General features: G+C 65.4%; 358 protein-coding genes, 1 tRNA gene, 2 pseudogenes and 1 riboswitch. Of the genes and pseudogenes, 160 read left to right on the forward strand and 201 right to left on the reverse strand.

The window, feature by feature from the left end; translation table 11 throughout:
* Positions 1–449: 449 nt before the first annotated feature.
* From VCS63_RS15970 to VCS63_RS16000, 7 genes and pseudogenes are all read right to left on the reverse strand, one after another.
* Positions 450–1676, reverse strand: a complete 1227-nt coding sequence (locus VCS63_RS15970) for a PepSY-associated TM helix domain-containing protein (RefSeq protein WP_323880342.1) — start codon at positions 1674–1676, stop codon at positions 450–452.
* Positions 1676–4201 (reverse strand): TonB-dependent siderophore receptor, encoded by a 2526-nt coding sequence (locus VCS63_RS15975; RefSeq protein WP_323880344.1) that lies wholly within the window; start codon positions 4199–4201, stop codon positions 1676–1678. The genes VCS63_RS15970 and VCS63_RS15975 overlap by 1 nt, the downstream gene beginning before the upstream one ends.
* Positions 4202–4307: 106 nt before the next feature.
* Positions 4308–5321, reverse strand: coding sequence for a FecR domain-containing protein (locus VCS63_RS15980; protein WP_323880347.1), 1014 nt, complete (start codon positions 5319–5321; stop codon positions 4308–4310).
* Between the two features lie 4 nt (positions 5322–5325).
* Positions 5326–5838 carry a sigma-70 family RNA polymerase sigma factor gene (locus VCS63_RS15985; protein WP_042793959.1) on the reverse strand — a complete coding sequence of 171 codons (513 nt, stop codon included), beginning with the start codon at positions 5836–5838 and terminating at the stop codon, positions 5326–5328.
* A 151-nt stretch (positions 5839–5989) separates the two neighbouring features.
* On the reverse strand, positions 5990–6856 hold the full coding sequence (locus VCS63_RS15990) for a prephenate dehydratase (protein ID WP_323880348.1): 867 nt from the start codon (positions 6854–6856) through the stop codon (positions 5990–5992).
* Positions 6857–6938: 82 nt separating this feature from the next.
* Positions 6939–7136 (reverse strand): annotated as a pseudogene (locus VCS63_RS15995) (DUF2000 family protein); the annotation flags it as partial.
* A 33-nt stretch (positions 7137–7169) separates the two neighbouring features.
* Positions 7170–7553, reverse strand: coding sequence for a tautomerase family protein (locus tag VCS63_RS16000; protein ID WP_063960843.1), 384 nt, complete (start codon positions 7551–7553; stop codon positions 7170–7172).
* A 301-nt stretch (positions 7554–7854) separates the two neighbouring features.
* On the opposite strand from VCS63_RS16000, the gene VCS63_RS16005 reads away from it, so the two are divergent.
* The gene (locus VCS63_RS16005; protein ID WP_063642511.1) at positions 7855–8184 is read left to right on the forward strand and encodes a YciI family protein; all 330 of its coding nucleotides are present in this window, start codon (positions 7855–7857) and stop codon (positions 8182–8184) included.
* Between the two features lie 81 nt (positions 8185–8265).
* On the opposite strand, the gene VCS63_RS16010 is transcribed toward VCS63_RS16005, so the two are convergent.
* The 3 genes from VCS63_RS16010 to VCS63_RS16020 form a co-directional block, all read right to left on the reverse strand.
* A complete protein-coding gene (locus tag VCS63_RS16010) occupies positions 8266–9066 on the reverse strand; it encodes a hypothetical protein (protein ID WP_063642510.1) in 801 nt (266 codons plus the stop codon).
* Between the two features lie 96 nt (positions 9067–9162).
* On the reverse strand, positions 9163–10131 hold the full coding sequence (locus VCS63_RS16015) for a Bug family tripartite tricarboxylate transporter substrate binding protein (RefSeq protein WP_063642509.1): 969 nt from the start codon (positions 10129–10131) through the stop codon (positions 9163–9165).
* A gap of 113 nt (positions 10132–10244) precedes the next feature.
* Positions 10245–11171 carry a LysR family transcriptional regulator gene (locus tag VCS63_RS16020; RefSeq protein ID WP_042793965.1) on the reverse strand — a complete coding sequence of 309 codons (927 nt, stop codon included), beginning with the start codon at positions 11169–11171 and terminating at the stop codon, positions 10245–10247.
* 92 nt (positions 11172–11263) lie between these two features.
* Here VCS63_RS16020 and VCS63_RS16025 point away from each other — a divergent pair, with 92 nt between their 5' ends.
* Positions 11264–13531 carry a DUF3604 domain-containing protein gene (locus VCS63_RS16025; protein ID WP_323880353.1) on the forward strand — a complete coding sequence of 756 codons (2268 nt, stop codon included), beginning with the start codon at positions 11264–11266 and terminating at the stop codon, positions 13529–13531.
* 12 nt (positions 13532–13543) lie between these two features.
* On the opposite strand, the gene VCS63_RS16030 is transcribed toward VCS63_RS16025, so the two are convergent.
* Positions 13544–14515, reverse strand: coding sequence for a LysR family transcriptional regulator (locus VCS63_RS16030; protein WP_042793967.1), 972 nt, complete (start codon positions 14513–14515; stop codon positions 13544–13546).
* Between the two features lie 310 nt (positions 14516–14825).
* On the opposite strand from VCS63_RS16030, the gene VCS63_RS16035 reads away from it, so the two are divergent.
* Genes VCS63_RS16035 through VCS63_RS16050 form a run of 4 tightly spaced genes read left to right on the forward strand, consistent with a single transcriptional unit; the run spans position 14826 to position 19587 of the window.
* Positions 14826–16154: an MFS transporter gene (locus VCS63_RS16035; protein WP_416373254.1), complete on the forward strand. Its 1329-nt coding sequence runs from the start codon at positions 14826–14828 to the stop codon at positions 16152–16154.
* Positions 16151–16930 carry an SDR family NAD(P)-dependent oxidoreductase gene (locus VCS63_RS16040; protein WP_042793969.1) on the forward strand — a complete coding sequence of 260 codons (780 nt, stop codon included), beginning with the start codon at positions 16151–16153 and terminating at the stop codon, positions 16928–16930. The genes VCS63_RS16035 and VCS63_RS16040 overlap by 4 nt, the downstream gene beginning before the upstream one ends.
* 24 nt (positions 16931–16954) lie before the next feature.
* Positions 16955–18697 carry a dihydroxy-acid dehydratase gene (gene ilvD, locus VCS63_RS16045; RefSeq protein WP_323880356.1) on the forward strand — a complete coding sequence of 581 codons (1743 nt, stop codon included), beginning with the start codon at positions 16955–16957 and terminating at the stop codon, positions 18695–18697.
* A complete protein-coding gene (locus tag VCS63_RS16050) occupies positions 18694–19587 on the forward strand; it encodes an NAD(P)-dependent oxidoreductase (RefSeq protein ID WP_063642504.1) in 894 nt (297 codons plus the stop codon). The genes ilvD and VCS63_RS16050 overlap by 4 nt, the downstream gene beginning before the upstream one ends.
* Positions 19588–19668: 81 nt before the next feature.
* Here VCS63_RS16050 and VCS63_RS16055 read toward each other — a convergent pair whose 3' ends face one another.
* On the reverse strand, positions 19669–20286 hold the full coding sequence (locus VCS63_RS16055; protein ID WP_323880359.1) for a cysteine hydrolase family protein: 618 nt from the start codon (positions 20284–20286) through the stop codon (positions 19669–19671).
* A gap of 151 nt (positions 20287–20437) precedes the next feature.
* On the opposite strand from VCS63_RS16055, the gene VCS63_RS16060 reads away from it, so the two are divergent.
* The 3 genes from VCS63_RS16060 (at position 20438) to VCS63_RS16070 (ending at position 23443) form a co-directional block, all read left to right on the forward strand.
* Positions 20438–21388: a GlxA family transcriptional regulator gene (locus VCS63_RS16060; protein ID WP_076814146.1), complete on the forward strand. Its 951-nt coding sequence runs from the start codon at positions 20438–20440 to the stop codon at positions 21386–21388.
* Positions 21389–21519: 131 nt separating this feature from the next.
* Complete coding sequence (locus VCS63_RS16065; RefSeq protein ID WP_042793974.1) at positions 21520–22443, forward strand: bifunctional helix-turn-helix transcriptional regulator/GNAT family N-acetyltransferase; 924 nt, start codon at positions 21520–21522, stop codon at positions 22441–22443.
* A gap of 61 nt (positions 22444–22504) precedes the next feature.
* Positions 22505–23443 (forward strand): DMT family transporter, encoded by a 939-nt coding sequence (locus tag VCS63_RS16070; RefSeq protein ID WP_323880363.1) that lies wholly within the window; start codon positions 22505–22507, stop codon positions 23441–23443.
* Here VCS63_RS16070 and VCS63_RS16075 read toward each other — a convergent pair.
* The 3 genes from VCS63_RS16075 to VCS63_RS16085 form a co-directional block, all read right to left on the reverse strand.
* Positions 23427–23999: an HD domain-containing protein gene (locus VCS63_RS16075; protein ID WP_238914141.1), complete on the reverse strand. Its 573-nt coding sequence runs from the start codon at positions 23997–23999 to the stop codon at positions 23427–23429. The genes VCS63_RS16070 and VCS63_RS16075 overlap by 17 nt on opposite strands.
* 77 nt (positions 24000–24076) lie before the next feature.
* Positions 24077–24460, reverse strand: a complete 384-nt coding sequence (locus VCS63_RS16080; protein WP_063642500.1) for a hypothetical protein — start codon at positions 24458–24460, stop codon at positions 24077–24079.
* Positions 24461–24704: 244 nt separating this feature from the next.
* Positions 24705–25850 (reverse strand): alpha-hydroxy acid oxidase, encoded by a 1146-nt coding sequence (locus VCS63_RS16085; RefSeq protein ID WP_323880366.1) that lies wholly within the window; start codon positions 25848–25850, stop codon positions 24705–24707.
* A gap of 164 nt (positions 25851–26014) precedes the next feature.
* Here VCS63_RS16085 and VCS63_RS16090 point away from each other — a divergent pair, with 164 nt between their 5' ends.
* Positions 26015–26353, forward strand: coding sequence for a hypothetical protein (locus VCS63_RS16090; RefSeq protein WP_042793977.1), 339 nt, complete (start codon positions 26015–26017; stop codon positions 26351–26353).
* A 66-nt stretch (positions 26354–26419) separates the two neighbouring features.
* Complete coding sequence (locus tag VCS63_RS16095) at positions 26420–26851, forward strand: VOC family protein (RefSeq protein WP_063642497.1); 432 nt, start codon at positions 26420–26422, stop codon at positions 26849–26851.
* 28 nt (positions 26852–26879) lie between these two features.
* On the opposite strand, the gene VCS63_RS16100 is transcribed toward VCS63_RS16095, so the two are convergent.
* Both VCS63_RS16100 and VCS63_RS16105 read right to left on the reverse strand, forming a co-directional pair.
* Positions 26880–27296: a VOC family protein gene (locus VCS63_RS16100; protein ID WP_175199696.1), complete on the reverse strand. Its 417-nt coding sequence runs from the start codon at positions 27294–27296 to the stop codon at positions 26880–26882.
* A complete protein-coding gene (locus tag VCS63_RS16105) occupies positions 27293–29293 on the reverse strand; it encodes an aminotransferase class I/II-fold pyridoxal phosphate-dependent enzyme (RefSeq protein WP_323880369.1) in 2001 nt (666 codons plus the stop codon). Before VCS63_RS16105 ends, VCS63_RS16100 begins: the two co-directional genes overlap by 4 nt.
* A gap of 88 nt (positions 29294–29381) precedes the next feature.
* On the opposite strand from VCS63_RS16105, the gene VCS63_RS16110 reads away from it, so the two are divergent.
* Positions 29382–31079: an NAD(P)H dependent flavin oxidoreductase family protein gene (locus VCS63_RS16110; protein WP_323880371.1), complete on the forward strand. Its 1698-nt coding sequence runs from the start codon at positions 29382–29384 to the stop codon at positions 31077–31079.
* Between the two features lie 27 nt (positions 31080–31106).
* Here the strand turns inward: VCS63_RS16110 and VCS63_RS16115 are convergent, their stop codons facing one another.
* Positions 31107–33020 (reverse strand): B12-binding domain-containing radical SAM protein, encoded by a 1914-nt coding sequence (locus tag VCS63_RS16115; protein ID WP_174564780.1) that lies wholly within the window; start codon positions 33018–33020, stop codon positions 31107–31109.
* A gap of 223 nt (positions 33021–33243) precedes the next feature.
* Between VCS63_RS16115 and VCS63_RS16120 the strand changes: the two genes are divergently transcribed.
* On the forward strand, positions 33244–33648 hold the full coding sequence (locus tag VCS63_RS16120; protein ID WP_323880372.1) for a hypothetical protein: 405 nt from the start codon (positions 33244–33246) through the stop codon (positions 33646–33648).
* Between the two features lie 16 nt (positions 33649–33664).
* On the opposite strand, the gene VCS63_RS16125 is transcribed toward VCS63_RS16120, so the two are convergent.
* Positions 33665–34840, reverse strand: a complete 1176-nt coding sequence (locus tag VCS63_RS16125; RefSeq protein WP_323880373.1) for a GGDEF domain-containing protein — start codon at positions 34838–34840, stop codon at positions 33665–33667.
* A gap of 241 nt (positions 34841–35081) precedes the next feature.
* Here VCS63_RS16125 and VCS63_RS16130 point away from each other — a divergent pair, with 241 nt between their 5' ends.
* Positions 35082–36017: a DNA/RNA non-specific endonuclease gene (locus VCS63_RS16130; RefSeq protein WP_323880375.1), complete on the forward strand. Its 936-nt coding sequence runs from the start codon at positions 35082–35084 to the stop codon at positions 36015–36017.
* Between the two features lie 73 nt (positions 36018–36090).
* On the opposite strand, the gene VCS63_RS16135 is transcribed toward VCS63_RS16130, so the two are convergent.
* Together VCS63_RS16135 and VCS63_RS16140 are read right to left on the reverse strand one after the other, a co-directional pair.
* Complete coding sequence (locus VCS63_RS16135) at positions 36091–36570, reverse strand: VOC family protein (RefSeq protein WP_042793981.1); 480 nt, start codon at positions 36568–36570, stop codon at positions 36091–36093.
* A gap of 94 nt (positions 36571–36664) precedes the next feature.
* On the reverse strand, positions 36665–38689 hold the full coding sequence (locus VCS63_RS16140; RefSeq protein ID WP_204361140.1) for an alkyl/aryl-sulfatase: 2025 nt from the start codon (positions 38687–38689) through the stop codon (positions 36665–36667).
* 337 nt (positions 38690–39026) lie between these two features.
* Here VCS63_RS16140 and VCS63_RS16145 point away from each other — a divergent pair, with 337 nt between their 5' ends.
* From VCS63_RS16145 to VCS63_RS16185, 9 genes are all read left to right on the forward strand, one after another.
* Positions 39027–40628, forward strand: a complete 1602-nt coding sequence (locus VCS63_RS16145) for a sensor domain-containing diguanylate cyclase (protein ID WP_323880377.1) — start codon at positions 39027–39029, stop codon at positions 40626–40628.
* 15 nt (positions 40629–40643) lie between these two features.
* The gene (locus tag VCS63_RS16150; RefSeq protein ID WP_042793984.1) at positions 40644–41426 is read left to right on the forward strand and encodes a hypothetical protein; all 783 of its coding nucleotides are present in this window, start codon (positions 40644–40646) and stop codon (positions 41424–41426) included.
* Between the two features lie 57 nt (positions 41427–41483).
* Positions 41484–42455: a hypothetical protein gene (locus tag VCS63_RS16155; RefSeq protein ID WP_063642492.1), complete on the forward strand. Its 972-nt coding sequence runs from the start codon at positions 41484–41486 to the stop codon at positions 42453–42455.
* Positions 42456–42600: 145 nt separating this feature from the next.
* The gene (locus VCS63_RS16160; protein WP_323880380.1) at positions 42601–43377 is read left to right on the forward strand and encodes a DUF899 domain-containing protein; all 777 of its coding nucleotides are present in this window, start codon (positions 42601–42603) and stop codon (positions 43375–43377) included.
* Between the two features lie 159 nt (positions 43378–43536).
* The gene (locus VCS63_RS16165; RefSeq protein WP_323880382.1) at positions 43537–44103 is read left to right on the forward strand and encodes a hypothetical protein; all 567 of its coding nucleotides are present in this window, start codon (positions 43537–43539) and stop codon (positions 44101–44103) included.
* Between the two features lie 102 nt (positions 44104–44205).
* On the forward strand, positions 44206–44691 hold the full coding sequence (locus VCS63_RS16170; RefSeq protein WP_323880384.1) for a nucleoside deaminase: 486 nt from the start codon (positions 44206–44208) through the stop codon (positions 44689–44691).
* A gap of 111 nt (positions 44692–44802) precedes the next feature.
* Positions 44803–46104 carry a UDP-N-acetylglucosamine 1-carboxyvinyltransferase gene (locus tag VCS63_RS16175; protein ID WP_042793988.1) on the forward strand — a complete coding sequence of 434 codons (1302 nt, stop codon included), beginning with the start codon at positions 44803–44805 and terminating at the stop codon, positions 46102–46104.
* Between the two features lie 207 nt (positions 46105–46311).
* Complete coding sequence (locus tag VCS63_RS16180) at positions 46312–47703, forward strand: FAD-binding oxidoreductase (RefSeq protein ID WP_323880386.1); 1392 nt, start codon at positions 46312–46314, stop codon at positions 47701–47703.
* 124 nt (positions 47704–47827) lie between these two features.
* Positions 47828–48745 carry a polysaccharide deacetylase family protein gene (locus tag VCS63_RS16185; RefSeq protein WP_323880387.1) on the forward strand — a complete coding sequence of 306 codons (918 nt, stop codon included), beginning with the start codon at positions 47828–47830 and terminating at the stop codon, positions 48743–48745.
* A 20-nt stretch (positions 48746–48765) separates the two neighbouring features.
* Here VCS63_RS16185 and VCS63_RS16190 read toward each other — a convergent pair whose 3' ends face one another.
* A complete protein-coding gene (locus tag VCS63_RS16190; protein ID WP_063960823.1) occupies positions 48766–49173 on the reverse strand; it encodes a DUF1801 domain-containing protein in 408 nt (135 codons plus the stop codon).
* Positions 49174–49309: 136 nt separating this feature from the next.
* On the opposite strand from VCS63_RS16190, the gene VCS63_RS16195 reads away from it, so the two are divergent.
* Together VCS63_RS16195 and VCS63_RS16200 are read left to right on the forward strand one after the other, a co-directional pair.
* Positions 49310–50707 (forward strand): HdeD family acid-resistance protein, encoded by a 1398-nt coding sequence (locus VCS63_RS16195; protein ID WP_042793991.1) that lies wholly within the window; start codon positions 49310–49312, stop codon positions 50705–50707.
* Positions 50708–50774: 67 nt separating this feature from the next.
* Entirely contained in the window at positions 50775–51818 is a 1044-nt protein-coding gene (locus VCS63_RS16200) for a DUF4105 domain-containing protein (protein WP_323880389.1), read from the forward strand.
* A 61-nt stretch (positions 51819–51879) separates the two neighbouring features.
* Here the strand turns inward: VCS63_RS16200 and VCS63_RS16205 are convergent, their stop codons facing one another.
* Positions 51880–52785 carry a LysR family transcriptional regulator gene (locus VCS63_RS16205; protein WP_149064345.1) on the reverse strand — a complete coding sequence of 302 codons (906 nt, stop codon included), beginning with the start codon at positions 52783–52785 and terminating at the stop codon, positions 51880–51882.
* Between the two features lie 112 nt (positions 52786–52897).
* Between VCS63_RS16205 and VCS63_RS16210 the strand changes: the two genes are divergently transcribed.
* The 3 genes from VCS63_RS16210 to VCS63_RS16220 are packed head-to-tail and all read left to right on the forward strand — an operon-like array spanning position 52898 to position 56018.
* Complete coding sequence (locus VCS63_RS16210; protein ID WP_149064344.1) at positions 52898–54580, forward strand: alkaline phosphatase family protein; 1683 nt, start codon at positions 52898–52900, stop codon at positions 54578–54580.
* Positions 54581–54590: 10 nt separating this feature from the next.
* Positions 54591–55043, forward strand: a complete 453-nt coding sequence (locus VCS63_RS16215) for a cupin domain-containing protein (RefSeq protein ID WP_253636980.1) — start codon at positions 54591–54593, stop codon at positions 55041–55043.
* A 3-nt stretch (positions 55044–55046) separates the two neighbouring features.
* Positions 55047–56018 carry a Bug family tripartite tricarboxylate transporter substrate binding protein gene (locus tag VCS63_RS16220; RefSeq protein ID WP_063960818.1) on the forward strand — a complete coding sequence of 324 codons (972 nt, stop codon included), beginning with the start codon at positions 55047–55049 and terminating at the stop codon, positions 56016–56018.
* A gap of 44 nt (positions 56019–56062) precedes the next feature.
* Here VCS63_RS16220 and VCS63_RS16225 read toward each other — a convergent pair whose 3' ends face one another.
* The 5 genes from VCS63_RS16225 to VCS63_RS16245 form a co-directional block, all read right to left on the reverse strand.
* Entirely contained in the window at positions 56063–57361 is a 1299-nt protein-coding gene (locus tag VCS63_RS16225) for an acyl-CoA thioester hydrolase/BAAT C-terminal domain-containing protein (RefSeq protein WP_042793998.1), read from the reverse strand.
* Between the two features lie 9 nt (positions 57362–57370).
* Positions 57371–58357, reverse strand: coding sequence for a Bug family tripartite tricarboxylate transporter substrate binding protein (locus VCS63_RS16230; protein WP_042793999.1), 987 nt, complete (start codon positions 58355–58357; stop codon positions 57371–57373).
* A gap of 246 nt (positions 58358–58603) precedes the next feature.
* A complete protein-coding gene (locus VCS63_RS16235) occupies positions 58604–59161 on the reverse strand; it encodes a DUF1415 domain-containing protein (RefSeq protein ID WP_042794000.1) in 558 nt (185 codons plus the stop codon).
* Positions 59158–60627, reverse strand: a complete 1470-nt coding sequence (locus VCS63_RS16240; RefSeq protein ID WP_063642476.1) for a M20 family metallopeptidase — start codon at positions 60625–60627, stop codon at positions 59158–59160. Before VCS63_RS16240 ends, VCS63_RS16235 begins: the two co-directional genes overlap by 4 nt.
* Before the next feature lie 246 nt (positions 60628–60873).
* Entirely contained in the window at positions 60874–62499 is a 1626-nt protein-coding gene (locus tag VCS63_RS16245) for a methyl-accepting chemotaxis protein (RefSeq protein WP_063642475.1), read from the reverse strand.
* A 170-nt stretch (positions 62500–62669) separates the two neighbouring features.
* Here VCS63_RS16245 and VCS63_RS16250 point away from each other — a divergent pair, with 170 nt between their 5' ends.
* The 3 genes from VCS63_RS16250 (at position 62670) to VCS63_RS16260 (ending at position 66642) form a co-directional block, all read left to right on the forward strand.
* Positions 62670–63173, forward strand: coding sequence for a sigma-70 family RNA polymerase sigma factor (locus VCS63_RS16250; protein ID WP_063642474.1), 504 nt, complete (start codon positions 62670–62672; stop codon positions 63171–63173).
* The gene (locus tag VCS63_RS16255) at positions 63170–64132 is read left to right on the forward strand and encodes a FecR family protein (protein WP_323880392.1); all 963 of its coding nucleotides are present in this window, start codon (positions 63170–63172) and stop codon (positions 64130–64132) included. Before VCS63_RS16250 ends, VCS63_RS16255 begins: the two co-directional genes overlap by 4 nt.
* Before the next feature lie 113 nt (positions 64133–64245).
* On the forward strand, positions 64246–66642 hold the full coding sequence (locus VCS63_RS16260; protein ID WP_323880393.1) for a TonB-dependent siderophore receptor: 2397 nt from the start codon (positions 64246–64248) through the stop codon (positions 66640–66642).
* Positions 66643–66723: 81 nt separating this feature from the next.
* Here VCS63_RS16260 and purL read toward each other — a convergent pair whose 3' ends face one another.
* Positions 66724–70773, reverse strand: a complete 4050-nt coding sequence (gene purL, locus VCS63_RS16265; protein ID WP_323880395.1) for a phosphoribosylformylglycinamidine synthase — start codon at positions 70771–70773, stop codon at positions 66724–66726.
* A 356-nt stretch (positions 70774–71129) separates the two neighbouring features.
* On the opposite strand from purL, the gene VCS63_RS16270 reads away from it, so the two are divergent.
* The 3 genes from VCS63_RS16270 (at position 71130) to VCS63_RS16280 (ending at position 74087) form a co-directional block, all read left to right on the forward strand.
* Positions 71130–71678, forward strand: a complete 549-nt coding sequence (locus tag VCS63_RS16270; protein ID WP_063642472.1) for a TRAP transporter small permease — start codon at positions 71130–71132, stop codon at positions 71676–71678.
* Complete coding sequence (locus tag VCS63_RS16275; RefSeq protein ID WP_042794008.1) at positions 71675–72973, forward strand: TRAP transporter large permease; 1299 nt, start codon at positions 71675–71677, stop codon at positions 72971–72973. The genes VCS63_RS16270 and VCS63_RS16275 overlap by 4 nt, the downstream gene beginning before the upstream one ends.
* A gap of 85 nt (positions 72974–73058) precedes the next feature.
* Positions 73059–74087 (forward strand): DctP family TRAP transporter solute-binding subunit, encoded by a 1029-nt coding sequence (locus tag VCS63_RS16280; protein WP_042794009.1) that lies wholly within the window; start codon positions 73059–73061, stop codon positions 74085–74087.
* A 140-nt stretch (positions 74088–74227) separates the two neighbouring features.
* Here VCS63_RS16280 and greB read toward each other — a convergent pair whose 3' ends face one another.
* The 3 genes from greB to VCS63_RS16295 all read right to left on the reverse strand — a co-directional run bounded on the left by greB (position 74228) and on the right by VCS63_RS16295 (position 76697).
* Entirely contained in the window at positions 74228–74779 is a 552-nt protein-coding gene (gene greB / locus VCS63_RS16285) for a transcription elongation factor GreB (RefSeq protein ID WP_042794010.1), read from the reverse strand.
* A 70-nt stretch (positions 74780–74849) separates the two neighbouring features.
* On the reverse strand, positions 74850–75695 hold the full coding sequence (locus VCS63_RS16290) for a 3',5'-nucleoside bisphosphate phosphatase (RefSeq protein WP_042794011.1): 846 nt from the start codon (positions 75693–75695) through the stop codon (positions 74850–74852).
* A gap of 66 nt (positions 75696–75761) precedes the next feature.
* Entirely contained in the window at positions 75762–76697 is a 936-nt protein-coding gene (locus tag VCS63_RS16295; RefSeq protein WP_238914124.1) for an alpha/beta fold hydrolase, read from the reverse strand.
* Between the two features lie 286 nt (positions 76698–76983).
* Here VCS63_RS16295 and cfa point away from each other — a divergent pair, with 286 nt between their 5' ends.
* Positions 76984–78165 carry a cyclopropane fatty acyl phospholipid synthase gene (gene cfa / locus VCS63_RS16300; RefSeq protein WP_108912876.1) on the forward strand — a complete coding sequence of 394 codons (1182 nt, stop codon included), beginning with the start codon at positions 76984–76986 and terminating at the stop codon, positions 78163–78165.
* Positions 78166–78231: 66 nt separating this feature from the next.
* Here cfa and VCS63_RS16305 read toward each other — a convergent pair whose 3' ends face one another.
* Entirely contained in the window at positions 78232–79848 is a 1617-nt protein-coding gene (locus tag VCS63_RS16305) for a GMC family oxidoreductase (RefSeq protein ID WP_063642469.1), read from the reverse strand.
* Positions 79849–80070: 222 nt separating this feature from the next.
* On the opposite strand from VCS63_RS16305, the gene VCS63_RS16310 reads away from it, so the two are divergent.
* The 3 genes from VCS63_RS16310 (at position 80071) to nirD (ending at position 84178) form a co-directional block, all read left to right on the forward strand.
* The gene (locus tag VCS63_RS16310; RefSeq protein ID WP_323880402.1) at positions 80071–80958 is read left to right on the forward strand and encodes a LysR family transcriptional regulator; all 888 of its coding nucleotides are present in this window, start codon (positions 80071–80073) and stop codon (positions 80956–80958) included.
* Between the two features lie 320 nt (positions 80959–81278).
* Entirely contained in the window at positions 81279–83828 is a 2550-nt protein-coding gene (nirB, locus tag VCS63_RS16315; RefSeq protein WP_076814190.1) for a nitrite reductase large subunit NirB, read from the forward strand.
* Positions 83828–84178 carry a nitrite reductase small subunit NirD gene (gene nirD / locus VCS63_RS16320; RefSeq protein WP_042794016.1) on the forward strand — a complete coding sequence of 117 codons (351 nt, stop codon included), beginning with the start codon at positions 83828–83830 and terminating at the stop codon, positions 84176–84178. The genes nirB and nirD overlap by 1 nt, the downstream gene beginning before the upstream one ends.
* A 15-nt stretch (positions 84179–84193) precedes the next feature.
* Here the strand turns inward: nirD and VCS63_RS16325 are convergent, their stop codons facing one another.
* Positions 84194–86245, reverse strand: a complete 2052-nt coding sequence (locus tag VCS63_RS16325; protein ID WP_238914122.1) for a tetratricopeptide repeat protein — start codon at positions 86243–86245, stop codon at positions 84194–84196.
* A 137-nt stretch (positions 86246–86382) separates the two neighbouring features.
* Here VCS63_RS16325 and VCS63_RS16330 point away from each other — a divergent pair, with 137 nt between their 5' ends.
* Positions 86383–87231 carry a class I SAM-dependent methyltransferase gene (locus VCS63_RS16330; RefSeq protein WP_042794018.1) on the forward strand — a complete coding sequence of 283 codons (849 nt, stop codon included), beginning with the start codon at positions 86383–86385 and terminating at the stop codon, positions 87229–87231.
* A gap of 219 nt (positions 87232–87450) precedes the next feature.
* On the opposite strand, the gene VCS63_RS16335 is transcribed toward VCS63_RS16330, so the two are convergent.
* The 7 genes from VCS63_RS16335 to VCS63_RS16365 form a co-directional block, all read right to left on the reverse strand.
* Complete coding sequence (locus VCS63_RS16335; protein ID WP_323880407.1) at positions 87451–88311, reverse strand: D-amino acid aminotransferase; 861 nt, start codon at positions 88309–88311, stop codon at positions 87451–87453.
* Between the two features lie 24 nt (positions 88312–88335).
* Positions 88336–89064: an amino acid ABC transporter ATP-binding protein gene (locus VCS63_RS16340; protein ID WP_323880409.1), complete on the reverse strand. Its 729-nt coding sequence runs from the start codon at positions 89062–89064 to the stop codon at positions 88336–88338.
* Positions 89065–89097: 33 nt separating this feature from the next.
* The gene (locus VCS63_RS16345; protein ID WP_323880411.1) at positions 89098–89781 is read right to left on the reverse strand and encodes an ABC transporter permease subunit; all 684 of its coding nucleotides are present in this window, start codon (positions 89779–89781) and stop codon (positions 89098–89100) included.
* Positions 89778–90533, reverse strand: coding sequence for an amino acid ABC transporter permease (locus VCS63_RS16350; RefSeq protein ID WP_238914120.1), 756 nt, complete (start codon positions 90531–90533; stop codon positions 89778–89780). Before VCS63_RS16350 ends, VCS63_RS16345 begins: the two co-directional genes overlap by 4 nt.
* An 83-nt stretch (positions 90534–90616) precedes the next feature.
* Positions 90617–91525 (reverse strand): transporter substrate-binding domain-containing protein, encoded by a 909-nt coding sequence (locus VCS63_RS16355; protein ID WP_416379197.1) that lies wholly within the window; start codon positions 91523–91525, stop codon positions 90617–90619.
* A 100-nt stretch (positions 91526–91625) separates the two neighbouring features.
* Positions 91626–92525, reverse strand: a complete 900-nt coding sequence (locus tag VCS63_RS16360) for a LysR family transcriptional regulator (RefSeq protein WP_063642462.1) — start codon at positions 92523–92525, stop codon at positions 91626–91628.
* A gap of 116 nt (positions 92526–92641) precedes the next feature.
* The gene (locus VCS63_RS16365) at positions 92642–93703 is read right to left on the reverse strand and encodes a LacI family DNA-binding transcriptional regulator (protein ID WP_042794025.1); all 1062 of its coding nucleotides are present in this window, start codon (positions 93701–93703) and stop codon (positions 92642–92644) included.
* A 112-nt stretch (positions 93704–93815) separates the two neighbouring features.
* Here VCS63_RS16365 and VCS63_RS16370 point away from each other — a divergent pair, with 112 nt between their 5' ends.
* The 6 genes from VCS63_RS16370 to VCS63_RS16395 all read left to right on the forward strand — a co-directional run bounded on the left by VCS63_RS16370 (position 93816) and on the right by VCS63_RS16395 (position 100957).
* The gene (locus VCS63_RS16370; protein WP_042794026.1) at positions 93816–94835 is read left to right on the forward strand and encodes a TRAP transporter substrate-binding protein; all 1020 of its coding nucleotides are present in this window, start codon (positions 93816–93818) and stop codon (positions 94833–94835) included.
* A 9-nt stretch (positions 94836–94844) separates the two neighbouring features.
* Positions 94845–96725, forward strand: a complete 1881-nt coding sequence (locus VCS63_RS16375; protein ID WP_323880415.1) for a TRAP transporter large permease subunit — start codon at positions 94845–94847, stop codon at positions 96723–96725.
* A gap of 70 nt (positions 96726–96795) precedes the next feature.
* Positions 96796–97335, forward strand: coding sequence for a VOC family protein (locus VCS63_RS16380; protein ID WP_063642461.1), 540 nt, complete (start codon positions 96796–96798; stop codon positions 97333–97335).
* 34 nt (positions 97336–97369) lie between these two features.
* Entirely contained in the window at positions 97370–98647 is a 1278-nt protein-coding gene (locus VCS63_RS16385; RefSeq protein WP_149064330.1) for a ribulose-bisphosphate carboxylase large subunit family protein, read from the forward strand.
* A complete protein-coding gene (locus VCS63_RS16390) occupies positions 98644–99993 on the forward strand; it encodes a four-carbon acid sugar kinase family protein (RefSeq protein WP_112965789.1) in 1350 nt (449 codons plus the stop codon). The genes VCS63_RS16385 and VCS63_RS16390 overlap by 4 nt, the downstream gene beginning before the upstream one ends.
* A gap of 76 nt (positions 99994–100069) precedes the next feature.
* Complete coding sequence (locus VCS63_RS16395) at positions 100070–100957, forward strand: TonB family protein (RefSeq protein WP_323880417.1); 888 nt, start codon at positions 100070–100072, stop codon at positions 100955–100957.
* A gap of 17 nt (positions 100958–100974) precedes the next feature.
* Here VCS63_RS16395 and VCS63_RS16400 read toward each other — a convergent pair whose 3' ends face one another.
* Complete coding sequence (locus VCS63_RS16400; protein ID WP_323880419.1) at positions 100975–103296, reverse strand: DNA internalization-related competence protein ComEC/Rec2; 2322 nt, start codon at positions 103294–103296, stop codon at positions 100975–100977.
* Between the two features lie 409 nt (positions 103297–103705).
* On the opposite strand from VCS63_RS16400, the gene VCS63_RS16405 reads away from it, so the two are divergent.
* The 6 genes from VCS63_RS16405 to VCS63_RS16430 all read left to right on the forward strand — a co-directional run bounded on the left by VCS63_RS16405 (position 103706) and on the right by VCS63_RS16430 (position 110403).
* Entirely contained in the window at positions 103706–104920 is a 1215-nt protein-coding gene (locus VCS63_RS16405; protein WP_323880421.1) for a benzoate/H(+) symporter BenE family transporter, read from the forward strand.
* A gap of 158 nt (positions 104921–105078) precedes the next feature.
* Positions 105079–106602, forward strand: a complete 1524-nt coding sequence (locus VCS63_RS16410) for an amidohydrolase family protein (protein WP_042794034.1) — start codon at positions 105079–105081, stop codon at positions 106600–106602.
* Between the two features lie 127 nt (positions 106603–106729).
* A complete protein-coding gene (locus tag VCS63_RS16415) occupies positions 106730–107839 on the forward strand; it encodes an ABC transporter substrate-binding protein (protein WP_323880423.1) in 1110 nt (369 codons plus the stop codon).
* Positions 107840–107848: 9 nt separating this feature from the next.
* Positions 107849–108712 (forward strand): ABC transporter permease, encoded by an 864-nt coding sequence (locus VCS63_RS16420; protein WP_323880425.1) that lies wholly within the window; start codon positions 107849–107851, stop codon positions 108710–108712.
* Positions 108709–109518 (forward strand): ABC transporter permease, encoded by an 810-nt coding sequence (locus VCS63_RS16425; RefSeq protein ID WP_063642455.1) that lies wholly within the window; start codon positions 108709–108711, stop codon positions 109516–109518. Before VCS63_RS16420 ends, VCS63_RS16425 begins: the two co-directional genes overlap by 4 nt.
* A gap of 15 nt (positions 109519–109533) precedes the next feature.
* Positions 109534–110403 (forward strand): ABC transporter ATP-binding protein, encoded by an 870-nt coding sequence (locus VCS63_RS16430; protein ID WP_063642454.1) that lies wholly within the window; start codon positions 109534–109536, stop codon positions 110401–110403.
* Between the two features lie 73 nt (positions 110404–110476).
* On the opposite strand, the gene VCS63_RS16435 is transcribed toward VCS63_RS16430, so the two are convergent.
* From VCS63_RS16435 to VCS63_RS16475, 9 genes are all read right to left on the reverse strand, one after another.
* Positions 110477–111430 (reverse strand): Bug family tripartite tricarboxylate transporter substrate binding protein, encoded by a 954-nt coding sequence (locus VCS63_RS16435; protein ID WP_063642453.1) that lies wholly within the window; start codon positions 111428–111430, stop codon positions 110477–110479.
* Positions 111431–111522: 92 nt separating this feature from the next.
* Positions 111523–111948 carry a nuclear transport factor 2 family protein gene (locus VCS63_RS16440; protein ID WP_063959938.1) on the reverse strand — a complete coding sequence of 142 codons (426 nt, stop codon included), beginning with the start codon at positions 111946–111948 and terminating at the stop codon, positions 111523–111525.
* Positions 111949–111956: 8 nt separating this feature from the next.
* Positions 111957–113219, reverse strand: a complete 1263-nt coding sequence (locus VCS63_RS16445) for an NAD(P)/FAD-dependent oxidoreductase (protein ID WP_175202272.1) — start codon at positions 113217–113219, stop codon at positions 111957–111959.
* 17 nt (positions 113220–113236) lie between these two features.
* The gene (locus VCS63_RS16450; protein WP_042794038.1) at positions 113237–113557 is read right to left on the reverse strand and encodes a non-heme iron oxygenase ferredoxin subunit; all 321 of its coding nucleotides are present in this window, start codon (positions 113555–113557) and stop codon (positions 113237–113239) included.
* Between the two features lie 2 nt (positions 113558–113559).
* Positions 113560–114828 (reverse strand): aromatic ring-hydroxylating dioxygenase subunit alpha, encoded by a 1269-nt coding sequence (locus tag VCS63_RS16455; protein ID WP_063642450.1) that lies wholly within the window; start codon positions 114826–114828, stop codon positions 113560–113562.
* Positions 114829–114850: 22 nt separating this feature from the next.
* A complete protein-coding gene (locus VCS63_RS16460; protein ID WP_042794040.1) occupies positions 114851–115342 on the reverse strand; it encodes an aromatic-ring-hydroxylating dioxygenase subunit beta in 492 nt (163 codons plus the stop codon).
* Positions 115343–115377: 35 nt separating this feature from the next.
* Entirely contained in the window at positions 115378–116478 is a 1101-nt protein-coding gene (locus VCS63_RS16465; protein ID WP_323880427.1) for a cupin domain-containing protein, read from the reverse strand.
* Positions 116479–116535: 57 nt separating this feature from the next.
* A complete protein-coding gene (locus VCS63_RS16470; protein ID WP_278485064.1) occupies positions 116536–117534 on the reverse strand; it encodes an ornithine cyclodeaminase family protein in 999 nt (332 codons plus the stop codon).
* On the reverse strand, positions 117527–118396 hold the full coding sequence (locus tag VCS63_RS16475; protein WP_063642448.1) for a fumarylacetoacetate hydrolase family protein: 870 nt from the start codon (positions 118394–118396) through the stop codon (positions 117527–117529). Before VCS63_RS16475 ends, VCS63_RS16470 begins: the two co-directional genes overlap by 8 nt.
* Before the next feature lie 215 nt (positions 118397–118611).
* Between VCS63_RS16475 and VCS63_RS16480 the strand changes: the two genes are divergently transcribed.
* Together VCS63_RS16480 and thiM are read left to right on the forward strand one after the other, a co-directional pair.
* Entirely contained in the window at positions 118612–119343 is a 732-nt protein-coding gene (locus VCS63_RS16480; RefSeq protein WP_042794043.1) for a GntR family transcriptional regulator, read from the forward strand.
* A gap of 28 nt (positions 119344–119371) precedes the next feature.
* A riboswitch (TPP riboswitch) is annotated at positions 119372–119501 on the forward strand.
* A gap of 79 nt (positions 119502–119580) precedes the next feature.
* Positions 119581–120399 carry a hydroxyethylthiazole kinase gene (thiM, locus tag VCS63_RS16485; protein ID WP_323880430.1) on the forward strand — a complete coding sequence of 273 codons (819 nt, stop codon included), beginning with the start codon at positions 119581–119583 and terminating at the stop codon, positions 120397–120399.
* Positions 120400–120418: 19 nt separating this feature from the next.
* Here the strand turns inward: thiM and VCS63_RS16490 are convergent, their stop codons facing one another.
* Genes VCS63_RS16490 through VCS63_RS16510 form a run of 5 tightly spaced genes read right to left on the reverse strand, consistent with a single transcriptional unit; the run spans position 120419 to position 126195 of the window.
* Positions 120419–121183, reverse strand: a complete 765-nt coding sequence (locus VCS63_RS16490) for an ABC transporter ATP-binding protein (RefSeq protein WP_042794045.1) — start codon at positions 121181–121183, stop codon at positions 120419–120421.
* Positions 121180–122166, reverse strand: a complete 987-nt coding sequence (locus VCS63_RS16495) for an iron chelate uptake ABC transporter family permease subunit (protein WP_174564765.1) — start codon at positions 122164–122166, stop codon at positions 121180–121182. The genes VCS63_RS16490 and VCS63_RS16495 overlap by 4 nt, the downstream gene beginning before the upstream one ends.
* Positions 122159–123151, reverse strand: a complete 993-nt coding sequence (locus tag VCS63_RS16500) for an ABC transporter permease (RefSeq protein WP_088607745.1) — start codon at positions 123149–123151, stop codon at positions 122159–122161. Before VCS63_RS16500 ends, VCS63_RS16495 begins: the two co-directional genes overlap by 8 nt.
* A gap of 32 nt (positions 123152–123183) precedes the next feature.
* Positions 123184–124134 carry a siderophore ABC transporter substrate-binding protein gene (locus VCS63_RS16505; protein WP_063959933.1) on the reverse strand — a complete coding sequence of 317 codons (951 nt, stop codon included), beginning with the start codon at positions 124132–124134 and terminating at the stop codon, positions 123184–123186.
* 42 nt (positions 124135–124176) lie between these two features.
* A complete protein-coding gene (locus VCS63_RS16510) occupies positions 124177–126195 on the reverse strand; it encodes a ligand-gated channel protein (protein WP_175199734.1) in 2019 nt (672 codons plus the stop codon).
* A 212-nt stretch (positions 126196–126407) separates the two neighbouring features.
* On the opposite strand from VCS63_RS16510, the gene VCS63_RS16515 reads away from it, so the two are divergent.
* Together VCS63_RS16515 and VCS63_RS16520 are read left to right on the forward strand one after the other, a co-directional pair.
* Positions 126408–127121 carry a response regulator transcription factor gene (locus VCS63_RS16515; RefSeq protein WP_063642443.1) on the forward strand — a complete coding sequence of 238 codons (714 nt, stop codon included), beginning with the start codon at positions 126408–126410 and terminating at the stop codon, positions 127119–127121.
* Positions 127121–128512, forward strand: coding sequence for a sensor histidine kinase (locus VCS63_RS16520; protein ID WP_175202240.1), 1392 nt, complete (start codon positions 127121–127123; stop codon positions 128510–128512). Before VCS63_RS16515 ends, VCS63_RS16520 begins: the two co-directional genes overlap by 1 nt.
* 6 nt (positions 128513–128518) lie before the next feature.
* On the opposite strand, the gene VCS63_RS16525 is transcribed toward VCS63_RS16520, so the two are convergent.
* Genes VCS63_RS16525 through VCS63_RS16535 form a run of 3 tightly spaced genes read right to left on the reverse strand, consistent with a single transcriptional unit; the run spans position 128519 to position 131291 of the window.
* Complete coding sequence (locus VCS63_RS16525; RefSeq protein ID WP_175199736.1) at positions 128519–129337, reverse strand: TatD family hydrolase; 819 nt, start codon at positions 129335–129337, stop codon at positions 128519–128521.
* Positions 129338–129376: 39 nt separating this feature from the next.
* Complete coding sequence (locus VCS63_RS16530) at positions 129377–130066, reverse strand: ABC transporter ATP-binding protein (protein WP_042794054.1); 690 nt, start codon at positions 130064–130066, stop codon at positions 129377–129379.
* Positions 130059–131291, reverse strand: a complete 1233-nt coding sequence (locus VCS63_RS16535) for a lipoprotein-releasing ABC transporter permease subunit (RefSeq protein ID WP_232033878.1) — start codon at positions 131289–131291, stop codon at positions 130059–130061. Before VCS63_RS16535 ends, VCS63_RS16530 begins: the two co-directional genes overlap by 8 nt.
* 178 nt (positions 131292–131469) lie before the next feature.
* Between VCS63_RS16535 and VCS63_RS16540 the strand changes: the two genes are divergently transcribed.
* Together VCS63_RS16540 and recJ are read left to right on the forward strand one after the other, a co-directional pair.
* Positions 131470–132414 carry a hypothetical protein gene (locus tag VCS63_RS16540; protein WP_076814247.1) on the forward strand — a complete coding sequence of 315 codons (945 nt, stop codon included), beginning with the start codon at positions 131470–131472 and terminating at the stop codon, positions 132412–132414.
* Entirely contained in the window at positions 132396–134096 is a 1701-nt protein-coding gene (recJ, locus tag VCS63_RS16545) for a single-stranded-DNA-specific exonuclease RecJ (protein ID WP_042794057.1), read from the forward strand. Before VCS63_RS16540 ends, recJ begins: the two co-directional genes overlap by 19 nt.
* A 246-nt stretch (positions 134097–134342) precedes the next feature.
* Here recJ and VCS63_RS16550 read toward each other — a convergent pair whose 3' ends face one another.
* Positions 134343–135653 carry an MFS transporter gene (locus tag VCS63_RS16550; RefSeq protein WP_238914113.1) on the reverse strand — a complete coding sequence of 437 codons (1311 nt, stop codon included), beginning with the start codon at positions 135651–135653 and terminating at the stop codon, positions 134343–134345.
* Between the two features lie 260 nt (positions 135654–135913).
* Here VCS63_RS16550 and prfB point away from each other — a divergent pair.
* From prfB to VCS63_RS16570, 4 genes are all read left to right on the forward strand, one after another.
* Positions 135914–137018, forward strand: a protein-coding gene (gene prfB, locus VCS63_RS16555; protein ID WP_104653595.1) for a peptide chain release factor 2 whose coding sequence is annotated in 2 segments (ribosomal slippage) — positions 135914–135994 and positions 135996–137018 — 1104 coding nt in all. Because the reading frame shifts where the segments join, the coding sequence is not laid out codon by codon here.
* Between the two features lie 40 nt (positions 137019–137058).
* Positions 137059–137814, forward strand: coding sequence for an SDR family oxidoreductase (locus VCS63_RS16560; protein ID WP_063642438.1), 756 nt, complete (start codon positions 137059–137061; stop codon positions 137812–137814).
* A 10-nt stretch (positions 137815–137824) separates the two neighbouring features.
* Positions 137825–139348 (forward strand): lysine--tRNA ligase, encoded by a 1524-nt coding sequence (lysS, locus tag VCS63_RS16565; protein WP_063642437.1) that lies wholly within the window; start codon positions 137825–137827, stop codon positions 139346–139348.
* A gap of 15 nt (positions 139349–139363) precedes the next feature.
* Entirely contained in the window at positions 139364–139684 is a 321-nt protein-coding gene (locus VCS63_RS16570; protein ID WP_042794060.1) for a preprotein translocase subunit TatB, read from the forward strand.
* Positions 139685–139700: 16 nt separating this feature from the next.
* Here VCS63_RS16570 and VCS63_RS16575 read toward each other — a convergent pair whose 3' ends face one another.
* The 8 genes from VCS63_RS16575 to VCS63_RS16610 are packed head-to-tail and all read right to left on the reverse strand — an operon-like array spanning position 139701 to position 148177.
* The gene (locus tag VCS63_RS16575; RefSeq protein ID WP_063642435.1) at positions 139701–140336 is read right to left on the reverse strand and encodes a TetR/AcrR family transcriptional regulator; all 636 of its coding nucleotides are present in this window, start codon (positions 140334–140336) and stop codon (positions 139701–139703) included.
* 6 nt (positions 140337–140342) lie between these two features.
* Complete coding sequence (locus VCS63_RS16580) at positions 140343–141497, reverse strand: thiolase family protein (protein ID WP_164794731.1); 1155 nt, start codon at positions 141495–141497, stop codon at positions 140343–140345.
* On the reverse strand, positions 141494–143353 hold the full coding sequence (locus VCS63_RS16585; RefSeq protein WP_280133958.1) for an AMP-dependent synthetase/ligase: 1860 nt from the start codon (positions 143351–143353) through the stop codon (positions 141494–141496). The genes VCS63_RS16580 and VCS63_RS16585 overlap by 4 nt, the downstream gene beginning before the upstream one ends.
* On the reverse strand, positions 143350–144144 hold the full coding sequence (locus VCS63_RS16590) for an ABC transporter ATP-binding protein (protein ID WP_042797142.1): 795 nt from the start codon (positions 144142–144144) through the stop codon (positions 143350–143352). Before VCS63_RS16590 ends, VCS63_RS16585 begins: the two co-directional genes overlap by 4 nt.
* Positions 144145–144196: 52 nt before the next feature.
* Positions 144197–145378: an ABC transporter substrate-binding protein gene (locus VCS63_RS16595; protein WP_054456133.1), complete on the reverse strand. Its 1182-nt coding sequence runs from the start codon at positions 145376–145378 to the stop codon at positions 144197–144199.
* A 55-nt stretch (positions 145379–145433) separates the two neighbouring features.
* Positions 145434–146471: a branched-chain amino acid ABC transporter permease gene (locus tag VCS63_RS16600; RefSeq protein ID WP_063642432.1), complete on the reverse strand. Its 1038-nt coding sequence runs from the start codon at positions 146469–146471 to the stop codon at positions 145434–145436.
* Between the two features lie 3 nt (positions 146472–146474).
* Complete coding sequence (locus VCS63_RS16605) at positions 146475–147353, reverse strand: branched-chain amino acid ABC transporter permease (protein WP_042794062.1); 879 nt, start codon at positions 147351–147353, stop codon at positions 146475–146477.
* Entirely contained in the window at positions 147353–148177 is an 825-nt protein-coding gene (locus tag VCS63_RS16610) for an ABC transporter ATP-binding protein (RefSeq protein ID WP_042794063.1), read from the reverse strand. The genes VCS63_RS16605 and VCS63_RS16610 overlap by 1 nt, the downstream gene beginning before the upstream one ends.
* 230 nt (positions 148178–148407) lie before the next feature.
* Between VCS63_RS16610 and VCS63_RS16615 the strand changes: the two genes are divergently transcribed.
* Entirely contained in the window at positions 148408–149211 is an 804-nt protein-coding gene (locus tag VCS63_RS16615) for an enoyl-CoA hydratase/isomerase family protein (RefSeq protein ID WP_323880438.1), read from the forward strand.
* Between the two features lie 21 nt (positions 149212–149232).
* Here the strand turns inward: VCS63_RS16615 and VCS63_RS16620 are convergent, their stop codons facing one another.
* Genes VCS63_RS16620 through VCS63_RS16630 form a run of 3 tightly spaced genes read right to left on the reverse strand, consistent with a single transcriptional unit; the run spans position 149233 to position 152206 of the window.
* Entirely contained in the window at positions 149233–150003 is a 771-nt protein-coding gene (locus tag VCS63_RS16620) for an enoyl-CoA hydratase/isomerase family protein (protein ID WP_042794065.1), read from the reverse strand.
* A gap of 14 nt (positions 150004–150017) precedes the next feature.
* The gene (locus tag VCS63_RS16625) at positions 150018–151229 is read right to left on the reverse strand and encodes a CaiB/BaiF CoA transferase family protein (protein WP_232033841.1); all 1212 of its coding nucleotides are present in this window, start codon (positions 151227–151229) and stop codon (positions 150018–150020) included.
* A 2-nt stretch (positions 151230–151231) separates the two neighbouring features.
* Entirely contained in the window at positions 151232–152206 is a 975-nt protein-coding gene (locus tag VCS63_RS16630; protein ID WP_112965809.1) for a Bug family tripartite tricarboxylate transporter substrate binding protein, read from the reverse strand.
* Between the two features lie 128 nt (positions 152207–152334).
* Between VCS63_RS16630 and VCS63_RS16635 the strand changes: the two genes are divergently transcribed.
* A complete protein-coding gene (locus VCS63_RS16635; protein WP_313378261.1) occupies positions 152335–153294 on the forward strand; it encodes a LysR family transcriptional regulator in 960 nt (319 codons plus the stop codon).
* Here the strand turns inward: VCS63_RS16635 and VCS63_RS16640 are convergent.
* From VCS63_RS16640 to uvrB, 11 genes are all read right to left on the reverse strand, one after another.
* The gene (locus tag VCS63_RS16640; RefSeq protein WP_042794068.1) at positions 153287–154171 is read right to left on the reverse strand and encodes a methylglyoxal synthase; all 885 of its coding nucleotides are present in this window, start codon (positions 154169–154171) and stop codon (positions 153287–153289) included. The genes VCS63_RS16635 and VCS63_RS16640 overlap by 8 nt on opposite strands.
* Before the next feature lie 134 nt (positions 154172–154305).
* Entirely contained in the window at positions 154306–154500 is a 195-nt protein-coding gene (gene iscX / locus VCS63_RS16645; protein WP_042794069.1) for a Fe-S cluster assembly protein IscX, read from the reverse strand.
* Positions 154500–154841: an ISC system 2Fe-2S type ferredoxin gene (gene fdx / locus VCS63_RS16650; RefSeq protein ID WP_042794070.1), complete on the reverse strand. Its 342-nt coding sequence runs from the start codon at positions 154839–154841 to the stop codon at positions 154500–154502. The genes iscX and fdx overlap by 1 nt, the downstream gene beginning before the upstream one ends.
* Before the next feature lie 9 nt (positions 154842–154850).
* The gene (hscA, locus tag VCS63_RS16655; protein ID WP_042794071.1) at positions 154851–156713 is read right to left on the reverse strand and encodes a Fe-S protein assembly chaperone HscA; all 1863 of its coding nucleotides are present in this window, start codon (positions 156711–156713) and stop codon (positions 154851–154853) included.
* Between the two features lie 72 nt (positions 156714–156785).
* Positions 156786–157298, reverse strand: coding sequence for a Fe-S protein assembly co-chaperone HscB (hscB, locus tag VCS63_RS16660; protein WP_042794072.1), 513 nt, complete (start codon positions 157296–157298; stop codon positions 156786–156788).
* A 3-nt stretch (positions 157299–157301) separates the two neighbouring features.
* Entirely contained in the window at positions 157302–157625 is a 324-nt protein-coding gene (gene iscA, locus VCS63_RS16665; RefSeq protein ID WP_042794073.1) for an iron-sulfur cluster assembly protein IscA, read from the reverse strand.
* A 2-nt stretch (positions 157626–157627) separates the two neighbouring features.
* Entirely contained in the window at positions 157628–158032 is a 405-nt protein-coding gene (gene iscU, locus VCS63_RS16670; protein ID WP_042794074.1) for a Fe-S cluster assembly scaffold IscU, read from the reverse strand.
* A 33-nt stretch (positions 158033–158065) separates the two neighbouring features.
* A complete protein-coding gene (locus VCS63_RS16675) occupies positions 158066–159277 on the reverse strand; it encodes an IscS subfamily cysteine desulfurase (RefSeq protein ID WP_042794075.1) in 1212 nt (403 codons plus the stop codon).
* Positions 159278–159298: 21 nt separating this feature from the next.
* Complete coding sequence (gene iscR, locus VCS63_RS16680) at positions 159299–159841, reverse strand: Fe-S cluster assembly transcriptional regulator IscR (RefSeq protein ID WP_063642426.1); 543 nt, start codon at positions 159839–159841, stop codon at positions 159299–159301.
* 190 nt (positions 159842–160031) lie between these two features.
* Complete coding sequence (locus tag VCS63_RS16685) at positions 160032–160523, reverse strand: low molecular weight protein-tyrosine-phosphatase (RefSeq protein WP_042794076.1); 492 nt, start codon at positions 160521–160523, stop codon at positions 160032–160034.
* A 263-nt stretch (positions 160524–160786) separates the two neighbouring features.
* Positions 160787–162907 carry an excinuclease ABC subunit UvrB gene (gene uvrB, locus VCS63_RS16690; RefSeq protein ID WP_223306493.1) on the reverse strand — a complete coding sequence of 707 codons (2121 nt, stop codon included), beginning with the start codon at positions 162905–162907 and terminating at the stop codon, positions 160787–160789.
* Positions 162908–162982: 75 nt separating this feature from the next.
* Between uvrB and VCS63_RS16695 the strand changes: the two genes are divergently transcribed.
* Entirely contained in the window at positions 162983–164182 is a 1200-nt protein-coding gene (locus VCS63_RS16695) for an amino acid aminotransferase (RefSeq protein ID WP_042794078.1), read from the forward strand.
* A 99-nt stretch (positions 164183–164281) separates the two neighbouring features.
* Here VCS63_RS16695 and VCS63_RS16700 read toward each other — a convergent pair whose 3' ends face one another.
* Entirely contained in the window at positions 164282–165028 is a 747-nt protein-coding gene (locus VCS63_RS16700; protein WP_063642424.1) for an IclR family transcriptional regulator, read from the reverse strand.
* A gap of 138 nt (positions 165029–165166) precedes the next feature.
* On the opposite strand from VCS63_RS16700, the gene VCS63_RS16705 reads away from it, so the two are divergent.
* The 4 genes from VCS63_RS16705 to lexA all read left to right on the forward strand — a co-directional run bounded on the left by VCS63_RS16705 (position 165167) and on the right by lexA (position 169774).
* On the forward strand, positions 165167–166414 hold the full coding sequence (locus tag VCS63_RS16705; protein WP_063642423.1) for a thiolase family protein: 1248 nt from the start codon (positions 165167–165169) through the stop codon (positions 166412–166414).
* Position 166415: 1 nt separating this feature from the next.
* Positions 166416–167945, forward strand: a complete 1530-nt coding sequence (locus VCS63_RS16710) for a class I adenylate-forming enzyme family protein (protein ID WP_323880444.1) — start codon at positions 166416–166418, stop codon at positions 167943–167945.
* Positions 167942–168904 (forward strand): Bug family tripartite tricarboxylate transporter substrate binding protein, encoded by a 963-nt coding sequence (locus tag VCS63_RS16715; RefSeq protein ID WP_112965811.1) that lies wholly within the window; start codon positions 167942–167944, stop codon positions 168902–168904. The genes VCS63_RS16710 and VCS63_RS16715 overlap by 4 nt, the downstream gene beginning before the upstream one ends.
* A gap of 219 nt (positions 168905–169123) precedes the next feature.
* The gene (lexA, locus tag VCS63_RS16720) at positions 169124–169774 is read left to right on the forward strand and encodes a transcriptional repressor LexA (RefSeq protein ID WP_042794083.1); all 651 of its coding nucleotides are present in this window, start codon (positions 169124–169126) and stop codon (positions 169772–169774) included.
* 131 nt (positions 169775–169905) lie between these two features.
* Here the strand turns inward: lexA and lon are convergent, their stop codons facing one another.
* From lon to VCS63_RS16745, 5 genes are all read right to left on the reverse strand, one after another.
* Complete coding sequence (gene lon, locus VCS63_RS16725; RefSeq protein WP_042794084.1) at positions 169906–172356, reverse strand: endopeptidase La; 2451 nt, start codon at positions 172354–172356, stop codon at positions 169906–169908.
* Between the two features lie 258 nt (positions 172357–172614).
* Positions 172615–173913 carry an ATP-dependent Clp protease ATP-binding subunit ClpX gene (clpX, locus tag VCS63_RS16730; RefSeq protein WP_042794085.1) on the reverse strand — a complete coding sequence of 433 codons (1299 nt, stop codon included), beginning with the start codon at positions 173911–173913 and terminating at the stop codon, positions 172615–172617.
* A gap of 101 nt (positions 173914–174014) precedes the next feature.
* Positions 174015–174668, reverse strand: a complete 654-nt coding sequence (gene clpP / locus VCS63_RS16735) for an ATP-dependent Clp endopeptidase proteolytic subunit ClpP (RefSeq protein WP_042794086.1) — start codon at positions 174666–174668, stop codon at positions 174015–174017.
* Between the two features lie 4 nt (positions 174669–174672).
* Positions 174673–175983 carry a trigger factor gene (tig, locus tag VCS63_RS16740; RefSeq protein ID WP_042794088.1) on the reverse strand — a complete coding sequence of 437 codons (1311 nt, stop codon included), beginning with the start codon at positions 175981–175983 and terminating at the stop codon, positions 174673–174675.
* Positions 175984–176152: 169 nt separating this feature from the next.
* Positions 176153–176908 (reverse strand): M48 family metalloprotease, encoded by a 756-nt coding sequence (locus tag VCS63_RS16745; RefSeq protein ID WP_042794089.1) that lies wholly within the window; start codon positions 176906–176908, stop codon positions 176153–176155.
* Positions 176909–177170: 262 nt separating this feature from the next.
* On the opposite strand from VCS63_RS16745, the gene VCS63_RS16750 reads away from it, so the two are divergent.
* On the forward strand, positions 177171–177719 hold the full coding sequence (locus tag VCS63_RS16750; RefSeq protein ID WP_042797147.1) for a TIGR00645 family protein: 549 nt from the start codon (positions 177171–177173) through the stop codon (positions 177717–177719).
* Positions 177720–177838: 119 nt separating this feature from the next.
* Here VCS63_RS16750 and VCS63_RS16755 read toward each other — a convergent pair whose 3' ends face one another.
* The 5 genes from VCS63_RS16755 to VCS63_RS16775 all read right to left on the reverse strand — a co-directional run bounded on the left by VCS63_RS16755 (position 177839) and on the right by VCS63_RS16775 (position 180561).
* Positions 177839–178045, reverse strand: a complete 207-nt coding sequence (locus VCS63_RS16755; protein ID WP_042794090.1) for a cold-shock protein — start codon at positions 178043–178045, stop codon at positions 177839–177841.
* Between the two features lie 329 nt (positions 178046–178374).
* On the reverse strand, positions 178375–178938 hold the full coding sequence (locus VCS63_RS16760; protein WP_323880448.1) for a DUF924 family protein: 564 nt from the start codon (positions 178936–178938) through the stop codon (positions 178375–178377).
* 231 nt (positions 178939–179169) lie between these two features.
* Positions 179170–179373 (reverse strand): cold-shock protein, encoded by a 204-nt coding sequence (locus tag VCS63_RS16765; protein WP_006220190.1) that lies wholly within the window; start codon positions 179371–179373, stop codon positions 179170–179172.
* Between the two features lie 375 nt (positions 179374–179748).
* Positions 179749–180069, reverse strand: coding sequence for a hypothetical protein (locus VCS63_RS16770; protein WP_042794092.1), 321 nt, complete (start codon positions 180067–180069; stop codon positions 179749–179751).
* Between the two features lie 93 nt (positions 180070–180162).
* Positions 180163–180561 (reverse strand): hypothetical protein, encoded by a 399-nt coding sequence (locus VCS63_RS16775; RefSeq protein ID WP_323880452.1) that lies wholly within the window; start codon positions 180559–180561, stop codon positions 180163–180165.
* Positions 180562–180686: 125 nt separating this feature from the next.
* Between VCS63_RS16775 and VCS63_RS16780 the strand changes: the two genes are divergently transcribed.
* Positions 180687–180986 carry a DUF2513 domain-containing protein gene (locus VCS63_RS16780; RefSeq protein ID WP_042797148.1) on the forward strand — a complete coding sequence of 100 codons (300 nt, stop codon included), beginning with the start codon at positions 180687–180689 and terminating at the stop codon, positions 180984–180986.
* Positions 180987–181006: 20 nt separating this feature from the next.
* Here VCS63_RS16780 and VCS63_RS16785 read toward each other — a convergent pair whose 3' ends face one another.
* From VCS63_RS16785 to VCS63_RS16795, 3 genes are all read right to left on the reverse strand, one after another.
* On the reverse strand, positions 181007–181279 hold the full coding sequence (locus VCS63_RS16785) for a hypothetical protein (RefSeq protein ID WP_323880454.1): 273 nt from the start codon (positions 181277–181279) through the stop codon (positions 181007–181009).
* A 99-nt stretch (positions 181280–181378) separates the two neighbouring features.
* On the reverse strand, positions 181379–181765 hold the full coding sequence (locus VCS63_RS16790; RefSeq protein ID WP_063642418.1) for a RidA family protein: 387 nt from the start codon (positions 181763–181765) through the stop codon (positions 181379–181381).
* Between the two features lie 24 nt (positions 181766–181789).
* Positions 181790–182947: a DSD1 family PLP-dependent enzyme gene (locus tag VCS63_RS16795; RefSeq protein ID WP_323880456.1), complete on the reverse strand. Its 1158-nt coding sequence runs from the start codon at positions 182945–182947 to the stop codon at positions 181790–181792.
* A 98-nt stretch (positions 182948–183045) separates the two neighbouring features.
* Between VCS63_RS16795 and VCS63_RS16800 the strand changes: the two genes are divergently transcribed.
* A complete protein-coding gene (locus VCS63_RS16800) occupies positions 183046–183951 on the forward strand; it encodes a LysR family transcriptional regulator (protein WP_042794097.1) in 906 nt (301 codons plus the stop codon).
* A gap of 6 nt (positions 183952–183957) precedes the next feature.
* On the opposite strand, the gene VCS63_RS16805 is transcribed toward VCS63_RS16800, so the two are convergent.
* Both VCS63_RS16805 and VCS63_RS16810 read right to left on the reverse strand, forming a co-directional pair.
* Positions 183958–184356, reverse strand: coding sequence for a RidA family protein (locus VCS63_RS16805; RefSeq protein ID WP_042794098.1), 399 nt, complete (start codon positions 184354–184356; stop codon positions 183958–183960).
* A 74-nt stretch (positions 184357–184430) separates the two neighbouring features.
* Complete coding sequence (locus tag VCS63_RS16810) at positions 184431–185621, reverse strand: MFS transporter (protein ID WP_323880458.1); 1191 nt, start codon at positions 185619–185621, stop codon at positions 184431–184433.
* A 93-nt stretch (positions 185622–185714) separates the two neighbouring features.
* Here VCS63_RS16810 and VCS63_RS16815 point away from each other — a divergent pair, with 93 nt between their 5' ends.
* From VCS63_RS16815 to VCS63_RS16825, 3 genes are all read left to right on the forward strand, one after another.
* Positions 185715–186299 carry a TetR/AcrR family transcriptional regulator gene (locus tag VCS63_RS16815; protein ID WP_042794099.1) on the forward strand — a complete coding sequence of 195 codons (585 nt, stop codon included), beginning with the start codon at positions 185715–185717 and terminating at the stop codon, positions 186297–186299.
* 118 nt (positions 186300–186417) lie between these two features.
* A complete protein-coding gene (locus VCS63_RS16820) occupies positions 186418–187860 on the forward strand; it encodes an MFS transporter (RefSeq protein WP_082884727.1) in 1443 nt (480 codons plus the stop codon).
* A gap of 94 nt (positions 187861–187954) precedes the next feature.
* The gene (locus VCS63_RS16825; protein WP_063642413.1) at positions 187955–188263 is read left to right on the forward strand and encodes a hypothetical protein; all 309 of its coding nucleotides are present in this window, start codon (positions 187955–187957) and stop codon (positions 188261–188263) included.
* 19 nt (positions 188264–188282) lie between these two features.
* Here the strand turns inward: VCS63_RS16825 and VCS63_RS16830 are convergent, their stop codons facing one another.
* The gene (locus VCS63_RS16830; protein ID WP_112965816.1) at positions 188283–189929 is read right to left on the reverse strand and encodes an intermembrane transport protein PqiB; all 1647 of its coding nucleotides are present in this window, start codon (positions 189927–189929) and stop codon (positions 188283–188285) included.
* Positions 189930–190099: 170 nt separating this feature from the next.
* Here VCS63_RS16830 and VCS63_RS16835 point away from each other — a divergent pair, with 170 nt between their 5' ends.
* On the forward strand, positions 190100–190585 hold the full coding sequence (locus VCS63_RS16835; protein ID WP_042794102.1) for a GNAT family N-acetyltransferase: 486 nt from the start codon (positions 190100–190102) through the stop codon (positions 190583–190585).
* 24 nt (positions 190586–190609) lie between these two features.
* Here VCS63_RS16835 and VCS63_RS16840 read toward each other — a convergent pair whose 3' ends face one another.
* The 9 genes from VCS63_RS16840 to VCS63_RS16880 form a co-directional block, all read right to left on the reverse strand.
* On the reverse strand, positions 190610–190918 hold the full coding sequence (locus VCS63_RS16840) for a hypothetical protein (protein WP_042794103.1): 309 nt from the start codon (positions 190916–190918) through the stop codon (positions 190610–190612).
* A 66-nt stretch (positions 190919–190984) separates the two neighbouring features.
* Complete coding sequence (kdsA, locus tag VCS63_RS16845) at positions 190985–191842, reverse strand: 3-deoxy-8-phosphooctulonate synthase (RefSeq protein WP_042794104.1); 858 nt, start codon at positions 191840–191842, stop codon at positions 190985–190987.
* Positions 191843–191934: 92 nt separating this feature from the next.
* Positions 191935–192498: a cytochrome b gene (locus VCS63_RS16850; protein WP_063642410.1), complete on the reverse strand. Its 564-nt coding sequence runs from the start codon at positions 192496–192498 to the stop codon at positions 191935–191937.
* A gap of 77 nt (positions 192499–192575) precedes the next feature.
* The gene (locus tag VCS63_RS16855; protein WP_042794105.1) at positions 192576–193265 is read right to left on the reverse strand and encodes an MgtC/SapB family protein; all 690 of its coding nucleotides are present in this window, start codon (positions 193263–193265) and stop codon (positions 192576–192578) included.
* A gap of 215 nt (positions 193266–193480) precedes the next feature.
* On the reverse strand, positions 193481–194194 hold the full coding sequence (aqpZ, locus tag VCS63_RS16860; protein WP_042794107.1) for an aquaporin Z: 714 nt from the start codon (positions 194192–194194) through the stop codon (positions 193481–193483).
* Between the two features lie 232 nt (positions 194195–194426).
* Positions 194427–194819 (reverse strand): VOC family protein, encoded by a 393-nt coding sequence (locus VCS63_RS16865; protein WP_042794109.1) that lies wholly within the window; start codon positions 194817–194819, stop codon positions 194427–194429.
* Between the two features lie 111 nt (positions 194820–194930).
* The gene (locus tag VCS63_RS16870; protein WP_042794110.1) at positions 194931–195260 is read right to left on the reverse strand and encodes a hypothetical protein; all 330 of its coding nucleotides are present in this window, start codon (positions 195258–195260) and stop codon (positions 194931–194933) included.
* 42 nt (positions 195261–195302) lie between these two features.
* The gene (locus VCS63_RS16875; RefSeq protein ID WP_223306494.1) at positions 195303–195530 is read right to left on the reverse strand and encodes a hypothetical protein; all 228 of its coding nucleotides are present in this window, start codon (positions 195528–195530) and stop codon (positions 195303–195305) included.
* Positions 195531–195945: 415 nt separating this feature from the next.
* Positions 195946–196032: transfer RNA gene (locus tag VCS63_RS16880), tRNA-Leu, on the reverse strand.
* A 47-nt stretch (positions 196033–196079) separates the two neighbouring features.
* On the opposite strand from VCS63_RS16880, the gene dapC reads away from it, so the two are divergent.
* The 9 genes from dapC (at position 196080) to VCS63_RS16925 (ending at position 207554) form a co-directional block, all read left to right on the forward strand.
* Positions 196080–197276 carry a succinyldiaminopimelate transaminase gene (gene dapC, locus VCS63_RS16885; RefSeq protein WP_042794144.1) on the forward strand — a complete coding sequence of 399 codons (1197 nt, stop codon included), beginning with the start codon at positions 196080–196082 and terminating at the stop codon, positions 197274–197276.
* A 24-nt stretch (positions 197277–197300) separates the two neighbouring features.
* Positions 197301–198122, forward strand: a complete 822-nt coding sequence (gene dapD / locus VCS63_RS16890; protein ID WP_042794146.1) for a 2,3,4,5-tetrahydropyridine-2,6-dicarboxylate N-succinyltransferase — start codon at positions 197301–197303, stop codon at positions 198120–198122.
* Complete coding sequence (dapE, locus tag VCS63_RS16895; RefSeq protein ID WP_042794147.1) at positions 198122–199264, forward strand: succinyl-diaminopimelate desuccinylase; 1143 nt, start codon at positions 198122–198124, stop codon at positions 199262–199264. Before dapD ends, dapE begins: the two co-directional genes overlap by 1 nt.
* A gap of 13 nt (positions 199265–199277) precedes the next feature.
* Positions 199278–200174 (forward strand): 50S ribosomal protein L3 N(5)-glutamine methyltransferase, encoded by an 897-nt coding sequence (gene prmB, locus VCS63_RS16900; RefSeq protein WP_063642408.1) that lies wholly within the window; start codon positions 199278–199280, stop codon positions 200172–200174.
* The gene (locus VCS63_RS16905; protein WP_323880464.1) at positions 200171–202105 is read left to right on the forward strand and encodes an ABC-F family ATP-binding cassette domain-containing protein; all 1935 of its coding nucleotides are present in this window, start codon (positions 200171–200173) and stop codon (positions 202103–202105) included. The genes prmB and VCS63_RS16905 overlap by 4 nt, the downstream gene beginning before the upstream one ends.
* 120 nt (positions 202106–202225) lie before the next feature.
* Positions 202226–202714, forward strand: a complete 489-nt coding sequence (locus tag VCS63_RS16910) for an RNA polymerase sigma factor (protein WP_042794149.1) — start codon at positions 202226–202228, stop codon at positions 202712–202714.
* Between the two features lie 2 nt (positions 202715–202716).
* Positions 202717–203640 (forward strand): FecR family protein, encoded by a 924-nt coding sequence (locus tag VCS63_RS16915; RefSeq protein WP_323880466.1) that lies wholly within the window; start codon positions 202717–202719, stop codon positions 203638–203640.
* 126 nt (positions 203641–203766) lie between these two features.
* On the forward strand, positions 203767–206400 hold the full coding sequence (locus tag VCS63_RS16920; protein ID WP_323880468.1) for a TonB-dependent receptor: 2634 nt from the start codon (positions 203767–203769) through the stop codon (positions 206398–206400).
* A complete protein-coding gene (locus VCS63_RS16925) occupies positions 206373–207554 on the forward strand; it encodes a cytochrome-c peroxidase (protein WP_323880470.1) in 1182 nt (393 codons plus the stop codon). The genes VCS63_RS16920 and VCS63_RS16925 overlap by 28 nt, the downstream gene beginning before the upstream one ends.
* Positions 207555–207606: 52 nt before the next feature.
* Here the strand turns inward: VCS63_RS16925 and VCS63_RS16930 are convergent, their stop codons facing one another.
* Genes VCS63_RS16930 through VCS63_RS16940 form a run of 3 tightly spaced genes read right to left on the reverse strand, consistent with a single transcriptional unit; the run spans position 207607 to position 211417 of the window.
* On the reverse strand, positions 207607–207912 hold the full coding sequence (locus tag VCS63_RS16930; RefSeq protein WP_042794152.1) for a chorismate mutase: 306 nt from the start codon (positions 207910–207912) through the stop codon (positions 207607–207609).
* Between the two features lie 5 nt (positions 207913–207917).
* Complete coding sequence (locus VCS63_RS16935) at positions 207918–210212, reverse strand: UvrD-helicase domain-containing protein (RefSeq protein WP_063642404.1); 2295 nt, start codon at positions 210210–210212, stop codon at positions 207918–207920.
* Positions 210209–211417 (reverse strand): fatty acid desaturase, encoded by a 1209-nt coding sequence (locus tag VCS63_RS16940; protein ID WP_042794154.1) that lies wholly within the window; start codon positions 211415–211417, stop codon positions 210209–210211. Before VCS63_RS16940 ends, VCS63_RS16935 begins: the two co-directional genes overlap by 4 nt.
* A 355-nt stretch (positions 211418–211772) precedes the next feature.
* Between VCS63_RS16940 and VCS63_RS16945 the strand changes: the two genes are divergently transcribed.
* Entirely contained in the window at positions 211773–212168 is a 396-nt protein-coding gene (locus tag VCS63_RS16945; RefSeq protein ID WP_042794155.1) for a hypothetical protein, read from the forward strand.
* Positions 212169–212182: 14 nt separating this feature from the next.
* Here VCS63_RS16945 and VCS63_RS29760 read toward each other — a convergent pair whose 3' ends face one another.
* The gene (locus VCS63_RS29760; protein WP_416379201.1) at positions 212183–213529 is read right to left on the reverse strand and encodes an RsmB/NOP family class I SAM-dependent RNA methyltransferase; all 1347 of its coding nucleotides are present in this window, start codon (positions 213527–213529) and stop codon (positions 212183–212185) included.
* A gap of 844 nt (positions 213530–214373) precedes the next feature.
* Entirely contained in the window at positions 214374–215030 is a 657-nt protein-coding gene (purN, locus tag VCS63_RS16955) for a phosphoribosylglycinamide formyltransferase (protein WP_088607760.1), read from the reverse strand.
* 134 nt (positions 215031–215164) lie between these two features.
* Between purN and VCS63_RS16960 the strand changes: the two genes are divergently transcribed.
* The 4 genes from VCS63_RS16960 to coaBC all read left to right on the forward strand — a co-directional run bounded on the left by VCS63_RS16960 (position 215165) and on the right by coaBC (position 220885).
* Positions 215165–216130 carry a bifunctional riboflavin kinase/FAD synthetase gene (locus VCS63_RS16960; protein ID WP_063642401.1) on the forward strand — a complete coding sequence of 322 codons (966 nt, stop codon included), beginning with the start codon at positions 215165–215167 and terminating at the stop codon, positions 216128–216130.
* The gene (gene ileS, locus VCS63_RS16965; protein WP_323880474.1) at positions 216120–218981 is read left to right on the forward strand and encodes an isoleucine--tRNA ligase; all 2862 of its coding nucleotides are present in this window, start codon (positions 216120–216122) and stop codon (positions 218979–218981) included. The genes VCS63_RS16960 and ileS overlap by 11 nt, the downstream gene beginning before the upstream one ends.
* Positions 218982–218983: 2 nt before the next feature.
* Positions 218984–219523, forward strand: coding sequence for a signal peptidase II (gene lspA, locus VCS63_RS16970; RefSeq protein WP_112965821.1), 540 nt, complete (start codon positions 218984–218986; stop codon positions 219521–219523).
* Between the two features lie 165 nt (positions 219524–219688).
* Positions 219689–220885 (forward strand): bifunctional phosphopantothenoylcysteine decarboxylase/phosphopantothenate--cysteine ligase CoaBC, encoded by a 1197-nt coding sequence (coaBC, locus tag VCS63_RS16975; protein ID WP_063642399.1) that lies wholly within the window; start codon positions 219689–219691, stop codon positions 220883–220885.
* Positions 220886–220969: 84 nt separating this feature from the next.
* Here coaBC and VCS63_RS16980 read toward each other — a convergent pair whose 3' ends face one another.
* The 7 genes from VCS63_RS16980 to VCS63_RS17010 all read right to left on the reverse strand — a co-directional run bounded on the left by VCS63_RS16980 (position 220970) and on the right by VCS63_RS17010 (position 227332).
* Positions 220970–221863: a cation diffusion facilitator family transporter gene (locus VCS63_RS16980; protein WP_063642398.1), complete on the reverse strand. Its 894-nt coding sequence runs from the start codon at positions 221861–221863 to the stop codon at positions 220970–220972.
* Positions 221864–221980: 117 nt separating this feature from the next.
* Positions 221981–222970 carry a Bug family tripartite tricarboxylate transporter substrate binding protein gene (locus tag VCS63_RS16985; RefSeq protein WP_063642520.1) on the reverse strand — a complete coding sequence of 330 codons (990 nt, stop codon included), beginning with the start codon at positions 222968–222970 and terminating at the stop codon, positions 221981–221983.
* Between the two features lie 119 nt (positions 222971–223089).
* Entirely contained in the window at positions 223090–223776 is a 687-nt protein-coding gene (locus VCS63_RS16990) for an AroM family protein (protein ID WP_063642397.1), read from the reverse strand.
* Entirely contained in the window at positions 223773–224702 is a 930-nt protein-coding gene (locus tag VCS63_RS16995; RefSeq protein WP_042794162.1) for a DUF1177 domain-containing protein, read from the reverse strand. Before VCS63_RS16995 ends, VCS63_RS16990 begins: the two co-directional genes overlap by 4 nt.
* The gene (gene pepE / locus VCS63_RS17000; RefSeq protein WP_042794163.1) at positions 224699–225403 is read right to left on the reverse strand and encodes a dipeptidase PepE; all 705 of its coding nucleotides are present in this window, start codon (positions 225401–225403) and stop codon (positions 224699–224701) included. Before pepE ends, VCS63_RS16995 begins: the two co-directional genes overlap by 4 nt.
* 65 nt (positions 225404–225468) lie before the next feature.
* Entirely contained in the window at positions 225469–226236 is a 768-nt protein-coding gene (locus VCS63_RS17005) for an IclR family transcriptional regulator (RefSeq protein ID WP_042794164.1), read from the reverse strand.
* A gap of 145 nt (positions 226237–226381) precedes the next feature.
* On the reverse strand, positions 226382–227332 hold the full coding sequence (locus VCS63_RS17010; RefSeq protein WP_063642395.1) for a LysR family transcriptional regulator: 951 nt from the start codon (positions 227330–227332) through the stop codon (positions 226382–226384).
* Positions 227333–227469: 137 nt separating this feature from the next.
* On the opposite strand from VCS63_RS17010, the gene VCS63_RS17015 reads away from it, so the two are divergent.
* Both VCS63_RS17015 and VCS63_RS17020 read left to right on the forward strand, forming a co-directional pair.
* Positions 227470–228459 (forward strand): tripartite tricarboxylate transporter substrate binding protein, encoded by a 990-nt coding sequence (locus tag VCS63_RS17015; RefSeq protein ID WP_323880477.1) that lies wholly within the window; start codon positions 227470–227472, stop codon positions 228457–228459.
* 16 nt (positions 228460–228475) lie between these two features.
* Positions 228476–229903 carry an amidase gene (locus VCS63_RS17020; RefSeq protein ID WP_323880478.1) on the forward strand — a complete coding sequence of 476 codons (1428 nt, stop codon included), beginning with the start codon at positions 228476–228478 and terminating at the stop codon, positions 229901–229903.
* 11 nt (positions 229904–229914) lie between these two features.
* Here the strand turns inward: VCS63_RS17020 and VCS63_RS17025 are convergent, their stop codons facing one another.
* Positions 229915–230955, reverse strand: a complete 1041-nt coding sequence (locus VCS63_RS17025) for a metal-dependent hydrolase (protein ID WP_063961999.1) — start codon at positions 230953–230955, stop codon at positions 229915–229917.
* Positions 230956–231133: 178 nt separating this feature from the next.
* Here VCS63_RS17025 and VCS63_RS17030 point away from each other — a divergent pair, with 178 nt between their 5' ends.
* The 6 genes from VCS63_RS17030 to VCS63_RS17055 all read left to right on the forward strand — a co-directional run bounded on the left by VCS63_RS17030 (position 231134) and on the right by VCS63_RS17055 (position 235427).
* Positions 231134–231772, forward strand: coding sequence for a DedA family protein (locus tag VCS63_RS17030; protein ID WP_042794166.1), 639 nt, complete (start codon positions 231134–231136; stop codon positions 231770–231772).
* Positions 231773–231786: 14 nt separating this feature from the next.
* The gene (locus VCS63_RS17035) at positions 231787–232311 is read left to right on the forward strand and encodes a hypothetical protein (protein WP_063961998.1); all 525 of its coding nucleotides are present in this window, start codon (positions 231787–231789) and stop codon (positions 232309–232311) included.
* Between the two features lie 102 nt (positions 232312–232413).
* Complete coding sequence (locus tag VCS63_RS17040; RefSeq protein WP_076814368.1) at positions 232414–233064, forward strand: dUTPase; 651 nt, start codon at positions 232414–232416, stop codon at positions 233062–233064.
* Between the two features lie 169 nt (positions 233065–233233).
* Positions 233234–233917 carry a 2OG-Fe(II) oxygenase gene (locus VCS63_RS17045; protein ID WP_323880540.1) on the forward strand — a complete coding sequence of 228 codons (684 nt, stop codon included), beginning with the start codon at positions 233234–233236 and terminating at the stop codon, positions 233915–233917.
* A gap of 44 nt (positions 233918–233961) precedes the next feature.
* Positions 233962–234681: a 2OG-Fe(II) oxygenase gene (locus VCS63_RS17050; protein ID WP_323880480.1), complete on the forward strand. Its 720-nt coding sequence runs from the start codon at positions 233962–233964 to the stop codon at positions 234679–234681.
* Positions 234681–235427: a 2OG-Fe(II) oxygenase gene (locus VCS63_RS17055; RefSeq protein WP_416379198.1), complete on the forward strand. Its 747-nt coding sequence runs from the start codon at positions 234681–234683 to the stop codon at positions 235425–235427. The genes VCS63_RS17050 and VCS63_RS17055 overlap by 1 nt, the downstream gene beginning before the upstream one ends.
* On the opposite strand, the gene VCS63_RS17060 is transcribed toward VCS63_RS17055, so the two are convergent.
* Positions 235412–236341 carry a LysR family transcriptional regulator gene (locus tag VCS63_RS17060; protein WP_175202214.1) on the reverse strand — a complete coding sequence of 310 codons (930 nt, stop codon included), beginning with the start codon at positions 236339–236341 and terminating at the stop codon, positions 235412–235414. The genes VCS63_RS17055 and VCS63_RS17060 overlap by 16 nt on opposite strands.
* A gap of 146 nt (positions 236342–236487) precedes the next feature.
* On the opposite strand from VCS63_RS17060, the gene VCS63_RS17065 reads away from it, so the two are divergent.
* Both VCS63_RS17065 and VCS63_RS17070 read left to right on the forward strand, forming a co-directional pair.
* Complete coding sequence (locus VCS63_RS17065; RefSeq protein WP_088607752.1) at positions 236488–237477, forward strand: tripartite tricarboxylate transporter substrate binding protein; 990 nt, start codon at positions 236488–236490, stop codon at positions 237475–237477.
* On the forward strand, positions 237474–238568 hold the full coding sequence (locus tag VCS63_RS17070; RefSeq protein ID WP_323880483.1) for a maleylacetate reductase: 1095 nt from the start codon (positions 237474–237476) through the stop codon (positions 238566–238568). Before VCS63_RS17065 ends, VCS63_RS17070 begins: the two co-directional genes overlap by 4 nt.
* Before the next feature lie 13 nt (positions 238569–238581).
* Here the strand turns inward: VCS63_RS17070 and VCS63_RS17075 are convergent, their stop codons facing one another.
* From VCS63_RS17075 to VCS63_RS17100, 6 genes are all read right to left on the reverse strand, one after another.
* Positions 238582–239694, reverse strand: a complete 1113-nt coding sequence (locus tag VCS63_RS17075) for an NADH:flavin oxidoreductase/NADH oxidase (RefSeq protein WP_149064296.1) — start codon at positions 239692–239694, stop codon at positions 238582–238584.
* A 107-nt stretch (positions 239695–239801) separates the two neighbouring features.
* Positions 239802–240572, reverse strand: coding sequence for an ectoine/hydroxyectoine ABC transporter ATP-binding protein EhuA (gene ehuA / locus VCS63_RS17080; protein WP_042794174.1), 771 nt, complete (start codon positions 240570–240572; stop codon positions 239802–239804).
* Positions 240569–241240, reverse strand: coding sequence for an ectoine/hydroxyectoine ABC transporter permease subunit EhuD (gene ehuD, locus VCS63_RS17085; protein WP_042794176.1), 672 nt, complete (start codon positions 241238–241240; stop codon positions 240569–240571). Before ehuD ends, ehuA begins: the two co-directional genes overlap by 4 nt.
* A complete protein-coding gene (ehuC, locus tag VCS63_RS17090) occupies positions 241237–241890 on the reverse strand; it encodes an ectoine/hydroxyectoine ABC transporter permease subunit EhuC (protein ID WP_042794177.1) in 654 nt (217 codons plus the stop codon). The genes ehuD and ehuC overlap by 4 nt, the downstream gene beginning before the upstream one ends.
* Before the next feature lie 10 nt (positions 241891–241900).
* Entirely contained in the window at positions 241901–242809 is a 909-nt protein-coding gene (gene ehuB, locus VCS63_RS17095) for an ectoine/hydroxyectoine ABC transporter substrate-binding protein EhuB (protein ID WP_082884726.1), read from the reverse strand.
* A 177-nt stretch (positions 242810–242986) separates the two neighbouring features.
* Positions 242987–244141 (reverse strand): ABC transporter substrate-binding protein, encoded by a 1155-nt coding sequence (locus VCS63_RS17100; protein ID WP_042794178.1) that lies wholly within the window; start codon positions 244139–244141, stop codon positions 242987–242989.
* 269 nt (positions 244142–244410) lie between these two features.
* Between VCS63_RS17100 and VCS63_RS17105 the strand changes: the two genes are divergently transcribed.
* From VCS63_RS17105 to VCS63_RS17115, 3 genes are all read left to right on the forward strand, one after another.
* The gene (locus VCS63_RS17105) at positions 244411–244836 is read left to right on the forward strand and encodes an OsmC family protein (RefSeq protein WP_063961992.1); all 426 of its coding nucleotides are present in this window, start codon (positions 244411–244413) and stop codon (positions 244834–244836) included.
* A gap of 128 nt (positions 244837–244964) precedes the next feature.
* Positions 244965–246254, forward strand: a complete 1290-nt coding sequence (locus VCS63_RS17110; RefSeq protein WP_149064295.1) for an Nramp family divalent metal transporter — start codon at positions 244965–244967, stop codon at positions 246252–246254.
* Between the two features lie 34 nt (positions 246255–246288).
* Entirely contained in the window at positions 246289–246462 is a 174-nt protein-coding gene (locus VCS63_RS17115) for a hypothetical protein (RefSeq protein ID WP_187639883.1), read from the forward strand.
* Between the two features lie 66 nt (positions 246463–246528).
* On the opposite strand, the gene VCS63_RS17120 is transcribed toward VCS63_RS17115, so the two are convergent.
* On the reverse strand, positions 246529–246750 hold the full coding sequence (locus tag VCS63_RS17120; protein WP_042794181.1) for a hypothetical protein: 222 nt from the start codon (positions 246748–246750) through the stop codon (positions 246529–246531).
* A 175-nt stretch (positions 246751–246925) separates the two neighbouring features.
* Complete coding sequence (locus tag VCS63_RS17125; RefSeq protein ID WP_149064294.1) at positions 246926–247567, reverse strand: TetR/AcrR family transcriptional regulator; 642 nt, start codon at positions 247565–247567, stop codon at positions 246926–246928.
* Positions 247568–247671: 104 nt separating this feature from the next.
* On the opposite strand from VCS63_RS17125, the gene VCS63_RS17130 reads away from it, so the two are divergent.
* Positions 247672–248955, forward strand: coding sequence for an MFS transporter (locus VCS63_RS17130; protein WP_042794183.1), 1284 nt, complete (start codon positions 247672–247674; stop codon positions 248953–248955).
* A gap of 28 nt (positions 248956–248983) precedes the next feature.
* Here the strand turns inward: VCS63_RS17130 and VCS63_RS17135 are convergent, their stop codons facing one another.
* Complete coding sequence (locus VCS63_RS17135; RefSeq protein WP_223306499.1) at positions 248984–249685, reverse strand: GntR family transcriptional regulator; 702 nt, start codon at positions 249683–249685, stop codon at positions 248984–248986.
* Positions 249686–249813: 128 nt separating this feature from the next.
* On the opposite strand from VCS63_RS17135, the gene VCS63_RS17140 reads away from it, so the two are divergent.
* From VCS63_RS17140 to VCS63_RS17150, 3 genes are read left to right on the forward strand one after another with little or no spacing between them, the layout of a single operon-like run.
* Complete coding sequence (locus VCS63_RS17140) at positions 249814–250809, forward strand: Bug family tripartite tricarboxylate transporter substrate binding protein (protein ID WP_149064292.1); 996 nt, start codon at positions 249814–249816, stop codon at positions 250807–250809.
* A gap of 49 nt (positions 250810–250858) precedes the next feature.
* Positions 250859–251659, forward strand: a complete 801-nt coding sequence (locus tag VCS63_RS17145) for an enoyl-CoA hydratase/isomerase family protein (RefSeq protein WP_323880486.1) — start codon at positions 250859–250861, stop codon at positions 251657–251659.
* A 19-nt stretch (positions 251660–251678) separates the two neighbouring features.
* On the forward strand, positions 251679–252917 hold the full coding sequence (locus VCS63_RS17150) for a CaiB/BaiF CoA transferase family protein (RefSeq protein WP_042797169.1): 1239 nt from the start codon (positions 251679–251681) through the stop codon (positions 252915–252917).
* A gap of 894 nt (positions 252918–253811) precedes the next feature.
* On the opposite strand, the gene VCS63_RS17155 is transcribed toward VCS63_RS17150, so the two are convergent.
* The 13 genes from VCS63_RS17155 to clpS form a co-directional block, all read right to left on the reverse strand.
* Complete coding sequence (locus VCS63_RS17155; RefSeq protein ID WP_042794188.1) at positions 253812–254543, reverse strand: ABC transporter ATP-binding protein; 732 nt, start codon at positions 254541–254543, stop codon at positions 253812–253814.
* On the reverse strand, positions 254540–255340 hold the full coding sequence (locus VCS63_RS17160) for an ABC transporter ATP-binding protein (protein WP_175199764.1): 801 nt from the start codon (positions 255338–255340) through the stop codon (positions 254540–254542). Before VCS63_RS17160 ends, VCS63_RS17155 begins: the two co-directional genes overlap by 4 nt.
* On the reverse strand, positions 255337–256425 hold the full coding sequence (locus tag VCS63_RS17165; RefSeq protein WP_063642377.1) for an ABC transporter permease subunit: 1089 nt from the start codon (positions 256423–256425) through the stop codon (positions 255337–255339). The genes VCS63_RS17160 and VCS63_RS17165 overlap by 4 nt, the downstream gene beginning before the upstream one ends.
* Positions 256422–257351 carry a branched-chain amino acid ABC transporter permease gene (locus tag VCS63_RS17170; protein WP_042797170.1) on the reverse strand — a complete coding sequence of 310 codons (930 nt, stop codon included), beginning with the start codon at positions 257349–257351 and terminating at the stop codon, positions 256422–256424. Before VCS63_RS17170 ends, VCS63_RS17165 begins: the two co-directional genes overlap by 4 nt.
* A gap of 149 nt (positions 257352–257500) precedes the next feature.
* A complete protein-coding gene (locus VCS63_RS17175) occupies positions 257501–258646 on the reverse strand; it encodes a branched-chain amino acid ABC transporter substrate-binding protein (RefSeq protein WP_063642376.1) in 1146 nt (381 codons plus the stop codon).
* A gap of 237 nt (positions 258647–258883) precedes the next feature.
* Positions 258884–262705: a trifunctional transcriptional regulator/proline dehydrogenase/L-glutamate gamma-semialdehyde dehydrogenase gene (gene putA, locus VCS63_RS17180; RefSeq protein WP_323880488.1), complete on the reverse strand. Its 3822-nt coding sequence runs from the start codon at positions 262703–262705 to the stop codon at positions 258884–258886.
* Positions 262706–262855: 150 nt separating this feature from the next.
* Entirely contained in the window at positions 262856–263572 is a 717-nt protein-coding gene (locus VCS63_RS17185; protein WP_082900617.1) for a PqiC family protein, read from the reverse strand.
* A gap of 5 nt (positions 263573–263577) precedes the next feature.
* Positions 263578–265242: an intermembrane transport protein PqiB gene (locus VCS63_RS17190; RefSeq protein WP_042794192.1), complete on the reverse strand. Its 1665-nt coding sequence runs from the start codon at positions 265240–265242 to the stop codon at positions 263578–263580.
* A gap of 39 nt (positions 265243–265281) precedes the next feature.
* A complete protein-coding gene (locus VCS63_RS17195) occupies positions 265282–266598 on the reverse strand; it encodes a paraquat-inducible protein A (protein WP_063642373.1) in 1317 nt (438 codons plus the stop codon).
* A gap of 8 nt (positions 266599–266606) precedes the next feature.
* Positions 266607–268919, reverse strand: coding sequence for an ATP-dependent Clp protease ATP-binding subunit ClpA (clpA, locus tag VCS63_RS17200; RefSeq protein WP_063642516.1), 2313 nt, complete (start codon positions 268917–268919; stop codon positions 266607–266609).
* 55 nt (positions 268920–268974) lie between these two features.
* Positions 268975–271197, reverse strand: coding sequence for a penicillin-binding protein 1C (gene pbpC, locus VCS63_RS17205; protein ID WP_112965835.1), 2223 nt, complete (start codon positions 271195–271197; stop codon positions 268975–268977).
* A complete protein-coding gene (locus tag VCS63_RS17210; protein ID WP_416379199.1) occupies positions 271194–276398 on the reverse strand; it encodes an alpha-2-macroglobulin family protein in 5205 nt (1734 codons plus the stop codon). Before VCS63_RS17210 ends, pbpC begins: the two co-directional genes overlap by 4 nt.
* 160 nt (positions 276399–276558) lie before the next feature.
* Positions 276559–276873, reverse strand: a complete 315-nt coding sequence (gene clpS, locus VCS63_RS17215) for an ATP-dependent Clp protease adapter ClpS (protein ID WP_006383989.1) — start codon at positions 276871–276873, stop codon at positions 276559–276561.
* A 225-nt stretch (positions 276874–277098) separates the two neighbouring features.
* Between clpS and VCS63_RS17220 the strand changes: the two genes are divergently transcribed.
* Together VCS63_RS17220 and VCS63_RS17225 are read left to right on the forward strand one after the other, a co-directional pair.
* Entirely contained in the window at positions 277099–277344 is a 246-nt protein-coding gene (locus VCS63_RS17220) for a cold-shock protein (RefSeq protein WP_006220277.1), read from the forward strand.
* A gap of 93 nt (positions 277345–277437) precedes the next feature.
* Positions 277438–277941, forward strand: coding sequence for a DUF192 domain-containing protein (locus VCS63_RS17225; protein WP_042794194.1), 504 nt, complete (start codon positions 277438–277440; stop codon positions 277939–277941).
* A gap of 111 nt (positions 277942–278052) precedes the next feature.
* Here the strand turns inward: VCS63_RS17225 and pcaF are convergent, their stop codons facing one another.
* The 5 genes from pcaF to xseA form a co-directional block, all read right to left on the reverse strand.
* The gene (gene pcaF, locus VCS63_RS17230) at positions 278053–279258 is read right to left on the reverse strand and encodes a 3-oxoadipyl-CoA thiolase (RefSeq protein WP_063642370.1); all 1206 of its coding nucleotides are present in this window, start codon (positions 279256–279258) and stop codon (positions 278053–278055) included.
* Between the two features lie 163 nt (positions 279259–279421).
* Positions 279422–280816, reverse strand: a complete 1395-nt coding sequence (locus VCS63_RS17235; RefSeq protein WP_323880493.1) for a chloride channel protein — start codon at positions 280814–280816, stop codon at positions 279422–279424.
* A 72-nt stretch (positions 280817–280888) separates the two neighbouring features.
* The gene (locus VCS63_RS17240; RefSeq protein WP_323880495.1) at positions 280889–282580 is read right to left on the reverse strand and encodes a methyl-accepting chemotaxis protein; all 1692 of its coding nucleotides are present in this window, start codon (positions 282578–282580) and stop codon (positions 280889–280891) included.
* 277 nt (positions 282581–282857) lie between these two features.
* The gene (gene sodB / locus VCS63_RS17245) at positions 282858–283436 is read right to left on the reverse strand and encodes a superoxide dismutase [Fe] (protein WP_042794197.1); all 579 of its coding nucleotides are present in this window, start codon (positions 283434–283436) and stop codon (positions 282858–282860) included.
* Between the two features lie 162 nt (positions 283437–283598).
* Positions 283599–284966, reverse strand: a complete 1368-nt coding sequence (gene xseA, locus VCS63_RS17250; RefSeq protein ID WP_112965839.1) for an exodeoxyribonuclease VII large subunit — start codon at positions 284964–284966, stop codon at positions 283599–283601.
* Between the two features lie 338 nt (positions 284967–285304).
* Between xseA and VCS63_RS17255 the strand changes: the two genes are divergently transcribed.
* The 10 genes from VCS63_RS17255 (at position 285305) to rpsT (ending at position 293557) form a co-directional block, all read left to right on the forward strand.
* On the forward strand, positions 285305–285928 hold the full coding sequence (locus VCS63_RS17255) for a MotA/TolQ/ExbB proton channel family protein (protein ID WP_063642366.1): 624 nt from the start codon (positions 285305–285307) through the stop codon (positions 285926–285928).
* On the forward strand, positions 285925–286338 hold the full coding sequence (locus tag VCS63_RS17260; protein WP_042794200.1) for an ExbD/TolR family protein: 414 nt from the start codon (positions 285925–285927) through the stop codon (positions 286336–286338). The genes VCS63_RS17255 and VCS63_RS17260 overlap by 4 nt, the downstream gene beginning before the upstream one ends.
* Entirely contained in the window at positions 286335–287378 is a 1044-nt protein-coding gene (gene lpxK, locus VCS63_RS17265) for a tetraacyldisaccharide 4'-kinase (RefSeq protein ID WP_063961017.1), read from the forward strand. The genes VCS63_RS17260 and lpxK overlap by 4 nt, the downstream gene beginning before the upstream one ends.
* A gap of 63 nt (positions 287379–287441) precedes the next feature.
* Positions 287442–287624: a Trm112 family protein gene (locus tag VCS63_RS17270; protein ID WP_042794201.1), complete on the forward strand. Its 183-nt coding sequence runs from the start codon at positions 287442–287444 to the stop codon at positions 287622–287624.
* Between the two features lie 11 nt (positions 287625–287635).
* Entirely contained in the window at positions 287636–288400 is a 765-nt protein-coding gene (gene kdsB / locus VCS63_RS17275; RefSeq protein WP_063642364.1) for a 3-deoxy-manno-octulosonate cytidylyltransferase, read from the forward strand.
* Positions 288401–288491: 91 nt separating this feature from the next.
* Positions 288492–289148, forward strand: a complete 657-nt coding sequence (gene adk, locus VCS63_RS17280; protein ID WP_042794202.1) for an adenylate kinase — start codon at positions 288492–288494, stop codon at positions 289146–289148.
* 166 nt (positions 289149–289314) lie between these two features.
* Positions 289315–290073: a 3-hydroxyacyl-CoA dehydrogenase gene (locus VCS63_RS17285; RefSeq protein WP_063642363.1), complete on the forward strand. Its 759-nt coding sequence runs from the start codon at positions 289315–289317 to the stop codon at positions 290071–290073.
* 236 nt (positions 290074–290309) lie between these two features.
* Positions 290310–291869 (forward strand): murein biosynthesis integral membrane protein MurJ, encoded by a 1560-nt coding sequence (gene murJ, locus VCS63_RS17290; protein ID WP_164794130.1) that lies wholly within the window; start codon positions 290310–290312, stop codon positions 291867–291869.
* A gap of 191 nt (positions 291870–292060) precedes the next feature.
* Positions 292061–293029, forward strand: coding sequence for a FecR domain-containing protein (locus VCS63_RS17295; RefSeq protein ID WP_063640354.1), 969 nt, complete (start codon positions 292061–292063; stop codon positions 293027–293029).
* A gap of 264 nt (positions 293030–293293) precedes the next feature.
* Entirely contained in the window at positions 293294–293557 is a 264-nt protein-coding gene (rpsT, locus tag VCS63_RS17300; RefSeq protein WP_006396042.1) for a 30S ribosomal protein S20, read from the forward strand.
* Between the two features lie 112 nt (positions 293558–293669).
* On the opposite strand, the gene VCS63_RS17305 is transcribed toward rpsT, so the two are convergent.
* Complete coding sequence (locus VCS63_RS17305; RefSeq protein ID WP_063640408.1) at positions 293670–294584, reverse strand: LysR family transcriptional regulator; 915 nt, start codon at positions 294582–294584, stop codon at positions 293670–293672.
* A gap of 113 nt (positions 294585–294697) precedes the next feature.
* On the opposite strand from VCS63_RS17305, the gene lysA reads away from it, so the two are divergent.
* Entirely contained in the window at positions 294698–295945 is a 1248-nt protein-coding gene (lysA, locus tag VCS63_RS17310; protein WP_076817782.1) for a diaminopimelate decarboxylase, read from the forward strand.
* Between the two features lie 39 nt (positions 295946–295984).
* On the opposite strand, the gene garL is transcribed toward lysA, so the two are convergent.
* From garL to VCS63_RS17340, 6 genes are all read right to left on the reverse strand, one after another.
* The gene (gene garL, locus VCS63_RS17315; RefSeq protein WP_041655817.1) at positions 295985–296752 is read right to left on the reverse strand and encodes a 2-dehydro-3-deoxyglucarate aldolase; all 768 of its coding nucleotides are present in this window, start codon (positions 296750–296752) and stop codon (positions 295985–295987) included.
* Between the two features lie 73 nt (positions 296753–296825).
* On the reverse strand, positions 296826–297818 hold the full coding sequence (locus tag VCS63_RS17320) for a Bug family tripartite tricarboxylate transporter substrate binding protein (protein ID WP_063640356.1): 993 nt from the start codon (positions 297816–297818) through the stop codon (positions 296826–296828).
* 48 nt (positions 297819–297866) lie between these two features.
* Entirely contained in the window at positions 297867–299612 is a 1746-nt protein-coding gene (gene araD / locus VCS63_RS17325; protein ID WP_063640357.1) for an L-arabinonate dehydratase, read from the reverse strand.
* A gap of 47 nt (positions 299613–299659) precedes the next feature.
* On the reverse strand, positions 299660–300772 hold the full coding sequence (locus tag VCS63_RS17330) for an Ldh family oxidoreductase (protein WP_076814403.1): 1113 nt from the start codon (positions 300770–300772) through the stop codon (positions 299660–299662).
* Between the two features lie 48 nt (positions 300773–300820).
* A complete protein-coding gene (locus VCS63_RS17335; protein WP_088607867.1) occupies positions 300821–301594 on the reverse strand; it encodes a FadR/GntR family transcriptional regulator in 774 nt (257 codons plus the stop codon).
* Positions 301595–301695: 101 nt separating this feature from the next.
* Positions 301696–302625, reverse strand: a complete 930-nt coding sequence (locus tag VCS63_RS17340) for a dihydrodipicolinate synthase family protein (RefSeq protein ID WP_063640359.1) — start codon at positions 302623–302625, stop codon at positions 301696–301698.
* 223 nt (positions 302626–302848) lie between these two features.
* Here VCS63_RS17340 and VCS63_RS17345 point away from each other — a divergent pair, with 223 nt between their 5' ends.
* From VCS63_RS17345 to VCS63_RS17355, 3 genes are all read left to right on the forward strand, one after another.
* Positions 302849–303862: a tripartite tricarboxylate transporter substrate binding protein gene (locus VCS63_RS17345; protein WP_042797180.1), complete on the forward strand. Its 1014-nt coding sequence runs from the start codon at positions 302849–302851 to the stop codon at positions 303860–303862.
* Positions 303863–303928: 66 nt separating this feature from the next.
* A complete protein-coding gene (locus VCS63_RS17350; protein ID WP_063640360.1) occupies positions 303929–304915 on the forward strand; it encodes a Bug family tripartite tricarboxylate transporter substrate binding protein in 987 nt (328 codons plus the stop codon).
* 102 nt (positions 304916–305017) lie between these two features.
* On the forward strand, positions 305018–305974 hold the full coding sequence (locus tag VCS63_RS17355) for a 2-hydroxyacid dehydrogenase (protein WP_063640361.1): 957 nt from the start codon (positions 305018–305020) through the stop codon (positions 305972–305974).
* Between the two features lie 134 nt (positions 305975–306108).
* On the opposite strand, the gene VCS63_RS17360 is transcribed toward VCS63_RS17355, so the two are convergent.
* The 3 genes from VCS63_RS17360 to radA all read right to left on the reverse strand — a co-directional run bounded on the left by VCS63_RS17360 (position 306109) and on the right by radA (position 308761).
* Positions 306109–306348: a hypothetical protein gene (locus VCS63_RS17360; protein WP_042794207.1), complete on the reverse strand. Its 240-nt coding sequence runs from the start codon at positions 306346–306348 to the stop codon at positions 306109–306111.
* Between the two features lie 178 nt (positions 306349–306526).
* Entirely contained in the window at positions 306527–307306 is a 780-nt protein-coding gene (locus VCS63_RS17365) for a sulfite exporter TauE/SafE family protein (RefSeq protein WP_076814408.1), read from the reverse strand.
* Positions 307307–307399: 93 nt separating this feature from the next.
* Positions 307400–308761: a DNA repair protein RadA gene (gene radA, locus VCS63_RS17370; RefSeq protein WP_042797182.1), complete on the reverse strand. Its 1362-nt coding sequence runs from the start codon at positions 308759–308761 to the stop codon at positions 307400–307402.
* Between the two features lie 424 nt (positions 308762–309185).
* On the opposite strand from radA, the gene VCS63_RS17375 reads away from it, so the two are divergent.
* Positions 309186–309800 (forward strand): hypothetical protein, encoded by a 615-nt coding sequence (locus VCS63_RS17375; RefSeq protein WP_042794209.1) that lies wholly within the window; start codon positions 309186–309188, stop codon positions 309798–309800.
* Between the two features lie 98 nt (positions 309801–309898).
* Complete coding sequence (hpaR, locus tag VCS63_RS17380; protein WP_063640362.1) at positions 309899–310363, forward strand: homoprotocatechuate degradation operon regulator HpaR; 465 nt, start codon at positions 309899–309901, stop codon at positions 310361–310363.
* Here the strand turns inward: hpaR and hpaD are convergent, their stop codons facing one another.
* Together hpaD and hpaE are read right to left on the reverse strand one after the other, a co-directional pair.
* Entirely contained in the window at positions 310364–311215 is an 852-nt protein-coding gene (hpaD, locus tag VCS63_RS17385) for a 3,4-dihydroxyphenylacetate 2,3-dioxygenase (protein WP_042794211.1), read from the reverse strand.
* Between the two features lie 38 nt (positions 311216–311253).
* Positions 311254–312720 carry a 5-carboxymethyl-2-hydroxymuconate semialdehyde dehydrogenase gene (hpaE, locus tag VCS63_RS17390; RefSeq protein ID WP_063961033.1) on the reverse strand — a complete coding sequence of 489 codons (1467 nt, stop codon included), beginning with the start codon at positions 312718–312720 and terminating at the stop codon, positions 311254–311256.
* A 191-nt stretch (positions 312721–312911) separates the two neighbouring features.
* Here hpaE and VCS63_RS17395 point away from each other — a divergent pair, with 191 nt between their 5' ends.
* The 4 genes from VCS63_RS17395 to hpaI are packed head-to-tail and all read left to right on the forward strand — an operon-like array spanning position 312912 to position 316373.
* Positions 312912–313961 (forward strand): fumarylacetoacetate hydrolase family protein, encoded by a 1050-nt coding sequence (locus tag VCS63_RS17395; protein WP_323880498.1) that lies wholly within the window; start codon positions 312912–312914, stop codon positions 313959–313961.
* Positions 313962–313976: 15 nt separating this feature from the next.
* Entirely contained in the window at positions 313977–314726 is a 750-nt protein-coding gene (locus VCS63_RS17400; RefSeq protein ID WP_063640365.1) for a fumarylacetoacetate hydrolase family protein, read from the forward strand.
* A gap of 29 nt (positions 314727–314755) precedes the next feature.
* Positions 314756–315559 (forward strand): 2-oxo-hept-4-ene-1,7-dioate hydratase, encoded by an 804-nt coding sequence (gene hpaH, locus VCS63_RS17405; protein WP_042794215.1) that lies wholly within the window; start codon positions 314756–314758, stop codon positions 315557–315559.
* Between the two features lie 13 nt (positions 315560–315572).
* Positions 315573–316373, forward strand: coding sequence for a 4-hydroxy-2-oxoheptanedioate aldolase (hpaI, locus tag VCS63_RS17410; protein WP_323880500.1), 801 nt, complete (start codon positions 315573–315575; stop codon positions 316371–316373).
* 30 nt (positions 316374–316403) lie between these two features.
* On the opposite strand, the gene VCS63_RS17415 is transcribed toward hpaI, so the two are convergent.
* The 3 genes from VCS63_RS17415 to VCS63_RS17425 all read right to left on the reverse strand — a co-directional run bounded on the left by VCS63_RS17415 (position 316404) and on the right by VCS63_RS17425 (position 319105).
* Positions 316404–317153: an alpha/beta fold hydrolase gene (locus tag VCS63_RS17415; RefSeq protein WP_063640366.1), complete on the reverse strand. Its 750-nt coding sequence runs from the start codon at positions 317151–317153 to the stop codon at positions 316404–316406.
* A gap of 9 nt (positions 317154–317162) precedes the next feature.
* The gene (locus tag VCS63_RS17420; RefSeq protein WP_112965848.1) at positions 317163–318140 is read right to left on the reverse strand and encodes a Bug family tripartite tricarboxylate transporter substrate binding protein; all 978 of its coding nucleotides are present in this window, start codon (positions 318138–318140) and stop codon (positions 317163–317165) included.
* Positions 318141–318211: 71 nt separating this feature from the next.
* Positions 318212–319105 (reverse strand): MBL fold metallo-hydrolase, encoded by an 894-nt coding sequence (locus tag VCS63_RS17425; protein ID WP_042794219.1) that lies wholly within the window; start codon positions 319103–319105, stop codon positions 318212–318214.
* Positions 319106–319217: 112 nt separating this feature from the next.
* Between VCS63_RS17425 and VCS63_RS17430 the strand changes: the two genes are divergently transcribed.
* A complete protein-coding gene (locus VCS63_RS17430; RefSeq protein WP_063961958.1) occupies positions 319218–320171 on the forward strand; it encodes a LysR substrate-binding domain-containing protein in 954 nt (317 codons plus the stop codon).
* Positions 320172–320257: 86 nt separating this feature from the next.
* Here the strand turns inward: VCS63_RS17430 and VCS63_RS17435 are convergent, their stop codons facing one another.
* Both VCS63_RS17435 and alr read right to left on the reverse strand, forming a co-directional pair.
* The gene (locus VCS63_RS17435) at positions 320258–320977 is read right to left on the reverse strand and encodes an SDR family oxidoreductase (protein ID WP_042794220.1); all 720 of its coding nucleotides are present in this window, start codon (positions 320975–320977) and stop codon (positions 320258–320260) included.
* 154 nt (positions 320978–321131) lie between these two features.
* Positions 321132–322259 (reverse strand): alanine racemase, encoded by a 1128-nt coding sequence (alr, locus tag VCS63_RS17440; protein WP_042794221.1) that lies wholly within the window; start codon positions 322257–322259, stop codon positions 321132–321134.
* 130 nt (positions 322260–322389) lie between these two features.
* Here alr and hpnC point away from each other — a divergent pair, with 130 nt between their 5' ends.
* Genes hpnC through hpnE form a run of 3 tightly spaced genes read left to right on the forward strand, consistent with a single transcriptional unit; the run spans position 322390 to position 325404 of the window.
* Positions 322390–323220 carry a squalene synthase HpnC gene (gene hpnC, locus VCS63_RS17445; protein ID WP_323880501.1) on the forward strand — a complete coding sequence of 277 codons (831 nt, stop codon included), beginning with the start codon at positions 322390–322392 and terminating at the stop codon, positions 323218–323220.
* A 1-nt stretch (position 323221) separates the two neighbouring features.
* On the forward strand, positions 323222–324085 hold the full coding sequence (gene hpnD, locus VCS63_RS17450; RefSeq protein ID WP_323880502.1) for a presqualene diphosphate synthase HpnD: 864 nt from the start codon (positions 323222–323224) through the stop codon (positions 324083–324085).
* Entirely contained in the window at positions 324082–325404 is a 1323-nt protein-coding gene (hpnE, locus tag VCS63_RS17455; RefSeq protein ID WP_042794225.1) for a hydroxysqualene dehydroxylase HpnE, read from the forward strand. The genes hpnD and hpnE overlap by 4 nt, the downstream gene beginning before the upstream one ends.
* 22 nt (positions 325405–325426) lie before the next feature.
* Here the strand turns inward: hpnE and VCS63_RS17460 are convergent, their stop codons facing one another.
* Both VCS63_RS17460 and VCS63_RS17465 read right to left on the reverse strand, forming a co-directional pair.
* Complete coding sequence (locus VCS63_RS17460; RefSeq protein ID WP_063961961.1) at positions 325427–325819, reverse strand: CrcB family protein; 393 nt, start codon at positions 325817–325819, stop codon at positions 325427–325429.
* Positions 325820–325825: 6 nt separating this feature from the next.
* Positions 325826–326380, reverse strand: coding sequence for an HdeD family acid-resistance protein (locus tag VCS63_RS17465; protein WP_042794227.1), 555 nt, complete (start codon positions 326378–326380; stop codon positions 325826–325828).
* Positions 326381–326567: 187 nt separating this feature from the next.
* Between VCS63_RS17465 and VCS63_RS17470 the strand changes: the two genes are divergently transcribed.
* Genes VCS63_RS17470 through VCS63_RS17490 form a run of 5 tightly spaced genes read left to right on the forward strand, consistent with a single transcriptional unit; the run spans position 326568 to position 330973 of the window.
* The gene (locus VCS63_RS17470; protein WP_042794228.1) at positions 326568–327194 is read left to right on the forward strand and encodes a PepSY-associated TM helix domain-containing protein; all 627 of its coding nucleotides are present in this window, start codon (positions 326568–326570) and stop codon (positions 327192–327194) included.
* A gap of 28 nt (positions 327195–327222) precedes the next feature.
* Positions 327223–327738: a DUF2271 domain-containing protein gene (locus tag VCS63_RS17475; RefSeq protein WP_149064277.1), complete on the forward strand. Its 516-nt coding sequence runs from the start codon at positions 327223–327225 to the stop codon at positions 327736–327738.
* 19 nt (positions 327739–327757) lie between these two features.
* A complete protein-coding gene (locus VCS63_RS17480) occupies positions 327758–328558 on the forward strand; it encodes a DUF4198 domain-containing protein (protein WP_042794230.1) in 801 nt (266 codons plus the stop codon).
* 14 nt (positions 328559–328572) lie between these two features.
* Complete coding sequence (locus VCS63_RS17485; protein WP_416379200.1) at positions 328573–329598, forward strand: FAD:protein FMN transferase; 1026 nt, start codon at positions 328573–328575, stop codon at positions 329596–329598.
* 4 nt (positions 329599–329602) lie between these two features.
* The gene (locus VCS63_RS17490; RefSeq protein ID WP_164794117.1) at positions 329603–330973 is read left to right on the forward strand and encodes a sulfite reductase subunit alpha; all 1371 of its coding nucleotides are present in this window, start codon (positions 329603–329605) and stop codon (positions 330971–330973) included.
* 38 nt (positions 330974–331011) lie between these two features.
* Here VCS63_RS17490 and VCS63_RS17495 read toward each other — a convergent pair whose 3' ends face one another.
* Together VCS63_RS17495 and VCS63_RS17500 are read right to left on the reverse strand one after the other, a co-directional pair.
* Entirely contained in the window at positions 331012–331971 is a 960-nt protein-coding gene (locus VCS63_RS17495; protein ID WP_187639881.1) for a tripartite tricarboxylate transporter substrate binding protein BugE, read from the reverse strand.
* A 42-nt stretch (positions 331972–332013) separates the two neighbouring features.
* Entirely contained in the window at positions 332014–333483 is a 1470-nt protein-coding gene (locus VCS63_RS17500) for an N-acyl-D-amino-acid deacylase family protein (RefSeq protein ID WP_063640375.1), read from the reverse strand.
* A 122-nt stretch (positions 333484–333605) separates the two neighbouring features.
* On the opposite strand from VCS63_RS17500, the gene VCS63_RS17505 reads away from it, so the two are divergent.
* Complete coding sequence (locus VCS63_RS17505; RefSeq protein ID WP_063640376.1) at positions 333606–334571, forward strand: LysR family transcriptional regulator; 966 nt, start codon at positions 333606–333608, stop codon at positions 334569–334571.
* Between the two features lie 16 nt (positions 334572–334587).
* Here VCS63_RS17505 and VCS63_RS17510 read toward each other — a convergent pair whose 3' ends face one another.
* The 3 genes from VCS63_RS17510 to VCS63_RS17520 all read right to left on the reverse strand — a co-directional run bounded on the left by VCS63_RS17510 (position 334588) and on the right by VCS63_RS17520 (position 337177).
* Positions 334588–335031: an SRPBCC family protein gene (locus VCS63_RS17510; protein WP_042794232.1), complete on the reverse strand. Its 444-nt coding sequence runs from the start codon at positions 335029–335031 to the stop codon at positions 334588–334590.
* 92 nt (positions 335032–335123) lie between these two features.
* Entirely contained in the window at positions 335124–335954 is an 831-nt protein-coding gene (locus tag VCS63_RS17515; protein ID WP_063961965.1) for a phosphoenolpyruvate hydrolase family protein, read from the reverse strand.
* Positions 335955–335965: 11 nt separating this feature from the next.
* Positions 335966–337177 (reverse strand): Tm-1-like ATP-binding domain-containing protein, encoded by a 1212-nt coding sequence (locus VCS63_RS17520; protein WP_042794234.1) that lies wholly within the window; start codon positions 337175–337177, stop codon positions 335966–335968.
* A 147-nt stretch (positions 337178–337324) separates the two neighbouring features.
* Here VCS63_RS17520 and VCS63_RS17525 point away from each other — a divergent pair, with 147 nt between their 5' ends.
* Positions 337325–337996, forward strand: a complete 672-nt coding sequence (locus VCS63_RS17525; protein ID WP_042797185.1) for a TetR/AcrR family transcriptional regulator — start codon at positions 337325–337327, stop codon at positions 337994–337996.
* Positions 337997–338005: 9 nt separating this feature from the next.
* Here the strand turns inward: VCS63_RS17525 and VCS63_RS17530 are convergent, their stop codons facing one another.
* The 6 genes from VCS63_RS17530 to VCS63_RS17555 all read right to left on the reverse strand — a co-directional run bounded on the left by VCS63_RS17530 (position 338006) and on the right by VCS63_RS17555 (position 343386).
* Complete coding sequence (locus VCS63_RS17530; protein ID WP_063640379.1) at positions 338006–338656, reverse strand: GntR family transcriptional regulator; 651 nt, start codon at positions 338654–338656, stop codon at positions 338006–338008.
* A gap of 73 nt (positions 338657–338729) precedes the next feature.
* Positions 338730–339746 (reverse strand): hydroxyacid dehydrogenase, encoded by a 1017-nt coding sequence (locus tag VCS63_RS17535; RefSeq protein WP_063640380.1) that lies wholly within the window; start codon positions 339744–339746, stop codon positions 338730–338732.
* 23 nt (positions 339747–339769) lie between these two features.
* Entirely contained in the window at positions 339770–340447 is a 678-nt protein-coding gene (locus VCS63_RS17540; RefSeq protein ID WP_063961967.1) for an RraA family protein, read from the reverse strand.
* A gap of 36 nt (positions 340448–340483) precedes the next feature.
* Entirely contained in the window at positions 340484–341449 is a 966-nt protein-coding gene (locus VCS63_RS17545) for a Bug family tripartite tricarboxylate transporter substrate binding protein (protein ID WP_042794236.1), read from the reverse strand.
* Between the two features lie 48 nt (positions 341450–341497).
* Positions 341498–342373 (reverse strand): NAD(P)-dependent oxidoreductase, encoded by an 876-nt coding sequence (locus tag VCS63_RS17550; RefSeq protein ID WP_063640382.1) that lies wholly within the window; start codon positions 342371–342373, stop codon positions 341498–341500.
* Between the two features lie 194 nt (positions 342374–342567).
* Positions 342568–343386, reverse strand: coding sequence for an IclR family transcriptional regulator domain-containing protein (locus tag VCS63_RS17555; protein ID WP_323880505.1), 819 nt, complete (start codon positions 343384–343386; stop codon positions 342568–342570).
* 139 nt (positions 343387–343525) lie between these two features.
* On the opposite strand from VCS63_RS17555, the gene VCS63_RS17560 reads away from it, so the two are divergent.
* The 7 genes from VCS63_RS17560 (at position 343526) to VCS63_RS17590 (ending at position 350480) form a co-directional block, all read left to right on the forward strand.
* On the forward strand, positions 343526–345100 hold the full coding sequence (locus tag VCS63_RS17560) for an alkaline phosphatase family protein (protein ID WP_323880507.1): 1575 nt from the start codon (positions 343526–343528) through the stop codon (positions 345098–345100).
* Between the two features lie 50 nt (positions 345101–345150).
* Entirely contained in the window at positions 345151–346119 is a 969-nt protein-coding gene (locus VCS63_RS17565) for a Bug family tripartite tricarboxylate transporter substrate binding protein (RefSeq protein ID WP_042794239.1), read from the forward strand.
* 72 nt (positions 346120–346191) lie between these two features.
* Complete coding sequence (locus VCS63_RS17570) at positions 346192–346686, forward strand: hydroxyquinol 1,2-dioxygenase (RefSeq protein WP_323880509.1); 495 nt, start codon at positions 346192–346194, stop codon at positions 346684–346686.
* A gap of 41 nt (positions 346687–346727) precedes the next feature.
* A complete protein-coding gene (locus VCS63_RS17575; RefSeq protein WP_063640386.1) occupies positions 346728–347747 on the forward strand; it encodes a hypothetical protein in 1020 nt (339 codons plus the stop codon).
* 34 nt (positions 347748–347781) lie between these two features.
* Entirely contained in the window at positions 347782–349242 is a 1461-nt protein-coding gene (locus tag VCS63_RS17580; RefSeq protein WP_323880510.1) for an aldehyde dehydrogenase family protein, read from the forward strand.
* 10 nt (positions 349243–349252) lie between these two features.
* Positions 349253–350125 (forward strand): intradiol ring-cleavage dioxygenase, encoded by an 873-nt coding sequence (locus VCS63_RS17585; RefSeq protein ID WP_063640388.1) that lies wholly within the window; start codon positions 349253–349255, stop codon positions 350123–350125.
* A complete protein-coding gene (locus tag VCS63_RS17590) occupies positions 350100–350480 on the forward strand; it encodes a Rieske (2Fe-2S) protein (RefSeq protein ID WP_164794104.1) in 381 nt (126 codons plus the stop codon). The genes VCS63_RS17585 and VCS63_RS17590 overlap by 26 nt, the downstream gene beginning before the upstream one ends.
* A 224-nt stretch (positions 350481–350704) precedes the next feature.
* On the opposite strand, the gene clpB is transcribed toward VCS63_RS17590, so the two are convergent.
* Positions 350705–353311 carry an ATP-dependent chaperone ClpB gene (clpB, locus tag VCS63_RS17595; RefSeq protein ID WP_042794243.1) on the reverse strand — a complete coding sequence of 869 codons (2607 nt, stop codon included), beginning with the start codon at positions 353309–353311 and terminating at the stop codon, positions 350705–350707.
* A 136-nt stretch (positions 353312–353447) separates the two neighbouring features.
* Here clpB and VCS63_RS17600 point away from each other — a divergent pair, with 136 nt between their 5' ends.
* The 9 genes from VCS63_RS17600 to VCS63_RS17640 all read left to right on the forward strand — a co-directional run bounded on the left by VCS63_RS17600 (position 353448) and on the right by VCS63_RS17640 (position 359436).
* The gene (locus VCS63_RS17600; protein WP_323880512.1) at positions 353448–353672 is read left to right on the forward strand and encodes a gamma-glutamylcyclotransferase family protein; all 225 of its coding nucleotides are present in this window, start codon (positions 353448–353450) and stop codon (positions 353670–353672) included.
* Positions 353672–353881: a hypothetical protein gene (locus VCS63_RS17605; protein ID WP_323880514.1), complete on the forward strand. Its 210-nt coding sequence runs from the start codon at positions 353672–353674 to the stop codon at positions 353879–353881. Before VCS63_RS17600 ends, VCS63_RS17605 begins: the two co-directional genes overlap by 1 nt.
* 98 nt (positions 353882–353979) lie before the next feature.
* The gene (locus tag VCS63_RS17610) at positions 353980–354708 is read left to right on the forward strand and encodes a helix-turn-helix domain-containing protein (protein ID WP_042794244.1); all 729 of its coding nucleotides are present in this window, start codon (positions 353980–353982) and stop codon (positions 354706–354708) included.
* Positions 354709–354722: 14 nt separating this feature from the next.
* The gene (locus tag VCS63_RS17615) at positions 354723–355907 is read left to right on the forward strand and encodes an alpha/beta fold hydrolase (protein WP_063640392.1); all 1185 of its coding nucleotides are present in this window, start codon (positions 354723–354725) and stop codon (positions 355905–355907) included.
* Between the two features lie 174 nt (positions 355908–356081).
* Entirely contained in the window at positions 356082–357386 is a 1305-nt protein-coding gene (locus VCS63_RS17620; RefSeq protein ID WP_323880516.1) for an MFS transporter, read from the forward strand.
* Positions 357387–357441: 55 nt separating this feature from the next.
* Positions 357442–357894: an ArsR/SmtB family transcription factor gene (locus VCS63_RS17625; protein WP_149064265.1), complete on the forward strand. Its 453-nt coding sequence runs from the start codon at positions 357442–357444 to the stop codon at positions 357892–357894.
* Positions 357780–358244, forward strand: a complete 465-nt coding sequence (locus tag VCS63_RS17630) for an SRPBCC family protein (RefSeq protein WP_238914063.1) — start codon at positions 357780–357782, stop codon at positions 358242–358244. Before VCS63_RS17625 ends, VCS63_RS17630 begins: the two co-directional genes overlap by 115 nt.
* Before the next feature lie 54 nt (positions 358245–358298).
* A complete protein-coding gene (locus tag VCS63_RS17635) occupies positions 358299–359000 on the forward strand; it encodes a DUF899 domain-containing protein (protein WP_063640396.1) in 702 nt (233 codons plus the stop codon).
* Between the two features lie 25 nt (positions 359001–359025).
* Positions 359026–359436 (forward strand): hypothetical protein, encoded by a 411-nt coding sequence (locus tag VCS63_RS17640; RefSeq protein ID WP_323880522.1) that lies wholly within the window; start codon positions 359026–359028, stop codon positions 359434–359436.
* Here VCS63_RS17640 and VCS63_RS17645 read toward each other — a convergent pair.
* The 15 genes from VCS63_RS17645 to VCS63_RS17715 form a co-directional block, all read right to left on the reverse strand.
* Complete coding sequence (locus VCS63_RS17645) at positions 359417–359749, reverse strand: 2Fe-2S iron-sulfur cluster-binding protein (RefSeq protein WP_323880525.1); 333 nt, start codon at positions 359747–359749, stop codon at positions 359417–359419. The genes VCS63_RS17640 and VCS63_RS17645 overlap by 20 nt on opposite strands.
* Before the next feature lie 28 nt (positions 359750–359777).
* The gene (locus tag VCS63_RS17650; RefSeq protein ID WP_063640397.1) at positions 359778–360365 is read right to left on the reverse strand and encodes an NUDIX domain-containing protein; all 588 of its coding nucleotides are present in this window, start codon (positions 360363–360365) and stop codon (positions 359778–359780) included.
* 83 nt (positions 360366–360448) lie between these two features.
* Positions 360449–361702: an Hsp70 family protein gene (locus tag VCS63_RS17655; RefSeq protein ID WP_042794248.1), complete on the reverse strand. Its 1254-nt coding sequence runs from the start codon at positions 361700–361702 to the stop codon at positions 360449–360451.
* A 65-nt stretch (positions 361703–361767) separates the two neighbouring features.
* Positions 361768–362937 (reverse strand): RhtX/FptX family siderophore transporter, encoded by a 1170-nt coding sequence (locus VCS63_RS17660; protein ID WP_416379202.1) that lies wholly within the window; start codon positions 362935–362937, stop codon positions 361768–361770.
* 46 nt (positions 362938–362983) lie between these two features.
* Positions 362984–363409 (reverse strand): cupin domain-containing protein, encoded by a 426-nt coding sequence (locus tag VCS63_RS17665; protein ID WP_042794249.1) that lies wholly within the window; start codon positions 363407–363409, stop codon positions 362984–362986.
* Between the two features lie 56 nt (positions 363410–363465).
* Positions 363466–365511, reverse strand: a complete 2046-nt coding sequence (locus VCS63_RS17670) for a TonB-dependent siderophore receptor (protein WP_323880545.1) — start codon at positions 365509–365511, stop codon at positions 363466–363468.
* Between the two features lie 193 nt (positions 365512–365704).
* Positions 365705–366583, reverse strand: a complete 879-nt coding sequence (locus tag VCS63_RS17675; RefSeq protein ID WP_242663591.1) for a helix-turn-helix transcriptional regulator — start codon at positions 366581–366583, stop codon at positions 365705–365707.
* A 100-nt stretch (positions 366584–366683) separates the two neighbouring features.
* The gene (locus VCS63_RS17680) at positions 366684–367013 is read right to left on the reverse strand and encodes a hypothetical protein (RefSeq protein WP_042794250.1); all 330 of its coding nucleotides are present in this window, start codon (positions 367011–367013) and stop codon (positions 366684–366686) included.
* Between the two features lie 153 nt (positions 367014–367166).
* Positions 367167–367391 carry a DUF3820 family protein gene (locus VCS63_RS17685; RefSeq protein WP_042794251.1) on the reverse strand — a complete coding sequence of 75 codons (225 nt, stop codon included), beginning with the start codon at positions 367389–367391 and terminating at the stop codon, positions 367167–367169.
* A 5-nt stretch (positions 367392–367396) separates the two neighbouring features.
* Positions 367397–367948 carry a cysteine hydrolase family protein gene (locus VCS63_RS17690; RefSeq protein ID WP_149064262.1) on the reverse strand — a complete coding sequence of 184 codons (552 nt, stop codon included), beginning with the start codon at positions 367946–367948 and terminating at the stop codon, positions 367397–367399.
* Positions 367945–368529: a GNAT family N-acetyltransferase gene (locus VCS63_RS17695; RefSeq protein ID WP_112965869.1), complete on the reverse strand. Its 585-nt coding sequence runs from the start codon at positions 368527–368529 to the stop codon at positions 367945–367947. The genes VCS63_RS17690 and VCS63_RS17695 overlap by 4 nt, the downstream gene beginning before the upstream one ends.
* Entirely contained in the window at positions 368510–369439 is a 930-nt protein-coding gene (locus VCS63_RS17700) for a sigma-70 family RNA polymerase sigma factor (protein WP_042794253.1), read from the reverse strand. The genes VCS63_RS17695 and VCS63_RS17700 overlap by 20 nt, the downstream gene beginning before the upstream one ends.
* 12 nt (positions 369440–369451) lie before the next feature.
* The gene (locus tag VCS63_RS17705) at positions 369452–369898 is read right to left on the reverse strand and encodes a carboxymuconolactone decarboxylase family protein (RefSeq protein ID WP_063961729.1); all 447 of its coding nucleotides are present in this window, start codon (positions 369896–369898) and stop codon (positions 369452–369454) included.
* Between the two features lie 122 nt (positions 369899–370020).
* Positions 370021–370668 carry a glutathione S-transferase family protein gene (locus VCS63_RS17710; RefSeq protein ID WP_175200281.1) on the reverse strand — a complete coding sequence of 216 codons (648 nt, stop codon included), beginning with the start codon at positions 370666–370668 and terminating at the stop codon, positions 370021–370023.
* Positions 370669–370678: 10 nt separating this feature from the next.
* Positions 370679–371152: an OsmC family protein gene (locus tag VCS63_RS17715; protein ID WP_042794254.1), complete on the reverse strand. Its 474-nt coding sequence runs from the start codon at positions 371150–371152 to the stop codon at positions 370679–370681.
* Positions 371153–371316: 164 nt separating this feature from the next.
* Between VCS63_RS17715 and VCS63_RS17720 the strand changes: the two genes are divergently transcribed.
* Positions 371317–371742 (forward strand): copper resistance protein NlpE, encoded by a 426-nt coding sequence (locus tag VCS63_RS17720; RefSeq protein WP_042794255.1) that lies wholly within the window; start codon positions 371317–371319, stop codon positions 371740–371742.
* 78 nt (positions 371743–371820) lie between these two features.
* Positions 371821–372558, forward strand: coding sequence for an ABC transporter substrate-binding protein (locus VCS63_RS17725; RefSeq protein WP_063961735.1), 738 nt, complete (start codon positions 371821–371823; stop codon positions 372556–372558).
* 67 nt (positions 372559–372625) lie between these two features.
* Here the strand turns inward: VCS63_RS17725 and VCS63_RS17730 are convergent, their stop codons facing one another.
* Positions 372626–372958 carry a zinc ribbon domain-containing protein gene (locus tag VCS63_RS17730; protein WP_042794256.1) on the reverse strand — a complete coding sequence of 111 codons (333 nt, stop codon included), beginning with the start codon at positions 372956–372958 and terminating at the stop codon, positions 372626–372628.
* An 11-nt stretch (positions 372959–372969) separates the two neighbouring features.
* The gene (gene fmdA, locus VCS63_RS17735) at positions 372970–374199 is read right to left on the reverse strand and encodes a formamidase (RefSeq protein WP_323880531.1); all 1230 of its coding nucleotides are present in this window, start codon (positions 374197–374199) and stop codon (positions 372970–372972) included.
* 276 nt (positions 374200–374475) lie between these two features.
* Between fmdA and VCS63_RS17740 the strand changes: the two genes are divergently transcribed.
* Positions 374476–376386: an acyltransferase family protein gene (locus tag VCS63_RS17740; protein ID WP_323880532.1), complete on the forward strand. Its 1911-nt coding sequence runs from the start codon at positions 374476–374478 to the stop codon at positions 376384–376386.
* 121 nt (positions 376387–376507) lie between these two features.
* Positions 376508–376879 carry a hypothetical protein gene (locus VCS63_RS17745; RefSeq protein ID WP_042794258.1) on the forward strand — a complete coding sequence of 124 codons (372 nt, stop codon included), beginning with the start codon at positions 376508–376510 and terminating at the stop codon, positions 376877–376879.
* 38 nt (positions 376880–376917) lie between these two features.
* On the opposite strand, the gene VCS63_RS17750 is transcribed toward VCS63_RS17745, so the two are convergent.
* Complete coding sequence (locus VCS63_RS17750) at positions 376918–378402, reverse strand: aminotransferase class V-fold PLP-dependent enzyme (RefSeq protein WP_323880535.1); 1485 nt, start codon at positions 378400–378402, stop codon at positions 376918–376920.
* A gap of 108 nt (positions 378403–378510) precedes the next feature.
* Between VCS63_RS17750 and VCS63_RS17755 the strand changes: the two genes are divergently transcribed.
* Complete coding sequence (locus VCS63_RS17755) at positions 378511–378984, forward strand: Lrp/AsnC family transcriptional regulator (protein WP_042794259.1); 474 nt, start codon at positions 378511–378513, stop codon at positions 378982–378984.
* A 108-nt stretch (positions 378985–379092) separates the two neighbouring features.
* Here VCS63_RS17755 and VCS63_RS17760 read toward each other — a convergent pair whose 3' ends face one another.
* The 3 genes and pseudogenes from VCS63_RS17760 to VCS63_RS17770 form a co-directional block, all read right to left on the reverse strand.
* On the reverse strand, positions 379093–379767 hold the full coding sequence (locus VCS63_RS17760) for a class I SAM-dependent methyltransferase (RefSeq protein ID WP_323880537.1): 675 nt from the start codon (positions 379765–379767) through the stop codon (positions 379093–379095).
* 352 nt (positions 379768–380119) lie between these two features.
* Positions 380120–380455, reverse strand: a complete 336-nt coding sequence (gene imm45 / locus VCS63_RS17765; RefSeq protein WP_175200275.1) for an Imm45 family immunity protein — start codon at positions 380453–380455, stop codon at positions 380120–380122.
* A gap of 4 nt (positions 380456–380459) precedes the next feature.
* Positions 380460–381879 (reverse strand): annotated as a pseudogene (locus tag VCS63_RS17770) (hypothetical protein); the annotation flags it as partial.

Consider the following 381879-nt stretch of genomic DNA (forward strand, 5'->3'; position numbering starts at 1 on the left):
ACCGAAATCGGCAGCGTCTGCGCCAGCACAGGCGACCAGACTTGCGTGAAGACGACGGACCAGATGATCAGGGAGCGAAGCTTGGACATCATGCGTAGGGGGGAAATGCAGGCGCGCAGCGGCGGCATCAGGGTTCGAACAACGGACCTCCTGTTGTATGTGAACCCCCGAAAAGGGGAAATAGGAGGAGTCCGATAAAGGCTTGCGCCCTACCGCATTGCGGGTCGCACCCTGGGGATCGGAAAGATAGGTCGACCATCTCGCTGCTTACGCTTGGGGCAGTCGTTTATACCGAGCGGGCTATCGCCTTGACCGGAATCTCAGTTCTTGGGCTCTTGCAATCATCATTGGGCTCCACCGAACTCCCTGGAAGACGGCAATGAATTCGTGGGGGAACCTCAGGCCCTTTTCCCGCAGATCACGTGCGGGATGCGAATGAGCTCGCGGCGTTATTGCCAACGCGCGTTGAAAGTTCCCCGCAGCTGGTTCGCCCTCCGCGCCCGGCGCTTGCGCACCCAAATCACCAGACCGGTCACGCTCAGTGCCGCGACGGCTAGTCCCATCAGCGACATCAATACTCGCCCCGGCGTGCCCAGCAGCCGGCCGGAGTGCAAGGGCAATTGCGCCTGCATGAAGACGTCGCCCCAAGTGCCCTCCCCCGGCACCTTTACGCCGAGAATCGCACCCGTACCCCCATCCAGGTAGAGGACCTCGTTGCCCAAACCATTGTCGTCCCGGTCATTGTCCGGCGTGAAGAATGTCACGCCATAGATACCGAAGCGCTGGGCATAGAAGATGGACCCAGGGGGAGCGGCCCAGCCACGCTGGCGGCCCTCGGCCTCGGCGATCGCGAGGATCTGTTCTCGGCTCAACAGCGGTTCGGCCAGTTCCCGCTCGCGACTGCCCTGACGCAACTGGAATGGCGAGGGCGTCAGGGGCGAGAATACCGACACCAGCGGCCGCATTATTTGCGTTCCCAGATTCAGCGACACCGAGGTCACAGCCAGCATCAGCAACAGACCCCATACCCACACGCCGCCGGAGCGGTGGACATCGAAATTGAGCTTGGCGCCGCCCTGGCGCAGCCGGAAGCTCAACGACTTGCGCCAGGTTTTCGCGCTGGGAAACGAGATACACAGCGCCAGGAAGCAATCGACGATCCAGACCGCCGACACCACGCCCATCAGCCAAACGCCAAAGTCGATACCCCAGCCTTTGGGGATATGCATGGTGTAGTGCAACTTGTAGAGAAAAGGCAGCAGGTTTTCGCGCGACAGCGATATCTGGCCCCATTGCCGCCGTCCCTGGGCGTGGCCAGTGGCCGGATCCAGGGCCAGTTGGTTGAAGCCGAGGGCGTACGGCGCGCCTGTGACGGGATCGATGCGCGCGGCGACACCCAGCATCGCCGTATGGCCTGGCTCCAGCGCCAGCGGCAGGAAGCTGACCCGCAGGCGCGGATCATCCGCCTCGGCCCGACGCGCCAGCTCCAAAGGCGGCAGCGGGCTGTCCGTCGCACCGGAGGCGGCCTGGAACAGCCCGGGATTGACCCATTCGTCGATTTCGTGATCCCAGGCGATCACCGCGCCCGTCAACCCTGCGACGAACAGGAATCCAGCGATGAACAGGCCGCACCAGCGGTGCAGCGCGACCAGCGCGCCACGCATGCCGCCGCCCATCAGAACTGGTAGCGCGCCGACAACATTGCGTTGCGCGGCTCGCCATACACGTTGCTCGGGAAGCTTACGCTGCCGGACAGCGCGTTGTAGTACTTCTTGTCAAAGACATTATTGATGTTGAGCTGCACGTCCAGCTTCGGTGTCGCCTGCCAGCCCACCACCAGATCGGTCACGGTGTAGGCGCCCTGGGTAATGCGGAACGGCACACCGCTAGTGGTGCCCTGGTTGTAGATGCGGTCCTGACGGTAGATCGAGCCTCCAATGCGCCAGCGGTGCAGATCGCCGGGCAGTCGGTACATGGTCGTCAGCTTGAACAGGTGTCGTGGCGTGTCGGTGTCGAAAAGCTCGCCCACATTGCTGGGGTTCGCATCCTTGCGATAGCGCGCGATGGCTACCGTGTACCCCAAACCTACCTGCCAGTTGGGCGTAATAGCGCCCTGCAACTCAAACTCCACACCCTGGCTGCGCACCTCGCCGGCAGCCGAATAGCAGGCCACGGTCGGGTAGCCGGCGCATTGGGTCTGGTCGGTGCTGCGGAAGGCACGGTTTTTCTGGTCCATGCGGAACACCGCCGCCGAAGCATTCAGCGCACCGCCGAAGTACTCGCCCTTGATACCGATTTCGTAGTTATTGCCCACCACCGGATCCAGCAGATTGTTGCTGGCGTCCAGGTAGTTCTGGGGCTTGAAGATATCGGTGTAACTGGCGTAGAGGGAGTGCTGATCGTTCAGATCGAAGACCAGGCCGGCATACTTGGTCAGTTGGTTGTTGACGCTGTAGCGGTTATGCGCGCTGACGGATGGCGTGTTGGAGGCGAAGTTCGGATAGGTGTTGACGGTGTCGTCGTACCCGAACCAGTCCAGCCGCCCGCCCAGTATCAGCTTCAGCCGGTCGGCCAAATTCAGGCGCGTGGTGGCGTACACGCTTTGCTGGGAGATTTTGGCGTCCATCCAGTCCCGCAGCGGAATATTGGGTTTGGCAACGGCGCTCGGATCGAAGTTGTAGAGGTCAAGGTTGCTGTTGAGTACCAGGCCTTGACGGCTGTCCCCGTCGAAATCGACGTTGCGGTAGCTGGCGCCCAGTACCAGCTCGTGCGTGCGGCCCAACAGATCGAAGGGCCCGTTGGCATACAGATCCACGCTGCTTTGCTTTTCTTTGTGGGCGTTGCGCGCACCCAGCTGGCTGTACTTGCCGGTGGCGATGCTGTAGCTGAGGTAATGGCCCAGCATGTCGACATCGGCCTGGGCATAGTAGGCCGAGAGGTGCATGCGCCAGCCATTGTCGAATCGGTGGTCCAGCCCCAGGAAGGCCGAGTTCGTGGTTTTGTTCCAATGCTCCCAGTCATTGGCGTAGGAGGTGGATCGGGGCAAGCCCAGATCGCTGCCATCGCGGCCTACCGGAAGACCGGTGAATCCATTGCCGTGCAAGCGGTTTTCCTGGTGCAGCGCGCTGAGCGTAAGCGTGGTGGAGGCATTCAGATCCTTCTCCAGGATCCCGTAGAAGGTCTGGCCGTCGCTGCTTTCGCCGCGTTTGTAGCTTCCGTAGTCCTGAGCGGCGACGACCGCGCGGCCGCGCAGACTGCCGTCCTCCGATAGCGGACCGGAGGCATCCAATTCAGCCCTATAGCGGTCCCAGCTTCCCGCGCTCACGCCGAGGGACACCTGGGGCGCCTCGGTCGGCCGTTTGCGCACCAGGTTAATGGCGGCCGACGGGTTGCCCGCGCCCTGCACCAGTCCGGTGGCGCCGCGCACGATCTCCACCCGGTCGTAAATGGCCATGTCGGTGGCCAGGAGGTCCTGCGACAGGTTGGAGCTGTCCAGGCCCACCGGCAGGCCGTCGTACATGATGTTGTCCACGTACATGCCGCGCGCATAGAAGGAAGCGCGCTCCGGCCCGAAGCGCCGGTAGGTCAGGCCGGGAGCGGCCTGCACCACGTCATTGACCGTCTTCAGGCCCTGATCCTGCATGCGCTGGCTGGTGATGACGGTGACCGACTGCGGCGTCTCGCGCATGGACAGGTTTAGCCGGGTGGCCGTGCTCATGCTGCCGGTGGTGTACGACTCCGTCCCCTCGGTCGTGCCATCGGCCGCCGTTGCGCCGACCACCGTGACCAGGGGCAGCGTGGTGGCGGACGCTTGCGGCGCGACGGTATTGTCGACACGCAACACGAAGGCGCCATTGTCCAGTTGCACGGCCTGAAGGCCGCTGCCGGCAAGCAATAGCGCCAGTGCGCCGCTGGCTGAATATCGTCCGCTCACGCCGGCCGTCTGTTTACCGTCGGTTTGCTCGGCAGTGAAGGTCAACAGGATGTTGGCCGTGCTGGCCAGCTGACGCAACGCCGGAGCCAGCGGCCCGGGGGCAATCCTGAAGTCGGGCGCGGCGGAGCCGGCAACGGCCGCGGCGCCCTGGGCACGCGCGGGAGCCGTGGCGCCAGCCGCCACGGCGAGGGTCAGCGCCAGGACAGCAAACGCAATAGGAGATGGACGGGGCCGCCCCGAATCTTGGGCGCGGTGCAGGTTCGGCATGTTCTTCCTCTTGATTGGACCTCCAGAAATTCCGGTCCCTCGTAAGGTAGGTGCCGCGAAAATGCCGATCGGGCAGTCGATGCGAGAAATATTTTTTTCCGTGGCTTCAGCCGGCCGGCCCGACCGTCGCCCAGAAGCGGGTGCGCCACTGCACGCGTACCGGCAGCACGCTGGGCAGCGTGGTCAGGATGTGATCCGTGTCGGCCAGGGGGAAGACACCCGAAAGGCGCAGGTCCGCGACCTGCGGATCCACGCGCAGTACGCCCGGCCGGTAGCGCCCCAGTTCGGCCAGGAAGTCGCCCAGCCTCTGCTCGTCGGCCACCAGCTGGCCTCGTGTCCAGGCATCCGTGTGCTCATCGACCGAGCGAGGCGCGTCGACCGCGTTGCGGCTGAACAGGGTCTGCTCGCCGGCATGCAGCAGTCGCGCACTGGCACGCCCGGCCCAGGGAGAAATTTCGACAGCGCTCTCCAGAACCGCCACGCCGGTCCTACCGGCGCGCTGCCTCACGGTGAACCGGGTGCCCAGCGATCGGATGCTGCCTTCTGCCGTCGTCACCAGCAGCGGCCGTGGATCGGCCGGCCTCGGCTCATGGCGAGTGGCGATCATGATCTCGCCCGCCACCAGCAGGATGCAGCGCTGGCTTGCATCGAAACGCAGATTCACCGCACTGTCCGTGTTGAGCGTCAACCGGGTGCCGTCCGACAGGGTGAAGTTGCGTTGCTCGCCAGTGCTGCTGCGATAGTCGGCCATAGTGGCCTGCCAGGTGCCGGTGCGAGAAACCAAGAGCCCTGCCCCGGCGGCCAGACCGCCCCACAGCAGCATTCGGGTAGCCCGCCGGCGGGCGGCGGAGGCCGGCTGAGCGCTCGTGGCGGCGGACGACAGCGCGGCATAGGCCGAAGCGCCTTCCAGGGATTTCATCCGGCCCGTGACGGCCTCGACATGCTGCCACGCAGCCTCGTGGTCGACATGCGCCTGGCGCCATTGGCGCCATAGGCGTTGCTGCTCGTCGCCAGCCTCTCCGGACATCAGCAGGGTGAGCCAGTCCGCGGCAGCATCCGCGGTGGCCCGGCTGATGACCCGCCCGCAAGGCAGGGTCAGCGTATCTCCATGGGAGGGCATGACGTCAGACAGCCAGCGCGAACATGCATTCGCGGTTGGCCCGGGTCAGATATTGCTTCACCGAACTGGTCGAGGTCCCCAGGCGCTCGGCGATCTCGCTGTAGCTCAATTCAACCAGGTGCGCCAACAGAAAGGCCTCTCGCACCTTGAAAGGCAGGCCATCGAGCACGCGGTCGATCTGCTGCAGGCTCTCGACAGCCATCAGCCGCGCCTCCGGCGATGGGGCTACTTCCTCTGGCAAGCACGCAAGAGCTTCGAGGTAAGCGGTTTCGAGCAATTGCCGCCGGTGCCGGTGAGCGAGGAGCCGGCCGGCAATCGTCGCCAGGAAGGGGCGCGGCTTCCGGATATCGACGGCAGCGGTCTTGCGGTCCAGCAAACTTAGAAAAGTGTCTTGCGTCAGGTCGGCTGCCGCGAACGTGTCGCCCAGCCGCCTGCGCAGCCAGCCTTGTAGCCATGAGCTGTGCTCGACATACAGCCCGGCCAAATCATCGGTAACAGGGGGATCCTGGGCTGGCATGAGGACAGGACAGTGGAAGGTTGAATGCAATGAGAATTGATCTCATTATACATATTCGAATTCTCGCCTGATCCTGCCCGGACAAATGGTTGTGCCCACCGCAAGAGGATGACGCATGCGATGCGGGCTCCGTCTCTGAAGCGGCAATCGTTTATTTCCTGGGATAAGACCCCAGCACCCGGAACTCCCCATTCTTCGCCAAGAACTCCGCCAGCTTCCCTTCTTTGGCATGCCCGGCAACCTCGATCAGGTAGCGATGCGTGTCCAGGGTTTTCTTGCTGGGGCGTTCGTAGAGGGTCAGGACTTGCACACCGGAAGCAGTCAGCGCCGCAAGCGTGGCGCCAAACTTATCGTCGGAGGTATTCAGCAGCAGCGAGGTTTTATCGTTCCCGCTGGGCGCGGGCATGTCGCGGCCCGGGACCCACCAGCGGGTGACGTTATGGGGACCTTCTTCGATGCCGTCCACCAGCGACACCAGGGAGTACACGCTGGCGCCGACTTTGGGGCCGAAGGAGGCTTTGTCCAGGCTCGGGCTGTTGGCGACGGTTTGGGCCGCGGCGCCGCCGCTGGCGGCATCGGTGCGGCGGACATTGGGCATTTCGCGGTCCACCCAGGGTTTGACTTCTTCGAAGGCCACGGGGTGCGCGTAGACTTCCTTGATGTCTTCGCGCTTGGCGCCCGGCCTGGCCAGCAGGCTGTAGCCGAGCATTTTGGGATGTTCGGCGACGATGGTGACGTTGGGCAGGTCGAGGACAGCATCCAGGTACGGCGTCACGCCGACCACGGAAGTGGTGACCGGAACGCAGGCACGTTCGACTTTGCCATCGGTGTAGCTCTTGAAGAGTTCGTCGCGGGTCAGCGGTACCAGGTCTTTGTCGCCAAAGAGGTCGAGGCAGGCCTGGTGGGTCCAGGAGCCGGCGGGACCCAGGTAGGCGATGGAGCCCGCGGCGGCAGCGGGGCTGGCGGAAAGGTTGAGGGTCAGCAAGCCTAAGACAATGAGCGATGTGAGGGCTTTCATGTTCCGTTCCGGAAGGTCGCGGGAGGTCCGAGAGACATGATACCGAGAACGCCCGGAACCAAGGCTCCCCTCCCGAACCCTCTCAGGGATGCCGTTTGAGCCCTTTTACGGTCTTGTCGACCGCCTTTTTCGGCCCGCGCACCGCGATGCCCGCCCAGTTCATGTTGTCGACGTCCTCAGCCCGGAATACGTTCCGGTTTGCTTCGTCATGGCCGGTGGCGAACATTGCATGGATGAAGGGAACGATGGGGATTCCGCGATCCAAGGCGGCGCGGGACGCGATCCATGCGCAAAACAACGGGCTCGATGCGGGTCAATCGGCGTACTGGGCGTCTCCGTTGCCGAACGACCAGTTTTCCTTCTTGACCTCGACAAGGCTGATGAAGACGTCCTCTTTCCTGGTCGCGAGCTCCGTGTGGAGCCCCTCGACTATGGCTTTATAGAGCCGCTTTTTCTGGTCCAGCGTGCGGCCCTCGTTAAGCGTTATCTGGATGTAAACCAGGCCGTCGGTGCGCGCGATGCCGAAGTAGGCGGGATCGTAGATGAAGTGACCCGCATCATGTTCGTTCAGGATCTGGAAGTTGTCTTTGTCGGGAACGTTCATGGTTGCTTTCAACGAGCGGTAGACGACCTCGCCGATTTTCTTTGCGAACAGCGGGTCATCATTCTTCCGGATATCGATGCGAACGAAAGGCATGTCGGCGCTCCTTGCGCGTCAGGGGAAAATGACCGCCTTGCCTGCGCACAGGCCATGACCGGCGGTTTGCGTGCAATTTAGATTGAACGAGCCAAAGGCAAACATACATTGTTGCGTGAATGTCCATCATCAAGCGGTACATCCGACACAATCAACAAGAAATTTAACTTAACAAAGAAATGACGCCATGAAATATGGCGTCAGACTAAAATTTCGGGCATGCAGATACGCGCAGGCTTGCCCATTTTTGAACATGGAATTGCAACCCCGTCGTAATCTCACCCACGCTAAGGAGACGTCCATGCCAAAATTCGTGACCATCGGATATGGCGATCAAGCGGGCTACGATCGTGCGCCCGCGACCATCCGAAATGCAGCGCATGCACACGACGCAAAATTGCGGAAAAACGGCGTGTTGATGGGCGTCGCAGGCAAGCCGGTACAAGTACGCAACCCCGAAGCCACTCGGGTCGAAACAACGCCTGGCCCATTCATGAAATCCCCCTTGCCAGTGGCTGGTTTCGCCATCATCGAAGCCGTCGACATGGCCGAAGCTATAGCAATGGTGTCGCAAACGCCCTGCGCCGTCGCGCACGGGGTCGTTGAAGTGTGGCCGCTGGAACAGCCGTAGCGACACCTCTCATCCTCACCGCATGTTTATGCTTTGCGAGAACAAGGGAATAACAGCCAGCACCTATCCCCTACGCCGCATTCACAAATGCCGATGACTGCAAACCATTGCCTGCCCGGTCAGCTCCGCGATCAGTCTGGCCAGCCCCCGGGCACTGCCGTCATCCAGCCATTCTGTCCGGATCATGCGAAACCCCATCGCCAGGCTGTATTGCCAATCCAGCTCCAGTATCCGGTAGTCCTGGCCATTTTCCGCGCAATGCCATTGCGCGGCCGGATCCTCGTAGGCCGCGCCGATGAAATCGACATGCGAGTCGAACGGCGGCATCGACTCCAACAATTCATCTGACCCTGGCAAGCTAGGCTCGGACAGATTTTCCCCTACCGCCACATGCGGCTCAGGGCCGTCATAGGCCAGCAGCATCAACGGAAAATTCTTGGGGTCCGCGTCATAGGAAGCCCGCGTGTCGGCAGTCAGATAGGCTCGTGCCGCCGGCCCCAGGCAGTACTGCGGGCTGTTCCAGTCGCTGCTCTCGTTATCCGCATACCGGTCCCCCGGCGTAATGCCGTGCTCAGCCAGCAGCGCCAGGGCTTCTTCCATGGTGTCGTTATGGCGTATTGGCACATCCGCTGGCAAATGCCCCGCCCGCACATACATGGCGATCACGTCTCCCGTGGTGCGCAGGCCTTCCTGATACTGGTACGAACCTTCGTTGAGGCTGGCCAGGTCGAAGCTCAGGTTCAACAGGGCGCGATACGGAATGGCATCACCGCGCGGTTCCATTACGTATCCGCCTTCCAGCAGTTTGGCTTCCAGCGCCCGCCAATCAGGCGGCGGCAAATGCATGTCGCGGGGGCACAGAAACTGGTGGTGTTCGGACATAGGCGGGACTCACTCTGCTGAGGTGGTTGGGGCCGGCGAATTGTAAGCTGGGGCCCTTGGTCTTTGGCAGGCAGAGGAATCAGGCCGCGCGTACGCTCAATCCACCTTCGCCCCCGACCGCTGCACCAGCGGCACCCATTTAGCGATATCCGCCTTGATGAAAGCCGCCAACCCGCTGGGCGGTCCATCGTGGAAGATCTCGTACCCCAATGCCTGCAACCGCTGGCGCTGCTCGGCGCCGTCCATCACTTTGCGCGCCGCGGTGTTGAGTTTCGCCACGACGTCCGACGGCGTGCCGGCGGGGGCCATCAACCCCAGGTCGACGGTGATCACGTAGCCCGGCACGCCCTCTTCCATCATGGTGGGCACGTCGGGCAGCAAGGGGGATCGGGCTTCGCCGGTGACCGCCAGCGCGCGCAGCTTGCCTTCCTTGACGAGGCCGGACACGCTGGGCGTGTTGTAAAACGCGAAGGCGACCTCATGCGCCATGACGGCAGCCACCCCTTGCGGCGCGCCACGGTAAGGAATGTGCGAGGCCTGGGTCCCGGTAATCGACAGCAATAGTTCCGCGGACAGATGATGGGTGGTGCCGTTGCCGCCGGACGAGTACATCAGTTTGCCCGGCTGGGCTTTCAAGGCCGCGACGAGTTCGCGCACCGAGCGGTATGGGCTGTCGGAAGGCACAACCAAGACATTGGAGCCGCCCGCCAGATAGGCGACCGGCACGAAGTCCTTGGTCGGATCGTAGGACAGCTTCGAGAACAGCCCCAGGTTGATGGCCCAGGTATTGTTGGAACCCAGCACCAACGTATAGCCGTCGGGCGGCGCCTTGGCCACATAGCTCATGGCGATCTGCCCGCCGCCGCCGGGCTTGTTCTCGACGACCACCGTCTGCCCCAGTTGCTGGCTCAAGCCAGGCTGGATGGAACGCGCCAGGATATCCGCCGTACTGCCCGCCGCCAGCGGCACCACCAGGGTGATGGGACGATCCGGAAACGGCGCCGCGCCGGCCGGCGCCGCGATAAACGGCGCACAGGCCAAGAGAACCCCCAGTAGTGCTTTCATGATGCCTCCGCGGTGGCGCGAGCGATGGAAACCATGCGGGCTTGCATGATGCCAAGCAGCGTATCCGAGGAGGCAGCCCCGAAAAATATGCGGGCAGCTATAGCGTCATGCCATCATGGCATGGCGGCGTCGCGGCGCAGGCGCTGGGAAACCGAGCGGACCACGGCGACGAAGGCCTGGGCCGCGGGAGACAAAGGGTAGTTGGCCAGCCGCGCGATGGAGATGGGCCATTCCAGCGCCGGATTGCGCAATGCAATGCCCTTGATGCCGGCGGGCATCTGCCCCCGCGCGATCTGCGGCAGCATGGCCACGCCCATGCCGGCCTGTATCAGGCCGATGGCCGTGGACAGCAGGACGACGCGCTGTTCCACGCGCGGATAGATATTGGCGGCGATCAAGCGGCGGCTGATATTGAGCCACGCAGGCGCTTCCGGGTTCAGCTGTATACAGGGCAACTCGGCCAGCACCTTGGCGTCGACCTCGTCCAGCCTGGCCAAGGGATGATCCGTGCGCGCGAAGAGCGCCACGCCGCTGTCCGACAGCTGTTCCACCATGATGCGGGAGTCGTCGTCCGGCATGACGGCGCCCAGGCCGACGTCAGCCTCGTGCGAAAACAGCCGGGTGCGGATCTGCTGAACCATGCAGTCGACCACGATCAGGTCGAGCTGGGGATGGCGCTGGCGAAACTCCATCAGGATGTGCGGCAGCAAAGTGGCGGCGCTGACGTGGCCCACGGCGACCATGACCTTGCCCTGCTTCAGGTCGGAGTGCTCGCGGCATTCCTGGATCGAGCTGTCGATGGCCAGGATGGCGCGCCGGGCCGCGTCGACCATGGCTTGACCATCCCGCGTCAAGGAGACCTCGCGGCCACGCACGACCAGGGGCTGGCCGACTTCGGCTTCCAGGCGCCGGATCAAGTGGCTGACCGAGGGTTGCGACAGGCCCAGGCGTTCACCCGCGGCGGTGAAGCTGGCCGTTTCACCGATAGCGACTAGCGCCCGCAGTTGGCGCAGGGACACGGATTCGATCGGCTCAGCCATGTAGCGACGTCATGATGGAATAGTTTGCATACTATAGCTATATGGGTGCGCGCTCCCTAAGATGGGATTTCCCTAACCCGCACGGAACCGCAATGCCGCACTCTTCCTACGCCGCCGACCGCATGGGATCGGCCATCGTCGAACCTTCGGGCCGCTTCGAAGCGGGCAGCTTCGCGTCGTTCACCCTCACCTACACCGCGGGTTACTTTGGCATCGACGACACCGGGTCGATCAAGATCGTGCACCGCTTTGCCAGCGACATGGGCAAGCCACAGTTCGACCAGCCGGACGGCTGGAACTACACCACGGTCGAGGCCTCCAACGGCGCGGTTCTGCAGGTGGAATACGACGGCAAGCGCAACATTCGCCCCTGGGACAAGACGCTGTTCATCCGCGTGGTGCGCGGCTATCTGGAAGAAGGCGATCGCATCGTGGTGCGCTTCGGCGATACGCGGCAGGGCTCGCCCGGCATGCGGGTGCAGACGTTCAGCGAGCCGACTTTCGAATTCAAGGTACTGGTGGACGCCTTCGCCACCTACAACTACACCGAGCTTGAACACTCGCCCACCATTGCGGTAGTGGCAGGGCCTGCGGTCACCTACAAGGCCATTCTGCCCAGCCAGGCCGTCGCGGGCGAGCCCTTCAGCCTGGGTTTCAAGGGCGAAGACAAATGGGGCAACCCCAGCGACCAGGTAGCGGGCGAGTTCACCCTGCGCAGCAGCCTGCCGCTGCGCGGCCTGCCCGAAACCTTCACGATGCGCGAGGGCGAGTTTGCTGCGCGGCTCGAAGGATTGGTGGCCGCAGCGCCCGGCGAGCTGCGTATCGAGGTGCTGCGCGATGGCTTGCCCGTGGCGCAAAGCACGCCCTGCCGCATCGTCGCGGCTGGCGGCGGCACACGCGGGCACTATTGGGCCGATCTGCACGGGCAGTCCGAGGAAACCATAGGCACCAATTCCGCCGAGGATTTGATCCTGTTCGCGCGGGACCGCGCCTTTCTTGACGTGATGAGCCACCAAGGCAATGACTTCCAGATCACCACGCCGTTCTGGGAACAGTTGAACAAGCTTACGGCGCGGTACAACCGGGATGGTTCGTTCATTATCTTCCCCGGCTATGAATGGTCGGGCAACACCGGCCTGGGCGGCGACCGCAACGTGCTGTACCTGAAGGAAGGCCGCCCCATCCATCGTTCTTCGCACGCCCTGATCGACGACCTGTCGGACTTGCCGCTGGATGCCAACGACGCCGATGCGCTGTTCGACGCGCTGAAGGACGAGGACGTGGTGGTGTTCGCGCACATCGGCGGCCGCTACGCCGACATTACCCGCTCGCACGACGCGCGGCTGGAACGCTCCATTGAGATCCACTCCGACTGGGGCACCTTCGAATGGCTGCTGGAGGACGCTTTCCGGCTGGGCTACCGCGTCGGCATCCTGGCCAATAGCGACGGACACAAGGGCCGGCATGGCGCCAGCCATCCTGGCGCATCCTTGTTCGGCGCATACGGCGGGCTGAGCTGTCTGATTGCCGAAAAACTCACTCGCGAATCCATTGCCGAGTGCCTGCGCCAGCGCCGCCACTACGCCACCACCGGATGCCGCGCTTATCTTGACGTGCAAGCGCATTTCGACCGGCCGGCGCAGCGCTATTCCGACGATCCCAAGCTAGGCGCCCCTGTCACGCGCATGCCCGTCACGCAGGCCGATATGGGCGCCATCCTGTCGTACGACGGCGATTCGCTGGAATTGTCCTTCGAGGTACTGACCCATGGCGCCATCGAACGCGTGGAAGTCCGCAACCGCATGGACGTAGTGCAAACGCTGTACCCCTACGACGAGGCCGCGCTCGGCAGCCGCATCCGCATCGTCTGGGAAGGCTCCGAGTACCGTGGGCGCGGCCGCCAGACGGTTTGGGACGGCAGCGCGACCTTAGAAGGCAACGCCTTCGTCGACCCGCTGACGATCAATTTCTGGAACCTGGACAAGACCCTGGCGCAGCCTCGTCCCGACACGCTGAGCTGGCGCTCGTTGACTACCGGCGGTTTCAGCGGCATAGACGTGCGGCTACGCGATCCGCGCGCCGGAGTGCTGAAAATCGACACGCCGGTCGTGCGCACCGAACTCGCCGTCGACCGGATCGGGCTGGAGCCGGCTGTCGTCGAAAATGGCGGCATCCGCCGCCGGCTTCAGGTCTATCGCCTGCCGGACGAGAACCCGGTCCGGCGGATGCAGGCCCGCGTGCGCGTGCCGCTGCACACAGACTCCGACAATGCCGTGTATCTGCGCATCACAACCGAGGATGGCTTCTTCATCTATTCCAGCCCGATCTATGTGGAACGGACCGGGTCTGGGCCGAAGTAAGGCGGCCGGCCGCTAGGCGCCGGCGGCATCGATCAATTCCGCCGAGGACTCCCGCAGGCATTCGGCGAACAGCTGCGTGGTGGATGTCGTGGTGTCTTCGCGCCAGTACAGGATGGCCTCGCCCAAGGGGCCCAATGGCGGCAGCGGCAGCATCCGCATCGTTCCGCGCTGCACGTAGCGCCTTGCGAGCGACAGGGGCAGAATCGAAACGTACCCCCCGTCGCGCAGCAAGGACAGGTTGAGCGCCAATGAGCTCGACTCGATGGTCGGACGCAACAGGGTCACGCCATGTTCAGCCAGGATTTCGACCATGGTCGCAAAGGCAGGCGAACCCTGCATGGGCGTGATCCAGCGCACATCCTGCAAGTCTTCCCAGGCCACCGGCGTGTCTGGGCCGCCCAAAGCATGCCGCGTACCCACCACGAACACGAACGGCTCGTGATGCAGCGACTCGTGGCGCATCACTGGAAGATTCCCCGTCACACGGTTGCGGCCCAAGGCCAGGTCGAGGTTGCCTTCGTCCATCATCTTCAGCAAACGATCTAGCGTGGCTTCCACGAATGAGAACGACGCATTCGGCGCTCGCCGCGTGAACAGTTCGACGGCATGCGCGATCAGAGGTTGCGGAATCGTCACCACGGCGCCGAATCGCACGTGGCCCGCCGTGCCGGAGGCCAGCGCGGTGACATCGCGCCGCGCCAGTTCGATCTGCCGCAGGATCTCGCGCCCGCGTTCAACCAGCACACGTCCTATGCGCGTCAGTTCGACGGCGTTGCCCACGCGGCGCACGACCGGCGTCCCCAGCGCCTCCTCGATCTCCGCGATCTGCTTGGAAATGGCAGGCTGAGTGACATGGAACGCCGCAGCCACCCGCGTGACCTGGCGCAGCTCGCCCAGCGTCACCAGGATGCGCAAGTGCCCAAGCTTCAGGCCGCTGCGGAAAAAGCGTTCTATCGAATTGTCGGACGGCGAGCTAGCTGACATATCAGGCATGGAAAGACGAAGGATTCGAGCGCCATCGCGCAATGGCTGAATGGCGTCATGGCATAAGAGCACAAACGCGCCAATCATAACCAAACGGTAATGCCAGATGCGCAAAGTGTGATTTGCCGTCCGGCAGTAGCAACCCGTACCCTTCGAACGGACAGCACTGTAGTGCAGGCTTTTCGTGATGCATCGATGGACAACCGGGAGCAACGACGTTTCCCAAGCAGATGCCGCACGCATAACCGAACTCGCAGACTGCTGAATAACTCGATGTGCCCCATGGCACACACCCACGGAGACAACACTCATGAGTACGTCCCTTTCCGGCGGCGCGCAGGCGTATGCCGGCTCTCAGGCCGCGCAGCATCCCGCGCAGCTTGACGCGCTGTACCGCAAGCTGGCCTGGCGCATCATGCCGTTCCTGTTCCTGTCGTTCATCGTCGCGTACATCGATCGCGTCAATGTGAGTTTCGCGAAGCTGCAGATGCTCTCCGACCTGTCTCTGTCGGAAACGGTCTATGGCCTGGGGGCCGGCATCTTCTTCCTGGGGTACTTCATCTTCGAGGTGCCGAGCAATCTGATCCTGCACCGCGTGGGCGCGCGCATCTGGATCGCGCGCATCATGGTCACCTGGTCGATCATTTCGTGCTTGACCATGTTCGCGCAAGGACCGCTGTCGTTCTATTTGCTGCGGTTCCTGCTGGGGGTGGCCGAAGCCGGCTTTTTCCCGGGCATCGTGCTCTACCTGTCCACCTGGTTCCCGTCGAGCCGTCGCTCGCAGATCATCGCCCTGTTCATGGTGGCGATCCCGGTGTCTGGCGCCATCGGCGGCCCGCTGTCCGGCTGGATCATGGAGCGGTTCGGTGGCTTGCATGACCTCTCCGGCTGGCAGTGGCTGTTCCTGGTTGAAGGGCTGGGGTCGCTGGTGGTCGGGATTGCCGCCTTCTTCATGCTGCAAGACAGGATCGAGACGGTGAAGTGGTTGAACGCGGATGAGAAACGCCTGCTGGCGCAGGATCTGGCGGCCGACGACAGCACCCGGGCCCGCCATAGCGTGCGGCAGGTGTTCGGCGACCGCAAAGTCTGGCTGCTTGGCCTGCTCTACTTCTGCATCGCCATGGGCAACTACGGCCTCGTATTCTGGCTGCCGACGATGATACGCGCCGCGGGTGTCGCCAACCTGGGTAGTATCGGCTTGCTGTCGGCGGTGCCGTCGCTGGTCAGCGCGGTGGCGATGATCCTCATCGCGCGCCATGCGGACCGTACCAACGAACGCCGCATCCACGTCGCCGTGTGCTGTGTGCTGGGCGCCGCGGGCATGCTGGTATCGGTGCTGCTCGCCGAACACCTCTGGTGGTCGATGGCCGCGCTCATCGTTGCCGCCATCGGCATCAATTCGATCGCGCCGGTTTTCTGGGGAATCCCCACGGCGATGATGAGCGGCGCGGGCGCGGCTGCGGCCATCGCGCTGATCAACTCGGTCGGCAACCTGGCCGGCTTCGTGAGCCCGTATGTGATCGGCTTTCTCAAGGATACGACCGGGCGGCTGCTGCCTGGCATGATCCTGCTCGCCTGCGCGCTGGTCGGCGGGGCCCTCATCGCCATGTCGCTGCGCACGAAGCGGGGTCAGGCATGAGCGTGCCCGTCTGTCTGGTAACCGGCGCGGCCAGCGGCATCGGGGCCGCCACGGCCCTGCGCTTCGCGCGTGAAGGGTGGGCCGTGGCCATCAACAATTTCGACCACGGCACCCGCGCGGCGGCCGAGGCGGTGGCCGCACAGTGCGGCGACGCCGGCGCCCCGACCCTCATCGTGGATGCCGACGTGGGCGACGATGCTGCCTGCCGCGCCATGGTCGACGCCGTCGCGGCGAAGTGGGGACGGCTGGACGCCGTCGTGAACAGCGCGGGCACGACGCGCGTGATTGCGCACGACGACCTCGATGCAATCGACGCCGCCGAATTCGAACGCGTCTATCGCGTGAATCTCATCGGCATGTTCCAGATGACGCGCGCCGCGGCGCCCCTGATGCGCGAGCGTCCGGCAGGCGCGGCGTCGGGCTGCGTCATCAATATTTCTTCGCTAGCGTCCCTCAATGGCACGGGATCATCGATTGCCTACGCGGCCTCCAAGGGCGCGGTCAATTCGCTGACGCTGTCGCTCGCGCGCAATCTGGCCCCGCGTGTCCGCGTGAATGCCATCGCCCCGGGCATGGTCGACGACGGCTTGTTGCGGCGCGTGCTCGGCGACGAGGCCTACGCCCGCGTGGTCGACGGCATGCGCGAGAACGCGCCGCTCAAGCGGGTGTGCCAGCCGTCCGAGATCGCGGAACTGGCGTGGTTCATCGCCGCGCGGGCGCCAGCAATGACGGGTCAGGTGCTGGCCATTGAGAACGGCTTGCTGCTCAACACTTGAGCCCATCGACATAAGGAATACTCCATGAAAGATCTGCACAAACACCGCTCCCGCACGGTCACCGAAGGCGTGACGCGCGCCCCGCACCGCGCCTTCCTGCGCGCCACGGGCCTGGATGACGAGGCCATCGACAAGCCGTTCGTCGCCATCGTCGACACCTTCGGCGAGAACACGCCCTGTTCCATGTCGCTGAACCAGGTATCGGACAACGTCCGCCTGGGAATCGCGGCCGGCGGCGGGGTGCCGATACGCGGCTCGGCGATCTCGGTCTCCGACGGCACGTCGATGAATCACTCGGGCATGCGGTTCTCGCTGGTGTCGCGCGAGACCATTGCCGACAGCGTCGAATTGTTCGTGCGCGCCCACTGCTACGATGCGCTCGTCGGCGTGGCCGGTTGCGACAAGACCCTGCCCGGCATCCTGATGGGCATGGTGCGCGTGAACGTCCCCGGCGTGTTCCTGTTCGGCGGCGCCATGTTGCCGGGCGTGGCCCCGGACGGCTCGCAGGCCACGATTCTGACGGCCATCGAAGCCGTCGGCGCGGCGCAGCGGGGCGACATGTCGGCCGAAACGCTGCGCGGCATTGAAAAGCGCTGCACGCCGACCGCCGGCTCCTGCCCGGGACAGTTCACGGCCAACACCATGGCGATGGTCGCCGAAGTGCTGGGGCTTGCCCCGCTGGGATCGGCGATGGTGCCGGCCGTCTACAGCGAACGGATCGCGATTGCCCGCCGCGCCGGTGAAAACGTCATGCGCGCGCTGCGCAATGGCGGCCCGCTGCCGCGCGACCTGGTGACGCGCAAGAGCCTGGAGAACGCCTGCGCGGCCGTCGCCGCCACCGGCGGGTCGACCAATGCCATGCTGCACATCCCGGCCATCGCCCACGAGGCAGGCATTACGTTCACGCTCGATGACGTCTCGGAAGTCCTGGCGCGCACGCCGCTTATCGGCGACATGCAGCCGGGCGGACGCTATCTTGCCGTGGATCTGCACCACGTCGGCGGCGTGCCAGCGGTGCTCAATGCCCTGCTCGCGGGCGGGCATATACACGGCGACACGCTCGCGCAAAGCGGCGAAACGCTGGAAGCGGCGCTGCGCGCCTTCCCCGGCCCGGACGGCCGCGTGGTCAAGCCGCATGACGAACCGCTCTCGCCCAATGCGGGGCTGGTGGTCCTGCGCGGCAATCTGGCCCCCGACGGCGCGGCACTGAAGACCGCCGGCCTCAAACAGCTGGTGTTTTCGGGCACGGCGCGGGTATTCGAGACTGAAGAAGACTGCATGGCGGTGGTTGCCGCCGGCGCCTATCGGGAAGGCGACGTCCTGGTAATCCGAAACGAAGGCCCCAAGGGCGGCCCGGGCATGCGTGAAATGCTGAGCGTCACCGCGGCAATCTACGGACAAGGCATGGGTGAAAAAGTCGCGCTGCTCACCGATGGCCGGTTCTCGGGCGCCACGCGCGGCATGTGCATCGGCTATGTCGGCCCTGAAGCCGCGGCGGGCGGGCCGATACGCTTGCTACGCGACGGCGACCGCATACACATCGATGCGCTCAAGGGGTGTCTCGACGTCGAACTCTCCGACGAAGAACTCGCGCAGCGCGCGGCGGCAAGCCAGCCGTTTGCGCGCGGCAGGCTGGGCGGCGTGCTCGAGAAATACGAGGCGCTCGTGCGTCCGGCCAAGCTGGGCGCCGTTACCCATTCCGGAGCCGTGGATTGGCCTTACGAAACCCCTCTCGGGGAAACGCCCGCACAAGGAAACCAACAATGACGAAGACGCCGCGTATCGGCTTTTGCGGGATCGGCCGCATGGGCGAACCCATGACCCGGCGGCTACTGGCCGCCGGACACGAGGTCGCAGTCTGGAACCGTTCCAGCGCAAAGCTTGGTCCCCTTGCCGCTGCCGGGGCGCAGGCCCGGACCACGCCGCAGGCGCTGGGCGAGGACGTGGAAATCGTCCTGCTTTGCCTGGGCGACGGCCAAGCCGTAGAGGAGGTCGTGTTCGGCGAACACGGACTTGCTCGTTCCGCCACGCCGCCCCCTTGTCTCGTCGACCATTCGACCTTGTCGCCCGCGCTCACGCGCGATCTGGCCCGCCGCTGGACGGCAGCAACCGGCGGGGTATGGATCGATGCTCCCGTCTCGGGCGGCACGGACGGCGCGGCCACCGGCAAGCTGGCCATCATGGCGGGTGGACCGGCGGATGCGATCGAATCCGTGACGCCCGTGCTGCGCGCGTTCGCCTCGCGCGTCACGCGCATGGGCGATGTGGGCGCGGGCCAGACCACCAAACTGGCCAACCAGGCCATCGTCGCGACGACGCTCGCCGGCTTGGCCGAAGCCTTCGTGCTGGCCAGGCGCAGTGGAATCCACACCGCCGCCCTGCCCTCGGCCTTGCAAGGTGGCTGGGCCGATTCCGTGCTGCTGCAAACGCTGTGGCCGCGCATGGTGACGCCGCCCGAGCATGCCACCGGCACGGTGCGCGTCATGCTCAAGGATCTCGACGCGATCGCCGAGCTCGCAGAAGCGAGCGCGACGGTCCAACGCGTGCTGCCAGAAGTGCGCCGCCTGCTGCAGGACGCCGTGCAACGCGGCATGGCAGACTGGGATCTGTCCCAGGTGTTCCGGATTGGCGAGGCGGAGAGCGGGCCCGACACGTAATCGACTGCGGCGTCCAGGCCTGTCCATGAACTCGTGCCGGCTCTCCCGGCTATCCGGAACGCATGCCGGCCCTGCCCGCCCTCAAGCCAGCGGCAACTCCAGCACCTGCTTCGTCGTCATGATGTCGCCGAAGGTGTCATCGATGCTCGCCAGGGCGGCCCGGTGCAGTATCGCGTGCGGCAGCGCGGAGGAATCGCTCGCGCCGGTATCCAGGTCGCGAGTGGCGCAGGCGTCGGCGGCCACGATGACCTGATAGCCCAGCGGCACCGCGTCCCGGGCGGCACCCGCGACGCAAGCGTGGGTCATCAGGCCGGTGACGAGCAGTGTGCGGATGCCGGCGGCTTTCAAGCGCTGGTCGATGTCGGTGCTGGGGAACACGCTGACCGTGGACTTGCGCAGCACAGTATGGCCGGGCGCGGGGCGCAGGTCGGGATGGAAATCGAGGCCGGCGCTGCCCTCGGCGAAGACCGGGCTGCCGGCGGGCGCGGCGTGCTGGATGTGGAAGACCGGAATCCCATTCTGGTCGGCAAAAGCGACGAGCCTGGCGGCGTTGCGCAGGGCCGCGGGCCCGTCGGGAATGGGCAGCCTGCCGCTGAAGTATTCGTTCTGGAAGTCGATCACCAGCAAAGCGGTGCTCGCTGGGTCGATGGACTGTGGAGCGGTGGCGCCGGCGATGGCGCGGATGGTCGGATGGTTCATCGTAGGTCCTTGATCTGTAGGCATTTCGTATGCTGTTCACGCATGAGGGCGAACGGCATCAAGCATCCTCCATCCACCCGAAGCCGGAAAGTGGCCCAAAGACCAATAAATGATAGGATCGGGCCAAATACAGACTCCAGCCACCCTCGCCATGCACACCATCGCGGTCGTCGCCTTCGCAGGCATCAGCTCCTTCCACCTGTCCGTGCCCTGCATGGTGTTCGGCGACGACCTGGCCCGTCTGGGCGTGCCGCGCTACCGGTTGCTGGTCTGCGGTGAACAGGCTGGGCCAGTCGCCACAATGTCGGGCTTCGATATCCATGTGCCGCATGACTACTCCGCCCTGGCGGAGGCCGACACGGTCATCGTGCCAGCCTGGCGCGATCCGGACGAACGTCCCCCTGAAAGCATGTTGCAGGCCTTGCGCGCCGCCCATGGGCGCGGCGCGCGGATCATTGGTTTGTGCCTGGGCGCTTTTGTGCTGGCCGAGGCGGGACTGCTGGACGGCCGGTCGGCGTCCACGCATTGGGTCTGGAGCGACGACTTCGCCCGCAAGTACCCGCGGATCCGGCTGGACCGCAAGGCCCTGTATGTGGACGATGGCGACATCCTGACGTCCGCCGGTACCGCCGCCGCCATCGATTGCTGCCTGCACCTGCTGCGTTGCGACCATGGCGCGGAGCTGGCGAACCGGGTGGCCCGCCGCATGGTGATGGCTCCGCATCGCGATGGCGGGCAGGCGCAGTACATCGAACGGCCGCTCACGCGGGAGGACGGCGGCGATCCGATAAGCGTCGCCATGGAATGGGCCATCGAACACTTGCAGGAACCATTGGGGCTGGATCGCCTGGCCGACCAAGCCGGGCTGAGCCGCCGCAATTTCACGCGGCGCTTCAAGCTGAAAACGGGCACGACCGCGACGCAATGGGTGTTGAACCACCGGCTGGCCGCGGCGCAGCGCCTGCTGGAGACCGGCGTGCTGTCGGTGGACCGAGTGGCCGAGGCGACAGGGTTTGGCTCGACGGTGTCGCTACGCCAGCACTTTACGGCTGCCTTTTCCGTGTCTCCCGCCGCCTACCGGAAGCAGTTCCGGCAACGCTGATTGCGACGGCGGCGGGCGCCCGTGAAATAGCGCCGAGCTATCGGGTTGTCCACCCCGCATCAGAAAAGAAGTCTTCCAATACTTGCCTAAAGCAAATAATAATATGCTTCAGGCAAGCAATTGGATGTTCCATGACCGGGCAATCGCTCTATGACCGCGCCGAAGCGGTCCGGCATTTCAACCGTTTCTACACACGCCAGATCGGCGTGCTGCACGAACATCTGCTCGCGAGCAAATTCTCGTTGACGGAAGTCCGTATTCTTTATGAGCTGGCCCACCGGCAGGCGCTCAGCATCTCGGACCTGTGCCGGGAACTGAACCTGGACGCCGGGTATGTCAGCCGGGTGATTTCAGGATTCGAAAAAAACGGCCTGATCGCCAAGACGCGTTCAGCGGCGGACGCGCGCGTGGGCCTGCTGGAGCTGACCGACGCAGGCCGCGAGGCATTTGCGCCGCTCAATGAGGCCTCGCGCAACGAGATCATCGCCATCCTCAAGCAACTCTCGGAGCCGGCGCAAGCGCAGCTGGTCCATGCCATGAACGAGATCCAGAACCTCCTTAGCGACAACACTCCCCTGCCCTATGTGCTGCGCGATCCGCGCCCGGGCGATATGGGCTTGGTGGTGGCAAATCAGGCCAGGGTCTATGCGCAGGAGTTCGGCTGGAATTCGGAATACGAGGCGTTGGTGGCCGAGATCGTGGCGAAGTTCATCCGGGAATTCGACCGCGCAAGCGAGCGTTGCTGGATCGCGGAGAAGGACGGGAAGATGGTGGGCTCGGTCTTCGTGGTGCGCCAGGACGAAACGACGGCGAAGCTGCGCTTGTTGTACGTGGACGGTTCCGCGCGCGGCCTGGGCATCGGCCGCCGGCTGGTTGACGAATGCCTGCGTTTTGCGCGGCAGGCGGGCTACAAGCGCATGATCCTGTGGACAAATAGCGTGCTGACGGATGCGCGGCGGATCTACGAGAAGGCGGGTTTTGCGCTGATCGAGGAAGAACCGCACCATAGCTTCGGCAAGGACCTGGTGGGACAGGTCTGGGCGCGGGATCTGTAAGGCACGCGATGCCCTTCTTGCACTCGAATGAAATGCATAGTTGCGGACAGGCGCGGCTGCGGTGAGTGAACGCGCCCAGGCCATCTGCGCCGCCACCGTCACGGGCGCGCTTGTGGGGGCCGCGATGGTCTCCACACGCGCAGTATCGAGCGACGTGTCGGCGGAGACGCTGGCATTCCTGCGCTATGCCATCGGGGCGGCCGTGCTTGCCGCGCCCATGCTGCGGCGCTGGTCGGTACGGTTTACGGCCAAGGATTTCTGTGCGGTGGCGGGCCTGGGCATCCTGCAGTTCGCGATGCTGATATTGCTGTTGAACTACGCGCTGGCGCGACTGCCGGCCGCCACCTGCGCGCTGGTGTTTTCCACGCTGCCGCTGGTGACCCTGTGCCTGGCGATTGCCACGGGACGGGAACGGTTCAGTTGGCCGCGGCTGATCGGCGCGGGCGTGGCGGTTTCGGGTATTGCGCTATTGCTGCAACCCTCCGCCGCCGTGGCGGGCGGCGCCGCGGACAGCTGGGCTTGGGCCGCGTTGTTGGGCGCGACGATTATCGGCGCAGCTTGCAGTCTTTTGTATCGTCCGTATCTGCGCCGCTATCCATCCATGTATGTCAGCGTGGTGGCGATGCTTGTGTCGGTCCTGTTCCTGGCGGGCGTCTGCCTCGTACGAAACGCGCCATTGCTGCCCAGCCTGTCGGGCTTTCAATGGGCGAATGTGATGTTCATCGGACTTTCCAGCGCGGTGGGCTATTTCTGCCTGCTGTGGGCGCTGAGCCGCCTGGAGGCGAGCCGGGTCATGTCGTTTCAGGCGCTGGCGCCGATCACGGCAGTCTTGATCGAGCTGTTAATTGGCTCGTATCCGCTGAGCTGGCGCCTGACGGGGGCTTTTATTCTGGTGTTGGCCGGCGTCTGGTTCGGCACGCACGAACGGCGTCCGACCGCACCCGAGAGCGCCGCTAGCCCCGCCACTGGACCGCCAAATCCATTCAGGTCTGCGGATTGATCCGGGCGCGCGTCTTCTCGTCCAGGATAGTGCGCATCAAGGCAAACAAGGGATCCGCATCGGTGTGTTTTTGGCCGTAGGTCAGGTTGAAGCCGTAATCAAAATCCGGCGGATTCAAGCCCTGCGTGTGCTGGAGGATGGTTTCGAGTTTGTCCAGGGCCTTGACGGCTTTGGCCTCCGGCGTTGCGGCGTCCTCGTATTCCTGCCAAAGCGCCAGGATGCCCGCCCGCTGTTTCTCATCCAGCGAGCGGGTCAGGTGCAGCAGGTCGGACTTTTCCTGCTCGCTCTTGTCCGGATGACGGTGTTTTTCGATGGCAGGAACGTCGCCGTGAATCGCCTCGCCCAGGTCATGGATCACACATAGCTTCAAGACCTTAAGCATGTCCAGGCCGGCCAGTTCGTCTTCAAAAGCCATCGCCATCAGGCACAGGCGCCAGCTGTGCTCGGCCGTGCTTTCGGGACGGCCGGTAGACGTGAACCCGCTACGCAGCACGCTTTTGAGTTTTTCGGCTTCCTGAAGAAAAGCCAACCGGCCTTTGATGTCTTCGATATTCATGCTTGGTCTCAGCCTGGCGGCCTGCGGCGCGGCAACAGGCGGCGCCGGCATCACGGGTGGGGCGGTACGGGGATATCTTATTTCTCAGGTGCGAAAATCACTTGAACCGGCGCATTCGGTTTGAACGTGCTGGCCCTGGGGCCATTCTTTGGGTCGAACGCAGGATGCCACGCCCTGAGTTCCGTATCGGACGTCCATTCCAGTTGCAGCTGCTCGTCGGGCGAATATGAGTCGAACTGGGTCAGCGCTGCTATGAAGGCATTGCATTTTTCGGACACGCCGGATTCAAGAACGGAAACCTGCGTCTTCTCCGCCCAGGTCAAGGACCCACGTTGAGGGCATTTGCGGACTTCGACGTGATACTTCCCGCCGGGCGAAGGCAGATCGGCGATGATCTTGTCGGGACCGCAAGCCGTCAGGAGCATCGAGGACAGCAATATGAGCGGGATGCTTTTTTTCATTGAATGGCCTTCTGACCGTCAAAGAGGTCGATCCACGAAAACCACCGCATGATAACTTGCCACGCGGCACACGCCATTGAAGCCTACGAGTTCCCGCAGGGATAAGCGATGAAAACGTCTATGCGATATTCAGAATCTTGACCACCCGCCCCGGAGCCTCGCATGCCGATAACCCTGACCGAACTGGAGCAATAGCGGTTGCCTCATTCGCGGGTCATATGTCCGAGCTCAGCCTGGGAATCGATCAGCGAAAGCGCAAATGCCGCCGCTGCAGCTCCCCGACAGAACGGCATCCCATCAGCTTCATGGCGCGCTCGATCTCTACCCGCATCAGCTCCAACGCCCGCTCCACGCCCGGGCGGCCCGCCGCCGCCAGCGGGAACAGGTAATAGCGGCCGAGTCCCACCGCCTTGGCGCCCAGGGCCAGGGCCTTGAGCACATGGGTGCCGCGCTGCACGCCGCCGTCCATCATCACATCGATGCGATCGCCCACCGCGTCGACGATTTCCGCCAACTGGTCGAAGGCGCTGCGCGAGCCGTCCAGTTGGCGGCCGCCGTGATTGGACAGGACGATGCCGGTGCAGCCGATATCGACCGCGCGCCTGGCGTCCTCCACCGACATCACGCCTTTCAGGCAGAACTGGCCGCCCCACTGCCGCACCATGTCGGCGACATCGTCCCAGGTCATCGCCGGGTCCAGCATGTCGGTAAAGTAGCGGCTGATGGACATTGCGCCTTTGCCCATGTCGACGTGGCTGTCCAGTTGCGGCAGGCGGAAACGTTCGTGGGTGAGGTAGTTGAGCGCCCACGCCGGCTTGGCCGCAAACTGTGCGATGCCGGCCAGGTTCAGCCTGAACGGGATGGCAAAGCCCGTGCGTTTGTCGCGTTCGCGGTTGCCGCCGGTAATGCTATCCACGGTCAGCATCATGACCTGGACGCCGGCCGCTTTGGCGCGCGCCATCATCTCGCGGTTCAGGCCCCGGTCCTTGTGGAAGTAGAACTGGTAGACCTGGGGGCCGCCGCTGATCTGGCGGGCCTCTTCCAGGCTGACGGTGCCCAGCGACGACACACCGAACATGGTGCCGAACTTGCCCGCGGCCGCCGCAACGGCGCGCTCACCGTCGTGATGGAACAAACGCTGCAAGGCGGTCGGCGAGCAATAGACCGGCAGCGCCAGCTTCTGCCCCATGACGGTGACGGACATGTCCACCTCTGCCACGCCGCGCAATACGTCGGGCAGGAGGTCGCAGGATTCGAAGGCCTCCGTATTGCGGCGGTAGGTGGTTTCATCGTCGGCCGCGCCGTCGATGTAGTTGAAGATGGGGCCGGGCAACCGCTGGCGAGCCATGCGGCGAAAGTCGTGGAAGTTCTGGCACTGGTTCAGACGCATGGGTAGACCTTTATCGACACTACACGCACAGACAGCCGGAGCCCCCGAATGGAGCGGGAGGCATTGTAGACCCACCGCCATACTTCCTTGGCCATCGACGTGATGGCCAAGGGGAAGATCGTGTTAAATGCGGTCTATTGCAACAGGATCGGAATACCCCCGGAATGCCTCACCCTCTGCTCAAACCCGTCGCCTTGGCGGCGGCCGCCTTCCTGTCGCTGGGAGCCGCAACGGCGTCGGCGCAAGCGAACCTCGAGCGGGCCACCTCCTTGGCCCAGATTCACGCAATCATGGAATATTGCGGGGTGCTCACCCCCGAGCTGCTGGACATCCTGAAGAAACGGCAGCAATCAGCCACACGCGAGTCAGGCGTGTCGTCCCTGGTATTCGATGCGGAGTATCTGCGCGCCTATACGAAGGCACGCACGGCCATGGCGGATTTTGGGGAAGAAGAGAAGGAACTGACCTGTCAACCCATGCGGGCCATGGCGGGACAGGATTGAGCGGGGCGCCAGGCCGATGGCCTGGCCTTCCGAACTTGGCCCCTTGTTGATTACCAGGAGCGATGCATGGCGCAGAAAGAACGACACAAAGGCCGGTTGATCGATCACATCGGGCTGGTCGTGCGCGACCTGCCGGCCAGCAAGGCCTTCTACACCGCGGTGTTCAACGCCTTGAAGATCCCCATCGGCGGATCCGACGACAAGAATTTCTGGGCGGATGAGCTGTTTATCTCTGCGCCCGGCAGCGCCGAGGTACAAGGCGCGCTGACCGGCCGCGTGCACCTGGCGTTCCAGGCGGAAGACCAGGCGATGGTGAACGCCTTCTACGAAGCAGCAATGGCGCACGGCGGCCGGGACAACGGCCCGCCGGGCGAGCGCGCCGCCTACCATGCTGGGTACTACGCCGCCTTTGTGCTCGACCCGGATGGCAACAACATTGAAGCCGTCACGCGCGCGGGGGCCGAGCGCAGCGCGGCTTCGGTGCGGATCGCCTACTGACCGCGCCGCCCTCGCCCAGGGCCGGACCTCATGCGCCGCTACGCGGCGCCTGGATCATCTTCCAGCCATTGCCCGCGGGGTCGCGAAAACCGGCGTCCACGCTGCCGTAACGCTCGATGGGTTCCTGCGTGAATTCAACGCCCCGGGCCCGCAGCCGGGCATAGCTTTCGCGGCAGTCCGCCACGTGCAGGACCAGGGGCGGCATGGCCCCCTTGGCGACCATGGCGCGCAGGGTCTGCGCAGTGATCTCGTCATGGACGGGAGGCCCGGGCGCAAACAAACCCAGCTGGAACGAGGGCTGATCCGGATGCTGCACCGTCAGCCACCGATACGGCCCGTTGCGCACGTCCGTATGGACACGAAATCCGAGCTTGTCCACGTAGAATGCCAGCGCCTCGTCCTGATCCTCCACGTACACGCCCGCCACACTGATGCCTTGGTTCATAAGACCTCCTTGGTTGATGGGGGCAATTTACCGTCGGCCTCGCGGCGGCGCTTCTCCAAAACGGCGATTTTGAGATCGGGGCGCTGCGCGGCCTTCACGACGCAGGCGGGCACGCGGTCCAGCGCCTGCATGTCGGCGCGGGCCCGCGCGCGCATGGCGCTAGGGCTGAGTCCGGTAATGTCGCGAAAGACGCGACTGTAGGTGCCCAGGCTTTCCCAGCCCGTGGCATAGGCGATTTCGGTGACGCTCCGCTCCGTGTCCCGCAGCAGGGCCACGCTTTGCTCGATGCGCCGCGTCAGCAGATAGCGGTGAGGCGGAAGACCGAAGGCCCGTTTGAAGGAGTGGGCGAAATGGGCCTTGGAGATGCCGCTGACCTCGGCCAATCGCTCCACCGGCCAGGCTTCCTGCGACGCCGCGTCCATGCGGTCCTTGACACGCAACAAGCGGCGCAGCAAGGCCGGATCCTGCGGCGGGTCGGCTCCCGGCGCCGCTTGCCGCAACAGTGGTCCCAGCTTCTGCAAGGCCGCTTCGTCTACCGCGCTAAAGCCCACCACGACGCCCGGGGGCAAGTCCACCTTGCGGCAAAACTCCGCGACCGGCTGCATGCCGACGCCCGCGCCGCGAGCCACCGCCACGGCCTGGGCCAAGTCCCAGCCGGGCGGCAACCACCACAGCAGATGAAAACCCGCGTGCTCGCCGCCGACGCGCAACTCTTCGGCGCCTACCGCCTGCCGCAACGCGCGCAGCGCAGCATCGCGCCGCCGCGCGTACACGCCGCGCGCCTTGCGCACATGGCGGGCGAAGCTGCCATCGCGCAGAAAAGCCGCCAGCGTCATCTGTTCGATGATGCTGGGCGAACGCCCTGTCCGACGGCGCGCCCGCACGAACGCCGGCGCCAGTTCCTTGGGCACCACCGCGTAACCGATGCGCAAGGCGTTGAACAAGGTTTTGTTGAAGCTGCCGCAGTGTATGACGCGATCGGCGCTGTCCAGGCTTTTCAAGGCAGCCAACGGCGCGCCGTCATAGCTGAACTCGCTGTCGTAGTCGTCTTCGACGATCCAGCAACCGGCCTGCGCGGCCCAGTCCAGCAATTCCAGGCGGCGCGACACCGACATGGTGCCGCCAGTGGGTGACTGATGTGCAGGAGTGACATGGACGAGTTTCACATCGCGCTGGCGCCTGGCCTGCGCCACGGGAAAGCCTTCGGCGTCGATGGCCAGCGGAACGATGTGCCGGGTGTAGTGCCCGAAGATCGGCTCGGCGTTGAGGTAGCCCGGGTCCTCGATCAGTACCCTGTCCTGAGGCTGAAGCAAGAGATGGCCGCAGAGATCCAGGCCGTCCCGGATGCCGCTCAAGACGATGACCTGGTCCGGGTCGCAACTGATGCCACGCGCCGCGCCCAGGTAGCGGGTAATCTGCTCGCGCAAAGGGCGCCAGCCTTGAGGTTCATCATTGGCAAGCTGGGCAGGCGTGATGCTTCGGGCGCTGGCGAGCAAGCCTTTGCGCCAGCGCTCCATGGGAAAGAGCGCTGCGTCGGCACTGCGGGAGAAAAAGAGGGAGTTCGGCGGCGTGGGCGTGAAGATCGCGGCAAGATGCGGCATAGGCGGCGACGGGAGGGTTGTCGGCGCGGGCCGTGGCGCGCGAGCCTCGGCTGCCCCGGCGTCCTCGCCCGGCAGCCCGGCGCGAAAGAAATTGTCCGGGATCACCGCGGCCACATAGGTGCCCGAGCCGACCGTACCCGCGGTATAGCCTTCACTGCGCAGTTGGTCGTAGGCCGCCTCGACCGTGGAGCGCGCAATGTGCCAGCTTTCCGCCAGGCTCCGCGTGGACGGCAGGCGCGCGCCAGACGGCAGCGCCCCCTTCAGGATGCGTTCGCGGATCTCGCGATAGACCCAGGCCTGCTTGGATTCCCCGCGTCGCGACGCATCCATGGGCAGGTCCAGGCTGGCTTCCTGGCGCCTGGAGCTGGCGTTTTTCGCAGAAAGTGGCTTGCTCATATTGACAGAAATGGCTCTATTTCACATAGCCATTCTATCGGTAGATTGACTGCCTGTGCCCCACCGGGGCTTCCTCCTGGAACTCGATATGGATACCACCCGGCCCGCGCCCCGCCACACCATTACCCTGGATACCGGTCCCTTTGTGACCGATGGCACCACCTCGATCCTCGAGGCGGCGCTGGCCCAGGGCATACCGGTGCCGTTTTCCTGTCAGCGCGGAGCCTGCGGCTCCTGCCGCGCCGAGGTCGTCGAGGGCTGCTTCGAGCGCATCGCACCGCCGACGGACGGCAGTTATCAGACGGCCGCCGACGAATTGCTGATGTGCCAGTGCCGCGCGGCCAGCGACCTGACGCTGCGGTTTCCCCATTGGCGCGCTCCGGCGCAAGCCCGGCCTCCGCGCCGAGCCAACGTCGTGTCGCGCCTGCCACTGGCGCCTGACGTTACCCAGCTCATCGTCGAACTGCAGGACGGGGAAGACTACGATTATCTGCCCGGCCAGCATGCCCAGCTGATTCTGGAAGGCGGCGCCCGCCGCAACTTCTCGATTGCGAACGCACCCGCGGCCGCAGGCCCCGCACGGCTGGAATTCCACATCCGCCACATGCCGGGCGGCGCCTTCACTAGCGGCATCTTGCCCGCGCTCAAGTCCGGCGACCCGTTGACTTTGGACGCCGCGCAGGGCGATTGCACTTGGCGCGTGGATGAACTGCAGGGCATAGATCACCTGGTGCTGCTGGCCACTGGCACCGGCTACGCGGGCGTGGCGCCCATAATCATGGCCGCGCTGCATAGCCGCGCGCTGGAAACGGTAACGCTTTACTGGGGCGGCCGGACGCCGGACGACCACTACGCCAGCCAGATGCTGGACGCCTTGCAGGGCAAGGGCGACGGCTTCCAGTGGCATGCCGTGCTATCTGCCGGCGAGTCCGCCAGGAAACGCGTGCAGGATGCGGCCGCCGAAGCCGGGCATGACTGGTCCCGCAGCCTGGTCTACGCCTGCGGCAACCCGGCGATGGTAAGCGCGGCTCGCGAACGGCTGCTTGCGGCCGGCCTGCCCGCATATCGGTATCGGGCCGAAGCCTTCCACCCCGCGGCCAGCGGTCCGGCAGGCGCTGCGCCGCAGCGCCCGGCCCATCCCTGGGAACGCATCAGCCCGCGCTATACGCTGGCCGGCATCCTGGACGCGCGGCAGCGCTCCATGAGGGCGGTAGAGGAAATCGCCGGGCTGATACGTCCGGGCATGACAACGCGCGAGGCCATCGCAGTCGCGGACGAGCACCTGCGCCGGATGGGCGCATCCCACAATTGGCATCCGACCTACGTGCGCTTCGGCCCGGACACCCAGTCCCCTCCGATCCAGCGCACCGACTATGACCGCAAGCTGCAAGAGCAAGACCTCTTCGTTCTGGACATAGGCCCGGTTTGGGACGGCTACGAGGGCGATTATGGCGACACCTTCGTACTCGGCGCCGACGAAGACCGCCGCCGTTGCGCCGAGGCCGCCCGCAGCGTTTTCAAGCGGACCCGCCAGGCATGGCTGGAAGGCTTGACCGGCACGGCCCTGTACGACCGCGCCACCGAGTATGCCCGCGAGCATGGATGCGAACTGGTGCGGGAAATTCCCGGCCACCGGGTCTCGGATTTTCCCCATGCGCTATATGGCAGGCATTTGCTCGCCCAGGCCGACTTCGTGCCCGCCGACGGCATCTGGGTACTGGAGATCCAGGTGCGCGACGCGCGGCGGCCCCTGGGCGCGTTCTACGAGGACGTGCTGCTGCGCTGACGGGACCGCGGTCGCCGGGCGGCCGCCCTACCCTCGCTGGCTCAACGCCCGGCTGATCCGGTTCTTTGCCACGGTGGTCTTCGGCACCTTGAACGGGAACCACGTGCGCACGTCCTCGTCCAGCCCGATGCCGTGCATGAAGTTGTAGATGGCCTTTTTCAGCGCGCGGCCGAGCGCGTCATGGTCCACCCCGGTGGGGTCATCGAAGCCGACGTCGTTCTTGGCGAAGGTAATCGGGGGCAAGGGACGCAGGGTCACACCGTATTCTTCCGGGTTCTGTCCCACGGGCGAATGCACCGTACAGGCGAAGCGGTGAAAGAAGCCGCTCTGGATGCAGTCATTAGCGAACAACTGGCGCACGTACTCCAGCGCGTCCACGGTGTCCTGCACCGTCTGCGTGGGGAAGCCATACATCAGGTAGGCGTGCACCAGGATGCCGGCGTCCGTGAAGGCTCGCGTGACGCGAGCCACCTGGTCCACCGACACGCCCTTCTTCATCAGATTCAGCAGACGATCCGATGCGACCTCCAGGCCGCCGGATACGGCAATGCAACCGCTGTCTGCCAGCAGTTCACAGAGCTCGGGGCTGAAGGTCTTTTCAAACCGGATATTGCCCCACCAGGAGATGCCGGTATTGCGTGCGATCAGCTCGGTCGCCAAGGCCTTGAGCGATTTGGGCGGCGCGGCCTCGTCGACGAAGTGGAATCCGGTCTGGCCGGTTTCGCGCACGATGGCCTCGATGCGGTCGGCCAGCACGGCAGCGGACGCGCCCTCGTAGCGGCCAATGTAGTCCAGGCTGACGTCGCAGAAGCTGCATTTCTTCCAATAGCAGCCATGCGCCACGGTCAGCTTGTTCCAGCGCCCGTCGCTCCAGAGCCGGTTCATGGGATTCAGCATGTCCAGCAGCGACAGATAGCGGTCCAGCGGCAGGCCATCCCAGGTCGGCGTGCCCACTTCCGCGAAGGCGATGTCGGGCTCCACCATATTCACGTAGCGCACCGCGCCCGTGTCCGCATCGCGCAGGAACGTGCGCACCAGGCGTTGGCGCGAGCGCTTGCCCTGCACGTGTTCGAGCAGCGACAGCAAGGGACGTTCGCCCGCGTCCAGCGTGACATAGTCGAAGTAGTCGAAGACGCGCGGGTCTTTCAGTTCGCGCAGTTCGGTGTTGACAAAGCCCCCGCCCAGCACGGTGACGATTCCGGGATCGTGCGCCTTGATGGTCTGGGCGATGCGGAAGGCCGCGTAAACCGCGCCGGGGAACGGCACGGACAGCAGGACCACCGTGGGCGCATGGCGCGCCAGCGCTTCCGAGGTCAGGTTGCGCAGCACGTCGTCCACCAGCGTCGGCGGCGCCGCCAGCGCCCGCGCCAGCGGGTCGAACGTGGGTTGGCTGCCAGCCAGCGACTCGGCATAGCGCACGAACTCGAACCGCGAATCGACGGCGTCCCGCAGCACGTCGGCCAAATCGTTCAGATACAGGGTCGCCAGGTGCTTGGCCCGGTCGTGCAGGCCCAGGGCTCCGAACGCCCAGCCCAGCGGATCGCCGCCCTCCTCGTCCAGATAGACGTCCAGCGAGCTGAAACGCGGTCCTTCGGGCAGGAAATTACGCCCGACGATGCGGTGCGCCAGCGTGGAGTCCCGGCCTTGCAGAAAGGCGATCACGGGGTCTATGGTCGCCAGGTAGCGCGCCTCCTGTTCCGCAAAGGCCTGCACGGCGGGCGTGCGCTTGTTGGCCGGCAATGCGGCCACGCGCTGCGCCACGGCGCGCAAGCCGTCGGCCGACAACAGGCGCAGCACCAGGGCCAGCGCCAGGTCTTCCTGAAATGAAGTGACCTCGCGCGACCGCAGAAAACCGGTCAGGTAGGCGGTGGACGGATAGGGGGTATTGAGCTGCGTCATCGGCGGGATGACGGACAGCACGCGTAAAGGCAAAGAGGACATGAAGCACGGCAAGACTGCCGTCGAAACGGGGATCGGGGCCATTATAGGCAGCGCAGCGGTCTGCGGCCGGTGATAGCCGGGCAACTGTTGGCTCGTCGTGGCGGCTCCGCCTTCGACGCCGGTGCACGCAAAATATCTCTTCGGCAAGCAAATCATTATCTGGCACCGTTATTAGCAGTATCCTCGAATTCCGCCGCAGTCCATCCAGCCTGGCGTCATTTCCATGCGCAATCGCCCAGACCCATTCGCCCCGCCCCCGAAGCAACGGGCCGTCCGACTCAATTCGCTGCTCTGGATCCTTGAGCCGCTGGAGCGCGATAGCACCTACCTGCGCCGCAAAATGTTCGGCTGCGATGCGGCATACCTGGACGGCCTGCTGTATATGGTGGCGGCCGACCGGGAGGATCCATGGAGCGGGCTGCTGATCTGCACATCCCGAGAACGCCAGGCGGCGCTGATGGGGGAGTTCCCGGCCCTGCAGCCGCATCCGGTGCTGGGAAAATGGCTATACCTGCCCCAGACCGACGAGGACTTCGAGACGATAGCCACGCGGATGGCGCAGCTTGCACTGGCGCGCGATCCGCGCATGGGCGTGGCACCCAGCCCGCGCTCGCGGCGGCGGACCTGAGCCGCGCGGCTTGCAGTCAGGCGCTCACCGCGCTCGCGGCAGCGCGAGCCAGCTCCACCCGGTTCCCGCCTAGCGCCTTGGCCTGGTACAAGGCCCGGTCGGCGACGGCCAGCGCATCGGCCAGGGGCGGAACCCTGTCTTCGAATTGCGCCAGCCCGACGCTGACCGTGGCCGGTATGCCCAGGCTGTCGTCCCGGCCCGCTACCGTCACGGCAAAGTGTTGAGCCACGGCGGCGCCCAGCACGGTGGCGCGCCGCGCGTCGGGGCCTGACAACAGCGCAGCGAACTCTTCACCCCCCAGGCGGGCGAGCAACGCGCCCGCGCCCAACACGCTGCGCGCGGAATCCGCAAAGAACTTCAGCACCTGGTCGCCGGCATGGTGGCCATGCCTGTCGTTGATGGCCTTGAACTGGTCCAGGTCGAAGGCCAGCACGGCAATGGGACCACGCCCGGCCCCGCTGTCGATAATGCGGGCGCCCTGTTCGAAAAACCAGCGGCGGTTGCCCAGGCGGGTCAGGTAATCCGTCTGCGACTCCCGCAGCAACTCTCCGTGCGTTTCCTCGCGAATCAGCTTGAGCAGCGTCATCGGCAGCACGATCGAATACAGCACGCCTTCATACATGGTCAGCGTGCTGGCGGCCAGATGTATCCCGGGGCCGTGCTCGGCCACCCACCACGGCAGGATGAAGGCGCGGGCGGCGTAGACCAGCGCATGCAGGCTGGCCGCCGCAGTGGCGATGCGTAGCGGTGTCAGCAACTTCAGCGGCTGGCAGCGCATCAGTTCCCAGGCGGTCATTCCGCTGACCAGCGCAATGGGAAACGCGCTGACGTACTTCCAGACCAGGTCCTCGCGCTGATCGCCGGCCACCAGCCAGATCAAGGCCATCACGATCAACAACCCGATGGAAGCAGCGCGGTAACGCCTGCCGCTCAACGATGCCGCGCCGTTCATGATCAGGAGATAGCCGCTGAGCACGATGAGGTTGGCAACGGCCGATCCCAGCGGACTGGGCAGCTTGCCGCGGAACAGTGCAACCAGGCATCCCAGCGCAAGCGTGGCAAAACCCGCCGCGAGGATACGCACGGATCCGCTGCGATTTGGGTGAGTCCGATGCTCCCAGAACGTCAGGCCAGCACTGGCGAGCAGCGTTCCGATGATGATGAAGTAAAGGGTGAGGAGATCGACGTACATCTTGGACGCGGGGAGATGGCCTCGCGGCATCGCGGCGGCCAGCAAGAATTCTACGTGGGAATTGCGCCGCAGAAACATAGCGTAACCCCTGTCACAACTCAGTTGCGCGTCACGCAACAGCGGCCCGCGTCGCCGTCTCGCAAAACGAAAAAATCCCACCCAGTGACAAATTTGCCACTCATCTACAATCCGTGGCGGCGCCGGTTGCCAACCGCAATCGGGCAGTAGCTCACAGGTAGTAATGACGCGCGCGAAGACCTCCGCTTCCAAGAAAAGAAGTTCCCCCAGCAGATCCAAGGCCCGCGCCGGTTCCCGAGCCAGCGGCCGTTTCCCCCGATTCCTGAAGGCGTTGCTGTTCTCGTCCCTGGCGAGTTTCGGCGCCGCCACCTATATGCTGAATCCGCAGTGGCGGATTCCGGCCCCCGTACAGGAAGTCATATCGCGCCTTGGGTGGCCCCAAGAACGCGGGCATGCGCCACCCGCGGCCATACCGACCGCAGCGCGGACAGGGGCGCCAGTTCAAACAATGTTTGCGGAATGCCGGCAGTTCTTTCCGCACTCGCGCCCGCCCGAAGTGCCGGGCGGTCAGAAGCTGCGCGAGGTCTGCTTTTCCGCCTTCGCCATCCTGCACGACGGCCAGACCAAGACGCCAGTGTTCGTCGCCGAGCGCCTGAACCGCCAGATGCTGACGCAGGCCCAGGGAATGCGCCGCACCGACAAGTTCTACGCCGAAGCGCGGCTGCCGCGCGCCGAGCGCGCCGAATTGGACGACTATCGCGGCTCGGGCTATTCCCGCGGACACATGGCGCCGGCAGGCGACATGTCCACGCCGGAAGCCATGGCGCAGAGCTTTTCGCTGGCCAATATGGTGCCCCAGGACCAGACGCATAACGGCGGCGCCTGGAGCAGTATCGAACAGGACACGCGCAAGTACGTGATGCGCGCGGCGGGCGACGTCTATGTCTTCACCGGGCCCATCTACGCCGACAAGCCCAAGACCATAGGCTCAGGCGTTGCCGTGCCCACCTATATCTACAAGGTGGTCTACGACGCCACCACGGGCCGCTCGTGGGTGCATTGGCAGGCAAACGCCGCCAGCACCAAGGCCGGACCGCCCATCAGCTACGAGGAATTCGTGAAGCGCACGGGGATCCGGGTATTGCCGGCCGGAGGCTGAGGACCCACCGGCTCGGGTAACTCCACCTCGCGGCGGTCCGCCCTCGGACAGCCACAGGAAACGCTTTAAGGCGCTACCCGCGGCGTGCCGCCTCGATGGTGGCGATATCGATCTTGGCCATGGTCATCATGGCGTCGAATGCGCGCTTGGCGGCGGCGGGGTCGGGATCCGAAATAGCCTCGATCAACACCCGCGGCGTGATCTGCCAGGACAGGCCCCATTTGTCCTTGCACCAGCCGCATTCGCTCGCCTGGCCGCCATTGCCGATGATGGCATCCCACAGGCGGTCGGTTTCGGCCTGGTCCTCGGTGGAAATCTGGAACGAGAAGGCTTCGGTATGCTTGAACGCCGGGCCGCCATTCAGGCCGACGCAGGGTATGCCCGCCACCGTGAATTCGACAGTCAGCACATCGCCTTGCTTGCCCGAGGGGTAGTCCCCCGGCGCGCGCAGGACCTTGCGCACGGCGCTGTCCGGAAAGGTCTTTGCATAGAACTGCGCGGCTTCCAGGGCGTCCTGGTCATACCAGATACAGACAGTATTTTTGCTAACCATGTTCAGTCTCCCGCCGACGGTCCCATGTGCGGCTGGCGCGCGGGACCGTCGGCTCTTGCGGCCAAAAGCCAGGATCAGCCTTTGGCGTTAACGCCTACGGCGTAACAATGTTGAACCAGAACGGGAAGTCGTCCAGCGCGCCGAATACTTCGGCAAGCTTGGTCTGGTCGCCCGTGACCTTGACGTCTCCCTTGTCCATGGCGTCCTTCAGCGTGGTCTGCTTCAGCATGATGTTGTTAAGCGTTTCCCGCGTCAGGGACACGCTGGCGCTCGGTTCCTTGGCCTGCTTGCCCTCGGAGTGGTTAAGCACGCTATTGGCCATCTCCAGCATGTACTTCTGCTTCGTGTCGGTGAAATCGACATTCAACACGACGTGCTTGCCCTCGGTCTTTTCGCGGTTCAGGCGCACCGCGAAATAGTCGAACAGCATGTCCAGCGTCATGGCGCGCACCGTGTCGGGGCTGGCCGTGTCCGGCACCGGCAGTTTCTGCACGCCTTCACGCAGCTCCTTGGCGCCGGTCAGGTAGAAGTTGCGCCACGGGCCGCTTTCCGCCTGGTAGCCCAACTGTTCCAGCGCGTCGGCCTGCAGGTCTCGGGCCGCCTGGTTTTTCGGATCCGCGAACACCGCGTAATTGACCACCTCGGCCACCCAGCGGTAATCCCCCTTGGCGTAATACTCCCGCGCCTTCTTCACCACCTCGTCCACGCCGCCCATCATGTCGACGTAGCGCTTCGCGCCCTCCTCGATGGGCAAGGTGTGCAGCGTGGCGGGGTTGCCGTTGAACCACCCCAGGTACAGCACATACGTGGCGCGGACGTTGTGATTGACGGAACCGTAATACCCTCGGTTGGAGAACTTGGTAGCGATCGACTTGGGCAACTTGACCTGTTCGGCGATCTCTTCCTTGTTGTAGCCCATGTTGGCCAGTCGCAGGGTCTCGTCGTTGATGTAGCGGTACATGTCGCGCTGCAGGCTCAGCTGCTCGCGCACTTCCTTGTTGTTCCAGACCGGCCAGTGATGCATGGCGTACATCACTTCGACGTCGTCGCCCCACAGGTTCAGGGCCTCGTTCAGATACTTTGACCAGGCCAGCGGGTCGCGGATCTTGGCGCCGCGCAACGAATAGGTATTGTGCAAGGTGTGCGTGGAGTCCTCGGCCGTATTGAGGGCCTTTTTCTCGCGGATGTAGTACAGCATCTCGGCTGGCGCCTCGCTGCCGGGCGCATACAGGAATTCATAGGTCAGGCCGTCGATCGTGCGCTTTTCGCCCGTCTTTTCGATGATGTCGGTGGGCGGTATCAGGGTGACCGTTCCGGCAGAGGTCGTGGTGCCCAGCCCCGCGCCCACCTGGCCTGTCGCGCTGGGCGGCAACAGGTTGCCGTACATGTAGCTGGCGCGGCGGCTCATGGCAGTGCCCGCCATCACGTTCTCGGCCACGGCGTGCTCCAGGAATCCGAGCGGCGCGTAAATTTTCACCTTGCCGGCCTTCACGTCGGCTTCATCGACCACGCCGCGCACGCCGCCGTAGTGGTCCACGTGGCTGTGGGTGTAGATGACGGCCACAACCGGCTTCTTGGGGCGGTGCTGATAATAGAGATCCAACGCGGCCTTGGCCGTTTCGGTGGAAATCAGCGGGTCCATGATCGTCAGGCCTTCCTTGCCTTCGACGATGGTCATGTTCGACAGGTCCAGATTGCGCACCTGGTATATCCCGTCGGCCACCTGGAAGAGGCCCGAGATATTGATCAGCTGCGCCTGCCGCCACAGGCTGGGATTCACGGTGTCGGGAGCCTCGGAACCTTCCTTGATAAAGCCGTACTTGTCCGAATCCCATACCGGATTGCCCTGGGCGCCCTTGATCATGCCGCCCGGCAGCGGCGCGATGAAGCCCTTGTGCGCCAATTCGAAGGCGGTCTTGTCCGAAAACGGCAATTCTTTCAGCAGGGCCGCATTGGCTGCCTTGGTCGACGCTTCCGCCGGCTTGGGCGCTTCGGCCGACCACGCCGGAGCCGCAAGCGCAATGGCCAGCGCGGTCAACGCCAGGGGTGCCGACACGCGGCGCCTGAGCGCCAGGCCCGGTTGTGAACGGAAGACAGTCACGCAACGTATCAGCTTCATAATCACTTTCTCCAGACTGGGAACGGGACGAATCGCGCCAAATGGCGGTCCGGTGAACAACGAAGTCAGGCGAATGCAGAGAGCAGGATCACACGTATGAAAACCGGCAGTGCGTGACAACCGAAGCGGCGTAGTAATAAGAAATTACCGGCGTGAACGGCATCACGCAGCGCTATGTTGGATTTACCGCACAAAGCCTACACATTTTTCTCCGTAAATCAATGGTGAGTTGCAATTACACGTGCTTGGTATTGCGGCGCAGTGCCGGCCCATTTATTGTTGTCACTCTCAACGCGGTCGATACATCACCACGCATGTGATATTGCATGGAGTTTCGATGAGCCCTCGGTCTGGCCTCGCAGGCAGGCGCAAGCATAAGATTGGACTGCATGCGGTCCTGGTCGCCTTGGCCGTGCTGAGCGTCGCCGTCGGCTTTTCCAACGCCATGTACTCCAGCTACCAGGTACAAAAGGCGCAGATAATCAAAAACTCGCTGGCCGCCAATCAGGCGCGAGCGGAAAAGATCGCCGAGGTTGTCGACGTTTATGTTGCTGCGCTGCATCGCCAGGCCGGCAATAGCGCGCGCCAACTTCCCGCCTTCCTGCACAACCCGGCGGCGCTGCAGGCCGAATTGCAGCGCCTGGCCGGCCAGATCGACTCGGTATACGCCGTGCTGCTTGCAGACACCGCTGGCGGTATCACGGCTGCGGCGCCTGGCGGCCAGGCCGCAGGCACTCGCATCGCGCGCCTTGCCGACCTGGGCTTGACCTCGCCCGGTCCAGGCCATTGGGTCGCCACGCTTGCCGGGTCGAACGCCACCGTGCTCACCACGGTAGAGCCGGTGAACGACACCGCCGGCAAACCCTTGGCCTATCTGGCCCTGGTCATCAAACTGGGTGAAGACAGCGGCATGGACCGCGTCATCGGCAACCGCGACGATATCGCCGGCATGTCGGTGTTCCTTATCGGCAAAGCCGGCCAGGTGCTGTACCGCAAGCATGCGGGTCCGGAAGCGCTAGACCTGGCGAGCATTGAACCCACCCGGCGCGGTGGCTCCGCCCTGCTCTCGAATGCGGAAGGCAAGGAGATACTGACCGGCTATGCGCCCCTTCCCAAAGGCAATTGGGCGGTGGTGGCGCAGCGCTCTCTGGATCAGGTGCTGTCGCCGCTGCGGGAATTGCTCGGGGAGGCGTTGCGCTCCGCCATCCCGGCCATCATCCTGACGCTGCTGTTGGTATGCGGGCTGGCCTATGCCATCGCGTCACCCTTGTCGCGACTGACCCGCGCCATGCGAGCGGGGCAACCCGCCAATGCGGATCTTGGGCGGATCAACGCCTGGTACGTCGAGGCCGATACCTTGCGCGAGGCCGTCCAGTCGACCTTGGACCAGCATCAGGACGAAGTGGGACGGCTGAATACCCAGGCGCAAACGGATCCCATGACCGGCCTCCTGAACCGCCGGGCCATGACCGACGTGCTGGGCGCCTACGCCGCTGACGGCGCGCCCGTCGCGATCATCGCCATGGACCTGGATCACTTCAAGCGCATCAACGACACCTTCGGCCATCTGACCGGCGACAAAGTGCTGATGGCGCTTGCGGAGGTTATCCGTGGCGGCTTGCGCGACCAGGACCGCGCCTTCAGGGTAGGCGGCGAAGAATTCATCGCCTTGTTGCCCACCGCCTCCGCCACGCAGGCTTGCGAGGTGGCCGAACGCCTGCGCGCCGCCGTGGCCCAGCGCATCATGCCGGACAGCGTAGGCCGCGTCACGGTGTCGATCGGCGTCGCCCTGTGGCCGCAGGACGGCGCATCGGCCTCCGACGTGATCCGGCGGGCGGACGAGGCGCTGTATGAGTCCAAGCAGGCGGGACGCGACCGCGTCACGCTGTGGCGCGACATGGCCTCGACTGCGACGCCCCCCCCGACCAACCGTAAGTGAACGCATGGTGACCTGATGAACTATTCCCTTCTGCTGGCGGGTTTGGCGGTCTTGTTCTTTGCGCTGTTGCTGCTTGCGATAAGAATCGGCAAACGGCTGGGCCACGGGTCGGACGACAAGAGCGGCGCCGGCGCGGCCGCCATCGAGGCGTCGGTATTTGCGCTGCTGGGATTGCTGGTGGCCTTCACGTTTTCGGGCGCGGCCCAGCGCATGGCCGAACGGCGCAACCTGCTGGTTCAGGAGGTCAACTCCATCGGCACGGCCTGGCTGCGCATCGACTTGCTCAATGCCGCGGACCAGCCCAGGCTGCGCGACCAATTCAGGCGCTATGTAGACGGACGCATCGAGTACTACAGCCATGTTTCCGATCTGGGCCGGCGCGACGCCATCGCGGCCAAGGTGGGCGCGCTGCAGAACGAAATCTGGGCCACGTCGATGAAAGCGGTCCGCAATACCGAGCCTCCCTTCGCTGCGTCATACGTAAACGCGGTCAATGACATGTTCGACGTGTCGACGGCCCAGACCGTGGCGCAGAAGGTCCATCCGCCCCTCGCGACCTACGTCTTCCTGGTCTTTCTCGCCTTGGTGTGCGCCTGCTTGATAGGCTCGAAACTTGCGCTGTCCCAACGCGACAGCCTCCTGCACCAGCTGGTGTACGCGGTGGTGATGACGGCAGCGATATACATCATCGTGGATTTCGAGTTTCCCCGAATAGGCACCATCCGGATCGACCAGAGCGACGCGCTTCTGGCCGCCCAGCGCCAAGCCATGATTGACCCGCCTGTCACGGCCAAGTAGATTCCCTTACGTCGTAAGGCTGGCTGCAGTTGGACACGCGTTCTTTCCGGAGATGACATGCCCTTGCCCGTGCGTATGGCAAAACGACGTTCCCACTGGCTGCTTGCGCTGCTGGCCTGCGGCGCATCCTCCATGGCCGTGGCGCAACAGGGGCTGCGGCTGAGCCAGGACGACCTGCAAAAGCGCGCCAACGGGGTGCTTGCCATCATGTCGTTCTCCATCGTGCCGGACATCACCACAAGTTCCCTGAACATCGGTGGTGGCAGCGGATCGGTGTCCGGGTCCACCGAGTTCGCCATGACGCAGCTGGGAGGCGGCGACACGATCTCCAAGTCGGTTCCCATATACCTCGAGGGCGTGCTGGCGGCGAGCCGCTACGATCCGACTTTTATCGCCACCCAAGGCGCGGAGACTCGCAGCATCCCCACCAAGTGGAACAGCTTTTCGGCCACCGGAGGCATCGGCTGGGACTTCAAGCTGACCGACGAATTGAAGCTGCGCCCCATCTTCAATTTCGCGCTGGGCAATGTCACCAGCGACTTGCGCGCCGCCAGCTGGTATGTGGGGCGCCAGACCGGCAAGGACATCAGCTTCCTGGACCGCGGATCGCTCAATGCGTATGGCTTGGGCGGCTCGCTGATGCTGGACTATGAGCATTACCGCCCCGGCTATGAAGTCGACGTTGAACTGCGCTATTCCGACATGCGCCTGCAGAGTTTCGACAGCTCGGCGGCCGTAGAAGGCCATGCCACGGCGCAGTCGGCCAATCTGTGGGCGCGCTACCGGGCCCCCACGGGATTCATGATGCTGCAGCGGCCGCTGCGCTATGTGCTGGAGCTGACGCACTCGGAGTTCCTGGGCGATCAGCGCGGCATTCTCGGATTCGACCGGCTGACTTCCGTGGGCGCAGGCCTGGAGCTGGATTCCAGCGCCTACGACGTCATCATTACCCGCACCCGGCTGGTAGGCCGCTATGTGTTCGGGACCAATGTGTCGGGCTTCTCCGTCGGCCTGGCAGTGAGCTTCTGAAGCAGCCCCCCGGCGGAATTGCGCCGCATTTGTTACTCCCCCTCGCGGGTCTGGCGATGCCAGACTGGTTCCTGGCCGCCGAGCAGCCACTGCGCGCAGTCCCTTGCGCCAGGGCGCCGGCCCGCGATAAGGAGGTACCGAAATCATGACTGCATCCAGCAATCGCACCCGCATGCACACTCCCCCGGTCGTCTCGCCGCAGGAATGGGAAGCGGCCAGGCAGCAGCTGCTTGTGAAGGAAAAGGCCCACACCCGCGCCCGCGATGCCTTGGCCGCGGCACGCCGGCGCATGCCCTGGACGACGGTGACCCAGGCATATGCGTTCGAAGGCCCGTTCGGCACGCTTGCCCTGCCCGACTTGTTCGATGGCCGCCGCCAACTGATCGTTTACCGCGCCTTCTTCGAACCAGGCGTGTACGGCTGGCCGGAACACGCCTGCCGCGGCTGCTCCATGGTGGCCGACCAGGTCGCCCACCTGGCCCACTTGAATGCCCGCGACACCACCCTGGCCTTCGTATCGCGCGCCTCGCAGGCTGACATTGCGCGCCTGAAAGCCCGGATGGGGTGGACCATGCCCTGGTACACCTTGACCGACGGTTTCGACGCCGACTTCGGCGTGGACGAATGGCATGGCACCAACGTGTTCTATCGTGACGGGGACCAGATCTTCCGCACTTACTTCCTGAACAATCGCGGTGACGAGCAGATGGGCGGCACGTGGAACTATCTGGATATCACGCCGCTGGGCCGGCAGGAAGTCTGGGAGGATTCACCGGAAGGTTATCCGCAGACGCCGACCTACAAATGGTGGAACTGGCACGACAGCTACCTGCCGGATGCCCCGCCCGACAAGAAGTGGGTCGAAATATCCGACGCCGGGGAGGCCGCATTCCGGGCGCAAAGCGCAAGCCTGAAACGCTGAGCGGACGGCGGCGGGCCCAGAGCCGTATTTATTGGTAAATAAAATAACCGATAGATACACACGCTCAAACAACAGCAATTATCGGGGCCGATGAGCGTGCTAATTTATGCGCCCGCCGGACCCTCGGGCCGCGCCCTCCTACTCTACTTGACGAGAACCATGCATACGAACCTCGAAAGCGACGCGCTCATCGCCCAGGGAAAAAAGCGGCTCACCGGCCTGCTGCTGGCGGCCGGGCTGGCCTTTGCCACGGCAATGCCGGCCCTGGCCGCGCCGCCGATGAAGGCGCATCAAAGCGCCCCCACGCCCGCACCCGCGGCAGCGCCAGCTGCAGCCGCAGCTTCGGGTTCCGTGCAGAAGACCGACATCCAGAATCAGGCCGCCTACGAACGCCTGATGAACAACAGCGGCATCACCCTGCAATGGCTCTGGTCGGCGCAACGCGGCCATCTGACCGCGACGGATGAAAACGACGTGGTCCGCATCGAAGGCACGCAAGCCAACCACGAGGGCACGCTGAAGATCAAGGGCGACATTGTTTCGATCGCAAGCGACCGCTTCCTCTTCCGCGGCACGATCCTGATCCTGGACGCCCCTGACAAGGGCCGGCGCTGCGAGCGCAACGGCGAGTTCGAATTCCGCGCCACCGGCAAGCGCAAGTACTGGCGCCTGCAGCAGATGGAAGCCTGCGGCGGCCTGACCGACTACGTGGACGTGTACTACTAAGCCTGCCGCCAAGGAGGCTATGCTTGCGCCATGCACGCCGGCGGCCTTCTCATGCCGCAGTCCGCCGGTCCCCGTTGCGCGGCATACAGAGAGAGGCTCCGCATGATTACCGAACTGGACAAGAAGCACTTGGCGCGATGCGTCGAGCTGGCGAAACAGGCGCTGCAAGCCGGTGACGAGCCTTTCGGCTCCGTCCTCGTCTCGCCGGAGGGCGTAGTCCTGTTCGAAGACCACAACCATGTCTCCAGCGGCGACCGCACGCGGCATCCGGAATTCGAGATCGCCCGCTGGGCCGCCAATAATGTGCCGCCGGCCCAGCGGGCCGCCTGTACCGTCTATACCTCGGGCGAACACTGCTCCATGTGCGCGTCGGCGCACGGATGGGTCGGCCTGGGCAGGATCGTCTACGCCAGCTCGTCCGCCCAGTACCGGCAATGGCTGCAGGAATGGGGAGTTGCCCCCACGTCCAAGGTCCGGCCGCTCGCCATCGCCGAGGTCGTGGACGGCGTTCCCGTCGTCGGGCCCGTGCCGGAATTTGCCGAGCAGGTCAGACAGCTGCACCAGGAAAGGCTGCGGCGCCGGACCTAGCGCGGCAGCGCTGCCTCCCCAACGGCTACCGCCCGCCTCATTCGTCAGTAGCAATCCGCTGCAGGCAGCGCCGGCGGCTCCCTTCCCCCCATTTTTTGCCCTTCTCGCTCCATGTCCAACCTCATCGTCCACGGCGGCACCCCATTGCGCGGCCGCGTCATCCCCTCGGCCAACAAGAACGCGGTCCTGCCTGTGCTGTGCGCCACCCTGCTGACGGATCAGCCGCTGCGGCTGCGCGGCGTGCCCGACATCACCGATGTGCGCAAGATCCTCGACATCTTCCGCACCCTCGGCAGCGACGTGCGGCTCGACGAGTCCACCCGCACGCTGGACCTGCACCACCGCGACACCGCCTTCGATGCCGCCACCCACCGGCTGCCCGAGGAAATGCGGTCGTCCATCATGCTGGTGCCGCCTCTGCTGGCACGCTTTGGCGTGGCCCGGCTGGAAGACAACGTCAAGGGCTGCACGCTGGGCGTGCGCGAGATCGATCCACACGTGGACATCTTCCGTTCCTTCGGCGGCGAGGTAGAGCGCGCCAGCGGATCCCTGCTGGTCCGCGCCAGCGGCCCGCTCAAGCCGACCCACCATTGGCTGGACTACGCGTCGGTCACCACGACCGAGAACTTTGTGCTGTGTGCGGCGGCCGCCGAAGGGGAATCGACCCTGACGAACGCGGCCTCCGAGCCGCACGTCCAGGAGTTCTGCCGCTTTATGGCGATGATGGGCGCGCGGATCGACGGCATCGGGACCTCGCGCCTGACCGTAAGCGGTGGCGCCCGCCTGGGCGGCGGCGAATTCACGTTCGAAGAAGACTTCCACGAGATCACCACTTTTCTCGCGCTGGGCGCGATCACCGGCGGCGACGTGGTGGTGCGCAACAGCACGCCCGGGAACTTCCCGCTGATCGACCGTACCTTTGCCAAGTTCGGCGTGCAGATCGTGCACGAGGATGGCTGGTCGCGCGCGCTGCGCTCTGGCCCGCTGAAGGTGCAAACGCCTTTTACCAGCAATGTGCTCACCAAGGTCGAGGCGGCGCCCTGGCCGTACTTCCCGGTGGACCTGCTGCCCATTTTCATTGCCTTGGGCGTGTGTGCGCAGGGCAACGCCATGTTCTGGAACAAGGTCTACGATGGCGCGCTGGGATGGACCGGTGAATTGTCCAAGTTCGGGGCGCACGTATTCTCCTCGGATCCGCACCGGCTGATCACCTTCGGCGGCCGGCCGCTGACGCCCGCCGTGGTCGAAAGCCCCTACATCATTCGTGTCGCCATCGCGCTGTTCATGATCGCCAGCAGCATCGACGGCCGTTCGGAAATCCGCAACGCCACGCCGATCCGCCGTGCCCACCCGCGCTTCGTCGAGAACCTGCGCAGCCTCGGCGTGCAGGTGGAATGGACCAGCGAGGAGTAAGCTATCCCGATACGCACGCCACGGCGCGCAAAACGGGAGCGGGCCGCCAGGCTCCCGGCGCGGCGCGCCGTCCTCTCCGGGCCATGGCCTCACACACAGGAGGCATCCACCATGCCGCGCCCAATTCCCTAGGCGGCCCGGGCCTCACTTGCAGGCCCCAGTTTCAGAGATTGTTCACGAAGCACAGCACCTTCAAGGAGGTGTGTGATGAGCAAACTTCCCGCAAACGCCCTGGATGACCTGAAAGCCTCTGCCCGAGGACAGGTCCTGGGCCCCGAGGACGCCGGCTATGACGACGCCCGGAAAATCTGGAATGCGATGATCGACCGCCGCCCGGCGGTCATCTTCCGATGCGCCGGCGCCGCCGACGTGCGGCGCGCCGTGGATTTCGCCCGCGACAATGATCTGGTCCTGTCCGTGCGCGGCGGCGGCCACAACATTGCCGGCACGGCGGTCTGCGAGGGCGGCATGATGCTGGACCTGTCGCCGATGAAGTCGGTGCGCGTCGATCCCCTCCGGGCGCGCGCCTACGTGGAACCTGGCGCCACGCTCGCGGATTTCGACCACGAGGCCCAGGCTTGCGGCCTGGCGACGCCGCTGGGCGTCAATTCCACCACGGGCGTGGCCGGGCTGACCCTGGGCGGCGGATTCGGCTGGCTGACCCGCAGGTTCGGAATGTCCATCGACAACCTCCTCTCGGCCGACGTCGTCACGGCGGATGGCCAACTGCTGCATGCCAGCGAACAGGACAACCCGGAGCTGTTTTGGGCCATAAGGGGCGGCGGCGGCAACTTCGGCGTGGTCACCATGTTCGAGTTCCAGTTGCATCCCGTCGGCCCGCAGGTCTATGGCGGCCTGGTGGTGCTGCCGCTGGAACAGGGCAAGGAAGCGTTGCGGAAGTACCGCGACGCGCTGGCAGCCATGCCGCTGGAGCTGACCGTCTGGGCGGTGCTGAGGCTCGCGCCCCCGCTGCCCTTCCTGCCGGAAGCGGTGCATGGCAAGCCGATGGTTGCCTTCGCCATGTGCTATTCGGGAGATCCAGCCCGGGGCCCCGCCGCCGTTGAAGCCGTGCGCGGCTGGGGCACGCCGTATGGCGAACACCTGGGCCCCATGCCGTACAGCGCCTGGCAAAAGGCCTTTGATCCTTTGCTCACGCCGGGCGCGCGCAATTACTGGAAGTCGCACAATCTGGGCGGCCTGCAGGATGGACTGATCGACGCCATCGTCGAGGCAGTGGAAAACCTGCCGTCGCAGCAATGCGAAATCTTCCTGGGCTACATCGGCGGGGTAGCCTCGCGGGTACCGGTGTCCGCCACGGCCTATCCACACCGCTCGGCGCAATTCGCCATGAATGTGCACGGGCGCTGGGACTTTCCGGAGGAAGACGAACGCTGCATGGCGTGGGCCCGGACGCTGTTCCGGACCACCGAGCCCTATGCGCAGGAAGGGGTGTACGTGAACTTCCTGACGCAGGACGAACCCGAACGGCTGGGCGCCGCCTACGGGCCAAACTTCGACCGCCTGGTCCAGGCCAAGACCCGCTACGACCCGAAGAATCTGTTCCGGCACAACCAGAACATCCGACCCGCAGCGGCGTGATCCGGCCGGCACGCCAGTTCGGCATCGCTGCTATCCTGATGCCCCGGCCCGCGCCGGGGCACGGGCCGCGCCATGGCCGAATGCCTGGCGTGCGCGACAACTTCCCCTGGATCGGCGTTCCTGCATGGCTTCCTGCTTTTCCCCCCGTCTTGTCCTTCTCGCCTGCTTCTCGCTCTGGGCATCCTGGTGCTCCGCCCAGACAGTGGCCCTGACGTTCGATGACGGACTCAATCCCGGCAAGCAGCCGGAAGCGGTTCAATGGAATGCCCAGCTACTGGACGCCTTGCGCAACCAAGGGATCCAGTCCGCGTTGTTTCCCTCGCTGATCCGCATAGGCGGCGCGGAGGGTTTGGCGCTGGTGGCCGAATGGTCGCGGGCGGGACACTCGGTCGGGAACCACACCGCCAACCACCGCAGTCTGGCCGATTCCCAGGTGTCGCTGGCAGCGTTCATTGCCGATGTGGAAACAGCGGATGCCGCCCTCCGGAACATGCCTACCTTCGTACCGATGTTGAGATTCCCCTATCTGAAGGAAGGCGATACGCCAGCCAAACGTGATGGGATGCGCGTCTGGATGACGAAGAACGGCTACCGGAGCGCACCGGTATCCATCGACGCAAGCGACTGGTATTACAGCCGCGTCTATGCCGATCACATGAAGGCAGGCCAAACTGCCAAGGCCCAGGGAGTGAAGCAGCGCTACATCCGCCATTTGCTGGACCGCGCGGCGTATTACGACGGGCTGGCACGCCAGGTCCTGGGACGCAGCCCGAAGCATGTCATGCTGTTGCACACCAACCAGCTCAACGCCGACGCCCTGCCGGACGTGATTGCCGCGCTGACCGCCCAAGGGTGGACAATCGCGGCGGCGAACGCCGCGTTTGAAGATCCCCTGTACGCTCAGGCGCCCGATAACCTGCCCGCTGGCGAAAGCATCGTCTGGGCGCTAGCCAAAGCCGGCAACCTCCCGGGCCTGCGCTATCCGGCAGAGGACTCCACGTATGAGGAACCGTTATTGCGGGACGCCGGACTATTGCCCTGATTGCGCCATCGTGCAAGCTGCTATTTGGCGCCTGCCGCATTCAAGCGCACCGCGGCACGGATCAGCGCCTTGAAAGCCGCTTCGTCCAGGGACTCTCCGTGGCGGATATCGATGGCGCGCCGCGTATTGCCGTCCAGGCTGGCGTTGAAGAGCCCCGTGGGATCCTCCAGGGCCGCGCCCTTGGCGAATGTCAGCTTGACGGCGCTTTTGTAGGCCTCGCCGGTGCAGATAATGCCGTCGTGCGACCACACCGGCACCCGCCACTTCCACTCCTCGACCACGTCGGGATCGGCTTGCCTGATCATGGCCCTGACGAGCGCGAGCGTCTGGCCCCGCCAGTCGCCTAGCTCGCGGATCCTGGCGTCGATCAGGCTGGCAGGGGTCTCTCCAACGGTTTCCTGTCCTGCGCTGCTTGTCTTCGTATTCATGCCATATTCCGGAAAAGACCGCGGGCGGATACTTCGGAAGAATACATGCATCGGTGCCGGAAAATTTGTTAACGTGGTCAGCAAACCAAAATATCGAGCGAACTAACTGGATTACGGGAGAGGAGATTCAAGCGCAATGGCTAATCTGGTTTTGTTATTGCTGGGCGTGGATTATCTGCGCAAGCGCGCCCGCGCCTTGTATGTCATCGGCGGCCTGCTTCTGCTGATAGGCGTTACGCTATTTATCGACGCGCTGGATAATGCCGTCTATTTTCCGCTGAACTTCTTCGCGGCGCTGCTGGTGCTCGAAGGCCTGGCCACACTGGTGATCGCCAAGTCGGGCGTGGGCGGCCAACGGGTGCTGCGGTATGCCAAAGGCGCCATCGTGCTGACTGCGGGCGTGCTGGTCCTGGTTGGGCACCACCATGGGCATTTCGTGCTGTCCATGCTGTTCGGCCTGATGTTCCTGATGGACGGGCTGATCCAATGCACCGCCGCGTATGTGGTGCGTTATGAGCGCTGGCGCTATGTTTTCGCTTCGGGCGTCGCGGAAATCCTGCTGGCCATTTTCTTTTTCCAGCCGTACCCCACCCATTACGTCGGTACGGTGCCGTATTGCCTTGGGCTGTTCCTGGCGTTTTCGGGTCTGCACCTGCTGTCGCTGGCGCGCCGGGTCCGCAACCTGGACTCCAATCCGGCCCTGGACGTCAACCCCAGCCCGGACTTCATGCCCACGCGCGCCGACAGCCCCGCACAGAGGGTATTCGACGGCCCTCCCCTGGAATCGGAGCGCGCGCTGACCGTTCACGTCTGGACGCCATCCGGTTCGGCCAAGACCCAGACACGCAACTACCCCGTGGTGAACCGCTATATCGCCGCCGTGGACATCAATGGCGTGGTTTCCACCGGCCATGCCGCGCTGGAATCGCCGGAAGGCATTTACATCAGCCTGTACCCGGCCCAGGAGATCGACCACTCTCCGGAACAGTTCGGCACCCTGCTGCGCGCCACGGCCGAGAACAACGTGCCGGGCGTTTTCCAGCCCGACTACGCCACCGAGTCCAAAGCCTGGACGCCGTCGACGACCCGGGTCCGCATCCGCAACTATGACGCGGCCAAGCTACAGGCATTCTGGGACGAATACCGCAAGACCACCACCTACAACCTCACCCACCGGAACTGCTCCAGTTCCGTGTCCAGCGCGCTGGAAGCCGCGCTGGACGGCGTGGTTGGCCGCTTGCATGGCGCAGGCGCCGGATGGCGTGTGCTGCTGCGCCTCCTGCTGACGCCCGAACTGTGGGTGGCGGCACAGATCCGCAAGCGCGCCCTGACCATGGCATGGACCCCTGGCCTGACGCTGGACTATGCGCGCGCGCTCAGTATGTTGGCAGACCCGCGGCCGTTCGGCTGGTGGAAGGTATCGCAGGACGCGCTGCGCCAGATCGCCCGCATGCGCGCCGGCTGGCGCAAGCAGGACCGCCACGCGCACGCCCGCAATGCGGAGCAGGCCGAGTCGTCGCAAGGGGCGCAATGATGCGCGCCCGCGGGCGCGGACCCGCAACGCGCGCAAGGATGCACGCGCGAACGCAAACGCAAACGCCATGATGCTGCATCTCGTGCTCGGCGTGGCCATCGTGGCCGGCGCCGCCTGGGGCGCGGCGGCCCTCTGGTTCCAGTCTCCGTACCGGGGCCGCGCACGCGCCGCCTTGCCCGCGGCATGGCTGGCGCTTGCTGCGGCGGCATTGAGCGGACAGGTCCTGGGACATTCTTTTCCCGCCTGGCTGTTTGGCGCCCTGCTGCTGGCGCTGATAGCCTGGTGGACGCTAGGGGTGCGTGCTTCCAACGACCGCCAATGGATGCCTGAAGTCGCCCGCCAGACCCAGGGCTCGATAGAGGGCGATATCGTCACCTTGCGCAACGTGCGCAACTTTGACTGGCGCTCGCGCACCGACTACGACATCCGCTGGGAAACTCGCACCTACGACCTGACGCGGCTGGCTTCGGTGGATCTGGCGTTGTCCTATTGGGGCCGGCCCGCCGTCGCCCACGCCATGGTGTCGTTCGGCTTCGACGATGGGCAATACGTGGTGTTCTCGGTGGAGATCCGCCGCAAGCTGCACGACGTGTTCTCGGAAATCGGCGGCTTCTTCCGCCAGTACGAACTGGCGGTCCTGGCTTCCACCGAGGAAGACAGCCTGCGCGTGCGCACCAACGTGCGTGGCGAGGAAGGCTACTTGTACCGCGTGCACATGCCGGAAGGCGCTGCCCGCAAGCTGTTCCTTTCCTATGTAGAAACCGCGACCCGGCTGGTGGCCAAGCCCCGCTTCTACAACACACTGACGGGTAACTGCACCACCATCGTGTACCGGCTGGCGGACGAGATCGTGCCCGGCCTGCCCCTGGATTACCGGCTGCTGCTGTCGGGCTACCTGCCCGAGTACCTGTATCGGCTTGACGCGCTGGAAGGCGCCGACAGTCCCGAGGCATACCGGCAAGCGGGCCATTACACGCAGCGCGCCCGCGCCACCTCGGACGCAGCAGAGTTCTCGCGCGACATCCGGCGTGGCGTGCCAGGCATTTCGCAGACGCCGGATCAGGACGCTTCGGCCCTTCCCACAGCGGGTGCGCGCAGCAGTTCGATGTAGGCGGCCAGGGTCTGCGGCGGATCGAAGATTTTCCGTCAACGCGATGAACCAAGGCCTAGGTTCAGGCGTGCGCAGCCATCTGCGCGGCCTCGCCCAGCAGCGCATCCAGCAGACGGCGCGCCGGCACGGTCAGCGGCGCATCCGCGCGGTGCGTCACATAGATGACGGTCTTGGGCAAAGGGTCGATGAGATCCAGGCGGACCAGTCCCAGCGCGGGGCCGTAACGGTCCAGAAACCCTTGCGGCATGATGCCGACCAGATCCAGCTGCGGCATCAGCGCCAGCAGCGTGGAGAACGACTCGCACTCCAGTTGCAGATGCAAGGCACGCGCCTGCCCTTCGTCGGCGTATAGCGCCCTGGGATCGCCCGGTCCTTGCGCCGGTCCCGTCAGTACCCAGGCGGCCTCGGCCAGCTCGCTCAGGCGGCGGACACGGGCAAGCGGATGCGCGGCGCGCGCAACCACGACCGACTGGCTTTCGAACAGGGGTTGCACGGCCAGGTCGCCGCCACCGCCGGCTTCAGGCAAGGGCCCAAGCGCCATGTCGAGTTCGCCGGACCGGATGCGCTCCAGCGCCTGCGGATAAAGTGTGTCGCGCACGCGCAGCCGCACTTGCGGCCAGCGCGCACCGTAGCGCGCCACCGCGCCCGGCGCCAGCAGGATCGCGGCGGCCGGCGACACGCCCAGCGTCACCTGCGCCTCCGCGCCACGCAGATGCCAGGCAAGGTCCTCATGGGCCTTTTCGATCTCGCGCATGACCACGGCGGCGCGCGCCGCGAGGATTTCGCCGGCCTGCGCCAGCCGCACGCCCTTCGGCGTGCGCAGCACCAGCTCCGTGCCGACCTCTTCTTCCAGCTGGCGCAACGCCTTGGTCAGCGCTGGTTGCGACACGTTCAGGACCTGCGCGGCAGCGCGCATGCTGCCTGTCCGCGCCAGGGTGAGCAACAGGTTCAGATGCTGGAGTCGCAAGCCGCCTCTCCGGCCGATTACCAGGGGTAATCGACATCAAAACAATTCAAGGGATGGGCGCGCAGGCCGTCGATAGAATTCCTGCATGCCCCATCGGAGACAGGAGCCTAGCATGACCCGAGGCGTGAAGAACATTCTCTTCATCATGTGCGACCAACTGCGCTACGACCATCTTTCCTGCTTTGGCCACCCCACGCTGAAGACGCCGAACCTGGATGCGCTGGCGGCGCGCGGCATGGTCTTCGACCGCGCCTACGTGCAGTCGCCCGTATGCGGTCCGTCGCGCATGAGCTACTACACGGGCCGCTACGTGCATGCGCATGGCGCCAGCTGGAACTTCGTGCCGCTGAAGGCGGGAGAAATGACCATAGGCGATCATCTGCGGCCGCTAGGCGTGCGTTCCGTGCTGGTGGGCAAGACGCATATGCGGGCAGACCTGGCCGGCATGTCGCGGCTGGGCATCGACCCGGCGTCGGTCATCGGCCGCCGCATTGCCGAGTGCGGCTTCGACGCCTACGAACGCGACGATGGCATCCATCCATACTCCGGCCACGATCCCGACCCGCGCTACAACGACTATCTGCGCGCGCAGGGGTACGGCGGCGACAATCCCTGGGAAAGCTGGGCCAACTCCGCCGTGGACACGGACGGCACGGTGCGTTCGGGCTGGTTCCTCAAGTATTCCAACCTGCCCGCGCGCGTGCCGGACGAACACTCGGAGACGCCGTACATCACGCGCCGGGCGATGGACTTCATCAGCGAAGCCGGCGAACAGCCGTGGTGCCTGCACCTGTCCTACATCAAGCCCCACTGGCCCTATCTGGCGCCGGCGCCCTACGCCGGCCTGTACGGGCCGGAAGATGCGTTGCCGGTGGTGCGCAATGACGCCGAACGGGCCGATCCGCACCCCGTCTACGCCGCGATGATGAAGCACCGCGTATCGGCAACCTTCTCCGAGCCCGGTGTGCGCGAGGCCGTCATGCCGGGCTATATGGGACTGATCAAGCAGATCGACGACCAGCTCGGCGTGCTGTTCCGCTTCCTGGAAGCGCGCGGCCTGTTCGACAACACCATGATCGTTTTCACGTCCGATCACGGCGATTATCTGGGTGATCACTGGATGGGAGAAAAGGACCTGTTCCATGAACCCGTCATCCGCGCGCCACTGATCGTCTACGACCCGGATCCCCGCGCCGACGCGGCACGCGGCACCCGTTGCGCGGCCATGGTCGAAGCGATAGACCTGGCGCCGACCTTCCTGGACGCCTGCGGCGGAGTGCCGGTGCCCCACGTCATGGACGGACGTTCGCTGCGCCCCCTGTTATTCGGTCAGACGCCGCCGGATTGGCGCGACCACGTCATCTGCGAATACGACTATGCCTTCCAGGATTCGCGCATCACGCTGGGCACGCCGGCACGGCAGGCCTGGCTGCGCATGGTGCGCGACGAGCGCTGGAAGTACGTGATGGCCGAGGGCTACCGGCCGATGCTCTACGACCTGCTGGAAGACCCCAATGAATTCGTCGACCTGGGCGCCTCGCCCGCGCACGAAGCGGTGCGCCGGCGCATGGAGGATCTGCTGTTCCGCTGGGCGCGCCAGCCCCGCCAACGCGCCACCGTGGCCGACGGCACCATCGAGTCCATCGAGGTCCAGCCTCGCATTTCCGAAGGCGGCATCCTGATCGGCTATTGGGACGAAGCCGACCTGGCCCGCGCCAGGCAAACCTTCAAGCCACGTTTCGCCTCATCCAACCCGCTCGTGAAGCCGACGCTGGATCGGCTGTCGCAATCCTGAGGAGTGCAGCATGATTCTCGAAACCCCAGACATCACCCGCGCGCACGCCGGCCTGGACGGCGTCTCCTGGAACATCCTGGGCCAGGTATACGTGCCCAAGCAAGTCAGCCTGGACAGCATTTCCTGGCACGCCACTTTTCCCGAAGAGTCCTTCGTGCCACCGCACGTGCACCCCAACCAGGACGAGTACATCTTCGTGCTGCAGGGCCGCATCGACCTGCTGCTGGACGGCAAGAAAACCTCTGCCGGCCCGGGCGATCTGGTGCGCATGCCCCGCGGCGTTCCGCATGCCTTCTTCAACAATTCCGGCGTTCCCGCCACCGCGCTATTCTGGGCGGCGCCCGCAGGCAAGCTGCTTGAGCTTTACCGCCGCATCCACAACATGTCGAGTCCGGCGGAAGTGGTGGCCGTGGCGCCGGAATACGACGTGATCTTCATGCCGCCTGTTTCGTCCGCGGCCTGAACCATGCGCCGCCGCACGCTATTCAAGGGCCTGTCCGCCGCCCTCGCCTGTACCCTGCCGTGGTCCGCCAGGGCCGCGTACCCGGACAAACCGCTGCGCATCATCGTGCCGCTGCCCGCGGCCAGCCCTCCCGACGTGCTGGCGCGCGTCATCGCGGAAAGGCTGCAGCGCCTGTGGGGGCAGCCGGTGGTCGTCGAGAACCGGCCGGGCGCGACCGGCATGATCGGCCTGGACGCAGTCGCCCGCAGCGCCCCGGACGGCTACACCGTGGGCATCATGTTCCTGACCCACACCGTGCTGCCCGCGCTGTTCGGCAAGGTGTCTTATCGCACCGACGGCGATTTCGCGCCGATCGCCAACCTGGTGTGGCTGTACAACGCCTTGCTCGTCGCGCCAGGCAGCGACTATGCCGACGTCCGCAGCCTGGTCGAGCAGGCCAGGCGCCAGCCCGGCAAGCTCAGCTACGGTTCAGGCGGCAACGGCTCACCCGCCCATCTGCTGGGCGCGGCCTTTTGCCAGGCGGCGGGGATAGACATGCTGCACGTGCCCTTCAAGGGCCCCGCCGAAGCGGCGCAGGCGCTCATGGGCGGCTATGTGCAGACCATGTTCGCCACCGCGTCCGTCGCCGTGCCGCTGGCGCAGTCCGGCAAGCTGCGCGCCCTGGCGGTCACGCGCGACGGCCGCATGGACGCCCTGCCCGGTGTGCCCACCTTGGCCGAGGCCGGGGTGCCCGCGTTCGACCTGAAGGAGTGGGAAGGCATCGTCGCGCCCGCGGGCACGCCGCCAGAGCTGGTCGCCAAGTGGAACGGCGCCATGACGGCCATCCTGGCCGACGCCGGCGTGCGCGAACGGCTGGCCGGCCTGGGCATGGAGGCCGCCCAGGCCAACAGCCCGGCCGAATTCGCGGGGCTGATACGGGGCGAGCTGCAGCGCTGGTCGGCATTCGTGTCGGAACAGAAACTGCGCAACGGATGAAGCGGGCGTGCCGGGCAACGGACGCCCGCCCGCTCGCCCAAGGCCTATCTGGCCACGCCTCCCACCCTGCCCAGGAAATCCAGCACCGCCAGATAGGATCCTTCATTGCCTGCCGCGTTCGCGCTGGGCGTTCCGCCCGCGTCCAGCAGCAGGCCGGACATCGCGTGCGGCTTGCTGATCAGCGTGGCGGGCAGGCAGGGATAGTGCACATGGTGGCCAGCACCCATGCAAACGTGGTGGAACGTAGGCAGGCCATGGGCCTGCCGACGGCGCATGACGATTTCCGAGTACGCGGTGCTGGGCCAGAAGCCATCATCGGATGCGCTGACCAGCATGACGGGACCGGGATAGTTCTCGACCGGGATGCGGGCCCGCTCAAACGCCGCGCTGTCGCGCGTGGCGCTGAGAAAGGCGTGCGTCTGACGATACGGCGGCTGGGACGCATAGGCCGCGTCCCAGTTGGCGCTGGCGTTGTCCTGCCACAGGTGCGGCAGGGGTGCGCCGGCCTTGGTCCAGACCTGCGCGTCGCGGCCGGTGCCGGGCGCCCCCGCGCTGACCACCCCGTGCATGACGGGCGACGGCACGTAGGCGACCACCGCGCTGACCAGATCCGGATAATGCGAAGCCACCAGCAGCGAGGTCTCGCCGCCGCGGCTGATGCCGGACAGCGCTACGAAGCCGTCGCGCGGCGCGAGCTCGGCGCGCGCCCAGCGCAGCGCATGCTCGAAGTACTCCAGCGGCATGTCGTTCAGATACTTGGGGCGACCCTCGTAGTTGAAGATGGCCAGCGCCAGGCACTGGTAGCCGCGGGACGCGAAAAGCGCGGCGCGGGGCGCGTTGACGCCGCCTGACGAGCCATTCATGTAGATCACCAGCGGATGCGGGCCGGGACCGGCTGGCGTGTAGAGTTCGCCCGACACGGTCATGCCGCCGACCTGCTCGCGCACGGCGCGGTGGGTCACGCCCTCCGCCTGGAACTCCTGCACCAGGGTTGCCGCGGCAGTCAGGCGGCCATCGCTGGCTTCGATGCGGATGGCAAGCGGCTCGGTGCGGTCCGGCGGAAACACCACGCTGGCGACGTCCTCGCACGCCATGGACCAGGCGATGCCCATGGCCGAGGGCTCCGCGTAGCTGCCGGACACGGGGCAATCGCGGGCCAGGTCCAGGGCGCCGTCGTGGCCAGCCACGAACACGGCTTGCGATCGCCACGGCGCGCCGCACATGGTCATGCTGGCCGTCACGGTGATGAAAGCGTAGGCCGGAAATCCGCTCACGCGGATCTCGCGCGCCACGTCGATCAGGGCGCGTTCCGGCGTGACGGTAATGCTGGGTTGTTCTGCCACGATGGCTCCTTAGCTCTTCAGGTCGGTCTTGGGCACGCCGTTGGCCTTGATGACCTGGGCCCACATGGCGGATTCATCCGCAATGACCTTGTCCAGATCGGCCGAGGACGTGAACTCCACGGTCACGCCCTGGTCCGCGAACTGCTGAACCAGGCTGGGATCACGCGTGCCTTCGCGCACTGCGTTCTCCAGCGCGGCGACCACGGGCGCGGGCATCGCGGCCGGACCGGAGATCATCATGCGGGTGTAGAGCTCGAAGCCATCCAGCCCGGCTTCCTTCATGGTGGGCACGTCCGGCAGGCTGGACAGGCGCTTGTCCGATGTGACCGCCAGCACCTGCAGCTTGCCCGACTTGATGTTGGGCATTGCCGAAGTCGGAAAGTCGAAGGTGCTCTGCACCGTGCCTGCCATCAGGTCCAGCAACGCAGGGCCGCTGCCCTTGTAGGGCACATCCTGGAACTGCGTGCCGGTCTTGGACTGGAAATGCAACAGCGCCAGGTGATTGATCACCCCTCGCCCCGCATGCGCGCAGGTGATGTCCCCGGGCTTCTTCTTGGCCAGCGCGATGAACTCCTGCACGTTTTTCACGCCCAGGTCGGGGTGCACGATCAACAGCATGGGCGACTTGCCCATGGAGCCCAGCTGCTTGAAGTCGGACGGCTGGTAAGGCAGGTTGTTGTAGAGCAAGGGGTTCAGGATCATGCCGTTGGTGCCGGCGAAGCCCAGTGTGTACCCATCGGGCTCCGCGCGCGCCACCGCCACCGTGGCAATGATGGCCTGGCCGCCGGGGCGGTTTTCCACGATCACGCTCTGCTTGAGCGTCTTGCCCATGCGCTCGGCCAAGGCGCGCGCCGCAATGTCGGTCAAGCCGCCGGGGGCAAAGCCCACCAGCAGGCGCACGGGACGCGTCGGGAAGGTGTTCTGGGCCCAGGCGGGACGCGAGATCAGGGGTAGCGCGGCAAGCGCGCCCAGGGCATGGCGGCGGGTGAATCGCATACAACTCTCCAGGCAAGGACAACGCCCCCGCGCCCGGGAAAGGCCACGGGGCAAAGCAATCGAAGGGAAAGGACGCGCGCCGCTCACCTTACGGCGAGCTGTCACGGCGTCAGTATGTTGTATGCAATACCGCGGACCGGCTATCTAGGGATATCCCGAGGCCTTGCATGGAAGGCAGCTCGGGGATTTCGCCCTGCGGTATTTATGTCGCGGTATTTGGTATGCGATCCGATGAAGCGCAGGGGCTCAGGCCTTGGTCATCAGTTTCTTCCACCCTTCCAGCCCCAGGCGCCTCATCGTGTCGATGTTCTTTTCATAGATTTCGGCTGCGTCCGGGAAGGACTCCACCGCGCGATCAATACTGTCCTCGCGCAACAGGTGCAGGATGGGATACGGCGAACGGTTCGTGTAGTTGTCGATATCGTCCGGCTGCGTGTCCGCGAACTGGAAGTGCGGATGGAACGTGGCGACCTGCAGCTCGCCCACCAGGCGCATGCGCTTGAGCAGGCGGTCCGACAGGTCTTCGAAGTCGTTGAACTCCAGGAAGTCGTCCAGCGCGTCCGGGATGATCAGCAACGTGGTGTCGATCTGCTCCGGATCGGCCTCGGCCAGCAGCGCCAGCTCGTCCTGCAGGTCGGTAAGCACGCCTTCGGCGTCGGTGGCGTCACTGACGGCAAAGCGGATCTGGTCCTTGACCTGCACCGCCTTGGCGAAGGGACAGAGGTTCAGGCCGATCACGGCCTGGTTCAGCCATTGCTTGGTCTCGGCGACCACGTTGGCGTAGGCATCGGAAGTGGAAATCATGCCGGCATTGCCGCCATGGTCTGGGCCACTGCCGCGGTCAGCTTCTTGCCGTAGGGCACGTGCAGGAATTCATTGGGGCCGTGGGCGTTGGACTTGGGGCCCAACACGCCGCAGACCATGAACTGGGCCTTGGGGAAGCCCTTCTGCAGAATGCTCATGAGCGGGATGGTGCCGCCCTGGCCGATGTAGCCGCAGGACGCGCCGTAGTACTGCTGCGAGGCGGCATCCAGCGCCTGGGTCAGCCAGGGCGCGGAGGCCGGGGCGTTCCAGCCGGTGGCGGCGCCTTCGTTGGCCTTGAAGATCACCTTGGCGTTGTAGGGCGCGTCGGCCTCCAGCAATGCCTTGATTTCCTGCGAGGCGGCCACGGCATCCACCAGCGGGGGCAGGCGCAGCGACAACTTGAAAGCGGTGCGCGGACGCAGCACGTTGCCGGCGCTGGACAGCGGCGGCAGGCCTTCCGCGCCGGTCACGGACAGGGTCGGACGCCAGGTGCGGTTCAGCAAAGCCTGTTCGGGTTCGGTCGTCATGGGCAGCACGAAGCCGCCGTCGGCGCCGCAGCTCCAGGGGAAACGGCGCCAGACCTCATCGCCCAGGATGCGCGCGGTCGCGTGCACTTGCTCAATGCGTTCCGCGGGGATTTCGCAATGCAGGCTTTGCGGCAGCAGGCGGCCCGTGCCGCTGTCTTCGAGGCGGTCCAGCAGATGGCGCAGGATGCGGAACGACGACGGCACCACGCCGCTGGAGTCGCCCGAGTGCACGCCCTCGTCCAACACTTGTACTTCCAGCGTGCCTGACACCATGCCGCGCAGCGAGGTCGTCATCCAGAGCTGGTCGTAGTTGCCGGCGCCCGAATCCAGGCACACCACCAGGGCCACGTTGCCCAAGCGGTCGCGCAGCGCGTCCACATAGGGCAGCAGGTCGTAGCTGCCGGATTCCTCACAGGTTTCGACGATGCCCACACAGCGCGGCCGCGGAATGCCCTGCTTGTCCAGCGCCATGATGGCGGTCAGCGAGGCGTACACGGCGTAGCCGTCGTCCGCGCCGCCACGACCGTACAGCTTGCCGTCTTCCAGCTTGGGGGTCCAGGGGCCCAGGCCGGCGCGCCAGCCGGAGAATTCGGGTTGCTTGTCCAGGTGGCCGTACAGCAGCACGGTGTCGCCGTTGTCGCTGCGGGTGGCGGGCGCGTCAAAGAAAATGACGGGCGTGCGGCCCGGCAGGCGCACCACTTCCAGCTTCAGGCCCGAGACCTTTTGCGCTTCGACCCATTGCGCGGCGTCGCGCACCACGCGCTCGATGAAGGCATTCTTCTCCCAGTCCGCGTCGAAAGCCGGGCTCTTGGCCGGGATGGCGATGTAGTCGGTCAGCGCCGGGATGATCTCGTTGTCCCATTTTTCGTCCACGAACGCCTGCAAGGCCTTGGGGTCCAGGGTGGGAGGAAGAGCGTCTTCGGGGATGCGTGCGTTCATGGCGCGGGATCCTGTGTGCGGAGGGGGATAGGCAAACCGCTATTTTATGCCTGTGTGGCGCGGCCGGCATCTTTTGTCCCTGATTGTTATCGGCAATGGAAAAGGGTGCCGCCCCGGCCCGGGCATCTGGCCCAAAAACAATGCCCCCGACCGCAGACGCGTTGGGGGCATTGTTCCCGCTTGCGGCCGGCCGTGTCCGGGCCAGCCGCTATAGGGCCGCGATCAAGGTCGCGATCAGGCTCGCGATCAGGCGCCCAGCAAGGCCGGTTCGCCGTTGCGGCCCACGGCGGGCGCCTCGGCGTCGATCACGCGGCCGGTCTGCAGCTTGAACACGGCCACCGCTTCGCGCAAGCGCTGCGCCTGGGTTTCCAGCGACGCTGCGGACGCCGCGGCCTCTTCGACCAGCGCGGCGTTCTGCTGCGTCACACTGTCCATCTGCGACACGGCCTGGTTGACCTGCTGGATGCCCTGCGACTGTTCTTCAGACGCGCTGGAAATTTCGTTGATGATGTCCGTCACCCGGCGCACCGAAACCACGATTTCCTGCATGGTGGCGCCGGCGGCTTCCACCTGGTCCGAACCGACCGACACCTTCTGCACGGAGTCGTCGATCAGGCCCTTGATCTCCTTGGCGGCGGCAGCGCTGCGCTGCGCCAGGGCACGCACTTCGCTGGCGACGACCGCGAAGCCCTTGCCCTGCTCGCCTGCCCGCGCCGCTTCCACCGCCGCGTTCAGCGCCAGGATGTTGGTCTGGAAGGCAATGCCGTCGATCACGCCCACGATGTCGGCGATGCGGTTGGAGCTGTCGGCAATGCCGCGCATCGTGCCGACCACATCGCCCACGGCCTGGCCGCCACGCGTGGCCACTTCGGAGGCTGCCACGGCGAGTTCCGAGGCGCTACGCGAGCTTTCCGCGTTGTTGCGCACCGTGGAAGACAATTCGTCCATGCTGGCAGCGGTTTCTTCCAGCGAGGCGGCTTGCTGTTCGGTACGCGAAGACAGGTCGATGTTGCCAGCGGCAATCTCGCGCGCGCCCGTGTGGATTTCTTCCACGCCCAGGCGCACCGCCGACACGGTGCGGGCCAGGCTCTCCTGCATGCGCTTGACGGCGGCATACAGCACGCCGATTTCGTTGTTGCCGCGTTGTTCGATGCGGTTGGTCAGGTCGCCGCCGGCAATGCGGTCGAACAGGCGGCCCGCTTCATGCAGCGGACGGAACACGGAGCGGCCGAACACCGCGTACAGCCCCACCACCAGCACGGCCACGACTATCAGCAGGCCGATCAGCAGCGCGATGGCGCCATTGATGCGGGCGGAAGCCTCGCGGGCCACGCGCTGGCCGACCTCGTCGGCGTAGTCCACGTATTTCTGGATGGCGGCGGTAAACGTCAGGCCCAGCGGGGTCACTTTTTCGAGGTTGAGACGGTTGGACTCCTGTGCGTTGCCCGCGCGAATCGCCGCGATCATCGGCACGATGGCGTCACGCTGATAGACGTCGTAGGCAGCGAGCGCAGCGTCCAGCAGCGGCTTGCCCTGCGCCGAGGTTTCCGGCGTCTGGCGCACCAGCTGGATCAGTTCGCCGGCCTTTTTGGTATAGCCGTCCAGGCGCTGCATGCTGGCCAGGTTGTCGAGGCTCTTGCCTTCCATCAGCGCGGTCTGGGCCGCCAGCAGCACCAGGCGGGCGCGCAGCAATTCGGTGCCGGCGCCGTTCACGGCGTTGGCGCGCACCAGATTGGTGTCCAACAGTACTTCGATGGAATTGCGGTTGGAAGTCAGCTGCTGGTGGACGGCAATGCCAGTCAGCAGGAAAAGCGCGAAGAAAACGGCTAATGCGGTCGTCAAGACCGCGCGAATGCTGAGATTCTTGAACATAGGGGTCACTCCGGGTTGCGTATTGCGGCTACGTGTGCTTTACGACACGACGCAATGAAAAGTTAAATATCTCAGTTGATTGCATGGCTGCTTTTCCGTCCGAGCCCGCTTGTCCAATACAATTAACAACGATTATCATTTGCAATCTTTGGACCTGACGAGAACCCATCGTGACGGCGGCAACCCAGCCCACGGCGCACACCTTGAACACGCTCTACCGCGACCATCACGGATGGCTGGCGGGATGGCTGCGACGGCGGCTGGGCTGCGCGCATGACGCCGCGGACCTGTCGCACGACACCTATGAACGGTTGCTGAACTCCGGTCGCCTGCCCGAAACCGGACAAGCCCGCGCTTTTCTTGCCCAGATCGCCAAGGGCCTGGTGGTGGACCTGTTCCGCCGCCGCGCGTTGGAAACCGCCTATCTGGACGCCCTGGCCCGCCTGCCCGAGGCGCACATGCCTTCCGCCGAGGAACGCGCGCTGGCGCTGGAAACACTGACGGCCGTGGATGCCGCACTGGACGCCTTGCCCGCCCGCGCGCGCCAGGTCTTCATCCTGTCCCGCTTCGAAGGTCGGACCTATTCCGAGATCGCGCAAAGCCTGGGCGTGTCTGTAGCGCTGGTACGCAAGCACATGTTGCGTGCCGCCCAAGCCTGTCTGGCCGTGCTGTGAGCGCCAGGCACGGGGACATCCCCGAACCGATACTCGCGCAGGGCTTGGAATGGCTGGTCATTCTGTGGTCCGGTGAAGCCAGCGCCGATGAACGGGCCGCCTGGCAGCGCTGGCGCGCGGCCCACCCCGATCACGAACGCGCCTGGCAGCAGGTACAGCGCATCGATGCCCGGTTGACGGACGTATCGCCCGAAGCCTCGGCCCAGGCCCTGGCCCGTTCCGGCCGGCAGGCGGCCCGTCGCAAGGCGCTGCGCCTGATGGGCTGGGCGGCGCTGGGCGTCGGCACGGCGGGCCTGGCGGCGCATCGACTGCCCTGGCCCGCCTACATTGCGGACTACCGCAGCGCGGTAGGCGAACGGCGCGAGATCGCGCTGGAGGACGGCACCCGCCTCACGCTGAACGGGGATAGCGCGGTAGACCTGGCCTACTCTGCCGATGCGCGCCGTCTGGTCTTGCGGCGCGGCGATGCCTACATCGAGACGGGTCATGGACCCGCCGCCGCGGGCCGCCCCTTCTTTGTCACGACCGCCTACGGCGAGGTGCAGGCGCTGGGCACCCGGTTCAGCGTGGAGCAGCAACGCGACCGGATACGCGTCGGAGTGTATGAGGGCGCGGTCGAGATCCAGCCCTCCCAGGGCCGCGCCCTGCGCTTGGATGCGGGCCAGTCCGCCGCATTCACGCCGTTGGCCGCCGAACGCATGCCGGATTCGCTGCAACAGTCGCCGGGCTGGCTGCGCGGCCAGTTGGTGGCGGAACGCCTGCGGCTGGCCGACTTCCTGGATCAGGTCGGACGTCACCGGCGCGGCGTCATCCGTTGCGATCCGCGCGTGGCGGACCTGATCGTCTCGGGCGTGTACTCGCTGGACGATACCGACCGGATTCTGAGTTCCCTTGCAAGAGCCCTCCCCCTGCGCGTGTCCCGCTACACCGGATACTGGGTGGTGATAGAGCCCAGATAGCCCGCTCCCCCCAAGCCCAGAAAAAAATGTCGCGAAAACCGTAGCACTTTTTCTTTCTCGTTCGGGATACCTGCATACCCGCAGCATTCACGTCCGCAACGAGGAACCCCTACATGCACGCCCGCTCCACCCCTATGGCCGCCCGCAGCACGCTGGCCCTGGCCCTGACCGCCCTGGCGCTTGCCGCGCCCCCCGCCGCCTTGGCTGCGGGACCTGGCGCCCCCGCGCCCCAGGAGCGGGCGGCCAAGCGCTATGACATCCCGGCCGGCCCGCTGGACCAAGTGTTAAACGCCTACGCCCAGCAGGCGGGCGTGACCATCACCATCGACGGCGCACTGACCGCCGGCCTGCGCAGCCCCGGCCTGCGCGGGACCTATGGCCTGAACTCCGGCTATGCCGCCATCCTCGCGGGCAGCGGCCTCGCGGCTCGCCTGGAGGACGGCGGCTACGTATTGCGTCCGCTGCCGCCAGGCACGGGAGGGGTTTCCACGCTGGAGCCGGTCACCGTCCGCGCCTCGGGCGTGGCGCCGGACAGCTACGTTGCGGAGGAAACCCGTGCCGGCACCAAGACGGATACGCCCATCCTGGAAGTGCCTCAATCGATCTCCGTCGTGACCCGCGCCCAGATGGAAGCTCAGAACGCGCAGAGCGTGACCGAAGTGCTGCGCTATGTGCCCGGCGTAACGGTGGAAACCTACGGCGTCGATCCCAAGGGGTTCGACTGGGTAATGCTGCGCGGCTTCAACGCCCAGGCCACCAGCGACTACAAGGACGGCTTGCGGCAAGCCACTTCCGGCTACACGCTCTTTCGCAGCGAGCCCTACGCCCTCGACCGCATCGAAGTCCTGCGCGGCCCCTCCTCCGTGCTGTATGGCCAAGGCGACGCGGGCGGCGTCATCAACCGCGTCAGCAAGCTGCCATCGGCCACGCCCCACTATGAAGCCGAGCTGGAGTACGGCAGCTACCAGCGCAAGCAGGCCGCGGTCGACCTGACCGGTCCCGCGACCGAAGACGGCACCCTGCTGTATCGCGTCATCGGCGTGGCGCGCGACGCCAACACGCAATTCACCTACCCGAACGGTGACCGCATTTCCGATGACCGCCTATTCCTCGCGCCCTCGCTGACCTGGGCGCCTTCCGCCGCAACCCACTTCACGCTGCTGACGGAGTACCTGCGCGACCGTTCTGGCGGCACCATCGGCACGGTCACCGTCAACGGCAAGCCCACCAATCTGCGCAACGGCGATCCCAACTTCAACCGCTACGACCAGGACCAGAAGAGCATCGGCTACCTGTTCGAACATCGCTTCAACGATACATTGCAGGTAAGGCAGAACCTGCGCTACGGGCGCGTCGATTCAATCCTGGACAACCTGTTCCTGGCCGGCCTGACTCCCACTGGAATTGCCCGTACCGCGCGCCGCTACGACGAAAGCATGACCGCGCTGGCGCTGGACAACCAGGCGCAGCTCGACCTGCGCACGGGTCCGCTCTCCCATACGGTGCTGCTGGGCCTGGACTTCAACCGTAGCAGCGCGGACGTGTCGCGCACCATGGGGCCGGCGCCGAGCCTGAACCCCTTCGATCCGGTCTATGGCGTGGACGTGCCGACCCCGACCGTCCCACTGGCCAATTACCTGGAACGCACGCACCAGACCGGCCTCTATCTGCAGGATCAGATCCGCTTCGATGAGCGCTGGGTGCTGACCCTGGGCGGCCGCTACGACTGGTACAGCCAGAAGACGGAAAACCGGATACTGAACAGCGACACCGACCAGAGCGGCAGCCGCTTCAGCGGCCGCGCTGGCGTGAACTACGTCATGCCCAACGGCGTCGCGCCCTACGTCAGCTTCGCCCAGTCCTTCCTGCCCAACACCGGAACCTCGGCGCCCGCCAATGGCAGTTCAACGTTTGCGCCTTCGCGCGGCCGCCAGTGGGAAGGCGGCATCAAGTTCCAGCCTCCCGGGTCGAATGCGCTCTACACGCTGGCGGTCTTCGACATCAAAAAAAGCAACGTGCTAACCAATGATCTGCAAAACCCCGGATTCCAGGTCGCTTCGGGCGAGGTGCAATCACGCGGCGTGGAACTGGAAGGCAAGTTCAGCCTGGGCGACGGCTGGGACTTCACCGGGTCTTACACCTACGTGCGCGCCCGGATCACCCGCGCCAACAACGGCACTGAAGGCAACCGTCCTGCGCTGGTGCCGGAGCACAGCGCCTCGGGCTGGCTGAACTACACGGTACGCAACAGCATGCTGGCCGGGCTGAGCCTGGGCGCGGGCGTGCGCTACGTGGGCTCGACCTACGGCGACAACGCCAATACGCTGAAGATCGACGGCCGCACGCTGGTCGATGCGGGCGTGTCCTACGTGGTGGACAAGCACCTGACCCTGTCGGTCAACGCCACCAATCTGTTCGACAAGGAATACCTGGCAACTTGCTCCGACCTGAGCGATTGCTACCCGGGCAGCCGGCGCAGTGTCATCGGCCGCGTGAAATACCAGTTCTGAATACGTCGCGCATGAAAAATGCCCCACCGGCAACCGGTGGGGCATATGTGCGCCCATGCAAAGCGTGGCGCCTGATCCCGCTTACTTCAGCCAGACGCGCGCGTTGCGGAAGATCCGCATCCACGGGCTGAACGCGCCGCCCGTATCCGCATTGCCCCACTTCTCGGGCGCCCACGACATCATGACATTGCGCGTCACGCGTTCCGGGTGCGGCATCATGACCGTGAAGCGGCCGTCGGCAGTGGTGACGGCCGTCAGGCCGCCGGGGCTGCCATTCGGGTTGAAGGGGTAGGCTTCGGTAGCCTGACCGCGGTTGTCGATATAACGCGCCGCAGCCAGGAGGCGGCTGGCGTCGCCTTGCTGCGAGAAGTCCGCATAGCCTTCGCCGTGCGCCACGGCGACCGGAATGCGCGCGCCTTCCATGCCGGCAAAGAAGATCGACGGCGACTTGGCTACTTCAATCATGGCCAGGCGGGCTTCGTATTTTTCCGACTGGTTGCGCGTGAAGCGCGGCCAGAATTCGGCGCCGGGGATCATCGGCGCCAGCGCGGCCATCATCTGGCAGCCATTGCACACGCCCAGCGCGAAAGTATCGGGGCGCGCGAAGTAGGCGGCAAACTGGTCCGACAGCTTGCTGTTGAAGCGGATGGTGCGCGCCCAGCCTTCGCCGGCGCCCAGCACGTCGCCGTAGCTGAAGCCACCCACGGCGACCAGGCCCTGCACCTGCGCAAGGTCCACGCGACCGGACAGCAGGTCGGTCATGTGCACGTCGATAGCCTCGAAGCCCGCGGTGTCGAAAGCCCAGCCCATTTCCACCTGGCTGTTGCAGCCCTGCTCGCGCAGGATCGCCACGCGCGGACGCTTGCCGGTGTTGATGAAAGGCGCGGCCACGTCCTCCTGGGGATCGAAGTCCACGTTGGGGCTCATGCCCGGATCCGTGGTGTCGTTCCAGACGTCCAGCTCGGCTTGCGCGCAGGCAGGATTGTCGCGGCGAGACATGATGCGATAGGACACTTCGCTCCAGGCGCGGCCCAGTTCGGCGCGCGGCTGGCCCCAGACCTTCTTGCCGTCGCGGTAGAACTCGACTTCGTCCGCGCCATTCAAACCGCCGATGACGTGCGAGTGCGCCGACAGGCCCGCCCCGCGCAGGACCTGCATGACCGCGTCGCGCTGCGACGCAGGCACCTGGATGACGGCGCCGGCCTCTTCGGAGAACAAGGCCTTGAGGGTCAATTCCTCGCGTTGCACCGCGACCTGTTCGGGACGGATCTTGTAGTCGCCCCAATCCGCCGATTGCGGATCGAAGGTCAGCATGTCCAGGTTGACCGAGATGCCGGTGCGGCCGGCGAAAGCCATTTCGGCCAGGGTCGCGAACAAGCCGCCGTCGGAACGGTCATGGTAGGCCAGGATGGTGCCGGCCTCGGCCAGGGTGCGGATGGTGACGAAGAAGGCGCGCAGGTCTTGCGGCGCGTCGATGTCCGGCACGGTTTCGCCGACCTGGTTATAGGCTTGCGCCAGGATCGAGCCGCCCATGCGATGGCGGCCGCGGCCCAGGTCGATCAGGATCAGGACGCTGTCGCCGGCGTCGGAGCGCAACTGCGGAGTCAGGCTGGCGCGCACGTCCGCCACTGGCGCGAAGGCGGTGACGATCAGGGACACCGGCGCGACCACCTGGCGCTGTTCGCCTTCCTGTTCCCAGGAGGTCTTCATGGACAGGGAATCCTTGCCCACAGGAATCGACAGGCCGGTGGCCTGGCACAGTTCGCTGACCGCCGACACGGTGTCGTACAGCGCGGCGTCTTGTCCGGCCACGCCGCAGGCGGCCATCCAGTTGGCCGACAGTTTGATGTCTTCCAGGCGCGCCACGTCGGCGGCGGCCAGGTTGGTCAGGGCTTCGGCCACGGCCATGCGGCCGGATGCCGGCGCGTCCAGCATGGCGATCGGCGTGCGTTCGCCCATGGACATCGCTTCGCCGCGGAAGCCTTCGTAGTCGGCCAGGGTCACGGCGCAATCCGCCACCGGTACCTGCCACGGGCCAACCATCTGGTCGCGGCTGGACAGCCCGCCGACGGTGCGGTCGCCGATGGTGATGAGGAAGGACTTGTTGGCCACCGTGGGGTGACGCAGCACGCGGTAAGCGGCTTCGGTCAGGTCGATGCCGGCCAGGTCCAGCGGCGCGGACACGCCGGGCAGGCGCGTGACGTCACGGGTCATGCGCGGCGGCTTGCCCAGGATGACGTCGATCGGCACGTCCACGGGCCGCACTTCGGCCTCGCCTTGCGGACGGATCGTGTCCAGGCCAGGCAAGCCCTCGCCGTCCACCACGCGCAATTGGCGTTCTTCGGTGGCCACGCCGACCACCGCATAGGGGCAGCGTTCGCGGCGGGCAATGGCGTCGAAGCGTTCGAGGTCCTTGGGCAGGATCGACAGGACATAGCGTTCCTGGGACTCGTTGCTCCAGATTTCGGCGGGCGACAGGCCCGATTCTTCCAGCGGCACGCGCTTCAGGTCGAAGATGGCGCCGCGGCCGGCGTCGTTCACCAGTTCGGGGAAGGCGTTGGACAGGCCGCCCGCGCCCACGTCGTGGATCGCGATGATGGGATTGTTCTCGGCCTGCTGCCAGCAGCGGTCGATGACCTCCTGGGCGCGACGCTCGATTTCGGGGTTGCCGCGCTGGACGGAATCGAAGTCGAGTTCGGCCGAATTGCTGCCCATGCTGATGCTGGAGGCGGCGCCACCGCCCATGCCGATGCGGAAGCCCGGGCCGCCCAGCTGGATCAGCAGCGCGCCCGGCGGAATCACGTCTTTGTGGGTCAGGCCGGCATCGATGCTGCCCAGGCCGCCCGCGATCATGATGGGCTTGTGATAGCCCCAGCGCGTGCCGCCGGCGGTCTGCTCGAACGAACGGAAATAGCCCAACAGGTTGGGGCGACCGAATTCATTGTTGAAGGCCGCGCCGCCGATGGGTCCGTCGATCATGATGGACAGCGGCGAGGCGATGCGCTCGGGCAGGCCGTGGTGGTCGGCTTCCCAGGGCTGCAGGGCGTCGTCAAAGCGCAGGTGCGACACGGTGAAGCCGGTCAGGCCGGCCTTGGGCTTGGAGCCGCGGCCGGTCGCGCCTTCGTCGCGGATTTCGCCGCCCGCGCCCGTCGAGGCGCCAGGGAACGGCGCGATCGCGGTCGGGTGATTGTGGGTTTCCACCTTCATGAGCGTATGCACGGTCGTGTCGCGGCGGATGTACTTGGCGCCTTCGACGCCCTCGCCCGTCACGCCCGGCACGCCAGCCTGGAAGCGCTGCGCGGCGCCGCCTTCCATGATGGCGGCGTTGTCCGAATAGGCAACCACGGTGCCCGCGGGCTGCGCCTTGTGGGTGGCGCGGATCATGCCGAACAGCGTATTGGGCTGTTCCTGTCCGTCGATCACCCACTGGGCGTTGAAGATCTTGTGGCGGCAATGTTCGCTGTTGGCCTGGGCGAACATCATCAGTTCCACGTCGGTGGGATCGCGGCCCAGGTCGGTGAACGACTTGGCCAGGTATTCGATTTCGTCTTCGGACAGCGCCAGGCCCAGCGTGATGTTGGCCTCGACCAGGGCTGCCGCGCCGCGCGCCTGCACGTCGACCGTGCGCATGGGCTTGCCGGCCAGCGGCTGGAACAGCGCCTGGCCATCGAAGCCGGCATCCACCACGGTTTCGGTCATGCGGTCGTGCAGGCAGTCTGCCGCGCGCGCCAGCATGGCGTCGTCGAAAGTCTTGGCGCCCAGCAGGCCGCGCTCGGGAGTGATCACGTAGCGCACGCCGCGCTCGATACGGTGCACGGACGACAGGCCACAGTTGTGGGCGATGTCGGTGGCCTTGCTGGCCCACGGCGAAATCGTGCCCAGCCGCGGGATCACCAGCAGGGAAATGCTCTTGGCCGGCGCTTCGCCGGTGGCGGGAGTGCCGTAGTCAAGCAGTTGGACCAGCTGCTGCTGTTGTTCGGCCGTCAGGGCCGCGTCGGTGCTGACGAAGTGCTCGTAGCGGGCGGATATGTCGGCCACCGGCAGGCCGGCTTCCTTCAATTGCGCCAGGAGGCGATCGCGACGGAAGGAGGACAGGACGGAGGAACCAGGCAGATGCTGAACTAGGGACACGATGCGGGCGCCGTATAAAGAGAGGAGAGCAAAAAGTGATTTTACCTGTTTAGGGGGTTTTCCCGGAGACGTTGTTCGATCAATGCCGGACATGGCCATTTCGGCCATTGTTACAAAAGAATTCCGACCGCCTCGCACCGCAATGGTGCATAGCAACATCCGCAGCAACTCCGCGGCGCTGCGAATTTTTCCCCGCTGCGTTTACCGGCCGGGCCAGGAATTTATGCTGCGTCGCAGCATGTTGCAGCCATCCCGCACCACGGGAAAACACGAACTACCGGCCTCACGCCGCAACGGTAGGATGCAGCGACCCCATAAATGAATAGCGCCTACCCGCGCGCTGGCCGTTGCCTCACATGTCCCGCCCCGAAGCCCCCGCCGAGCCTGTCGAACCGATCATTCCCGCCGAAGCAGATCCCGCAGTCAAAGTGCCGCTGGCCATCGAGGACTGGCTGGCCGTGATCCTGCTGGCGACCCTGGCAATCATTACCTTCCTGAACGTGCTGGTGCGCTACTTCACCGACCAGTCCTTCGCCTGGACAGAAGAGATCTCGGTGTTCCTGCTGATCGTGCTGACCATGGCCGGGGGCAGCGTGGCCTTCGTGCGCAACCACCATATCCGCATCGAGATCCTGGCGGACTCCGGCTCGCCGCGCCGCCAGCGCATCATGGCGCTGATCTCCAATGGCTGCGTGCTGGCCTTCTTCCTGCTGCTGACGGTGTTGTCGGTGAAGCTGGTGGCCGACGAGTACATCTACGAAGAGACGTCCCCCGCCATCGGCGTGCCGACCTGGTGGTATTCGATCTGGTTGCCCGTCATGGCCGCGGCGATTTCGTTGCGCACCATCGGCACGCTGCGCCGCATCGCCAGGAGCGCGGGCGCCGCCGGGCAGGATCAGCAATGATCGCCGCCATCCTCTTCATTGTCTTCATCGTCCTGATGCTGATCGGCGTGCCGGTCGGCGTGGCCCTGGGCCTGGGCGGGACCGTGGCCATCGTGTTGTCCAACCTGGACACGCCCTGGTATGGCCTGCTGACCGTACCCCAGAACTTCTATGCCGGCCTGGCCAAGTATCCGTTGCTGGCCATCCCCATGTTCGTGCTGGTCGGCTCGATATTCGACCGCTCGGGCGTGGCCAAGCGGCTGGTGGACTTCGCCATCGCCATCGTCGGACGCGGCCCGGGCATGCTGCCCCTGGTGTCGATCGCGGTGGCCATGTTCCTGGGCGGCATCTCGGGTTCTGGCCCGGCCTGCGCAGCCGCGGTGGGCGCGGTGATGATTGCCGCCATGTCGCGCGCCGGCTACCCCGGTTCTTTCTCGGCCGCCGTGGTGGCGGCGGGCGCGGCCACGGACATCCTGATCCCGCCGTCGGTGGCCTTCATCATCTATTCGGTGCTGGTGCCTGGCGCCTCGGTGCCCGCGCTCTTTGCCGCCGGCATGGTCCCCGGCATCCTGGCCGGCATTGCCCTCATCGTTCCGGCGGTCTGGCTGGCGCGCAAGCACAAGATGGGCGCGCTTGAAGCCCACCTGCCCCGCCCGCCGTTCTGGGCCAGCCTGCGCGAAGCGTCCTGGGGCCTGGCCGCGCCGGTGCTGATACTGGGCGGCATGCGCATGGGCTGGTTCACGCCCACCGAAGCCGCCGTGGTCGCCGTGTTCTACGGCCTGTTCGTGGGCATGTGCATCCACCGCACCATCAAGCTGCGCGACCTGTACACCATCCTGCGCGAAGCCGCGGAGCTGTCCGCCGTCATCATGCTGGTCGTGACGCTGGCCGGCATCTTCGCCTGGGCCCTGTCCACGCTGAGCGTGATCGATCCCATCACCCATGCCATCGTCAATTCCGGGCTGGGCGAATGGGGCGTGCTGGCGCTCCTGATCCTGCTGCTGATGACCGTGGGCATGTTCCTGGACGGGATTTCGATCTTCCTGATCTTCGTGCCGCTGCTCATGCCGATCGCCAACGCCTATGGCTGGGACCCCGTGTGGTTCGGCGTGATCCTGACCTTGAAGGTGGCGCTGGGGCAGTTCACCCCGCCGCTGGCCGTGAACCTGATGGTGTCCTGCCGCATCGCCCGCGTGCCGATGGAGTCCACCGTGCGCTGGGTCGTGTGGCTCCTGGGCGCGATGTTCCTGGTGCTGGTCGCGGTGCTGGTGTTTCCGCAACTGGCGCTGTGGCTGCCGCACAAACTGGGTTATTGAAGTGGCCGCACGGGGCGACCCCAAGGCCGGCGGTACCGGTACTCACTACAACAACAGACAGACCCGCAAAGAGAGGAGACGCAACATGAAATTCCGCAACCTGATCGGAGCCGCCCTGTGCGCGGCCGCCGTCGTGGGCATGACGCCCGCGCATGCGCAGACCTACAAGCCCGAGTACAAGCTCTCCATCGTCGTCGGCACGACCTTCCCCTGGGGCCAGGGCGCCGAAATCTGGTCGAACCTGGTGCGCGAGCGCACCCAGGGCCGCATCAACATCAAGGTCTATCCCGGCACCTCGCTGGTCCAGGGCGACCAGACCCGCGAATTCACCGCGATCCGCCAGGGCGTGATCGACATGGCCGTCGGCTCCACCATCAACTGGTCGCCGCAGGTCAAGCAGTTGAACCTGTTCTCCCTGCCCTTCCTGATGCCCGACTATGCCGCCATCGATTCGCTGGTGCAGGGCGACGTCGGCCGCGAAATGTTCAAGCTCATCGAGAAGGCCGGCGTGGTGCCGCTGGCTTGGGGCGAGAACGGCTACCGTCAGCTCAGCAACTCCAAGCATGAAATCAAGAAGCCCGAGGACATGAAGGGCCTGAAGCTGCGCGTGGTGGGCTCGCCGCTGTACATCGATACGTTCACCGCCCTGGGCGCCAACCCGACGCAGATGAGCTGGGCCGACGCCCAGCCGGCATTGGCCAGCGGCGCCGTGGACGGCCAGGAAAATCCCCTGTCGATCTACACCGGTTCCAAGCTCTATACCGTGGGCCAGAAATACCTGACCCTGTGGAACTACGTGGCTGATCCGCTGATCTTCGTGGTCAACCGCGAGGTCTGGAATTCGTGGTCCGAAAAGGACCGCGATATCGTGCGCCAGGCGGCGCTGGACGCCGGCAAGCAGCAGATCGTGATCGCGCGCAAGGGCGTGACTCCCGAAGACCCGTCGCTGTTGAAGGAAATCGCGGGCCACGGCGTGACCGTCACTTCGCTCTCCCAAGCGGACCACGAAGCCTTCGTCAAGGTCACCAAGCCCGTCTACGACAAGTGGAAGAAGCAGATCGGCGAGGACCTGGTGAACCTGGCCGAGAAGTCGATCGCCAACCGCAAAAAGTAAATCCGCGGGCAGCCTGGCTTGCCCGCAAGAACAAGCAGCAAGCCCCAGGGGAACGGCGGCGCAAGCCGCCAACCGAGGCAGGGACGTCAGATCCCGCCCACCAACGGGCGCCGGCCAAAAGCCGGCGCCCGTATTTTTTTTCAAGATGGATAGCTGACTTCCAGGATGTCCAGCTCTTCGATTCCGCCGGGCGTGCGCAGCACCACGGTATCGCCTTCGCGGGCCTTGATCAGCGCGCGCGCCACGGGCGATATCCAGCTGATCTTGCCCGCCAGCGGCTCGGCCTCGTCCACCCCGACGATGGTGACGTGGTGTTCCTGGCCGGCCTTGTCCGAATACAGTACGGTGGCCCCGAAGAAAATCTGGTCGCGGTTGGGCTGCGCGGCCGGATCCACCACTTCGGCGATGTCCAGCCGCTTGGTCAGGAAGCGCATGCGGCGGTCGATTTCGCGCAGGCGCTTCTTGCCGTAGAGATAATCGCCATTCTCGGAGCGGTCGCCGTTGGACGCGGCCCACGAGACCACCTGCACGACGGAAGGCCGCTCCACGTTCATCAGGTGCGTGAGTTCGCCGCGCAGGCGCTCGTAGCCGCCAGGCGTCATGTAGTTCTTGGAACCCGCCGGCAGAGCCTGGGCTTGCGGCAGATCGTCGTCGTCCTCGTTGTCCGACTCTTTGACAAATGCTTTGTTCATGGCAGTTGCGCCGGTCAGGCGCGGTCACAGTCGATAGCGTGTAGGGCGAGCGGCCAAGCCGCCGCCCGCGTCAGAACCAGTCGTGCCAGACCGGTTTCAGGTCGGGCGGAAGCGCCGGCAAGCGGCCCAGGTCCACCCGGCTTTCGTTCGGGCTATGGAAGTCCGAACCGCGCGACGCCAGAAATCCGTAGCGGCGCGCCACATCGGCATAATAGCGGGCCTCTTCGGAGGTATGGCTGCCGGTGTTGACCTCAATGCCGACGCCCCCAAGCTGCAGGAATTCGTCGAACAGAGCGGCGAATTGCAGCGGCGTGTACTTGTAGCGGCCGGGGTGTGCGATGACGGCGATGCCGCCCGCGCCACGTATCCAGCCCACCGCTTCAGCCAGCGTGGCCCATTGCATGGGCACGTGGCCGGGCCGGTCGTCGCCCAGATGCTTGGTGAACACGGTCTGCACGTCCGGGCAGAAACCGGCTTCGACCAGATAGCGGGCAAAGTGCGTGCGGCTGATGAGTTCGGGGTTGCCTGCGAACGGCAGCGCGCCTTCGTAGGCGCCGGGCATGCCCATTGCCGCGAGGCGTTCGCCGATCCGCTTGGCGCGTTCGGCACGGCCGGAACGGGTCTTGCGCAGGCCTTCGATCAGGGCTGTGTTTTCGGGATCGAAGCGCAGGCCCACGATATGCACCGTCACGCCCGCCCAGGTGACGGAAATCTCGACGCCGGTGGCGAAGTCCATTCCCAGGTCGCGCGCGGCTCGGGCCGCCTCCGCCAGGCCGCCCACTTCATCGTGGTCGGTCAGCGCCCAGACGTCCACGCCGTTGGCATGCGCGCGTTGCGCCACGTCGCGCGGCGCCAGCGCGCCGTCCGAGACGGTGGAATGGCAATGCAGATCGATGTTCAGGGTGCGCGCGTTCATCCGGCTATTGTAGAGAAGGCCCGGCACCCTGGATAGCGCCAAGCCGTCCCCGGTTTGTCCGCGCGCTCAGGACAGCAGGAATGCCGCCACCGGATTCACCTGCTCGTCCGACATCAAGGTGGGCGCGTGGCCCACGCCTTGGACCTCGTGCGCCTGCGCGCGGGGATTGCGCTTGAGCATTTCTTCAACGGTGGCGCGCGTCAGCAGATCGGATTGCGCGCCACGCACGATCAGCACCGGACACTCCAGCGAGTCATACGAACGCCACAGGATCTGCTCCCCCGCGGCCAATTCCTCGGGCGTCTGGGCGGCCAGGGCCTGCGACAGCGCCAGGTCGTAATGCTTGACCCATTTGCCGTCCTGCTCGGGATACAGGTAGCGCGCCAATTCCGCCCACTGGGCGTCGGTATGGGGCCCGAAGGTGGCGGAGTTGGCGCGCATGGTGGCCACCGCCTCTTCAAACGTAGCGAATTCGCCGGGCTCGCCCACGTATTGGCCAATGCGGGCCAGCGCGCCGGTTTCCAGACGCGGGCCCACATCGTTGAGAACCAGCTTTTCCAGGCGGAATCCCTGTTCGGGCGGCAGCATGCCCGCGTGAGGGCGCATGGCCAACATGGCGCGGGCGAACACGGCCGCGCCCGACAACGCGAGGCCGATCAATCCGCCCATGGACGTGCCTACCCAGGCCAGCCGCGCCGGCTTGAGCCGCGCCAATAGGGTGACCATGTCTGAGACGTACTGCGGTACCGTATAGAACGCCGGGTTAGCCAGCCAATCGGAACGGCCGCGCCCGACCACGTCCGGGCAGACCACGCGATAGCGCCCCGCCAGCCGCCGCGCAAGCGTATCGAAGTCGCGTCCGCTGCGCGTCAGGCCGTGCACGCAGACCAGCACCTGGTCATTGGCCGGGTCGCCCCATTCCCAATAGGCCATGCGGTGCAGGCCGGCCGGGCTGGCGCAGGTGACGAAATCCAAACGGGGTTCCAGGCTGGCGTCCACCATCGATACACTCCACAAGTCGGTGCGCGCCGCAGCGTATGGCGCGCCAGGCCGGTATCTTATAGGACGCCGGGCGACGCCGCCGCAACAGCCACCCCGCCAGGTTCTGGACTATCGGCGCGCTCGTCGCTACGATCCTTGCATCCGGATCGCCGTGCCTGCCGCGGCATTGCCATTGCCTATCGAGGCGATCCAATCATTAAATTGGAGTTGCGGACCTGTTAGGATCAGAGTCGGAAGTTTTCAAGCATTGCCAGATCAGTCATCCCAAAATTGATATGGAGTCCGTATGCAGCAAAGCAGTCCTTCCTCGCCGCTGGCCACCAGCCACCCCGCCGTCACCCCCCCTCCCCCCGAACCTCCCAAAGTGCTCCAGGACATCCTGGCGCGGGCCGATGTCCGCATCAACGGCACCCGCCCTTGGGACATCCAGGTTCATGACAAGCATATGTACGACCGCGTCTTCTCCAGCTGGTCGCTGGGCCTGGGCGAGTCGTACATGGACGGCGAGTGGGACTGCGACCAGCTCGACGAACTGTTTACCCGCCTGCTGCGCGCGGACATGGGATCGGCGGCGCTGGGCCTGGCCCGCGTCAAGCTGATCGCAGAGCACCTGCGCCACAAGCTGTTCAATCTCCAGTCCAAGAGCCGCGCATTCGAGGTCGGCGAGCAGCACTACGACGCGGGCAATGACGTGTTCGAGGCCATGCTGGACAGCCGCATGATCTATTCCTGCGCCTACTGGGAAAACGCCCAGACGCTGGAGGAAGCACAGCTGGCCAAGCTGGATATGATCTGCCGCAAACTGCAGTTGCGCGAAGGCGAAACCCTGCTGGACATCGGCTGCGGCTGGGGCGGACTGGCCCGCTTCGCCGCCGAGCGCTATGGCGTGAAGGTGACCGGCGTAACCGTGTCCAAGGAACAGCTGGCGCTGGCCCAGGAAAAGGTGAAGGGCCTGCCGGTGCAGCTCCTGCTGCAGGATTACCGCGACCTCCAGGGCAGCTTCGACAAGGTAGTGTCGGTGGGCATGTTCGAACATGTCGGCCCCAAGAACTACGACACCTACTTCACGAACGTACAACGCCTGATGGCGCCGGACGGCGTGTTCCTGCTACACACCATCGGCATCGCCGCGACCAGCCAGAGCACCGATCCGTGGATCGACCGCTATGTCTTCCCAAATGGCAAGCTGCCGTCCGCCCGCGAGATCGCGACGGCGGTGGAAGGCCGCTACATCATCGAAGACTGGCACAACTTCGGCGCCGACTACGACCGCACGCTGATGGCCTGGTGGGACAACTTCGAACGGGCCTGGCCCGCGCTGGAACCGCGCTATGGCACGCGCTTCTACCGCATGTGGAAGTACTACCTGATGTGCTGCGCGGGCTTCTTCCGGTCGCGCGAGGGCCAGCTCTGGCAAGTGATCCTGACGCACCCTCAGCGCAAGGAGATGTACCGCTCGCTGCGTTGAACGCGGCAACGCAACGGCAGGAAAGGCGCCCTGGGGCGCCTTTCTTTCGGGATGGCGTGGGCAGGATCAACGGCCCGCGGACGCGCCCCCGGCGTCTTCGCGGATCATGTCCGCAGCCCGCTCCGCAATCATGATGGTGGGCGAATTGGTGTTGCCGGAAGTGATCAGCGGCATCACCGATGCATCGGCAATGCGCAGGCCTTCCAGGCCATGGACCCGCAGCCTTGCGTCCACCACCGCCCCGCCGTCCGCGTCGCGCCCCATGGCGCAGGTGCCCACCGGATGAAAGATCGTGGTGCCGATCTTGCCGGCCGCTTCCCGCAGTTCCGCGTCCGTCTGGAACGCCGGTCCCGGCAGCCATTCCTGAGGCTGGTAGCGCTGCAAGGCGGGCGCCGCCGCGATCCGCCGCACCAGGCGGATCGAGTCCGCCGCCACGCGCAGGTCTTCCTCGGTACTCAGATACTTGGGCGTAATGACTGGCGCGCCTTGCGGCCCCTGCGCGTGCACGCTGCCGCGCGAGGTCGGGCGTAGATTGCACACGCTGGCGGTGAAGGCATCGAAGCCGTGCAGCGGTTCGCCAAAAGCGCCCAGCGACAAGGGTTGCACGTGGAATTCGACGTTGGCGCGCGGCTGGCCCGGATCGGACTTGGCGAACGCGCCCAACTGCGAAGGCGCCATGCTCATGGGGCCGCTGCGCTTGCACAGGTACTCCAGGCCTATGCCCGCCTTGCCCAGCCAGGTGGAGGCGATGCGGTTCAGCGTCTTCACGCCCTGCACCTGGATGATGACGCGCAGCTGCAAATGATCCTGCAGGTTCTCGCCCACGCCCGGCAAGGCGTGGCGCAACGCAATCCCGCCTTCGCGCAGGCGCGCCGGCTCGCCCACGCCGGAGAGCTCGAGCAGATGTGGCGTGTTGACCGCGCCCGCCGCCAGCACTACCTCGCGACGCGCGCGCACCGTCACACTCTGTCCGCCGTGGCGCAACTGCACGCCGACGCAGCGCTTGCCTTCGAACACCAGCTGCTCGGCCTGCGCGCCGGTCATGACGCGCAGGTTCGGGCGCTTGCGGACCGGCCGCAGGAACGCCTTGGCGGTGTTCCAGCGCCAGCCTCCGCGCTGGTTCACCTCGAAATAGCCGCAACCGAAGTTGTCGCCCCGATTGAAGTCCTGCACCCGAGGGATCCCCTCCTGCTCGGCAGCACCGGCAAAAGCCTCCAGGATGTCCCAGCGCAGGCGCTGCGATTCCACCCTCCATTCGCCGCCGGCGCCATGGTATTCGTCGGCGCCGCGGTGATAGTCCTCGCTGCGCTTGAACACGGGCAGCACCTGGTCCCAGCCCCATGCAGGATCGCCGGACAGCTCGGCCCAGTCGTCGTAGTCCTGGCGCTGGCCCCGCATGTAGATCATGCCGTTGATCGAAGAACTCCCCCCCAACACACGGCCGCGCGGATAGATCAAGGAACGGCCGCCCAGGCCGGGTTCCGCCGCGGTACGGTACATCCAATCTGTCCGGGGGTTGCCAATGCAATGCAGATAGCCCACCGGGATATGGATCCAGTGGTAGTTGTCGCTGCCGCCGGCCTCCAGCAGCAGCACCCGCACGCCGGGATCGCGGCTCAGGCGGTTGGCCAATACGCAACCTGCCGAGCCCGCGCCCACGATGATGTAGTCGTATGTCTCCATAAGCTCTTCTTATCTTCTTGCCGGGACGAGAGCCCCGGACGGGGTGAGCCGACCCGGCTCTGGCGACCTTGCGCACGCCGGGCATCTACCGTGACTCTCGCGCAGCCGGGAACAACTGTCCAATGAATTGTTGAAAAACGGTTTATAAGCATCTTAAATAATGCTCGGCCTTATTCCACTCTGGTTGGCACGGCGAGGGCCAACGTCTCCGGGAACCGCTCCATGGATCTGAAGCACATCCGCACCTTTGCCGCCGTGGCCCGCGAGGGCAATTTGACGCGCGCGGCCGAGCATCTGCACCTGACCCAGCCGGCGCTCAGCCTGCAACTGAAGAATTTCCAGGAATCGCTGGACCTCACCTTGTTTGCCCGCACGGCGCAAGGGCTGGCGCCCAACGCCGACGGCCGCGCGCTGCTACCCGCGGCGCAACGCATACTGGAGGCCTTGGACGACTTTCAGCGCGCGATCGGCGCCCTGCGCGACACCGTCCAGGGCGACCTGCGCATAGGCACCATCCTCGATCCGGAGTTCCTGCGTCTTGGCGCCACGCTGCAATACCTGGTCGAGCACTATCCCAGGATCCGCCCCACCCTGCGCCACGGCATGTCGGGATCGGTGGCCAGGCAGGTGCGCGCGGGCGAGCTGGACGTGGGTTTTTCCCTGGGCCCGTCAGGACCCGGTGCCGCCCATCCGGGTCTGGAGGCGCTGCCGCTCGCGTCGTTTACCTACTGCGTCGTCGCCCCGAAGGGCTGGGGGCCGCAGGTAGCTGGCCGCGACTGGGGGGCGATTGCCGCGCTGCCCTGGATCTGGACGCCGCCGGACTCGGTCCATCATCGCTTGCTGTCGGACCAGTTCGAAGCGCTGGCCGTCGCGCCCAACGCCGTGGCGGAAGTGGACCAGGAAGCGTCGATGCTGGACCTGGTGCGTTCGGGTGTCGGTCTGTCGCTGGCGCGCGACTCCATTGCGCTACGCGAGTCCCAGGCGAACGGGCTGGTGCTGGTCAAGGACCTGTCGATCCAGGCCCAGCTCTCCTTCGTCACACAGACCTCGCGCCGCGACGATCCGCTGGTTGCGGCGGCATTTGCCGCGGTAGAAGCCGCGTTCGCCTGAGGGCGGGCGCTGCACTGCGCCAAACGGGTGCAAATCCGCACTGGGATATGCACCCGTTTGGCGCGCGGGCATCCCGGTCGCCCGCCAGGAGTTGCATCGGATCCCTCCTGCGTCCTCCCGCTATCCCTATGGAACCCTCAGCTCCCCGCGCGCGCGGATAAGCATCGGCTTTCCTGGCACGGACTTTGCTTGATGATTCGTGCGCGGGCCGCAAGGCCGGCGAGACAATTCGAGCAGTGACGGCAATGGCGCCCCGACCGCAAGGTCCAGGGCGCCATTGCGTTTTTGAAACCCGTGTATCCAAGCCCCAGGGACATCCCATGAATGTAGCGGCCACATCCGATTCTCTGCAGACCCTCGTTGTCATCGGCAACGGCATGGTGGGCCACCATTGCGTCGAGCAACTCATCGCCCGAGGCGCGCTGGATCGCTATCGCATCCACGTATTCGGCGAGGAAAGCCGCCGCGCCTATGACCGCGTGCACCTCTCCGAGTACCTGGACGGGCGTGACGCCGAATCGATGGCGCTGGGCGATGCGTCGTTGTATGAACAGCAGGGAATCACCTTGCATCTGGGCACGCCCGTGCTGGAAATAGACCGCCGGCACCGCGAGGTCGTGACCGCGCGGGGGCGTACCGCCTACGACAAGCTGGTGTTGGCGACGGGCTCATATCCATTCGTGCCGCCTATCTCGGGCGCGGAAGGCGCGTCGCGGCTGGTGTACCGCAGCATCGACGATCTGGACCTGATCCGCGAGGCGGCAAACGGCGCGCGGCGCGGTGTGGTGGTGGGAGGCGGCCTGCTGGGACTGGAAGCCGCCCATGCGCTGAAGTCGCTACGGCTGGAGGCGCACGTTGTCGAGTTCGCTCCGCGCCTGATGCCGGTGCAGCTGGATGAACAAGGCGGCGCCGCGCTCAAGGCGCGCATCGAAGCGCTGGGCGTGGGCGTGCATCTGTCGCGCGCCACTCAGGATATCAAGCCCGGGACGCAGTACCGCTACCGCATGCGCTTTGCCGAAGGCGCGCCGCTGGAGACCGACCTGATCGTGTTCTCCGCGGGCATCCGGCCACAGGTCGCGTTGGCGCGCCAAGCGGGATTGACGCTGGCCGAGCGCGGCGGCGTGGCCATCGATGACCAGTGCCGCAGCAGCGACGAACACATCTACGCCATCGGCGAATGCGCGGCCTGGAACGGCAGCGTGTTCGGCCTGGTGGCGCCCGGCTACCAGATGGCGCGCACGGTGGCCGCGGCGCTCTGTGGGGAAGCCGGCCAGGCGTTCACGGGCGCGGACATGTCCACCAAGCTCAAGCTGCTGGGGGTGGACGTAGGTTCGATCGGCGATGCCCACGGCGCCACGCCCGGCGCGCTCAGCTATCGCTACATCGACGAAGCCGGCGCCAGCTACCGTCGCCTGGTGGTCTCGGCCGACGGCAAGCGGGTGCTGGGTGCTGTCCTGGTGGGCGACAACCGCTACTACGACACGCTGCTGCAATACGTGCAGAACGGCATTGCGCCGCCGGCTGACCCGGCCAGCCTGATCCTGCCGCAAGGCCAGGCGGCTCCGCTGCTTGGCGTGGACGCGCTACCGGCAGGCGCCACCATCTGCTCCTGCCACAACGTAAGCAAGGCCGCGGTCTGCGCGGCGATCGACGGCGGCTGTACGGACCTGGGCGCGGTCAAGCGCTGCACCAAGGCCGCATCCGGCTGCGGCGGCTGCGCCGGCCTGCTCAAGCAAGTGGTCGAACATGAACTAGCCAGCCGCGGCGTCGCCGTGGACAAGAGCCTGTGCGAACACTTTCCGCACACGCGGCAGGAGCTGTACGCCATCGTGCGCGTCAGCGGCATCGAATCCTTCGAGGAACTCCTGGCCAGCCATGGGCGCGGGCAACAGGGTTGCGACATCTGCAAGCCGGCTGTCGGGTCCATCCTGGCCTCGTGCTGGAACCGGCCGATCCAGGCCCCCCACCTGGTGGCACTGCAGGACACCAACGACACCTTCATGGCGAACATGCAGAAGAACGGCACGTATTCGGTGGTGCCGCGCATCCCTGCGGGCGAGATCACGCCCGACGGCCTGATCGCGATCGGCGCGGTTGCCAAGAAGTACAAGCTGTACACCAAGATCACCGGAGGCCAGCGCATCGACCTGTTCGGCGCCCAGCTGCATGAACTGCCGGACATCTGGGCGGAACTGATTGCCGCGGGCTTCGAGACCGGCCACGCCTATGGCAAGTCCACCCGCACAGTGAAGTCCTGCGTGGGCAGCACGTGGTGCCGCTACGGCGTGCAGGACAGCGTGAAGATGGCGCTGGATATCGAGCACCGCTATAAGGGCCTGCGTTCGCCGCACAAGCTGAAGTTCGCCGTGTCCGGTTGCACCCGCGAATGCGCCGAGGCGCAGAGCAAAGACATCGGCGTCATCGCCACCGAAAACGGCTGGAATCTCTACGTGTGCGGCAACGGAGGCATGCGCCCGCGCCATGCTGAACTCTTCGCGACCGACCTGGACGACGCCGCGTTGATACGCACCATCGACCGCCTGCTGATGTTCTACATCCGCACGGCCGACAAGCTGCAGCGCACCTCGGTATGGCGCGAATCGCTGGAGGGCGGCCTGGACTACCTGAAGCAGGTGGTGCTGGAGGATAGCCTGGGCCTGTGCGCCGAACTTGAAGCGCAGATGCAGTTGGTGGTGGACCGGTACGAATGCGAATGGGCCAATGCCCTCAGCGACCCGGAAAAACTCAAGCGCTTCCGCACCTTTGTGAACGACCGCAGCGCCGATCCCGACATTCAGTTCGTGCAGGAGCGCGGCCAGCCCCGGCCTGCTCCCGCGCGCATCATCCCCATTGCCGAGGAGATCGTCTGATGGACGCCCTGATCCCGGAACCCCACGCCTGGCGGCCAGTGTGCCGCCGCCAGGACCTGGTGCCCAACTCCGGCGTGGTAGCGCTGATGGACGGCGCGCAGATCGCCCTGTTCTACGTACCGCAGCCAGGCGGCGACCGCATCTACGCCATAGAAAACCGTGACCCCAAGTCCGGCGCCAACGTCATCGGCCGCGGCATCGTCGGCCACATCGGCGGTGAACTGGTCGTGGCATCGCCCCTGTATAAGCAGCATTTCCGGCTGGCCGACGGCCGCTGCGTGCAGTATCCGGAACAGCGGCTGCGAACCTGGCAGGCACGCGTCAATGGCGACACCGTCGAAATCGCGTAAGGCGCGAGCAGAAGCTCAACCCAGGCCGATGCGCCGGGCGCCGAGGCGGAACAATGCCTCGGCATCGCCCGCCAAACGGAAGGCCGCGAGGAAATCGTCCACGCGATACGAGGGATGCGTCTTGCGGATCCCGGCGAGCAGGCCCGCAGACTCCTCGCCCCTGCCGGCTATCGCCAGACAGCAGGCCGCGATCGCCAGGATGTGCACATGGGCATTGGGACGCGCGGCGGCCTTCACCGCCCAACCGGCGGCTTCCTCGAACCGGCCCAGCCGGACCAGCGCGATCGCGCGCACGGCCAGCATGCCGAACAAGAGCGGGTCGTAGGGGCTGAGGTCACGCGAATGGTCGGACGAGCCGATCGCCGCTTCCGCATCGCCGGACTGGCAGTTGACGAAGCCCAGCGTGTAGTGAGCCAGGGCAAAGTTCGGACTCAGCTCCACGGCGCTGCGCAACTCCGCCAGCGACTGCTCTTGGCTGCCGCGCAGCCATAACGCCCGCCCCATGGCCCAGTGCGCCGCCGGATCGCGGTCATCGGCAATCAGACCCTGGCCGGCAGCGTCGAACGCCAGGTCGATGGCCGGCGCCTGCTCGCCCCAGCGCTGGAACGCGTCTTGCCAATAGGTGAACGAGAGGCCCGCGTAGGCGCGCGAGAACGTCGGATCGAGTCGCAAGGCCATCTGGAAAAAGTGCCGCGCCTGCTCGTTGTCGGGCCGGTTGAAACGGTACATGTGCCAAAGGCCGCGATGATGCGCCTGCCAGGCATCCAGGGAATTCGGCGGCCTCAAGATGGCGCGGTTGCGCTCGGCTGCTTCGATCTCGATGTCGACGGCCGCGACGATCCGGTTGCCGATCTCGTCCAGGGCGGCAAAAGCATCATCCAGTTCGCGGTCGAAAACGTCCGCCCACACAATGCGAGCGGTCCTGGATTCAATGAGCTCAACGGCCACGGCAAGACGTTTGCCCATCCGTTGCAGCGCGCCGCTGACGACATAGTCCACGTTGAGCGTGCGGCCCGCTTCATCCGGCCCCACATTGCGCTGGTCAAGCGCAAAGACTGTGCCTTGCGCGATGACGAACAGGCTGCGCAGCTTGGCCAACCGGGTAATGATGTCATAGGCCAGGCCGTCGGCCAGCCCGCCCCGCACGCCGGCTTGCGCCGACCTGTCCAGGAATGGCATCACCGCAATCGAGGCACGGCCCTTATGGTCCCGCGCAGCCCCAGCGGGTTCTCCCGCCTCCACCGTGCGCAAGGCATCCGGTCGAGGCATCTGACTGGCCCGCCGTCCCCTCAGCTCGCGCCACGCGTCGCGGATGGGCCGCCAGTCCAGCCCATCCGCGTCGAAGGCGCGCACGGCGGCGGCCAGATGCTCCTCGCCTTCGCGCCATCGGCCGCGCTGCGCCAGCAGGTCCAGTAGCAGCTCGTGCGCGCGCCGGTCGAACGGAGCCAATTGCAGCCACTTGTCCAGGCAGGCAAAAATCTCGCCGCCCTCTGCGGGCAGCACCCCCGCCAGGTGCTCCAGGACGGCCGCGTGGCAGGCACGCAAGCGCCGGCGTTGCGCCGTCAGCCAGTTGTTGAAATAGGGGTTGCGGTCGATCTCCAACCCTTCCAGGAAATCGCCCGCGAACAGCCCGGCCAGCGCTCGGAGACGCTCGGCGCCCAGGTCGCCTATATCCTCCTGCATCGCGCAACCGATTTCGATGGCATCGACTTGGCAATCAGCCAGGTCCAGCCTGACGCTGTCCCGCGCCGTTTCCACCCGGCGGCGGCCGGGGTCGTCCAGCAACGCCCTGGCCTTGCTGAGGCACCAGCGGAGTTCGCCGCGCGGATCGTTCGGAATGTCCCACAGCAGTTCGCAGAGATGCGCGCGCATGACGGGACGCGGAGCCAGCGCCAGGTAGGCAATCAGCGCGCGCAGCTTGCGCGATGGCGGCAACGCCACGGCGGCGCCCGCGCGGCTGATCGCCATGGGTCCGAGCAGGCGTACCCGCACCACTCCCTGGGGGACGGGGCCGCCCTGCGGATCGCGGTCCCCCGATACCTCGGCGGATTCCACGCCGGCTACCACGCTCGCCTCCACGACCGGCCCTTAACTTGGCCCTTGGGAAGCACGGCGTGCGCAAGCCTGCGCGGCGCCCCCTGCGACTCCCCGGCAGGCCGGCATCGCGCGCTGCCGCAAACACAACGCGTTAATGGAGACAGACCATGTCCATTTCCTCCCTCGCCACCAGTCCAGTGCGCGATTCCGCGCAGCCCGACCTGGCCGCCTTGAAGACTCGCCAGCAGGGTACCTGGGCTTCCGGGGACTATGCCGTTGTCGGCACCACACTGCAGATCGTAGGAGAACAGCTGTGCGAATCGCTGGATGTCCGCGCCGGCCAAAAGGTGCTCGACGTAGCCGCAGGCAACGGCAATGCCTCGCTGGCCGCCGCCCGCCGCTGGTGCGATGTCGTATCCACCGACTACGTGCCGGCGCTGCTGGGACGCGCGCGCGAACGCGCCGCCGCTGAACGGCTGAAGATCGAGTTCCAGGAAGCCGACGCCGAGGCCTTGCCATTTCCGGATGGCGGATTCGATGCGGTCGTCTCCACCTTCGGCGTCATGTTCACGCCCGATCAGGACAAGGCGGCAGCCGAACTGGCCCGCGTGTGCCGGTCCGGCGGCAAGATCGGCCTGGCCAACTGGACGCCGGACGGCTTCATCGGCCAGGTGTTCAAGACCATCGGCAAGCATTTGCCGCCGCCCGCCGGCGTCAAGTCGCCTGCCCTGTGGGGCACGCGGGCGCGCATCGAGGAGATGTTCGGCCCCCACGCATCCTCGATCCAGGCGGAACCCCGCAATTTCGTGTTCCGCTATCGGTCGCCGGAGCACTGGCTGCAGGTATTCAAGACTTACTATGGCCCGCTGCTCAAGGCGTTTGGCGCGCTGGAGCCCGCCGCCCAGGCCGCGCTGACCAACGACCTCATGGTGCAAATAGACCGTTTCAACCGCTCTGGCGACACCGCGATGGTCGTACCCAGTGAATACCTGGAGATCGTGGTTACGCGCCGGTGACCGGGCTTTGATGCCAGCCTGCGGGCAGTCCGGGCCATCCACGCGGACAGCGGACGGGAAATGATCCATGGCGCAACGCCTTCACGGTCACCCGCAGGACGGCCCGGGTGACCGATGTTGAGCAACCGTACGATGGAACAGGCAATGGCGTGCCGGCCACTGCCGGACGGGGTGCGAGCCCTTATCGGGAATCATACGCCCGCGGCGGCTCGCGCGCCGCTACAGCGCGCTCGCCAGCGCGTACTCCAGGTATAGCTGACGCAGTTCGTGGCATACGGGTCCTGGCCGACCCGTCCCGACCGGCTGACCATCCAGCTCGACCACCGGCAGCACGAAGTGCAATGCAGAGGTCAGCACCAGTTCGGACGCGCGCCGGCACTCGTCCAGCGTGAACTTGCGCTCTTCCACCGCCACCCCGCGCCTGGCCGCCAGGGCCAACACCGCGGCGCGCGTGCAGCCGGGCAGGATCTCGCGCGACAAAGGCCGCACCACGATCCGTCCCCGTTCGTCGACCAGCAGCGCGCTCGACGACGCCCCTTCGGTCACCACGCCATCGGCATCGACCATCAAGGCTTCGAATGCGCCTGACGTTTGCGCCGCCTGTTTGGCCAGCACCTGGGCGATCAGCGAAACGCTCTTGATGTCCCGCCGCTGCCAGCGCATGTCCGGCACGCTCGCCACCCGCACGCCCGATTCGGCCAGCGGATTCACCCGCAGGGACTTTTCGCTGACGTACATCATCACGGTGGGCTCGACGTCCGCGGGGAAGGCGAAGTCGCGCTTGATGTCCGCGCCGCGCGTGACCTGCACGTAGACCGACCCTTCGCGCAGGCCATTGCGCCGCACCAGCTCGCGGCAACGTCCCAGCAGCGCGTCGCGCGGCAAGGGATTGCGGATGCCGACTTCGGACAGGCTGCGCGCCAGGCGGGCGGCGTGCCGCTCGAACTCCAGCAGCAGGCCGTCGATCACCGCGATCACCTCATAGACGCCGTCGCCGAACAGGAAGCCCCGGTCCAGCGCCGGGATAACGGCCTGCTCGGCCGGGACGAGATTGCCGTTGATATAGAAAATGGAGGACATGGATGCTTATATGGGTGAGGGAAATCAGTGGCTGATGATGCGGGACAGGAAGGCGCGCGATCGCGCCGACGCGGCGTTGCCAAAGAACGCCTCGGCGCTGGCGTCGTCGACGATCTCTCCCGACTCCATGAATACGACACGGTCGGCAACGCGGCGCGCGAACCCCATTTCATGCGTGACGACCATCATGGTCATGCCATCGCGCGCCAATCCCGTCATTACTTCCAGCACCTCGCCGATCATCTCCGGGTCGAGCGCGGATGTCGGCTCGTCGAACAACATGACTACGGGGTCCATGGCCTGCGCGCGCGCGATCGCGACGCGTTGCTGCTGACCGCCCGAGAGCTGGCCCGGATGCTTGTCGCGATGCGCGGCCACGCCCACGCGCTCAAGCAGCGCAGCCGCCTTGTCGTGAGCCTGCGCGCGGCTGCGGCCCAATACGCTGACCTGTCCCAGGCAGACATTCTCCAGCACCGTCAGGTGGGGAAACAGCTCGAAGTGCTGGAACACCATGCCGACGCGGGCGCGCAGCTTGGGCAGATCCGTGCCCGGGGCGCCGACGTCGGTGCCGTCGACCACGATGCGGCCCGCGTCGAACGGTTCAAGCCGGTTCACGCATTTGATCAGCGTCGATTTTCCCGATCCCGACGGTCCGCAGACCACCACGACCTCGCCGCGCTGCACACGCAGCGAGCATTGTTTGAGCACCGGCAAGTCGCCATAGCGCTTGCCGACCTGTTGAATCTCGATCATGAATGTAGGCTCCTCAGTGAAACACTCGCCCGTTCAGGCGCCGATTCGGGCACGCAGCGCCCGCACGCCGCGCGAGGCGGTGAACGAGATCACGAAAAACACCAGCGCGACCAGCATGTACATTTCGACCAGGCGGTTGTCGCGTTGCGCGATCTTGGTCGCCGCCCCGAGGAAGTCCGTGAGCGACAGGACATAGACCAGCGCCGTTTCCTGGAAGATGACGATCACCTGCGTCAGCAGCACCGGCAGCATGTTGCGAAACGCCTGCGGCAGGATCACCTTGCGCAGCACCTGTCCGTGCCTGAGGCCCAGAGCGCTGCCCGCCGCATACTGGCCGTGCCCCATGCTGCCCACGCCTGCCCGGATGATCTCGGAGAAATACGCGGCCTCGAACAGGATGAAGGTAATGAAGGCCGACCCCATGGCGCCTAGCACGATGGGCCGCTCAGCCCCCGTAACCGCCTGCAATGCGTAGGGCAGGATGAAATAGATCAGGAAGATCACCAGCACCAGCGGCAGCGAGCGGAACAGGTTCACATACACCGTGGCTGGCCAGGCCAGCAGACGGCCGCCGTAGAGCCGCGCAATCGCCAGCAAGGTGCCCAGCAGCAGGCCTCCCACGGTCGACGTGAAGGTCAGCAGCAGGGTAAAGCGCAGGCCCGACAGGATCAGGTACGGCAACGCGTCGACGATGGCTTGCAGGTCGAAATCCGTCATGCCCTGCCCCCTTTCGCCGCGCGCCCGCCGACTGCGCGGCCCGGAATGCGCAGCTTGTATTCGAGCGCCCGCATCACCACGATCACAATCAGGTTGAGCGCCAGATAGGCCATGGTCGCGGTCAGGAAGGCCTCGAACACCTGGAACGAAAATTCCTGCATCGCGTGGGCCTGGGCGGTCAGCTCCGCCAGCCCGATCGTCAGCGCCACCGAGGTGTTCTTGATGGTATTGAGGCAGTCGGACGTCATGGTCGGCAGGACCGTGCGCAGCGCATTGGGCAAAAGCACATGCCAGTACAGCTGCGGCAGCGTGAGGCCCAGCGCCAGGCCGGCGTTGCGCTGCCCCTTCGGCAAGGCCTCGATGCCGGCGCGCAATTGCTCACCGATGCGCGCCGACATGTACATGCCGATAGCCAGCGCCGCCGTGTAGAAAGATGCGTCCGGCAGCTGCTTGATCCAGTCTCCGGCCCTGGTCGGCAACAGCTCCGGCAGGACGAAGTACCACAGGAACATCTGCACGATCAGGGGGATGTTCCGGAACACTTCCACATAGACGGCTGTCGCCACCTGCACCTTACGATAAGGCAGCGTGCGCGCGACGCCGACGACCAGGCCCATGGCCAGCGCGATCAGCCACGCCAGCGCCGCGGTCTTCACCGTCACGCCCAGCCCGTCCAGCAGGGTCTGCAGATAGGTGTGCCCGCCGTCGGGCGATGGAGCGAACAGCACGCCCCAGTTCCATTGATATGCCATGCTTTTTCTCGATGATCAGGCCGCGCGCGGTCCCGGCCCCTGGCTGGGGCCGCGCATCGGCGCATTGCAGCGGGGTCGCGCGCCTAGCGGTAGGCGGCGGGATCGCCCGAATCGGTCGGCTTTGCCACCACGCGCTTGAGCGCTTCGCTCATTGCCACGTTCAGGTTGATTCCCTTAGGCGGCAGCGGGCTGCGGTACCAGCGGTCATACAGCGCGTCGAATTCGCCGCTGGCATAGAGGGCCTTGATGGTGTCGTCCACCAGCGCCTTGAACTGCGGATCGTCGCGGCGCAGCATGATGGCGTAGGGTTCGATCGACAGGGGTTCCTCCGAGACCTGATAGCGGTCGGGCTGTTTCGCATTGGCGATCAGGCCATAGAGCAGGATGTCGTCCATCACGAATGCGGAGGCGCGGCCGGTCTCGACCATCAGGAATCCTTCCGCGTGCTCCTTCACGGGCACGATTCTCATGCCCAGCCCGCGCGTCTCGTTCAGCTCGTTGATCTGGCGGATGTTCGCGGTTCCGGAAGTCGAGGCCACGACTTTGCCCTTCAGATCGTCGATGCTGCGCAGCTGGGCGGATTTCTGGCTGAGGAAGCGGTTGCCGGTCACGAAAGTGGTAACCGAGAACGCCACCTGCTGCTGGCGATCCAGCGTGTTGGAGGTGGAGGCGCATTCCAGGTCGATGGTGCCGTTGCCCATCAGCGGAATGCGCGTGGCGGAGGTGACCGGCAGGTACTTCACCTGGATATCGCTGCGGTTCAGGCGCGCCTGCACGGCCTTGACGATGCGCTCGCAGATGTCGATCGAATAGCCCACGGGCTTCTGGTTGCCGTCATAGTAGGAGAACGGAATCGAGGTCTCCCGATGGCCGATTGTGATCGTGCCGGTATCCGCGACCTTCTTCAGCGTCCCGTCGAGCTGCTGGGCCGCGGCGGTGCCCGTCATTGCGATCGCGAACGCCGCGATTGATGCCTTGATGGATATTGTCATGCTTTTCTCCTTGGGATTCATGTACTTATGGGGTGCTGCACAGAATTCACCGCCGAGCGCGCCCGTGCCCGCCCAACGCGGGAGTTGCGGCCGCCGTCCGTCAGCGTTGGGTATACAGGTTGAACACGCGCTCTACCGGCTCCTGGGCCGGCCCCTGGCGGCGCGCATACATGCAGATCTGCATCGGAATCGCGCAGCGGCGGTCCTTGATGGCAACGATCTGTCCGGCATCCACCGAAGCCTTGGCGCTGGAGTCCGGCAGCCACGCCATGCCGACGCCCGCACTGACCAGCGTGCGGGCGCCGTCCACGAAATCGGTCTCGCAGACGCGCTCGAGCACGGGCCGCTGCAACAGGTCGCCGCAAGCCAATTCGACCAGGCGCCGGAAATACGCGCCCTGGGCGTATGACACATAGGGATAGCGCTGGGCGGAGTCGCTGGCGTATAGAGCGGCTTCGTCCACGTCCATCGCGGCGGGCCTGAACAGGCGCAGGCCGTCCGGCGCCATGCCGGTGCGCATGTAGGCTTGCGGATCCAGTTGTATGTCTTCGGCCGCATGGCGAAAGCAGACCAGCAGATCCACGACGCCGGCAGCCAGCCACTCGACCGAATCGTGCACATTGCCCACGTGCAGCCGCAACGAACCGACCGCGCTTTCGTCCTTCCAGCGAATGCACCAACCCGGGAAGTGCGAGGTCGCCAGGCAATGCGGCATTGCCACCCGCAGGACCGCGCCTTCGTGGCTGGCCACGCCGGCCTCGCCGCGGGCATCGACCACCTTGCGCACGATCTCGGCGGCGTTGGAGCGGAACTGCTCTCCCGCCGTCGTCAGGCGCAGCGGGAAGCAGCTACGGTCTATCAGCGCCGTGCCCGCCCAGGTTTCCAGGGACTGGATACGCCGGCTGAACGCCGATTGCGACACATGCCGCAGCTCTGCAGCCGTGGTGAACTGCCCGCATTCCGCCAGGGTCAGAAAATCCTGGAACCAACGTAGATCCATTGCAACCGCCGCGCCGTCAGACTGAATGCGAGGCAGTATAGGGATCGGGTCCGTGCGCCTTATGCATAGTTTGCATAACGACCGCGCAGTCAGGGTTACTCCGGACCCCGCCAGCCCTAGGGCAGGTTCTCCCGGAAGATCACCTGGCTGCGCGCCAGCTCCACGCCGTTCATCGGACTGCGTTTGTCGCGCAAGTTGCAGAAGATGCGCACGCAGCTCATCAGCGCTTCCATGGGGCTTTGCGTGATGACCGCATCCATGGTGCCGTCGATCAGCAGCGCGCGGGTGTCGGGCGTGAGACCGTGCCCGATGAAGACCACCCGGTGCTGCTGGCCGGCCTCCTTGAGCGCCCGCGCCACGCCGTCCGATGCGCCGCCGATGTTGTAGATGCCGGCCAGCTGCGGATACTGCTCCAGCAATTGGCGGGTCTGCTCGTAGTTTCGCTGCGCATCGTCGTAGCCTTCGCGCAAATCGACCACCTGCATGGCCTGGAACTGCTCGGCGTACAGCTGCAGGAAGCCGCCCTCGCGTTCTTCATGCGCCCGGTAGTGGCGCGAACCCGCGATCAGCGCCACATGCGCCGCCCTCGAACCGATGAAGCGGGCAATCAGATAGCCGGCGGTCCGGCCAGCGGCGCGGTTGTCCAGGCCCACGTAGGCCGCGCGCGCGCTATTGGCCAGGTCGGATATCAAAGTCACCGTCGGCACGCCCTGCTGCGCCAGCGAGTTGACGGCCTCGCGCACCGTCGGATGCTCCAGCGCCATGAACGCGATGCCGTCCGCGCGCTTGCCGTGCTTGGCCAGCGCTTGCGCAAGCGCGTCGGGATTGAAGCTCTCGACGTACTCCACCTGGCACCTGGCATTGAGCGGCGCGAAATGCTCCTGGGCATAGCTGACCGTATCGCCCAGCATGCGCAGGTAGCGGTTGCTGCCGCGCGGCAGCAGAAATACCAGCCGCAGCGGCTCGGGCGCGGCGGCGGCTCGAACCTCCTGTTCCGGCAGATAGTCCAGCTCGATGGCCGCTTTGAAGACTTTTTGCGCCGTGCTGGCGCGCACGCCAGGCCGGCGGTTCAGGACCCGGTCGGCCGTGGCGGTAGACACGCCAGCACGTTCCGCCACATCGGCCAGGCGCGCCAGCTTACGTTCGGGAGGCGTTCGATTCACATCAAAATCCATCATTAATCGCGTTTGACGATATTGGCGACGATTCACTATTGTCCAGTCTGCCGCATGGTACTGGCGCTTTTGTGGCACATCAAAAAACATCATAACCAAGATTATGGAGACAACCATGAAGCTGCTGACACGCCGTAGTGCCCTGCGCCGCCTTTGTGCGGTACCCGCCGTCGCCCTGGGCGCGGGCTTCCCGCTGATCGCCCGCGCGGCCGACTACACCCTCAAATACGGCAACAACCTGCCAGTCACGCATCCGCTGAACATCCGCGCGCAGGAAGCCGCGGAACGCATCCTCAAGGAAAGCAACGGGCGCGTGGACATCAAGATTTTCCCCAACAACCAACTGGGCGGCGACACCGACATGCTGGCCCAGGTTCGTTCGGGAGGCATCGATTTCTTCACGCCGTCCGCGCTGGTCATCGCGACCCTGGTGCCGGTGGCGGCAATCAATGCCGTGGGCTTCGCGTTCAAGGACTACAACCAGGTATGGGGCGCCATGGACGGCGCGCTCGGCGCCCACGTGCGCGCCGCCATCGCGCAGCGCCGGCTCTATGCCTTCGAGAAGATGTGGGACAACGGTTTTCGCCAGACCACCAGCAGCAAGGCGCCCGTCAAGTCGGCAGCCGACATGGAGGGCCTGAAGATCCGCGTACCCGTCAGTTCTCTGCCGATCTCCATGTTCAAGGGTCTGGGCGCCGCCCCCGCCAGCCTGCAGTTCAGCGAAGTCTATTCCTCGTTGCAGACCAAGGTGGTGGACGCTCAGGAGAATCCCCTGCCCATCATCCAGGTGGCCAAGCTTTATGAAGTGCAGAAATACTGCTCGCTCACCAACCATATCTGGGACGGCTACTGGTTCATCGCCAATGGCCGCATGTGGGAAGGCTTGCCGCAAGACCTGAAGACGGTCGTGGCGCGCGGCATCAACGAGGCAGGCCTGGCCCAGCGCGAAGACATCAAGAAGCTCAACGCTTCGGTGCAGTCGGACCTGGAAGGCAAGGGCCTGCAGTTCAACCAACCGTCCGCCGACAGCTTCCGCGAGCAATTGCGCGCCGCTGGCTTTTACAAGGAATGGCAAGGGCGCTTCGGCAACGAGGCCTGGACCTTGCTGGAGCAGGCCGTCGGCAAGCTGGCCTGAGGACGCGCCATGTCCTCCCTGTCCGCTCCCCACGCCGCGCCGCAGGCGCTCCCAGCCCACCCCTTGCGCCGCGCCGCCGGCGCGCTCGACGCTCTGCTGGGCGGCATCGTCGAGCACGTGGCCGCGGCCATCGTGCTGGTGGAGATCGCCGTGCTGTTCGCGGGCGTGGTGGCGCGCTATGCCTTCCACAGCCCGCTGGTCTGGTCCGACGAGCTCGCCTCCATCCTGTTCCTGTGGCTTTCCATGCTGGGCGCCGTGGTTGCCTTGCGTCGCGGAGAGCACATGCGGATGACCGCGCTCGTCAACAATGTCAGCCCGGCGCGCCGCGCCCAGCTGGAAACGGCCGCGCTGGCGGCCTCGCTCGCGTTCCTCGCGTTGATCCTGGCGCCCGCCGTGGAGTATGCGCACGAGGAACACTTCATCATCACGCCCGCGCTGGAGCTGAGCAATTCCTGGCGCGCCGCCGCGATTCCCGTGGGCATGGGCTTGATGGCAGTGGTCGCGCTGCTGCGCCTATTGCGCACGCAGACTGCGCCGCAGATGCTTGCGGCGTTGGCCGGCGCGGCCGCGGTGGTTGCGCTGTTCTGGGTGGCGCAGCCGCTGTTTGCCACCCTGGGCAAACTGAACCTGCTGATCTTCTTCGTGGGCATCGTGGCCGCCACGGTATTTTCGGGCGTGCCGATCGCCTTCTCATTCGCGCTGGCGACCTTCTCCTACCTGGTCCTGACCACAAACACGCCCATGGTGGTGATGGTCGGCCGGCTGGACGAGGGCATGTCGCACCTGATGCTGCTGGCGGTGCCGCTATTTATCTTCCTGGGCTCGCTGATTGAAATGACCGGCATGGCACGCGCCATGATCCAGTTCCTCGCCAGCCTGCTCGGACACGTGCGCGGCGGATTGTCCTATGTGCTGATCGGCGCGATGTACCTGGTATCCGGCATCTCGGGATCAAAGATCGCCGACATGGCAGCCATCGCTCCGGTCTTGTTCCCGGAGATGCAGAAGCGCGGCGCCAAGCCAGGCGATCTGGTCGCCTTGTTGTCCGCCACGGGCGCGCAGACCGAGACCATCCCGCCGTCTATCGTGCTCATCACCATCGGTTCGGTGACGGGCGTGTCCATCGCCGCGCTCTTCACGGGCGGGCTGCTGCCGGCCGTGGTGCTGGGGCTGGCGCTGTGCTCGGTGGTGTGGTGGCGCTACCGCAAGGAAGACCTGACGCTGGCCCAGCGCTTCAGCGCCCGGGAGATCGGACGCTTCTTCGTCATCGCCCTGCCCGCCGTGGCCCTGCCCTTCGTGATCCGAGCCGCCGTGGTCGAAGGCGTGGCGACCGCCACAGAGGTCTCGACGATCGGCATCGTGTATTCCGCGATAGTCGGTCTGCTGATCTACCGGCGCTTCGATTGGGGCCGGCTCAAGCCCATGCTGATCGAGACCGCCTCGCTGTCCGGCGCGATCATGCTGATCGTGGGCTGCGCCACCGCCATGGCCTGGGCACTGACCCAGTCCGGATTCTCTGGCGACCTGGCCCGCCTGATGGCCGGCATGCCCGGCGGCAGCTACGGCTTTCTGGCAGTGTCCATCGTGGCCTTCATCATCCTGGGCAGCGTGCTGGAGGGCATTCCCGCCATCGTGCTGTTTGGCCCGCTGCTGTTCCCGATCGCGGCGCAGGCCGGCGTGCACGAAGTGCACTACGCCATGGTGGTGATCTTCGCCATGGGCATCGGCCTGTTCGCGCCGCCTTTCGGCGTGGGTTACTACGGCGCCTGCGCCATCAGCCGTGTCGATCCCAACGAAGGCATAGGGCCTATCTGGGGCTACATCGCCGCGCTGCTGGTGGGCTTGGTCGTCGTCGCCGCCTTCCCCTGGTTTTCCATCGGTTTCCTGTGAGCCCTCGCGGCCCGTCACGGGCCGCCCCGCTCCGCAACCTTCCATCCTCCCTATCCGCAAAGAATCCATCATGAGTCGTTTCCTGGGCGAGATCCGCCAACTCGGTTATGTGGTGCACGACATCGAAGCCGCCATGGACTACTGGAGCACCACGCTGGGCGTCGGCCCCTGGTACTACAACCCGCGCGTGCCCATCGTCAATTACCAGTACGACGGCGTCCGCCACGAGCCGCACAACTCGGTGGCGCTGGCCAATTCGGGCTATGTGCAGGTAGAGCTGATCCAGACCCGCAATGACGTGCCTTCCATGTACCGAGACTTCCTGCAGGCTGGCCGCACCGGGCTGCAGCACGTGGCCTACTGGACCGAAAGCTACGACGCCGACCTCGAACGCCTGCTGGCGCAAGGCTTCAAGCCCAAGATGAGCGGCGAAGTCGGCGAAAAAGGCCGCTTCATCTACTTCGACACCGAGTACCACCCCGGGACCGTTATCGAACTGTCCGAGGTGGCCGGCCCCAAGGGCCGACTGTTCGACCTGATCCGCGACAGCGCGCGCGACTGGGACGGCAAGGACCCCGTGCGCCCTTTCCCCGACCTGAACCGGATCTGACCCGTCCTTACCGATAACGCCGCAAGCCGCCATCATGAATTCCCAATCGTTTAGCGCCACCTACCTGATCGAAACCCCGTTGGACCCCGCCAGCGTCGCGGAGGTCATGGCCGGCGAACAATCCTGCGGCACCTTCACGCGGGTGCAGGGCGAAACCGATGAGTTGCGCGCTCGCGCCCGCGCGCGGATCGAATCCATCGAGACGCTGGAGTCCACCCCTGTCCCCAGCCTGCCCAACGCCTGGCTGGCGAGGCAAGCGGGCGGCATGCCCGGCCTCTACCGGCGCGCCCGGGTGCGCATCTCGTTTCCCGTCGCCAACGTCGGCGCCAATTTGCCGACGCTGGCGGCCACGGTGGGCGGCAATCTGTACGACCTGGGCGAAGTCACCGGCTTGCGCCTGGAAAGCATGGAACTGCCGGCCAACTATCGCGCCCAGTTCGACATGCCGCGCGCCGGCATCGCCGGGACGCGGCAACTGACGGGCGTGGCGCGCGGTCCGCTGGTGGGCACCATCATCAAGCCCAACGTGGGCCTGTCGCCCGAACAGACCGCGCATCTGGCGGCCCAGCTGTGCGCCGCGGGCGTGGACTTCATCAAGGACGACGAAGTTTGCGCCAACCCCGCGCACGCGCCGCTGGCGCAACGCGTCGCCGCCGTCATGGCGGTGGTGCGCGCGCACCGCGAGCGCACCGGCCGCCAGGTGATGGTGGCCTTCAACATCAGCGACGAAACCGACGCCATGCGCCGCCATGCCGACCTGATCGAACGCGAAGGCGGCACCTGCGTCATGGCCAGCCTGAACCATTGCGGCTACTCGGCCATCCAGACCCTGCGCCGCAGCACCCCGCTGGCGCTGCACGGCCATCGCAACGGATATGGCGCGCTGTCGCGCCACCCGGCGCTGGGCGTGGGCTTCCAGGCCTATCAGACGCTGTGGCGCCTGGCCGGCGTGGACCACATGCACGTGCACGGCCTGCAGGGCAAGTTCTCCCAAGAGGACGCCGAGGTCGTCGCGTCCGCGCGCGACTGCCTGGCGTCGCTGACCCCCGGCATCGACGATCCCGTCCTGCCGGCGTTTTCGTCCGGCCAATGGGCTGGCACCGTGCCTGCCACGTGGGCCGCCGTGCAAAGCGACGACCTGCTCTTCATGTCCGGCGGCGGCATCTTGGCCCACCCAGACGGTCCCGCCGCGGGCGTGCTCAGCATCCGCCAGGCCTGGCAAGCCATGCGCGAAGGCGCAGCCCTGGAAGACTATGCCCTCAATGCCCCTGAACTGCGGCGCGCCATGGAACGCTTCGGCGGCCGCGCATGAACGCGACGCCCCGCGACGAGACGCGTCCGCAGATCGGCTGGTACGGCGACGACTTCACGGGCGCCACCGACACGTTGGCGGAAACGGCTCGAGCCGGCCTGCGCAGCCTGCTTTTCCTGGGTGTGCCAACAACGGAACAGCTGCAACGCGCGGGCGCGCTCGACGCCATCGGCATCGCCGGCGCGGCGCGCGGCATGGCCCCAGCGGAGATGCGGACTGAATTATCCGCCGTCGGCCGATTCATGGCCCGCGCCGGCGTCCGAGTGCTACATTACAAATGCTGCTCCACGTTCGACAGCGCGCCGCACGTAGGAAGTATCGGCGCGGCCGTGCACGAACTGCGCCGTCACATGCCCAATCCACTGGTCCCCATCGTCGGCGGGCAACCCAGCATCGGCCGTTACTGCAGCTTCGCCCAGCTGTACGCGCGGGCGGGCTCCGCGCCGGAAATCCACCGCATCGACCGCCATCCGGTCATGAGCAGGCACCCGGTTACGCCCATGCACGAAGCCGACCTGCGCCTGCATCTGGCGGCGCAAGGCTTGGCCGACATCCGTTCGATACCGCACACAGCCTACCCTCGCGTGCGCCAGGCGGCGGATGCGCCGGCGGTGGACGACTGGGTCGACCAGGTGATCGAGACCAACGATGGACCGCTGCTGTTCGACCTGATCGATGAGGAACAACTCGCCATCATCGGGCGCCTTATCTGGCGTGCCGCCTCGTGCCTGCCCGTGCTGGCGGTCGGCCCCAGCAGCGTGCAGCAGGCGCTGGCCCGCGTCGTGCCCACAAGCCGTGATCATGCCTCCACCGCTTCCCTGCCTGCCGCGGCAGGCCCCGTGCTGGCGGTGGCCGGCAGCCTGTCTCCCGTCACCGCCCGGCAGATCGCGGCGTGCCGGCAATATGACCGCCAGCCTTTGCAGGCGGAACGGCTGCTGCGAGATCCAGCCTATGCGGCCGAACAAGTCAGGCAAGCCACCGCCGCGCTGGCGCAAGGGCGCAACGTGCTGGCGCACACCGATCGGCCGGCCCAGCCGCTCACCGCACACCAGACCGCGGCAACCGCCCGTGCCACCGGCCAACTGGTGGCGGACATTGTGCGCGCCAGCGCTCGGGGCGGCACGCGCCTGACCCGCATCGGCATCGCGGGTGGAGATACCTCCAGCCAGGCCACCCTGGCCCTGGGCGCCTGGGGTCTGGCATTCCGCTGCGTGCTCGCTCCGGGCGTGACGGTCAGCCTGACGCGCAGCGACGATCCCGTCACCGACGGCATCGAACTGATGCTCAAGGGCGGACAGATGGGCGGCGACCTGCTGTTCGACGAACTGGCGCAGGGACGGGCCTGAAACCTGGCGTGCGCCCGGGTTATGCTGCGCCGGTGCGCCCGGCCGGCGGGCGCCGCTTACCCAGGAGACTTGCCCCATGGAATGGCCGCTACGCGCTTGCACCACAGCCGCGATCATGCTGTGCGCGGCCACGGCCACGGCCGCGGCGCCAGCCAACCGCGCCGAATGGACGGCCGGCGCGATGCGCAAACTGCAGCATCACCTGGAAATGCCCAAGGAAGCGTACGAGCTCGACGGCCCGCTTAGCCTGCGCCTGCGCCTCATCGTCATGCGGGACGGCAAGATCGACTCGGTGGAATTGGCCAGTTCCTCGGGATACGTGGCCGTGGACAAAGCGACAGCCAACATGGTCCGTCGCGCCAGCCCGCTGCCCGCGTTCACCAGTGACATGCAGGCAGAGCGGGAAATCCTGATGCTGCCGGTGCGGTTCCAGTTAACGGATGACGCCCCGGACGAAACAGAACGCCGCTACGCCCACCCGGGTAGCGGCTTTGGCGTAAACGTGCCGAGGTCTTACCGCGTCCTGGGCAGCGGCAAGTCCGATGAATTCGACGTGCTGGTGCGTATCGGCCAACGCAGCGGCGGGCCACACACTGCGGACGCAGCCGCCTATTTATGCAGTGTCGGTTTCAACGCCCCGCGCAAGTCGCTGAAGACGCATCCTGGCGCCGAAGCGCCGCCATCGGCCGCCGAGCGGCTGGCGGCGGCCGAGACCATCCTTGCGGCTCAGGGCCAGTCGCTCGATCACCGCAGCACCTTCGAACTTCAGGGCGCCAAAGGCGTAGACTACGTCGCTGCAGCCGGTATCGGACCGGATGGCGTGCATCTGCTGGAGTACAACGCGCTGCTGGACACGGCCACGCTGCGCGTCGCCATGCGCTGCACGACGGCAAGCGACGCTCTGCCGGCCGCTCTCTCCGACTTCCGGCAGATCCGGGACGGGATAGTCCTGGGCGCGAAATAGGCCGCACAGGACCGGCCTCAGCGTCCATGCCAATACCGCCGTCCGCGTTCGCGCTCAGCCCGGACTTCCAAGCCATCGGGACCTGAACGCGCCGTCACCGCGCCATCGCGGTCGCTGCGCCAGAAGGTCGCGCCGGCCCGCGTCCATCGCAGCTCAACCGCGCGTGCGGGATGGCGGAAGCGGTTCAGGTGGCCCGCCTGCGCAATCACATGGCTGGCGGCCACGGCCGTCACCAAATCCCTGCCCGAGGACGACGCCGACCCATGATGCGGCGCCATCACCACATCGATCCGTGGCAGTTCGGGAGCCAGCTCGCGTTCCTGCGCAACCCCCACGTCCCCGGTCAGCAGCAGGGAATGCGACGCCCCTTGCACCAGCAGTACACAGCTATCCGCGTTGCGATCCTGCCCGGCCTTGCCAGCAGTGGCGGCGGGATGCAGGAAGGTGAAGGCCACGCCGTCCACCTCCCAATGGTCACCGCGCAAGCATGGCCGTCTATCATCCGGCAGCGGCGGCAGACTGTCGCCCGCTCCCGGCCAGACCCGGACATCACGGCGCAAGAAGGCGTCCAAATCGAAGGACGCGTAGCTGCGCTGCGCGGAAACAGCGGCCAGCACCGAGCGCAGCCCGCCGACATGATCCAGGTCGGCGTGCGACAGCACCAGCACATCCAGTTGCCGGACGCCACGGGCCAGCAGGAACGGCGCGACCACGCGCTCGCCGGCGTCATTGCCGCCGTAATGGCGCGGCCCCGCGTCAAACAGCAGCGTCTGGCTGGCCGTCTCCACCAGAATGGCGCTGCCCTGCCCCACGTCCAGCGCGCTCATGTGCCAATGCCCCGGCTCGGGCCGGTCAGGGCGCCAGCACAACAGCGGCAGCATGCAGACCCATCCCAAGCGCCTGCCCGGCCAGCCCCGCACCTGCAACGCCCAGGCCATGCCCGCCACCGCCAGCAATAGCCATGGCCACGGCGCCGCCGCCACCGGCACACTGGCCCAGGCGGCATTGCCCACCCATGCGACGGGCGCCATGGTGAGATCGAACGCCTGCAGCCCTGCCTGGCCGGCGAAGGAGGCCAGCGGCTGCGCGCCCGGCACCACCGACAGCGCCGCGCACAGCAATGCCAGCGGCGTCACCACAAAGGTCACGACGGGTATGGCCACCGCATTTGCCAACGGCGACCCAATAGATACCTGGTGCACCAGGAATGCCAGCAACGGCGTAAGGCCCAGCGTCACCATCAATTGCAGGCGCGCCGCCTGCGACAGCCTGGCTGCGCAACGCCGGACCCACCCCGCCTCGGGATCCACGGGCAGTTGCGCGATACGCAGCAGCACAGCCACCGCGCCGAACGACAACCAAAAGCCCGCCGACACCGGCGCCCAGGGGTCCAGCGCCACCACCACCGCCGCCGCGCAGACCAACACGCGATCCGCCGACAGCGGCAGGCGCGACATCGCCGCCGCCAGCACGACCGACAACATGAAGAAGGTGCGCCGCGCCGGCACGCCCCACCCGGCCAAGAGGCAGTACAGCAGCGCTACGGCCGCGGCCGCCGCGCCGCCCGCGACACGCGCAGGCACATGTTCGGCCAGCGCGCTGCCCCGCCACCGAGCCCGCCGCCACAACGCCGCCACCAGCAGCCCGGCGATGCCCGCGATCGACGTCACGTGCATGCCGCTGATCGACACCAGATGCGTGATGCCGCTGCGATTGAACAGGCGCCAGTCTTCACGCGCCACGCCAGCCTGGTCCCCAATCGCCAGCGCGATCATCACCGGCGCATAGCGATGTTCGCCCAGGGCGGCGCGCAACCCCTCGCGCACGCGATGGCGTGCCCGCTCTATTGCAATGCCTGGCGTCGCCCAAGGCCGGTCCTCAAGCAGCCTGGGCTGCCCCCGCACCGTGCCCGTCGCGCGTATCCCTTGCGCGAACATGCGTCCTTCCGTATCCGGGCCCGCCGGGTTCAACAGGCCGTGCGGACGCCGTAGCACCACCGCCATGCGCCACACCTGGCCCGGTATCAGCAATGGAAGCGCGGAATGCGGGCCGGGCGGCGCCTGCCAGGCCACCTGGATGCGCGACGGGATACCGGGCGGCGCGGGCTCGGCCAGTTCGGCCACGAAACGCTGGCCGCGCGCGTCGCCTTGAGGCAACCCGGCCACGCGCACGACCAGGCGCGACACGGCATCCTGGTGTTCGTCGGACAGCGCATCGTCCAGCCGGAACTGCGCCAGCACACTGGCGTTGAGCAGCCCCGCGCAAAAGCCCAGCGTCAGGCTTGCGAGCAGCCGCAAGATGCGCCGCTGCAAGCGCAAGCCGGCGGCAAGCGCAATCATGCCTAGAACCGCAAGCCCCCCGCAGATGCCGGCACCTGGAAGCCGCGATGACAACTGGACCAGCCCCGCGCCCGCCACGAACGCCAAGCAGAAGATTCGGCCTGTGATATGCGCCTCCCGAAACAGGACAGCGTAAAAGCGGACAGCTGGGCGCAGGCGTGGGTAGGGATCGTTTCAGCCGCCTCGGATGACCGCGGAGATCGCAATGCCCAGGTACCGTGACCCGCCCCGCCAGATCCCGCGCCAGCCCGCAAGCATCGGCCAGGATGCCGGCTATGATTGCAGGGCTCGGCGAGACGCCGGGAACAGCATGGCCTACTGCCCAATACGCAAAGCGGATCCGCAATGACGCCCGAATCATTCTTCCTCTTCTTCAGCAGTCGTGACCCACTCCCTTGCGGGCGGACCCATGGCTGAGCAAAACGCGATTCCAGCCTCCCCATCCTCGTTCCCCGCGACCGAGCTGACGAACGCCTTTGTCGCGTTCCTGTTCTCCGCATCCGCCCCCGTCGCCATCATCCTGAGCGCAGGCGTAAAGGGCGGCCTCAGCCAGGCCGACCTGGCCTCATGGATCTTCGCGGCTTTCGTGCTCAACGGCACTCTCACCATCGTGATGTCGGCCATCTACCGGCAACCGCTAGCCTTTCTCTGGACCATTCCCGGCGCGGTGCTCGTGGCCAGCGCCCTGCAGCATCTGCCCTTCTCCGAGGTCATCGGCGCCTATCTCCTGACCGCGGCGCTCATGCTGGTGCTGGGACTCACAGGATGGGTGGGCGCCATCATGGACCGCATACCCATGCCCATCGTCATGGGCATGGTCGCCGGGGTTTTCCTCAGTTTCGCGCTGGACTGGATTCGCTCATTTGCTTCCGATCCCTGGCTCGCTGGCGCAATGACCGCCACATTCTTCCTGGTCTCGTTCTTCCCGGCAGTGCAAAAAAGGCTGTCGCCCATCATTGGCGCCTTGATCGCCGGAGTGTGCGCGCTGGTCATCATGGGCAGAGCGCCCGCCCTGGAACACATCACGCTGGCGACCTCGGTCGCCAGCCCCCAGTTCCACGCGCCTGCGTTCTCCTGGGCCGCTGCATTCGAGCTGGTCCTGCCTCTGGCCGTTACCGTGATCGCGGTGCAGAACGCGCAGGGCATAGCCGTGCTGCGCAATTCGCTGCACCGGCCTCCGGTCAATGCCATCACCAATGCCTGTGGGGTGTTCTCGGCGCTGACCGCTTGCCTGGGCTGCGTGTCCACCTGTCTGGCCGGCCCGTCGAACGCCATCATTGCCTCGGGCGCCAACGCATCGCGGCACTGGCTTGCCGCGATCTTCCTGGGTGTGATGGTGATCGTGTTCGGACTGTTCTCGCCCCTGGTCACGCAAGCGCTGCTGGCAACGCCCGCAGCCTTCGTGGCAACGCTTGCGGGGCTGGCGCTCTTGCGCATTCTGCAAGGCGCCTTCCATACCGCGTTCCGCCAACACTTCACGCTTGGCGCCCTGATCGCTTTCCTCGTGACGCTGGGCGGCCTGCCCCTGTTTGGCATCGGCGCCCCTTTCTGGGGCGTGGTGTTCGGCGTGGCAACCAGCTTCGTTCTGGAGCGGGGGGATTTCTCCAAGCAGGCCTCGAACTGAAGTCTCCGTCCCCGGCGTGCCGTTCATAAGCACATCACTCAGATAGAAATTGCGAATCGGTCGTTTGGCCCAGCGCCCGTCTCCCGTACTGTGACCTGTCCGCGCCGGCCTTGCCGACCCCGCAAGGCGCCGCGTCCGTTTCACTCTCGGAGACCCGCATGAACGACCGGCTGCACCGTACCCAGGCTTCCCGCTCCGCCGCCATCAAGGCGAAGCTGGACTATCCCGTGATCGATACCGACGTACACGTCAACGACTATGCCCCCGTTCTGGAGGACTACATCCAGCATTACGGCGGGTCCAAGCTCGTGGACGTGCTGCGCAAGACGCAGGGATCGCGCTTCGCCACCAAATCCCAGGGCAAGGACTGGTATCAGCAAACCCCGGCAGAGCGGCAATACAACCGCACGCTGCGTTCGCCGTGGTGGGCGCGGGTTACGCGCAACACACTGGATCTGGCTACGGTCACCTTGCCGGAACTGCTGTATGAACGCCTGGAGGAACAGGGTTCGGACTACTCCATCCTGTTTCCCAACGACGTGCTGGCGCCGCTGGGCGCAGGCGACGAATACCGCCAGCCGCTGCACCGCGCAATCAACCATTTCCATGCGGACCAGTACCGCAAGTACAGCGACCGCCTGACGCCGGTGGCCGGAATTCCGCTGCATACGCCGCAGGAAGCCATCGAGGAACTCGAGTTCGCCGTCAAAACGCTCGGGCTGAAAGTGGCCAACATTCCGGGCGGCGTTCGCCGGCCGATCAAGGCCATCGCCGACAAGTACCCGGCTTCGGAATATCCGGAAATCGCGCGGCATGCGTCCTACGTGGATTTCTTCGGGCTGGACAGCGAGTACGACTACGACCCGTTCTGGGCCAAGGTAGTGGAGCTGGGCGTACCGCTGGCGACTCATTACGGCAGCCAGGGCTGGACCGGTCGCCACTCCATCAGCAATTACATGTTCAACCATATCGGCCACTTCGCCGATGGTTCCCAGGCCTTCGCCAAGGCGCTGTTCTTCGGTGGCGTGACCCGGCGGTTCCCGGATCTGCGCGTAGCCTTGCTGGAGGGCGGAGCCGATTGGGGCGCGCACGTGTATGCGCACTTGGTGGACCGCTGGGAAAAGCGCAACCGCAACGCCGTGCAGCAGTACAACCCTGCCAACGCGGATGTGGAGCTGCTGGCGGACCTGTTCGAGCGCTATGGCGCCGAACTGCTGAACGGGCGCGAACTCAACAAGCAGACCCTGCTGCGCGACAGCCTGGGCCTGTCGGCGCTGCACCACAGCCGCGAGCCGGAGGGCGACGAGCTCGACGACTTCGCCGCGGCCGGCATCGAAAGCGTGGAGGACATCCGCAAGCGTTGGGTGGACAGCTTCTACTTCGGTTCCGAAGCGGATGACCGCAACATAGGCGCCGCTTTCAATGACCGCGCCAACCCGCTGCACACCAAGCTCAATGCAATCTGGTCGTCCGACGTCGGCCATTGGGACGTGCCCGACCTGACCGAGCCGCTGGCCGAAAGCTGGGACTTGGTCGAAGACGGGGTGATCACCGCAGAGGACTTCAAGGCGCTGGTCTTCGACAACCCTTACCGCTTCTACACGCAGGCGAACAGCGAATTCTTCAAGGGCACTCGCATCGAACAGAAGCTGCAGGCCCAGCCCCAGAAACGCGCCGCCTGAGCTTTCCGCCAAACCAGTAACTCCACCCCGATCCTCGCCGGCGCAAGCCGGCGAGTGGACTGTCCTGCCCGCTGCCGGCGCGCGTCGGCAGCGGGCCTGTAACCCATCACCATCTTACGGAACGACCATGCGCACCCTGCTCTCTTCCCGCAGCCTGATTTCACGCCTGTTGCTGGGCGCTGCCTTGTGCGCCGTCAGCATCTCCTCCTTGGCCGCGCCCAACGTAGTCCGCATTGGCGTGGCGACGGCCGGCGGCGGCGATCCCATCACCTGGGGCGGATCTCCCGGTGGCGTCGCGCGCGCCAACAATTGGCTGGAGGAGGCCTTCCAAGGCACCGGCACCGAGGTGCAGTGGCTGTTCTTCAAGGGCGCGGGGCCCGCTGTGAATGAAGCGCTCTCCAACAAGCAGATCGACTTCGCCTACCAGGGCGACCTGCCGTCCGTGGTGGGCCGATCCAATGGCCTGAAGACCCGCATCCTGCTTGGCAGCGGCGTGCGCAACAACTTGTACGTATCCACGCCCAAAGATTCCGCATTGCAGTCGCTGGACGACCTGAAGGACCGCAAAGTGTCGATCTTCCGCGGCACCAACGGCCATCTGGTCGCCATCAACGTACTGGCCTCGCGCCAGCTGACCGAACGCGACATCAAGGGGGTCAACCTCGACACCGGCAGCGCGCAAGCGGCGCTGGTCTCAAATGGAGTGGATGCTGCTTTCGGCGGGTACGAATACTTCAAGCTTCGCGACCAGGGCCTGGCACGCATCATCTATTCCACCAAGGGCCAGGATCCCTCGTTCACGCGCCAGGCGTCCTTGCTCGTGCGCGACGACTTCGAAAAAGAGAATCCCGAAGCCGTGCAACGCGTGGTCGACGTGTTCGTGCGCGCCGCGCAATGGGCCTCCGACGAGCAGAACCGCGACGCTCTCTTCAAGATCTGGGCGCGCAGCGGCACGCCTTATGCCTCCTGGCAGGCGGAATTCGATGGCGAAGTGCTGGCCGTGCGCAACTCGCCGCTACTGGACGAGTTCCTGGCCTCGCGCTACCAGGCGGTGGCGGACGACGCGCTGAAACTGAAGCTGATCCGCCGCCCCGTCAGCGTGGAGGGCTGGTTCGAGCCGCGCTACCTCAATACCGCGCTGCAAAAGGCCAATCTTTCCACCCGCTGGACGGCATTCAATGCGCAAGGCCAGCCCGCGTCCGGCGAACGCCAGGCAAGCGCCGCAGTGGCGCGATAAGGAGCCGTCATGTCCGGCAACACCCTGAGCGCGCCGTTTCCCTCCACGCATCACCGCGCAACCCGCCCGCCTCTCGCTCCGCTGCGCAGCGCCGGCAATCGCCTGCTGCCCTGGCTGCTGCCCCTGAGCTTGCTCGCCCTTTGGCAACTCGGTGCGTCCCGGGGCTGGATTTCGCCGCAGGTGCTGCCGTCCCCCCATTTCGTCTGGCTTACCTTGCAGGATCTCTACAGCAGCGGAGACCTCTGGCTCAACGTGCAGGCCAGCATGCAGCGCGTGCTGGTCGGCTTTGCGGCCGGCAGCCTGCTGGGATTGGCGCTGGGCGCCGCCATGGGCCTGTGGCGGCCACTGGAAGCCTACATCCTGCCCACCTTCAACGCGCTGGTGCAGATTCCCGTGTTGGCCTGGCTGCCCTTTGTGCTGCTGCTGGTCGGCATAGGCGAACCGCTGAAGTACATCCTGATCGCCAAGGCGGCGCTGGTACCCGTCACGCTGAACACCCTGCAGGGATTCCGCCAGACACCGGCCAGCCTGCTGGAGGTGGCCCGCGTCTACGGCTACACACGCCGACAGCAAGTGCTGGAAGTGGTGCTGCCGCACGCCTTGCCCACGCTGTTCACGGGCCTGCGCCTGGGTTTCACCAAAGCCTGGCTGTCGCTGGTCGTGGTGGAGCTGGTCGCGTCCAGCGAAGGGCTGGGTTACTTGATCGTCTACGGCCGGCAACTGTTCCAGCTGGATCTGGTCATGGCGGCGGTGATCGTGGTGGGCGCCATCGGCTATGCCATCGACAAGCTGCTGGACGTGGCCGAAGCCCGCGCAGGCGGCGGACAGGCCGCGACCCGCCTGGGCACGGCGTCCACCGGAGTCCACGCATGACGACGACACAGACACGCTCGTTTCCCAAGGCTGGTGCTCTCCACGCCTGGCTGCGGGCCCGATGGCGCGGCTTGGTGCTACCCGCCGCCGCGATCCTGGCGTGGTGGGCGCTGGCGCGGCTGGACTGGGTGTCCACGCCCTTGCTGGTGTCGCCGGGAAAAGTGCTGGACACCGCCGCCAGCCAGATATCTTCGGGCCGGTTGTGGCGCGCGCTGAGCGCCAGCCTGGCGCGGGAGTTCACCGGCTTTGCCATAGGCACCGCGCTCGGCCTCATACTGGGCGCGCTGCTCGGGCTGCTGCCGTTGTTCAACCGCATCGTCGGCCCCAGTTTCAACACTTTCAAACAGATCTCGCTGTTTGCCTGGATTCCGCTCATCTCGGTCTGGTTCGGCCTGGGCGACGTGGCCAAAGTGACGTTCCTGTCTCTGGCAGCCTTGGTACCCGTCGTCGTCAACACCTGCGACGGCATACGCAGCACCCCGACCACGCTGCTGGAAGTCGCCCGGGTGTTCGGCTATACGCGCTGGCAGACGCTGCTGCACGTGGTGCTGCCAGCGGCAGCGCCTTCGATCTTCACCGGCGTCTACCTGGCGTTGATCTACTCGTGGCTGGCGACGATAGGCGCCGAATACCTGCTGGTGGCCGGCCACGGCATAGGCAACACCCTGATCGAAGGCAGCGAACACTTCCAGATGGATCTGGTGATCTTCGGCATGTTCGTGATCGGCCTGGTCGGTTGGTCCATGAACGCATTGGCCCGCGCGCTGGAGCGCCGGCTGGCGCGGCACCGCTACGGCGCCGCCTGAGGGAGAAAGCAAGGAATGACTGGTACTTTCGGCAAGGAATTGAACATACGCGGCGTGGAGAAGCGCTACGCCGGCCCCGATGGAAGCGCGCAGGCGCTGCAAGTCCTGCAGGACATCAATCTCGACGTGCCCGCCGGGCAATTCGTCAGCATCGTGGGAGCCAGCGGCTGTGGAAAGTCCACGCTGCTGCGCCTGATACTGGGGCTGGACGACGACTACGCCGGCCAGATTCTCCTGGACGGCAAACCAGTGCGCGGCGCGGGCCTGGACCGTGGCATCGTATTCCAGGACCATCGTCTGTTTCCCTGGCTCAACGTGGAGCGCAATATCGCCACCGCGCTGCGCAACGCGCCCCTGTCAAAAGCGGAAAAGCGGGAGTTGGTGGCCGCACACATTGCCTTGGTCGGTTTGCAGGGATTCGAGAAATCCTACCCCCATCAGATCTCGGGCGGCATGGCGCAGCGCGTGGCGATCGCGCGCGGCCTGGTCAATCGTCCGCGGGTGCTGCTGCTGGATGAACCCCTGGGAGCCCTGGACGCACTGACGCGTTCGCGCTTGCAGAACGAGTTGCAACGCATCTGGCAGCAAGAACAGATCACCATGGTGCTGGTCACTCACGACGTGGAGGAAGCCGTCTTCCTGGGTGACCGCGTGGTGGTGATGCAGCCTCGCCCGGGCCGCATCCGCCGCATCGTCGACGTAGACCTGCCCCATCCCCGCAACCGCAGCGATCCCCGCTTCATACGGCTGCGCGATGACGTACTCAGCGACTTCCTCGATCCGGACGGGCGCGTGGCGGACAACGAGGCCGCGCCGCCTCCGGGCGGCCTCGCGGCGACGGTCGGGGCCTTGCCTGCGCTGGGGCGCTTGCGCATGGCCTGGTAGCGGCTCGCGTGCTTCGCTAAAAGAAAGGCCGGCGGCACTTGCCGCCGGCCCTGTCCGCAAACGCCTCAAGCACTCAATCGATCGACGCGCCTGCCACCTTCACCACCTTGCCCAGGCGCGCGTACTCTTCCGCGCCAAATTCCGCCAGCGACTGGCGCGTCGTGGGCGAAGGGATGGCGCCGCGCGACTCCAGCATCTTGCGTACCTCGGGCTGCTGCAGCGCGCGGTTGACGGCGGCATTCAGCTTGTCCAGCACCGCGACCGGCGTGCCCTTGGGCGCATACAAGCCGTCCCAGGCGAAGAATTCATACCCCTTCACGCCCGCTTCGCTGATCGTGGGTATGTCCGGATTGGACGCCACGCGCTCCGGCGTCGTCACGCCCAGGGCCCGCAGCTTGCCCGCAGCAATCTGCCCGGACACGTTGGGCATCACGTCGATCATGAACGAAATGCGTCCGCCCAGCAGATCGGTCATGGCCGCGCCGCCGCCCTTGTAGGGGATGTGCATTACCTTCGTACCCGCCATCTGGTTCAACAGTTCACAGGCCAGGTGCGAGGACGTGCCATTGCCGGCGGACCCGCAGGTCAGTTCGCCCGGATTGGCCTTGGCGTAGGCCAGCAGTTGCGCCAAGGTCTTGAAGCGCTCGTCCGAGGCATTGACGACCAGCGCTGCCGCGATGACGGTAAAGCGCGAGATCGGCTCGAAATCGGATGGCGCATAGCCCGGCGACTTGTATAGCCAGTGGTTGGTGGCCTGCGTGCCGTTGGTGCCGTAAGACAGCGTGTACCCGTCGGGCTTGGCGCGCGCCGCGATCGAAGTGCCGATGTTGCCGCCCGCGCCTGGACGGTTCTCGACAATGATGGACTGCCCCAGTTCGCGCGACAGCGGCTCTGCGACCAGGCGCGCCAGCGTGTCGCCCCCGCCGCCGGCGGCGAACGGCACCACCAGCGTGATCGGATGGGCAGGCCAATCGGGCTGCTGCGCCTGGGCGCCAGACACGACGGCCGCACAGGCGGCCGCCAGCATGCAATGCAATATTCTTGAGGGTTTCACTGTTTGTCTCCTGAGGAATGCTAGGGACGCGCCCGCTGCTTTTTGAATGATTCGGGCGCGTTGGGTTAAATCGGTTCGGGCGGGAGGTGGCGGCGGCTGCGCTTGTCGGCCAGGCGCCATCCGCTGTCCGTCTCCGCCAGCACGTCCTGGCATTCGCGAATGGACACCAGGCGCGGCGCGCCGCCATGTTCCTGCGGCACGCTTTCATAGGCGGTCAGGAAGTAGCCGACCGTGGCGCGCGCCCCGGCCAGATCGATCAAGCGCAGGTTGGTGATGATGTGGCAGGTGCTGCGTTCGGCGGCGCGGGCGTTCAAAACTTCCAGTATTTCCGCCCGGCCCGCGAGCCGGCGCCCTTGGCGCTGCCAGACGCCGTCCTCGGCCATCAACGCGGCGGCAGCCTCGTGGCGCCGCGTATCCAGCGCGTGAAAGAATTCCAGCACCACCGCTTCACAGGCCGCCTTGGCCTGCATGAGCAAAACCGGGTTTTCCATTTGGGTCCTCATCCGATCTGCGCGTTGGCCAGCGGCACGTCCGGCCGCTGCAACAACGCCGGGTCCAGGGCCGCGCGCTGCGCGATCCACTTACGCAGCTGGCGGAAATCCCGCGCCGCGTCCACCGCCACGCCGGCCACGACACGACCGCTGGCGTCCAACGCGACCGACAGCAAACCGCGGCTTCCGGCCTGGGGCCGCAGTACTTCGCTGCACGCCAAGGCCGAGAAGCCCACGATCTGCACCATGGCGTCATACTGTTCCGACCAGACGGCGCCGGTCGGTGCATAAGGCTCGCCCTGCCCCAATGCAGACAAGGCTGCGGCCATGCCCTGGTCCTGCGCGTTCTGCCAGGACTCCATCCGCGCATGCCCGCCCTCGGCCGCCAGCACCGCTACGTCGCCCGCGGCGTACACGTCCGGCACGGAGGTCCGGCAATACGCATCGACCAGCACACCGCGCTCGCAAGCGATGCCAGCCTCGCGCGCCAGTTCGTCATTGGCCTGCAGGCCCACGCCCAAGACAATCGCATCTGCGTCCAGGCGCGTGCCATCGGCCAGTTCCGCCACCGGACGGCCGTCCGCCTGTGCCAGCACCGCGCGCAATCCGGTATTCAGCCGCACATCCACGCCGTGCGCCGCATGCAGCGCGGCCAGATGCGCCGACACGCCTGGTTGCACGCTGCGCGCGCACAAGCGCGGCCCTTGCTCCAGCACCGTCACCGCGCTGCCCGACTGGCGCGCCGTCGCCGCGACTTCCAGTCCGATCCAGCCGCCGCCCACCACGACCAGACGCCGGCCCGGCCCCAGGGTGGCGCGCAAGCGCAGCGCATCGCCACGGGTACGCAGCACATGCACGCCGGGCCTGCCGACGCCCGGCAACGCGGGCACGATCGGCCTGCCCCCCGTGCACAGGATCAGCTTGTCATAGGGAACGGCGCCGCCATGCGAGGTATCTACCTGCTTGTCGGCCACGCGCAGCCGCGCCGCCGCCACGCCAGGTTGGAACTCGATGCGCAGCGAGGCCAGCCGCTCGGCCGAAAAAAGCTCGGTACTTTCCGCCACGGCCTGGCCGCCCAGCACCGCCTTGCTCAGGGGCGGGCGTTCGTAAGGCGCGTGCGGTTCGTCGCCCAGCAGCACGATGCGACCTTCATAACCACGTTCGCGCAAGGTCGTCGCAGCCCAGCCACCCGCCTGGCCTGCACCGACCACGACAATGGCGCCGGCCTTCGCCGCGCCGCTTTCATGCTGCGCATCGCGGAGCTCGCCCATGGGGAGGGCCGGCCGGCTCATGCGGCTTCCGCCTTGAGGTAGACAGTGCCCGCTTCCACCCGCACCTCGTAGCGGCGCAGGTCGGTCGTGACCGGCGGGCATTGCGGCTTGCCCGTGCGGATGTCGAAGACACCCTGGTGCAGCGGGCACTCGATGGTGCCATCCTCCAGGTAACCGTCGGCCAGGCTGGCGTTGCCATGCGGACAGCGATCCTGGGTAGCACAGATATCGCCCTGCAGGTTGTAAAGGCAAACGCCTTCGCCTTCATGCACCACGCGCAGGGTGCCGGTGTCAGCGGAAATATCCGACACCATCGCAACAGGTTTCCAGGTATCCATGCTTACAACCCCATCGCCTTGCGGTAATAGTCATAGAAGGAGCGGATCAACACCTCGGTCACCATGTAGTCGGCGGGCTCGGTATCCCGGCCACCCATCTCGATGATGCCGCGCTCTTCCGGATAGCCGGTGACGCCGATCTGGACCTGGTTCAGCATTTCGCTGTCGTCCATCGACACGAAGCCGGCCGGACCCAGCAGGTTGGCGTGCTTCAGGCGCAGACGGGTCATTTCCTCATCGTCATCCTCGTAGCCGTAATAGGTGAACACCAGCTCATGCTCGGTGGGACTGCGCGGAATGACGTGGCGGGTCTTGAGCGAATTGGCCTGGATGCCGAACTGCGCGGCCGGGAAAACCCAGGCGCCGCCCACCCGGCCGCGGTTGAACTCGGCGCGCGGGGTCACGGTTTCCAAGTCCAGCAGTTCCAGGTCATCGCGGAAACGGCTCATTTCCGTGGTGGCCTCGGTCTTTTTCTTGCCCTCGTTGTGCGACACCATCACGCTGTGCGCGCCGCCGCCCGTGGGGATGCACTCGGACTTGGAGTCCGCGCGCCACAGGCCGAAGGTGATGTAGAAGGTGTGCAGCAGCGTGGCGTGGTACGGGTCCTTCAGGTTCTCCAGGTACATTTTCCAGTTGCTGGGAATCAACTGGCGGCTGTAGCCCAGCAGCTTGAGCGGCTTGCCCGGCAGCATATGGTCGATCTCGGCCAGCACTTCCGGGCCGCAATAGTCCTCGAAGCTGGGTGCGTCCTCGGCAAAGGTGGCCCAGATCGAACCGCCCCGGTTCACGCTGCGCAGCTTGCGGATGCCATTCTGCTTGGGGTCGAAGTCTCGCGGCATGCCGCCCTTGCCCATCGCGCCGCGCCGAAATGGCACGCCTTGCAGATTGCCATTCAGGTCGTAGTTCCACTGGTGGTAGGGGCAGGTGAAATCCTCCACCTTGCCGGTGTTCTGCCAGCAGATCTGCGCGCCGCGGTGCGCGCAGCGGTTCTCCAGCACGTTGATCTCGCCTTCCGCGTTGCGCACCATGACCACGGGGCGGTTGCCGATCCAGTTGCGCTTGTAGCAACCGACTTCCGGCACTTCGCACTCCAGGCCTACGTAGTTCCAGGTCTTACCGCCGAAGAACACGTCCATTTCCTTTTGGAAGATGGCCGGATCCGTGTAGACCCAGTTGGGGATGCGCGTATAGCCTTCCTTGGGCCAGCGGCGCTCGATATGGATGGGAGCCGCCGCGGGCGCGTCCAGCACGGCAGAGTCGGAACAGGTCATGATAGTTATCCTCGGGGCGGATTCAGATGGGGACGATGAGCGAGGTGCGAACGCGGTAGTTGTCGTACACGCAGTCGCGGCGGCTGAATGCCAGGCCTTCGGGCGTCGCGCGCAGCACGTCCAGATAGCGGCCGACCATGTTCAAGGTGGGTTCCCGGTCGGACAGCGACTCCATCACGGCGAAGTTGGCCTGGGCGACGATGTGGTCTCCCTGCACCTCCAGGACGCGCACGCCGCTGATGAAGTGGCGCAACGAACGCGGCTCGAACATCGTGGTTTCGCGCAAGGCGGTGACGCGATCGCGCAGCATGTTCTTGTTCATGCAGTAGATCAGCCCCAGCGGCAGGCCGGCGTCATGGTTCTCGCGCGACAGCACCCGGTAATGGCAGTCTTCCGTGAAAAAGCCCGGCCAGTCTTCCAGGCGGTCTTCGTCCAGGCAGTAGGCGTAGTCGTCGTAGAAATCCCGCAGGCGCGCACGCAGCGCCGGGGTGTCGGAAATCTCGGTCATGGTCATTGCGGATCCAGATATCGGTTCTAGGGAATCGCGTCCTAGCGGGCTGCGGCGAGTTGCGCGCGGTTGCTTTCGAAGCCGCTCTGGCTGCCCAGCGCCAGGATGGGTTCCTGCATGCGCTCCTGCCAGATCAGCGACTCCATGGCGATTTGCAGCGGATGGTCCTGCACGGTCAGCGCGGAGGTGGTTTCCGTGCCGGAGTGATGCGAGTGCATGGCCCAACCCGGCGCGGACAGGATCAGGTCGCCCGCCTTCCAGTCGAGCCTCGTGCCGTTGACCTTGCTGTACCCGTTGCCACGCAGGTAGTAATTGATGGCCGACGAGCTGTGGCGATGCGGCACGTGATGGTTATCCGGCGGCGAGGACGAAATCGTGGCGAAAAAGCTGTGCGTGGTGCCGATGCGGCGTTCGGTCGCCGGGTTGTACAGCACGAAGAGGCGACGGCCGTTGTAGCCGCGCGCAATGTCCTCGACGCTGGGCAGCTGCCGCGACACCGCGGCCCAGGGCCAGTGCAGGGCCTTGGATTCCAGTACGTCGATGTCGATCAGCCACTCGTAACCCAACAGCCACGCCCCCTCGGGGGTGATCTGCTCGCGCAGCGCCAGGTCGCGCGAACGGGCAGCGTCGGGCGCGCGTGGCGGCACCGGCTTGGTGTTAGCGTCTGCCGGCGGCACGCTGCCCTCGAACTCCTCTACGTAATGGATCTCCAGCTTTTCCAGGAGCGGCGCGTTGGAGTACGACAGGCGGACCCACGGCGTCTTGCCTTCGTTGCGGTACGAATGCACCTGCATCGCCGGCGTGTTCCACACGTCCCAGAGCCCTACCCGGATGTCGCGTCCGCCCACCGTGGCCACGCCCTCGCCGCTGATACAGATCTCCAGCATGTTCGAGTTCTTGCGCAGATTGAAGGTGCTTTCGCCCGGGTTGACCACGTTGATGGTGACATCCGTTCCCGGTGCCAGGCCCAGGCCGGGCGCCGTCGCCTCGGGGTGCACGATGAGCGATGCGCGACGGCCGTTGTCCGGTCGGGGCGCATCCGCCAGGCGCGCGATCTCAAGATCGATATCCTCTTTGGGGATGACGATCGACTGCCATTTGTTTTGTTCCCGCGGACTGGCGCCGCTGACATCGACGAACATGTGGTCTCCTCTTGCGGCCGGCGCCCGGCGCCGGCTGTCTGGTTGTGCGAATTCGGTTCAGGGCTGCGCCAACAGCAGGTTCTCGCGGGTCTGGGGCGGCAAAGCCACGCCCAAGCCATGGTCGCGGGCGTGCTCGTACACCACTCGCGCCATCGCCAGGTCGGACAGCCCCATGCCCATGCCCTTGAAAATCGTCAGCCGCGCATCTTGCGGACGGCTCTCGCCCGCGGCGAGCAAGTCGCTCAGGACCGCCACGTCCTGCCACGGCGCGCCCTCGGCGCCAAAGCGTTCACGCAGTTCCCGCGATCCGCGGCGCGCGTTCTCCATGTCGTCCACGACCACGCGGTCGGCGCGTTCGAACACGTCTTGCGCGAATTCGGCCTTGGCCGGCAGGATGGCGCCAACGGCGTTCAGGTGCCTGCAGTCGGCCAGCATGGCCGCATCCACGAAGGGCTCAACGGCGCGCGTGATCAAGGTAACGATTTCCGCCCCGGCCAACGCGTGTTCCAGGCTGGACGCTTCCTCGACATCGAATGCGTACTTGCCTTGCATGCTCGCGACAAAGGCGCGGCGTTTTTCCGGCGTGGGGCTGTAGATGCGGACCCGGCGCAACTTGCGCACGGCGGCAAGCGCAGCCAGTTGGGTGACCGCCTGCGGTCCGGTGCCGATCAGCGCGGCGCACGCTGCGTCGGCCGGCGCCAGCGCGCGCGTGGCCACCCCACTGATCGCGGCCGTGCGCAGCATGCCCAGGGCACGCGCCTCGATCACCGCGCGCAAGAACCCGGTTTCTGCGTCGAACAGGCTGAACAGCGAACCGCCACCGCTTTTGGTGTGTACCCAGGTCTTGAAGCCGGCATAGCCCCCGGCGCCTGTCTGCACAGAACCCAATGCATGCATCGAACTGCCGTCGCCCCAGGTCGCCAACGCCTTGGGCAGGTTGCGCGCTTGTTCGCGCCCTTGCGCAACCAGCATTGCGTGCAAGGCATCGATCGCCTTGGGGATGTCCAGCACCGAGACCACGTCCCGTTCCGTCAGGTACCGCAGCGCATCAGTCATGCGCGTCTCCTAGTTCGTCGATGGCAGGCTCTTGCTCCACCGTATTGATCAATGACCCGATGCCGGGGATCTCGACCTCCAGCGTGTCGCCCACGCGCATGAAGCGCGGCGGCTTGCGGCTGGAACCGACGCCTTCGGGCGTCCCCGTGGCGATCACGTCACCAGGCGACAGTCGCGTGAAGCTGCTGATGTATGCAATCAGCTCGGGAATGGGGAAGATCAGGTCGGATACCTGGCCGTGCTGCATGACCTCGCCATTGAGGCGGGAAATGACCTCCAGGCCTGATGGATCGCCGATCTCGTCGGCCGTCACCAGACAGGGACCCAGCGCGCCGCTGCGCTCGAAGTTCTTGCCAGGCGTCACCTGCGCGTTGTGCTTCTGGAAGTCGCGCACGGAGTTCTCGGCCATGCAGGTGTATCCCGCGACATGCGCCAGCGCATTTTCAGCCGGGATATGGCGGCCGCCCCGGCCTATCACGACAGCCAATTCGGCTTCGTAGTCGAACCGGTCGGACGCGCGCGGCTTCCAGACCGCTGCCCCGTGACCCACGAAGCTGTCCGCAAAGCGCGCGAACAACGAAGGGTGCGCCGGTAGTTCGCGCCCGGCTTCCGCGACGTGGCGACCATAGTTCAGTCCCACGCAGAGGATCTTGCGCGGCGCCACCACCGGGGGCAGCAAACGCAGCCCGGCCACGGGCAGACAGGGTTGGCCCTCTGTCTCGGCGGCGCGCGCGATCTGATCCACGCCCGCCTCCAGCGCCGCGACCATGTCGGGCCAAACCTGCGTCAGCACCACGACTTCCGTACCGCGCAACATGCCCCAGGCGCTGCGGCCTGCCTGAACGAAGCTGATGAGCTTCATGTTGTCTCCTGTGCCTCTTGCGGACATGGCATGCATTGATGGATTTCTTTGCATGCATTTCTAGGCTTATTCGTACTAGAACCGCCGTTTTTCCGAATTATTGCATGCAATTTTGATAAATCGCAAGGCCAAATGGATTTTCTTATGCCTTATTGCATGCAATTTTGACGGTACACTGAAGGCCCCAATAGACTGGAACGAGCCCGCATCTCGCTATGGCCGCACAAATCGATAAAGTCATTTCGGAACTCCGCGACATGGTGCTTTCGGGCGTGCTGCAGCCCGGGGAACGCGTGGTCGAATTGCAGTTTTCGGCACGCCTGGGCGTCTCGCGCACCCCGCTGCGCATTGCCCTGACCGAACTGGAAAAGGAAGGCCTGCTGGAGCGGCTGCCTTCGCGCGGATTCCGGGTACGGGCCTTCACCGTGGATGAGATCGGCGATGCGGTGGACGTGCGCGGGGTGCTCGAGGGCATGGCGGCCCGCCTGCTGGCGGAGCGCGGCGCCTCACAGGAGGTACTGGACCGCTTGTCAGAGGCCGTGGAGGAAGGACGCGCCCTGCTGGCCCCCGCCCGCCGCGATCTCAACACCACCGTGGATGCCCGCGCCTGGGGGCAGATCAACCGCCGCTTCCACGAAATCCTGTGCGAGGCCGCGGGCAACCGCGCGCTGCTGTCGGCGCTGGAACATAACAACAAGACCCCCTTGGCCGGCCCCGCCGCGCTGACACTGCCGTCGACCCCGTCCCTGCTGGAAACGCCGTTCGTACTGCGCGCGCAAGCGGATCACGAAGACCTGCTGCGCGCCATTACGCGCCGCGAAGCCGTGCGTGCCGAAAACCTGATGCGCGAACACGCCTACCGCAGCCGCGAAAACAAGCGCGTGCTGCTGGAATCCCTGCGCGGCGCCCTGCCCGCCCAACCCATGCTGTCGGACGCCAGCGCTTGACAAGCGCGATGCCCGCCCAGAACATAGCCATATCCACCCGGGGCGCTTCGACAAGAGGCTGAGACGCCGCTGGCGCGGGCCAAACACCCACGCAGCGCGGCAACCCGTTGAACCTGATCCAGGCAATGCTGGCGTAGGGAGGGTGCCGAACCGCTTGCGCGCCGCGCCTCAGTCCGCCGGCTCCGCCGCTCCTCCGGCCCTCCGCCCGCCCTGGATTCCCACGACAGGGCCCAAGGCATGCCATTCATCCCCGACCTTTCCGCCCAGGCGCTCGTCTCGCGCGACCTGTACACAGCGCTGCGCCGCGACGCGCCCCTGGTGCAGTGCCTGACCAATTTCGTTTCCATGAACACCGCGGCCAACGTGCTGCTGGCCGTGGGCGCATCGCCCGCCATGGTGCATGCCCAAGAGGAAGCGCCCGAGTTTGCGCGCGTCTGCGGCGCGGTGGTGATCAACATCGGCACCCTTTCCTCGCCCTGGCTGGACAGCATGCTGTTGACCGCTGCCTCGGCCAACGAGGCCGGCATTCCTTGGGTGCTGGATCCGGTGGCCCATCACGCCACCGCTTTTCGTCGAGACGCCGTCCGGCGCTTGCTGGACCTGCGGCCCACCATCATCCGGGGCAATGCCTCGGAGATCATCGCCCTGGCCGGAGGCCAAAGCGCAAGCCAGGGCGTGGACGCGCGCGACGCGGTCGCGCAGGCGGAGGAATCGGCGCATGCCATAGCGGTCCGCCAAGCCACGGTGGTGGCCGTTACCGGTGAAACCGATTTCGTCACGGACGGCACGCGCGCCGTCCGCATTGCTGGCGGATCCCCCCTGATGCCGCGCGTCACGGCCACAGGCTGCGCGCTGACCGCGACGGTCGGCGCCTTTGCGGCCGTATCCAGGAATGACCCTTGGGCGGCGGCAATAGCCGCCCTATCGTGCTTCGCAATCGCGGGCCAGCGCGCCGGCGGGGCAGCGCAAGGGCCCGGATCCTTTGCCTGGCGCTTCCTGGATGCGCTGGGGGACCTGGAAGCCGACAGCCTCACCCAGGAATCGCCGCTGCGCTAGCCGCGGCGGACCTCGGCCGCTAAGGCTGGCGGTAATAGACGCAGATGCGTCGGCCGCCTATTTCGTGCACCTCGATCGGCAGCTCGTAGAGCTCGCTCAGAACCTCCGGCCGGACCAGTTCCGCCGGAGTTCCCTGGCGCGCGATGCGTCCCGCCCGCATCGCTACGATGCGATCCGCGTAGGTCGACGCAAAATTGATGTCGTGCAGCACCAACACGACCGTCTTGCCCAATTCGTCCGCCGCGCGACGCAAGGTGCCCATCATGGCGACGGCGTGTTTCATATCAAGGCTGTTCAACGGCTCGTCCAGCAGGACGTAACGCGTGTCCTGGCACAGCACCATGGCCACGAAGGCGCGCTGGCGCTGGCCACCCGACATTTCGTCCAGGTAGCGGTCGGCCAGCGGTTCCAGATTCAGATAAGCAATGGCGCGGTCGATATGGTCCTTGTCCTCCAGCGTCAGCCGGCCGCCCGTATGCGGATAGCGGCCGAACGCGACCAGGTCTCTTGCAGTCAAGCGTAAGGGCAGGTGATTGTCCTGGCGCAAGATGGCCAGGCGGCGCGCGAGTTCGCGGCTATCCGCGCGGGTTACGTCCAGCCCTTCGACCAGCACCCGGCCCGTGGACATGGGCAGCAGTCGGCTGACCATGGACAGCAGCGTGGATTTGCCCGCGCCGTTGGGACCGATGATGGCCGTAACGCCGCCCGCGGGCAGCGAAAGGCTGACATCGTCGACCACCACGCTCTCGCCGTACTGCTTGCTGACTTGCTGAATCTCTATCATCGGCGCCCCCTGCGCAGGATCAGGACGAGGAACATCAGCCCGCCCAGGAATTCGATCACCACGCTGACAGTGGTATTCAGGCCCAGCACGCGCTCCAGCAGCGTCTGGCCGCCGACGAGGAAGATCACGCTCAGCAGCACGGCCGCCGCGACGGTGTAGCGGTGCCGGTCGGACCCCATGACCTGATAGGCCAGGTTGCTGACCAGCAGGCCAAAGAACGTCACCGGGCCGACCAACGCGGTGGAAACCGACACCAGCACCGCGATGGCTACCAGTGTCAGCATGAGTGTGCGGCGATAGTCCACGCCCAGGTTCACGGCGATGTCGCGACCCAGTGCCAGCACGTCGTATCGGCGGCGCATGCGCCACACCAGCAGGGATGCGGCGCAGACCGCGGCCAGCGCGATCGGCAGCAACCCCACGCGCACCGTATTGAAGCTGGCGAACATGCGGTCCTGCAGCACCAGGAATTCGTTGGGGTCGATCAGGCGGACCACAAAGTTGGACAGGCTGCGGAACAACAGGCCGAAAATAATGCCCACCAGCATCATCAGATGCAGGCTGCGCACCGCGTCCGAGAACAGCCAGCGGAACAGCAGGCAGGCGAAGGCCGTCATGGCGCCGACCTCCAGCAGGAACGCGGCCACGGGATGGCTGGCGGCCGTGGCCGCCTGGCCGAAGCCGAATACCACCACCGCCTGGATCAACAGGTACAGGGCATCGAAGCCCATGATGGCGGGTGTCAGGATGCGGTTGTGCGTGATCGTCTGGAACAGCACCGAAGACACCGCGACGGCATAGGCCACCAGCACCATCGCCGCCAGCTTGGCCCCGCGGAACGGAATGACGAAGGACCATTGGCCGTTGGCGCCCAAGGTCATGAACGCGATGGCGCATGCCAGCGCAAAGGCCCCCAGCAGCCAAAGGCGCCAGGCTTGTGGCGCGCGGCCCGAGACCGGCGCGGAGATTGCGAGTTCAGCCAAGCCGGTTCCTCCGGGTCCGCAACAACCACAGGAACAGGATGCTGCCCAACACGCCGACGACGGTGCCTATGGGAATCTCGTAGGGATGGATCAGCAGCCGGCCGATGACGTCGCAGGCCAGCACGAATACGCCTCCCAATACCGCTACCCAGGGAATGGAGCGGCGCATGTTGTCGCCCAACACCAGGCTGACGGCGTTAGGCACGATCAGGCCCAGGAACGGAATACCGCCGGCCGTCACGACGACCACGGCCGAGATCGCGGACACGATCAGCAGTCCGACCAGCGTCAACCGCGCGTGGTTAAGGCCCAGATTGGAAGCGAACTCGCGGCCCATGCCCGCCACCGTGTAGCGGTCGGCCGCCGCATAGGCGGCGCAGGCCAGGCCGAAGCCTATCCACAACAGCTCATAGCGCCCGCGCAGCACGCCGGAAAAATCGCCCGTGGTCCAGGCGTGCAGCGACTGCAGCAGGTCGTAGCGGTAGGCGATGAAAGTCGTGGCGGCATGGATGACGCCGCCCAGGATCAGGCCGATCAGGGGCACGATGAAGGGAGTGCGCAGCGGCACGCGCTTGAGCAGCGCCAGGAACAGCAAGGTGCCCGCCAGCGCAAAGCCCGTGGCCGTCAGCATCTTGCCGATCACGGGGGTGTCCGGCGCCAGCAGCGTGACGACGAGTATGCCCAGCGTGGCGGACTCCACCGTGCCCGCCGTCGTGGGCTCGACATAACGGTTGCGGACCAGCATCTGCATGATCAGTCCCGCCACCGCCAAGGACATACCGGCCAGCAGCAACGCCAGCGTGCGCGGTATCCGACTGACCATGAGCAGGCGCCAGGCGCGCTCCGCATCTTCGCCCGCTCCCCAAAGCGCGGACAGGCTGAGCTGTCCCGCGCCCAGGCTGACGCTGGCCGCGCACAAGGCCAGCAGCACGCCCACCGCTGCCGTCAAACCGCCCCAACCGCCTACCGACTGCCGCCACGTCACCCGCGATACTCCCGCCACTCACGCATCAGGCTTCACTTGGCCGCCGCCAGCGCGCCCGCAATTTCGTCGACGTTCTGTTGCATGGCGGTCAAGCCCGCGCTGCCCATCAGATACCAGTTGTAGCCGTTCAGGTAGACCACGCGCTTGTTCTTCCAAGCCTTGGTCGGGCGCACGAGCTCGTTGTCCAGCATGCGTTGAGCCGAGACGCCTTCCCGGCCGATGGCGGCGTCGCGGTCGATCACGAACAGCCAGTCGGGGTCGGTCTGGGCGATGAACTCGAACGAGATCGCCTGGCCGTGGTTGGACACGCTCAAGCCCGTCGTCGCCGGCTTGACGCCGAATGCATCATGGATCACGCCAAAACGCGACCCCGGGCCGTAGGCGCTCATCTTGCCGCCGGTGGTCAACACGATCAGCGCCGTGCCTGCGTTTGCCGCCTTGCCGTTCAAGTCCGCGATGGATGCACGCAACGCATCCAGCTTCGTCTTGGCCACCTCTTGCTTGCCATAAATGGCGGCCAGCGTTTCCGTGTTGCGCGTCACGCTGCCGACCAGGTCCTTGGCGTCCACCGTAAGGTCCACGGTGGGTGCCAGTTTGGACAGTTCGTCGTACTTGGGCGCGGAGCGGCCCGCGACAAAGATGACTTGCGGCGCGGCGGCATGGATCACTTCGTAGTTGGGCTCGAACATCGTGCCCACCTTCAGGTAGCGCTGATCGGCGTACTGACTCAGTTGCGGCGGCAACTTGGCCACCGTGGGCACGCCCGCCACGTTCACATCCAGCGCATGCAGCGTGTCCAGCACGGCCAGGTCCATCACCACCGTCTTCGCCGGATTGGCCGGCACGGCGGTTTCACCGCGCGCGTGCTTCACCGGCACGGTCGTCTGCGCGGCACACACCGCCGTGGCGGCGCCCAGGACAAGCGCGGCTCCGGCCTGGACCGCCCAACGCCGGGCGCGGCTTGCTTGCGTTTGCTTCTTCATGCGTACCTCTTCATGTTGCGGGCGCCAGGCGCCCTTTCAAACTCAGAACTTGACGCCCACGCCCAGCCAATAGCGGCGGCCGTCCTCGACATAGCCGTAGTCGTCATAGGTAACCTGCTTGTCGAACAGGTTGTAGATGCCCGCGTACACCGCCACGGTCTTGTTCACTTGGTACGAGCCCCCCAGGTCCACGAAGGTATAGGAAGGCGCGACCACCGATGAGGACGACGGGCCGGTGATGGGCTGGCTTTCCTTGCCGCGGTAGTTCACGCGCGCCCACGCCTGCAGCGCATCCGAGGCCTGCCAGTTCACAGTGGTGGTGAACAGGTGCTTAGGCAGCTGGTTCAGCGGCTGGCCCTTGTATTGGCCGGACTTCTGCTCCGACTTAGTGAAGGTGTAGCTGCTGGTCAGGGACCAGTCGCGCGACAGCGGCAGCTTCAAGTTGGCTTCCACGCCACGCGAATTGGCCTTGTCCACGTTCATGTACGTGGTCGGGTCCGAGCCAAACTGGTTCGGGCCGTCCGTGCACTGGGTCGCCGGGCACGCGACCCGTGTGATCTTGTCCTTGAAATCATTGTTGAAGACGGTCAGGCCCGCGTTGAAGCCTTCACCGTTGTCATACAGGATGCCGATTTCCTCGGTCACCGACTTTTCCGGCGTGAGGTCCGGGTTGCCGTACATGTTGCCGCCGCGGCTGACCTGGCCCCAGCCGGCCACCGTCTGGCGCAGGTCTGGCGCGCGGAACCCCGTGGACACGCCGCCCTTCAGGGTCCAGCGTTCGGCCATGTGCCACACGCCGTACAGGCGCGGGCTGAAGTGCGTGCCGAAGTTCTCGTCTTCGTCCATGCGCAGGCCGGTGGTTACGGCAAAGCTCTCTGTCAGGCGCCATTCGTCCTCGGCGAACAGGGCCCACTGATAGCGGTCCACCTTGCTGGGGCCGTTGGCCAGCTGATTGCCTGTCTGGTCGTTCAGGCGCTGGCTCAGGTAACTGCCGCCCAGGGTCAGCATGTGCGAGCCCAAGGGGAGCGTCCAGCTCGTCTGCAAGTCCAGGTTCTTGATCTTCATCTGGCGCGAGCGGTTGTCGAACTCCTCTTGCTGCACATAGCTGTCCGACACCCCCCAGCCCCACCGACCGGTATGTGACAGCGCCCACTTGTTGCTGCGGTAGTCGGTATCGGACGAGGCCGGGCAGCCGTTGCGTCCGCATGCCTGGCCGGGCGGCAGCGGCTCGACAGTCTTGCCCAGCGTTTCGTGCAGCTTCTGACGCATAGTGGTCGCTTCCAGCACGATGTCGTGGTCGCGGTTGGGCGTCAGCGCCAGCTTGGCCGTAACGCTTTCCGAGTTGCGCTTGCGGAAACCATCGACGATGTCGTCTTCGTCGCGCTGCGTCGCCTGGCCATAAATCTGCAGGCCCAGCAGGTCCGTCTTGATCGGGCCGGCCAGGTAGAAGTTGCCCTGGTAGATGTCGCCGGACTTGTTGCTTTCCTGGATCGTCGTGTCCAGGCGGATCTCGCCGCCCCACTCGGCCGGCACCTTGCGCGTGATGATATTGATCACCCCGCCCATGGCGTCCGAGCCGTACAGCGAAGACATGGGGCCGCGCACCACCTCGATGCGCTCGATAGCCGAAAGCGGCGGCGTCCAACCGCCTTCGACACCCGTGGAATCGGAGTTGGTGCGGGTCTCGCGCGAATTCTGGCGCTTGCCGTCGATGAGGATCAACGTGTACTTGGGGCCCATGCCGCGCAGGCTGATGTCCTGGCGGTCGCCGCCGCCGGTGACGATCACGCCCGGCACATCGACCAGCGCATCATTGATGTCGCGGTAGAACTTCTTGTCCAGATCCTCCCGCGTGATCACGCTGATCGACGCCGGCGCATCCTGGATCTCCTGTTCATACCCCGAGGCCGTCACCACCACGGTGTCCAGCGTCTTGGTGTTGTCCGCGCTTTGGGCCCAGGCAGGCTGCGCCATGCCGAAACCCGCGGCGCACAAGGCTGCCGCCAATTGCGTGCGCGACCCCGGACCGCGCCGGCCAGCGATCAATGCTTTGCTGCTCATGATTCCAATTTCTCCCGTCCCAGGCCTGCCCCGCACCCCGCGTGCGGCGTCAGACCTGCCCCGTACTTATTAATGAAAACCATTCTCATATTAGAATTGGAGCTGCCGGGAGCCAGCAACACGCTTTCCGCAACTTTTATCTTCTTTGAACTTCTTGACACTCCGGCCCGCGGTCATAAGCCAAACTGCCGGATGCAGAACCGACGATACGCATGCCTTTTTCCCACGCTCCGGCGACTCGCCGCATCCTGCTGATCGACGACGACGTCGAACTCGCGCAGATGCTGCGCGAATACCTGGAACCCGGTCACTGCCAGCTCGCGCTTGCGCATAGCGGCGCGCAGGGGCTCGCCCTGCTCGCGCAGGACGACTACGACCTGATATTGCTGGACCTGATGCTGCCCGACGGCAATGGGCTGGACCTGCTGAAGCAGTACCGGCAACGCTCGCGCCGCCCCGTCATCATGTTCACCGCCCACGGCGGCGAAACGGACCGCGTCCTGGGCCTGGAGTTCGGCGCCGATGATTACCTGGCCAAGCCATTCAGCCCACGCGAGTTGAAGGCCCGCATCACCGCAGTGCTGCGCCGCTTCGACGAAGTGCCGGAAGCCACCCGGCCCGCCCTGGCGCTGGGCACGGTATCGCTGGACCCCGCCTCCGGACTCCTGCGGGTGGGCGACAGCGAAATCGCGCTGACTGGCGCGGAACAGCGCATCCTGGAAATCCTGATGCGCACGCCCGGACAGGTGGTCGGGCGCGACCAGATCGGCCAGTACGCGCTGGGACGCAAGCCCGACCGCTACGACCGCAGCATCGACACCCACATCAGTTCCCTGCGCAAGAAGCTGCGAACTGACGCCGGCCCCGATACGCTGACCATCCGAAATCTGCGCGGCCTGGGCTACGTGCTGGCGGGTGCGGAGTGATGGCCTGGCTTCCTGCCCGCTCCCTGTTCTGGCGCGCGTTCCTGACTTTCTGGAGCGCCATGGCCGTCATCCTGGTATGCGGCATGGTGCTGACGGCGGCGGTGGCCTGGTACCGCTTCAACTCACTGGACGGCCTGAACCCCGGCAATCTCACACGCGACGCCGCCCAGATCGCCCGCACCGAGGACGTGGACGGCCTGAAGCGCTGGGTGGCGGCCATGGACCGGCGCTACTCGGCTCTGAAGATCTACATCATGGATGCCCAGGACCAGGACATCCTGGGCCGGCGGCTGCCCGCCCGCATGGAGGACTGGCTCGCCGATTTCCGCGCCGGCCCCGACCTGTCGCCAAAAGCGGACTACCTGCCCGCCGATCCCACCGGCGAGCGCGTTTCCTGGTGGGAGCCGCAAAAGCTGGTCCTGGCCGATGGATCGGTACTGTTGATGCTGTTCCTGCCGTTCGATTCGTCGCATTGGGAAGTACTGGCCCTGTCGCCGGTCGCGTTGGCGCTGATGCTGTTCGCCCTGGCGGTAACCGCTCCATTCTGCTGGGCCCTGAGCCGCCATGTGACGGCCCCCTTGGCGCAATTGCGGCAGACGACGCACGCCTTGTCCGCCGGGCAGCTGGACGCGCACACGCCTGCCAAGTTGGCTCGCCGCAAAGACGAGCTGGGCTTGCTGGCGCGCGACTTCGATGCCATGGCCGACCGTCTGAAGGCCCTGGTCGATACCCGCGAGCAGCTGCTGCACAACATTGCGCACGAACTGCGTTCGCCCCTGGCGCGGCTTCGGCTGGCCGCCGAACTGGCGCGGCGCAAGGATGAACGCCAGGACTTGCAGCTGGACCGCATCGAGCTCGAATGCGAACGGCTGGACGCGCTGGTCGGCAATACCTTGAGGCTGGCCCGCCTTGGCGCCCTGCCCGTGCCCACCGAAACCCTGGACCTTGCCGAGGTCGTGTCCGACGTCGTCGAAGATGCCCGCTACGAGGCCAGCGGCCGGCAAATCCGCATAGAGTGGGGGCACCACGCGCCCGTGCCCCTGATCGGCGACCGTTGCAGCCTGTCCAGCGCGATCGAGAACGTGCTGCGCAATGCTCTGCGCTTCGCGCCCGCGCACAGCGCGATCCGCGTGCGCCTTCTGTCGAACGCGCGCGAAGCCTGCCTGGAAATCGAGGACCGCGGACCGGGAGTGGCCGCGGACGAACTGGAATCCCTGTTCGAACCCTTCTATCGCACCGCCTCCGGCGCGCGCAAGCCTGGCAGCGGCGCCGGCCTGGGCTTATCTATCGCCCAGGCCGCCGTGGCCGCGCACAAGGGCAGGATGTCAGCCCGCAACATGTCGCCGCAAGGACTGAGCGTGCGCCTGGAATTGCCGCGCCCTGGCAACTGAGCGGCGTCAGTCGGAATCGGCAAGAATCGCGGCCGGAAGCCGGGGCAAGACGCGCATGGCGTTGGCGGTGGTGGCATGTGCCACCTGCGCGGGCGTAATGCCGCGCAACTCAGCCAGCGTGGCGGCAATACGCCGCAGCTCGGCCGGCGCGTTGCGGCGCTGCGGCGGGTGCAGCCAGGCCGGAGGAATGTCCGGCGCATCGGTTTCCAGCACCAAGTGCGCCAGGTCCACATCCACCGCATGGCGCCGGATCTGCAAGGCGCGCTCGTAAGTCATGGCGCCGCCCAGGCCCAGCGCAAAGCCCTGGTCGATGAACGCCTGCGCCTGCTGCGCGCTGCCGTTGAACGCATGCGCGATGCCGCCGATGCGCGGGTGGCGCCGCAAGTACTTCAAAAGAATGTCCTGCGATTTACGCACATGCAGCAGCACCGGCAGGCCGAACTCGGCTGCCAGCGCCAGCTGGGCGGCATAGAAGCGTTCCTGGCGCTCGCGCGGCTCGCCGGAAGCTATCTCAGGCACAAAGAAATCCAAACCGATCTCGCCAATGGCGACAAAGCGCGGGTCGCCCAGCGCCTCCTTGACCGCCGCGCGCAGTGCGTCCAGGTCGCCGTCGCTGGCGCGCTGCACATAGAGCGGGTGAATGCCCAGTGCGTACGCGCCGCCGGCGGTGTTGCCGGCCAATTCGCGCACCACGGAAAAATTGGCCCGCTCGACGGCGGGGATCACTATGGATTGGACGCCCGCCTCGCAGGCATCATCGGCGACGCGCTCGCGGTCGGTGTCGAACTCGGCGGCATCCAGGTGGCAATGGGTATCGATCAGCATGGGCGCGACCTCCTTGCCTGGATTATCCTCCGGCGCGTCCTAGCCGGAAACCAGGCGGCCGTTCTCCATCAGCAACTGGCGGTCAGCCCGCGCGGCCAGTTCGGGATCATGCGTGACAATGGCGAATGCCGTGCCGGACTCCTGGTTCACCCGCGTCAGGAGTTCGAACATATTGTGCGCGGTGTGGCGGTCCAGGTTGCCTGTCGGCTCATCGGCCAGCACGCATACCGGCCGCGTCACCAGCGCCCGCGCCAGCGCCACGCGCTGCCGCTCGCCGCCGGAAAGCTGCCCCGGGAAATGCCCTTCGCGCGCGGCCAGGCCCACCATGCCCAGGACCTCGTGCGCGGCCTCTCGCGCCTTATCGCGGCCTTCGCGGCGCACGATAAGCGGCATTGCCACGTTGTCCAGCGCCGAAAACTCCGGCAACAGGTGGTGGAACTGGTAGACGAAGCCCAGGCTGCGGTTGCGCACCGCGCTCTTGCGCCCTTCGGACAGGCCCACGGCCAGCTCGCCGTCCACCGATACGGAACCGCTGGTGGGCACGTCCAAAAGACCCAGGATGTGCAGCAGCGTGCTCTTGCCGGAGCCGGAGGCGCCGACAATGGCGACCATCTCGCCGCGCGCCACCGACAGGCTGACGTTGCTCAGCACCTCGATACGCGCGGGACCTTCGTCATAGACTTTGACAATATTGTCAGCCTGCAGCGCGGGAGTCAGATTGTCAGTCATGGCGCAGCACCTGTGCAGGTTGCAGGCGCGAAGCGCGCCAGCTGGGATACAGGGTAGCCAGCAGCGACAGCACCAACGAAGTCACGCCAATGGTGACGATGTCGCCCACCTGGGGATCCGACGGCAGCGCGCTGATGAAATAGATTTCGCGGGGCAGGAAATGCACGCCCAGCAGGCGCTCGATGAACGGCACGATCACGTCCACGTTGTAGGCGATGACGATGCCGCCCGCCACGCCCAGCAGCGTGCCGATGACGCCGATCAGCGCCCCCTGCACCAGGAAGATGCGGGCGATCTCCCGCGGGCCGGCGCCCAGCGTGCGCAGGATGGCGATGTCGGACTGCTTGTCCTTCACGGCCATGACCAGGGACGACAGCAGGTTGAAGGCGGCCACGGCCACGATCAGCGCCAGGATCAGGAACATCATGCGCTTTTCGGTCTTGACCGCCGCGAACCAGGTGCGGTTGTTGCGCGACCAGTCGCTCGCCATCACATAGGGCGGCAGCACCTTCTGCAGTTCGGCCGCCACTTCGGGCGCGCGCTGCATGTCGGCGATGCGCAGGCGCACGCCAGCGGTGCCGCTGTCGCGGAACACGCGCGCGGCATCCTCGTCATCGACGAAGGCCAGCGAGGAATCGTATTCGTAATGGCCGGACGAGAACACGCCCACCACGGTGAACTGGCGCATGCGCGGCGCGAATCCCGCCGGACTGATCGAGCCTTGCGGCGCCATCATCATGAGGGTATCGCCCAGCTTCACGCCCATGCCGTCGGCCAGCTCGTTGCCCAGCACCACACCGAAGCCACCGGGCTTCAGGTCGGTAAGCTTGCCCGACACCATCTGCCGCGGCAGGTCGGACACATTGCCTTCGGTCTGAGGATCGATGCCGCGCACCTGCACGCCCCGCAGGGCCTGCCCGCGTACCAGCATGCCTTGCGCCGCCACGAACGGCGCGCCCGCCTTGACGGACGAATTCTTTTCAGCGGCGGAAGCGAATTGCTGCCATTTTTCCAGCACCAGCTCCGGCACCGCGCCCGGAATATAGAGCTCGATATGCGGCAGCACCGACAACATGCGGTCGCGCACTTCCTTCTGGAAGCCGTTCATCACGGACAGCACCACGATCAGGGCAGCGACGCCCAGCGCGATGCCCGCCATGGAACTGGCGGCGATGAAAGAGATAAAGCGATCGCGGCGGCCGCGTCGCTGGCGGATTCGGGCCAGCCCGGCATAGCGGGCGCCTATCCATAGTTCGTAGGGTATTTTCAGCACGTGCGCATTATGGCATTAACCGCCTGGAATCCGCGCCGCGGATGTGCGCGTCCGAGACCAGGCGTTTCAAGCTATGGCAGTGCCGCAGGCCGCTTAGTTCCCGGGGCCAGCGGGGACTACAATCGCGCCCATGCTGATCGTCATTCCGGGCGCCCTGCCCGCCCTCCCCGTTGCCGCCGAACTGGCCAAGCACCTGCCCGAACGCGCTCCCACGCTGCATGGCTGGCTCCAGGCCGGCGCCGCCCGGCCCCAGGCTTACGACCTGCGCGCCCAGGGCTGCACGCCCTACGAATCCTGGCAGCTGGACCGCGCCGGCTACGTCCCCGAGCCCGGCCTGCCGCCCGGCGCCGGACTGGGCCCGCTGGTCGCCGGCGCGCAGGCCGACGGCAACGGCCCCGTCTGGCTGGCCGAACTGGTCCACCTCGCCTTGGGCACGGACCAGGCGACATTGCTGGACCCGGGCCTGATGGACCTGCGCGCCGAGGAATCGGCCGCGCTGCTGGATACCGCCCGCCCCCTGTTCGAAGGCACGGGCTTTTCGGTCGAGCCGCTTGCGGCCGAACGCTGGCGCCTGCGCCTGCCGGATGGCCTGCGCCCGCAGACCGCCAGTCCGCTGGCCGTGGCGGGACATCGCTTGAATGACTGGTGGCGCCAGGATGCGGAAACGCGGCCATGGCGCCGGTTGCTCAATGAAATACAAATGGCCTGGCACGAACACCCGGTCAACGACGCCCGCGCAGCCCGGGGCTTGCCGCCGGTCAACGCGCTGTGGCTCTATGGCGGCGGCGCGCCCTGGACGCAAGCCCGGCCAGCCCCGGCGCAGGTGTACACGAATCTGGACGCCCCCCAACGGGCCGGCGACTGGGCCGCCTGGCTGGATGCGCTGGCCGCGCTGGACGCGCAGCATTTGCGCCCGCTGGCGGGCAAGCACGGCCTGCCCGCCGCACCCGCCGAACTGCTGCTGCTGGGCGAAGACCGCAAGGTCGCCCTCACCCTGAAACCGCGCGGGGGCCTGCTCGGCTTGCTGCCCGCGCCCAAGAAAAACTGGAGCGCCTGGTGGTCTCACCCCGCTTAACCGTCCGCACGCCGGACTTCGACGCCTGCAGAATCCTCGAAGCCTCGGGCATCCACCCGCTATTGGCTCGCCTGTGGGCCGCCCGCGGCGTAACCCATCCCGATCAGACCCAACTGGCCTGGCAATCGCTGCTGCCGCCCACCGGCCTGACGCATTCGGCCCACGCCGCGGGCGTGCTGGCCGACGCCATCCAGGCGGGCAAGAAACTGCTGATCGTGGCCGACTACGACTGCGATGGCGCCACCGCCTGCGCGGTCGGCCTGCGCGCCCTGTCCGCCATGGGCGCCGACGTGGACTTCCTGGTCCCCAACCGCTTCGAGACCGGCTACGGCCTGTCGCCGGCCGTGGTCGACCTGGCCGTCCGGCATCGCGCCGGCAAGCCTGACATCATCATCACGGTGGACAACGGCATCGCCAGCGTGGACGGCGTGGCCGCTGCCAACGCGGCTGGCATCGGCGTAGTCATCACTGACCACCACCTGCCGGGCGACACGCTGCCCGCGGCGCTGGCCATCGTGAACCCCAACCAGCCAGGTTGCGGCTTTCCCTCCAAGAACCTGGCGGGCGTGGGCGTCATTTTCTACATGATGCTGGCGTTACGCGCAGAGCTGCGCCGGCGCGGCGTCTACGCTGCTGATGGCGGCCCGCGCCTGGACGCGCTGGCCGACCTGGTGGCGCTGGGCACGGTGGCCGACGTGGTCAAGCTGGACGCGAACAACCGCCTGCTGGTCACCCAGGGCTTGAAGCGCATGCGCGCCGGCCGCCTGCAGCCCGGGCTGCGCGCGCTGTTTGCGGTGGCCGGGCGCGAGCCTCGCGCGGCCAACGGCTTCGACCTGGGCTTCGCCCTCGGCCCCCGCATCAACGCGGCCGGCCGTCTGGCCGACATGAGCCTGGGTATCGCCTGCCTGACCACCGATGACGAAGCGCAAGCGCTGGAAATGGCGCGCGAACTCGACAACATCAACCGCGAGCGCCGCACGATCGAGGCCGAAATGCGCGAGCAGGCGCTGGCCGCCATGGAAGAGCCCAACGCGGCCGCGGGCGCCACGGTCTGCGTATTCGACCCGGGCTGGCACCAGGGCGTGGTGGGGCTGGTCGCCTCGCGCCTGAAAGAGAAATTCTGGCGGCCTACGCTGGCCTTCGCGCCCGCCGGCGACGATGAAATCCGCGGTTCGGGCCGCTCCATCCCAGATGTGCACCTGCGCGACGCGCTGGATTTGGTATCCAAGCGCCATCCCAACCTGATCCGCAAGTTCGGCGGCCACGCCATGGCGGCGGGCCTGACGCTGGGACGCGGCGACTTTGCGGCCTTTGCTCCCGCCTTCGACGCCGCCGTGCGCGAACTGACGGGCCGCGATACCTTCGAGCCGGTGATTGAAACCGACGGCTCGCTGGAATCCGGCTATGCGAATGCCGATGTGGCTGGCATGCTGCAGCAGCAAGTCTGGGGCGCCGGCTTCGCCGCCCCGCTGTTCCTCGACGAGTTCGTGGTGCGCAACCAGCGCCTGGTCGGGGAAAAGCACCTCAAGCTGTCACTGGAGCGCGGCCACCAGCGCTTTGACGCCATCTGGTTCGGCCACGACCAATCCCTGCCCGAGCACATCCAGGCCGCCTACCGGCTTGAACAGAACGTATGGAATGGGATGGTCTCGGTGCAACTGGTCATCGAGCACGCGGGATAACGCAATCGGGTGGGTTGTTGACGTTTGGTTTTGTGACGCTGGATTCTTGAGCCGCCAGAGGCCGGACTGCGGGATTCCGATGCTCGCCCCGGTGGGGCGAGCATCGGAATGGCGCAGGGCAGCCTCGGCGGCCAAAGAACCCCAATATCCGCAAACCCGAGGCCCTGAACCACCGCCCAAACGAAAAAGGCGCCAGGATCCATTCAACGGCCCCTGGCGCCCCGTAGCCCGGCACCGCCGAAGCGACTACTTATTCACCAACTTGGCCGGCTGCGCCAAGGCCACCAGCGCGCCCACCACCAGGCACCCCGACAACATGTAAAGCCCGGTGTTGGTCGTCCCGGTCATATCCTTCAGCCAGCCCACCAGGTAAGGGCTGACAAACCCCGCCAGATTTCCCACCGAATTGATCAGCGCAATCCCCGCCGCCGCCGCCGTCCCGCCCAGCAACGCCGTCGGCAGGCTCCAGAACAACGGCAGCACCGTGCAAATCCCGATGTTCGCCACCGTCAGCGCCAAAATCGCCAGCACGGTATTGCCACTCCACATCGCCGACAGCAGCAGGCCCAAGGCGCCAAACAGCGCGGGCAGCGCCACGTGCCAGCGGCGCTCGCGGTGCCGGTCGGAATTGCGCGAGATCAGGATCATGCCGATGACGGCGAACAGGTTCGGCACCGCCGTCAGCAGGCCAATGGCCAATGGGCTTTGCACCCCGGTGCTCTTGATCAGCGTCGGCATCCAGAAGCCCACACCGTACAGCCCCATCACGAACGAAAAGTAGATCAGCGCCATCGCCCACACGCGCGGCTTGGCCAGCGCGGCGCTGATCGGCGGATCTTCCTTTTGCTGTTCCTCGGCTGCGATGTTGCGGATCAGCACGGCCTTTTCGGACGCGGTCAGCCATTTGGCCTTGTTGATGCGGTCGTCCAGATAGATCAGCACCAGCACGCCTATCACTACCGAGGGTATGCCTTCCAGCAGGAACAGCCACTGCCACCCCGACAGCCCATGATCGCCATGAAAGGTGCTCATGATCCACCCGGAGATGGGACCGCCGATCAGCCCGGACATGGGCACCGCGGTCATGAAGAAAGTCGTGATGCGGCCGCGCCGGGCCGCCGGATACCAATAGGTCAGGTACAGGATGATGCCCGGAAAGAACCCGGCTTCGGCCGCGCCCAGCAGGAAGCGCAGGATGTAGAACATATGCACGCTGGTCACGAACATCATGCAGGCGGAAATGATCCCCCAGGTGATCATGATGCGGGCGATCCAGACCCGCGCGCCCACCTTGTGCAGGATGATGTTGCTGGGAATCTCGAAAATGAAATAGCCGATGAAGAAGATGCCGGCCCCCAGCCCATATACCGTTTCGCTGAACTGAAGCTCCTGCAGCATCTGCAGCTTGGCGAACCCCACGTTCACGCGGTCCAGGTAGGCCACGACGTAGCACACCACCAATAGCGGTACCAGCCGCCACCCTACCTTGCGGTAGATCCGGTCTTCCTCTGTCGCCGGGATCGCCGGCGATACCCCGGGGGCCATCGCGTTGTCCATCTATGTCTCCATTCCTCTGTCGGGATAGGCCGGCTGCTCGCCGGCGCCGTCGCGTCCCGCTACGCTCCGATCAGGAACGGCCGGGTCCGCCACCCGCAGCCTAGAATCCAACAGTTGACAAAAAACTGAACAACTTGCGCGCAGCAGACCCATCCAGGCCTGTGCGATCCGTCCCCCTTCTTGCCCGACGGGGCCGCGCACTTGGCCCAAGCACGGTAAAATGTTCGGTTTCGCACAAAAGTCATCAGGACAGGATCATCATGGAAGCCGAACGTCAGAACCAGCTCGCAGCCCGCCTCGCCGATTACGCGGAGCGCGAACAGGCTCTACGGAGGTATCTTTGACTACGATGCCAAAGCCGAACGCCTGCAAGTCGTAAACGCCGAACTCGAAGATCCGGCGGTCTGGAACGACCCCAAGCACGCCCAGGACCTGGGCCGTGAAAAGAAAGCCCTCGAAGACGTGGTGGAAACGCTCGCCAATCTCGGCACGGGCCTGGCCGACTCGAACGAATTGTTCGAAATGGCCGCCGCCGACGATGACGACGCCACCCTCGAATCCATCGAGCAGGACGCCGACGCCTTCCAGGAAAAGCTGGAAGCCCTGGAATTCCGCCGCATGTTCTCCAATCCGGCCGATCCGCTGAATTGCTTCCTGGACATCCAGGCAGGCGCCGGCGGCACGGAAGCGCAGGACTGGGCCTCCATGCTGCTGCGCCAGTACCTGAAGTACGCCGAGCGCAAGGGCTTCAAGGCCGAAGTGCTGGAAGAATCCGAAGGCGACGTGGCAGGCCTGAAGTCCGCCACCATCAAGATCGAAGGCGAATACGCCTTTGGCTACCTGCGCACGGAAACCGGCGTGCACCGCCTGGTCCGCAAGAGCCCGTTCGATTCGTCTGGTGGCCGCCACACGTCGTTTGCCAGCGTTTTCGTCTACCCCGAAGTCGACGAGTCCTTCGAAGTCGAAGTGAACCCCGCGGACCTGCGCGTGGACACCTACCGCGCTTCCGGCGCGGGCGGCCAGCACATCAACAAGACCGATTCGGCGGTGCGCCTGACCCACATGCCCACCGGCATCGTGGTGCAGTGCCAGAACGATCGTTCGCAGCATCGCAACCGCGCCGAAGCCATGCAGATGCTGAAGTCCAAGCTCTACGAACTGGAAATGCGCAACCGCATGGCCGAGCAGCAGAAGCTGGAAGACTCCAAGACCGATGTGGGCTGGGGCCACCAGATCCGTTCCTACGTGCTGGACCAGAGCCGCATCAAGGACCTGCGCACCAACGTCGAAATCTCCAACACCCAGAAGGTGCTGGACGGCGACCTGGACCCCTTCATCCAGGCCAGCCTGAAGCAGGGCATCTAAGTTTCGCGATACTCCCCTCAACGCATCCAGAGGTTCACGAATGTCCGACACCATTGCAATTCTCACCGGCGCATCGCGCGGGATCGGCGCCGCCATGGCGCGCGGCCTGGCCAAACCAGGCACCCGCCTGATCACGTTGGCGCGCCGGGAAGATCCTGAGCTGGCCGCTTACGCGCGCTCGCAGGACGTGCAGCTCGAACAGCTGTCCGTGGACCTCTCGGACCTGAACGCCGTCGAGGCGGTGGCGCAGCGCATCTGCGCGTCGCTGCCGCGCGACGCCGGCCGCTATCTGCTGATCAACAACGCCGGCACTGTGCATCCCATCGCGGGCACCGACGCGCTGGTCGACGGCGCGGCCATCGCCGCCGCCTTCAACCTGAACGTCAGCGCCGTCATGCTGCTCACGGCGCGCTTTCTGGCCGCGGTCGAAGACCTCCAGGCCGACCGCCGCGTGCTCAATATCTCCTCCGGCGCGGGCCGCAACCCGAATGCCGGCTGGGGTGTCTACTGCGCCACCAAGGCTGCGCTCGATATGTACTCGCGCGTGGTCAAGGCGGAGCAAGGCGCCGACGGCGCGCGCATCGTCGCGCTGGCCCCCGGCATCGTCGACACCGACATGCAGGTCGCCATCCGTTCCAGCGATCCGGAAAGCTTCCCGGCGCTGGCCAAGTTCCAGGAATTCCACGCGACCGGCAAGCTGTCTTCGCCCGCCAACGTGGCCTCCCGCATCCTCGCCTACCTGGATCGCGAAGATTTCGGCACGACCGAAATCGACGACATCCGCAATTACGACTGACTCCCCGACCATGACCGACCACTCGACCACTCCGGCGCCCGCCCAGGATGAAAACCGCTTGATCGCCGAACGGCGCGCCAAGCTGGCCAAACTGCGCGAAACCGGGGTCGCGTATCCCAACGACTTCGTTCCGGACGCTCGCGCCGCCGCGCTGCATGACAAATACGACGGCCAGGAGCAGGAAGCCCTTGCCGCCAACCCTGTCACCGTCAAGGTCGCCGGCCGCATGATGCTCAAGCGCGTCATGGGCAAGGCCAGCTTCGCCACGCTGCAGGACAGCACCGGCCGCATCCAGATCTACCTGGACCGCGGCACCCTGGGCGAAGACAGCTACGCCGCGTTCAAGCAATGGGACATCGGCGACATCATCGCGATCGAAGGGTCGGTCTTCAAGACCAACAAGGGCGAGCTGTCGGTGCACGCCGCCAGCGCGCGCCTGCTGTCCAAGTCGCTGCGCCCGCTGCCCGACAAGTTCCACGGCGTGGCCGACCAGGAACTGCGCTACCGCCAACGCTACGTCGACCTCATCATGACGGACGCCACGCGCCGCACGTTCGAAGCGCGCAGCAAGGCCGTGGGCAGCATCCGCCAGTTCATGCTGAACGCCGGCTTCCTCGAAGTGGAAACCCCCATGCTGCACCCGATTCCGGGCGGCGCGGCGGCCAAGCCCTTCGTCACGCACCACAATGCGCTGGACATGGAAATGTTCCTGCGCATCGCCCCCGAGCTCTACCTCAAGCGCCTGATCGTGGGCGGCTTCGAGCGCGTCTTCGAAGTCAACCGCAACTTCCGCAACGAGGGCGTGAGCCCGCGCCACAATCCTGAATTCACCATGATGGAGTTCTATGCGGCCTTTGCGGACTACCGCTGGCTCATGGACTTCACGGAAGAACTGATTCGCCAGGCCGCCATCTCGGCCACCGGCAGTGCCGTGCTGACCTACCAGGAGCGCGAGCTGGACCTGGGCAAGCCGTTCGACCGCCTCACCATCTGCGAAGCCATCCTCAAGTACGCCCCGGGCTATACCCAGGCTCAACTCGACGATCCGGCCTTCCTGCGCGCGGAGCTCAAGAAGCTGGGCGCCGACGCGGACGGTCCGGTGCTGTCGCGCGCCGGCCTCGGCGCGCTGCAACTGGCTCTGTTCGAAGAGACCGCCGAAGCCAAGCTTTGGAACCCCACCTACATCATCGACTACCCGGTGGAAGTCTCCCCGCTGGCGCGCGCCTCCGACACCCGCGCAGGCATCACCGAGCGCTTCGAGCTCTTCATGACGGGCCGCGAAATCGCCAACGGCTTCTCGGAGCTGAACGACCCCGAAGACCAGGCCGAGCGTTTCCGCTCGCAGGTCGAGGCCAAGGACGCTGGCGACGAGGAAGCCATGTACTACGACGCGGACTACATCCGCGCCCTGGAATACGGCATGCCTCCGACGGGCGGCTGCGGCATCGGCATCGACCGCCTGGTCATGCTGCTGACCGACAGCCCCAGCATCCGCGACGTCATCCTCTTCCCGCACCTGCGCCGTGAAGACTAAGCAGGCGCTGGCATCATGATCTTCAAGATCCTGATGCTGCTGCTCGTCGCGGCGGGGCTGATCTACTGGATCAAACAGCCCCGCGGCGGCACGCCCTATTCGCCCTACCCGACGGCGCGCCCGCGCCGGCCGGTGTTCATCGCGCTATGCATCGCCGCAGCCCTCTCGGTGGCCGCCTCGTTGATGACCTTCCTGCTGTGGGCGGGCGGCGTGGCAGGCGGGGTCACCGGCGGCGGCTATCGCGGCCAGGTGGATTTCCTGCTGCCCGTGGCGGGCACCCTGCTGGCGTTGGCTGTCGTCTGCGCCGTGGGCGCGTTCTTCAAACGCCGGGGCTAGACGCCCCGCGACCCACCTATTCGGGCCACTTGCCGGCCCCGGCCGGCAGCGAAGGCAGCGACGCCTGCAACATCGCATCAATGAACTCGGCGGGTTGCAAGCGGCCATCCGGCTTGTACCACTGCACCGTCAGGTTCATGGCGCCCAGCACGCAGCGCTTGATGACGCGCGCATCGCCCTGGAGCAACCCGACGGCGACGGCCGCGGCCACCGCATCCTGCCACATCGCCTCGTAGCGGTCGCTCAGCGATTTCACGGCAGCCCGGCTGGGCGCGGACAAGCTGCGCCATTCGTACACCAAGGCGTTCATGGCGTCGCCCCCCGCGCCGTGCAGCATGCTCCACATGTGCACACGGAACAGCGCCGCCAACCTGTCGGCCGGCGCCTGGTAGCGCGCCAGCGCCCGCTCGCCGTCGTCTATCACTTCCTGGATGCCGTTGTTCATCACCGCCACCAGGATCTCCTCCTTGCTGCGGAAATGATGGAACAGGCTGCCTGACTGCAGGCCCACCGCCCGCGCCAGCTCGCGCACCGTCGTGCGCTCGTAGCCGTGCTTGCAGAACAGCTGCCCCGCAGTCAGGACCACTTCGCGCCGGCGTTCGGACTCGGAGCCCTCGTCCCGAGCGCCGGCGGCCTCCCGGATTTTCTCCATGTGCGGTCACAGCCTCTGGATGATGGTCGCAGTAGCCATGCCGTGGCCGATGCACATCAGTTGCATGCCCAGCTCTCCTTCGGTCGCCTCCAGCCCTGCCAGCATCTTGGCCATCAAGCCGGCTCCCGTCGCCCCGAGCGGATGACCATGGGCGATTGCGCCGCCCCAGGGATTGACGCGTGACAGGTTGGCGCCCAGTTCACGCTGCCACGCCAGCACCACGCTGGCGAAGGCCTCATTGATCTCGATCCAGTCGATATCGTCCAGACTCAGGCCTGCGCGCGACAGCGCCTGGCGGGCCGCCGGTATCACTCCCGTCAGTTGCAGCACCGGATCCGACCCCACCGCCACCCGCGCCAGAAAGCGCGCGCGGGGCCGCAGTCCGTCGGCCAGCGCTGTGTCGCGATCGGCCAGCAATACCGCGGAGGCGCCATCGGCGAGCTGGCTGGCGTTGGCGGCGGTGACACGACCCTGGCCCGGCGGCCGCAATGCGGGCGCCATGGCCGCCATGCGGGCGGCATCCGTCTTTTCGCGTATGCCTTCGTCGCGCCGCGCCGCCTCCTGCGGCCCCGGCAGCAGCTCGGCATGGCGGCCCGCCTGCGCCGCGCTCCAGGCGCGCGCATGGCTCTCGCGGGCCCATTCATCCATTTCGGCCTGAGAGAGCTGCCAGCGCTCGGCAATCCGTTCGGCGCTCTCGATCTGGTGGATCAGCGGATAACGATCCAGCAAGGCCGGATTCAGGGTCTCGAAACCGCGGAACTCGCCCTGGCCCAGCGTCACGTCCAGGAACATCGGCACACGGCTCATGCTCTCGACGCCGCCCGCGACCACATAACGCATATCGCCCGCAGCGATGGCCTGCGCGCCAAAATGCACCGCCTGCTGGCTGGATCCGCACATGCGGTTCAGGGCCACGCCCGGTACGCTCTCGGGCAGTCCTGCCAGCATGGCCGCCAGCCTGCCGATATTGGCGCCTTGCTCGCCGGCCTGGCTGACGCAGCCGGCGATCAGGTCCTCGACCTGGGCGCCAGGCAGTCCGGCTCGCGCCAGCAGGCCGCGTACGGTATCGGCCAGCAACGTGTCCGGGCGGGTATCCGCCCACCATCCCCCGCGCCGTCCGAAGGGGGTGCGCACGGCCTCCACGATCACAGCTTCGTTCATGCCGTTGTCTCCTCAACGTAGAGCGCTTCGATTTCGTCCGCATAGCTGCGGTAGATGCTGGCGCGCCTGACCTTCATGGTCGCGGTCACCTCGCCATCGTCATGGTCCAGCTCCTTGGTCAGCAAGTGGAAGCGCTTGATCTGCGCCACCGGAGCCAGCCCGGCGTTGGCGCGCGCGACTTCCTCTTGGACCAGTTCGCGCACCTGCGGGCATTCGGCCAGCGACCGGAAGTGCGTGAAGGCGATGCGGCGCGACTCCGCCCATTTGCCCACCGTGTCGAACTCCAGCTGGATCAGCGCCGACACGTACTTTCTGCCGTCGGCGATCACAATGCATTCCTTGACGTAAGGACTGCCCTTGACGGCATTCTCGATCTCGGAAGGCGTCAGGTTCTTGCCGCCGGCCGTGATCATGATGTCCTTCAGCCGGTCCACGATGCGCACACGTCCTGCATCTTCCGCCACGACGTCGCCGGTATAGAGCCAGCCATCGCGCACGGTGCTGGCCGTAGCATCGGGATTCTTGTAATAGCCCTGGAACACCATGTCGCCGCGCACCAGCAGTTCGCCGGCCTCGCCCATGCGCCATTCCACCCCCAGGATGGGCTCGCCCACGGTTCCTACCTTCACTCGGTCGGGATGCTGGCCGAAGATCATGCCCGCCGACTCCGTCAGCCCGTAGACCTCGATCAATGGCACGCCCAGCGTGCGGAAATAGCGCACCACGTCCGGCGAGATCGGCGCCGCGCCCGTCATGGCCACGCGCACCCGGCGCAGGCCAATGAAATTCTGCAAGGCGCGCAGCACCAGCCAGTACCATAGCCAACGCGTCCAGCGCTCGCCCAGCGTGTACTGCGCGGGGGACTTCTCCAGGAACGGCCCGCAGGCTGCAATTGCGCGTCGGTACAACCATTGCTGCAGGCGCCCTGCTTCCTGCATCTTGATCGAAATGGCCGCATGCAGCTTTTCCCAGATACGAGGCACGCCCAGGAATATCGTCGGGGCGACCTCGCGCAGGTCTTCCTGCACCGTGCGTATCGATTCGCCGAAATTCACCTGCGCGCCCAGGTAAATGGGCACGAAGGTGGAAAGCATCTGTTCAGCTACGTGGCATAGCGGCAGGTACGACAAATGCACGCTGGTGCCGTCCATCGCCAGCCGGTCGGCGATCCCCGGCGCCACGCCGCGCATGTTGCCGTAGCTGAGCATTGCGCCTTTGGGTTTGCCGGTGGAGCCGGATGTGTAGATCATGAGGCCGGTGTCTTCCAGGCCCTGGCCGTCCAGCGCCTGGTTCAGCGCGGCAAGCTCTTCAGCCTCGCGCCGCTTGCCCTCCGCCTCGATCTCGGCATAGGTCACGATGCGTGCGCGGTCAGCGGGCGCATAGGATCGCAGGCCCTTGGTTTCCATCATGATGATGCGCCGCAAGAGCGGCAGCCTGTCCGCTACCTGCAGTACCTTGTCAGTCTGCTCCTGGTCCTCGCACACGACCAGTTCCACGTCCGCGTGCTCGAGCACATAGCCCATTTCCTCGGCCGGACTGGTCGAATACACACCCACGGCCACCGCACCGACGGCCCCCGCCCCCATCTGGGCCAGCAACCACTCCACGCGGTTCTCGGACACGATGGCAACGCGGCCTCCCACGCTCAGCCCCTGCGCGCGCAGCCCCAATCCCACGTGGCAGGCCCGGCGCCAGTACTCCGCCCAGCTCAGCGGCTTCCAGATGCCGAAGTCCTTCTGCCGGATGGCAATGGCTGTGGGGCGCAGGCGAGCCTGCTCGCGCAGCATCTGCGGCAGCGTCAACGCCGGCCAGTCCTGCGCGGATGCGCTGGAGATATCCATGTGCTTGTCCGTCATGAAAGCCAGCGCTTGCGGCGCTTGTAATGCTTGATGTCGCGAAAGCCACGGGCCTCGCCCGTTCCGCCCACGCCCAGGTAGAACTCGCGCACGTCAGGGTCCGCGGCCAGCTTCTCGGCGCTGCCGTCGATCACGACCTTGCCCGTTTCCATGATGTAGCCGTAGTTGGCTACCGCCAGCGCCACCGAGGCGTTCTGCTCGACCAGCAGCATGGACACCCCCTGTTCGTGGTTGATGCGCGCGATGATGGAAAAAATGTTCTCCACCAACATCGGCGACAGGCCCAGCGAGGGTTCGTCCAGCAGCATCAGCCGGGGTTGCGCGATCAGCGCCCGGCCGATGGCCAGCATCTGTTGTTCGCCGCCCGACAGGTAGCCCGCCAGGCCGCGGCGCCGCTCGAACAGGCGCGGGAAGTAGCCATAGACCAGGTCGAAGTCCGGCCTTGCGTCCGACCTGCCCGTCAACGCGTACGTCGCGGCCACCAGGTTTTCTTCGACCGTCAGGTCCTCGAACACCCGGCGTCCTTCCATCACGTGCGCCAGCCCCGCCCTCACCAGGTTCTGGGGCCGGGCGCCCGCGGTGTCTCCGCCGTTGAAGACGATCTGCCCGCGCACCAATGCGCCATCCTCCAGGTCCAGAAGGCCGGACACGGCCTTCAGCGTGGTGGACTTGCCGGCGCCATTGCTGCCCAGTAGCGCCACGATGCTGCCGGCGGGCACCGACAAGGACAAGCCGCGCAGCACCTGCACCGCCTTGTTGTAGACGACTTCGATATTGTTGATATCGAGCACCGCCGGAGCGGGCGCCACGGTTTGCGCGTCATGTCCAGGGGTCACGGTCGCCTCACTTCAGCACAATCCAGTCGGACGCCGGAACCATCTGCTTCTGCTTCACATCGGCGCGATAGATCCGGCCCACAGGGATCGAATTGCCTTTGATGGAAATCGGCACCCCGATCAGGCCGCCGGTATCGAAATCCTTGATACCGTCCAGCGCCGCCTTCATATTGGCGCTGGTCAGCTCCTTGCCCGCGTCCAGCGTGCGCTTGGCGACTTCAGTGAACAGCATGGCGGCCAGGAAGCCCTGCATGTAGCCCGTGCTCTGGTATTGCGGACGCATCTCGCGGATCTTCTTGAGCATCGGCGCGTCGGCAGCCGTGTCGTAGTAATAGCGGTACGGCATCACGCCCATGAAACCTTCGGCATCCTCGCCCATCTGCATCACGGTGGAGTTGTCCATGGTCCAGAACGTGCCCATGTAGCGCGTCTTCAGGCCCATGCGCTTACCCTGCCCCACGAACTCCGGGATGGGCGCCAGCACATAGCCATGGAAAATGGTGTAGTCCGGATCGGCGCGGCGCAGCTTGATCACCTCGGTCGACACGTCCACGCTGCCCGGCGGCGTCATGATCTCGGTCGCGACCTTCAACCCCAGTTTCTCCGCCACCGCGCGCGAGCTGGCAATGGGATCGCGGCCGAACTCGGTGTCCGAATACACGAAGGCCACCTTGGCGCCAGGCTGTTCCTTGGCGATGTAGCGCAACAGGATGCCGAACATCTCCGTGTAGTCGGGGCCCAGCATGAACTGGGCGGGATACTTCGCCGGATCATTGAGCTCCGTGGCGAACGACGCGCCGGTCATCAAGATGTCGCCCGTGCGGTTCAGCTCGGCATTGATGGTCTTGGAAAAACCAGTGGAATCCCCGTAGTAGAAGTTCACCTTGTTCTGGCTGGTGATCTTCTTGAACGCCGCCACCGACGCGTCCACCTTGTACGCGGTGTCCTCCGGCACATAGCGCAGCTTGCGGCCCTTCACCCCGCCTTGGTCATTGACGATCTTCACGTAGTCGGTGATGCCGGCATGGATGCCCTGTCCCGCGAAGGCGAACACCCCGCTCAGCGGGATGGACCCGCCCAGCACCAGGTCTTCGGCCGCCTGCGCGGCGGGCGCCGCGGACAAGGCCGCCGCCAGGCCCAGGGGGGCCAACAACCTCGATAAACCGCTGCCGATCCGGATGCGCTTCATGGTTAGTCTCCTGAGGGTCTTATGGGTGGCCGCTGCCGCGTTCGCCGCGTGTGGGCTAGGTGCGGAAGGGCCAAAGGTGGAAGTAGCGGCGCACCCGCCGCCAGATTTCCGCGAGCCCGTGCGGCTCGAAGATCAGAAAGCCCACGATCAGCAGGCCGAAAACAATGGTGCGCACCGGCGAGATCAGGCGCAGCGCGTCACCGCCCACCGGCAGCCAGCCCACGACCAGCTTGAGCAGCTCCGGCACCATGGTCATGAAGATGGCGCCCAGGATGGAACCCAGGATCGTGCCCATGCCGCCCACGATGATGGCCGCCAGGAAGAAGATCGACATGATCAGGGGAAAGCTCTCGGGCGTAACGACACGGAAGAAGTAGGCCCACATCCCGCCTGCCACGCCGGCGTAGAACGAGGACAGGCCGAACGACAGCAGCTTGTAGCGCAGCAGGCGTATGCCTAACACCTCGGCCGAAATGTCACGGTCGCGTATGGCGATGAAGGCGCGGCCGATGCGCGTGCGAAATAGATTGGCCGCGCCCAGCACCATGAGCGCCGTGACCGGCACGATCAGCCAGTAGATCTTGAACGAGGTGTCCAGGTCCACGCCCAGCACGCGCGCCGGCGGCACCTGCATCCCTGTCGTACCTCCAGTGAACTGCCAATTGGCAAAGATGAAATGCGCGATGAACGAGGCGGCGATCGTGGCGATGGCCAAATAAAGGCCCTTCACCCGCAGGGACGGGATCCCCACGAGCAGGCCGCCCGCCATCGCCACCAGCCCCGCAGCCACCAGATTGAGCAGCACCGGCGTGCCCAGCCGCTGCTCCAGCACCGCGACCGTGTATGCGCCCAATCCCATGAAGGCCGCCTGTCCCAGGCTGACCAGTCCGGTGTAGCCCGTAAGAATGTTCAGGCCCGTGGCGCTGGCGACATTGATGGCCACCAGACAGGCCAGGTACAGCCAGTAGGCATCCGCCACGAAGGGGAACATGGCGAGGGACGCAGCCAGCAAGGCCAGCCACGCCTTTTGCGTGCGGGTGTCGAACAACGCTTCATCCGCAAGATATGTCTGCTTGGCAGTCGCGATGCGCATCGGTCAGAGTCTCTCGATTTCACGGGTGCCGAACAGGCCGTACGGCCTGACCATCAACACCACCACCAGTACGATGAACGTGGCCAGCAATTTGTATTCGCCGCCCATGTAGGCGCCCGCCCAGGCCTCCAGCAGGCCGATGAAGACGCCGCCCACCAAGGCGCCGGCCACGCTGTCCAGTCCGCCCACGATCACCACCACCAGCACCGACAGGCCGAACACCCCCATCGACGAGGAAATGCCGCCGATCGCGCCCACGATCACGCCTGACACGGCGGCTATCACCCCTGCCGCAACCCAGGCCAGCGAGAACACGCGCGGCACGTTGATGCCCATGGCGTACGCGGCCCCCTGGTCCGATGCCGTCGCGCGCAGCGCCACTCCGCCGCGCCAATAGCGAAACACCACCAGCACCAGCAACGCCAGCACGACGGCCACCCAGAAGCCATAGAACACCTTGGGCGCGACAAAGGCTTCGCCCACCATGACCGGCGAGCGCGGCATGAATTCCGGCAGACGCCGTTGATCGGCGGTCCAGATGAGTTCCACCGCGCCAACGAGGATCGACGCCAGCCCCACCGTGATCATGAACACCGAGATCGGCGCCTCGCCCAGCATGGGCCGGATGGTCAGCCGCTCGACCAGCGCGCCCAATGCGCCCGACACCACGATGGCGCCCACGATGGCCAGCCAGATCGGCCATTCCATGCCGGTGGCGAAGGCGTAGAACACATAAGCGCCCAGCATCAGGAATTCGCCGATGGCGATGTTCACCACCCGCGTCGCCTTGTAGACGATGACGAAGGCCAGCGCCGCCAGCGCATAAAGCCCGCCGCTGCCCAGTCCGGCCAGCGTGACTTCCAGGAAGAACAGCATGTCCATCAGGCCGCCTCCCGCAGACGGCGGCGCAGGTCGCCTACGTCACCGGCACCCAGATAGGCCTGGATGACCTGCGGATCCGCCTGCACCTGCGCAGGCGTGCCGTCGGCGATGACCTGGCCGAAGTTCAGCACCACCACATGGTCCGACAGGTCCATCACCATGCCCATGTCGTGCTCAACCATCAGTACCGTCACGCCCCACTCGGAGCGAGCGTCCAAAATGAAGCGCGCCATGTCGTCCGTCTCTTCGCGGTTCATGCCGGCAACCGGCTCGTCCAGCATCAATACCTTGGGGTTCATGGCCAGCGCGCGCGCCAGCTCCACGCGCTTCTGCAAGCCATAGGACAGCGCGGCCACCGGTGCGTGGCGAATGTGATCGATCTCCAGGAAATCGATGATGCGTTCTTCAATGTCGGCGCGCAGCGCCATCTCTTCGCGACGCGCCCGGCCCAGGTACAGCAAGGCGTCCAGTACGTTGGTGCGCAAGTGTGCATGGCGGCCCAGCTTGATGTTGTCCAGCACGGTCATGCCGCGAAACAGCGCGATGTTCTGGAAACTGCGAGCCAGGCCCAGCCTGGCGCGTTCGGGCGCAGCCACGCGCGAGATATCTCGCCCCTGGAAACGGATCTGTCCGGATGCGGGACGGTAGAAACCGGAAATAGTGTTGAACAGCGAGGTCTTGCCTGCGCCATTGGGGCCGATGACCGTGGTGATAGACCCGGGCGCGACGCGAAAACCAACGCCGGTAAGCGCCTTGACCCCGCCAAACGCCAGCGTGACCCCATCCACCTCCAGCAAGGGAGGGCTGTCCGACTGATCCACCATTTGTCTCCTCGCCTTGGCATGCGAAGTTTTTATCGACGTCGGTCTGGCGAACCCGCGAGGCAGGAGATGCAACGAACCTGTCTTTACCTACGCCAGTACAGCGCCGGAAAATCGTTCTATGCGTTACGCTAAGCGTGCTTAAAAGAAAACCAAGCAAGCGCTCGGTTCAGACCATAGCATCGCGATTTTTGGATCGACAGCTGGTATTTACCCGATAACGGAGACTCGCCATGACCCAAGGACTTCCCGCCTTCCAGACGCTGTTCCTGGAATCCGACGGCGCGATCGCGACCGTGACGCTGAACCGCCCCGATGCCCTCAACGCCATCGACGTCGCGATGGCGCAAGATTTGCAGCGTGCCGCGCAATGGCTGGAGGCGCGCGACGAAGTCCGCGTCGTGCTTTTGCGCGCCACCGGCAAAACCTTCTGCGCTGGCGGCGACATCAGCATGTTCACGGGAGAGCCGGCTCAGGTGCGCGCCACGCTGCTGGAGCTCTTCACGCCGCTGAACGACTTCGTGGCGCGCATCGCCCGCATGGATAAAGTCTGGCTCGCCCAGGTGCATGGCATTGCCGCGGGCGCGGGCTTGTCTTTGGTGCTGGCCTGCGATCTCGCCATCGCCGACGCCGATGCGCGATTCATGACAGCCTATCTCAAGCTGGGCGCTACGCCCGACGCCGGCATGACACACGGCCTCGTCCGGGTGCTTGGCGCCCGGCGCGCGCTGGACCTGTTGCTGCGCCACGACGCGTTCAGCGCCGGCGACGCGCAGTCCTGGGGCATCGTCACGCGCACCGCCGCGCCTGGCGAGCTCTCGCAGGCGGCGCAAGCCTATGCGGAGGAAATCGCCCGCCACGCCCCGCACGGCATCTCGGGCGCCAAGGACCTGCTGCGTGGCGCCGAACATGCCACGCTGGAAACCCAGCTGGCCGAAGAAACGGCGCGCTTCCTGGACACCGCGTCGCGCGCAGACTTCGCCGAAGGCGTGCGCGCGTTCCGCGAGAAACGGGCGCCGCGGTTTCTGGGCAAGTAAGGGGCGGCTGACGCCGTTGCGCTAGCCGCCCCAGACCGGCGCGCGTTTTTGCACGAAGGCGCTCAGGCCTTCGTGCGCCTCGGCCGTGGCGGCAGCGTTGCAGAACACCTCCACCGCCGTCGCTACCCTGCGCCGGTACTCATTGTCATTGCTGTAGACAAAGGCGCGTCGGCCCATGGCCAGGACTTGGGGCGGCTTGCCAGCCAATGATTGCGCCAGCCCGCGCGCGTGCTCCAGCAATTCCGCCTCGGGCGCCACACGTGCCACCAGTCCCAACCCGCGCGCCTCTTGCGCGTCGAAGGTACGCCCGGTAAACAGCAGGTCGAACGCCCGGTGCTTGCCCACAATGCTGGGTAAATGCACGTAGTGGATCGCGGGCAGGACACCGACGTCGATCTCCGGATAACCGAACGTGGCGGTATCGGCTGCGACCACCATGTCGCTGGAGATCGCCACCGTCATGCCGCCCCCGCGCACTGCACCCGACACCACCGAGATCGAGGGCTTGCCCAGGTTGAACTGCGTGTCGTAGAGCTTGATGTACAGCTTTGACAACAGTGAATGGATGCGCGCCGGCGTGCTGTCCAGCAGCTTTTTCATGTCCAGCCCGGCACAAAAGCGCCCAGGCAGATCGCTCGCCAGCAGCACGGCGCGCACGCCGGAATCAGCATTGGCGCGTTCCAGGGCGGCGATCAGCGCATCCAGCATGTCTTCATCAAGCGCATTGACGGGCGCGTGGCACAGGTGGATTTCGGCAATCCGATCGCGGACTTCATAGCGCAGGAATGTCATCGTTGGTCTCGCCTTCAGGAATGGGTCTGCACGCTGCCGGAAGCCAGCAACGCTTCGATTTCGGTTGGCGCGTAGCCCAGCTCGGCCAGGACTTCGCGAGTGTGCTGGCCCAGCATGGGCGCGGGCAGCGCAGCCTGCCGGGGTTGGTGTCCAAATCGTATGGGCAGGCCGACATTGCGGACCTCGCCCAGGACCGGATGCCGGCTCGTGACGATCAATTCGCGCGCGGCGACCTGCGGATGCGCCAGCGCTTCGTCCAGTGTGTGGATGGCCGAACAAGCAATCCCCGCCGGCTTCAGCGCTTCCAGCCATTGCGCCACGCTGCGCGTCTCCATCCGCGCCTGGACCAGCTCGACCGTCGCGGCGAAGTTTCGGACCCGGTCGGCATTGGTTGCAAAGTCCGGCGCATTCACATGGTCCTGCAACCCCGCAACGGCGCAGAAGCGCTGCCATTGCGCATCGTTGCCCACGCCCAGCATGATGTCGCCATCGGCTGCGCGAAATGCCTGGTATGGGCACATGGCCGGATGGCCCGTCCCCATGCGGCGGGGAATCTGACCGGTACGCCAATAGTTCTGCGCCATATACGACATCAGCCCCAGAGACGTGTCCAGGAGGGACACGTCGAGGTACTGCCCCTTGCCCGTCTGGCTGCGCTCCAGCAGCGCGGCGAGGATTCCGCTCAACGCGAAGGAGCCGGTGCCCAGGTCCACCGGAGAAAAGCTGGCGCGCGCAAAATTCCCGCCAGGCTCGCCCATGGTGCTGATCATGCCGCTGAAGGCCTGCAGCATGACGTCATAGCCCGGCTCCTCACCCATCGGCCCCTCGCGGCCGTAGCCCGAGATTTCGCAGTACACCAGCCGGGGATTGAGTCCGCTGAGCGTCTCGTAGTCCACCCCGAGGCGCGCGGCGGTCTTGCCGCCGAATCCCTGCAGCACTACATCCGCCCGCTCGGCCAGGCGATGCACCACCGCGCGCCCTTCCGGCGTCTTGAGGTCGACGGCCAGGCTGCGTTTGTTGTGGTTCACCGCCAGGAATGTCGCGGACTGGCCTGCGTCCTGCGGCAACCAGGCACGCGTGTCGTCGCCCTTGCCCACGGGTTCCACCTTGATCACCCGGGCGCCAAGCTCGCCCAGATACTGGCCGCAAAGCGGTCCGGCCAACACTTTGCTCAGGTCAAGGACAGTGATGTTCTTCAACGGCGTCATGCGTGCTCCGGTGGACATGGTTACTGCTCGCCCTTCAGGCCGATGGTTTGCGCGGCTTGCGTCCATTGGGCGGTTTCACGCTTGAAAAATGCGTCCAGTTCGGCGGGCGCAACCTGGAAAGCCTCGGCGCCACGTTCCTGCATCGCCTTGCGGTACGCATCGCTCGCGACGACTCGAGCCACGGCCGCGCGCAGCTTCTGCACCGCTTCCGGCGGCGTGCCGGCGGGCGTCTGCAAGGAGAACCAGAACTTCAGATCCAGGCTGGGATAGCCCGCTTCCTTCAGCGTAGGCACGTCCGGCAGCAAGGGCGACCGCTCGGCCGAGGTGATCGCCAGCGCCTTCAGCCGGCCGCCCTGCACCTGGCCAAGGCTGGTCGACATGCTGTCGAACAGAAAATCCACCTGCCCGCCGATCACGTCCGTCACCGCGTTCGCGCTGCCCTTGTAGGCAACGCCCACCGCCTGGAAGCCAGCGAGCTTCTGCAGCGACGCGCCATAAACGTGCGGTGAGCTGCCGGGACCAAAAGTTGCATAGCTGAGCCCCTGCTTTGCGTCGCGCCCGCGCTGGACCAGCTCGGCCAGCGTCTTGACCGGCGTACGCTCGGGATTGACCACCAGCAGGTTGGGCATGGCGCCCGTCGTACCCACCGGCACATAGTCCTGCAAGGGATGCATTTTCGCGCCCGGGTACATCAACGGATTGATGGCCTGCATGGCCACCGTGTTGTGCATCAAGGTGTAGCCGTCCGCGGGACCGTTCAGCACGCTCTGGTAGCCCACGTTGCCGCTTGCGCCCGGCTTGTTCTGCACAATGACCTGCTGCCCCAGCTCGCGCGCCAGCGGTTCGGCCACCAGGCGCGCGATGAAGTCGGTCGGGCCGCCGGCCGAAAATGGCACGACCAGGGTGATCGGTTTGGAAGGCCAGGTATCGGCGAGCGCCGGACTGGACAGGGCTGCCGCGGCCGCGCATGCGGCAAGGATTCGGGGGAACGCCATGTTGTCTCCGTTATGTTCTTTGAGGGATGGCGCCCATTATGCGAACCGCCTTGATATATTAGAAATACCGTTTAAATATGCGGGCCATAATAAATTTGTGATGGCTTCGCCTGCCCGAGGGCTCTTGCATGTCGATGTCCATCCGCGCGATGCAGTGCTTTGTCGCCGTCGTTTCCACAGGTTCGATCAGCCGTGCGGCAGCCGCGCTACACGTTGCCCAGCCTGCGCTAAGCCTGCTGATACGCAACCTGGAAGAGGATCTGGGGGTGGTGCTGCTGCATCGCAGCGCCCGCGGCGTCACGCCGACGGCTGCCGGCGCGCGCATGGTGGCGCATGCGCGCGAAATCCTGGGCCGCATCGATGCTGCCCGGGCGGACGTGCGCGAGGACCTGAGCTCCCCCCGAGGCACGGTGTCGCTCGCCATGTCGATGTCGATGGCCAAGCTCGTAACCGTGCCGCTGTTGCGCTTTTCCCTGGAGCACTGGCCTGGCGTCTACGTGAAGATCATCGAGTCCAGCACCGGTTACATCCCGGGCTTCGTCAGCTCGGGCCATGCAGACCTGGGGCTGACGTTCAGCGATGACGCTTCGGTTGATCTGCGTTTTCAGCACCTGATCGACGAAGAACTGGTGGTCGTCTCGCCGCCCTCTGAAAAACGGGGAAAAAAACCATCCTCCTCAACGCTGCACGCATTGCCGATCATGGACTTGCGGGCCCTGGCCGAATTACCGCTGGTCCTGCCTGGCAATCAACACAGCCTGCGCCGCCTGCTGGACCAATACCAGCAGCGAGAAGGCGCCGAGTTCCGCGTCATTGCCGAAGCCAACGCCATTCCCCAATTGATCGAACTGGCACAGGCGGGCATCGCGCACACCATCCTGTCTTACGCTGCCGTGCACCAGGAGGCCGCGCGCGGAGAGGTCGTCCTGCATCGCATCGCCAAGCCGCGCCTGGCCAGGCCCGTATTCCTGTGCAGGTCGGATGTCCTGCCGCTGTCGATGGCGGCCTCGGCGGTGGCCGACCGCGTCAGCCGCATCATTGCGGATTCCCGCCCTGGCGGCGGGTCCGCACGGACCACGGTCAGATGACGCGTTTTTCCACCGCCTGCGCCCAGCGCCGCGCCACCGTCGGCGAGGTAGCGCAAGTAGCCGATTCCGTCACCACGCGCACCGCGCGTTCCAGCAGCTGGATGTCGGCTTCGTGCTGGCGGGCCACGTGCGGATCTTCAAAGAAGATCACTCGCTGGCATTGATGCTCCAGCACCAGCTCGGCGATCTGCGCGTCGCCACCCAAAGGCCCGCTCAGGTAGCGATGTACCCAGGGCGTATCCTTCGGCCAGCCGCGCGACCAAGCCAGTTCATTGAGGCGACCGCCGGTCGTCCCCGTGGCCACGCGCCGCGCAAAGCGGGACAACACATCGAAATGTTCACTGGCAAACGCCACCATTTCGTCCTTGAGCGCATCGTGGGCAATCAGGGCCACGGTCTGGCCGGCAAAATTGAAGTGGCGCGACACCGAAGCATCCGGCGCCAGCCCGGCATGGACGCGCTCGACTTCCATCCATTCGATGGCGCCCGCCAGCGTCGAGATGAAAGGACGCCCATGCGTGATGCACTGGCGCTTGAGCGCCAGCGCTTCCGGAAAAATGGACGACGGGTCGACGGGGTCGATCAGGTAGATCGCGCCATCGAACGGCGCCTGCCCGTCACGCCCCTCGGTCACCCGCGCCACGAGCTTCATCAGCCCGCCCTCGCGGCCATACGGATAGCGGATAAGCCCGCCATAGCCCTGCAGCATGCCCTCGCGCACGATCGCATCGTGCGTGCGGCCGACAGTATGCAACTGCACGCCCAGCTCGCGTATCGTGGACGAACACGCGCGCAGCCAAGTAAACAGCGCGGCATCGGGAGTTTCGTGGTGCAGCCGGTTGGCGGCCAGGCCAAAGCGCAATTGGGCAGCGGGCATCGGTAGACTCAGGCAGGTAGAAGCGACAGAAAGATCCTTGATGATACCGTGACGGTCATGACCACGGTTCGCTCACGTCAGTGTTGCACCAAAAAACAGAAACGCTCCCAAGGGGAGCGTTTTCAATGTAGCTGTCAGTCAGCTTCTTCGATCCAGGCCATCTGTATGGCCTCCAGGATCTTCTCGCCGCAATGGGCGGGGTCATCGTTGAAACCGGGCAAGGCCAGAACCCATTCACGCAGTTGCACGAAGCGCAGCGTCTTGGGGTCCTCGTCAGGATGCGCGTCGTACAACGCGGCGGCGATCTCGTACGTGTCGGTCCACTTCATCAATGGCCCTCTTTGGCGTGGTTGATGGTGTACTTGGGAATCTCGACCGTCAGGTCGGCATCCGTCACCAGCGCCTGGCAGGACAGGCGCGAAGTCGGGGTCAGGCCCCAGGCCTTGTCCAGCAGGTCTTCCTCATCGTCGGTGGCGTCTTCAAGAGAGGAATAGCCCTGCTTGACCACCACGTGACAGGTCGTGCATGCACACGATAGCTCGCAGGCGTGCTCGATATCGATATGGTTGTCCAGCAGCACGCGGCAGATGGACACGCCTTTGGGTGCGTCTTCGATCACGGCGCCTTCCGGGCAGTACTCGGGATGAGGCAATACAGTCAGTTTCGGCATAGCGTGTTATCAGGCAATCTCATCAAGTTTGCGGCCCGCCAGCGCGGCGCGGATGCTGCGATCCATCCGGCGCGCGGCAAAATCATCGGTCGCGGCCGACAGAGCCTGGACCGCGTCCTTCACCGTATCCACGTCCTGCGCGTCCTGGGCTGCCATGGCGGCCTGCAGGCATTCGTCCACGCGCTTGCGTTCCTCGGCATCCAGCAGATCGCCGTCCACGGCCAGCGCGGCCTGCACCGACTCGACCAGTTGGCGCGCATCCACCTGCTGCTCGCGCAACATCCGGGCGCGGGCATCGGTGTCGGCCTGGGCCACGCTATCGGCCAGCATCTGCGCAATCTCGTCATCCGTCAGGCCGTAGGACGGCTTGACCGACACCATGGCCTCGACACCCTTGCTCTGCTCGCGCGCGGTCACGCTCAGCAAACCATCCGCATCCACCTGGAAGGTCACGCGGATGCGCGCCGCGCCCGCCACCATGGGCGGAATGCCGCGCAGCTCGAACCGGGCCAGGGAGCGGGAATCCGCGACCAGATCGCGTTCGCCCTGCACCACGTGGATGCTCATGGCCGTCTGCCCGTCCTTGAAGGTCGTGAACTCCTGGGCGCGCGCCACGGGGATGGTGCTGTTGCGCGGAATGATGCGCTCCACCAATCCGCCCATGGTTTCCAGCCCCAGCGACAGCGGGATGACGTCCAGCAGCAGCCAGTCCTCGCCCGGCGCGCGGTTGCCCGCCAGCAGATTGGCCTGCAAGGCGGCGCCTAGCGCCACCACCTGGTCAGGATCCAGATCGGTAAGAGGCTGCGTGCCGAACAGCTTGCCCACGGCAGCGCGCACGACGGGCATGCGCGTGGCGCCGCCCACCATCACCACGCCGCGCACGTCGGCCGGCGTCAGCGAGGCATCCCGCAGGGCGCGGCGCGCGCAATCCAGCGTGCGGAGTATCAGGGGCTGGGCCAGTTCTTCGAAGTCCGCGCGGGTCAGGGTCGCATCCACGACCCGGCCGTCGGACAGGCTCAGTTTCAGGCTGGCTTCATCCGCGTCCGACAACGTTTCGCGCGCCGCGCGTGCCGCCATCAGCAGGCCGCGGCGGTCGGCAGGCGTGAATTCGCCTGCGGCAAGCCCGGCGACCGCGCGATCGGCGATCAAGGCGTCGAAGTCATCGCCGCCCAGTGCGGTATCCCCGCCCGTGGCAATGACTTCAAACACGCCCTGGGTCAGACGCAGAATGGAGATATCGAAGGTGCCGCCGCCCAGGTCGTACACCGCATACACGCCCTCGGATGCGTGATCCAGGCCGTAGGCAATGGCCGCCGCGGTGGGTTCGTTCAACAGACGCAGCACGTTCAGCCCAGCCAGACGAGCCGCATCGCGCGTTGCCTGACGCTGGGCGTCGTCAAAATAGGCGGGCACCGTGATGACGGCTCCCACCAGGTCGTCGCCCAGCACGTCTTCGGCGCGCTGGCGCAATACCGCCAGGATCTGCGCCGACACCTCGACCGGGCTCAGGTCGCCCTGGACGGTGCGGATGCGCACCATGCCGGGCGCGTCCACGAATTCGTAGGGAGCCCGCGTGGCTTGCGCCTCTTGCAACGAGCGGCCCATGAAACGCTTGACGGACACGACGGTATTCAGCGGATCCTGCGCTTGCTGTGCAAGCGGCTCGCGGCCCGTAGTGACCTTGCCACCCGGGAAATAGCGCACGGCGGAAGGCAGCAGAGCGTGACCCTGCGCATCCGGCAGGACTTCGGCCACGCTGCTGCGCACAGCCGCGACCAGGGAATTGGTAGTGCCCAGGTCGATCCCGACCGCCAGCTTGCGCTGGTGCGGCGCGGGCGATTCGCCAGGCTCGGATATCTGCAATAAGGCCATGATTCTGTTTTTATCGTCAGTAGGCGGCGCTGCGCCGGCGCCCGTCTCGCGGACGCCCCGGCGCGCCCTGGGCTATGCGGCGGGCTGGGCTTGCGCCAGTTCTTCCGCCAGCTTTTCCACGAACATCCATTCCCGCACCTTGAGACCGGCCGTCGCGTAATCGCGGTCCTGGTCCAGCAGGCGGGACAGCGTGGCGCGCATGGTCTCGCGCGCCTGCTGCAATTCCGCTTGCAAGGCCGCCAGCGCCTGGGCGTCGTCACGCGCATCGTCCAGCATTTCGCGCCAGGTCATCTGCTGCATCAGGAACTCGGGATCCATGGCCGTGTTGCTCTCGGTCTGCAGGTCCACGCCGGCCTGTTCGCAGAGGTAGCGCGCACGCAGCAAGGGATCGCGCAACAGGCGGTAGGCCTCGTTGGCGCGCGCCGCCCACTGCATGGCGACGCGGCGTTCCGCAGGACTGGCCGTGGCATAGCGGTCGGGGTGCACTTGCGCAGCGACGGTGCGCCATGCGGACTCAAGCGCCTGGGGGTCCAGATCGAACCGAGCCGGCAAGCCGAACAAGCCGAAGTGATCGTCTCCAGCCAAGACTTACACCGTGAACGACTCGCCGCAGCCGCAGGTCGCCTTTTCGTTGGGGTTGCGGAACTTGAAGCCTTCGTTCAGGCCTTCGCGAGCGTAGTCGAGTTCGGTGCCGTCCAGGTAGGCCAGGCTTTTCGGGTCGATGAAGACCTTCACGCCGAAGCTTTCGAACACCACGTCTTCCGCTGCCGCGTCGTCCACGTACTCGAGCTTGTAGGCCATGCCTGAGCAGCCCGTCGTCCTAACGCCGAGCCGCAAGCCGATACCCTTTCCGCGCTTTTGCAAGTAGCGGCCGATATGGGTGGCAGCCTGTTGGGTCAGGGTAACGGACATGTTCAGCCCGCCACAGCTTCGGCCGGGGCCGAGTGCTTTTCTTTGTAGTTCTGCACCGCGGCCTTGATCGCGTCTTCGGCCAGGATGGAACAGTGGACCTTCACGGGCGGCAACGCCAGCTCTTCGGCGATCTGGGTGTTGCGGATGTTCATGGCTTCGTCCAGGGTCTTGCCTTTGACCCATTCGGTCACGAGCGAGCTGGACGCAATGGCCGAACCGCAACCATAGGTCTTGAAGCGCGCGTCTTCGATCACGCCGGCTTCATTCACCTTGATCTGCAGCTTCATGACGTCGCCACAGGCGGGCGCGCCGACCATGCCGGTGCCGACCGATTCATCCGACTTGTCGAACGAACCGACGTTGCGCGGGTTTTCGTAGTGATCCAGGACTTTAGTGCTGTAAGACATGTTAATTCTCCACGAATTTCTAGGCGCGGGCGCTTAGTGCGCAGCCCACTGCACGGTGTTCAAGTCGATGCCTTCCTTGGCCATTTCCCACAACGGGGACATGTCGCGCAACTTGCCGACACGGCTCTTGATGAGTTCCACGGCGAAGTCCACTTCCTTTTCGGTCGTGAAGCGGCCCAGCGTGAAACGGATCGAGCTGTGCGCAAGTTCGTCGTTGCGGCCCAGGGCGCGCAACACGTAGGACGGTTCCAGGCTGGCCGAGGTGCAGGCCGAACCGCTGGAGACGGCAAGCTCCTTGATCGCCATGATCAGGGATTCGCCTTCGACATAGTTGAAGCTGACGTTCAGGTTGTGCGGAACGCGCTGGTCCATGTCGCCGTTGAGGTAGACCTCTTCGATCTGCGACAGGCCGGCCCACAGGCGGTCGCGCAACATGCGGATGCGCTCGTTTTCGGTGCCCATTTCTTCGCGGGCCAGGCGGAAAGCTTCGCCCATGCCGACGATCTGGTGCGTCGCCAGCGTACCCGAGCGGAAACCACGCTCATGGCCGCCGCCGTGCATTTGCGCTTCAATGCGGATACGCGGCTTGCGGCGCACGTACAGCGCGCCGATACCCTTGGGGCCGTAGGTCTTGTGGGCGGAGAACGACATCAGGTCGACCTTCAGTTTTTGCAGGTCGATTTCCACCTTGCCGGTCGCCTGGGCGGCGTCCACGTGGAAGATGATGCCCTTCTCGCGGCAGATCTCGCCCAGCGTTTCCACATCCTGGATCACGCCGATTTCGTTGTTCACCATCATCACCGACACCAGCACGGTATCGGGGCGCAGCGCGGCCTTGAAGGTGTCCAGATCGATCAGGCCATCATCCTTGACGTCCAGGTAGGTCACTTCAAAGCCCTGGCGCTCGAGTTCACGACAGGTGTCCAGCACCGCCTTGTGCTCGGTCTTGACCGTAATGATGTGCTTGCCGCGTTCGGCATAGAAGTTGGCGGCACCCTTGATCGCCAGGTTGTCGGATTCGGTGGCGCCGGAGGTCCAGACGATTTCGCGCGGATCGGCATTCACGAGCTTGGCGACTTCTTCGCGAGCGCGCTCAACGGCTTCTTCGGATTCCCAGCCAAACGCGTGGCTGCGGGAAGCGGGATTGCCGAAGTTCTCGTACAGCCAAGGCACCATTTTGTCCACGACGCGGGGATCGACGGGCGTCGTGGCGGAATAATCCAGATAGATCGGGCGGGTGGTCATTTCTACAACTCCTGATACTGCTTATACGGTGGCGTTGGCGGCGACGGTTGCGGCCGGGGCGTTGGCGGCGTTGGCAGCGCCCCCCACCCGGTTCACGCGTACCGCGCAAGCCTGCGCTTGATTGTTGGCTTCCTGCAATTGGCGCACGCGCTGCTGATCGACCAGATCTTGCAGGGACACCGAATCCAGGTAATCCACCATCTTGCGATTCAACGTAGCCCAGAGTTCGTGCGTCATGCACTTGCCCGGCTTGCCGTCGTTGCCGCTCGTACAGTCCCGCTTGCCGCCGCAACTGGTGGCGTCCAGCGGTTCGTCGACGGCGAAGATGATGTCGGCAACGGTCACGTTACGGGCCAGACGCGCGAGCGAATAGCCGCCGCCCGGACCGCGCACGCTGTCCACGAGTTCGTGGCGGCGCAATTTTCCGAACAGCTGTTCCAGATAGGACAGCGAAATATTCTGACGCTGGCTGATGGCCGCAAGAGTGACCGGACCGCTATGCTGCCGCATAGCCAGATCGATCATGGCAGTCACGGCGAAACGCCCCTTGGTAGTTAGCCGCATGGTAGGTTCCCTGTGATTCGGCAATGGCCGCAGGCGAATCCAGCGGTCAATACCCGAGTAATTGGCTCAAGTATAGCCTATTCCCGACTAATTTGGTATGGCTCCCGGCTAGAAAAAACCGCGCATTCGCGCGGTTCTGTCTGCCAAGCACCTCCGAGAACCGCCTGGGCGGCTCTTCGGCAAAAGCGGATCACGCCGCCTGGTACTGGGTAGCGCGCTTGCGCACCAGCTCAAGCACACCCTGACAGGCGTCTTCCAGGTAGTCCAGCACCTTGCCGAAACCATCGGCGCCGCCATAGTACGGATCGGGCACGGTGGCCTCTTCGAACTCATTGGCAAAGCGCATCAGCAGCATCAGTTTGTGCTGGTAGGCCTTGGGGCACTGCTGCTGCATGGCGGACAGATTGTCCCAGTCCATGGCGAGGATCAGGTCGAAGTCGCGGAAATCCTCCGCGGTCACCTGACGCGCTTCGCAGTGCGTGATCTCGTAGCCGCGCTTGCGCGCTGCGGCCTGCGCCCGGGCATCAGGCGCCTCGCCGATGTGAAACGCGTGCGTGCCCGCGGAGTCGATGCGAACCACATCGCTCAAACCCGCGTCGTTCACCAAATGGCGAAACACGCCCTCTGCGCTCGGCGAGCGACAGATATTGCCCATGCAAACGAAAAGTACCTTGGTCATCATGGAAGTAAGTGTGCGGGAAAACCCGAGATAAGGCAAGCTTTTTTTGCGTCTGCGGGATTGCGATCCGGCAAATGCGACCCCATTATTTATGCATATAAATCAATCAATTAGAGGGCAATCCGGATCCAAACCTTGAAGATTGGACCCGGATATTCCGGCAGATCGCGGCAGCTTGATTGCAACGCAGCAGATTTTCCATCAATTCAGGATGCAGTAAGCAAACTGAAGCACTTTGATACACCGACCTGCCCACTCACCCAGCCCTACACCGCCCCATCCAGCAACACGCGCTGCTTCAAGGCAGTCAAGGCGTCGCGGGCTGCGGCGGCCTGCTCGAACTCCAGGTTCCTGGCGTGATCCATCATCAGCTTTTCCAGGCGCTTGATCTCGCGGGCCAAGGCCTTTTCGTCTTTCAGGAATTCCGCCGGAACCGCGGCCTCGAGCGCGTCGTGCTGCGTGGGCGCAACAACGCCGTCGATCAATTCGCGCACGGCCTTCTGTACGCCCCGGGCGGTGATTCCATGATCGGCGTTGAATTTCAATTGCTTGGCGCGTCGCCGCTCGGTCTCTTCCATGGCGCGCTGCATCGAATCGGTAATACGATCCGCATACAGGATGGCGTGGCCATTCAGGTTGCGCGCCGCCCGCCCGATCGTCTGGATCAGGCTGCGCTCCGACCGCAGAAAGCCTTCCTTGTCAGCGTCCAGGATGGCGACCAGCGAGACTTCGGGAATGTCCAGACCCTCGCGCAGCAAGTTGATGCCCACCAGCACGTCGAACGTGCCCAGGCGCAAGTCCCGGATGATTTCCACGCGTTCCACGGTGTCGATGTCCGAGTGCAGATAACGCACGCGCACACCGTGCTCGCCGAGAAAGTCCGTCAGGTCCTCCGCCATGCGCTTGGTCAAGGTGGTGACCAGCACACGCTCCGCTTGCGCCACGCGCGCCTTGATCTGCCCAAGCAGATCGTCGACCTGGGTGCGGGCAGGCAAAACCTCGACCAGGGGATCCACCAGGCCGGTCGGCCGCACGACCTGCTCCACCACGTTATCGGCGTGCTCCTTCTCGTAGGCGGCCGGCGTGGCCGATACGAATACGCACTGCCGCATCCGGGCTTCGAATTCCTCTAGTTTCAGAGGCCGGTTATCCAGCGCAGACGGCAGGCGGAAACCATATTGCACCAGCGTTTCCTTGCGCGCGCGGTCGCCCCTGTACATGCCGCCAAGTTGCCCGATGGTGACGTGGCTTTCGTCGATGAACATGAGCGCATCGGACGGCAGGTAGTCGATCAGGGTGGGCGGCGGTTCGCCAGGCGCCGCGCCCGACAGGTGGCGGGAGTAGTTTTCGATGCCTTTGCAGAAACCCAGTTCCTGCAGCATTTCCAGGTCGAAGCGCGTGCGCTGCTCCAAGCGCTGGGCCTCGACCAGGTGGCCGTCGTCGACGAAGCGCTTGACGCGCTCGCGCAGCTCTTCCTTGATGGTTTCGATGGCGCGCAGCACGGTGTCGCGCGGCGTGACGTAGTGCGAACCCGGGTAGACCGTAAAGCGCGGCAGCTTCTGGCGAATGCGGCCGGTCAGGGGATCGAACAGCTCCAGGCTTTCGATTTCATCGTCGAACAGCGTCAGGCGCAGCGCCAGTTCCGGGCTTTCCGCGGGGAAGATGTCGATGGTCTCGCCTCGCACCCGGAAGACGCCCCGCGTGAATTCAGCATCATTGCGGGTGTACTGCATGGCGACCAGGCGGGCCAGGATCTCGCGGCGCGAAATCTGGTCCCCCGCGCGCAGGATCAGCACCATGGCATGGTAGTCACCCGGATTACCGATACCGTAGATGCAGGACACTGTCCCCACAATAATGGTGTCGCGGCGCTCCAGCAGGCTTTTGGTTGCCGACAGCCGCATCTGCTCGATGTGTTCATTGATGGACGAATCCTTCTCGATGAACAGGTCGCGCGTGGGGACGTAAGCCTCGGGCTGGTAGTAGTCGTAGTACGAAACAAAGTACTCGACGGCGTTTTTCGGGAAGAATTCCCGCATTTCGGCGTAGAGCTGGGCAGCCAGCGTCTTATTGGGGGCAAGCACCAAAGCCGGGCGCCCCATGCGGGCGATGACGTTGGCCATGGTGTAGGTCTTGCCTGAGCCCGTCACGCCCAGCAAGGTCTGGAACATGAGGCCGTCCTCGACCCCCTGCGTCAGCCCCTCGATGGCGGCGGGCTGATCCCCTGCCGGCGGGTACGGTTGGAACAGATGAAACGGACTGCCCGGGAAATCGATGAATCCGGGGCCTGGCGCGGACGGATCCGCCACGGCCGATGCTGCCGCGGGATTGGCCGTCGGGTTCGCCTCGGCCCCCGCCGTAATCGGGTCTATTGCGCTCTTAGGCATGCTAGACTCTTCCAGGGTAAACCCCTCATTATCCACAGCAGCCCGTACTGCGTCCACCCACCTCATCAGACTCCCATGAGCACCCTTTTCGATTCCGTCGAACTCGCACCGCGCGATCCCATTCTTGGCCTGAACGAACAATACAACGCTGATACGCGTCCCGGTAAAGTCAATCTGGGCGTGGGCGTGTACTACGACGATCAGGGTCGCATCCCCCTGCTGGGCGCGGTTCGCAAGGCAGAAGCCGCCCGCATCGAGGCTGCCGCCGCCCGCGGTTACCTGCCGATCGAAGGCATCGCCGGCTACAACGCCGGCGCCCAAGCCCTGCTGCTGGGCAAGGATTCCGCGCTGGCCGCCGCCGGCCGCGTGCTGACCACCCAGGCCCTGGGTGGAACCGGCGCGCTGAAGATCGGCGCCGACTTCCTGCGCCAACTGCTGCCCGCGTCCAAGGTCCTGATCAGCGATCCCAGCTGGGAAAACCACCGCGCCCTGTTCGAGCGCGCCGGTTTCGAAGTCGGCACCTATTCGTACTACGACGCCGCCACCCGCGGCCTGAACTTCGACGCCATGCTGGCCGACCTCAAGGCCGCGCCCGCCAAGACCGTCGTCGTCCTGCATGCCTGCTGCCACAATCCGACCGGTGTGGATCCCACCGTCGACCAGTGGAAACAGATCGCCGCCGTGGTCAAGGAAAACAACCTGGTTCCGTTCCTGGACATCGCCTACCAAGGCTTCGGCGATGGCCTGACCGAAGACGCCGCGGTCGTGCGCATGTTCGCCGATCTGGACCTGACCATGTTCATCAGCTCTTCGTTCTCGAAGTCGTTCTCGCTGTACGGCGAGCGCGTGGGCGCGCTGACGGTCGTGGCCGGCAGCAAGGACGAAGCCACCCGCGTGCTGAGCCAGCTCAAGCGCGTCATCCGTACCAACTACTCCAACCCGCCCACCCACGGCGGCACGGTGGTGTCGACGGTCCTGAACACGCCTGAACTCTTCGCCATGTGGGAAGAAGAACTCGCCGGCATGCGCGACCGCATCCGCCTGATGCGCAAGCAACTGGTCGAAAAGATCAAGGAACACGGCGGCAAGCAGGACTTCAGCTTCGTGCTGCAGCAGCGCGGCATGTTCTCGTACTCGGGCCTGACTTCCGCGCAAGTGGATCGCCTGCGCGAAGAACACGGCGTCTACGCCGTGTCCAGCGGCCGCATCTGCGTCGCCGCGCTGAACAGCGGCAACATCGACAAGGTGGCCGCGGGTATCGCAGCGGTGCTGTAACGCCTGCAGCCGCGCACAGGCTCTCTCCGGGCCTGCCGCCAGCAACGGGACCTTCGGGTCCCGTTTTCTTTTTGCGCCGCCCCTAGGTCCGCTGCAGGTCTACCTGTCCAGGAATCGGTTCATCTCTTCGCGGATCATCTGGGCCACGGCTTCCTGGCGCTTTTGTGTCATGCGATTGTCCAGTGCCGCGACGCTGATGCCACCCAGCACATCGCCCTCTTTGCTCATCAGCGTGACGCCCACGCCGGTAACCTTGCTGACCGCGTGACTGCCTATGACGGCGTAGCCGCGCTTGCGCGCGCGGGCAATGCGCACGCGCAGTTGCTCCAGCGTAAGCGACTTGTACTTGAGAAAGCGAGCCCTGTTGAGTTTGAGGTACTGCTCCGTGACGTCTTCGTCGAAGCTCGCCAGCATGGCCAGTCCCCCCGCGCCCACGCCGATGGGCTGCCGGTTGCCGACCGGAATGGCCAGGGCCTGGATGGGGTAGGCCCCCACTTCCCGGCCTATGCAGAGGGTATCCAGGTCTTGCAGGATCACCAGGAAACTGGCGTCTTCGGTGCGGTCGGAGATGCGCCGCAGCAAAGGCCCATAACGCACGGACAGCGACGATTGCGTGGCCAGCGATTCTCCGAGTTTCCGGCAATAGTCGCCAAGGTAGTACTTCTTGCTGCGCACGTTGCGCACCACCAGCCCCTGCGCCGATAGCTCACGCAACAGGCGCAGCGCTGTCGGCTTTTCCAATCCCTGCTCTCGACACACGTCAGTAAGCCGCAGGCCTTCTTCGTGATGGCACTGCACAGTTTTGAGCACTCGCAGCGCTTTCTGGATGCTGGAGGATTGCGTCATGTCATCCGCGTCCGCCCCGAGCGGAAAAGTTTCATATGTCGGAACTTTATCCTCTTTTTCACGGGTAAGCAGGGGTTAATCCGGCAGTGCCCGCCACGCAGAATAGAGCCACTCATCGACCAGCTGCCCACACCTATCATGAACGTCTACATCACCGGCATCGCCCACACTCCGCTCGGCCGTCACCCGGACCTCTCGGTCAAGCAATTGACTGAACAAGCCGTCAATGGCGCGCTGTCCGACAGCGGACATGAACTGGAAGACATGCAGGCCGCATGGTTCTCCAACGTGCGCCAGGGCCAAATGGAAAAGCAGAATTCGATCCGCGGCCAATGCGCGCTGAATGCAATGGGGGTGAGCGGCATCCCCGTCTTCAACGTCGAAAATGCCTGCGCCAGCAGCAGCTCCGGGTTGTTCAACGCCTGCATGGCGATCGAGTCCGGCATGTTCGACACCGTACTCGTGGTCGGCGCGGAGAAGATGTTCTATCCGGACAAGAAGACCGAAATGATGAACGCGTTCTTCGGCGGCACCGACATACATCTGCTGCGCCAGACCTGGGATTTCTTTTGTCAGCAGGAGACCGACCCCGACATCCGACGGCGGCTGAATTCTCCTGGCGCCTGGAATACGCAGAGTTTTTTCATGGACATCTACGCGGCCATGGCGCGCCAGCACATGCGCGCGTATGGGACCACGCAGCGGCAGATCGCCAGCGCGGCGGCCAAGAACCACGCGCACTCGACCATGAATCCACTGGCGCAATACCAGAAAGACATGTCGGTGGACGAAGTGCTTTCCAGCCCAGACATCGCCTGGCCGCTGACGCGCGCCATGTGCGCGCCCATTTCCGACGGCGCCGCGGCCATCGTGCTGTCCAGCGGTCGCGCCTTGTCCAGCGCGCGCAGGCAACGCGCCATCAGAATCACGGGCATCGGCGCGGCCAGCACGGTAATACGCGACGTCACCGATATGGACAAGCACTGTGTGCGCTTGGCTGCCCAGCGCGCCTATACGATGGCCGGGATCACTCCGCGGGATATCGACGTGGCTGAAGTGCATGACGCATCCAGTTTCGCCGAACTGCTGCAGATCGAAAACCTGGGCCTTTGCGAACGCGGCCAAGGCGGCCCCTATACCGAAAGCGGAGCAACCAGTCTTGGCGGGATCACGCCCGTCAATGTATCGGGCGGCCTGGTGTCCAAGGGACACCCGATCGCGGCGACGGGATTAGTGCAGATCCATGAGCTGGTTACGCAACTGCGTCACGAGGCCGGAGCGCGCCAGGTGCAGGATGCGCGTACCGCGGTGGCCGAAAACGGAGGCGGCTTCCTGCATTACGAAGATGCCGCGGCCGTGGTCACCGTGCTCAGCAACAGGGTCTAGCATGCAGCCCATTGATTTTTTCCTGCGTGCAGCCATGCGGCACCCGGATCGCACGGCTACCCTTGATGCCGCTACCGGCCACACCCATACCTACGAGGAGCTGCGCGGCCAGACACTGGCGCTGGCGGCGGCGCTGCAATGCCTGTCGGGCAAACCTCGCCCGGTGGTCGCCACACTGGCCGGCAATTCGCACGCAATGTTGCTCGGCATACTGGCCACCTACGCCTGTGCCGGCGTGCTGGTGCCGCTGACGCCAACCGTAGTCGAGCAGGACATCGCCCGTCAGCTGGCTACGGCCGCGCCCGACATCGTGCTGCACGACGCGGCATACGAGGAGCTGCTGGTTTCATACCGTGGCCTGCGCATCTGTCACGACGAAGGCCATGACCTCCATATCGACGCGCTATTGCGTGAATACGCAGGCCAGTCACCATCGCGCCCCAACCCGGATCTGGGCGATACCGCCGCCATCAAATTCACGGGAGGATCATCCGGCGCACCCAAGGCCGTATTGCAGTCGCTGCGCTGCATCAACGCCATGGTAGCGTCGTTGGCCATGGTGTATGGCTTCGACAGCGAAGAACGCTTTCTGCTGGCGCCGCCGATGACGCATGGCGCGGGCACGTTCGTACTGCCGGTACTGCATGCAGGGGGCTGCCTGGTGATAGCTGGCAAGGCCACCGCAGAGCAACTGTATGCCTGGATGGACGCGCATGAGGTGACCTCCACTTGGGTGCCTCCCACCCTGCTCCAGCGGCTGGTGCAAGCACAGGGCGCCGCGCCACGCCCTCTGGCGGCGCTGCGCAACCTTCTGTATGGCGGCGCGCCCTGCCCCACCTCGCTGCTGTCGCGGGCAATCGCAGCGTTTGGCCCCGTACTCGGCGTTACCTACGGCCTGACGGAGGCACCCGTCATCATCGCGGGCATGGACGGCGTCACTGGCTCCCAAGCCGAGAATCACGGCAGCGCGGGCCGCATCGGACCCCTGACGCGGGTGGCCGTCGTAGGCGCCGACGGCCGCCCTACGGCCAACCCGCACACCTTGGGCGAAATCATCGCCAGCGGCGACTTGCTGATGTCGGGTTACCTGAACATGCCCGAACAGACCGCGGCCGTCCTGAAAGATGGCTGGTTCCACACCGGAGACCTCGGCTACCTCGACGAACGCGGCTTCCTGTTCATCAAGGGCCGCTCCAAAGACATCATCATCAGCGGCGGCTTCAATGTGTATCCCTCTGACGTCGAGAACGCCTATGCGCAACACCCAGGCGTTGCAGAAAGCGTGGTGTTCGGCGTCGCCGACGACTACTGGGGGGAGCGGGTCGAAATGGCAGTCGTACCGGTTCGGCCCGGCTCGATCAGCGTTGAGGCGCTGATCGACTACGGCAAACAGCAACTGGGATCCGTACGGACGCCCAAAATCATCCACATCGTGCAGTCTTTTCCAAAAAACACGCTGGGCAAAATCGACAAGCGACGAATTATTGACGACTTGCGCGACGCGAACCGGCAGGAGGAACATCGATCATGACATTCAAGACCTGGATTGCCGCCACGACCTGCGTGTTGGCCTCTGCGCTGTGCGGCTCCGCCGCGGCGTTTCCGGACCAGCCTATACGCTTCGTGGTCGGGTTTCCGCCGGGAGGCTCCACCGATATCGTCGCGCGGGTGCTGGCCGAAGGGCTGTCGCGCGAATTGGGACAAAGCGTGGTCGTCGAAAACAAGGCGGGAGCGGGCGGCACGATCGGCGCCTCGTCGGTCGCGCACGCCAAACCCGACGGCTACACGATTTTCCTGGGTACCGTAGCCACCAACGTGATCAATCCGCTGCTGCGCAAGGAGCTGAATTTCGATCCCATCAAGGATTTCACCATGATCGGTGAGGTTGGCTTCTACACCAATCTGGTGCTGGTCAAAGCCGATTCGAAGTACCAAGACCTGCGCACGCTGGTCGCCGATGCAAAGCTGCGGCCACTCTCCTACGCCAGCCCCGGAGCCGGTACATCGCCCCATATGACCGGGGAATACTTCAAGATCCTGACGGACGCGAAGATGCAGCACATTCCTTTCTCAGGCAGCGGCCCGGCATTGACCGCCCTCATGGGTGGGCACGTCGACCTCGGATTCGACAACCTGCCCGCGGCCCTGAGCCTGGTGCAGTCGGGCAAAGTGCGGGCGCTGGCCATCACCAGCACGACGCGCATCAAGGAACTACCCCAAGTGCCCACCGCCGAGGAATTGGGCGTGAAGAACATGAGCGTGGACGCCTGGGTCAGCGTCATGGGCCCGGCCGGCATTCCGGCCGACCGACTGTCGGTGTTGAGTTCCGCCTTGCTGAAGGTGCTGGCCAAACCCGACATCGTCCGCAAGCTGGAAGACAAGGCCATCACGATCAAAGCCACCCGGCCGGAGGAACTGCAGGGGTATATCGAATCCGAGACCGGGAAATGGCGCGGCGTCATCGAGGCGGCCGGCATCAAGCCGGAATAACCACACGCCGTAGCGGCCGCCCCGCGCGGCGGGGTGCGGAAAGGCAACTTTCCCGCGGCCGCGCGCGAACGACAAGCAGGCCGCGCGCAATGCAACGCGTCGGTCCAGCCGGCCGGCCTGCCGGAGTTTGAAACGGCCGGGCCGGGCTTGCTTTTTTGCGCTGCGTCCCCCAGAATGGCGCTGTATATATGTACAGTCCGCTAGCACCGGATCATCGCCATGGCCAGCAAACTTACCGATCGCCAACAACAAATCCTGGATCTCATCAGGCAGACGGTCGCGCGCACCGGCTTTCCGCCAACCCGCGCCGAGATCGCCCTGGCCCTGGGTTTCCGTTCTCCCAATGCGGCCGAAGATCACCTCAAGGCATTGGCCCGCAAGGGCGCCATTGAACTGACGGCCGGCGCCTCCCGCGGCATCCGCCTGAAGGACAACTCCCCTGCCCCCACACAAAGCTCGCTGCCCATGCCCGGGCTGGCTCAGCTGCTGCTGCCGCTGGTCGGCCGCGTGGCTGCAGGCAGCCCCATTCTCGCTGCCGAACACGTCGAACGCGAGGTCGGCGTCGACCCCAATCTGTTCGCCCAGGCGCCCGACTACCTGCTCAAGGTGCGCGGCATGAGCATGCGCGATGCCGGCATCCTGGAAGGCGACCTGCTCGCCGTGAAGAAAGCCTCGGAAGCCCGCAACGGCCAGATTGTGGTGGCCCGCCTGGGTGACGACGTCACGGTCAAGCGGCTGCAACGGCAGAACGGCCATATCGAACTCTTGCCGGAAAACCCCGACTTCGAGCCCATCGTCGTGGAAGCTGGCCAGGATTTCGCGCTAGAAGGCATCGCCGTGGGTCTTATTCGCACGCACGCGCTCCACTAAAAACGCGCGCGCATTTCCGCGGCCAACAATACGCGCCGCAAAAAAAAACCGCCAAAGCAATTGGCGGGTTTTTTGTTCGAGACCTGAACCGGAGAAACGCCCGCCCTTAAGGGCGGGCGTCCTGGGGCGTGTCAGTGCTTGAGCACCGGGTCGGTCGAGCCGGGTTCAGCGGGCTTGGCCACCAGGGGTTCCTTGACCGCTTCTTCCTCGGCCAGCGGCTCCGGCAGGCGCTCCAGGGCCAGTTCCAACACCTTATCGATCCAGCGTACCGGCACGATCTCAAGGTGATTCTTGACGTTGTCCGGGATCTCCGCCAAATCCTTGACGTTTTCTTCCGGAATCAAGACCGTCTTGATACCGCCACGATGGGCCGCGAGCAGCTTTTCCTTCAGGCCACCGATAGGCAGGACTTCGCCACGCAGCGTGATCTCGCCGGTCATGGCGACATCGGCGCGCACCGGGATGCGTGACAACGCCGACACCATGGCCGTGGTGATCGCGATACCCGCGGACGGACCGTCCTTGGGCGTCGCGCCTTCCGGCACGTGCACGTGCATGTCGTGCTTCTCGAAGACGCTGTCGGCAAAGCCCAGGCGGCGGGCGCGGGAACGCACCACCGTACGAGCGGCCTCGACCGACTCCTTCATCACGTCGCCCAGCGAACCGGTGCGTTGGATAACGCCCTTGCCCGGCATGTCCGCCACTTCGATCGTCAACAGATCGCCGCCGACTTCCGTCCAGGCCAGACCGGTCACTTGACCGATCTGGTTTTCCTTTTCGGCCATGCCGAAGGCATAACGGCGCACGCCCAGATAATCGCTCAGGTTGTCGCCCGTCACGTTGACCGGCTTGACCTCGACGGCCTTGCCTTCAGCCTTGGCGCGATCGTTCTGGGTCAGCAATTGCTTGATGACCTTGCGGCAGATCTTGCCCACTTCGCGCTCGAGCGCACGCACACCGGCTTCGCGGGTGTAGTAGCGCACGATGTCGCGCAGCGCGCTGTCGTCGACCGTAAGCTCGCTGTCCTTCACGCCGTTGTTCTTCATCAGCTTGGGCAGCAGATGGTCGCGGGCGATGTGGATCTTTTCTTCCTCGGTGTAGCCGGACAGGCGGATCACTTCCATGCGATCGAGCAGCGCCGGAGGAATGTTCAGCGTGTTGCTGGTGGCAACGAACATGACATCGGACAGGTCGAAGTCGACTTCGATGTAGTGGTCCTGGAACGTGTGGTTCTGTTCCGGATCCAGCACCTCGAGCAGCGCCGACGAGGGATCGCCACGGAAATCCATGCCCAGCTTGTCGATCTCATCGAGCAGGAACAGGGGATTGCGCACGCCGACCTTCGACATGTTCTGGACGATCTTGCCCGGCATCGAACCGATATACGTACGGCGATGGCCACGGATCTCGGCTTCGTCGCGCACGCCGCCCAACGCCATGCGCACGAACTTGCGGTTCGTCGCCTTGGCAATGGATTGGCCGAGCGAGGTCTTGCCCACGCCAGGAGGGCCGACCAGGCACAGGATCGGCGCCTTCACCTTGTCCACGCGCTGTTGCACGGCAAGATATTCCAGGATCCGTTCCTTGACCTTTTCCAGGCCGTAGTGATCGTTGTCCAGCACCGTTTCCGCGTTGCTGATGGAATTGTTGATCTTGCTCTTCTTCCTCCAGGGGAGGTTGATGAGCGTATCGATGTAGTTGCGCACCACGGTGGCTTCGGCCGACATGGGCGACATGAGCTTGAGCTTCTTGAGCTCTGCATCGGCCTTCTTGCGCGCCTCTTTGGGCATGTGGGCAGCGATGATCTTCTTTTCGAGCTCTTCGATGTCCGCGCCCTCTTCGCCTTCGCCCAACTCCTTCTGAATGGCCTTGACCTGCTCATTCAGGTAGTAGTCGCGCTGGCTCTTTTCCATCTGCTTCTTCACGCGGCCGCGAATCCGCTTCTCGACCTGGAGGATGTCGATTTCGGTTTCGAGTTGCGTGAGCAGACCTTCGAGGCGTTCGGAGGTGCCAACGATCTCGAGCATTTTTTGCTTCTGCTCGAGCTTGAGAGGAAGATGCGCGGCGATCGTGTCGGCCAGGCGCCCGGCATCATCGATGCCAGCCAGCGAGGTCAGGATCTCCGGGGGGATCTTCTTGTTCAGTTTTACGTATTGCTCGAACTGGGCCACGATGGCGCGGCGCAGGGCTTCGGTCTCGGAGCCTTGCATGGCGTCCGGTTCGATAGGCGTCACCTGGCAGGTGAAGTGCGAATCGGCGTCTTCGATGCTGTTGATGCGGGCGCGCTGGGTGCCTTCGACCAGCACCTTGACGGTGCCGTCGGGCAGCTTGAGCATCTGCAGGATGCCGGCAACGCAGCCGATCTCGTAGACGTCTTCGGGGGTGGGATCATCCTTGCCGGCGGATTTCTGGGCCACCAGCATGATGCTCTTGCCCGCTTCCATCGCAACCTCGAGCGCGCGGATAGAGCGCGGACGGCCGACGAACAGCGGGATGACCATGTGCGGGAACACCACTACGTCGCGCAGTGGGAGCAGGGGCAGGTCGATCGGGTCGGAAGGCAGGGTCTGGCTGGCAGACATAGGAGGTTCCTCGGTATGACTCGGCGTATTGGGGACGGGAAGTCCGGGTATACCCGGTCAATCCGCGTCAGTTACGTCTGTTATGGGAACAATAGCCGAAAATTCAAGATCTCGGCGCCTGGATAACCCAAAGGCTGAAAAAAACCGCGGGCAGCACCCTCAGTATGCAAGCGTCGCGCCTGCAGGAAAAGCGTGTTTGTACCCGGGAATGCGCCTTAGGCAAAAAAACCCGTTACAGGAACGGGCTTTTTTGAAATATCAGGCTGCTGCGTCGCGGACTTCACCGCGTTCCGGCTTGTCTGAAGCCGCGTCCTCGTCGGCGTAGATGAGCAATGGCTTACCCTCGCCTTCGATGGCGCCTTCATCCAGCACCACACGTTTGACGTTGCCCTGGGAAGGCAGGTCATACATGGTGTCGAGCAGGGCCGCCTCGATGATGGAACGCAAGCCGCGCGCGCCGGTCTTGCGGCGGAGCGCCTTGCGGGCGATCGCCTTCAGGGCGGCAGGCCGGACGTCAAGCTCGGCGCCTTCCATGGCAAACAGCTTCTGGAACTGCTTGAGCAAGGCGTTCTTGGGCTCGGTCAGGATCTGCACCAGGGCCGCTTCGTCCAGCTCATCCAGGGTGGCGACCACCGGCAGACGGCCGACCAGTTCGGGAATCAGGCCGAACTTGATCAGGTCTTCGGGTTCGACCTCGGAGAACAGCTCGCCCACGCCGCGTTCTGATTTGGCGCGCACCGAGGCCGAAAAGCCGATGCCCGATTTCTCGGTACGGTCGCGGATGACCTTCTCCAAACCATCGAAAGCGCCGCCCACGATGAACAGGATGTTGGTCGTGTCGACCTGGACGAAGTCCTGGTTGGGGTGCTTGCGGCCGCCCTGCGGGGGCACCGAAGCGACCGTGCCTTCGATCAACTTCAGCAAGGCCTGCTGCACGCCCTCGCCCGACACGTCGCGGGTGATGGACGGGTTGTCGGACTTGCGGGAGATCTTGTCGATTTCATCGATGTAGATAATGGCGCGCTGCGCCTTTTCCACTTCGTAGTTGCAGTTCTGCAGCAACTTCTGAATGATGTTTTCGACGTCTTCACCCACGTAACCGGCTTCGGTCAGCGTGGTCGCATCGGCCATGACAAAGGGCACGTTCAGCATGCGTGCCAGCGTCTGGGCCAGGAGCGTCTTGCCCGACCCCGTGGGGCCGATCAGCATGATGTTGCTCTTGGACAGTTCGACTTCGTCGCCCTTGATCTCGCCGTGGCGGATGCGCTTGTAATGGTTGTAGACGGCCACGGCCAGCATGCGCTTGGGCGAGTTCTGCCCAATGACGTACTGGTCCAGGAAAGTCTTGATTTCAGCCGGAGTGGGCAGTTCGGAACGAATCGCCGCGCGGGCCGTGGCTTGCGCCTCCTCGCGGATGATGTCGTTGCACAGATCTATGCATTCATCGCAGATGAATACCGACGGACCCGCGATCAGCTTGCGGACTTCATGCTGGCTTTTATTGCAAAACGAGCAATGCAGCACTTTTGCGTCTGCCGATCCCTTTTTTTCAGGCATATTTGTTTCGTATCTCAGGTAAAGATGCGCCAAGCCGGTTAAAGGCCTAGCGCATGCGCTTACTCAAACGTGGTGGCAGCGGGTTCGGGTCAACCTGGAAGTCAGCCTTCCGAGCGGGAGGTCATAACCTTGTCCACCAGTCCATACGATACCGCATCTTCGGCAGACATGAAGTTGTCACGTTCCGTGTCTATCCCGATGCGCTCCATTGTCTGGCCGGTGTTGTCGGCCAGGATGCGGTTCAGGCGTTCGCGCAGGTCCAGGATCTCGCGAGCCTGGATCTGGATATCCGAGGCCTGCCCTTGGGCGCCGCCCGAGGGCTGGTGGATCATGATGCGCGAGTTGGGCAGCGTGAAACGCTTGCCCTTCTTGCCTGCCGCCAGCAGGAACGCGCCCATGCTGGCCGCCAGGCCGGTGCAAAGGGTGGACACGTCCGGCTTGACGAATTGCATGGTGTCATAAATGGCCATGCCCGCGTACACCGACCCGCCAGGCGAGTTGATGTACAGGGAAATGTCCTTGTCAGGATTCTCCGATTCCAGGAACAGCAACTGCGCCACGACCAGGTTGGCCGTTGCGTCATTGACCGGACCCACCAGGAAAATGAGCCGCTCGCGGAGCAGACGCGAATAGATGTCGTAAGCGCGTTCGCCGCGCCCCGACTGCTCGATCACCATGGGAATGTAGCCCAGGCCGGTGGGGGTCACCGAAGACCCGCCATTCATTGCCGCATAGAAATCGGTGAATCTCTGCATAGTGTTACGCCATCCCCATCAACTGATCGAAAGGCACCTTCTCTTCGGTGACCTTGGCCTTTTCCAGCACGTGCGCGACGACATTGTCTTCAAGCACGATAGCCTCGATTTCAGCACGACGCTGGCGGTCGGCCAGGTAATAGCTGACAACCTGGGCGGGTTGTTCGTAGTTCTCGGCGAACTCTTCGATGCGCGCGCGAACTTGCTCGGGCTTGGCTTGCAGCTGAGCTTGCTTGACCAGTTCCGACACCAGCAGGCCCAGGCGCACGCGGCGCTCGGATTCCGTGGCGAAGGCTTCGGCCGGGATCGGCACGGATTCGGCGTTCGGGATGCCACGCTGCTTGAGTTCTTCGCGAGCAGCGGCGACACGGCCTTGCACGTCGTTGTCGACCAGGGCCTTCGGCACATCGAACTTGCCGGCTTCGACCAGGGCGTCCATGACGCTGGACTTGGTGCGGCCAGCCGAACGAACCTTCACTTCGCGCTCGATGTTGCTGCGGATGTCGGCCTTCAGCTTTTCGACGTCGCCTTCGGCCTGGCCGAGGGACTTGGCGAATTCGGCGTTCAGTTCGGGCAGCACGCCTTCAGCCACTTCCTTGACGGTGATGGTGAATTCGGCGGTCTTGCCAGCGACTTCCTTGCCTTGGTAGTCATCAGGGAACTTGAGCGGGAAGACCTTGCTTTCGCCAGCCTTCAGACCGCGGGCGGCTTCTTCGAATTCCGGGAGCATGCGGCCTTGGCCCAGCACGAACGGGAACGCTTCGGCCTTGCCGCCTTCGAACGGCACGCCGTCGATGGTGCCGGCGAAGTCCAGCGTGACGCGGTCGCCGTCTTGCGACGCGCGGCCTTCACGGGCTTCGAACGTGGCGCGCTGCTTGCGCAGAACGTCCAGGGTTTGCTGCACTTCGGCGTCGGTGACGGCGGTTTCGTAGCGGGTGACGGCCAGGGCCGACAGATCCGGCACGGCGACTTCGGGGTAGACCTCGAACGTGGCGGTAAACGCCAGCGTGTCGTCGGCAACGCCTTCGGTCTTGGGCTCGAGGTTCGGGGCGCCGGCGACGCGCAGCTTGGCGCCATCGACAGCTTGTTCAAAGGCACGGCCAACTTGGCTATTGATCACGTCGTAGCGGATGCTGGGACCATGGCTGCGCTCGAGCATGGCGAGCGGCGCCTTGCCCGGACGGAAGCCGGGGACCTTGGCGGTCCGGGCCACGCGCTTCAATTGCGCCTGGACTTCCTTTTCGACGTCGGCCACCGAGACGGCCAGATCAACACGGCGCTCCAGGCCGGAGAGGGTTTCAACCACAGGCTGCATTAAAAGACCTATTTTCCGAGAGATAAAGAGATGACGGGCGGATAAACGGGGCATTTTACCGGAAAGTTCCGGTCCCCTGACGCAAAGGGGCGCGAGCACCCGGATAAGTCCGGATACTCGCGCCCCGTTTTCCACCCGGGACGGGAGGATATACGCCTGTATGGATGGCTTACTTGGCCTTGGCGATGCGCTCTTCGATGTGCTGCGCGCGCTTGGCCGAGGACGGGTGGGAGCTCATCATATCGCTCTTGCCGCCGTCCAGCTCAGCCAGCTTCTGGAACGCGGTCACCAGGCCGCGGGTATTCAGGCCCTTGGCCTGGAGCTGGTCGAAGGAGTAGTCGTCGGCGGCGCTTTCCTGCGATTGCGAGAACTGCGCGTTGATGAACTTCTCGGTCAGGTCGCCCAGTTGCGACGAGCTCAGCGCGGCCACCGTGGCGCCACCCGCGGCATTGGCGGCATCGCGCGCGGCGGACACGGTGTAGGCGGTCTGCATCGCCTTCTTGCTATGGCCCAGCGCGACGTGGCCGATTTCGTGACCCACCACGCCCAGGACCTCGTCGTCGGTCATCATGTCCATCAGGCCGCTGTAGACGCGGATGCAGCCGTTGGCCATGGCCCAGGCGTTGACGTCCTTGGTGACATAGACCTTGTAGCTGGCCTTCTGGCCGTTGACCGTGCCGCCCAGCTGCTTGGCGATCTTCTGCAGGCGGGCGTCGTACTTGCTGCCGGGAGCGGCGATCTTTTCCTGGGAATCGCTTTGCGCGCAGGCCTTGTCCGACAGGGTCTTGATTTCGGCATCGCTCAGCGTGGCAGCCTGAACAACCTTGCTGCCGGCGCCGACCAGGCCGCCGATGTCCAGGGCCTGGGAGGCCGAGAAAGGGGCAAGCGCAACGCCCAGGGCGGCGACGGTGTAGCGGATCTTCATGGGAACAAACTCCTCTTTACGGGCTCTATGCGAACGAGGCCGCAATTCTATATACGACCAATGCACACCAAGCGTTTCGCCACACAGTTTCGCAAATGCCAGTTTTTCTTACATAAAACCCCAACGGGGTTGGCGCAATCATGCTAGCCGGCATCCCCGGACAACCGGATCCTTCATAAAAAATCGATAGCCACACGGCAGCGCCGCATTGATAGAATTGCGCCCGCCTTTTTCTGCATACACCAAACGGCTCGCACCCAAAATGATCCCGAATACCCCTCCCCGCCTGGGCCTGCTGCCCAGTCTCATCTTCAGCTCGCGCTGGCTGCAGCTGCCCCTGTACCTTGGCCTGATCGTCGCGCAGGGCGTCTACGTCATGCTGTTCCTGAAGGAGCTATGGCATCTGCTGACGCATGCCACCAGTTTCGGCGAGATGGAGATCATGCTGCTGGTGCTGGGCCTGATCGACGTGGTGATGATCTCGAACCTTCTGGTCATGGTGATCGTTGGCGGCTACGAAACCTTCGTGTCCCGCCTGCGCCTGCAAGACCATCCCGACCAGCCGGAATGGCTCAGCCACGTGAACGCCAGCGTGCTCAAGGTGAAGCTGGCGATGGCCATCATTGGCATCTCTTCGATCCACCTGCTGCGCACCTTCATCGAAGCCGGCACCCTGGGCACGCCCAACGCCCGCTTCTCAGAGGCCGGCGTGATGTGGCAGACCATCATCCATGCCCTGTTCATCCTGTCGGCATTGGGAATTGCACTGGTGGACAGGCTGGCCACCCCGACGCACAACGCCAAGCACTGACCTGCACGCCGCCATCCCGCGGCATACGGCGTAAGCAGCAAAAAAGCCCCCGCACATTGCGTGCGGGGGCTTTTTTCTGGGCGGAACACCGGGCCTGCCGGCGCGCTGCCCTGCTCAGGTCAGGCCGCGACCTTGATGTTCTTCGCGCTGGGACCTTTGGGGCCGGTGCCGACATCAAAGGTGACGCGCTGGTTTTCCTGCAGCGACTTGTAGCCTTCGCTGCGGATCTCCGAGTAGTGAGCGAAAAGATCCTTGCTGCCATCATCGGGCATGATGAAACCATAACCCTTTTCGGCGTTGAACCACTTAACGATGCCGGTTGCCATGGAATGTCCTTGAACCTAGAAAAAGCGATTGCTCGCGGGGCGCCAGATCATCAAGGATGGGAGAGGAAGCAACCGCAGTACCACTGACGGCGACAAGTGAAACGCAGACCGCGTCGCTTGAAAATCTCGCTAAACCCAGTGTATTGGCGAACCCCGAAAAACGTCAAACATCTACAAGTTCCGCACGGCATCCGAAGCAGCGGAAAACCAGGCCCGGCAAGGGTTCGGACCCAAAAAAAGGCGCGGAATTTTCAACTTGGCACGCGTGGACACATGCGGATACTTGCTGCCGCAGACCTCGCCCCAGCGCCTTTGCCGAGGGTGGAATGCTATCCGGCGAAGCCGCCGGAATCGAGAAACTCTTGCTCCGCCTGCGTGGTTTGCCTGCCCAGCGCAGCATTGCGGTGGGGAAAGCGTCCGAAGCGCTTGATGATGTCGCGATGCAGAACCGCCCAACGCAACGACTCGGCGTCCAGCGGCTCCATCAAGGCCACGCCACGGTTCTGCGCCGCAAGATTTTCGGCGTGTTCGAAAGGCAGGTAGAAAAACTGGCGCAATTGCGGATCCACCGCCAAGTCATGGCCCGCCGCAATGGCGTGGTCCGCGAAATACTGAGCCAGCGGGTCGGTCGCGAACATATGCGCGGTGTTGCGATAGGCGTTGCGGGGGAACTGGTCCAGCAGGATCACCAGCGCCAAGGCACCGGTGGCGTCATCCAGCCACGCGTCCAGCTGGCGCGCCGCGGCGGCCATGTGGCTCGCTTCAAAGCGGTCACGAAAGGCGGCATCGAATTCCGCGCTCTTGCTGAACCATTGTTGCGGGCCGGAGTTGAGCCAGAATGCAACCACGTCTGCGGCTTGCGGAACAATCGGCGTGGTGGAAGGAGAAGTCATGAGAGCGCGGATCCTGGAGTCGAAGCAAGGCCGACAATAACAGAGACGCGCGCCGGATTTAGGGCTCATACACCAGAAGAATGAATCCGGTGCGAGTTTGATGTCGAGAGATACTAAATCCTAGGGATTACCCTGATATTACAAATGGGCAGATACTTTCCATGTTCAGGATGCATTGCCGCAGAAAACAAAAAAGCCCCGCGAAGGGGCTTCTACCGAAAACTCAGACCCTTACAGGACCTGGATCTTCGTGGCTTGCGGGCCCTTGGGGCCATTGGCCGTCACAAAGCTGACGCGCTGGTTCTCTTCCAGAGACTTGAAGCCCGAGCCCTGAATTTCGGAGAAGTGAGCGAACAGATCCTTACCACCCGCTTCCGGAGTGATGAAGCCATAGCCCTTTTCCGAGTTGAACCACTTAACGACGCCGGTTTCCATACTGTATTTCCTAGAGATAATGGGCAAATGCCCGGAGGTCACGAATCAATCAAGGAGGGGACAGTAGAACAATAACGCTGAGCCGGAAAAGGCACGGCACTGAACGAAAATCGCAACGCTTGTGATCGTGTGCCGACACTATCGTTAGGTTCCCCTCACAAGTCAACATAATCCTAAAAAATGCGTGCCAATAATGCAACAAAGAGAAACTGCACGCGGAATCCACACATTTTCATAGGCAATAAGGAGTCCTGCATAGGTGTTTACACCCACGCATCATAAAAAAACAATCAAGGCTTATATAAATGCCGCCTGCCCGCGTACGAGGATTTCTTCATACGCCGTTCGGGCTAGCACTTTGGTTTGCCGCCAGGCTTACTCGTCGATAGGTAAACCCAGCAGATCGAGCGCCGCGCCAAAAGCATCGGGGCCCGAGCAAAGGAAAACCGCCACGTCGCCGGGATTCATATTTTCCAGGACTTGGTCGATCTGTTCTTGCGCATTATCAACATTGTCGACAGTTGAGGCGTGTATGTCCGCCCCGGCTTCGACTTTTTCACGCGGCACGATGTCTGCGATCGCATTGAGGTCCGTCACGCCCACTAAGACGTAGACGCTGATGCTCTCGCCATCCAGCGTGGTGTGCAGCTCGACGCCGCCCGCTACGTCGGCAACCTGCCGACTCACTATTTCCATGATCCATCTTCCTTGATTTGCGGGCAGAGCCCGCCTGGGCACGCACCTTGCAGGTGCACTCGCACGCCCAGGCGCGACTATAACAGCCTTACGCTAATGCTTCTTGACAGTAGGACCAAGCGACTGCCGGGCAGCGCCCGACGTCGCCGCAACGGGGCGGATGCGCACGCCGGCGTCGGCCAGCGCGCGCACCAGGGGTTTCTGGGCCGCCAGGAAGGCATCCTTTTCGTCCGCAACCAGCTTGCAGACGAACAGCTGCGCCAGCAGTTGCGTGCGACGGGCCTTGCGATTGCCGGACTCCTGGGCAAGCCAGTCGCCCACCCACGCCGCGGCCGCATCGGCATCGCCTTGCAGCTTGACGTGGCCGAGCAGGTCGAACACGGTCACGCCTTCGATGCTGCCGTCTTCGTTGCGCGTGAGGAAGAGCTTGGCGGCCTGGCCCGAATAGCCGGGAATCAGCGCGAGGCAATCGCGCTCTGCGGGTTTCTTCATGGGATCTGCATGTATCGGTTATCAAGAACCCTGGACTGTAACCCGGCGGCGCGCCCTGTCGCGTCGCCGCAATGGATCTCTGCTATCGTCGCCCTATCCCTTAGCCCCAATGAATGGTGGACATCATGCAACGCGATTTCGATCTGGTCGTCACTATCCTCGGCGCCCTGCGCGACGCCCCCGGCCCCAACCTGAGCACGCACGACATCAAGAACGTGGCCTTGGCCCCGCACCCCGAAGAGCAAGGCCTGCAGCTGATCGCGCATCACCTGGACCTGCTGGAAGATGCGGGCCTGGTCAAGCAGATCAGCGAAACCGCGGCGACCGCGGGCGCCACGCGCTGGCGCATCACCTGGAAGGGCTATGACGCCCTGGAACAGGATGAAGAAGACGAGGACGACGAGGACTACGACGCGGAAGAATAAGGCGCGCGGCGCCCCGGGGCTCAGCGGCGCAGCAGGATGCGCCGCGTGAGCAGCGACGCGGCCGCGCCGATCACCAGGCTGAACATGAAGGCGGCGATCGACAGCATCGCCGACAGATCGCTGAAGCCGCCGTGGCGGGACAACAGGAACACCGCCACGCTCACGACAGCCGCCAGTGCGGCGACACCCAGCAGCACGCGCTTGACGGAGCCCAGGCGGCCGCAAAACGAACCGCCAACCAGAGCCGCCGCCACCATCGCGGCCATCGACCAGAACAGGTATTCGTACTGCACGGGCGGTCTCCCACGTAGGTATTGAGGCGCAGGCATTATAGGCGTCCATGCGGACACATCCGCGCCCGGCAGCCTGCCGGACAAGCGGCGCCAGCCGCCCTAGCCGACCGCCACCACGCTGATCTCGACCAGGGCCCCATAGTGCAGTTCGCGGGTGGGCACGACAGCCCGCGCCGGCCGGTGATCGCCCAAGCATTGCTCGTAAACGCGATTGACTTCGTCCCAGAGCGCCACGTCCGGGATGTACACCGTCACACTGGCGACCGCAGCGAGAGAGGCGCCAGCCGCTTCAAGAATGGCGCTGACGCTGCGCAGCGCCTCCCGCGTCTGCGCGGCCGCGCCGCTGGCCAGCGACGGCCGCTCGCCCGGCGCCGCCGGCGGCAGGAAACCCAGCTGCCCCGAGACGAAGATAAAGCCGTTGGCGCGAACGGCCTGCGCATAATGGCCGGCGGGCGGCGTGGCCTGATGCGTATGGATGAGTTCCATGGGTGCCTCCGTGAAAAAAGGCGGCTACCAACCGCGAAACCGTTCCCACTGCGCCACGATTTCCGATGAATCCGGGCGCACGACCTGGTAGGCGTCGTGCTGGGCGCAAGTAGCGCAGGCGTGGTTGGGCACGATGCGCAGCTTCGTGCCCAAGGGCAGATCCGGCAAGACCGCCCCGCTGCCGGGTCGAACCTTGATGATGCCTTGCTCCTGGTTGGTTTCGGCAAGCAGCACGTCGGGATAGAACCTGCCGCTCGCATCGCACACCAAGCCGTACAACTGGTCCACCCGCTGCCTGGCTGTGCCCCGGTCGCGCGACATGGCCATCCAGCCGGCGTCGACCAGAATCCAGCCCTTGTCGGGCTGATGGCCGATGACGGTGGTCAGCACGGTTGCGGCGATATCGTCCACCGAGCACACGCCCAGTCCCGCCATCACCAGATCGAAGAACACGTATACGCCGGCGCGGACTTCAGTCACGCCATCGAGATTGCGGGCGAAATGCGCCGTAGGCGTGGATCCCACGCTTACGACGGGGCAAGGCATGCCCGCCTGGCGGATCGCTTCGGCGCAAACAACGGCCGCACGGCGCTCCTGTTCGGCCATGTCGGCAATCGCTTCGACGCTATCGCAGCCGTATGACTCGCCGGCGTGCGTCATGACGCCTCGCAGGCAAGCCCCCTCCTCGTGCAGGACCCGCGCAATCGCGAGCAGTTGCGCTGTGTTGCCGGGCTGCACTCCGGCGCGATGGCCGTCGCAGTCGATTTCGATCAAAGCGGGGATGGCATCCTGCGCCTCGCGCGCCCGCCGGGCGACGGCGCGCGCCGCCTCCAGGCTGTCCACCACCACGGTGAGATCCACGCCGCGCCGCCGCAACGCCAGCACACGCTCCAGCTTGGCTGGCGACACGCCCACGGCGTACAGCAGATCGGTAACACCGGCGGCCGCGAACTGCTCGGCCTCCTGCAGCGTGGACACTGCAGCGGGACCCTGCGGCGAGGACATGAGCCGGCGCGCCACGTCGATGGACTTGGGGGTCTTCAGGTGCGGGCGCAGTTGCACCCCGTGCCCGGTCATCAGCGCGTTCAGGCGCTGGATGTTGCGCATCATGCGCGTTTCATCCAGCAGCAGGCACGGTGTATCAAGGTCATCGAGGGAGGAAGGCGTGGCGCTCTGGCTCATGGCAGTCTCGGAAGATCGAATTGGAATGGCTGAAGTATGGCGCGGCGCCGGTTCCGCGTGTTTAATCTGGACTTAATCATCAATTAATCCGTGCCTGCATGATTACCACTGAAGACCTGCGATTTTTCCTGAGTCTGGCCGCCACCCGTTCGCTGGCCGAAGCCGCGCGAGCCCTGGACGTGACCCCGCCGGCCGTCACGCAACGGCTGCACACGCTTGAAAAACGCCTGGGCGTCAGGTTGGTCAACCGCTCGGGCCGCGGCACCGCCTTGACTGACGAAGGCCGGTTGCTGGCGCTGCGCGCGGAACAGATTTGCAGCGAACTGGGCGATCTGGCGGACGAATTGGCAGGCCGGCGAGGCGTGGTCGCGGGCCATTTGCGCGTGGTCGCTCCCCTGGGCTTCGGGCAACGCTACATCGCCGGGCTCGTCGCCGAATTCCGCGCGCAAAGCACGGACGTCACAGCCAGCCTGACGCTGTCCGACGGACCGCCGCGGCTCGCCTCCGACGACTGGGACGTCATGATCCATATCGGCGAACTGCGCGATTCGACGCTGGTCGCCTACCCGCTGGCGCCCAATCGCCGGATCCTGTGCGCGTCGCCCGCCTACCTGGCGCGCCACGGCGCGCCCGCCAAGCCCGAGGACCTGCGCGCACACGACTGCATTGCCCTGCGGGAAAACGATGAAGACGTGACCTTGTGGCGCTTCAAGCACGGGCGCGGCCCGGCCGTGGGGGTACGCGTCGCACCGGTGCTGTCGAGCAACGCGGGCGAGACCGCCGTGGAATGGGCCCTGGCCGGACACGGCATCATTGTGCGGTCGGAATGGGACGTAGCGGCGCATCTGCAGACGCGCGCGCTGATTCCCCTTCTGCCTGGCTGGAACCTGCCGTCGGCGGACGTGGTGGCCCTGGTCAAGTCGCGCCAGGAGCTTGCGGCGCGGACGGCGGGTTTCCTGGCTCACCTGCGCGCCGCCTTTGCCCAGGCGCCGTGGCGCGGCTAGCTGCCATCAATCAAGCATTGCCTCTGCCTCGATCTCGATCAGCCATTCCGGCAGAGACAGACCGCTGACGATGACCCACGACGAAGGCGGGGGATCCTTCTTGAAGCGGTCGCGCAACGCCTGCGCGATGACCTCCTGGTCTTCCCTTGCCGTTTCGCAGATGTAGATGCGCAACATGATCACTTGCGCCAGGGTTCCCCCGGCTGCGGCAAGCACACGCTCGACGTTATCCAGCGCAGCGATGGTCTGCTCCTGCAGCCCGGGCCCCACCGTGCGTTCATGGACATCGACGCCGACCTGGCCGGACAGCAACATGCGGCGCTGTCCCGTAACGATGACGGCCTGGCTGAAACCGTATTGAACGGTATTAGGCACGGTATCGGGATTGACGACGGTTCTGGACATGGGCTTCTCCTGGTGGCGCGCGAACGGCTGCCGAAGCTGCCATTCTATCGACCGGCCTGTATCGACCCGCCGGATCAGGCGCCGGCGCGCACCGCTACAGACGCGCGCCTGACCGGCAAGGCCGCCAGCAGCACGATAGCGCCCGCGCATACCGCGGTCCAGAATCCCGCCCCCACACCGTGATGGTCGACCACCCAGCCAGCCAGCGCGGCCCCCGCCGCCACGCCTGCGCCCAGGCCCGTTACCAACCAGGTGAGGCCCTCGGTCAGCCGATGGCCGGGTACGCTGCTCTCCACCAGCGCCATCGCGATGATCATGGTTGGCGCGAATGACAGGCCGGCCAGCAACACTCCCAGCGCCAGCGTGAGCAGGTCGTTCACCAGCAGCAGCGGAACCGTCGTAAATGCCGTCACCGCAGCCGCCACCGCCAACAGCCGGGCAAGCGGCATCTGGAATTTCAGGACGCCGAATATCAAACCCGCCACGCAGGAGCCCAGGGCGTAAGCGGATAGCACCAGGCTGGCGCCGGCGGGCACGCCTTGCTGGCGGGCGAAAGCGACGCTCAGGACGTCGATGGTACCCACGATGACGCCCATTGCGGCCATCATCGCCAGGAGCAAGCGCATCGGCGGCATGCGCAGCACCGACTCCTGGCGCCCCTCCTGCCTGAACCGCACCGCCGGCGCGGTGGCGCGCTGCAGGACGAAAGCCGTGACGCCCACGGCGAGCAGCAACGCGGCAACCAGCGGCCCGGCCTGCGGAAAGAACAGAACGCTCAGCCCGACCGCCAATGTCGGGCCGACGATAAAGCTCAGCTCATCGGCGACGGACTCCAGCGCATAGGCGGTGCGCAACTGCGGGCGGTCCCTGAAAATCTCGGTCCAGCGCGCGCGTATCATCGCGGGCATGCTGGGCAAGGCGCCCGCCAGCGCGGCAAAGAGGAACAGGGTCCAATCGGGCGAATTCCATTGCACGCAAGCCGCAAGGCCGATCAACCCCGCGATGCTGAGCCCCGCCGCGACGGGCAGCACCCGGCCCTGGCCGTGGCGGTCTACCAGACGGGAAATCCGGGGAGCCAGCAAGGCCGTGGCCAAGGCGAAAGTGGCGGCGACCGCGCCCGCCAGCGCGTAGGCGCCACGCACCTCGGACAGCATGGTAATGATGCCTATGCCGATCATGGGCAAGGGCAAGCGCGCGATGGCGCCGGCCAATACAAAACCCAGGGCGCCGGGCGCCTTGAACAACTCGCGATACGGATTCGGCACCGGACACCTTTGAAGGAAATGGACAGCGGCATCGTATTCACATACGATGCGTATGTCAATTTACATACGTGCCGTATGTTTCTGGAGAGGAGCATGACGCGTTCCCGCGCCGAGATGATAGAAGCCACCCGTGCAAAACTGCTGGCCACCGCCCGGCGAGCCTTCCGCGAGGCAGGCTATGCGGCCACGTCCATGGATGATTTCACGGCGGCTGCGGGACTTACCCGCGGCGCGCTGTATCACCATTTTGGGGACAAGAAAGGCTTGCTCGCGGCGGTGGTCGAACAGATCGACGGCGAAATGGATCAGCGCCTGGCCACCATTGCCGCGCAGGCGCCCGATGCATGGACGGCCTTGCGCGGCCGTTGCCGCGCCTACCTGGAAATGGCCGCGGAGCCTGAGATCCGGCGCATCGTGCTGCAGGACGCGCGAGCCGTGCTGGGCGCAGCAACCGACAGCTCGCAGCAGCAATGCATCGCGTCCCTGAGCGCGCTGCTGCAGACAATGATGGACCAGGGCGTCATCGAAACAGCGGCGCCACAGGCACTCGCCCGACTGATCAATGGCAGCCTGGTCGAAAGCGCCTTCTGGATCGCGCAGGAGCCGGAAAACGGTCCCCGGCTGAATCAGGCCCTGCAGGCCCTGGATCTGCTGATGCGCGGCCTGCGCCGGCCCTGAATTCCCCTGTACGGGATCCGCGCAGCCGCCCCCGCGCTGCGTTTGCGATTGTCTCGCGGCATGCGTATTATCCAACGTAAATCTTGTTTAAATAATTCTCTCGAAGACGGATGACCGCATGAGCACCGGCACCACCCATGTATCAAGCGCGTCCTGGGCAGATCTGCTGCATGGGACTAATGCCTTGCGCTCCATCGCGCTGGCAGGCGGGGTGGCCTTGCACGCCATCAACGTCTACATCGTCACGACCATCCTGCCCAGCGTCATCAAGGACATCGGCGGGCTGGAGTACTACGCCTGGAACACCACGCTGTTCGTCGTGACCTCAATTGTCGGATCGGCGCTGTCCGCGAGGCTTATCGAAACACTGGGCCCCCGCGCGGCCTACCTGCTTGCCGTGGCGGTGTTCACCGTCGGATCCGTGGTGTGCGCGCTGGCGCCAAGTATGCCGGTGCTGCTGGCCGGACGCAGTATCCAGGGCCTGGGCGGCGGCATCCTGTTTGCGCTCAGCTATGCGTTGATCCGCCTGGTGTTCGCCGCGCCGCTCTGGTCGCGCGCCATGGCCCTGGTGTCGGGCATGTGGGGCGTCGCCACGCTGTGCGGCCCGGCCATCGGCGGCGTCTTCGCCCAGACCGGGCACTGGCGGCTGGCATTCTGGGCCCTGCTGCCGGTTGCCGCCGGCCTGGCCGCGATCGTCGCGCTCAAGGTCGGGGGCAAGGATACAGTTCCCCCTTCCCGGCCAAGTCCGCTGCCCCTGACCACCTTGTGCCTGTTGGTAGCCAGCGTGCTGGCAATCACACTGGCCAGCCTGTCAAAGGACTTGCGCTGGAATCTGGCGGGCATCGCCGCGGGGCTGGCGATTGCCGCGCTGATCGCCGCGGTGGACAAGCGCGCCGTAAAACGGTTGCTGCCCACCGGCGCCTACTCCATCGCCACGCCGCTGGGCTCGCTGTACGCCGTCATGTGCCTGGTGGTGGCTGCCATCACCACCGAGATCTTCGTGCCCTACTTCCTGCAAGTGATCCATGGAATGACACCCCTGGCCGCCGGTTACATGACCGCAGCCATGGCAGCGGGCTGGACCTTGGCCGCCATGCCGAGCGCCACGCGCAGCGGCCCGGCGGCCAACCTCCTGGTGCGCCTGAGCCCGGTGGTGATCCTGGCCGCGCTGGCTGGACTTGCCTATATGACGCCGCGCCCCGCGCAATTGCAGTCGTACGCGGGCTTGGCCGTCTACGTGCTCGCGCTGGCCGGCGTGGGGTTCGGCATCGGCCTGAGTTGGCCGCACCTGCTGACGCGCATTTTCACGGCAGCGCCCGCCGGCGAAGAAACCCTGACCTCTTCATCCATCACCACGGTGCAGCTTTACGCGACGGCATTGACGGCGGCGCTTGCCGGCGTCATCACCAACAGCGCGGGCCTGGCGGACCCAGGCGGCGTGGCCGGCGCGCAGCATGCGGCGCACTGGCTGTTTGCAGCGTTCGCGCTGGCGCCGGCCGCGGCCCTGCTGCTGCTGGGCCGGATCACTCGCGAGCGCGGGCCGGACACCGCCCGGAAATAGCAATCGACCAAAGGCCTCGATTTCCGCCAAAGGCGGTATAGAACGCCCGAGCGGCTTTTGCTACGCTGGACTCCATCTGCAAGGGGTCCTCGCCATGATCAACAGAATCCGCGTGCTGACCATCCAGCCTTCGTCGCTGTCGGCGCGTTTTGCGTTCCTGGGTATCGCCCTGCGTTGGACGCTGGGCGCAACGCCCCGCCCATCGCGACTCGTGATCGGGCCGCATGATCTCGAACCGGTGGGCTCCGAGGCGGCCTTCTGGCAGTTCGCCTTGCGCCATGCCTGCACCGGCCGATCCTTCCTGGTGACGCGCGGCGACCGTTGGGACCTGGCGGCCTCCGTGGACGGCGACGAAGTCCGCGCTTTCGGCCGCAAGTTTGCCTTGCGGCAATGCCTGTTCTGATCCAGCCCGCGCGCCGGCGCTATCGCGCCGGCTGGCGTTGGTACTGCGCATCCGGCGCGCGGCCACGCAACAGCGATTCCGGATGCGCTTGCAGATAGTCCGCCAATTCACGCAAGGACCGGGCGGTTCGCGACAGTTCCTGCAGGACCGCGTTGGCATTGACCGGCAGGCCGGCGTCAGGACTCAACACGCCTCCAACCGCAGCCAGTGATTTGCTGGCTTGGCGCAGCATGGCTTGCGCTTCGGGAGCCAAGCGGGTATCCAGGCGCTTCATCAGGCTGGACGTGGCCCGCAGCAGCTGGCTCAGATCCGCGCCCAGCCCCTCGAACGGCACCCGGTCCAGCTTGGTCAGGATGCTGTTGACCTGTTGCTGCAACTGATCCAGGTTATTTGGGACGGTGGGAATAAAGGGGTCTTCTTCCATCTTGAACGATACCGGCTTGGCATCCGGAAACACTGCCAGGGCCACGTACAACTGGCCGGTCAACAGGTTGCCAATGCGCAACTGCGCTCGCAGGCCCTGTTGGATCAACGCGGCCAGCAGCTTGCCATTGGGATGCTCCAGCGAAGAGCCGGAGTACTCCTGGATTTCCTCGACCGTCTGGGCGCCCAGGCGTTCGGGATAGACCGTGGCTCCGACCAGCGCATAGAACTGCTTGATCGCCGGATCGAACTCCAGGCGGATGGAATCCACCTGGCCGATGGCCGCTCCATAGGCATCGATAGGAGCGCCGACCACGAGCCCTCGGACCGACTGGTCGAACCGCATGCGGATATGCAGCGGCGCGCCGTCGGGCTGCGCGCGGGCCGCGCTTTCGGATGAAAAAATGGTGAACTCGGCGTCCGGCTTGGCCGCCACGTGCGCATGCTGCTCTATGGTGTCGAACGCAACGCCGCCCACGATGACCGACAGCAAGGACTGCGATCGCACCTGCAAGCCGCGCGCATCGACGCTGAAATCCACGCCGCTGGCGTTCCAGAAGCGCGTGGCGCTATTGACGTAGTCGTCATTAGGCGCGTCGATGAACACCTGCACGTCGACGCCGTCGCCGCTGCGGTCCAGTTGGTAGGCCACCACTTGCCCCACCTGAATGCGCCGGAAATACACGGGGGAACCGATGTCCAGCGACCCCAGGTCGCGAGCCTTGAGCGTGAACCGCTTGCCAGCGCGGTCCTGAGCCACTTCAGGCGGCGTCTCCAGGCCGACGAAGCTGGACTTGGAGGCCCGGGTCTCTCCTTCCTTGCGGAACCCGTCCGACGGGTCGACTCCAATATAGGCGCCGGAAAACAGAGTGCTCAGGCCGGACACGCCGCTTAGGGTCAAGCGCGGGCGAACGACCCAGAATACCGTCCCTTCCTGGAGCAGGCTGGCGGCATCCTTATTGATTCGCACGGTTGCGATGATGCCCGAGCGGTTTTCATTCAAGGCCACGCGTTCGACCACGCCGACATTGACTTCCTTATAGCGGACCTGAGTCTTGCCGGCTTCCAGCCCTTCGGCGGTCTGAAAGCTGATGGTTGCGACAGGCCCGGCTTCCATCCAGACGCGGACCACCAGCACCAGCCCCCCCAAGGCTGCGATGATGGGTACCAGCCAAATCCAAGACAGGCGCCGCCTTTTGCGGTTGGCGGCGGGCGTGCCGGCAGCGGTGCCAGGCTCAGGCATGGGAGATGTCCCCTGTTGTACGCGTCGGACTCGAGGGCAGAACGCTTTCAAGAATCGCCCCCGGGCGCTCGGCGCGCAAGTAAGGGTATTCCCGGAATTGGCGCAGCCGCCCAAATGCGCGTTGCCGGATTCACGGGTAGGATAAGGCCCCCCTAAAGCAGGAAGCACCCGTGACTATCGAAATTCGTCCGGCCGTCCCCTCGGATGCGGCCCAGATCCATGCATTCATCACCGAGCTGGCCGTCTATGAGCGCGCCGCCCATGAAGTGATCGCCAGCGCCGAGGACGTCGAGCGCACCTTGTTCGCCAAGGACTCCCCGGCCAAGGCCCTGATGTGCCTGCTGGACGGCAAGGCCATCGGCTATGCCGTTTATTTCTATAGCTACTCGACTTGGCTGGGCAAGAACGGGATTTATCTGGAAGACCTGTACATCACGCCGGAGCAGCGTGGAATCGGCGCGGGCCGCGACCTGCTGCGTCGCCTGGCGCAAGAGGCGGTGGCCAATGGTTGCGGCCGGCTGGAATGGAGCGTGCTGGACTGGAACACTCCCGCCATTGATTTCTACAAATCCATTGGCGCCCTGCCGCAGGACGAATGGGTGCGCTACCGGATGGCCGGCGACGCCTTGGTCAATTTCGCCGAGGGCCGGCGCTAGGCGCCATCCGCTGATCTGCCCGGATCAGAATTCCGGCAGGTCGAAAAGCGTGTAGAGGGTCGAACTGGGAACCGGCGCGGACGCGAGATGTTCGCGTCCGTCGTCATCCACCAATACGCGCACCGGCCGCGACGCCACGCTCATGCCGTCCTGACTGATGGCGGTTTCGACGTCTGCTCCGTCCTTGATGGCCTCGATGACCTCTGATGCCGCCGCGGTCACGGGTTCGGTGACCCAGCCCGGAACGCCGCGTTCGGCCTGGCCCCAGCGCACATAGGCCACATGCCCGCTGACGGGCTCTTTGCGAACGGCGACGATCACATACAAAGACATCCAGGCCTCCCCAATGTTTGGCCTGGATCGTATAACAACTTTGCGCAGCCGTTATTACCGCCGGCGTCAGGGTTCGATGTCGATAGGGGCAAAGGACTTCACCAGGTCGTCCAGCATTTTCAGCTGGGTCAGGAAGGGCTCCAGCTTGTCCAGCGGCAAGGCGCTGGGACCGTCGCACTTCGCGTTCTTGGGATCGGGGTGGGCTTCCAGGAACAGGCCGGCCAACCCCACAGCCATGCCTGCGCGCGCCAGCTCGGCCACCTGCTCGCGGCGGCCGCCCGACGCGGCATCCAGCGCCGAGCGCTGCTGCAGCGCATGCGTGACGTCGAATATCAGCGGCCGATTGCCGGACACTTTCTTCATCACGCCAAACCCTAGCATGTCTACAACCAGATTGTCATAGCCAAAGCTGGTGCCGCGGTCGCACAGGATCAGCTTGTCATTGCCGGCCTCGGTGAATTTCTCGACGATGTTCAGCATCTGGGTCGGGCTGAGAAACTGCGGCTTCTTGATATTGATGACGCGCTGGGTCTTGGCCAGCGCCACCACCAGGTCCGTCTGCCGGGCAAGAAAGGCCGGGAGCTGCAGGATGTCGACGACCTCGGCCACCGGCGCGGCCTGCCACGGTTCATGCACGTCGGTGATGACGGGCACGCCGAACTCCTTCTTGACCGCTTCGAAGATCTTCATGCCCTCTTCCAGCCCCGGACCCCGATAGGAATGGATGGACGAACGGTTGGCCTTGTCGAAAGAGGCCTTGAATACGTACGGGATGCCCAGCTTGCTGGTGACACGCTGGTATTCCTCGCAGGCGCGCAACGCCAGGTCTTTGGACTCCAGCACATTGATGCCGCCAAACAGCACGAAGGGGCGATCGTTCGCGCAGGTGATCGAGGAGGAAATAAGCACTTCAGGGGCGGTCATGATGGGTACATCCTGTGGAAGTAAGGCGGTGATAGTGCGTAATGTACAACCTGCCCGGCCCGGCTTTCACCTCCCCGCTCGCTGCGTGCTCCTCAACGGCTGGAGAGCATGCGGCGCAGCACGCCGTCGCGCAGGAAGTAATGGTGAACGAGTGCGGCCAGCGCATGCAGCAGCGCCAGGACGATGATGCACCACGCCACGGTGTTGTGCAGCCCGCCGATAAAGCGGCGCTGCTCGTGGTCGATGGCAATCAGCGTGGGCACGTCGAACAGGCCGAAGAACGCGAACGGCTCGCCCTGCGCCCAGCGAAACAGGAAGCCCAGTACGATCTGGACCGCCATCAACAGGTACAGCAATCCATGTACGCCCGTACTAGCCGCGCGCAGCCAGCCCGTCGCAGCCGCAGGCAGGCGCCGCCCCGCGCCCAGCCGCCAAATGACTCGCAGCACGAAAACCGCGGCGAACAACAGGCCAAAGGAAATGTGCAAATGCTGTAGCAGCCGCCGAGTGGGCGTGCCGCGCGGCAGAAATCCCCAGATTTCGGCCAGCGCAAACAGGCCCACCACCAGCACCGCCGTCAGCCAATGAAATGCGATGGTGGCCCGGTCATAGTGCGCGAGGCCGGAGGGCGCGGCGGAAGGAATCGGTGTCGTCACGGCATACGCTCGTCATCTGAAAGCAGGTGTGCAAGCGTATTGACATCGGACTTACGGCGTCCTGATTCGGACGGACATCAGGCATTGCCCGTGTCCGAGGTCCATCGGGCTGAATACGTCTGCGGCAGCAGACTGAGGCTGCCCACTAACTGTTCCACCCGCTCGTCCTCCTGGCGCATGGAATAGACCACCGCAGTCACCTCGGAGCGGCCGCCGTCGCGCTGCTGGCTTTCCACGCCGCGCAGCCGCAAGCTGTGCTTGCCCAGGGCGTTGAGCAGCTCTGCCCGCACCAGGGCCTCGTCCGTGGAAGCGCAGGTCAGGGCGATGTTGTAGTAGCGCTCTTCGGTTTCCGCTTCAGGCACGTAACGGTCCACCAGCCTGGCGCCGCGCCGCAACAGCACGTTGGTCACCAGGATCAGCCCCGTCACCGCGCTGGCTTCGGCCAGGAAACCGTAGCCGGCGAGCACACCCACGGCGCCGGTCGCCCAGATGGTGGCGGCGGCGCTCAGCCCGCGTATGGTCAGGCCGTCCCGCATGATCAGTCCCGCGCCGAGGAAGCCGATGCCCGTCACGACCTGGCTGCCCAGGCGCATGTCGTTGCTGGCGTCCAGCAGCGCCGGCAAAGCGGTATACGCGGCCGCGCCCAGCGAGACCAGCGCATGCGTGACCACGCCGGCGTAGTTCTGCCGCCATTGACGCTCGACGCCGACGGCGGCGCCCAGCAGCATGGCCTGTACAAGGTTGATGGCAATCGAGAATTCGCTCATGGGACGGATCGGGCTTTTTATTTTTCTGAGCCCGGCCCGGCGATACGCCGGGAACAGGGACGGGGAACTCGGTCCCATTATCGCCCGGGCGCGAGCACGGGTGCGTCAAGGCGAGGCGCGCTCGCGCGGGCGCGCTATGCGGCCAGGCGCCGCCGCAAAACGATCGGGCCGTGCCGGGGATGCGATCCCCGGCACGGCCCGATGACACGCTGGACTCAGGCGCGTTCCAGCGCCGGATCGCTGACCAGCCGGTAGGCAATGGCGCCGACAATCGCGCCCACAATGGGCGCAACCCAGAACAGCCACAGTTGCTCCAGGGCCCAACCGCCCACGAACAGCGCGGGGCCGGTGGAGCGGGCAGGATTGACCGAGGTGTTGGTGACCGGGATGCTGATCAGGTGGATGAGCGTCAACGCCAGCCCGATCGGGATCCCCGCGAAACCGGCGGGCGCGCGCTTGCTGGTGGCGCCCAGGATCACGAAGATGAAGCCGGCGGTCAGCACGACTTCCGTCACGAGGGCCGACACCATCGAGTACTTGCCGGGCGAATAGGCGCCGTAGCCATTGGCGGCAAAGTGGCTGCCCTTGAGATCGAAGCCCAGTTTGCCGCTCGCGATGCAGGCCAGCACCGCCGCCGCCACGATGGCGCCCAGGACCTGGGCGATGACGTAGGGGAGGATTTCCTTTGCGGGAAACCGGCCGCCCGCCACCAGACCGACCGTGACCGCGGGATTGAAGTGACCACCCGAAATATGGCCCACGGCGAATGCCATCGTCAGCACGGTCAGGCCGAAGGCCAGGGCCACGCCCGCGAATCCGATGCCCAGCTCGGGAAAACCGGCGGCCAGCACCGCCGCGCCGCAGCCCCCCAATACCAGCCAGAACGTGCCAAAGAATTCCGCGCCGCAACGCTTAGCAAGCGAATACATTTCGACTCCCCGAAAAACGAAAATGCCACGGTATCGCGGGGCGGCAATGGCTACTTTAAAGCAATGCAAATATTGACAATTCTTGTGCGCAGCCGGACGCGGCTACCCCTGCCCCAACCACGGTAACGTTGCCGGGCGAACGCGGGGATCGTCCGGACTGGCTAGACGGAAAGACGCAGTCGATGCCGTCGCGCCTGACGCCCTGCCGGACCACGGGCAGCGGCGCCAAGGCTCACGCGTGCACGGGCGTGCAAAGCTCCACCAGCGTGCCGTCCGGGCACCGCACGTAGGACACGACCTGTCCCCAGGGCTTGGCCGCCGGGGCGCTCATTTCGGTTGCGCCTGCGGCCAGCGCCCTGGCATGCGCGGCAGCAACGTCATCGGTCACGAAGGCCACTTCCATGCCCAGGGGCTCGGCCGACGCGGAGGCCGCCACATGGCCGCCGGGGAAATTCGTCCCGGCCAACTCATGCGCGGCGAAAGACAGCGTGGTCTGGCCGGTTTCCAGTTCCCCGTAGGTCTGGGATTCATGCAGAAAACGCCTGACGAAACCGAATGCCTGCTCGAAAAACGACAGCGATGCGGCGACGTCGGGGACGTAGATGATGGTGTATCCGAATTTCATGGCGCGTCCTGGGAGATGAACGAAGGGAAATGGGCAAGGCCGGGGTGCATCAGTTTACTGTTTATTTATACAGTATTTAGATTTCAATGCACAGCCCTGATGTGTCCGCCTTTACGCCATCTGTTCTTCCAGGCCGCTGCTGGACCACCGGTCCACATCCCGGATCAGATACAGCACGAATTTGGTGTACGCCACGTCCAGCGCCAGCACCCAGGTCGTGCTGTCCGAGCGCGCGCATGACGCGCGGATCGCGCAGTCCAGCGTTTCGGCCAGATGGCTCACCGTCGTGCCCGACATCCGAAAACAGATCGGCGCCTGGCAGGAATGGCGGTGGGCATGCCGCAGCGCGGTGTCGCGCGCCTGCGCCGTGGCCTGTGTGTTGGCCACGTCACGCAGCAACCTGTTCAGGATTTCGCACCAGTCGGCCAGCAACTCATGCACGGCTCACCTCGCAGGGAACACGGATGGGGGTGGAAGGAGTGGCTAGGCGGCGTGCAACACGGTCACCAGCACGGTGGCATCGCGCACGCCCTGCAATGCGTGCGGCTCGTGGGCAGCCAGCGCCATGAGCTGGTTCTCGCGCAGTTGATGGATCCCCGCAGGCGAGGTCACCTCCACCTCGCCGGTGAGGCAATGGATAGTGATTTCGCCCGCCACGGCGTGTTGCGGCAGCCCCCTGCCCGCGGGCAGCACCAGTTGCAGCAATTGCATGTGCGCCGTCTTCATCAAACTGACGCTGACGGCCTCCCCGTGTTCACAGTGGAGGGTGCGAAGGTCGATAACATCCAGAAAAGCAGCGTGCTTGAGTGCCATGAAGGGCTCTCCCTAAGGTGCTGTTATTTGTGGTGCTGATCAGGGTGCTGCTTGAGGCGCGGTGAGCGGCTGATTTGGCAGGTGATTTGGGGGGTGTTTGGGTGAGTGATCACGCGGCGGTTTCACGCCCATCTACCGGCAAGCCTCCACCGAAGAGCGCGAAGATATATCAAAAATATGCTTTCGGCACGGGAGGTTATCCCTAGGGTGCAAGATTGATGGGGTAAAAGAAAAGCCCCCCGACACGAATGCCGAGGGGCTTGCAGGACAATGTTAAGAACCAACGCAGTGGTCAAACATTGCCCGAATTGGGTGGTGCGAAGGAGGGGACTCGAACCCCTACACCTGTTACGGCGTCAGGACCTAAACCTGGTGCGTCTACCAATTTCGCCACCTTCGCTATAGGCCAAGCCCGCTATTGTAGCTTGCTTGTTAAAATCTTGCGTCATGAATCCGCGCCTCGATGCTCTACACCCCTACCCGTTCGAAAAACTGCGGGCTTTACTGGCCTCTGCCAGCCAGCAGCCGGACGGCCTGACGCCCATCAATCTGTCTATCGGCGAGCCCAAACACGCCGCGCCCGCGCGCGTCGAGCAGGCGATCCGCGACAGTCTTGCGGGGCTGTCCGTCTATCCGTCCACCAAAGGCGATCCGGCGTTGCGCCGGGCGATCTCGGAATGGCTGGCGCGCCGCTACAGCATCCCTGCTCCCGATCCGGAAACACAAGTGTTGCCGGCGCTGGGCTCGCGCGAGGCGCTGTTCGCGTTCACCCAGACCGTTATCGATCCGTCCGCCGGCTCGGTAGTGATCTGCCCCAATCCGTTCTATCAGATCTACGAAGGCGCGGCCCTGCTGGCCGGCGCCACGCCGTACTTCGTCAACGCCGACCCCGTGCGCAATTTCGCCAGCGACTGGAACCAGGTGCCTGACGAAATCTGGAAGAAGACGCGCATGGTGTTTGTTTGTTCGCCGGGCAATCCGGCCGGCAACGTCATGTCGCTGGACGAATGGAAAACGCTGTTCGAGCTCTCCGACCGCCACGGCTTCGTGATCGTCTCGGACGAGTGCTACTCCGAAATCTATCTGGACGAAGGCAACCCGCCGCTGGGCGGCCTGCAGGCGGCCCGCCGCCTGGGCCGCGACTCCTACCGCAACCTGGTGGCGTTCTCCAGCCTGTCCAAGCGTTCCAACGTGCCTGGCCTGCGCTCGGGCTTCGTGGCCGGCGACGCGGCGCTGATCGGCCGATTCCTGCTATATCGCACGTATCATGGCAGCGCCATGAGCCCGATCGTATCCGCGGCCAGCATTGCCGCCTGGACGGACGAGGCGCACGTGAAGGACAACCGGCGCCTGTACCGCGAAAAATTCGACGCCGTCGTGCCCATCTTGCAGAAGGTCCTGGACGTCTCCCGCCCGCAAGCTTCGTTCTACCTGTGGGCGGCGACGCCCGGGTCGGACACGGCATTCGCGCGCGACCTTTTTGGCCGCACTGGTGTTACCGTGCTGCCGGGCAGTTTCCTCGCGCGCGAGGCGCACGGCGTGAACCCCGGCGAGGGCCGCATCCGCATTGCTTTGGTGGCGCCCTTGGCTGACTGCGTGCAGGCAGCCGAACGCATCGCCCATTTTGTGCATACTTCCGTTTGATCAACCTTTAAAAGCTGAGCCGCTATGACTCTCGACCTGCAGACCACCATCGAACAAGCCTGGGACGACCGGGCCAACCTGTCGCCCACCGACGCCAGCGCCGAAGTGCGCGAAGCGGTCGAGCACACCATCGACGGCCTGGATCTGGGCCGCTTGCGCGTGGCCGAGAAAATCAACGACGACTGGGTCGTGCACCAGTGGATCAAGAAGGCCGTGCTGCTGTCCTTCCGCCTGAACGACAACGCCATCATGGGCCAGGCTCCGCTGCAGTTCTACGACAAGGTGCCGCTCAAGTTCTCGGAATACGGCGACAACGCCTTCAAGCAAGGCGGCTACCGCGTGGTGCCGCCGGCCGTGGCTCGCCGCGGCGCATACATCGCCCGCAACGTGGTGCTGATGCCCTCCTACGTGAACATCGGCGCCTACGTCGACGAAGGCACCATGGTCGACACCTGGGCCACCGTGGGATCGTGCGCCCAGATCGGCAAGAACGTCCACCTGTCGGGCGGCGTAGGCATCGGCGGCGTGCTCGAGCCCCTGCAAGCCAATCCCACCATCATCGAAGACAACTGCTTCATCGGCGCCCGCTCGGAAGTCGTGGAGGGCGTGATCGTCGAAGAGAACTCGGTGCTGGCCATGGGCGTGTTCCTGTCGCAAAGCACCAAGATCTACGACCGCGCCACCGGCAAGATCACCTATGGCCGCGTGCCGTCGGGTTCGGTCGTGGTTCCGGGCTCGCTGCCTTCGGCCGACGGTTCGCACAGCCTGGCCTGCGCGGTCATCGTCAAGCGCGTCGACGCGCAGACCCGCGCCAAGACCAGCATCAATGATCTGCTGAGGGCGTAATGAGCACGACCTCGTCCGCCGTATTGGCTCTGGTCAAGGACCTGATTGCCCGGCCATCGGTCACGCCGGCCGATGAAGACTGCCAGGCGACTCTGGCAGCGCGCCTGGAACGCATCGGCTTCACCTGCGAGACCATCGCGCAGGGCGGGGTCACCAACCTGTGGGCGCGGCGCGGCAGCGCGGCGCCGGTGACCGTGTTCGCGGGTCACACTGACGTGGTGCCTCCGGGGCCGCGCGAGAAGTGGGAGAGCGATCCTTTCGTTCCGACCGAACGCGATGGCTACCTGTACGGCCGCGGAGCGGCCGACATGAAGAGCTCGATCGCCGCCTTCGTGGTGGCGGCCGAGGAATTCGTGGCGGCTCACCCCCAGCATGGCGGCTCGATCGCCCTGCTGATCACTTCCGATGAGGAAGGCCCTTCCATCGACGGCACGGCCATTGTCTGCGACGCGCTGAAGGCGCGCGGCGAACAGATGGACTATTGCATCGTCGGCGAGCCTACCTCCGGCGACGTGCTGGGCGACACCTGCAAGAACGGTCGCCGCGGCTCGCTTTCGGGCAAGCTCACGGTCAAGGGCATCCAGGGCCACGTGGCCTACCCTCACCTGGCGCGCAATCCAGTGCACCAGTTGGCGCCCGCGCTGGCCGAGATCGTCGGTATCGAATGGGACCAGGGCAACGAGTACTTCCCGCCCACCACGTTCCAGGTGTCGAACCTGAACTCGGGCACCGGCGCCACCAACGTGGTGCCCGGCGAGGCGGTGGCATTGTTCAACTTCCGCTTCTCGACCGCCAGCACGCCGGAAGGCCTGCAGGCGCGGGTGCACGAAGTCCTGGACCGCCATGGCCTGGAATACACGCTGGATTGGGAACTGGGTGGCGAGCCCTTCCTGACGCCGCGGGGTTCGTTGACGGACGCGCTGGTCTCGGCCATCCGCGACGAAACCGGCGTGACGGCCGAGCTCTCCACAACGGGAGGCACGTCCGACGGCCGTTTCATCGCCAAGATATGTCCGCAGGTCATTGAGTTCGGTCCCTGCAATGCCACGATCCACAAGGTCAACGAACGCATCGAAGTGGCCTCGCTGGATCCGTTGAAGAATATTTATCGGCGGACGCTGGAAAACCTCCTGCTCGCCTAGAAAGAACTCCCCTATGTATCAATCCGCTCGCCAAGAACTGCTGACCCTGCGCGACCTGATCCGTTACGGCGTATCGCGCCTGAACGGCGCCCAGGTCGCGCTCGGACACGGCAGCGACAACGCCTGGGACGAGGCAGTCTATCTGACCCTGCACGCCTTGCATCTGCCCCTGGACACGCTTGAGCCCTTTCTGGACGCCCGCGTGCTCAGCGAAGAACGCAATCGCGTGCTTGAACTGATCGACCGCCGCGTGACGGAGCGCCTGCCCGCCGCCTACCTCACCAACGAGGCATGGCTGCGCGGCCATCGCTTCTACGTGGACCAGCGCGTCATCGTGCCGCGCTCGCCCATCGCGGAATTGCTGGACGAGGGCCTGGCGCCCTGGGTTCAGGATGCGCTGGCTGTCGAGAACGTGCTGGACATGTGCACGGGATCCGGCTGCCTGGCCATCCTGTCCGCGCTGGCGTTCCCCTATGCCCACGTGGATGCCGTGGATGTGTCGCCGGACGCGCTGGAAGTGGCGCGCCGCAACGTCGACGACTATGGTCTGGCAGACCGTCTGGACCTGCACGAAAGCAATCTGTTCGACAGCGTGCCGCCGTGCCAGTATGACGTGATCATCTGCAATCCGCCCTACGTGAATAGCGGCTCCATGGACGCCCTGCCCCAGGAATACCGCCACGAACCGCAATTGGCCCTGGCCGGCGGCGACGATGGCATGGACCTGGTGCGCCGCATCCTGGAAGCGGCGCCGCGCTTCCTCAAGCCTGAAGGCGTGCTGGTGCTGGAGATCGGCCACGAGCGCGACTTCTTCGAAGCAGCGTTCCCGCAGCTGTCGCCCGTCTGGCTGGACACGGAACAAGCCTCCGACCAGCTTTTGCTGCTTACCCGCGAGCAACTGAGCCTGTGATACGCGCCACTGGATTGACCCTGCGCCGTGGCACCAAGGTGCTGCTGGACGGCGCCGAATTCGTTGTGCATCCCGGTGAACGCGTCGGCATCGTGGGCAAGAACGGTGCGGGCAAGTCCTCGCTGTTCGCGCTGCTGACCGGCGCACTGGACCTGGACGCTGGCAACCTGGCCCTGCCCGCCGGCTGGCGCATCGGCAGCGTGAAACAGGAAATCGAAGCGGACGAGCGCCCGGCGCGCGAGTTCGTCATCGACGGCGACACCCATCTGCGCGAGTTGCAGGCGCGCCGCGCCGAATTGACGGACGAGCAAGGCACCCAGATCGCGGAAGTGGAAGCGGCCCTGGTGGAAGCCGGCGCCTGGAGCGCGGCCTCGCGCGCCGAGCAATTGCTGGCTGGCCTGGGCTTCAAGCCGGCCGAATGGATGCAACCGGTCGCAAGCTTTTCCGGTGGCTGGCGCATGCGCCTGGCCTTGGCCCGTGCGCTGATGGCGCCGTCCGAATTGCTGCTGCTGGATGAACCCACCAACCACCTGGATCTCGACGCCATGCTCTGGCTGGAGAAATGGCTGGCTGCCTATCCGGGCACCGTCATGCTGATCTCCCACGACACCGAGTTCCTGGACGCGGTTGCCAAATCCATCCTGCATTTCGATCATGCCAAACTGATCCGCTATCGCGGCGGGTATAGCGACTTCCTGACGCAGCGCGCCGAACGCCTGCGCCAGAGCAATATCGCGTACGAACGCCAGACCCGCGAGGCAGCGCGTCTGCAAGGCTTTATCGACCGCTTCAAGGCCAAGGCCTCCAAGGCCAAGCAGGCACAGAGCCGCGTCAAGGCGCTGGCGCGCATGCAGGTGCTGGCGCCCTTGCACGCCGAAGCGGGCATCGACATCCGCATACCCTCGCCCGAGCAGGTGCCGGATCCGCTGCTGACCCTGGAACACCTGTCGGCTGGCTACACCGACGCGGACGGCAACGCCGTGCCCATCCTGCGTGACGTCACGCTGATGGTGCGCGCCGGCAGCCGCGTGGGCGTGCTGGGCGCCAATGGCGCCGGCAAGAGCACGCTGATCAAGACCCTGGCCGAAGAACTGCCGGTGCAGGCCGGTACGCGCCGCGCATCGCGCGGGCTGGCGATCGGCTATTTCCATCAGCATCAATTGGACATGCTGGACGTGGACAGCACGCCCATCGCTCACTTGGCGCGACTGGCCCCGGAAACCCGCGAGCAGGAGTTGCGGAATTACCTGGGCGGCTTCGGTTTTTCCGGCGACACGGTGACCAGCAAGGTCGGCCCCATGTCCGGCGGTGAAAAGGCTCGCCTGGCCCTGTCCCTGATCGTCTGGCAAAAGCCCAATCTGCTGCTGCTGGACGAACCCAGCAACCACCTGGACGTGGAAACGCGCGAAGCCCTGGCCGCCGCGCTGGCGGATTTCGGCGGCAGCATGCTGCTCGTATCCCACGACCGCCACCTGCTGCGCACCACCGTGGACAGCTTCTGGATCGTGGCTGACGGCGCCGTGCGCGAGTTCGACGGCGACCTGGAAGACTACCGGGACTGGCTTGCCGCCCGCAACGCTGGCGAACGGGCCGAGGCGGCACGCGAAAACGCCGAAGGCAACGAACCGGTCGTCGACCGCAAGGCCCAGCGCCGGGCCGAAGCCGAGCAGCGCCAGCGCCTTTCCGCCTTGCGCAAACCGCTGGAATCCAAGCTCGCCAAGGTCGAGGCCGAAATGGACAAGCTGCGCGCCAAGCTGCACGCGCTGGACGCCGTTATCGCCGACCCCGAGCTGTATTCGGATGCGCGCCGCGCCGAACGCCAGAAGGTCATGGCGGAACACGGCGAGCACGGCAAACGCATGGGCGAACTCGAAGAGCAGTGGTTGGAAATCCAGGGTTCGCTCGAGGAAATCGAGCAATCTGAAGCCTGATTCCCCGCGGCGGGCACCTCGCCCGCCGCCGCTCCGGTCCCGATTCACCTAGAAATAGAAATCGTTATCATTTATACTCTGCCGCGAATTTGACTCTATCTGGCGCCCGGCGCCGGCGACATGTCTTCGCTCACGGATGTATTCCTCCGCCATTACCGAGAGGTACTGGGTTTTCTCTCTTTGCGCACCGGCTCGCGCGACGTTGCGCAGGACTGCGCGCAGGACACCTGGATCAAGCTGGCGGAGTTCAAGGACAGGACGCGCCCTGACAACGACCGCGCCTACGTTTTCCGCGTGGCCGCCAACATCGCCACGGACTGGCACAGGCGCCGCAGCCGCGAACTGGCGGCCACCGCAGACTTCGCGGCCTCCCGGCCCGCCCTGCATGAACCCGACACCCTCGACGTGGCCGCCGCGCGCCAGATGCTGCGGCGGCTGGAGAAGGCCCTGCTGGCCCAGCCGCGCCGCAGCCTGGATGTCTTTGTGTTGCACCGGCATGAAGGCTTGAGCTATCGCGCCATCGCCCAACGCTTGGCGATTTCCGTCAGCGCGGTCGAAAAGCACATGATGCGCATCCTGCTGGCCTGCGACCAGGCGCTGGCATCCTGATCATGGCGCCTGCCGCCCCCGGGTCCCGGAGTACTCAAGAGGAAGCATCGCGCTGGGTGGTGCGCCACAGCGGCCAAGGCATGGACGCGCAGGCACAGGCGGAGTTCGAAGCCTGGTACCGCGCCGACGCCAGCCACGCCGCCGCCTATGAGCGCCTGTCGCGCCTATGGCGACGGATGGGCGAAATAGAGCGCGGCAAGCTTGCGCCTCGGCGTACGCGCAAACGCGGCGTGGCGGCCCTCGCCATTCTGGCCGCCTGGCCAGCCTGGCACCTGCTGCGCACAACCCACCTCGGGGCCGATTACTCCACCGGCGCCGAAGTGCGGCGGGTGATGCTGCCTGACGGATCCAGCGCCACGCTGGATGCCGATTCCGCCATCGCCATCGACTTCACCATGGGCAAGCGCGTAGTAACGCTCCTGGCGGGACAAGCCCTGTTTTCCGCCGCCCCACGTGCCCCGGGAGGCCCGGACTTCCTGGTGATCACGCCGGAGGCCTCCGCCGCCGCTCTCGGCACCCGCTATGCCGTTGCGCACGATGCCGGCGGCACGCGCGTCGTCGTGTACGAACATCGCGTCGCGGTCCAGTGCAAGCGCTGCCAGGACAGGCAAAGCCTGATGCTGGGCGCCGGCGACGGCGCCACCGTGTCGGCGGCGGGCATCACCCGGCTCGCCGCGGCCCCGCAGGAACGCGGGCCCGACTGGAGCCAGGGATTGCTGGCCTTCAACGATATCGCCTTGCCCGAAGCCGCCGCCAGGCTTTCCCGGTATGGCGGCAAGCACATCCTGGTGGTGGGCGAAGCCGCGCGCAGCTTGCGCGTGTCGGGCACCGCCAGCATCGGCGATCCCAAGCGCGCCCTGGCGTTGCTGTTGGCACAGTCCAAGGTGGACATCACCGACCTGCCCGGCCTGCTGATCGTGCGCTGAAACCGATTGAGCCAATTAACAATCGGTAAATGAGAATCGATATAAATTATTCATGAGCAATCCACTGAGGTAAACCGCGCCTGGACACGTCCTACGGCTGACATCAACACCCGCTTGGACGCATTTATGTCGCTTCACCCTATTGACCGGCGCGCTCGCCGGGCTGGCGCTACGGCGGCGCTGCTCATCGCCTCCTTGATCACGATTACTCCGGCTGCTGCCCAGCCTGCCGCCCCCACCGCCTATAACCTGCCGGCGCAGCCGCTGGGGGACGCGCTGCTCGCACTGGGCCGGCAAGCCAGCCTGGAGATATCGTTCCCGCCCGCGGCAGTGGCAGGCAAGGTCTCGCCCCCGCTACAGGGGGAGTATTCGCCGCTGCTTGCCCTGAATCATCTGCTGGCGGGCTCCGGGCTGTCGTTACGGGCAGACGGCCCCCGCCGCTACATCGTGTACGTGGACAAGACCACTCAGTTTTCCGCCTTGCGCCTGGACGCCGTGCGTGTCTACGGAGAGCAGATCGGCGAACGCATCTACACCCGCGAGGACATCGCCGAAACCCCCAGCTCCAATCGCGACCTCAGCACACTGGTGGCAACGCATCCGGCCGTGCGCACCAATCCGGGTGCCGCCGGCTCGCAAAACCGCGGCTCGCTGAACGTGGAAGACATTTCGTTCCACGGTTCCAGCCCCTATCAGAACCTGTTCCAGCTGGACGGCATGGACGCGACCAATCGCGTGGACCCGGCCAGCAAGAACCTGAACCTGCAGGTCGGCAACGTACCCAGCAACCCTCAGTCGTACTTCGTCGACACCAGTCTGCTGGATGAGGTGCGCGTGCACGACAGTTTCGTGCCAGTGGAGTACGGCCGCTTCACGGGTGGCGTCGTGGATGCAAGATTGCGCCGGTTCTCCGGCGAGAATCGGCTCAACCTCGACTATCGCTGGAACACATCCAAGATGACGCGGCAGGAGGTGGCCGAAGGCGAGCAGAACAGTTGGGCCCAGGGCAAGCCGGGCTACTCGCCGGAATGGAAAAAGCGCTTCTATTCCGCCGTAGGCGACCTCGCCTTCAATGAAAAATCGGGAGCGGTACTGGCCATGTCGCGGCGCGAATCGGACATCACGCGCTGGAACATGGGTGTGGACGCAAAGGGGCAGCCAGCCCCGGGACAGGACACCTACAGCGACCGGATCGACAATTTCCTGGGCAAGTTCAGCGTGCGCGCCAGCGCCGACACCACCGCCGACCTGACCCTGAAGTACAGCGACCGCAGCGAAACGCTGGCCAGCGACCTGTTCCGGCATACGCGTTGGGACAACAACCATGCCGCGCGCGGCATAGGCGCGAATGTGGACCACTATTTCCAGGGAGGACGGCTGGCGCTGCAGGCGGGCTGGGATCGTTCGCTCAGCAACCGGGAGTCCGTCGGCGACGAGCTGGTGACGTTTCGCCCCTATGGGCTGCCGCTGTACACCGCCGGCGGCTTCGGCAAGGAACAAACGCGCCAGGACACCTGGACACTGAAAGGCCGGATCGACCTGGATCCGATGCGCACGGGCGTATTCACGCACATCCCCTATGCGGGCATCGAACTGAACCGGGTACAGGCGAACTTCGAACGCTTCCAGGAAAGCCACTCGTATCAACGCGCCTACAACCGCGACGGCAGCTACCGGGATTTCAGCAAGGTCCGCTACCTGCCCGGAACCGTGGACGTGAACTACAACATGGCGAGCCTGTACTTGTCGGATCGCATCGAATGGGAACGGCTGGCCCTGGACGCCGGCCTGCGCTATGACCGCGAGACGTTCCTGCAGAGCGGCAATGTGTCGCCACGCACGCGGCTGGACTGGGATGTGACCGGTTCGGGCGACACGTTGCTCAGTGCAGGCTGGTCGCGCTACTACGGTTCCGGCGTGCTGGAGACAGCGCTCGAAGAAGAAAGAAGCCGCTTGCGGCGGCAGGTTCTGGACAGGAACGGAAATCCCGTGGCGGATGGCAGCAAGGAATATTACGTCCAGTACAAGGGCCTGCGCATGCCGTATGACGACGAGTGGGCGGTATCGCTGCGCCAGCGCATGGCGGGCATGGAAGGCGTGCTGAGCTATGTGCGCCGCAACGGCCGCGATCAGTGGACCAAGACCGGCAACGAAAAGGACGGCTACCGCTATACCAATGCCGGCTTGTCCACGACCGACGGTGTCAGCCTCTCGGTGCGCACGCTGGAGCCCTGGCGGCTGGGTGAAACGCGCTGGAACATGCAGGCGAGCTGGAGCTGGCAGAAGCGCAAAACCAACGCGGACCTGGTCGAAGGCTATACCGGCGATGCCCGCGATCCCGACGAATACGTGATCTACAACGGCTCGCGCATGCGCGCCATCGACTTGCCCCCCTCCTCTTTCTACCAGCCGCAAGTCGCCACGCTGAGCCTGGTCGGCGCATGGCCGCGCGCCGGCCTGACCTGGAGCAACATGGTGAACTGGCGCAGCAAGCGCGATGCCACCATCTACGTGGGATTGGGGCCGCGCCCGGACTACCTGGACCGCTTTGAGTCCGGCGAGATCCCGTCCTACTGGACCTGGGACACCAAGCTCGCCTGGAACCCGACATTCGCGCGCAGCTTGGAGTTCACGGTCGAGGTGCTGAATGTGCTGGACCGCCGGCCAGCCCTGACGGCCAGCAACCCAAATCTCAGGACCAACCGCAGCACTTACCAAACGGGACGCGAGCTATGGCTGCAAGTCGGTTATCGGTTCTGATCCTGGGCGCCGCGCTGACGCTGGCGAGTTCCGCATCCCGTGCGGATCCGGAACCCATCACGGGCCTGCCGGTCTGCAAGAACTCGGCCGGTTGGGATGCCGCGTGCCTGCGGCGGCACTACTCGGGTCCGCCTGCGTCCTGGCCTGCACCCACGATCGATCCCGGCGTGACCTGGCGTGAATGGGGGCCGGTGCCGCCCGCCGCCAGCCCTCCCCTGGGCTGGACGGCGCCCAATGGCGGCCAGCAGGAACTGGCCGCCGACGTTGCCCGTCCCGCGGTCGTTGCGTTGGGACAGATGCTGTTCTTCGACACCCGGTTGTCGCGCAAGGGCCAGGTGTCCTGCGCTTCCTGTCACGTGCCGCAGCGCGCTTTCACGGACGGCCTCGCGCTGGCGATCGGCGAAGACAAGCTGATGGGCAGGCGGCGCTCCATGCCGTTGTATGCGGCGCCGTTCGCGCCGCGACTATTTTGGGACGGGCGCGCCGCCAGTCTCAAGGAACAGGTGCTGGGCCCATTGCACGATCCCCGTGAAATGAACCACGATGCCGACGGCGCCGTGACGCGCCTGCTGGCAAGCGAGCCATATCCCGCTCAGTTTCTCCAGGCGTTTGGCCCAGCGTCCGCGTCGCAACCTCCGGTGGACGCGGACCGGTTGGCTCGCGCGCTGGCCGCCTACGTGGCAACGCTGCGGCCTGAGCCCACGCGCTTCGATGCGTTTCTGGGCGGCCAATCGGACGCTCTGGACGACGGCGAGCTGATCGGCATGCATCTGTTCCGCACCCAGGCCCGCTGCATGAACTGCCACAGCGGCCCGATGCTGACGGACCACCAGTTCCACAACATCGGCCTGTCGTTTTATGGGCGTCGCAACCAGGACCTGGGCCGCTACGAAGTGACCCGCGCCCCCGCCGACCTGGGCGAGTTCCGCACGCCCAGCCTGCGCAATGTGTCGCGGGCCGGCCCGTGGATGCACAACGGCTTGTTCGCAGACCTCAAGGGTTTGCTGCGCATATACAACGCCGGCATGGGCCGAGACCCGGCGCCCGCCGATCCGCCCGATCCGTATGCGCCGCGCAAGTCCGAGCACATCCGGCCGCTGGCGCTGAGCGCGGACGAGATCGACGCCTTGCTGGCGTTCATGAAGGTTCTATAAGGGGAAAGCGGAAAGGCGGCGGCCCGATGCCCCGGGCGCCGCCGGCCTGGCTTTACGAGTAGGGACGCTCGCGCAGGCGGGTGTGGTGATCGACCACGGTGTCGATCACTTCGCGCAAGATGGTTTCGGCAAGCGCGGGCGGCACGCCAGCCTCTTGCGCGAGGCGGCGGATGCGCTCGACCTGCTGTTCCTCGCGCTGGGGATCCACCAGATCCATGCCCAGCTCGCGCTTGAGTTCACCGATCATGTCCGTGCAACGGAACCGCACGCCCAGGAGCAGCATGATCTGCTGGTCGATTTCATCGACCTCGGCGCGCAGCGACGCCAACTCGGCTTTGGGAGAATCGTTGTTGGCCATGTATGTCAACCTTGAACAATATCGAGCTTGGCGATGCCCAACGCCAAAGTCTTGGCGCCCACGTCGCGGAACTGGATTTCAGCCTGGGCGTCCTGCCCTGCTCCGCTCAAGCCGATGATCGTGCCCTCGCCGAACCGCGCGTGGTGCACGCCCTGACCTACACGATACTGCTTGTCGCCCACCGTGACACCGGTGGTGACGCTGCGGGCTTGACGCGGCGCAATGGTATTGGTGGGCTTGCGTCCAAAAGCGTCACCCCGATTGCCGCCTCCCCAGCCTGCTCCCGTACCGCCGATCTGCGCGAGGCCCGCCTTGGGCGACAGCCACTTCAGATGCTGCTCGGGAATTTCGTCCAGGAAGCGGGAACGCATCGCGTAACGCGTCTGGCCATGCAGCATCCGGCTTTGCGCCAGGCTGATGTACAGGCGCTGGCGCGCGCGCGTGATCGCCACGTACATAAGGCGGCGCTCTTCCTCGAGCCCGGACGCTTCCAGCACGCTGTTTTCATGCGGGAACAGCCCCTCTTCCAGCCCGGTGATGAACACGGCGTCGAACTCCAGGCCCTTGGCGGCGTGCACGGTCATGAGCTGCACCGCATCCTGCCCCTGCTGGGCCTGGTTGTCTCCCGCTTCCAGCGCCGCATGCGACAGGAACGCGGCCAGCGGTGTCAGGCCATCGGACGCCACGACGGGCGCGTCCACCACGCCCGCATTGAGCGTGGATGCCGTGTCCTGTTCGGGCACCACGCCGGCAGGCATGCCGTCGTAGTTCTCCTCGGACGCGAAAACCGCCGCGGCCGTGATCAGTTCGTTCAGGTTCTCCAGGCGTTCCGCGCCTTCGCGTTCGGCCTTGTAATGCGCGTTCAGGCCGCTGGCCTCGAGCATGTGCTCGACCATTTCCGGCAGCGGCAGGTCACGGGTTTCTTCGATCAGGCGGTGGATCAGCTGCGCGAACTGGGCCAGATTGGATCCGCCCTTGCCGCCCACCAGCGCCACGGCCGCGTACAGGCTGGTGTCGTGCGCGCGCGCGGCGTCGCCCAATTGCTCCAGCGTACGCGCGCCGATACCGCGCGTGGGGAAGTTGACGACCCGCATCCACGAAGTGTCATCGTGGGGATTGGCCATCAGGCGAAGATAGGCCAGCGCGTGCTTGATTTCCTGGCGCTCGAAAAAGCGCAGTCCGCCGTACACCTTGTAGGGGATGCCAGCGGAGAAGATGGCATGTTCCAGCACACGCGATTGCGCATTGCTGCGGTAGAGCACGGCGATCTCGCGGCGCAGGCTGCCTTCGCGGATCAAGGAACGGATCTCGTCCACGATCCACTGCGCTTCCATGCCGTCGGACGGTTGTTCGATGACGCGCACCGGCTCGCCGTCGCCCTGCTCGGTCCAGAGGTTCTTGCCCAGCCGGCCGGTATTGTGGCCGATCAGCGCATTGGCCGAATCCAGGATGTGGCCGTAGGAACGGTAGTTCTGCTCCAGGCGGATCACGGTGCCGCGCGCGTAATCGCGCTCGAAGTCGGCCATGTTGCCGACGTTGGCGCCTCGGAACGCATAGATGGACTGGTCGTCGTCGCCCACCGCGAAGATCGCGGCGCCGCCGCCGGCCAGCAGGCGCAGCCACTTGTATTGCAGCGTGTTGGTGTCCTGGAACTCGTCGACCAGGATGTGGCGGAAGCGGCGCTGGTAGTGCTCGCGCACGGGCGCATTGCGCGACAGCAGCTCGTAGGCGCGCAACAGCAGCTCGGCGAAGTCCACCACGCCCTCGCGCAGGCACTGGGCCTCGTAGAGCTGGTAGATCTCGATCAGGCGGCGGCGATGGGCATCATAGGCTTCGACATCGGCCGGACGCAGGCCCTCTTCCTTGGCGCCGTTGATAAAGCGCTGCACATCGCGGGGAGGATACTTCTCGTCGTCGACGCCGTTGGCCTTCATGAGGCGCTTGATCGCCGCCAGCTGGTCGGTGACGTCCAGGATCTGGAAACTCTGCGGCAGGCCCGCATCGCGATGGTGCGCACGCAGCATGCGGTTGCACAGCCCGTGGAAGGTGCCGATCCACAAGCCGCGCGTATCGATCGGCAGAATGGCCGACATGCGCGCAAGCATTTCGCGCGCCGCCTTGTTGGTGAACGTAACCGCCAGAAGCCCAAAAGGCGAAGCCTGGCCGGTTTGAATCAGCCAGGCCATGCGGGTGGTGAGCACCCGGGTCTTGCCGCTGCCCGCCCCGGCCAAAACCAGGGCGTGCTGCGGTTCTAAGGTTACTGCGGCGCGTTGTTCAGGATTGAGCTTCTCTAGCATCATGCCGCGTAGCGGCGCAGACGTTGAGCGAATTGCTCGAGCCCGGCGATGCCGCTTTGCTGGGCGCGCTGGCACCAGGCCTGCAGGTCATGAAGGAGCTGTTCGCTGCTGGCGCTGGAGCTTTCCCAGATCCGGCCGAGTTCGCGGCGCATCTGCACCAGGGTGGCCAAGGACTTGTTCTGGGCGATGGCCTGATCCACGGCGGCAACCTGTTCGGGCTGCAGGATGTCCTCGTTGCGGTGGATGGCGCGGCGCACGCTGTGCAGCTTGGTCCAGTCGCATTCGGCGCTGCCCTTGTTGCGCGAATCCTTCAGCTTGGCCAGCTCTTCGCGGGCGGCGCTCTTGATCACGTCCGCATAGCGGGCCATGACTTCGTAGCGGTGCGTGATCACGCCCTGCAGGGTGCGCAGGTCGATGCCGGTCTTGCTGTCGTCCAGCTTGAGCTTGGGCGCGACCTTCTTGATCTTGGCCAGGCCAAAGAACTTGAGGATGTTGATGTAGCACCAGCCGATGTCGAACTCGTACCACTTGGCCGAGAACTTGGCCGACGTGCCATGGGCGTGGTGGTTGTTGTGCAGCTCTTCGCCGCCGATCACGATGCCCCAGGGGAACACGTTGGTGCTGGTGTCCGGGCTGTTGTAGTTGCGGTAGCCCCAGTAGTGGCCGATGCCGTTGACGACGCCGGCGGCCCAGAAGGGAATCCAGGCCATCTGCACGGCCCAAACCGTCACGCCGATGGCGCCGAACAAGGCGATGTCGATGGCGAGCATGGTCAGCACGCCCCACAGGCTGTGCTTGCTGTAGACGTTGCGCTCGAGCCAGTCGTCCGGCGTGCCGTGGCCGAACTTGGCCATGGTTTCCTTGTTGTTCGATTCTTCGCGGTACAGTTCCGCGCCGCGGAACAGCACCTTCCAGATGCCGAACAGGATGGGCGAATGGGGATCGCCTTCCTTTTCGCACTTGGCGTGATGCTTGCGGTGAATGGCCACCCATTCCTTGGTGACCATGCCGGTCGTCATCCAGAGCCAGAAACGGAAGAAGTGCATCACGGCTGGATGCAGATCCAGACCACGGTGCGCTTGGCTGCGATGGAGGAAAACCGTGACCGACACAATCGTGATGTGCGTCACAACCAGAGTGAACACGACAATCTGCCACCAAGTCGCTTGGGTCAGACCGCCGGCAATGAAGGAAAGGATGTAATCCATAAAGCTGTTAGGAGCCTCGCTAGAGAAGTGCCTGGAGTTTAGCTTACCTTGGCCGACTTATGACAAGGTAGTTTCAAAATAGTTTTTGAGCGAAATCAAGGACTAAGCCCCGGTTTTTCAGGGCAAAAACCCACTCTCGCCACCCGAAACGCAGGTTGCGAGGCCGAGCCTTGCGGCACACGGCGCTAGGGCCGTCCTCCCCAGGGAAAGTGGGGGGCATACGCGAAGGCGCAAGAGTTGGGCTCAATTTCGCGATTAAAGTTCCTGTCAGCTTGGTATCCGGTCTTGAAGCAGACTTGCGGCTGGCGCACACTGCGGGTGCTTTGCCTACCAAACTGTCTCTTTTGTCCCACTGATGTTGCTGAAACAAATACGTCCCTATTTTTTTTGCATCCTGGCCTCGCTGGGAACCGCCCTGCCCGCCGCCGTTTCCGCGCAAACGCTGAAGTCCGGCGACGTCGCCGTGCTGGCCTCGTACTACGAGATCCGCGGATCGGATTGCCTGGCGTTGCGCGCGCCGCGGGTCGCGCTGACCATGACGCCGCGCCTGGGCAAGGCCAACATCATGCAGACGCGAGGCCAGTCCAGCGATTCCGGACGTTGCGCATACCAGACCGTGCCGGTGTCCCAGGTAATCTACCAGGCGGACCAGGCAGGTAGTGACACCCTGGCCTGGGAGGTGAAATACCAGAACAAGACCCTGGGCACGCGGCGCTACAGCGCCACGGTGGTGGTGACGCCGGGTCCCTGACCCGGCGCCTGCGTTCAGGCCGGCTGGTCCTGGTCGCCGGCCGGGATTTCTCCGGCGGGTTCCTGGGGCGCAACTTCGCTGGTTTCCGCCGCCTGGGCGTCGTCCGCTCCGGCTGCCACACCCTTCTTCCGCCGCTCGAACACGGCGGCGAAAAAGCCGTCGGTGCCATGCACATCGGGACGCAGCTGGACGTAGGGGCCGTCCAGCTTCAGGTTTTCGCAACGGGCAGCCAGGATCTCCGCGGCATCCAGGCGTTCGAAATCAGGATGGCTGGCGAGGAAACGCTCGGCCTGCACTTCGTTTTCCTCGGCCAGCAGGCTGCAGGTGGCGTATACCAGGCGCCCTCCCGGGGCGACGCAGCGCGCCGCGCTATTCAGGATACGTTCCTGGAGCTGCCCCAGTTCGGCCAGCGCCTCGGGATGCTGGCGCCATTTCAGGTCCGGATTGCGGCGCAGCGTACCGATACCGCTGCATGGCGCGTCAACCAGTACGCGCTGAGCCTTGCCGGCCAGGCGCTTCACGCGGGCATCGTTTTCGCTATCGATGACCACGGGCACCACGTTGGACAGGCCGCTGCGCGCGAAACGGGGCTTGGCACGCGCCAGGCGGGCCGCGGATACGTCGAATGCGTACAGGCGGCCGGTGGAGCGCATCAGCGCGCCCAGCAGCAAAGTCTTGCCGCCAGCGCCGGCGCAGAAGTCGATGATCATTTCGCCGCGGCGGGGGCCCACCAGCAGCGCCAGCAACTGGCTGCCCTCGTCCTGGACTTCAATGCTGCCGTTCTCGAACTGCGGCCAGCGATTGATGGCCGGACGCCCTTCCATGCGGATGCCCCAGGGCGAATAGCGCATGGCAACGGGCTCGTAGCGGCCGGCGCCTTGCTGCAGTTCAGCGAGCATGGCGTCGCGCTCGACCTTGAGGGGATTGACGCGCAGATCCAGGCTGGCCTGGCGGTTCAACGCCTCGATCAGGGTGTCAGGGCTGTCCATGGCGCCCAGACGCTCGTCCAGCCAGTCCGGAATGCTGCCTCGCACGGCGCGCGGCAGGGTCGCCAGGTCGATTTGCGACACGCGCTGGAGCCATTCGGCTTCGGCGGCGTCCATGCCTTCGGCGAGTTCGTTGGCGCCCAGCGTCGCCGCCAGGCCCAGGATGGCCAGGCGGCGCGAGGCGGGCCCGACGCCGCTTTCACCGAATTGGCGGTACCGGCGCAGATGGCGCAGCACGTCGTAAACGGCTTCGGCGACCTCGGAACGGTCGCGCGCGCCCAGGTTGGGGTGGTTGCGCAGCCAGTGCGACAGGGCCGCATCGGCCGGATAGGTCCACTGCAGGATCTCGCCCAGGACGCGCTGGACCTGGTCTATGCGGATCGCCGCGTGCGACAGGCGCGGGCGGTTGAATTGGGGCTTCGGCGGACGGTCCTGGCCGCCGTATCCTTGACCGTGGCCGCCCTCGCCGCCACGCGGACCGGCGTACTGGCCGCGCTCGCCGCCTCGGGGAGAGCCATGGGACGGCCGCGCATCCTGCCGGCCTTCACGGCGTTCCGAACCGTAGGACGCGCGTTCGCCGCCTCGGCCTTCGCCGCGCGGAGCGTCATAGGACGGGCGCGGACCCGTACGGCCTTCACGGCGTTCCGAACCATAGGAACCGCGTTCGCCGCCTCGGCCTTCGCCGCGCGGGGCGTCATAGGACGGGCGCGGGCCCGGACGGCCCTCGCGGCGTTCCGAACCGTAGGAACCGCGTTCGCCGCCTCGGCCTTCGCCGCGCGGAGCGTCATAGGACGGGCGCGGGCCCGGACGGCCTTCATGGCGCTCGGAACCATAAGAAGCGCGTTCGCCGCGGCCCTCGCCGCGCGTCGGATCGAAGGACGGACGGGGGCTCGGACGGCCTTCGCGACGGTCCGAACCGTAGGAACCGCGTTCACCGCCGCGGCCTTCGCCGCGCGGCGCGTCGTAGGACGGGCGCGGCGTCGGTCGACCGCCCGAGCGCTCGTCGCGGCTGCCGCCGGAACGGTCGTCGCGGGCGCTGTCGCGTGCGATAGGGGCCCGCGCGTCGCCCTTGGGACGCGAGAAAAAGGACCGACCGTCGCGGCCTTCGGAGGCGGCCCTGGCGGCGCCTGCCGGACGAGAACGCGGAGATTGGGGTTTAGTCATGGTGTATTCCAGTGGGGCGGAGGGCTTCCGCCCGAAAAATGCGGTTCAGGGCCGATCAAGCGGCCGGCGACCAGGCGAAAAGGCGGTCGGGATCGCCCAGCACGTTTACGCGGTGGTCGCTGGTCAGGGTAACCCGGCCTTCGGCGAGCCAGCGCACCGCCGCCGGAAACGCCCGGTGTTCCACCGCCAGCACGCGCTCGGCCAGCGACTCGGGCGTGTCGCCCGCCAGGACCGGCACGCAGCCCTGCGCAATGATGGGGCCGTGATCCAGCACCGGCGTGACGAAGTGCACGGTGCAGCCATGCACGCGCACGCCAGTCGCCAGGGCCTGGGCGTGCGTATGCAGCCCCGGAAATGCCGGCAACAGGGACGGATGGATGTTCACCAGCCGGCCGGCATAGTGATTGACGAAGCCCGGTGTCAGCACGCGCATGAAACCCGCCAGAATGACGTAATCGGGCTCGTACCGGTCGATTTCGGCGGCCAGCGCGGCGTCGAAGGCTTCGCGGCTGGCGTAGTCCTTGTGGTACAGCGCGGCGGTGGGGATGCCCTGATGGGACGCCCATTCGAGGCCCGCGGCTTCGGGCTTGCTGGCAATGACGGCGGCGACTTCGGCCGGCCAACCTTCGTTACGGCAAGCCTGGGCCAACGCCTGCATGTTGCTGCCGCGCCCCGAAATCAGGATGACGAGGCGGCGTTTGGGGGGAGATATTTCCGGCAAGATAAGGAATTCCAAGGGAAATCGGGCTCGTCCGCCCCCGGCAATCCCGCGTGCGGCAATGGCCTGGACGCGCGGCAGGAAAGGACAGGAACAAACCCGGAATCCAAAATTGTAAACTCTCGCTCGTGAAACCATCGCTGCGCATCTACCGATCCCTGCCCCCGCCCGACCGGCGCGCCCCTTGCGCGCTGACGATCGGCAACTTCGACGGCGTCCATCGCGGACACCAGGCCATGCTGGCGCGCGTCTGCCAAGTCGCGCGCGACCGCAACCTGACGCCCGCCGTGATGACCTTCGAGCCGCATCCGCGGGAATATTTCGCCACGCTCAACCAACGCCCGGAATTGGCGCCCACCCGTATATCGGGTTTGCGCGACAAACTGGCGGCGCTGGCGCGCTACGGCATATCCCAAGTCGTGGTGGAACGCTTCAACGCCCGCCTGGCCGAAATGTCCGCCAATGCCTTCATCGAGCAACTGCTCGTGCAGGGGCTGCATGCCAAATGGCTGCTGGTGGGCGAGGATTTCCGTTTCGGGCACAAACGCAGCGGCGACATCGACCTGTTGCGCGAGGCCGGCCTGCGCCATGGCTTCGAGGTGCAGACCCTGTCTGACGTGACCGACCAACAGGGGCACCGGATATCGAGTTCCGAGGTGCGCACCGCGCTGGCGGTGGGCGACCTGGAACGCGCCCGTCATCTGCTGGGGCATCCCTACCACATCAGCGGCCATGTGATCCACGGGCAGAAGCTGGGCCGCACGCTGGGTTTTCCCACCATGAATCTGCGCGTGGCCGAGCGCTGCGCCGCGCGCTCGGGCATTTACGTCGTGCAGGTCTACGGCCTGGCAGACCATCCGCTGCCGGCGGTCGCCAGCCTGGGCGTGCGCCCCACCGTGGAAGATCGTGGGCGCGTGCTGCTGGAGTCACACCTGCTCGACGAGACTGTCGACGCTTACGGTAAACTCGTACGCGTCGAGTTCCTGCAAAAGCTGCGGGACGAAGAAAAATTTCCTGACCTCCCTTCCCTGACTGCCGCCATCGCCGAAGACGCGCGAAACGCGCGCGCCTATTTTGCCGTTCATGGACTATAAAAAGACCCTCAACCTGCCCGACACCCCCTTCCCCATGCGGGGCGACCTCGCCCGCCGCGAGCCCGACTGGATTTCGCAGTGGGAGGAAAACCACGTCTACCAGGCGATCCGCGCCGCAAGCCGCGGCCGGCCACGCTTCGTGCTGCACGACGGCCCGCCTTACGCCAACGGCGACATCCACATCGGCCACGCAGTCAACAAGATCCTGAAGGACATCATCGTCAAGAGCCGCAACATGGCCGGCTATGACGCGCACTATGTCCCGGGCTGGGACTGTCATGGCATGCCGATCGAAATCCAGATCGAAAAGAAGTACGGCAAGCACCTGCCCGTGGCCGAAGTGCAATCCAAGGCCCGCGCCTATGCGCTCGAACAGATCGACCGCCAGCGCAAGGACTTCAAGCGCCTGGGCGTGCTGGGCGAGTGGGATCGTCCCTACATGACGATGAACTTCAGCAATGAAGCCGACGAGATCCGCGCGCTGGGCCGCATCCTGGACAAGGGTTATGTGTTCCGCGGGCTGAAGCCCGTGAACTGGTGTTTCGACTGTGGTTCGGCGCTGGCCGAGGCCGAAGTCGAGTACGCCGATCGCGTGGACCCGGCGGTCGACGTGGCCTTCCCGTTTGCCGAGCACGCCAAGCTGGCCAAGGCCTTCGGCCTGGACTCGGTGGACGACGGCGCCATCGTCATCTGGACCACCACGCCCTGGACGATTCCGTCCAACCAGGCGCTCAACCTGCATCCGGAAATCGAATACGCGCTGGTGCGCGTGTCGCCCGTGCCGAAGTTCGGCCCGCTGCTGCTGATCGCCAAGGAGCGCGTCGAGGACTGCCTGAAGGCCTGGAACCTGGAAGGCGAAGTGATAGCCACGGCCCCGGGCTCGGCACTGTCGGGCATTGAATTCCGCCATCCGCTGGCGCAATTCAACGCCGCCTACGACCGCAAGTCGCCGGCCTACCTGGGCGACTACGTAACGGCCGACTCCGGCACCGGCGTGGTGCACTCGGCGCCGGCCTACGGCATCGAGGACTTCCTGTCGTGCAAGGAACACGGCATGAAGGACACCGACTTCATCAGCCCGGTCATGGGCGACGGCAAGTACGTGGACAGCCTGGCGCTGTTCGGCGGCCTGTCCATCTGGGACGCCAACCCGAAGATCGTCGAGGCACTGCAGGAAGCCGGCGCGCTGATGCACGTGGAAAAGCACAAGCACAGCTACATGCATTGCTGGCGCCACAAGACGCCGATCATCTACCGCGCCACCAGCCAGTGGTTTGCCGGCATGGACGTCGCCCCCAAGGACGGCGGCCCGACCCTGCGCGAATCGGCGCTGGCCGGCATCGACGCCACGGCCTTCTATCCGGCCTGGGGCCGCGCCCGCCTGCACGCCATGATCGCCAACCGCCCCGACTGGACCTTGTCGCGCCAGCGGCAATGGGGCACGCCGATGGCCTTCTTCGTGCACAAGGAAACCGGCGAGCTGCACCCGCGCACGTCCGAATTGCTTGAGCAGGTGGCGCAGCGTGTCGAGCAAGGCGGCATCGAGGCCTGGCAGACGCTGGATCCGCGCGAACTGCTGGGCGACGAAGCCGACCAGTACGAAAAGAACCGCGACACGCTGGACGTCTGGTTCGACTCGGGCAGCACGCACGCGACCGTCCTCGGTGGCAAGGACGGCGACTTCGCCGGTTCGCACGGCGCTGAACTGGCCTGGCCCGCCGATCTGTACCTGGAAGGTTCGGACCAGCATCGCGGCTGGTTCCACTCATCGCTGCTGACCGGCTGCATGCTGTATGGCCAGCCTCCCTACAAGGCGCTGCTCACGCATGGCTTCGTGGTGGACGGCCAAGGCCGCAAGATGAGCAAGTCGGTGGGCAACGTGATCGCCCCGCAAAAGGTGTCCGACTCGCTGGGCGCGGAAATCCTGCGCCTGTGGGTCGCATCCACCGATTACTCGGGCGAGTTGTCCATCTCGGACGAGATCCTCAAGCGCGTGGTCGAAGGCTACCGCCGCATCCGCAACACGCTGCGCTTCCTGTTGGCCAACCTGGCCGACTTCGACGCCGTGACGCAGGCCGTGCCCTACGGCGAACTCTTCGAGATCGACCGTTACGCGCTGGCCATGACGGCGCAGATGCAGGCTGAAGTCCAGGCCAACTACGAACGCTACGACTTCCACCCGGCTGTGTCGCGCTTGCAGACCTTCTGCTCGGAAGACCTGGGCGCGTTCTACCTGGACATCCTCAAGGACCGCCTGTACACGTCGGCCGTGGACAGCCGCGCGCGCCGCTCGGCCCAGACGGCCCTGCTGGACATCACGCAGACGCTGCTCAAGCTGATGGCCCCGATCCTCTCCTTCACGGCCGAGGAAGCCTGGAAGGAGCTGGTCGATTCCGCCCTGAAGAACCAGGCCGACGCCGCCCGCACCACGATCTTCACCGAGGTCTACCACGTCCTGCCGCCGTTCGCGGACGCAGACGCCCTGTCGGCCAAGTGGACCCGCCTGCGTGCCATCCGCGCCGAAGTCCAGCGCAAGCTGGAAGAAGTGCGCACGGCCGGCGACATCGGTTCCTCGCTGCAGGCCGAAGTGGATCTGTATGCCAGCGGCGCCGACCAGGAACTGCTGGCCAGCCTGGGCGACGACCTGCGCTTCGTGCTGATCGTCTCGCGCGCAACCGTGCATGCGGGTGAAGGCGAGACCCGCGTCGAGGTCACGCCGTCCACGCACAAGAAGTGCGAGCGCTGCTGGCACTGGCGCCTGGACGTGGGCCAGGACGCTGATCACCCCGAGATCTGCGGCCGCTGCGTGTCCAACCTGTTCGGCTCGGGCGAAGCCCGCGACAAGGCCTGAGCATGGCTCGCGCCTCCGAACCGGAAGTGGCCGGCGCTGCGGCGCCTGCCCGCCCCGCGCCGGCGCGCGTGGGCGGCTGGCTGGCGCTGGCGCTTGCCATCATCGTGCTGGACCAGTTGACCAAGATCTACTTCAACACCTCGTTCCAGTACGGCGAACGCGTCAATGTGCTGCCGGTCTTCGACTTCACGTTGATGTACAACCGCGGCGCCGCATTCAGTTTCCTGGCGTCCGAGGAAGGCTGGCAGCGCTGGCTGTTCACCGGCCTGGGCTGCGTGGCGGCGGTGGTCATCACCATCATCCTGCGTCGCACCCATGGCCAGCCCCGCTTCAGCCTGGCGCTGACCCTGATCCTGGGCGGCGCCATCGGCAACGTCATCGACCGCGTGGTCTATGGCCACGTGGTGGACTTTCTGCTGTTCTATTGGAACGACTCCTACTTTCCCGCCTTCAACCTGGCGGACGTAGGCATTACCTGCGGCGCCGTGCTGCTAGTGCTGGACGAGCTTCTGCGCGGCCGCAAGGCCAAGGCCAAGGCCTGACCATGGCTTGCCGGGGCGCCCGCCCCGGCCTCCCCCGCCGCTTTCTCCTGCTTTTTGTTCTGTTTGATGCCCCCTGAACGCATCGCGAACGGCGCAATGCCGCAATGCAGAATAAAATCACTGTCCGTTCCTCGTTTTCACGGCGCTGAACCCGCCGCCTCCCTCATGCTCGATCTCGCCCGCAAACGCATCGTCCTCGGCCTGACCGGCGGCATCGCCTGCTACAAAATCGCCGAGTTGGTGCGGCGCATGACCGAACAAGGCGCCACTGTGGATGTGGTGATGACCGAGGCGGCCACGCACTTCATCACCCCAGTCACCATGCAGGCCCTGTCGGGCCGCCCCGTGTTCGTGGACGCCTGGGATGCCCGCGTGCCCAACAACATGGCGCACATCGATCTGACGCGCGGCGCGGACGCGGTGTTGATCGCGCCCGCCAGCGCCGACTTCATGGCCAAGCTGGCGCATGGCATGGCGGACGACCTGCTGTCCACGCTATGCCTGGCGCGCGCCTGTCCCCTGCTGGTCGCCCCCGCCATGAATCGTGAGATGTGGGCCAATCCGGCCACGCAGCGCAATGTCGAGCAATTGCGCGCCGATGGCATCAGCGTGCTGGGCCCCGCCGCCGGCGAACAGGCTTGCGGCGAAACGGGCGACGGCCGCATGCTGGAAGCGCATGAACTGCTGACCGACCTGATTGCCTTCTTCCAGCCCAAGCTGCTGGCTGGCCGTCACGTCCTGCTGACCGCCGGCCCCACCTCCGAACCCGTGGACCCGGTGCGCGTGTTGAGCAACCGGTCGTCCGGCAAGACCGGCTATGCCTTGGCACGCGCCGCGCGCGAAGCCGGCGCCCGCGTCACCCTGATTTCAGGCGCGACCTTCCTGCCGGTGCCGCGCGGCGTCACCGCGCTGTCCGTCACCACCGCTCGCCAGATGCACGACGCCGTAATGGCCAGCGCGGCCGACGCGGACATTTTCATCGCCGTGGCCGCAGTGGCGGACTGGCGCGTCAAGAACGTCAGCACCCAGAAGCTGAAAAAAACCAGCGAGGGCGGCGGCGCCCCCTTGATGGAATTCGAACCCAATCCGGACATCCTGGCCGAAGTGGCCAAGCTGCCCAATGGCCCCTGGTGCGTGGGCTTCGCCGCTGAAACCGAAAAGCTGGCCGAGCATGCCGAAGCCAAGCGCACGCGCAAGGGCATCCCGTTGCTGGTGGGGAACCTGGCCCATAAAGTCATGGACGCGGACACGACCGAGCTGGTCTTGTTCGACGAACACGGCACGCACCCCCTGCCCGCGGCCGACAAGCTTGACGCGGCGCGCCGCCTGATCGCCGAAATCGCAGCCCGATTGCCCGGTTAAAAACGGGCCTGGTATCCAGGCCTTGATACCGATGAACCCCTGTCCGCGGACGGGGGTTTTTCTTTGTTCGCGGGCGGGCCGTGCCTAGTGGATGTGTTCCTGCGAGGAACGGTCATCGCGCTCCATTTGCAGCGTCGTATGGTGTAGGTCGAAATCCGCTTGCAGCCGGGTTTCGATGTCGCGGCGCACCTGCTCTGCGTCTGCTCCGGCCGCCAGAACGACGTGGCCCGTCAGCATCGGATTGCTTTGTGTCACCGCCCACAGATGAATGTCGTGGATGGAGGCTACACCGGCGGTGCTGGCGATGGCATCGCGCACTGCCTGCAGGCTCATGCCCGGCGGGACGCCTTCGAGCAGAATGTTCACGCATTCGCGCAGCAGCACCCAAGTGCGCGGGAACACCATGAACCCTATGCCCACCGCCAGCGCGGAATCCACCCAGCGCCAGCCCGTGAACCAGATGAGCGCGGCGCCCACGATGACGCCGATCGAGCCCAGCATGTCGGCCCATACCTCAAGGTATGCGCCCTTCACGTTCAGGCTTTCGTCCTTGGCGCTGGCCAGCAGGCGCATGGCGATCAGGTTGACTACCAGACCGACCGCGGCCACGGCCAGCATGCCCAGCGACTGGATGTCCTGCGGCGCCGATATCCGCTGGTAGGCCTCGTACAGGATGTAGAACGCGACGCCCAGCAACACCAGCGCGTTGACCGCCGCCGCCAGGATCTCGAAGCGGGCGTAGCCGTAGGTACGCATCAGGTCGGCCGCCTTGCGGCCCGCGCGTATCGCCACCAGCGCCAGCAACAGCGCCATGGCGTCGGTCAGCATGTGCATCGCGTCGGAAATCAATGCCAGGCTGCCGGTGATCATCCCGCCCGCCACTTCCACCAGCATGAACGTGCCCGTCAGGGCAAGCGCGAGCCAGAGGCGGGATTCAGGCAACGCGCGCACGTCGCCGTGCTGATGGCTATCGCTCATTGCTGTCCTTGTCGGATAAAGGCTCTATAAAAAAGCCTGAAGCCGCTTCAGAGTCAAGCGCGACCGGCCGCGCAATAAAAAAACCCTCCGGAGCACCGGAGGGTTTGTCGGCCTGGCTTACTGCTCCAGGCTGATGTTGGCTGCCTTGACGATGTCCGCCCACTGCTGGCGGTCCTTCTCCAGGAACTGGCCGAATTGCTCAGGCGTCATGCCCGTGACCGGCTCGGAACCCAGACCCGCCATCTTCTCGACCAGAGCCGGCTGCTTCAGCACGTCCTGCATGGCCGCGTAATAGGCGGCAAGCACGTCGGCAGGCAGACCGGCGGGCGCGAAAACGCCTTGCCAGGTCGGCATGTCGAACCCCTTCAGGCCCTGCTCGTCCAGCGTGGGCACGTTGGGCAGTTGCGGCGCGCGCTTGAGCGATGCCACCGCGATCGCCTTCACCTTGCCTTGCGAGGCCAGCGGCGCCGCGGTGGAGATGTTGTCCATCGTCATGGCGATGTGGCCACCCAGCAGATCGGTGATGACGGGCGCTGCGCCGCGGTATGCGGCGTGCGGCACCTTCACGCCCAGCTTGTACAACATGGTCTCGGCGATCAGGTGGTTGGAAATGCCCACGCCAGCGGTGCCATAGGTGGCGGTCGGCGTCTTCTGGAAGTATTCCTTCAGCTCGGCCAGGTTGTTGGCCGGCACGTCCTTGTTCACGATGACCACGTTGGGCTGCACGGCGGCCAGCGTGATAGGCGTGAAATCGGCCGGCTTGTAGTTCGTGCCCTTGGGGTTGAGGACATGCGTGATGGCCATCGAACCGGCGGCGGCGATGCCAATGGTGTAGCCGTCCGCAGGCGACTGCGCCAGGCGATAGGCCATGATGTTGCCGCCCGCGCCGGCCAGGTTTTCGACCACGACGGGCTGGCCCAGGCGCTGCGACAGCGGCTCGGCCAAAAGACGCGCCAGGGTGTCGGCGGAACCCCCAGGCGCGAAGCCCACCAGCAGGCGCACCGGCTTGGCGGGTTTCCAGGCGTCGGCGGCAAGCGCCGGCGCGGCCGTCATGGCGGTGACGGCGAACAGTGCGCCTGCGGCGCGATACAGAGTACGGCTGAACATGAAAAACACTCCCAACGATTGATTGACGAAGCCTGCTTCGTCTCCTCTCGCCGCTCGTCCGCCCCAGCCCCGCCGCCCACCCGGGTGCGCGGCAAGGTTGCGGGACGGTTCCCGCGGCGTTATTCCAATATTTGCGCCAGCGTCTGCGCGACCATGCGGTTGGACAGCAGCACCGGGCGGCCCGAGGCTTGCGCCACCGCAAGGCGCATGCGCTCGGCATAGCCCATGCAATGCATGACGATCAGGTCGCAGGATGCGAGTTCGCGGCCGGCCCGCTCAAAATTGCGGGCAGCCTGCTCGGGGTCGGCCTCGTAGGGCGAGGCGTGCACGACCAGGGTCTCGCAGGACAAGGGCACGACCATGTGGAAGGCGTCGACCTGGGCTTCCAGAGGCACCACCAGCCCCACTTTGCGGCAGTGCTCGGCCAGGCCTGCGACCAGATGGTCCACGACCTGCTGCGGTTCGACCACCAGCGTACGCATCGGAGCGATCGCGGTGCCGGTGCACAGCGGCACCAGCACGTCGTAGCCCGAGGCATCGGCCTGGCGCATGACATCAGCCAGCCGCGCCTCGGCGGCGGCTGCATCCAGCACGATCTGCGAGCCGTCGCGCAGGCGCGTGGCGAAGCGGTACTCGCCCGGCTTCGGCGCCAGCGCGGCCAGGCCGGCGGCGTCCAGGCCGTCGAGCGCGCCGAACTCGTCAATGCGCACCCGCGCGCCCAGCAGCGACGCCATCTCGGGCACCACGTCGCTGCGCGGCGACTGTCCGATCGTGAAGAACGCCACGCGGCGCTGCGGCGCGCTCATGCCGCGCTCCCGCTTTCGCGGCCCACGGTCTGCAGATGCGCCATCGACCCATAACGGCCCTGCAGCGCAGCCCATTCGGCTTCATCCACGAACGTCATGGCGCCTTGGCCGTAGAGCTTGGCGATTTCGATGCAGAACCGCATGGCGACATCGGCGTCCACGGCATTGGTGACGCCGGTGGCGCAGCCCGGGACCGTGGTCTGCGCGGTCAGCGCCACGCCCACCACCGGCGCCCCCGTGACGATCGTGGGCTGCATCAGCGAATTCACGTGCCACAAGCCATTTTCGTACGGCGTAATGTCTTGGGTGGTCAGCGGCAAGGTCACCGGCAGTTCGCCGCTGACCCAGCCCATCACATCCAGCATGGTTTCCGGGATGCGCAGCAGATAGCCCTGGCGGGCGACGGGCGTCAGCGCCACGCCGCGCTTGTTGACCAGCCGGTTGCCTCGAGTGGTGTCCACCGACAGGATGGCGTCCATGCGCGGGTCGACTTCATGGGACATCATTTCGCGCATGGGGAACGGCGAACGCATCATCGGCACCGGATGGTGCGGACGCGTGCCGGCGCGCGGGCAGATGTGCGTGCGGATGCGCACCGTGCCCGGCATGACGTCGCCCTGGCGGGCCATGGCCATGAGCTTGAATGCCGCGGCGATGGCGACCACCGCGCCGTCGCTGTCGGACACCAGGCCGGTGACTGCGGGGCGCGCGCCGATGCCGCCCAGACGGCCGACGATGCCGAGTTGCGGCGCGGTGTCATCGGCGCCGGGAATCACGATGGAAAGGAACTCGGTTGCGGCGCCGTCGCGCTCCAGCCGGGTCACCTCGACCTCGCAGTTGCCGGCCGCGCGCAATTGCTCGGCCACGGCCTCGCCCGTGATGTGCGCGGAAGACAGCAGTTCAATGGTGTCGATGACGTGCTTCATGCCTGGATCTCCACGGATCCGGGGCGGAACACCCGCGGCTCTTCACGCCCGAGGAACAAGGGCGCGTCGTGCGGGCCGATCAGATCGATCTGGCTGCCTCGCACGCGCAGCGCGGAACCTTCCGGCAGGCCCAGCACCGGCATCTGCGGATTCAGCGTGCAGAACTCGGCCAGGCGCTGGGCGCGCGTTTCGCCGCGATGCCCCGGCGGATGGGCGTTGGTGTAGTGCGGATTGATCTGGAACGACAGCAGGCCCAACGCGTCGAAACCCTTCGGGTCCGTGATGGGCATGTCGTTGGTGGTGCAGATACTGGGGCAGCTCAGGTTGGAGCCGGCGCTCCAACCCAGATAGGCTGCGCCGGCGCGCACGCGGCGCGCGATGACCTCAAGCAGGCCTTGGCGACGCAACTGGCCCAGCAGGTTGAACGTATTGCCGCCACCCACGATGATGACTGCGGCGCCTTCCAGCGCAGCCACGGGATCCGCCGCGCGGTGCAGCCCCTGGATGTCCAGGCCGGTATCCGCCAGCGCCGATGCCACCAGCGCGGTGTATTCGTCCCAGTCGCGCGTCACGCCTGCATAAGGCACGAAAACAGCCGGCGCGCCTTGCGGCAGCGACGCGATCAGTTCGCGGATGTCAGGCAGCGCGTGGACCAGATAGCCGGCATCGCTGCTGGAGTTGCTGAGAAGCAGTAGGTTCATGTGTAGGAGTTCCGTAAGGGGATTTTCTGGGTGTCCGGCGGCGCGGACGCATCTGTGGATAGGGTTCAGGCAAGCCAATAGGGATCGTTCAGTTCGCGCCCCAATGCCCCGACCTGCCGCAGCACGGACTCGCGCAAGCGCGCAACCCGGGCGGCATCGGCCTGGAAGGAAACGAACGACAGGCACAGGCCGCGCAGTTCACCAGTGGCGGGGTCGCGTACCGCGGCTGCCACCGCGCCGATGCCCGGCATGGCCTGGTCGATAGCCACGCCACAATGGTCCGCGCGGGTCTGCGCCACCAGGCTGGCCAGCTCACCAACGGTGGCGGGACAGTCCCGGCCTTCCCTTTGCAGCGGCTGATCAGGATCGGCGCCGTACAGCGCCTCGAATTCGGCTTCGCTCAGGCGGGACAGCAACGCGCGACCCATGGCCGTGCCCGACGCCGCGCGGCGCGAGCCGGGCGGCGACAGCACCTGGACCGGGTGCGAACCATTCAGCCGCTGCAGCACCACGGTTTCGCGTTGATTCAACGTGGAGAGGTAGGCGGTGAGCCCGCTGTCGTCGGACAGCCGGGCCAGCACGGCGCGGCAAGCGTCGTCCAGCGGCGTGGCCGCCATGCCGGCGCGCACGGCCTGGGCCAGCATCGCGCCGGCGCGATAGCGGCGCGTGACGGCGTCCTGGTCAAGCAGCCCGTAGTGCTGCATCTGGTTGAGCAGGCGCGAAGCGCTGCTCTTGGGCATGGACAGGCGCGCCGCCACTTCGGTGAAGCTGAGCTCCGACGCCCCTTCCGCGTACAGCCCCAGCACCCGCTGGACGCCATCTAGAATACTCATATTTGTTCCATAAAACGGAACTCTTGTTCCTATTAAGTGAACAAGAATAATGCAGGGTCAAGCTGGCGGTCAATACGGCGCAGCCATGAAAAAGCCCCCGGAATCGCCGGGGGCCGCAGGCCATGGAAAGTCCGCAGAGCGTCCTTCAGCTCATCGGCGCCCCGTCGGGCGGCGCGCCGCAGAACTGCAGGAACTGCTGAAGCAGCGGCTGCCGTTCGGCGGCGCGCTGCCACGCGACCACGGTGGGCGGATTGTGCTCATGCAGGTCGATCGGCAGGATGACCGCCTCGGCCGCCAAGGTGAGCCGTTGCGCCGCAGCCAGCGGCAGCATGACCAGGTAATCCGTCGTGCGGACGAATTCATCGGTCAACAGCAGGTCGCTCACCTGGATCCCGCGCGAAGGCAGCCCCAGGTCGCAGGCCAGGAAAAGCGCGGTCAGCTTGTCATGCATCATCGTGCCCGGACGCGGCTTGCACCATGGTTGCCCGTGCAGATCCTTGAGTGTCAGCCGGCGGCGGGCCGCCAATGGCGACAGCCGCGCATTGGCGACGACCACCAGCGGCTGCGGCGGCACCAGCCTTAATCGGCCCACGCCAGGCGCGATCAACTCGGCCGCGTCGTAACACACCAGAGCATCCAGCTCATCGTCCAGCAACAGGTCCGCCATCGCGCGGTACCCGCCGGCCTGCACGTCCAGCGCGACGCCCGGCTGCGCCTGATTGAAAGCGTGGATCAGTGGCGCAAGCGTGAGCTTGCCCATGTCCGTCGCCACGCCGATCCGCAACTCGCCCTGGCGGCCGCTGCGCACGTCCATGACGGTCTGGGCCAGGCCGCGCGCCTGCGCCACGACGGCCTCCATCATCGGCAGGACCTGCCGGCCCATCTCCGTCGGGCGTTTGGTGTTGCCCGTGCGTTCGAACAGCTTGAATCCCAATTGCGATTCCAGCTCGGCCAAGGTTTTCGAAACCGCGGACTCGCTCACATTCGCGGCGGCGGCCACCTCCTTGGCAGAGGGGGCGTCGCGCAGGGCCAGCGCAATCTGCAAATGCCGCAGCTTCAGGCGAGAAGCCAGGGACTCCAGGGATGGCTTGAGCATTTCCTCAACACCTTGCGCAAATAATTCACTATACGGTAAACCGAGGCGACCTGATCATAGCGGCATAGCGCGTGGCCACGGACCGATCCGTGGGCATCGGATCCACGGGAGTGAAGCCGCGCCGACAGGAGACTGCCTTGCTTGACCGCACCCGACTGCTTGCCTTCTTTCTGGCCGCCGCCACGACGGCATGCCTGCCACCCTCTGCCACGGCCCAGGAGCCCGCCAGCGACAAGGTCGTGCGCCTGGTGGTGGGCTATGCGGCGGGCGGTGCAGCCGACGCCGTGGCCCGCGCCTATGCCGAACAATTGCAAACGGCGGGGTATGCCAACGTCATCGTCGAAAACCGCCCCGGTGCATCCGGACAGCTGGGTTTCGATGTAGTGAAACGAGCCAAGGCGGACGGCCTCACCCTGTACCTCGGCTCATCGCCGATGTTCGTGATCTTTCCACTGACCTACAAGAAGCTGGCATACGACCCGGACCACGATTTGCGGCCGGTTGCACTGGTGGCCGACGTGCCCACCGCCGCGGTAACCGGCGCGGCCCAACCCTACGGGGGCATGGCCGAATATGTGAAATGGGCCAAACAAACGCGCGCCAAGGCAACGCTGGGCCTGGCGACCCAAGGCAGCCCCGGGCAACTCGGAACCCTGGAAATGAGCAGCCAGAACGGCCTGGAGGTGGTGCCCGTGCTCTATCGCGGCGCAGCGCCCATGCTGGTGGACGTGGCGGGCGGCGAGGTGTCGATGGGGTGGGACGCCGTCGCCAGCATGCTGCCGCTGTATAACGCCGGCAAGGTGAAATTCCTGGGCGTGGCGGGCACCCGCCGCTTGCCCACGCTGCCCGATGTGCCGACCTTGCTTGAACAGGGCTTTCCGCAGTACCAGCACGCTGCCAGCTGGTATGGCGTATACGCGCCAGCGGCCACGCCGGATGCCGTCATCGCCAAACTGGAACAAGCGTTTCTGGCGGCGGGCAAGCGGCCGGCGCTAGTGCAGAAGCTCCAGGCCGGCGGTTTCCTGGTCGATCCCCAGGACGCGCAAGCCGCGAAGCGCCGCATCGGGGTGGAACGCGCGCATTGGGCGCCCATCGTGAAAGCCGCCGGCATTGCTTTCGACGAATAGGCGAGGCGTGCACTGAATGAGCGATTCTCTTTGCGAGCTGAGCGCCGTCGAAGCGGCGCATCTGGTCCGCGCCCGGAAGGTATCCCCGGTGGAACTGGTGCGCGCTTCGCTGGAACGGGCCGAGCGGCTGCAGCCGGTCCTGAACTGTTTCATCACGCTGTGCGCCGAGCAGGCCCTGGCCGAAGCCAGGCTTGCCGAGGCAGCCCTGATGCGCGGCGATCCGACGGGCCTGTTGCACGGTCTGCCATACACGGTAAAGGATCTGGTGAACACGGCGGGGGTGCGGACCACATTCGGCGCCGTGCCGTTCAGCGCGAACGTGCCGGCCGAAGACGCCGTTGCCGTGGCGCGCCTGCGCGAACAAGGCGCCATCCTGATCGGCAAGACCACGACGCCTGAGTTCGGCTCCAAGTCCATGACCGATTCTCCGCTGTTCGGCCAGACCCGCAACGCCTGGAACCGGGACCGCACCTGCGGCGGTTCAAGCGGCGGTGCCGCCGCGGCAACGGCTGCCGGCATCACCGCGCTGGCGGTGGCCTCGGATGGCGGCGGCTCCACCCGCATTCCTGCCGCATGCAATGGCGTGGTGGGGTTCAAACAGAGCCTGGGCGCCATCCCTCACAGCCAGGCTCAGGACGCCATTGGCAACCAGACCTATGTCACGCCGACCACCCGCACCGTCGCGGACACACGGTTGATGATGGCGGCCATGGCCGGACCGCACGACTGCGACCCGTGGTCCCTGGGCGTGCCCAGGGCCGACTACGCAGGCGCGCCTGCTGGGGCCGACACGCTGCGGGGCAAGCGCATACGCTACTGCGTGGCGCCCCCTGGCCGCCCCGTGGCAGCCGACGTGCGCCGCGCGTTCGAAGCGGCTCTGGCGCGCCTGGCAAGCCTGGGCGCGGAGGTCGAAGCATTCGATGGCGCCGGATTTGATGTCGAACCTATCTGGCGGGTCATCAACCATACCGTCTGGCGCACCCGCTTCCTGCCCCTGATCGAGCGCGAACCGGATGCCTACAGCCCGACATTTCGGCGGCAGATCGCCTCGGCCGCGGAATTCAGCGCACAGCAGTACCAGGAAGCCATGTTCGCGCGCACCGCGCTCTACCGCAAAGTGCAGGCGCTGTTCGAGGAGGCCGATCTGCTCGCCATGCCGACCATGTCGCGCACCGCGCTGCCGCTGGGTACCGACATCTTCGACACGATAGACATCGACGGCCGTTCGTACGGCGACATCCGCGCCCATTGGTATCCCTGGACCATGCTGTTCAATCTTACGGGCCACCCCGCCATCAGCGTGCCTTGCGGACTGGGCGACGACGGTATGCCCGTGGGCCTGCAACTGGTTGCCCGCTGCCACGGCGACCTGCAATTGCTGCAGGCGGCCGAAGCATTTGAACAGGCCTCTGCGCCGCTGGCGCCGCCCCCGGTCATCGCGTAGATCCGCCGCGCCTATCGGGTGGAAAGCTCCGACCACTGCGCCAGCGGCAAGGGGGGCTGCGCATGCAGGATGCGGGCCAGCACCAGCTTCAGTTCAGCCCATCCGCCGCGCTCGCTCGGCCAGCTGGAAGGCGTCACGGCATGCCAGCTGCCGTCTGCGGCGCGTTCAGCCATCTTGAAGCGGAAGGTGTAATGCCCCGCCATGCCCATGCGCAGATCCGTCACGACCAGGGCATCGCCAATAACGTCGTAGCGCAGCCAGTCGTCCGTGAACCAGCGCAGGCGCTGGTGCAGCGGCACGTTTGCCAACGGCTGCGCCACATCCAGATTGAGCGGCTGGCGCAGCCATTCCGGAGGCTCGCCATCGAACAGGCTGCTGACCGATTCGTAATAGTGGCCGTCAGGCGTCTTGGCAATGACGCGCCACACCAGCGTATTGAACGGCATGGGCACGGCCCGCAGTTCGCTGACCGCGATGCCCTGCCCCTGCATGGCCGCCCGCACGCGATCCTCGGCCGTGATGCGCCCCGCCAGCCCGAACCCGAGGTAGGCCGTGCTGAAGACCAGCGCGGCGGCCAGCAGCCGGCGCGCCGTCCGCGTCATCCCGAAGCCGATCGCAAACAGCACGGCCGCCAATAGCGGCACGGTATAGACCGGGTCGATGATGAAGATGGCCGCCCAGCTTTCAGGTATGCGCGCCAGCGGCCAGAACAGTTGCGTCCCGTAGACAGTGAAAGCGTCCAGCACGGGATGGGTCACCAGCACCAACCATAAGGTCAGGAACAGCCTGCGGCCGCTGTACGGCGCTTGCGGCCAATACTTGCGGATCAGCCAGGCGAGGAACGCGGCCAGGCCGGTCAGCACAAAGACCGAGTGCGAAAAACCCCGGTGGTACGTCATCAGCGAAACCGGGTCCGGATAGCTCATCAGGACGTCCAGGTCGGGCACCGTGGCCAACGCCGCCCCGTATATCAGGGCCCGTCTGCCCTGCACGCGGCCCATCAGGGCCCCCTGTATGCCGGCGCCCAGCACGGCCTGCGTAACCGAATCCATAACTCTCCAAAAAATAGGGCTAGTTCATATCGGACGAAGCCCGCATGGGTCCTGGGGTGTCGTCCCGCAGGTTCGCGCGCCTGACCGGCTTCATCCAGACGGACTATACGGCGCGCGGCTCGTTCCGCGAGGCGTTAACATACCTGATTGCGTTCAGCTAATTTTCAACTTTGTATATATGGACCAATACGTCGACCAGATCGCGGTGTTCATCGAGGCCAACCAGGCTTGGGCTGGGCCGATCACCTTCCTGCTCACGCTGGGCGAATCGATGGTGCTGCTGGGCCTGTTCATCCCGGCCACGGCCCTGATGCTGCTGACCGGCGGCCTGATAGGCGCGGGCACCCTCAACCCTTGGGGCATCATCGCCTGGGGCATCGCCGGCGCCATCGTCGGTGACGCCCTGTCCTACTGGCTGGGCCGCTGGGCCGGCCCCGGCATCCTGCGCCGCTGGCCGCTCAAGCAACAGCGCAGCGGCGTGGCCCGCGCGCGCCTGTTCTTCTACCGCTATGGCTTCGCCTCCGTGCTGATCGGCCGCTTCCTGGGCCCCATCCGCTCCACCATTCCCACCGTCGCCGGCGTGATGGGCATGGGGCACAGTCGCTTCCAGATGGCCAATATCGCCTCCGCCATTCTCTGGATGCCGCTGATGCTGGCGCCTGGTTACATCACGGCGCGCAGCCTGGGCACGGCGGACAATGCGCAACAGATTGCCATGATGATCGGCGCAGGGCTCTCGGTGCTGCTAGGATGCGGGCTGTTGATAGCCATGCTGCGCAAGCGCCGGATTCCGGCGCGCCAACGCCGCGGCAATTGAACCGGAGAAGGGCAATGGCCATAGATGGCGAACCCAGGAATGGCGACTTCGCGCGCTATATCGAGAACCTGACGCGCGCTGGCGGCGCGACGCCAGGCAGGGTCCCGGACAAGCGCGCGGCCTCCCGGACGGCCTCCCCCTCTGTCCCCGCGCCGCCAGTGCCTGCGCCCCGGTCCGAGACCCTGTCCAACGCGCCTTGGGGCAATGCAGGCACGCCGTCCCAGCAACCCTGGCAGGCTCCCCCGGCTCCCGGCCAGGAGGACGCCGGCACGGTTTCGCTCGCCCGCCACGCCACCCAGCGCAGGATCGGCGTCATCCTGACCGTAGGCGGCATCCTGGCTGGTTGGGCCGCCGCGCGCATCATCTTCGAAGCCCTGCGCGGCCCCGGTTTCGATCTGGACCAGGCGATGCCCGCCGTATTCCTGGCCTTCTTTGCCATCATGCTGTTCAAGGCCGCGCGCAACGCGCGCAATCCGCGCAACAAGGCGCCGCTGCCGCCGTTCAAGCACTCTTCGTACCGCAAGGATGGCGAGGCCTGAGCATGCCGGCCAGGGCAGCACTTGCGGACAATGGTGCTAACATTTCCGCCGCTGTCGAAAGACCCCACGAAACACGGAGTGAAAGTGAATAACGTTGTCGGATTGAACCAGGCCCAGGCGGCCACGATGCTGAAGCTGCAAGGCCACTTGAACAGCATGATCAATCCGGATTGGGTCAATGGCGGCGCCCGCTTCCTGCGCGCGGCCTTCGTCGAATCCGCCGAGGCGCTGGAACATTACGGCTGGAAGTGGTGGAAGAAGCAGACCATCGACCTGCCGCAAGTGCAGATGGAACTGGTGGACATCCTGCATTTCTACCTGTCGCACACCATTGTCGAGGCCCGCGGCGACATCGGCGCCGCCGCCGACGCGCTCGTAACCGACCTGGCCAGCCCGGCGTCTGTCACCCTGGACGGCAAGACGCATGCGCTGGACCAGTTGAACGTGCCGGAACTGCTGGAACTGATCGGCGGCCTGGCCGTATGTGGACGCGCCAGCTTCAAGGTGCTGGAACAGGCCATGACGTCCTGCGAAATGAGCTGGAACGACGCCTACACGCAGTACGTGTCCAAGAACGTGCTGAACATCTTCCGCCAGCAGCACGGCTACAAGGAAGGCACCTACATCAAGATCTGGAACGGCGAGGAAGACAACGTCGTGCTGGCCCGCCTGCTGTCGCAGCTGGATCCGGCGCGAGAGGATTTCGCCGATCTGCTGCACCGCGACCTGGAACAGGCGTACTCGCGTCTGTAAGCCGTAACGGCGCTACCGCATGAAAAACGCCGCATACGCGGCGTTTTTGTTTTGGAGACGCCGGCGCAACAAACGGAGTTTCAAAATGGCGGTGGATTTCTATACTGGACTTGCCTGCAAACACAAGGAGGTCTGGCTATGCGCGCCGCGGCCCGCGAGGAACAGGATCATGACAGCCGCCGACTATGACTGGGCAAGCGTGGAGCATGCGCTGGATGGCCGAGGCAACGCCGTTCTGCCGGGATTGCTGACGCCAGCGCAATGCCGGGGCCTTGCAGCGCTCTACCCGGACGACACGCGCTTCCGTTCGCGCATCGTCATGGCGCGCCATGGATTCGGACGGGGGGAATACAAGTATTTCACCTATCCCCTGCCACCGCTGCTCGAGCGACTGCGCCACGCGCTTTATGCCCGGCTTGCGCCGATCGCGAATCGCTGGAATCAGCTGTTGCGGACAGACACGCGATACCCGGCCGAGCTGGACGCCTTCCTGCAACGCTGCCACCGCGCAGGCCAGACCCGGGCCACACCCCTGATGCTTCAGTACGGCGCGGGCGACTACAACTGTCTGCACCAGGATCTCTATGGCGATCATGTGTTCCCGCTGCAGGTTGCCATCCTGTTGTCTGAGCCAGGCAAGGACTTCACCGGCGGCGAATTCATCATGACCGAGCTTGCGGCCAAAGGCCGGCGCGCGGACGTCGTCGCACTGAACCAGGGCGACGCGGTGGTGTTCGCCGTGCATCAACGCCCTGCGGCAGGCCCGCGCAAAGTCGCCATGCGACACGGCGTAAGCCGCGTGCACAGCGGCCGACGCCACACGGTGGGCCTCATATTCCATGACGCGAAATGACGGCGCCATCGCTTCCCCACCGATTTCCGATAGACGAGGATCCTATGCGTGACAGCGGCATGACCGCCTTCGATACTGACCTGGACCGTTTCGATTGGGCGGCCATCGGATCGCAGCTCGATGCCGAAGGCTATGCCTTATTGCCCGGACTGTTGGGCGCCGATACCGCTCGCAGCCTGGCGCGGCAGGTCGACGCACCGCAAGCCAGGCGGGCAAGCCTGGAATCCAGCGGCCTGGGGCGCGGCGATCTGTACTATTTCGATGCTGGCTTGCCGGCGCCGCTGGAGCACTGGCGTGCCGCGTTCTATCGCCGGCTGGCCGTTCATGCCAATCGCTGGAACGAGATCCTGGGGGTCCGTGCACACTATCCCGCCGAGCTGGGCGAATTCCTGGAACGCAACCGGAACGCGGGCCAGCATCAGGCGCAATCCCACCTCAGCCGCCTCGGTGTCGAAGACTACGTAGCCCTGCACCAGCGCAATGAGGGCGAACTGGTTTTCCCCATGCAGATCGTTGCGCTTTTGTCCGAACCCGGCGTCGGCTTTCAGGGCGGCGAATTCGTGATGACGGAACAACGCCCACGCATGCAGTCGCGTCCGCTGGTAGTGCCGCTCAAATTCGGCGACGCTGCCATCATCGCCACGGCTGAGCGCCCGTTCCAGGGATCCAAGGGCTATTACCGGGTCAATCTCAAACATGCCCTCAGCCGCGTGCGCCAAGGCGAGCGCATCGGGTTGGAACTGTCTTTTCACGATGCGCCCTGATGCCGACCGCCGCCATGCCTGCCTCAAGCCCGTTGCACGATAAGCCCGAAAGCCGGATCGCCATGCTGGACTGGGCTGCCGCCGAAGACGACCTCGGACGCGATGGCTACGCCGTGCTCCCTGCGTTGCTGACGCCCGCCCAGTGCGCGCAACTGGCAGGCTGCTATTCCGACGAGACGCGCTTTCGCAGCCGCGTCGTCATGGAGCGCCACGCGTTCGGCCGAGGTGAATACAAGTATTTCAGCTACCCGCTGCCCGCGACGGTCGAAAGCCTGCGGCAGGCCCTTTATCCGCGCCTGGCGCCCATAGCCAACCGCTGGCATGCCGCCATGCGCCTCGACGAGCGCTTTCCCGCAAGCCACGACGAATTCCGGGACATCTGCCATGCCGCCGGGCAACGGCGGCCCACGCCGCTATTGTTGCGCTACGAGGCGAACGATTATTGCTGCCTGCACCAGGATTTATATGGCGCCCATGTTTTCCCGTTCCAGGCCATTTTCCTGCTGAATGAGCCGGGCCGGGACTTCGAGGGCGGCGAACTGCTACTGGCCGAGAGCAACCCCAAGCAGCCCGGGCGGGCCAACGTGGTGCCCTTGCGGCAAGGAGATGCCGTAGTGCTGGCCGTCAACCACCGGCCAGTACGCTCGGCACGCGGCTACTACCGCGCGAATCTGCGGCATGGGGTCGGCCGGCTGCACAAGGGAACCCGGCACACGCTGGGCATCATCTTTCACGATGCCGCTTGAATGGCCACATCCCATACCGATGGCGAGCCGATCTGCCGACGCAACTGTTCGGTGAAGGCGCGGATCCGCGCATTGGCGCGCGGCATGGCGCGCAGCAGATAGATGCCGCTTTCCGGCGGCGGGCTGGCGTCCTGCAAAGCCAGTTGCACCAGCCGGCCCGCGCCGATGTCCGCGCCCGCTGACCAGTTGGGCATGAGCGCGATGCCCAGCCCTTCAAGCGCCGCGAAGCGGCGCGCATCGCAGTCATCGCACTCCAGCACGAACCGGGCGTCCTGCGCCCACTGCCCGTTGCCCAGCTCGCGCCAGCCGCGCACGCTGGTGCTGTGGCGCCGGTCGATAAGGCGATGGTGCGACAGGTCCGCCAAGGAGCGCGGCACGCCGTGGCGCTCCAGATAGGACGGGGCCGCGCAGATCAGGTAGCGATGGCTGCCGATGCGCTGCCCGATCAAGCTGCTGTCGGGCTGCTGCCCCACGCGCACCACCACGTCCATGCGTTCCACCACCGGATCCACCACGCGCTCGGTCAGCTCAAGCTCCACTTGCAGTTGCGGATGGCGTTCGCCCAGTTGCTGCAACATGGGCACCACATAGCGCCGCGCGAACGCGGGCAGGCAACTTACGCGCAGCAGGCCTTGCACGGTCTGTTCCAGCGAAATGACTTCAGAGCGCGCTTCGGTCATGTCATGCAGAATTTTGACGGCGCGCTCGTAAAGCACCTCGCCCGCCTCGGTAGGCATGAGCGCACGGGTGGAACGCACAAACAGCGGCACCTTCAGTTCGGATTCCAGCGCTCCGATCTGGCGCGCCACGGACGAAGCCACCATGCCGCGGCGGCGAGCCACCTCGGAAAAACTCTGCGCGCGGGCGACGTCCACGAATATGGACAGGCTTTCAGCAAATTTGACGGTTTTCATTTGTGCGTATGGCGCAAAAGGGTTTGGCGCGCGGCGCCTGCTTTCCTGGGGAAGTTGGCAATTACGATACCGTGCATGGCCGTATTTTGGCAATTTGGACAAAAATAAACGGCCGGCAATAACAACGACAACCCCAGGAGACCTCCATGCCCCCGCTGACCGCGCCCCTACGTTCGACCCGCTACCTGCTGGCCAGCACCGCCTTGGCCGCGGGCGCCTGGACGGCCGCCGCGCCCGCACTGGCGGACACCTACCCCAGCAAGCCGGTGACGGTAGTGGTGCCCTTTGCGGCGGGCGGCACCGTGGACAGGGTGGCGCGCCAGGTGCAACAGGCCCTGCAGGACAAGCTGGGCCAGACGGTGGTGATCGACAACCGCGGCGGCGCTGGCGGCACCATAGGCACGGCACTGGTGGCCAAGGCCGCGCCCGACGGCTACACCGTGGAAATGGTGTTCGATTCCTATGCGACCGAACAGCATATCTATCCCAAGCTGCCCTATGACGCGGCGCGCGACCTCACCGGCGTGTCGTACATGGTGCGCTCGCCCATGGTGCTGGCGGTAACGGGCAATGGCCCCTATCAGACGCTGGCCGACTACGTCGCGGCCGGCAAGAATGGCAGCGTATCGTACGCGTCCGTGGGCGCGGGCAGCTCCAATCACCTTGCGGCCGAAATGTTCCACCAGGCAGCGGGCACCAGCGGCATCCATACGCCTTACCGGGGCGGCGGCCCGGCCGTGTCGGACCTGATGGGCGGCCATGTGGAATCCATCATCGCCAGCCTGCCGCTGGTGCTCCCCCACATCCAGAGCGGCAAACTGCGCGCGCTGGCCGTGACGGCGCCCAAACGCGTCGCCGCCCTGCCGGACGTGCCCGCCATCGCCGAAAGCTATCCAGGCTTCGAGATCTATTCCTGGGTAGGCATGGTGGCGCCCGCGCAAACACCGCCAGCGACGCTGGACAAGCTGGCCGACGCCACCATCGCGGCGCTGCGCGACCCGGCCGTCGCCGGCCGCATCACAGAGTCCGGTTTCGAAGTCGTGGCCGGCGGCCGCGCCGACATGGACAAACTGGTGCGCGCCGAATCCGAACGCTGGGGCCAACTCATCAAGAGCCGCGGAATCGTTGCACAATGACCGACATGCAGACTTCGAACCCCATGCAATCCTTCGTCTATGCCAGCCGCGCCCAGCGCGTGGTCTTCGGTCCGGGCAGCCTGGCCGGCCTGGCGGCCGAACTCGATACGCTGGGACTGCGGCGCGCGCTTGTGCTCTGCACGCCGCCGCAGCGCGCCCAGGCCGAGCGGGTGGCGGCGTTGCTGGGCGGGCCGCGCGTGGCAGGAATCTTCGACCAGGCCGTCATGCACGTGCCCATCGAGATCGCGCGACAGGCGCAACAGGTGGCACGCGAGCTGGGCGCCGATTGCGCGGTGGCCGTCGGCGGCGGCTCCACCATCGGGCTGGGCAAGGCCATCGCACTGGATTCCGGGCTGCCCGTGATCGCAGTGCCCACCACCTATGCGGGCTCCGAGATGACGCCGATCTACGGCATCACCGAGGCAGGGCTGAAGAAAACCGGCAAAGATGACCGCGTCCTGCCACGCTGCGTGGTTTATGACCCGGAATTGAGCCTGTCCCTGCCCGTGACATTGAGCGTGACCAGCGGCATCAATGCCATCGCCCACGCGGCCGAAGGGCTGTATGCGCGTGACGGCAACCCGATCATGGACCTGATGGCCCAGGAAGGCATACGAGCGCTGGCGCGAGCGCTGCCTGCCATCCAGGCCGAGGCGGACGGTGCGCGCCTGCTGCAGGCGCGCAGCGATGCGCTTTACGGCGCCTGGCTGTGCGGAGCGGTGCTAGGCAGCGTGGGCATGGCGCTGCATCACAAGCTCTGCCACACGCTGGGCGGCAGCTTCAACCTGCCGCATGCCGAAGTCCACACCGTGGTGTTGCCGCACGCGCTGGCCTACAACGCCGCAGCCACGCCACAGGCCATGGAACGCATCGCGGCGGCGCTGGGCGCGCCGGCTGCGCCGGCCGGCGTGTTCGACCTGGCCAATTCGCTGGGAGCACCCACCGCATTGCGCGATATCGGCATGCGCGAACAAGACCTCGACCGCGCCTGCGACATCGCGTTGCAGACTCCCTACCCCAACCCCCGTCCGCTGGAGCGCGCCGCCCTGCGCGCCTTGCTGCAAAACGCCTACGACGGCGCCCGGCCGTAGGAAGCGGTTCGGGCTAGCGCTGGCCGAAGCTGGTTTCGCCGAACAGCGCCTTCTGATCGCGCGGTTGCGAACGCCAGTACTGGCGCGGCGCGCTGACCTGGCCGCCCAACTGCGCCGCGGCGTGCCAGGGCCAACGCGGGTCGTAAAGCATGCCGCGCGCCAGCGCGACCAGGTCGGCCTGGCCCTTTGCCAGGATGTCCTCGGCCTGCTGCGCCTCCGTGATCAGGCCCACCGTGATGGTGGGCATGCCTACCTTGCGCTTGATCTCGTCGGCGAACGGCACTTGGTAATTCGGCCCCACGGGAATTTTTTGCTGGGACGAGACGCCGCCGCTGGAGACGTCGATGAATTCGCAACCGCGCTCTTTCAGCGCTTGCGCCAGCACGAGCGTCTGTTCCAGGTCCCAGCCGCCCTCAACCCAGTCTGTCGCCGACACGCGCACACCCAGCGCCAGGGACGATGGCGTGGCTTCGCGCAACGCCTGGAAAACTTCGAGCGGAAAGCGCATGCGGTTCTCCAGCGAACCGCCGTAGGCGTCGTCGCGGCGGTTGGAAAGCGGCGACAGGAACTGGTGCAGCAGATAGCCATGCGCAGCATGCAGTTCGATCGCGTCGAACCCCAACCGCACGGCACGCCGGGCGCTGGCAACGAAGGCATCGCGAATACGCGCGAGGCCCGCCGCGTCCAGCGCATGGGGCGCGGGTTCGGACGGATTGTGCGGCACCGCCGACGGGGCCCAGCCCTGCCAGCCGCCGGCTGCCGGCGGGATCAGTTGGCCGCCATTCCAGGGGGCTTCGCTGGAAGCCTTGCGGCCCGCATGGCCAAGCTGTATGCCCAGCTTGATGGGCGAATAGCGGCGCACCGCAGCCACGACCCGGCCGATGGCCGCCTCGGTGTCGTCGGACCACAGCCCCAGGTCTCCCGGCGTGATACGCCCTTCTGGCTCCACGGCGGTGGCTTCCACGAACAACAGCGCCGCGCCCGACAAGGCCAGATGTCCCAGGTGGATCATGTGCCAGTCGGTGGCCAGGCCGTCCTCGGCCGAGTACTCGCACATGGGCGCGATGACGATCCGGTTGGCCAGTTCGAGCTTGCCGATGGACGTGGGGCTGAAGAGTAGGGACATGCTGGGGTCTCCGGGCGTGGGATACGAAAGCATAGCGCCCCGTCCCGCCCGGCAACCTGAATACCGAAGCCCGGAACGGGGTTAAATCGCTGCCCCGCAACGCCGCGCTACTGCCCTTCGATCACCGAATCCAGGAACTGGCGGGTGCGCGCCTCCTTGGGCTGGGCGAACAGCACCGAGGATTCCGCGTCCTCGACGATATTGCCCTCGTCGAAGAACAGGGTCCGGTCCGAACTGCGCTCGGCGAACTTCATCTGGTGGGTCACGATGATCATCGTCATGCTGCGCCGGGCCGACAGGTCGCGCAGGATCTGCAGGATGCCGCCCACCAGCTCCGGGTCCAGCGCCGAGGTCACCTCGTCGAACAGCATGATGTCGGGACACATCGCCAGCGCGCGCGCAATGCCTACGCGCTGCTTCTGTCCGCCCGAGAGCTGGGCAGGATAGACGTCCAGCTTGTCGCCCAGACCGACCATTTCCAGGTATTCGACGGCACGTTCACGCGCCTGGCTGCGCGACATGCCCAGCACGTGCAACGGCGCTTCCATCGCATTGCCCAGCGCCGTCATGTGCGGGAACAGGTTGAAATGCTGGAAGACCATGCCGATCTTGCCGCGCACCTTGCGCAGATGCTCCGAGTTGGCCCCCGCGCGCCGGCCCTGGGGATCCGTCCACATGGGCACGCCATCGATCTCGATATCGCCGCTGGTGGGCTGGTCCAGTGTCATCAGCACGCGCAGCAAGGTGGACTTGCCCGATCCTGACGGGCCGATAACGGCCACGGTCTGGCCCGCCGGTATCTCCAGGTTTATGCCGCGCAACACCTCCAGTTCGCCGTACTGCTTGCGCAGATTCTTGATGCTTACGCTGGCGCTCATCGCTTTCCTCCATATCGTTGCAGACGGGCCTCCAGGCCGCGCACGCCCCAGGCCGCCACCAGGCTCAGCGCCAGGAACAGCACGCCCACCAGGGTCAGGGGCTCGGTGTAGCGGAACGTGGCAGAGCCGATCATCTTGCTCTGCTGCAGCAGCTCCACCACGGTAATCGCCGACAGCAGCGGTGTGTCCTTGAACATGGCGACCAGATAGTTGCCCAGGGCCGGGACCACCGGGGGAATGGCCTGCGGCAACACCACGCCGACCGCGGTGCGCCAGCGCGACATGTTCAGCGCGGTCGCAGCCTCCCATTGCCCGCGCGGCACCGATTCGATGCCGGCGCGGTAGACCTCGGCGCAATAGGTTGCGTAATGCAGGCCCAGTGCGGTGATGCCGGTCGCCAATGGCGACATCCGCACGCCGGTCAATGGCAACACGTAGAACAGAAAGTACATCTGCACCAGCAAGGGCGTGCTGCGCACGAACTCGATCACAAAGGCCGTGGGCAACGACACCATGCGCAGCCGCGACCGCCGCAACAAAGCCAGCACCAGGCCCAGCGTGATGGCCACCAGCATGCCCAGCAGCGTGGCCTGGATCGTGATGAGCAGCGCGGAACCCAGCGTGGGCAGGATCTCCAGGGCGAAGGACCAATCGAATATCGGCTTCATCGCACTCGCACCTTGCGTTCCAGCAGACGCACACCGGCAGTGATCACCAAGGCCACCGCGAAGTACATCAGGAGCATCAGGCTGAAGATCTCGGTCGTGCGCAGGGTCTCGCTGCGCAGCAGTTGCCCGCGGAAGGTCAGGTCCGTGATGGTAATGAGGGACACCAGGGCCGTGTTCTTCAACAGCTCGATCAAGAGATTGCCCGCCGGCGGCAGCATGGCCGGCACGGCTTGAGGCACCACGATGCGGCGCATGATCTGGCCGCGCGTGAGGTTCAGTGCGATACCGGCTTCGCGCTGGCCCGGAGGCACCGCGCGGATCGCGCCGCGCACCACTTCCGCGCCGTAGGCGCCAGCGTTCAAGGCCAGCACCACGATGCCCACCAGCATGGCGGGCAGCTGCACACCGAACAGCGGCAGCACGAAGTAGAACCAGAAAAGCTGCACCAGGGCCGAGGTGCCGCGGAAGACCTCGACGTAGACCGCCGCGACCCAGCGCAAGGGGCGCAAGGACGACAGGCGTCCAATGCCCGCGGCCAGCGCCAGCGGCACCGCCAGCACCACCGCGCCAGCCATGATCTGGAGCGTGACTCCCAGCCCCTGCAGCAGCGGCGGCGCCAGTTCTGCGAAATGCTCGGATATCAGCCGCATGCGCGCCTCCTTACTGGCCCGCGCACAGCTTGGCGGCCGTGACCCCCTTGGGCAGTTCTTGTGGCGTAAAGCCGAAAGGCGCCACCAGCTTCTGGTGTTCTTCCGTACCGATGAACTTGGCCAGTTCGGCATTGAAAGCCTCGGCAAAGGCCTTGTCCTCCGTGCGGAAGGCATAGGCGCCATAGCCGCGCACGTCGTGGCCGTCGATCACCGGATCCTTGAAAGGATCGGCCTTTTCCAGGCCGCTGGCCGCGCTGGTCTTGCCCATCAGGTCATTGACGGTGAGCGCCGTGGCCGCGTAAGCGTCGGCGCGCCCGGCCTGCACGCCGGACAGCGCGCTGACCGCGTCGGGAAACACGACGACCTGCGCCGGCGGGACCTTGATCTTGGAGGCGTACTCGGCTTCGATCGCGCCCACCACGACACCCAGCTTCGCCTCGGGGTTCTTCACCACGTCTTCGTAACTGTGCAGGTTCTTGGGATTGCCCTGCTTGACCAGGAAGGACTGGCCGACCCCATAAGTGGGATCCGAGAATGCCACTTGCTGGCAACGTTCGGGCGTGACGTACATACCCGCCGCGATGACGTCGAAACGCTTGGCCTGCAAGCCCGGAATGAGGGAGCCGAATTCAGTGAGAACGCCCTCCACTTCATTGATGCCCATGCGCTTGAGCACCACTCGGGCAATCTCCACGGATTCCCCGGTGACTTTGGCCTCTTTGCTGTCCATATAGGCGAAAGGCGCTTCGTTGGCGTAGCCGATGCGTATCTTGCCCGCGGCCTTGGCGGCGTCCAGGGTGGATCCGGCAGCCGGCGCGTTCGCGGCCGGCGCAGCCTTGTCGGATCCGGAGTCGGAACATGCCGCCAACACACCCAGGCTCAAGGCGGCAAGCAAACGTCTGGATCGGATCAGGCTCATGGCAGTTTCTCCTATATTTATTTCGAGGTATATGTGTTCACCAAAAATAATACGCTATTAAATGATTTCGATACGAATGATATGACCCAAAAAAAGCAGGCTCAAGCCTGCTTTTCATGCCCCGGCCCCTATGGGGCGTCAGGACAGGTTACAAACAGTAGGGAGATATGTCCCCGCTTATTCCGCGTAGGAAAAGCGGCCATTCTTGACCACGCCCATGACACGGGCGCGTTCATCGAAGCCTTGATGATTGTCCTTGGAAATGTTCAGCACACCATTGGGCACGACCAGGTCACGCGTGTTTTCCAACGCATCCCGCAACGCCACGCGGAACTCCGCCGTACCGGGCTTGGCGCCGGTTTTCAGCGCGCGAGCCACCGCCGAGTCCAGCAGCACCCAGGCACCGTAGGCGTCACCCGCAAACTGGGTCAACGTGTTGGCGCCGTAACGCGCTTCGTACTTGTCGGCAAAAGCCACCGCGACCTTCTTTACGGGGTTGTCGTCCGGCAGCTCGCGTGCCACCACGCCAGGGCCCGTCGGGAACAAGGTGCCTTCCACATCCGTGCCGCCGACCTGCAGGAATTCCAGGGTCCCGATGCCGTGGGTCTGGTAGATGGCGCCCGTATAGCCGCGTTCCAGCAGCGTCTTCTGCGGCAGGGCGGACGGCGTGCCCGCGCCGGCGATCAGTACTGCGTCCGGCTTGGCGGCAATGACCTTCAGCACCTGCCCGACCACTGAGGCGTCCGTGCGCTGGAAGCGCTCTTGCGCGACGATGGTCAGGTCGGTCCCGGCGGCAGCCGTGAATTCCTTCCACCAGCTGTCCCCGTAGGAATCCGCGAATCCAATGAAGGCCACGTTCTTCAGGCCCTTCTTCTTCATATCCGCAACCAGCGCGGTGGCCATCAACGAATCGTTCTGCGGCATTTTGAAGGCCCAGGCGCGCTTCGGATCCGACAGCGGCTCGACGATGACGCTGGACGCGGCCAGCGCAATCATGGGGGTGCCGGTCTCGGCCAGTACATCCAGGCCCGCCAGGGCGGCGGCCGTGGTATTGGGCCCGACAATGGCGTCGACCTTGTCTTCCGAGGTCAGCTTGCGCATGTTCTTCACCGCCCGGCTGACGTCGGTGCCGTCGTCCAGCACCACATAGCGCGCGGGCTCACCGCCCAGCGTGGCGGGCCAAAGACGGATCGCGTTATTGGTCTGGATGCCGATGGCGGCGGCCGGGCCGGTCGTGGACACATCCACGCCGATTACGATTTCGGCCTGGACGGACAACGCGGGGGCGAGCAGCGCCACGGCGCAGGCATAGCGGACAAGCTTAAGAGACATAACAGCGGTTCTCGGCAAAGTTTAAGCAGATGCCCGTATTTTGCCTCATGGGTGCGAGCCGCTTCGCGACCCACATCAAGAACCCCGCTCGCGGCGCGCGGTTACATCGGCTTGCCGTTACGCGCAGTCGCTTTCCGCGCCGTGAGCCCTGGTCGGCCGTATCATCGTCGATGCCATCCCAGGCATCGCGCCCCGCCCCCGCCGGCGGCTCGCGCCCCTCCACACCGGCCGCGCTCGCGACGGGCGCGGCCCTTTCACAGGAGTCACGCATGAAGAAAACTGCAACCGCCCACTGGTCGGGCGATCTGAAGACCGGCAAAGGCACGATCTCCACGCAGAGCGGCGCGCTCAAGAGCCAGGCCTACGGCTTCAATACCCGTTTCGGAGATACCCCTGGCACCAACCCCGAGGAACTGCTGGGCGCGGCGCACGCCGGCTGCTTCACCATGGCCTTGTCCAATATCCTCTCGGAGGCGGGCATGGTCGCGGAAAGCCTGGACACGAAGGCCGAGGTCACGCTGGACAAGGTGGACGACGGCTTTGCCATCACGGCCGTGCACCTGACCGTCGAGGCCGTCATCCCCGGCGCCAGCGCGCAAGCGTTCGAGGAGGCCGCCCGCAAGGCGGAAAAAGGATGCCCCGTATCCAAGGTGCTGAACGCCAAGATCTCCATGGACGCCAAGCTCAAGTCCTGATCACGCCCCGGCCCGTGGCCCGTCTGGCAAGGCGGCGCCATTGGGCCGCCCTATCCCCTGTTTGTCCAAAATCAATTTGACGGGCTCGCCTACCAAGCGGATGATGAGAATCATTCTCAGGAGCAAGCATGGGGCAATTCATCTACGCGATATCCAGCGGCAGGACCGCGCTGGCGCAGGACGTCCAGGTGTCGGCGGGACTGCGCCGCATCGCGGGCCCGGGCATCCTGGTAGCCGTGGGCTACATCGACCCGGGCAACTGGGCGACCGATATCGCGGGCGGCAGCGGTTTCGGCTACGGCCTGCTGTTGGTCGTCGTCGCCTCGGCCCTGCTGGCCCTCGGCTTTCAGATCCTGGTGTCCCGCGTCGCACTGGCCACCGGGCAGGACCTGGCCACGCTGACGGCGCGCCACTTGTCCCGGCGCCTGGCCCGAACCGCCTGGCTGGCCGGCGAGGCGGCTATCCTGGCAACGGCCCTGGCGGAACTCATCGGCGGCGCGATTGCGTTGCGCCTGCTGTTCGGCCTGCCGCTGATCGCGGGCGTGGCAGCCACCGGGGTTGGCACCTTCGCGGTGCTGGCCTTGACCCGCGGCAACGCGGACCGGCACGAGCGTTTCATCGCCCTGCTGCTTTCGGTGGTCGCCCTGTCCTTCGTGTTCCTGCTGTTCAAGGCACACCCCGCCTGGACCGAGGTGGCGCACGGCGTCACGCAGACCGGCCGGGCATTGCGCGACCCGCAGGGTTTCCTGATCGCCCTGGGCATCCTGGGCGCCACCCTGATGCCGCACAACCTGTACCTGCATTCCGGCTCGCTCGCCCAGCGCGCCCAGCATTTGCCGCCGGTCGCGCGCGACATCGCCATGCGCGTCGCGCGCAACGACACCATCGTGTCCTTGAGCGTGGCCATGCTGATCAACGCCGCCATCATGATCGTCGCGGCCGCCTCGCTTTCCGGTTCGGGCATCATCGTCGGGAGCCTGGACGACGCGCACGCCGTCATCGGCCAGACGCTGGGCGTGGGCGCAGCCATCGTGTTTGCAATCGCGCTTTACGCTGCCGGACAGAGCTCCACCATCACCGGCGTGCTGGCCGGCCGCATCCTGTCCAACGGCTTCCAGGTCCGCAGTGGCTGGTCCGACCGCCGGCGCGCCCTGGCCACGCGTCTGGTGGCAGGAGCGGCAGCCATTGGGCTGCTGGCGTTCACGGGCGGCCAGGACCCGGACGGCTTGCTGGTACTGAGCCAGGTGATCCTGAGCCTGGCTCTGCCCTTCGCGCTGGGCCCCCTGGTACTGCTGGCCTGCCGTAAAAGCCTGATGGGCAAGTATGTGTTGCACGGCGGCTGGGCCTGGGCCGCGGTCGCGGCCACGGTCGGCATCCTGCTGCTGGACGGTTATCTGGTGGCGGACATGTTGGTCTGAAGCCGGGGCAAGCGGGCAGCCGTTCATCGAGCCCTTGGCAAAAGCCGTCTTCAGCAAGTTGGGCATCCGCCTGTTGGAGCCTGAAGATCCGCTGCCGATCCTGCAGGTATGCGTCATACACCGCCGCGGCAGCGAGCTAACGCCTGCCGCGCGGCAATTCATTGTGTGCCTGCGCGAAATCCTGGAAGAAAAAATGCCGTCGCAATGAAAAAGCGCCGGCTGCATGGCCGGCGCTTTTGCTCGCGATGCGGTGTGCGCATCGCACTGGGACCCATCAATGGTAGGCAGAGACCACCGGATGCTGGCGGCGGCCGGCGTCCATGTCATGCAGCACCTCGCCCACCGCGCCGCCGAAAGCGGACAGACGCACTTTCAGGCGCAGCCAGCGCGAACCGGAGGCATGGCCGGACAGGCTTTCCGCAACGATGGCGTCACGGATCAGGGTACGTTCCAGCTCATCCGACATGCGGGCATTCTTCAGCGCGGTATCGCTCATGGTTCTCTCCTTGAGAAAGCGATGTGGAACAACACGAGTCCATCTTAGACCCGCGCTTGCTGCGCCGCAATAAAAATCTTCAACCATTTTTTTGTGCGTTGCGCAATGGGTACAAACACCAAAAATGGTGCAGGTACGCACTATCGCGTGCACCAGCCTGGTGCCGGCGGGCCCTTCAGTCCCGCGCCGCGCCTGGAGCGGTGGATACGCCGGGAACCCCCAGATGCGCCTGGATCAGCTTGTCCGCCATCTGCGCGACGCGGCCGGCAGGCCCGCCTTCGCCAAACAGCTGGCTGGAGACGAAGGCGCCCTCGAACAGCAACAACAGGCCGTCGCCCAACGCTTCGGGGTCGGCCACCCCCATTTCCGCTGCCATGGCCGCAAGACGCCGGCGCAGTTCCGCTTTGTGTTCCACCGCCACCGCGCGGGCGGGATGCCCCGCTTCGGGATACTCCACCGCCGCATTGGTCAGGCCGCAGCCCCGATATCCGTTCTGTACCGCGCGCGCGCCCAGGCCGGACAGATAATCGAGGACTTGGGCGCGAGGGTCGCCGGGGTGCGCCGCGCACGCGGCATCGAAACGCGCCCAGAACTCGGCGTCGTAATCGCGCAGATACGCCGCCGCCAGCTCATCCTTGGACGAAAAGCTGCGGTACAGGCTGGGCTTGGTCACCCCTGCCTCGTTGACGATGGCGTCCACGCCTACCGCCCGGATGCCGTCCCGATAGAACATCTCCCGCGCGGTCTTGCGGATGCGCTCGGCCGCCAGCGGCTGCTTGGAGGCGGGCCGGGCCGCGGCAGTAGTCTTGCTGGCCATAGATGGGCTCCTTTTCCGGATGACGGATGCGACGAAAAATCGCTTGACGATGTTACTGACCGGTACGTACTATTCGCAAACCCCATTACGTACCGGTCAGTAACATGAGTATAGCCCACCCTCCCGTCCCTTTCCGGCGCGCCGGCCAAAAGTACGCTTTTGTCGTCGTCGCGGTGATTTTCCTGTCCCTGCTGGTTTCCGCCGGCCTGCGCTCTTCACCCAGCGTGCTTCTGGTTCCCCTGGAAGAAGCGTTTGGCTGGAGCCGCAGCACCATCTCGCTGGCGGCCGCTGTCGGGATCTTCCTGTACGGCATGGTCGGGCCTTTCGCCGCCGCCGCGATGGAACGTTTCGGCTTGCGGCGGGTGCTGATCAGCGCGCTGGCGCTGATGGCGGCATCCAGCGCCGCCAGCGCCTTCATGACCCAGTCCTGGCACCTGCTGCTTACCTGGGGCGTGTTCTCGGGGCTGGGCTCCGGCGCGGTCGCGGTGGTGCTGGGGGCGACGGTCGTCAACCGCTGGTTCACCAAGCATCGCGGCGTGATGATGGGACTGCTGACCGCCAGTTCTGCTACCGGCACGCTGGTGTTCCTGCCGGTCCTTGCAGCGCTGGCCTCGTCGGGCGATTGGACCCGGGTAGTGTGGGCCGTGGCGGCCGCGGCGGCGGCGTTGGTGCCGCTGGCATGGTGGCTGGTGCCCGACCGTCCGTCCAGCGTGGGGCTTGTGCCCTTCGGCAGCGATCCCCATGCGCCGCCGGCGCCGGCCGCGCCGCGCACCGGCATGCTGACCGCCACCTTCGGCGCGCTGGCGCGCGCCTCCCGTACCCGTACCTTCTGGTTCCTGTTCGCTACCTTCTTCGTGTGCGGCTTCACCACCAACGGCCTGGTAGGCACGCACTTGATCGCGCTTTGCGGCGACCATGGCATGCCCGAGGTGCAGGCCGCCGGCCTGCTGGCCCTGATGGGCATATTCGATCTGATCGGCACCACTGCTTCCGGCTGGCTGACCGACCGCTATGATCCCCGCAAGCTGCTGTTCGTCTACTACGGTCTGCGGGGGCTGTCGCTGATCTACCTGCCCTATTCGGACTTTTCGTTCTATAGCCTGTCGATCTTCGCCATCTTCTTCGGCCTGGACTGGATCGCCACCGTACCGCCTACGCTGCGCCTGACCACGGAAGCCTTCGGCGAACGCGACGCCTCTATCGTGTTCGGCTGGATCGTCGCCGGCCACCAGCTGGGCGCCGCCAGCGCCGCCTGGATGGCCGGCGCCGTGCGCGAAGCCCAAGGCAGCTATCTCATGGCCTTCGTCATCTCCGGCATGACGGGGTTGGCTGCCGCCGTCATCGCGCTGATGATAGGCAGGAAGCGCGTGGTGCCGCAGCCGGCCTGAACGCGTCGGCGCGCACGCGGGTGGACGCTCAGGCCTTGGGCGCGCCGCCCGCGCGGCCACGCAGGTTGTAGGTCTTCTTGCTGCCCACGTGCTTGCGGATGAGGGACTCCGCAAGTTCGCCGTCACGCTGCATCAGCGCACGCACGAAAGCCTCGTGGTCGGCCACCGCCGCCGTCCATTCATCGATGTCGAAGTTGGATTTGTAGCGCAGCGCCTGCACCTGCAGGTTCAGCCGGTCGTAGGAATGGGTCAGCGCGGGGTTGTGCGCGGCCCGGTTGATGGCGATATGCGTGCCCATGCTGGCCGCAAAGTACGCGCGTATGTCGCGCTGCTCATACCCCTGGAGCATCTGCGCGTGCAATCGCGCGATATGCGCCAGTTCCGCGTCCGTCGCGCGCTCGGCGGCACTGCGCACCGCCAACCCCTCCAGCACCGACAGCACGTCGAAAATGTTTTCGATGTCATCGGCCGACAGCTCGATCACCATTGCCCCGCGCTTGGGCTGCAGGGTCACCAGGCCGTCCGAGGCCAGCATGCGGTAGGCCTCGCGCAGCGGCGTGCGCGAAATCTTCAATTGATCGCACAGGTCCCGCTCGTTCAACCAGGTGCCCGGCTTGAACGTGCCGTCGATGATGAGCTGCCGCAGTTTTTCGGCCACTACGGCGGGCAGCGTCGGGTGATGGATGGCCAAATCGGGGACGGACTGGTCCATAACTTCAGGGTTAGCCATGAGTTGTTCGCACTCGCTAATTCGACTATTTTTGTATCTGGTATACCAAACACCAAAGGAATACCAACCTGACCCCATCATAGAGCAAGCAACACGCGGGCAGGCTTACATCCACCAAGGAGACCCACATGCATAAGCACGCTCGCGCCTGGACCGGCGCCCTGGCGCTGTCCGCCGGCCTTGCCGCCGCCAGCCCAGCCCTGGCGCAGGACGCCTCGAAATGGCCGGAAAGGCCTGTACGCCTGATCGTCGGTTTCGTGCCCGGCGGCGGCACGGACGTGTCGGCCCGGATCCTGTCCGCCCGCCTGTCCTCGCTGCTGGGCCAGCAAGTCGTGGTCGAGAACAAGCCTGGGGCCTCCGGCCTGATCGCGGCCGACTTCGTAGCCAAGGCAGATCCCGACGGCTACACCCTGTTGCTCGCCAATATGCAATCCACCGTCGCCGCGCCCTATGTCGTGCAGTCCAGCGTCGACCCGATCAAGGATTTCACGCCGGTGCGCTACATCGGCTCCGTACCGAACGTGCTGGTGATCAATCCGAGCAAGCACAGCTACGCCAGCGTGCAGAACCTGGTGGACGACGCCCGCGCCAAACCCAAGCAATTGACCTATGCGTCTTCCGGCATGGGCAGCCCGCAGCACCTGAGCGCCGCGCGCTTTTCGCAGATTGCCGGCGTCAGCATGGAGCACGTGCCGTACAAAGGCAGCGGCCAGGCCATGACAGACCTGCTGGGCGGCAGCGTGGACATGAACTTCGACACCCTGCCGGGCGCCATCAACCAGATTCAGGCCGGCAAGCTGCGGCCGCTGGCGGTGACCAGCACCGAACGCAGCAAGCGCCTGCCCGACGTGCCCACGCTGGCCGAGTCCGGCATCAAGGGCCTGGACATCGTGCAGTGGTACGCCGTGCTGGCTCCGGCCAAGCTGCCCAAGCCAGTGTTGGACAAGCTTGATCACGCCCTGAGCCAGACGCTGGCCGACCCCGATATCAAGGCCAAGCTGGCCGACCAGGGCATGGAACTGGGCGGCGGACCGGCCAATCCCGCGGCCTTCGCAAGCTATGTGCAAGACGAATGGAGCAAGTACGGCAAGCTCACCGCCAGTCTGGGCCTGAGCAAGCAGTAACCCGCAGCGACCCGGCGGGGGCCCGCCCCCGCCCATGCAAAGGAACACTATGAGCGCTACTCCCACCCCCGACTCCTCCCCCATCCTGCGCCAGCGCGAAGGCGACATCGTGACCGTGGTGCTGAACCGCCCGGAAAAGCTCAACGCCTTCACCATAGACAGCTGGCGGCTGCTGGGCGACACCTTTCTGGACCTGGATGCCGACGACAGCGTGCGCTGCGTGCTGTTGCGCGGCGCGGGCGAGAAGGCCTTCTCGCCGGGCAACGACATCAGTGAATTCGAGACCGCGCGCAGCAACAAACGCCAGGCTGTCGAGTACGGCGCCGTCATGCGCCGAACCATAGAGGCCATCGGCAATTGCCGCCACCCGGTGGTGGCGCAGATCCATGGCATCTGCGTGGGCGGCGGGATGGAGATAGCCAGCCTGGCGGATATCCGCATCTGCGGCGAGAGCTCGCGTTTCGGCGTGCCCATCAAGAATCTTGGCCTGGTCATGTCGTATTCCGAACTGGCGCCGCTGGTGCGCCTGGTCGGTCCGTCCGCCGCGTTGCAAGTGCTGCTGGAGGGCACGATTTTCGATGCGCAGGAAGCCTTGCGCCTGGGCGTGGTCACTCGCGTGGCGCCCGACGCCCAGGTTGCCGAGGAAGCCTGGGCCGCCGCCCGCCGCATCGCCGATGGCGCGCCGCTGGTCGCGCGCTGGCACAAGAAGTTCATCCGCAACCTGGTGAGCGGCAAGGCGCTCTCGGACACGGATCGCGATGAAGCCTTCGACTGCTTCGACACCGAGGACTTCCGCACGGGCTACCAGGCTTTCCTGGCCAAGGCCAAGCCGCAATTCAATGCCCGCTGAACGCAAACAAGGAGGATTCATGGACAACGATACCCAGCGCCCCGCCGGCGCGCTCGCCGGCATGCGCGTGATCGAGCTGTCGCAGATCATGGCCGGTCCGACCTGCGGCATGATGCTGGCCGACATGGGCGCCGACGTCATCAAGGTCGAAAAGATCGATGGCGGAGACGATTCACGCCAGTACCGCGATCCGCAAATCAACGGCATCTCGGCGCCTTACCTCATGCTCAACCGCAACAAGCGCGCCATCGCGCTGGACCTGAAGCACCCGGAAGGCAAAAAGGTCCTGCTGCGTATGATCCGCGACGCCGACGTGGTGACGGAGAACTTCCGCAAAGGCACGATGGAAAAGCTGGGTCTGGGCTACGACACGCTGCGCCAGGAAAATCCCGGCCTCATTTACTGCGCGGTATCGGGCTACGGCACCACCGGCCCGTACGCCGATAAAGGCGGCTTCGATCTCGTGGCCCAAGGCTTTTCCGGCCTGATGGCGATTACCGGCGAACCGGGCGGGCCGCCGCTGCGCACCGGCAACTCCGTCGCAGATATCAACGCTGGCCTGCTGGCGGCATTCGGCGTGCTCGCGGCCTACCAGCACAAGCAACGCACCGGCGAAGGCCAGATCGTAGAAACTTCCCTGCTCGAAGCCAGCCTGCAGCAGCTGTACTGGCACGCCGCCATCTATTTCGGCAGCGGGGTTTCGCCCGGCCCCACGGGCTCTGCGCACGTACTGAGCGCGCCCTACCAGGCCTTCCCCACGGCCACCGACTGGATCATCATCGGCGGCGCCAACGAGAAGAACTGGCAGCGCATCGCGCAGGCGCTGGGCAAGCCGCAGTGGGCGGACGATCCGCGCTACGCCCGCAACCGCGACCGCATGAATAACCGCGACGAACTGGTGGCAGAGATGTCGGCCATCCTGGAGACGCGCAGCGCGCAGGAATGGCTGGACGTTTTCGATGAGGCCGGCGTGCCCGCCGGGCCGGTGCATTCGATCGCGCAGGCGCTGTCGCATCCGCAGACGCTGGCACGCGGCATGGTGGTGGAACAGGATCACCCGGTGGCCGGCAAGGTGCGCACCGTGGGCATGCCCGTGAAGCTGTCGGCCACACCCGCCCAGTATCATCGCGCGGCGCCGCGCCTGGGCGAGGACAGCATCGCCATCCTGGGAGAGTTCGGCTACGGAGAACAGGAAATCGATGCGCTGATAGACGCCGGCGTGGTCGCGGCCGTAGACCGTGAACGCGCACCGGCTTAGGGCATCTTAGGCGGAATTGCTGGCGTTTGGTTTTGCAAGGCTGGGGTTCTTGCGCCGCCGACGTCCGGACTGCGGGATTCCGATGCTCGCCCCGGCGGGGCTGCGCTTCGGATCCCTCCGCCCGGCCGCCGCCTCACGGCACCTGCCCATGAACGGGGTCCAAGACCGACGCATGGGGCGACTACCAGCCGAGGACCCCGGAGCCATACGAAGCGCAGCCCCATTGGGGCGAGCATCGGAATGGCGCAGGGCAGCCTCGGCGGGCTAAAGAACTTTGACATCCGCAAGCTCGAAGCCCTGCCGCCCCGCACTTCCTTCTTATGAGACAGGGTTCTTGCGCCGCCGACGTCCGGACTGAGGGATTCCGATGCTCGCCCCAATGGAGCTGCGCTTTGGATCCCTCCGCCCAGCCACCGGCTCATGGCACCTGCCCATGAACGCGGTCTAAAACCAGCGCATTGCGCGACTGTCAGCCGAGGACCCCGGAGCCATACGAAGCGCAGCCCCGCCGGGGCGAGCATCGGAATGGCGCAGGGCAGCCTCGGCGGGCTAAAGAACTTTGACATCCGCAAGCTCGAAGCCTTGCCGCCCCGCACTTCCTTCTGATGAGACAGGGCCCTTGCGCCGCCGACGTCCGGACTGCGGGATTCCGATGCTCGCCCCAATGGGGCTGTGCTTCGGATCCCTCCGCCCGCCCACCGGCTCATGGCATCTGCCCATGAACGCGGTCCGAAACCAATGCATTGCGCGACCGCTAGCCGAGGACCCCGGAGCCATACGAAGCGCAGCCCCACCGGGGCGAGCATCGGAATGGCGCAGGGCAGCCTCGGCGGCTAAAGAACTTTGACATCGGCAAGCTCGAAGCCCTGCCGCCCAGAAGATCCCGGCCGCGCCCTACTCCGACTCACCCAGGTAGGCCGCACGCACCTTGGGATCGTGCAACATGTCGCCGGCGGGACCTGACAGGATGATCTCGCCGGACTCCATCACGTAGCCGCGATGGCTGTTTTCCAATGCCAGGCGCGCGTTCTGCTCGATCAGCAGAATGGTGACGCCTTCGCTGGCGATGGTGCGCACCACTTCGAAGACCTTCTCCACCATCAGCGGCGCCAGGCCCATCGAGGGCTCGTCCAGCAACAGCAGCCTGGGGCGCGCGATCATCGCGCGGCCCATCGCCACCATCTGCTGCTCGCCGCCGGACAATGTGCCGGCCGCCTGCTTGCGACGCTCGGCCAGGCGCGGGAACAGCGTGAAGACACGGTCGGTGTCCTGGCGGATCTGGGCCGCATCGCGGCGGATGTAGGCCCCCATCGCCAGGTTTTCCTCGATGGTGAGCTGGCCGAAGATGCCACGCCCTTCCGGCACCATCACCAGGCCGCGTCGCACCAGCTCGTGCGATTTCTGCCCGCCGACGGATTGGCCCGCGTAAACCACTTCACCGCCTGCCAGCGGCACCAGTCCGCAGATAGCGCGCAACGTGGTGCTCTTGCCGGCGCCGTTGGCGCCGATCAGGCAGACCAGCTCGCCTTCGTCCACACGCAGGTCGATGCCGCGCACCGCGCGGATGCCGCCGTAAGAGACCTGCAGGCCCCGTAATTCCAGTAGGGGTTGGGATGCTGCCGTCATGCCGGGCGCTCCTGATGAATCTGCGGATCCTGCGCAGCGCCGGCGCCCAGATACGCTTCGATGACCTTGGGATCGCGCTGCACCTGGGCGGGTTTGCCCATGGCCAGCACCTTGCCGTATTCAAGCACCAGCACGCGGTCGCACAGGCCCATGACGAGCTTCATGTCGTGCTCGATGAGCAGCACGGTGATGCCGTCGGCGCGGATCTTCTCGACCAGCTTGCGCAACACCACGGTTTCCGACGCGTTCATGCCTGCCGCCGGTTCGTCCAGCGCCAGCAGCTTGGGATCGGTGGCCAGGGCGCGCGCAATTTCCAGGCGCCGCTGGTCGCCATAGGGAAGCGAGCGCGCGACGTCGTTGGAGCGATGGCCGATGCCGACATAGTCCAGCAACTCCTGAGCCCGCGCTTCCGTCGCGGCCTCTTCGGCCCGCGTGGCGCGCGTGCGCAGCACGGCTCCGAACACGCCGGACCGCGTGCGCATGTGGCGGCCGATCATCACGTTCTCGATGGCGCTCAGGTTGGCGAACAGCCGGATGTTCTGGAAGGTGCGCGCCAGCCCCGCATAGGCGACTTCATGCGGCTTCTTGCCGGTCATGGATTCGCCGTTGAAAGTGCAGTTGCCCTCTTCCGGGATGTACAGGCCCGTAAGCACGTTGAACAGCGTGGTCTTGCCCGCGCCGTTGGGACCGATCAGGCCGTAGATCTCCCCCTGCTCGATATCAAAGCTGACGTCCGACAACGCCTGCAGGCCGCCGAAGCGCTTGCCCAATCCTTGGGCTTGCAGCAGTTTGCTCATGCCGCGCCTCCTTGGGTCTTCGTCGCCAGTTCACGCTTGCGCACCGCCGAGGGCCACAGGCCGGCAGGACGGAACAACATCACGCACACCATGGCCAGGCCGAACAGCAGCATGCGGATGCCTTCGGGATCCAGCACCACGGCACCGAACAGCATGTGTTGAACGGGTTCGACCACTGCGCGCAGGAACTCCGGCAGCGCCGCCAGGATCAACGCCCCGAGGATCACGCCCGGGATGTGGCCCATGCCGCCCAGCACCACCATGCACAGGATGGAGATGGATTCCATCAGCGAGAAGCTCTCGGGACTGACGAAGCCCTGCATCGACGCGAACAATGCGCCCGCCACGCCGCCGAAGGACGCGCCCATCGCGAACGCCAGCAGCTTGATGTTGCGGGTATTGATGCCCATGGCCTTGGCCGCGATCTCGTCTTCGCGAATCGCTTCCCAGGCTCGGCCGATGCGCGAATTCTGCAGGCGCACGCAGACCACTACGATGATCAACGTCAGGGCAAGCAGCAGGTAGTAGTATTTTTCGGGCCCGGTCACGCGCAGACCCAGCAGGCTCTCTGTGCGGCCGAAAGCGAATTCGCCTACCTTGAAGGTGTCGATACGGTTGATGCCCTGCGGCCCGTTGGTGATGTTGACCGGCGCATTCAGGTTGTTCAGGAAGATGCGGATGATCTCGCCGAAACCCAGGGTCACGATGGCCAGGTAATCGCCTCTGAGCTTGAGCGTGGGCGCCCCCAGCAGCACGCCGAACAAGCACGCCACCGCCAGCGCGATCGGCAGGATCGCCCAGAACGGCAGGTGCAGGCCGAAATGCGGCGAAGCCAACAACGCCCAGGTGTAGGCGCCCACCGCATAGAACGCGATGTAGCCCAGGTCCAGCAATCCGGCAAAGCCCACCACGATGTTCAAGCCCAGCGACAGCATTACGTACAGCAAGGCGAAGTTTAGGATGCGCACCCAGCTCTGGCCGGCCATGCCGATGACAAACGGCAGCACCGCCAGCACCACGCCGATCAGCGCGATGCCGATCAGGTTGCGGGTCGAGAACCCGCTGTTCTTCAGGGTTGTGCTCATGCCCGGTCTCCCACGCGTTCGCCCAACAGGCCCGAGGGACGGAAGATCAGCACCAGCACCAACACGAAGAACGCGAACACGTCCTGATAGTGGCTGCCCAGGAAGCCGCCCGTCAGGTCGCCGATGTAGCCGGCGCCCAGGGATTCGATGATGCCCAGCAGCAGGCCGCCCGCCATGGCGCCGACCAGATTGCCGATGCCGCCCAGCACCGCGGCCGTGAAGGCTTTCAGCCCCAGCATGAAACCCATGGTGTATTGGGACACGCCGTAGTAGGTCGCCACCATCATGCCGGCCACCGCGGCCAGCGCAGATCCGATCAGGAAGGCTGCCGAAATGACGGTGTTGATATTCACGCCCATCAGCCCGGCCACTTCGCGGTTCTGCGCGGTGGCGCGCATCGCCGTGCCCAGCCGCGTCTTGTGCACCACGGCCAGCAGCCCGCCCATGATCAGGGCGGCGATCACCACGATGGCGATCTGCAGCGAGCTCATGCGCGCCCCGCCGATCTCGAACACCTGCGGCGACAGCACCTGCGGAAAGTTCAGGTAGTTGCGGCCCCAGCCCATCATGGCCACGTTCTGCAGGATGATGGATACGCCGATGGCGGTGATCAGCGCGGCCAGGCGGGGCGCGCGGCGCAGCGGCCGGTAAGCCACGCGCTCGGCGGTCCAGCCCACCGCCATGCACAGCGGCACGGACACCAGCAAGCCGACGCCCAGCACGACGAAGGCGGACGTGGAGGGATCGCCGCCCACCAGCGAAATGGCAATGGTGGTCGCCGCCATCGCGCCGATCATGACGACATCGCCATGCGCGAAGTTGATCAGCCCGATGATGCCGTACACCATGGTGTAGCCGAGGGCGACCAGGGCGTACACGCTGCCTAGCGTGACGCCGTTTATCAGTTGTTGAATGAAGATATCCATAGGGGCCGCGGAATAAGCCTGGAAAAATCGCGCGGTGGCGGCCCTCGGGCCTGCCACAGCGCCGCGCGTGGCGCGCGCCGGGCGGCGCGCACGCTGCAAAGCGGGCGGGATGCGGCGCGCAGCCGGCTTCCCGCCCGGGTCCAACCGCCTTAGTTGGCTTGGCTGACCATCGTTTCAACCATCTCCCACTTGCCGTTCTTGACTTCGTAGATGGTGACCGAGATTTCCTTCAAATCGCCGTTGGCGTCATACGAGATGTGCTCGCTGGTCGCGCCCTTGCGGTTCAGCTTGGCCAGGGCCGGCAGGTACTTCTCGGGCTTGGCGGAACCGGCCTGCTCGATGGCGGAGATCATGTTCCACGCGCCATCGTAGGCGTAAGGCGCGTACACGCCAGGCGCCTTCTTGAAGCGCGCCTGGTAGCGCTGCTCGAAGTCCTTGCCCGCGGCCATCTTGTCCAGCGGCACGCCGGCCAGCGAGGCGTAGGTGCCGTCGGCGGCATCGCCCGCCAGCTTGATGAAGGTATCGCTGCGGGTCATTTCACCCGAAACCAGCGGCGCCTTCAGGCCCAGGGTCGCCAACTGGCGCTTCATGGGGCCGGATTGCGCGTCCAGGCCGCCATAGAAAATGGCGTCGGGAGCGGAACCCTTGATGTTGGTCAGGATGGCGGTGAAGTCATTGGCCTTGTCGGTGGTGTACTCGCGGCGCACGACCTGGCCGCCGGCCGCCTTGACGGCCTTCTCGACCTCGTCAGCCAGGCCCTGGCCATAAGCAGTGCGGTCATCAATGATGGCGACCTTCTTGGCCTTCAGCTTTTCGACCATGAACTTGCCGACCGCGGCGCCCTGCTGGGTGTCGCTGGTCATCATGCGGAAGGTAGTCTCGTAGCCTTGCTTGGTGTATTCGGGAGAAGTCGCCATGGCGATCTGGGGCAGGCCGGCTTCATGGTAGACGCGCGAAGCCGGGATCGTCGTACCCGAGTTGAAGTGGCCCAGGATGCCGACCACGTCCTGGTCGACCAATTGCTGGGCAACCTGCACACCGACGCGGGGATCCGCCTGGTCGTCGCGCGACACCAGCACGAACTTGGCGGTTTCGCCGTCGACCTTGATGCCCTTCTTGTTGGCTTCTTCCAGGGCCAGGTTCAGGCCGTTCTGCATGTCTTCGCCATAGTGCGATTGCGGACCGGTCAGCGGCGCGGCAAAGCCGAACTTGACGTCGGCTGCCTGCGCGGAGGCGGCCATGCCGGCGGCGGCGATGCTGGCGGCGAGAAGCTTCAAAGTGGTGCGGAACTTCATGGGTATCCTCCGAGTGTCGGACTTAAGACCTTGTTATACCTGAGCTTTTAGCCAGGCTTTTGGTTTTTCACTACTGCAAGCCCGATGTAGCGGGAGCTTGCGCCTGCAAATTCTGCAAGATCCGGAAGCCGGGTTGCGACTTCCGGATTTGAGGTGCGACCGGATTTTGCTTCCAGTGCAACCCCGGCCGATATTGGAGATAACCCTTGGATACCCAAGGGTTGCCCACAGCCGGCCTCAACCGATGGTCATGAGGCTGGCGTTGCCGCCCGCCGCTGCCGTATTGACGCTGAGGGAGCGCTCCGCCAGCAGGCGTTCCGGGACATAGCTGGCGCCAGCCGCGATCGCGTCGGACGTGAGGCCATGCACCGACAGAATGGCCCCCGGACGCTGCGCGATGCGCTGGTTCAGCGCCCGCAGCGCGTCGCCATCGCCTTCGAACAGCACGGCTTGATAGTCCGCCTGGTCGACCTCGTCATCGGCCAGAATGCCTGCCTGCTCCTGCTGGCTGGCGTCCAGCGACGCCAACAGCGCCTGCGCCGCCGGCGTGTCCGCGAACCAGGCATGGTTGCCGGTCAGTCTGGCGACCGACCATTGCGCCCGCGCGCCGGCTTCGGTGGCGGCCACGCAATACACCGCGCCGCGCGGCTCGACCACATAAGTATTGGTTTCGCCGGTCGGGCCCGGCAGCGCAATGCGCTGCGGCAAGGGCGCTGCCGCATCGAGGGCCGGTGGCAAGCCAGCCGGGCGCGTGCCCAGCAAGCGATACATGTAGAGCGGACCGCCGGCCTTGGGGCCGGTGCCGGACAGGCATTCGCCGCCAAAGGGCTGCACGCCCACCACAGCGCCCACGATATTGCGGTTCACGTAAACGTTGCCCGCGTGGACCTGGCCAGTCACGTGCGCAATGGTTTCATCAATGCGCGTATGCACGCCGAATGTCAGGCCATAACCGGTGCCGTTGATAGCGTCCAGCAAGGCGTCGAGCTCATCGCGCTTGTAGCGGACTACGTGCAGCACGGGGCCGAACACTTCGCGCGTCAGTTCGCTGATATGGTCGATTTCGATGATGGTGGGCGGCACGAAGGTGCCATGGCGGCATTCGCCATTCAGTTCCACCTGATCGACGCGGTGGCCCGCCGTGCGCAGCGTCTCGATGTGGCGCTGGATGCCATTGCGCGCTTCCGTGTCGATCACGGGCCCCACGTCCACGGACAGGCGGTCGGGGTTGCCCACGCTCAGTTCGCGCATCGCGCCGCGCAGCATGGTCAGCACGTGGTCGGCATTGTCTTCCTGCACGCACAGCACGCGCAGCGCCGAGCAACGCTGGCCCGCCGAATCGAACGCGGAGGTCAGCACGTCGAACACAACCTGCTCCGACAACGCCGAGGAATCCACCACCATGGCGTTCTGGCCGCCGGTCTCCGCGATCAGCGGGATGGTGTGGCCGGCGTCGTCCAGGCGGTCCGCCAGCGTGCGGGCGATGATGCGCGCGACGTCGGTGGAACCGGTAAACATCACACCGCGCACGCTCGGGCTGGCCACCAGTTGCGCGCCTACGGTTTCGCCGCGGCCCGGCAGCAGTTGCACGGCCCCGGCCGGCACGCCGGCCGCGCGCAGGATGGCGACGGCTTGCGCGGCGATCAACGGCGTCTGTTCGGCGGGCTTGGCAACCACCGTATTGCCGGCGGCCAGCGCGGCCGCCACCTGGCCCGTGAAAATGGCCAGCGGGAAATTCCAGGGGCTGATGCACAGCACAGTGCCTAGCGGGCGATGCGTATCGTTGCTGAACTCCGCCTCGGCCTGGTCCGCGTAATAACGCAGGAAGTCCACGGCCTCGCGTACTTCGGCGATGGCGTTGGGCAGCGACTTGCCGGCCTCCCGCACGATCAGGCCAAGCAAGGTCTGCATCTGCTCTTCCAGCAATTGCGCGGCACGGCGCAGGCACTGGGCGCGCTCGGTCACCGGCGTGGATTGCCAGATGGGCGCCGTATTGGCGGCGGCACGCAGCGCGGCCTCGGCCTCCGCTTCCTGTGCCTCGATCACGTGGCCCACCACGTCGCGCAGGTTGGCGGGGTTGCGAACCTCGATGGCGCGGGCGGCATCCCAAGCCCCCTCGCCTTCACCCAGCATGGGCCCGGCGCGCCACGGCATCGCGGCGCTCGCCAACAAGGCGGCGGACAGCGATCCCAGGCGATGTTCATTGCTCAGGTCCAGGCCCGCCGAATTGGGCCGCGCGCCCTCCTGCGGATTGCCATAGAGTTCCCGCGGCAGCGGAATCTTCTCGTGGGGCGCGCCCAGCGGCACGATGCGCGCGGCGGCTTCCACCGGGTCGGCCACCAGTTGCTCGACCGGGATGCTCTCGTCGCCGATCAGGTTGACGAAGGACGTGTTGGCGCCGTTTTCGAGCAAGCGGCGCACCAGGTAGGCCAGCAAGGTTTCATGCGTGCCCACCGGCGCGTAGATGCGGCACGGGCGATTGAGCTTGCCTTGGGACAACGGACCCACCACTTCGTCGTACAAGGGTTCGCCCATGCCGTGCAGGCATTGGAATTCGTACTGGCCGGGGTAGTAATTCTGGCCCGCCAGCTGGTAGATGGCCGACAGCGTGTAGGCGTTGTGCGTGGCGAACTGCGGGAACACCGCCTCCGGCGCGCCCAGCAGCTTGCGGGCGCAGGCCAGGTAGGCCACATCCGTGTAGACCTTGCGCGTGTAGACCGGATAACCTTCCAGGCCATCGACCTGGGCGCGCTTGATCTCGCTGTCCCAGTACGCGCCCTTGACCAGGCGCACCATTACGCGGTGGCGGCTGCGGCGGGCCAGGTCGATCACGTAGTCGATCACAAAGGGCGCACGCTTCTGGTAGGCCTGGATCACGAAGCCGATACCGTTCCAACCGTCCAGCTCGGGCTCGAAGCAAAGCGCCTCCAGCAGGTCCAGCGATATTTCCAGGCGGTCGGCCTCCTCGGCGTCGATATTCAGGCCGATGTCGTAGCTGCGAGCCAGCACGGTCAGCGCCTTCACGCGCGGCAGCAATTCAGCCATGACGCGCTCGCGCTGGGCGCGAGAGTAACGCGGATGCAAGGCAGATAGCTTGATCGAGATGCCCGGGCCTTCGTAGATTCCGCGACCCGCCGCGGCCTTGCCTATCGCGTGGATGGCCTGCTCGTACGACGCGTAATAGCGGTCGGCGTCCTCGGCCGTGGTCGCGGCCTCGCCCAGCATGTCGTAGGAATAGCGGAAGCCGCGTGCCTCCAACTTGCGGTTGTTGGCCAGCGCTTCGGAAATGGTCTGTCCCGACACGAACTGCTCGCCCATCATGCGCATGGCCATGTTCACGCCCTTGCGCACCAGCGGCTCGCCACCCTTGCCGATCAGGCGGGTCAGCGCCTTGGACAGCGATTGCTCGCTGCTCACGGCCACCAGCTTGCCCGTGATCATCAGCCCCCAGGTAGCGGCGTTCACGAACAGGGATTGCGAGCCGCCCATGTGCGACTTCCAGTCGCCGCGGGCGACCTTGTCGCGGATCAGCGCATCGCGCGTGGCGCGATCGGGAATGCGCAGCAGCGCCTCGGCCAGGCACATCAGCGCCACGCCTTCCTGGCTGGACAGCGAGAATTCCTGGATCAGTCCCTCTACCCCACCGCCGCTGCGCTTGCCGCGCAACTTCCTGACCAGGTCGGCGGCCATTGCGTGGATCTTTTCCAGGTTGGGCATGCGGGCCTGGCCCAGCAGCAGGGGCACGCACTCGGGCTCGGGGCGCCGATAGGCCGCGGTAATGGCCGCGCGCAACACCGACTGCGGTTGCACGTCCTGGCCGAATTCGTAGAACGGCGGCGTGGGCGTGGCATGGCCCTCGCCCGATTCGTCCTCGCCGCCTGCATCCATACCCAGATGAGACATCTCGGCAGGCAGGTGGCCGCGCTCGATCTTGTCCAGGTAGGCAAGAATCGCCTGCTTGTGCAGCCAATGAGGCGTGCAATTGAGCTTTTGCGCGGCGGCCTTCAGCCGGTCGCGGAGCGCGTCGTCGACTTTAACGCCTAGGGTCGTGCTGGCCATAAGAGATTGCTTCCTGTCGCATGGCAATGGTGATACCGGGTCCACGGGAGACCGAGCATGGGTAGGACCGTATGCTAGACAGGTTGCAACTTGGTTTGCACTATGGTTAACCCTAGGTTAACCACTTGAGATCAGGAAGGAATTTTCGCGCTAATCCTTGAGCGCCGCGCACCCCAGCATCTGGACTGCAGCCGAGCCCCCCGGCGCTTGCCCTCGGATGGCCGTAGCCATGGCGCCAGCCAGGCTGACCACCGCGCGCTGTTGCGCGGCGATGAGCGCAGGCACGCTGTCTTCCGTCACCGATTCCGTGACCACGCTGCGGCACAGCAGGCCGGACCCCTTCATATTGACCGGCCGCACACGCCAGGTTGCATCCAGCTGGGCCATGCGTCCTGGCTCCAGTTCGAAACGCTGCACGTCGGTCTGCACCCGCCAGACCGCGGCGCCCGGCCCCGGCTTGACCAGCTGCACGTCCAGCGCGCCAAGCTCGCGCTTCAACGCATCCGACAGGGCGCCGCGCAGCTCGTCGCCCAGCGGCGAGCTCCAGCGCTCGGAATAGAGCGCCGACAAGCTGCCCTCGCCAGTGCGCACCATCAACTGGGGTTGGTCCGCCTGCGTCGAGATATTGACGGGTTGCACCTCGATCAGGAAGCTGGCCGGAGCCACACTGGCGGCTGGCGCCTGAGCGGCCGGCGCTTGCAGAGTGTGGTAGTGCACCGGAGAGGAGGCGCCGCAGCCAGCCAGCGCTGCCGACAGCGCCAGCAACGACAGGACCGGGCGCAAACGGGAGACTCGCTTGCCCGCGGCACGCGTTTGCTCGGAACTCGGGCTCGCCTGGCGGGCGCAGGGGAATGGGCGTCTATTCATGGGTATCAGTTCCTGACAGGACCGGCGCCGGGGATCGGGTCTGGGCCGCGGCCGCGCAACAGGGCCTCGGGATTAGCTTGCAGGAAGTCGGCCAAGGCCCGCAGCGAACGAGCCGCGCGGCCCAGTTCCTGCATCGCCTTCTCCGTGTTGACCGGCAGAGAAGCGTCGGAGGCCAGCAGCGCATTGACCTGCGCCATGGACTCCTTGGCCTGCTTGAGCATGTTCTGCGCTTCCGGCGCGACTTGCTTGTCCAGGCGGTTCATGAGCTTGGAGGTACTGGCCAGCGTGGTGCGCAGGTCCTCGCCGATCTTGTCGAACGGTATCTTCTCGATCTTGGCAACGATATTGCTGATCTGCTGCTGCAACTGGTCCAGGTTGCCGGGCACCGTCGGGATCATGGCGGGATCCGACATCTTGAATTCGACCGGCTTGGCGTTGGGGAAATCATCCAGCGCCACATACAGCTGGCCGGTCAGGAGATTGGCGGTACGCAGCTGCGCGCGCAGGCCGTGCTTGACCATGCCGCCCAGCAGACGGCCGCCGGCAACGTCGCCGTCCTTCACGGCGCGTTCGCGGACTTCGTCGAACACGCGGCCCAGGCGCTCCGGATACAAGGTGGCGTCCACCAGCGAATAGAAGCGCTTGGCCACCGGATCGAAGTCCATGTTGATCTGGGTGACGTTGCCCAGCGTGATACCGCTGAAGTCGATGGGCGCGCCCACCGTCAAACCGCGGATTGACTGGTCAAAGCGCATGCGGATGGGGAAGGCTTCGCCGTCCGGGTTGGCCTTGGCGGCAGCCTCGGTCGCATACAGGTCGAACTGCGCGTCGGCCTGCGCCTGCTTGCCGGAATCGCGCGCGGTCAGGACGGGCTCGAATGCCACCCCGCCCACCGCCATCGACACCAGCGATTGCGTGCGCACTTTGAGTCCGTCCGCATTGACGCTGAAATCGACGCCGCTGGCGTTCCAGAAGCGCGTTCCCTGGGTAACGAATTTGTCGTTGGGCGCGTCCACGAATACTTCCACGTTCACGGCCTTGCCGGTTTCGTCGAGCGCGTAGCCGATCACGCGGCCGACGTTGATGCGCCGGAAATACACGGGGGACCCGATATCCAGGGACCCGAGGTCGGACGCCTTGAGCTTGAAACGCTTGCCGGCCCGGTCATGCGTGACGGCCGGAGGCACTTCCAGACCTTCGAAATGCAGCTTGGTCGCCTTCTTGGAACTATCCTTGCCTTCGACGGCGTCCACGCCGATATAGGCGCCCGACAGCAGTGTGCCCAGACCGGACACGCCACTCACATCCAGACGCGGGCGCACCACCCAGAAGTTGGTGCCTTCGCGCGCCAGGTCCGACACGTCCTTGGACAGCTCGGCCTGCACCACCACCTTGCTGCGGTCTTCATTGAAGCCAATGGACTTCACGGTGCCGATGTTCACGTCCTTGTAGCGCAACTGGGTCTTGCCGACTTCCAGCCCTTCGGCCGTGTTGAATGAGATGGATATGTCCGGCCCGGCCTGCATCCAGGTCCGCACGACCAGCGACAACCCCATCAGGGCCGCCACGATGGGCACCAGCCAGATCCATGAAATCCGGCTCTTCTTCTTGCGCGAGATCGCCGGTGACGCGAACTTCTCTTCACCAGATCCGGGTGCTTGCTCGGACATCTACTCTTCCTTGTTCGTGGACGGAAGCCGCGGCGCTTCCTAGCCCATTTCCTTGCCGGCAACAGGCGCCGATTGGCGCCCGCCCTCCACCGGTGGCGATTCTATTTCACTTTGTTCTTCAAGATCCCAGCTCCGGCGCAGGTCGAAACTCATGGCGGACAGCATGGTCAGGATCACGACCACGCCGAAGGCTGCTGCGCCCGCGCCGGCGCTGATCTCCATCAAGCCCTGGAAATCGGCCAAGGCCGCCAGCAATATAACGACAAAAACGTCCAGCATCGACCACTGGCCGATGAACTCCACCATTTGATACAAGCGCGTGCGCGGACGCAGGTTGGTGGTGCTGCGCCATTGCTCCGTCAAGAGCAGCAGGATAAGCGCCAATAGCTTGGTCAGGGGCACCGCCACACTGGCGATGAAGACGATCAGCGCGATATCCCAGGAGCCCATTTCCCAGAGCTCGACCACGCCACCGAGGATGGTGTGGGCGCTGTCACCCAGTACGGAACTGACCTGCATCACCGGCAATACATTGGCGGGGATGTAGAACACCACCGCCGCCAGCAACAGCGCCCAGGTGCGCGCCAGATGGTCGGGCTTGCGGTAGTGCACCTGGGCGTCGCAGCGCACGCAATGGTGTTCTTCTTCCGGATCGCCCGCGCGCGGCACCGCCTGCACCTGGCCGCAGACATGGCATCCGGTCAGCACGGTGTCGGGCCCCGCTTGCGGCACGTGCACGGGCACAACGCCCACCGACTCGGCATAACGCCACAGCACATGGGGCGACAGGCGCCCCAGCATGGTCAGCAGAATGGTAAGAATGCCGAATGCGGCCAGCCCGATGCCCGGCGCCACGGCCGCCATGCCGGCCAGCTTGACCACGGCCACCAGCACTCCCAGCAGGAATACCGGAACCATGCACCAGGGCCGCAGCACCCCCAACAGGCGCATGGCCGTGCGAAAGGCCGCGGGCTCGCGTCCGCGCGACAGCGGCCCCAGCACCCACAGCAGCACGCTCAGCTGCAACATGGGCAGCGCGAAGCCGGCCAGGCCCGTCATGACGGCCACAACCCAATGCCCTTGGCGCCAGGTAATGGAAATGGCGTCCAGCAGGGACGCTTGCTGAGTCATGCCCTGCACGGACATGGACGCGACGGGATAGGCATTGGCCACCCCGAACACGATGAGGGCGGAAATGGCGAGCGCCAGCCAATTGGACAAAGTAAGCCCGCTGTAGCGCCACAAAATGGCACCGCAGCGGGCGCAATTGGCGGTCTCTCCAGGTTCAAGCTGATGCCGGCGATAGATGCTCGCGCAGTGTTCGCACTCGATCAGCGGCTGGCGGTCCGCGGTCATTGAGTACCCTAGTCGACCAATTCGACTTCCTGCTTGTCAGGCGCATCCGACGAAGGCGGCTTGCCGTTCTCGTCGAAGTCCAGCTTGACCTTGCCCTCCTCGTCCAGGTCCACCGTCACCGTGCCGCCATCGACCAGCTTGCCGAACAGCAACTCGTCGGCCAGCGCGCGCCGGATGGTGTCTTGAATGAGGCGCTGCATGGGGCGGGCGCCCATCAGCGGATCGAACCCTTCCTTGGCGAGATGCTCGCGCAACCCCGTGGTGAAAATGGCTTCCACGCGACGCTCGTGCAGTTGGTCTTCCAGTTGCATGAGGAACTTGTCCACCACACGCAGGATGATTTCGCGGTCCAGCGGCGCGAACGGGATGATCGCGTCCAGGCGGTTGCGGAACTCGGGCGTGAACATGCGGCGGATTTCCGCCATTTCGTCGCCCACCACACGCGAATTGGCGAAACCGATGGACGGACGATTCAAGGTTTCGGCGCCCGCGTTGGTCGTCATGATCAGGATGACGTTGCGGAAATCCGCCTTGCGGCCGTTGTTGTCGGTCAGCGTGCCATGGTCCATGACCTGCAGCAGGATGTTGAACACATCCGGGTGCGCTTTTTCGATTTCATCGAGCAGCAGCACACAATGCGGCTGCTTGGTGATGGCCTCGGTCAGGAGCCCCCCCTGGTCGAAACCGACGTAGCCCGGAGGCGCGCCGATCAGGCGCGACACCGCGTGCCGTTCCATGTATTCCGACATGTCGAAACGCAGCAGTTCCACGCCCAGCGTGAACGCCAGCTGGCGCGCGACTTCGGTCTTGCCCACGCCGGTGGGGCCGGAGAACAGAAAGGCGCCGATCGGCTTTTCCGGCTTGCCCAGGCCCGAACGCGCCATCTTGATGGCGGCCGACAGGGCTTCGATGGCATTGTCCTGGCCGAAGACCACGGTCTTCAGGTCGCGGTCCAGCGTCGCCAGCTTGCTGCGGTCGTCGTTGGAGACGGACTGCGGCGGGATGCGCGCAATCTTGGACACGATGTTCTCGATGTCCACCTTGCCGATCACCTTCTTCTGGCGGGAACGCGGCAGCAAGCGCTGCGCTGCGCCGGCCTCGTCGATCACGTCGATGGCCTTGTCCGGCAGGTGGCGGTCATTGATGAAGCGGGCCGACAGTTCGGCCGCGGCTGACAATGCGGCGGACGAGTACCGCACGCTGTGGTGCTCCTCGAAGCGGCTCTTCAAGCCGCGCAGGATCTGCACCGTTTGCTCGACGCTGGGTTCGGCCACGTCGATCTTCTGGAAACGGCGCGACAGCGCATGGTCTTTTTCAAAGACGCCGCGGTACTCGGTATAGGTGGTCGCGCCGATGCACTTGAGCTGCCCGGAAGACAAGGCCGGCTTCAAGAGGTTGGACGCGTCCAGCGTGCCCCCCGACGCCGAACCGGCGCCGATCAGGGTGTGGATCTCATCGATGAACAGGATGGCGTCGGGATTGCCGCGAATCTGCTTGAGCACGCCCTTCAGGCGCTGTTCGAAATCGCCGCGGTATTTGGTGCCCGCCAGCAATGCGCCCATGTCCAGCGAATAGACCTGCGCGGCCTGCAGGATTTCCGGCACTTCGCCGCGCGTGATACGCCACGCCAAGCCTTCGGCGATTGCCGTCTTGCCCACGCCAGCCTCGCCGACCAGCAGCGGGTTGTTCTTGCGGCGGCGGCAAAGCACCTGAATCACGCGCTCGACTTCGTGCTCGCGCCCGATGAGGGGATCGATGCGTCCAGCCAGCGCGGCGGCGTTCAAATCGGTGGCGTACTGGTCCAGCGGCGACTGACGAGATTCGCCCTGTTCTTCACCATTGGTCTGCTGCTCTTTCTGCACGGCCGCGGACTCCACCTGGGGCTGTTTGGTAATGCCATGCGACAGAAAATTGACGACATCCAGCCGCGTCACCCCCTGCTGCTGCAGGTAGTACACGGCATGCGAATCCTTTTCGCCGAAAATGGCCACGAGCACGTTGGCGCCGGTGACGGGCTTCTTGCCCGTGCCTCCCGCCGATACATGCATGATGGCGCGCTGGATCACACGCTGGAAACCCAGCGTGGGCTGCGTGTCGACCTCGGCTCCGCTGGGGATGACCGGGGTGTTCTCCGAGACGAACTGGCGCAGGTTGCGGCGCAGGTCATCCAGGTTGGCAGCGCAGGCGCGCAGCACTTCAACGGCCGAAGCGTTGTCGAGCAACGCCAGCAGCAGATGCTCGACGGTAATAAATTCATGCCGGGCCGAACGGGCCTCGACGAAAGCCATATGCAGGCTGACTTCAAGCTCTTGAGAAATCACGCTTCCTCCGTAACGCATCGAAGCGGGCAAATACACGATTCATATTCTATGCCGATCATGGCGTAACGCCAGCGATTTCAAAAACCACTCTGTCGTGGCGGCCTTGCGCATCCATGACGGTAAGCGTATACCGGCCATCCATGGCCAGCACTAAATTAAACGGATGACCCGACGCGCCATGACCAACCACGCGCCCGTCGAGCATCCACCATACTTCGCCTTCTGCTCCTTGCACATCCACGTCCAGCGCCACCTGGCGTGCGCCGGGCACTGGCCGCAGCACCGAACCGGTGGCCACGCCGCCCAGGCGCAAGGGACCGCGCGAGGCATCGGCGTAGCCGGCAAACGACGGCGGCGCCGTTTCATTCAGCACCCAGGCCGCGCGCTGTTCCGGACACTCTCCGGACGGCACGCTGCCGAGCTTGTAGCCCAAGGGCCAGCATGTCACCGCCGCCTGCACCGTTTCGGGCCTGACGCGGACCTGCTGCGCGCCTTCCGGCAACGCCGACACAATATCCTGCAGTAGCGGCGCCGCCACGTTTGCCCCGAAAAATCCGGGGTTGGGCGTGCCGTCGGGACGGCCGACCCAGACGCCGATCGTCCACCTGTCGGTCACTCCGACGGCCCAGGCATCCCGGAATCCGAAACTCGTCCCGGTTTTCCAGGCCAGTTGCCGCGCCGGACTGCCCGACTGGTAAAACGGCCGGTCAGGGTGCCCGCCGCTTTCCAGGATGTCCCGGACGATCCAGGCCGCGCCAGGGCTCATCATACGGGACTCGACCCGAGGCTGCTCCGCCCGCAGGCGGGGCCGCCCGGAGACGCCACCGCGCGCCAGGGCCCGGTAAGCGCCCACCAGTTCTTCCAATGTGGTGCCACCCCCGCCCAAAATCAAGCTCAAATTGGGTTCCGCGCCGGCAGGTAAACGTAACCGCACCCCGCCGGCCAGCATGGCCGAGGCGAAACTGCTGGGTCCGACGCGATCCAGGAGGTCCACGGCCGGGACATTGAGCGAGCGCTGCAAGGCCTGGGCCACGCTGATCGGACCGGCGAAAGCCGCCTGGAAGTTCCCTGGCGCGTAACCGCCAAATGACATCGGCGCATCGATCAGCAGGCTTTCGGAGTGGATCAGGCCCTCATCGAGCGCCTGCGCATACAGGAAAGGCTTGAGCGTGGACCCCGGCGAACGCACGCCTCGCACCATGTCCACGTGGGCGGCCCGGCTCTCGTCGGAAAAATCCGCTGAGCCTGCGTAGGCCTTGACCTCCAGCGTGTCGTTGTCCATCACCAACACAGCCATCGACACCTTGGGCGGCAAGCCGTCCACCCGGTCTTGCAACATCCGTTCCACTGACGCCTGCATGTCGGCGTCCAGGGTGGACGTGATCACCGCCGGCCGTTCGCCGGGGCGCCGGCCGGCCGAGCGCTGGCTGCCCGCTTCCTGCAGCAGGCGCTGGGCGGCCAGGGGCGCCAGCCAGCGCGCCCGCAACGGCGGCGCGACCACATTCTCGATCTTCGCGTCGGCCACCTCGGCCGGCGTCCAGCGGCCGAGTTCGACCATACGGTCCAGCACCTTGTCCCGCGCGGCCTGGGCGGCGTCCGGATGCCGGTCGGGACGCAGGCGCGACGGTGCCTGCGGCAAGGCCGTCAGCATCGCCGCTTCCGCCGGACTCAGGTCCCGGGCTGGCTTGCCCAGCCACAGCCGCGAACCCATTTCCACGCCTTCCACGATGCCGCCCATGGGCGCGTGGGTCAGGTACAGCGACAGGATTTCGTCCTTGCTGTAATGCATTTCCAGCTGGATCGCGCGCCAGGCTTGCCGCAACTTCGCCGACATCGAGCGTGAAGGCTTGCCGGCCAACTCCGGATCGATAAGCCGCGCAACCTGCATGGTCAGCGTGGAACCGCCCGATACGATGCGGCGGTTGGTGGCCCACTGCCAGCCCGCGCGCGCCATCGCCACCGGGTTGACGCCCGGATGCCAGTAGAACCAGCGGTCCTCGTAGGTAAGCAGTGTTTCCAGATAGCGCTCGGACACCTGATCAGGCTTGACCGGATAGCGCCAGATGCCGTCGCGGCTGGGATAGTTGCGCAACGGCGTGCCGTCGGCGGCAACGACAACGGCCGCGCCGCCCGAATCAACGGGCGGCAAGGGGTACAGGCGGTCCAGCGTGAATAACAACGCGGCCAGCGCAAACAACGCGCTGGCCGCGAAGATTCCTCGCCGCCGCCAGCGGCGGGCGCTCGAGGCGCCCGCCACGGGGGTGGCGGCGGGGTTCAAGGACGCTTGGCGCCGCGATCGCGGATCTCTACCGTGCTCCATTGCTCGCCTACGCCCCGGATCTCAGGCCGGTACATGTCTTCGGCCACCGTCGACGGCACCGCGTAGCGGCCCGGCGTCACCACCCGCACCAGGTAGAACACGTCCACCTTGCCGCGCCCCAGCGACACAGCGGCCACATAACGGTCGTCGCGGAATTCGCGGTGCTTGATGTTGGGATCGGACATGGCTTCCGCAACGCGGCGTCCGCCGATGGTCCATTCCTGCATCTCGGGGCTTTGCGACAGGTTCAGGTTTTCGACTTCAAAACCCGCCGGCACGCGGTCCACCAGCAAGCCATCCGGGATGTTCTGGTTAGCGCTGGCCTGCACCCACACCACCAGCATGTCGCCGGTCTGCAGGCTGCCGCCATCCCATGGGCGGCCGTCCGGACGGTACCAGCCGCGCTTGAGCTGGATCACGTCATTGCGCGGCGCGGGCGCGGTGGTGGGACTGCCCTGGATGTCGTATTCGACGAACAGGGACTGGCTGCCGGTGTTCAGCAACTGCACGCCGGCCAGGTCGGCCGCCGACAGCGACACGGTCTGGTCGCTGGTGCCGCCAGCGAGCGCCTTGGTGGAACCGTTGACGGTCAACGTAGCGGACCAGGGCGTGGCCTTGTCGCCGCCCATGGCCCGGGCGGCCAGCAGCAGGGACATCTGCTCTTGCGTCGACAGGTACGAGCGGTTGCCCAGGCGCGAAGCCAACTGCGTCAGCAAGTTGTCCAGGCGCTCATGATGCAGCTCGTACTTGTTGGCAATCGCATAGGCCAGCGCGTAGTCACGCACGCTGCTGCCGTAGTCGCCCAGCCATTCGTCGTAATAGCCGGAGTTGCGGCGGGTGTTCAAACCGTACTCCCGCGCCATGGCCTGATCGAGCGCGCTCTTCATGCGCCCTTCGTCGCCCATGAGCTTGAACGCTGCCGCCAGCTGGACCAGCGGCAGCGGCGAACGGGCACGCTCCTGGTAGTTGTCGTACAGCTGGCGCACCGTGGACAGCGGCGCCTTCTTGTCGCGCGCCAGCGCCAGGGCGGCCGTGGCCAGGCCGGCAAAGCGGCGGTGATCTTCCCGCAGAATGTTGGCGTCGTTGGAATCGTAACGTCCGGATTCGACATTGCGCTTCAGGTTGGCCGACCAGGTGCCGAACGCGCCAGAGCTCTGCTGCACCTGCTCCAGCAGCCACTGACGCGAACGGTCCAGCGATGCTTCGGGCACTTCGAAACCGTTGTCGCGGGCGTCCTGCATGAAGCCGACGGCGTAGGCCGTCAGCCACACGTCGCGCGAGGACGAACTGCTCCACAGATTGTAAGAACCGACGACGTTGCGCATGCCCGCCAGGCGGCCGATCGCGCCGGCCACCTTGGCTTCGCGCTCGGCCTGCGTGCGCGGCTTGAGGCCGAACTGCTTGGCTGCGGCCTCATCGAGCATGACCCACGGCAGGGTCGCGCTGATGGTCTGCTCGGTGCAACCGTAGGGGTAGTTGAGCAGTCCTTCGACCAGGCGGTTGACGTTGATCGGCGGACGGTTCGATACCGTCATGCTGACCGTGGTCGAATCAGGGTAGTAGGAAGCCACCCAAGACGCCTGCGGCGCGTTGGTCTCGCCCGGGTTCAGGCGCAGGCGGCGCACCTGGCGCTCCGCCGCGTAGGCGGGTTGCACCTGCAGTACGGACTCGCGCACGATGCGCACGGGCTTGCCACCGCCCTGCCCGTCGACGGTCAGGCGCATCAGGCCCAGGCCGTACGAGCCCGTGGTGGTCGCAGTGAAGCGCAGCGTGGTGCGCTGCTTGTCCTTCAGGGTCACGGTCTTGACGCCGTCCACAATGCCCAACGGGTCCAGCGCTTCAAGCTTGACCGTCACCTTCTGTTCGGCGCCGCTCAGGTTGGTCACATCCAGCGCGATCGCAGCCTGGTCGCCCGGCGTAATGAAACGCGGCGTGTTCAGCTCGGCCACGATGGGCGCCGCCACCACCATTTCGGTGTCGGTGCTGCCATAGTTGTCGGGCGTGAACGCCACCGCCATCAGGCGCAGCGTGCCGTTGAAGTCGGGCAGGTCCAGCGGGATGTCCGCCTCGCCTTGCGCATTCAGCGTCACCGGGCCCGAGAACAGGTCGACCAGCTTGACCTTCTTGGGCAGGCTCTTGCTGTCGCCGCGCATGGCGGCGTCGCCGCCCCACTTCAGCTTGCCCTTGGTGCCGTCCATCTTCTCGATCAGCTTGCCGTACATGTCCAGCAATTCGGGCGCGTAGCGATGCTTGCCGAAGAAGTAATCCAGCGGGTCGGGCGTGCGGTACTGGTTGATGTTCAGGATACCGACGTCCACGGCGGACAGGGTCACCGTGGCCTGCTTGCCCTGGGCGCCGTCGACCTTGACGCGCACGGTCGTCTTGGTCTCCGGCACGGCCTTGGCGGCGGCCGTCAGCTTGACGTCCAGCTTGCGGTCGGCGCTGGCAATGGGCAGGAAGGTCAGGCCCAGCGCGCGCGCCGGCGTCACGCGATCGCCTTCGCTACCGGGACGGAACACCGCAGCCGCGATGTACAGGTCGTGACGCTTCCAGCTTTTATCAACGGGGATCTCGACCTGCGTGCCCGTCGCCTTCACGGCCACCCAGGTCGACCACAGCATGCGGTCGCCTTCGACGGTGATGAGCGCCTGGCCGTCATGCGGCGGAGTCAGGGTCAGCTTGACGGTATCGCCCGGCTTGGCCGGCACGCCTTCAAGCTTCATCTGCACGCGGTCGGGACGGTTGCCCATGGCATCGGCGTCCTGCGCGTTCCAACCCGCATAGAAGCGGTAGCGCATGGTCTGGCCGGTTTCCGGATCCGCGATTTCCAGGCGGTAACGGCCCCACTTCACCGGCACGGTCAGCTGGGCGCGGTCGTTCAGCGCGATTTCGCGCGAATCCACCAATTCCTCGGTTTCGGTATAGCCGCTGTTCCAGCCGCGTTGGTCATCGAAACGCCAGTAATACTGGCGCTCTTCGCGGTACAGGCGCATTTGCGCCTGTGCGAGCGGCGCGATCTTGCCTTGCGCATCCACGCGCAGCACTTCAAAGCCGGCGGGCGCGCCTTCGCGGGCCACGTCGCCGTCAAACTGCGGACGCACGGCGATCAGGCGATCGGCGGGCCAGACACTGCGCTCGATCGAGCGCACCACGGGGCGGCCGCCGGATTCCAGCAGGCTGGCCGACACGCGCACCTTCATGGGCGAACGCGTGCCGCTCGTGCGAGGATCGACCTCAAGTTCGCCCCGGCCCTTGTCGTCCAGAGCCGTTTCGGGCAGTTCCTCGAAGTGGCGGCGAGCATCGTCGGCAACGTCGCCGAAAATGAAGCCTGGCCATTCCTGGGGCAACGCATAACGGTCGCGCTTGACCTGGAAGCTGGACAGCAGGCGGTTGCCGGCGGCGGGCGCGCCGTAGAGATAATCGCCCTGCACGTCCACGGTCAGGGTTTCGTCCGGCGACAGCACTTCCTGTCCGGAGGTCAGCGCCATTTTCATGCGCTCGGGCAAGAATTCCTCGACCTGGAACTTCCAGGACGCGTCCGGCGCGCGCGACGCGGGGTCCACGCGCAGTTCCAGCATCCAGGTGCCCGTCTGCGCGTCCAGGGGCAGATCGATGCTGCGCTCGATGTAACCCGGCAGGTCCTTCCTGGGCTGCCACAGCGTGGTCAACACCGTGCGGCCATCGGGGCGCTTGATGGTGGCCGTCAGGGGCGACGGCGTCAGCACGCGGCCGTCCAGGTCGCGCGGCAGCACCGACACATTGAAGGTTTCGCCGGGGCGGTACAGATTTCGGCCGGCATAGACAAACAGGTTGTTGGGGCGGGAAATATGGCCGCCAGTATCGAATTCCGACAGGTCCAGGGCGGGTTCGCCCAGGGCCAGCACCGTCATTTCCTTGTCGCGCGAGGCGCGGATGACGCGCGCATTGGCGAAACTGCCGTCAAAGCGCACATGGCCTTGGCCATCCGCGGCGGCCTTGGCCAGCGACTTGCCTGCGCCGTCGACCAGTTCGAACACGGCGCCCGAGATCGCGGTGCCGCTCTTCAGGGAGACGGAATACGCCTCGATGCGGTCGCTGTAGCGGCGCGCGTGCAGACCGATGTCGCTGACGTAGAAATACGTCACCTGGTATTCGTAACGGAAACGGCCAGGCTGGCTCATCACCGCGATGTAGATGCCAGGCTCCTGCAGTTCCTTGATGCCTTCGACCGGCAAGAACGTCACATGACGGCGGTTGGGCTTATCGTCGGTAAGGAAGCGGCCTTGATAGACGCTGGTCGTCAGCGAATTCAGGCGGTCCAGGTCCCAGTTGCTGACCGAGCCTTTCAGGCTGCGATTGTCGGAATAGCGCCAACCGTCCTCTTCGCTGCCACCGTCGTCTTCTTCATCGGCGGAGGCGCTGCTGCGGCCTACGCCCAGAACTGTGTCGAACAGCTCCGGCACGCGTTCCGGCGACACGCGCAGAAACTGCACGTCCACTTCAGACACGTTCACCGTGGCCACCGGCAGGCCGCCATTCTGCCCGGCCGGCAACACCACGCCGCGGCTGGCGAAATAGAACGACGGCGGCATGGCCTGCGTATTCACCTCGCAGTTCGATGCGTCCGCCAGCTTGACCCCGGCGCCTGCGCCAGGCAGCCCGGCGCGCACCGAGATCGCGTAGGAACGCTGCGGCTGCACATAGGGGAAATAAACCATGCGGGGGTTGTCGCCCACCACCCAGTTGCCCTTCAGGATCTTGCCCTTGGGCGCCGAGTCGCCCGGCCGTACCGAGGCCGGCTGATCGCCGTTGGTGGCGGCCGATTCCGTGTCCCGATCGGTCGCGGTGCCGGTATCCGTCACCTGCAGAAAGCCGTCCAGATTGGCCTTGGCGTCTACCGGTTGCGTGAAAGTCACCGCCAGCGCCAGCGTATCGTTGTACTGGCGAGGCTGGCAGGAAAGCGCCGCGAACGGATCGGCTGCGCCAACCACGGCGCTGGCAGGCAAGGCGGGCTTGGCGTCGCCGCCGCCGCCCGCCGCAGGCGCAGGCTGCGACACGACGGCTGGCGCCGGATTGGCGGGCTGGCGTTCCTTGCCCATCCACCAGCCCACGCCGATGGCGCCGGCCAATACAACGACCCCGGCTGTCGCCAGCCAGGCCTTGCTGATCTTTCCACTCACGGTAAATCTCCCGCTCACTCAAATTCAGACGCACCGCTCCTTTGCGGCGGAGCTGCCGACCTGATCACTCCGCGCGCTTCTCCGGTGCGCGGATACTACTTTTCAAAATAACCTGACAACACAACGCCGCCATGACAGGCGGCGCATTGGATGCTGGGATTCAGACGGGTTCCATCACGCATTGCAGGGGGTGCTGGCGTGCCCGTGCGTATTGGGCTACCTGCGCGATGCGTGTCGCGGCGAGGTCCCGGGGATACACCCCGCATACTCCACGCCCTTCGTGATGCACCTGCAACATGATCCTCGTAGCCTCTTCGTGATTCTTATTGAAGAACTTTTGCAGTACTTTCACGACGAACTCCATCGGGGTGTAGTCGTCGTTCAGCAGCAGGACCTGATACATCGGAGGCGGCGCGGCGCGCGCCGGCGCCTTCTCGACGGCCAAATCATGCTGGGTATCCAAGGTAGAACTCATAGGGCCGCTATTCTATTTAAACTGGGGACGGCTAGCGTGCAACTTACGGAAAATTACACGTAGAAATGCGTAGTTTCCATACTTGACGCCGCAAAGAAAAGCGGCGCATTATCCACGCATTCTGGGGTTTTCAACGCATCGAAAATCTGCCAGGAAGCCGGAGGGGGGACAGGGGTCTAGGCCGCGATGCCCTTCGTCAACATACGATTCAATGAGGCAGTCCGCATGTCTGATACGACCGCAACCGCCGTCCAAGGGGACAATCCCAAATCGACGGGCACCGTCAAATGGTTCAACGATGCAAAGGGGTTCGGCTTCATTACGCCCGACGACGGCGGTGAAGATCTGTTCGCCCATTTTTCGTCCATCCAGATGAATGGTTTTAAAACCCTGAAAGAAGGCCAGAAAGTGGCCTTCGAGATTATTCAGGGGCCCAAAGGCAAACAGGCACTTAATATCACGGCTGCCTGAGTTACCCTTTAAAGCGCAACGGTAAGGTTGCGCCATTATTCAGGCGGGGCTTTCGGGCCCCGCCTTGTTATTTTTCATTCATTGCGCCAGGTCATGCCCAAGAACGCCGTTTTATTTCCTGTCAGCCTCACGTTGTTCAAGACAGCGTTCTTCAGAAACCTCCTGCCGAAAGCCCTGGCCGCCATTGCGCTGGCCTTGCCTGCGGTTGCCGGCGCGCAACAGACTGGCCCGCAAGCCCCTCTGCCCACTACCCAACTTTCGGCCGGCATCCATATTATCCGCGCAGAAGTCGCGAACACGGAAGCCACCCGGCGAGACGGCCTGATGTTCCGCAAGGAGCTGCCCGGCAACGACGGCATGCTCTTTGTCTTCGAACAGCCCGACGTGCAGTGCTTCTGGATGCGCAATACCATCCTGCCGCTCTCGATTGCCTTTATCGCCGACGATGGCACGATCGTCAACATCGAGGACATGGCGCCCCAGACCGAGGATCCGCATTGCGCCAAGAAGCCGGTGCGCTACGCCCTCGAAATGGCGCAGGGCTGGTTCGAGCAGCACGGAATCAAGGCCGGCAAAAAGCTGGACGGCCTGCCCTGAAGCTGGCGCCGCGCCCAGCCGGCATCACACAACAACGGAAAGGGAGCCACGAAGGCTCCCTTTTTCGTTCCTGCGAGGAACGGACCGCAAGCGGCCTGCCGCCTCGGGCGATTACACGCGCTCGATGATCAGCGCGATGCCCTGGCCCACGCCGATGCACATGGTGCACAGCGCATAGCGGCCGCCGGTGCGGTGCAACTGGTTGATCGCGGTGGTAGCCAGACGCGCGCCGCTGGCGCCCAGCGGGTGACCCAGGGCGATCGCGCCGCCATTGGGATTTACGCGCGGGTCGTTGTCGGCAATGCCCAACTGGCGCAGCACGGCCAAGCCCTGGGCGGCGAACGCCTCGTTCAGCTCGATAACGTCCATTTGCTCCAGCTTCAGGCCGGTCTGCGCCAGCACTTTCAGCGTGGCCGGCGCCGGGCCGATGCCCATGATGCGCGGAGCAACGCCGGCGGTGGCCATGCCGACCACGCGGGCGCGCGGGGTCAGGCCGTGACGGGCGGCACCTTTTTCGTCGGCCAGCAGCAGCGCAGCGGCGCCGTCGTTCACGCCCGAAGCATTGCCTGCCGTGACGGTACCGCCTTCGCGGACCACGCCCTTCAGCTTGGCCAGCGATTCCAGGCTGGTTTCACGCGGGTGCTCGTCCTTGCTGACGACGATGGGATCGCCCTTTTTCTGGGCGATCGACACCGGCACGATCTCGGCGTCGAAAAAGCCTTCCTGCTGCGCGCGCGCGGTCTTCTGCTGGCTGGCCAGCGCAAACAAGTCCTGGTCTTCGCGGTTGATCTTGAAATCGTCGGCAACGTTCTCGGCCGTTTCGGGCATCGAATCCACGCCGTACTGCGCTTTCATCAGTTTGTTGATGAAACGCCAGCCGATGGTGGTGTCGTAGATGGCGGCGCTGCGCGAGAACGCGCTGTCAGCCTTGCCCATGACGAAAGGCGCGCGGCTCATGCTTTCCACGCCGCCAGCCAGCATCAGGCCGGCTTCACCCGCGCGGATGGCGCGCGCAGCACTGCCGATGGCGTCCAGCCCCGAACCGCACAGGCGGTTGACGGTGGCGCCGGGCACTTCGATCGGCAAGCCGGCCAACAGCGTCGCCATGCGGGCCACGTTACGGTTGTCTTCACCGGCCTGGTTGGCGCAACCCATGATCGCGTCGTCCAGTTCTTCCCAGCGCACGCCGGGATTGCGTGCCACCAGCGCCTTGATGGCTACGGCAGCGAGATCGTCGGGGCGCACGGAAGCCAGCGCGCCGCCGTAGCGGCCGAAGGGGGTGCGGATCGCATCACAGATATAAGCATGCACGGTCATGGGAAGCTCGAAGTAAGTGAGAAAAAACCGGATCGGCCGATCTTAACGCAGCGCTTTCGCGCCAAGTTGGTGCACTTGCGGGATGTCCGCCCCACGGACAGTGTCCAATGGCTGTTCACCCTAAGCGTGCCCCCAGGCACCGCGACGGGGCACGCGGCCGGGATCAGGCCGCGGGCGGTCTGGCGGCGCGCGCCGCGTCCACGATGGCCTGCCTGCGGAAACGCCCCGCGGCCAGGTGATAGAACGGTTGCGGGCAGAACTGGCGCGACACGCCAGAGGCCAGCAAGGATCCGACCAGCAGCCAGAACAGCATGGGCTGGCTGCCCGTCATTTCCATCACCACCACGCTGGCGGTAAGCGGCGCCTGGGTCGCGGCAGCCAGGAAAGCGGCCATGGAAATCAATACCAGCACGCGGTGGTCGACGCCCTCTCCCGCCAGTTGCCAGATGTGATGGCCGATGCCCGCCCCGGTGGTCAGGGCCGGCGTGAAGATACCTCCAGGAATGCCGGCCCAATAGGAGGCGACGGTCGCGGCCAGCTTGGCCAAGCCGAAGCTGGCCGGCGCCGTATCCTTCCCTGACAGCAGGTCCGCCGCCACGCCATAGCCCGTGCCATAGACGCTGCCGGCCGTGGACAAGCCGATCACCGCCAGGATCAGCCCCATGATGAAGGCCGTCCAGATCGGATGCGCGCGGATCCAGGCACGCCAGGACAGCGGAGCGCTGCCGGCCGCCCCTTTGCCGAGCAAGCGGGCGAAAATGCCGCCCAACGCGCCATTGAGGGCGGCGCAAATGGTCACCCACATCACCATGCCATGGGTGAGCGGCGCGCCGCCAAATACGCCGAAATACGGGTTGTTGCCCACCACGGCCACAACCAGGAAGCCCGAGGCCAACACCCCGATCAGGACCAGCCGCTGCCAACGCAACACCGTACCCCTGCCCAGCTCCTCGATTGCGAAGATGACGCCGGCCAGCGGCGCATTGAAAGCGGCGGCCAGGCCGCCCGCGGCGCCGGCGGCGATCAGCTCATTGGCATGAAAACCGCGCAGCTGCACGCCGCGCCGCTTCCAGAAGTCGCCCCAGGCCAGCATGAGGGCGGCGCCCACCTGGACCGACGGCCCCTCGCGGCCAATCGATGCACCCGCCAGCATGCCGAAGAAAGCAAGGGGAATCTTCCAGAGGGTCTGCCCCAAGGCGACCAGGCTGTTCTGGCTGGGGCCCGGCGGCAGCGACAAGGCGCCAATGACCTGGGGAATGCCGCTGCCAGAGGCGTTTGGTGCAAAACGCAGGGTCAGCCAACGCAAGGCAGCCAGGCTCAGGGGCAGGACCAGCAGAGCCAGCCAGCCGTTGTAGGCCACCCACTCCCGATTCCACTCCAGCGCCTTGTCGGCCAGATAGGCAAAGCCCAGCGACATCAACGCCACCAGGCCAGCGCCCCCGAGCAGCAGTCCCATCTGCACGCTCTTGCGCGACAGGCGATTGATCTGGCGCACCTTGCGATGCGCCCATCGGCGCGGGCCGGCCAAAAGCCGGCGTAGAGGGTCGGGCAGGTTCATGGGCAGGAGCCGGCGCGGTTGAAAGTGGCTAACCTTACCATTCGCTCCTGACCAACAGCCCAAAGCGCAGGATCAGAACGTCGACCAGTCGTCGTCCGAAGCTTGCGCCAGCGCGGGGCGCGCCACGGCGACCGCGGGCTTGCGCGGCGGCGCGGGCACAGCCTGCACCAGGCGGGCCTGGGCTTCGCGGGCAGATCCGCCGCCTGCCTCCACCTTGAAGCGGCGCACTTCCTGGGCCAGGCGGGTAGCCTGTTCCTGCATGCTGGCGGCCGCCGCGGCCGCCTCTTCCACCAGCGCCGCGTTCTGCTGGGTCACCGTGTCCATCTGCGCCACGGCCTGGTTGACCTGGCCGATGCCGGCGGACTGCTCTTCCGAAGCGCTGGCGATTTCCCGCACCAGCGTGGCGACCTGACGCACACTGTCCACCACTTCGCGCATGGTCCGGCCTGCCTCATCGACCTGGCGCGTGCCGCCCTCGACGCGGGTAACCGACTCGTCGATCAAGGCCTTGATTTCCTTCGCGGCCACGGCCGAGCGCTGCGCCAGCGTGCGCACTTCGCCCGCGACCACGGCAAAGCCGCGGCCCTGCTCGCCCGCCCGCGCCGCTTCCACGGCGGCGTTGAGCGCCAGGATGTTGGTCTGGAATGCTATGCCGTCGATCACGCCGGTAATTTCCGCAATGCGCCGCGAACTGTCGGAAATCGCGCTCATGGTTTGCACCACGCCCTCCACGACCTCACCCCCGCGGACTGCCACGGTGGAGGCTTGATTGACCAGGCGGTCAGCCTCGCTGGCGTTGTTGGCGTTTTGCTGCACGGTGCTGGTCAGCTGCTCCATCGACGCGGCGGTTTCCTCCAGGGACGAAGCCTGCTCTTCGGTGCGCTGCGACAGATCGGCGTTGCCCTGTGCGATTTGCGACGAGGCCGAAGCGATGCTCTCGCAACCGTCACGCACGTCCTTGACGATACGCGCCAGGCTTTCGTTCATGGTCTTGAGCGCCCCCATCAGGTCGCCGGTTTCGTCGCGCGTGGCAACCTGGATGTCGGTCGTCAGGTCGCCAGCCGCAACCTGGCGCGCGGCCGTCACCGCCTGTTCCAGCGGACGCACGATGCCGCGCGTCACCAGCCAGCCCAGCAGCATGCCGACCGCCACGCCGATCACCGCAAGCAGGATCATGACTGCGCGCAGCGTTTCATACAGGTCCGTGCCGTTCTGCACCGTTTGTGCGGCGACGTCTTCCTTGGCCTTGGCCAGGGTCGTCATCAGGTCGTCCAGCTTCTGCGACGAGGCGATCACGCGCGCCTCGATCTCGGCCACGCGCGGATCGGCCTGGGTCAGCGGACGGGCCTGGGCGGCGGCGAAGAATGCGGCGGATTCGCGCTTCCAGACCTGCTCGGTCTCGGTGAACTGCGCCAGCAGGCGCTTGCCCTCTTCAGAATAGAAATTGGCTGCGGCCTTTTCACGCAGGCCGTCCATGTTGGCGACGGCGTCGTCGAACTGCTTGCGCAGCGCCTGCCGCTCCTGATCGGTGGATGCGGCCAGATAGCCGTTGCGGGCCCGGCCCGCGTAGATCAGGTTGATATTGGCTTCCTTGATGTCCGAGATGCCACGCAGCTCGGTGTCGTACAGCCGGTCGTTCATTTCATTGATGCGCGCCAGACCCCAGACACCGAAGGCCCCGATCGCACCGCCTATTACCGCCACCAGCAAAAACGCGCCTGACAGGCGCGCGCCGATGCGCAAACCCGAAAAAAACCGCAACATGCTTCCCTTCCCTGTAATTACCACGGTTTATGGCGGGCATGCCGCAGTCGTGAACCCCGTGGTTCAGTCGCAGACCGGCGCCAACGATAGTTGTTGGAAAACCTAGGGATTACCCGAAAGAAAAGGCGGTTTACACGTTATTTCGCCGCAATGAATTCGACAATCGACAGGGATTTCGAAAGCTGAATTTTTGCTGAACAAAAAGAAAACCCCAGGCTTGCGCATGGGGTTTGCAGCAGGCCGCGGCGCAATGCCGCGGCGGGCCTGAATTCGCCTATCAGGCGAAGTTCTTGGCAGCGAATTCCCAGTTCACCAGGGCCCAGAAGTTTTCCAGGTACTTGGGACGGGCATTGCGGTAGTCGATGTAGTAGGCGTGTTCCCACACATCACAGGTGAGCAGCGGCTTGTCGGCCGTGGTCAGCGGGGTGGCGGCGTTGCTGGTGTTGACGATGTCGACCGAGCCGTCGGCCTTCTTGACCAGCCAGGTCCAGCCCGAACCGAAGTTGCCGGCGGCCGACTTGTTGAAGGCTTCCTTGAAAGCGTCGAAGCTGCCCCACTTGGCGTTGATGGCGTCAGCCAGCTTGCCGGTCGGAGCGCCGCCGGCCTTGGGAGCCAGGCTGTTCCAGTAGAACGTGTGGTTCCAGACCTGAGCGGCGTTGTTGAAAATGCCACCCGAGGACTTCTTCACGATGTCTTCCAGCGACAACGTTTCGAATTCCGTGCCCGGGATCAGGTTGTTCAGGTTCGTGACGTAGGTCTGGTGATGCTTGCCGTAGTGGAACTCCAGCGTTTCCTTGGAGATGTGCGGAGCCAGTGCGTCCAGTTCGTAAGGCAGGGGGGGAAGAGTATGTGCCATGTGAGGTTCCTTCTGTTGAGTGCACGATCAAGCCGTTCAATTGTATCGGCAACTACTGAGGATACCGCGTTAACCCCGCGCTCGCGCGGGGTTAAGGGACGCATGTGCTTATGACTCGACGCATCTGCTCATGAGCGCCGCGCGCCACGCGGCGGCAGGGGCTCAGGAGGCTTCGCGCGTATCTCGGGTGCGCGTGACGGCGACTTCCGCGCCGCCTTGCGCAAAGCTCAGGTCCAGCGCCTGCCCCGCCGTCAACGCGGCCGCATCACGCACGATGCGGCCCTGATCGTCGCGAGCGATCGCATACCCGCGGGCCAGCGTATTGCCCGGGTCCAGCGCGCGCAATTGCGCGGTGGCGGAGGCCAGGCGGTTGCGCCGCTGCACCAGCAGCCGCGCATGCGCCTGCCCCAACTGACGCGCAGCGCCCGCCAGGCGGTCCGCGGCGCGGCCGGTATCGGGCGCGCGATGCGCCAGACGCTGGGCCAACAGGTTGACGCGGGCACCGCGGCGCTCTTGCGGGCCGGCCCAGGCCGTGGCCAGACGGAAGCGCAGGCTGTTCAGGCGTTCACGCTGATGTTCCAGGCGCTGGGCCGGCGACACCAGTTGCGCCGCCGCGCGGTCCAGCCGTTGCGCGGCGCGCTCGAGGCGGCGTTGCTGGCCGCGCGCCAGGGATTGGGACGCCTGCATGACGCGGCCCAACAACTCGGAACGCGGCACGCAAGCCAATTCGGCAGCCGCCGTCGGCGTCGGCGCGCGTACGTCGGCGACGAAATCGGCGATGGTGAAATCCGTTTCGTGCCCCACCCCGCTGATGACCGGAATCTCACTGGCCGCGACCTCGCGGGCCAGCGCCTCGTCGTTGAAACTCCAGAGATCCTCGATGCTGCCGCCGCCGCGCACCAGCAGCAGCGTGTCGACCTCGGCGCGCTGATTGGCTATGCGCACCTGGGCAGCTAGCCGGCCCGCGGCGTCCGCTCCCTGCACCGGCGCCGGGTAGATGATGACGGGCACCTGGGGCGCGCGGCGCGCCAACGCGGACAGCACGTCGCGCAGCGCCGCGGCATGCAGCGACGTGACCACCCCGATCGCCCGCGGCAGATGCACGGGTTCCCGTTTGCGGGCGGGATCGAACAGGCCTTCGGAAGCCAGCTGCTCCTTCAGGCGCAGGAAGGCCTCGTACAGATTGCCTAGTCCTGCCCGCCGCATGGCGTCAGCCTGTAGTTGATAGTCGCCGCGAGGCTCGTACAAGGACACCCGCGCCCGGATTTCGACCTGGTCGCCCGCTCGCGGCAGGAAACCCACCGAACTGGCGCGGCTCCTGAACATGACTGCGCGCACGGAAGCCCGGCTGTCCTTGAGTGTGAAGTACCAATGCCCGGAAGCCGCCGCCGTGAAGTTGGAAATCTCTCCGCGCACCCACAATGCCGGGATGCTGCGCTCCAACAACTGCCCCACCGCTTGGTTCAACTGGGCAACCGTCAGGATATCCCGCGCAAATACGTTGTTTGTGACCGTAGATTCAATTGTCATGGGGCTTTCCGATGCGTACCTGTCCACAGGGACCGCGTAGCGGGCCGCCATCATACCGCGTCCCAGCATATTTGCCGCAACCGGCCCGAAAGCCAGCAAATTAGAATTAACTTATTGATTTTTATGGGTATTTATTAAAATCGGAGCTGCTCGCAATTGAAGCAAACAAGTGCAAGCCCTGTGCCTGCAAGCCTTCCCGGGAAGTTTTGCACAGAATTATCCACAAGATCTGTGGATAGATTGGGGGTCGTACCGACTTGCAAGGCCCCCGCCGCACCGTTACAGTTTCGGCTTGATCAGATGCCGGCGCGCGCCGGTTCTCCTCGGAGTTGAACGCTTTGCTTTCCATACTGCGCGAGGCCGGCTGGCCTATCTGGCCCCTGCTGGCGACATCCGTCCTGGGCTTGGCGCTGATCTTCGAGCGCTTCCTCTCCCTGCGCCGCGGGCTGGTCATGCCCCGTGGCTTGAGCGATCAAGTGGCTGAAATGCTGCGCAATCGCCAGGACACCCCCGAATCGATCAATCGCCTCGAGCGCAACTCGCCGCTGGGCCGGATCCTGGCCGAAGTCATGCGTCACCGCCACCTGCCCCGCGAGGAACTGCGCAACGTGGTCGAGGACACCGGCCGCGCCGTCGCCCACGACCTCAGCCGCTATATTTCGGCCATCGGCACCATCGCGGTGGTTGCACCCCTGATGGGCCTGTTCGGCACCGTCGTCGGGATGATCGAAATCTTCGGTTCCTACACCCCCGGCGGCGGCGACCCGGCCCAGTTGGCGCGCGGCATCTCGATGGCGTTGTACAACACCGGCTTCGGCATCCTGATCGCCATTCCCGCCATGATCGCGCACCGGTATCTGCGCGGCCGGGTGGACAGCTACCTCAGCGCCATGGAACAGACTGCTTCGCGTTTGGTCCGCGCCGTCTCCCCCGGCTCCGCGCTGCGCGAGGGCCGTTCATGAATTTCCGCGGCCCCCGCGGCGACCGGGACGAGCTGGATATCAACCTGATCCCGCTCATCGACGTGCTGCTGGTCATCCTGATCTTCCTGGCCGCGACCACCTCCTTCGCGCGCTTCACACAGTTGAAGGTGACGCTGCCCCAGGCGTCGATGGAACAAGACACGCCCCCCGCGCTGGAAGTCGCCATCAGCCAGGATGGGCGCTATGCGCTCAACGGCACCCTCATCGACGTCTCCACGCCGCCCGAAATCGCCGACGCGCTGCGCCAGGCCGCGGCCGGCAAGACGGAGCCGCTGGTCGTCATCAATGCCGACGCGCAGGCCACCCACCAATCCGTGATCAACGTCATGGAAGCGGCCCGCCTGGCTGGCATCGGCCGCGTCAACTTCGCCGCGCAGACCAGCCGGTGAGCGCCAAGCGTGCCTCGACGCTGCTGGCGCGCCAATGGCAGCACGGCGGCTGGCTCTCCAACCTGCTGCTGCCGCTCTCCAGGCTGACCGCCTGGGAGGTCGCGCGCAAACGCCAGGGCTATCTGGACGGTACCCGCAGCGCCTACCGCGCCCCGGTTCCCGTCGTGGTGATCGGCAATGTCTACGTTGGCGGCACGGGCAAAACTCCCATGGTCATCGCCACGGTGCAAGCGTTGCGGGCCCGCGGCTACACCCCCGGTGTCGTCAGCCGCGGCTACGGCGTCAAGATCGGTCCGCACGCGCGCGTCGGGCTCGGCGACCTGGAAGCCTCCCGCTTCGGCGATGAGCCTGCGCTGATCGCTCGCGCCACCGCCGCCCCGGTTGCCGTGCATCCCAAGCGCGCCCTGGCCGCTCAGGCCCTGCTGCGGGCACATCCCAAGGTGGACGTAATAGTCTCGGACGACGGCCTGCAGCATCTGGCGCTCGCCCGCGACGTCGAAATCGTGGTGCAGGACGAGCGCGGCGTGGGCAATGGCCGCCTGCTGCCCGCCGGCCCCTTGCGTGAACCCGCCGAACGCCTGCGCGAGGTCGATGTGGTGGTCACGAACATCGGCACACCCGGCCACGAGCCGCCCGGCGCCAGTGCCGGCGGCCGGCCAAGGCAAGTCCGCATGTGGCTGGAGCCCGACGGCACACGTCAGGTCTCGGGCCACGGCAGGCGCCCCCTGGCCGACTTCGCTGGCCAGCCGCGCATTGCGGCGGCCGCCGGGATCGGCAATCCTGAACGCTTCTTCACAACGCTGCGCAGCGCGGGCATTCAGCTGGAAACCGCGCTGGCCTTGCCGGATCACCATGACTATGCCGAATCGCCCTTCCAGGCGCTCAAGGCCGACGTCATCCTGGTCACCTCCAAGGACGCTATCAAATGCTCGGCCCTGAACGATGCGCGCCTCTGGGAGGTTCCAGTGCGCGCCGGTTTTTCCGACCCGCAGCTGTTCGATTGGCTGGCCCAGGCGCTGCCCCCGCCGGCACGGGCTTAGGACGCGGCCGTCCGCCAGCCGCGCTGGACCCGGCGCCGGGCAAACTGCTTTAGAATTCCGCTCATGGAATCCCGCCTTCTCGACATCCTCGTCTGCCCGCTGTGCAAGGGCCGCCTCGAACACGACCGGCAGCACGCCGAACTGGTCTGCCGCGCCGACCGCCTAGCCTTCCCCGTGCGTGACGGCATCCCTGTCATGCTGGAATCGGAAGCCCGCGCGCTGGACGACGCACCCGCCTCATCCTGACCCGCCGCCGCATGAGCTTCATCGCCCTGATCCCGGCGCGCACCGCTTCGACCCGGTTGCCCGATAAACCGCTTGCCGACATCGCCGGCAAGCCCATGGTCGTGCGCACTGCCGAGCGCGCCGCGCTGTCCAGCGCTACCCGACTCTATGTGGCGACGGACGATGTCCGCGTCCAGCAAGCTGTGCAGGCGCACGGCCTGCAGGCCTTGATGACCCGCGCCGACCATCCGACCGGCACCGACCGCCTGGCCGAGGCCGTGGAACAACTGGGTCTGCCCGACGACGCCATCGTGGTCAATGTGCAAGGCGATGAACCGCTCATCGAACCCGAACTCATCGATGCCGTCGCCGCCAAGCTGCAAGCCAGCCCGGAGGCCGACATCGCCACCTGTGCCTGCCCGCTGGCCGACGCCGACGCGTTGTTCAATCCCAATGTAGTCAAGCTCGTCTGCGCCGCGAACGACCGCGCGCTGTACTTTTCGCGCGCTCCGATTCCCTGGGCGCGTGATGCACTCGCCTCGGGGGTGCGCGTGCTGGCCGAGGGGCTGCCCGCGTGGCACCACATCGGCCTGTATGCGTACCGGGTGTCGTTCCTGCGCCGCTACCCCTCCCTGCCGCAAGGCACGCTTGAGCGTTTTGAGTCGCTGGAGCAATTGCGGGCCATGGAACACGGCCACGTCATCGTCGTCCATCGGGCGTCCCACCCTCCTGCCGCAGGCGTAGATACCCCGGCAGACCTGGAACGCGTCCGACTGGTCTACAGCAAGCAGATATAAGGGTTATTTCCTATGGCGCGGCTCCGCATCGGCTGCTGCATTGCGGCATAATTCCCCGGATCACAAAAAATACACCCCTTCAGGAGCACTCATGCGTCTCATCTTGCTCGGACCTCCCGGCGCCGGCAAAGGCACCCAGGCCGCGTTTCTCACCCAACATTTCGGCATCCCCCAGATCTCCACCGGCGACATGCTGCGCGCCGCGGTCAAGGCGGGCACGCCGTTGGGCATTGAAGCCAAAAAGGTCATGGATGCCGGCGGCCTGGTTTCCGACGAGATCATCATCGGCCTGGTACAGGACCGCCTGAAGCAGCCTGACTGCGCCAACGGCTACCTGTTCGACGGTTTCCCGCGCACCATCCCGCAGGCAGACGCGCTCAAGAGCGCGGGCGTCAAGCTGGATTACGTGGTGGAAATCGAAGTCCCCGAAGAAGACATCATCGAACGCATGAGCGGGCGCCGCGTGCACCAGCCCAGCGGCCGCAGCTACCACGTGCGCTTCAACCCGCCCAAGGTCGAAGGCCGCGACGACGTCACCGGCGAAGAACTGATCCAGCGCGACGACGATCGCGAGGAAACCGTGCGCAATCGCCTGTCCGTGTACCGCGAACAGACCCGCCCCCTGGTCGACTACTACTCGTCCTGGGCGCAGCAGAATCCCGCCGACGCCCCGAAGTACCGCAAGATCTCCGGCGTTGGCGCTGTCGAAGAAATCAAGGCACGCCTGTTCCAGGCCGTCCAAGGCTGATCGGCGCCTCGATGGCTCACAAGCCTTCGGCGCCGGCACCGGAACGCATCGTGTCCGGCCGGCACCGCAGGCCCAGGGCCTGTTCACATCCAATGTGAACAGGCCCTCGTCACATCCGGCGCCTGCCGCGCCGCTTTCATCCCTAGAACTGACTGGTGGTAGACACATGGAAATCGCGAACAAGGTATTCATCGTCACGGGCGGCGCGTCCGGACTGGGCGCCGGCACGGTGCGCATGCTGGTCGAAAACGGCGCCAAGGTCGTCATCGCGGACGTGCAGGACGAACCGGGTTCGGCGCTGGCCAAGGAACTCGGCCAGCGTTATGTCCATTGCGACGTGACCCAGGAGGCCGACGGCAAGAGCGCCGTGGCCGCCGCGCTCGAACTCGGTTCGCTCTTCGGCCTGGTGAACTGCGCTGGCGTTGCGCCCGCCGCCAAGATCGTGGGCAAGAACGGCGCGCATTCGCTGGAACTGTTCCAGAAGGTCGTGTCGATCAACCTGATCGGCAGCTTCAACATGATGCGGCTGGCCGCCGAGGCCATGAGCGCCAACGCCCCCGAGCCCACCGGCGAACGCGGCGTGCTCATCAACACCGCTTCCGTGGCCGCCTTCGACGGCCAGATCGGCCAGGCTGCCTACGCTGCCTCGAAGGCGGGCGTGGCCGGCATGACCCTGCCCATCGCGCGCGATCTGTCCAAGACGGGCATCCGCTGCATGACCATCGCCCCGGGCATCTTCGGCACGCCCATGATTTTCGGCATGCCGCAGGAAGTGCAGGATTCCCTGGCCGCCAGCATCCCCTTCCCCGCCCGCCTGGGCCGCCCGGAAGACTATGCCAAACTGGTCCACAGCATCATCACGAACGATATGCTGAACGGCGAAACGATCCGTCTGGACGGCGCCATCCGCATGCCGCCGAAATAGAAGAATAGTGCCCCCACGCGGCGCTCGCTCCGCTCGCTTGCTGCCCCCCGAGGGGGCTGCGCCGCCTTGGGGCGGCCCGGCGGCGGCGCGGCTATTCTTGCGCGCGGTAAACAATCCCGTCCCGAAATGCGCTCGCTTCGCTCGCTTGCTGCGGGCATTGTTGCGGGCGTGGCGCCTTTCGGGCGACTATTCCGTCTTGCGGGGCCAGCCGGCCCCTTTTTTTACATAACCTTCCCATGAGCCTGTTTCGCTCGGCGGCCACGGTCAGCAGTTTCACCCTGCTGTCCCGCATTTCCGGCCTGATCCGTGACATTCTGGTGGCCCGCGCCTTTGGCGCCGGCCCCCTCACCGACGCCTTCTGGGTCGCTTTCCGCATCCCCAACCTGCTGCGCCGCTTGTTCGCCGAAGGGGCATTCGCCCAGGCCTTCGTGCCCATCTTGGGCGCGGCGCGCAACAACAGATCCGAAGCCGAAGTCCGCACGCTGCTGGACCGCGTAGCCCTGCTGCTGACTGCGGCGCTGATGCTGATCACGCTCATCGGCATCTTCGCCGCTCCCTGGGTGGTGTCCGCCATGGCCAGCGGCCTGCGTGGGGCAGACCGCGACACCGAGTTCGGCGCGGCGGTCTGGATGACGCGCGTGATGTTCCCCTACATCTTCTGCATGTCGCTGATCGCCTTCGCCTCGGGCGTGCTCAATACCTGGCGCCGCTTCGCCGTGCCGGCGTTCACCCCGGTCCTGCTGAACCTGGCCATGATCGCCGCCTGCATCTGGCTCGCGCCGCGCCTGGAAGTGCCGATCTATGCGCTCGCCATCGGCGTCATGATCGGCGGAGTGGCCCAATTGGCCGTGCAATGGACGGCGCTATCGCGGCTGGGCCTCACGCCGCGCTTTACGCTGCGGTTCCGCGAGGCTTGGGGCGATCCCACGGTGCAGCGCATCCTCAAGCAGATGGCGCCCGCCACCCTTGGCGTTTCCGTCGCGCAGATCTCTCTGCTGATCAACACCAACATCGCCACTTGGCTGAAGCCGGGCAGCGTGACCTGGCTGTCCTTTGCCGACCGCCTGATGGAGTTCCCCACGGCGCTGCTGGGAGTGGCGCTGGGCACCGTACTGCTGCCCAGCCTGTCCGCGGCCCATGCGCGCGAGGACCACGGCGGTTATAGCGGACTGCTGGACTGGGGCCTGCGCCTGGTGCTGCTGCTGGGTTTGCCGGCTGCGGTGGGCATGGCGCTGCTGTCCGATGGGCTGGTCGCCACCCTGTTCCATTACGGCGCCTTCGACGCCCAGGATGTCACCCAGACCCGCCTTGCCGTCATTTCCTATTCCGCCGGACTGATCGGCCTGCTGGCCGTGAAGATCCTGGCACCGGGCTTCTACGCCAAGCAGGACATCCGCACACCCGTGAAGATCGCCATCGGCGTGCTGATCATGACGCAATTGTTGAACCTGGCGCTAGTGCCCGTCATGGCGCATGCCGGGCTGGCATTGGCCATCGGATTGGGCGCCTGCCTGAACGCGCTGGCGCTGCTTATCGGACTGCGCCGCCGCGGCGTCTACCAACCCGGCCCTGGCTGGACTTCGTTCGCGCTGCGACTGCTGCCGGCCCTGGCCGCGCTGGCGGCTCTGCTCTGGTATGCGGACGGACGAATCGACTGGATCGCCCTGCAGGCCCACGCGGGACTCCGGGCAGCCTGGCTGAGCGGCGTGTTGGCGGCCAGTGCGGCGGTCTACTTCGGAATGTTGTTACTGTTTGGCTTCCGTCCTAGGGACTTCGGCCGACGTCCGACGCGTTAAGTTCGGACAATCTGCCTATATACACTTCAAAAGCCGGTCTTGTGCCGGCTTTTTTGCATTAGATTCGTCAAGAATTGACAATCAGCCGGTAATCTTTGGTAAAAAACCTTTATTATTTACAAATTGCCATCGAAAGGATCCCCCTGGATGCACTGCGGGGACATGAAGTGACGTACGCCCAAGGACAACCCATGGCGGACCAGGTAATCAATTGGCTGCTGTTATTGCGCTCTGGCAAGGCGACCGCACAGGACTATAACGACTTCCTGGCGTGGCGCGCTGCCGACCCGGCCCATGAAAATGCCTGGCAGCAGCTGACCGGTTCGCTGGAAGGATCGACATTCGGCCGGCTTGGCGACGCCTATCCCGCAGGATACGCCGCGGCCGGCCCCGCCGTCCCGCCTGTAGCCGTCCCTGCCGGGGCCGGCATCGCGCCCCCTCGCCGCCGCTTTCTGGCTGGCGCGCTGACGCTCGCCGGCGCGGGCGCCTGCGCGGCGTATGTGGGCAACGCCTTCTACCCCCTGGGCAACGTCGCGGCGGATGCCGCCACGGCTACCGGCGAACGCCGCCGCTACCTGCTGTCCGACGGCAGCCAGTTACTGCTGGACGCCCGCAGCCGGGTCAACCTCGATTTCACCCCCGCTTACCGCCAGGTCCGACTGCTGGACGGCGCCGTCACGGTCTCGGTAGCGCCCGACGCGCGGCGGCCCTTCCTCGTCCAGACCGCCGAAGGCACGGTCCGCGCCCTGGGCACGCGTTACATGGTCCGTCAACAGGCCCAGCGCACACTGGTGGTAGTACATGAACATGAAGTCGAGGTCGAGACCATGTCCGGCGCCCACGGCACCGTCCGCGCCGGCACCGGCGCCCGGTTCGACGCGGCCCGCATGGATACGCCGCGTGCCGAGCTGATGGCCGAGGCCGCCTGGGAGGCGGGCTGGGTCGAAGCACGCGGCCGCCCCCTGGCCGAAGTGATCGCGGCCCTGCGCCCCTACCGCAGCGGCACCTTGCGCGTCTCGATGGCTGCGGGGGGCCTGCCGGTATCCGGCCACTTCCCGCTGGACGACACCGACGCGGCGCTGGACACATTGAGGGACATGATGCCCATCCATGTCCGCCGCTTCACGCCCTGGTTCGTCTCCATCAGCGTCGCCACCTGACAACGGCAGCGTCGACGCCCTGCTCTCCGGAGCGGCTTCGTTGTATACTTCGCACGGTGTTTTTATCCAGTAGGCGCCACGGGTTTTCCTCAAGGCTTTGCACGAGGACCATCCGCAAGGGCTCTCCAGCCCGGGGACATTTTCCCGCAGCGCCCCCCGCCCGGTTGACGGGCGCTCCATCGGCTGATCCGACATTAAAAGCTTGCAATCCCCCGGGGACTTGCTACAATGTTCGACTTTGCCGAATTCAACTTATATAGCAACATGGCCAATACCGCCCAAGCCCGCAAGCGCGCTCGCCAATCCGTTGAGCGCAACAAGCACAATTCCAGCCTGCGCTCGATGCTGCGCACCGCCATCAAGCGCGTTCGCCAATCCATCGCCGCTGGCGACAAGGCTGCGGCTGGCGAAGTGTTCCAGAAGGCCTCCAGCGTGATCGATCGCGTGGCCGACAAGAACATCATCCACAAGAACAAGGCCGCTCGCCACAAGAGCCGCCTGGCTGCCGCCATCAAGGCGCTGGCCTAAGCCATTCTGCCGCCCTGTTTTCAGGGCGTCACGAATACGGCAAATAAAAAAGGATGCCCATGGGCATCCTTTTTTGCGTTCCGCCTGCCCGCGGCTGCGCACCCTTCCCGTCCTAGTCCAAGCGTGACGCGAGGCGGCCGTGTGCGGCTTGCGCCGCCTCGCGCAGCGACGCCATCAGCGCCCCGACCAGCGGATTGCCCGGACGATGCTCGGGGAACACCACGCTGATCCGAAACGGGAACGCGCGCGCCAAGGGACGGATGTGCAGCCCGCGGCCAACGAAATCCAGGGCGGTCAACGGGTTCACGATAGCCAGACCCAGTCCCTGGCGCACGAAGGTGCACACGGACACAGCGCTCGGCGTCTCGACAATGGACCTGCGCAACACGCCGCTTTCGGCAAACGCCTCGTCGATCTGGATACGGTAGGGGTCGCTGGAAGACAGGCTGACGAACGCATGCCCTTCGAAATCGGCCAGTTCGATACGCCGCTTGGCCAGTAGCGCATGGCCGTCGGGCAGCACGCATACCTCATCCACTTCCAGCAGCAGTTCCACGCGGGTGCCGGCGGGTGCCGCGTCGTGCTCGGTCAGGCCCAGGTCGTAACGCTGCGCGCTCAGCCACTCTTCCAGGAAAGGAGATTCCTGCGTCTCCAGCGCCAGGCTCACCCCAGGATGCCGCTCATGGAAGCGCCGGAACGCCTCCGGCAGGATCGAATGGGAAAAGACCGGCAAGGCGATTACCGACAACTGGCCGCCCTTGTATGCCCTCAGGCGCGCGGCGGCCGAAGAGACCCGCTCCAGGCCGGCGTACGACTGGCGGACCTCATCGAACAGGGCCAAGCCTGGCATGGTGGGCCGCAGCCGCCCCGCCACCCGATCGAACAGCGCGAAACCGATACCCTGCTCCAGGCGCGCCAGTTCCCGGCTTACCGTCGGCTGGGACGATCCCAGCAACTCCGCCGCCTTGGTCACGCTGCCGGCGATCATGACCGCCCGGAAAACTTCGATATGCCGGTGCGTCAGCATCGCCTGCCCCATATCAGGAATGAATTGATGAAGGAAATATAAGCATTTTACTGGATGGCCGAAGCCGGGCATCATGCCGCCTTGTTTTCAATTCCCTCAAGGTATCGCCCGCCATGGCCTTCGATCCGCGCCAACTCACCCAACTCGCCGCCGAACACGGCACGCCCCTGTGGGTCTACGATGCCGCCGTCATCCGTGAACGCATCTCGCAGCTGCGCCGCTTTGACACCATCCGCTACGCGCAGAAGGCCTGCTCCAACCTCCATATCCTGCGCTTGATGCGCGCCGAAGGCGCCATGGTGGACGCCGTCTCGCTGGGCGAAATCGAACGCAGCCTGGCCGCCGGCTTCCAGCCGCAGGGCGAACCGGAGGGCATCGTTTTCACGGCCGACCTGATCGATCACGCCACGTTGGCCGTTGTGCTCAAGCACGGCATCACCGTGAACGCTGGGTCCCTGGATATGCTGGCGCGCGTAGGCCAGGCCTCGCCAGGCCACCGCGTATGGCTGCGGATCAATCCGGGCTTTGGCCACGGCCATAGCAACAAGACCAACACGGGCGGCCCGCAGAGCAAGCACGGCATCTGGATCGGCGACGTGGCCGAAGCCATGTCCATCGTGCGCCGCCATGGCTTGAAGCTGGTCGGCATCCACATGCATATCGGCTCGGGCGTGGACTACGGCCACCTGTCCAGCGTGTGCGACGCCATGGTCGACGTGGTCGCGTCGCTGGACCATGACATCGAAGCCATTTCCGCTGGCGGCGGCCTGTCCATCCCCTACCGTGAGGGCGATGCCCGCATCGACTGCGATCACTACTTTGAACAATGGGATGCGGCGCGCAAGCGCATCGCCGAGCGCCTGGGCCACGACATCCGGCTGGAGATCGAGCCAGGACGCTTCCTGGTTGCCGAAGCCGGTGCGCTGGTTTCCGAGGTGCACTCGATCAATCGCCGCCCGGAACGCGATTTCGCGCTGGTAGACGCGGGCTTCAACGATCTGATGCGCCCGGCCATGTACGGCAGCTATCACCGCATTTCGGTGCACGCTCCGGACGGCAGCCGCCCGCAGGGCGCGGCCGATACCCGCATCGCCGTGGCCGGCCCGCTATGCGAATCGGGCGACGTGTTCACGCAGGACGCCGGCGGCGTCGTATCCGACCAGTTGCTGCCCAAGCCGCGCATCGGCGATTTCCTGGTGTTCCATGATGCGGGCGCCTACGGATCTTCCATGTCCTCGAACTACAACAGCCGTCCGCTGGCGCCCGAAGTGCTGTTGGACAACGGCGGCGCCCGACTGATCCGCCGCCGCCAGACGATCGGCGAACTGCTGGCGCTGGAAGAGACGGCGTCCGGCGCCTGATACGCGGAGCGACGGACGACGGGGAGCCCAGCGTGGCATTCAGGTGGGAAAGGCTTCGCGCAAGGCGAAGGTCGCCTGCTTGAACACGCCCAGGTCCGTGCCCACCGCCACGAAGTGCATGCCCATGTCCAGGTAGCGCCGCGCATCCGCATGCACCGGGGCCAGGATGCCCACGGCCTTGCCCTGGGCCGACACCCGCTGGTACAGGTGGCGGATGGCCTCCTGGACTTCAGGGTGGCCGGGGTTGCCGATATGCCCAAGCGCTGCGGCCAGGTCGGACGGCCCGATGAACACGCCATCCACCCCTTCCACCGATGCGATCTCGTCCACCGCATCTATTCCCGGACGGCTTTCGATTTGCAGCAGAACGCAGATGTTGTCGTTGATGGTGTGCAGGTAATCCGGCACCGTGCCATAGCGGTTGCTGCGCTGGGCGCCCGCCACGCCCCGCATGCCCTGTGGGGGATATCGTGTGGCCGCCACGGCGCGGCGCGCATCTTCCTCGGACTCGATGAACGGAATCAACAGGTTGTAGAAGCCGATATCCAGCAGGCGCTTGATCTCCACCGGATCATTCCAGGACGGCCGGCCCACGGCGGCGCTGGCACTGCCCTGCAGGGCCTGCAGCTGCTGCAGGAACATCGGCACCTCGTTGGGCGAATGCTCGCCGTCCAGGAGCAGCCAGTCGAAATTGGCCAGTCCCACGAGTTCTGCCGTAATGTGGCTGGACATGCACATCCAGAATCCTATGAGCCGTTCGCGCGCCAGGATGCGTTGCCGGAAACGGTTGGGTAAGGGTGAGTTCATTGCCGCCTTCAATTCATGAGAAAAACAGGTTGGGCCGGGCCGCCAAGCCCGCCCGCGCATTCAATCGACGCATTCAGTCCATCTTGGCGCCGGAAGCCTTGGCCGCCTTGCCCCACTTCGCGATTTCATTGTCCACGAAGGCCGAGAACGACTTCGGGTCGTCCGCCACCACCACGAAACCCACGCTCTCCAGCTTCTGCCGGATGTCAGGAGAAGACAGGGCTTTCACGGTCGCCTGGTTCAGGCGCTGGATGACGGCAGGCGGTGTCTTCGCGGGCGCGGACAGGCCAAACCAGGACTCGGCCGAAAACCCCGGATAGCCCGATTCCGCCACGGTGGGCGTGTCGGGATAAGCGGGGTTGCGCTTGGCGCTGGCCACGGCCAGGGCGCGCAGCTTGCCAGAGGTGACTTGCGGCAACAGCGTGTCCTGGTTCAGGAACATGACCGACACACGGCCTCCTATCATGTCGGTGATAGCCGCCGCGCCGCCCTTGTAGGGCACGTGCACCAGGTCGATCTTGGCGTCCTGTTCCAGCATTTCCATGGCCAGATGGCCGGAGGAGCCGCTACCCGAACTCGCATGCGTGTACTTGCCGGGGTTCTCGCGGACCAGCTTGATGAAATCCGCGAAGGTCTTGCCCGGGAAATCGTTGTTCGCCACGAGCACGTTGGGGCCGGTCGCCAACAGGGAGATGTGCGCGAAGTCGCTATTGCGGTACGGCATGTTCTGGTAGATCGCATAGCTGATGGCGTTGGAGCCGACGCCCGACAGCAGCAGCGTGTAGCCGTCGGGCTCCGCCTTGGCCACCAGGTCGGAGCCAATATTGCCGTTGGCGCCGCCCTTGTTCTCGACCACCACGGTCTGGCCCAATTCCTTGGACAGCTCGGCCGCCAGCAGGCGGCCCACCGAATCGGTGCTGCCGCCCGCCGGAAATGGCACGACCAGCTTGAGCTGCCGCGCGGGCCAGTCCGCGCCCTGCGCCATCAGCATGCCTGGCAGCAGCGTCATCGCTCCCGCCGCTGCCAGGATGGCCAGCCGTATGCGCGCCGGTTTGTTCTGTTGCATGGTTGTCTCCTCTATAGGCTTTTTTAGTATGTCTGCCCGGTATCCGGGTCAGTGGATTTCAGGCTCGCCCGCGGCCGGAGCGCGCGTTTCGGTCTGAAGAAAATCGAAATCGCAGCCGGTGTCGGCCTGGCCGATATGCTTGAGGTAGAGCACGCCGTAACCGCGTTCGAAGCGCGGTGGCGGCGCCTGCCAGGCCGCGCGGCGCGCAGCCAGTTCTTCCTCGGACACCAAAAGTTCCAGCCGCCGCGCCGGCACGTCCAGGGCAATGCGATCGCCATCGCGCACCAGCGCCAGGGGGCCGCCCACATAGGCCTCGGGCGCCACGTGCAGCACACAGGCGCCATAGCTGGTGCCGCTCATGCGCGCATCGGAAATGCGCACCATGTCGCGCACGCCCTGCTTCAGCAGCTTTTGCGGAATTGGCAACTGGCCCCACTCCGGCATGCCGGGCGCGCCCTGCGGCCCGGCGTTCTGCAGGACGATCACGCTGTCGGCGTTCACTTCCAGGTCTGGGTCGTCGATGCGGGCCGCCATGTCGTTGTAGTCCTTGAAGACCACCGCAGGGCCCGTGTGCACCTGCAGGTGCGCCTCCATCGCAGGCGGCTTGATCACCGCGCCGTCGGGCGCGAGGTTGCCGCGCAGCACCGCAAGTCCGTCGCGCTCGATGAGAGCCTGTGCGCGCGGCCGGATCACGTCTTCGTTGAAGATGCGCGCGCCCGCGATGTTCTCGCCCAGCGTGCGGCCATCCACCGTGCGCTGCGACGTATCCAGCAGATCGCCCAATTGCACCAGCATCGCGCGCAGGCCGCCCGCGTAATAAAAGTCTTCCATCAGGTACTTGCCGGCCGGCCTCAGATTGGCCAGCACCGGCGTAGTGCGGGCCAGATGGTCGAAGCGGTCAAGATCCAGCCCGAAGCCGCTGCGGCGGGCCATGGCGATCAGGTGCACGACCGAATTGGTCGAACCGGACAGCGCCAGCACCGTGCGCACCGCATTGTCGAAGGACGCGGCCGTCAAGATGTCGGAGGGCTTCAGGTCTTCCCACACCATTTCAACGATGCGCTTGCCGGTCAGGCTGGCCATCTGCGCGTGGCGCGAATCCGGCGCGGGAATCGACGAGGCTCCCGACAGGCAAAGGCCCAGCGCCTCGACCGCGCCCGTCATGGTGGATGCCGTGCCCATGGTCATGCAATGGCCCGGTGAACGGGCGATGCCATCCTCCACGCCCTGCCAGTCCTCCTCCGTGATATTGCCGGCTCGCAGCTCCGCCCAGTACTTCCAGGTGTCCGAGCCCGAGCCCAGGGTGTTGCCGTTCCAGTTGCCGCGCAGCATCGGGCCGGCCGGCATGAAAATGGTGGGCAGGTCCATGGACACCGCGCCCATCAGGAGCGCGGGCGTGGTCTTGTCGCAACCGCCCATCAGCACACAGCCATCCGCCGGATAGGAGCGCAGCAGCTCTTCGGTCTCCATCGCCAGCAGGTTGCGGTAGAGCATGGTAGTCGGCTTCTGGAAGGGCTCGGACAGGCTCATGGCAGGCATTTCCACCGGGAAGCCGCCCGCCTGCCAGATGCCGCGCTTGACCTCTTCCACCCGTTGTTTGAAGTGGCTGTGGCAAGGATTGATGTCGCTCCAGGTGTTGATGATGGCAATAACCGGCTTGCCGGCGTAGTCCGAGCGGTGATAGCCCATCTGCGCGGTGCGCGATCGGTGGCCGAACGAGCGCAGGTCGCGCACGCCATACCATCGGTGGCTGCGCAGCTCTTCGGGTTTCTTGCGCTTGTCTGAATTGCTCATGTCTCAGTTCCAGTGCTCTTGGGCAAGGGTTTTCAGGAAAAACGGATTCACGCCGCGTCCAGCAGATAAGGTGTGCCGGCGCGCTCGCAGATGGCGCGCAGGCGTTCGGCCAGCGCGGTGGGGATGGGTATGCCCGCATGCAGCCGGCGCGCGCGCTCGGCCGCTTCGGGCTCACCCGCCACCAGGACCGGCTCGTCCGGATTGGCGGGCGGCGTATCGTGCATGGCATCGATCATGTCGTCCATATCGGACTCGAACGAGCCCGCTGCGCGAAAGGCGTCGGGGTTCAAGGCCAGGAAGAAATGGCCCACGTCGTCGGGCTCGCCCGGCCGGCGAGTCGGGGCGCGGCGCGCGGCGAACGCGCTGCCGCTGAGCGTACCGCCCAGGATCTGCGCCATCATCGCCAGGCCGTAGCCCTTGTGGCTGCTCATGTCGGCCGTGCCGCCCAGGGGTGTCAGGCCGCCCTCGGGATGCTTGAAGATGTACTGCATGGCGGCCGCGGCATCCGTGACCGCCCCACCCTGTCCGTCCACCGCCCATCCCGGCGGCAGCGGCTTGTCCAGGAAGTCGTAGACCTTGACCTTGTTGGCGGCCACGGTGGTTGTCGCCATGTCCAGCAGAAAGGGTTCGTTGTAGGCGGCCGGCGCACCGAAGGCGATGGGGTTGGTGCCCAGCATGGGCATGGCGCCGCGCGTGGGCACCATGATGACGCCATTGGCGCTGCTGGTCACCAGCCCCACCACGCCCCGCTCGACCGCGATCCGCGCATAGACGCCCGCCGCGCCGAAATGATGGGAATTGCAGACCGATACGGCGCCCACGCCATGCTGCAGCGCTTTGTCCACGGCCAGGTTCATTGCCTGGGCCGCGACCGGATAGCCCAGGCCGCCCATGCCGTCGATCAGCGCGCTGGCGCCGCCATCGCGCAGAACGCGCGGGCGCGCGTCCAGGCGCAGGGTGCCGGCCCGCAGCTTTTCTTCGTAGGCCGGCAGCATGGAGATCCCATGCGAATCGATGCCCAACAGATCGGTTCGCGCCATCAGGCCCGCGGTAATGTGCGCCAGGTCCTGTGCCATGCCCCATGCCATCAGAACCTGCAGTATCTGCTCGCGGACCTGCTCCACCGGCACCTCCGCCGCTATCGCTCCGTTCCCTCGCACTCTGGTCTCCTGTGGTTTTGATTCATACGCGGCGGGTGGCGGAAAGGATCAATCGCGCTCCCGGTCGACGAGCCGGTGACGGGCCTGGCCCAGGTGGAACTGCATGGCGACGCGGGCGCGTTCGCTGTCCTGTTCGCGGATGGCGTCCAGGATCGCGGCATGCTCGTCCACCACGCGTTGCGCGCGCTGGCGCGAACCCGTGCGAGTGAGATTCAGCGTCAACCGCATGAAGCCGCTGATGGATTCGTGGATGCTTTCGAGCACCCCCAGGTAGAAGTCGTTGCCGCTGGCTTCGGCAATGCTGGCATGGAAGGCCAGATCCGCCTCGGCGGACACCTGGCCGCGCGCGAGGCTGTCGGCGAACGCCGCGTGCGCTTCTGCGATCTTCCTGAGCTGCTCGTCAGTGCGGCGCAGGGCCGCCAGCCGCGCGGCGTCGCCCTCCAGCGCCACGCGGACCTCCTGGGCCCGCAGATACGCGCTGACATTCTGCACATCGTTGAAGGTCTTCAGGCGCGGCGCGGGCGCATGGCTGACGAAGGTGCCCAACCCTTGATGCGCGGTGATCAGGCCGTCGGCGCGCAACCGCAAAAGCGCCTCGCGCACCACCGGACGCGACACGCCGAAGCGTTCGGAGATTTCGTTTTCGGAGGGCAGCTTGTCGCCCACGTTCAGCCCCCCGGACACGATCTGTTCGAAGATCTGGCCATAGAGCTGGTCCGCCAGCCGGACCCGGTGCCCGCGCTCGAGCACCAGCGCGCCCGCGGTGTCGGATTCGGCGGGCGCCTGCGGCGCGGGCGCGGATGTTGCTTTGGGTCGGGCCACGAAACCTCCTCGATGCTATGGCGCGGTCCGCGATGGCGGAACAGCACTCATCGTACCGTCAATGCACGGCCCAAGGCGCGCGCCCCGGTCCGCTTGCAGGCTCACGCGGCCGGCGTCTCCCGGTCCCAAGCCGCCAGGGCCCGCGCAACCGGCGCCACGCGCTCGCGCTCCGCGGCTGAAATGCCGCTGAGCAGAGGCAGCATCGGCCCCATGTCCGCCACGCCGGACAGAGTTACCGCATCATGCAGCACCCGGATGGGACTGATGCTGTCGCGGCAGTCTTCCAGGTCCAGGTACTGTTGGCGCACGGCCTCGGCTTCATCGTAGCGACCATCGCGCAGCAGATGCAGCAGGCGCATCGACCCCCGTGGCGCCACGCAGACCGAGCCCGAGGTAAAGCTCTTCAGGCCGAAATCGCGGTAGTGCACGATAGCGGGACGTTCGCCGATGCCGCTGACGATCCAGCGCGAATCCACCGCCTGCAGCAAGGACGACAGATAGGCGTCCTGGGACGGGTCGTCGCGCACGACCGCATATTTGAATGCCACGATGCGCCCCTCTTCTATGAGGCGCGCGGCGCTTTCGGGCGCCAGATAGCCCGACGATTTGATGTAGATCACCGCGGGCTTGCCCAACGCGTCCGTGAAGCGGCGCACGCCCTCGGCCAGGCCTGCGTCCGTATAGGGAAAAGACATGGGCAGCAGCATGGCCGTGGGAAACGGCCGCGAACGCAATATTGCCGCCTGGTCCATCATCTTGCCGTAGTCGGGCCCCACCGAAGGCAGGATCCAGGTGTCCGCTCCCGCGAGCCCGGCCAGCATATCGACGATGCGCGCGTACTCGCTCACGCCCACGTTATAGAAATTGGCGTTGCCGCCATACATCACGTTGCGCACGCCGCCCGCTTCCAGGTGGCCGAGCAAGGCCTTGTTGGCCGCCTCATTCAGGGAAAGATCGGCGTGGCGCGCCAGCGGTGGCACGGCAATGACCGAACGCTGCAAGTCCTGCGCGGTGACCGGGGAGGTTTTCATGGGCGGGGCTCCTGGCTGATCGAGCTATCGGGTGTACAAGTTCAAAAAAGTATACTTGGTTGACAAGCATAAGCTCAATACATATATTTGTTTTACAAGTAGTCCGGCAGCAAAACGCAGGGCGCCGCGGGCGTCGTGCGGCGTCAAAGCCTCGGGCCATGCCAGGGGCGGAATACCCCCAGAAACGATGCGCGGCCACGCGCACACCGAGGAGACGAATTCCATGCATGCAGCCCCTGCGCGAGGCCGGTCCGTCCTGGCCGCCCTCTACACCGCCACCCTGGCGGCGGCCGCCCTCCTGTTGCCGGCCGCGCCGGCGCAAGCCGACTACCCCGAACGCGACGTCAGGATCATCGTGCCCTTCCCCGCCGGCGGCACCACCGACATTGCGGCGCGCATCGTCGCGGCCGAACTGGGCAAGACCTGGAACAAGGCCGTGGTGGTGGACAACAAGGCAGGCGCCGGCGGCAATGTCGGCACGGCCGAGGCCGCGCGCGCCGCGCCCGACGGCTACACCTTGCTGATGGGCACCGTCAGCACGCATGCCATCAACCAGTCCGTGTATGCCAAGCTGCCCTATGACCCGGTCAAGGACTTCGTGCCGGTGACGCTGGTGATTCCGGTGCCCAACATCCTGGAACTCAATCCCGCGTTTGCCGACAAGCACGGCATCCGCACGGTGGCCGATCTGATCAAGTACTTGAAGGCCAACCCAGGCACCGTCAACATGGCCTCGACCGGCAATGGCACATCCACGCATCTGTCCGGGGAGCTGTTCCAGAACATGACGGGCACGCGCATGACGCACGTCCCTTACAAGGGCAGCAGTCCCGCGCTGACCGACGTGATGGCCGGCTCCGCCGACCTGATCTTCGACAATCTGCCGTCCTCCATGGGCTTCCTGAAGAGCGGCAAACTGCGACCGCTGGCCGTCACCACCACCCAGCGCTCGCCCGCCCTGCCCGACGTTCCCACGATGGCGGAGGCCGGCGTACAAGGCTATGAGGCATCCAGCTGGTTCGGCTTGCTGGCGCCGGCGGGCACGCCGCAGGCGGTGGTCGATAAGATCCAGCGCGACGTGGCCGCCGCCTTGCAATTGGAATCCGTGCGCGCGCAACTGCAAGCGCAGGGCGCCACGCCGTCCGGCAACACGCCGGCTCAATTCAAACAGTTCATGGCGCAGGAATCCACCAAGTGGGCGGAGGTAGTGAAGAAATCCGGCGCCAAGGTCGACTGATCTCTACGGCCCGGCCGCAACGCGTGGGCGGCGGGCCCTTCATCAGCACGCGAACCAGGAGACACCATGAACAAACTGATGAGCGCCGCGGCCGTAGCAGCCGCTGCCGCCGCGGGCGCCGTTCTACTCGGCACGCCCGCCGCGCAGGCTGCAGGCTATCCCGACAAACCCGTCACGATGATCGTGCCCTTCGTGCCGGGCGGCTCCTCCGATATCACTGCGCGCTCGGTTACGCCGGGGCTGTCCAAAATCCTGGGGCAGACCTTCGTGGTCGAGAACAAGCCCGGCGCCAACAGCGCCATCGGCGCCCAGGCGCTGGCTCGCTCCACCCCCGATGGCTACACGATGATGGTGGGCTCGATCGGCACGTTCGCCATCAATGAAGCCCTGTACAAGAACCTGTCGTACAACCCCAGCAAGGATTTCGAATACCTGACGCAGGCCGTGCGCAATCCCAATGTGCTGGTGGCCGCGCCCACGTTTCCCGCCAGCACCGTTGCCGAGCTGGTCGATTACGCGAAGAAGAATCCGGGCAAGGTGTCGTATGCATCCTCGGGCACGGGCTCATCGGACCACCTGTCCGCCGTGCTGTTCCGCCAGCGCACGCAAAGCACGGGGGTGGACGTGCCCTACCGCGGTGGCGGCGCAGCGATCGCCGACCTGATCGGCGGACAGGTCAACGTGTCGTTCCAGAACCTGGGCGCGGTCCAGACCCACATCAAGGCCGGCAAGCTAAAGGCGCTGGCCATCACGGGCGACGCCCGCGCAGCCGACCTCCCCGACGTTCCCACGCTGGCGGAAGCCGGCATCAAAGACATGGTGGTGTACTCCTGGCAAGGGTTTGCCGTGCCCAAGGGGACACCCGCAGCCATCGTCCAGCAATTGTCCAAGGCCTTGCAAACCGCCCTGCGCGATCCCCAGACGGAGAAGACGCTGCAAGGCCTGGGCTTCGAGGTGGTGGCCAATACGCCTCAGCAGTTCACGGCGTTCCAGCAGGCAGAGGTCAAACGCTGGAAGGACGTCATCCAGAAAGCCAATATCCAGCTTGAATAAGACCGGAATCGGGCTGCGGGGTGTCCCTGGGGACATCCTGTCAGCCTGGATCAAGCCCGGATCAAGTAGCATCAATGTTTTGCCACCCACCTGTACGACAACATGACCACCAAGCATCGCATCATCCAGGTCGGCTCGCTGGCCGGTTCCCCCTACGCCAACAAGAGCCTCGCAGACAACTACGACGTGGTCGAACTGTGGAAATACCCGGACCGCAAAGCCGCGCTGGCCGAGCATGGCAAGGGTGTGACCGCGGTCGTCACGTCGGCCACCTATGGCGCCAACGCCGAGCTCATCAACGCCCTGCCCGACCTCAAGGCCATCTGCAGCTGGGGCGTGGGCTACGAGACCATCGACATCCAGGCCGCCAAGCAGCGCGGCGTGCAGGTCAGCAATACGCCTGACGTGCTGACCGACTGCGTCGCGGACCTCGCCTGGGGCCTGCTGATCGCCGGCGCGCGCCACATGGGCCAGGGTGAACGCTTCGTGCGCGCGGGCCAATGGGGCCAGGTGCACGGCGGCATCCCGCTGGGATTGCGCGTCAGCGGCAAAAAACTGGGTATCGTCGGCCTGGGCCGCATCGGCGAAGCCATTGCGCGCCGCGGCATGGGCTTCGACATGGACGTGCGCTATCACAACCGCCGCAAGCGCGATGATGTCGAGTACGGCTACGAAGCCTCGCTCACCGACCTCGCCAAGTGGGCCGATTTCCTCATCGTGGCGACCGTCGGCGGCCCCAGCACGCGCCATCTGGTGAACCGCGAAGTGCTGGAGGCGCTGGGCCCCACCGGCATCATCGTCAACATCGCGCGCGGCCCCGTCATCGACGAGACCGCGCTGGTCGCAGCGCTGGAGAACGGCAAGCTGGGCTGCGCAGCGCTCGACGTGTTCGAGCACGAACCCAAGGTGCCCGAAGCCCTCATCAAGAGCGACCGCGCCGTGCTGTTGCCGCACATCGGCAGCGCCACGCTGGAAACCCGTGTGGCAATGGAGAACCTGATGCTGGACAACCTGCGGGCGTTCTTCGAGACCGGCCGCGTCATCACGCCGGCGGAATAACCCGCCAACGGCCGCGGCGCTCAAATGAAAAAGCCTCTCGGCGCCCATACCGAGAGGCTTTCGACTTTCCGGCCCCCGCGGGAATCGGAAGTCGTTTGCGCAAAGGAACTACCGGGCCAGATGGCCCTCAGTGCTTACTTCGCCGGTGTCGCTGCGCCGGAACCATCCGGCTTCGCGGCTCCTCCCGACTTGCCCGCCGCCGGCTTGGCAGAGGTCTTGTCGGACTTGTGATGCTTGTGCTGCGCGTGGGTCTTGGTTTCACCCGTCTTGGACGTGGCATCGGCGCCCGCCGCGAACGCAGAAGGCGCAGCAGCAAGACCGAGGCACAAGGCCGAGGTGGATAGGAACGCAGCGATACGGGAGTGAGTCGTCATTTCATGAACTCCTGAATGTAAAGGGCAAGGCCCTTTTTCCGACACGGGGCGGCAACATCGCCTCTAGGGTCACTTCACCCTAACCCGTTCCCGTTTGAACCGGGCCGCTTCGGAAGGTTCAGCACGGAACCAGAAAATTTCGGCCGCTAACGCTTCGAAATAATCTGCGCGCGGACGTTCAACTCTCGAACGCCAGCAACGCCACCGTCGCAAACAACATGAGCGCGAAGCAGGCTCTCAGCTTGCGTTCAGGCAGGCGATAGGCAAGCTTCACGCCGACAGGCACGAAGAGCAGGCTGCCCAGGGCCAGCGGCACGCCTACCAGCCAGTTCGCCTGCCCCGCCCACGAATAGGTGATCAAGGCGATGGTCGAGCCGGGAATCACCATGCTCAGCGCCAACGCCTGAGCGGTGGTCTGCGGCAGCCGGAACACGGTGGTGATGATGGGTACCGCCAATACCGCGCCGCCTACGCCGAAGAATCCGCCCAAGGTGCCGCACAGTATGCCCAGCACGCTGGCGCGGCGCGGCGTGAAGACCGGCGCGACGCCCTTGGCCGCCGGCTTGCGCGCGGCGGTGGGACGCGAGGCGCGCCAGGTCTGCCATACATAGAACAGCGCGATGAAGAACAGGAAGACGGCGAAGCTGCGGCGCAGGAGGCCGGAATCTATGCCCAGTGCCATCTGCGCGCCGACCCACGTAAACACGACCGCTCCGGCGGCTCCCGCCAGCGCCACGCGCTTGTCGATACGGGTCTGCTGGTTGTACTTGCGCACCGCCATCATGATGGTGGGCAAAACCATGATGAGCGCCGTGCCTTGCGCCAGTTGCTGCGACATCCCCATCAACAGCACCAGCGCCGGTATCGCGATCAGGCCGCCGCCAATGCCCAGCACGCCGCCCATGAAACCGATCAGGCCGCCCGCGGCCAGGCACGCGGCGATAACTAACAGACTCACGTCTTGCTCCAGCAGACCCTGCCGCTACCCGGCAGGGCAATCAATGTACGGTTTCAAACCTGCGCAGGCCGCCGGCATCAGCCGGCGCCCGCGTCAGCGCAATTTATCGAGCGCGGCATCCAGCCGGTCCACGGCCCAGATCTCCAGCCCTTCGATGGGCTGGCGCGGCGCATTGGCCTTGGGAATCAGGGCGATTGAAAACCCCAGCTTGGCCGCTTCGCGCAAGCGTTCCTGCCCGCGTGGCGCCGGCCGGATTTCGCCTGCCAGGCCGACTTCGCCGAAGGCAATCAGCCCGCGCGGCAATGGCTTGTCCCGCAGCGAAGACATGATGGCCAGCAGTACCGGCAAATCGGCCGCGGGCTCGGTGATGCGCACGCCGCCCACCGCGTTGACGAAGACGTCCTGGTCAAAGGTGGAGACGCCGGCGTGCCGGTGCAGCACCGCCAGCAGCATCGCCAGGCGGTTGCCTTCCAGGCCCACGGTCAGGCGGCGCGGATTGGGCGCGTGCGAGCTGTCGACCAAGGCCTGGATTTCCACCAGCAGCGGTCGCGTGCCTTCCTGCGTGGCCATCACGCAGGAACCCGCGACCTGTTGTTCATGCTGCGACAGGAACAGCGCGGACGGATTGGCCACGCCCCGCAGTCCGCGATCCGTCATGGCGAAGACGCCCAGCTCGTTGACCGCTCCGAAACGGTTCTTGAAGGCGCGCACCAGGCGGAACGACGAGTGCGTGTCGCCCTCGAAATACAACACGGTATCGACGATGTGCTCCAGCACCCGCGGCCCGGCCAGCGCGCCGTCCTTGGTGACGTGGCCGATCATGACGATGGCGATGCCCGTCTGCTTGGCCAGGCGCGTGAGCTGCGCCGCGCATTCGCGCACCTGCGAGACCGAGCCCGGAGCGGCGGTCAGCTCGCCGCTGTACAGGGTCTGGATCGAGTCGATGACGGCCACGGTGGGCTTCTGCTCCGACACCGCAGCCTGGATCGACTCCAGCCTGATCTCGGCCAACAGGTTCACATTGCCGGTTTGCAGGCCCAGCCGCCGCGCGCGCAGGGCGACCTGCTCGGCGGATTCCTCGCCGGTGACATACAGAACGTTGGTGACTTCGGACAACGAGGCCAGCGCCTGCAACAGCAAGGTGGATTTACCGATGCCGGGATCGCCGCCGATCAACACGACGGCGCCGGCCACCAGGCCGCCGCCCAAGACGCGGTCGAACTCTTCCAGCCCCGTAGGCTGGCGCGGTGTTTCGCGGGCTTCGATTTCGGACAGGCTGCGCACCGGGCTGGCGGCCGCCAGCGGCGCGTAGCGATGGGAGGCAGCGGCGGGCGCCGATGACTCCACGGTTTCTTCCAGCGTGTTCCAGGCGTTGCAATGCGGGCATTTGCCCTGCCACTTCGGGGTGGTGCCGCCACATTCGGCGCACACGTATACGGTTCGGGATTTGGCCATGCGCGAAAGTGTACCGGCAAGCCAGGGCGCCGGCGCGCGGCGTGCCCGCACAAAACGCGCGCTTTTATCCAGGCATGCCCCAAGGCGGTGCGCCAATCTGTCATTCTGCTTTCAAAAACAGGGACGCGCCAAAGTTACATGATGCAAATTCAAGAAATTCTCTGGCGGATTTCTCCAAATCGCGCATAATCATCAAGTGCAGCGCATTGACGAACCGTCCGGCCCAGGACGGCATACCCGCCGCCACGCGCCCTCGGGTGCGGCAGCGGGAATCGCGGCGCAATCACCCGCGGCTTTCCAGGAAGCCGCCTAAACCGGAACAGGACCCGAGCTACGACGAGACCGCCGGACCACCGGCGCGGCGCGCGCAGAGGTCAGACGCGGATACGCCTTGCCACCAGGCGTATGCGCGAGGAGTACGCGCATGAGCATTACCTATCGCCCCCCTTTCGATGAAGACGATGAACGGGATCTGCGCGCCTTGTACCGTAGGCCCGGGCCCGGAGCCAGTCCCGAACTGGACGCAGCGGTGCGCCGCAGCTGGCATCCCGGCCATAGTTGGCACCCGGCCTGGGGCGCCGCCGCCTGCGCCGCCATGGTATTCGGCCTGTTCGCCTGGACCGAAATGCGCGAAGCCCAGGACCTGACCGAGCAGAACACACCGGTTATCGTCCCCCACGAAACGGGGACAAGCCCGGACCGCCCTGCCGCACTCCTCTCCGCGCCGCCGGAAGCATCCGCTGAACAAGCTGCGCCCGTCACCGCGCGCGTGGCCGCGCCGCAAGAAGCCGCGGCGCAAGAAGCCGTTCCGGCCCAGGAAGCCAGCGCCACCGAACAGCCGGCCGCCGAACCCGCCCAGCCGGAAGCGCCCGCCCTCAGCGAACGGGACATCGAGGCCCGCGTGACCCATATCCGGGCCCTGGTACGCGAGGAACAGCAGGAAGAAGCCATCCAGGCCCTGCGCGAATTGCAGCAGGCCGCGCCCGACCAGGCGCTGCCCGACGACCTGCAGGAACTGGCTCAACAGATCCCCTCCTGAACGCCGCCAGCCGCCTCCCATTGATTCAACAAGGCCGATGGGAGGCGGCGCGCGATATCGCTCCCGGCGCGGCTCGGCTTCTTGCTAACATAGCCGCCATGAGTCCGAGCTTCCACCACCGCAATCTTCCCCATCTGCTGCTCTACGCGCGCGAGACGCTGATGGCGCACTTCCGGCCCATCCTGCATGCCGCGGGCGTCACCGAGCAACAATGGCGGGTGCTGCGCACCCTGAGCGAGGTGGGCTCCATGGAACCCAACCAGATTGCCCGCACCTGCCAGATCCTCAGTCCCAGCCTGACGCGCATGCTGGCGGGCATGCAGGAACAAGGCCTGATCAAGCGCACGCGGTCCAGCGCCGATCAGCGCCGCCAGGAAATCTCGCTGACCCCCAAGAGCAACAAGCTCATCGACCGCATGCGTCCGCAGGTGGATGCGAAGTACCAGGAAATCGAGGCCCGGATCGGCAAGGAATTGCTGGACCGCCTGTACCGCGACGTCGACAGCATGGTCGAGCTTTTCAAACGCGAACCGTCCGACTCGCGCGCCTCCGAAGAAACCTGATCAGGCCGGCACCGGGAAGATCGCGTTGATCTGCCCCGTGCCTGAACTGGCGAAGTAGTCGGTGACGATCTCCACCGGCTTATCGTAGCCATCCCAACCCAGCAGGCCCAGCAGCATCGCGGTATCGTGCATGCCGCCCTCGCCCACGCACAGGTCGGCGTATTCGGGCAGCATGGCGCAGAAGCTCTTCCAATCGCCCTGGCGCCACAAGTCCACCACCCGCAAATCCACCTGCCGGAAGAACTCGCGGCTGATCTGGTGCATGGCGGCTTCGGGGCTGCCGTTATCGTTGAAACGATGCGACAGCGAGCCGCTGGCCAGCACCGCCACGCGGCTGTCGCTGGCCTCGATAGCCTGGCGCAGGGCGGCGCCGAAACGTCGGCTATCGTCCAACGAGTGCCAGGCGCACCACGCGGCAACCGACACGACGCTGAAGTGCCCGTCGCCGTTCATGTAGCGCATCGGCACCAGCGTCCCGTACTCCAGTTCCAGGCTGTCGATTTCATGCGAGCGCGTGCCCACGCCGGCCGCATTCGCGCATTCGGCGATCCGACGCCCAAGCTGCGGATTGCCGCGGTAGGCATAGTCCATATCCTTGATGAAATGCGGCAGTTCGTTGCTGGTGTAGCGGCCCTTGAAACCGCTGTTGCAGTTCACGTGATAGCCGCCGTTCACCAGCCAGTGCACGTCCAGCACCACGAACGTGTCCACGTCCAGGTCGCGGCAGCGCTGGCCGATGATCCGATGTCCCTGGATCGCGGCCTCCCTGCACCCCTGGTGTTTGCCAGGCAGTTCCGAAAGATACATGGACGGCACATGCGTTACCTTGGCCGCCAGCGCGAGCTTGCCCATGATGCTAGTCTCCTCGTTCTTGTGATTCGGTGCCGGACTCAGACGCCCCATCTGGGAATGTGGTGGCTGCCCATGGACACGCAGACATTCTTGATTTCGGCGAAGACCTCGTAACTGTATTCGCCGCCCTCGCGTCCCGTGCCCGATTCCTTGGTACCGCCGAAGGGCTGGCGCAGATCGCGCACGTTCTGGCTGTTGATGAACACCATGCCGGCTTCGATACCCCGGGCCAGACGGTGAGCCCGGCCGATGTCGCTGGTCCAGATGTAGGACGCGAGGCCATATTTGACGTCGTTGGCCAGCGCCAGGCCCTCGGCCTCGTCTTTGAACGGCAGCAGGCAGGCGACCGGCCCGAAAATCTCTTCCTGCGCGCAACGCATCCGGTTGTCCACGTCCGCCAGCACGGTGGGCCTGACGAAATTGCCGCCCGCCAGATGGGCTGGCAAGCCGGCGGGCCGGTCCGCGCCACCGGCCAATATCCGCGCGCCTTCCTGCTCGGCCAGGCGGATGTAGCCCGTGACCTTTTCCCAGTGCTGGCGCGTGATCATCGCGCCCACATGGGTACCGTCGTCGGTCGGGTCGCCCACCGCCAGGCGTTCCGCGCGTTCCGCGAACCGGCGCACGAAGTCATCGTAGATGGTCTGCTGGATGAAGATGCGCGAACCTGCCGTGCAACGTTCGCCATTGAGCGAAAAAATGGTGAAGAGCGCGGCGTCCAGCGCCCGCTCCACGTCCGCGTCGTCAAAAATCAGTACGGGGGATTTGCCGCCGAGTTCCATCGAGTATTTCTTCACGCCGCCTGCGCTGGCCAGAATCTTCTTGCCCGTCACGGTGCCGCCCGTAAACGAAATCGCGCGCACGCCAGGATGGCGCACCAGCGCGTCGCCGGCAGTCGCGCCATATCCCTGCACCACGTTCAGTACGCCGGCGGGTATGCCTGCCTCCAACGCCAGCATGCCCAACTGATCCGCCGTCAGCGGTGAAAGCTCGGACATCTTCAGCACGGCAGTATTGCCCAGTGCCAGGCATGGCGCCGTCTTCCAGGTGGCCGTCATGAACGGCACGTTCCAGGGCGACACCAGCGCGCACACGCCTACCGGCTGATACAAGGTGTAGTTCAGCATCTGGTCGTCCACCGGATAGGTGTGGCCATTCATGCGCGTGCAGACCTCGGCGAAGAAATTGAAGTTCTCCGAGGCGCGCGGAATCAATTGCTTGCGCGTCTGCGAGATGGGCAGCCCGGTATCGCGGGTTTCCAGCTCGGCCAGCTGCGGCACGTTCTGGTCTATCAACTCGCCCAGCCTGCGCATCAGCCGCGCGCGCTCCTTGGCGGGCGTATTGGCCCATTTTGGAAAGGCCTCGGCCGCAGCGGCGACGGCCGCGTCGATCTCGGCCTGACCGCCCGCGGCCACCTCCGCTATCGCTTCGCCCGTGGCCGGGTTGCTCGTGATGAAGCGGTCGTTGCTGTCGACCTGCTTGCCGTTGATCCAGTGCTTGATGCTCACATGCGGCTCCTGACGCCGGGGTGGCCGGCGTAAATATAATTAACACGTTAACGTTATGCTTGCCTAACCCCGCTGTCAACGTCGGGAAACCCCCAAGCAGGTCAGCCCGTCCAAGCCCTCCCGCGGATTGTTGCCGCCGGGCTTTTTCATTAATATAGTTAACATGATAATTACATTCGGTGGAGCGAGGCATGCCCCATATCTGGATTGAGTACTCGGGCAACCTGGCCCTGGATACGCAGACGCTGATGCGTACGGTGCAGGATGCCGCCGTGGGCGATGGCAGCCTGTTCCCCCTGGCCGGCGCGCGTACGCGCGCGCTGCGTGTGGACGATTGCCTTATCGTCGACGGACATCCCGACAATGCCTTCGTCCATGTCGTCCTGCGCATCGGCCACGGCCGCAACGCTGAACAGAAGGCCGCGCTCGGCGAACGCGTGTTCCAGGCGTTGACCGCCGTGCTCGCGCCACAGATGGCGGCACGCCCCTTGGGCATCTCGATGCAGATCGAAGAAGCCGACCCCGTGCTGAACTACAAACTCAACAACTACCGTGAACATCTGGCCGCGCGGGCCGCGGCAGCCGCGGCGCCATGGCCGCGGACCGTGGTGGGCGCCGCGCTGAACACGCGCCAGGCGCTGGCCGCAATGGGCGACACCGTGGACGCGCCCCCGTACAAGGCCGCTCCCAAGGCACCGGTGCTCTACATCAAGCCCGCCAATACCTACGCCCGGCATGGCGCTGTCATCAGCCTGCCGGCGGACGTGGACGAAGTCGAGATAGGCGCCTGCCTGGGTGTGGTGTTCGCCCGCCGCGCCACCCGCGTGAGCGAAGCCGAGGCGCTGGACTACGTGGCGGGCTACCGCGTCGTGGCCGACCTGTCCGTTCCTCACGCCAGCTACTTCCGGCCGGCTCTCAAGCAGAAATGCCGCGACGGCTTCTGCCCCATCGGACAGGACCTGGCACCCGCCGCCGACGTCACGGATCCCGACGCGCTGGACATCGAAGTCCGCATCGACGGCCAGGTGGCGCAACGCGCCAGCACCGCCGACCTGATCCGTCCCGTCGCACGGCTGATCGCCGACGTCACCCAGTTCATGACCCTGGAAGCCGGGGACATCCTGCTGATGGGCGCTCCCCATGGCGCGCCGCGCGCACGCGCGGGCCAACGCTACGACATCAGCATCTCGCGGGTCGGCACACTGGGCAATCCGCTGGCCGCGGCCAGCGCTGCCCGATAAACCACGGAGTCCGCCATGAAACATGCTCGCATCTCCCTGGACGGCGTCATCCATGCCGCCACCGAAGCCGCTCCGGGACAGGTCCGCCTGGCCGACGGGCGCGTCTACGCCGAAGAGGCCGTGCAATGGTTACCGCCCTTCGAACCGCGCACCACTTTCACGCTGGCGATCAACTACGCCGACCACGCCAAGGAACTCGCTTTCAAGGCCCCGGACGAACCGCTGGGCTTTCTCAAGGCGGCCAATACGTTTGTCGGCCACCGCGCCCAGACCTTGCGCCCCGCCGACGTCGCCTTCATGCATTACGAATGCGAGTTGGCCGTGGTCATCGGCAAGACCGCCAGCAAAGTCAGCCGCGAGCAGGCCTATGACTGCGTGGCCGGCTACACCGTGGCCAACGACTATGCACTGCGCGACTACCTGGAAAACTGGTACCGCCCGAATCTGCGCGTGAAAAGCCGCGACACCTGCACGCCGCTAGGCCCCTGGCTGGTGGACCGCGACGACGTGCCCGATCCCATGAATTTGAATCTGCGCACCACGGTCAACGGTGTCGAGACGCAGCGCGGCAATACCCGCGACATGGTGTTCGACGTGCCCGCATTGATCGAGTATTTCAGCGGCTTCATGACGCTTTCACCGGGCGACCTGATCCTCACGGGCACACCTGACGGCATCGTCAACGTCCAGCCCGGCGACGAAGTCGTGACAGAAATCGAAGGCATAGGGCGGCTGGTGAATACGCTGGTCCCCTTCCCCAACTGACCCCGATCCCCCCTACTACTGGAACCCAGATGCTAGACAACAATACCGTGCGCGCCATCGCCGCGCGCCTGCACGAAGCCGAACGCACCCGTCAACAGATCCGCCAGATTTCGCTCGAGTACCCCGACATCGCCATCGCCGACGCCTACGCCATCCAGCGCGCCTGGATGGACATCAAGCTGGCCGAGGGCCGCGTCAAGCGCGGGCACAAGATCGGCCTGACCTCGCGCGCCATGCAGCAGGCGTCGCAGATCGACGAACCCGATTTCGGCATGCTGCTGGACGATATGTTCTTCGACGACGGCGCTGATATCCCCGCCGGCCGCTTCATCCTGCCGCGCCTGGAAGTCGAACTGGCCTTCGTGCTGGGCAAGCGCCTGCAAGGTCCGGGCGTCACGCTGTTCCAGGTCTATGACGCGGTCGACTACGTGATCCCGGCGCTGGAGATCATCGACGCGCGATCGCACAGCATCGATCCCGACAGCAAGCGCCCCCGCAAAGTGTTCGACACCATTGCCGACAACGCGGCGAACGCCGGCGTCGTGATGGGCGGGCGGCCGGTCAAGATCGGCGAACTGGACCTGCGCTGGATCGGCGCCATCCTGTCGCGCAACGCCGTCATCGAGGAAACCGGCGTGGCCGCGGGCGTCTTGAACCATCCCGCCAATGGCGTAGTATGGCTGGCGAACAAGCTGGCCGCCCACGACGTGGCGCTGGAAGCGGGAGAGATCATCCTGTCGGGTTCCTTCACCCGCCCGGTGCTGGCCCGCCCTGGCGATACCTTCAACGTCGACTATGGCGTGCTGGGTTCCGTCAACTGCCATTTCATCTGACCGCTCCCCATCCATGGACATATTGACCAACACTTTCAAACAGGCCTTGCGCAGCGGCAAGCCCCAGATCGGCCTGTGGGCAGGCCTGGCGAACGCCTACTCCACCGAGATCATCGCCGGCGCCGGTTTCGACTGGCTGCTGATCGACGGCGAGCATGCCCCCAACACGCTGCAGACCACTCTGGCGCAGCTGCAATCGATGGCCGCGTACCCAGTTGCGCCGGTGGTGCGGCCAGCCTGGAACGACGCGGTGCTCATCAAGCAGATCCTGGACACGGGCGCGCAAACACTGCTGGTGCCCATGGTGCAGTCCGCCGAAGAAGCGGCCGCCGCCGTCGCCGCCGTGCGCTATCCGCCGCAAGGCGCGCGCGGCGTGGGCAGCGCGCTGGCCCGTTCGTCGCGCTGGAACCGCATTCCCGACTACCTGCGCCGCGCCAACGAACAGATGTGCGTGCTTGTGCAGATCGAAACGCCACGCGGCGTCGAGGCGCTGGAAGAAATCCTGGCGGTGGACGGCGTGGACGGCGCCTTCATCGGCCCGGCCGACCTGTCGGCCAGCATGGGCTACCTGGGCCAACCCGAACATCCTGCAGTGACCAAGGCGATCGACGATACCATCCTGCGCATCGTGCGCAGCGGCAAAGCCGCAGGCATCCTGCACAGCGGCGTGGACCAGGCCAGGCACTACCTGTCGCTGGGCGCCACCTTCGTGGCCGTCGGCGTCGACGCCACCCTGCTGGCGCGCGCGGCCGAGCAGTTGGCGGGCCAATTCAAGAACGCGGCCGCGCCCGCGGCAGCCAAAGGCCCTTACTGAGGCAGACGCCGGGGCAGGCCCCGGCCTGTCTCACCCCTGCGCCAGGAACTCGCGCACCGCGGCGTTGAACAATGACGGACGCTCCAGGTGCGCGGCATGCCCGCAATCCGGCAGCACGCAAAGGCTGCCATGGGACAACGCCGCGCGCAGGGCCATGGCCGAAGCCAGTGGATGGCTGCGTTCGTATTCGCCGGATATGACCAGCACGGGTGCACGCACGGCAGCCAGCGCCTGCGTATAGTCCACGCCGTGCACCGCAGCCATCATCGAAGCGGCCCCGGCCGCGCTCATGGACATGCCATCTTCGAGGCAGGCCGCGTAAGCAGGCGCCTGCTCTCCCTCTCGGAACCAGGATGCCAGCACGCGGCGCGCCGTGGCCCGCGGACCCTCCGCGCGCAGCCGCGCCAGCGTCTGGTCCAGGGGTTCGAAGCGCAAGGCCGGATCCACCCGCAGGCCGGCGCCATACAGCACCGCCCGTCCCACTCGACCGGGAACCGCGCACAGCAACTGCTGCGCAACGAAGCCGCTGAATGAATGCCCCAGCACGTCAAAGCCGTCGATACCCAACTCGTCCGCCAGCATGACGATCGCGTCCGCATAGGCGGGCAACCCGTGCAAGGGCTGCGTCATCGCGTCGCGCCCGAAGCCGGGCCAATCGGGCGCGATCACGTCGCGCCCTGGCGCAAGCGCTTCGGCCAGAGGCCCCCAGATCGCGGACGACGAGCAGAAGCCGTGCAGCAGGAATAGCGGCCGGCCCGAGCCGCGGCGTCTGAATTCCATGACGACTCCTCAGTTATCCAGCACCACCCCTGATTCACGCACGACCGCCTGCCATTGCGGCGCTTCGTTGCGCCAGCTCGCGGCGAACGCCGCGGGCGTATCCTGTCCAGGCACGAAGCCGCCGGCCAGGAACGCCTGGCGGACTTCCGGCAAGGCCAGCACCTCATGCAAGACTTCGGCAAAGCGCGCCACGCGCTCGGGCGGCGTGCCCTTGGGTGCGGCAAACCCCCACCAATTGCCCTGCACGACGTCCGGCATGCCGGCCTGGGCGGCGGTGGGCACATCGGGCAGACCGGCAAAGCGTTCAGGCGCCGCCACGGCCAGGGCACGCACCCTGCCCTGCGGCATGTAGGCGGCTGCAATGCTATAGCCGCCGATGTACATCTGTATCTCGTTGGCCAGGAGGGCCTGCACGCCAGGGGAGGATCCACGGTAGGCGATGTGCGTCATGCCCGCCCCCATGGCCTGAGAGAGGCGGTAGCCGGACAAGTGCGGCGTGGTGCCCATGCCAGGAGATCCATAGTTCAGCTTGCCGGCGTGGGCCCGCGCATACTGCGCAAACCGGGCGTAGTCCGTCGCGGGCACCTCCGCGCTGACGTAGACAAAGGCGGGCACGTCTGCCAGCTTGCCCACCGGCTCCAGATCGGTCAATGGATCGAAGCCCAGCTTGCGGTACAGGAACTGGTTGATGACGAAATTGTTGGTCGCGCCCAGCACCAAGGTGTAGCCGTCGGGCTTGGCGCGCGCCACTTCCAAGGCGCCGATGTTGCCGCCGGCGCCGGTCTTGTAATCGACGATCAGGGGCTGGCCGAGGCGCTTTTCCAGGAGCGGCTGGATCTGGCGCATGGCCACATCGCCCGCCGCTCCAGGCGCATAGGGCAGCACGATGCGGATGGGATGATCGGGATACTGCGCCCGAGCAGCCAGCGGCGAGGCCGCCACGCCCAAGGCAAGCAAAACGGATACGGCGCAAGTCCGGTACGTCATAGTGGTCTCCCTGGCCCGCGGGCGGCGCCCGCGCATGCGCCGGCCTCGGGCCGGCGGCTTTCTGGCGAATGCTACAAGTCGATGCGCATCAGGTCGTGAGCCAGCCGCAGCGGACCCGTATAGTTCTTGCGGATGTCGGCCACGATCTCATCCATCAGGTGCGGCCCCATCAGCTCCACGGGCAGATGCTTGGCGGCGGCACGCTTGATCACCGGGCTGGTCGAATCGAAATGGCCGAAGTGCGTCGCCACCAGGCTTTTGACGCCCGCCCGGCTGGCGATGATGCCCAGGTCCGTGGGACTGGTGTGCGCATAGGTGCCCACGCCGGTCTTGGCGCGATGCGCGATGAACGATTCGGGGAACGTGCACTCATGGATCAGCAAGTCGGCGTCTTGCGCCAGCCGCACCATGGCTTCACAGGGCGCCGTATCGCCGCTGAACGCAATGACCTTGCCCTCCGCCTCCACCCGCACGCCGAAGCATTCACACACATCGCGCGGAATGTGTTCCACCCAGTCGACCGAAATGCGCACCCTGCCGTCGTCGAATACCGGGCCGGGACTGACTTCCCGCACTTCGGGCCGCATGGCTTCCAGGTTGGCCTGGCGCACGGGATAGGCGCTGCGCGCCTGGTAGTCGGTATGGTAGGCGCCGTTCTCGAACAGGTGATCGACGAAATGGCGCGTGCCCTTCGGCCCCAGCACCAGCGGGGCGCCCGTCTTGTTTAGCATCCAGCTGGAGATAACGAAGTAGGGATAGTCGCAAATGTGGTCGTGGTGCAGGTGCGTCAAGAACACGAAGCCGACCTTGGCGGGATCGACGTTGGCGCGCACCATCTGGCGGGTGGCGCCTTCGCCGCAATCGAACAGGTAATGGGTATCGTCATCCAGCGTCAGCAGGATGGCGGACTGGCCCCGGTCGGGATCGGGCAGCGCGGCTCCGGTTCCCAGCATCGTGATCTTCATGTTTTCCCCTTTATGCAGGACGGTTGAACTGCGGTCCAGTATAGGTATGGGGTGCATACAATATAATCAATTATTAGAATGCTGTGATAACCAACAGGAATTGCAAAAAACCATGGCGGCCACCCCCAGGATTCCGGAACTGCACCATATCGGCGGGCGCCTGCGCATGCGCCATCTGGATTTGCTGCGGGCGCTGTACGCGCTGGGCAGCGTGCACAAGGCCGCCGCCGAGCTCGGCATGACGCAGCCCGCCGCCAGCAAGCAGTTGCTGGAACTGGAAGACATGTTCGGCGTGCCGCTGTTCCAGCGCACGCGCCGGGGCATCGTGCCTACGGGATTCGGCCACGCGCTTGCCCGCAAGGCCGACGTGCTCTGGTCCGACCTGTCCGGCGCCCGCAACGAAATCGCGGCTTTGGCCGCGGGCGCCAGCGGACGGATCCGCGTCGGCGTGCAACAGGTAGCCTTGCCCGTGCTGGTGCCGCGCGCCCTGCAGCGCCTGCGCGCCGACCATGCCGGCGTCACCGTCATGCTGCAGGAAGGCGCGCACGACATGCTGCTGGCGGGCCTGACACGGGGCGAACTCGACTGCGTGCTGGGGCGCCTGATGCTGGATGCGACGCAACCCGTGTTCCGAACCGAAGTGCTATACGAAGAACCCATATGCGTCGTGGCTCGCGTAGGCCATCCGCTGGCCAAGTCCACCCGCATCACGGCTGCCGCCCTGGCGCGGCAAGATTGGATTCTGCCGCCGCCGCAAGCCCCGCTGCGCCAGCGCATCGACGCCTACTTCGCCGAACAAGGGCTGACGCTGCGCGCACCCATGGCGGAGTCGGTTTCATTGCTGGCCAACGAAGTGTTGCTACGCAGCAGCGACCTGCTATCCGCCATGCCGCGCGCCGTGGCGCAGCACTATGCCGCGCTGGGAGTGCTGGCGATCCTGAGATTCCGCCCCGATTGGAACCTGCCGCCGGTTGGGGTGGTGCAGCGCGCCCAAGTCGAGGCGGCGCCCGCGTTGTTGCGATTTCTGGATGCGTTGCGCGTGGAAGCCGGCGCACTGGGAGCCTGAGGCCTGGCTACACGCGGGCAGCAAAAAGCGCGCCGAAGCGCGCTCGCGGCAATCGTCGGGAGCGCTTTGCGCCCCGCTCGGGCGTTCTAGGAACGTCCGCCCAGGCTGCCACCGCCGTCGACGCCCAACACTTGTCCGGTAATGAAGCCGGCGTCGTCCGACAACAGGAAGGCGATCGCGGCCGCCACTTCGGCGGGCGTGCCCAGGCGCTTCATGGGCACGGAGGCCAACGCCCGCTTTTCGGCGTCGCTGCCGGCCGGACGCGTGGCGCGGAACATCTCGGTTTCGATCGGACCCGGCGCGACCGCGTTGGCGGTAACGCCGTATTCAGCCAGTTCCAGCGCCCAGGTACGCGTGCAGCCCACCAGCGCGCTCTTGGCTGCCGAGTAGGCGGTGCGTTCCAGGCCGCCGTGGATGGCTCGGCTGACCACGTTGACGATGCGCCCGGCGCGACGCACTTTCATGGATTCGATGAATGCCTGGGTGACTTGCACCGCCACGCGCACGTTCAAGTCGAGCACGTTGTACAGCGTGGCCAGGTCGATTTCGCCCAGCGGCTGAGGCGATACGATGCCCACGTTGTTGACCACGGCATCGACCGGAAATTTCTCGCGGATCTCACGCAGCACTTCCTCCGTGCGGCCGGCATCCGCCAGGTCACAGGCGTAGAGATAGCCCGGGAAATCCACATCGGTGGTGTTGCGCGCGATGCCAACCACATGACAACCCATGTCGGACAACCGCTGAGTAAGCGCCCAGCCTATGCCTTTGGTGGCGCCCGTGACGAGCACGCATTTGTCCTTCATGGATTGAAACCTCGCAGTCTGTTTTCTTGGTCAAAAACGGGCGCTTGAGCGCCCGGTCTTCCAAGTAGACACCATCCGGCGCCACCTGTCTTGTAAATTGCGTAGCAATTCTTGCCTGCCGGACAGCGCCGCTCGGCGGGAAGGCCCTGCCCGTTCAGACGTCCCGGGTCACGGGAACGCGCGGCGCCAGGGCGCACAGCAGCTCGTAGCCGATGGTGCCGGCAGCCTGGGCGACTTCGTCCACGGAGGGGCCTTCCTCGCCCCAGAGCGACACGGGCGAACCCACGCCGGCCGCGGGAACCGGCCCCAGGTCGACGATCAGCATGTCCATGGAAACACGCCCCACCAACTGGGTACGGATGCCCGCCACGACCACGGGCGTGCCTGTGGTGGCGTGACGCGGATAGCCGTCGGCATAGCCGCAAGCCACGATGCCGATACGCATGGAACGGTCGGCCCGGAAGATGGCGCCGTAACCGACCGAATCACCGGCCTTCAGGTCCTGCACGGCGATGATTTCCGAACGCAGCGACATCGCGGGTTTCAGACCAAAGGAAGCCGCTTCGGCGTCCGCGAACGGCGAAGCGCCATACAGGCATATGCCCGGGCGCACCCAATGCGCCTGGGTTTCCGAGGCGACGGCGATCTCGGCAAAGCGCAGCGTGGCGGCTGAATTGCAGACGCTGATGGCACCCGGCATCTTATGCGTCACCGAATTGAACACCGCCAGTTGCTCGTTCACGCCCTGCGGGCCATCCGCACATGCGAAATGGGTCATTTTGCCGACCGAGCCCAGCACGCCCTGTTGTTGCAGCAGCATGGCGCGCTCGTGTGCGGCGGCGTAGGCGGCGGGACTGAAGCCCAGGCGGTTCATGCCGCTGTTCAGCTTGAGCATGATGTCGACGCGGCGCGAGAAGCGCGCGCGAGCCAGCATGTCCAGTTGCTCGCGGTTGTGCACGGTGGTGCTCAGGTGATAGCGGTCGACGATATCCAGATCGGAGGGCTCGAAAAAGCCTTCCAGCAGCAGGATGGGGCCACCCCAACCCGCCTCGCGGCAGCGCACGGCCTCGTCCAGGTCCAGCATCGCCAGGCCTTGCGCCTTCGAGAAGCCGGCAACGGCCTGCTCGATGCCGTGGCCATAGGCATTGGCCTTGATGACCGCCCAGATCGAGGGCGGCAGGCCGGCCGCCGCGGCTGCGGTCTGGTCCAGGTGGCGACGCACGGCCGCTAGGTTGTGCGCAAGCGCGGAAACGGAGACAGTGGCGGAGATTGGACGCGGCATGGTGTGGAATCCTGTGGCGCTTAAGTCTAACTGATCCGCACCGCCGGCGGCATTGGGTTGTGTCACTGGAATGTGACTACTCTAAAATGGATCGGTCCAGGCCCCCGGGGCCAGATCCGCAAGACCATCCATGCCCATCGATCACTACGAAAATTTCCCCGTCGCCTCGCTGCTGCTGCCGCGCAGGCTGCGCGGCGCCGTGACCGATATCTACCGGTTCGCCCGCGCCGCGGACGATATCGCCGATGAAGGCAGCGCCACGGACGAGGAACGGCTGGACCAGCTGGCCGCGTTCCGGGCGGAACTGCACCGCATCGGCGCCGAACCGGGCACGACGCCCGAACCCGGCTCGCCCGAGCTGGCCGGCATCTTCGTGCCGCTTGCGGCCACGATCGCGCGCCACCAGTTGCCGATCACGCCGTTCTACGACCTGCTGTCCGCCTTCGAGCAGGACATCAGCGTCAAACGCTACGAAGACTACGCCACGCTAGCCGACTATTGCACCCGCTCCGCCAACCCAGTGGGCAGGCTGATGCTGCACCTGTTCGAGGCCACCAATCCGCAAAACGTAAGCGAGGCAGACGCCATCTGCACCGGCCTGCAGCTGGTGAATTTCTGGCAGGACGTGCGGGTAGACTGGCACAAACAGCGCGTCTACCTGCCGCAGGAGGACCTGCGGCGCCATGGCGTGACGGACGAAGACCTGGCCGCCTGCCGGCTCACCCCAGCCTGGCGCGACTTGATGGCCTTTGAAGTCGAACGCGCCCGCGCACTGCTACACTTCGGCGCTCCGCTGGCGCGCCGCCTGCCGGGCCGCATGGGCCTGGAGCTGCGCCTGGTGGTGCAAGGCGGGCTGCGCGTGCTGGAGCGTATCGAGGCGGGCGGCTACGATGTATTCATGAATCGCCCCGAATTGGGCGCCAAAGATTGGGCCATCATGATGTGGCGCGCAATTACCTGATATGACCCCTGACGAATACTGCCAGGAGAAAGCCGCCAAAAGCGGTTCCAGCTTCTACTACTCGTTCCTGTTCCTGCCGCCCGAGCGGCGGCGCGCCATTACGGCGCTGTATGCGTACTGCCGCGAAGTGGACGACGTGGTGGACGAATGCACCGATCCCTCGCTGGCCCGCGTCAAGCTGGCCTGGTGGCGCACGCAGGTCGACCAGATGTTCAACGGCAATCCGGACCATCCGGTCACCCGTGCCCTGCAGCCGCACCTGCAAAGCTGTGCGATCACGCGCGAACGCCTGCTGGCCGTGATCGACGGCATGGAAATGGATCTGGACCAGACCCGCTACCTGGACTGGCCGGGCTTGCGCAAGTACTGCTGGCACGCCGCCGGCGTGGTGGGCGAGCTGTCCGCCGGCGTCTTCGGCTATTCCGACCCCAAGACCCTGGTCTATGCTGAAAAGCTGGGGCTGGCGTTCCAGATGACCAACATCATCCGTGACGTGGGCGACGACGCGCGCCGAGGCCGCATCTACCTGCCCGTCAACGACATGCAGCAGTTCGAAGTCAAGGCCTCGGACATCCTGAACGGCGAATATTCCGAGCGCTTCAGCGCCTTGATGCAGTTCCAGGCCGAACGCGCCCGGGGGCTCTATCGCGAGGCCATGAGCAATCTGCCCGAGGCCGACCGCCGCGCGCAGCGCCCGGGCCTGATGATGGCGGCGATCTATCACGCGCTGCTCGACGAGATCGAGCGCGACAACTGGCAGGTGTTGCACCAGCGCATTTCGCTCACCCCTTTGCGCAAGCTGTGGCTCGCCTGGAAGACCTGGGTGGGCGGCGGACGCGGACTGGTCCGCCGGTTGGCCCGGTGAAGGCCGCGGTCATCGGCGCCGGCTGGGCCGGTCTGGCAGCAAGTGTGGCCCTGCGCGAAGCGGGCGCCAAGGTCACCGTGTTCGAAGCCGGCCATACCCCCGGCGGACGCGCCCGACGCGTGTTCCACACGGATTTCGACGCCCCGCTGGACAATGGCCAGCATCTGCTTTCCGGGGCCTACAAGCACACGCTGGCGCTGATGCGCCGCGTGGGCCGCAATCCGGACGCCTTGCTGATGCGCCGGCCCCTGCAATTGGCCTCCCTGGACGGCCGCTTCCGCCTGGCCGCGCCGCGGCTCCCCGCGCCGCTGCACATGGCCGTGGCGATCCTGCGCGCGCGCGGCCTGGCCTGGAAGGACCGCGTCGCGACCCTGCGGCTGATGCGGGGCCTGAAAGCCATGTCATGGACACCGCCGCGCGACTGGACCGTGCTGCACCTGCTGCACTACCACGCGCAGTCGGACGCGCTGATCCGCCAAATCTGGGAACCGCTCTGCCTGGCCGCGCTGAACACGCCGGCTGCCACGGCCAGCGCCGCGCTGTTCGCGCGCGTGCTGCGCGACAGCCTGACCGGCAGCCGCGAAAACAGCGACATGCTGCTGCCTTGCACCGACTTGTCCGCGCTGTGGCCCGATGCGGCGGCGCGCCAGGTGACCATGCGCTATGGCAGCACCGTGCGCCAGCTTCGCCCCTCCAAAGAGGGCATCGACATCAACCAGGAACGATTCGACGCGGCCGTGCTGGCAGTGCCGCCGGCCTTCGCCGCGCGCCTGCTGGAAACCCCGCTGCGGGAGGCCGGAGCCACCGGGCTGCTGAACGCGCTCAAGGCTTTCGAGTACATGCCGATCGCCACCCTGAACCTACGGCTGCAGGATCCCTGGCGCCTGCCCGAGCCCATGATGATGCTGCGCGAAGAATCCGCCCGCGACCACTACGGCCAATGGCTGTTCGACCGCGCGCAACTGGCCGGCGACACCAAGGCCGGCGAACTGGCCGTGGTGACCAGCGCAGCCACCGGCATCGCAGAACGCAACCGCCAACAGGTGATCGAAGCGCTGATCGATCAGGTGGCCGAGCAAGCCGCGCGCCACCCCGCGCGGCTGCCGGCCATGCCAGAAGTGTCGGCGGCGGAACTGTTCATCGAAAAGCGGGCGACTTTCGCGGCGGTGCCGGGGCTGACCCGCCCGCTGAATTCCACTCCCTGGCCCACGCTGGCGCTGGCCGGCGACTGGACCGACACGGGCTACCCGGGTGTGCTGGAAGGCGCCGTGCAGAGCGGCCTGCAGGCCGCCCGTGTGTTGAATCCCGGCGCGGCCTGAGACCCGCGCCTGCTCGCCAGCCCTAGCGCAAGAGACTGGCGGTCGCCAGGCCGGCCGCCGTCAGCAACAGCGACCCAGCCAGGCTGAAGCCGGCATATCCCGCCGCGCTGGCGTAGGCGCCCCGCTCCAGCATCGACACGGTCTCGGCCGAAAATGTCGAGAACGTGGTCAGCCCTCCCATGAAGCCCGTGATAGCGCCCAGGCGGATCCAGGCCGGCCATTCGGGATGCCCTGCCACCAGTGCCAGCACCAGGCCGACCAGATAGCCGCCGGCCAGGTTCACCGCGAACGTTCCCCATGGCCAGGACTCCACGTTCAGCCACATGCCGACCAGCCACCGGACCCACGCGCCCAACATGGCGCCCACGCCTACGGCAAGGAAATTCAGGGGAATCAGGGTTTGATAAGCGGACATCGGTCTTCAGGACGTCTTGTGCTGTTTGAGGCGGAAGGAAAAAACCAGCAGGAGTATGCCAAAGAAGACGGCGTAGAGCCCGATGACCCAGACCAGCGCCAGCGCGCCCGCGCCCGGCTGCATGATCATCATGCCGCCGAACAGGATGGACACCAGCCCAGACAGGCCGAGCAGCCATTCGTTGCGGATGTCCTTGCGGAATCGGATCGCGGCGACGATCTGGAACACGCCGGACACCAGCGCCCAGATCGCGATGATGTACAGCAGGACCAGCGCCGTCAGGCCGGGATAGACGAAAGTGACGATGCCCGCCGCGATGCCCAGCAGGCCCACGACGATAAGCGCCCACAGCGGCTTGCCGTTATCGCGGATGCGCACGCCGGCAACCAGGGCCAGCACCCCGTCGACCAGCGCGAATGCGCCCCATACCAGCACCAGCGCAGACAGCGTGATGGCAGGCATGAGCAAGGCCATGAGCCCGAACAGGATGGCGACGACGCCGCGCAATGCCACCCACCCCCAATGACGACCGATCTGATCCACGACTTGCTGCTCAAGCATGACGACCTCCGGTGTTTGTAACGGGTGGCCTATCTTATCCCCGCTGGCGGACCGGCGCCACGGCGCGCCTCCCCGCCCCGGCGCCAATCCCGAAATCGATTGAAATCCCCTTCCGGCAAAAACAGCGGCATTTATAAGAGTCATTCTCATTAAATGTTAGAATCCGCGGGCTTTCACCCGATAACCCATGGACAGTCCAACCACTCCCCGCCGCCGGGCCTATTGGCTCAAGACGCTGCACCAATGGCATTGGATCAGCTCGGCGCTGTGCCTGCTGGGCATGCTGTTGTTCGCGGTGACCGGCCTGACCCTGAACAATGCCTCGCACATCGAGGCCAAGGCTGTCGTGACCAGCCGCGAGGCGCGCTTGCCCGTAGCGGTCCTGCAGCAACTCTCTCCCCCACCCGCCCAGAAAAAGGCGCCGCTGCCCGCGCCCGTCGCCCAGTGGCTGGACGATACGCTGGACACCGCCGCCGCCGGCAAGCCGGCGGAGTGGTCCGCCGACGAGGTCTATCTGTCCCTGCCACGCGCTGGCGGCGATGCCTGGCTGTCCATCGACCTGGCCAGCGGCGACGTCGAGTATGAGCGCACCGATCGCGGCTGGATCTCGTACCTCAATGATCTGCACAAGGGCCGCAACACGGGCCTGGCATGGAGCTGGTTCCTGGACATCTTCGCCGTCGCCTGTCTGGTCTTTTCGCTGACCGGGCTGGTGCTGCTGAAGATGCACGCCGGCAACCGTAGCGCGACCTGGCCCATGGTTGGCCTGGGCGTTGTGATTCCCGTCGTGCTGGCCCTGCTTTTCATTCATTGATTCCAACGATCCGCCCCTGGAGACTTCCATGCGCAAGCTGTTGTTGTCGGCCCTGCTGGCCGGCCTGATCGCCCGAACGGCCCAAGCGGCCGACATCGGCCTGTCCATTGAGGTTCCGCGCCTGGATGTCGCGGAGTACCACCGTCCCTACGTCGCGATCTGGATCGAGAATCCCGACCAGAGCGTGGCGACCGACCTGGCCGTCTGGTACGACGTGACCAAGAAGAACAACGAAGGCACGGAGTGGCTCAAGGACATGCGCCAGTGGTGGCGCCGCAGCGGCCGCAATCAGCAATTCCCGGTGGACGGCGTCAGCGGCGCCACCAAGCCGGTGGGCAAGCATGCGCTGCGTTTTGACGCGGCTAGCAAGCCACTGTCCGGACTGAAACCCGGCCAGTACGCCGTGGTGGTCGAAGCGGCGCGCGAAGTCGGCGGCCGCGAGCTGCTGCGTATCCCCTTCCAATGGCCGCCGCAAAAGGCCGAGCAGTTGACGGCGCGCGGCGAACACGAACTGGGCGCCATCGCGCTCGACCTGAAACCCTGATTCTCCTAGGAGCGCAACGATGAAATCCGCCGCCAAACTGGCCGCCGCCCTGGCTCTGTGCCTGCCTTTCGCCTCCCAGGCGCATGACGTCTGGATGGTGCCGTCGTCGACCGTGTTGTCGGGCACCGACAGCTGGGTCACCGTCGACGCCGCCGTGGGCAACGACAAGTTCTATTTCAACCACGCTCCGCTGCGCCTGGACGGCCTGGCCGTCGTCGCGCCGGACGGCAGCGCCGCCGAAGCCGAGAACCTGAATCGCGGCAAGCTGCGCAGCACATTCGACCTGCAACTCAAGCAGGCCGGAACCTACCGCGTCGCCGTGGTCAATGACGGCGTGTTCGCCCGCTGGAAGGAAGACGGCAAGAACAAGCGCTACTTCGGCAAGCCCGAGGGCCTGGCGCAAGCCGTGCCCGCCAAGGCCGAGGAACTGGAAGTCTCGCAAAGCCTGGGCCGCGTCGAGACCTTCGTGACCGCCGGCAAGCCCTCGGCCGTCAAGCCTGTCGGCCGCGGCCTGGAGCTGGCGCCGGTGACGCATCCGAACGACCTGTTCACGGATGAGCCTGCCACCTTCCAGATGCTGCTGGACGGCAAGCCGGCCGCGGAGCTGGAAGTCAACGTGGTGCCGGGCGGCAGCCGCTATCGCGACAAGGTCGGCGAAATCCAGCTGAAGACGGACAAGGACGGCAAGTTCTCCGTGAAGTGGCCGCAGCCGGGCCTGTACTGGATCGAAGCCGGCATGGAAGATGCCAAGGTCAGCGTGCCGCAAGCCAAAAAGCGCCGCCTGTCCTACGCGGGCACGGTCGAGGTGCTGCAGCCCTGAGCGGCCGCAGGCGCATGGCCAGCTCCCCTTCCTACGCTCCGCGCGGCGCGCCTGCCACGGCGGTCAGCCTTGCCTATGGCGCCATGCCGGCAATGCCGACGGCGTCCGCGGCGCTGGCCGGCGCCACCATGGGCACCACCTGGTCGGCCCGCCTGGCGTTGCCGCGCGGGCACACGGAGGCCGCGGCGCGCCACGCCATCCAGGCCGCGCTGGACGAAGTGGTCGCCCAGATGAGCACCTGGGAGCCCGATTCGGACATCACGCGCTACAACCGGGCGGCCACCGGCTGGCAAACGCTGCCGGCCGGGTTCTTCCACGTGCTGAGCCATGCGCTGGCTTTGGCCGAGGATAGCGGCGGCGCCTACGATCCGACCGTCGGACCGCTGGTAAACGCTTGGGGTTTCGGACCGCACCAACGCGCGTTCGAACCGCCATCGCCTTCCGCGATCGAGGCCGCGCGCGCTCGCTGCGGCTGGCGCCGGGTGCAACTCGATGCCCAGCGCCAGGCCGCGTTGCAACCCGGCGGCGCCTACCTGGATCTTTCTTCCATCGCCAAGGGTTACGGCGTGGACCGCGCCGCCATGGCGCTGGATGCGCTGGGCATCACCCAGTACCTCGTCGAAGTGGGCGGCGAACTGCGCGCGCGCGGCAAGCGGCCCGACGGCCAGCCCTGGCGCGTGGCCATCGAAGTGCCCGATGCGAGCGACGATCACGCCCTTGCTCTGCCCCTGCGCGACCACAGCATCGCCACCTCGGGCGATTACCGCCGCCACGCGGGTAGTGGGGACGAGCGCTACGCGCACACCATCGATCCGCGCACCGGCCTGCCGGTGCGCAATAACCTGGCGTCAGTCACCGTGCTGCACCCCGGCTGCATGGAAGCCGACGCGCTCGCCACCGCGTTGACGGTGCTGGGCGAAGAAGAAGGCCTGGCCTACGCCCGCCGCCATGAGCTCGCCGCCTTGTTCATCCTGCGCGAACGCGACGCCTGGCGTGTCGTCGCCACCCCCGCATTCCAGGCACTGGCCGCTATATCCTGACACCATGGCAGCAACCCGATTGATCGCGGCGGCATGCGTGGTGGGAGCCTGGCTGCTGCTGTGCCTGTGGGCCTGGCGCCGCGCCCGGCGCCATCAAATGCAGCAGGCGCTGGCCCTGCAAGCCCTGCAGGCGCCTGTCCCCGAAGACACCTTGCTCGTCGCCTACGCCACGCAAACGGGCTATGCCGAATCGCTGGCGGCGCAAACCGCCGAGTCCCTGCGCGCCGGCGGCCTGGCGGTACGGGTGGCGGCGCTGGAGCAATTGGACGCGCAACGCCTGGCGACCTATCGCCGCATGCTGTTCGTGGTCAGCACTTATGGCGAAGGCGATCCGCCCGACGCCGCCGCCGCCTTCGCCGAACAGATGCAAGAAACCGCGGCGGGGCTGGCTGGGGCGCACTATGCGGTGCTGGCGCTTGGCGACAGCGAATACGCCCAGTTCTGCGGCTTCGGCCATCGCCTGGACGACTGGCTGCACGCGCAAGGCGCGACGCCGCTGTTCGATCTGGTCGAGGTCGACAACGGGGACCCGGCGGCCCTGCGGCATTGGCAGCATCATCTTGGTCTTCTGGCCGGGCGCAGCGACCTGCCCGACTGGCAGGTTCCAGTCTACGAATCCTGGCGCCTGGCCGCGCGCGAACAACTCAATCCCCAAAGCCAGGGCGGCCCCTGCTATCTGCTGACGCTGACGCCGCCCACCGGTGGCGCGTGCAGCTGGCAGGCGGGGGACATCGCTGAAATCGGCCCCCGCCGAGAGGCCGCAGGCCCTTTGCTGGCCCATCGCGAGTACTCGATCGCCTCGCTGCCGGAAGATGGCGCGATTCAGCTGCTGGTACGACAGATGCGCGGCGCCGACGGCGCGCTGGGCCTGGGTAGCGGCTGGCTCACCCAGATCGCCCAGCCTGGGGATGCGATAGACCTGCGCGTACGCGTCAACCGCAATTTCCACGCGCCGCCCGATGGCCGACCGCTGCTTTTGGTGGGCAACGGCACCGGCCTGGCCGGCCTGCGCGCGCTGATCAAGGCGCGCCGCGCGGCCGGCCACCCGCGCAACTGGCTGGTGTTCGGAGAACGCAACGCGGCGCATGATTGGTTCTGCCGCGAGGAAATCGAAGCCTGGCGCAATGATGGCACGCTGGAGCGCGTGGACGCGGTTTTCTCGCGCGACCAGGCCGACCGGCGCTACGTGCAGCACCATTTGCGCGATCATGCCGAGAGCGTGCGCGCCTGGGTCGACGCGGGCGCGGCCATTTACGTCTGCGGCAGCCTGCAAGGCATGGCTGGCGGCGTGGATGCCGCCCTGCAAGACATCCTGGGCGCCGCGCGGCTGCAAGCCATGCAGCGCGACGGCCATTACCGCCGCGACGTGTATTGATACCGGGCCGCGGCAAATCCAGGCAGCCCGCCTCCCCCTTATTGCAGCTTGATGTCGGCCTTTTCGATCACGGCCTTCCAGCGGTCGCGCTCGGCGCGGATCTGCTGACCAAACTCCGCGGGCGTGTTGCCCAGGGGAAAAGCGCCGGTCTCTTCCATCTTGGCCGCGGTCGCCGGATCGCGCACTGCGCGCGCGAAAGCGTCGGCCAGCTTGTCCCGCACATCGTCCGGCATGCCGGCCGGGCCGACCACGCCGTACCAGGCTGTTACGTCGTAGTCCTTGTAGCCCTGCTCGGCAAACGTCGGCACATCCGGCAGGCGCGGATTGCGCTGGGTGCCGGTGATGGCAAGGGCGCGCAGATGATTGCTCTTCAGGTAGGGCAGCGATGACGGGAAATTGTCGAAAATGACCGGCACCACGCCGCCCACGGTATCGGTCAGCGCGGGCGCCGAGCCGCGATAGGAAATGCTGTTCATCTTGCCGCCTATGATCTGCAGGAACCAGATCATGCCCAGGTCGTTCACGCCACCCGCGCCGGCATTGGCATAGCCGTCCTTGCTCGGATTGGCGCGCACGTGCTCGACGAATTCGGCCAGCGTCTTGGCCGGAAACTGCGGATTCACGCTGAGGATGTTGGGGCTGGTAACCAGGTTGCTGACCGGCGTGAAGTCCTGGACCGGATCGTAGGCCAGCTTGGGGAACAGGTGCGGCGCGGTGCCATGAGTGCTGACCGTGGCCAGGCCAACGGTATAGCCGTCCGGCTTGGCGCGCGCAGTGGCCGTCATGCCTATCGTGCCGGACGCGCCGGTGCGGTTTTCCACCACAATCTGCTGGCCCAGGATCTCGCCGGCCTTGGCCGCCGCGAGGCGGCCGACGATATCGGTCGGCCCCCCTGCCGGGAATGGCACGATCAGGGTGATGGGATGGTCGGGGAACGCCGCGTGGGCGGCGGGCAACACGGTGGCCAGCGCCAGCGCGACCCAGGTTTTGCGCATCATGGGGATGTCTCCTGCAAGTATGGTTGGTGTTTTTGTCGGGTTTTATCGGGACGCGCCGGCCACGGTTTGCGCCATCGCCTCGCGGCGCAGGATCTTGCCGGGGCGCGCCATGCCGGCAGCGGCCGGAAAGACCTGCTGCCCATTGACCAGCACGTGCTCCACGCCTGCCGACGCCAGCGTCGGCGCTTCCCAGGTGGCGCGATCCTCGACCGTGTCCGCGTCGAACACGACGATGTCGGCCCAGGCGCCCTCGCTCAACTGGCCGCGTCCCGCCAGGCCGAACACGCGGGCCGGCAAGGACGTCATCTTGGCAATGGCGGTCTCCAGCGTCATCAGCTCGGCCTCGCGCACGTAGCGGCCCAATACCCGCGTAAAGCTGCCCCATAGCCGGGGATGCGGATGCGCGTCGTTGGGCAGGCCGTCCGAGCCCACCATGCAGCATTCATGCTGGAAGATGCGCTGGACCTCGGCCTCGTCCATGGCGAAGTAGATGGCCCCCGCCGGACACAGGCGCCGCGCCGCGGTGGTCTTGTCGCAGCCCCAGCGCGCCGCGATATCGCTGAGGAACTGGCCGCCGCATTCCGGATGCGGGGTGGACCAGGTAATGCGGATGTCATCGATGGTTTCGGCGCGTTCAGGGATCAGGATGGTGGAGCTGCCCGGATACGGGTAAATGTCCAGCGCCACCTCGACGCCCTCGCCGCGCGCGCGGTCGATGTTCGCGAGCGTGGCGCGGCTTTTGCCCCAGTTCTGCGGCATCATGCATTTGTGATGCGACAGCACCGTGGCGCAGCCCGTATTGCGGCCCACCGAGAGGACCTCGTCGACGGCGGCCTCGACCTCGTCGCCTTCATTGCGGATGTGGCTGGTGTGCATCGCGCCGCGAGCCGCCGCCACCCGTGCCAGTCCTTCCAGTTCCGCTGGGCGGGCTGCGCCGCCCGGCTGGTAGGCGAGGCCCGTGCTGAAGCCCACCGCGCCCGCGGCCAGGGCATCGTCCAGCATGCGCTGCATGGCGTCCTGTTCCTCGGCGGTCGGCTGGGCCGCCGGATCGCGCATGGCGGCCAGGCGCAAATTGGCGTGTCCCACGAGGGCCGCCACGTTGATCATCGGCCGCTGCGCGCGCAATTCGCCGAAGTAAGCCTGCATGTCGGCAAACAGCGGCGTCTCTCCCAGCAGGGCCAGCGCCGCCGCCGTATTGCCCGGCAGGGGCGCGGGCGCGCCGCTCACGCCGCAATTGCCCACCACGACCGAGGTGATGCCCTGGGTGGTTTTCCATTCGAGGCCAGGACGCTCCACGAACATCAGATCGTCGTGCCCGTGCACGTCGATGAAGCCGGGCGCCACGATCTTGCCACGCGCATCCACCCGGCGGGCGGCAGAGGCGCCGGCCAGGTCACCGATGGCGGCGATGCGCTCGCCCGCCACGCCTACGTCGGCACGCCGCCGGGGGCCACCCAGGCCGTCAATGACCCAGCCGCCTTCGATGATCAGATCCAGAGCTTCCTGCCGCATGGTGTTCCTGCCTTGGTGGTATCTCCGATGCGCATGGCCGGAGGACGTCGAAACCATCTAGTATCGTCCGCGCGATCAATCTGGGAAAATTGTTTTTATTGATCTATCTATCGTGTTTTGAAATGAATCGTTTGCCCAAGCACGTTACCTTGAAGCACCTGACCGCCTTTGTCGCGGTCGCGCAGGAATCCAGCTTCACGCATGCGGCCAAGCGGCTGTTCCAGACGCAGTCGTCGGTGACCAGCCTGGTGCGGCAGCTGGAGGATGCGCTGGCCACGCAGCTGTTCGCACGTACCAGCCGCCGCGTGCTGCTGACGGCGGCGGGCGAGGAATTCCTGCCTCGCGTGTTGCGGTTGCTGGCGGATTTCGATGGCGTGATAGACGATGTGCAGCGCTATGGCGCCCTGGAGCGCGGCCGCGTGGGCGTGGCGGCGGCCCCGTCAGCCATCACGCAGATCATCGCCCCCGCCGCCACGGCCTACTGCGCGCGCTATCCTGCCGTGCGCCTTTACCTCAGCGACGACAACTCCGGCCGCATCCAGCGCAAAGTCGCCGCGCGCGAAGTGGATTTCGGGCTGACCAGCCGCTGGGCCGATGCGCCCGGTCTGCAATTCGACGGTTTGCTCGAAGACCGCTTCGGCGTGCTCTACCGGGAAGATGACGCCAGCCTGCGCCCCGCGCGCGACGGCACGATGCGCTGGTCGGAGCTGGCCGGCCGCAAGCTGGTGGGCGTGGTGGACGAGACCGGCATCATGGCGCTGTTGCGCGCCCGCGCGGATCTGCCGATAGAGGCGGCTGCGCCCTTCTACGAAGCCTCCAGCACCACCTCACAGGCGGCGCTGGTCAAGGCCGGCCTGGGCGTAGCCTTGCTCCCGGCACTGGCGGCGCAACGGGTGCTGGAGCCCGGACTGGCCTATGCGTTGCTGGCCCGGCCCACGGTCGTGCGCACGGTCTGCATTATCCGGCACAAGGAATACCCGCTGAGCCCGGCCGCGCAGGCCTTGATCCACGCAATCCACGACTACCTGCGCATGGCGGAGCTGCCGGCCGGCTGCAAGCGCATCCCGCCCAAACGCCAGAAAGCGTAGGGCGTGCCCTGCGCGATCAGGCCTCGCGCAGCTTCTCGTTCAAAGCCGCGAGCCCCGCGGCGAATACGTTCTGGCCCACGGCGTTCGCCACGTCGCGCAATTCCGCGCCTTCGACGCGGAAATCCGCCCACCATTCCACCAGCGTCTGGCCACCCTCAGTGACGGGATGCAGCGACACGCCGGCAATGTAATCGCGCATGGGCAGATCGGTCTCGATGATGGAATAGCGCAAGGCCGTGCCTGGATCGTCCAGCATCAGCAGTTGTTCGCGCACGAAACCCGATGGCTGCAGCGTCAAGTACCGCACGCTGCCCACGGCGTCATGGCGCCCGCCCTCTTCCAGGCGGCTTTCGGCAATGCCGGGATGCCAGGCGGCCAGGCCGTTGAAATCGCGGAAGCTGGCCCAGACCTTCTGAAGCGGCGCATGGATGATGGCGCTGACGTGTACGGTGTGCGGCATTTGGACTCCTGCGGGCGCGTGGCCCAGGCATTGGGAAAACGGCGGAAACTGCGCAAACGGAGACTCCGCGGACGGAACCTCCGTTTGTGGAATCAGAACGTCAAGCTCTTGAACTCGCGGGTTGCCGCGGTCAGCGCCTGCTCGGTAGGCAGCCGCTCCATCGAGCTGGCGCCGTAGAAGCCATGGCAGTGTTTGCACGCGCGCAAAACGTGGGCCGCGTCCTCGGGCGTGGCGATAGGACCGCCATGGCACAACACGATGATATCCGGCCGCACGGCCAGCGCGGCCGCGGCGATGCGGTCGATGGCCGCCACGCAATCGTCCAGCGTCTGCGCGGTTTCCGCGCCGATGGAGCCGCCCGTGGTCAGGCCCATGTGGGCTACGATGATGTCGGCGCCGGCGCGAGTCATGGCCACGGCATCGTCCTCGTTGAAGACGTAGGGCGTGGTCAGCATCCCCTTCTTGTGCGCCAGGCGGATCATGTCCACTTCCAGCGCATAGCCCATGCCGGTCTCTTCCAGGTTGGCGCGGAAGGTGCCGTCGATGAGGCCCACGGTGGGGAAGTTCTGCACGCCGGCAAAGCCTTGGCGCTTGAGGTCGTCCAGGAAGACGTCGAAATCGCAGAACGGGTCGGTGCCGTTGACGCCGGCAAGCACGGGCGTGTTCTTCACCACCGGCAGCACTTCACGCCCCATGTCCACCACGATCTCGTTGGCATTGCCATAGGCCAGCAGGCCGGCCAGCGAGCCGCGGCCCGCCATGCGGTAGCGGCCGGAGTTGTAGATCACGATCAGGTCGATGCCGCCCGCCTCCTCGCACTTGGCCGACAGGCCGGTGCCCGCGCCGCCGCCGACGATGGGCGTGCGCGCGCGCACCATGGCGCGAAACTTGTCCAGGAGTTCGTTGCGGTCAAAGCGCGGCATGGCGGCTGTCCTCAGTGTGTAGCGATTTCAAGAAATTGATCGACCGCGGCCCGGGCGAACTGCGGATCGTTGATGTGGCAAGGCACGCGCACCAGGCGGCGGTCGGCCGTCTGCACCAGATTCGCCTCCAGCGCCGCGAACAGTGCGGCATCGGCCCGCGGGTCCCAAAAGGCCTGGCCCGGCGCGTCCAGCGCGGATACGCCGCCTTCCGGAATCAGAAAGCGCACCGGGCCCTGGCATTGGTTCAGCCTGGCGGCGATCCATTCGCCCTGGCGGGTGTTTTCCTCCACGGTGGTGCGCATCAGCGTCACCTGCGGATTGTGCGGATAGAACTGGCGGCCGCGATAGCGTTCGGGGACGGTGTCCATGGCGCCGAAATTCACCATATCCAATGCGCCGCAAGAACCCACGTAAGGCAGGCCCGTACGGGCCACGGCGCCGAATCGGTCTTCGGTGCAGGCCAGCACGCCGCCAAACAGGAAGTCACAGACTTCCGTCGTGGTCAGGTCCAGCACGCCGCCCAGCAAATGGCTGTCCAGCAGCTTTTCCATCGACTGCCCGCCCGTGCCCGTGGCGTGGAAAACCAGGCAGTCGTAGCGGGACTCCAGCAGCGGCGTCACCTGCTGCACGCAGGCGGTGGTAACACCGAACATCGTGATACCCACGGCAGGCCGGCCGTCGTCCGCTACGGCATTGGCGGCCTGCTTGAAGGCCCCGCCAATCGCGCCGGCCGCGTTGGCCAGCACCCGGCGCGAAATACGGTTCAGGCCGGCAACGTCGGTCACGGAATACATCATGGCGATGTCCGAGGGGCCGACATACGGCGCGACATTGCCCGAGGCCATAGTCGAGACCATCAGCTTGGGGATGCCGATCGGCAGCGCGCGCATGGCGGGCGTGATCAGGGCAGTGCCGCCCGAGCCGCCCAGGCCCAGCAGCGCCCCCATGCCTGCATTCGCGGCCGCATAGCGCTCGAACGCCAGTGCCATCGCCGCGATGGCCGTTCCCCGGTCGCCGGTAAAGACCGCGCCGGCGCCCTGCGGGTGGTTCGCGGCCACCTCGCTCGCCTGCACCTGGGCTGCGCTGGCGGCGCCGGAAGTGGACACGTCCACCGACACCGGCTCCAGCCCGTCGCGCCGCAGCAGATCCATCACGTATTCGGCCTCTTGGCCCTTCGTGTCATAGGTGGCGGCCACGTAGACCCGCCGGTTCGAATGCGTCATGACTCCTCCGCGGGCGGCTACACTCAGTGCGCGCCTCGATGTGTGGGGCCGCAAGGCCTGTAGAATCTAGAAATGAGACGAAAGAATCATACTGAGACACCTGTCTCACGTCAAACTCCCGCCCCTTCCGCCGCCGGTTCGGCGCGGCTGATCGCGCCCGCCAGCCCGCAGGCCGCCGCAAGCGGCGAGCCTCCTCACGGACCGCGGGCGCGCATGCGCAAAACCCTGCTGGATGCGGCGCAGCAGCTGATGGCCCAGGGCGTCACGCCCTCGGTGGCCGAACTGGCTGAGCATGCTCAGGTTTCGCGCGCGACGGCCTACCGTTACTTCCCCAGCCAGAGCGCGCTGATCGCCGCCGTGGTTGACGAAAGCCTGGGCCCTATCCTGGCGTGGGACTCTGCCGCGCCGGACGCCGCCGACCGCGTCGACGAACTGCTGCGCTTCGCCTATCCCCGGCTGGAAGCGCACGAAGCGCCGCTACGCGCGGCCATCATGGTGTCGCTGCAGCAACATGCCGAAGCCAGCGCCGGTCGCGCGGGCACGGAGCCCCGGCTGGTACGGGGCCACCGCGTGGATATCCTGAAACGCGCCATCGCGCCAATGGCGGGCCAACTGACGCCCGCGCAGCAGGACCGCGTGGCCCAGGCCTTGTCGCTGGTGTACGGCACCGAAGTGTTCCTGGTGCTGAAGGACATCTGGAAGCTGGACCTGCCCGAACTCACGGACGTGGTGCGCTGGACGGCCCAGGCCATCATCACGCAGGCGCTGGCCGAAGCCGGATCCGGGGAAAAACAGCCAGAAAAACGCGTGCGGCAGTAAGGTCGGCGGTTACGGTCCCGACTTGCGATGGCTGCGGAAAAGCAGATGCGTGGCGGCAAGGTGAAAGCGCATCGCAATCTGGGCGCATTCCGCATCGCGCGCGCGTAGCGCCGCGATGATCTGGCGATGATGCTCCACACTGCGCAGCATGTCGTCCTTGGTGTAGAAATAGAACGAACCGATGATGATGGGCATGTCCAACAGGTTTTCCACCATGGACCGCACCCGGGCCGATTGCGCGGCTTCCAGCAACGCGTGATGGAACTGGTTGTTGAAGTGCTGCACCTGCGCGACGCTGTCGGGGGCATCGGCGTTGATGGCATCGAGCATGCATTGGTTGATGCGCTCGAGTTCGAGTATCTGTTCCGGACTGGCCCGTTCGGCAGCCGCCTTGGCGGAATACGGTTCGAGCAGCATGCGCAGCTCGAACGCTTCGTCGATGTCCCGGTCTTGCCAACCCAGCACGACGGCTCCGCGCCGGCCCTCGTGCTTGACCAAGCCGTCCGTCACCAGGCGTTCGATCGCGCTGCGCACCGGCGTCCGGCTGACGGATAGCTCGGCCGCGATGTGCTCTTCACGCAACCGTTCGCCGGGCATGAAAGAGCCCGCCATCAGGCGGCGGCGCAACTCTGCATAAACGTAATCGCGGGCGCTCGACATGATGGCGCGTGACTCCAGATCCGGGTTCTCGAACTATACCGGAAGCCTATCCCGGCAATCGCGCATGGCCGCGTCAACGCTGGCGTCGACCGAGCCGCTCCAGGAACGTGGGCCAGACCTCCGGATTCAGTAGCCGCGGGGGACGGCGTCCGGCCAACATTTCCATGATCTGGCTGGCAGACCCATGCGCGACCTTGCGCCTGCCTTCGTGCGTGACGCCCCCCGTGTGGTAGGTGGCCACGACATCGGAACGCAGCAACAGCCCATGCCCGGGCTGGGGAGGCTCCTGGCTCCAGACATCCAGCCCCGCTCCCGCCAGCCGCCCCTCCTGCAAGGCGGAAAGCAAGGCCTGCTCATCATGGATTCCGCCGCGCGCGGTCGAAATGAACAGTGCGCCGGGGCGCATCATGGCAAAGGCTTCGGCGCCGATCATGCCCCGCGTGTCATCATTCAGCGGACAGTGCAGGCTTACCACTTCGGCCTGCTCGAGCAACTGCGGGAAGCTCACAGGTTCGGCACCGCGGGCGCGGATTTCCTCGGGCGGCAGCAGCGGGTCGTATGCAATCACCCGCAAGCCGAAGCCGGCGGCGACGCGCGCTACTCTGCGGCCGATTTCGCCGATGCCCACGATGCCCAGCACTCGTCCCTCGATCTCGCGTCCCATCAGGGCCTCGCGCGTGGCGGCGGATCCCGCCACCAGCGCGGCCTGGGATTCACGCAGGCGCTTGACCAGCGACAGCAGCAATGCGAACGTCATTTCCGCCACTGATGCGGCATTGGCGCCGGCCTGGTTCACCACTGCCACTCCGGCCCGCGTGCAGGCAGCAACGTCCACGGTGTCGTAGCCCGCGCCGCCCGAGGACACACAAAGCAGTTCCGGACACCGTGCCAGCAGGCTTTCCGAAACTTGCCAGCGCGCGGGGACTTCGTCCTTGGCCGCGCTGACATGGTAGGCATGCGCGCCGGCGAGTCCCGCCGCCGTGATCGCCTCGTCGCGCACGGGCAGTACCTTGAGGCTCAACGTCGGCTCGCGCTCAATGCACGCGTCGAACGCGGGATCGATCCAGAGATCCAGCCGGACGACGCGCATGCCGCCGGGCTGCCTCGCCGGGATCACGGCCGGGCCTCGGCGCAGCCCAGTTGCTTGAGCCGAGCATCTACCCAGGATGTATCCAGCGTTCCCGCCGCAATATCCGCCAGCATCTTCGTTTCAACTTCGTGCTTGGACAACGCAGCCAGGTAGACCGCTTCCGTCTGCTCGAACGGAATCGACAACAGGCCGTCCTCGTCGCCCACGATCAGGTCGCCCGGCTCGATCGTCATGCCATTCAGGGCTATGACGCAGTTGATCTCTCCTGGCCCGTCCTTATAGGGCCCGCGGTGCGTCACGCCAGCCGCATAGACGGGAAACGCGCCGCGACGGATTGCGCCGCTATCGCGGATCGCGCCATTGATCACAATACCGGCGATACCGCGGGTCTGCGCATAGCTGGTCATGATTTCGCCGATGATGGCGTTGGTCAGATCGCCGCCGGCATCCACCACGATCACGTCGCCGGGCTGCGCGAGGTCAAGCGCCTTGTGGACCAGCAGATTGTCGCCGGGGCGGGTGCGCACGGTCAGGGCGGGCCCGGCAAGCGGGCTGCCATCGTGCATGGGCAGCAAGCGCGCGCCGCCGGCCGTCATCCGCGACATGCAGTCGCTGATGTTGGCCACCGGAACGCCGTTGAACTTCTCCACGGTTTGCTTGCTCACCGCGCGCTTGCGGGCGTGGATCTCAAAACCGATCATTTCTGCTCCTGTGGGGGAATTTGCGATGCGTTGCCATTACTGCTTGGGAATGCCTGCGTCCTGCACGACCTTGCCGAAGGTCTCGTGATCTGCCCGATGCTGGCGGGCCAGGTCTTCGGGGGAGCCCTTGAGCACGCTATAGCCGGCGTCTTCCAGCTTTTTCACCAATTCGGGTTGGGATTGAACCTGCTGCAACGCCTTGCTCAACGTGGCGACCACGTCGTCAGGCGTGTTGGCGGGAGCCATCAGCCCCCACCAGATCGACTGGTCGATCGTCTTGAATCCGCTTTCCACGAACGTGGGCACGTCGGGCAAGGCCGGCGCGCGTTCCTTGGCAACCACGGCCAACGCGCGGACCTTGCCGCCGCGGATCTGCGGCAACAGCGAGGCAACGGAGCCCACATACATATCGATGCGGCCGCTGGCGAGATCCGGGAACGCTTGGCCCCAGCCCCGGTAAGGCACGTGCATCAATTCGATGTTCGCCGCCTTGCGCCAGAGATAGCCGGTCAGGTCGCCAGTGCCGCCGATGCCGGGAATGCCCAGCGAAACCACACCGGGACGGGCTTGCGCGGCCTTGACCACATCAGCGATCGTCTTGAACGGGGACTCCGGAAGAACCACGAAAACGCTCGGCGACGTGGCCACGGGCCCGATCGGCCTGAAATCCTTGAACGTGTCGTAGCTGAGCTTGTTGTAAAGCCAGGGGTTCAGCACGATGTTGTCGGTCTGCGCCATCACCAGCGTATGTCCATCCGGGCGCGCGCGGGCGGTGGCGTCCAGCGCCAGATTGCCGCCAGCGCCTGGCTTGTTCTCCACCACCATGTTCCACCCCTGCTCCTGGCCGATCGCGCTGCCGATCATGCGGGTCAGCGTATCGGTGCCGCCTCCGGGCGGGAATGGGGAAATGAGCGTGATGGGCGCCTTGCCCATATCTGCCGCGTTCGCGGCGACGCAACCCAGCACGAGCGTGGCCGCCAGAAAATTCTTCAGGACTTTCATTGTCTTCCTCACACAGTTGATTCTTATTGGATGGGCAACGCGACGCGCTCAGCGCTCGCGCGCCAGCGTTGTGAGCCAGGCCAGACGCGCCTCGACGGAGTCGGGCAAGTTGAAATCGCCGTCCGCTCGCGCATTCAGGATGCCCCTGCTGGTCCGCCCGAAAAGCCGTTCGACGCCGTCGAGAACCAGGGGCTCCAGCCCCGCCTGCAGCAGTTGCTCGCGGGCTTCCCGGACTTCCGCCTGCCGGCGCTGCGCATGCAGTACGTGGGACCGGACGAATGAATCCATGAAGGCGGTAAGCGGCGTCTGGTCGATGTCCGCGAGCACCTCGTAAAGCGAGGCTCTCAATCCCATGGACTCGGCCGCGACCAGGCATTCCACGGCCAGGCTTTCCATGCCCTTCGTCATGATGCTGCGCAGCAGTTTCAGACGCACGGCGTCGCCCGCCGCTCCTTGTATGGCGCGTGCCGGCGCCCCGCCGCTCTCCGCCAACCGCAGCACCATGTCCGTGCCGGTTCCGGCGCAAAGCAAGGGCGTACGTTCGGCCAGCAGCGCAATGGCGCCCATGATCGCGACGTCGGTAAAGTCGATATGCCGTTCGGCAGCGGCCGCCGCAGCGGCCTGCATATCGGGCGCGCTGGCGGTGGTGAAGTCGGCATAGACCGCATCCGGGCGCATATGCGGAAAGCTCCGCCGCGCGATCTCGAGCGCGGCGTGGCCATACACCGCCGACACGACGACGTCCGCTTCTGCGAGCCATGCACCCGGCTCAGCGTGCAGTCCGGCGCCAAGACTCCGGGCGCGCCCGGTCATTTCTTCGTCCTGCCGCAACTCGCAGATCCCCACCACCGCATGCCCGGCGGCAGTCCATGCCTGCGCATAGCAGGAGCCGACTTCGCCGCAGCCCATCAGAGCAATTTTCATTTCTATAAATACAATAAAAAAACAATGATGCTTTATAGAATGAAAATTTCGCCCATATTATCCGTATAAACCCTAGGTTTTCTATAATTTCAATACATAAAAAATACAAAATGATCGGGATAGCTCCGCGATGCGAAGGACCGACGCGCTCGGGGCAGAGGCCGGATTGGCGCGTGTCTTCGGGGGCTGGCGCGTCAGGCGCGTCGCACCATGGCGGCGGAAATGGCCCGCGCCGTGCGGCATAGCGGCTCCAGGCATTGCTCCACCATCTGGCCGGTGGAGCGCACGCCCTGGATCCACACAATGTTCACGCAGCCGTAGAGCCGCCCTGGCGCGGCCATGATGGGCACGGCAATGGCATCCAGCCTGTCGTTCTGGTCCTTGCGCGGCTTGTCGTAGTCGCCGCCGAAGCGCTGTTCGCGCAGCGCGTAGCCCTGGCGGTGGGTTTGCTCCAGAAGCTTGGCCACTGCCGCGCCATCATGCGCCAGCGCGTCGCCCTCCCGGCGGCTGCGGCGCAATGCCGCAAGGATCGACTCGCGTTCCTTTTCGGCGCAGAACGCCAGATAAGCGCGTCCCACCGCCGAGCGCAGCATATTGATCTGGAAACCGATGTTGTCTCTGCGTATCGTGAAATACGACTGGCTGCGATTGGTCTCGCGCACGATCATCGCGCTGCCGCGGCGCACCGTCAGGTCCGACGGCCACAGCACCTCCGCCTGCAGGCGATCCAGTTCGGGGGCCGCGCATTGCCCCAGCAGGTCCAGCACGCGCGCGCGCCGGCTGGGTTCGTTGAGCGAGCTGGCAGGGCAGAAATAGTCATCCGCGATGCGCCGCCATATCAATCCCCGCAATTGCAGCGTCGCCAGGATGCGCAGCAGCGTGGCCTTGGCATAGCCCGTGCGCGCATGCAGTTCCTGCAAGCTCGCGCCCTGCGTGGCGCGCACCTCGTCCAGCACGATGAGGCCGCGCTCCAGCGCATCTATCGTCTTCACCTTCGGCGTCCAGCGGCTCATTGCCCCCCCAAATTGCAACGTCTGAGAATTTCACTCAGTGAAACTCTAGCAAAACCTGCTTGAGCCGCCCAGGCCCGGCGAAATATCGTGACGTCTATCGAAAGCCGTTGTGGCTGGCGCAACAGGAAGAGAGGCGGGAATGAGCGGACAGGCTGCACGCAATGTGCTCTGGATCATGTGCGACCAACTGCGCTGGGACTATCTGTCCTGCTATGGACACCCGCGCCTGCGCACCCCCAACATCGACCGCCTCGCTGCCGAAGGCGTACGCTTTGACCATGCCTTCGTGCAAGGCCCGGTTTGCGGTCCGTCGCGCATGTCCTATTACACCGGCCGTTACGTCACCAGCCACGGCGCCGTGTGGAACTTCGTGCCCATGCCCGTCAGCGAAATGACGCTGGGAGACTACCTGCGCCCGCTGGGAGTCCGCGTGGCGGTGGCGGGCAAGACGCACGTGGAGGCCGACAGGCACGGCATGCAGCGCCTGGGGATAGACCCGGCAAGCGCGGCCGGCCTGTTGGCGGCGGAAGGCGGGTTCGAACCTTACGACCGCGACGACGGCATCTGGCCGCCGGGCTTTTGCGACGAGGCGCACCGATACACGCAGTACTTGCGCCAGCAAGGCTATGACGGCGCCAACCCCTGGCATGACCACGCCAACTCGGCGCTGGGCGCCAATGGCGAGATCCTGTCCGGCTGGAACATGCGCTACGCCGGCCTGCCGGCGCGCGTCGCGGAAACGGACTCTGAAACACCTTATATGACGCGGCGCGCGATCGAATTCATCGAGCAAAGCGGCGAACAGCCCTGGGTGCTGCACCTTTCCTACATCAAGCCGCATTGGCCCTATGTCGCGCCCGCGCCGTATCACGCGATGTATTCAATCGACGACATGCAGGCGGCCAAGCGCGCGCCCCGTGAACTGGAGAACGCCCATCCCGTGCTGCAGGGCTTTCGCCAGGCCGAAGTCAGCAGGAACTTCTCCTGCGACCAGGTGCGCGAGACGGTGATCCCCACCTACATGGGCCTGATCAAGCAGGTCGACGACCAGTTGGGCGTACTGTTCGACTACCTGCGGCGCAGCGGCCGCGACCAGGACACCATGATCATCTTCTGCAGCGACCATGGCGACTACCTCGGCGATCATTACCTCGGCGAAAAAGAGCTGTTCCACGACTGCGTGGCCAAAGTACCGCTGATCGTGCGCCTGCCCGGCGGCGCGCGCCGCGGCGCGGTGGAATCGCGCCTGGTGGAAGCCATCGACCTGGTACCCACCATCCTGGATGCCTTGGGCGCGGAAATCCCCGATCACATCCTGGAAGGACGTTCGCTGCTGCCGCTGCTGCACGGCGAGGAACCCGCTGACTGGCGCCGCGCGGTGTACTCGGAAAACAACTATGCGTTCCGCGACTTCGTGCGCGAACCGCTGGGCCGTCCCGCCGACGGCTGCCACACCATTATGGTGCGTGACCACGACTGGAAGTACGTCCATTTTGAAGGTCTGCGTCCGCAGCTATTCGATTTGCGCGCGGATCCGGACGAATACGACGACCTGGGCGCGGACCCCGCGCACGCGCCTGTGCGCGAACGCTACCAGGCCATGCTGTTCGATTGGCTGCGCAATCGCAAGATCCACCCCACCGTCAGCCACGCCGCCATGACGGGATGGACACGCAAGGAGGAATCGGCCGGCATCCACATCGGCAGGTGGTAGCGCAGCGCGTCCGGACCAGGACGCCTGAAAAATAAACCTCAGGAGACAGCATGAAACCGCATTTACTTGCGCTGGCAGTCTGTATGGCCGCCAGCACGGCGTCGCACGCCCAGCCGAAGGAGGATTGGCCCACCCGCGCCATCCGCATCGTGGTCGCCTTTCCCGCCGGATCGCCCGGCGATACCGCGGCGCGCATCGTGGCCGACGCGGTGGGGCAGTCGCTCAAGCAGCCGGTCATCATCGAGAACCGCCCCGGCGCCGGCGGCAATATCGGCGCGGAGGCGGTGGCCCGGTCTCCCGCCGACGGCTACACCTTCCTGGAGGCGCCGGACACGGTCGTCACCATCAATCCCGCCATCTACCGCAAGCTCAATTTCAAGGCGGACGATCTGACGCCCGTTGTGGCGCTCGCGAACTTCAACCAGATGCTGGTGTGCTCGGCCGGCTCCGGTCTGCGCACCCTGGCCCAGTTGGATGCGCAGGCCCGGAAAACGCCCGGCGCGCTCAGCTACGCCTCCGGCGGCCAGGGCGTGCCCGGCCATCTGGCGATGGAGCTTTACCTGTCCGGCGCAGGCCTGGACATCCTGCACGTCCCCTATAAGGGCCCGTCGCCCGCCACCCAGGATGTGCTGGCGGGACAGGTGCCCTGCGGCTATCTGGCGTCTCCCGTGGTCGCGCCCTATGTCGCGGCCGGCAAGCTGTACGGACTGGCGGTGTCAGGCGCCGCGCGCTCGGTCCAGGCGCCGGACGTCCCGACCATGCAACAGGCGGGCGTGGCCGGCTACGACGCCACCTTTCGCGAAATGCTGTTCGCTCCCAAGGACACGCCAGCCGTCATCGTAAAGCGCATGAATGAAGAGGTGGCGCGCGCGCTGGCGTTGCCTGAAGTGAAGCAGAAACTGCAGGCCAACGACCTGGATCCCCTGCCCGAGCCGCCCGACGCCACGGCGCGCCGCCTGCGCGAAGACGCCGCCAAATGGACGGGTGTCATCCGCAAGATCAACCTCAAGGTGGACTGACACGCCCACCCCGATCCCCCCGGCCGCGCCCCGCACACCGCGCAGCCGGACTCCCCCGACACAGGAGGCTTCATGAATACCGCTGCACCCACCACCGTCTTCGGCTCGCTGAAGGACTACCGCAAGGGCTCCATCGAGATCACGCAGGGCTCGCCGCGCCACTATGTCTTTTCCAACATTTTCGAGGTGGCTTCGAATGCCGCGCCCTACGAAAAAACAGTGGTCGGAAAGAATCTGGAGTACGTCATTGAAACCCTGCGCGCCGAAGGCGTATCGCCCTGGTACGTCTGCAGCCATGACGAATTCGCCATCCTGATGGACGGCCAGGCCCAGGTCGATTTCCTGGCCCTGGACCAGCCGTCCGCAGCCGCGGACGGCACCGTGCTTGCGGGCCAGGCGCCCGCAGGCAAGCCCATGGGCCGCGTCCTGCTGAGCCGCGGACACCAATGCCTGCTGCCCGCCGGCTGCGCCTATCGCTTCACGGCGCCCTATCCGGGCGTGCTGCTGATCCAGACCCGCGCCGGCCAACTGTCCGTCGAGAAATGGGCGGACATCTGCCTGCAGTAATCCCCGCGCCACCCGCCCCCCTTACTTTCTGGAGTCACGATATGGCCATGCTGGATACCCCCGCGCCCACCGCCTCATTCGCCGCCGGCAAAGTCGCCGCCAGCGCGGCAGACGCCGCCACCGGCTACAAGCGCTTCGATCTGGGCGCGTTCACCTTCACCCGCGACGAGTACTTCGTCAAGGTGCACTGGCCCTCCAAGGGCCAGACGCGCACCCATGCGATCGCGGCAGACGCCTTCCTGCGCGCGCTGATGCGCGACGTGGCCTGGGGCTTTTTCTACGGTTGGGTCAACTTCGACCACGTATTCGGCACGCGCAACCACTACGGCAAGGTGGATGTCTACGCAGGCTCCTTCAATGGCGTCATGAAGGCGGCAGGCGTGGACTACACGGAGACTTTCGACACCCCGCTCATCATGGCCACCTTCAAGGCGATGTTGCATGACTGGACCAACGAAGGCTTCGATCCGTTTGCCGCGCCGGAGGAAACGGGCTCCGCCTTCGGCCGCAAGCACGGCGACAACATCGCCGCGATCGAACGCTCGCGCATCGCCACCCGGCGCATGCCGGGCCTGCCGGAAGACTCTCCACTGCGCGACGACCTTCCGGTCAACCGGGCCTTCGCGGACGTGACTCAGGACGAACCGCAGGTCCATGCCGAACCCGGCTTCGAGGGCAAGCTCCATGCATTCAGCCTGTTCAAGTACCTGTCGCGCTCGGACGTAACCTGGAACCCATCCGTTACTTCCGTCTGCGGCGCCAGCCTGTTCTGCCCCACCACCGAAGAATTCATCCTGCCGGTGTTCCATGGCAACGATCGCGTGGAGTGGTTCCTGCAGCTGTCCGATGAGATCGTCTGGGACATCGGCGATAAAGACACCGGCGCGCCGCGCGCCCGCATCACCATGCGCGCCGGCGACATCTGCGCCATGCCGGCCGACATCCGGCATCAGGGCTATTCGACCAAGCGCTCCATGTTGCTGGTCTGGGAGAACGCCACCCCCGACCTGCCTCAGCGCTACGAAAGCGGCGAGCTCGCGCCCTACCCCGTCGCGTTCTGAACTCCCCCTTCCCTCTCATTACGACTTCTCAGCCATGCAGAACAAACTCTTTATCGACGGCCGCTTCGTGGACGCGGCCGCGGGCGGCACGATAGACGTGCTGAATCCGCACGACGGATCTCTCATCACCGCCATCGCCGCTGCAGAAGCGGAAGACGTGGACCGCGCCGTGCAGGCGGCACAGCGCGCCTTTCCCGCCTGGGCTCGGATGGCGGCCGCCGATCGCGGACGTCTGCTGCTCAAGCTGGCCGACCTGATAGAAGCCAATGCCGAGGAACTGGCGCAGCTTGAAACGCTGGACACGGGCCATCCAATACGCGACACGCGCGGCCTGGACGTGCCGCGCACCGCCGGCTGCTTCCGCTATTTCGGCGGCATGGCCGACAAACTGCAGGGCAGCGTCATTCCTGTTGAATCGGGTTTCCTGAACTACGTGCAGCGCGCGCCCATCGGCGTGGTGGGTCAGATCGTGCCGTGGAATTTCCCGCTCATGTTCACCAGCTGGAAACTTGGGCCCGCGCTGGCTGCCGGCAACACCGTGGTGCTCAAGCCCTCGGAACTCACGCCGCTGTCGACCCTGCGCATCGCCGAGCTGATGGCCGCCGCTGGATTTCCGGATGGCGTGGTCAACGTGGTCCCCGGCTATGGCCACACGGCGGGCCAGCGGCTGGCCGAACACCCGGACGTGGGCAAGATCGCCTTCACCGGATCGACCGCAACCGGACGCCGCATCGTGGAAGCGTCCAAGGGCAACCTCAAGCGCGTGCAGCTGGAACTCGGCGGCAAAGGCGCCAACATCGTGTTCGACGATGCCAATCTCGACGCTGCCATCAACGGCGCGGCCTGGGCCATCTTCCACAACCAGGGCCAGGCATGCATCGCGGGGTCGCGCCTGATGCTGCACGAAAAGATTGCCGATGCATTCCTCGAACGCTTCACCGCCCTGGCGAACTCCATCCGCCTGGGCGACCCGCGCTCCCCCGATACCGAAATGGGTCCGCTGACATCGGCCCAACACCGCGACAAGGTCCTGTCCTATGTGGGCATCGCCGCCGAACAGGGCGCGCGCCTGCTCGTAGGCGGCAAGGCGCCCGGCGGCGAACTTTCGGCCGGCTACTACGTCGCGCCCACCATCGTCGAGGCCAGGCCCCAGGACCGCGTCGCGCAGGAAGAAGTATTCGGCCCATTCGTCACGGTGCTGCGCTTTGGCAGCGACGAAGAGGCGCTGGCCATTGCCAACGCGACCGACTACGGCCTGGGCAGCGGCCTGTGGACGCGCGACCTGGCGCGCGCCCATAAGCTGGCCGGCGCCATCCATGCGGGCATGTGCTGGATCAACTGCTACAAGCGCGTCAATCCCGGCAGCCCGTTCGGCGGCGTGGGCCAGTCGGGTTATGGCCGGGAGATGGGCTTTGAAGCCATGCATGACTACACTGAAGCCAGGTCCGTGTGGGTCAACGTGGACGCCGCCGTGCCGCCGCACTTCAAGCGCTGAGGAGCCGCCGATGAACACCGCCATGCCGAACGCCGAAACCGCCTTGACCGATGCGGTCGCAGCCGCTTTTGCCCAGACGCCGGATCCCAGGCTGCGCCATCTGATGCAGTCCCTGGTACGGCATCTGCATGCCTTCGTCGCCGACGTCGAGCCCACCGAGGCCGAATGGATGGCGGCAATCCGGTTCCTGACCGAGACCGGCCAGATCTGCGATGGCGCGGTGCGGCAGGAGTTCATCCTGCTCTCCGACACGCTGGGCGTGTCGATGCTGGTGGATGCCATCAACCACCGCAAACCGGGACAGGCCACCGAAAGCACGGTATTCGGCCCTTTCTACATGGCCGGCATGCCCGACCGCGCGCCCGGCGAAAACATGGCGCTCACGCCCGGCGAGCCCGCGCTGGTGCATGGCTACGTCCGCGATACCGATGGCCGGCCGCTGGCCGGCGCCGTCCTCGACGTGTGGCAGACGGCCTCCAATGGCATGTACTCTGGCCAGGACGTGGACCAGCCCCACGGCAACCTGCGCGGCCGCTACCGTAGCGGCGAGGACGGCTACTTCGCAATCCGCACCATCCTGCCCGTGTCCTATCCCATACCGGGTGACGGTCCCGTCGGCCGCATGATGGCGGCAACCGGCAGGCATATCTTCCGGCCCGCGCATCTGCACTTCATGATCGACGCGCCGGGGCACCAAAGGCTGGTCACCCATCTGTTCAACGCCGGGGATCCCTACCTTGCCTCGGACGCGGTGTTCGGCGTAAAGCCATCGCTGGTGCTGCAATACGATCCGCTGGGCGCGGACTCCACACCGGGCAGGCGCTTCGGATTCGATTCGGACTTCCACGAGGGACGTTATGACTTCGTGCTGCCCCGCGCCTGACGCGGCCGACGGGGCGGCGCTGTGCTGGCTCGATGACATCCCTGATGGCGGTTCGTTGACAGTGAACTTCGCCGCGCAGCCGGTCATCCTGCTGCGGCGGGGTGAGGCCGTCTGGGCATACCTGAACCGCTGCCCGCACTTCTCCGTCACGCTGGACGCGGCCCATGGCGCCGTCCTGACCTACGAGGCCCAGGTGCTGATGTGCGCCCATCACTCGGCCTTGTTCCGCTTCGAGGATGGACTGTGCATCGAAGGCCCTTGCCAGGGCGCGGCGCTAGACGCGGTGCCGCTGCGCCAGCACGCAGGCCGCGTCTACGCGGCGGATTCGGAGGCCGTCGCAAGGGGAATGCTATGAACGCGCCGCACGAAGCACGCAACAGGAAGCGCATCCCCCCAGCTTTGGGAGGACTCATCGGCCTGTTGCGCGACAAGGACACTCCGCAGCAAAACGCCGCGCGCGGTACCCGTCCCTCGCGGCAACAGGATCGGCGCATGTAAAAAAACCCCGGGAAACTGCCGATCAGGCCAGCTTCCCGGGGTTGCTTTCATGCGGCTCGGCGCTCGCCGCGCCGGACCGGTTTACTGCAAGGTTCGCGTGAAGACGAACTGCCCGTCCTGCCAATCCACCGGCACCACGTCGCGCGGACCGAAGCGGCCTTCCAGGATCAGCTTGGCCACCGGGTTCTCGATCTGCTGCTGGATCGCGCGCTTCAAGGGGCGCGCGCCGAACACCGGATCGAAGCCCGAGCGGGCCAATTCCGCCAGAGCGGGTTCGCTCACTTCCAGGCGCATCTCCTGCTTTTCCAGGCGTTCGCCAAGGCGACGCAGCTGGATGCGGGCGATAGACTCGATGTGCTGCGCTTCCAGCCCGTGGAACACCACCACTTCATCGATGCGGTTCAGGAACTCGGGACGCAGGGTCTGCTTGAGCTCGTCCCACACCACTTCCTTGACCACTTCGTACGGCTTGCCCGCCAGGCTCTGGATATGGTGCGAGCCCAGGTTGGACGTCATGACGATCACCGTGTTGCGGAAATCCACCGTGCGGCCCTGGCCATCGGTAAGGCGGCCATCGTCCAGCACCTGCAACAGCACGTTGAAGACGTCCGGATGGGCTTTCTCGACTTCATCCAGCAGCACCACGCTGTATGGCTTGCGGCGCACGGCCTCGGTCAGGTAGCCGCCCTCCTCGTAGCCCACATATCCTGGCGGCGCGCCGATCAGCCGCGCCACCGAATGCTTCTCCATGAATTCGCTCATGTCGATGCGGATCATGTGCTCTTCGGAGTCGAACAGGAACTCGGCCAGCGCGCGCGTCAGCTCGGTCTTGCCCACACCCGTGGGGCCCAGGAACAGGAACGAACCGTAGGGACGCGAGGGATCGGCAAGGCCGGCGCGCGAACGCCGGATGGCATCGGACACCAGGCGCACGGCCTCGTCCTGGCCCACCACGCGCTTGTGCAGGTATTCCTCCATGTGCAGCAGCTTCTCGCGTTCGCCCTGCATCATCTTGGACACCGGAATGCCGGTGGCGCGCGACACGACCTCGGCGATTTCCTCGGCGCCTACGCGAGTGCGCAACAGGCGCGGACGCCCTTCGCCGCCCTCGGCTTCCTCGGCCGCTTCCGCGGCGCCCACTTCGGCCGCCTTCAGGCGCGCTTCCAGGTCGGGCAGCTTGCCGTATTGCAATTCCGCCAGCTTGTCGAACTGGCCCTTGCGCTGCAGCTCGGCCATTTCGGCGCGCACGCTGTCGATCTCTTCCTTGATGGCCTGCGTGCCTTGCACGGCCGCCTTCTCGGCCTTCCAGATTTCCTCGAAGTCGTTGTATTCGCGCTGCAGCTTTTCGAGCTCGTCCTCGATCGCGCCCAGGCGGCGCTTGGAAGCGTCGTCGGTTTCCTTCTTGACGGCCTCGCGCTCGATCTTGAGCTGGATGATGCGGCGGTCGAGCTTATCCATCACTTCCGGCTTGGAATCGATCTCCATGCGGATGCGCGCGCCTGCTTCGTCGATCAGGTCGATGGCCTTGTCCGGCAGGAAGCGGTCGGTGATGTAGCGGTGCGAGAGCTCGGCCGCGGCCACGATGGCGGGGTCGGTGATCTCCACGCCGTGGTGGATTTCATAGCGCTCCTGCAAGCCGCGCAGGATGGCGATGGTGGATTCCACGTCAGGCTCGTCGACCAGCACCTTCTGGAAGCGCCGCTCCAGCGCCGCGTCCTTCTCGATGTACTTGCGGTATTCGTCCAGCGTGGTCGCGCCGATGCAATGCAGCTCGCCGCGCGCCAGCGCCGGCTTGAGCATGTTGCCCGCATCCATCGCGCCTTCGGCCTTGCCCGCGCCCACCATGGTATGCAGCTCGTCGATGAAGACGATGTTGCTGCCGTCGTCCTGCGCCAGTTCTTTCAGCACGGCCTTCAGGCGCTCTTCGAATTCGCCGCGGAACTTGGCGCCGGCCAGCAAGGCCGCCAGGTCCAGCGACAAGACGCGCTTGCCGCGCAGGGTTTCGGGCACTTCATCGTTGACGATGCGCTGCGCCAGTCCTTCGACGATGGCGGTCTTGCCCACGCCGGGTTCGCCGATGAGCACGGGGTTGTTTTTAGTGCGGCGCTGCAGGATCTGGATCGTGCGGCGGATTTCGTCGTCGCGGCCGATCACCGGATCGAGCTTGCCCTGGCGGGCGCGCTCGGTCAGGTCCATGGTGTATTTGGACAAGGCTTCGCGGTTGGACTCGCCTTCGGCGCCAGAAACGCTTTCGCCGCCGCGCACGGCGTCGATCGCGGCTTCCAGGGCCTTTTTCTGCAGGCCCGCGTCGCGCAGGATGCGGCCGGCCTCGCCCTTGTCGTCGGCCAGGGCCAGCAGGAACAGTTCGCTGGCGATATAGGTGTCACCGCGGCGCGCCGCTTCCTTGTCGGTGCGCGTCAGCACCGCCTGCAGGTCGCGGCCGACCTGGACATTGTCGTCCCCCTGCACCTGAGGCAAGGCCTTCAGGGCGGTCTCGATGGCCGGTTGCAGCCGATTGACGGCCACGCCGGCGCGCGCCAGCAGGCTGCCCGCGCCGCTGTCGGAATCCGACAGCAAGGCGGAAAGCACGTGAATCGGCTCAATATAGGGGTGATCGTTGCGGGCGGCCAGACTTTGAGCGTCGGCCAGGGCTTGCTGGAACTTGGTTGTCAGTTTGTCGAATCGCATAATGGTCGTTTGGCTTGTTGGGGAGCCTGACCGATACGTGCCGGCTGGCTCGATATCCTGAATATGCGGCCAGATGCGAGAATTTCAACACCCTGCCCGCGCCATGGTTTCTCGACGTGCAGCAACAATCTGACTTATGAGCATATACGTTTTTGTCTACGGCACGCTACGCGCGGGCGAAATCAATGATCTGGCTCAAGCCGCCGCGCGGCGCGGCCTGCCTGCAGCGCGCTACGTGGGGCCGGCCAGCGTTCCGGGCAGGCTGGTGGACTTCGGCGACTGGCCGGGGCTGATTCCGGTGGACGACGGCCGGCGTGTGCGGGGCGATGTCTTCCAGGTGGAGCCCCCCTGGTGGCGCTGATGGACGAGATCGAGGAGTACACGCCCGGCATGCCCTGTTGCTTTGTGCGGCGCGAGGTCGCCGCGCGCCTGGAGATCCCCTCGGGGACCCATGAACTGCGCTGCCAGTACTATCCGATAGACCCGGCCCTGCGCGGCAAGGCGGTCGATATCGCGGCCGACGACTGGGTCGGTTACCGGCTCGCCCACCCCCGCCCGGAAGGCCGGTAAGACGCCCGTAGTAACAACGGACTACAATAACGGTTGTCTTCAAGCTTTATACCCATTCCGGCATGCGTCCGCGCAATGGGCACTATAGAGGTCATCGTATGCAAAAACGGGTCCCCGTTGCCCCTGATGCCGCCCATTGCTCCACATGCATGCTGGGACATGTGTGCGTGCCCGTGGGCATGGCAGCCGCCGAGGTGGAAAAGCTGGACGAACTGGTGAGGGAACGCGTGCGCCTTGAAAAAGGCAAGCCGCTCTATTCCCTGAACCACCCGCTCGACGCCGTCTACAGCGTGCGATTCGGCAGCCTCAAGACGCAGTTGGAAGACGCCACCGGCCAGATCCAGGTCACCGGCTTTCACCTGCCCGGCGAAATCGTCGGCATGGACGGCATGCTGGACGGCAAGCACGTTTCGACCGCCGTCGCGCTGGAAGATTCCGAGGTCTGCGTCATCCGCCTGGCCGATATCGACCGCATCGCTACCCACCTGCCCTCCCTGCAGCAGCAGTTCCGCCGGCTGATGAGCCGCGAGATCAACCGCTCGCACCAGATGCTGGCCTCGCTGGGCTCCATGCGTTCCGAACAGCGCCTGGCCGCGTTCCTGCTGAACCTGTCGCAACGCTACGCGTCGTTGGGCTATTCCTCCACGGAATTCGTGCTGCGCATGAGCCGCGAGGAAATCGGCAACTACCTCGGCCTGACCCTGGAAACGGTCAGCCGGCTGTTTTCGCGCTTTGCGCGAGACGGCCTCATCAAGATCAACCAGCGCGAGGTCCGCATCCTGGACCTGCCCGCGCTCAAGCAATTGCTGGGCCAAGAGGGCTGCTGAACGCCCGCCGCGCCATGCGCCGCGCGCCCATCCTCCCATTGCCTCTGGCGCGGCCAGGCCCCTTGCGCGGTCTGGCCGCGCTGTGCGCCGTGGCGGCGCTGGCGCCGCTCGGGGCACACGGCCAGACGCCCCTGCCAGATCCCTACGATTACAGCGAAACCGCGCCCGCCCCCAAGCGCGCGGCGCCGTTGCGCTGGCAGGCCGTGGAGCTGGGCAAGCCTGGCCACCGCTACAAGATGCCGGTCTACGCCAATCGCGACCTGGCAAAGGACGACCTGCGCGGCATCAAGCAGGTCGTGGTCGTCATCCACGGCGTCAAGCGCGACGCCGACCGCTACTATGAATCCGTCGCCGCACTGCTGGCGCACAACCCCGAGCGGGCGCGCGATACCCTGATACTGGCGCCGCGCTTTTCCGGCTCGATCGACTCCGGTTTTGGCGGCATGGCGGCTTGGCGCAAGGCAAGCTGGGAAGACGGCGAAGATAGCGTGCAGGCCGCGGGACGCCCCGCGCCGGTCGCTTCGTTCCAGGTGCTGGACGACCTGCTGCGCAGCCTGGATGATCGCAAGCGCCTCTCGTCGCTGGCCGGCATCGTGCTGGCCGGCCACTCGGCCGGCGGCCAACTGGTACAGCGCTATGCCGTGCTGAACAATATCGACGGCGCGCTGCGGCGCGACGGGCTGGCCCTGCGCTACGTAGTCGCCAACCCCTCGTCCTACCTCTACCTGAGCAACGAACGCCCCCGCGCCGACGGCAAGGGTTATGCGCCTTACGAGCGCGGCATCTGCCCCACGTACAACCAGTACAAATACGGCCCGGACAAGCTTCCTGCGTACTCCCGGGAAACCGACGAGTCCAAGCTCTTCGTGCGCTATGCGGCGCGCGATGTCACCTATCTGCTGGGCGGCGCCGACAACAATCCGGAAGACCGCCTGCTGGACAAGACCTGCGGGGCGGAAGCCCAGGGCGCGACACGGCTGGCCCGCGGCACCGGCTACGCGCAATACGAGCACGTGCTGGCGGCGCGCGGCGCCAGGCCCGTGCCGCTGCATCGGCGCGCTTTCGAGGTAGCCGGCGTCGGCCACAACAGCAAGGGCATGTTCAGCTCGGCCTGCGGCGTGCAGGCATTGCTGGGCGACGAGGCCCAGGCCCCCGACGGCGCCGCTGCCTGCGACGTCATCAAGCCCCGCGGCAAGTAGGCCGGCGCGCCCCGCCCGGCGCAGAATCCTGACAAAAAGCTGAAGAAAATCAGTGCCATAGCGCGTGCATTTCGGCCCGCGCAGGCGCAACATATCGCCATGCGTGTTCCATTTCGCGGCCCGTCCGCGATCGCGTGTCCGGCGTCCCCCGACAAACGCACTCGAAGGAAGGATATGACGCAAGCGTATCTCGACATGCCCGACGCAAAGCGCCGCATCAAGGCGATCTTCATCGGCTCCATGGGCAATCTGGTGGAGTGGTATGACTTCTACGCCTATACCGCGTTCGCCCTGTATTTCGCCCCCGCCTTCTTTCCCTCCCACGATCCGGTCGTCCAGCAGTTGAATGCGGCCACGCTGTTTGCGGCCGGCTTCATCGTGCGCCCGCTGGGCGGCTGGCTGTTTGGCCATCTGGCGGACCGTCACGGGCGGCGTCTGTCGCTGATGGTGTCGGTGGGCATGATGTGCGTGGGTTCGCTGATCATCGCGGTCACGCCCACCTATGCCACCATAGGCCTGGCCGCGCCAGCCCTGCTGGCGCTGGCGCGCGTGATCGAAGGCCTGAGCCTGGGCGGGGAGTACGGCGCCAGCGCCACTTACCTGACCGAAATCGCGGATCCGGACCATCGCGGCTTCTATTCCAGTTTCCAGTACGTCACCCTGATCGGCGGCCAGCTCAGCGCCATCCTGGTGCTGCTGTTGCTGCAAAACGTTTTCCTGACCCACGAGCAGCTGGTGGAATGGGGCTGGCGCATTCCCTTCGTGGTCGGCGCCATGCTGGCCGTGATCACTGCCCTGATGCGGCGCGACATGCCCGAAACGGATTCCTACAAGGAAGCCCAGAAAGCCCCCAAGCCGCAGACGAGCTCGCTGCGCGGCCTGCTGAAGTACCCGCGTGAAGTGGCCATCGTGGTGGGCCTGACGGCGGGCGGCACCGCGGCGTTCTACACCTTCACGACCTACATGCAGACGTTTGTGCGGCAGACCTCGGGCTTTTCCGACATCGTCACCACCTACATCATCGCCGGGTCGCTGATCTTCGCGCTGATTCTGCAGCCGGTCTACGGCGCGCTGTCGGACAGGATCGGACGCAAGCCGCTCCTGGTGTTCTTCGGCGTGGCCGGCGCGGCACTGACCGTACCCATCCTGATGACGCTGGCGCACACACGCTCGCCCTTCATGGCCTTCCTGCTGATCTGCGGCGCCTGGGTGTTCACGGCCGGCTATACGTCCATCAACGCAGTGGTGAAGGCGGAGTTGTTCCCGACCAACATCCGCGCCACCGGCGTAGCCGTGCCCTATGCCGTGACGGTGTCCATCTTCGGGGGCACGGCGCCGGCCATTGCGCTCTTCTTCAAGCAGCAAGGGCATGAGGAGTGGTTCTACTACTACCTCGCGGGCATCATCTTCCTGTCGCTACTGGTGTACGCCACCATGCGCGACACCAAGCATCGCTCGGCCATGCACCAGCACGCCTGATCGCGACAACTTTGTTGCTTGACAGCCATGCCGCTTCGGCTTAATACTTAACCTCATGGTTAAGTTTAACGACGACAGGCTCGACGGCATCTTTTCGGCCCTGGCCGATGGCACGCGGCGCCGGGTGCTGGCCGATCTGGAACAAGGCGCGGCCTCGGTCAGCGAGCTGGCCCGGCCGCACGCCATGTCCCTGCCCGCATTCATGAAGCACCTGCGCGTGCTGGAAGACGCCGGCTTGATCGCCCGCGCCAAGGACGGCCGCGTCGTGAATTGCACGCTCTCGCCCGAACCGATGCGGGCGGCATCCGACTGGCTGGCCCGTTACGAGAAGTTCTGGAGCGGACAGCTGGATTCGCTGGCGCGGTACCTGTACCACGAGGAAGAGGTCCACCCATGGAAAACCGAAGCACCCGAGAAGCATCGCCCCCCATCGAACTCCGGCTCAGGCGGCGCTTCGACGCCCCCGTCGAACGCGTCTGGCGCGCCTGGACGGACCCGCAGGCGCTGATGCGCTGGTTTGGTCCCGCCGAAACCCGGCGGGTTCTCCGGGCGGAAACCGACGTCCGCGTGGGCGGCGCCTACCAGGTGGGGTTCTCCACCGAGGACGGGTTGGAACATCATGCCAGCGGCCACTACCGCGAAGTCGAGCCGCTGCGCCGGCTGGTCTTCACCTGGGCCTGGCGCGACACCCCCGCGGAAGTCTCCATGATCACGCTTGAATTCACGTCTGCCGACGGCGGCACCGAACTCGCCTTCCTGCAGACCCCGTTCGTCGACCAGGCCACCCGCGACAGCCATCAGCATGGATGGTCCGGCGCGCTGGACCGGCTGGCGTCCCATCTGGCGAATCCGGCCTGAATCCGCGCCGTTCGCCCTATCCGGGCCCACCGGCCCGCCCCGAGGAGGCACACAATGCAAACCGATCACCCCGTCGTATCCCGCGCGCAATGGGAAATCGCGCGCGAGGCGCTGCTGCGCCGAGAAAAAGAGCTGACCCGGGCCCACGATGCCCTGGCTCGCGAGCGCCTGGCTCTGCCGTGGGTCAAGGTGGACAAACCATACCGCTTCCAAGGCGCGGGCGGCTCCCTGGAACTTGCGGAGCTGTTCCAGGGCAGAAGCCAGCTCATCGTCTACCACTTCATGTTCGGCCCGGACTGGGAAGAAGGCTGCGTGGGCTGCTCCTTCCTGGCCGACCACATGGACAGCGCAGCCATGCACCTGCGCCAGCATGACGTGACGGTAGTCGCCGTATCGCGCGCGCCCTTGGCCAAGCTGGACGCCTTCAAGCGGCGCATGGGCTGGAGCTTCCCCTGGTATTCATCCGAAGGCAGCGATTTCAATTTCGACCTGCAGGCCACGACGCCCAAGGCCGACGGCAGCATGGAAGAAAACTCCGGCGCCAGCGCATTTTTCCGCGACCCCGACGGCGAAATCTTCCATACCTATTCAAGTTTCGCGCGCGGCGTGGAAAGACTGGCCGGCGCCTACAACTATCTGGACTTCGCGCCGCTGGGCCGCAACGAGAAGGGCCCGCACTTTAATCTGGGCGACTGGGTGCGCCACCATGACCGCTACGACGACGCCCCGGCGCGCGCCTGCCACGCCTGCGGTTAAACGCGGGCGCTCGCGCGCCGTCCACATGGCCGCCGACGCCGCGATCCTGTGGCTGGGCTGCACGGCGGCCATGGCAGCGGGCTTGTGGATGGACACGCTGCGCACGCCGTCGGCGCTGCTCGCCAGCCAGTGCGCGGCGCCCGGCGGTTTGCTGGAACAGGCATGGCGCCATGCCGCCCTGATGCCCGCCAGCAGCGCAGCCATGTTGATCGCCGCGCTGTTGCCGCTGCCGGGCGCGCCCGCCCTAGGCGCGCGCCTGGCCTGCGCACTGGCGATGGGTCTGGGCATGCTGGTGGGAGCGCAATGGGGTGTCGCAGCGGCCTTGGCCGCCGGCGCGGGGCCCTTCAGCGGCATGGCCGCCGGCATGGCGCTGGGAATGGCGGCCGCCACGGCAGCCGCCGCAATGCTTGCCGGCGCTAGCGCCGCGCCCCGGTAAGCGGGCGCGGCGGCGCGGCCGCGGCCTCTATCGGCGCAGCCAGCGGCGCCCGGATTTCCAGGGCCGACTCCGCCCGCGCCACGCACGGCAGGATCCAGCCCTCCTCTTTCTCGTCGCGCGATAGTCCCGGCCATTCGATACGGTACGAGATCTCCCCTTCAAGCAAGAGGCACATGCAGGCGCGGCAAGTGCCGTTGCGGCACGAGCTGGGCAGTTTGATGCCAGCCGCCTGCGCCGCCAGCAGCACCGAGGTATCGGTTGGCGCGTCGAAACGCAGACCGGCAGGCTGCACCAGGACGGGAAATGTGGACATGGCGAAGCAGATCCAGCGGGACGCGCCCTCAGGCCGCGTTGTCCTGCCAATCCAGCTTCCAGGCGCCGGACAGCACATTCTGCATCCACAGCACGCAGGTCAGCGTCTTGGCGTCCGTGACGTCGCCCTTGGCGCAGGCTTCGACCAACTCGGCGGGATCCGCGCTGATCACGTCCAGGAATTCGTCCTGGTCCAGCTGGCGCGGCCCGGCGCGCAAGCCGCGCGCAAAGTAGATATGGATGATTTCCGTGGAATAGGCAATGGCCAGGTGCAAGGCCCCGGCCCGGGCCCACTGGCTGGCGGTGTAGCCGGTTTCCTCAAGCAGTTCACGCTTGCCGCAGGCCAGCGGATCCTCGCCCGGATCCAGCTTGCCGGCGGGGAACTCCGTCATGACGCGCCCTATCGGATAGCGGTACTGCCGCTCCAGCAGCACCCGGCCGTCGTCCAGCAACGGGATCACCACCACCGCGCCGGGATGCACCACGTATTCGCGCGTGGCCGTATTGCCGTTGGGCAGGCTGACCGTGTCGCGGCGGATCTTGAGAAAGGCGCCGTTGTAAGGAGCCTCGCTGGCGACGAGTTTTTCTTCGAGATGGGAATCGGGCTTGCGGGTCATGTGGGATTCCAGAACCTGGCTAGCCGCGCGTAGCAGAGCGCGTGCGCGGGCAACACGCAGCTTACCATCGCCACATGAACGGCTCAGCCGAACTTGCGGCGCGCGTCCAGCGCCAGGCCGGCGCCGATGCTGCCGAACAGATCGCCTTCCACGCTGCGCGCCTCGGGCACCAGCGCCGACACCGATTCGCGCAGGCGTGGAACGCGGCTGGAGCCGCCGGTGAAGAACACGGTGTCCACGTCCGAAGTCGACACTCCGGCATCGCGCAGCAGCGCGCCTACCGTGGTTTCGACCTTCTCGATCAGGCGCCCCACGCAGGCATCGAAAGACGCCCGCGTCACGTCCACGCCCAGTTCCGGCGCGATGCGCGACAGGTCGATGCGCGTGGCAGGCGCGTCCGACAGTGCGATCTTGGCCTCTTCGACCTGCACCGCCACCCAGTGGCCGGCGCGCTGCTTGACCAGGTTGAGCAGCAAATCGATCTTCTCGCGGTCCCCGGCTTCGGCGCGGATGTAGGCAAAGTGCTCGGCGGCCTTGCGGCTATAGGCCTGGTTGATGGTGTGCCAGCAGGCCAGATTGCCATATTGCGTGGACGGCACATCCTTGCCGCTGCGCAGTTGGCTGCCCAGCCCCAGCATTGGCATCACGTGGGCCAGGCTGAGCTGCTTGTCGAAGTCCACCCCACCGATGTGCACACCGCCATAAGCCAGGATGTCTTCCCGGCGGTCGGCCTTGGCGGCACGGCCGGGCCCCAGGCGGATCAAAGAAAAGTCGGACGTGCCGCCGCCGATGTCGATGACCAGTACCAGTTCTTCGCGGTCGATCTGCGATTCGTAGTCGAATGCGGCAGCCAGCGGTTCGAACTGGAATTCGATATCGGTAAAACCGACGCTGCGCGCAATCTCGCCCAGGGTGTCCTGGGCCGTCTGGTCGGCGGCCGGGTTGTCGTCCACGAAGAACACTGGCCGGCCCAGCACGGCGCGAGTGAAGCCACGCCCGGCAGCCGTCTCGGCGCGGCGCTTGAGTTCGGCGATGAAGCGCGTCAGCAAGACGCGGAACGGAATCGAACGGCCTTGCACTTCGGTCGAGCCGTCGATCAGCGAGCTGCCCAGCAGGCTCTTCATGGAGCGCATCAAGCGCCCGTCGTAACCCGCCAGGTAATCGGAAATGGCGGCGCGGCCATAGCTGACCTCGGCGTCTTCGTCATGGAAGAAAATGGCCGAAGGCAAGGTGGTCTTGCCGTCTTCCAGGGCGAGGAGCGCGCGCTGATCGGGGCGGCTCCAGCCCACGGTGGAATTGGACGTGCCGAAATCGACGCCGCATGCGGAGGAAATCATGGGGAATTCTGGGGCTGAAAGCAAAACGGCGCACAAGTGTAGCCGCAACCGCCGGAATCGCCATGTCAATTCGCCCGCCCCAGGGTCCGGGCCGTGAACGCCAGCGTCACCGCCGCCACCAGCAAGCCGCTGGCGAAGCCGCCCGAGTAGCCGACCTGGGCCGCCAGGCCGGTCATAAGCGACGAGGTCAGGATCTCTCCCAGGTCGCGCGCGCTCTGCACGGCGGTCATATCGGTGCCGGCCTGTTCGCCGCGGCTGGCGAAACGCATGGCCAGCGTCATCAGGGCCACGGAAGCCGCCCCCGCGCCGAATGCGCCCAGCGCCTGCGCGCCAAAGGCCGTGCCGGCCTGCGCCGCCATCCAGCCCTGGGCTTGCGCCATCCAGGCCAGCGCCGCCACGCCGGAGGCGGCCAAGCCCAGCGCCAGGACGGCCCGCGCGCCCAGCCGGCCGATCAGCCATGCGCCGCCGCCGCAACCCAGCAATACCGTCACCACGCCGCCCGCCATGCCGATGCGCCCCACCGTCTCGACGGCCCAGCCTTCGTCCACCAGGAACAACTTGGACAAGCCGTAGCCCGCCACCGCGGTCATGGCGGACAGGAACGCGGCCGCCGCCAGGGCCCAACCGCCGGGGCGGCGCACGAATGCAGCCAGCGTGGCGCGTTGCCTGGTCAATGGCGCGGCCAACGCCGTTTCACGCCACGTCGCTGCCAACAGCAGGCTGAACGCGACCACGGCAGCCAGCGTCAACAGCGCGCCGGTCTGCCCCAGATGCCCGGCCAGCATCAGGCAGCCCGGCCCGCCGAAGAAGAAACCCACCATCGTGCCGCCCACCTGAACGGCATTGGCGCGCGCCAGGGCTTGCCCCTGGAAGCGCTCCGCCGTCAGTCCATCCGTGGCGATGTCCTGCGTGGCGCTGGCAAGGGAAGCCAGCGCCATCAGGACCACCACCCAGGGCGCCGCCACGGCATCGATGCCCAGGAACACCAGCCCCACCAGGCAGGCCAGCACGATGGACTGCATCGGCACGATCCAGCTGCGCCGCCGCCCCATGGCGCGGGTCCAACGGTTGTCCACCACGGGGGCCCACAGGAATTTCAATACCCACGGCAGGCCGACCAGCGGCAGCCAGGCCAGCGCCTGCAGGTCCGCGCCGTCTCGGCGCAGCAGCGCAGGCAAGGCTTCCATGGCCACGCCCAGCGGTATGCCCTGAGAGAAATACAAGGCGCCTATCATCACGAACAGGCGTCCTTCTGCAATACGGTTCACGTCAGACTTCCTTCTACATAGGGTTGCGGGATGGCTTCGCCCGCGGCGCGTCCGCGGGACGATGTTCGCTGCCCTGCCCCGGCGTCACGAACAGGATCTTGCCGGGACAGGCCACGTGCAGCCGATGCCACACGCCGCGCGGCACGATGGCGCTGCGCCGGGTATCCAGCAGCATGTCGGTCTCGGCGCCTTCCTCATCCATCAAGGTGACCACCACACGGCCTTCCAGCACGCAAAGCATTTCGTCGCCGGCGGGATGACGCTCCCATATGTCGCCATGCACATCGGCATCCGTAGCCACGGCCTTGATGCCGAGCAACCAGCCGTCCTCCGGCTCCAGCCTGCGCAACCTGCCCACATCGCGCATGGCACCGTCGCGCCGCAGCGCCACGAAGTGGTCCAGCCAGTCGAACACCGTTTCCGTATCGAGTGCACTCATTGATCTCTCCTTCTCGTTGCCGGCGGACGCCTGCCGATGGCGCCCGCCGGAAATACTCAATATTCAGCGCGCAGAGTCAGCATGACGTTGCGAGGCTCGCCGTAGCGGTTGTTCCAGGCGGTGCCTGACAAGCTCTGGTAATAGCCGCGGTCGAACAGGTTGTTGACGTTGAGCGCGGCGGTCACGTGCTTGTCCACGCGGTAGGCCATGCGCACATCAACCAGCGCGTAGCCGCCCTGGCGCATCGTGATGGGGCCGGACACCGTGGAATAGCCTGACTGCACCTGCAAGCCGCCCCCGACGCTCAGCCGCCGTTCCAGCCCGGGCAAGGCATAGTTCGTCCACAGCCTGAAGATGTGTTTGGGCGTAAAGCGCGCAAAGGGCTGGCCGCCGGACTCCGAATCCGTCAGGTACTTGCTGGTGTTGAAGGTGTAGCCTGCCGCCACCGTCCAGTAAGGGGTGATGCTGCCGGAGGCTTCGGCCTCGATACCGCGGCTGCGGACTTCCCCGCCCGAGATGTAGTAGCAATTGCGGCCCACGCAGGGCCAGGCCGGATCTTCCTGCGCGCGGTTCTTCTGCTGGATCTGGAACACCGCCAATGACACGTTCAGCGCGCCGTCCGCGAGTTCGCCCTTGACGCCAGCCTCGTAGTTGGTGCCGGTGATGGGATCCAATGGCTTGCCGTCGCGCGTCAGTTCGCCCTGGGGCTGGAACACCTGCGCATAGCTGCCATACAGCGACCACTGGCGGTCCAGGTCCACGATCAATCCGCCATACGGCGTGAATTCGGGATCGATGCGCTGCCGTGCCCCGGGCGCGCTCTGGTTCCACCAGCTCATGCGCCCGCCCAGCACCAGTGTCAATGGATCGGCCAGGGAGAAGCGGCCCATGCCGTATATGCCCTGTTGTTTCAGCCGGGTTTCGCCCGGCGAGGTGTACGGACCCACGCCCGGCTCGGGCACGCTGTGCGGACCCCAGTCAAAAACGTTCACCGGTACGTTCGGATAAGGCGTGAGGTTGGCGCTGCGCTGTTCGGACGTGGTGCGCTGGGCATTGCCGCCCAGCAACAGTTCATGGCGCCGGCCGAACAGCTCCACGGGGCCGCCGACATAGGCGTCCACGCTGGCCTGGGTGTTGTCGAACTTGTAGGCAGCGCCCATCAGCGAAGACCCCAGTCCGGTCTGCCGGTCGATCGCGCCGTAGGCGCCGGCGTATTTCAGGTTGCTGTCCGCCGTCAGGTAATTGGCGCTGACCTTGGCGCTCCAGCCCTGGCCAAAGCGATGTTCCAGGTCCGCGAACACGCGCGTCGTGTCCCAGTTGAAACGGTCCCAGGCCACATCCAGGTAGGTCGAGCGCTTCAGGCCAATGTCGCCGCCGTCCTTGTAGCGCGGAACCCCGGCCATGTTGGTGGTGGAACGGATGCGTTGGTACTGCAGGCCGGCGGACAACACGGTGTCCGGACCTAGGTCCACCTCGCCTATGCCATAGAACAATGCCGATTTCTGGTCCGCGACATCGTAGAAATAGCCACGGTCCTCGATGGCGCTGACGAGGCGGCCCCGCACGCTGCCGCTATCGTTCAACGGTCCGCCCAGGTCGGCTTCGGCCCGATAGCGGTCCCAACTGCCGGCGCTGAGCGAGCCGTTGAACGACAGTTCCCGCTGAGGCCGCTTGCGCACCAGGTTCACCGTGGCAGCGGGATTGCCCGCGCCGTGCATCAGGCCGTTGGCGCCGCGCAGGATCTCCACGCGCTCGTACACCGCCATATCCTGCGGCGACGCGGCCATGTTGCCCATCAGCACCGGCACCCCATCCTGCTCGAACGAATCCACCTTGAACCCGCGCGCATAGTAGGCGGTGGTCAGTAGCTGATACGGCTGTACCGTTATGCCGGTGGCATGCTGCATTACCTCGTCCAGGCTTTGCAGATTCTGCTCGCGCATGCGCTCCTGTCCGATCACCGTCACCGACTGTGGAATCTCGCGCAGCGTCAACGGTAGCTTGCTCACGCTTGCCGCCGTTTCCGCCATGCCTTCGCCGCTGACGGTCACCGCCGGCAACGACGCGGTCTCTTGCGCCAGCACCGGCCCCGCCGCCACCAACAGCCACAGCGGCCAATGGAATGCGCATGCCGCGCTCCTGCGCGATGCGCCCGCCCCCGTTTTCACCTGTTTTCTCACTGCCTGTCCTCTTAGAACTTTATTGAGAATAATTCTCAAGTAATTCTAGGAATGACAGCGGATGCGTGCTGGCGATTGCGGAAGTCTTGCTGGCGATTGCGGAAGTTTCGATGGGTCAGCGGCGTGGCGTGACGCTGCTGGGAAGCACGCCGTAGCGGCGCACGAAAGCCTTGGTGAAGTGGGAATCGGTATAGCCGCAGGCGTAGGCCGCCTCGGACACCGTATAGGCGCCTTCGGCCAGCAGGACGTGTGCCTGCTCCATGCGGCGTTCGCGCACAAAGGCATACACGCTCTGGCCGAACAGCTTGCGAAACCCGTTAGTGAGCTTGTTGACGTTTACGCCGGCTCGCCGCGCCAGCTCGGGCAGGGACGGCGGATCCTGCAGGTTCGCCGCAACCAGGTCGCGCGCCAGATGCAGGCGTTCGATATCGGCGCGCGTCAGGCCGCGCGCGGGCGCGACCGGCTGCGCGGGCTGCAGCGCGCCCAACGCCAGCGCGGCCAGTTCCAAGGCTTTGCCGGACAGGTACATGCGTTTGAGCGCGCCCTGCACCGGGCAGGCCAGCATCTGTTGGCCCAACGCCTCCAGCCTGCGATCCGCCCGCCTATTGGCCTCGGCGTATGCGGCCTGGGTCCGCGGCGCCCCCAGCAAACCCGCCAGCTGGGCCGGGTCCATGGAAAACGCGTCGCGCAGATGATCCAGGCCGGTGCGCAAAGACACGAAGCGCAAGGCTTGGTGGGCGCCGAATTCGTGTTCCATACCCATGGCGTCCTGGCACACGCTCAGGTGCAGCACGGGCCCGCTGACGCGAGTGGGCGCAGCGCCGCGCACGCTATAGCGCAGATCCCCGTCCAGCACGAGCACCAGCTTCAAGCCCGGCTCCAGCCGCTCCTGCACCCGCTCATCGCGGCCAAAGCGCAACGTGCCGCCCGCCAGCGACATGGCAGGCGTGGCGGCCGATAAGGTCCAATCGGGTTCGGGCTGGATGGTGGTCAAGGTAGCGGCTCCGTGGCGACGGGCAGCGCTGTTGATGAGATTGAATATTATTACCGTTTGACCAGAACGGAAAGCCGCCCGCGGTCGCGGGCGGCGCGCCCTATTGCTGGCGGCGCTGTTCCAGCTCCTTCAAGCATTGCGCCACGCCGGCCTGCATCTGCGCGTTCGAGACGGCCGCGCGGTCCGAGACTTCACGGCAACGCACGTACTCGGCCTGGCTTTCGGGCGTATCGCGAATGACGGCGGGACCCGAACCCGGCTGTGGCGTGACCGTCATGCGCAGCGTGGAAGGCGGCGAAAGGCTGCCGTCCTTGGAGCGCACGCTGGGATACTGATATTCCTGCGTGGCGGGCGCGGCGTTCTGCGCTTGCGCGGCGCCGGCCGCGCACAGGGCGGCAAGCAGGAATGCGGAAATACGGAGTTTCTTCATGACAACCTCTCTTGGATGGACTGACTTCCAGATGCGCGGACTGCGGCGCCCTGGACACGCCGCCCTATCGTATCCCTGGCCACCCCTGCACGGCGTGCCAAGACGCTACACAATCGGCCACAGTTGTTTCCCGGCGTTTCTCCGCCGGCCGACCTATTTCTTCGACGCGGACTGGCGCAGCGGCGCCAGCAACGAAGACAGCCCGTTGTGATCCAGTTCGTGCATCAAGGCCAGCAAGCGCCCCAGTTCACCAGGCGGAAAACCCTTGCGCGCGAACCACGCCAGGTAGGGGCCGGGCAGGTCGGCGATGAGGCGTCCCTGGTACTTGCCAAAGGGCATGGTGCGCGTGACCAGCAGAGACAGCATTTCAGGATCCATGGGGATCACCGCGCCGCAAAGGCGCCGAAGCCGATTTCCGCCGCTGGCACGGCGGCGATCTTCACGCCGAAGCTGGAAATGGACGACAAGGTCGCATTGTGATGCGCCCTGATCTGCGCGCCGGGCGCATGCGGCTTGTCCTGCGTAGTGTGGGCGTCCGCCGCCAACGTGACGGGATAACCCAGCGCGGCCGCGCGGCGCACCGTCGTATCCACACAGAATTCGCTGGCATAACCGCACACGACCAGGTTCGTGATTGCGGCTCGCGTCAGCGCCTCCGCCAGCTCGGTGCGCAGGAAAGAGTCCGGTGTGGTCTTGCGTACGCGGATATCCTCATCCGCCGGGTGCAGCCGCGGATCCAGTTGCCAGCCGGGCATGCCGTGGTCCAGCGCGCTGCCCGGGCTTTCATGCTGCACGTAGATCACCGGAGCGCCGGCCTCGCGGGCGCGCCGGCACAGATCGTCGATGCGCGTCAGCACGGCTTGCGCATCGGCGGGTGGAGGCGACGTTTCAAACAGCGCACGCTGCACGTCGATCACGATCAAAGCGGACGTCATGGTTTCCTTATAGCGGTGGGGTGCCGGTCATGCGCCAGACCGACGCGCGCGTACATCCAGAAGTTGCGCGGTTCGCCGCGCACCAGGCGATAGTGCCGCAACAGCCCTTCGCGCTGAAAACCGCAGCGCTCCAGCACGGCGGCCGAAGCCTGGTTCGTATCGAGCACGGTAGCCTGGATGCGCGCAAAGCCAAGCGTGCTCAGCGCCCATGCGGTCACGGCGGCGCAGGCGCGCGTGGCGATGCCGCGCCGCCAATAGGTCGGCGCAACGTCGTAGGCAATCTCCGCGCGGCGCGCGGCCAGCGAGATTTCATTCAGGCCCACGGTACCCGCCAGGCTGCCGTCCGCCATGGCGATGGCCAGGCGCATGCTATGCGATTCCGATGGCTGGCCATAACCCCGGATCAGCCGCAGCAGCGTGTCCGGTCCATCGAGTTGCCAACTGGTATGCCGCGTAACGGCATCGTCACGCAGATAAGCGTGCCAGCCAACGGCGTCCGCCTCCTGCAATGGGCGCAGCCGCAAGCCATCCAGCCCTAAATCGGGCAGGTCCTGCGGCGGGTCAGTGAAGGTCGGAAACATCCTGGGGCGCGATAGGCTGCGGCACCAGCGCCGCGACATGACGCAGCTTATCAGGGTTGCGCACGATGTAGATGGCGGCGATCCTGCCGTCGCGCACCTCCAGCGTGGTGGACCGGGGCAGACCGTCCAGCTCGGTGGCCAACACCCCGGGCATGCCGTTCAATTGCGTCACCACGGCATCCAGGAACCGGCCGCCCGGCTTCTTCGCCAAGCCGGCAAAGAATCGCGCGATCTTGTCGCTGCCCAGAATGGGCCGGAACACGGCCAGCTTCTTGCCGCCGCCATCCGCATGCAGCACCGCGTCCGCTGCCAGCAGGCTGCGCAGCGCATCCACATCCCCCGCTCGCGAGGCCTGCCAGAAGGCATCGGCGATGCGCGCGCCCTCCTGCTCTGTCACCGCGAACCGCGGGCGCGCCTCCCGCACGCGGTTGCGAGCCCGGGCGGCCAACTGGCGGCAGGCGGCTTCGTTGCGGCCCAGCGTGGCCGCAATCTCCGCAAACGGCATGTCGAATACGTCATGCAGCAGGAAGGCGGCGCGCTCCAGCGCCGACAGCCGCTCCAGCGCCAGCATCAGCGCCACCGAGAGGTCATGCGCGATTTCGCCCGCCCCGGGCGCTTCATAGCTGCCGGCATCGGGCAAGGGTTCGGGCAGCCACGGCCCGACGTACTCTTCGCGCCGCGCGCGCGCCGACTTCAGCAAGTCCAGGCACAGGCGCGTGACCGTGCGCGACAGGAAGGCGCGGGGCGTTTCGACCAGGCTGCGATCTGCATCCCGCCAGCGCAGCCAGGCATCCTGCACGATGTCCTCGGCTTCCGCCCACGAGCCCAGCATGCGATAGGCCAGGCCCTGCAAATGCCTGCGATGGGGTTCGAAGTCGGCAACAGCATCGGGGATGGCGGATGCGTTCATGGAGGCTGGACCTCAGTGCTTGGGGTGCTGCGATCGGAAACCGACGGCGATGCGGTTCCAGCTGTTGATCATGTTGATGGCAACCGTCAGGTTAACCTGCTCTTCCTCGCTGAAATGCCTGGCCATTTCGGCATAATCGGCATCCGGCGCGCGGGTCTCCGAAAGCCGCGTCAGTGCTTCCGTCCACGCCAGGGCGGCGCGCTCGCGTTCGCTATACAGCGAGGATTCGCGCCAGGCGTCCAGCAGATACAGACGCATTTCGGATTCCCCCTGCTTGCGGGCGTCCGTGGAATGCATGTGCAGGCAATAGGCGCAGCCATTGATCTGCGAAGCGCGCATTTTCACGAGTTCAAGCAGGCTATGTTCCAGCCCGCAATTCTCGACGAAGTCGTTCAAGGCGATCATGGCCTTCATGGCCTTGGGCGAGGCGGTATAGGCGTTCAGGCGGGCGGTGCTCATGGATAGGTCTCCGGCAAATGGGCATGCGCCGCGAAATGCGGCGCCCTCACTCCTTATGACGAGACAGCCCGGCCTGATGTGACATCGCCTGCGGGAAAATTTGTAAACCTGCCCGTCCGGCGCTAGAAATCCAGCCGCCCGCGCAGTTCCCCGAACGGCACCATGACGTGTTCGCGATAGGCCGGACGCTCCTGCAGCCGCTCGTACCAGGCTTGCAGATGTGTCATGGGAGGATGCGGAATATCCAGCTCGAAATATCGGTAGAGCGTGGTGCCCGCCGGAATGTCGGCCAGGCCCAGCGCGTCTCCGCCCAGATAAGGCCGGTCCGCCAGGGCGCGGTCCAGTTGCGCGAGGCCGGCATGGGTGGCTGCGATGGCGCGTTCGATGGCTGCCGTGTCGTGCCGGGCCTCGGGCGTGCGGTAGTACCCCCAGAACACGCCCGTCAGGAACGCGGGCTGCAATGCCGTCTGCGCCCAATCCATCCAGCCATCGGCGCCCGCCCGCTGGGCCGGATCGTCCGCCCAGAACCGCGCCGCGCCATCGCGCGCGGCCAGATAACGCAGAATGGCGTGGGACTCCCACACCACGGTCTCGCCATCGCGCAGGACGGGCACCTTGCCGTGCGGGTTCATCGCGCGGAACTTCGTTGTTTCCAGCAGGCCGAACTGCCCTCCGGCCGGCACGTGCTCGTACTCCAGGCCCAGCTCTCCCGCCAGCCACAATACCTTCTGCACATTGAACGAACTGCGCCGCCCCCAGATAGTCAGCATGGCGGCGGCCTCAGGCGGCGTGCACGATGCGCGGCTCGCAGCGCACCGGAAAATTGACCGAATTGGCGATAAAGCAGAAATGATGCGCGCGCTCATGCAGCTCTGCGGCCAACGCCGCATCGTCGCCAGCGCGGATCGTCACTTCCGGCCGCAACGTAACGGCGCTAAAAGCGCCGCCACGGTCGCGGTCCTCGACCATGACGCCTTCCGCCTCGTCGCGGTAGGCCTCCACCGTCACCCCTTCGACCGCGCAGAAGTGCAGGTACCAGAGCTTGTGGCAGGCCGACAGCGAGGCCACCAGCATGTCTTCCGGGTTCCAGCGGGCAGGATCGCCGCGGAACGCCGGGTCGGACGAGCCTGGCACATCGGGCTTGCCGGCCGCACGGATCACGTGGTCGCGGGAATAGGCTGCGTAGCTGGATGTGCCCGAACCGGTGTTGCCCGTCCAGTCCACGGTGATGTTGTAACGGTGCTCGCCTTTCATCGGAATCGTCCTGTTCAAGGGGAAATGCCCAGGCAGGCGCGCCTGGAAAGACACCTAGCGTAGCGCATGCCCGGCCGCTCCAGGGCCTGGCGCCTTACATCCCGTTTCAGCACCCCCCCGTTACTATCCGTATCGTGTCCCGTTTGCCAAACCAGGAGCTCGCCATGATGAAAACCACCCTGACCTGCGCCCTGACGCTAGCCCTGCTCGCTGGCTGCGCGCCCTCCCGACCTGGATCCAGCGGCGCCGTGCCCGTCGACAGCCACACCGCCCGCGACTCACTGGATTGGGCCGGCAGCTACGACGGCACCCTGCCCTGCGCGGACTGCCCGGGCATCCGCACCCGCCTGACCCTGATGCAGGACGGCCGCTACGAAAGACAGACCCAATATCTGGACCGCCAGCCGCAGCCCGAGGTCGTCACGGGCTCGTTCAGCTGGGAATCCGACGGCAGCACCATCCGGCTCGACGCGTCCGGCGACAGCCAGCGGTATTTCGTCGGCGAAAACCAGGTGACCATGCTGTACCGCGACGGCACCCGCCCCACCGGGCCGCTGGCGCCCCACTACATCCTGCGCCGCGCGCAATAAGGCATCACGCAAGGCGCGCGCTTGCGGCTATGCTTGCCGCATCGACCGCGCCCGCGCGCCTTCACCGCCAAGGACACCATGAAGACCGATCACGAGCTGCTTTCCGCCTTCGCGCCCACTGGCGCGCTGCGCGCATCCATCAACCTGGGCAATCCCATCCTGGCCAACGCCGATCCCGTCACCGGCCAGGCCGGCGGCGTATCGGTCGACCTGGCCACGGAATTGGCGCGGCGGCTGGACGTCGAGCTGGAACTGGTGGTGTTCAAGTCGGCCGGTGAATCCGTCAACGCCGTCGCGGCCGAAGAGGCCGACGTGGGCTTCTTCGCCATTGACCCGCTGCGCGGCGAGCAGATCGCCTTTACCGCCCCCTACGTCGTCATCGAAGGCGCGTACCTGGTGCGCCAGGATTCACCCATTGCCAGCATGGACGAGGTGGACCGCCAGGGCCAACGCGTCGTGGTCGGCAAAGGCAGCGCGTACGACCTGTATCTCACTCGCGAACTCAAGCAAGCGGAGATTTTTCGCGCGCCGACCTCACCCGCCGTTGTGGACACCTTTCTGCAGGAAAACATGGAAGTCGCCGCGGGCGTGAAGCAGCAGCTTCAAGCCGACGCGCAACGCCTGGGCGGCCTGCGCCTGCTGGACGGTCATTTCATGCTGATCCGCCAAGCCATGGGCGTGCCCAAGAGCCGCGGCGACAAAGCCAGCGCTTACCTGGCCGCGTTCGTCGAAGCCATGAAGAAGTCGGGCTTCGTCGCCGAAGCCTTGGCGCGCCATAAGATCCAGGGCGCCGCGGTGGCGCCGCTGGAAGCCTGAGCCCGCTCACCCTCGCCAAAAAAAGGCCCTGCCATGCAGGGCCTTTGCACGCAGGCGAGGCGTGCCGTCAGTGACTGATCATCCACGGCCTCGCGCCCGCGAACGATTTCGCCCCGTCCGGCGTGGTGCGGGTTTTGCCCGCAGCCTTGCCGCCGGAACAACATCCGCAATTCATGCCGTGGCCGGCACGCGAGCTGCGCGGCTCATGGGCGCTGCGCTCATTGGCCGCGCGCGCCCGGTTCATGGCGGAGGACAGCGCCGAGATCGCCGGCGCCCCGCCCACGATGCGGCCGCACATCGCGCCGCATTGCGGGCAGGCGGCGGGATCGCGCCACCGGGCCAGGGGCACCAGCGCCGCGAACTCGCCGCAGTCTCCGCAGGCATAGTCATACATGGGCATGGCGGCTTCTCCTAGCGGTCCCGCGACAGGGGCATGTCCACGCCGCCCTGGATGTGCTTGACGGGGCCGGACGCTGACGGATGGATGTCGAAGTCGAAGATCTCCGTCGGCAGCCACAGGGTGGCGCAGGAATTGGGGATGTCCACCACCCCGCTGATATGCCCCTGCACCGGCGCGCAACCCAGCAGCGAATATGCCTGGGCGCCGGAATAGCCGAACTTCTTCAGGTACTCGATGGCGTTCAGGCAGGCCTGCCGGTACGCGACATTCACGTCCAGGTAGTGCTGTTTGCCGGACTCATCCACCGAAATGCCTTCGAAAATCAGGAAGTCCTTGTACGCCGGCGTGATCGGGCTGGGCTTGAAGATCGGATTCTTGATCGCGTACTTCTCCATGCCGCCCTTGATCAGCGATACGCGCATGTGTACCCAGCCCGCCATCTCGATGGCGCCGCAGAATGTGATTTCGCCATCGCCTTGTGAAAAATGCAGGTCGCCCACCGACAGGCCGCCCCCTTTCACGTAGACCGGGAAAAACACCCGGGCGCCGCGCGACAGGTCCTTGATGTCGCAATTGCCGCCGTGTTCGCGCGGTGGCACCGTGCGTGCGCCCTCGCCTGCCGCCTTGTCGCGGTCCGCCCCCTGCAATGCGCCCATGTGCGCCGTCTTGGGCGCCGGCGGATTGGCCAGGGGCGGCACCCGGTTGGGGTTGGTGTCGATCAGCGCCTGCTCGCGCCGATTCCAGGTATCCAGCAGCTTCTTGTCGGGCAGGCAGCCGATCAGGCCCGGGTGGATAAGCCCCGCGAAATTCACGCCGGGAATATGGCGCGACGAGGTGAACATGCCGTGGAAATCCCAGATGGATTTCTGCGCATGCGGGAAATGTTCGGTCAGGAATCCGCCGCCGTTATTGCGACTGAAGAAGCCGTTGAACCCCCACAGGCTGTCCGGCTTGGCGCCGATGTCCAGCAGGTCCACGACGAGCAGGTCGCCGGGCTCGGCCCCTTCCACGCCCACCGGCCCCGACAGAAAGTGCACCGTGGATAGATCCACGTCGCGGACGTCATCGGCGCTATCGTCGTTCTTGATCGCGCCGCCGGTCCAGTCATAGGTTTCCAGGACGAAGTCATCCCCTGGCTTGACCCACACGGCCATCGGAATATCCGGATGCCAGCGATTGTGGATCTGCTTGTTCTCGTAGGGGGATTGGGTCAGATCGACCTTGATGAGCGTGTCAGTCATTCTCTTTCATCTCCAACGCAAGGTGTTGATAAAACAGAAATTTCTATCGCCGACCGTCTTGTGTGAACGCGCGGGGTCGCGCTTGTGAGTCGTTGATATGTGAAGCACAGTAGGCGACTTTCAAGTAACCGTAAACTGGGTTTTCGACCAGTGCCGCAGCCTGCCATCGTCCATTCGGACCACGGCCCACTCACCCGGTTCTTTTCCGGCCTGTACCCGTGCCCGTATAGCAGACAAGGTGTCGTATGATTCCGGCGCAACCACCGGACCCCAGAAATGAGACATCCTAACCACGGGATAGCCTATCGGCCAGACATAGACGGCCTCAGAGCAGTCGCGATAATCTCAGTTGTCATTTATCACGCTCTGCCGGGAGTCTTTCCGGGCGGGTTCGTTGGTGTCGACGTCTTTTTCGTCATTTCCGGATTCTTGATCTCATCGATCCTGCTGAGGAATCTCCATCAGGGAACCTTCAGCATCGCGAACTTCTACCTGTCCCGCACTCGTCGACTGCTTCCTGCGTTGGTGACGGTGCTGGTTGCCGCATACGGCGCGGGCTGGCTCCTGCTTATGCCTCAGGAATTCAGCCAGCTGGGAACTCAGATAGTCGGTGGCGCAACCTTTCTCCAGAATTTCGTACTTTGGCGTCAAGAGGGCTATTTCGATACCGCCTCTGAACTCAAACCCCTGATGCATCTTTGGTCCTTGGGCATCGAAGAACAGTTCTACCTGATTTATCCACTCATTCTGTGGTTCTCCTTCAAACGCAGGGTTCTTCTCCCGGCCATCCTGGCCTGTGCAGCGGTTTCGTTCCTGCTGAATATCCTTCGCGTCCAAGCGCATCCGGTCGAAGCTTTTTTTCTTCCGCATACGCGGTTCTGGGAGCTGTTGCTGGGTGGAGCCCTAGCCTGCTGGATGCTCCGTCCCGACGCGTTTTGGCATCGTCTTCCCGGTTTGCTTAGCGACCTGGCGTCAGGCCTCGGGCTGCTTCTTATCGCAAGCCCGGTTGTGCTGCTGGACAGCCACAGAGCGTTCCCAGGATGGTGGGCGCTGCTCCCCGTGACGGGGACGCTCTTGCTCCTGGCGTCAGCGAACACCAGTCGCTTGGGCCGACATGTGCTCGCCAATCGCGTCTTTGTTTACATCGGACTAATCAGCTATCCGCTGTATTTGTGGCACTGGCCTTTGCTCTCGTTTGGCAAGATGCTCGACCCGAACTTGCCGACAGCGGCAAGGGTCACGCTGGCACTGGTAAGCGTGGTTCTCGCCGCCTTGACTTACCATTGGATCGAGAAACCCTTGCGCGCCCAGGTCCGCCCCCGGATTGCGGTTTCATTGCTGGGCGGATCGCTCGTCGCGGTGGCGCTGACCGGCTTCCAGGCGGTCGCGAGCCAAGGCATTCCGTCGCGACTTCCAGATGCGCTGCAAGCAGTGGCCAATTACCGCTATGCATACGAAGCCGACGCCCGATATCCCGCATGCTGGTTGACCGCCAAGGACAGTGGTTCCGCCTTCGCACCTGAGTGTTTTGAGAACCTTGGGGTGCACGGCACCAAGTCTTTGATCGTATGGGGAGACTCCTACGCCGCGCGCCTGTATCCGGGTATCGCGACGGCCTTCGGCGACCGGTACTCGATCGCTCAGACTACCCGTAATAGCTGTCCTCCGTTGCTGGACAACCAGTACGACACCTGCCGTGACAGCAACGAATTCACTTTTTCCCTCATTGAAAAACACCCGAACGCCACTGTCGTCATGTTTGCGGTCTGGGATCAGTACGCCAAGGACTGGGCTGCGCCGTCACCTGAACGCGAGGCCTTGATTCGTACCATTCGATCCGTGAAGGCCGTTGGCGCGCAGGTGATCCTGCTTGGCCCCGCGCCTCGATGGCCTGAAAACTTGCCTAGCCTGGTGCTCAAGACCTGGAAAAACGGATCGCTTTCGCGGGGAATTCCGGACCGGTTGAGGACTCCATTGAGCCCGATGATTCAGGCCATCGATACTGCCTTGCGAGACATAGGCGCAACAGAGAACATCACCTACGTATCCGCGTACGGCACCCTGTGCAACGACGAGGGCTGTCTGGTCAGGACGAACGAGGATCCCGTGAGCTTCACTACCTGGGATATCGGGCATTTGACGACGGAAGGCGCAAAGAAAGTGGCCGGGGCCATTCGGTTGCCGTGACCACGGCATCTGCCCCGAGCGATTATCGGGGCCTGCCGCCTAGGGCGCCTGCACAATGGGGAGCCAGCGTGACAGCAGTTATGATGCAGCCCATTCCGTCGCACTACCAAGGTATTCCCGCATGGCCTTCCCTACCCCCCGCCTCCTCGCCGCTTTGCTGATCTCTGCCACCGGCGCCAGCGCTAGCGCGCAAGCGGCGGATGGCGACTGCGTCGCCGAGGTCCAGACCAAGTGGGAGAACATCGATCGCGCCCAAGACGCGCAACGCACGCGCGAAATGGCCAACGATCTGCAGCTGAATCGCGAGCTGTGCCAGGGTCGGCTGGACTTGCTGGACGCGCGGTTCTCGCTGGTCGACGACTTCGAAGCCTGCCGCCGCAAGGGGGTGGAGTTTCCTGCAAGAATGGCGCGAACCCTGAGCGACGCGTCCGACAGGCTGACGGACGAAAAGGCCGCGTGGATCAGGACTTGCGGCCCGCAAATGAAGGATTAAATGAAGTGGCATGGCCCGCCAGCCGGCGGGCGCGCGGCTCAGGCCGCCTGCTTCTCGGCGCTGTGCGGGAAGAAGATGGCCCGGCTTGGATCGAAGCCGTAGCGGTGCTCGAACTCGGTCGCATCCGCGGCCAGCGCCTGCACCGAATCCAGGATGAAGTCGGCCTTCTCGTCCGGCAGCAGCACGCTGAAGTTCAGCCGGATGAAGCCCGGCTTTTCCATCTCGCGGCCGTCCAGGATGGCCTGGCGCATCTGCTGCGATTCGTCGGCGCCGATGTCCAGCAGGCGATGCACGTAGGGTCCCGCGCAGGCGCACCCGCCACGCGCCTGGATACCGAAGCGGTCGCTCAGCATGCGCGTCACCAACTGCTGATGCACAAAGCCGCCGCGGCCGTTGCGCACCCGGAACGAGAAGATCGGCAAGCGGGTAGCTGTCAGCGACCCCAGCAGTTCCAGCTGCGGCACGCCCTGCCAACGGGCGAGCGCGCGCTTGACGAAGTGCTCGTTGCGCTGGCGCATGAAGTCGGCGCCCAGGGCTTCCTTTACCAGCAACACCAGCGCCGCGCGAATATCGCCCACCACATTGGGCGTGCCTGCTTCCTCGCGCGCTTCCAGGCTGCCGCTATAGTCATGGCCCACGGGCGAGACGAAACGGACCGTGCCGCCGCCGGGCCAGGTAGGCTTGGCATCCAGCACCGCATCGCGCCGGACGATCAGCACACCGGACGCGCCCGGCCCGCCGATGAATTTGTGCGGCGAGAACACGATGGCGTCGATGTCCGCATCGGCGGCGGGTGACATCCGGATCGGGAGGTATGGCGCCCCGCCCGCATAGTCCCATAGCATCTTCGCGCCCGCGGCCTTGACCCGGCGGGTTACCCCTTCCACGTCCGCCACAATGCCGGTCACATTCGACGCCGCCGACAACGCGCAGATGACCAGCGTCCCGGCGCCGGCTTGCAACGCCGCGTCCAGCTGCGCCAATTCCGGTCCGCCTTCCGGGCTTTCCGGCAACTCGACGATTTCCGCGCCGCATTCGCGCCAAGGCAGGATGTTCGAATGATGTTCATAGGGCCCGATGATCACGCGGACCTTCCTGCCTGCGGCAAGTGCTTGGCGCACGCCAAACAGATGCACCAGCCGGTTGATTCCCGCCGTCGCGCCCGAGCCCGCGAATATCACCGCATGCTCATCGCCGGCCCCGCAGCACCGCGCGATCGCCGCGCGCGCTTCGCGGCGCAGCCGGGTAATGAAACCACCGCAGTAAGAGGCCTCGGTATGCGAGTTGGCGTAATACGGCAGGACCTGCTCCAGCACGAAGCGCTCCACCTGCATCAACGCCCGGCCCGAGGCGACGTAATCCGCGTAGACCAGAGGCTTGACCCCATAGGGACCCTCGACCACCGCATCCTTGCCGATCAAGCCGTCGGCCAGCGCCGCGACGACGTTTTCCGTCTTCAGGCTTTCTTGGAATTGCTGCAACGGCGTGGCCTTGGCGGGGCCGGATTGGGTGGTCGTAATCATGTCAGGGATATTCCTAGGTACAGCGGAATATCATACGATGGAAGGAAATTTAAAACCTCACCTAAATTTTGCCAAAAACCTTCAAAATTGGGTCATTTGATCTTTGAAATGGAAAAAATAGACAAATTTGATCTGAATATTATCTCCTGCCTGCAAAAGGACGGCGCGCTGTCGCAACGTGAGCTGGCCGATCGCGTCGGCCTGTCGCAGAACGCCTGCTGGCGCAGGCTGCAGCGCCTGAACGCCTGCGGCATCATTCGCGGCACGCGGGCCGAGGTCAATCTGGTCGAACTGGGACTGGACCTGACCGTGTTCGTCATGATCCGCACCAGCCACCATGCCAAGGCCTGGGCCGACGGCTTTCGCCAGCATGTGGAGCGCCTGCCAGAAGTGACGGAGTTCTACCGCATAGGCGGAGATTGGGACTACCTCATCAAGGTAGTCTGCCGCGGCATGGCCGGCTACGACCGCTTCTACCAGAAGCTGATCACCGATTTCGAACTGTCCACGGTGACGGGGTTCTTCAGCATGGAAGCCATTATCGAGAACCGACCGCCGGACCTGGGCAGCCTGGAGGGGTGAGAAACAGTGCCAGTGGCGGCATGGAAGCGCTGGCTTGCCCCACATGTACATGGCGATCCAAGGGCGGCCATGCCCGGGCGCTTCTATAGCGCCAGGTTAGCCATTTTCTCAAGCAGCGCGTGCCAGGCTTATGGCGTCCACCGCATATCCCAGGCGCCTGGGCCGCAAGAAGACATAACAATGCTGGAACTTGTCCGCCACCACGTGGCGCGCGCCGGTCATCCCCGGTATGCCGGGCTCAAATGTTTTGAAGGCTTGAAAGCCCGCAGCCTGCTCAACCCTGAAGCTCAAGCGATCCGGTTTGTCGTTATAGCCCAGCACCAGCACACCGTCGTCCGTCAGGACACGATGGCATTCGAACATCAATTGATCGAACGCCTCCTCGGTATCCAGCCCGAAACCGATAAGCCCGTTGGCCACCACCACGTCGAAACTGCGGGGAGGATAGTAGACGGACAATTCGGTCGCCGAACCCACCACGTGCCGGTTCGCCTGGCCGTAGACCGCGTTGCGCGGATTCAGATCCATTGAATAAAAGTCCAGATCCAACAACCGGTCGTAATGCCAGTTGTGCTTATCCAGCCCAATGAAGAGGCACCTTGCCGCCGGAGTCCCGGCCCCGCGCCGGAACTGTTGGTTGATATACCCGAATATCTCTTGCTCCAGAAACATCCGGCTGAATGCCCGCAGACGGAAGTCCAACCCAAGCGTCTTGGCAAGCGCCGGGGAAATGCGAAATAGCAAGCGCTTCAGTGCATAGGGTATTTTTTCAAGAAACCGCATGACTCTCCGCAACGACAAAAATACCCTGTGCACTGAGCACGGATCGCTGGCACATGCAGGCCGACGGCTTCATTTTTTGAGAGCCTTATGTATTCGATCCGGGGAATGAGGGAAGCTTGAATCGTAGCAATGGGGAGATGCGGAATTTGGTTGTCCAGTGTTTATCGGACCGAATTACCGGGGATGAAATGATGTGTTGGAGATTCCGTGTCGGATGCCGCGGTTTGGCTCGATGAGGCGGAAAATTCTCGCAAAGTAAAGTTCCCTTGTGGTGTATTGATCACAAATGAAGGTGTCAGACTGACTAAATTTTCACTTCTAAAAAATATGGTCTGACACCTTTATTTCTAACTTATCTAGACTCTTCCAACGAGGACGCAACATAACCATCTATTAAATAAACATCCATAACATCACATTCTGGATATATCCACTTACTCCAATTGGAAACCACCCAATCCTTATTTAAACCACACGACTCCGAATGGCTCTCTTTCGGCAGATGGACCACCACGGAGCCCGCTTTATACCCGGACGTAACGATTAAACCGTAGGCCCGCTCATCTGCTGGCACTTCGTAGACCATGAAATCAACCCATTCCTCATAGGGATATTTTCCATGCACCCGGAGAATATTTCCGCTTTGAATTGAATCAACAGAGGACTCAATAATTTTTTTTGCATTCATAAAATTATTTCACCTTCAAATTATGACCACCCGAACCATCTGCCGATTTTACCTTATTGAACTCAAAGTCAACCTCCCCAAGGTGCACTCCCATCTTGGCATCCACAACCTCAAAACGGCCATGTTGAGTATCTAGCGCATAAAAATTTCCGTCGCTCGCCTTGTAAACATCCCGCCCATTCATCTTCGAAATTCTATTATCTTTGACCATTCCGTTGACGGCTGCAATCGCTGATGCAGCCTGTTTGATCTGAGCAACTCTTTCCCCAGGAGGCAAACCTACCAAACTCTTCTCAAACTGAGCTGCCGTTTGATTATTGGGAATCGAACCTTTTACCCCCTTAATCCACCCCACCCCTGCGGAAGCGATAGCTGCGAGTTGCATCGCAGATTCCGGACTCAAACCCCAACGTGCTTGAAGATCAGCAGCAACTTCAGCTCTAAGAACCGCGCTGATCGCATCACTATTATGCAGAAAATATATTGCCACATCCGTCTTTAGAGATTGAGGCAAATCCATTCCGCTAAGCCTATCCAACTCCTGCCTGTATTCGGTCACCTGCTCAACAAAATCACCATAATTATCTCGGCATGCGCTCCTATCAGTTGAGCATACCGCTATTAATTTTTCTTGATTTTCAATACTGAGTTTCCTGAACTTCTCCTGTACCTGCTTGCAATTCCCCATCGCCTCACAAGCGGCTACCTCTAGACCGAACCGTTTCAACTCTGACAAGGTCAGCGCATTATTCGTCAGTTCCGTAACAGCAGCGATCGTACTAACACTAGTATTTACGGAGGCAATCTCCGAAATGCCGGCCACAATGCTGGCAATCAAATCACCTCGGGCTTCCCGTTCCTCAGCGGATAGGTCATCGCCTGCTGCCACTGCTATCAGCTTTGCAAGCACAGAGCTCGCCCCCGCCCCTAGAGCACCGGCTGAGCAACTACCACTGCTCGCAACAGCCCCAGCGCATCCCACGATGCTGTGGAGCGCCGCTCTCGCAACATCTGCTCCAGGGCTTGAGCCCATTGAGTCGGCAAGCCGCTTTACCTCCGAAGCAGCCAAGCCTTGCAAATAATTGACAGCGGCTGACTGAGCGAAGGAACTTACCGTCCCGGTGACATTGCCACTCGCACCGGCAGAAATAGCTGCCAAGATCCGACGATATGAACCCGACGGCCCCCACTCATCATCCAAATTTTTTGCGGCAGCCGCAGCCTCAGCGCGTTCGGAGGCCGACAAACTGGCGTCCTTTGAGCGCGCAATGAGGGTATCGCGCTCTTTGGCCCGATTCGTCAGGAACTGCCCCGTCTGACGTTGGAACTCCGACGCGATCTCAAACCCCGCCTCGATCTTGTCCTTATCAAAAATCGGCTTCAGCGCATTCAAGGTGTCCGAGGTATCCCGGTTCAACGCCACG

Source organism: Achromobacter sp. D10 (assembly GCF_035282245.1).
In the GTDB taxonomy this organism is placed as follows: Bacteria; Pseudomonadota; Gammaproteobacteria; order Burkholderiales; family Burkholderiaceae_B; genus Achromobacter; species Achromobacter insolitus.

Coding starts and splice junctions, on each gene's coding strand:
- VCS63_RS17305 (WP_063640408.1), bottom strand. CDS start 294,584: ATGCTGACGCACCGGCATATCGAAGTTTTCCGGGCGGTCATGATCGCC.
- VCS63_RS16405 (WP_323880421.1), top strand. CDS start 103,706: ATGGCTGAGCAAAACGCGATTCCAGCCTCCCCATCCTCGTTCCCCGCG.
- VCS63_RS16750 (WP_042797147.1), top strand. CDS start 177,171: ATGATCCCGAATACCCCTCCCCGCCTGGGCCTGCTGCCCAGTCTCATC.
- VCS63_RS16030 (WP_042793967.1), bottom strand. CDS start 14,515: ATGTCAGCTAGCTCGCCGTCCGACAATTCGATAGAACGCTTTTTCCGC.
- VCS63_RS17195 (WP_063642373.1), bottom strand. CDS start 266,598: ATGACCGCGGACCGCCAGCCGCTGATCGAGTGCGAACACTGCGCGAGC.
- VCS63_RS16340 (WP_323880409.1), bottom strand. CDS start 89,064: ATGATCGAGATTCAACAGGTCGGCAAGCGCTATGGCGACTTGCCGGTG.
- VCS63_RS16415 (WP_323880423.1), top strand. CDS start 106,730: ATGCGCACCCTGCTCTCTTCCCGCAGCCTGATTTCACGCCTGTTGCTG.
- VCS63_RS17680 (WP_042794250.1), bottom strand. CDS start 367,013: ATGAAGAAACTCCGTATTTCCGCATTCCTGCTTGCCGCCCTGTGCGCG.
- kdsB (WP_063642364.1), top strand. CDS start 287,636: ATGAGCTTCATCGCCCTGATCCCGGCGCGCACCGCTTCGACCCGGTTG.
- VCS63_RS16330 (WP_042794018.1), top strand. CDS start 86,383: ATGTCCATTTCCTCCCTCGCCACCAGTCCAGTGCGCGATTCCGCGCAG.
- VCS63_RS17600 (WP_323880512.1), top strand. CDS start 353,448: ATGAGCATATACGTTTTTGTCTACGGCACGCTACGCGCGGGCGAAATC.
- VCS63_RS17625 (WP_149064265.1), top strand. CDS start 357,442: ATGGTTAAGTTTAACGACGACAGGCTCGACGGCATCTTTTCGGCCCTG.
- imm45 (WP_175200275.1), bottom strand. CDS start 380,455: ATGAATGCAAAAAAAATTATTGAGTCCTCTGTTGATTCAATTCAAAGC.
- VCS63_RS16210 (WP_149064344.1), top strand. CDS start 52,898: ATGACCCGAGGCGTGAAGAACATTCTCTTCATCATGTGCGACCAACTG.
- VCS63_RS17590 (WP_164794104.1), top strand. CDS start 350,100: ATGACTTCGTGCTGCCCCGCGCCTGACGCGGCCGACGGGGCGGCGCTG.
- VCS63_RS16185 (WP_323880387.1), top strand. CDS start 47,828: ATGGCTTCCTGCTTTTCCCCCCGTCTTGTCCTTCTCGCCTGCTTCTCG.
- ehuD (WP_042794176.1), bottom strand. CDS start 241,240: ATGAAGCCGATATTCGATTGGTCCTTCGCCCTGGAGATCCTGCCCACG.
- araD (WP_063640357.1), bottom strand. CDS start 299,612: ATGAGCAATTCAGACAAGCGCAAGAAACCCGAAGAGCTGCGCAGCCAC.
- VCS63_RS16855 (WP_042794105.1), bottom strand. CDS start 193,265: ATGAGCGAATTCTCGATTGCCATCAACCTTGTACAGGCCATGCTGCTG.
- VCS63_RS17135 (WP_223306499.1), bottom strand. CDS start 249,685: ATGGCTAACCCTGAAGTTATGGACCAGTCCGTCCCCGATTTGGCCATC.
- VCS63_RS16830 (WP_112965816.1), bottom strand. CDS start 189,929: ATGCCTGAGCCTGGCACCGCTGCCGGCACGCCCGCCGCCAACCGCAAA.
- VCS63_RS17635 (WP_063640396.1), top strand. CDS start 358,299: ATGCAAACCGATCACCCCGTCGTATCCCGCGCGCAATGGGAAATCGCG.
- VCS63_RS17140 (WP_149064292.1), top strand. CDS start 249,814: ATGCATAAGCACGCTCGCGCCTGGACCGGCGCCCTGGCGCTGTCCGCC.
- fdx (WP_042794070.1), bottom strand. CDS start 154,841: ATGCCGAAACTGACTGTATTGCCTCATCCCGAGTACTGCCCGGAAGGC.
- VCS63_RS17630 (WP_238914063.1), top strand. CDS start 357,780: ATGGAAAACCGAAGCACCCGAGAAGCATCGCCCCCCATCGAACTCCGG.
- VCS63_RS17695 (WP_112965869.1), bottom strand. CDS start 368,529: ATGTTTCCGACCTTCACTGACCCGCCGCAGGACCTGCCCGATTTAGGG.
- VCS63_RS16745 (WP_042794089.1), bottom strand. CDS start 176,908: ATGAAGATCCGCTACACCGTCGCCGCCCTGGGCGTTGCGCTTGCCCCT.
- VCS63_RS17375 (WP_042794209.1), top strand. CDS start 309,186: ATGAGCATTACCTATCGCCCCCCTTTCGATGAAGACGATGAACGGGAT.
- VCS63_RS16455 (WP_063642450.1), bottom strand. CDS start 114,828: ATGACCTGTTCCGACTCTGCCGTGCTGGACGCGCCCGCGGCGGCTCCC.
- VCS63_RS17755 (WP_042794259.1), top strand. CDS start 378,511: ATGGAAAAAATAGACAAATTTGATCTGAATATTATCTCCTGCCTGCAA.
- VCS63_RS17020 (WP_323880478.1), top strand. CDS start 228,476: ATGAGCGATTCTCTTTGCGAGCTGAGCGCCGTCGAAGCGGCGCATCTG.
- dapD (WP_042794146.1), top strand. CDS start 197,301: ATGACTCTCGACCTGCAGACCACCATCGAACAAGCCTGGGACGACCGG.
- VCS63_RS15970 (WP_323880342.1), bottom strand. CDS start 1,676: ATGGGCGGCGGCATGCGTGGCGCGCTGGTCGCGCTGCACCGCTGGTGC.
- VCS63_RS16515 (WP_063642443.1), top strand. CDS start 126,408: ATGCCTTTTTCCCACGCTCCGGCGACTCGCCGCATCCTGCTGATCGAC.
- ehuA (WP_042794174.1), bottom strand. CDS start 240,572: ATGAGCGCCAGCGTAAGCATCAAGAATCTGCGCAAGCAGTACGGCGAA.
- VCS63_RS16840 (WP_042794103.1), bottom strand. CDS start 190,918: ATGTCTTTGTATGTGATCGTCGCCGTTCGCAAAGAGCCCGTCAGCGGG.
- VCS63_RS17550 (WP_063640382.1), bottom strand. CDS start 342,373: ATGAAAATTGCTCTGATGGGCTGCGGCGAAGTCGGCTCCTGCTATGCG.
- VCS63_RS17055 (WP_416379198.1), top strand. CDS start 234,681: ATGCCGACCGCCGCCATGCCTGCCTCAAGCCCGTTGCACGATAAGCCC.
- VCS63_RS16595 (WP_054456133.1), bottom strand. CDS start 145,378: ATGAAGCGCATCCGGATCGGCAGCGGTTTATCGAGGTTGTTGGCCCCC.
- VCS63_RS16990 (WP_063642397.1), bottom strand. CDS start 223,776: ATGAGCGCGCCGCAGCGCCGCGTGGCGTTCTTCACGATCGGACAGTCG.
- VCS63_RS16025 (WP_323880353.1), top strand. CDS start 11,264: ATGCCGCACTCTTCCTACGCCGCCGACCGCATGGGATCGGCCATCGTC.
- VCS63_RS16695 (WP_042794078.1), top strand. CDS start 162,983: ATGAGCACCCTTTTCGATTCCGTCGAACTCGCACCGCGCGATCCCATT.
- VCS63_RS17170 (WP_042797170.1), bottom strand. CDS start 257,351: ATGGATATCTTCATTCAACAACTGATAAACGGCGTCACGCTAGGCAGC.
- adk (WP_042794202.1), top strand. CDS start 288,492: ATGCGTCTCATCTTGCTCGGACCTCCCGGCGCCGGCAAAGGCACCCAG.
- VCS63_RS17350 (WP_063640360.1), top strand. CDS start 303,929: ATGAACAAACTGATGAGCGCCGCGGCCGTAGCAGCCGCTGCCGCCGCG.
- VCS63_RS15985 (WP_042793959.1), bottom strand. CDS start 5,838: ATGCCAGCCCAGGATCCCCCTGTTACCGATGATTTGGCCGGGCTGTAT.
- VCS63_RS17705 (WP_063961729.1), bottom strand. CDS start 369,898: ATGAGCACCGCCCGCCTGAACGCCTATACCGCCTCGCCCAAGGCCATG.
- VCS63_RS17560 (WP_323880507.1), top strand. CDS start 343,526: ATGAGCGGACAGGCTGCACGCAATGTGCTCTGGATCATGTGCGACCAA.
- VCS63_RS16295 (WP_238914124.1), bottom strand. CDS start 76,697: ATGGTGGACGCCAGCCTGGAACCCCGTTTGGATTTCGTCACCTGCGCC.
- thiM (WP_323880430.1), top strand. CDS start 119,581: ATGCCATTCATCCCCGACCTTTCCGCCCAGGCGCTCGTCTCGCGCGAC.
- VCS63_RS16050 (WP_063642504.1), top strand. CDS start 18,694: ATGACGAAGACGCCGCGTATCGGCTTTTGCGGGATCGGCCGCATGGGC.
- VCS63_RS17535 (WP_063640380.1), bottom strand. CDS start 339,746: ATGCGCGTCGTCCGGCTGGATCTCTGGATCGATCCCGCGTTCGACGCG.
- VCS63_RS16805 (WP_042794098.1), bottom strand. CDS start 184,356: ATGTCCAGAACCGTCGTCAATCCCGATACCGTGCCTAATACCGTTCAA.
- VCS63_RS16625 (WP_232033841.1), bottom strand. CDS start 151,229: ATGTCCACCGGAGCACGCATGACGCCGTTGAAGAACATCACTGTCCTT.
- VCS63_RS16125 (WP_323880373.1), bottom strand. CDS start 34,840: ATGTACGTCGATCTCCTCACCCTTTACTTCATCATCATCGGAACGCTG.
- VCS63_RS17110 (WP_149064295.1), top strand. CDS start 244,965: ATGGGGCAATTCATCTACGCGATATCCAGCGGCAGGACCGCGCTGGCG.
- iscA (WP_042794073.1), bottom strand. CDS start 157,625: ATGTCCGTTACCCTGACCCAACAGGCTGCCACCCATATCGGCCGCTAC.
- hpaD (WP_042794211.1), bottom strand. CDS start 311,215: ATGGGCAAGCTCGCGCTGGCGGCCAAGGTAACGCATGTGCCGTCCATG.
- VCS63_RS17640 (WP_323880522.1), top strand. CDS start 359,026: ATGGCCGCCGACGCCGCGATCCTGTGGCTGGGCTGCACGGCGGCCATG.
- VCS63_RS17725 (WP_063961735.1), top strand. CDS start 371,821: ATGAAGACCGATCACGAGCTGCTTTCCGCCTTCGCGCCCACTGGCGCG.
- VCS63_RS16090 (WP_042793977.1), top strand. CDS start 26,015: ATGCCTCACCCTCTGCTCAAACCCGTCGCCTTGGCGGCGGCCGCCTTC.
- VCS63_RS17060 (WP_175202214.1), bottom strand. CDS start 236,341: ATGAAAACCGTCAAATTTGCTGAAAGCCTGTCCATATTCGTGGACGTC.
- VCS63_RS16175 (WP_042793988.1), top strand. CDS start 44,803: ATGTCCAACCTCATCGTCCACGGCGGCACCCCATTGCGCGGCCGCGTC.
- VCS63_RS17715 (WP_042794254.1), bottom strand. CDS start 371,152: ATGAAAGGCGAGCACCGTTACAACATCACCGTGGACTGGACGGGCAAC.
- VCS63_RS17570 (WP_323880509.1), top strand. CDS start 346,192: ATGAATACCGCTGCACCCACCACCGTCTTCGGCTCGCTGAAGGACTAC.
- VCS63_RS16685 (WP_042794076.1), bottom strand. CDS start 160,523: ATGATGACCAAGGTACTTTTCGTTTGCATGGGCAATATCTGTCGCTCG.
- VCS63_RS17730 (WP_042794256.1), bottom strand. CDS start 372,958: ATGCCCATGTATGACTATGCCTGCGGAGACTGCGGCGAGTTCGCGGCG.
- VCS63_RS16135 (WP_042793981.1), bottom strand. CDS start 36,570: ATGGTTAGCAAAAATACTGTCTGTATCTGGTATGACCAGGACGCCCTG.
- VCS63_RS16980 (WP_063642398.1), bottom strand. CDS start 221,863: ATGAGCGATAGCCATCAGCACGGCGACGTGCGCGCGTTGCCTGAATCC.
- VCS63_RS17470 (WP_042794228.1), top strand. CDS start 326,568: ATGGACAGTCCAACCACTCCCCGCCGCCGGGCCTATTGGCTCAAGACG.
- VCS63_RS17355 (WP_063640361.1), top strand. CDS start 305,018: ATGACCACCAAGCATCGCATCATCCAGGTCGGCTCGCTGGCCGGTTCC.
- VCS63_RS17155 (WP_042794188.1), bottom strand. CDS start 254,543: ATGACGGCAGCATCCCAACCCCTACTGGAATTACGGGGCCTGCAGGTC.
- VCS63_RS16430 (WP_063642454.1), top strand. CDS start 109,534: ATGACTGGTACTTTCGGCAAGGAATTGAACATACGCGGCGTGGAGAAG.
- VCS63_RS17565 (WP_042794239.1), top strand. CDS start 345,151: ATGAAACCGCATTTACTTGCGCTGGCAGTCTGTATGGCCGCCAGCACG.
- VCS63_RS16530 (WP_042794054.1), bottom strand. CDS start 130,066: ATGACTGACAATCTGACTCCCGCGCTGCAGGCTGACAATATTGTCAAA.
- VCS63_RS16195 (WP_042793991.1), top strand. CDS start 49,310: ATGGCTAATCTGGTTTTGTTATTGCTGGGCGTGGATTATCTGCGCAAG.
- coaBC (WP_063642399.1), top strand. CDS start 219,689: ATGCTCGATCTCGCCCGCAAACGCATCGTCCTCGGCCTGACCGGCGGC.
- alr (WP_042794221.1), bottom strand. CDS start 322,259: ATGCCGCGTCCAATCTCCGCCACTGTCTCCGTTTCCGCGCTTGCGCAC.
- VCS63_RS16945 (WP_042794155.1), top strand. CDS start 211,773: ATGTTGCTGAAACAAATACGTCCCTATTTTTTTTGCATCCTGGCCTCG.
- lexA (WP_042794083.1), top strand. CDS start 169,124: ATGGCCAGCAAACTTACCGATCGCCAACAACAAATCCTGGATCTCATC.
- VCS63_RS16490 (WP_042794045.1), bottom strand. CDS start 121,183: ATGATAGAGATTCAGCAAGTCAGCAAGCAGTACGGCGAGAGCGTGGTG.
- VCS63_RS16760 (WP_323880448.1), bottom strand. CDS start 178,938: ATGACTTCTCCTTCCACCACGCCGATTGTTCCGCAAGCCGCAGACGTG.
- VCS63_RS16130 (WP_323880375.1), top strand. CDS start 35,082: ATGACGCGCGCGAAGACCTCCGCTTCCAAGAAAAGAAGTTCCCCCAGC.
- VCS63_RS16920 (WP_323880468.1), top strand. CDS start 203,767: ATGTCGCTTCACCCTATTGACCGGCGCGCTCGCCGGGCTGGCGCTACG.
- VCS63_RS16440 (WP_063959938.1), bottom strand. CDS start 111,948: ATGGAAAACCCGGTTTTGCTCATGCAGGCCAAGGCGGCCTGTGAAGCG.
- VCS63_RS16155 (WP_063642492.1), top strand. CDS start 41,484: ATGCCCTTGCCCGTGCGTATGGCAAAACGACGTTCCCACTGGCTGCTT.
- VCS63_RS17490 (WP_164794117.1), top strand. CDS start 329,603: ATGGCAGCAACCCGATTGATCGCGGCGGCATGCGTGGTGGGAGCCTGG.
- VCS63_RS16165 (WP_323880382.1), top strand. CDS start 43,537: ATGCATACGAACCTCGAAAGCGACGCGCTCATCGCCCAGGGAAAAAAG.
- VCS63_RS16925 (WP_323880470.1), top strand. CDS start 206,373: ATGGCTGCAAGTCGGTTATCGGTTCTGATCCTGGGCGCCGCGCTGACG.
- VCS63_RS16930 (WP_042794152.1), bottom strand. CDS start 207,912: ATGGCCAACAACGATTCTCCCAAAGCCGAGTTGGCGTCGCTGCGCGCC.
- VCS63_RS17460 (WP_063961961.1), bottom strand. CDS start 325,819: ATGTCCGCTTATCAAACCCTGATTCCCCTGAATTTCCTTGCCGTAGGC.
- VCS63_RS16035 (WP_416373254.1), top strand. CDS start 14,826: ATGAGTACGTCCCTTTCCGGCGGCGCGCAGGCGTATGCCGGCTCTCAG.
- VCS63_RS17125 (WP_149064294.1), bottom strand. CDS start 247,567: ATGGCCAGCAAGACTACTGCCGCGGCCCGGCCCGCCTCCAAGCAGCCG.
- VCS63_RS17035 (WP_063961998.1), top strand. CDS start 231,787: ATGGCCATAGATGGCGAACCCAGGAATGGCGACTTCGCGCGCTATATC.
- lspA (WP_112965821.1), top strand. CDS start 218,984: ATGGCTCGCGCCTCCGAACCGGAAGTGGCCGGCGCTGCGGCGCCTGCC.
- VCS63_RS16635 (WP_313378261.1), top strand. CDS start 152,335: ATGTCGATGTCCATCCGCGCGATGCAGTGCTTTGTCGCCGTCGTTTCC.
- VCS63_RS16790 (WP_063642418.1), bottom strand. CDS start 181,765: ATGGAACTCATCCATACGCATCAGGCCACGCCGCCCGCCGGCCATTAT.
- VCS63_RS17760 (WP_323880537.1), bottom strand. CDS start 379,767: ATGCGGTTTCTTGAAAAAATACCCTATGCACTGAAGCGCTTGCTATTT.
- VCS63_RS16110 (WP_323880371.1), top strand. CDS start 29,382: ATGGATACCACCCGGCCCGCGCCCCGCCACACCATTACCCTGGATACC.
- lysA (WP_076817782.1), top strand. CDS start 294,698: ATGGCCTTCGATCCGCGCCAACTCACCCAACTCGCCGCCGAACACGGC.
- VCS63_RS17400 (WP_063640365.1), top strand. CDS start 313,977: ATGAAACATGCTCGCATCTCCCTGGACGGCGTCATCCATGCCGCCACC.
- cfa (WP_108912876.1), top strand. CDS start 76,984: ATGCAGCAAAGCAGTCCTTCCTCGCCGCTGGCCACCAGCCACCCCGCC.
- VCS63_RS16220 (WP_063960818.1), top strand. CDS start 55,047: ATGCGCCGCCGCACGCTATTCAAGGGCCTGTCCGCCGCCCTCGCCTGT.
- VCS63_RS17360 (WP_042794207.1), bottom strand. CDS start 306,348: ATGACGACTCACTCCCGTATCGCTGCGTTCCTATCCACCTCGGCCTTG.
- VCS63_RS16550 (WP_238914113.1), bottom strand. CDS start 135,653: ATGGACAACGCGATGGCCCCCGGGGTATCGCCGGCGATCCCGGCGACA.
- VCS63_RS16630 (WP_112965809.1), bottom strand. CDS start 152,206: ATGGCGTTCCCCCGAATCCTTGCCGCATGCGCGGCCGCGGCAGCCCTG.
- VCS63_RS16305 (WP_063642469.1), bottom strand. CDS start 79,848: ATGGAGACATACGACTACATCATCGTGGGCGCGGGCTCGGCAGGTTGC.
- VCS63_RS16100 (WP_175199696.1), bottom strand. CDS start 27,296: ATGAACCAAGGCATCAGTGTGGCGGGCGTGTACGTGGAGGATCAGGAC.
- sodB (WP_042794197.1), bottom strand. CDS start 283,436: ATGGCACATACTCTTCCCCCCCTGCCTTACGAACTGGACGCACTGGCT.
- VCS63_RS17150 (WP_042797169.1), top strand. CDS start 251,679: ATGGACAACGATACCCAGCGCCCCGCCGGCGCGCTCGCCGGCATGCGC.
- VCS63_RS17320 (WP_063640356.1), bottom strand. CDS start 297,818: ATGCAACAGAACAAACCGGCGCGCATACGGCTGGCCATCCTGGCAGCG.
- VCS63_RS16020 (WP_042793965.1), bottom strand. CDS start 11,171: ATGGCTGAGCCGATCGAATCCGTGTCCCTGCGCCAACTGCGGGCGCTA.
- xseA (WP_112965839.1), bottom strand. CDS start 284,966: ATGACAATTGAATCTACGGTCACAAACAACGTATTTGCGCGGGATATC.
- ehuB (WP_082884726.1), bottom strand. CDS start 242,809: ATGAGCCTGATCCGATCCAGACGTTTGCTTGCCGCCTTGAGCCTGGGT.
- VCS63_RS16610 (WP_042794063.1), bottom strand. CDS start 148,177: ATGGTGGATCAGTCGGACAGCCCTCCCTTGCTGGAGGTGGATGGGGTC.
- tig (WP_042794088.1), bottom strand. CDS start 175,983: ATGCAGCCTGTGGTTGAAACCCTCTCCGGCCTGGAGCGCCGTGTTGAT.
- VCS63_RS16200 (WP_323880389.1), top strand. CDS start 50,775: ATGATGCTGCATCTCGTGCTCGGCGTGGCCATCGTGGCCGGCGCCGCC.
- VCS63_RS16075 (WP_238914141.1), bottom strand. CDS start 23,999: ATGAATATCGAAGACATCAAAGGCCGGTTGGCTTTTCTTCAGGAAGCC.
- VCS63_RS16755 (WP_042794090.1), bottom strand. CDS start 178,045: ATGGCAACCGGCATCGTTAAGTGGTTCAACGCCGAAAAGGGTTATGGT.
- VCS63_RS16270 (WP_063642472.1), top strand. CDS start 71,130: ATGTCCCGCCCCGAAGCCCCCGCCGAGCCTGTCGAACCGATCATTCCC.
- VCS63_RS16940 (WP_042794154.1), bottom strand. CDS start 211,417: ATGGATTACATCCTTTCCTTCATTGCCGGCGGTCTGACCCAAGCGACT.
- VCS63_RS16540 (WP_076814247.1), top strand. CDS start 131,470: ATGCTGATCGTCATTCCGGGCGCCCTGCCCGCCCTCCCCGTTGCCGCC.
- VCS63_RS17655 (WP_042794248.1), bottom strand. CDS start 361,702: ATGATTTCCTCCGCATGCGGCGTCGATTTCGGCACGTCCAATTCCACC.
- lysS (WP_063642437.1), top strand. CDS start 137,825: ATGACCGACCACTCGACCACTCCGGCGCCCGCCCAGGATGAAAACCGC.
- VCS63_RS16445 (WP_175202272.1), bottom strand. CDS start 113,219: ATGGGCGAGCTCCGCGATGCGCAGCATGAAAGCGGCGCGGCGAAGGCC.
- clpB (WP_042794243.1), bottom strand. CDS start 353,311: ATGCGATTCGACAAACTGACAACCAAGTTCCAGCAAGCCCTGGCCGAC.
- VCS63_RS16335 (WP_323880407.1), bottom strand. CDS start 88,311: ATGTCCTCCATTTTCTATATCAACGGCAATCTCGTCCCGGCCGAGCAG.
- VCS63_RS16780 (WP_042797148.1), top strand. CDS start 180,687: ATGCAACGCGATTTCGATCTGGTCGTCACTATCCTCGGCGCCCTGCGC.
- nirD (WP_042794016.1), top strand. CDS start 83,828: ATGGACGCCCTGATCCCGGAACCCCACGCCTGGCGGCCAGTGTGCCGC.
- VCS63_RS17030 (WP_042794166.1), top strand. CDS start 231,134: ATGGACCAATACGTCGACCAGATCGCGGTGTTCATCGAGGCCAACCAG.
- VCS63_RS16370 (WP_042794026.1), top strand. CDS start 93,816: ATGAAGCTGCTGACACGCCGTAGTGCCCTGCGCCGCCTTTGTGCGGTA.
- VCS63_RS16115 (WP_174564780.1), bottom strand. CDS start 33,020: ATGTCCTCTTTGCCTTTACGCGTGCTGTCCGTCATCCCGCCGATGACG.
- VCS63_RS17005 (WP_042794164.1), bottom strand. CDS start 226,236: ATGAGTATTCTAGATGGCGTCCAGCGGGTGCTGGGGCTGTACGCGGAA.
- VCS63_RS16705 (WP_063642423.1), top strand. CDS start 165,167: ATGAACGTCTACATCACCGGCATCGCCCACACTCCGCTCGGCCGTCAC.
- VCS63_RS16640 (WP_042794068.1), bottom strand. CDS start 154,171: ATGCCCGCTGCCCAATTGCGCTTTGGCCTGGCCGCCAACCGGCTGCAC.
- VCS63_RS16240 (WP_063642476.1), bottom strand. CDS start 60,627: ATGAACGCACGCATCCCCGAAGACGCTCTTCCTCCCACCCTGGACCCC.
- VCS63_RS17750 (WP_323880535.1), bottom strand. CDS start 378,402: ATGATTACGACCACCCAATCCGGCCCCGCCAAGGCCACGCCGTTGCAG.
- kdsA (WP_042794104.1), bottom strand. CDS start 191,842: ATGACCGCCCCTGAAGTGCTTATTTCCTCCTCGATCACCTGCGCGAAC.
- VCS63_RS17465 (WP_042794227.1), bottom strand. CDS start 326,380: ATGCTTGAGCAGCAAGTCGTGGATCAGATCGGTCGTCATTGGGGGTGG.
- putA (WP_323880488.1), bottom strand. CDS start 262,705: ATGGCCAGCACGACCCTAGGCGTTAAAGTCGACGACGCGCTCCGCGAC.
- dapE (WP_042794147.1), top strand. CDS start 198,122: ATGAGCACGACCTCGTCCGCCGTATTGGCTCTGGTCAAGGACCTGATT.
- VCS63_RS17605 (WP_323880514.1), top strand. CDS start 353,672: ATGGACGAGATCGAGGAGTACACGCCCGGCATGCCCTGTTGCTTTGTG.
- nirB (WP_076814190.1), top strand. CDS start 81,279: ATGAATGTAGCGGCCACATCCGATTCTCTGCAGACCCTCGTTGTCATC.
- VCS63_RS16995 (WP_042794162.1), bottom strand. CDS start 224,702: ATGAAGCACGTCATCGACACCATTGAACTGCTGTCTTCCGCGCACATC.
- VCS63_RS16825 (WP_063642413.1), top strand. CDS start 187,955: ATGATCAACAGAATCCGCGTGCTGACCATCCAGCCTTCGTCGCTGTCG.
- pepE (WP_042794163.1), bottom strand. CDS start 225,403: ATGAACCTACTGCTTCTCAGCAACTCCAGCAGCGATGCCGGCTATCTG.
- VCS63_RS16615 (WP_323880438.1), top strand. CDS start 148,408: ATGACCCAAGGACTTCCCGCCTTCCAGACGCTGTTCCTGGAATCCGAC.
- VCS63_RS17665 (WP_042794249.1), bottom strand. CDS start 363,409: ATGAGTGCACTCGATACGGAAACGGTGTTCGACTGGCTGGACCACTTC.
- VCS63_RS17270 (WP_042794201.1), top strand. CDS start 287,442: ATGGAATCCCGCCTTCTCGACATCCTCGTCTGCCCGCTGTGCAAGGGC.
- VCS63_RS17415 (WP_063640366.1), bottom strand. CDS start 317,153: ATGGAATTCAGACGCCGCGGCTCGGGCCGGCCGCTATTCCTGCTGCAC.
- VCS63_RS16350 (WP_238914120.1), bottom strand. CDS start 90,533: ATGGCATATCAATGGAACTGGGGCGTGCTGTTCGCTCCATCGCCCGAC.
- VCS63_RS17545 (WP_042794236.1), bottom strand. CDS start 341,449: ATGAAAGTCCTGAAGAATTTTCTGGCGGCCACGCTCGTGCTGGGTTGC.
- VCS63_RS16160 (WP_323880380.1), top strand. CDS start 42,601: ATGACTGCATCCAGCAATCGCACCCGCATGCACACTCCCCCGGTCGTC.
- iscX (WP_042794069.1), bottom strand. CDS start 154,500: ATGAAGTGGACCGACACGTACGAGATCGCCGCCGCGTTGTACGACGCG.
- VCS63_RS16245 (WP_063642475.1), bottom strand. CDS start 62,499: ATGTTCAAGAATCTCAGCATTCGCGCGGTCTTGACGACCGCATTAGCC.
- VCS63_RS17505 (WP_063640376.1), top strand. CDS start 333,606: ATGAATCGTTTGCCCAAGCACGTTACCTTGAAGCACCTGACCGCCTTT.
- VCS63_RS16865 (WP_042794109.1), bottom strand. CDS start 194,819: ATGAAATTCGGATACACCATCATCTACGTCCCCGACGTCGCCGCATCG.
- VCS63_RS16450 (WP_042794038.1), bottom strand. CDS start 113,557: ATGGATACCTGGAAACCTGTTGCGATGGTGTCGGATATTTCCGCTGAC.
- VCS63_RS16065 (WP_042793974.1), top strand. CDS start 21,520: ATGACCGGGCAATCGCTCTATGACCGCGCCGAAGCGGTCCGGCATTTC.
- VCS63_RS17475 (WP_149064277.1), top strand. CDS start 327,223: ATGCGCAAGCTGTTGTTGTCGGCCCTGCTGGCCGGCCTGATCGCCCGA.
- greB (WP_042794010.1), bottom strand. CDS start 74,779: ATGAACAAAGCATTTGTCAAAGAGTCGGACAACGAGGACGACGACGAT.
- VCS63_RS17740 (WP_323880532.1), top strand. CDS start 374,476: ATGAGACATCCTAACCACGGGATAGCCTATCGGCCAGACATAGACGGC.
- VCS63_RS16985 (WP_063642520.1), bottom strand. CDS start 222,970: ATGTTCAGCCGTACTCTGTATCGCGCCGCAGGCGCACTGTTCGCCGTC.
- VCS63_RS16520 (WP_175202240.1), top strand. CDS start 127,121: ATGGCCTGGCTTCCTGCCCGCTCCCTGTTCTGGCGCGCGTTCCTGACT.
- VCS63_RS17580 (WP_323880510.1), top strand. CDS start 347,782: ATGCAGAACAAACTCTTTATCGACGGCCGCTTCGTGGACGCGGCCGCG.
- VCS63_RS16435 (WP_063642453.1), bottom strand. CDS start 111,430: ATGCTGGCGGCCGCCTGTGCGGCCGTCGTGTCTGGCGCCCAGGCGCAG.
- VCS63_RS17295 (WP_063640354.1), top strand. CDS start 292,061: ATGGCGGACCAGGTAATCAATTGGCTGCTGTTATTGCGCTCTGGCAAG.
- VCS63_RS16015 (WP_063642509.1), bottom strand. CDS start 10,131: ATGAAAGCACTACTGGGGGTTCTCTTGGCCTGTGCGCCGTTTATCGCG.
- prmB (WP_063642408.1), top strand. CDS start 199,278: ATGTATCAATCCGCTCGCCAAGAACTGCTGACCCTGCGCGACCTGATC.
- VCS63_RS16040 (WP_042793969.1), top strand. CDS start 16,151: ATGAGCGTGCCCGTCTGTCTGGTAACCGGCGCGGCCAGCGGCATCGGG.
- iscR (WP_063642426.1), bottom strand. CDS start 159,841: ATGCGGCTAACTACCAAGGGGCGTTTCGCCGTGACTGCCATGATCGAT.
- VCS63_RS16290 (WP_042794011.1), bottom strand. CDS start 75,695: ATGAACGCGCGCACCCTGAACATCGATCTGCATTGCCATTCCACCGTC.
- clpX (WP_042794085.1), bottom strand. CDS start 173,913: ATGCCTGAAAAAAAGGGATCGGCAGACGCAAAAGTGCTGCATTGCTCG.
- VCS63_RS17710 (WP_175200281.1), bottom strand. CDS start 370,668: ATGCTGACTATCTGGGGGCGGCGCAGTTCGTTCAATGTGCAGAAGGTA.
- VCS63_RS16215 (WP_253636980.1), top strand. CDS start 54,591: ATGATTCTCGAAACCCCAGACATCACCCGCGCGCACGCCGGCCTGGAC.
- VCS63_RS16560 (WP_063642438.1), top strand. CDS start 137,059: ATGTCCGACACCATTGCAATTCTCACCGGCGCATCGCGCGGGATCGGC.
- VCS63_RS17615 (WP_063640392.1), top strand. CDS start 354,723: ATGCGCCGCGCGCCCATCCTCCCATTGCCTCTGGCGCGGCCAGGCCCC.
- VCS63_RS16770 (WP_042794092.1), bottom strand. CDS start 180,069: ATGGAAATAGTGAGTCGGCAGGTTGCCGACGTAGCGGGCGGCGTCGAG.
- VCS63_RS16715 (WP_112965811.1), top strand. CDS start 167,942: ATGACATTCAAGACCTGGATTGCCGCCACGACCTGCGTGTTGGCCTCT.
- lon (WP_042794084.1), bottom strand. CDS start 172,356: ATGTCTGCCAGCCAGACCCTGCCTTCCGACCCGATCGACCTGCCCCTG.
- iscU (WP_042794074.1), bottom strand. CDS start 158,032: ATGTCTTACAGCACTAAAGTCCTGGATCACTACGAAAACCCGCGCAAC.
- garL (WP_041655817.1), bottom strand. CDS start 296,752: ATGAACTCACCCTTACCCAACCGTTTCCGGCAACGCATCCTGGCGCGC.
- ehuC (WP_042794177.1), bottom strand. CDS start 241,890: ATGCGGCTGATATCCGAGCATTTCGCAGAACTGGCGCCGCCGCTGCTG.
- VCS63_RS16470 (WP_278485064.1), bottom strand. CDS start 117,534: ATGACTGATGCGCTGCGGTACCTGACGGAACGGGACGTGGTCTCGGTG.
- VCS63_RS16675 (WP_042794075.1), bottom strand. CDS start 159,277: ATGACCACCCGCCCGATCTATCTGGATTATTCCGCCACGACGCCCGTC.
- VCS63_RS17745 (WP_042794258.1), top strand. CDS start 376,508: ATGGCCTTCCCTACCCCCCGCCTCCTCGCCGCTTTGCTGATCTCTGCC.
- VCS63_RS16915 (WP_323880466.1), top strand. CDS start 202,717: ATGGCGCCTGCCGCCCCCGGGTCCCGGAGTACTCAAGAGGAAGCATCG.
- VCS63_RS17025 (WP_063961999.1), bottom strand. CDS start 230,955: ATGGATTCGGTTACGCAGGCCGTGCTGGGCGCCGGCATACAGGGGGCC.
- VCS63_RS17260 (WP_042794200.1), top strand. CDS start 285,925: ATGAATTTCCGCGGCCCCCGCGGCGACCGGGACGAGCTGGATATCAAC.
- VCS63_RS16060 (WP_076814146.1), top strand. CDS start 20,438: ATGCACACCATCGCGGTCGTCGCCTTCGCAGGCATCAGCTCCTTCCAC.
- VCS63_RS17530 (WP_063640379.1), bottom strand. CDS start 338,656: ATGTCGAGCGCCCGCGATTACGTTTATGCAGAGTTGCGCCGCCGCCTG.
- hpaR (WP_063640362.1), top strand. CDS start 309,899: ATGAGTCCGAGCTTCCACCACCGCAATCTTCCCCATCTGCTGCTCTAC.
- VCS63_RS16260 (WP_323880393.1), top strand. CDS start 64,246: ATGCACGCCCGCTCCACCCCTATGGCCGCCCGCAGCACGCTGGCCCTG.
- VCS63_RS17145 (WP_323880486.1), top strand. CDS start 250,859: ATGAGCGCTACTCCCACCCCCGACTCCTCCCCCATCCTGCGCCAGCGC.
- VCS63_RS16120 (WP_323880372.1), top strand. CDS start 33,244: ATGCGCAATCGCCCAGACCCATTCGCCCCGCCCCCGAAGCAACGGGCC.
- VCS63_RS16600 (WP_063642432.1), bottom strand. CDS start 146,471: ATGCGCATCGCGACTGCCAAGCAGACATATCTTGCGGATGAAGCGTTG.
- VCS63_RS16800 (WP_042794097.1), top strand. CDS start 183,046: ATGATTACCACTGAAGACCTGCGATTTTTCCTGAGTCTGGCCGCCACC.
- VCS63_RS16190 (WP_063960823.1), bottom strand. CDS start 49,173: ATGAATACGAAGACAAGCAGCGCAGGACAGGAAACCGTTGGAGAGACC.
- radA (WP_042797182.1), bottom strand. CDS start 308,761: ATGGCCAAATCCCGAACCGTATACGTGTGCGCCGAATGTGGCGGCACC.
- VCS63_RS17240 (WP_323880495.1), bottom strand. CDS start 282,580: ATGTTGCGGTTTTTTTCGGGTTTGCGCATCGGCGCGCGCCTGTCAGGC.
- rpsT (WP_006396042.1), top strand. CDS start 293,294: ATGGCCAATACCGCCCAAGCCCGCAAGCGCGCTCGCCAATCCGTTGAG.
- VCS63_RS16390 (WP_112965789.1), top strand. CDS start 98,644: ATGAACGCGACGCCCCGCGACGAGACGCGTCCGCAGATCGGCTGGTAC.
- hpaH (WP_042794215.1), top strand. CDS start 314,756: ATGCTAGACAACAATACCGTGCGCGCCATCGCCGCGCGCCTGCACGAA.
- VCS63_RS17575 (WP_063640386.1), top strand. CDS start 346,728: ATGGCCATGCTGGATACCCCCGCGCCCACCGCCTCATTCGCCGCCGGC.
- clpP (WP_042794086.1), bottom strand. CDS start 174,668: ATGCAGAGATTCACCGATTTCTATGCGGCAATGAATGGCGGGTCTTCG.
- VCS63_RS16765 (WP_006220190.1), bottom strand. CDS start 179,373: ATGGAAACCGGCGTCGTTAAGTGGTTCAACTCGGAAAAGGGCTATGGC.
- VCS63_RS17540 (WP_063961967.1), bottom strand. CDS start 340,447: ATGATCGGTTTTGAGATCCACGCCCGCAAGCGCGCGGTGAGCAAGCAA.
- VCS63_RS16815 (WP_042794099.1), top strand. CDS start 185,715: ATGACGCGTTCCCGCGCCGAGATGATAGAAGCCACCCGTGCAAAACTG.
- VCS63_RS17480 (WP_042794230.1), top strand. CDS start 327,758: ATGAAATCCGCCGCCAAACTGGCCGCCGCCCTGGCTCTGTGCCTGCCT.
- VCS63_RS16080 (WP_063642500.1), bottom strand. CDS start 24,460: ATGAAAAAAAGCATCCCGCTCATATTGCTGTCCTCGATGCTCCTGACG.
- VCS63_RS17515 (WP_063961965.1), bottom strand. CDS start 335,954: ATGCCGCGCTTTGACCGCAACGAACTCCTGGACAAGTTTCGCGCCATG.
- VCS63_RS17050 (WP_323880480.1), top strand. CDS start 233,962: ATGCGTGACAGCGGCATGACCGCCTTCGATACTGACCTGGACCGTTTC.
- VCS63_RS16385 (WP_149064330.1), top strand. CDS start 97,370: ATGAATTCCCAATCGTTTAGCGCCACCTACCTGATCGAAACCCCGTTG.
- VCS63_RS17435 (WP_042794220.1), bottom strand. CDS start 320,977: ATGAAGGACAAATGCGTGCTCGTCACGGGCGCCACCAAAGGCATAGGC.
- VCS63_RS16055 (WP_323880359.1), bottom strand. CDS start 20,286: ATGAACCATCCGACCATCCGCGCCATCGCCGGCGCCACCGCTCCACAG.
- VCS63_RS15975 (WP_323880344.1), bottom strand. CDS start 4,201: ATGCCGAACCTGCACCGCGCCCAAGATTCGGGGCGGCCCCGTCCATCT.
- VCS63_RS16230 (WP_042793999.1), bottom strand. CDS start 58,357: ATGCGATTCACCCGCCGCCATGCCCTGGGCGCGCTTGCCGCGCTACCC.
- VCS63_RS16425 (WP_063642455.1), top strand. CDS start 108,709: ATGACGACGACACAGACACGCTCGTTTCCCAAGGCTGGTGCTCTCCAC.
- VCS63_RS16150 (WP_042793984.1), top strand. CDS start 40,644: ATGAACTATTCCCTTCTGCTGGCGGGTTTGGCGGTCTTGTTCTTTGCG.
- VCS63_RS17685 (WP_042794251.1), bottom strand. CDS start 367,391: ATGGATCCTGAAATGCTGTCTCTGCTGGTCACGCGCACCATGCCCTTT.
- VCS63_RS17285 (WP_063642363.1), top strand. CDS start 289,315: ATGGAAATCGCGAACAAGGTATTCATCGTCACGGGCGGCGCGTCCGGA.
- VCS63_RS16510 (WP_175199734.1), bottom strand. CDS start 126,195: ATGAGCAGCAAAGCATTGATCGCTGGCCGGCGCGGTCCGGGGTCGCGC.
- VCS63_RS16420 (WP_323880425.1), top strand. CDS start 107,849: ATGTCCGGCAACACCCTGAGCGCGCCGTTTCCCTCCACGCATCACCGC.
- VCS63_RS16400 (WP_323880419.1), bottom strand. CDS start 103,296: ATGATTGCGCTTGCCGCCGGCTTGCGCTTGCAGCGGCGCATCTTGCGG.
- VCS63_RS17105 (WP_063961992.1), top strand. CDS start 244,411: ATGAAGAAAACTGCAACCGCCCACTGGTCGGGCGATCTGAAGACCGGC.
- VCS63_RS16820 (WP_082884727.1), top strand. CDS start 186,418: ATGAGCACCGGCACCACCCATGTATCAAGCGCGTCCTGGGCAGATCTG.
- VCS63_RS17075 (WP_149064296.1), bottom strand. CDS start 239,694: ATGTCCCTACTCTTCAGCCCCACGTCCATCGGCAAGCTCGAACTGGCC.
- VCS63_RS16000 (WP_063960843.1), bottom strand. CDS start 7,553: ATGCCTTTCGTTCGCATCGATATCCGGAAGAATGATGACCCGCTGTTC.
- VCS63_RS16380 (WP_063642461.1), top strand. CDS start 96,796: ATGAGTCGTTTCCTGGGCGAGATCCGCCAACTCGGTTATGTGGTGCAC.
- VCS63_RS16010 (WP_063642510.1), bottom strand. CDS start 9,066: ATGTCCGAACACCACCAGTTTCTGTGCCCCCGCGACATGCATTTGCCG.
- aqpZ (WP_042794107.1), bottom strand. CDS start 194,194: ATGTATTCGCTTGCTAAGCGTTGCGGCGCGGAATTCTTTGGCACGTTC.
- VCS63_RS17660 (WP_416379202.1), bottom strand. CDS start 362,937: ATGATAGGCGCCTTGTATTTCTCTCAGGGCATACCGCTGGGCGTGGCC.
- VCS63_RS16360 (WP_063642462.1), bottom strand. CDS start 92,525: ATGGATCTACGTTGGTTCCAGGATTTTCTGACCCTGGCGGAATGCGGG.
- VCS63_RS16085 (WP_323880366.1), bottom strand. CDS start 25,850: ATGCGTCTGAACCAGTGCCAGAACTTCCACGACTTTCGCCGCATGGCT.
- VCS63_RS17520 (WP_042794234.1), bottom strand. CDS start 337,177: ATGACGCATTCGAACCGGCGGGTCTACGTGGCCGCCACCTATGACACG.
- VCS63_RS16480 (WP_042794043.1), top strand. CDS start 118,612: ATGGCCGCACAAATCGATAAAGTCATTTCGGAACTCCGCGACATGGTG.
- VCS63_RS17185 (WP_082900617.1), bottom strand. CDS start 263,572: ATGAATAGACGCCCATTCCCCTGCGCCCGCCAGGCGAGCCCGAGTTCC.
- VCS63_RS17065 (WP_088607752.1), top strand. CDS start 236,488: ATGCCCCCGCTGACCGCGCCCCTACGTTCGACCCGCTACCTGCTGGCC.
- VCS63_RS17495 (WP_187639881.1), bottom strand. CDS start 331,971: ATGATGCGCAAAACCTGGGTCGCGCTGGCGCTGGCCACCGTGTTGCCC.
- VCS63_RS17175 (WP_063642376.1), bottom strand. CDS start 258,646: ATGAAGTTCCGCACCACTTTGAAGCTTCTCGCCGCCAGCATCGCCGCC.
- VCS63_RS16475 (WP_063642448.1), bottom strand. CDS start 118,396: ATGAAGCTCATCAGCTTCGTTCAGGCAGGCCGCAGCGCCTGGGGCATG.
- hscA (WP_042794071.1), bottom strand. CDS start 156,713: ATGGCCTTATTGCAGATATCCGAGCCTGGCGAATCGCCCGCGCCGCAC.
- VCS63_RS16375 (WP_323880415.1), top strand. CDS start 94,845: ATGTCCTCCCTGTCCGCTCCCCACGCCGCGCCGCAGGCGCTCCCAGCC.
- VCS63_RS16345 (WP_323880411.1), bottom strand. CDS start 89,781: ATGACGGATTTCGACCTGCAAGCCATCGTCGACGCGTTGCCGTACCTG.
- VCS63_RS16275 (WP_042794008.1), top strand. CDS start 71,675: ATGATCGCCGCCATCCTCTTCATTGTCTTCATCGTCCTGATGCTGATC.
- VCS63_RS16875 (WP_223306494.1), bottom strand. CDS start 195,530: ATGCAATTGCTGCAACTGGTGCTGCCCGCGGGCAGGGGGCTGCCGCAA.
- VCS63_RS16105 (WP_323880369.1), bottom strand. CDS start 29,293: ATGAGCAAGCCACTTTCTGCGAAAAACGCCAGCTCCAGGCGCCAGGAA.
- VCS63_RS17220 (WP_006220277.1), top strand. CDS start 277,099: ATGTCTGATACGACCGCAACCGCCGTCCAAGGGGACAATCCCAAATCG.
- VCS63_RS16465 (WP_323880427.1), bottom strand. CDS start 116,478: ATGTTCGTCGATGTCAGCGGCGCCAGTCCGCGGGAACAAAACAAATGG.
- VCS63_RS16605 (WP_042794062.1), bottom strand. CDS start 147,353: ATGGACATGCTGTTCTTCCTGGAAGTCACGCTGGCCGGACTGGGCAGC.
- VCS63_RS16310 (WP_323880402.1), top strand. CDS start 80,071: ATGGATCTGAAGCACATCCGCACCTTTGCCGCCGTGGCCCGCGAGGGC.
- VCS63_RS17120 (WP_042794181.1), bottom strand. CDS start 246,750: ATGAGCGATACCGCGCTGAAGAATGCCCGCATGTCGGATGAGCTGGAA.
- VCS63_RS16935 (WP_063642404.1), bottom strand. CDS start 210,212: ATGATGCTAGAGAAGCTCAATCCTGAACAACGCGCCGCAGTAACCTTA.
- VCS63_RS16170 (WP_323880384.1), top strand. CDS start 44,206: ATGATTACCGAACTGGACAAGAAGCACTTGGCGCGATGCGTCGAGCTG.
- VCS63_RS16910 (WP_042794149.1), top strand. CDS start 202,226: ATGTCTTCGCTCACGGATGTATTCCTCCGCCATTACCGAGAGGTACTG.
- VCS63_RS16355 (WP_416379197.1), bottom strand. CDS start 91,525: ATGACAATATCCATCAAGGCATCAATCGCGGCGTTCGCGATCGCAATG.
- ilvD (WP_323880356.1), top strand. CDS start 16,955: ATGAAAGATCTGCACAAACACCGCTCCCGCACGGTCACCGAAGGCGTG.
- VCS63_RS17690 (WP_149064262.1), bottom strand. CDS start 367,948: ATGACGTCCGCTTTGATCGTGATCGACGTGCAGCGTGCGCTGTTTGAA.
- VCS63_RS16145 (WP_323880377.1), top strand. CDS start 39,027: ATGAGCCCTCGGTCTGGCCTCGCAGGCAGGCGCAAGCATAAGATTGGA.
- VCS63_RS17620 (WP_323880516.1), top strand. CDS start 356,082: ATGACGCAAGCGTATCTCGACATGCCCGACGCAAAGCGCCGCATCAAG.
- VCS63_RS17235 (WP_323880493.1), bottom strand. CDS start 280,816: ATGAACCTGCCCGACCCTCTACGCCGGCTTTTGGCCGGCCCGCGCCGA.
- VCS63_RS17070 (WP_323880483.1), top strand. CDS start 237,474: ATGACCGACATGCAGACTTCGAACCCCATGCAATCCTTCGTCTATGCC.
- VCS63_RS17585 (WP_063640388.1), top strand. CDS start 349,253: ATGAACACCGCCATGCCGAACGCCGAAACCGCCTTGACCGATGCGGTC.
- VCS63_RS16525 (WP_175199736.1), bottom strand. CDS start 129,337: ATGCTGATCGATACCCATTGCCACCTGGATGCCGCCGAGTTCGACACC.
- VCS63_RS17165 (WP_063642377.1), bottom strand. CDS start 256,425: ATGAGCACAACCCTGAAGAACAGCGGGTTCTCGACCCGCAACCTGATC.
- clpS (WP_006383989.1), bottom strand. CDS start 276,873: ATGAGTTCTACCTTGGATACCCAGCATGATTTGGCCGTCGAGAAGGCG.
- VCS63_RS16280 (WP_042794009.1), top strand. CDS start 73,059: ATGAAATTCCGCAACCTGATCGGAGCCGCCCTGTGCGCGGCCGCCGTC.
- VCS63_RS17395 (WP_323880498.1), top strand. CDS start 312,912: ATGCCCCATATCTGGATTGAGTACTCGGGCAACCTGGCCCTGGATACG.
- VCS63_RS16505 (WP_063959933.1), bottom strand. CDS start 124,134: ATGAAGAAGCAAACGCAAGCAAGCCGCGCCCGGCGTTGGGCGGTCCAG.
- VCS63_RS15990 (WP_323880348.1), bottom strand. CDS start 6,856: ATGAAAGCCCTCACATCGCTCATTGTCTTAGGCTTGCTGACCCTCAAC.
- VCS63_RS16775 (WP_323880452.1), bottom strand. CDS start 180,561: ATGAAGAAACCCGCAGAGCGCGATTGCCTCGCGCTGATTCCCGGCTAT.
- VCS63_RS16585 (WP_280133958.1), bottom strand. CDS start 143,353: ATGACGGACAAGCACATGGATATCTCCAGCGCATCCGCGCAGGACTGG.
- VCS63_RS17510 (WP_042794232.1), bottom strand. CDS start 335,031: ATGCCGCACACCGTACACGTCAGCGCCATCATCCATGCGCCGCTTCAG.
- VCS63_RS17130 (WP_042794183.1), top strand. CDS start 247,672: ATGAGTATAGCCCACCCTCCCGTCCCTTTCCGGCGCGCCGGCCAAAAG.
- VCS63_RS15980 (WP_323880347.1), bottom strand. CDS start 5,321: ATGCCCTCCCATGGAGATACGCTGACCCTGCCTTGCGGGCGGGTCATC.
- VCS63_RS17225 (WP_042794194.1), top strand. CDS start 277,438: ATGCCCAAGAACGCCGTTTTATTTCCTGTCAGCCTCACGTTGTTCAAG.
- VCS63_RS16180 (WP_323880386.1), top strand. CDS start 46,312: ATGAGCAAACTTCCCGCAAACGCCCTGGATGACCTGAAAGCCTCTGCC.
- fmdA (WP_323880531.1), bottom strand. CDS start 374,199: ATGACTGACACGCTCATCAAGGTCGATCTGACCCAATCCCCCTACGAG.
- VCS63_RS16095 (WP_063642497.1), top strand. CDS start 26,420: ATGGCGCAGAAAGAACGACACAAAGGCCGGTTGATCGATCACATCGGG.
- VCS63_RS17345 (WP_042797180.1), top strand. CDS start 302,849: ATGCATGCAGCCCCTGCGCGAGGCCGGTCCGTCCTGGCCGCCCTCTAC.
- VCS63_RS16620 (WP_042794065.1), bottom strand. CDS start 150,003: ATGACATTCCTGCGCTATGAAGTCCGCGATCGGATTGCCGAAATCCAC.
- VCS63_RS16580 (WP_164794731.1), bottom strand. CDS start 141,497: ATGAACGAAGCTGTGATCGTGGAGGCCGTGCGCACCCCCTTCGGACGG.
- ileS (WP_323880474.1), top strand. CDS start 216,120: ATGGACTATAAAAAGACCCTCAACCTGCCCGACACCCCCTTCCCCATG.
- VCS63_RS16005 (WP_063642511.1), top strand. CDS start 7,855: ATGCCAAAATTCGTGACCATCGGATATGGCGATCAAGCGGGCTACGAT.
- hpaI (WP_323880500.1), top strand. CDS start 315,573: ATGGACATATTGACCAACACTTTCAAACAGGCCTTGCGCAGCGGCAAG.
- VCS63_RS16410 (WP_042794034.1), top strand. CDS start 105,079: ATGAACGACCGGCTGCACCGTACCCAGGCTTCCCGCTCCGCCGCCATC.
- VCS63_RS17485 (WP_416379200.1), top strand. CDS start 328,573: ATGGCCAGCTCCCCTTCCTACGCTCCGCGCGGCGCGCCTGCCACGGCG.
- VCS63_RS17610 (WP_042794244.1), top strand. CDS start 353,980: ATGCAAAAACGGGTCCCCGTTGCCCCTGATGCCGCCCATTGCTCCACA.
- VCS63_RS17190 (WP_042794192.1), bottom strand. CDS start 265,242: ATGTCCGAGCAAGCACCCGGATCTGGTGAAGAGAAGTTCGCGTCACCG.
- VCS63_RS17010 (WP_063642395.1), bottom strand. CDS start 227,332: ATGCTCAAGCCATCCCTGGAGTCCCTGGCTTCTCGCCTGAAGCTGCGG.
- dapC (WP_042794144.1), top strand. CDS start 196,080: ATGAATCCGCGCCTCGATGCTCTACACCCCTACCCGTTCGAAAAACTG.
- VCS63_RS16460 (WP_042794040.1), bottom strand. CDS start 115,342: ATGACCATGACCGAGATTTCCGACACCCCGGCGCTGCGTGCGCGCCTG.
- VCS63_RS16700 (WP_063642424.1), bottom strand. CDS start 165,028: ATGACGCAATCCTCCAGCATCCAGAAAGCGCTGCGAGTGCTCAAAACT.
- VCS63_RS17045 (WP_323880540.1), top strand. CDS start 233,234: ATGACAGCCGCCGACTATGACTGGGCAAGCGTGGAGCATGCGCTGGAT.
- VCS63_RS17500 (WP_063640375.1), bottom strand. CDS start 333,483: ATGCGGCAGGAAGCTCTGGATCTGATCATCGAAGGCGGCTGGGTCATT.
- VCS63_RS17420 (WP_112965848.1), bottom strand. CDS start 318,140: ATGACGTACCGGACTTGCGCCGTATCCGTTTTGCTTGCCTTGGGCGTG.
- VCS63_RS17720 (WP_042794255.1), top strand. CDS start 371,317: ATGATGAAAACCACCCTGACCTGCGCCCTGACGCTAGCCCTGCTCGCT.
- VCS63_RS16575 (WP_063642435.1), bottom strand. CDS start 140,336: ATGGAGAAAATCCGGGAGGCCGCCGGCGCTCGGGACGAGGGCTCCGAG.
- murJ (WP_164794130.1), top strand. CDS start 290,310: ATGAGCCTGTTTCGCTCGGCGGCCACGGTCAGCAGTTTCACCCTGCTG.
- hpnD (WP_323880502.1), top strand. CDS start 323,222: ATGACCCCTGACGAATACTGCCAGGAGAAAGCCGCCAAAAGCGGTTCC.
- VCS63_RS16710 (WP_323880444.1), top strand. CDS start 166,416: ATGCAGCCCATTGATTTTTTCCTGCGTGCAGCCATGCGGCACCCGGAT.
- VCS63_RS16570 (WP_042794060.1), top strand. CDS start 139,364: ATGATCTTCAAGATCCTGATGCTGCTGCTCGTCGCGGCGGGGCTGATC.
- VCS63_RS16365 (WP_042794025.1), bottom strand. CDS start 93,703: ATGATGGATTTTGATGTGAATCGAACGCCTCCCGAACGTAAGCTGGCG.
- VCS63_RS17555 (WP_323880505.1), bottom strand. CDS start 343,386: ATGAGCCGCTGGACGCCGAAGGTGAAGACGATAGATGCGCTGGAGCGC.
- VCS63_RS17160 (WP_175199764.1), bottom strand. CDS start 255,340: ATGAGCAAACTGCTGCAAGCCCAAGGATTGGGCAAGCGCTTCGGCGGC.
- VCS63_RS17100 (WP_042794178.1), bottom strand. CDS start 244,141: ATGTCTCTTAAGCTTGTCCGCTATGCCTGCGCCGTGGCGCTGCTCGCC.
- VCS63_RS16795 (WP_323880456.1), bottom strand. CDS start 182,947: ATGAGCCAGAGCGCCACGCCTTCCTCCCTCGATGACCTTGATACACCG.
- VCS63_RS17650 (WP_063640397.1), bottom strand. CDS start 360,365: ATGACCCGCAAGCCCGATTCCCATCTCGAAGAAAAACTCGTCGCCAGC.
- hpnC (WP_323880501.1), top strand. CDS start 322,390: ATGCCCATCGATCACTACGAAAATTTCCCCGTCGCCTCGCTGCTGCTG.
- uvrB (WP_223306493.1), bottom strand. CDS start 162,907: ATGCCTAAGAGCGCAATAGACCCGATTACGGCGGGGGCCGAGGCGAAC.
- VCS63_RS17425 (WP_042794219.1), bottom strand. CDS start 319,105: ATGAAGATCACGATGCTGGGAACCGGAGCCGCGCTGCCCGATCCCGAC.
- VCS63_RS16235 (WP_042794000.1), bottom strand. CDS start 59,161: ATGATTTCCACTTCCGATGCCTACGCCAACGTGGTCGCCGAGACCAAG.
- VCS63_RS17340 (WP_063640359.1), bottom strand. CDS start 302,625: ATGAAAACCTCCCCGGTCACCGCGCAGGACTTGCAGCGTTCGGTCATT.
- pcaF (WP_063642370.1), bottom strand. CDS start 279,258: ATGACCGTGCATGCTTATATCTGTGATGCGATCCGCACCCCCTTCGGC.
- VCS63_RS16140 (WP_204361140.1), bottom strand. CDS start 38,689: ATGAAGCTGATACGTTGCGTGACTGTCTTCCGTTCACAACCGGGCCTG.
- VCS63_RS17700 (WP_042794253.1), bottom strand. CDS start 369,439: ATGAACGCATCCGCCATCCCCGATGCTGTTGCCGACTTCGAACCCCAT.
- VCS63_RS17645 (WP_323880525.1), bottom strand. CDS start 359,749: ATGTCCACATTTCCCGTCCTGGTGCAGCCTGCCGGTCTGCGTTTCGAC.
- VCS63_RS17430 (WP_063961958.1), top strand. CDS start 319,218: ATGGCGGCCACCCCCAGGATTCCGGAACTGCACCATATCGGCGGGCGC.
- VCS63_RS16395 (WP_323880417.1), top strand. CDS start 100,070: ATGGAATGGCCGCTACGCGCTTGCACCACAGCCGCGATCATGCTGTGC.